Origin of the sequence: Streptomyces sp. TG1A-8, from assembly GCF_030499535.1 — a bacterium.
Lineage (GTDB): Bacteria > Actinomycetota > Actinomycetes > Streptomycetales > Streptomycetaceae > Streptomyces.
Map to the genome: position 1 here is coordinate 4,355,013 of NZ_JASTLB010000001.1, position 461,373 is coordinate 4,816,385.

The following is a 461,373-nucleotide window of genomic DNA, read 5'->3' on the forward strand; positions in this document are numbered from 1 at the left end:
CCGAAGGCGGCGCCGTCCGCGACCTCACCCTCGGCACCCCCCAGATCCTGCTGTGCACGGCCGGCACCGTCCGGGCGGGCGACCACGAACTCGGACCCGGCCGGTCGGTGTTCGTCCCGGCGGGGGAGAGGGCCGAGGTGTCCGGCCGGGGCACCGTCTTCCGCGCCACCGTGATCGTGTGACCGGGGTGGCGGACACCTGACGCGGCACGTCCCGGCCGGACTGCAAGAATGACCCACCGGCAAAACCCCGGCAAAAAGCGGGCACACGCCTGGACGGCGTAGACGTACGAAGGCGAAGGGACAACGCGGACATATGAGCGCGTCAGGCGGTACCAGGGCGATCGTGGCGGCACTCGGCGCCAACCTCGCCATCGCGGCATCGAAGTTCGTGGCGTTCGCGTTCAGCGGCTCCTCGTCGATGCTCGCCGAGGGCGTCCACTCGCTCGCCGACTCCGGCAACCAGTTCCTGCTGCTGGTCGGCGGCAAGAAGGCCCAGCGCGAGGCCACCCCGCAGCATCCCTTCGGCTACGGCCGCGAGCGGTACATCTACGCCTTCCTCGTCTCGATCGTCCTGTTCTCCGTCGGCGGCATGTTCGCCGTCTACGAGGGCTACGAGAAGATCCGCCACCCCCACGAACTGGAGCACTGGTACTGGCCGGTGGGCGTCCTCGCCTTCGCGATCCTCGCCGAGGGCTTCTCCTTCCGCACCGCGATCAGGGAGTCCAACGAGACGCGCGGCAAGCTGTCCTGGGCGCAGTTCATCCGCCGTGCCAAGGCGCCCGAGCTGCCCGTCGTCCTGCTGGAGGACTTCGGCGCGCTCGTCGGCCTGGTCCTCGCCCTGTGCGGCGTCTGCCTCGCCCTGCTGACCGGCGACGGCACCTGGGACGGCATCGGCACCGTCTGCATCGGTGTGCTGCTCGTCATGATCGCCCTCGTCCTGGCCGCCGAGACCAAGTCGCTCCTGCTCGGCGAGGCCGCGGGCCTCGAAGACGTCAGGAGGATCGAGGCCGCGCTCGTCGACGGCACCACGGTCACCGGCGTCATCCACATGCGCACCCTCCACCTCGGCCCCGAGGAACTGCTCGTCGCCGCCAAGATCGCCGTCCAGCACGACGACACGGCGGCCGAGGTCGCCAACGCCATCAACGCGGCCGAGGCCCGCATCCGCGCCACCGTCCCCATCGCCCGCGTCATCTACCTCGAACCGGACATCTACACCGAGACCGAGGCCGCCAAGGGTCCCGACCCCGACGCCACCCCCGGCGGCCCGGCCCCCCACGCCACCGGCCACTGAGGCCCGCCCCGGTCCCGCTCCCGTTCCAGCCCTTCTCTAGTGATCGGCCCAAACCGTTCACTGGCGGACTGGGGGCGGCCGGTCCCGGCGGTGTAGCTTGGGACGGAGCCAGACGTCGCTGCTGATGGCGGTCGGGCGGTCCCGGGACGGGACCACCGAGGGAGAGAGGGCCTCCGACGGACTGCGCTGCGCGTACGTGGGCATGCCTGTGTCCTCCTCTCGGGCACACCCGTGTCCGCCGCCGCGCAGACCAGCCGTACCCACCTCGACCCAACCCCGAGGAGCAGCCCGCAATGACGACTGTCGACCACCGACAGGACTTCAAGGTCGCCGACCTCTCCCTGGCCGAGTTCGGCCGCAAGGAGATCACCCTCGCCGAACACGAGATGCCGGGTCTGATGGCGATCCGCAAGGAGTACGCCGAGGCCCAGCCCCTCGCCGGCGCCCGCATCACCGGCTCCCTGCACATGACCGTGCAGACCGCCGTGCTCATCGAGACCCTGGTCGCCCTCGGCGCCCGGGTCCGCTGGGCCTCCTGCAACATCTTCTCCACCCAGGACCACGCGGCCGCCGCCATCGCCGTCGGCCCCGACGGCACGCCCGACAACCCGCAGGGCGTCCCGGTCTTCGCCTGGAAGGGCGAGACCCTGGACGAGTACTGGTGGTGCACCGAGCAGGCACTGACCTGGCCGGACAGCCCCACCGGCGGCCCGAACATGATCCTGGACGACGGCGGCGACGCCACCCTCCTCGTCCACAAGGGCGTCGAGTACGAGAAGGACGGCAAGGTCCCCGGCCTGGAGACCGCCGAGTCCGACGAGCACCGCGTCATCCTCCAGCTGCTGCACCGCACCCTGGGTGAGAACCCCCGGAAGTGGACCCAGCTGGCCTCCGAGATCCGCGGCGTCACCGAGGAGACCACCACCGGCGTCCACCGCCTGTACGAGATGCAGCGCGAGGGCGCCCTCCTCTTCCCGGCGATCAACGTCAACGACTCCGTCACCAAGTCGAAGTTCGACAACAAGTACGGCTGCCGCCACTCCCTGGTCGACGGCATCAACCGGGCCACCGACGTCCTGATCGGCGGCAAGACCGCCGTCGTCTGCGGCTACGGCGACGTCGGCAAGGGCTGCGCGGAGTCCCTGCGCGGCCAGGGCGCCCGCGTGATCATCACCGAGATCGACCCGATCTGCGCGCTGCAGGCGGCGATGGACGGCTACCAGGTCACCACCCTGGACGAGGTCGTCGAGACCGCCGATATCTTCGTCACCACCACCGGCAACAAGGACATCATCCTCGCCTCTGACATGGCGAAGATGAAGCACCAGGCGATCGTCGGCAACATCGGCCACTTCGACAACGAGATCGACATGGTCGGTCTCGCCAAGATCCCCGGCATCGTCAAGGACGAGGTCAAGCCGCAGGTCCACACCTGGACCTTCCCGGACGGCAAGAAGATCATCGTGCTGTCCGAGGGCCGCCTGCTGAACCTGGGCAACGCCACCGGCCACCCGTCGTTCGTGATGTCCAACTCCTTCGCGGACCAGACCCTGGCCCAGATCGAGCTGTTCACCAAGCCCGACGAGTACCCGACCGGCGTCTACGTGCTGCCCAAGCACCTCGACGAGAAGGTCGCCCGCCTCCACCTGGACGCGCTCGGCGTGAAGCTCACCAAGCTGCGTCCCGAGCAGGCGGCGTACATCGGCGTGGACGTCGACGGCCCGTTCAAGTCGGACCACTACCGCTACTGAGCGGTGATTCCGTAGCCCGCCCGCCGGGAACGCGCCGACCGGCGACGCGCTCCCGGCAGCAGGTCCGCGACTCCTCCGAGGCAGGCCCCCGCACCCCCGTGCCGGGGGCCTGCCCCTTTGGCCGGACCAGCAGCCCGGACCGGACCGCCGGCCCCGTCACGACGCCCCAGGACCCCCATGCCCCGCGGCCGCTATTCGCTCCACGATCCGCACGATCACACCCCCCTCGCCGAAGAGCACTTCCAGTGCGCCCCCGGTCCCTCCGGCTGGCGCTACGTAGCCCGTCTGACCACCCCCGCGGGCGACCCCCGGGGCTCGGTCGACCTCGCCCTGGACGACCTCGGCCGCCCCATCCGCCTCGAACTGCACGCGGGGGGCTGGCAGGTGCGCGGCGCCGCCCTCGACGGCGTCACCTGGGTCCGTACGGACCCCACCGGCACCGATGCCACCGAAGGCAACGTGCGCGCCCACGCCTTCACCGGCACCTCCCCCGCGTTCCTCGTCGCCACCGCCCGTCTCCTGCGGCTCACCCCCTCCTCCGCGGCGACCCGGGTACGCCTCGTCACCTTCACGGACCCGGTCCTCGCCCCCCGCACCGTGGACCAGTCCTGGGCCTTGGTGAACAGCGAAGCACACGCCACTGACAACGGTCCCCTGACCGTGGACGAGTACCAGGTCACAGCCCTGGACACCGGCGAACGGCACACCGTGCACCTGGCCGGGGACGTGGTCCTCGACGCGCCCGGCGTCGAACTGGAGGACCTGCAGTCACCGCCGTCGGGATTCGGCTGAGCGGACAGGAGGCGGGAGCCGCCGCCCCGCCCCGACCGCTCATGCGGGTGGCGCGAAGCCGGTGGACCGGGAACCGGGGCCGGCACCCGCCCCGGAACCGGGACGGGGTCCGGTGGCGGGCCGGTCGGACGGCGGCCGGTGCCGCGGCGGCACCGCGGGCCGCGCGGCGGTATCCCCGGACCGCGCCGGTTCCCGCGCGCCGGCCGGAGCCCGGGGCGGACACCCGTGCGCCGCGGGCGGCTGCGGCACCGGCGGAACCGGAGGGGGGTGACCACCGCCGGGCACGCCCATGGCGCCGCCGGTCACGTCGGGCGCGCTGGGCGTACCGGGTGCGCCGGGCGCGAAGCCGGACGGCACGCCCCCGGCCGGAACCCACCCCGCACCGCCGCCGAACGCCTGCCGGGCCTCGCGGGACTGCCGCTCGTGGACCACGGCCGCCAGGAAGGCGGCCGGATGCACCCCCTGGGGAGCGGGAGCACCGGTACGGGCGGCGAGGTCGGCGGCGAGCTGCTGCGCCATGCCCTGGGAGACCTGCGGGTCGAGCTGCTGCATCCGCATCAGGTACTGCCGGACGGCGAGCCACAGGCCGTCCGGGACCGCCGACAGGTCCAGCTCCGCGAAACGCCCCGCGAGCCACGGCGGCGGAGGCGGGACGAGCCCGCCGACCTGCCCGGCGGGGATCCGCTCGCGCACGACCAGCGTGCCCGCGAACACGTCACCGAGCCGTCGGCCCCGCGCCGACACCAGCGAGGCGACGCAGGCCACCACCCCGAACGTCATCAGGATCTCGACCACTCCGAGCGCACCCCGGACCAGCGCGTGCCGGAACCGGATCGGTCCGCCGTCGTCGCGCACCACACGCAGCCCGACCGCGGCCTTCCCCAGCGACCGACCGTGGCTGAGCGTCTCCACCGCGATCGGCCCGCCGACCAGCACCAGCAGGAAGGCGGCGATCGACAGGGCCGCCTGCGCAGCCTCGTCCAAGGAGGAGGTCGAGGCCACCAGGGCGACGGTCACGCCGATGTACACGAACACGGCCACGAGCAGGTCGAGCAGGACCGCCAAGGCCCTGCTCGGCACCTTGGCGGGCCTCAGTTCGAGCACCACCGCCTCACCGGTCACCAGCTCACCCACGTCCGCCGCCCTTCCCCGGTCCGCTCCGTGGACCGCAAGTCTGCCAAGCTGAGGACACACCGCGTCGCAGTACGACGATCTGACAGCATCACGAGCATCCACCACGAGCAGCCGACCCGCAGCCGAGGAGCAGGCAGACCGATGGACCTGGACGTCTTCGTCTCCGCGCACCGGGCCGAATGGGACCGCCTCGACGCCCTGCTCCGCCGCCGGCACCGCCTCGACGGCGCCGAAGCCGACGAACTGGTCGCTCTCTACCAGCGCACGGCCACCCACCTCTCCCTCATCCGGTCCAGCGCCCCCGACCCGCAGCTGACGGGCCGGCTCAACCGGCTCGTGGCCCGTGCGCGCAGCGCCGTCACCGGGACCCGCCGCGCCTCGTGGCGCGACGTCACGCGCTTCCTCGGGCGGGGTTTCCCCGCGGCGGTCTACCGCGCCCGGTACTGGTGGGTGCCCACGGCCATCGTCTCCACGGTCGTCGCGCTCCTCCTGGGCTGGTGGATCGGCACCCACCCGCAGGTGCGGGCGAGCATCGCGGCCCCCGGCCAGCTGCGGCAGCTGACCCGTCCCGGCGGCGAGTACGAGACCTACTACTCCAGCCACCCCGCGGCCTCCTTCGCCGCCCAGGTGTGGACGAACAACGCCGAGGCCGCCGCGATGTGCCTGGTCCTGGGGGTCTTCCTCGGCCTCCCGGTCCTCTGGATCCTCTTCGAGAACATGCTCAACCTGGGGGTCGGCTTCGGCCTGATGTCCTCGGCCGGCCGCCTCGACACCTTCCTCGGCCTGGTCCTCCCGCACGGCCTGCTGGAACTGACGGCCGTCTTCGTCGCCGCCGGCACGGGGCTCCGCCTGGGCTGGACCCTCGTCGACCCGGGTCCCCGCACCCGCCGGGCGGCTCTCGCCGAGGAGGGCAGGTCAGCGGTCGGCATGGCGATCGGCCTGGCCCTGGTCCTGTTCGTCTCCGGCGCCGTCGAAGGCTTCGTCACCCCGTCGGGGCTGCCCACCTGGGCCCGCATCGGCATCGGCATCGCGGCCGAGCTGGCCTTCCTGGCGTACGTCTTCGTCCTCGGGGGCCGGGCGGCGCGCGCCGGCGAGACGGGTGACGTCCAGGCCGCCGAACGCAGCTCCACCGTCCCCACGGCCGCCTGATGTGCATCCGGGGTCTGTGAACTGCTAGTCTCCTCTTCGCCCCACCGGAGCCGTTGACACGGACGGAGTGGGGAGGTAGATTTAAGCGGTTGCCTGGAACTGAACAGGTCCAGGTCGGATCGCTGAGATCCACAAAGCTCCCCGAGAAGTCGCGAAAGCCTTCCAGGGAAGCGAACCCCTCGATTACTCAGAATTGAGTGGCCGTTCAGACCGGCCAAGAACTTCTGATAAAGTCGGAACCGCCGGAAAGGGAAACGCGGGAGCGGGAACCTGGAAAGCACCGAGGAAATCGGATCGGAAAAGGATCTGGTAGAGTCGGAGACGCAGGACCGAAGGGAAGCGCCCGGAGGAAAGCCCGTGAGGGTGAGTACGAAGGAAGCGTCCGTTCCTTGAGAACTCAACAGCGTGCCAAAAGTCAACGCCAGATATGTTGATACCCCGTCTGTCGGAGGTTGTTTTCCGATGGTCGAGGTTCCTTTGAAGTAGACACAGCGAGGACGCTGTGAACGGCTGGGCTTATTCCGCCCGGCTGTTCCGCTCTCGTGATGTGTGCACCGGATGTGCTGGTTGCATGGTCCGGGGTGAGCATTCACGGAGAGTTTGATCCTGGCTCAGGACGAACGCTGGCGGCGTGCTTAACACATGCAAGTCGAACGATGAACCTCTTTCGGGAGGGGATTAGTGGCGAACGGGTGAGTAACACGTGGGCAATCTGCCCTGCACTCTGGGACAAGCCCTGGAAACGGGGTCTAATACCGGATATGAGGATCATGGGCATCTGTGGTTCTGGAAAGCTCCGGCGGTGCAGGATGGGCCCGCGGCCTATCAGCTTGTTGGTGAGGTAATGGCTCACCAAGGCGACGACGGGTAGCCGGCCTGAGAGGGCGACCGGCCACACTGGGACTGAGACACGGCCCAGACTCCTACGGGAGGCAGCAGTGGGGAATATTGCACAATGGGCGAAAGCCTGATGCAGCGACGCCGCGTGAGGGATGACGGCCTTCGGGTTGTAAACCTCTTTCAGCAGGGAAGAAGCGAAAGTGACGGTACCTGCAGAAGAAGCGCCGGCTAACTACGTGCCAGCAGCCGCGGTAATACGTAGGGCGCGAGCGTTGTCCGGAATTATTGGGCGTAAAGAGCTCGTAGGCGGCTTGTCGCGTCGGTTGTGAAAGCCCGGGGCTTAACCCCGGGTCTGCAGTCGATACGGGCAGGCTAGAGTTCGGTAGGGGAGATCGGAATTCCTGGTGTAGCGGTGAAATGCGCAGATATCAGGAGGAACACCGGTGGCGAAGGCGGATCTCTGGGCCGATACTGACGCTGAGGAGCGAAAGCGTGGGGAGCGAACAGGATTAGATACCCTGGTAGTCCACGCCGTAAACGGTGGGCACTAGGTGTGGGCAACATTCCACGTTGTCCGTGCCGCAGCTAACGCATTAAGTGCCCCGCCTGGGGAGTACGGCCGCAAGGCTAAAACTCAAAGGAATTGACGGGGGCCCGCACAAGCGGCGGAGCATGTGGCTTAATTCGACGCAACGCGAAGAACCTTACCAAGGCTTGACATACGCCGGAAAACCCTGGAGACAGGGTCCCCCTTGTGGTCGGTGTACAGGTGGTGCATGGCTGTCGTCAGCTCGTGTCGTGAGATGTTGGGTTAAGTCCCGCAACGAGCGCAACCCTTGTCCCGTGTTGCCAGCAGGCCCTTGTGGTGCTGGGGACTCACGGGAGACCGCCGGGGTCAACTCGGAGGAAGGTGGGGACGACGTCAAGTCATCATGCCCCTTATGTCTTGGGCTGCACACGTGCTACAATGGCCGGTACAAAGAGCTGCGATACCGTGAGGTGGAGCGAATCTCAAAAAGCCGGTCTCAGTTCGGATTGGGGTCTGCAACTCGACCCCATGAAGTCGGAGTCGCTAGTAATCGCAGATCAGCATTGCTGCGGTGAATACGTTCCCGGGCCTTGTACACACCGCCCGTCACGTCACGAAAGTCGGTAACACCCGAAGCCGGTGGCCCAACCCCTTGTGGGAGGGAGCTGTCGAAGGTGGGACTGGCGATTGGGACGAAGTCGTAACAAGGTAGCCGTACCGGAAGGTGCGGCTGGATCACCTCCTTTCTAAGGAGCACTTCTTACCGGGCCTGGCCCGGTCAGAGGCCGGTGCATCGGCGAGTGTCCGATGCCGGTTGCTCATGGGTGGAACGTTGACTATTCGGCAGGGTCCAGGATGGATCAGGCGCTAGTACTGCCCTTGGGGGTGTGGAACGCTGATCTGGTCGGCTGGTCGTGTCGGGCACGCTGTTGGGTGTCTGAGGGAATGGGTTTTTTTCCTCAGGTGCCGGCCCCAGTGCACTCGGACGGTGGTCCGGGGTGATGGGTGGCTGGTCGTTGTTTGAGAACTGCACAGTGGACGCGAGCATCTGTGGCCAAGTTTTTAAGGGCGCACGGTGGATGCCTTGGCACCAGGAACCGATGAAGGACGTGGGAGGCCACGATAGTCCCCGGGGAGTCGTCAACCAGGCTTTGATCCGGGGGTTTCCGAATGGGGAAACCCGGCAGTCGTCATGGGCTGTCACCCGCTGCTGAACACATAGGCAGTGTGGAGGGAACGCGGGGAAGTGAAACATCTCAGTACCCGCAGGAAGAGAAAACAACCGTGATTCCGGGAGTAGTGGCGAGCGAAACCGGATGAGGCTAAACCGTATACGTGTGAGACCCGGCAGGGGTTGCGTGTGCGGGGTTGTGGGATCTCTCTTTCACGGTCTGCCGGCCGTGGGACGAGTCAGAAACCGTTGATGTAGGCGAAGGACATGCGAAAGGTCCGGCGTAGAGGGTAAGACCCCCGTAGTCGAAACGTCAGCGGCTCGTTGGAGAGACACCCAAGTAGCACGGGGCCCGAGAAATCCCGTGTGAATCTGGCGGGACCACCCGCTAAGCCTAAATATTCCCTGGTGACCGATAGCGGATAGTACCGTGAGGGAATGGTGAAAAGTACCCCGGGAGGGGAGTGAAATAGTACCTGAAACCGTGTGCCTACAAGCCGTGGGAGCGTCGGAGTGGAGTTTTCTTCATTCTCGTGACTGCGTGCCTTTTGAAGAATGAGCCTGCGAGTTTGCGGTGTGTTGCGAGGTTAACCCGGGTGGGGAAGCCGTAGCGAAAGCGAGTCCGAAGAGGGCGTTTTAGTAGCACGCTCAAGACCCGAAGCGGAGTGATCTAGCCATGGGCAGGTTGAAGCGGAGGTAAGACTTCGTGGAGGACCGAACCCACCAGGGTTGAAAACCTGGGGGATGACCTGTGGTTAGGGGTGAAAGGCCAATCAAACTCCGTGATAGCTGGTTCTCCCCGAAATGCATTTAGGTGCAGCGTCGTGTGTTTCTTGCCGGAGGTAGAGCACTGGATAGGCGATGGGCCCTACCGGGTTACTGACCTTAGCCAAACTCCGAATGCCGGTAAGTGAGAGCGCGGCAGTGAGACTGTGGGGGATAAGCTCCATGGTCGAGAGGGAAACAGCCCAGAGCATCGACTAAGGCCCCTAAGCGTACGCTAAGTGGGAAAGGATGTGGAGTCGCACAGACAACCAGGAGGTTGGCTTAGAAGCAGCCACCCTTGAAAGAGTGCGTAATAGCTCACTGGTCTAGTGATTCCGCGCCGACAATGTAGCGGGGCTCAAGCGTACCGCCGAAGTCGTGTCATTGACATATATAGCCCCAACGGGTGTGTTGATGGGTAGGGGAGCGTCGTCTGCCGGGTGAAGCAGCACCGGAAGGTAGTTGTGGACGGTTGACGAGTGAGAATGCAGGCATGAGTAGCGATACAAACGTGAGAAACGTTTGCGCCGATTGACTAAGGGTTCCTGGGTCAAGCTGATCTGCCCAGGGTAAGTCGGGACCTAAGGCGAGGCCGACAGGCGTAGTCGATGGATAACCGGTTGATATTCCGGTACCCGCTGTGAAGCGTCAAACATCGAGCATCGTGATGCTAAGGCCGTGAAGCCGTTCCGGACCCTTCGGGGAATGGAAAGTGGTGGAGCCGCCGGACCAAGCGGTTAGTAGGTGAGTGATGGGGTGACGCAGGAAGGTAGTCCATCCCGGGCGGTGGTTGTCCCGGGGTAAGGGTGTAGCCCGAGTGGTAGGTAAATCCGCCGCTCATGCAGGGTGAGACCTGATGCCGAGCCGATTGTGGTGAAGTGGATGATCCTATGCTGTCGAGAAAAGCCTCTAGCGAGTTTCATGGCGGCCCGTACCCTAAACCGACTCAGGTGGTCAGGTAGAGAATACCGAGGCGTTCGGGTGAACTATGGTTAAGGAACTCGGCAAAATGCCCCCGTAACTTCGGGAGAAGGGGGGCCACGTCTGGTGAGAGCATGTGCTGCTTGAGCTGGGGGTGGCCGCAGAGACCAGCGAGAAGCGACTGTTTACTAAAAACACAGGTCCGTGCGAAGCCGTAAGGCGATGTATACGGACTGACGCCTGCCCGGTGCTGGAACGTTAAGGGGACCGGTTAGCTCCATTTCGGTGGGGCGAAGCTGAGAACTTAAGCGCCAGTAAACGGCGGTGGTAACTATAACCATCCTAAGGTAGCGAAATTCCTTGTCGGGTAAGTTCCGACCTGCACGAATGGCGTAACGACTTCTCGACTGTCTCAACCATAGGCCCGGTGAAATTGCACTACGAGTAAAGATGCTCGTTTCGCGCAGCAGGACGGAAAGACCCCGGGACCTTTACTACAGTTTGATATTGGTGTTCGGTTCGGCTTGTGTAGGATAGCTGGGAGACTGTGAAGCAGGCACGCCAGTGTGTGTGGAGTCGTCGTTGAAATACCAGTCTGGTCGTGCTGGATGTCTAACCTGGGTCCGTGATCCGGATCAGGGACAGTGTCTGATGGGTAGTTTAACTGGGGCGGTTGCCTCCTAAAGAGTAACGGAGGCGCCCAAAGGTTCCCTCAGCCTGGTTGGCAATCAGGTGTTGAGTGTAAGTGCACAAGGGAGCTTGACTGTGAGACCGACGGGTCGAGCAGGGACGAAAGTCGGGACTAGTGATCCGGCGGTGGCTTGTGGAAGCGCCGTCGCTCAACGGATAAAAGGTACCCCGGGGATAACAGGCTGATCTTCCCCAAGAGTCCATATCGACGGGATGGTTTGGCACCTCGATGTCGGCTCGTCGCATCCTGGGGCTGGAGTCGGTCCCAAGGGTTGGGCTGTTCGCCCATTAAAGCGGTACGCGAGCTGGGTTTAGAACGTCGTGAGACAGTTCGGTCCCTATCCGCTGTGCGCGTAGGAGTCTTGAGAAGGGCTGTCCCTAGTACGAGAGGACCGGGACGGACGAACCTCTGGTGTGCCAGTTGTCCTGCCAAGGGCATGGCTGGTTGGCTACGTTCGGGAGGGATAACCGCTGAAAGCATCTAAGCGGGAAGCCTGCTTCGAGATGAGGACTCCCACCCACTTGATGGGGTAAGGCTCCCAGTAGACGACTGGGTTGATAGGCCGGATCTGGAAGCACGGTAACGTGTGGAGGTGACCGGTACTAATAGGCCGAGGGCTTGTCCTCAGTTGCTCGCGTCCACTGTGTTGGTTCTGAAACCACGAACAGCCCCGTGTGCCCGCACATGGTGCGGCGTTCAGTTTCATAGTGTTTCGGTGGTCATAGCGTGAGGGAAACGCCCGGTTACATTCCGAACCCGGAAGCTAAGCCTCACAGCGCCGATGGTACTGCAGGGGGGACCCTGTGGGAGAGTAGGACACCGCCGAACAATTCTTGGGAAAGCCCCCGCATCGGAAGATGCGGGGGCTTTCTGCGTTCACGGTCCCTTTTCCCGAGGGGATGGTGAACCCGGGGCGAATCACAGTCGGCCCGCCGCCTTCAGGGCCAGGTAGGCGTCCGCCAGAGCCGGCGACAGGTCGTCCGGCATCGCGTCCACCACCGTCACTCCATGACGACGAAGCTGCTCCGCCGTACGCTGGCGCTCACTCTGGGCCTGGGCTGCCGCGGCGGCTTCGTACACCGACTCGGCATCTCCCCGCGCCTGTGCCATGCGCGCCACGAACGGGTCCGCCACCGAAGCGATCAGGACCGTGTGGCGCTGGGTGAGCTGAGGCAGTACCGGCAGCAGGCCCTGTTCCACCGGCGCGGCGTCCAACGTGGTGAAGAGGACGATGAGCGAGCGCCGCGGGGCCGAACGGAGGGCCGTTGCGCTGAGGCCGCGCGCGTCGGTCTCGACGAGTTCCGGTTCGAGCACGGCCATCGCGTTGACCAAGGACGGCAGGAGGTCACCGGCGGAGCGGCCCTGGACCAGGGCGCGGACACGCCGGTCGTAGGCCAGGAGGTCCACGCGGTCGCCGGCGCGGGAGGCGAGCGCCGCGAGCAGCAGGGCCGCGTCCAGGGCCGCGTCCAGACGGGGGGCGTCTCCGACACGGCCGGCCGAGGTGCGGCCGGTGTCGAGGACCAGGAGGATGTGGCGGTCGCGCTCAGGGCGCCAGGTGCGGACGGCCACCGTGGACTGGCGGGCGGTGGCCCGCCAGTCGATCGAGCGGGTGTCGTCGCCGGGGACGTACTCGCGCAGGCTGTCGAATTCGGTGCCCTCGCCGCGGGTCAGCATGCTGGTCCGGCCGTCCAGTTCACGCAATCGAGCGAGTTTCGACGGCAGGTGCTTCCGGCTGGTGAAGGGGGGCAGAACTCGTACTGACCAGGGGACTTTGTGGGTGCCCTGGCGGGCGAAGAGGCCGAGGGGACCGTAGGAGCGGATCGTCACGCGGTCGGCCCGGCGGTCACCGCGGCGGGTCGGGCGCAGCCGGGTCGTCACCCGTCGGCGTTCACCGGCCGGGATGCTGATCCGGTGCCGGGAGCCGGCGGCCTCGGTGCCGCGCTGCCAGCTGCTGGGCGGCCAGGCGTCCCGCAGGTGCGCTCGCAGCGGGCGGCCGGACGGGTTGGTGATCGTGAGCGTGACGTCGGCGGTCTCGCCGAGACGAGCGGAGGTGTCACCGGAACGGGTCAGGAGGAGGCGGCGTACGGGCGCCGCGAGCGCGAAGTCGCAGGCGCAGGCCAACGCCAGGGAGCCGTTGACGGCGAGGATGCCCGTCCAGCCGGGCTCCAGGACACCGACGGGGATCGAACCGAGGGCCGCGAGGAGGGCGGCGCGTCCGGTGGGAGCCATCAGCGGGGGACCGGGACGTGGGCGAGGACGGAGGTGATGACGGAGTCGGCGGTCAGGCCCTCCATTTCGGCCTCCGGGCGCAGTTGGACCCGGTGGCGCAAGGTGGGCAGGGAGAGCGCCTTCACGTCGTCGGGGATGACGTAGTCGCGGCCCGTCAGCCAGGCCCAGGCGCGCGAGGTGGCGAGCAGTGCGGTGGCACCGCGTGGCGACACGCCGAGGGCGAGGGAGGGCGACTCGCGGGTGGCACGGCAGACGTCCACGACATAGGCCGTGATCTCCGGGGAGACGACCGTCCTGGCGACCGCGGCGCGGGCCGCCTCCAGGTCGGCCGGTCCGGCGACGGGGCGTACGCCGGCGGCGTGCAGGTCGCGCGGGTTGAAGCCGGAGGCATGGCGGGTGAGGACGTCGATCTCGTCCTGCCGGGAGGGCAGCGGGATCGTCAGCTTCAGCAGGAAGCGGTCCAGTTGTGCTTCCGGAAGGGGGTAGGTGCCCTCGTACTCCACGGGGTTCTGAGTCGCGGCCACCAGGAACGGGTCGGGCAGCGGGCGCGGGGTGCCGTCGACCGTGACCTGGCGTTCCTCCATGGCTTCCAGGAGGGAGGACTGGGTCTTGGGCGGGGTGCGGTTGATCTCGTCCGCGAGGAGGAGGTTGGTGAAGACCGGGCCGGGCTGGAAGGAGAACTCGGCGGAGCGGGTGTCGTAGACGAGGGAGCCGGTGACGTCGCTGGGCATCAGGTCCGGCGTGAACTGCACCCGCTTGGTGTCCAGTTCGAGCGCGGACGCGAGGGCGCGGACGAGCAGCGTCTTGGCGACTCCGGGGACACCTTCGAGGAGGACGTGCCCCCGGCACAGGAGGGCGACGACGAGTCCGGTCACGGCGGGGTCCTGGCCGACCACGGCTTTGGCGATCTCGGCGCGCAGGGCCTCCAGGGAGGCACGGGCGGTGTCCGCGTCTCCGCTGTTCCCGGCGTTGTCGGTGGTCGGGTCCGTCATGAACGGCGTACCTCTCTTTCGAGGGCGTCGAGTTGGTCGGTGAGTGCGATCAGGGCCGCGTCGTCGCCGGGCGGCGGTCCGAAGAGGAGGGTTTCCAGGGGTCGTCCGGCGCCGTGCAGGTGGGCGGACAGGGCGGGGAGCAGGGTCTCGGGCGCTTGTGCCCGGGAGACGGGAACGCCGACCAGGGGGGCGAGGCGCGTGCGGGTGGTGGCGCGCAGGGCGTTGGCCGCGCGGTCGCGGGCGTTGGCCTTGCGGTAGAGGCGGGCGCGGCCCTCGACGGTCTCGGAGGCGCGGATCGCGACCGGGAGCCTTTCGGGGACGAGGGGGCCGAACCGGCGCGCCCGCCAGAAAGCGGCGAGGGCCGCGGCGATGAACAGTTGCAGGGTGCCCCAGAGCCAGCCGGACGGGAGCAGGTCGAGGAAGCTCTTCTGCTCACCGGGCGCAGTGGCGGAGGGGTCGGAGAGCGAGGGGAGGTACCAGACCAGATGGGGGCGGGAGCCGAGGAGTTGCAGGGCCAGCGAGGCGTTGCCCCGGTCGTCGAGGCGGTCGTTGAAGAGGATGTCGGGCGCGCCGAGGACGACGGTGTCGCCGTCCCCGGTGGCCGCGGGGAGGCGGAGCAGCGTGGCGAGGCGTTCGCCGGGGTAGCAGGAGTCGGCGTCGAGGTGGGTGGTGGTGTAACGGATGCCGCCGGTGTCGGCGGTGCCCGCGCGCCGGGCCGCGGGCAGGGCGCAGTCGGGTTCGAGCGCGGAGCCGATGCTGGTGGCGGGGTCCGCGGTGACACCGGGGGCGAGCCGTTCGACGGACCAGCTGCCGGCGGCGACGAGGACGGTGCGCCCGCCGGAGGCCGCCGTCGCGGAGTGCAGGCGCGTCTGCTGACGAGGGGTCAGCAGGTCGGGAACGGCGACCAGGAGCGTGGTGTCCGGGCCGGCGGCGGCGCGTGCCGCGCCGAGCGAGGTGACCACGCGGGTGGACACGCCCCGGTCGGCGAGGAGTTCGGCGACGGCGCGGCTGCCGCGGGGGTCGGTGGAGCGCGGGTCGAGTTCGCCGTGCCGGGCCTGGGAACGGACGGCGGCGATCACGACGGCCGCGACCAGGATGAGGACGACGGCCAGGACGGTGCCGCGCGCGCGGGCCCACACCCGGCGGGCGGTGGGCGAGGCCGAGGCGGCGGACAGCGTGGCCCCGGTGGTCACTCGGCGCCCCCCTGGAAGGCGGTGCGGACCGGGGAAGCGGTGGCGTTCGCGAGGGTCGGCCGGGTGTTCTCCAGCTCACGGTTGAGTTCGGCGACGTGCCGGTACGACGCCTCGTCGGCTCTCCTGCCTCCGTACGTGACGTCGTCGAACGCGCGGGCTGCGGAGCGCAGCCGGTCACGGTGCGCGGGCAGGGCGCGGCCGGCCTCGGCGACCGCTTCGTCGGCGGTGCGGCCGGGGCGGACGTCGAGGAGGGCCCGCTCCTCCAGGGAGCGGACGACGGCCCGCATGCGTTCCTGGACGGCCTGGTTCCAGTGGCCCCGGGCGGCGTGCGCCTCGCTGGTCGCGCGGTGGTCGGCGGCGCTGCGGGGGCGGTCGTCGAACAGGTCGGCGGTGGAGGCGGGCCGCCGGCGCGGAGTGCCCAGGCGCCACCACAGGGCGGCCACGACGGCGACGACGAACACGGCCACGACGACCAGGCCCAGCGTCCCGCCGGGGGTCGCGGAGGCGGCCGTGTCGAGCAGCTTGCCGACCCAGCGCCAGAAGGCGTCCAGGGCGCGCTGGAACAGGCTGGGATCGTCCTGGTGGTACATCCGCTTGGACAGCTCGCGGCGCGCCGCCTCGCGCGCCGGATCGCGGGGGACGGTCACGGGCGGTTCGTCGCCCGAGCCGCCCGGCGCCGCCACGGCCGTGCCGGTCGCGCGCGTCAGGTGCCGTACGGCCGCTCCGGCGGCGCCCGGGAGGGCCGGTGCCGCCGTGAGGAATCCCCCCGTCGGGCTCACCGCATCAGCTCCCGGGGACGGGGCCGGGGGCGGCGGCGCCGTAGTCCTGGACGCCGGCGGCGCGGGCCAGTTCGAGGTCGAGGGCTTCGCGGCGGATGCGCTGATCGATGTAGAGGAGCACGGTGACGCCCGCGTTGATCGGGAGCGTGACCATGGAACCGATCACCGAGCCGACGCCGCTGATGATCAGGAAGGTCCAGCCGGGGTTCTGGCTCTGGGCGGTGAAGAAGCCCACCATGCCGTCACTGCCGCTCACGGCGGCCGCGACGAGCGTGAACGGGATCACCACGAGCGACGAGACGATGTTGGCGATGATTCCGGCGAGCAACTGGATGCCGAGGACGCGCCACCAGGAGCCGCGCACCAGCTTCGCGGAGCGGCTCATCGACTTCACGATGCCCTGTCGCTCCAGCATCAGAGCCGGAGAGGCCAGGGAGAAGCGGACCGTCAGCCAGGCCATGACGACGAGTGCGCCGAGGATCCCCAGGACGAGCAGCGCGATGAAGGCGGCTTCGTCGCCGCCGGCGACCGCGACGACGATGCCGGGCAGCGCGCCGGCGAGCAGCACGCCGAACGAGATGAGGCCCAGCAGCAGGAGCAGGCCGAACAGCCTCGGTACCTGCGAACGGGCGTCGCGCCAGGCCTCGCCGGTGCTGACCGGCCTGCCGAGGACGGCACGGCTGGTGACGGCCGTCAGCAGGGCGGTCGCGATGATGCTGCCGACGACGGTGACGACGGCCACGAGGCCGATACCGGCCATGACCGTGCCCAGGGCCCGGAATATCTCGCTGACGGAGGCACTGGGGTCGTCGAGGGTGTCGGTGGTCCCGCTGTCGTTGAGGACGAAGCCCTGCAACAGGATCATGCTGACCTGGGTGAGGAGCGCGACCGCCAGCGAGGTGCCCAGGACCGTGCGCCAGTGGGCGCGCATGGTCGACACGGCGCCGTCGAGGATCTCGCCGACGCCGAGCGGGCGCAGCGGGATCACACCGGGCTTGGCGGCGGGCGGAGGGCCTCCCCAGCCGCCGCCCCAGGCTCCGTAGCCGCTGGGGGCTCCGTAACCGCCGTGGCCGCCGGGAGGCGCGCCGTATCCGCCACCTGGGAGTGGGGCGCCCCACCCGCCGGGACCCGCGGGAGGGGGGCCGCCCCGGCCCGGGACGGGCGGCGGGGGCGGCGGGGCCTGGCCCGGTCCCGGCGCGCCTGTGGGCGCGGACCACTGACCGGGTGGCGGCTGCTCGTCGGACCACTTCGTGCCCGGGTTCTGCGGGTCCGCGCCCGGTTGCGCGGCGGGACCGGCGGGACCCGGGCGGTCGGCGGGCTCGGCGGGACCGGACGCGCCGGGTTCCCGCCCGTCGGACGACGGGGCGGATCCGGGCGAGGCCCAGCCCGGAGTGTCAGTCATCGAAGCTCCTTCACGGTGCCCGTCCGCGGTCGCGGCGGCAGGTTGGCAGCCATCGTGCCATGGGGTGGTTGCCGTGCGACCGGCAGCGGTATGAGCTGCACTCCTTCAATTGTCCGCCGGATAGGGGGCACACTGACCGCATGGCTGATCAGCACGCGCGACCCGGCGAGGACAAGCTGCCCACCGAGACCCCGGCGATCCGATGGGAGGAACCGCCCGAAGGACCCGTACTGGTCCTCCTCGACCAGACGAGGCTGCCGGCCGAGGAGGTCGAGCTGGTGTGCACGGACGCGTCGGCGCTGGTGGAGGCGATCCGTTCGCTCGCCGTGCGCGGGGCGCCGCTGCTCGGGATCGCGGGGGCGTACGGCGTCGCGCTCGCCGCCGCGCGGGGCTTCGACGTGGACGAGGCCGCGCAGGCCCTCTCCGGGGCCAGGCCGACCGCGGTGAACCTCTCCGTCGGCGTGGACAGGGCGCTGGCCGCCCACCGCGACGCGCTCGCCCGGACCGGCGACCCCACCGCAGCGGCGACGGCGGCGCTGACCGCCGCGCGGGCGCTGCACCGGGAGGACGCCGGGGCCAGCGCCCGTATGGCCGCACACGGTCTGGCGCTGCTGGGTGAACTGCTGCCCGGCGGCGGGCACCGGATCCTGACCCACTGCAACACCGGCGCGCTGGTGTCGGGCGGGGAGGGCACGGCGTTCGCGGTGGCGCTCGCGGCGCACCGGGCCGGAGAGCTGCGGCGGCTGTGGGTGGACGAAACGCGCCCGTTGCTGCAGGGTGCTCGTCTGACGGCGTACGAGGCGGCCCGCAGCGGCATGGCGTACACCCTGCTCACCGACAACGCGGCCGGTTCGCTGTTCGCGGCGGGGGAGGTGGACGCCGTACTGATCGGCGCGGACCGGATCGCGGCCGACGGATCGGTGGCGAACAAGGTGGGGAGCTATCCGCTCGCCGTGCTCGCGCGGTACCACCACGTGCCGTTCATCGTGGTGGCGCCGCTCACGACGGTGGACCTCCGGACTCCGGACGGGGCGTCCATCGAGGTCGAACAGCGCCCGAGCCACGAGGTGACGGAGATCACGTCACCTCAGGCACAGGTGACGGGAGCGGGCGGCGGGATTCCGGTGGCACCCCTGGGGACCCAGGCGTACAACCCGGCGTTCGACGTGACGCCGCCCGAGCTGGTGACGGCGATCGTCACCGAGGAGGGAGCCGTTTCACCCGTGACCGCCGAGGCTCTCGCGGAGCTGTGTGCCAGGTCACGCCAGGTAACGATTTAGTTAATGGGATGATGTCGTTTATGAAGGGAAGAGTCCTTGTCGTCGACGACGACACCGCACTGGCCGAGATGCTCGGCATTGTGCTGCGTGGTGAGGGGTTCGAGCCGTCTTTCGTAGCCGACGGCGACAAGGCGCTGGCCGCTTTCCGGGAGACCAAGCCCGACCTGGTGCTGCTGGACCTGATGCTGCCGGGCCGGGACGGGATCGAGGTGTGCCGCCTGATCAGGGCGGAGTCCGGGGTGCCGGTCGTGATGCTCACGGCGAAGAGCGACACCGTCGACGTCGTCGTGGGCCTGGAGTCGGGTGCCGACGACTACATCGTCAAGCCGTTCAAGCCGAAGGAGCTGGTGGCCCGGATCCGGGCGCGGCTGCGGCGCTCGGAGGAGCCGGCACCGGAGCAGCTCACCATCGGTGACCTGGTCATCGACGTGGCCGGACACTCCGTGAAGCGGGACGGGCAGTCCATCGCGCTGACCCCCCTGGAGTTCGACCTGCTGGTCGCGCTCGCGCGCAAGCCGTGGCAGGTGTTCACGCGCGAGGTGCTGCTGGAGCAGGTGTGGGGCTACCGGCACGCGGCGGACACCCGGCTCGTCAACGTGCACGTCCAGCGACTGCGCTCCAAGGTCGAGAAGGACCCGGAGCGGCCGGAGATCGTGGTGACCGTCCGTGGTGTCGGTTACAAGGCAGGACCGAGCTGACGTGTCCGGGGACAGCGCCGCTTCGGCTCCCGGCCGGTCCGGGGCCCGTCCGGGGCGGCCTGTCGGCCGGAAGACGGCCGGTTCGCGCCGGGGCCGTCCCTTCGAGGGCGAACTGCTGCGGGGCGGGGTCCAGGGCAGCCCGGTCGTCCGCCTGTTCATGCGCTGGGTGCGCCGCCCGCTGCTGCCGGTCATGCGGCTGTGGCGGCGCAACATCCAGCTCAGGGTTGTCGCCACGACCCTGCTGATGTCGCTGGGTGTCGTCCTGCTGCTGGGCTTCGTCGTGATCGGGCAGGTGCGCAACGGCCTGCTGGACGCGAAGGTGAAGGCGTCCCAGAGCCAGGCCACCGGCGGGTTCGCGGTAGCCAAGCAGAAGGCCGACGAGGCCGCCGGTGGCACGGGGACCGGCACCGCGGACGGCACCGCCACCGCCGACGGACGGCAGTCGCAGAACGTCATCCAGTGGATGAGCGACCTCGTGGCGTCGCTCTCCAGCGGCGGCGCGGGCGCCTTCGACGTGGTGACGCTGCCCCTGGGCGACGACAGCGGCGGCGGGCGCAGCCCGCGCGGTTCCGGAAACGTCAGCCCGACCGACAGCGTGCCCGGCGACCTGCGCGAGCGGATCAGCAAGACCACGACCGCCGCCCAGAGCTACACCCGCATCGTCTACAAGTACGGCAAGGAGCCCCAGCCGGCGCTGGTCATCGGCAAGCAGGTCAACGACCCCAACGGCCACGCCTACGAGCTGTACTACCTCTTCCCGCTCACGCAGGAGGAGAAGTCCCTGAGCCTGGTCAAGGGCACGCTGGCGACCGCCGGCCTGTTCGTCGTGGTCCTGCTCGGGGCGATCGCCTGGCTGGTGGTGCGGCAGGTCGTCACGCCGGTGCGGATGGCGGCCGGGATCGCAGAGCGGCTGTCCGCGGGGCGGCTGCAGGAGCGGATGAAGGTCACCGGCGAGGACGACATCGCGCGCCTCGGCGAGGCCTTCAACAAGATGGCCCAGAACCTCCAGCTGAAGATCCAGCAGCTGGAGGACCTGTCGCGGATGCAGCGGCGGTTCGTCTCCGACGTCTCGCACGAGCTGCGCACGCCCCTGACGACCGTGCGGATGGCCGCCGACGTCATCCACGAGGCCCGCGAGGACTTCGATCCGGTGACCGCCCGGTCGGCCGAGCTGCTCGCCGACCAGCTCGACCGGTTCGAGTCGCTGCTCGCGGACCTGCTGGAGATCAGCCGTTTCGACGCGGGCGCTGCCGCGCTGGAGGCCGAGCCGATAGACCTCAGGGAGGTCGTCCGGCGCGTGGTGGGCGGTGCGGAGCCGCTCGCCGAGCGCAAGGGCAGCCGCATACGCGTGGTCGGCGACCAGCAACCCGTCGTCGCCGAGGCCGACGCGCGGCGCGTGGAGCGCGTCCTGCGCAACCTGGTCGCCAACGCCGTCGAGCACGGCGAGGGCAAGGACGTCGTCGTCAAGCTCGCCGCCGCGGGCGGCGCGGTCGCCGTCGCGGTGCGCGACTACGGCGTGGGGCTCAAGCCCGGCGAGGCGACCCGTGTCTTCAGCCGCTTCTGGCGGGCCGACCCGGCACGCGCGCGCACCACCGGCGGCACCGGCCTGGGGCTGTCGATCGCGCTGGAGGACGCCCGGCTGCACGGCGGCTGGCTGCAGGCCTGGGGCGAGCCGGGCGGCGGCTCCCAGTTCCGGCTGACGCTGCCGCGGACCGCGGACGAACCGCTGCGGGGCTCGCCGATACCGCTGGAGCCGAAGGACTCGCGGCGCAGCCGCGGCCCCGAGGACGCCGGGGCGCCCCGCGGGAGCGAGGAGAAGCGGGCGACCGTGCCGGTGCAGCCGGGCGGTGGACAGGCACCGGCGTTGCCCCCGCGCACGCCGGTCGCGCCGGGCAGGGCCGCCGCCGACCCCACCGCGCTGCCCGGCAACGGCAACGGGGCGCGCGTGGTGCCCCGACCCGGCGGCGCGCGGCACGCCGACGACCGTCCGGCCGGTCCGGTGGCCGAGCCGCACACGGACCGGCCGGAAGCGACCGGGCCGCGGGACTCGAACGAGCCAGGGGAGGCAATACGTGGGCGCTGACCGCGAGGGGGGCGCCCGGCGCCGGCCGGGGCGCGCGGTGGCGTACGCCGTCTGCGGAGCGGTCCTGCTGGCCGGATGCGCCTCGATGCCCGACAGCGGGGACCTGAGGGACGTCGAGTCGACGCCGCGGCAGGACACCGGAGTGCGCGTGTTCGCCATGCCGCCTGCCGAGAACGCCTCCTCCATCGAGATCATGCAGGGCTTCCTGGAGGCGCTGACCAGCGACGACCCGAACTACGACACGGCTCGCAAGTACCTGACCCCCGAAGCCGCGCGGGCCTGGCGGCCGCAGCTGTCGACCACCGTCCTGGCCAACGGGCCGGGCATCGAAGGCGACCGTCCGGAAGGCGGCCGGGAGGACGACGACAGCCACACCTTCGTCCTGACGGGCAGCAGGGTCGCCGCCGTCGACGCGCAGCAGGCCTACGCGCCCGTCGCGGGGTCCTACCGCGAGAGCGTGCACCTCACGAAGAGCGCCAAGAGCGGGCAGTGGCGCATCGACGCGCCGCCCGAGGGCGTCGTCATGGGCAAGTCGGACTTCCAGCGCAACTACACGTCCGTCAACAAGTACTACTTCGCCTCCGGCACGAGGGCCGAGGCGACCGGGCAGCCGGTGACCGTCGCCGACCCCGTCTTCGTGCGCAGCAAGGTCGACGCGATGACCCAGATGGTGCGGTCGCTGCTCGACGGGCCCACCAACTGGCTCAGGCCGGTGGTCAGGTCCAGCTTCCCGACCGGTACGGCCCTGCAGAAGGGCGTGTCGGGGCTGACGCCGGACGACCGCAACAGGCTGACGGTGCCGCTGAACGGCAGGGGCTCGCGGGTCGGCCCGGTCAAGTGTGCCGAGATGGCGACCCAACTGCTGTACACGTTGCGGAACCTGACGCCCACGCTGGAGTCGGTCGAGCTGCAGGGGCCCGGCGGGCACCGGTCGTGCAGCCTGACGCAGGAGCGCGCCGAGTCCGTCGCCTGGGAGGCGTCCGCCCAGCGGCCGGAGTACCTGTACTTCCTCGACGGCAGGCACCGGCTCGTCCGCCTGCCCAGCGGGGGCACGGGGACCGGCGCCGCCGCGGTGCCGGGCGCGCTGGGCACCGGCGACGAGGAGCTGCGGTCGGTCGCGGTCTCGCGTGACGAGCACACCGTGGCCGGGATCGGTGACGACGGCAGGTCCCTGTACGTGGCCTCGCTGGCGTCGGGCGGCTCGCTCGGGAACGCGCTGGTCACCAGCCAGGGGGCGACCGGGGACCAGCGGCTGACCACGCCGAGCTGGGACGCCCGCGGCGACCTGTGGGTGGCCGACCGCGACCCGCGCCGTCCGCGGCTGTACGTCCTGAGGAAGGGCGCCGGCAAGCCGGTGGAGGTCGCCGTTCCGGATCTGCCCGGAGACATCCAGGGGGTGCGGGTGGCCGCCGACGGGGTGCGGATCGCCCTGGTCGTGCAGAAGGGCGGCACGCAGTCCCTGCTCATCGGCCGGATCGAGTACGGGGACAAGCCGGGCGAGGAGCCGGCCGTCGTCGCCCCGCGTCCGGCCGCGCCCGACCTGGAGCAGGTCGGCGCCATGTCCTGGGCCGGGGACAGCCGGCTGGTCGTGGTCGGCAGCGAGCAGGGCGGCGTGCACCAGATGCGCTACGTCGAGGTCGACGGCTCCGCGCTGGACGGCCCGGCCCCCTCGGCCGTGACCGGGGTGAAGGCGATCGCCGCGTCCGAGGACGAGCGGGTGCCGCTGGTCGCCTACCAGGAGGACGGGATCGTGCGCCTGCCGTCCGGGGGGCAGTGGCAGAAGGTGGACAAGGACGGGACGGCGCCGGTCTATCCGGGCTGAGGGACTGGTCCGAAGGGGGGCCGCCGCGCGGTACCGCGCCGCGTCACTCGTGCGAGTGATGGTCAGCAGGTCTCGCTCCGCTTCGTCCACAGGCCATTTTCCACAGGGGTGGTCCGCCCCTGCCGGTCTTGGCACAGTGGTGGCCATGCGCAGGTGGTGGCAGGACCTCACCGACCTGGTGCTGCCGGCCGAGTGCGAAGGCTGCGGGGCACCCCGCACCCTCCTGTGCCCGAGGTGCCGGGCGGCTCTGGGCGGAGCCGGGCCGCGCCGGATCCGGCCGGTGCCCGAGCCGCCCGGCCTGCCGGTGGTGCACGCGGCGGCTCCCTACGCCGATGCGGTACGGGCGCTGCTCCTCGCCCACAAGGAGCGGGGCGCACTGGCACTCGCGGGAGCCCTGGGCACGGCCCTGGCCGGGGCCGTGCGCGCGGGCCTCGCGGCGCAGTCGCCGCGCGGTGCGCACGGCGGGGCGGCCGGAGCGGCGGGCGGGACGGACGGGCACGGCGGCGTGCCGGTCCGGCCGCCGGGGCCCGCGGGCGGGGCGGCCGGAGCGCGGGGTACCGGGGCCGTACTGCTCGTGCCGGTGCCGTCCGCCCGCTGGGCGGTGCGGGCGCGCGGGCACGATCCGGTGCGGCGGATGGCGCTCGCGGCGGCCGGGGAGCTGCGCCGCACCGGGACGCCGGCCCGGGTGGCCGCCGTGCTGCGGCAGCGCCGGGCGGTGGCGGACCAGGCGCGGCTCGACGCCAGAGGGCGCCTGGAGAACCTCGCGGGCGCGCTGGGGGTGGTGGAGGGCGGGACACGGCTGCTCGCGTCGGGCCGGGTCGTGCTCGTCGACGACCTGATCACGACCGGCGCGAGCCTGGCCGAGGCGGCGCGGGCGCTGCGGGAGTCGGCCGGATGCCGGGAACCGGGAGGAGACGGGGAGACAACGGCCGTGTACGAGGCCGCAACTCGGGAAGGTAGGGGTAAAAGACGAACAGGATCAGGAGCGGAGAGAGGGAACCGGATGCGCGGTGCACCGGAAAAAGCGATGCCGAACGCCCTCGGCGGGACGCTGCTCGCGGCCGTGGTCGCCGCTCCCCGGGATTCTTTCGAAATAAGCAGGAACCGGCCGTGAGCATGCGTCGTTGCAGGTAGTGACAGGTCTATTCACCTGAACGGAGGTAAGCCGCTGTAGAGGGTGACGACATCCGTCCGGGCGAGATATGTTCGGTTGTGAGGAAAGGCGCAGGCCACACCCCTCATATCCGATTGCCACGCCGCGGACTTTCCGTAATCACCTGCGCCGGTGGGGTGGAGATCCCGCCCGTGGGGGAGGAGGAGGTGGAAGTCACCGAGTCCGAGGTTCCGGGGTTCACCGGAACCGGGTGCAAAAGGAGATGCTCCGCCGACGGAGCGGAGCGATCCGGGAACGGAGTTCTGCGTGGACATCGTCGTCAAGGGCCGCAAGACCGAGGTGCCCGAGCGGTTCCGCAAGCACGTGGCCGAGAAGCTGAAGCTGGAGAAGATCCAGAAGCTCGACGGCAAGGTGATCAGCCTCGACGTCGAGGTGTCCAAGGAGCCCAACCCCCGACAGGCCGACCGTTGCGACCGGGTGGAGATCACCCTCCGCTCGCGTGGTCCGGTGATCCGGGCGGAGGCGGCGGCCAGCGACCCGTACGCGGCACTCGACCTGGCCGCGGAGAAACTGGACGCCCGGCTGCGCAAGCAGCACGACAAGCGTTTCTCGCGCCGCGGTGCGAAGCGGATCCCCGCAGCCGAGGTCGCCGACCACGTGCCGGACGCGGTGACGCTCAACGGCGATGGCCTGCCCGTCCACGACGAGGAGACGGACGCAGTGCCGGTCAAGAAGATCGGCTCGCTGGAGGTCAAGGGCGAAGGCCCCCTCGTCGTCCGTGAGAAGACCCACGTCGCCTCCCCGATGAGCCTCGACCAGGCGCTCTACGAGATGGAACTGGTCGGCCACGACTTCTACCTGTTCGTCGACGCCGAGACCAAGGAACCGAGCGTCGTCTACCGGCGGCACGCCTACGACTACGGCGTCATCCACCTCAGCACCGATCCGATGGTCACCGAGGCGCAGCCCCCCGCGGCCGGGGACACGCTGGGCGGCTGATCCCGCCCGGCCGAGGCCGAACCGGTGCCCCTGGAGCGCGTGTGCGCCCCCAGGGGCACCGGCGTGCGACGACTTCGCGCCTCGCACGTCACCGTGGTGTCGTCCAGGCATGAAATCATGGCCGCACCGGCCCAACCGGTGGGCCGCTGCCTTGCGTTGGCGATGGCACAGGACCACAGGCCACAGCCTTCAGGGGGAGGAACGATGGCGGACACCTTCGGACCGATGCGGGACGCGGACGCCGACGACGGTGTCATCGGCGCGGTCCCCGGCGGGGATTCCGACGCGGACACTCCACGCAAGGAGCCGATCAGGGTCCTGGTCGTCGACGACCACGCCCTCTTCCGACGCGGACTGGAGATCGTGCTCGCGGCCGAGGAGGACATCCAGGTCGTGGGCGAGGCGGGCGACGGCGCCGAGGCCGTCGACAAGGCCGCCGACCTGCTGCCCGACATCGTGCTGATGGACGTGCGGATGCCCAAGCGCGGCGGGATCGAGGCCTGCACCTCCATCAAGGAGGTCGCGCCCAGCGCCAAGATCATCATGCTGACGATAAGCGACGAGGAAGCCGACCTCTACGAGGCGATCAAGGCGGGCGCGACCGGCTACCTCCTCAAGGAGATCTCCACCGACGAGGTGGCCACCGCCATCCGCGCGGTGGCCGACGGGCAGTCGCAGATCAGCCCGTCCATGGCGTCCAAGCTGCTCACCGAGTTCAAGTCGATGATCCAGCGCACCGACGAACGCCGGCTGGTGCCGGCGCCGCGGCTGACCAACCGTGAGCTGGAGGTCCTCAAGCTCGTCGCCACGGGCATGAACAACCGGGACATCGCCAAGGAACTGTTCATCTCCGAGAACACCGTGAAGAACCACGTCCGCAACATCCTGGAGAAGCTCCAACTGCACTCCAGGATGGAGGCGGTGGTCTACGCGATGCGCGAGAAGATCCTTGAGATCCGCTAGCCCCTAGCCCAGGAGGCGGCCGAGTTCCGCGGTGAGGGGGGCGCGCAGTTCGGGAGCGTCCACGCGTTCCACGCGCACGTCCGTGCAGTCCACCCAGCTCGCCGCCTCGACCAGGGCCCGGGCGACCGCCGGCACCGCCTTCGGGCCGTCCAGGGTGACCTGTCTGCCGACCAGCGTGCGTCCCTCGCGGGCCGGGTCGACGCGGCCGACCAGACGGCCGCCGGACAGCACCGGCATGGCGAAGTAGCCGTACACCCGCTTCGGCTTGGGGACGTAGGCCTCCAGGCGGTGGGTGAAGCCGAAGATCCGCTCCGTGCGCGCGCGTTCCCAGACCAGCGAGTCGAACGGGGACAGCAGCGCGGTGCGGTGACGGCCGCGCGGGGGCGTCGCCAGGGCCGCCGGGTCCGCCCAGGCCGGCCTGCCCCAGCCCTCGACCTCGACCGGTACCAGACCGGAGTCGGCGATCACCGCGTCGACCTGCTCGCCCTTGAGCCGGTGGTAGTCGGCGATGTCCGCGCGCGTACCGACGCCGAGGGACTCGCCGGCCAGCCGGACCAGGCGGCGCAGGCACTCGGCGTCGTCCAGGTCGTCGTGCAGCAGTGCCTCCGGGACGGCGCGCTCGGCGAGGTCGTACACCCGCTTCCAGCCGCGGCGCTCGACGCACACCACCTCGCCGTACATCAGCGCGCGTTCCACGGCGACCTTGGTGCCGGACCAGTCCCACCAGTCGTTCGTCTTCTTCGCGCCGCCCAGTTCCGTCGCCGTCAGCGGGCCTTCGACGCGCAGTTGCTTGATGACCTGCTCGTAGGCGCCGTCGGGCAGCTCGTGGTTCCAGTGCGGGCGGCCGCGGTAGGCGCGGCGGCGGAAGGCGAAGTGGGGCCACTCCTCGATCGGGAGGATGCACGCGGCGTGCGACCAGTACTCGAAGGCGTGCGTGCCGCCCCAGTACGCGGCCTCGACCGTCTTGCGGCCGACCGCGCCCAGGCGGGCGTAGGGCACGAGTTCGTGCGAGCGGGCCAGCACCGAGATCGTGTCCAGCTGGACCGCGCCGAGGTGGCGGAGCACCCCGCGGACACCCGCCCGCCGGTCGGGCGCGCCGAGGAAGCCCTGGGCCCGCAGGGCGATACGGCGGGCGTCGTCCGCGGTGAGGGTGAGGTCGGGGCGCGGAAGGGTCGTCATGAGTCGGACGATAGGCGGTGGCACCGACAGTGTGCAGCGGCCCGGGGCGCGTTCCGGACCGGGTCAGGTCCGCGCGGGCAGGTACGGTGCCGTCGACGGCAGGCCCAGGTCCGACGGCAGCAGGGAGCCGACCCAGCAGTCCCGGCGCACGCCCTTGTTGTTCACGGCCGAGCGCAAGGTGCCCTCGACGGTGAAGCCGGCGCGCTCCGCGACCGCGCGGGAGGCGCGGTTGCCCACCTCGGCGCGCCATTCGACGCGGTCGACGGCGACCTCCGTGAAGATCCACCGGCAGGCGGCCAGGACGGCCTCGGTGATGTGGCCGCGGCCGCGGTGTTCCCGCGCGGCCCAGAAACCGACCTCCGCCACGCCCAGCGCGCGCATCGTCAGGCCGAGCATGCCGGCGAGCTGCCCGCCGGTGAGGAAGACGCCGAAGGTGAACATCGAACCCTGCGCCCAGCCCTCCGGGACCGTCTGCCCGGTGAAGCCCGCGGCGTGCTCGGGCAGGTAGGGCGAGGGGACCGTGGTCCAGCGCTGGATGTCCGGGTCCTGCGCGGCGGCGTACACCGCCCCGGTGTCGTCCGGGCCGACGGTGCGCAGCACGAGGCGGTCGGTGGTGAGCGTGACGGGTTCCATCGGCCGATTCTGTTCGCGCGGCCCGCGCGACGCCAACCGGATTCACCGTGGGTGACCCGACGATCACGGTTAGCGCAATTCCTCCCGCCGGTGCGGCACTATCTCCGTGACCCGCCCGTTGTCCCGGGTGCGGCAGCCGCCGTGACGCCAGGCCTCCCGGGGCAGCCGGGTCCTCGCATACGATGGCCGTTGCTCAGTACGTCACAAGGAAAACCGACCGTGCCAGGCCCGACCGGCAAGGAGACCAGCCCCCGTGTCCGTCCTCTCGAAGATCATGCGTGCAGGCGAAGGCAAGATCCTGCGCAAGCTGCACCGCATCGCGGACCAGGTCAACTCCATCGAAGAGGACTTCGTCGACCTCTCCGACGCCGAGCTGCGGGCCCTCACCGACGAGTACAAGCAGCGCTACGCCGACGGTGAGAGCCTGGACGACCTGCTGCCCGAGGCCTTCGCCACCGTCCGCGAGGCCGCCAAGCGCGTCCTCGGCCAGCGCCACTACGACGTGCAGCTGATGGGGGGCGCCGCCCTCCACCTCGGTTACGTGGCCGAGATGAAGACCGGTGAGGGCAAGACCCTCGTCGGCACGCTGCCCGCGTACCTGAACGCCCTGTCCGGAGACGGCGTCCACCTCATCACGGTCAACGACTACCTGGCCGAGCGCGACTCCGAGATGATGGGCCGCGTCCACAAGTTCCTGGGTCTGAACGTCGGCTGCATCCTCGCCAACATGACGCCGGCCCAGCGCCGCGAGCAGTACGCGTGCGACATCACCTACGGCACGAACAACGAGTTCGGCTTCGACTACCTGCGCGACAACATGGCGTGGTCGCAGGACGAGCTGGTGCAGCGCGGCCACAACTTCGCCATCGTGGACGAGGTCGACTCCATCCTCATCGACGAGGCCCGTACGCCGCTGATCATCTCCGGCCCGGCCGACCAGGCCACCAAGTGGTACGGCGACTTCGCCAAGCTGGTCACGCGCCTCAAGCGCGGCGAGGCCGGCAATCCGCTCAAGGGCGTCGAGGAGACCGGCGACTACGACGTCGACGAGAAGAAGCGCACGGTCGCCATCCACGAGTCCGGTGTCTCCAAGGTCGAGGACTGGCTGGGCATCGACAACCTCTACGAGTCGGTGAACACCCCCCTCGTGGGCTACCTGAACAACGCCATCAAGGCCAAGGAACTGTTCAAGAAGGACAAGGACTACGTCGTCATCGACGGCGAAGTCATGATCGTCGACGAGCACACCGGCCGTATCCTCGCCGGCCGCCGCTACAACGAGGGCATGCACCAGGCGATCGAGGCGAAGGAAGGGGTGGACATCAAGGACGAGAACCAGACGCTCGCCACGATCACCCTGCAGAACTTCTTCCGCCTCTACAAGAAGCTCTCCGGCATGACCGGTACGGCGATGACCGAGGCCGCCGAGTTCCACCAGATCTACAAGCTCGGCGTGGTCCCGATCCCGACCAACAGGCCGATGGTCCGCAAGGACCAGTCGGACCTCATCTACCGCACCGAGGTGGCCAAGTTCGAGGCGGTCGTGGACGACATCGCCGAGAAGCACGAGAAGGGCCAGCCGATCCTCGTCGGCACCACGTCCGTCGAGAAGTCGGAGTACCTCTCCCAGCAGCTCAGCAAGCGCGGCATCCAGCACGAGGTGCTGAACGCCAAGCAGCACGAGCGCGAGGCGTCGATCGTCGCCCAGGCCGGCCGCAGGGGCGCCGTGACGGTGGCCACCAACATGGCCGGCCGCGGTACGGACATCAAGCTCGGCGGCAACCCCGAGGACCTCGCCGAGGCGGAGCTGCGCCAGCGCGGCCTCGACCCCGAGGAGCACATCGAGGAGTGGGCCGCGGCCCTGCCCGCCGCCCTGGAGAAGGCCGAGCAGGCCGTCAAGGCGGAGAAGGAGGAGGTCGAGGCGCTCGGCGGCCTCTACGTCCTCGGCACCGAACGGCACGAGTCGCGGCGCATCGACAACCAGCTGCGCGGCCGTTCCGGCCGTCAGGGCGACCCCGGCGAGTCCCGTTTCTACCTCTCCCTGGGCGACGACCTGATGCGCCTGTTCAAGGCCCAGATGGTCGAGCGCGTGATGTCGATGGCGAACGTGCCCGACGACGTGCCGATCGAGAACAAGATGGTCACCCGCGCCATCGCCTCCGCCCAGGCCCAGGTCGAGACGCAGAACTTCGAGACCCGCAAGAACGTCCTGAAGTACGACGAGGTGCTCAACCGGCAGCGCGAGGTCATCTACGGCGAGCGCCGGCGCGTCCTGGAGGGCGAGGACCTGCAGGAGCAGATCCAGCACTTCATGGACGACACCATCGACGCCTACATCGCCGCCGAGACCGCCGAGGGCTTCCCCGAGGACTGGGACCTGGACCGGCTGTGGGGCGCCTTCAGGCAGCTCTACCCGGTGCGGGTCACCATCGAGGAGCTGGAGGAGGCGGCCGGTGACCGGGCCGGTCTGACCGCCGAGTTCATCTCCGAGTCCATCAAGGACGACATCCACGAGCAGTACGCGGCCCGTGAGGCGCAGCTCGGCTCCGAGATCATGCGGGAGCTGGAGCGCCGGGTCGTGCTGTCGGTCCTGGACCGCAAGTGGCGCGAGCACCTCTACGAGATGGACTACCTCCAGGAGGGCATCGGCCTGCGCGCGATGGCGCAGAAGGACCCGCTGGTCGAGTACCAGCGGGAGGGCTTCGACATGTTCACCGCGATGATGGAGGGCATCAAGGAGGAGTCCGTCGGCTACCTGTTCAACCTGGAGGTCCAGGTCGAGCAGCAGGTCGAGGAGGTGCCGGTCGAGGACGCCCAGCCGGTGGCGGAGGGCGTCCAGGACACCGTGCCGGCGCAGGCGGGCGCGCGTCCGGAGATCCGGGCCAAGGGGCTGGACGTGCCGCAGCGGCGCGACCTGCACTTCTCCGCGCCGACCGTGGACGGCGAGGGCGGCATCGTCGAGCGCGACCTGGAGGACGAGGACGGCGTGCGGTCCGAGTCCGACGGGCTCACCCGGGCCGAGCGGCGCCGCCAGGCCAAGGGCGGGCGGCGCCGCAAGAAGTAGCCCGCGGCGCTGGAACCACTGGCAGGGGCCGGGTCCCCCCCGAGGGGGACCCGGCCCCTGCGCGTGGGGCCGGACGGCGGGTGGGCCGCCCGTGGCTACGCCGGTCCGCCGGGCGGGCCCGGGGCGTCCGTTTCCACCGCCACGCAGCGCCAGCGCAGGTCGTGGCCCTGTTCCAGGCGGAAGGCGAGGGCGCGCAGCCGATCGCCCACGGCGACGCGGGCGAAGACCTCCAGCGCCCCGGTGCGGGGGACGTAGTAACCGATGTCGCGGACCAGGGGGCGGGTGCCGGGGGCGCGCAGGGGGCCGTGCTCGGCGAGGCGGGCGAGGTCGTCGTAGGCGCGGCCGGCGGTGTGCCGGAGCATCCAGTGGACGGGGCGCTGACCGCTCAGGACGGCCACGAGGCGGTCGGCGAAGAGGTCGGTGGGGCGAGGGCGGGGAGCGGCCGGGGGCGGCGCCGCGGGGAGCCTTCCCGCGCCTTCGGGCGTCGCGGGCGAAGAGGCCCCCGGGCCGCGGCCGGTGGCCGGGGAGGCGGTGGGGGCCGCCCTGTCCCCGATCGGCGTGCGGGGCGGGGCGCCGCCGGGGCGGCGGGGGTCGCGGCGGGTCGGGGGACGGTGGCGCGGGCGGGGCTGGGGGGTGCGGCTCATGACCTTGTTCACGGGGTCCCCGTTTCGGTGGGCAGGACGTACCGGGCGGTAACTCGCTGTGGGGATCTTGTACGGGGTGGGGGACGCGGTGGCAAGGAAGCGGACCGGGCGCCGCAGGACCCGTGGAGTTCACCTATCCGAGTGACCGCCGGGTGCGGAAACCCCGTGGTTGAGCGGGCGCGCCGGGTGAGGTGCGAGGCACGGGGTGGACGTCGCCGGGGGTGCGGGCGGGGACCCGAAAGGGGACGGCCGCACGTATCCTGAAGGCCCTTCGGGGCGCGCGCCAGCCGCCCTCCCCGGGGTACCAGCGGAGCCGAGCGACCAGGAAAGAGCGGCCAGCCATGCGCGTCTACGTCCCCCTGACCCTCCCCGGTCTCGCCGCGGCGCACAGGACGGGTGAGCTGGGGACCGGCCCGTTCACCGCCTACGCGGTCACGCCCGCGCTGCGCGAGTGGTACCTCTCCGACGACACCGAGGAACTGGAGTACGCGGCACTCGGCCGGGCCGCGCTCGCCTCCCTGCGGTTGCTGGCGGCCGACCCCGGCGCGCCGCGGCGCCGGGTCGTGGTCGCCGTCGACGTGCCCGAGGGCACCGCCGCGGCGGACCCCGGCCGCGGGCTCGACCCGGCCGCGCTCGGCGAGGTCACGGTGGCCGGTACGGTGCGGCTCGCGAAGGCGGCGGCGGTGCACGTGGACGCCGACGACGCGGAGGAGGACGTCGCCGCGGCGGCGCGGGCGCTGGAGGCGGCCGACGGCGGGGACGACGACGCGCAGTTCGTCGTGGACGGGGCGGAGGACCACGAACTGCTGTGGTACGCCACGCAGGAGGTCCTCCACCTGGTGAGCCGCGTCTGAGGGCGCGGGCGCCGGGGACCGAAGGACCCGGCAGCCCTGCCCCGGCCGGCCCGTTCCGGCTTCCGCGCCGTGACTGTCGGTGGCGGCGGGTACCGTTCTGGCATGGGGAAGCACGCAAGCGCGCACATCGTCTGGGACTGGAACGGGACGTTGTTCCACGACAATGACGCGATCATCGGGGCGACGAACGCGGCCTTCGCCGAGCTGGGGCTGGCCCCGATCACGCTGGAGGAGTACCGGGCGCTGTACTGCGTGCCGGTGCCGAAGTTCTACGAGCGGCTGCTCGGCCGGCTGCCCACGGACGCCGAGTGGGAGCTGATGGACGGGGTCTTCCACCGGTACTACACCCGGCAGCGGGCGCGCTGCGGGCTGACCGAGGGAGCGGCCGACCTGCTCGCCGGCTGGCGGTCGGCGGGACACAGCCAGTCGCTGCTGAGCATGTACGGGCACGAGGACCTGGTGCCGCTGGTGCGCCGGTTCGGGATCGAGGCGCACTTCACACGCGTCGACGGGCGTACGGGGCCGTCCGGCGGCAGCAAGGCGGAGCACATGGTGCGGCACCTGGAGGCGCTCGCCGGGGCGGCGGAGCCCGCGCGCACCGTGGTGATCGGGGACGCCGCGGACGACGCGGTCGCCGCGGAGCACGTCGGGGCGAGGGCCGTGCTGTACACCGGGGGGTCGCACAGCCGGGCCAGCCTCGAGGAGGCCGGGGTGCCGGTGGTGGACACGCTGGCCGAGGCCGTGGCCGAGGCGCAGCGGCTGGCGGCGTAGGAACCGGTCCCGGCCGGCCCGTGCCCACCCGCGCCGCGCCCGGTCGGCCCGCCGGATGCGGCTCCCGCCCCTCCCCGCTTCCGTACAGCCTCCGCTTCTGTGCAGAACGTCAAAGTTCGGCCCCCGATTTTGTACACATACGGCACATGACGGGTCCGGGGTGAGGAGCGATAGCCTTGTGGCGTGATCAGCGCGATGTCCCGCGGGGGCGCTGTTGCCTCCGCCCCGCGCCCGGTGAGCACGGAACACCTTCGTGACCGGGCGGCGGTCGCTGGTCTTCGCGGGTGGGTCGGGGCCTCAGGGGCCCCCAGGACGCCGAGGACGATCCGGGACACGACGGTGCGGGAAGCAGCGTCCTGTCCTTCGGGCGTGTCGACTATGGCCGAATACCCCCCGTTCATCTCGCCTCACGGCATAGCGTCGGACCGGACCGGATACCCCGGGCCGTGGCGTGTCGCCGGAGGGGAAGAGACCGTACTTCCTTCTACGTCACGCAACGGCGCGCGACAGGAGCCAGAGGACAATGCAGACCAAGCTGGACGAAGCCAAGGCCGAGCTGCTCGAGCGGGCCGCCCGGGTTGCTGAGAACAGCCCGGTCGGGGGGCACCTACCGACCGGGAAGACCGGCGAGGGCACGGCCGGCACCCCCGGCGGCGAATCCGTGCGCACGTTCCTCCAGCGCTACTACCTGCACACCGCACCGGAGGACCTCGCCGACCGCGATCCGGTCGACGTCTTCGGCGCCGCGGTCTCGCACCACCGGCTGGCCGAGAGCCGCCCGCAGGGCACGGCCAGCGTGCGGGTCCACACCCCGACCGTGGAGGAGAACGGGTGGACGTGCAGCCACAGCGTCGTGGAGGTCGTCACCGACGACATGCCCTTCCTCGTCGACTCGGTCACCAATGAGCTGACCCGGCAGGGGCGCGGGATCCACGTCGTCATCCACCCGCAGTTCGTCGTCCGGCGCGACCTCACCGGCAAGCTGATCGAGGTGCTGCCCACCCCGGTCACCGACGACCTCCCGCACGACGCGCACGTCGAGTCCTGGATCCACGTCGAGATCGACCGGGAGACGGACCGCGCCGACCTCAAGCAGATCTCCGCCGACCTGCTGCGCGTGCTCTCCGACGTCCGTGAGGCCGTCGAGGACTGGGAGAAGATGCGGGACACGGCGATCCGGATGGCCGACGGCCTGAAGGACGAGCCCGCCCCCGGCGACCTGGCAGGGCCCGAGGCCGAGGAGGCCCGCGAGCTGCTGCGCTGGCTGGCCGACGACCACTTCACCTTCCTCGGCTACCGCGAGTACCAGCTGCGCGGCGACGACTGCCTGGCCGCCGTGCCCGGCACCGGACTGGGCATACTGCGCTCCGACCCGCACCACACCGAGGACGAGCAGCACCCGGTCAGCCCGTCCTTCGGGCGGCTGCCCGCCGACGCCCGCGCCAAGGCCCGCGAGCACAAGCTGCTCGTGCTGACCAAGGCCAACAGCCGGGCCACCGTGCACCGGCCGTCGTACCTGGACTACATCGGCGTCAAGAAATTCGACGCGGACGGCAACGTCGTCGGCGAGCGCCGCTTCCTCGGCCTGTTCTCCTCGGCTGCCTACACCGAGTCCGTGCGGCGTGTACCGGTCATCCGCCGCAAGGTCGAGGAGGTCCTGGACCTCGCCGGGTTCTCGCCCAACAGCCACGACGGCCGCGACCTGCTCCAGATCCTGGAGACCTACCCCCGCGACGAGCTGTTCCAGACCCCGGTTGCCGAGCTGCAGGCCATCGCCACGTCCGTGCTGTACCTCCAGGAGCGGCGCCGGCTGCGCCTCTACCTGCGCCAGGACGAGTACGGCCGCTACTACTCGGCCCTCGTCTACCTCCCGCGCGACCGCTACACCACCGGCGTCCGGCTGCGGATCATCGACATCCTCAAGGAGGAACTGGGCGGCACCAGCGTCGACTTCACCGCCTGGAACACCGAGTCGATCCTGTCCCGGCTGCACTTCGTCGTCCGCGTCCCGCAGGGCACCGAGCTGCCCCAGCTGTCCGACGCCGACAAGGAGCGCATCGAGGCCCGCCTGGTCGAGGCCGCCCGTTCCTGGGCCGACGCGTTCGCCGAGGCGCTGACCGCCGAGTGCGGCGAGGAGCGCGCGGCGGAGGTCCTGCGCCACTACCACAACGCCTTCCCCGAGGGCTACAAGGCCGACCACACCCCGCGCGCCGCCGTGGCGGACCTGGTCCACCTGGAGCAGCTCGGCGAGGACAAGACCTTCTCGCTGAGCCTGTACGAGCCGGTGGGCGCCGCGCCCGGGGAGCGCCGGTTCAAGATCTACCAGAAGGGCGGCTCGGTCTCCCTGTCCCAGGTGCTGCCGGTGCTCAGCCGCCTCGGCGTCGAGGTCACCGACGAGCGGCCGTACGAGCTGCGCTGCGCGGACCGCACGACGGCGTGGATCTACGACTTCGGGCTGCACATGCCCAAGGCGGTCGGCGGCAGCGGCGACTACCTCGGCGACGACGCCCGCGAGCGGTTCCAGGAGGCGTTCGCGGCGACCTGGACCGGCAGGGCGGAGAACGACGGCTTCAACGCCCTCGTGCTGAGCGCCGGGCTGACCTGGCGCCAGGCGATGGTGCTGCGCGCGTACGCCAAGTACCTGCGGCAGGCCGGCTCCACCTTCAGCCAGGACTACATGGAGGACACCCTCCGCAACAACGTCCACACCACCCGGCTGCTGGTCTCGCTGTTCGAGGCGCGGATGTCGCCGGACCGGCAGAAGGCCGGGCTGGAGATCGTGGACGCCCTGCTCGAAGAGGTCGACGCGGCCCTGGAGCAGGTGGCGAGCCTCGACGAGGACCGCATCCTGCGCTCCTTCCTGACCGTCATCAAGGCGACCCTGCGCACGAACTTCTTCCAGAAGTCGCCGGGCGGCCCGCCGCACGACTACGTGTCGATGAAGTTCGACCCGCGGGCCATCCCGGACCTGCCCGCGCCGCGCCCGGCGTACGAGATCTGGGTGTACTCGCCGCGCGTCGAGGGCGTGCACCTGCGCTTCGGCAAGGTCGCGCGCGGAGGTCTGCGCTGGTCCGACCGGCGCGAGGACTTCCGCACCGAGATCCTCGGCCTGGTCAAGGCGCAGATGGTGAAGAACACCGTCATCGTGCCGGTCGGCGCCAAGGGCGGCTTCGTCGCCAAGCAGCTGCCCGACCCGGCCGCCGACCGGGACGCGTGGCTGGCCGAGGGCATCGCCAGCTACAGGACGTTCATCTCGGCGCTGCTCGACATCACGGACAACATGGTCGCCGGCGAGGTCGTGCCGCCGCGGGACGTGGTGCGGCACGACGGGGACGACACCTACCTGGTGGTCGCCGCCGACAAGGGCACGGCGACGTTCTCCGACATCGCCAACGAGGTCGCCCGGTCGTACGACTTCTGGCTCGGGGACGCCTTCGCCTCCGGCGGCAGCGCGGGCTACGACCACAAGGGCATGGGCATCACCGCGCGCGGCGCCTGGGAGTCCGTGAAGCGGCACTTCCGCGAGCTGGGCGTGGACACGCAGTCGGAGGACTTCACGGTCGTCGGCATCGGTGACATGTCCGGTGACGTGTTCGGCAACGGCATGCTGCTGTCCGAGCACATCCGGCTGGTCGCCGCCTTCGACCACCGGCACATCTTCATCGATCCGAACCCGGACGCGGCCGCCTCCTACGCCGAGCGCCGCCGCCTGTTCGAGCTGCCCCGCTCCAGCTGGGCCGACTACGACACCGGGCTGCTGTCGGCGGGCGGCGGCGTCTTCCCGCGCACCGCCAAGGCGATCCAGCTCAACGCGCACATCCGGGAGGCCCTGGGCATCGAGGAGAAGATCTCCAAGATGACCCCGGCCGACCTGATGAAGGCGATCCTGCACGCGCCGGTGGACCTGCTGTGGAACGGCGGCATCGGCACGTACGTGAAGTCGTCGGCGGAGTCGAACGCCGACGTCGGCGACAAGGCCAACGACGCCATCCGCGTCGACGGCCAGGACCTGCGCGTCAAGGTCGTCGGCGAGGGCGGCAACCTGGGCCTGACCCAGCTCGGCCGCATCGAGTTCGCGCGCCAGGGCGGCCGGATCAACACCGACGCGATCGACAACAGCGCCGGGGTGGACACCTCCGACCACGAGGTGAACATCAAGATCCTGCTGAACGGACTGGTCGCGGACGGCGACATGACCGTCAAGCAGCGCAACAAGCTGCTCGCCGAGATGACCGACGAGGTCGGCCACCTCGTCCTGCGCAACAACTACGCGCAGAACACGGCGCTCGCCAACGCCCTCGCCCAGTCCAAGGACATGTTGCACGCGCAGCAACGGTTCATCCGCCACATGGTCCGCGAGGGCCACCTGGACCGGACGCTGGAGTTCCTGCCCACCGACCGCCAGATCCGCGAGCGGCTCAGCCAGGGCCAGGGCCTGACCGGCCCGGAGACGGCCGTGCTGCTGGCGTACACGAAGATCACGGTCGCCGAGGAGCTGCTGCACACCTCGCTGCCCGACGACCCGTACCTGCGCACCCTGCTGCACGCCTACTTCCCGACGGCGCTGCGCGAGCGGTTCGCCGACGCCATCGGCGGTCACCCGCTGCGCCGCGAGATCACCACGACCGTGCTGGTCAACGACACGGTCAACACGGGCGGTACGACGTACCTGCACCGCCTGCGCGAGGAGACGGGCGCCTCCCTGGAGGAGATCGTCCGCGCCCAGACCGCGGCCCGCGCGATCTTCTGCTCGGCGCCGCTGTGGGACGCGGTCGAGGCGCTCGACAACAAGGTCGAGGCGGCCGTCCAGACCCGGATCCGCCTGCACTCGCGCCGGCTGGTGGAGCGCGGCACGCGCTGGCTGCTGAACAACCGGCCGCAGCCGCTGCAGCTCGCCGAGACGGTCGACTTCTTCGCCGAGCGGGTCGAGCAGGTGTGGCAGCAGCTGCCGAAGCTGCTGCGCGGCGCGGACCTGGACTGGTACCAGCACGTGTACGACGAGCTGTCCGCGGCCGGTGTCCCGGACGAGCTGGCCACGCGGGTGGCAGGGTTCTCCTCCGCCTTCCCGGCGCTCGACATCGTCTCGGTGGCCGACCGCACGGGCAAGGAGCCCCTGGACGTCGCCGAGGTGTACTACGACCTCGCCGACCGGCTCGGCATCAGCCAGCTGATGGACCGCATCATCGAGCTGCCCCGCGCCGACCGCTGGCAGTCCATGGCCCGCGCCTCCATCCGCGAGGACCTGTACGCGGCCCACGCGGCGCTCACCGCGGACGTCCTCGCGGCCGGCGACGGCACGTCGACGCCCGGGCAGCGCTTCGAGGCCTGGGAGCGGAAGAACGCGGCGATCCTGGGCCGGGCGCGCGCCACCCTGGAGGAGATCCGCAGTTCGGACTCCTTCGACCTCGCCAACCTGTCGGTGGCGATGCGCACGATGCGGACGCTGCTGCGTTCGCACTCGTAGCCGGACGGCGTGCGGGGCGCCCCGGGCCGGACGACACGGCCCGGGGCGCCCTCTTCCGCGTCATCCGTGCGGGCGAAGACGCGACGAATTACCGCTTTCGTCCCTTTCGGGGTGTTTCGGATCGCTCCCCGGTGTGCAGGGAACCGTGGTGTCCTCGTCAATCTCCGAGCGTTCGAGCCGCACTGGACGGCGCACCGGCGGCATGCGCGCCGCGCCGCCCGGGGCCGCGCGCGCCGGCCGGACGCTGCCCCAGGCCGCCGCCGCGCTCGTCCTGGTGCTGCTGCTCCTGGTGGTCGTCCGGCTTCCCTGGGCGGGTGACCTCGGCATGCACGCGGCGACCGTGCAGCGGCTGCGGCACAGCCTGCTGCACCCCGGCAACCCGCTGGTCGACGCCGACACGCCGAGCCCTTACTACTCGCCGTGGACGCTGCTGCTCGGCTGCCTGGCCAGGCTCACCGGCCTGCCGGTGTTCGTCGTGCTGCGCATCGGCGCGCTCGCGGGCCTGGGGGCGCTGGTCACCGGGGTGTGGCGGTACGTGCGCACGCTCAGCGCGCACCGGGCCGCGCCCGCCCTGGCGTTCCTGTGCCTGCTCCTGCTGTGGGGGCCGCTGCCGTTCAACTGGAGCGGCTTCCTCGGCCTCAACTCCCTCGCGCTGACCGTGTCGTACCCGAGCGTGCTCGCCCTCGGCCTGTCCTTCCACCTCTGGGCGTGGCTCACCCGGGCGCTCGGCGGCGGGACCGACTGGGGCGCCTGGCTCGGGCTGGGGGCGCTCTGGGCGCTGGTCCTGCTGTGCCACCAGTTCTCCGGGGTCGTGGCCAGCCTCGGCGCGCTGGCCACGCTGATCGCGGCGCGGCCGGGCCGGCCGGTGCTCCTGCGGCTCGGCGCCGGCCTGGTCCTCGGCGCGGTCCTGCTGCGGCTGTGGCCGTACTACGACTTCTTCGCGCTGTTCCCGGCGGGCCCGGGCCTGGAGGCGATCCACCGGCCGCTGTACGCGCACCCGGCTGGCCGGTTCGGACTGGTCCTGCTCGGGGTCGCCGCACTGGCCCCGCGCCTTCGGCGGGACCGGCGCGACCCGCTCGTCCTCTTCTTCGCGCTGGGCGCCCTGGTGTTCGCCGCGGGCGGGCTCACCGGCCACTACGCGTGGGGCCGCGCCCTGCCCGCCGCGCTGGTCCCGGCGCAGCTCGCGGCCGCGCTGGAGGCGGTGTCGGCCGGACGGCGGGCGGTGCGGGCGGGGTGGGCGTGCGTGCTGGGCGCGGCACTGGCGGCGGGGGCGTGGACGCAGGCCGGGGCGCTGGGGTACGTGGTGGCGCGGCACGCGCTGCCCGCGGCGGTCGCGGCCAAGTACCGGGCGCCGTGGGCCGGGTACCGGTGGATCACGCCCTGGGTGGGGTACGGGGACGTGGTGATGGCCCGGACCCTCCCGTCCCGGCAGATCCCCGCCTACGGGCCGTACACCGTGGCGCCCGGCTATCCCGACGTGTTCCTGCCGGACGAGGCGGAGCGGAACGCGGCGGTACGGCGGTACTTCGCGGGGGGCACGCCGGCGGGGGAGCGGCGGGAGGCGGTGCGCCGGTACGGGGTGCGGTGGGTCGTGGGCGGGGCGGGAGCCGCCGAGCCGTGGCTGCGGGAGGTGTCCCGGGGGCCGCGGGGACAGGTGCTGTACCGGGTGGTGCCCTGAGGCCCACGGCGACCGCGCCGCGTGCGGCCGCCGCGCCCCGCCGGGGGCGGGGCGCGGCGCGGTCGGCCCCGCCCGGCCGCGGCAGGGGGTGGCCGCAGCCGCGGCGGCCGGGGCTAGCGCAGCGCGCTCGCCACCAGCCGTGCGGCGCTCCGCACGCGGGGGCGGGCCACGCACCGGACCAGCGGGCGGATCACGTGGGCCGTCGCGCCCACCGGGCGCCAGCGGACCTGCAGGCGGCCGGGGTTGCGCCCCTCCGGCTCGACGGTGACCTCGTGGGGGGTCGCGCCGGAGCGGTAGGCGACGCGGGCGGTGCGGGGCGGGAAGTCCGGCGGGGCCAGCAGCAGGCCGGTGTGGGCGAGGCCCTGCTGGGACAGGCGGAGCACGGGGTGGCGTACGCCGTCGAAGCCCTGCACGGGCGGCGTGGCCGTCGCCAGGTCCAGGAGGACCCGGCCCTCGAAGACGCCGGGGCGCACCGGGTCCAGCCGGAAGGGCACCGTCATCCGGCGCCGGCCCGGGGCCAGCAGCAGACTCGCGCGCTGCGGGCCGACCGGGAGCCGCAGACCGGGGTCGTACGTGCGGACGGTGAGGGTGAGGGAGGCGCCGCGGCCCGGTACCAGCCCGGTGATCTCGTGCCGGAACTGCGCGCTCGGGAACGGGCGGGTGTCCAGCTCCAGGTCGGACACGTCCAGCTCGCGGCGGGCCCGGTCCGTGGCGGGGACGGCGTCGCCCCAGTACACCGCGCCGGTGCCGTCCGCCGTGACCTGCCGCGGTGCCACCCCGTGCCCCAGGCCGCGCGCGGCCGTCCGGACGTCGGACAGGCGGCCGTCGCGCAGCAGCTGGAGGACCACCCGCTCCGGGCGGGGCAGCCGGGTGAAGGCGCCGTCCGCCAGGGTCTCCAGGTACGGGTTCATGATCTGTGCGAAGGACTCCAGCCACTCCGCGTCGCGGTGGGGCAGGTCGCCCGCGTACATCCGGAAGTCGTGCTTGAGGAACTTGTAGTCCTTGTCCTCGCGGATCCCGGTGTACCCGCCGGCCAGCAGGAAGTCGTCGATCAGGCGCTGCACCCGGACGCGGTCGCGGACGTTGGAGATCATGTGCCGCTGGTTGGAGATCGACGCCGAGGTCGCCTGCGCGTACGGCTCGATGTACCAGACGTACACCGGGTCCGGGACGATCGTGAACGCCTTGGCCAGGCAGTACGCCTGCGCCGAGAACAGCTGGTCCTCGTAGTGGATGCCCTCGGGGAAGCGCAGCCCGTGGCGGTCCAGGAAGGCGCGGGCGTACATCTTGCCGGTGGAGAGGTGCTCGAACAGCAGGCGGGGGTCCGCCTCGATGCCGTCCAGCGTGCGGTGCTCGGCGACCAGGTGCGGCATCCACGTCGACCGGTGCCCGGTGTCCACCCGGACCCGCCGTACCGCGCCCATGGCGAAGTCCACCTCGCGCGCGCGGTGCGCGGCCAGCAGCACCTCGACGGCGCGGGGCGGGAGCTCGTCGTCGCTGTCGAGGAACATCAGGTACGGCGCCCGGGCGACGTCGATGGCCCGGTTGCGCGGGGCGCTGCAGCCGCCGCTGTTCCGCGGCAGCCGCAGGTAGCGGATGCGGTGGTCCCGGGCGGCCAGCTCCCGCGCCACGGCGGGCGTGTCGTCGGTGGAGTGGTCGTCGCTGATGACGATCTCGATGCCGGGGTGGGTCTGGGCGCGCAGGGAGGCGACCGCCCGGGGCAGGCGGGCGGCGTCGTTGTAGACGATGACCGTCACCGTCACGTCGGGCAGCGTCATGCCGTGGCCTCCTGCGGGGTCGGGGCGGGCGTGCGCTCCTCCAGCGGGAGCACCGGGGGCAGGGCCTCCTCGGGTTCGCCGAGGAACACCCGGCGGACGACCCGTTCGGCGGCGCGGCCGTCGTCGTACTCGCAGAACCGGCGCCGGAAGGCGGCCCGTGCCTTCGCCGCGGTGTCGTCGCGCCAGGCGCCCGAGGTGAGGATCTCGGTCAGTTCCTCCTGGGTGCGGGCGATCCGGCCCGGCGCCTCGGCCATCAGGTCGAAGTAGACGCCGCGGGTGGTGCGGTAGGTCTCCCAGTCGTCGGCGTACACCACGACCGGCCGGTCGAGGTTGGCGTAGTCGAACATGATGGACGAGTAGTCCGTGACCAGCGCGTCGGCGGCCAGGCACAGCTCCTCGACGGGGTCGTAGGAGGAGACGTCGACGATCCGGCCGGTGCGGCGCAGGCCGGCCGGCGGGGAGGCGGCGCCGTGGAAGTAGTGGGCGCGCACCAGCAGCACGGTGCCCTCGCCGAGGCGGTCGACGAGGGCGGCGAGGTCGAGGCGGGGGGTGAAGCCGGCCTCGTAGTCGCGGTGGGTGGGGGCGTACAGGACGGCGGTGGCGCCGGGGGCGATGCCGAGGCGCGCACGGGCCGCGCGGACGTCGGCCGCGGTGGCGGTGTGGAAGACGTCGTTGCGCGGGTAGCCGTGGTCCAGGGAGGTGTAGCGGGCCGGGTAGGCGCGCTCCCACATCCGGGTGGAGTGGCTGTTGGCGCTGACGCTGTAGTCCCACTTGTCGACGCGGGCGAGCAGCGCGGCGAAGTCGAGGCCCTTGGCGGCGGCCGGGTGGTCCATCTGGTCCAGGCCCATGCGCTTGAGCGGGGTGCCGTGGTGGGTCTGCAGGTGGATCGCGCCGGGGCGCTTGACCACCGCGTTGGGGAAGTTGACGTTGTTGGTGAGGTACGTGGCGGTGGCCAGCGTCTCCCAGTAGCGGCGGGTGCCGGGGACCACGTGGTCCGTGCCGGGCGGCAGCAGGGCGGCGTTCTCCTTGCTCACCACCCACACCCGGCGGATGTGCGGGGCGAGTTCGGCGAGCTTCGCCGCGATCGCGGCCGGGTTGCAGGACACCCCGCGGTCCCAGTAGGAGGTGAACACCGCCAGGTGGGGGTCGAGGGGACGCTCCAGCGCCCTGCGGTACCGGTGGCCGCGGACCTTCGCGCTCAGCCGGCGCCTGCGGGCCCGTACGGCCTTCCTGGCCGCGCGGCGGGTGCGGTTGGCGGCCTGGAGGGCGCGGTACCTGGTGTAGGCGCCCTCTTCGAGCAGGGCGTGGCGGACGCCTTCGAGGCCGGCCGGTCGCCGGTGGTCCTCGGGGCGCCAGCGGACCGCCGCGAGGGAGGCCCGGCGGAAGAACTCCCGGGCCACCGGGTCGGGCAGGTCCTCGCGGGCGAAGGTGCGCAGCAGGTCGCGGACCATCAGGCCGTACAGGACCGTGCGGGCGGCCCGGCGGTCCCGGGCGAGGGCGAGCAGGGACTCGTAGCGGCCGACGAGCGCGAACCGGTCCTCGGCGGTCGGGGGCGGCAGGCTCTCGGGGCGCAGCCTGCGGTCCTCGTAGGCGACCTGGTTCAGGCAGGCCACCCGGCGGGCGTGCAGCAGGACGGCGTGGGCGGCGTACGCCTCGTCGTCGGTGGCGAGCAGCTCCCGGTGCGCCCGCCAGAACGCGGCGCGCAGCACGCGGGTGCCGAGCAGCGGGGCGAGGCGCAGCAGGTGGGCCGCGTCGTCCAGGGCCAGGGCGGCGCGGCCGGCCCCGGCGAGGAGACGGCCGTCGCGGGACGGGGTGCCGGCGGTCCGCCAGGTGGTGGTGACGTGGTCCACGAGCAGGACGTCGACCGCGGCGTCCCGGGCGGCTCCGGCCGAGGTGTCCGCCCCGGCCTTGCACGCGGCGTCCGCCGCGGCGTCCAGTTCCGCGGTCCGCTCGGCGATCAGCCGGGGGGCGCCGGCGGGCAGGCCGTCCTTGGCGTGCACGAAGTGCAGCCAGCGGCCGGACGCCCGGGCGGCACCCGCCGCGCGGGCCGCCGCGTCACCGGTGCCGTCCGGCAGGGGCAGCACGACCGTCTCCGGGGCGTGGCCCCCGGCCGTCTCCACGGCCCAGTCGCCGACCGCGGCGACGATCACCTCGGCGTCCGGCAGCGGGTGGGCCGCCAGTGAGTCGAGGAGTCCCGTCAGGTGCCCCTGGGTGTTCGGCCCGTACACGACGACGCTGAGGTGGGGCATCGCTGGGGGCTCCTTCGGCTCGTCATCTCTGGGCGCACCTTTCATAACATACTGTCACTAATTGGATGAAAGGGATATCGCACACGAGCCGGGGCGGGACTCACGAAGGAGGGGCGACCCCCGGGGTCCCGGGCTTCGGCCCCGGTTTCCCGGCCGCGGGCTTCTTCGCCTTGTCGCCCTTGTCGCCGGTGAAGGCCTCGTACTCCTTCAGGACGTCCTCCGTGGGTCCGTCCATGCGCAGTTCGCCGCGCTCCAGCCACAGCACCCGCTCGCAGGTGTCGCGGATCGACTTGTTGTTGTGGCTGACCAGGAACACCGTGCCCGCGTGGCGGCGCAGCTCGCGGATCCGCTGCTCGGAGCGCTGCTGGAAGGAGCGGTCGCCGGTCGCCAGGGCCTCGTCGATCAGCAGGACGTCGTGGTCCTTGGCGGCGGCGATGGAGAAGCGCAGGCGGGCGGCCATGCCGGAGGAGTACGTCCGCATGGGCAGGGTGATGAAGTCGCCCTTATCGTTGACCCCGGAGAAGTCGACGATGTCCTGGTAGCGCTCCTTGATCTGCTCCCGGGACATGCCCATGGCGAGACCGCCGAGGTGGACGTTGCGCTCGCCGGTGAGGTCGTTCATCAGGGCCGCGTTGACGCCGAGCAGGGAGGGCTGGCCGTCGGTGTAGATGTGCCCGTCCTCCACCGGCAGCAGGCCCGCGACCGCCTTCAGCAGGGTGGACTTGCCGGAGCCGTTGGTGCCGATCAGCCCGATGGCCTCGCCCTTGTAGGCGACGAAGGACACCTTCTTCACCGCGTGCACCCTGCGCACGCCGGCCGCCTTCTCGGTCTGCCTGCGGCGCAGGATGCGGTTGAGGGCGGCGGTGGCGGTGCCGCGGCCCGCGCCGGTGCCGTTGACCCGGTAGACGATGTCGACGCGGTCGGCGATGACGGTGGGGACGCCCCCGGAGCCGCCGGCCCCGGCCGTTCCGCCGGCCCCGGCCGTTCCGGTGCCCCTGCTGTTCTCGCTGGTCTGCTCAGCCACGGCCGTACGTCTCCTCAGCCTTCCAGAAGTAGGTGAAGCCGCCCGCGCCGGCGAGCAGGGCCCAGCCGGCGGCCGCGAGCCACACGTGCGGGGGCAGCTGGTGGGCGTGGAAGCTGTCGATCAGGGCGAACCGCATCAGGTCGATGTAGACGGCGGCCGGGTTGACCTGCAGCAGGACCGTCACCAGGTGCGGCAGGTGGTCGGTCTTGGTGATCTTGCCGATGCTCCACATGACCCCGGACACGTACATCCAGGTCCGCAGCACGAACGGCATCAGCTGGGCGATGTCCGGCGTCCTGGCGCCCATCCGGGCCACGACCATCGACACGCCCGCGTTGAAGGTGAACTGCAGCACCAGGGCCGGGACCGCCAGCACCCAGGAAGCGGTGACCGGCACGCCGAAGCAGAGCAGGATGACGACCAGCGCCGCCATCGAGAACAGAAGCTGCTGGAGCTGCTGGAGCGCGAAGGAGATCGGCAGCGCCGCGCGCGGGAAGTGCAGGGCGCGCACCAGGCCGAGGTTGCCGGAGATCGCGCGGGTGCCCGCCATGATCGAGCTCTGCGTGAACGTCCAGATGAACACGCCCGTGACCAGGAACGGCACGTAGTCCGGGACGTTGTGCTTCGTGCCGAGCAGGACGCCGAAGATGAAGTAGTACACCGCCGCGTTCAGCAGCGGGGTCATGACCTGCCAGACCTGACCGAGCTTCGCCTGGCTGTACTGGGCGGTGAGTTTGGCGGTGGCGAAGGCGGTGATGAAGTGCCGGCGGGCCCACAGCTGGCGGACGTACTCCGGCAGGGAGGGGCGGGCGCCGCTGACCGACAGGCCGTGCCGGGCGGCCAGTGCCGCGAGGTCGTCGTCGGCCGGGGCCTGGGTCGGGGGCGGTGTGTGGAGGACCTGGCTCACATCCGCTGCTTTCGCTCGGGGGAGGGGGGTGCCGTGGCCGGCTGCCGCCGGTGTCCGCGTCGTCCGGGGTTCGCCCGGCGTTTCCTTACGCTTCTCTTCGCGTTCTCTTACGTCGGGACGGGACCGTATCGTCGCAACGGGAGCGTAGGGCCAATCGTCGTCGGAACGCAACCGTTCCGTCCTCACGCCCTATGCTGGTCCGCATGACGACGAACGCCGACGAGCCCCCGCCGCGTCCGCGCCGGCGGACCCCCGCGGGGGCCGCCGTGCTCCGTCCGGACGTGACCGAGGCCATCCGGGCGGCCGTCTTCGAGGAACTGGCCGCCGTCGGGTACGCGCGGATGTCCATCGAGGGGATCGCGCGGCGGGCGGGCGTCGGGAAGACGGCGGTGTACCGGCGCTGGCGTTCCAAGCTGCACCTGGTGCTGGACGTGGTGTCGGCGATGGCGGTGCTGGGGCTGCCGGTCCCGGACACGGGGTCCCTGGAGGGCGACCTGCGCCTGCTGTACGAGGTCACGTCCCGGGCGCTGCGGCACCCCGTCGCCTCGCAGGTCATCCCCGACCTCCAGGCGGAGGCGGCCCGCAATCCGGACATCGCGGAGGCGTTCCAAAAGGCCCTGCGGGACGGCCAGGAGGGCCTGGCCAGCAGGATCGTGGCGGCGGCGGAACGGCGCGGGGAGGTGCGGGCCGGGCTGGCCGCCGACCTGGTGCTGGACCTGATCTCCGGCCCGTTGTACTGGCGTTCGGTGGTGATCCGTTCCCCGAAGCCGCCGAAGGGGTACCTGGAGCAGCTGGCCCGGGCCACCGCGGGAGCGCTGAAGGCGCTGTGACGCGCCCGCCGCCGCGGGCGGCGGGCGGCCGGCCGCGCGGTTCCCCACCCCCCTGAGGGGCGGCCCCCGGCCGTCCGGGCGGGTCAGGCCCGGGCCGCCGCCGGGTGCAGCCGGACCCAGCCCTCCCAGGCGGAGGTGATCATGTCCTGGACGTCGTGCGCGGCCCGCCAGCCCAGTTCCGTGGCGATGCGGTCGGCGGAGGCGACGACCCGGGCGGGGTCACCGGGACGGCGCGGGGCGATCGTCGGCGGGTGGTCGTACCCGGTGACCGCGTTGATGCGGTCGATCATCTCGCGCACCGAGACGCCCTCCCCGCGGCCGACGTTGAGGGTCAGGTCGAGGCCGGGCGTGGAGCGCAGGGCGCGGGCGACCGTCACGTGGGCCTCGGCCAGGTCGACCACGTGGATGTAGTCCCGCACGCAGGTGCCGTCGGCGGTCGGGTAGTCGTCGCCGAAGACGCGCGGGGCCGTGCCCTCGGTGAGCCGGTGGAAGACCATCGGGACGAGGTTCGACACGCCCGTGTCGGCCAGGGCGGGGGTGGCCGCGCCCGCGACGTTGAAGTAGCGCAGGGACGCGGTCGCCAGCCCCGCCGCCCGGCCCGCGGCGCGCACCAGCCACTCGCCGGCCAGCTTGGTCTCGCCGTACGGGGACAGCGGCCGACAGGGGGTCTCCTCGGTGACGACGTCCACGTCCGGCATGCCGTACACCGCCGCCGACGACGAGAACACGAACGCCGTGACCGGTGCCGCCGTCACCGCCTCCAGCAGGACCCGCAGCCCCTCCACGTTCTCGTGGTAGTAGTGCAGCGGGCGCCCCACCGACTCGCCCACCTGCTTCTTCGCCGCCAGGTGGACCACCCCGGTGACCTGGTGGGCGGCGATGGCGCGGGCCAGTCTCCCTCCGTCCAGGACGGAGCCCACCACCAGCGGGACCTCCCGCGGGACGCGTCCGGCGTCCCCGGTGGACAGGTCGTCGTAGACCACCGTCCGCTCGCCCGCCCCGGTCATCGCGCGCACGACGTGCGCCCCGATGTATCCGGCGCCGCCGGTGATCAACCAGGTCATGTGCGGCCGTCCCCTCGTCTGCGGAACCTCGTCCGCGGTCCTCGCCCGCGGACCCCGGTGGTGGACTCGTCGGCGACCCCCGCGGGCCGTCGTCCCCGCGGCCCGGTGGTCCCCCGCGCGGCCCGGCCGCGGCGGAGCAGGCGGCGGAGCCGGCCGCGGGCGACCGCCACGGCGCCCCGCACCCCCGTCGCCACGCGCAGGGCCAACGCGCCGGAGTGCGTGGCGTAGGGCTGGACCAGCAATACGCCGTGCCGGGCGCACGGGACCGCGCGCCGGCGCAGGCGGCCGGCGCCCGCGCGGGCGTGCGCCGTGACCTGCCGGGACGTGCCGTCCGCGAAGCGCAGGGTCAGGCGCAGGTCCCAGGTGCCCGCGCCGAGCGCGGCCGGGCCGACGGGCACCTCGGCCACCCAGGTGCCGGCACCGGCACCGCCCGTGCGGTCCGTGGCCTGCGTACCCGCAGCGTCCGCAGTGCCCACCGGGTCCGCAGTGCCCGCCGTACCCGCCGCGTCCCCCGTTCCCCGCGCGCCCTGCCCGCCCGAGGGCGTGAACCGGGCCGTCGCGCGCTGGGCCACCCGCCCGTCCTCCCGGGCGTGCCACTGCGCCACCACCTCCTGCGGCCCGGCCTCGGCCACCCGCCCGTACAGCTCGTGCAGCCGCAGGCGCAGCCGGGCGGCACGCGCGCGCGGGCGCAGTTCCGCGTCCACCGCCAGGGGGAGGAGGCCGGCGGGGCGGGTCAGCAGGGGGGCCAGGGAGACCCGGGGGAGGTCGGCGGACCAGACGGGAGTGCCGTCGGCGGCACGGGCGTAGGGCGGCAGCAGGCGGGCCGGGCGGGCGGCCAGCTCCCTCAGGCGGTGCAGGTCGCGCGGCTCGGGGGAGGCCAGGACGACCCGGGCGAGCAGCCTTCCGGGTGCCGCCGGGTTCGAGGCCCAGTCGGCGGCGTCGTAGCGGGCGAGGTGCTCACGGGTGTGCGCCCACCAGGCGCGCTGGTAGTGCGCGTCGCGCAGGCCCAGCTCGCGCGCGTACATGCGCAGGTCGTGGTCGAGGAACTTGGCCCGCGCGGCGCGCGCCAGCTCCTTTTGGCCGGCGTCCAGCAGGATGTCGTGGGCCAGCGCGCAGGCCTCGGCGCGCGCCTTCCAGTTGTCGACGCGCTCCCGGTCCAGGGAGAGCGACGGCCGCCCGGCCGACCGGCGCACGTGCCACACGTACACGCGGTCCGGCACCAGCGCGATGCGCGGCGCGGCGGCCAGCACGCGCGCGCCGAAGACGAAGTCCTCGTACAGGAAGCGGCCCTCGGGGAAGCGGATGCCGTGCTCGCGCAGGAAACCGGTCCGGTACAGCTTGTTGACGCACAGCGTGTCGTGGACCAGCCGGGGGCGCCGGGAGGGGTGCGCGAGGACGGCGTGCGCTGCGTAGAGGGAGGCCTGCCACGGCTGTTCGCGCCCCGAGGGCAGCTCCCGGCGCACGCACAGCCCGCCCGCCACCTCGGCGCGCGCCCCCGTGGCCGCCGCCAGCAGGGCGTCCACCGCGCCGGGGGGCAGCACGTCGTCGCTGTCCAGGAACATCACGTACGGCATCGTCACCGCGTCGGCGCCGGTGTTGCGCGGGCTGCCGCAGCCGCCGCTGTTCGCCTCCCGGCGCACCACCCGCAGCCGGGGCTCGCGGGCGGCCAGGCGGGCCAGCAGTTCGGCGCTGCCGTCCGTGGAACGGTCGTCCACGGCGACCACCTCGCCCACGGCCGGCCCCTGGGCGAGCGCCGAGCGCACGGCGTCGGCCACGTGGGCGGCGTCGTTGTAGCCGATGACGACGACGCCGGCCCGCGGGGCGGGGGACTGCTCTGGCGGGTCTGGCGGCATGAGAGGGGTCCAGGGGTCCACGGGCCGGGGGTGCGGGACCCCAGATATACCGGAATGTACGCCGATGTGCCCTTCGAGGGGCGGCTCAAGGGGCGGCTCAAGGGGCGGCGAGCGTCCGGTCGGGGTGACGGCCGGGGCGGGTCCCCGCCGCCGGCGCCGCCTCCCCGGCCCGGGGCCGTGCCGAGCGCCACAGCCGGACGACGGACAGCACGGCGGCGGCCGCCAGCAGCCCGTTGCGGGCCGCCGTCAGCAGGCAGCCGGCCCAGGTGCCGTCGACCACCTCCCGGTAGAACACCGGGAAGGCCGCGCTGCTCAGCGCGGCCGCCGCCAGCACCAGCGCCGCCACGGGACGCTGGCTGGTGCGGCGCGAGGTCAGGCACACGGCGGCCAGCCCCAGCAGCCAGATCAGGTACTGGGGGCTGATGACCCGGCTGGTGACGGTGAACAGCAGCACCGCGCTCAGCGCCGCGTCGTACGGCGTGGCCTCGCTCCAGCGCCGCGCCCGCACCCTCCACACCACCAGCAGCCCGAAGGCGGCCGTCGTGAGCGCGAGGGAGGCGGCGGCGACCGCGGTCACGTGCGGGCCGACCAGTTCGATCGCGCCGTACTGGTAGCGGGAGCGGCCGGACCAGCCGGCGTGCCGTGCGAGGTTCAGCGCCGTACCGCCGAGCGACTCGATCTGCACGCCCCGGCCCCCCTGCTCCCGCAGGAAGGCGAACGGGTCGCTGAACGACACCGCCAGGAGGGCGAGCGAGGCGCCCCCGACGGCCACCGCCCACGCCCACGCCGTCCGGGTCGCGCGCCCCGGGGGTGTCCCCAGCAGCACCAGCGCCGGCCACACCTTCACCAGCGCGCCCAGCGCTGCGAGGGCGCCGCCCGCGCGCGGGAAGCGCGCCGACGCCAGCAGGGAGAGCACGGCGAACGCGGTGACCTGCACGTCGTACCGGGCGAGCGGCAGGTGCAGCAGCAGCGGCAGGCCGCCCGTCCACACCGCCGCGCCGAGCAGGCTCCGGCCGGGCCGCGTCCCCGCGCGCACCAGCGCCACGGCGACGAGGGCGTCCGCGGCCAGCGTCAGCAGCACGAACGCCTGGAAGTACGTCAGCCCCGGCACCAGGCCCGGCGCCAGCAGCACCGCCCCGGCGCCCGGGGGGTACTGCCAGGTGGCGTCGCGCGCCGGGAACGCGCCGTGCGACAGGACGCCGTACCAGTGGGCGTACAGCCGCCACACCTCGCGTGCCACCGCGCCCCCGCCGAGCAGGGACGCGCCGTTGTGGGCGAGCAGCCACAGCATCAGCGCGCGGGTGGCGAACCAGGCGGCGCCGAGGGCGAGGACCGGGCCGGGGGTGACACGGGGACGGTTCATCGCGTGGGAGCCTAATCCGCGCGGATGGTGTATTCCTGCCGATACGCCGTCAATGACCGGAACGGGTTGGCCAATCGCGAAAGATCGGGCCGTGATGAACGTCGGGCCTCTGGTGGAACCGCAGTCGCGCCAGTCGACTGGAGCAGCAGCCGTCGTGCCGGACGGCGCGACGGCTCGCGGGACGAGCCGGGCGCCCTCGCGCGTCCGGCGCGCCCTCGCCGTGTCCGTGCCCGCGCTGGTGATGCTCGCGCTCGGACTGTGGGGCCTCGACCGCGGCGGGATGTGGCGCGACGAGGCCGTCACCTTCCAGGTCGCGCGCCGCACGGTGCCGCAGATCTGGCGGCTGCTGCACGGCGTGGACGCGGTGCACGGCCTGTACTACCTCCTCATGCACGCCGTCCTCGCCGTCCACCCCGGCGAGGTCGTCCTCCGGCTGCCGTCCGTGGGCGCGGCGGCGGTGACCGCGGGGCTGGTGGCCGCGCTCGGCACCCGGCTGGGCCGGCCGCGCGTCGGGCTGTGGGCCGGACTGCTGTACGCGACCACGCCGATGGCCGCGCACTACGCGCAGGAGGGCCGCTCCTACGCGCTGGTCGCGGCCGGTGCCACCGGGGCCACGCTGCTGTTCGTCCGGGCGGTGCGCGGCGGTTCCTGGTGGGCGTACGGCACCCTCCTCGGCCTCACCTGCTGGCTGCACGAGTTCGCCGTCCTGCTGTTGCCCGCCCACGCGGGGTCGCTGGTGCTGGCCCGGGCCGGGGCGGCGGTGTGGCGGGGCTGGGGGCGCGCGGCCGGTGCGGTGGGGGCCGCGCTGGTGCCGATGGCCCTCGCGTCCCACGCCCAGTCGGCGCAGGTGGCCTGGTTGCGCAAGCCGACGGCGGAGACGGCGCAGGGGCTGCTGCGGGCGTTCCTCGGGCCGACGGACGGGGTCTACTGGGTGTGCCTCGCGCTGGCCCTGCTGGGGGCGGCGACGGTGGTGGGGCGGCCGGGGGAGGTGACCCTGGCGGGGGTCGCCCTGCCGCTGGCCGTGGTGCCGCCGGCCGGCCTGATGCTGGTGTCGCAGGTGTCGCCGCTGTACGTCGACCGGTACGTGCTGTACGCCCTGTCGGGGGCCCCGCTGCTGGTGGCCTGCGGGGCCGACCGGGCGGCCGGGGCCGTGCGGCACCTGCGGGGGCGTCCTTCGCCGGCCGCACCGGCGCCCCCCGGACGGACGGCCGCCCTGCCCGGCCCCGCCCGTCTCCCGCTGGCCGGCGTCCTCGTCCTCGCCCTCGCCCTGGCCCACCAGGTGCCCCGGCTCCGCGACGACCACGACCCCGGCCGCCGCCCCGACGACCTCGCCGCGGTCTCACGGGCCGTGGCGCGGGAGGTCCGGGCGGGGGAGGGGGTGGTGTTCGTGCCGGTGCAGGCGCGCAACGCGGCCCTCGCCTACCCGGGGGCGTTCCGCGGGGTGCGGGACGTGGCGCTGGTGGAACCGGGGGCCGGCTCCGGGACCCTGTACGGGCGGGAGGCCGGTCCGCGGGCCCTGCGGCGCGACCTGGCCCGGCTCGACCGGGTGTGGGTCGTGGCGGACCGGGGTCTGCTCGCCGGGCGCTGGCGGCCGCACGGCCCCGTCGAACGGACCAAACTCGACGTCCTCGCGCGGGACTTCGTGCCCGGCCGGGAGTCCGTGCGCGGCAAGGTGACCGTCCGCCTCTACGTCCGCCGGGCCGGTGCGCTCAGTGCCCCCGCGTTTCCTCCAGCACCGCGGCGTCCAGCGCGGTCGTGAGCCGGTCCAGGCGCTCGCGCAGCTCGCCGATCTCCGCCAGGCCGAAACCGGTGGCCGCCGCGATCCGGCGCGGCACCTCGACGGCGCGCTCCCGCAGCGCCGCGCCTTCGCCGGTGAGCCGCACCCGCACCGACCGCTCGTCCCGCGCGCTGCGCTCGCGCCGCACCAGGCCGGCCCCCTCCAGCCGCTTGACCAGAGGCGAGAGCGTGCCGGAGTCGAGGCGCAGGTGCTCGCCGAGCTTCTTGACCGACAGGTCGTCCCGCTCCCACAGCACCAGCATCACCAGGTACTGCGGGTAGGTGAGCCCGAGATCCCCGAGGACCACGCGGTAGACGCCGTTGAAGGCGCGCGACGCGGCGTGCAGGGAGAAGCAGATCTGGCGGTCCAGGCGAAGCCAGTCCGCCTCGGGGGCCGGGGAGGGGGTGGGGGACGGCATTTCGGTCATGGTTCCAGGGTAGCTCCGCAGGCCATTGCAAGCCATTCAATTGCGTACAACTTAATTGTGTGCTCTACTCATGGTCGTGAGGCGGCCGGGACCGGCCGCCGGACCAGCAGTCACTCTTCCAAGGGATGGTCTTCCATGGACGCGCTCTACACCGCCGTCGCCACCGCCACCCACGGCCGCGAGGGCCGCGCCGTCTCCTCCGACGGCAGGATCGACGTCGCCCTGGCCATGCCGGTGGAGATGGGCGGCAACGGCCAGGGCACCAACCCCGAGCAGCTCTTCGCCGCCGGGTACGCCGCCTGCTTCGGCAGCGCCCTCGGCCTGGTCGGCCGACAGGCGAAGGTGGACGTCAGCGACGCCGCGGTGACCGCCGAGGTCGGCATCGGCAAGCAGGGCGAGGGTTTCGGGCTGAAGGTGACGCTGCGCGTCGAGCTGCCCGACACCCTGGACGAGGCGACCGGCCGCAAGCTGGTCGAGACCGCCCACCAGGTGTGCCCCTACTCCAACGCCACCCGCGGCAACATCGAGGTCGACCTCGTCATCGAGTAGCGGACGGGCCACCGGGCCGCGCCCGGTGGCCCCGCGGCGGTGTCCGGTGCCACCGGTGACCCGCGCACGGCCTCACATCGGGGTCAGCAGGTCGCCGGTGACCGTCTGGCCCGGGATGTGCGCGTCCGCGCTCCCCGCGCCGTGCGGGCCCCCGGCCGCCGGCTCGCCCAGCAGCAGCGTGCGCACGACCCGCTCGGCGGCCCGGCCGTCGTCGAACTCGCAGAACCGGGCCCGGAACTCCGCCCGCGCCCGCGCCGCCCCCTCGTCCCGCCACGCCCCGGAGGCGAACAGCGAGACCAGCTCCGGATAGGAGCGCGAGACGCGGCCCGGCGCCTCGGCGGTGATGTCGAGGTAGGCACCCCGGCTCGCGGTGAACGCGGCCCAGTCGTCGGCGTGGACGACGATCGGCCGGTCCAGGTTGGCGTAGTCGAACATCAGGGACGAGTAGTCCGTCACCAGCGCGTCCGCGGCGAGCAGCACCTCCTCGACGTGCGGTTCGTCCGTCGCGTCGACCACGATCCCGCGCCGGGCCAGTTCCGACAGGCCCATGCCCCGCGCGGGCCCCTGCGCGAGCGTCGGGTGCAGCCGGACCACGAGGGTGTGTCCCGCGCCCAGGTCGGCCGCGAACCGGGCCGGGTCGATCCGTTCCACGTGCCCGCCCCGGCGGTAGTCCCGGCGGGTCGGCGCGTACAGCACCACCGTGTGGTCCTCCGGGATGCCGTGCCGCAGCCGGAAGGCGCTGCCCGCCCCCTCGGCCGGGACGGCCAGCACGTCGTTGCGGGGGCTGCCGGTGCGCACCGAGGTGAAGTGGCACGGGTAGGCCCGCTCCCAGACCAGCTCGGAGTGCCGGTTGGCGACCAGGCTGTAGTCCCAGCGGTCGGCCCGGCGCAGCATCTGCGGCACGTCGAGGCCGAGCCGGGCGCCGGGCTTGTCCCGCAGGTCGGCGCCCGCATACTTCAGCGGGGTGCCCCGGTGGGTGTGGATGTGCACGCTGCCGGGCCGCTTGGCCAGGGAGCCGGGCCAGTTGACGTCGTTGACGAAGAACGCCGCCCGCGCGGTGACCTCCAGGTAGCGCCGGGAGTCCACCCGGACCCACTCGACCCCGGGCGGCAGCCGCGCCGCGGTCTCCTCGTCCCGGACCACCCACACCCCGCGCAGCTGCGGGGCGATCTCCCGCGCCTTGCGGTACACGGCCGCCGGGTCGCCCAGCACGCCCCGGTGCGAGGACGCCGAGTACACCACCAGGTGCGGGTCCAGCGGGCGGCACGCGTGCAGGGCGGCGAAGCCGCGCCGGGCGCGCGCGCCGGCCGCACGGCGCGCCTGCGCAGCCCGCCGCGCGGCCTCCCGGCCGGCCCGTCCGGCCTGCCGGCTCAGCCGGTAGCGCGCGTACGACCCCTCCAGCAGGGCGGTCTCGCCGTCCACGCGGACGCCCTCGGGCTTGTGGGCCCGGAACATCTCGGCCGTGCGCCGGAAGAACTCCGCCTTGTCCGCGGGCGGCAGCCGGTCCGGCTTGGCGAGGATGTCCAGGCAGTGCTCGCCCATCTTGCGGTGCAGGTACGGCCGCCAGTCCCACAGGTCCGGGTGCCGGTCGACGAAGGCGAAGACCCGCGCGTACTGGTCGTGGACGTCGAAGTGCTTGCGGCTGGTGGTGGACAGGATGCTGCCCTGCCGGCGCTGCCGGTAGTTCACGCAGATCCGGTCCAGGGCGGCGATCCGCCCCGCGCTGAGCATGACCGGGAAGGTCCAGGGCGTGTCCTCGTAGTAGCCGGGCGGGAAGCGGAAGCCGTGCCCGGTCACGAAGTCCCGCCGGTACACCTTGTTCCACACCACCATCAGCAGGTCCAGGATCTCCGGGCGCCCGGCCGCCGTGAAGGTGTCCGCGCCCCCGGCCGCGCCCCCGGCCGGGGCCCCGGCCCCGTCCGGACGGGGGGGACCCCCGCCGGCCAGGACGTGCGCGAGCACGTTGCGCCGGGTGCCGCCCCACCAGTAGGTGCGCGCGTAGTCGAAGACCAGCACGTCCGGGTCGCCGGCCTCCGCCAGCCGGTCGGCGACGGCGCGCAGGGCGCCCGGGGTGAGGGTGTCGTCGCTGTCCAGGAAGAACAGGTAGTCGCCGGTGGCGTGCGGCATGCCGGCGTTGCGGGCGCGGCCCAGGCCGACGTTCTCCGGCAGGTGCAGCACCGTCACGCGCGGGTCGCGCGCCGCGTACTCGTCCAGGATGGCGCCGGAGCCGTCCGGTGAGCAGTCGTCCACGGCGATCAGTTCCAGGTCCTCGAAGGACTGCTCCAGCACCGAGTCCAGGCACTCGCGCAGGAAGCCCTGCACCTTGAAACAGGGGACGATCACACTGAAGCGGGGCACGGCGGGTCAGCTCCTCACGGGGGTCGCGGCGGCGGGTGCGGGGACGCGTTCGGCGAGCGGGACCACCGGCGGGATCGCCTCCGGCGGTTCGCCGAGCAGCACCCGCCGCACCACGCGCTCGGCGGCGCGCCCGTCGTCGAACTGGCAGAACCGCTCCCGGAACGCGGCCCGCAGGGCCGCCGACCCCGCTCCCGCGTAGGAGCCGTCGGCGAAGACACGGGCCAGCTCGTCCGGGGTGCGGGCGACCGGTCCCGGAGGCCCGGCCATCAGGTCGAAGTAGACGCCCCGCGTCTCCCGGTAGACCTCCCAGTCGTCGGCGTACACGACGATCGGCCGGTCCAGGTTGGCGTAGTCGAACATGATCGAGGAGTAGTCCGTGACCAGCGCGTCCGCGGCCAGGCACACGTCCTCGGCGCAGCGGTGCGCGGTGACGTCGATGACCCGGCCGGAGCCCCGCGCGCGCCCCCGGTCGTAGAAGTAGTGGGCGCGCAGCAGGACGACCACGTCCTGGCCGGCCGCCTCGCAGAACGCCTCCAGGTCCAGGCCGGTCTCGAAGCCGGTGTGGTGGTCGCGGTGGGTCGGCGCGTACAGCACGGCCCTGCTGCCCTCGGGCACGCCCAGGTCGCGCCGGACGCGGGCCACGTCGTCGGCGGTCGCCGTGTAGTAGACGTCGTTGCGCGGATAGCCGTACTCCAGGTGCTCGTAGGAGCCCGGGAAGGCGCGCTCCCACATCTGGGTGGAGTGGCGGTTGGACGACAGGTTGAAGTCCCAGCGGTCCACCCGGCCGAGCAGCTTGGCGAAGCTGCCGGTCCGCGCGGCCACCACCGGGTACGTCGACTGGTCCACGCCCATCGTCTTCAGCGGGGTGCCGTGCTGCGTCTGCAGGTGCACGCTGCCGGGCCGCTTGACGACGCCCTCGGCGAAGTTGGCGTTGTTCACCAGGTACGTGGCGCGGGCCAGCACCTCCCAGTAGCGGCGGGACCCGATCACCGCGTGCTCCACGCCCGGTGGCACCGCGGCCGCCTGGCCGGCCTCCACCAGGAACACCGACCGGATGTGCGGGGCCAGTTCGCGCGCCTTGGCGTGGATGGCGGCCGGGTTGCAGGCGTAGCCGCGCCCCCAGTAGGCGCAGTAGACGGCCAGCTCCGGGTCGAGCGGGCGGCGCAGGTCGCGGGCGTAGCGCAGCCGGGTGCGCAGCATGTGCGGGCGCGGCAGGCCCTCGGCGGCTCTCACCGCGGTCTGGTTGGCACCGCGCAGCGCCCGGAACGCGGTGTACGCGCCGGTCGCCAGCAGCCGGTGCTGCACGCCGAGGCTGCCGCCGGGCGCCTGGTAGCCGGCCGGGCGGTGGCGGCGGTAGAGGCGGCCGGCCCGGCGGAAGAAGGCACGGTGGCCGCAGGGCAGCCGCTCCGGCCGGGACGCCGTCCTCAGTACCCGGGCGAACAGCTGCTCGAACAGCGGCCGGGTCCGTTCGGCGGGCAGCCCGTGCTCGGCCGCCCGGGTCAGCACCAGCTCCACCTGGTCCAGCAGGGCGTGCTGGTGCGCTCCGGGCAGGTTGAGCCTGCTGCCCTGGCGGCGCAGCCGGTGCCGCACGACGGCCTGGCGCAGCACCGCGATCCGGGTGGCCGCGATGGTGGTCAGCCCGCCCCAGCCGAGTTCGGTGAAGTGGCCGTCGGGGAAGTCGAGGCCGTTGTCGGTGAGGAAGGAACGGCGGTAGACCGCGCTCCAGGCCGGGATGCCGACACCGGTCAGCTCGGGCGCGTCGCCGGGCGCGAACGCCCCCTTCGGGGCCCCGGCCAGCAACGGGGCGACCGGATTCGTCGGCTCGCCCTCCCACCAGGGGGTCCGCTCGTGTTCGGCGTAGAGCACGTCGGCGCCGGCGGTCTCGGCCAGCCGCGCGTCCAGCGCCGCCAGCGCGCCCGGCAGCAGCAGGTCGCCGCCGTCGAGGAACAGCACGTACGCGCCCCCCGCCGCCCGCACCCCGGCGTTGCGCACCCCGCCCGGCCCGGCGGACGCCGGCGCGTCGACCGGGGTCACCCGGGCGTCCCGCCCGGCGTACGCGGCGGCCACCGCGGCGTCCGGGGAACCGGGAACGGCGCAGACCGGGATCAGCTCCAGGTCGGCGAAGGACTGGGCGAGGACCGAGTCCAGCGCCTGGGACAGCCGGCCCTCTCCCGCCCGCGAACCGGCTCGGGCGGAGGGGGCCCCGTCCGCGTGGGACGGGACGATGATGCTGAAGCGGGGCATTCTGTTCTCTCTGTCGTCTTGCCGGCACGACCGGGCCGCCCCGCCGGACGCCGGCTGGAGGGCCGGCCGGGGGCGGACCGCGTCGTGCCGGGGGGCACGGGAACTCCCGGAAGGCACAACGCCGTTCAGCGGCTCCCGGTGACGGGGGAGGAACCGGAAGGTTGCGGTGCGGGGACCGGCGGGACGGACGCGGACGCGGCCGCCGCCGACGGCGCCGGCCGGCGCCCGGCGAGCGGGACGAACGCCGGGAGCCCCCGCGTCTCGCCCAGCACCACGTGCCGTACGACCCGCTCGGCGGCGTGCCCGTCGTCGTACGGGCAGAACCGCTCCCGGAACGCCGCCCGCAGCCTGGCCGCGCGGGTGCCCTGCCAGTGACCGGTGGCGAAGACGTCGATCAGCTCGTCCTCGCTGCGGACCACCGCGCCCGGCGGGAAGGTCCGCAGGTCCAGGTAGGTGCCCCGGGTGGCCTGGTACACGTCCCAGTCCCCGGTGTGGACGACGATCGGCCGGTCCAGGTTGGCGTAGTCGAACATCAGGGACGAGTAGTCCGTGACCAGCGCGTCCGAGGCCAGGCACAGGGACTCCAGGCTCGGGTGGCCGCGGACGTCGACGATCCGGGCGCCCCCGCCGGGGGTGCCGCCGGGCGCGGGGTGCGCGCGGGCCAGGATCACGAAGCGCGGGCCGAGGCGGTGCGAGATCCGCTCCAGGTCGAGCGGCGGGTACTGGGTGCGCACGTGGTCGCGGGGCACGGGCGCGTACAGGACGGCCACCGAGTCCCCGGGGACGCCCAGCGACGCGCGCAGCCGGGCCACGTCCGCCGCGGTGGCCCGCTGGAAGACGTCGTTGCGCGGACTGCCGTACTCCAGCGTGGTGTAGTGGCCGGGGTGCACCCGCTCCCAGACGAGGGTGGAGTGCCGGTTGCCGGACAGCACGTAGTCCCACTGGTCGACCTCCCGCAGCAGTTGCCCGAAGTCGGTGTCCCGGGCCGCCGCCGGATGCTCCTGCAGGTCCAGGCCCGTGTGCCGCAGCGGGGTGCCGTCCTGCGCCTGCACGAGGACCTGGCCCCGGCGCTTGCGCAGCCCGGGGCCGAAGCCGGTGTCGGTGACCAGGTACCGGGAGCGGGCCAGCGCCGCCTGGCAGGCGGCCGTGCCCGGCCGCAGCGGGCGCGGGCCCGACGGGTCCGGCCGCCGGTGCCCGGGGCCGGCGATCCACGCGGTGCGGACGTGCGGGGCGTGCGCGCGGAACGCCTCCTCCAGCGCGCCCGGCCCGCCGCCGTGGTCCCGGCCGCCGCCGGGGGCGAACACCGCGCGGTCGGCGTGCAGCGGCAGGTGGAGCTGGACCAGGTAGTGCAGCCGCAGGGCGGCGGTCCGCAGGGCGCGGGCCGCCCTGCCGGCGGACCCCAGCGCGCGCCGGCGGACCGCCGAGGCCAGCCGCAGGGCGCCCAGGACGCGGTGCAGGCCGAAGCGGACCAGGAGGTGCCGCACCCGGGAGCCCGGCGGGGTTCTCGTGCCCGGCACCCGGTACCGGCGGTAGTGGGTGCGGGCCCGGCGCAGGAACTCCGCGCGGCTGCCCCGCGGCAGCCGGTCGCGGCGGGTGAGGACCGTGAGGTGGTGGTCGACCATCCGGTGGAACAGCTCCGGCCGCCAGACGTGCAGCTCCGGCCGCCGCTCCACGTACGCGAACACCCGGTCGTACTGTTCGAAGACGTCGAAGTGCCTGCGGCTGGTGGTGCGCAGGATGCTGCCCCGCCGGCGCTGCCGGTAGTGCACGCACACCCGGTCCAGGGTGGCGATCGACCCGGCCGCCATCAGCACCGGGAAGGTCCACGGGGTGTCCTCGTAGTAGCCCGGCGGGAACGCGAACCCCTCGCGCTCGACGAACTCCCGCCGGTACGCCTTGTTCCACGCCACCATCAGCACCCGCAGCAGCCCCGGCCGGTCCGCCAGCCGGAACGGTGCCGGGCCCCGCTCGGTCAGCGGGGCCGCGATGCGGTTGCGGACCGTCCGGCCGTCCCAGTGGGTGCGCGCGTAGTCGTAGACCAGGACGTCCGGTCCGCCCGTCTCCTCGATCCGGCGGGCGATCGCGCGCAGTGCGTCCGGGGTGAGCGTGTCGTCGCCGTCCAGGAAGACCAGGTAGTCACCCGTCGCCTCGGCCGTGCCGGCGTTGCGGGCGCGCCCCAGGCCCCCGTTCTCCGCCAGGTGGACGGCCCTGACGCGCGCGTCGCGCGCCGCGTACTCGTCGATGATCGCGCCGCAGGCGTCCGGTGAGCAGTCGTCCACGGCGATCAGTTCGAGGTCGGTGCAGGACTGCGAGAGCACCGAGTCCAGGCACTCGGAGAGGTACGCCTGGACCTGGTACGCGGGGACGATGACACTGAACCGGGGCACGGCACATCCAGGGGTCGGTTGGCGCGGGCGTTCTGCCCGGGAACGGCCGGTGGAGCGACTTGGTTACGGCCCGTGCGGCAGGTGAGGTACATCGGGTGAACGCCGGGGGGCGGACCGTCGGCGGCCCGCCCCCCCGACCCGGTCCGGGACCGGCTTACTTGACGGCGCCCGCCATCACCCCGGACACGAACTGCCGCTGGAACGCGAAGAACACGGCCAGCGGGATCACCATCGAGATGAACGCGCCGGGCGCCAGCACGTCGATGTTGTTGCCGAACTGCCGTACCTGCGTCTGCAGGGCGACCGTGATCGGCTGCGAGCCGGACTTGGTGAACACCAGGGCGACCAGCATGTCGTTCCACACCCACAGGAACTGGAAGATGCCGAGGCTCGCGATGGCGGGCCCGCCGAGCGGCATCACCACCCGGGCGAACAGCCGGAGTTCACCGGCGCCGTCCAGCCGGGCCGCCTCCAGCAGCTCGCGGGGGATCTCGGCGAAGAAGTTCCGCAGCAGGAACACCGCGAACGGCAGTCCGAACCCCACGTGGAACAGGACCACGCCCAGGATCGTGCCGAACAGGCCGATCCCGCCGAACAGTTCGGCGATCGGGATCAGTGCCACCTGCACCGGCACGACCAGCAGGCCGACCACGCCGAGGAACCACCAGTCCCGTCCCGGGAACTCCATCCACGCGAAGGCGTACCCCGCCAGTGAGCCGATCACCACGACCAGCACGGTCGCGGGCACGGTGATCAGCACGGTGTTCACCAGGGAATGGGTGATGTCGCCGTTCTCCAGCAGCTTCCGGTAGCTGTCGAAGGTCAGCCGGGACGGTTCGGCGAACACCTGCCACCAGCCGCTCGCGCTCATCTCCTGCGGCGCGCGCAGGGAGGAGATCAGCAGCCCGACCGTCGGCACCAGCCAGAACAGGCCCACCACGACGAGGAAGGCGCGGACCAGGCCGCCGCCCAGCTTCTCCACGGCCCTCGCGCCGAGCGACCGCCGTGCCCCCACCGCCGGCTCGGCCGGTGCCGCCTTCCGGATGCCCCCGGCGGTCGCCGTCATCGCCGCACCTCCCGCCGCAGCCGACGAACGTTGAACAGCATCACCGGGATCACCAGCAGCAGCAGGAACACCGCGATCGCGCTCGCGATGCCCGGCTGCCCCTCCGCGAAGCCCTTGCGGTACAGCTCCAGGGCCAGCACGTTCGCGTCGTCCTGGGACGAGCCCGGCGCGATGATGTAGACGAGGTCGAACACCTTCAGCACGTTGATCATCAGCGTCACGGCGACGACCGCGAGGACCGGCGCCAGCAGCGGCACGGTGATCCTGCGGAACACCTGCCACTCGGTGGCCCCGTCCACCCGCGCGGCCTCCAGCAGCTCCCGGGGCACGCCCGCGAGCCCGGCCGCGATCAGCACCATCGCGAAGCCCGCCCACATCCACACGTACGACACGATGACGGCCGGGGTGACCAGCGCCGGGCCGAGCCAGTCGACGCCGTCGTACGGTTCCTTGAAGTTGTCCGCCGGAAGCCGCAGCCGTGCTCCGTCGGCCTTCGCGGGCAGCGTGAAGGTGCCGTCGCCGCCGGCCGTGGCCGTGGCCACCACCTCGCCGTCCTTCACCGCCTCGATCCGCATCCCGGCGTAGCCCAGCTCGGACGGGTCCGGCGCGCCCGGCCTGCCGACGCCCTTGCCGCGGGTGAAGTCCTGCCAGGTGGTGCCGGTGATCCTCCCCGGCTCAGGCTCCGCGGCCGCCGCCCTCTTCGCCCCGTCGGGCATCCGGTCGGGGGCGACCCCGACGAGCGGGAGGGCGACCGGCCGCCCGGCGTGCACGGCCGCCCTGGTCACGAAGCCCCCGGCCCGCGGCACGAGCGGCGATTCCCGGCCCGGGTGCGCCTTGGGGAACGCCGACGACCGCGCGAACGTGTCGTGCACCCCGACCCACACCGCGTTCGCCACGCCCTTGTCCGGGTCCTGGTCGTACACCAGCCGGAAGATGATCCCGGCCGCCAGCATCGAGATCGCCATCGGCATGAAGACGACCAGCTTGAACGCCGTCCCCCAGCGCACCCGTTCGGTCAGCACCGCGAAGACCAGACCGAGCGCGGTGGACACCGTCGGCGCGAACACCACCCACAGGACGTTGTTCTTCAGCGCCGTCCGGATGCCGTCGTCCGTGAACAGCGCCTCGTAGTTGTCGAATCCGGCGAAGCCGTCGCCCGAGGCGTTGGAGAAGCTGCGGACGACCGAGTACCCGATCGGGTAGACCACGAGCGCGCCGAGCAGCACCAGGGCCGGCAGCAGGAAGAGGGCTGCCACCGTCCTGCGGGTGCCGGTCACGCTCTTGCGGCTCTTGGGCGCGGCGGGGCCCGGTGGGGCCCCGGCCGCCGCTGCCGGCGCCATCGCCGGATCAGCTCCCGTTCCCGTACGCGGCCGCCGCGTCCTTCTCCAGCCTCGCCTGGGCGCCCGCGACGTCCTTCGGGTTCTTCAGGAAGTCCTGCAGGGCCTTCCACTCGCCCTTGCCGGGGGTGCCGCCGAAGGCCTGCGGAGCCTGGTCGGACATGTCGAACCGGAAGTCGTCACCGGACGCGACCAGCGCCCTGGCGATCCTGCGCTGCACCTCGTTCGGGTACGCCGAGTCCGGCACGTTCCTGTTCGGCGAGAGGTAACCGCCCAGCCCGGCCTGGATGGTGGCCGCGTCCGGGGAGGCCAGGAAGGTGGCGAGCGCCTGCGCCCCCTCGGAGTCCTCCAGGATGACGGCCGCGTCGCCGCCGGAGACCACCGGCGCCTCGGAGCCCACCGCCGGGAACGGGAACACCTTCGCGTCCGTGCCCACCTCCGCCTGGGTGTCACCGATGTTGACCTGCGCGAAGTCGCCCTCGTAGACCATCGCCGCCTTCGGCTGGTCGCCACCGGTGAAGGTCTGGGTGACGGAGGCCGGGAACTCGGTCTGCAGCGCGCCGTCCGCGCCGCCCGCCACGTAGTCCTTCCTGCCCCAGATCTGGGCGAGGGTGGTCAGCGCCCGCTTCACCGACGGATCGGTCCACTTGATCCGGTGCTGGGCGAGCCGGTCGTACTTCTCCGGGCCCGCCTGGGACAGGTAGACGTTCTCGAACCAGTCCGTCAGCGTCCAGCCGTCCGCGCCGCCGACCGAGAACGGGGTGACCCCCGAGTCGTACACCGCCCGCGCCGACGTCAGCAGCTCCTGCCAGGTCTTCGGCTCCTTGGCGCCCGCGTTCTCGAACGCCTGGGCGTTGTACCAGATCAGCGACTTGTTGGCGGCCTTGTAGTAGACGCCGTACTGCTTGCCGTCGACCTTGCCGACGTCCTGCCAGCCCGGCGAGTAGTTCTCCCGCAGCTCCTTGAGCGCGTCCGGGCCGAGCGGCTTGGCCCACCTCTTCTGCACGGTCTGCCTGATCGCGCCCGGCTGCGGCAGCAGCACGACGTCCGGCGGCTGGCCGCCCGCGATCTTCGATCCGAGGAAGTTGATGATCGGGTCCTGGGCGGGCACGAACGTCACCTTCGCACCGGTGCGCTCCTCGAACTCGGCGAGGACCTTCTTGAAGTTCGCCTGCTCGGTGCCGGTCCAGACGGCGGAGACCTCCAGGGTCGTGCCGTTCAGCCTCGGCAGGGTGACGGTGGAGCCGCCGGCGGTGGACCCGCCGGTCTTCTTCCCGGTGTCGTCCTCGTCGTCGCCGCCGGAGCAGGCGGTGAGCGCGAGCGCTCCCACGAGCAGGGCGGCGAGGGTGGTGACGGCTCTGGCGGTCCGGATCGTGCTGCTCTTGCTGCGCATCACTGCCCCGTTCTCCGTTACGTCGGAACGTTGTCCCGTTCGGTCCGGTTTACGCCGGGCGGCTCACGGGCGGCAAGAGCGCCTGCGCCGTCCGGCGGTTGATCGTGACCGGCTCGTGACGGGGGACCGTGCGTGCGGTCGCCGAGCGCTTGCCGGGGCGTTCACGGGAGGGGCGCGGCGGAGCCGGTGGGAGGGGTGCGGCGGGGCGGCGCGAGCGGTGCCGGTGGGAGGGGTGCGGCGGGTGCGCGGGCGTCGGGCCCCGTGCGGGGGCCGGGGCGCCGCCGGGCTCACCGGGTCCGGTCGCCGCACTCCCGGCGTTCGCCCGCGGGGCGGGCCGGGGTGCGGCGGCCGGGCCTAGAGCAGGGAGGGGACCTGCGCCGCCGAGACCTCCCGGGCCGCCCGCTCCACCGCACTCGCCAGCAGGGCCAGGTCGGTGGGGCCGTTGCCCAGTTCGCGCACCGGCCGGCGGGCCGGCGGGTCGCCCATGCGCTGCCACTCCAGCGGCACGACCGTGGGCCGCTGGGTCGCCGTGCGCGGGATGCGGCCCGTGACCCGGCCCCCCTGGAAACCGGTGACCCGCCCGTCCGCGTGCGCCAGCCTGCCGCGCCCCGGCGCCGGCTCGTCGGGCCCGGACTTCGGCGCGTCCAGCGTCACCCGCAGGGCGGCCCGGCGGGCCGGTTCCGTCTCCGCCGTACGGCCGCCGGCCTGGGCCGTCGCCACCAGGTGCACGCCGAGCCGCTCGCCCTCCCGGGCCACCGCCTCCAGCGCCCGCAGCACCGAACCGGCGGCGGGCCGGCCCGGTGAACCGAGCGCGGGGGACACCAGCGCGTCCAGGTCGTCGACCACCACCACCAGCCGGGGCAGCGGCGGCGGGACCTCGGTGCGCTGCCGCGCGGCGGCGGGCCGCAGCCGCAGCGTGGCGGTGGGCGTCGCCTCCGCGTCCGGGGCCCCGGACGGCCGCCCCGCCGGCGTGCGCTGCGCGACGACGCGGCCCGGCACCGCACGCGCCGCGTGCCACTCGGCGAAACCCGTCCGGCCCAGCAACTCCGCCCGCCGCTTCAGCTCGGCGCTCAGCGACTGCGCGAACTCCCGCATCCGGACGGGGTCGTTGGCGAGCAGGTGGGTCGTCACATGGGGGATGTCCGTGCACACGCGCAGGCCCTCGCCGCGGCCGGCGCCCGTGCCGACGCCGTCCCGGCCGTCGATCAGCACCAGGCCCAGCCGGTCGGGCCGCTCGGCGGCGGCCAGCGAGGCGACCACGGTGCGCAGCAGTTCGGTACGGCCGCTGCCGGCCGGCCCCTCGACCAGCAGGTGCGGCCCGTCGGCGACCAGGTCGGCCGTGAGCGGGCCGTGCGGCCCGGCGCCCAGCACCGCCCGGGCCCGGCCGCCCGGTGACCCGGTGTCGTCGGCCGAGTCCGCCCAGCGGGCCATCAGCGACGCCGGGGTCGCCCGGGCGAGCCCCAGTTCGTCCAGCAGCCGCGCCGACTGCGGCAGCGGCACGGCCACGCGCGCGTGCCCTTCGTCGGCGGGGCCGTCCGCGCGCAGGGGGGCCAGCGCCCGCGCGAACCGCTCCGCCCAGACGGCGGACACCGCGTCCACGGCGGCGAGCGCACCCGGGCCGACGGGACCCGTCGGGGCGATCCGCATCAGGTGCAGCGCGCTGGCGACGTCGCCGCTGAGCAGGGCGACGGCCCCGCAGTGCCGGAAGGTCGGCGTGACCGCGCAGGCCGCCTCGTACGCCCGCGCCACCGGCGAGACGGGCGAGGTGGGCTCGGTCTCGGCGAGGCACAGGACGTGGATCCCGGCCCGCGGTCCGGCCGTGGCCAGCCGCCCCAGGGCCTCCTGCAGGGAGGTACCGCCCGGATCCCCGTCGACCACGACCACGGTGTACGGCCCCGGGAACCCGCCCGGCCCCTCCAGCCCGGCGCCGTCCCTCGCCCAGGTGGGGCGCCGGCCGGCCGGCGGGCCGGCGTGCGCCCCGACCGGGGCCGAGCCCGCCGGAGCGGCCGGGAGGGCCACGGCGGACGGCGCCGGTCCGCCGGCGCCCGCCGCCGTGTCCGCCCCGGCGGTGAGTCCGCGCCCGTCCGTGCCGGTCGCCGGCACCGCTCCCGCCGCCGGTCCGGCCGGGGTCCGGGGCGGAGCCGGCTGCGCCGTGCTCCGCCCCGAGGCCGCGTAGTCGTCCACGCGGCGCAGCAGCTCCTCCGTGCGGGCCGCCGCCTGTTCGCGGTCGTAGGCCAGCAGCAGGCGGCAGTCCTGGCCGTGTCCCGGGCGGACGTGCGGGAGCCAGCCCAGCCAGGACCACTCGGCCGTGCGCTCCTCCACCGGGCGGGAGCGGTCCGCGCTGATCAGCACGACCTCCAGCAGGTCCGGGGAGTGCAGTGCGGCCAGCTGGGCCAGCACCGCGCGGGCCAGCCCGGACAGCCGGGGGCGCGGACCGGCCAGGCCCAGTCCGCCCACCTCGCGCAGCGAGGCCGTCACGGGGACGGCGGGCAGCACGCCCGAGCCGTCCGGCGCGCTCCGGTCGGCCGTGCCGAGCCGCACGGCCAGTGCCTCGGGGTGCCCCGGCCCCCGTTCCCACAGCCGGGGGCCCGGGCCCAGGGCAGTGAGCAGCAGTGCGGCGGGGTCGGGCCAGGCGTCCGGCACCCGCGGCACCCCGGCCGCGCCGGTCCGCGGGGCCTCGTGCGCCGCCGGGGCGGCTGCCGGCTGTTCCCCGCGCCCACCGGCCAGCCGCCGCGCCCACGCGCCGAGCCCGCCCCGGCGCCGGGCGCCCTGGGAGGCGTCGGTGTCCTGCGGTCCCGGGCCGGGCGGCACGGCGCCGGGAACCGCGCCCTGCCCCGCCGTACCGGAGTACGCGCCCCCGAGCGCGCCGACCCCGTGATGCCCCGCGTGCGTCACCCCGTCACCGCCGGCCGCTCCGCGCGTCCCTGCCGCACCGCCCGGCACGCCGCGCCCGAAGCCCGCACCGGGGTCCGGGCCGCCCGCGCCGTACGCCCCCGCTTCCGTCGTCTCGTGCGCGTCCGCGAAGCCGCCCGGAACGGCGTCCGCGCCGAAGGCTCCGGGTGCCGCACCCCGCGCGTTCCCGCCGTGGTGGGCGGTGCCCGGGCCGCCCGGGCCCGCGGTGACCGGGCCGGACGCGGCCGGCCCCCCGCCCCGCCCGGCGCTCCCGGGGCGACCCGCGCCCGGGCTTCCGCCGGCGTCCGGCGCACCACCGGACGAACCGGGTGCGCCCGCGTGGCCGCCCCGGCGCTCGATGCCCGGCACACCGCCCTGCCCGGGGACGAACGGCGGTTCCGCGCGCCGGTGCCCGCCGGACCCCCCGCCGGCGCGGTCGCCCGGCGCGCCGGGAACGCCGCCGGCCGCTCCGGTCCGTTCGGCCGCTCCGGCCGGTTCGCCCCCGGGGCGACCCGCACGCAGCCCTCGCCGTCGGGGACCGTCCGCACGCGGGCCCCGGGACCCCCGGACGGAGTAACCCGCAGGGCGGACTCGCCGATCCTCAGCACGGCCCCCGGAGGGAAGCGCACCGGGCGGTCGGTGATGCGGGCGCCGTCCAGGGCGGTGCCGTTCGTGGAGTCGAGGTCGGCCACCGAGACGCGGCCGTCGGCGGCGACCGTGACCGCGCAGTGCAGGCGGGAGACGTCCGGGTCGTCCAGCGGGACGTCGGCGTCGGCGGAGCGGCCGACGGTGATCCGGCCGCCGTGCAGGAGGTGGACCCCGCCCGCGTCCGGGCCCGCGACCACGTGCAGCTGGGTGGGGGCGTCGTCCAGCTCGGGATGCGGCTCGGGGGCCGCGGGAGCGCCCAGGGACAGCACGGCGCCGTCGATCAGCGGGGGCTCGCCGAGGACGCAGCGGCGCAGGTCCAGCCGCTCCGCGCCCGCGTAGAGCACCACCTGCGCGCCGGAGGACTCCCGGGCCGCACCGGCGTCTCCGGTGACCGCCGTGGCCAGCGCCGAGGCCACCGCGGCCAGGTCCGTGCCCGCGGGGGCCGTGACCAGCACGTCACGGCTCGCGGCGCGGCCCCGCCGCGGGGACGGGCCCAGCGGGTCTACGACGGTCAGCCGGATCTGCATCGCCGTCAGCGGTCCCTTCTGCCCGGACGCGGACATCCCCCGCCCCGCACGAGCACAGTCGGCCAGTACTGCAGGCATCCTCGCACCTGTCACCGACAACACGCCCACGATCGGCCATCACGTGATCTTGATTGGTCGGCTCTGCCCCCAAAAGTGCCCGACCGTCACCGTGCCGGCGATCAGTTGAGATCGGTCACGCCCGGTGCCGGGCAACCAACGGACCGGGGCGGGCGTCTTTCCTTCGAACCGGCCCGAACCGGCCCGAACCGGACCGGAACCAGGCCGCAACCGGGCCCGGACCGCACCGGCTCCGGCCCGGACCGCGGACCGGCGGGCCGGCCGACGTCGTCCTGGAACGCTTGCGTGCCGTCCCGCGGAGCGGCACTACAGTGGGTCGGGACGCAGGCAAGCAAGCAGCAGCACACAGCAGGGAGCGCGTGACGTGCGGCCAGTCGGCAGCAAGTACCTGCTCGAGGAGCCGCTCGGACGCGGCGCCACGGGCACCGTCTGGCGTGCCCGCCAGCGCGAGACCGCGGGCGCCGAGGCGGCCGTGCCCGGCCAGCCCGGCGAGACCGTCGCGATCAAGGTCCTCAAGGAGGAGCTGGCGAGCGACCCCGACATCGTGATGCGCTTCCTCAGGGAGCGCTCCGTCCTGCTCCGGCTCACCCACCCGAACATCGTCCGGGTCCGCGACCTGGTCGTCGAGGGCGACCTGCTGGCGCTGGTCATGGACCTCGTCGACGGCCCCGACCTGCACCGCTACCTGCGCGAGAACGGCTCCTTCACGCCGGTCGCCGCCGCCCTGCTGACCGCGCAGATCGCCGACGCCCTCGCCGCGAGCCACGCCGACGGCGTCGTCCACCGCGACCTGAAGCCCGCGAACGTGCTGCTCCGGCAGTACGACGGGCAGATGCACCCGATGCTGACCGACTTCGGCATCGCCCGTCTCGCCGACTCCCCGGGCCTGACCCGCACCCACGAGTTCGTCGGTACGCCCGCGTACGTCGCGCCGGAGTCCGCCGAGGGCCGCCCGCAGACTTCGGCCGTGGACGTCTACGGTGCCGGGATCCTGCTGTACGAGCTGGTCACCGGCCGTCCGCCGTTCTCCGGCAGCACCGCGCTCGAAGTGCTGCACCAGCACCTGAGCGCCGAGCCGCGCCGCCCCTCCACCGTCCCGGACCCGCTGTGGACGGTCATCGAGCGCTGCCTGCGCAAGGACCCCGGGCAACGGCCGAGCGCCGAGAACCTCGCGCGCGGGCTGCGCGTCGTCGCCGAGGGCGTCGGCGTGCACGCCGACGCCGCGCGGATCGCCGCCGCCGAGGGCGTGGGCGCCCTGCTGGCCCCCGACCCGGCCCCGGCCCCGGTCCCGGGCGTGCCCGGCGCCGCCGGCCCCACCCAGGTGCTGCCGGCGGGCACGCCGCAGGGGGCGTACGACCCGAACGCGGCGACCAGCGTCCTGCCGCACACCGGCGGCCCCGCCGGCGCGGCCGACCCCACCACCGTGCTGCCCGCCACCGGCGCGGCGGACCCGACCGCCGTCATGCCGCCGCTGCCCCAGGGCCGGCCCGGCCGGCAGGACGAGCAGGACGAGCAGGACGAGCAGCAGCCGCACCCGTGGCAGACCCAGCTGCGTGCCGCCCGCGACCGCAACGAGCAGACGCAGGTGCAGTACCTCGACCCCGACGAGGACCCGCTGCGCCGCCGCCCCCAGCGGCAGGCCGCCCGGCCGCAGCAGCAGCCGCGCCCGGCCCCGCAGCCGCGCCCCCAGCGTCCGCAGCCGCGCGGCCGGCAGCGCCCGGCGGCCGACTACGGCTACCCGCAGCAGCCGCAGCAGTACGCCCCGCCGCAGCAGCCGCAGCGGTACGCCCCGCCCGCCCGGCCCGAGCCGCGCCCCGCGCGTGAGCCCCGGCCGGCCCGGCAGCGCGGCGCCAACCCGATGAAGATCCCCGGACTGGGCTGCCTGAAGGGCTGCCTGTTCACGATCGTCATCCTGGTCGTCGCCGGCTGGCTGGTGTGGGAGCTGACCCCGCTGCACACCTGGGTCGGCCAGGGCAAGGGCTACTGGGACCAGCTGACCGACTGGGTCGGCGCCGTGAGCGACTGGGTCGGGAAGCTGGACGGCTCCGGCACCGGCAACTGAGCGCGAGTCTGGTTATTTGTCGACACCCGACGGGTGATTTCCGTCTCCGCGGTGAAGGTCGGCTCGCCGGACGCGTAGTTTTTACTGACAACACGCGTCTGTAGGAGCAGTCTTGGCACGGAAGATCGGCAGCCGGTACACCGCCAACCAGATCCTGGGACGGGGCAGCGCCGGCACGGTGTGGCTGGGCGAGGGACCGGACGGCCCCGTCGCCGTCAAGCTGCTGCGCGAGGACCTCGCCTCCGATCAGGAACTCGTCGGACGCTTCGTCCAGGAGCGCACCGCACTGCTCGGCCTGGAGCACCCGCACATCGTGTCCGTGCGCGACCTGGTGGTCGACGGCAACGACCTCGCGCTGGTCATGGACCTGGTCCGGGGCACGGACCTGCGCACCCGCCTGGAGCGCGAGCGGCGGCTCGCCCCGGAGGCGGCCGTCGCGATCGTCGCGGACGTGGCCGACGCGCTCGCCGCGGCCCACGCGGCCGGCGTCGTGCACCGGGACGTCAAGCCCGAGAACGTACTGCTGGACATGCAGGGCCCGCTCGGCCCCGGCGGCGCCCACCCGGCGCTGCTCACCGACTTCGGCGTCGCCAAGCTGATCGACTCCCCGAAGCGGACCCGCGCCACGAAGATCATCGGCACGCCCGACTACCTGGCCCCGGAGATCGTCGAGGGCCTGCCCCCGCGGGCCGCCGTGGACATCTACGCGCTGGCGACGGTCCTGTACGAGCTGCTCGCCGGCTTCACCCCCTTCGGCGGCGGCCACCCCGGCGCGGTCCTGCGCCGGCACGTCACCGAGACCGTCGTACCGCTGCCCGGCATCCCCGAGGAGCTGTGGCAGCTGATCGTGCAGTGCCTGGCCAAGGCCCCCGCCTCCCGGCTGCGCGCCTCGGAGCTGGCGGCGCGGCTGCGCGAGCAGCTGCCGCTGCTGGCCGGGATGCCCCCGCTCGACGTGGACGAGCCGGACGCGGAGTCCCAGGAGCAGGGCCCCGGGGAGCCCGCGGCACCGGCCGCGTCCGCGGAGCCCCCGCGCCGCCGGGGCGCGGTGCCCCTGGTCCCGGGGGCCAGGCCGGACTCCAACCGGGACACGCACACCTCGATGCGGGTGCCGGCCCCGGACGAGCTGGCCGGGGGAGCCCGGGGCACGGCGCGCGCGCCCCGCGCGTCCGGTGCGCCCCGGCCGGGCTCGGCCCGGCACCGGGCCGCCGCCCGCCGCCGCAGGATCACCCTGGGCGTCGCGGGGGTGGTGCTGGCCGCGGCCGTCGGCTTCGGCGCCTGGGCGGCGGCCTCGGGGGGCGACCGGCCGCCGCGGGACACCCACGGCACGTCGGCGCCCTGAAGCCCGGGGCCGGCCCCGGGCCGCAGGCCGCGGGCGCCCGGCCCTGCCCGCTCGACGGAGCCGTTACGCTGGGGGCGTGGCAGTCGTCGATGTATCCGAAGAGCTGAAGTCCCTCTCCTCGACCATGGAGTCGATCGAGGCCGTCCTGGACCTCGATGCGATGAGGGCCCAAATCGCCGTGCTTGAGGAGCAGGCGGCGGCACCGTCCCTGTGGGACAACCCGGACGAGGCGCAGAAGGTCACCAGCAAGCTCTCCCACCTCCAGGCGGAGGTCAGGAAGGCCGAGGCGCTGCGCGGCCGGATCGACGATCTCGCCGTGCTGTTCGAGATGGCCGAGGAGGAGGACGACCCGGACACCCGCGCCGAGGCCGAGTCCGAGCTGACCGCCGTGCGGAAGGCGCTGGACGAGATGGAGGTCCGGACGCTGCTCAGCGGCGAGTACGACTCCCGTGAGGCCCTCGTCAACATCCGCGCCGAGGCCGGTGGCGTCGACGCCGCCGACTTCGCCGAGAAGCTGCAGCGCATGTACCTGCGCTGGGCCGAGCAGCGCGGCTACAAGACGGAGGTCTACGAGACGTCGTACGCCGAGGAGGCCGGCATCAAGTCGACCACCTTCGCCGTGCAGGCGCCGTACGCCTACGGGACGCTCTCGGTCGAGCAGGGCACGCACCGCCTCGTGCGCATCTCGCCCTACGACAACCAGGGGCGCCGCCAGACCTCCTTCGCCGGTGTCGAGGTGCTGCCCGTCGTCGAGCAGTCCGACCACGTCGAGATCGACGAGAGCGAACTGCGCATCGACGTCTACCGGTCCTCCGGCCCCGGCGGCCAGGGCGTCAACACCACCGACTCCGCCGTGCGCATCACGCACCTGCCCACCGGCATCGTGGTCTCCTGCCAGAACGAGCGGTCGCAGATCCAGAACAAGGCCACCGCGATGAACGTCCTGCAGGCCAAGCTGCTGGAGCGGCGCCGGCAGGAGGAGCAGGCCAGGATGGACGCCCTCAAGGGCGACGGCGGCAACTCCTGGGGCAACCAGATGCGCTCGTACGTGCTGCACCCGTACCAGATGGTCAAGGACCTGCGCACCGACCACGAAGTGGGCAACCCCGAGGCCGTGTTCAACGGCGAGATCGACGGGTTCCTGGAGGCCGGCATCCGCTGGCGCAAGCAGCAGGAGAAGTGACTTCGTCGACGTGACAACTGCCGCCCGCGAGGCGGCAGTTGTCATTCGTCTGGGTTTTACGTCACACTCACACGCTTCAAATGCCGGCAAACGCCCCCTCCGGGGACACCGCGCCCGCAACGGCCTTGACGCTGCTTCGAAAAGTGGGAAGGGTGACCGTGGCACGCGTGTCTCTGGGGCGCATGTGAACCGGGGAAATCGGACCGCTCGACCTCGATTCGGGCTTCATCGGCGACCCCCGTCGATCACGGCCGGCCCCACGCGCCGCCTCATTGACGATCAGCTACTGGGGGTAGCAACCACATGACGAAGAAGACGCGGGTCCGGGTCGCGCGGATCGCCGCCGGCGCCGTGATCGCGGCCGGCGCCTCACTGACCGCGGCCGGCGCGGCTTCCGCCCTGGACCTCGGTGTCCAGGCGGGCCCCATCGCCATCGGCGTGGACACGGGGGGCGACACCGACGGCACGACCGAGGGGACGGCCCAGGGCGCCACCGAGGGCGCCAGCCTCGGTGTGACCGAGGGCACCTCCGAGGGTGCGGTCCAGGGCGCCACCGAGGGTGCGGTCCAGGGCACCTCCGAGGGTGCGGTCCAGGGCACCACCGAGGGTGCGGTCCAGGGCGCCACCGAGGGCACCTCCACGGGTACGTCCGAGGGTGCGGTCCAGGGCACCACCGAGGGCACCTCCACGGGTACGTCCGAGGGCTCGGTCCAGGGCACCACCGAGGGCGGCTCGGGCAACGGCGGTGATTCCGGCAACGGTGGCGGCTCGGGCAACGGCGGTGATTCCGGCAACGGTGGCGGTTCCGGCAACGGTGGCGGCTCGGGCAACGGTGGCGGCTCGGGCAACGGTGGCGGTTCCGGCAACGGTGGCGGCTCGGGCAACGGCGGCGGTTCCGGCAACGGCGGCACCTCCGGCGGTTCCACCTCCGGCGGATCCGGCAGCACGGGCGGTGACAGCGGCTCGGGCGGCTCCGCCACCGGCGGCTCCGGCAGCACCGGCGGCAACAACACCACCCCCGACGGCGGCGGCAACGACAACGTCTCCCAGGAGGCGGGGTCCTCGGCCCTCACCGACACCGGGACGGACACCACGGCCCAGGGCGGCGACCAGCAGCTCGCCGAGACGGGCGCCGGCCAGACGGCGTTCCTGCTCATCGGCGCCGCCACGATGATCGCCGGCGGCATCGGCTTCCGCTTCCTGCCGCAGCTGGTCGGCGGCCGGGGCGCCGCCGCCTGAGCGTGGCCGTACGGCCACGCCGCGCACGCGCGACGCATCACCGAAGGGCCCGGAGCACGACGCTCCGGGCCCTTCCGGAGTCCTCACGGCTCCTTGGGCGCCGTCCCGCTCCCCCGCGCCGCCGCTAGGCGGTCTGGTGCGCCAGCAGCGCCACGGCGGCGATCAGCACCGCCAGCAGCGCGACCAGCGCCATCGGGTTCAGCCCCGCGAAGAAGCCCTCCTGCTGCAGTCGCTCGCGGTTGGCACGGCACACCGGGCACCGGCCCTCGCTCACGGGCGCTGCGCAGTTCGCGCACACCAACCGGTCGTACGTCATGCGCTCGCCCTCCTTGCACCGGCCATCACCCACACAACGCGTACGGGAACGAGAACGTTCCCCCTCCACTGTGCCAGGTTCCCGCCGGGCTTGCGCAGGGCGCCGAAAGGTCGGCCTCCCCGGAAACTCCCGCACAAAAAGGCACAAGTAACGCCCAACCGCAACCGGGATCTGCGCGCGTGCACCCGGTTCGCGTATGGTCACGCACATCTACCCCCGGCGACCCGTGGTGCATCCGTGATCCGATTCGACAACGTCTCCAAGGTCTACCCCAAGCAGACCCGCCCCGCACTGAGGGATGTCTCCCTTGAGGTGGAGAAGGGCGAGTTCGTCTTCCTCGTGGGGTCCTCCGGCTCCGGGAAGTCGACCTTCCTGCGGCTCGTCCTCCGCGAGGAGCGGTGCAGCCACGGCCAGGTGCACGTCCTGGGCAAGGACCTCGCGCGCCTCTCCAACTGGAAGGTGCCGCAGATGCGCCGCCAGCTGGGGACGGTGTTCCAGGACTTCCGGCTCCTGCCCAACAAGACGGTCGCGGAGAACGTGGCCTTCGCGCAGGAGGTCATCGGCAAGTCGCGCGGCGAGATCCGCAAGTCCGTGCCGCAGGTGCTGGACCTGGTCGGGCTAGGCGGCAAGGAGGACCGCATGCCGGGCGAGCTGTCCGGCGGCGAACAGCAGCGCGTCGCCATCGCGCGCGCCTTCGTCAACCGGCCCAAGCTGCTCATCGCCGACGAGCCGACCGGCAACCTCGACCCGCAGACCTCCGTCGGCATCATGAAACTGCTCGACCGCATCAACCGGACGGGCACCACCGTCATCATGGCGACGCACGACCAGAACATCGTGGACCAGATGCGCAAGCGCGTCATCGAGCTGGAGAAGGGCCGCCTCGTCCGCGACCAGGCCCGCGGCGTCTACGGCTACCAGCACTGAACGCCGTACCCGTCTTCTGAGGACCGTCCACGGAAAGGCTTAACCCGAGGCCATGCGCGCCCAGTTCGTCCTGTCGGAGATCGGTGTCGGTCTCCGCCGCAACCTGACGATGACCTTCGCCGTCATCGTCTCCGTCGCCCTGTCCCTGGCCCTGTTCGGTGGCTCGCTGCTGATGAGCGACCAGGTGAGCACCATGAAGGGCTACTGGTACGACAAGGTCAACGTCTCGATCTTCCTGTGCAACAAGAGCGACGCCCAGTCGGACCCCAACTGCGCCAAGGGTGCGGTCACCGAGGACCAGAAGAAGCAGATCCTGCGCGACCTGGACAACATGCCGGTCGTCGAGAAGGTGACGTACGAGTCCCAGGATCAGGCGTACAAGCACTACAAGGAGCAGTTCGGCAGCTCCCCGCTGGCCGGCTCCCTCACGCCGGACCAGATGCAGGAGTCGTACCGGGTCAAGCTGAAGGACCCGGAGAAGTACCAGGTCGTCGCCACCGCCTTCAACGGGCGTGACGGCGTGCAGTCGGTGCAGGACCAGAAGGGCATCCTGGACAACCTCTTCGGACTGCTGAACCTGATGAACCGGGCGGCGCTCGGCGTGATGGCCCTGATGCTGGTCGTCGCGCTGCTGCTGATCGTCAACACCGTGCGCGTCTCGGCGTTCAGCCGCCGTCGCGAGACCGGGATCATGCGCCTGGTCGGCGCCTCGGGCTTCTACATCCAGGCGCCGTTCATCATGGAGGCCGCGGTCGCCGGTCTCATCGGCGGCGGGCTCGCCTGCCTCTTCCTCGTCGTGGGCCGGTACTTCACCATCGACCACGGCATGGCCCTGTCCAACAAGCTGACCCTCATCAACTTCGTGGGCTGGGACGCGGTGTTGACCAAGCTGCCGCTGATCCTCGCCACCAGCGTGCTGATGCCGTCCCTGGCGGCGTTCTTCGCGCTGCGCAAGTACTTGAAGGTGTGACGCACGCCAAGAAGGGCCGTACGGACATCGGGACGTACGGCCCTTCGCGTTGTCCTAGACTCACCGCCATGTCAGGCCGTGACCTGTTCCGCCAGCCCCGCCGCGTCCGCCGCGGGGCCGCCCTGACGTTGGTCTTCGCCGGTGTCCTCGTCGCCGGCGCCGCCACCGGTTCCCTCCCGGGCACCGGCCGGGCGGACCCCTCCGGCCGCGGGACGGCCGTCGCGCCGTCGGGCACGGCCGTCCGGGACACGGACGTGCGCGGGGCCGCCGCCGAGGCCATGGCCGACGGCAAGTCCCCCACGGAGGCCGCCGAACGGGCCGTCAGCCGCAGCGGGGACCGCTGGGGCGCCGTCTACTCCCAGGACGAGTACCGGGAGTTCCAGGAGGCCCTCGACGGCCAGTACACCGGCGTCGGCCTGTGGGCACGGCGCGAGCGGGACGGGCGGATCGAGGTCACCGGGGTGCAGCCCGGCTCACCCGCGGCCGACGCCGGCATCCGCGGCGGCGACCGGCTGCGCAGCGTCGACGGCAGCACGGTCGACGGGCGGCCCGTCACCGAGGTGGTGTCCCTGCTGCGCGGCGACGCCGAGGACGCGCCCGCCGGCACGGCGGTCACGCTCGGCCTGCAGCGCGGCGCGCGCACGTGGACCGAGAGCCTGCGCCGCGCCCGCCTGTCCACCGACTCCGTGACCGTGCGCAAGCTGCCCGACGGGGTCACCGTGATCAAGGTCGCCGCCTTCACCAAGGGCTCCGGCGGCACCCTCCGCGCCGCCGTGCGGCACGCCCCGGCCGGTTCGGGCATCGTCCTCGACCTGCGCGGCAATTCCGGCGGCCTGGTCACCGAGGCCACCGCCGCCGCCTCCGCCTTCCTCGACGGCGGCCTGGTCGCCACCTACGACGTGGACGGCGCCCAGCGCGTCCTGCACGCCGCCCCCGGCGGCGACACCGGCCGGCCGCTGGTCGCCCTGGTCGACGGCGGCACGATGAGCGCGGCCGAGATGCTCACCGGCGCCCTGCAGGACCGCGGCCGGGCGGTCGTGATCGGTTCCCGCACCTTCGGCAAGGGGTCCATCCAGATGCCGACCAGGCTGCCCGACGGCTCGGTGGCCGAGCTGACCGTGGGCCACTACCGCACCCCCTCCGGGCACGCCGTCGACGGCCGGGGCATCACCCCCGACCTGGAGGCGGGCCAGGACGCCCTGCGGCGGGCGGAGACGGTCCTCACGGGCCTGGGCGATCCGTCGCAGCACCGGTAACGCGCTTCCCCCGCACCCCCCGGGTGGTGCCAAAATGGTCGGACTATGGCTAAGGAAAAAGGGCGCAAGCTGATCGCGCAGAACAAGAAGGCGCGGCACGACTACCACATCCTCGACACCTACGAGGCGGGCCTCGTCCTCATGGGCACCGAGGTGAAGTCGCTGCGCCAGGGGCGGGCCTCGCTGGCCGACGGCTTCGTGCAGCTGGACGGTCACGAGGCGTGGCTGCACAACGTGCACGTCCCCGAGTACAGCCAGGGGACCTGGACCAACCACAGCGCCCGCCGCAAGCGCAAGCTGCTGCTGCACCGCGAGGAGATCGGCAAGCTGGAGGCCAAGTCCCAGGAGACGGGCCACACCATCGTGCCCCTCGCCCTGTACTTCAAGGACGGCCGCGCCAAGGTCGAGATCGCGCTGGCGAAGGGCAAGAAGGAGTACGACAAGCGCCAGACCCTGCGCGAGAAGCAGGACCGGCGCGAGGCGGAGCGCGCGATGTCCGCCGTGCGCAGGAAGCAGCGGGCCTAGACGGGCCGGCGCGCTCCGCCCGCGGGACGGTCCCGGACGGACCCCGCGTCCCCGGCGCGGGGAATGTGCTGGCACCGACCCGCGTTGGTCACGTACGATGGGACCGCACCCCGCAGAGGGTGCGCGCCCCCTCTCCGGAGGGATTGAAAAATCAACATGGGGATGATCGGTTTCGACAGCGGCTGTCGAAACAGGGGAAGCGTGTCGAGGAAGCGGTCATGATCTCGTAAACCACAGGCCGAAAAAAATAATCGCCAACACCAAGCGCGATTCCTCCCACTTCGCTCTCGCTGCCTGATAAGCAGCTAGCGAAGCTCTCACGGGAGTGTCAGCCCGGGGCTGTTCCCGACCCGGATCCTGGCATCAGCTAGGGGACTAAACCTTGATCCCGGTCACGGGGTGAAGAGGGAAACCACACAGTGACTGAGCCCGTCGGAGACTTGTCCGCGTGATCTCCGGGGCCGAGAAAAGCGAAGCGGACTGCACACGGAGAAGCCCTGGTTCCGCACCGTTGGACGCGGGTTCGATTCCCGCCATCTCCACCACCCCATGTGGCCGAAGGCCCCGTCGCTCACGAGCGGCGGGGCCTTCGTACGTGCCCGGCCGGGGGGGCGGGGCGCGCCGTGCCGCGCCCCCCGGCGGTCCCGGCCGTCAGCCCGGCTCTCTCTCCTCACACGCGGCCGTCCCTCACTTGACGGCCCCCACGGCGACGCCCCGGGTGAGCGTCCGCTGGAAGACGAGGAAGAAGACCAGCGCGGGCAGCACACCGAGCAGGGCGGCCGCACTGGTCATCGTGGCGTCCATCATCCGCTGGCCCTGGAGCACGCCGAGGGCGACCGACACCGTCTGGTTGTCGTTCGAGACCAGCATGACCAGCGGCAGCAGGAACTCGTTCCAGGTCCAGATGAAGAAGAACACCAGCAGCACCCCCAGGGTGGGCCGGCTGACCGGGACGACGATCCGCCAGAGCACCTGCCACGCACTCGCGCCGTCGATGCGCGCCGCCTCGACGACCTCGCGCGGGAACCGGCCCAGCACCGCGGAGAGCAGGTACGTGCCGAACGCCGCCTGGATCACCGTGAACACGATGATCACGCTGAGCCGGGTGCCGTACAGGCCGGCCCGCTTGCTCAGGTAGTAGACCGGGTAGACCAGCGCCTCCTGCGGGATCACGTTGGCCAGTACGAACAGGGCCAGTACCCAGGCGCGGCCCCTGATCCGGCCGATGCCGATCGCGTACGCGTTGAGGATCGACAGCACGGCGGCCAGGACCGCCACCGAGCCGCTGATCAGCACCGAGTTGACCAGCTTCCGCCCGTAGTCCACCCGCTGCCAGAACTCCTCCAGGCCGTCCAGGTACAGGCCGTGGGGGAGACCGAGCGGGCCGTGCCGCGCGTACTCGGCGGGCGACTTCACCGCGTTGACGGCCACGACGGCGAACGGCACCACCATGAACAGGGCCGCCAGGCACAGGGCGGCCAGCACCGGCCAGCGGCGCAGGGCGGTCCTCATGCGCGGGCTCCTTCCCCGGCGTCCTCCGCGCGGGTCTGGAGTCCCAGCCCGATCAGGGACAGCAGCAGGATGATCACGGTCAGCACGGTGGAGACCGCGGCGCCGTAACCGACCTGGGTCTTCTCGAAGAACGTGGTGAAGGAGAAGTAGGAGGGCACGTCGGTCGCGCCGCCCGGGCCGCCCCGGGTGAGCACGTACACCGCGCCGAACACCTTCAGCGCGGCGATCGTGCACCAGGTCAGCACCACGGAGATCTCCGGGCCGATCTGCGCCACCGTGACGTGCCGGAAGCGGCGCCACCAGCCGGCGCCGTCCAGTTCGGCCGCCTCGTACAGCTGCGGGTCGACGCGGCCGAGGCCCGCCATGAAGACGACCAGCGGGAAGCCGAGCTGCACCCACACCAGCACGCCCATGACGCTGTACAGCGCGAGGTCCGGATCGCCCAGCCAGTCCTGCCGCCAAGAGCCCAGGCCGACCGCCTCCAGCAGCGCGTTCAGGGAGCCGTCGTCCGGGGCGAGGATCCAGCTCCAGACGATCCCGGCGACCGCGACCGGCAGCACCTGCGGCAGGTAGAAGCAGGCCCGCAGCACGGCCGCCACCCGGGGGCCGAAGTGCCTGCCGACGAGGTCGAACAGGGCGGCGGCCAGGACCAGTCCGAGCACCGTCGGTACGGCCGCCATGGCGATCACCATGAACAGGCTGTGCCGGAAGGACGCCCAGAACCCGGCGTCGTCCAGCAGCTCGCGGTAGTTGGCGAGGCCCGACCAGGCCGGGGTGCCCACACCCTGCCAGTCGGTGAAGCCCAGGCCCGTGTTCATCAGGAACGGCACGACGATGACCACGAGGAGGGCGAGCACGCCCGGCAGCAGGAACGGGGCGTAGGAGTCGCGGGTGCGGCGGCGGTCCGTCATCGCCGGGGCACGCCCTTGTCGTAGGCCCGCTGCAGGTGGTCGAGGTAGGCGTCGGGCTCCTCGCTGCCGGTGATCAGCTTCTGGGTCTCGGAGACGAGGGTGTCGTAGAAGCCGGGGACCGGCCAGTCCGGGTAGAACGCCAGGCCGTCGCGGCGCGAGAGCGTGGCGAAGTCGTCGATCAGGGTCCTGGCCCGCGGGTCGGTGATGGCCGACGGGTCCGCCGCGACCGGCACGCCGCCCGCGTTGCCGAGCAGGTTCTGGATCTTCTTCGACAGGGTGATGTCGATGAAGTCGTAGGCCAGCTCCTTGTTCCCGGCGCCCCGGGGGACGACCCACAGGTTGCCGCCCGAGCCGAGGGTGAGGTCCGAGCCGGGCCACAGCAGGGTGCCCCAGTCGAAGGTGTTCGCCGCCTTGAAGCGGCCGTACCACCAGCTGCCCGAGAACAGGATCGGCGCCTTGCCCCGGATGAAGGACACGCCGGCGTCCTCGGCCTTCAGCCCGCTCGCCCCCTTGCTGAGCCGGCCCCTCCTCACCCAGTCGGCGAAGGTGTCGGCGGCGTAGGTCCAGGCGGCGTCGTGGAAGTCGGCCCCGCCCCGGTACAGCTCGTAGGCGTCGACCCAGGAGCGGTCGGCCCGGGACAGGGCGAGCTGGTAGAGGTACTGCTGGGCCATGTACTCGGCGCCCGCGTCGGCGAGGGGGGTGATCCCCTCGGCGACGAACGCGTCCATGGCCGCCGTGAGGTCGTCGAACGTCTTCGGCTCGGCGATCCCGTACTTCCGGAACAGGTCCTTGTTGTAGAAGACCATCGTGTACTCGGCGTAGTCGGTCACGCCGTACCACTTGCCGGAACCCATGACGCCGTCGCCGTCGTACCGGCTCGTCGTCCGCACGCCCGCGCCGAGCTTCTCGTCCCAGCCGCGCCGGACGGCCTGCGCGGTCAGGTCGGTGAGGAGCCCCTGGCGGGAGAGCAGGCCGGCCGTCGCGTTGCCCTTGTTGTACTCCATCAGGTCGGGAGCCTCGGAGGAGTTGAGGACCATGGGCGCGGTCTTCTGGATCTGCTCGAACCCCTTCTCCTCGAACTCGACCCTGACGCCCGGGTGCCGGGCCTCGAACTCCTTGACGGCCTCGGCCCAGGCCGCGCCCATCGCGCTGTCCGGACTCTCGTAGTGCCAGAGCCGGAGCGTCCGCCCGTCGGGGGAGCCGCCGCCCGGTCCGCCGCAGGAGGCCACGAGCAGGGAGCCCGCCAGGACCGCCGCCGTCGCCAGTCGCCTTCGTGCCGTCAACATCCAGTGCCTCCAGGGGAGTCGGATGGTGCTGGAGGACACCACGCAACGTCCGCGGAACCGGTTCGCCGTGTGATGTCGAAGCGCTTCGACGCAGGAAGGTAGGTGGGGGCGGTGAGCCCGTCAACAGGGGGGGGACAATTGTTCAAGCGGTTCGACGGGCCGAACGCGCCACCCGGGCCGCCGCGTCGATCGACCAGGCCGCGGCAGCCGCGGTCGCGGGCGCCGCGTAACCGAGCCCGGGGGAGAGGTGCTCCACCGCCCAGCCCCCCGCGGCGGATCCGCACGCCACACCGGTGAGCAGCCCGGTCACCACCAGGCTCATCCCCTCGTTGAGCCGGTCCGCGGGGGTCCTCTCCTGCACCACGGTCATCGCGGTCACCATCGTCGGCGCGGTCGCCATGCCCGCCACCAGCAGCGCGCACGCCAGCACCGGCAGGGAGCCGGCGGTGGACGCCGCCAGCCACGGCAGCGTCATGAGCGCGGCCATCGACAGCAGGCACCACGACAGCCGCCGCCCCGCCGGCCCGGCGGGCCCGGCCGCCCCGTACAGCAGGCCCGCCGCGCACGAACCGGTGGCCTGCAGTGCGAGGACGGCACCGGCCGCCGCACGGTGGCCCTGCGCGTCGGCGTACGCGATCGTGACGACCTCCATCGAACCGAACACCGCGCCGGTGGCCGCGAAACAGACCAGCAGCGGCGCCATCCCCCGGCTCCGCAGCGGTGACGGCGCCTGCGAACGGTCCCGCGGCGGCGGCTCGGTCACCCGCTGCGCGCTGAACAGCAGCGCGCCGGCCAGCAGCAGCGCCGCCCCGGCGAGCGTGCCCGCCTCCGGGAAGAGGCTGCCGGTCAGGAAGGACGCCAGCACCGGGCCGAGCATGAAGCACAGCTCGTCGGCGGCCTGCTCGAAGGAGTTCGCGGTGTGCAGGGCGCCGGGGTCGTCGCGCAGCAGGTGGGCCCAGCGGGCCCGGGACATGCCGCCCATGTTGGGCGTCGCCGCGGTGGCGGCGTACGCGGCGAACAGCGTCCAGTCCGGGGCGCCGCAGCGCACGCACAGCAGCAGGGCGGCACTGCCCAGCACCGCGACGAGCGCGGCCGGCACGGCCACCCGCGCCTGCCCGTAGCGGTCCACGAGCCGCGCGATCCGGGGACCGGCCACACCGGAGGCCGCGAGGCCGGTGGCGGTGACGGTTCCGGCGAGGGCGTACGAGCCCCTCGACCCGGCGATCATCACGACCGCGCTGATGCCGAACATGCCCATCGGCAGGCGGGCGAGGAGGTTCCCGGCGGTGAAGGCCAGGGTGCCGGGGAGGGCGAAGAGACGGCGGTAGGCGTGCAGGCCGGGCAGGGTGCGGGTGCGGGTGCGGGTGCGGGGGCGGGCGCTGGGTGGGGCGGGGCGGCGGCGGTCGCCGCGCGTACCGGGCGGGGTGCGGTGGCGGTGTCCGTCGCGTGGGCCGCGCGGGCCGTCGGTGGGCTGCGGGGGCATGGCTCCACGCTCACCCGGAGGGGAGCGCGCCGTCCAACACCTTCCCGGCGCCGATTGACGCACTCCTGTTGTAAGTTCGTGGTGTGCCCACGCCCGCCGCGACGGACTCCCGCCTCCTGCGCGCCTTCCTCGCCGTCGCCGAGGAACTGCACTTCACCCGGGCCGCCGCCCGCCTCTACGTCGCCCAGCAGGCGCTCAGCCGGGACGTGCGGCGGCTGGAGCGCGAGCTGGGTGCCGAGTTGTTCGTCCGCACCACCCGGCAGGTGACGCTGACCGCGGACGGCGAGCGCCTGCTGCCGCACGCCCGGCGGGTCCTCGCCGCCCAGGACGACCTGCTCACCGCCTTCGGCCAGGCCCGTCCGCTGCTGGTCGACCTCAACTCCGCCGGCCTGGTCACCGGCCGCCGGGTCCTGCACCGGGCCCGGGAACTCGTCCCCGACTGCGAGCTGATGGCCCGCTACGAGAGCGGCCTCACCAAAGCGGCGGCCGACCTGCTCGCCGGCCGTCTGGACGCCTCCTTCGGCCGCTACGCCGGTCTGGACGCGGTACTGCGCTCCGGGCTGGAACAGCGGCCCGTGCGCTACGAGCCGATGGCCCTCGTCCTGCCCGAGGACCACCCCCTGGCCGCCGAGGCGGAGGTGCCGCTGGCCGCGCTCGCCGGGGAGACGGTGTACGCCGGTGCGGGCAACCCGCGCACCCGGGAGTGGACCGACCTCGCCCTCCGCCTCTTCGAGGGGCGCGGCATCCGGCTCGCCCCGCCCCTGCCGCTGGCCGTCGGGGACGAGGAGTTCCAGCGCGTCATCGCCAAGACCCGGGCCCCGGTGCTGGCGGTGGTGGACTTCCCGGCGCTGCCCCGCACGGTGCTGCGGCCCCTGGTCGACCCGGTCCCGCTGTCGCCGGTCTCCCTGGTGTGGCGCAAGGGGCTGGTCCACCCCGGGCTGGACGCGCTGCGGAGGGCGGCGGCGGAGACCGCGTCGGCCGAGGGGTGGCTCCGCCGGCCCGCCGGGGGGTGGATGCCGGCCGACGACGAGGCGGTGATGGGCGCGCTCGCCTGAGCGCCGCGCGTTCCGGTCCGCCGGGACGGCACTGCGGGCACGGCCCGGCCGACCCCTTCGCACCGGCCGACCGGCACGGGCCGCGCCACGAGCCCCCATTGTCACGGCCCGGCACCAAACCCCCCTCGGACCCGGTTCGTTGCCCCTCTTTGCCCCGCTGTGCGCGGGGTGGGGCGGCGGGGCGGAAGCGGTTCGCCCTTTGCCCGCGGCGACCCTCCCGATACCGTATTCGCTGCTTCTCAGACCTCGACCGCCCCACCAGGAGCCCACCGTGACTCGCCCTTCCCGCTTGCTTACGACAGCCGCCGCCGGTGCGACGGCCGCACTCCTGCTCGCCGGGTGCGGGGGAGGGGGCGGCGACGAGAAGCCGAAGGGCGGGATCGCGGGGGCGGACACGGGACGAACGGCCACGGCGTCACCGAGCGCGTCGGCACCGCCGGCCCCGGGACGCCCGAAGATCGACTTGCCGTCGGACCTGTCCTACACCTTCGACTGGTCCAAAACCGGAGAGGCGGCAAAAGACGCGGTCCTGGCGGACAGTGAGGAGTCCATCAAGGCGGTTGACCTCGCCATCGCGAACCAGGATCCAATGGACAAGGCGTACCGCTTCTACTACGAGGGCGAAGCCGCTGCGCAGATCCAGCAGTACGTGCAGGCCTACGTGAAGGCGAAGGCGCGGACAACGGGTCACTACCGCTATTACGACCCGGTGGTGGACGTCACCGGCTCGGACCAGGCTTCTCTGGTGTATTGCGAGGACCAAGGCAAGGCGTACGACCTCTATCTCAAGACGAACAAGGTCGACAAGACGGCCGTCACCAAGAACAGCTATGTGCTCTACAGCTCCAAGTTGCGCAAGAACGAGAAAGGCGTCTGGGCCGTCGAGAAGCTCATGTCTGTAAGGGGGAGCGCCAAGTGCCAGCCGTAAGGTCGGACTCACGCCTGTTGGTTGCGTTGTTGCTGCTCGGCTCGGTCGTCGTGGGAACGGGGCCTGCCATGGCTGACAACGGAGTGGGCGGGGGTGCGAAAACTCCTCCCCCACCCGGAGGGAAGACGTCGGGCAGTGCCGATGGGGACACGCTCAGCTCGGCGGTGGGCATGATCGTCTACGACCGTTCCAAGAACGGCTCCGGCGCGTCCGTGGGCCCCGTCACCTCCACCACCTCCTGGACACCGCCCGCCTGCTGGTACGCCCCGAAGTACACGCCGGACCAGCTCAAGGCGTATCTGGAGCCGATCTGGGAGGCGGGGTCGACCGGGTACGAGTGGGACCAGGAGCAACGGGACCGTTACGTCGACGGCCATCCCTACAAGAACTTCAACAAGGACAAGGCCGGCGACGGCTACTGGTGGGACTCCTACGTCAACGAGGACTTCCCGTCGGGCTGGGACAAGTGCAACGAGCCCATCTTCTGGGTCGACAAGAACGACCCCCCGCCCGCCGGCATCCCCAACGTCGTCACGTCGAAGATCCTCGGTGAACTCGCCTACAAGGAGATCCGGGTCCCCGGCACGAAGGTGACCCTCGCCCCGGAGAGGAACACGAAGGTCAACCTGCCCACCTGGGCCTGGCTGGACGACGCCACCTTCAAGCCGGTCTCCGTCACGGCCGCCATCCCGGTGCTGGGCCTGTCGGCGACGACGACCGCGGAACCCGTGTCCCTGAGGATCGACCCCGGGACGGCGGACGCGGAGACCTATCCCGCCTCGGGTGTCTGCCGGTTCGGGAGCGGCGGCATCGGGGAGCCGTACGTCAGGGGGAAGGCCGACCGGACGCCGCCCTGCGGGGTGAAGTACCTGCGCTCCTCGGGCAGCGGCTCCTACCCGCTGAAGGCAACCGTCACCTGGAAGGTCCACTGGGAGGGCAGCGACGGCAACGGCGGCGACCTGCCCGACGGCACCTTCGGGGCCACCCAGGACGTGATCGTGCAGGAGATCCAGTCCGTCAACCGCTGAGCCCGCCGGCACCCCCCGGTGGGCCGGCGGGTGCGGGCCGGGCGGCGACGGGGCCCCGGTGCCGGCGCGCAGCGGTGCTCACGCGTCCGCGTACTTCGTGCCGGCCACCGGGTCCAGCGCCAGCCGGTACCCCCGTTTGACCACGGTCTGGATCAGCTTCGGCGCCCCCAGCGCCGTGCGCAAGCGCGCCATCGCCGTCTCCACCGCGTGCTCGTCCCGCCCCGCCCCGGGCAGCGCCCGCAGCAGCTCGGACCGCGCCACCACCCATCCCGGCCGCCGCGCCAGCGCCCGCAGCAGGGACATCCCGGCGGGCGGCACCGGCCTCAGGTCCTCGTCCACCAGCACCGCGTGCCCCCGGATCTGCACCCGGTGCCCGGCGACCGGCAGCGTCCGCGCCCGGCCGGGCAGTTCCCGGCACAGCAGCTGCACGAGCGGCCCGAGCCGGAACCGCTCCGGCTGCACGGTGTCCACGCCCCGCGCCTGCAGGGGCAGCGCGGTCACCGGACCCACGCACGCGGGCAGCACGTCGTGGCCCAGCGCGGCCAGCAGTTCGCCGAGCAGCCCCCGCTCCTCGGCCCGCGACAGCAGCGACGCGGCGGCGGGCGCGCTGGTGAAGGTGAGCGCGTCCAGGCCGCGCGAGACGGCCGCGTCCAGCAGCCGGTCCACGGGCCCGATGTCCTCCGGCGGCATCCACCGGTACACCGGCACCGGCAGCACCTCCGCCCCCGCGGCCCGCAGCGCCTCCACGCATCCCGGCAGCGGCTCCCCGTGCAGCTGGACGGCGATGCGGCGCCCCTCGACGCCCTCCTGCAGCAGCCGGTCGAGCACCTCGGCCATGGACTCGCTGGACGGTGACCACTCCTCGGTCAGCCCGACGGCCCGTATGGCGCCCTTGACCTTGGGCCCGCGGGCGAGCAGGGCGACACCGCGCAGCCGCCCGAGCAACTGCTCCCCGAGCCCCCACCCGTCGGCGGCCTCGATCCATCCCCGGAACCCGATCGCGGTCGTGGCGACCACGATGTCGGGCGCCCGGCCGATGATCTCCTCGGTGGCGCCGAGCAGTTCGCCGTCGTCGGCGAGCGGCACGATGCGCAGGGTCGGCGCGTGCAGGACGGCGGCACCGCGCCGCTGGAGCAACGCGCCCAGTTCGTCGGCGCGGCGTGCGGCCGTGACTCCCACGGTGAACCCGGCGAGCGGTCCGTGCTCCGGCCGCTCCGGTCGCTGCTGTTCCTCGTACATGGTTCTCCTAGCTGACCCGCATGGCGAAGGAGCCTGTCAACGGTGCGTGACAGGCTCGGTTCGCGTCGATGACGCCGGTGTTACGTCACACCTCGGCGTAGCCGAGCCGCGGCTCGTCCCGGGCGGCGGTGGCGGCCCGCGCCTCACCGGCCGGATGACGAAGGTATACGGCCCAGGTAAGGGCGAAGCAGGCGGCGTAGTAGGCGAGGAAGGCGACGAAGGCGCCGGTGCCGGAGCCGTAGGACAGGAAGGACTGCCGGAGGGCGAGGTTGATGCCGACGCCGCCGAGCGCGCCGACCGCGCCGATGAGTCCCATGGCGGCGCCGGACAGGCGTCGCCCGCAGCGGACGGCGTCCTCCCCGACGAGCCCCCGGGCGAGGGCCTTGGCCTGGAAGATGCCGGGGATCATCTTGTACGTCGAGCCGTTGCCGAGCCCGCTGAGCGCGAACAGCACCACGAAGGCGCCCGCGAACAGCGGCAGCGACCGGTGCATGCCGGCGGCGACCAGGACGGTGGTGGCGGCGGCCATGCCGACGTAGTTCCACAGGGTGATGCGGGCACCGCCGTACCGGTCGGCGAGCCGGCCGCCGACGGGCCGGGCGAGGGAGCCGAGCAGCGGGCCGATGAAGGTGAGGTAGGCGGCCTGCAGCGGGGTGCGCCCGAACTGGTTGGTCAGCACCTGCCCGAAGGCGAAGCTGTAGCCGATGAACGACCCGAAGGTGCCGGTATAGAGGAAGGCCATGACCCAGGTGTGCCCCTCCTTCGCGGCGTCCCTGGCCGCACCGGTGTCGTTGCGCACGGAGGCGAGGTTGTCCATGAAGACGGCGGCGAGGCCGGCGGCGACGACGATCAGCGGGACGTAGATCCCGAGCAGCACGCGCGGCCCGCCGCCGGCTCCGATGATCGCGAGGGCGACCAGCTGGATGACGGGCACGCCGATGTTCCCGCCGCCGGCGTTGAGCCCGAGGGCCCACCCCTTCCTCCTCAGCGGGAAGAAGGCGTTGATGTTGGTCATGCTGGAGGCGAAGTTCCCGCCGCCGATGCCGGCCAGCAGCCCCACCAGCAGGAAGGTGGAGAAGGACGTCCCCGGCTCCATCACGACGAGGGCCGCGACGGTCGGCACCAGCAGCAGGCCCGCCGAGATGATCGTCCAGTTGCGCCCGCCGAAGACGGCCACGGCGAAGGTGTAGGGCACCCGGACCACGGCGCCCACGAGCGTGACCGTGGAGGTCAGCAGGAACTTGTCCGCCGGGGAGAGCCCGTATTCGGGCCCCATGAACAGCACGAGCACCGACCACAGGGTCCAGACGGAGAAGCCGACGTGCTCCGAGAGCACGGAGAACCACAGGTTCCGGTGGGCGACCTTCTGCCCGGTCTCCCTCCAGAAACCCTCGTCCTCCGGATCCCAGTGCTCGATCCAGCGGCTGCGGCGGTTGGGGGCTGGGGCAGTCATGACGCCTCCACGGTGCTCCGGGCTCGGGTGTTCGGGGTGCTGAGCGGTGACGCTTCCCGAAGGTAGGGAGGGCGCGTTTCCGGTCTGTGCCTGCGGGTGACCGCAAGGGAACGTTGCTCTCACTCGGCGGCGGGGCCGCCGGTGAGGCGCACCCGCACCTCCCGTCCCCGGGGCGGCGGCGCCCGGACACGGCGCGAGGGCTTCCGGCCGTGCCCGTGTCCGGGCACTGTGAAGGGGAGCGGGAACGAGCGGAACGGCTCCCCTGCCTAGGCGGTGACAGGCACATGGCACTGGATGCGGCGGCCACGGTCCCGTACGGGCCGCGCTTCGACGCGGGGCGGATCTGCCTGGAGCTGCTCGCGACCGCCCACCCGGCCGAACGGCTGGACTCCGTCGGGCCGTTGCGGGCCTGGATCACCGCCTGCGGGCTCGTGCCACCCGGCACCCCGCTGGGGCACGCCGACGCCTCCTGGCCGGCCGCGTTCCGCGAACTGCGCACGATCGTCGACCGGTTGGTGCGCGGCACGGCGGAGGCGGGAGCACCGCCGCACGGCCCCGCGCTCGGCCGGCTCAACGAGGCCGCCCGTGCCGCCGCGCCCCCCGCTCCGTGCGCGGTGCGCGGTGCGGACGGCACGCTGGTGCGGGAGCTGGCGGCGCCGCCGACGTGCGGGCAACTGCTGGCGGTGGTCGCCCGGGACGCCGTGGAACTGCTCACCGACCCCGTGGCGCGGGCCGCCGTCCGGCAGTGCGAGGGGGGCGACTGCCCCCTCGTGTACCTGGACACCTCCCGGGGACGCCGGCGGCGCTGGTGCTCCAGCGCGGTCTGCGGGAACCGGGCGCGGGTGGCCCGCCACCGCCGCCGCGCGGCCGTGACGCGCACCTGAGCGTGCCGGTCGGGCGGCGCCCCGCGTGACCCGGGAGTGATTTCCGCAACAGCCCGTTCGCCGGCCGCCCGGCCCGGACGGTCCGGCCGCCCCCGCCGACGTGTCGGGAATGCAAAGAAAACGCGGGGGGAATGTGCACGCATGTCCCGGTCGTGACGTCCTCCGGGGGAAAACCGTCACCCCCCTTTGAACACCGGTCCGTTCCCGTCCGTACGGGTGGGCGAGCGACCGACTGGGGGAACCCCCGGACACCGGAGGTGGGCGTGCGCAAGGATGCGGCCGTGGCCAAGGAACGTGGATCGAGGGCCCGACATCGCATGTCCTCACAGCCCGCCGAACCCGACGAGGAGTTGATGCGCGCCCTGTACCGGGAGCACGCCGGTCCTCTGCTCGCGTACGTCCTCAGGCTGGTCGCCGGAGACCGGCAGCGCGCCGAGGACGTCGTACAGGAAACGCTCATCCGTGCCTGGAAGAACGCCGGTCAGCTCAATCGGGCGACCGGTTCGGTACGCCCCTGGCTGGTGACGGTCGCGCGCCGCATCGTCATCGACGGCCACCGCAGCCGGCAGGCCCGGCCGCAGGAGGTCGATCCGTCGCCGCTGGAGGTCATCCCCGCGGAGGACGAGATCGACAAGGCGCTGTGGCTGATGACGCTGTCGGACGCGCTCGACGACCTGACCCCGGCCCACCGGGAGGTACTCGTCGAGACGTACTTCAAGGGGCGTACGGTCAACGAGGCGGCCGAGACGCTGGGCATCCCGAGCGGCACGGTCCGCTCCCGGGTGTTCTACGCCCTGCGGTCGATGAAGCTGGCACTGGAGGAGCGGGGGGTGACGGCGTGATGAGCGGGTACGGGGGAATGCCAGGGTTCGGCGCGGACGGTCCGGGTATGTCTGGCTCCATGAGCCCCAGCCAGGGACCGGTGCCCAGGGAGCACGAGACCGTCGGCGCCTACGCCCTCGGGATCCTGGACGACGCCGAGGCCACCGCCTTCGAGGCCCACCTCGCCGGCTGCGAGTGGTGCGCCCGCCAACTGGACGAACTGGCCGGGATGGAGCCGATGCTGGCCGCGCTCGCGGACCTGCCGGGCTCCGGCAGCACGCCCGCGATCGGCGAGTCGCTGTCGGCCCGGCCCGCTCCGCGGCTGGTGGAGAAGCTGGTCGACGAGGTCGCCGAGCACCGGGCGCGCAAGCGCCGGCGCGGTTTCTACACGGTCGCGGCGGCGGCCGCGCTGATCATCGCCGGACCGCTGGCGGTGGCGGCGGTGAACGGCGGCCCGGACGGCGGCGGCCAGGTGGCCGCGGCCCCCGCCCAGGCGCAGTTCCAGAACACGGCCGACAGGAGGACGGCGACCGACCCGACGACCCACGTCACCGCGACGGTCGCCCTCCAGGAGAAGGCCTGGGGCACCCAGGGCGTGCTGCGGCTGAAGAACGTGAAGGGCCCACTCAAGTGCTCCCTGGTCCTCGTCGCGAAGGACGGCCAGCGCGTGACCATGTCGTCCTGGTCCGTACCCGCCTGGGGCTACGGCGTCCCGGGGGCCCGGACGGAGCAGTCGAAGAAACCGCTCTACATCGGCGGCGCCGCGGCCTTCAAGCCGAACGAGATCGACCACTTCGAGGTCGTGACCTTCGACGGCAAGAAGCTCGTGCAGGTCGACGCGTAGCCGCCGTAGCCTTGCCGGGTCCCCTTCGCGTACGGTTGACGGCTGCCCAGCACGTCAGAAGGGGGCCCGGTGGCCGCTCAGGTTCAGCAGTCCGCGGTCGACCCGGTACAGGACGCACGGGATTCCGTGCGTGACCGGGAGATCGGCGTCGAACAGGAACACCTGGACCGGGTGTACCGGCGACTCGAGGAGAAGATCCACGAGGCCGAGTTCCTGATGCACGACGCGGCCAAGCGCGGCCAGGTGGGCACGCCGGGCGCGCTGGCCGAGCGGGACGCGCAGGTCTTCCGGGCGGGCATCCACCTGAACCGGCTCAACAACGAGTTCGAGGACTTCCTCTTCGGCCGGGTCGACCTGTTGCTAGGCAAGGACGGCAGGAAGGGCCCCGACGGGGCGTACACGGCGGTGGAGCCCGCGGAGGGCGCCGTCCGGGCCGACAACACCGCCGACATCGCCGAGACCCTGCACATCGGCCGGATCGGCGTGCTCGACGAGGACTACGCCCCGCTGGTCATCGACTGGCGCGCCCCGGCCGCCGCCCCCTTCTACCGGGCCACGCCCGTGGACCCGGGGCGGGTCGTGCGGCGCCGGGTCATCCGCTCCAAGGGGCGCCGCGTCCTCGGGGTCGAGGACGACCTGATGCGGCCGGAACTGACGGCCTTCCTCGACGGCCGCGAGCTGCCCGTCATCGGCGACGGCGCCCTGATGGCCGCCCTCGGCCAGGCCCGCAGCCACACCATGCGGGACATTGTCGCCTCCATCCAGGCCGAGCAGGACCTCGTGATCCGGGCCCCCGCCGCCTCCGTGACGTACGTCGAGGGCGGGCCGGGCACCGGCAAGACGGCGGTCGCCCTGCACCGCGCGGCCTACCTGCTCTACCAGGACCGCAGACGCTACGCGGGCGGCATCCTGATCGTCTCGCCGACCCCGTTGCTGGTGGCCTACACCGAGGGTGTGCTGCCCTCGCTCGGCGAGGAGGGCCAAGTCGCGATCCGCGCGATCGGCTCGCTCGTCGACGGCGTCGAGGCCACGCTGTACGACTCCCCGGCCGTGGCCCGCGCCAAGGGCTCGTCCCGGATGCTGAAGGTGCTGCGGAAGGCGGCCCGCGGCGCCCTGGAGCTGGGGCCGGGCGCGGGTGCCCCGGCCGGGCAGCTCACCCTGGACGACGACGCGGACAGCGCGCCGCCCGCCCCCGCCGGCCCGCCCGCCCGGCTCAGGGTCGTCGCCTTCGGCCGCCGCCTGGAGCTGGAGGCGGCGGAGCTGGAACGCGTGCGCCGCACCGCCCTGGGCGGCACCGCGCCGGTCAACCTGCTGCGCCCGCGCGCCCGCAAGCTGCTCCTGGACGCGCTGTGGGCGAAGTCCGGCGCCGCCACCCGGCACACCGACCCGGAACTCGCGGCCGAGCTGCGCTCCTCCTTCGACGAGGACGTCGCCGGCGAGGACGCCTTCCTCGCCTTCCTCGACGCCTGGTGGCCCGAGCTGACCCCGAAGGCGGTCCTGGCCGCCATGGCCGACGAGAGGCGGCTCGGCCGCTGGGCCCGCCGGATCCTCAACCCCGGCGAGGTCCGCAAGGTCGCCCGCTCGCTGAGGCGGGACGGGCACTCGGTGCACGACGTGGCCCTGCTGGACGAACTGCAGGCGGTCCTCGGCGCGCCGGCCCGCCCGCGCAGGAAGCGCGAACTGGACCCGCTGGACCAGCTCACCGGCCTGGAGGAGCTGATGCCGGTGCGCGAGGAGACCCAGCGCGAGCGGGCCGAACGGCTGGCGCAGGAGCGCATCGAGTACGCGCACGTCATCGTGGACGAGGCGCAGGACCTCACACCGATGCAGTGGCGCATGGTCGGCCGCCGCGGCCGGCACGCCACCTGGACGGTGGTGGGCGACCCGGCCCAGTCCTCCTGGTCCGACCCGGACGAGGCGGCCGAGGCCCGCGACGAGGCGCTCGGCACCCGGCCCCGGCGCCGCTTCGAACTCACGGTCAACTACCGCAACCCGGCCGAGATCGCCGAGCTGGCCGCCCGGGTCCTGGCCCTGGCGATGCCCGGCTCCCGGGCGCCGTCGGCCGTGCGGTCCACCGGGATCGAGCCCCGCTTCACCGTGGTCCGCGGCTCCCTGGAGAAGACGGTGCGCTCGGCGGCCGAGGAACTGCTGTCTCTGGTGGACGGCACGGTCGGCGTGGTCGTCGCGATGAACCGGCGCGAGGAGGCCCGGCGCTGGCTGGCCGGGCTCGGCGGCCGGGTGGTGGCGCTGGGCAGCCTGGAGGCCAAGGGACTGGAGTACGACGCGACGGTCGTCGTCTCCCCGGCGGAGATCGCGGACGAGTCCCCGGCCGGCCTGCGCGTGCTGTACGTGGCGCTGACCCGGGCCACGCAGCAGCTCACGGTGGTCTCGGGGGAGCGGGACGAGCCGGACGCGGCGGGGGTGCCGGACCTGCTCCGGGACTGATTTCGCGGAAACCCGCCGCACGGGAATGGCCAGGGCCCATCCGTTTGTTAGCCTTGACGTGGCACCGGCTCGATCCAAGCCCCCGGGCCCAACCATAGTCGCTGCGAGCGACCACTTGCCGCGAGGCGAGCATGGCGGGCCGGTGTCATGAACGGTGGGAGGCCCACGTCACGATGTGACGTGGGCCTCCTGCTTTCCCCGCTCCGGGCCCCTTTCCGGGCTGATCGCCCCCCGTACGATGGAAGTCGTTTTCCGCACGTGCGCGCCCGGACGGGCGCTCCCCGTGGACCGAACGCCCGCGACCAGGGGCGGTTAACGCGTACTCAGGGGTAGGTGCGACGATCGGACGGCACAACCCGCGACACGGTGAAAGCAGAGGAAGTCGGACATGGCAACGGCGCCCAGCGTCTCCTACTCGATGACCATCCGGCTGGAGGTGCCCGCGAGCGGAACCGCCGTCTCGCAGCTCACCACGGCCGTGGAGTCCTCCGGAGGCTCGGTGACCGGCCTCGACGTCACCGCGTCCGGCCACGAGAAGCTCCGCATCGACGTCACGATCGCGGCCAGCTCGACGGCGCACGCCGACCAGATCGTGCAGCAGTTGCGCGGCATCGAGGGCGTCACCCTGGGCAAGGTCTCCGACCGTACGTTCCTGATGCACCTCGGCGGCAAGATCGAGATGCAGTCCAAGCACCCCATCCGCAACCGTGACGACCTGTCCATGGTCTACACGCCGGGTGTGGCCCGGGTCTGCATGGCCATCGCCGAGAACCCCGAGGACGCCCGCCGCCTGACCATCAAGCGCAACTCCGTCGCGGTCGTGACGGACGGCTCGGCCGTGCTGGGGCTCGGCAACATCGGCCCTAAGGCCGCCCTTCCGGTCATGGAGGGCAAGGCGGCCCTCTTCAAGCGGTTCGCCGGCATCGACGCCTGGCCGCTCTGCCTGGACACCCAGGACACCGACGCCATCGTCGAGATCGTCAAGGCGATCGCCCCCGGGTTCGCTGGCATCAACCTGGAGGACATCTCCGCGCCCCGCTGCTTCGAGATCGAGGCGCGGCTGCGCGAGGCCCTGGACATCCCCGTCTTCCACGACGACCAGCACGGCACCGCGATCGTGGTCCTCGCTGCCCTCACCAACGCGCTGCGCGTCACCGGCAAGGCGATCGAGGACATCCGGGTGGTCATGTCCGGTGCCGGCGCGGCCGGCACCGCCATCCTCAAGCTGCTCCTGGCCGCGGGTCTGAAGAACGCCGTCGTCGCCGACATCCACGGTGTCGTGCACTCCGGCCGCGAGGACCTGGTCCGGGCCCCGGCCGACTCCCCGCTGTGCTGGATCGCCGACAACACCAACCCCGAGGGGCTGTCCGGCACCCTGAAGGAGGCCGTGCGCGGCGCCGACGTCTTCATCGGCGTCTCCGCCCCGAACGTCCTGGACGGCGACGACGTGGCCGCCATGGCCGACGACGCGATCGTGTTCGCGCTCGCGAACCCCGATCCCGAGGTCGACCCCGCGGTCGCCCGGCAGACGGCCGCCGTGGTCGCCACCGGCCGCTCCGACTTCCCGAACCAGATCAACAACGTGCTGGTCTTCCCGGGCGTCTTCCGCGGCCTGCTGGACGCCCAGTCCCGCACCGTCAACACCAAGATGATGCTCGCGGCCGCGAAGGCCCTCGCCGACGTGGTCACCGAGGACGAGCTGAACCCGAACTACATCGTCCCCAGCGTCTTCAACGACAAGGTCGCCGGCGCGGTGGCCGGTGCGGTCCGCGAGGCGGCCAGGGCGGCGGGGACGACGGCGTAGCGGCGACGTACCGTAGGGTGCAGGAGGCTGTGAGGATCGACACCCCCGGCCCGGACCCCGGCGCGTCGGGGAACCCCGCACCGCCGGGCGCCCTCTAGGGTGACGGCCGGGCGGGCGCTCCCCGTACGACTCCCCAGGGTGTTCCCGCAACTCCTGCGGGTGCCGGATTGGCTTTCCCGCCGCAGGTAGGGGCAGGATGCGTCTCTGGGCGCGAGCGCATCGGCATCGATCTCACCTCACGCCTCAACGGCAAGAAGAACACGGGAGTAACAACATGAACCGCAGTGAGCTGGTGGCCGCGCTGGCCGACCGCGCCGAGGTGACCCGCAAGGACGCCGACGCCGTTCTGGCCGCGTTCGCCGACGTCGTCGGCGACATCGTCTCCAAGGGCGACGAGAAGGTCACCATCCCCGGCTTCCTGACCTTCGAGCGCACCCACCGTGCCGCTCGTACCGCTCGCAACCCGCAGACCGGTGAGCCCATCGACATCCCGGCCGGCTACAGCGTGAAGGTCTCCGCGGGCTCCAAGCTCAAGGAAGCGGCCAAGGGCAAGTAAGCACTCCGCCAGGCGAGCGCCGGCGAACACCGATGGGGCGGCACCCGGTCATCCGGGTGCCGCCCCATCGTGTCGGGGGTGGCCCCGCCTAGCCGAGCGCCTTGCCCGGCAGCTCCACCTTCGCGCCCAGTTCCACGAGCTTCTCCATGAAGTTCTCGTAGCCGCGGTTGATCAGGTCGATGCCGTGGACCCGGGAGGTGCCCTCGGCCGCCAGGGCGGCGATCAGGTAGGAGAAGCCGCCGCGCAGGTCGGGGATGACCAGGTCGGCGCCCTGGAGCTTGGTGGGACCGGACACGACCGCGGAGTGCAGGAAGTTGCGCTGGCCGAAGCGGCAGTCGGAGCCGCCCAGGCACTCGCGGTAGAGCTGGATGTGCGCGCCCATCTGGTTCAGCGCGGAGGTGAAGCCCAGCCGGGACTCGTACACCGTCTCGTGGATGATGGACAGGCCGGTCGCCTGGGTGAGCGCGACCACCAGGGGCTGCTGCCAGTCGGTCTGGAAGCCGGGGTGCACGTCCGTCTCCAGCGCGATGGACTTCAGCCGGCCGCCGGGGTGCCAGAAGCGGATGCCCTCGTCGTCGATCTCGAAGGCGCCGCCCACCTTCCGGTAGGTGTTCAGGAACGTCATCATCGAGCGCTGCTGGGCGCCGCGGACGTGGATGTTGCCGTTGGTCGCCAGCGCCGCCGACGCCCAGGACGCGGCCTCCAGGCGGTCCGGCAGGGCCGCGTGGGTGTAGCCGCTGAGCCGGTCCACACCGGTGATGCGGATCGTGCGGTCGGTGTCCATCGCGATGATCGCGCCCATCTTCTGCAGGACGCAGATCAGGTCCTCGATCTCCGGTTCGACGGCCGCGTTGGACAGCTCCGTCACGCCCTCGGCGAGCACGGCGGTCAGCAGCACCTGCTCGGTCGTGCCGACCGAGGGGTACGGCAGCCGGATCTTGGTGCCCCGCAGCCGCTGCGGCGCCTCCAGGTACTGGCCGTCCGCCCGCTTCTCGATCGTCGCGCCGAACTGCCGCAGCACGTCGAAGTGGAAGTCGATGGGCCGGCCGCCGATGTCGCAGCCGCCGAGGCCCGGGATGAACGCGTGCCCGAGGCGGTGCAGCAGCGGGCCGCAGAACAGGATCGGGATACGGCTCGAACCCGCGTGGGCGTCGATGTCGGCGACGTTCGCGCTCTCGACGTGCGTCGGGTCCAGGACCAGCTCACCGGGCTCCTCGCCCGGCCGGACCGTCACCCCGTGCAGCTGGAGCAGCCCCCGGACGACCCGCACGTCACGGATGTCCGGAACGTTGCGCAGTCGGCTCGGCGCGCTGCCCAGCAGGGCGGCGACCATGGCCTTCGGCACGAGGTTCTTCGCACCGCGGACACGGATCTCGCCCTCCAGCGGGGTTCCGCCGTGGACAAGCAGGACATCGTCGTTGACGGTCATGAATCTCGCGTTCCGATGAGGGGGACAGGGGTCGGCCGGTCAACTGTGAGCAGGGGCCGGAGAAACAGGGTAATCGCCGATCACCCCCCGCCCGTAAGCCCGCGCACCGCCCGGTCGCCTTCCGGCCGCGTCACGACACGGGCGGTTCCGCGCCGGGCACGTCGGGTCACCGGCTCCGGCGCGTGCGCCGAGTGCTCTGAGCTGCGTTCACTCCCGCACCCCGGTTGGCTCCCCACTTGGGGGGAAGATGCGGGATCATGTCTGGCATGACCGAGGTGTCCTCGCTCACAGGGCGGCTGCTCGTGGCCACACCCGCTCTGGCGGACCCGAACTTCGACCGCGCGGTGGTGCTCCTCCTCGACCACGACGAGGAGGGTTCCCTCGGCGTCGTCCTCAACCGCCCCACCCCGGTGGACGTGGGCGACATCCTGGAGGGCTGGGCCGGCCTCACCGGCGAGCCCGGCGTGGTCTTCCAGGGCGGTCCCGTCTCGCTGGACTCGGCGCTCGGCGTCGCGGTGATCCCGGGCGACGGCGACCCCGCCCCGCTCGGCTGGCGGCGGGTGCACGGCGCGATCGGCCTGGTCGACCTGGAGGCACCCCCGGAACTGCTCGCCTCCGCCCTCGGCTCGCTGAGGATCTTCGCCGGGTACGCGGGCTGGGGCCCCGGTCAGCTGGAGGACGAACTGGTGGAGGGCGCCTGGTACGTCGTCGAGTCCGAGCCCGGCGACGTCTCCTCCCCGGCCCCGGAGAGACTGTGGCGGGAAGTGCTCCGGCGCCAGCGCAACGAGCTGGCGATGGTGGCCACGTATCCGGACGACCCTTCGCTCAACTGATGCCCCCCGCCTTCAGTACCCTGGGGCGTATGAGCACTCTCGAGCCCGAGCGCGGGACTGGTACGGGGACCCTCGTAGAGCCGACGCCGCAGGTCTCCCACGGCGACGGTGACCACGAGCGCTTCGCCCACTACGTCCAGAAGGACAAGATCATGGCGAGCGCCCTCGACGGCACCCCCGTCGTGGCGCTGTGCGGCAAGGTGTGGGTGCCGGGCCGCGACCCGAAGAAGTACCCCGTGTGCCCCATGTGCAAGGAGATCTACGAGTCCATGGGCAACGGCGGCGGCGACGAGGGCGGCAAGGACAAGTAACCGCGGAACACGCTGGCGGGCCCCCGGGGCGGCGCCGTAGGCGCACCCCGGGGGCTTTCGCGCGCCCGCGCCCCCAAGTGGTCCAGACCTCTTGTGGGCGGTCCGGCGCGCCCCTACCCTGTCGGGGGTTGCGAGCGGTGGAACAGCCGTTGCGCACACTGCAACGACCGGGGAGGGGGCCGACGTGAGCGAACTGATCCCGGCGCCGCGCGCCGTCGAGGGCCCGATGCGCTGCGCGGTGGTCCTCGGCCGGGGCACCACCCTGTGGGCCGCCCCCGGTACGGACGGCACCGAGCGCTGGCTGCGCTCCACGCTCGGCGCCGCCCTCGGCCTGCCCCTGGCGCCCGGGCCCGAGGGCCGCGGCGACTCGGTGCGCCTGTACCTGGACGACGGCCTGGAGCCGGAGGCGTACCGGCTCCGCGTGATCACCGGCCGGGGTGTCGAGATCCGGGGCGGCGACGCGGCCGGGCTCTTCTGGGGCGCGCAGACGCTGCGCCAGCTGCTCGGCCCCGACGCCTTCCGGCGCGCCCCCCTGCGCCCCGGCGCCCGCCACGTGATCCCGCACCAGGTCGTCGAGGACGCGCCCCGGTTCCGCTGGCGCGGCCTGATGCTCGACGTCGCCCGGCACTTCATGCCCAAGGAAGGCGTCCTGCGCTACCTGGACCTGATGGCCGCGCACAAACTCAACGTCCTCCACCTCCACCTGACGGACGACCAGGGCTGGCGGATCGAGATCGAGCGGTACCCCCGGCTGACCGGCGTCGCCTCCTGGCGCGCACGGACGAAATTCGGCCACCGGGCCTCACCCCTGTGGGACGACCGGCCGCACGGCGGCCACTACACCCGGGACGACGTCCGGGAGATCGTCGCCTACGCCGCCGAGCGGCACATCACCGTCGTCCCGGAGATCGACGTACCGGGCCACTCGCAGGCCGCCATCGCCGCGTACCCGCACCTGGGCAACACCGACGTCGTCGACACCGCCGCCCTCGCCGTCTGGGACACCTGGGGCGTCTCGCCCAACGTCCTGGCGCCCACCGACGCCACCCTGCGTTTCTACGAAGGGGTTTTCGAGGAGGTACTGGAGCTGTTCCCGTCGGAATTCGTGCACGTCGGCGGTGACGAATGCCCCAAGGACCAGTGGCGGCGGTCACCCGCGGCCCAGGCGCGCATCGCGGAACTCGGCCTCGCGGACGAGGAGGAGCTGCAGTCCTGGTTCGTCGGCCACTTCGGCGCCTGGCTCGCCGCGCGCGGGCGCCGCCTCATCGGCTGGGACGAGATCCTGGAGGGCGGGCCCGCCGAGGGGGCCGCGGTGTCCTCCTGGCGCGGCTACGGAGGCGGTGTGGCCGCCGCGCGGGCCGGCCACGACGTCGTCATGTGTCCGGAACAGCACGTCTACCTGGACCACCGTCAACACCCGGGCGCTGACGAGCCCGTGCCCGTCGGCTTCGTGCGCACCCTGGAGGACGTCTACCGGTTCGAACCCGTCCCGGCCCAGCTCACCGAGGCCGAGGCCCGGCACGTGCTCGGCACCCAGGCCAACGTCTGGACCGAGACGATGGAGGACGCCGCGCGCGTGGACTACCAGACGTTCCCCCGGCTCGCCGCCTTCGCCGAGGTGGCCTGGAGTCGCCTGCCCGCCCCCGGGCAGCGGGACTTCGCGGACTTCGAGCGCCGGATGACCGCCCACTACCGGCGACTCGACGCCCTCGGCGTCGCCTACCGGCCACCGTCCGGGCCCCGGCCCTGGCAGCGCCGTCCAGGCGTGCTCGGCCGTCCGCTCGACGGGCCGCCCCCGCACCGGTGACCGCCCCGCCGCCCCCGCACCGGCGGCCGGGCGGCCGGGCCCGGGCGGGCCCGGGGGCAAATCCCCAAGTCCCGGCGAAGTGCGCCAATGGTGCTTCCCCGCCGATGCCGTGTGAAAACGGACCACCTCCCCGATGGGGTGGGTGAACGCCTCCTGGCGGACCCCCGCGTTCGAGCCTTGCGAAGATGTGCCAGAGTTGCCACGCCCGCCCTGTGAGCACGTACCGTACGGCCACACGGGTGGGACCAGGTGGGGCAGCGGGAAGGGGCAGCCGGTTTGACCACGCACACACCGCAGGCGGCGCAGGCCGTCACGCTGCCCACGACACTGGACGAGGCCGTGGCGGCCCTGGCCGCCCTGCCCACCGCCGTCCCCGTGGCGGGCGGCACCGACCTGATGGCCGCCGTCAACTCCGGTCAGCTCCGGCCCGCCGCCCTGGTCGGACTCGGGCGGATCAGCGAGATCCGCGGCTGGCAGTACCAGGACGGCCACGCCCTGCTCGGCGCGGGCCTCACCCACGCCCGCATGGGCCGCCCCGACTTCGCGGCCCTGATCCCGGCGCTCGCCGCCGCCGCGCGCGCCGCCGGCCCGCCGCACATCCGCAACGCCGGCACCCTCGGCGGCAACATCGCCTCCGCCGCCCCCACCGGGGACGCGCTGCCGGTGCTGGCCGCCCTGGAGGCGACGCTGATCATCGCGGGCCCGGGCGGAGCACGCCGGGAGGTCCCGGTGTCGCACCTGCTGGCCGGCGTGGACATGCTGCGCGGCGGCGAACTCATCGGCTACGTGCGCGTGCCGCTGCTGCACGCCCCCCAGGTCTTCCTGAAGGCGACCGGACGCACCGGCCCCGGCCGCGCGGCGGCCTCCGTCGCCCTCGTGCTCGACCCCGCCCGGCGCGGGGTGCGGTGCGCCGTCGGCGCCATAGCGCCGATGCCGCTGCGCCCCCTGGAGGCCGAGCAGTGGGTCGCGCAGCTCATCGACTGGGACAACGACCGCACGCTCGTCCCCGAGGCCCTGCACGCCTTCGGCGAGTACGTCGCCGCGGCCTGCATCCCCGACCCGGTCCCCGAACCCGACGGCTCCGTGGTCCCGCTTCCGCCCGCCGTACTGCACCTGCGGCGCACCGTCGCCGCGCTGGCCCGACGAGCACTGGGGAGGGCGCTGTCGTGACCGACGACCAGCACGGAGAGGGCGCGTCCCGCAGCGGCGGCCGCTGGGACCCGCTGCCCCAGGGCGACTACGACGACGGCGCCACCGCCTTCGTCGAGCTGCCCGAGGGCGGCATCGACGCCCTGCTGTCCGCCGACAGCCCGCTGGCCGCGCCTGGCCACGGCTACGTGCCGCCGCCGATCAACGCGGCCCCGGGAGCGGCCGACCCCGCCGCCCACGGCGCCTGGGGGACGCCCGCGGACGGTCACCGGTGGCCCGATCCGAACGCCGCCCCCCAGGACCGGGGCGCGGACGACCGGTTCACGTACCGGCCCGGCTCCACCCAGCACTGGGCCTACGGGGAGCCCGCGGCCCCGCCCGCCGCCGGGCACGACGTCACCGGGCAGTGGTCCATCCCCGTCGCCGGCGGCGACCTCCCGGACGAATCGGGCGAGTTCACCACGTCCGCCCTGGTCGAACAGTGGGGCGGCACCCCTCCGGCCACCCTCCCCGGCGGCGCCTCCGCGCCCTGGGCGACGGAGCCCCAGGGGCAGTCCTGGGGACGGCCGGAGCAGACGCAGGAGGCCGGGACGGCCCACGCGGCACCGCCGCGGGACGAGCACGCCGGGACGGGCCCGCACGGTCACGCGCCGGCGTACCAGGACCCCGGCCCGTATGCCGACCCCGCCGCGTACGGCGATCACGAGGCGTACGGCGAAGAGGCGTACGGCGATCCCGAGGCCTACGGCGATCCCGGCACGGGGCCGGGCGCGTACGCCGACCCCGGTGCGCAGGCCGCCCCCGACGCCCACGTCGGCCACGGCGCGCACGCGCCCGAGGGGTTCGCGCCCGACGGGACGCACGCCGGCCACCCGGCCGACCACGCGCCCGCACCCGCGTACGGGCCGGGGGACGCGCCCGCAGGAGACGCCGCGGGCTCCGGCCACGAGCCCGGCGGGGCCGCGGACCCGGCCGGCCGGGCGGAACCGGCGGAGACGAGTGCCGACGGCGGTCCCGCGGGCGGCCACGGCCCCGCGGACGACCCCGGCCACGCACCCGCCCCGGGCGGCGGTCACGAGCACGCACGGGCCCCCGAGGGCCCCCCGGCCGGCCCGGCGGACGACGCCGGGCCGGCCGGGCCCGCGCCGACGGCCGCGGAGGCGGCCGGCACGGAGCACACCTCGGTGGCCGGCCCCGCCGCGGTGGTTGACGCGGGCGGCACGGTGGCCGACGCCGGCGGTGCGGCGGCCCCGGCGGACGCGCCCGTCCCGGACGGCGCGCCGGAGGAGGGGAACGCCCCCGATGCGCCGGACGCGCCCGACGAGCCGGACGAACGCGACGAGCGGGACGCCCCGCCGGCGGGCGGCCCCTCGGCCGACGGCCCTGCCGCGGACGACCCGTCGGCGGCAGGGACGGCTCACCCCGTCCGGCCGGCCGGGGCGGACCACGCCGCCGGGACCGAGGCCGCCGGCCCCGGCGCCCCGGCCGCCGAGGACGGCCGGGGGGACCCGGCCGCCGCCCCCCTCCCGCCCCACGACGACCACCCCCTCGCCTCCTACGTGCTGCGCGTCAACGGCGCCGACCGGCCCGTCGGCGACGCCTGGATCGGCGAGTCCCTGCTGTACGTCCTGCGGGAGCGGCTCGGGCTCGCGGGGGCCAAGGACGGCTGCTCGCAGGGCGAGTGCGGGGCCTGCAACGTGCAGGTCGACGGCCGCCTGGTGGCCTCCTGCCTGGTCCCGGCGGTCACCGCGGCCGGCAGCGAGGTCCGCACCGTCGAGGGCCTGGCCACCGACGGGCGGCCCTCCGACGTGCAGCGGGCGCTCGCCAGGTGCGGCGCCGTGCAGTGCGGCTTCTGCGTGCCCGGCATGGCGATGACCCTGCACGACCTGCTGGAGGGCAACCCGGCGCCGACCGAGCTGGAGGCCCGGCAGGCCCTGTGCGGCAACCTGTGCCGCTGCTCGGGCTACCGGGGCGTGCTGGACGCCGTCAAGGAGGTCGTCGCCGAACGTGAGGCGCACATCGCCGCCGACGCCGAGCCGGACGGCGACGAGGCACGTATCCCGCACCAGGCGGGCCCCGGCGCCGGCGGTGTCCACGCCTCGGCGTTCGGGTCGACGGGTCTCTTCGACAGCCCCGGCACCTTCGGCACCCCGGGCCGCACCCCGGCGCCGGACCCGCAGGGCCAGCACGAACAGCACGACCCGCAGGGCCAGCACGATCCGCACGACCAGCACTACGGCCAGGACGGAGGCCAGGTGTGAGCAACGAAGCGGCCACCGCGACCACCGCGACGGAGGCCCCCGCCGCGGAGCCCCTGCCGCACGGCATCGGCGCCTCCCTGCCGCACGCCGACGCCCGCGCCAAGACCGAGGGCACCTTCCCGTACGCCGCCGACCTGTGGGCCGAGGGACTGCTGTGGGCGGCCGTCCTGCGCTCCCCCCACGCGCACGCACGCGTCGTCTCCATCGACACCACCCACGCGCGCGAGATGCCCGGCGTGCGGGCCGTCATCACCCACGAGGACGTGCCCGGCACCCCCCGCCACGGCCGGGGCACCCCCGACCGCCCGGTGTTCGCCTCCGAGGTCGTGCGCCACCACGGCGAGCCCATCGCGGCCGTCGCCGCCGACCACCCCGACACCGCGCGGATGGCCGCCGCCGCCGTCATCGTCGAGTACGAGGTCCTCGACCCCGTCACCGACCCCGAACAGGCCTTCGAGGCGGAGCCGCTGCACCCCGACGGCAACCTGATCCGGCACATCCCGCTGCGCCACGGCGACCCGGACGCGGCCGGCGAGGTCGTGGTCGAGGGCCTGTACCGCATCGGCCGCCAGGACCCGGCCCCCATCGGTGCCGAGGCCGGCCTCGCCGTGCCCCGTCCCGACGGGGGCGTGGAGCTGTACCTGGCCTCCACCGACCCGCACACCGACCGCAACACGGCCGCCGCCTGCTACGGCCTGTCCCCGGACCGGGTGAAGATCGTCGTGACCGGGGTGCCCGGAGCCACCGCCGACCGCGAGGACCAGGGCTTCCAGCTCCCGCTCGGCCTGCTCGCGCTCAAGACCGGCTGCCCGGTGAAGCTGACGGCCACCCGCGAGGAGTCCTTCCTCGGCCACGTCCACCGCCACCCCACCCTGCTGCGCTACCGCCACCACGCCGACGCCGAGGGCAACCTGGTCAAGGTCGAGGCGCAGATCCTGCTCGACGCGGGCGCCTACGCCGACACCTCCGGCGAGGCGCTGGCCGCCGCCGTCTCCTTCGCGTGCGGCCCGTACGTCGTCCCGAACGCCTTCATCGAGGGCTGGGCCGTGCGCACCAACAACCCGCCCTCCGGCCACGTGCGCGGCGAGGGCGCGATGCAGGTGTGCGCCGCCTACGAGGCGCAGATGGACAAGCTCGCGAAGAAACTGGGCCTGGACCCGGCCGAGCTGCGCCTGCGCAACGTCCTGGCGACGGGCGACGTCCTGCCCATCGGCCAGACGGTGACCTGCCCGGCGCCGGTGGCCGAACTCCTCCAGGCGGTCAGGGACTTCCCGCTGCCCGCGCTGCCCAAGGACACGCCCGAGGAGGACTGGCTGCTGCCCGGCGGCCCCGAGGGCGCCGGCGAGCCGGGCGCGGTGCGCCGGGGCGTCGGCTACGGCCTCGGCATGGTGCACATGCTCGGCGCCGAGGGCGCCGACGAGGTCTCCACGGCGACCGTGAAGATCCACGACGGTGTGGCGACCGTCCTGTGCGCGGCCGTGGAGACGGGCCAGGGCTTCACCACCCTCGCCCGCCAGATCGTCCAGGAGACCCTGGGCGTCGACGAGGTGCACGTCGCCTCCGTCGACACCGACCAGCCGCCGGCCGGCGCGGGCTGCCGCGGCCGACACACCTGGGTGTCCGGCGGCGCGGTGGAGCGGGCCGCGAAGATGGTCCGCACCCAGCTGCTGCAGCCCCTCGCGCACAAGTTCGGGATGTCCACCGAGCTGCTCCAGATCACGGACGGCAAGATCACCTCCTACGACGGCGTGCTGTCGACGACCGTCTCGGAGGCGATGGAGGGCAAGGAACTGTGGGCCACGGCCCAGTGCCGCCCGCACCCCACCGAGCCCCTGGACGCCGCGGGGCAGGGCGACGCCTTCGTGGGCCTCGCCTTCTGCGCGATCCGCGCGGTGGTGGACGTGGACGTCGAACTCGGCTCGGTGCGGGTCGTGGAGCTGGCGGTCGCCCAGGACGTGGGCCGGGTGCTGAACCCGGCGCAACTGGCGTCCCGCATCGAGGCGGGCGTCACGCAGGGCGTGGGCATCGCGCTCACCGAGAACCTGCGCGCGCCGCGCGGCCTGGTCCGCCACCCCGACCTGACCGGGTACGCCCTGCCGACCGCCCTGGACGCGCCGGACATCCGCATCGTGAAGCTGGTCGAGGAGCGGGACGTGGTCGCCCCCTTCGGCGCCAAGTCGGTCAGCGCGGTGCCCGTGGTGACGTCCCCGGCGGCGATCGCCTCCGCCGTCCGCGCGGCCACCGGCCGCCCGGTCAACCGCCTCCCGATCCGCCCGCAGGCCGCGGTGGTGACGGCCCAGTGACCCCCTCCGAGGAGACCCCCTCCGAGGAGACCCCCTCCGGGGAGACGCCCCCCGGTGAAGGACCGCGCTACGAGCCGCCGCCGAGCGCGGGCAAGTTGTTCCTGTGGGTCCTCGTGTTCGCCGTGGCGGCCCTGGCGGTCGTCCTGGGCGGCGTCTACTTCACCTGAGACGGCCTCCTCGGGGCGTTGTCAGTGGTGCGGCGTACTGTGCGGAGCAGTGGGCCGGCGTGCCGCGCACGGGCCGCCGTACCCACACACTGACGTCTCACGTACTGGCGCACCGATGTGGACCGCGGGGGAGCGATGGGCACGACCGAGGCCGGGGTTCCGGCGATCACGCTGACCGAGGCGGAGCTGGACCGCTACGTCACGCACGCCCCGACGCGCGGTCTGCCCACGGGTCCCGGCCTGCCCGCCGGCACCGGTCCGCTGACCTTCCTCCCACTGCGCACGCACGGCCTGCGCACGCTCGCGGACGCCACGGACGGCCCCTTCCGCCTGGCCGACGAGCTGCGCGACCGCCTGGTGATCGGCGAGCTGCTGCACCCGGCCGGCATGGAGCGCGAGTCGGTCCTGCTCGACGGCGGCACGGGCGAGATCACGACGGCCCACCTGCTCGCCCCGTCCGCCCCGCGCCCCTTCGCCCCCTCGCTGAACACGCTCCTGCGCTTCGCCGCGGTCACCGAGGAACTGGCGGGCCTGCGCGGCCGTTTCGCCTCCCTGGCGGGCCGGTACGGCCCCAGGACGGTGACCGAGGCATCCCGCCGCCTCCTCACGCTCTTCGAGCAGGGCGCGGACGGCAGGGTCCCGCCGTACTGGAAGGCGACGGCCCTGATCCGCCCGCTGTCCCTCATCGCCGGCCCCGGCACGGCGTCGGGCCTCACCCTGGACGTCCCCTCCCGCCTGCTGGACCAGGAATTCGGCCAGGGGCGGGTGACCCGCTTCGAGGAGGTCGACATCCCGGCCACGCTCACCCACGAGCCGACCCGCCGCTTCCTGCGCGAAACGGGCCTGCCGGAGGAGGCCGTCCTCTTCCGCGCCGACACGGACGCCCCCCTGCACACGCTGACGGAGTACTTCGCCGAGGAACGCGCCGAGGACTACCCCCTGGACGAACTCCCGGCCCATTCCGGCCACTTGATCCGCCTCGGCCACCTGGTCGAGGACAACGGTCTGGTGGTCGACGGCAGGACGGGCGCGGTCCTCACCTTCAGCGAGCCCGAGGCGACGCTCTACCCCCTCAACACGGACGTCTCCACCCTCGCCTACACCCTCTGGCTCCTGCACCACGAGCGCACGACCGACGAGCACCTGTCCCACGAACTCACCACGGACGCCTACGACCAACTGGCCGCGGCCATGCTCCACACCCTGGCCGCCGTGGACCCCACGGGCACCCGCCCCCGCACGGACTGGCACTACTGGACGGAACTCTTCCGGGACGAAGCGGGCGGAGTGCTCTGAAACCGCCGGGCCGAGTCCGCACGGGACGTTACGAACAGGTGACCGTCACCACCGAAACGGCACCCCGGACACCACGACCGGCGCTACGGTCGGCGCTTCCGACACGTCCTGGGGGGACACATGACACATCCGTACGCCATACCGCCGCAGCCGCCCGTCAGAGCGGCCCGGAAGTGGGCGCGCAAGCGGTACGTACTGCCGGCGATCGGTCTCGCCTTCTTCCTCGGCATCGGCGCCGGCGCCAACGGCCAGGAGAACGGTGACGACGCGAAGGCGGCGGCCGCCGGGATCCAGCCGGCCACCACGGTCACCGCGACGGCCACGGCCACGGCCACGGAGACCGCGGCACCGGAGCCCGCGCCGACGGTGACGGCGACGAAGACGGTCGAGGTGAAGGTGAGGGTGACCGTCACCGCGAAGGCGGCCGTCGCGGATTCGGGAAGCGGCGGCAGTTCGTCCGGCGGGTCGTCGGGGAGCGGCGGTTCGAGCTCTTCGGGGGGTTCCGGCACGACCGGGAGCGGCGCCACGGCTCTCTGCAACGACGGCACCTACTCCTACGCCGCCCACCACCAGGGCGCCTGCTCGCACCACGGGGGCGTCGCCGTCTTCTACAGGTAGGACGGGCACCCGGACCGGGTGCGGCCCGGCCGGTGGCACGACGCGGCGTCAGCCACCGGCCGGGCCACGGCCGCCGCGGTGGCGGCCACCACGCCGACCGGTGCTCCGGCGCCGAGACGCCCGCACCGAACGCCGCTCCAACCGGCCCGGGCACTGCGCCGGCGTACTGGAGGCCGTGGCGGGAATCGAACCCGCGTAACTCGCTTTGCAGGCGAGTCCCTGAACCACTCGGGCACACGGCCGTGTTCGTGGAACGAACGTACGGCGGGGCCCGGCGGGACTCAAGGGGGACCGGGGGGCTGCAACGGGACTGCCACACGGCGTTCACGAAACCCCGGACGCACGACCGGGGGCGGAGGGGCGGCCGGGTCCTGGACAGGGGCCAAAGCGTGTTGTGCGCCTTACCCTGGCGGGCATGAGCGCCCTTGGATCCCCTGATGCCGCCGTTGCGGACGATGCCGCCCGGCCGGACGGCGGTGTGCTGAGCCGGGCCCACCGGGCACTGAGCGTCGGCATCGTCTCCGTCGTGCTGCTCATCGCCTTCGAGGCGACCGCCGTCGGGACCGCCATGCCCGTCGCGGCGCGGGAGCTGGACGGACTGGCGCTGTACGCCTTCGCCTTCTCCGGGTACTTCACGACCAGCCTGTTCGGCATGGTGCTCGCCGGGCAGTGGTCCGACCGGAAGGGGCCGCTGGGCGCGCTGACGACGGGGATCGCCGCCTTCGCCGCGGGACTCCTGGTCGCCGGGACCGCCCGGGTCATGTGGGTGTTCATCCTGGGGCGCGCCGTGCAGGGGCTCGGCGGCGGGCTGGTCATCGTCGCCCTGTACGTCGTCGTGGGGCGCGCCTATCCGGAGCGGCTGCGCCCCGCCATCATGGCCGCCTTCGCCGCCTCCTGGGTCGTCCCGTCCGTCGTCGGCCCCCTCGCCTCGGGCGCCGTCACCGAACACCTCGGCTGGCGATGGGTGTTCCTCGGCATCCCGGTCCTGGTCGTCTTCCCGCTCGCCCTGGCCCTGCCGCAGATCAGGCGGCGGACGGCCGGCCCGGTGGGCGGCTCCGGCGGCTCCGGCGCCTTCGACCGGCGCCGCATCCGGCTCGCCCTCGCCGTCTCCCTGGGCGCCGGGCTCCTGCAGTACGCCGCCCAGGACCTGCGCCCGCTCTCCCTCCTCCCCGGCCTCGCCGGCGCCGCCCTGCTGGCGCCGGCCGTCCTGGCCCTGCTGCCGCGCGGCACCTACCGCGCGGCCCGCGGGCTGCCCTCCGTCGTGCTGCTGCGCGGAGTGTCCGCCGGGTCCTTCATCGCGGCCGAGTCCTTCGTCCCGCTGATGCTGGTCACCCAGCGCGGGCTGTCGCCGACGATGGCCGGGTTCTCGCTGGCGGCCGGCGGGGGGACGTGGGCGCTGGGGTCGTGGGTGCAGTCACGGCCGGGCGCGGAGCCGTACCGGGGGCGGCTGATGACCTCGGGGATGGTGCTGGTCGCCGCCGCGATCACCGCCGCGCCGAGCGTGCTCCTGCCCGCCGTGCCCGTGTGGACCGTCGCCGTCGCCTGGGGCTTCGGCTGCTTCGGGATGGGCCTGGTGATCTCCTCCACCAGCGTGCTGCTGCTCCAGCTGTCCGCCCCCGAGGAGGCCGGCGCGAACTCCGCCGCCCTGCAGATCTCCGACGCCCTCTCCAACGTGGTCCTGCTGGCCGCGACCGGCGCCGCCTTCGCCGCGCTGGGCGGCGGCGGCACGGCGGCCACCACGGCCACGGCGGCGGACGCCGCGCGTCCCGCCGCGTTCGCGGCCGTCTTCCTGCCGATGGCGGTGGTCGCGCTCGCGGGGGCCTGGGTGACGACGCGGGTGCACGAGGAGGGGCGCGGGTGACGGCACGGTCCCGGGGGTGGGGGAAGGCGCGGGTGGCGGCACGGCTCCGAGGAGGAGGGGCGCCGGTGACGGCACGGCTCCGAGGGGGCGCGGGTGGCGGTACCGGGGCCGACCGGATGCGCGGGCCCGGCGCGGGGCGGTGCGCACGGCCCGGTCGTGCGGTGCGGCGCCCGGTGCGGGGGGAAGGGGGCGCGGCGATCGCGGGGCTGTGACGTGGGTCGCAACCGGGGGCGACCCGGCCCCGTCCGCACGGTGACGCCACCGGGCCGCCGATAGGGTGGCCCGGTTGTCATACGTAGCCGAGCCGCCCTACCCCTGACCACGGAGACCGTGACTACCGCCCGCCCGTCGCCCGCCGCCACCCTCCCCGGAGGGCCGCCCCCAGGGTCCGCCCCCATGACCGTTTCCTCCTCCCACCACCTGTCCCCCGCCTTCCCGGGCCGCGCCCCCTGGGGCACCGCCGGCAAGCTGCGCGCCTGGCAGCAGGGGGCGATGGAGAAGTACGTCCAGGAGCAGCCGCGCGACTTCCTCGCCGTCGCCACGCCCGGCGCCGGAAAGACGACCTTCGCGCTGACCCTGGCCTCCTGGCTGCTGCACCACCACGTCGTGCAGCAGGTGACCGTGGTCGCGCCCACCGAGCACCTGAAGAAGCAGTGGGCGGAGGCCGCCGCCCGGGTGGGGATCAAGCTCGACCCCGAGTACAGCGCCGGCCCCCTCGGCAAGGAGTACGACGGGATCGCCGTCACGTACGCCGGTGTCGGGGTGCGGCCCATGCTGCACCGCAACCGCGTCGAGCAGCGCAAGACCCTCGTGATCCTCGACGAGATCCACCACGCCGGTGACTCCAAGTCGTGGGGCGAGGCGTGTCTGGAGGCGTTCGAGCCGGCGACCCGGCGGCTCGCGCTGACCGGTACGCCCTTCCGGTCCGACACCAACCCCATCCCCTTCGTGACGTACGAGGAGGGCCAGGACGGCATCCGCCGGTCGGCCGCCGACTACACGTACGGGTACGGCTCCGCGCTCGCGGACGGCGTCGTGCGCCCCGTCATCTTCCTCTCCTACAGCGGCAACATGCGCTGGCGCACCAAGGCCGGCGACGAGGTCGCGGCCCGGCTCGGCGAGCCGATGACGAAGGACGCGGTCAGCCAGGCCTGGCGCACCGCCCTCGACCCGCGCGGCGACTGGATGCCCAGCGTGCTGCGCGCCGCCGACCAGCGGCTGACCGAGGTCCGCAAGGCCATCCCGGACGCCGGCGCCCTCGTCATCGCCTCCGACCAGGACTCCGCCCGCGCCTACGCCAAGCTCATCCGCGAGATCACCGGCACGAAGGCCACCCTCGTGCTGTCCGACGACGTCGGCGCCTCCAAGAGGATCGACGAGTTCGGCGGGAGCGACGACCGCTGGATGGTCGCGGTGCGGATGGTGTCCGAGGGCGTCGACGTGCCGCGGCTCGCGGTGGGCGTGTACGCGACGACCATCTCGACGCCCCTGTTCTTCGCCCAGGCCGTCGGGCGCTTCGTACGCTCCCGGCGGCGCGGCGAGACCGCGTCCGTATTCCTGCCGACCGTGCCCGACCTGCTGACCTTCGCCAACGAGATGGAGAAGGAACGGGACCACGCCCTCGACAAGCCGAAGAAGGAGGGCGAGGAGGACCCGTACGCCGAATCCGAGAAGGAGATGGAGGAGGCGAACAAGCAGCAGGACGAGGACACCGGCGAGCAGGACATGCTGCCCTTCGAGGCGCTGGAGTCCGACGCCGTCTTCGACCGCGTGCTGTACGACGGCGCCGAGTTCGGCATGCAGGCCCACCCGGGCAGCGAGGAGGAGCAGGACTACCTCGGCATCCCGGGCCTGCTCGAACCCGAGCAGGTGCAGCTGCTGCTGCAGAAGCGGCAGGCCCGGCAGATCGCGCACAGCCGCAAGAGGCCGGACACCGAGGCCGACCTGCTGGAGCTGCCCGCCGAGCGGCGGCCGGTGGTCACGCACAAGGAGCTGATGGAGCTGCGCAAGAAGCTCAACACCATGGTCAGCGCCTACGTCCACCAGAGCGGCAAGCCGCACGGCGTGATCCACACCGAACTGCGCCGCGTGTGCGGTGGTCCGCCGAGCGCCGAGGCCACGGCCGGGCAGCTGCGCCAGCGCATCGACAAGGTGCAGGAGTGGGCCACCCGCATGCGGTGACGCCCGGCCGCTTCCCCGCCGCCCGCCTGCCCGTCCGGTCCGGTGGGGGAGGGGCCCGTGGGGTTCCGGGAGGGCCCCCGGGCACGGCCGGCGTCTCCCGGTGATGTGCGCGTATGCGGACGAAAGCAGGCAGGCCTGCCCCCGACCCGCCCGGATTGTGGACCGAGGCTTCCGCTCAGCGAACCGGCTTCGCTACTGTCCCGCTACGCACACGCCCCGTGGCAGCGCTGCCGCGGAGCGCAGCCGTGCAGCGACTGGGCCCGGAGCCGCCGGGCCGTCCTGTTGATCGGCGGCCTCTGAAGCGCGTCGCCGACGGGACTCGGTGACGCCTCCGTCGCTCAGGGACCGCCGGCCTCACCACCAAAGGAGTGGGCGTCGTGACCGCGGAGACCTCCCAGACGCTCGACCGGGGACTGCGCGTCCTCAAACTGCTGGCCGACACGGACCACGGACTGACCGTCACCGAGCTTTCCCACAAACTGGGCGTGAACCGGACCGTGGTGTACCGGCTGCTCGCCACCCTGGAGCAGCACGCGCTCGTACGGCGCGACCTGGGCGGGCGTGCCCGGGTCGGGCTGGGGGTGCTGCGGCTGGGACGCCAGGTGCACCCGCTGGTGCGGGAGGCCGCGCTGCCCGCGCTGCGGTCGCTGGCCGAGGACATAGGGGCGACCGCCCACCTGACCCTGGTGGACGGCACGGAGGCGCTGGCGGTCGCCGTGGTCGAGCCCACCTGGACGGACTACCACGTGGCCTACCGGGCCGGGTTCCGCCACCCCCTGGACCGGGGCGCGGCCGGCAGGGCGATCCTCGCCGCCCGGCGGTCGCCGTCGGCCGACCCCGGCTTCACCCTCACGCACGGGGAGCTGGAGACGGGGGCGTGCGGCGCCGCGGCGCCGCTGGTGGGGGTGACCGGCGTGGAGGGGAGCGTGGGCGTGGTGATGCTCGCGGAATCCGTCCCGGAGCGGGTGGGCCGGCGGGTGGTGGACGCGGCCAGGGAGGTCGCGGAGGCGCTGCGCTGACGCGGCGGGCGAGCCGGGGCGGACCCCGTCCCGCGCCCCGGACCCGCGCCCCGTGCCCACGTCCCGGACCCGCGTCCGCGCTCCCGCCCCCACCCGGCGAACCCGTGCCCCGCCCGCGCCGGCCCCCCGCGTTAGATTGACCCCGTGCTCTCACGTCTCACGCGTCCCCAGGCCGTCGCCGTCTGTGCCCTGCCCGTCGTGGCCCTGTTCGCCACCACGGTGTTCGCGCCGCTGCCGTTCTCGGTGGCGCAGCCCGGGATGACGGCGAACGTGCTCGGCGGGAACAGGGGCACCCCGGTGATCACCGTGTCCGGCGCGCCGACCCGCAGGACCAGCGGGCAGCTGCGGATGACCACCATCGAGGCGACCGGCCCGGACGCGCGGGTGTCCCTCGGGGACGTGCTCGGCAACTGGTTCCGCACGGACCGCGCCGTCATGCCGCGCGACTCGGTCTACCCGAGCGGCGACAGCGTCAAGGAGATCGAGAGGCACAACACCGAGCAGATGCGGCAGTCCCAGGACGCGGCGGCCCGGGCGGCGCTGGAGTACCTGGACCTCAGCGCCGACGACGTGAAGGTCACGCTGCGGCTCGCGGACGTGGGCGGGCCCAGCGCGGGACTGCTGTTCACACTGGGGGTCATCGACAAGCTGGACGGCGACGGCAGCGGCGGCGACCTGACGGGCGGCCGCACCATCGCCGGTACGGGGACCATCGATGCCGCCGGAAAGGTCGGCGCGGTCGGCGGGGTGGCCCTGAAGACGCGGGCCGCGCGGCGGGACGGCGCGACCGTCTTCCTGGTGCCGAAGGCGGAGTGCGCCGACGCGAAGGCCGAGCTGCCCCGGGGCCTGCGGCTGGTCCCCGTCACCACCCTGAAGGGCGCGGTCGACTCCCTGGTGGCACTGGAGAAGGGCAGGGGCCCGGTACCGGGCTGCTGACGCGCGCGGGACGCCCGCCCCCCGACCCCCTCCTGCTTCACCCGCTGTCCGCCGCCGCCTGCTCCACCAGCGGGATGATCCGCAGCGGGACGGGGTTCTCCATGACGATCGCCGTGGAGGCCCGGACGATGCCGTCGAAGCCGACGACACGGTCGATCACCCGCTGGAGGTCGGCGTTGGAGCGGGCCACCAGCCGGCACAGCATGTCCCCGCTGCCGGTGGTGGTCAGCAGCTCCAGCACCTCCGGCACGGTCGACAGGTACGCCCGGACATCGGCTCCCTGGCCCTGCCGGATCTGCAGCGTGGCGAACGCGGTGACCGGGTAGCCGAGGGCCGCCGGGTCCACCTGGGGGCCGAATCCGCGGATGACCCCGTTCGCCTGGAGCCGGTCCAGCCGGGCCTGCACGGTGCCCCGGGCGACCCCGAGCCGCCGGGACATCTCCAGCACCCCGACGCGCGGCTCCCGCGCCAGCAGCACGATGATCCGCCCGTCCAGCCGATCGATCCCCACGGCGATCCCCCGAGATGGTCATCCTGTACAGAAAGTACGGCGTGACCGCCGTACCGCCGAGCAGATTGCCCAGTGAACACACAAACTATTGCGCACCTTGCAGAGTGGGGCCACCCTTCGGCTATGACGCAGACCACACACCACACTCCCGACACCGCCCGGCAGGCCGATCCCTTCCCGGTCAAGGGAATGGACGCGGTCGTCTTCGCCGTGGGCAACGCCAAGCAGGCCGCGCACTACTACTCCACCGCCTTCGGCATGCAGCTGGTCGCCTATTCCGGACCGGAGAACGGCAGCCGCGAGACCGCGAGCTACGTCCTGGAGAACGGCTCCGCCCGCTTCGTGTTCACCTCCGTGATCAAGCCGGTCACCCCCTGGGGCCACTTCCTCGCCCAGCACGTCGCCGAGCACGGCGACGGTGTGGTCGACCTGGCCGTCGAGGTCCCCGACGCGCGCGCCGCCCACGCGTACGCGGTCGAGCACGGCGCCCGCTCGGTCGCCGAGCCGTACGAGGTGAAGGACGAGCACGGCACCGTCGTCCTCGCCGCCATCGCCACCTACGGCGAGACCCGCCACACCCTGGTCGACCGCACCGGCTACGACGGTCCCTACCTGCCCGGCTACGTCGCCGCCCGGCCGATCGTCCCGCCGCCCGCCCAGCGCACCTTCCAGGCCATCGACCACTGCGTCGGCAACGTCGAACTCGGCCGCATGAACGAGTGGGTGGAGTTCTACAACAAGGTCATGGGCTTCACGAACATGAAGGAGTTCGTGGGCGACGACATCGCCACCGAGTACAGCGCGCTGATGTCGAAGGTGGTCGCGGACGGCACCCTCAAGGTCAAGTTCCCGATCAACGAGCCCGCCGTCGCCAAGAAGAAGTCCCAGATCGACGAGTACCTGGAGTTCTACGGCGGCGCCGGCGTCCAGCACATCGCGCTCAACACCAACGACATCGTGCGCACGGTGCACACCATGCGCGCGGCCGGCGTCGAGTTCCTGGACACGCCCGACAGCTACTACGACACCCTCGGCGAGTGGGTCGGCGAGACCCGCGTGCCCGTCGACATCCTGCGCGAGCACAAGATCCTGGCCGACCGCGACGAGGACGGCTACCTGCTGCAGATCTTCACCAAGCCGGTCCAGGACCGCCCGACCGTCTTCTTCGAGATCATCGAGCGCCACGGCTCCATGGGCTTCGGCAAGGGCAACTTCAAGGCCCTGTTCGAGGCCATCGAGCGCGAGCAGGAGCGGCGCGGCAACCTGTAGCGGACCCGGCGGCGGAGAGGAACCGGCCCCTCCCGCCGCACCGCTCCCCCGCCGCCCGGCACCGGCCGGCCACCGCGGCGCGGTCCGCCGGTGCCGGGCTCACGGCACCGGCACGGCGCCGTCGCCCTCGTCGGGCACCGCCTCGTCGGGCACCGCCTCCCCGGACGGCTCCCCGGGCGGCTCCCTCGGCTCCCGCACCACCGCCGGCACCACCGCCCGCACCACCGCCGGCACCTGCGCCGGCCCCCGGGCGCGCGGTCCCGGAGCCGGCGCGGGCGCCCGGACCCGGTGCGCCCCGGACGGCGGCAGGGCCAGCACCGCGCCCGCCACGGCCCCGCCCACCAGGACGGCGACCAGCAGCCGCCGCAGCGGCCGCCGGGAACGGCGCGCCCGAGGCGGCCCGGCGTCCGGGGGCGTGCCCGGCGCGGAAGGACCACGGTGCCCGCACCGGCCGCAGTGTCGGATTCCCATGGTGCCCACTGTGCGTCGGCGGGGCAGGCGCGTCCGGGCGGCCCGAGGACGGCGCGGGCGGGGTTCACACCGATGGCCGCGAGTGCCACGCTGTGATCGTGAGCCGTATCGAAGCGCCCCCCGACGCGGCGACGGCGGAAGCCGGCCGCCTCACCGCCCGCCTCCTGGCCGGCCTGCCGCCCGAGGCCGTGGTGACCGACCCCGACGTCACGGCCTCCTACGCCCACGACATGGCGAGCTTCTGCCCGTCCGGCGCCCCGGCCGTGGTCGTCCTGCCGCGCACCGTCGAGCAGGTCCAGCACGTCATGCGCACCGCCACCGAACTGCGCGTGCCGGTGGTGCCGCAGGGCGCCCGCACCGGCCTGTCCGGCGGCGCCAACGCCACCGACGGCTGCATCGTGCTGTCCCTCACCCGGATGGACCGCATCCTGGAGATCAGCCCCGTCGACCGGATCGCCGTGGTCGAACCCGGCGTCGTCAACGCCGCCCTCGCCCGTGCGGTCGGGGAACACGGCCTGTACTACCCGCCGGACCCCTCCAGCTGGGAGACGTGCACGATCGGCGGCAACATCGGCACGGCGTCGGGCGGCCTGTGCTGCGTGAAGTACGGCGTCACCGCCGAGTACATCCTCGGCCTGGACGTCGTCCTCGCCGACGGCCGCCTGATGTCCACCGGCCGCCGCACCGCGAAGGGCGTGGCGGGCTACGACCTCACCCGTCTGTTCGTCGGCTCCGAGGGCTCGCTCGGCATCGTCGTCCGGGCCGTCCTGGCGCTCAGGCCCAAGCCGCCCCGGCAGCTCGTGCTGGCCGCCGAGTTCCCCTCCGCCACCGCCGCCTGCGACGCGGTGTGCCGGATCATGGCCGGCGGCCACGTGCCCTCCCTCCTCGAACTGATGGACCGTACGACCGTCAGGGCGGTCAACGACCTCGCCCGCATGGGCCTGCCCGAGACCACCGAGGCGCTGCTGCTGGCCGCCTTCGACACCCCGGACCCGGCCGCCGACCTCGCCGCCGTCGGCGCGCTGTGCGAGGACGCCGGCGCCACCGGGGTGGTGCCGGCCGAGGACGCCGCCGAGTCCGAGATGCTGCTGCAGGCGCGGCGGCTCTCGCTGACCGCGCTGGAGGCGGTCAAGGGCACGACGATGATCGACGACGTGTGCGTGCCCCGCTCCCGGCTCGGCGCGATGCTCGACGGCGTCGAGCGCATCGCCGCCAAGTACGCGCTGACCATCGGCGTGTGCGCGCACGCCGGGGACGGCAACACGCACCCCACCGTCTGCTTCGACGCCCGCGACCCCGACGAGTCCCGGCGGGCCCGCGAGTCCTTCGACGAGATCATGGCCCTCGGCCTCGACCTCGGCGGGACCATCACGGGCGAGCACGGCGTCGGCGTGCTGAAGAAGGAGTGGCTGGCCCGGGAGCTCGGCCCGGTGGGGGTGGAGATGCAGCGGGCGGTGAAACAGGTCTTCGACCCGCTGGGCATCCTCAACCCCGGCAAGCTGTTCTGACCCGCCCTCACCGGGCGAGCAGCCGGTCCAGCGCCCGGTCGAGGTCCGGCTGCCCGCCCTCGGTGCCCGGCGGCACCGCCCGCAGCGTCCGCTCCAGCCAGGCGCGCACCGGGGCGGAGGGCGCCTCCAGCAGCGCGTCGCCCTCCGGGGAGCCGAGCGCGATCAACACGACGGCGCGCCCGTCGGCCTTCGCCGGCCACACCCGCACGTCCCCGGCCCCGCACGGCCGGAACACACCCTCCACCAGCAGTTCCCGGGCGAACGTCCAGTGCACGGGCTGCTCGGAGCCGACGTGGAAGTCGATGTGCACGGCGTAGGGGTCGTCCCGGCGGTAGCCGAGCCGGGCCGGGACCGGGACGCTCCGCCCGGACGGCGTGACGAGTTTCAGCTCCAGCTCCCGCTCCACCACGGTGTGACGCACGGCCTCTTGTTTCCTTCCGGACCGGGGCCGCTCGGATCGGGCCCGTGCCGGGGGAGAGGGAGCGGGGGCGCGGCCGTTACGCGGGTTCCGGGAGGTTTTCCGGCCGGGCGGCGGGACCGGGGCGCGGCGTTGCCCGGAAAGGGGTGAGGTCCGGCGGGAGTGGCCGTGTGGCATGCCCGGGTCTGATAGATGTGGAGGCTCCCACCCCACCTCCGAGCAGATACGGGACGACGGACATGAGCGCCCCAACCCCGGCCCCCGGTGACGACAGGCCCCGCGAGGGCTACTACCCGGACCCGTCCATCCCCGGCTACGTCCGGTACTGGAACGGCGCCTCCTGGGTGCCGGGCACCAGCCGGCCGGCGCCGAGGGACGGTGAACCGCTCGCCCCGCCGCCCGGTGCCCGCCCGGCCGCACCGGCCGTGGAGGAGACGGGCCCGCACTTCTTCGACGAGGACCCGCCGGAGTGGGGCGCCGCCGAGGGGGCCGGCGGGCCGGGTCCCGCCGACGGCCGCGGTGCCTGGGGCACCGGGCAGGAGGACTCCGCCGACCCCCCGTCCCAGCCGTCCGGCCACGCCGCCCACACCGACGGCACGGCCTCCATCCCGCCCGCGGAGGGCCCCACCCCCGACGCCGGCGGCACCTTCATCTTCCGCCGCCCCACCCCGGGGCCCGCGGCCCTGCAGGACCCCAGCACGATGACCTTCCGCGCGGTCCCGGGACACCACCGGCCCACCCCGGCGGGAGCCTTCGGCCAGGGTGCGGGGGGCCCTTCGGGCACGCCCGGCCCCGGGGCCCCGGCCTTCGGGGCGGGCCCGGCGGGCGACGGGTCCGGTGCGGCGGGCCAGGGGGCACGGGCGCCGGGGGCGGGCGCCGCGAACCCGCCGGGTGCGCCCGGCGCCGGGGGAGCGGTCCCGGGGGGCTTCGGCGCGGCCGGTGCGGCTCACGGTGCGGCGGGCGGTGGTGGGTACGGCCCGGGCGGGACCGGTGCGGGGGCCTTCGGCGGGCCCGGTGCGCAGCCCGGCCCGCCCGCGGGCGGCGGCTTCGGTGCCGGGAAGGCCGCCGCCGCCCGGGCCGCCGGCGCCCAGGCACCGCCGCCGCCCCAGCCCCGGGCGGCTTCCCCCGCCGCCACGGCTCCCCCGGTGCCCCCGCAGGCCGGTCCCCCGCACGCCGGCCCCCTCCCCGCCACCCCCGACACCCCCGCCGCCTACGCCGGCCCCCCGCAAGGCGTCCCCGCCGCCCCCGCCACGCCCATGACCTCCGGGCCGGGTGGCGGGCAGGCCTCGTGGGCGCAGCAGGTGCACCGGCTGGCCGGGGGTGCGGACGAACATCCCGTGGCGCCGTGGAAGCCACCGGTGGAGGACCTGTTCCAGGCCGTCGCCCGCCGGCAGGCGGCCGCCCGCCCCGCCGGCCTCGGCAGGCGGTTCGCCGCCCGTCTGATCGACAGCCTGGCCGTCGGCGCGGTCACCGCCGCCGCCGCGGTCCCGCTCGGCACCCGGGCCGCCGACCACCTCCAGCACAAGATCGAGGAAGCCAGGCTGTCCGGCCGTACCGTCACCGTCTGGCTGCTCGACGGCACGACCGGCACCTCCCTCGGCATCGTCCTCGCCGTCCTCCTCGTGTCCGGCGTCGTGTACGAGGTGCTGCCCACCACCAGGTGGGGCCGCACCCTCGGCAAGAAGCTGTGCGGCGTGGAGGTGCGGGACATCGAGGCGCACGAACCCCCGGCGTTCGGCGCCGCCCTGCGCCGCTGGCTGGTGTACAGCGTGCCGGGCCTGCTCGGCATCGGGATCGTCGGTGTCCTGTGGTGCCTGTTCGACCGGCCCTGGCGCCAGTGCTGGCACGACAAGGCGGCCCACACCTTCGTCGCGGCCTGACCGCACGCCACCGGGAGCGCCGCGGCCCGTACCCCGTACGGCCACCCGCCGGATGCGGAGCGGAAGCGTTCGCGGTCCACTCGGGCCATGAGCAGCGAACCGCCCCCCGGCTCCGGACAGCCACCCGAGGACGACCCGTTCAGGAAGCGGCCCGGGCCCGGCCCGGGGCCGGACTCGCCGTACGACACCCCGTACGGCGCCCGGCAGCCCCCGCCCCACGGCGGCGACCCCCGTGGCGGGGACCCGTACGGGGGCGGCGGGGACCCCTACGGAGGCGGCGCGGGCCCCTACGGAGGCGGCGGGGGGTACGGGGCGGGCGGCCCCTACGGGGGCGGGGGCCCGGCCGACCCCCTCGCCGGCATGCCCCCGCTCGCCGACAGCGGCAGGCGCACGCTCGCCCGCGTCATCGACATGATCCTCGTCGGTGTCGTCGTCTGGCTGCTCACCTGGGCGCTCGGGGTCCGCGAGTACCGGATGGAGGGGAACGGGATCGAGGTCGGCAGATCCCTCGCGCAGTCCGTCGTCGCCGCCGTCCTCTACGTCGCCTACGACACCTTCACGATCTCCAGGACGGGGCAGACCCTCGGCAAGAAGTGGCTCGGCATGCGGGTGGCCATGCTCGACCACGGCGCCACCCCCTCCGCGCGGAGCGCCCTCGTCCGCTCCCTGGTGCTCTGGCTGCCGTTCGCCTTCTGCTGCGCCTGCGTCTGGACGGTGATCTGCGGTGGCTGGAGCTTCTTCGACAAGCCGTTCAAACAGGGCCTGCACGACAAGGCGGCCAGGACGGTGGTGGTCAGCACCCGTTGAATGGGGCGTTCACACGACGGCGGCTCCCGTGCGCGGCACGGGAGCCGCCGTCGTCGTGTGCGGACGCGGAGCCGGTCAGGGCGCCCCGCGCTCCCGGTCCGGTTCGGCCGCGGACGCGGCGGCCACGGGGTGCCGCCGCGCGGACCGCCGCTCCCCGTCCGGTGCGGTCCCGTCCGGCGACCCGGCCGCGTGCGGCCGGGGCAGGGGCGCCGTCATGGCGACCAGCAGGCCCAGCGCCAGCGCGGCGAGGGCGATGACGGCGACCCCGAGGCCCGAACCCGTCCGGGACAGCAGCAGCATGGCGAGCGTCGAGAGGATCACGGTGCACGAACCGTAGGCGAGCTGTGCGGCAGTCGGACGAGGCATGGCAATCGTGTCCTCGGAAAGTGGAGGGGGTGCCTTCGACTCTATTCGTCCGCATGCCCGAGCGGGGTGCGGGGCAAGCCGGTCCTGGCCGGCGGTGCCGGTGCACGGGGGGCGCACGGGTTCACGGGTCCGGCAAGCGGACGGTGCCACGCGCCCGTTGCCGTCACGCCGGACGTTCGTAAAGCGGACTTCAACTCCACATAGTGCACTTGTCCTGCTCAAGTCAAGGTCTGTCTTTTCTTCTAAACCTCTAGTCAAATGTCGTCACTTGACTACACGCGTTGATCAAGCGCGCACGGATCCCTCCATGTGACTCAGGATCCCCTGTCCGTGTGCGCGGCGCGGGGGAGGATCTCAAGTGACCAGCAGACCCTGGACGTTCAGAGCCGCCGCCATCGGTGTGGCGCTCGCAGCGGCCTCCGCCGGCTTCACGACCTTTGCGGTCGCCGAGGCGAGCACCGCGGCCCCGTCCACCGCCGTGAACCGGCACGACCCGGCACCGGTGAAGCAACAGGGCCACGACCTCGACGGCCCGCTGAGCAAGACGCAGGACGCGCAGCGCCAAGAGGCCCTGAACCAGCTCATATCGGGCAAGGTCAAGGCCGAGGACCGCAACGGTTCGAAGGTCGTCCAGCTCAAGAGCAGGAAGGGCGACAGCAAGTACGTCGAGCTGAGCCGGGAGAAGACCGACAGGATCTTCACCATCCTGGTCGAGTTCGGCAGCCAGACGGACCCCGAGTTCGGCGGCACCGCCGGCCCGGCGCACAACCAGATCGCCCAGCCGGACCGCGAGCAGGACAACAGCACGGCCTGGCAGGAGGACTACGACCAGCAGCACTACCAGGACCTCTACTTCGGCACCGGCAAGGACACCGAGTCGCTGAAGAAGTATTACGAGAAGCAGTCCTCGGGCCGCTACTCGGTCGACGGCGAGGTCACGGACTGGGTCAAGGTCCCCTACAACGAGGCCCGTTACGGCAACAACGCGTGCGGATCCACCAACTGCCCGAGCGTGTGGAACGTCGTCAGCGACGGTCTGAACGCCTGGGTCGCCGAGCAGAAGGCGGCCGGCAAGTCCGACGCCGACATCAAGGCGGACCTGGCCCAGTACGACCAGTGGGACCGCTACGACTTCGACGGCGACGGCGACTTCAACGAGCCCGACGGCTACGTCGACCACTTCCAGATCGTGCACGCCGGTGAGGACGAGTCCGCGGGCGGCGGCGGCCAGGGCACCGACGCCATCTGGGCGCACCGCTGGTACGCCTTCGGCACCGACGCCGGCGCCACCGGTCCCGACCGCAACAAGCTCGGCGGGGCGCAGGTCGGCGACACCGGTGTCTGGGTCGGCGACTACACCATCCAGCCGGAGAACGGCGGCCTCGGCGTCTTCGCCCACGAGTACGGCCACGACCTCGGCCTGCCGGACGAGTACGACACCAACGGCGGCGACAACTCCACCGGTTTCTGGACGCTGATGTCCTCCGGTTCCTGGCTGGGCACCGGCAAGGAGGCCATCGGCGACCTGCCCGGCGACCTGAACGCCTGGGACAAGCTGCAGCTGGGCTGGCTGAACTACGACACCGCCAAGGCGGGCGTCTCCTCCTGGCACAAGCTGGGCGTGGCCGAGTACAACACCAAGCACCGCCAGGCGGTCGTGGTCTCGCTGCCGGACAAGGCGGTCAAGACCGAGATCGTCACCCCGGCCGAGGGTTCGGCCCAGTGGTGGAGCGGCAGCGGTGACAACCTCAAGAACACGCTGACCCGTCCCGTCGACCTGACCGGCACGTCCTCGGCCGCGCTGAGCCTGGACGGCTGGTACGACATCGAGTCGGGCTACGACTACCTCTACACCGAGGTGTCCACCGACGGCGGTGCCAACTGGACCGCGCTGGACGGCACGGTGGACGGCCAGGCCATCCCGCGCGACGGCAGCGGCAAGCCGGCCCTGACCGGCACGGTCGACGGCTACACGAAGCTGTCGTACTCCCTGGACGCCTACGCGGGCCAGAAGGTCCAGCTGCGCTTCCGCTACCAGACCGACGGCGGCGTGGCGCTCAAGGGTTTCGCGGCCGACGAAATCACGGTGACGGCGGACGGCGCGCCGGTGTTCTCCGACAATGCCGAGGCGGCCGACGCCGCCTGGACCGCCGCCGGCTTCTCGCGCATCGGCGCGTCCTTCACCAAGGACTACGCGCAGTACTACCTCGCCGAGAACCGTCAGTACGTCTCGTACGACAAGACCCTGAAGACGGGTCCGTACAACTTCGGCTTCGCCAGCCGTCCGGACTGGGTCGAGCACTACGCGTACCAGAACGGCCTGTTGATCTGGAAGTGGGACACCTCCCAGGCGGACAACAACACCAATGCCGGTGACCACCCCGGCACCGGTCAGATCCTTCCGGTCGACGCGCATTGGAAGGCGCTGAAGTGGTCCGACGGCACGCTGATGCGCAACCGCATGCAGGCCTTCGACTCGACGTTCAGCCTGGATGCCACGGACGCGATCACGCTGCACAAGGCCGACAAGGCGACCCAGATCGGTTCGCAGAAGGGGGTGCCGGTCTTCAACGACCACACCAGCACCTACTACGACCCGCAGAACCCGACCGGCGGTGTGAAGGTCATTGACACCAACACCAAGATCAGGATCACGGATCAGGCCAAGGACGGCTCCATCCTGGAGCTGGAGGTCGGCCCCGCGGTGAAGTAGCGGACATCTCCGCAGGTCAGAAGCGTATCGGCGGCGGCCCCTTGGCGGGTCGCCGCCGATCGTGTTTAGGTGCGTCCTGTGAACCGCTTATTGACACCGACCGGAACGGGGACGTGACCGCATGGCCGCAGGAGGCTTCTGCAAGCTGCCGAACGGCACCGTCGTGGTGGCGCTCAACCTGCCCAGTCCCGCCGCCGACGGCCCCGCCGGGGTGCGTGTGCTGGTGCACGCCCGGAACCGGGCCCGGGCCCTCACCCGCCTGCGCAACCTGGGCCTGCGTGCGGTCTACCTGCGGGGCAACGCGGCCCCCCCGAGCCCGGACGAGATCACGGCCGTGCTGCACCACCCGGACGGCCTGATATGGCGCACCGCACCCGATGGCGAAGCCGCCGTCTTCGAGCTGTGGCGCCCGATCCGGGCACTGCTCCGCCAGTCGGCGGTGGTGCGGTAGGCCCGCCGGAGCCCGTGGGTCGGCGCTAGTCGCCGACCACCGGCTCGCCCGTGAGCCCCACCCCGGCCCCGCGCAGCTCCTCCAGGGCGCGTTCCGTGGTCCGCGGGGCGACCCCCGCGGTCAGGTCCAGCAGGACCCGCGTGCGGAACCCCTCCCGGGCGGCGTCCAGCGCGGTGGCGCGCACGCAGTGGTCCGTGGCGATGCCCACCACGTCGACCTCGTCCATCCGGCGGGCCCGCAGCCAGTCGGCCAGCCGGACCCCGTTCTCGTCCGTGCCCTCGAAGCCGCTGTACGCCGCCGCGTAGGCGCCCTTGTCGAACACCGCGTCCACCGCGCCGGAGGCGACGGCCGGGGCGAAGTTCGGGTGGAAGCCCACGCCCTCCGTGCCCGCGACGCAGTGCGCGGGCCAGGTGCGGACGTAGTCGGGGTCGTCGGCGAAGTGGTCGCCGGGCGCGACGTGGTGGTCGCGGGTGGCCACCACGTGGCGGTAGCCGGTGCCCGCCGCCTGGCCGATCAGCTCGGTGATCGCGGCGGCCACGTCCGCACCGCCGGACACCGCGAGGCTGCCCCCCTCGCAGAAGTCGTTCTGCACGTCTACGACGATCAAGGCGCGGCGCATGGTGGGTGTCCTTCGACGGTGGGGTGGGCGACTGGTCCGGGGAGGTTCGCGGGCGGCGGGGTCGTTCGACGGGACGGACGACCGGTCCCGTCCTAGTTACCCGAGCCCTCGTGGACGTACTCCGTCGGAAGGACGGGTTCCCCCCGGGAGAGCTGCGTCGCGGACAGGGGCAGGCCGCCGCGCGCCGCCATGTGCCGCTCGCGGGCCACGTCCAGCGGTTCCCGGAAGACCACCTCGCCGCCCTTGACCAGTTCCACCAGCAGCTGCCGGTCGGCCAGCGCGGTCGGCACCGCTCCGGTGCCCACCACCTCGGCCTCGGCCACGCCGTCCCCGTCCAGCCGCCGCGCGGCCCACTTGCGCCCGCCGACGGAGGTCTTGCCCCCGCTGGACTTCTTCGCGACCGGCACCAGCGGCGCCCCCGGGTCGGCGGTCTCGGCGCGGGCGACCAGCTTGTAGACCATGGACGCGGTCGGGTGCCCCGAGCCGGTCACCAGCTGGGTGCCGACGCCGTACGCGTCCACGGGCGCCGCCGCCAGCGAGGCGATGGCGTACTCGTCCAGGTCGGACGTCACGACGATCTTCGTGTCCGTCGCGCCCAGCTCGTCCAGCTGCTGCCGCACCCGGTGCGCGACCAGCAGCAGGTCCCCGGAGTCGATGCGCACCGCGCCCAGCTCGGGCCCGGCCACCTCCACCGCCGTGCGGACGGCCTCGGTGACGTCGTACGTGTCCACCAGGAGGGTCGTGCCCCGGCCCAGCGAGTCCACCTGCGCCCGGAAGGCGTCGCGCTCCCGGTCGTGCAGGAGGGTGAAGGCGTGGGCGGAGGTGCCGACCGTCGGGATGCCGTAGCGGAAGCCCGCCGCCAGGTCGGAGGTGGTCGCGAAGCCGCCGACGTAGGCGGCCCGCGCGGCGGCCACGGCGGCCAGCTCGTGGGTACGGCGGGCGCCCATCTCGATCAGCGGTCGGCCGCCGGCGGCCGCGGCCATCCGGGAGGCGGCGGCGGCGATCGCCGAGTCGTGGTTGAGGATGGAGAGGATCACGGTCTCCAGCAGCACGCACTCGGCGAAGGAGCCCTCCACCCGCATGACCGGCGAACCGGGGAAGTACACCTCGCCCTCGGGGTAGCCCCAGATGTCACCGCCGAAGCGGTAGCCGGCCAGCCACGCCAGGGTCTCCTCGTCGACGATCGCCCGCTCCCGCAGGAAGCCGAGGACACCGTCGTCGAAGCGGAAGTTCACCACCGCGTCCAGGACGCGCCCGGTGCCCGCCACCACGCCGTAGCGGCGCCCCTCGGGCAGCCGCCGGGTGAAGACCTCGAACACGCTGCGCCGCTCGGCCGTACCGGCCTTCAGCGCGGCCTGCAGCATGGTCAACTCGTACTGGTCCGTGAAGAGCGCCGTCGAGGGGACGTCCACCGGCAGCCCAAGGTCCGCTGTGTTCATGGCAGGGAATGGTACCCCCATTTCGTCAGTGTGACGATTTATGGCGGTCGTGGCAGCATGGGCCCTGTGACGTCACCCGCGCCCGTAGAGACCGAACGCACCGAGTCGGCGGAGGAGGTCTTCGCCGTACCCGAGCCCGACGTCCCCTGGGTCACGATCGTCCACAACGACCCGGTCAACCTCATGAGCTACGTGACGTACGTCTTCCAGACGTACTTCGGTTACTCCAAGGACAAGGCCACCAAGCTCATGCTCGACGTCCACCACAAGGGCCGGGCGGTCGTCTCCAGCGGCAGTCGCGAGGAGATGGAACGCGACGTGCAGGCGATGCACGGCTACGGTCTGTGGGCCACCCTCCAGCAGGACCGGAAGTAGCGACCTCCTCCATGCCCGGAACCTTCGAACCGCTCCCCGGCGGCGGCGCGGCCGTCGCGCTCGACGCCGTCGAGATCTCCATCGTCCGGTCGCTGGCCGTCCAGCTCCTGGAGATGATCGGCCCCGGCCCCGCCGGGGACGCCTCGGACGACCCGCTCGCCGAACTGTTCGCCGACGGCCCGAGCGAACCCCCCGCCGACCCGGTCCTGCGCCGGCTCTTCCCGGACGCCTACGGCGACCCGGAGGAGGCGCCCGCCTCCCCGGAGGAGGCCGAGCGGCGGCGGGCCCGCTCCGCCGAGTTCCGCCGCTACACCGAGAACGACCTGCGGGCCGGCAAGCGGGACAACGCCCTCGCGGTGATCCGCGACCTGGACGTGCTGGCCGCCTCGGCGGCCGGGGGCGGCGGGGCGGTGCTCAGGCTGTCCCCGGAGCAGTCCCGGCAGTGGCTCGGCGTGCTGAACGACCTGCGCCTGGCGATCGGCGCCCGGCTGGAAATCACCGACGAGGACGACACCGACCTGCTCTACGGCCTGCCGGACGAGGACCCGCGCAAGCCGATAGTGGTGGCCTACCTGTGGCTGGGCGGCCTCCAGGAGACGCTGGTGACGACCCTTATGCCGTGATCCGTCCCGATCGGTGTTCGCTCAGAGGACGCTCAAATCCGAATAACGATCCCATCACCACCGTGGTCGGATTTGCCGCGTTCGAGTGCCCTTTGTCTTTTTTGGCTGTGCGATGAGCCACATCGCGCCACGGTGATCAGTGCTGCGGCCGTGATAAATCTTCACGACCGCCCGGCGAACACCACCCACGTTCGGCCGGGTGCGCCACCGAGCCGGTGACCGCCGGCCAGGCACAGCTCCATCAATCCGGGGGGATCGAAACCCGGTCCGAGGCCGACGGAGGGCCCGGGTCGGCATGGAGAAAGGCGCACCTCAACATGGCCTCTGAGAAGGTCACCGAAGCCTCTGAGGAGGGCTACGAGCGCGGGCTCGGCAGCCGTCAGGTCCAGATGATCGCGATCGGCGGCGCCGTCGGCGTCGGCCTGTTCCTGGGCGCCGGGGCGAACATCGCCAAGGCGGGGCCCAGCCTCATCCTGATGTACGCCCTCGCGGGCGTGATCATCTTCTTCATCATGCGGGCCCTGGGCGAGCTGCTGCTGTACCGCCCGGTCTCCGGCTCCTTCGCCGAGTACTCCCGCGAGTTCCTCGGACCGTTCTTCGGCTACTTCACCGGCTGGACGTACTGGCTGATGTGGGTGGTGACCGGCATGGCCGAGCTGACGGCCGCCGCGATCTACGTCAACTACTGGTTCCCGTCCGTCCCGCAGTGGGTGACCGCGCTGGTCTTCCTGGTGGTCCTGTTCGTGGCCAACCTGATCTCGGTGAAGCTGTTCGGCGAGATCGAGTTCTGGTTCTCCATGGTCAAGGTCACCGCACTGGTCGGCATGATCGTGATCGGCCTCGGCGTGCTCACCTTCGGCTTCAGCGCCGCCGGCGACACGGCCTCCGTCTCGAACCTGTGGCAGTTCGACGGCTTCTTCCCCAAGGGCATCGGCTCCTCCCTGATGACCCTGCAGGGCGTGATGTTCGCCTACCTCGCCGTCGAACTGGTCGGCGTCACCGCGGGCGAGTCCGAGGACCCGGAGAAGACCCTCCCGAAGGCGATCAACACCCTGCCCTGGCGCATCGCCCTGTTCTACGTCGGTGCCCTCACGGTCATCCTGTGCGTGGTGAAGTGGACCCAGTTCGCGGAGGGCGTCAGTCCCTTCGTGAAGGCCTTCGCGGTCATCGGCATCCCGGCCGGCGCCGGCATCGTCAACTTCGTGGTGCTCACCGCGGCCCTGTCCTCCTGCAACTCCGGCATGTACTCCACCGGCCGCATGCTGCGCACCCTGGCCGACAACGGCGAGGCCCCGCGGGTCTTCGCCCGGCTGTCGTCGACCAGGACGCCGGCGTTCGGCATCACGGTCTCCGTCGCCTTCATGGGCATCGGCGTGGTGCTGAACTACGTCGTCCCGGAGAAGGCGTTCGGCTACGTCACCTCCGTCGCCACCGCGGCCGGCATCTGGACCTGGCTGATGATCCTGGTCAGCCACGTGCTGTACCGCCGCGCGGTCGACGCGGGCCGGCTGCCCGCCTCCTCCTTCCCGGCGCCGGGCGGCGCGGTGTGCTCCTACGTCGCCATCGCGTTCCTGCTCTTCGTCACCGGCCTGATCGCGTACGACGCCGACTCCCGCGTCTGCCTGTACGTGATGGCGGTCTGGGCGGTCGCGCTCGGGATCGGCTGGTTCGTGCTGAAGAGCCGCACGCCGGAGATCGCCGACCGCCGCGAGCCGTCCCTCGAAAAGGTCGGCTGAGCGGCCCAGGACCCTTCCCGGGACGTCCGGCCGCCGGGAGTTCTCGTGGCACCCCCGGCGGCCACCGCTCAGGACGTCCGCCGTGGGGCGGCCCCGCACCGGTCACCGGTGCGGGGCCACCCCACGGCGTCCCCGGACGCCCGGCCCGACGCGCCGGGCACGGCCCCTTTCCCCTCTGCTTATCCTGGCCGACATGCTGACCATCACCCAGGACCTGTACGACCGCATCGTCGCCCACGCCCGCCAGGACCACCCCGACGAGGCGTGCGGCGTGGTCGCCGGCCCGGTGGGCGCCGGCCGCCCCGAGCGCTTCATCCCGATGCTGAACGCGGCCCGCTCGCCCACGTTCTACGAGTTCGACTCGCAGGACCTGCTCAAGCTCTACCGCGAGATGGACGACCGCGACGAGGAGCCGGTGGTGATCTACCACTCCCACACGGCGACCGAGGCCTACCCCTCGCGCACCGACATCGGCTACGCCAACGAGCCCGGCGCCCACTACGTCCTCGTCTCCACCGCGGACGCCGACGGCCTCGGCGAGTTCCAGTTCCGCTCCTTCCGGATCCTCGACGGCGAGGTCACGGAGGAGGAGGTCAAGGTCGTCGACGCGTACTGATCCGGTGCCGATTCCGCGATCCGGACGGATTCCATCCAGGATGCGGGATCACACTCCGGAAGGCGGGCCGGGAATCGATACGATGAGCCCATGGTTCTGAACGACGTGAGCGAAAAGGCGCCGAGCACGCTGCTCGTGGCGCGGCTGCACGTCGACCTGTGCAGGCTGAACAGCGCCATCTGTTGACGTTCCCCACCGCCGTACGGCCGTGAGCCGCGGCGCGCCGCCGCGCGCCCACCGACCCACACACCTTCCGACAGGAGCCCGCAACCATGGCCATCGAGGTCCGCATCCCCACCATCCTCCGCACCTACACCGACGGCCAGAAGGCGGTGGAAGGCACCGGGGAGACCCTCGCCGAGCTGTTCGCCGACCTCGAGGCCCGGCACGCCGGCATCCAGGCCCGCATCGTGGACGGGGACCAGCTCCGCCGCTTCGTCAACGTCTACCTGAACGACGAGGACGTGCGCTTCCTGGACGGCATCAACACCAAGCTGTCCGACGGCGACAACGTCACGATCCTGCCGGCCGTCGCCGGCGGCATGGCCTGACCGGGCCGCTGAGCAGCGATGCGCTACGACTCCCCGTTGGCCGCGGTGGGCAACACCCCCCTGGTACGCCTGCCGCGGCTGTCGCCGTCCGCCGAGGTCCGCATCTGGGCCAAGCTGGAGGACCGCAACCCGACCGGCTCCGTCAAGGACCGCCCGGCCCTGCACATGATCGAGCAGGCGGAGAAGGACGGCCGGCTCACCCCGGGCTGCACGATCCTCGAACCCACCTCCGGCAACACCGGCATCTCCCTGGCCATGGCGGCCAGGCTCAAGGGCTACCGCATGGTGTGCGTGATGCCCGAGAACACCTCGCAGGAGCGCCGGGACCTGCTCGGCATGTGGGGCGCGGAGATCGTCTCCTCGCCGGCCGCGGGCGGCTCCAACACCGCCGTGCGCGTGGCCAAGGAGCTGTCCGCCGAGCACCCCGACTGGGTGATGCTCTACCAGTACGGCAACCCGGACAACGCGGGCGCCCACTACGCCACCACCGGCCCGGAGATCCTCGCCGACCTGCCCTCGGTCACGCACTTCGTCGCCGGCCTCGGCACCACGGGCACGCTGATGGGCGTCGGCCGCTACCTGCGCGAGCACAAGCCGGACGTGCGGATCGTCGCCGCCGAACCGCGCTACGACGACCTGGTCTACGGGCTGCGCAACCTCGACGAGGGCTTCGTGCCGGAGCTGTACGACGCCTCTGTGCTCACCACCCGCTTCTCGGTCGGCTCGGCCGACGCGGTCACCCGCACCCGCGAACTCCTCCAGCAGGAGGGCATCTTCGCGGGCGTCTCCACCGGCGCCGCCCTGCACGCGGCGATCGGCGTGGGCAACAAGGCGGTGCGGGCGGGCGAGAGCGCCGACATCGTCTTCGTCGTGGCCGACGGCGGCTGGAAGTACCTCTCCACCGGCGTCTACACGGCGGCCACCACCGAAGAGGCCATCGAGACCCTGCACGGCCAGCTCTGGGCCTGATCCGCCCCCACCACCGGCCAACTGCGTCCCAGCCCCCTCCCACGAGGGGGTTAAGCCATTGCTACGGAGCAGCAAAGAATTCCCAGCGGTACTGCCGGTGATCGCCCGGCGGGGGCTACGGTCCTCCCGCACCCTGTCATGTCACGCTCATTCGGCGGCGGGGTGCCTGTGAGTGTCATGCTCATGACTGCGCGATCCGCCGCCGCTACGCGCGTCACGGGCCTGCCCACCCAGAGCGAGAAACCCCACTTCCCGATGGAGGCAGCACCCCATGCGTGAGTCCCGCCCGGGCGGGCGGAAGCGGAGTCTGCGAAGACTCCTGTCCGCCGCCCTGCCCACCCTCGCCCTCACCGTCGCCGGACTGGCCGCGGCACCGACGGCCGGGGCCCAGGCCGCCGCGCCCGCGCATCCCGCCACCCGGGCCGCGCAGAACGCCCAGGCCCTGACCGACCCCGGCCGGCAGACCTTCCACGCCACCGGCCGGGCCGGCCAGAAGGTGCCCACCCGGCACCTGTGCGCCACCGCCCGCCCCGGCCGGGCGTCCTGCTTCGCCCAGCGCCGCACCGACATCAAGCAGCGCCTGGCCGCCGCCGTCGCCGCCGCGCCCTCCGGCCTGTCCCCGGCCAACCTGCACAGCGCCTACAACCTGCCCTCCACCGGCGGCTCCGGCCTGACGGTCGCCGTGGTCGACGCCTACAACGACCCCAACGCCGAGTCGGACCTGGCCACTTACCGCTCCACCTACGGCCTGTCCACCTGCACCAAGGCCAACGGCTGCTTCAAGCAGGTCAGCCAGACCGGCTCGACCACCTCGCTGCCCTCCAACGACACCGGCTGGGCCGGCGAGGAGGCGCTCGACCTCGACATGGTCAGCGCGGTCTGCCCCAACTGCAACATCGTCCTGGTCGAGGCCAGCTCCGCCAACGACACCGACCTCGGCATCGCCGAGAACGAGGCCGTCGCGCTCGGCGCCAAGTTCGTCTCCAACAGCTGGGGCGGCGACGAGGCGTCCGGCCAGACCACCGAGGACACCCAGTACTTCAAGCACCCGGGCGTCGCCATCACCGTCTCCGCGGGCGACTCCGGCTACGGCGCCGAGTACCCGGCGACCTCCCAGTACGTCACCGCCGTCGGCGGCACGGCGCTGAGCGCGTCCTCCAGCTCCCGCGGCTGGACCGAGTCGGTGTGGAACACCAGCTCCTCCGAGGGCACCGGCTCCGGCTGCTCCGCCTACGACCCCAAGCCGAGCTGGCAGACCGACACCGGCTGCGCCAAGCGCATGGAGGCCGACGTCTCCGCGGTCGCCGACCCGGCCACCGGCGTGGCGGTCTACGACACCTACGGCGGCTCCGGCTGGGCGGTCTACGGCGGCACCAGCGCCTCCGCCCCGATCATCGCCGGCGTGTACGCCCTCGCGGGCACCCCGGGCTCCACCGACTACCCGGCGAAGTACCCGTACACCCACACCGGCAACCTGTACGACGTGACCAGCGGCAGCAACGGCTCCTGCTCCACCGCGTACTTCTGCCGGGCGGCCGCCGGCTACGACGGCCCGACCGGCTGGGGCACCCCGAACGGCACCACCGCCTTCACCGCCGGCACCGGCACCGGCAACACGGTGACCGTCACCAACCCCGGCAGTCAGTCCACCGCCACCGGCAGCGCGGTCAGCCTGCAGATCAGGGCCACCGACAGCGCGGGCGCGGCCCTGACCTACGGCGCCTCCGGCCTGCCGGCCGGCCTGTCCGTCAACGCCTCCACCGGCCTGATCTCCGGCACCGCGTCCACCGCGGGCACCTACCAGGTCACGGTCACCGCGAAGGACTCCACCGGCGCCACCGGCTCCACCTCCTTCACCTGGACCGTCGGTTCCTCCGGCGGCACCTGCGCCCCGGCGCAGCTGCTCGGCAACCCGGGCTTCGAGTCGGGCAGCACCACCTGGACCGCCTCCAGCGGGGTCATCACCAACGACACCGGTGAGGCGGCGCACAGCGGCTCGTACAAGGCGTGGCTCGACGGGTACGGCTCCGCGCACACCGACTCGCTGTCCCAGTCGGTGGCCGTCCCGGCCGGCTGCCGGGCCAGCCTGACCTTCTACCTGCACATCGACACCGCGGAGACCGGCAGCACCGCCTACGACAAGCTGACGGTCACCGCCGGGTCGACCACCCTGGCGACCTACTCCAACACCAACGCCGCCTCCGGGTACGCGCAGAAGACCTTCGACCTGTCCTCCTTCGCGGGCAGTACGGTCACCCTGAAGTTCAGCGGGGTGGAGGACTCCTCCCAGCAGACCAGCTTCGTCGTCGACGACACCGCCCTGACGACCGGCTGACCCGCACGGCACCGGGTCCCGCACACGGCAGCCGCCCGGGTGCGGGACCCGCGCGTCGCAGGGGACCGCCCGGGTGGGGGCCGCGGGCGTGCGGAACCCGTCCGGGTACGGGATCCCCGCCGGGCGGGGGATCCGTTCGCGCCGGTGGTACGTCACATCCGCACCGGGCGGCCGACCGGCCGGCCACGGCAGAAAGGCGGTCACCCATGCGCCGTACGACGCTCAGCGCCCTCGCGGTGGTGGCGCTGTTCCTCACGGGCTGCGGCTCCCGGGGCGGGGACGGGGACACCGGCGCCGCCGGCACGGTGTCCCCGTCCCCGTCCCCCACCCGGTCCGGCACCGGCGCGCCCGGCACCGGATGCACCGCGCAGGCCGCGCTGCGGGCCGCCGACGACGGCCGCACCGTCTGCGTGGGCCGGGGCGGCGAGGTCCGGCTCACCCTGGACGGCACCCGGGAGCGCCCCTGGAAGCCGGTCGCGGCGAGCGGCGGCGCCCTGGAGGCGGTCAACGCGGGCCTCGTCCTGCGGCCGGGCGACGCCACGGCCGCCTACCGGGCGGTGGCCGCCGGAACGGTACGCCTCACCTCGTCCCGCCCCCTGTGCGCCGAGCCCACCGCCCCCGGCCAGGTCGCCTGCAAGGGGATCCAGGAGTGGACGGTCACCGTGCGGGTGGACCGCTAGGACCTCTCCTTCGGACCGGGCCGGACCTCCGCGGGCCCGGTCCGGTCCGAACGGAAAACCCCAGGGCCGCCGCCGGGCCCGCGCCCGGGCCGACGGGCTAGTCGGCGAGGTGGCGCACCTGGTCCCACAGGACCGGGTCGACCACGCCCACCCGGCGCCGGAAGTCCGCCACCGGCACCTCGCGCAGCTCGTCGGTCTGCAGGAAGCTGGGCCGGCCGTGCGCGTCGCCGACCGCGCCGGGCGGCAGCGGGATCACCCCGGCGCGCTCGTCGTGGTACTTGCTGCTGATCTTCGCGACCGTGGCCCGGTCGCCGCGCACCGCCAGCACCAGGCAGGGCCGGTCCTTCGACTCCGGGCGGTCCTCGTAGGGCACGTCGGCCCACCAGATGTCACCGGGCCGCGGACGCCGCACGCGGGCGCCCGGCCCGCCCGGGGCGGTGCGGCCGCCGGGGCGGCCGGGAGGCCGCAGCCGGCGTCCGCCGGGCCGGTGGCCGCGGCCCCAGCCGTCGACGAGAGCGGCGACGAGGGCGAGCAGCACCACCGCCGCGAGCGCCAGCCACCAGGACGTGTCCATGTGCACGACATTACCGGCGCGCGTCCGGCGGCGCGCGCCCTCTGACGGCCCATTACGCCCCCGGTCCAGCCGAACCGGTGACAGCACAGGTGAGTTCGCCCACAACGGCCCCTGGCGAAGGAGCGACCCGCCCTTTCCCGCCTTAGGCTCGACAAACCGCACGACCCCGCCAGCCCCCACCCGACCCCTCTCCACCGCTCCCGCCCATCGGCTCCCCGCCAACGGAGGTTTCTGCTTCATGAAGCTCACCGTCGTCGGCTGCTCGGGGTCGTTCCCGTCCGCGGAATCGGCCTGTTCGAGCTACCTCGTCGAGGCCGACGGCTTCCGGCTGCTCCTCGACATGGGCAACGGCGCCCTCGGCGAGCTGCAGCGCCACTGCGGTCTCTACGACCTCGACGCGATCTTCCTCAGTCACCTGCACGCCGATCACTGCATCGACATGTGCGCCTACTTCGTCGCGCGCTACTACCGCCACGACGGCGGACGCTGCGCCCCCCTGCCGGTCTACGGCCCCGAGGGCACCGAGCACCGTCTGACCACGGCCTACGCCGACACCCCCTCCGCCTCCTCGATGAGCGAGGTGTTCGACTTCCACACCGTCAAGCCGTCCACGTTCGAGATCGGCCCGTTCACGGTGCACACCGAGCGGGTCCGCCACCCCGTGGAGGCGTACGCCATCCGGCTCGAACACGGCGGCAGGACGCTGACGTACTCCGGCGACACCGGGGTGTCCGAGGCGCTGGACGGACTGGCCCGGGACGCCGACCTGTTCCTGTGCGAGGCCGCGTTCACGCACGGCAAGGAGGACATCCCCGACCTCCACCTCAACGGCCGCGAGGCGGGTGAGACGGCGACCCGCGCGGGCGCCCGCCGCCTGGTGCTGACCCACATCCCCCCGTGGACCGACCCCGGGATCAACCTCACGGACGCCCGCGAGGTCTTCGGGGGACCGGTGGACCTGGCGGCGCCGGGGCTGTCGTACGAGATCTGACCCGAGCACGGCGAAGGCCCCGGAACCCTCGCGGTTCCGGGGCCTTCGCCGTGCGGTGACGGCGCGCCTCACGCCTTGGTGAGGTCCTCGACCTCCTCCTCGGGCTCGCGGCCCGGGGTCTTGAGGTCGAACCTGATGATGGCGAAGCGGAAGGTGACGTAGTAGATCACCCCGAAGACCAGGCCGATCGGGATGATCAGCCAGGGCTTGGTCGCCAGGTGCCAGTTGAGCGCGTAGTCGATGAAGCCGGCGGAGAAGTTGAACCCGGCGTGCACGCCCAGGCCCCAGGTCACGGCCATGGACGCCGCGGTGAGCAGGGCGTGCAGCACGTACAGCAGCGGCGCGACGAACATGAACGAGAACTCGATCGGCTCGGTGACACCGGTGACGAACGAGGTCAGCGCGAGGGAGGTCATCATGCCGAGCACGGCCTTGCGGCGCTCGGGGCGGGCGCAGTGGGCGATGGCGAGCGCGGCGGCCGGCAGGCCGAACATCAGGATCGGGAAGAAGCCGGACTGGAAGAGGCCGGCGGACGGGTCACCGGCGAGGAACCGGGTGATGTCGCCGTGCACCACCTCGCCGGACGCCGTCTTGTAGTCGCCGAGCTGGAACCAGGCCACGGTGTTGACGAACTGGTGCATGCCGACCGGGATCAGACCGCGGTTCACCGCGCCGAACAGCGCCGCGCCGCCCGCCCCGAGACCCGTCATCCACTCGCCGAAGTGCGTGATGCCCTTGCCGATCGGCTCCCAGATCAGGCCGAAGAAGACGCCCGTCACGATGCCGACGAAGGCCATGATGATCGGCACCAGCCGCCGGCCGTTGAAGAAGCCGAGCCAGTCCACGAGCCTCGTGCGGTGGAAGCGCTGCCACAGCACGGCGGCGAGCAGACCCATGATGATGCCGCCGAGGACACCCGGGTCGTTGTACGTCGCCGCGACGATCTTGCCCTTTTCTATGTGCTGCTCGGTCAGCGGGAAGGCCTGGAGCACCTTGCTGTAGACGAGGAAGCCCACCACCGCGGCGAGCGCCGTGCTGCCGTCCGCCTTCTTGGCGTAGCCGATGGCCACGCCGATGCAGAACAGCAGCGGCAGGCTCCCGGTCAGCGCGCTGCCCGCGTTGCCGAACACGGCGGCGACCTTGTCCCAGCCCAGGCCGTCCTGGCCGAAGATGTCGTCCTGGCCGAGCCGGACCATGATGCCGGCCGCCGGCAGCACGGCGATCGGGAGCTGCAGGCTGCGGCCGATCTTCTGCAGGCCCTGGAACAGTCCGGAACCCCGCTGCTTCGCGGGGGCCGCCGTTGTCGTGGCGGTGCTCATAGGCTCGTCCTTCACGGGATACTGGTCTGCACCACTCACTGGTGTAGACCTGTTCTAGCATGATGCGGGCGTGCAAGGAACCACGAAATCTGCTACCGCGGCACTACGCGCTGTGCCGACCCGGACGCGGTGCCGCCGGAACCGTCACGACCCGTCGGACGTCCCGCGCCCCGGGAGGCGGACGCCGCGCTTGGCGACTGTCCCCGTGGTGGTGTAGACCAACTGGCGACGGTTCCGCTGTCGTGATCGCCCCCCTCGGCACGTACGGCACGACCGCTCGCCAAGATGGGCCAACTGTGGGTTACTGCGACAAAGCGGTTCGGATCAGGGAGAAGGAACATGGCCAGCAAGGCTGAGAAGATCGTCGCCGGCCTCGGCGGCATCGACAACATCGAGGAGATCGAGGGCTGCATCACCCGGCTGCGCACCGAGGTGTCCGACCCCTCGCTGGTCAACGAAGCCGCCCTGAAGGCCGCCGGCGCCCACGGCGTCGTCAGGATGGGCACCGCCATCCAGGTCGTCATCGGCACCGACGCCGACCCCCTCGCCGCGGAGATCGAAGACATGATGTGAGCGCCCCGCACCCGGCGCCCCGCACCCGGCGCCCGGACCCATGGCGCCGTTCACCGGCAAGGGGCTCCTCCCGCCGCGGGAGGGGCCCCTCGCGCGAGTCCCGATAGGCTCGGCGCCATGTCTCGAATCGACGGCCGCACCCCCGAACAGCTCCGCCCCGTCACCATCGAACGCGGGTGGAGCAAGCACGCCGAGGGCTCCGTCCTCGTCTCCTTCGGCGACACGAAGGTCTTCTGCACCGCCTCCGTCACCGAAGGCGTCCCGCGCTGGCGCAAGGGCAGCGGCGAGGGCTGGGTCACCGCGGAGTACGCCATGCTGCCCCGCGCCACCAACACCCGCGGCGACCGCGAGTCCGTCCGGGGCCGCGTCGGCGGCCGCACCCACGAGATCTCCCGCCTCATCGGCCGCTCCCTGCGCGCCGTCATCGACTACAAGGCGCTCGGCGAGAACACGATCGTCCTGGACTGCGACGTCCTGCAGGCCGACGGCGGCACGCGCACCGCCGCCATCACCGGCGCCTACGTCGCCCTCGCCGACGCCGTCACCTGGGCCCGGGGCCGCAAGCTCGTCAAGGCCGGCCGGCAGCCGCTGACCGGCACCGTCTCCGCCGTCTCCGTCGGCATCGTCGGCGGCGTCCCGCTCCTCGACCTCTGCTACCAGGAAGACGTGCGCGCCGAGACCGACATGAACGTCGTCTGCACCGGCGACGGCCGCTTCGTCGAGGTCCAGGGCACCGCCGAGGCCGAGCCCTTCGCCCGCGCGGAACTCGACGCCCTGCTCGACCTCGCCGTCACCGGCTGCTCCGAACTCGCCGCGCTCCAGCAGGCCGCCCTGGCCGAAACCGCCGCGCAGTAGGCGGCCTCCGGGGACGGCCGGCGGCGCGCGGGCAGCTCGGCGGCAACCCGCGCGCCCTCCCCGGCGTCCCTGGGGACACGGGCGCACGGCCCACCGCCGCGCGCCCGTACCAGCCGCACCAGGGGAGGAAACACACCATGGCCGTCAGCCGCCACCGAGGCCGGAGCGCCGCCGTCGCCGCCGCCGTCGCGTCCACCGTGCTCACCGCCGTCCTCACCACCGGCTGCGACGCCGTGGACCGGGCCCTGGACTGCGTGCAGACCGCCGACACCATCGCCGACGGCGTCACCGCCCTCCAGCAGGCCGTGGAGAACGCCGCGAACGACCCCGCACAGGCCGACGCCTCCCTCGACTCCATCGAGCGGAACCTGAAGAAGATCGGCGACCGCACCGACGACGCCGACGTCAACAAGGCGGTCGACGACCTCGACCGGGCCGTGGACGACGTCCGCACGGCGCTCGACCACGGCGACACCACCCCCGACATCAGCCCCGTCACGGACGCGGCGGGCGAACTGACGAAGGTCTGCCGGCCCTAGGGTCCTTCGCCCGGAGCAGGCCGGAGTCCGCCGGCGGGGCCCGCGGGAGGGCGCCGGCGGGGCCCGCGGGAGGGCGCCGACGGGGCCCCGGCCCGCTGGCAGGCCGCCTCCAGCCGCTCCTCGAACTCCGCCACGTCCAGGCGCCCCTCGGCCACGGCGTCCCGCACTACCCCGACGACCCGTTCGCGGTGGGCATCGGACGCGCGGAGGTCCGGCACTGCGTTGTCGGCCATGACAGCACCCTACGAGACCACCCGCCTACGGAACCGCCCTCCCGCGCACATCCTCCGCGTACATCCTCGCGATGACCGACTCGATGTCCGGCTCCCGCACCGACAGGTCCACCAGCGGATACCGTGCCGCGAGGTGCGCCACCAGCGGCGCCGCCGACTGCCCCGCCGGAAACGCCAGCCACTGCCGCGGCCCCTGCACCCGCACCACCCGGCCGACCGGCGCCTCGACCGGCGGCAGCTCCCGCTCGAAGTCCACCACCAGCGTCCGCTCCCCGTCCCCGGCCTCGTGCAGCCCGGCCAGCGCACCGTCGTACACCAGCCGCCCGTGGTCGATCACCATCACCCGCGAGCACAACTGCTCGATGTCCTGCAGGTCGTGCGTCGTCAGCAGCACCGTCGTGCCCCGCTCGGCGTTCAACTCCTTCAGGAAACCGCGCACCTTGACCTTCGACACCACGTCCAGGCCGATCGTCGGCTCGTCCAGGTACAGCACCTCCGGATCATGCAGCAGCGCCGCCGCGATGTCCCCCCGCATCCGCTGCCCCAGCGACAGCTGCCGCACCGGCACGTCCAACAGGTCTCCCAGCTCCAGCAGTTCCACGCACCGGCTGAGGTTCTCCCGGTAACGGGCGTCCGGGATCCGGTACATGCGGTGCGCCAGCCGGTAGGAGTCGACCAGCGGCAGGTCCCACCACAGCGTGGTCCGCTGACCGAACACCACCCCGATCCGCTGCGCCAGCCGTCTCCGCTCCCGCGCGGGATCGACGCCCGCCACCCGCAGCCGGCCCGCGCTCGGCGTCAGGATGCCGGTCAGCATCTTGATCGTGGTCGACTTCCCGGCCCCGTTCGGCCCGATGTACCCGACCATCTCGCCGCGCGCCACCGTGAACGAGATGGAGTCCACCGCCCGCACCTGCCGCCGCTCCCGCCTGAGGAACCCCGTCCGCCTGCGCACCTCGAAGACCTTCTCGACCTGCTCCAGCACGATGAACCCACTGTCCGGCACCCGCTAACTCCCCGTGCTCCGATACGAACGAAGTCCCGCCCGCCAGGCCAGCCCCGCCAGCGCACAGCACACCACCGCCACCAGCGGAGACGTGAACGCCACCCACCCGGGCAGCCCCAGCGGGTACGGCCGCCCCAGCACGTAACCCGCGGGCAGCCAGTTCACGAAGGCCAGCGGCAGCACGAACGTCACCCCGCGCACCAGTTCCTTCGCGAACACCGTCGGCGGATACTGCAACAGCGTCGTACCGCCGTACGTGAAGGCGTTCTGCACCTCCGAGGCGTCCTGCGTCACGAACTGGAACGCCGCCCCCGCCACGAACACCGCGCAGAAGATCCCGAAACCGCTCGCCACCATCACCGGCATCAGCAGCAGCTTCAGCGGCGACCAGTCGACGTCCAGCCGGCCCAGGGACCAGCCCAGCACCAGCGTCCCCTGCGTCACCCGCCCCAGCCGCCGCAGCGCGAACCGGTCCGCCGCCACCTGCGCCAGCACCGGCGCCGGCCGCACCAGCAGCGTGTCCAGCGTGCCGTCCCGCACCCGGCGCCCCAGCCGGTCCATCGAACCGATCACCAGATCCGCCAGCCCGAACGAGACCGCCGACAGGCCGTACAGGAACGCCACCTCCGGCAGCGCGTACCCGCCCAGGGCCTCGACGTGCGAGAACATCAGCAGCACCGCGACGAAGTCGAAGAAGGTCGCCGCGAAGTTCCCGAACGTCGTCATCGCGAAGGACACCCGGTAGGCCATCGTGGACCGGATCCACATCCCCGCGACCAACCGGTAGGCCCGCACCCCCTCCGCCAGCCGGCCGCCCTCCGCCGGAGCGCCCCGCTCAGCCACCCTGGACCACCACCCGCCGCGCGGCCACCGACTGCAGCAGCCGGCCCGCACCCAGCAGCACCACCGCCCACGCCCCCTGGAACAGGTACGTGCCCAGCGGATCCGCCCGCCCCAGCAGCACGTCCGCCGGCGCCTGCAGCAGCGCCGACCACGGCAGCACCCGGACCACCTCCCCCAGCACCCCCGGGAAGACGTTCAGCGGCAGCAGCATCCCCGAACAGAAGTACCCGGCCAGCCACATCACCTGCGACACCCCCGCGCCGTCCAGCAGCCAGAACGCGCTCAACGCCACCAGGAACCGGATCCCGAACCCGACCAGCATCGCCAGCACCACCGCCACCGCGAAGGCCGCCCACGTGCCCGCGTCCGCCGGCAGACGGGCCGGAAAACACAGCGCGCCGAACGCGAACGGGACCAGGCCCCGCCCCAGCAACTGGAAGAACGCCCGGCCCAGATCGGCGGCCAGCCACCACGCCTGCAGATCGACGGGCCGGTACAGGTCGACCGCCACGTCCCCGGTGCGGATGCGCTCCATCAGCTCTTCCTCGGCGCCCCCGCCCCCGATCGCGAGCGTCGACAGGAACGCCTGCCCCAGCCACACGTACGTCACGGCCTGCCCCTGGTCGTATCCGCCCAGATGGGGGCGCTCGTCCCACAGTGCGCGGTACGTCGAGACGAGGATCAGCCCGAACACCGTGTTGGTGAACACCCCTGCCGCAGTGGCCGCCCGGTAGGTCGCGTACCGTCGGAACCCCCCTGCTGCGACGGCCACGTACAACCGTCCCGCGCCCACGCCAGTCCACCTCCCGGGACCGCTCGACACCGAAGCGCAGGAGCATAGTCCGGAGGCCCGGCGGCCGGCCACGCATTTTCCGCCGGAAGCGTGCCGGAATCCGGGAACGGAACGCCAGGTGCGAGAGTCTTCAAACAGGGGGCGCAGAAGGCGTACGAGTGCGTACGGAACGTACGACGTTCGAAACAGGAGTCCGTGCACGACATGAGCGACGAGCCGCAGCCGCAGCAGCCGACCGAGGGCGGGGCGCGAAGGCAGCCGCCACCGGCTGGAGGGCCCGGCACGCCGGGGGACCGGGAGGAGAGGGACACGCAGAGGGATGCCGGGACCGAAAGGCCCGGTGCCCCGTCCCGGGCGGACGAGGGCTCCGGTGCCCCGTCCCCGCACTCCGGCGACCGGCCCTCCGACGGGAACACCCCGCACCGGTCGGTCCCGGCGGCCCGGACCGGGCGGACGGGCCCCGCCGGCCAGGCGCCCGGCAGGCCGTCGGTCCCGGCGGCCCGCACGGGCGGCCCGGACCGGGCGCCCCGGACCGGCGGCACCGGTAGCGGGGCGGCGGGAGCGCAGGCCCAGCCGTCCGGGGCGGCCCCGGCCCCCGGGACGCCCGACGAGCCCCGGCCGTCCGGCGAAGCCGACCGGCGGCCCGGCGACGCGCAGGCGCCGGGCGGGACCCCGTCGGCCGGTGGCGCGCGGGCGGCGGGAGCGTCCGGCACGTCCCGGCCGGACGACGGGCCCCCGTCGTCCGGCGACACCCGGCCCTCCGACCGGTCCCCGTCCCCCACCGGGACCGGGCGGCCCGGCCGGGACCGGCCCTCCGGCACACCCCGCTCCGGGGAGAACACACAGGTCCTGCGGCCCGACAAGGCGCCGCAGGAGCCCGGGGACACCCGCCGGGCATCCGGGGACACCGCCGCCAAGGCGCCGCAGGAGCCCGGGGACACCGCCGCCGGGACCGCCGCGGCCGAGAGCACCCAGGTGCTCCGGCGCGTCAACGCCCCGCGGCAGGAACGGCCCGCCCAGCCCGGGAAGCCCGCCGCCCAGACGCCCGGGGCCGCCCGCAAGGCCACGCAGAGCGCCGGTGCCGCCGGTGCGGCCTCCGCCGCCCAGGCCGCCGCGTCCGCCCGCCCCGGCGCCCCCACCGCCGCGAACCCCCCGGCCCCCGGCACCCCCCGCACCGGCAACGCCTCCGACACCACCCCCGGCAACGCCTCCGAGGCCCCCGCCGCCGGGGGCGCGGGCGGCGGCAAGAAGCCCAAGCGGCCCAGGCGCACCGGCCTGCGCCGGCTCCTGCCCACCTGGCGGATGCTGCTCGGCACCCTCGTCGTCGGCGTGCTGCTGATCGTCGGCCTGCTCTTCCTCGGCTACTCGCTCGTGAAGATCCCGCCCGCCAACGCCCTCGCCACCAAGCAGAGCACCGTCTACCTCTACGCCGACGGCTCCCAGCTCGCCCGCGACGGCACGGTCAACCGCGAGAACGTCACCCTCGCCCAGGTCTCCAAGGACGCCCAGCACGCCGTCCTGGCCGCCGAGGACCGGGACTTCTACACCGAGTCCGCCGTCGACCCCAAGGCCATGCTCCGCGCCGCCTGGAACACGGCCAGCGGCAAGGGCAAGCAGTCCGGCTCCACGATCACCCAGCAGTACGTCAAGAACTACTACCTGGCCCAGGAACAGACCGTTACCCGCAAGGCCAAGGAGTTCTTCATCTCGGTCAAGCTGGACCACGAGAAGTCCAAGGGCGACATCCTCGAGGGATACCTCAACACCAGCTACTTCGGCCGCAACGCCTACGGCATCCAGGCCGCCGCCCAGGCCTACTACAGCAAGGACGCCGCCGACCTCGACCCGGCCCGCGCCGCCTACCTCGCCGCCCTCGTCAACGCCCCCAGCGAGTACGACGTCGTCGCCCACCCGGAGAACAGGGCCGCCGCCGTCGCCCGCTGGAACTACGTGCTGGACGGCATGGTCACCAAGGGCTGGCTCGACGAGTCCGAACGCACCGGCATGAAGTTCCCCATGCCCAAGGAACAGACCGTCTCCACCGGCCTGTCCGGCCAGCGCGGCTACCTGGTCGAGGCGGTCAAGCACTACCTGACCACCAACGGCATCGTCGACTCCGACGAACTCGAAGCCGGCGGCTACCGCATCACCACCACCATCCAGAGGGACAAGCAGAACGCCTTCGTCAAGGCCGTCAACGACCAGCTGATGTCCAAGCTGGACAAGAAGAACAACAAGTACGACAACTACGTCCGCGCCGGCGGCGCCTCCGTCGACCCGAGGACCGGCAAGGTCGTCGCCATGTACGGCGGCATCGACTACGTCAAGCAGTACACCAACGGCGCCACCCGCGGCGACTTCCAGGTCGGCTCCACCTTCAAGCCCTTCGTGTTCGCCTCCGCGGTCCAGAACGGCTCGACCACCCAGGACGGCCGGCCCATCACCCCCAACACCGCCTACGACGGCACCAACACGCGCCCCGTCCAGGGCTGGAGCGGCGGCCCCTACGCCCCCGAGAACGAGGACCAGAAGTCCTACGGCGACATCACCGTGCGCAAGGCCACCGACCTGTCGGTCAACTCCGTCTACGCCCAGATGGCCGTCGACGTCGGCCCCGCCAAGGTCAAGCAGACCGCCGTCGACCTCGGCATCCCCGCCGGCACCCAGGACCTCCAGCCCTACCCCTCCATCGCCCTCGGCACCGCCACCGCCAGCGTCCTCGACATGGCGGAGGCCTACGCCACGCTCGCCAACCACGGCAGGCACGGCACCTACACCATGGTCGAGAAGATCACCAAGGACGGCATCGAAGAGGTGACGCTGCCCCGGCAGCGGACCAAGCAGGCCATCAGCCGCGTGGCCGCCGACACCACCACCTCCGTCCTGCAGAGCGTGGTCGACAACGGCACCGCCACCGCCGCCCAGGCCGCCGGCCGCGCGGCCGCCGGCAAGACCGGCACCGCGGAGAAGGACACCGCCGCCTGGTTCGCCGGCTACACCCCCGACCTGGCCACGGTCGTCTCCGTCATGGGCCAGGACCCGGTCACGGCCGCCCACAAGTCGCTGTACTACGTCATGGGCCAGCCCCGCATGAACGGCGGCGGCCCGCCCACCCAGATCTGGGCCCAGTACACGCGCGACGCCCTGCGGGGCAAGCCCGCCGCCGCCTTCGACCTCCGGCTCCAGCAGGGTGCCGAGACCCAGGCCCCCAGCTCCCAGGCCCCGACCGAGCCCGGCACCGGCGGCCAGGACACCACCGGCACCACCGGCGCGCCCACCGACGGAGGCACCCCCACCGGCGGCGCCACCCCGACGGACGGCACCGCCACCGGCGGCGCCACGACCGGCGGCGCCACCACCACCGACGGAGGCGCGACCACCGGCGGCACCACCACGACGGGCGGCACCGACGGCGGCACCACCGACGGCGGCGCCGCGGGCACCGCCACCGGCGGCGCCACGACCGGGGGCACCGCCACCGACGGCGGCACCGACGGCGGCACCACCGGCACGACCGGCACCACCGCCGGTCCGCTGCTGACCGGACGCCGGGAGTGACCCCGGGGCCGCCGCCCGGCGGCCCCCGAACCCAGGAAGGGCCGGTGACCACCGTCACCGGCCCTTCCGCCGTCATCCCACAGTCACAGTCACAGTCACCGGCACAGGGACCGGCACAGGGACACCTGCCGCCGGCTCAGAGGTACAGGCCCGTGGAGTCCTGCGACCCCTCGAACCGGTCCGCGGCCACCGCGTGCAGGTCGCGCTCGCGCATCAGCACGTACGCCACGCCCCGCACCTCCACCTCGGCCCGGTCCTCCGGGTCGAACAGGACCCGGTCACCCGGCTCCACGGTCCGTACGTTCTGCCCCACCGCGACGACCTCGGCCCAGGCCAGCCGCCGGCCGACCGCAGCGGTCGCGGGAATCAGGATGCCGCCCCCCGACCGCCGCTCGCCCTCACCGGTCTCCTGCCGCACGAGAACCCGGTCGTGCAGCATCCGGATGGGCAGCTTGTCGTCCTGGGGGGTGCTCTGCTCGTTTCTGTTGGCGCTCACACCCCTGAACCTACCTGCCTTCGCCGCGATCCGTACGCCCCCGGGTGGCTCCCGGCACCACCGCTCCCTAGCCCTTGCGCCGGCGGGAGCCGAGGGCGAGCAGCCCCACGACCCCCACCACGACCAGCGCGACCGGCAGGACCCGCTCCACCCGCGGCGAACCGTCCTCGTCCACGAACCGCGCCCGCACCTCGGTCACCACCCGGTTGACCTGGACGTACGCCCGGCCGACTGTGTGATCCAGATGGGCGACGGCCTTGGCCCGGGCATCCCCGACGATCGTCTTCGGATGCACCCGCACCCCGATCTCGTCGAGCGTCTCGGCCAGCACTTCACGGCGGCGCTTGATGTCCGCCTCGATCTGCGCCGGGGTTCTGGTGTCCGACGTGTCCGCCACCGTACGGCCTCCGAAATCTGCTGCTGCTGTTCTGGACAGTCTGTCAGTTCGCGGCCGCGCCGCGCGGCAAGGACCCCCGGTTACGCTGGCCCGATGAGCGAGCGACTCCAGCCCGGGGACACGGCCCCCGACTTCACCCTCCCCGACGCCGACGGCAACGAGGTCTCCCTGTCGGCCCACCGGGGCCGCAAGGTCATCATCTACTTCTACCCCGCCGCCCTCACCCCAGGCTGCACGAAGCAGGCCTGTGACTTCACCGACAACCTCGCCCTGCTGGCCGACGCCGGCTACGACGTCCTGGGCATCTCCCCCGACAGGCCGGAGAAGCTGGCGAAGTTCCGCGACCAGGAGTCCCTGGAGGTCACCCTGCTCGCGGACCCCGACAAGAAGGTCCTGGAGTCCTACGGAGCCTTCGGCGAGAAGAAGCTCTACGGCAAGACGGTCGTCGGCGTCATCCGCTCCACGGTCGTCGTGGACGAGGAGGGCAGGGTCGAGCGCGCCCTGTACAACGTGAAGGCCACGGGCCACGTCGCGAAGATCATCAAGGACCTCGCGCTCTGAACCCTGCCCCACCACGGCCACGGCCCGCCCGGCACCCCGGGCGGGCCGTGGCCGTCCCGCGGCGTGACCGCCCGGCCACCTCTCCGTCGCTCCGTACGGGCGGCGAACACGCGCCCGGAACGGAGGGGCTCGGTGGGGGCCGGCGCGTACACCAGGGACCGGCTGGAGAGGGCGGCCCGCGGGGCACGGAACCTGCCGGAGGCACTGGAGAGGCTGGGGGTGGATCCGAGGAGCCCGACGCGACGGTATTGCGTCCCAACCGTCACGCCGCCACCGGCACCTGGTGCCGAGGCGGCCGACGACGGCATACTCGTCCCCGGTAATGTAGAGCGCAGTTGGGCGCCCGTACGCCAATGGCCGAGCGGCGATCTTTAGGTGGTCGTGTTTGTCGGTTCGAATCCGACCGGGCGCACGCACACACAGCCCCGCACCTGCGCGTCAGGGTGCGGGGATCCCCTCCCGCGTCAGCCCAGCAGTTCCCGCACCACCGGCACCAGCGCCCGGAACGCCTTCCCCCGGTGGCTGATGGCGTTCTTCTCCGCGGGGCTCAGCTCCGCGCACGTGCGGGTCTCGCCCTCCGGCTGCAGGAGCGGGTCGTAGCCGAAGCCGTTCGTGCCGGCCGGGGTGCGGCGCAGGAGGCCCCGCAGCCGCCCTTCGACCACCCGTTCCGTGCCGTCCGGCAGGGCCAGTGCCGCGGCGCACGCGAAGTGGGCGCCGCGGTGCTCGTCGGCGATGTCGGACAACTGGGCCAGGAGGAGTTCCAGGTTGGCCCGGTCGTCGCCGTGGCGGCCGGCCCAGCGGGCGGAGAAGATGCCGGGGGCACCGCCCAGGACGTCGACGCAGAGGCCGGAGTCGTCGGCGACGGCGGGCAGGCCGGTGGCCCTGGCCAGGGCGTGGGCCTTGAGGAGGGCGTTCTCGGCGAAGGTGACGCCGGTCTCCCTGACGTCGGGGACGTCGGGGTGGGCGTCGGCGCCGACGAGTTCGTGGGGGAGTCCTGCCCCGGTGAGGATGGCCCTCAGTTCGGTGATCTTTCCGGCGTTGCGGGTGGCGAGGATCAAGCGGGTCATGGGGCCAGTATTCCTGGCCGGGGGCGGTCGCCGGGTCCGCCCCCGTGGCGGGCCGGACTACAGCTCCGCCTGCCCGGCGCCCTTCAGCGTGCCGAGGTCGAAGACCTCGCCCATCCTGGCGAAGCCCGGGTCGCTGGGGTGCAGGTGGTCGCCGGAGTCGTAGGCGGGGCGCAGGCGGCTGGGGTCGTAGGGGTCGCGGAGGGCCTTGTCGAAGTCGACCACGGTGTCGTAGACCCGGCCGGCCCGGATCTGGGCGTTGACCTGCCGGCGCACGGCCTCGCGGGCGGGGGTCCAGCGCAGGTGGCCCCGACAGGGCATGAGGGTGGCGCCGACGACCCTCAGGCCGCGGGCGTGGGCCTGGCGGACGAGGGTGCGCAGCCCGTCGGTGATCTCGTCGGGGTCGGCGAGGTGCGGGTTGCGCAGGATGTCGTTGATGCCGAGGTCGATGACGACGGCCCTGACGTTGGTGCGGGACAGCACGTCGCGGCCGAAGCGGTCGAGACCGCTGGGGTTCTCGGCGGGCCGGCCGGGCCCGTCGGCGAGGACCTGGTTGCCGCTGATGCCCTCGTTGACGATGCCGTAGCGGGGGAGGTCGCCACCGTTCCGGACGGCGGTGCGCAGCCGGTCGGACAGGACGTCGGTCCAGCGGCGGTTGGCGTCGACGGTGGAGGTGATGCCGTCGGTGATGGAGTCGCCGAGGACGACGACGGTGCCGTCGGCCTCGTTGCTGAGGACGTCAAGGGCCGTCAGGTACCGCCAGTAGGGGGTCCGTTCGGTGTAGGGGGTGCCGGTGGCGTCCTCGGTGCGGTCGCCCTGGGCGAGGTAGGAGGTCTGCTGGGCGTGGGGGTGGTAGGTGACGGGGCCGGAGGGGGTGGGGGAGTAGGTGGTGACGAGGACGTCCGCACCGTGCGGGACGGTGAGGCGGACGGGGTCGCTGAGGACCTGGCCACCGGCGGGGATGACGACGCCGGTGCCGCCGTTGAAGGTGAGGCGCCGCATCGTCGCGGGGTCGGCGGCCGCGGTGGCGTGGCCGGCGGCGAGCGCGAGGGAGGCGTGGGTGATGGTCAGCGGGGACTGGCCGTAGAGGTTGGACAGGGTGATGCGGGCGCTCGTCCCCGCGGTGCTCGCGTGGACGACGTTGCGTACGGAGCGTCCGGCCGTGCCGCTGGTCTCGGTGCCCGGTTCGCCGCCGACGGGGGCGGTGGCCCAGGCGCCGACCCAGGTGCCGGTGGAGGCGGGGGCGGCGGACGGGTCGCGGTGGGGGCGGTTGCCGGCGAAGGTGCTGCGGGGTGTGCTGTCGTCGTCCGCCGCGGTGAGGCAGACGGCGGCGGACAGGGCCACGATCAGTGCGACGAGCGCGCTGAGCACGCCATAGCCATGACGCTTGGTCACTCTGGTGTTGTTCTCCTCGGGAGACGGGAGCCCGAGGCTCCGATCCGGTGGGTCCATGATGCGTCATGGACCGGGGAGGGCCGACGGGACCCTGCCCCGGCTTCCCGTCCGGACAGACGCCGGGAACGGCTGTTCCGTTCCGGAAGCCGGCCGGGAAGGGACAATTGTGTGCGGGATCACCGAACGGGTGGAGCTGATGGAACCTACGGAGACCGGGGAACCGGGCCGGGCGGCGTCGTACCGGACGTCGTACCGGACGATGACCGCCTTCACGCCGGCGGACGAGGAGCGCCGGCGCGGGGTGCGGCGGATGAAGCTGACGGCGACGGGGTTGCTGCTGTTCGTGGCGGTGGTGTACGTGCTGGCCAAGTGGGCGTCGGCGCAGGGGGCGGGGGCGTGGGCCGGGTACGTGGCGGCTGCCTCGGAGGCGGGCATGGTGGGTGCGCTCGCGGACTGGTTCGCGGTCACCGCGCTGTTCCGGCATCCGCTGGGGCTGCCGATTCCGCACACGGCGATCATTCCGACGAAGAAGGACCAGCTGGGCGTCTCGCTGGGGGAGTTCGTCGGGGAGAACTTCCTGTCCGGGGACGTCGTGCGGCAGCGGTTGCGCGCCGTCGGCATCGGCAGCCGGCTGGGGGCGTGGCTGGCGGAGCCGGAGCACGCGGACCGGGTGACGGCGGAGCTGGCCACGGCGCTGAGGGGTGCGCTGACCGTGCTGCGGGACTCGGACGTGCAGGCGGTGGTGGGGGAGGCGATCACGCGGCGGGCGGACGCCCAGGAGGTCGCGCCGGGGATCGGCAAGCTGCTGGAGAGGGTCGTCGCGGACGGCGGTCACCGGCGCGCGGTGGACCTGGTGGTGACGCGTGCGCACGACTGGCTGGTGCTGCACCAGGACAGCGTGATGGACGCGGTGCAGGGGGGTGCTCCGGGCTGGACGCCGCGGTTCGTGGACAAGAGGGTCGGCGAGCGGGTCTACAAGGAACTGCTGCGCTTCGTCACCGAGATGCGGGACATGCCGTCGCATCCGGCGCGGGGCGCGCTGGACCGTTTCCTGACCGACTTCGCCTCCGACCTGCAGTCGGACACGGACACGCGGGCGCGGGTGGAGCGGCTGAAGGGGGAGGTGCTGGGCCGGGGCGAGGTGCAGGACCTGATCGCGTCGACCTGGACGGCCGTGCGGTCGATGATCGTCGCGGCGGCGGAGGACGAGCGCAGTGAGCTGCGGCTGCGGGTGCGGGCGGCGCTGCTGTCCCTGGGCGGCCGGATGGCGACGGAGCCGAAGGTGCAGGGCAAGGTCGACAGCTGGGTGGAGGGGGCCGCGGTGCACGTGGTGACGACGTACCGCAGGGAGATCACCTCCCTGATCACCGACACGGTGGCCGGCTGGGACGCGGAGCACACGACCCGCAAGATCGAGGCGCACATCGGCCGTGACCTGCAGTTCATCCGGATCAACGGCACGGTGGTGGGTTCGCTGGCGGGTTTGGTGATCTACCTGGTGTCGCGGGGACTGGGGGCCTAATCCGGCAGGGCCCGGGCACCCGTTGGGCGTTCCTCGACGTGGAGGGAGCCCATGAATACAGCCGAGGCACCGTCGCCGCAGACCGGCCGGTCCATCACCACCGACATCCCCGCCCGACTCGACCGTCTGCCATGGTCCCGCTGGCACTGGACCATCGTGATCGGGCTGGGCACCGTATGGATCCTCGACGGCCTGGAGGTCACGGTCGTCGGCAACATCGCGAGCCGTCTGTCGGAGTCCGGCAGCGGGCTGTCGATCTCGTCCGGTCAGGTCACCGGGCTGGCGGCCGCGCTGTATGTGGCGGGTGCCTGCGTGGGTGCCCTGTTCTGGGGGCGGCTGACCGACCGGTTCGGCCGCAAGAACCTCTTCATGATCACCCTGGCGGTGTACCTCGCGGCGACGGCGCTGACCGCGGTGTCCACCGAGGCCTGGTGGTTCTTCCTGTTCCGGTTCCTGACCGGGTTCGGCATCGGCGGTGAGTACGCGGCGATCAACTCCGCGATCGACGAGCTGATACCGGCCGACTACCGCGGGCGGGTCGACCTGGTCATCAACGGCAGCTTCTGGCTGGGGGCGGTCGGCGGTTCGCTGCTGTCGATCGTCGCGCTCAACACCGGTCTGCTGCCGGCGAACATCGGCTGGCGCCTGACGTTCGCGCTGGGGGCCGTCCTGGCGCTGGTCATCCTGCTCGTGCGGCGGCACGTTCCGGAGAGTCCGCGCTGGCTGCTGATCCACGGCCGGGACCGGGAGGCCGAGGAGATCGTCTCCGGGATCGAGCGCCGGATCGAGGAGGAGAGGGGCGAGCGGCTGGCGGCGCCGCGCGGCGAGCTGGAGATCCACCAGCGCAGGACCGTCGGCTTCCTGGAGATCGCCCGCACCGTCTTCGGCCGCTACCGCAAGCGGGCCGTGCTGGGCTTCTCGCTCTTCATCGGCCAGGCGTTCCTGTACAACGCGATCACCTTCGGCTTCGGCGCGATCCTCACCAAGTTCTACGACGTGCCGTCCGACCACACCGGCTACTACTTCGCCGTCATCGCGGCCGGCAACTTCGTGGGGCCGCTGCTGCTGGGCAAGCTGTTCGACACGGTCGGCCGGCGCGTGATGATCTCCTCGACCTACCTGCTGTCGGGTCTGCTCCTGTTCGGCACGGCCTGGCTGTTCGACCGGGGTTCGCTGAGCGCGGGCACGCTGACGGCGTGCTGGTGCGCGGTCCTCTTCTTCGCCTCGGCGGGTGCCTCCAGTGCCTATCTGACGGTGTCGGAGATCTTCCCGATGGAGACGCGGGCGATGTCCATCGCCTTCTTCTACGCCCTGGGCACCGCCGCCGGCGGTATCAGCGGACCGCTGCTGTTCTCCGACCTCACCGGCACGGGCAAGGTCGGCGACACGGTCCTGGCCTTCCAGATCGGCGCGGCGCTGATGTGCGCGGCGGGCCTGGTCGCGGCGGCCCTCGCGGTGCGGGCAGAACGCCGTTCCCTGGAGGACGTCGCCCGTCCGCTGACGGCGGGCGCGGACCGGGCGAAGGCGGCGGCGCCGGGCACCCGTCCGCCCCGGCCGGCGCGGGGGCCGCAGGGTCCCTCGGTGGGGCCGGCGGCGAGCAGGCCGTAACGGCCGTGACGGCCGCAGCACCCGCGGTGCGGTCAGGCTCCCGTGGTGGAGCCTGGCCGCACGATCATGAGGACGGTCACGGCGGCCCACAGCAGGTTGAACACGCCGGTGTACATGGCCAGTCGGACGGTCGTCCCGTGGGTGCCCCCGCCCCCCACGAGGGTGCCCTGGGCGGGCAGCACGAGGCCGCCCAGTACCAGCGCGGCCAGGACCGTCAGCACGACGGACACGATCAGCCAGGCACTGCCGAGTACGCCCATCTCGTTCGCGGTGGCCACCCCGAACACCGGTACGGCAACGCCGACGACGGCGTAGGCACGGCAGATGCGGTGGAGCAGGTGGAGGGTGTGGGCGGGGTCGGCCGGGTTTGTGGGGTCCGTGGGGCGGGCCGGTGCGGCCGGTGCGGCGGGGCCGGCGGCGAGGGCGCGGCGGGCGACGGGCGGGAACATGCTGGCGGCGACGGTGACGGGCCCGATGGCGACGATCGCGGCGAGGACGTGGACGGCGAGGAGGAACTTGGTCACCCGGCGACGGTAGGAGGGCGGGCGGTCGCGCAGAAGTGGCGGGATTGCCAGGGGGCGACGGATTCCCGCCAGGGGCTGGGGCTGGGGGCAGGGGCCCGGCTTGGCGGGGTGCTGGGGGAGGGGAGGAAGCCGGCGGGTGAGGCGCTTGCGTACGGGTCGACCTGATGCCGGGTCCGGCCGGGCCGTGCGGCGCCGGGGCGCGGACCCCGGGCCGCGGTGGGCGGGGATCCGTCGTACCGCTACGTTCCTGCCATGCACACCGTGACCGTCCTGGCGCTGGACCAGGTGATCCCGTTCGACCTCTCGGTGCCGGTCGAGACCTTCGGCCGGGCCCGGCTGCCCGACGGCCGCTGCGCCTACCGGGTCCGGGTCTGCTCCCCGCTGGCGGAGGTCGGCGCCGGGGCGTTCACCCTGCGGGCGCCGTACGGTCTGGAGGCGCTGGCGGCGGCGGACACGATCATCCTGCCCGGTGTCGCGGACCCGACCGCTCCGCTGCCGCCGGGCGTCGCGGAGGCGGTGTGCGCGGCGGCGGCGAACGGCACGCGGATCGCGTCGATCTGCGTGGGCGCGTTCGTGTTCGCGGCGACCGGTCTGCTGGACGGACGGCGTGCGACGACCCACTGGGTGGCCGCCGCGGACCTGGCGGAAAGGTACCCGCGGGTCACGGTCGACCCGAACGTCCTCTACGTCGACAACGGCCAGTTCCTCACCTCGGCGGGCGCGGCCGCGGCCCTGGACATGTGCCTGCACATGATCCGCAAGGACCACGGCTCGGCCGTGGCCGCGCACACCGCCCGCCTGTCCGTGATGCCACTGGAACGGGAGGGCGGCCAGGCCCAGTTCATCGTCCACGACCTGCCCCCGGCTCCGGCGGGCGCCACCCTGGAGCCGCTGCTGCGCTGGTTGGAGGAGCACTGCGACCGGGACCTCACCCTGGAGCAGATCGCGGCCCGGGCCCGCGTGAGCAGCCGCACCCTCAACCGCCGCTTCCGCGAGCAGACCGGGACGACGCCGCTGCGGTGGCTGCACCGGGCGCGGGTGCGGCGGGCGCAGCACCTGCTGGAGACGACGGTGCACCCGGTGGAGCGGATCGCCGCCCAGGCGGGCTTCGGCTCCCCGACGGCCTTCCGGGAGCGCTTCCGCAGGGTGGTGGGAACGAGCCCGCAGGCGTACCGGAGGTCGTTCCGGCCGGCGGGGGCGCAGGGAGCGGACGGGCCGGACACACCGCCCGGCCCGCCGCTGCCGGCCGGGCCGGTGACGCCGTTCGAGCCGGTGACGCCGCTCGGTGCGGTGATGCCGGTGGGCCCGGGGGTGCCGGTCGGTTCGGCCGCGTCGGCGGGGGTGCCCGCGCCGGTGTAACGGGCCGCGGGGGTGCCGCGGTACGGGCGCACCGGCTCGACCGCAGCGACTACTCGACCGGGGCGGCTCAGCCGCGGCGGTCGGCGACGGCCCAGGAGACGAGGGCGACGGCGCCGGCGACGCCGAGGACGGACGGCCAGGCGCCGACCTTCTTCGCGAGCGGGTGGGAGCCGGCGAACGCGCACACGTAGGCGGCGGTCAGCGCGCCGGCGGCCTTCCCGCCGGCCTGCCGGCGCCACTGCTGCGCGGCGGCGGCGCCCGCGACGGCCAGGACGGCCCCGCCGAGCTGCCGCTTCCCGCTCCAGCGGGCTGCGCCGTAACCGCCGACGAGCCCGGCGGCGGCGACGACCGCACTGGGAACCTTGGCCATGACTGCCTCCTCGAACCCCGTTCCACGTCTGTCTTCCCGGTCCCGAGGCTAACGCGGGGACCTTCGGTGCACGCTGACCTGAGTCCAGGCTTGTCAAGTTTCCGGATCGGAGTTATATAAGAAGTCGTAGGGCATCGCACCCCGGTTCCTGAAGAGAGGAGTGACCCGTGATGCTCATGCGTACGGACCCGTTCCGCGAATTCGACAGGCTCGCGCAGCAGGTCCTGACCGGTACCGCCCGCCCGTCCGCCATGCCGATGGACGCCTACCGGTCCGGGGACGACTTCCTCGTCCACTTCGACCTGCCCGGCATCGACCCCGAGACGATCGAGCTGGATGTCGAGCGCAACGTTCTCAACGTCCGTGCCGAGCGCCGCGGTCCGGCCCCCGAGGACGCGGAGATGATCGTCGCCGAGCGGCCCACGGGCACGTTCACCCGCCAGCTCTTCCTCGGCGAGACCCTCGACACCGAGCGCATCGACGCCTCCTACGAGGCCGGTGTCCTGACCCTGCGCATCCCGGTGGCCGAACAGGCCAAGCCGCGCCGCATCCGGATCGCGGGCGGCGACGGCGGCCGCAAGCAGATCACGGGCTGACCGGCGCCCGCCCGCCTGTCCGGCCGGTGAACCCGCAGCACGTTGCGCGTCCCGTGGCCCGAGCGGAGCCCGGGACGCGCGCGCCCGGTGCGCCCCGCGCCCCGTGGGACGTGCGCCGCCGTCTTGGCCGAACTCCCGCTCATGTCCGCTGCATTACGGGGTACCGGGGTTCCGGTGTCCCAAAGCGTCCCGGAAGAGGAGCCCGCACGATGACCGTGACGACCCCGCAGCCGAGAACCACCATTCCGGCCCCCGCCTCTGTCGCACCCCTGCTCCCCCGTGTCGCCGAGGCGGACCCCGACCGTGCCCGCTGGGAGGAGCTGACCGAGGCGGTGCGCGAAGCGGGCCAGTACACGACGAGGGCGGAGGCGGAGTGGGTCACCCGCATCGTCCTGTCGGCCCTGGGCGGTCACGTGACCGGCGACGAACGGGTGGCCCTCGTCCAGGCCCTGCCCCGGGAGGCGGGCAGGGTGATCGCGTCCCAGATCCCCGCGACCCAGCCCCTGACGGCCCGCGAGTTCGTCGAGTCGGTGGCCGCCCGCATCGAGGGCTCCACCGCGGCGACGGCCCGCTGGGACGTCAGCTCGGTCCTGAGCGTCCTGGCGGACCAGGTCGGCGAACCCCTGACGACCCGGGTCCTGACCCAACTCCCCTCCGGCTACGCCCTCCTCTTCGGCCGCGCGGACCTGGTGGCGACGGCGTAACGGTGCGACCACCTCCAGGGCGCCGCACGAACGACCGGCAGCGCCCGGCCGCACCAGACCCCTGAGGAACTCTCACGCCCTTGACGGCATCTGCCGCGTCCTGCGGTGCCTCGTGCTCCCAAAAGCGCAGCACGATCCACCCTTCGGCCGTCAGATGCCCGGTTGTCTCCATGTCGCGAGCCAGGTTCTTGTCGAGCTTGGTCCGCCACCACTCCGCATTGGCCTTGGGGCGGGTGGCATGCTGGGGGCAGCCGTGCCAGAAGCAGCCGTCGAGGAAGATCGCGATCCTGCCCCTGGGAAAGACGATGTCGATCGAGCGGCGGGGCATGCCCGGCACCGGTACGTTCACGCGGTAGCGCAGGCCGGAGGCGTGCAGCAATCTTCGCACCGCCGCCTCGGGAGCCGTGTCACGGGAGCCCTGGCGACTCATGCGGGCGGACACGGCGGGTGAAGAGGGGACGGCATGCGACACGGGAGCATTCTGCCGGCGGCCCCCCGTGTTGGGTACGGAGTCCCATCATCCGGCGTCCGACGGCAATGCTTCGGGCCGACCGTCACCGACCACAGGACGGGAGGAAGAGAGCGGGCGGCCCGGAAAACAGCCGGTCGGACGAGGTCCCCTCAGGGCCCGCGGGGACCCGGAGCGGGTCTCAGGCGTCCGCCCCGTGGCACTCGCCGTACGTCCGTCCCGACGCGCACCAGCACGCCGCTTTCCTCTGCGGCGGCCAGGCCACGGCCCGCCCCCGGGCCGCCAGCGTCGTCGCGTACTGGGGCAACAGCGCCGTGTCCTGCGGGGAGGCTCCCTCCGACGCCGCGAACGCCTCGTACGACGGGACCGTGCCCGTCACGATGCCCAGGTTGGGCGTGCCCGAGGAGGCCAGTTCGCGCAGGGAGGACTCCGTGGTCGCCAGGTGCTCCGCGTGGGAGGGGTACTCCGTCACCAGGCCGGGGTACGCCGACAGCAGTTCCGACAGCTCGGGGGCCGGCCAGTGCAGGACCGCCACCGGGAAGGGGCGGGAAAGGGCCGCCCGGTGGGCGCCGAGCTCCGCCCGCAGGCGGCTGATCTCGGCCTCCAGCTCCGCCGGGTTGTCCGAGCCCAGGGACCAGACGCGCTTGGGGTCGTGCAGCTCGTCCAGGGGGACCGGGGACGAGTGGAGGGTGTCCGCCAGGGTGTCCCAGTCGTCGTGCGGGAGGCCCCGCATGCGGCGGACGCGGTGGCGGCCGTACAGGAGCGGATGGGCGGGGGGCGGCGGCTCCGCCGCATCCGCCAGCAGCAGGCGCGCTGCCTCCGTGAACGTCTCCTCCGCGGCCTCCAGCTCGTCGTGGGCCTCCAGGGACTCGGCGACGATCACCCACGGGGCCGGGTCCCGCGGGGCGGACGTGCGGATCCCGTCGATGATCGCCCTGGCCTCCGCCTCGTGGCCGTACTCCCAGAGGTTGGACGCCTTCAGGGCCCGGACCAGGGAGGGGTTCTCCAGGGTGTCCGGGGCGGACAGCAGGCGGTCGTAGAGCGCGGACGCGGCGGGGCGGTCACCGGACAGTTCCAGGTGGGCGGCGGCGCGCAGGAGGAGGGCCTCGGCGTCCTCCGGGTACAGGCCGGCGGTCCGCTCCAGGCGTGCCGCTTCCGCGGTGTGGTCGACGTTCTCGGCAGGCGTGTCGGGGCGCATGAGGGACACCGTACTGCCGGGCGGTGACAGGCGTGGGGGTAGGCCGGGATGTCGGGGGAGGCCGCCGCGCTCCGGCCGTTCACGCTGCTCCGGCCGCACGCGCCGAGGTCGCGGCGGGCGGTGTTCGGACCCGGGCCGGACGGGGAGGGCCGTGGTGCACGTGGTCGACTTGGAGGTGAGGAAGGGGCGGGCGGAGTCGTCGCGGGCCCCGAGGGTGTTCACCCGCCGGACAGGGGAGGTCCCCCGCCCTCCCAAGTGCCGTATGCAGACGTGGGGTTGACGGCGGTGACGGTATCGGCGCGGGAGGTGTCGACGGCCGGGGCGCCGCCCGGGAGGCCACCACCCGCGGCGGCCGGCAGCGCTCGGCGCCGGATCACGGCTCCTCCGCCTCCCCACGCGGCTCGAACGGTTCGCCGACAAAGGTACTTTGCGTTTACTTGACGCCGTCCATACCTGCCCTATAGTCGCTGTCCCTAGTGTCGTGGGGTTGGCATGTGCACAGGCGAAGTACGGGGGTGTTCACGTGTCGGACCTGGAGAAGGTGGCCGTCTCGATGAGCAAGGCGGCGTCGGGGCTGCGGTCGGTGGGACAGCACACGTCGAAGCCGCTCGCGGACTTCAAGGCGCAGCAGCACGACCTGAAGGCGCTCGGGGCGCTGGGGTCGTTGCTGGGTGCGAAGGACGAGATCGAGAAGGGCATGGCCACCCTCTCCAAGCTGACCGAACAGCTTGAGGAGGAGTGGGAGACGCAGGCGGGGCTGATCGGCGAGGTCTCCGACGCGTTCGACCTGCTGGACGCGCTGCTGGCGGCACAGGCCCGGGCGAAGAAGGGCTGAGCGGCGCGGTCATGGTGGACCTCAATCCGCTGCACTACGTCAGCAAGTTCAACCACATGTTCGGTGATTCGGTCGCCAGTGGGCTGGAGTTCCTGGGGATCTCGGATCCGGCGGTGGATCCGGACGGGGTGCGGGAGATCGCGGCGAAGTGGCGGCAGTTGGCCACGGGGCTGGAGGACGCCTCGTCCGCGGCCGGCCGGGCGCTGTCGGGCGTGGAGTGGAAGGGGAAGGCGGCCAGGGCCTTCCACGGGCGGGCCAAGGACGCGCGCAAGCAGGCCGGTGAGATGGCCCACGCGTTGCGCGAGGGCGCCAAGGCGCTGGACGACTTCGCGGACAAGGCGCACGAACTGCTGTCCGAGATCGGCGTGATGCTGGTGGAGATCGCCGAGTTCGAGATCGCGGGGCTGGCCCTGTCCGTGCTGACCGCGGGTGCTTCCGAGGTGGCGTCGACGCTGATGGCGGGTGAGCGGGCGCTGAAGGTGGTGGCGCTGGTCGGCCGGATCGAGGAGGAGGGCACGGCGCTCGGTTCGGTGGTGCGCGGGGTGATGGAGGTCGTGCGGGGGGTGGAGCGGGCGCTGAGGGCGCTGAAGGAGGTCCGCGGGGTGGCGGCCGTGGGCCGGATGGCGGGCGAGGGGGCGAAGTTCTCCGCGTTCGCCACGCTGCTGGAGGACCCGGGCGCGTTCAAGGACCCGGACAAGCTGGCCGGCATCCTGACCGAGGGCGCGCTGATGGGCATCGGGTTCGGAGTGCTGGGCAAGACCCTCGGCAAGGGGCTGAAGGCGCTCAAACCCGGTGAACTGGCCAAGCTGAGCAAGCTGTTCAAGCTGAACTGCGCCACCTTCGAGCGGCTGGAGCTGAACCCCGCCTTCGACAGGCTGCCCGCCTCGGTCCGCAACATGGTCAAGACCTTCGTGCGCGACCCGGTCGACGTGGCGACCGGGGAGATGGTCCTTCCCCTGGTGGACGTCCGTCTCCCCGGTGTGCTCCCGCTGGTCCTGGAGCGCACCCACCTGTCGTCGTACCGCTGCGGCGGCTGGTTCGGGCCGAGCTGGGCCTCCACCCTGGACCAGCGGGTCCAGGCCGACGACGAGGGCTTCGTCCACGCCACCGCCGACGGCGCCCGCCTGTGCTTCCCCCGTCCAGACCTCCTGACCAACGAGCCCGTCCGCCCCGACACCCCCGGCTCCCGGCTCACCCTCGCCTGGGACACGGACACCGACGGCGCGGTCCGCGTCACCGACCCCGACTCCGGTCTGTCGTACGTCTTCCACAGCCCGGTCGCGGCCGCCGGCGGCACCGCCGTCGACCTGCCGTTGCAGCACATCCAGGACCGCAACGGCAACCGCGTCACCATCGAGTACGCGGAGGGCGACGTCCCCGGCGCGGTCGTCCACTCCGGCGGCTACCGCATCGCCCTCGACCACGACCCGGCCCGCTCCCGCATCACCGGCCTGCGCCTGATCGACCCCGCCCGCCCCGACCGGCCCGGCACCACCCTGCTCACCTTCGGTTACGACGAGCACGGCCACCTGAGCGAGGAGGTCAACTCCTCGGGCATGTCCACCCGGTACAGGTACGACGGCGACGGCCGCATGACCTCGTGGACCGACCGCAACGACCGCACCTACTGGTACCGCTACGACGATCACGGCCGCGTCGTCGCCACCGGCGGCACGGGCGGCGCCCTCGCCTCCACCCTCGCCTACGACGACGGCACCCGCACCACCCGCGTCACCGACTCCCTCGGCCACACCCGCGTCTACGAGCACAACGAGTCGCTGCGCCTCGTCCGGGAGACCGACCCGCTCGGCAATACCACCGCCCAGGAGTGGGACGAGGAGCTGCGGCTCGTCGCGGTCACCGATCCGCTGGGCCACCGCACCCGGTACGTGTACGACGAACGGGGTCTGGTCGTGTCGGTCGTACGACCGGACGGGCTGGCGACCCGGGCTGCGTACGACGAGTCGGGGCTGCCGACGTCGATCACCGAGCCGGACGGTTCGGTGTGGCGGCGGGAGTACGACGAACGCGGCAACCTGGTCCGCGTCACGGACCCCACGGGGGCGGTGAGCGGGGCGGACTACGATTCGGCCGGCCACGTCACCGCGTTCGTCGACGCGCTCGGCCACACCACCCGTGTGCAGTGCGACGCGGCCGGACTGCCCGAGCGCGTCGTCGACCCGCTTGGGGCCGCGGTGCGCTACGAGCGCGATGCGTTCGGACGGCCGGTGGCCGTCACCGACCCGCTCGGCCGCACGACCCGGTTGGAGTGGACCGTCGAGGGCAGGCCGGCGCACCGCGTCGCACCGGACGGTGCCGCCGAATCGTGGGCGTACGACGGGGAGGGCAACTGCGTCAGCCACACCGACGCGCTCGGCGGTGTCTCCCGTTTCGAGTACACGTGGTTCGACCTGCTCTCGGCGCGTACGGGCCCGGACGGTGCCCGCTACGAGTTCGTCCACGACCGGGAACTGCGGCTCGTCGAAGTCGTCGACCCCGGCGGTCTCACCTGGACGTACGAATACGACGCGGCCGGCCGGCTGGTCGGGGAAACGGACTTCGACGCTCGTGCGCGCCGCTACGCCCACGATGCGGCCGGTCGCATGAGCAGCCGTACGGACGCCCTCGGCCAAGTGACCGCCTTCGTGCGTGACGCGCTGGGGCGGGTGACGCGCAAGGACGCCGCCGGACGCGTCACGGCGTACGCCTACGACCCGATGGGCCGGCTCCTGGAGGCCGCGTGCCCGGACACGGTCCTCTCCCTCGTGCGGGACGGTGCGGGCCGGGTGCGCGCGGAAACGGTCAACGGGCGCACGGTCACCTACACCCATGACGCCGCCGGACGCCGCGTCGGACGCGCCACGCCCGCCGGTGCGCACAGCAACTGGACGTTCGACGCGGCCGGCAACCGGGTCCACATGGAGGTGTCCGGGCGCGGTATCGACTTCACCCACGACGCGGCGGGCCGTGAATTGTCCTGCCGGGTGGGCGGGATGCTGGACCTGGAGCGTTCCTACGACTCCGTCGGGAGGCTGATCGGTCAGACGGTGACGGCGCAGGGCGGGCAGCGGCTGCGGCACCGCGCGTACCGGTACCGCCCCGACGGGAACCTGACCGGAGTCGAGGACCGGCTCGCGGGCGTGCGCCGGTTCGATCTGGACCCGGCCGGCCGGGTGACCGCGGTGCACGCCCCGGGCTGGACGGAGACCTACGCCTACGACGCGGCGGGCAACCAGACGTCCGCCGCCTGGCCCGCCGCACACCCCGGCCAGGACGCCACCGGCCCACGCGAGTACGCCGGCACCCGGATCACCCGGGCGGGGAACGTCCGGTACGAACACGACGGGTTGGGCCGCATCGTCCTGCGCCAGCGGATCCGGCTCTCCCGCAAGCCGGAGACATGGCGTTACGAGTGGGACGCGGAGGACCGGCTGACCTCGGTGGTCACACCGGACGGCACCCGCTGGCGGTACGCCTACGACCCGCTGGGCCGCCGCACGGCGAAGCTCCGTATGGCCGCGGACGGTGAGACGGTCGTGGAACGCGTGGACTTCACCTGGGACGGCACGACGCTGTGCGAACAGACGACCCGTGCCGAGGGCGTGCCCCATCCGGTCACCCTCACCTGGGACTACCTGGGCGTGCAGCCCGTCGCCCAGACCGAACGGATCGTCGCCGACGACGACCGGCGGACCGTCGACTCCCGCTTCTTCGCGATCGTCACCGACCTTGTGGGCACCCCGACTGAACTCGTGGACGAACGGGGCGAGATCGCCTGGCGCACGCGGAGCACCGTGTGGGGCAGCACAGCCTGGGCGACGGACAGCACGGCCTACACCCCGCTGCGGTTCCCGGGGCAGTACCACGACCCGGAGACCGGGCTCCACTACAACTACTTCCGGCACTACGACCCGGAGACCGCCCGGTACCTGACCCTGGACCCGCTCGGACTCGAACCGGCGCCCAACCCGCTGACATACGTCCACAATCCGCACACGTGGGCCGACCCGCTGGGTCTCGCCCCGGCCTATGACGCGTCCAAACGGCTGCCCGAGATCACCGTGGGCAAGGACCCCGACGGCCACGTACCGTTCGATTCCTACGAGCAGGCGCGGAACAAGGCGCTGGACATCCTCGGGGACATCGACCCGCACACGCGGGAGCCTTACGAAAGTCGTATGGGGAAGTCCGCCGCGCTCGGCAGGATCGTCGGCTTCGAGACGCGCGTCGACGGGGTCTGGAAGCAGTTCCGCATCGACTACGATCCGGTGAAGGGTCCGCACATCAACGTGGCCGTCGGCAAAAACGGGCAACGGTACGCGGTCCGCTGGAACGGCACCGAGGCGGACATGCTGCGCATCCTGAGGGGGAACACCTGATGGCCCCGTCCAGTGCCTACGGCAGTGGCAGGAGACGGCTGGACGATCTGCTGGACAGCCTCCATCCCGGGGAACGCGACCAGTTCATGATCCTTGAGGCGGCCGAGGACGAGGCATTCACGGCCATGAGCCTGGACAGGTTCCCGCAGACGTCGTGGACCGGCATCGACTGGGAGCGGGCGGCGTTCTCGGAGCAGGTCTTCACGTCGGGGGAGACGGAGGCCGCCGGACTCGTCGGCAGCTGGCTTTCCCGCATGTCGTCCGACGACTCCCTCGTCGTGGTGTTCTGGGGCAACGCCCGGGTGCCCGCGGTGGCCATGGCGTCGAGGTGTGCGGCGCGCCACGCGGAGGAAATCCTCGGCACGAGTGACGATCTGTGGCTGTTCGTCGAGGATGAGGGACTCCTGATCGAGCACACCCACGACGGACGCCTCACCCTGGGCCGAGTGCCCCCCTCCGTCTGATTCGGAGGAGATCGCAGGAGAAGGGGTTCAACGCCTTCGAGTTCTACCTCGTCTTCACGCAGGTCGAAGGGCTCCGCGTCACGGGGTGGGGGGCGGCCGAAGCCAGGGAGGTCCGCCTCTGCGCCGGTGCCGGCGGATCCTTCGAGGTCGTTCTGGGCCAGGAGCGGTCCGGCATCGTGTTCCGGGCGGCTGCGGCCCGGCTGGCCCGGCCCCGCGCCTACCTGGCCTCGCGCAGCGCGTGATCCGTGCCCGCTCGGGCGCGGGCCCGTGAACGGACGCGGCCGCACGGCCGCCCCGTCCCACCCCGTCCTCTCCACGGGCGCACCCTCCCGCGGGCGCACCCGCCGCCCGGCCGGAGCCGGAGGGCGCGGCCCGGCTGGCGCCCCCCGGGTGGCTCACCGCCGTTCCCGCAGCATCACCACGCTCACCGCCCCCACCACGGCCATCACCGCCGACGCCACCATCGCCACGTCCGCCCCCGGGTCGTGCACGCCGTTCCTCACGCCCGTCACCGTGGCGGTCGTACCGCTCGCTGGCCGCCGTGCTGTACGCCGTGACCGGTGCGGCGTGGAGCGCGGTGGAGCGGGCCGTGCCGGACGCCCGATCGGCCCGGGGCCGGACGGGCGGCTCTCCTCCGGTCCGCCGGGACTACGCCAGCAGCGCGGCCAGCCTGCGCCAGGACTGGCGGGGGAGGGCGTCGCGGGGGCCGTCCTGGACGATCTGGAGGGCCACGTGGTCCGCGCCCGCCTCGTGGAAGGCGTCGATCCGCTTCCGCACGCGCCCCTCGTCCCCCCAGGCGAACAGGGCGTCGATCAGCCGGTCGCTGCCGCCGCCGGCCAGGTCGTCCTCGGTGAAGCCGAGCCGCAGCCAGGTCCTGGTGTAGTTCGGCAGGGTGAGGTAGGGGGCGAGGCTCTCGCGGGCAAGGGAGCGGGCGCGGGCCGGGTCGGTCTCCAGGACGACCTTGAGCTCCGGAGCCAGCAGTGGGGCGCCGCCGAGGACCTCGCGGGCCTGCGCGGTGTGCTCCGGGGTGACCAGGTAGGGCACCGCGCCCGCCGCCCGGTCGCGGGACAGCCCGAGCGTCTTCGGGCCGAGGGCCGCCAGGACACGGCGCCCGGCGGGCACGCCGGCCGCGTCCAGGGCGTCGAGGTAGGCGACCAGCGCCGAGTACGGGCGGCGGTACTGGTCGGCCAGCTTGGCGTGGCTCACGCCCAGGCCGAGGACGAAGCGGCCGGGATGCGCCGCGTCCACCTCCGCGAACGCCGCCGCGCTCGCGTCGGCCCCGTACTGCCAGATGCTCTGGATGCTGGTGCCGACGACGAGCGTGCCGGTGGCCCGCAGGAGCGGTACGGCGTGCCGGGCGGCACTGCTCCCGCCCAGCCACGCGGCCCCGAAGCCGAGCTCCTCCAGCTCGGCGGCGGCCTCGCCGATCTCCCCGCGCCGGGCGGGGTCCTCGTCGCGCAGGCCGATGCTCCAGACGCCGTGCCGTCCGACGGTTTCCTTCAGCGGGTCGCTCATCGGTGTCGAGGTCCTTCCGGTCGGGGCGGGGTCGCCGTGCGCCGTGACGGCCGTACAGCGGTGCCAACCGGGGGGCACCCGGATCAATTCCGCGCTTCCGGCGCTTGCCTCAGGAACTCCTCCAGCGCCTCGACCACGAGTGCGTGGTCCTGGAGTTGGGGGAGGCCGGAGACCGTCACCGCACCGATGATGCCCACGTCCACCACGTTCACGGGGAACGAACCGCCGTGCGCCGCGTACGTGTCGGCATCCAGGCGGGAGGATTCCTCGAACGTGGTGCCCCTGGCCCGGAAACGGGCGCCGACCAGGTAGGAGGAGGCGCCGTAGCGCTCCACCACCCGGCGCTTGCGGGCGATCCAGGCGTCGTTGTCCGGGGTGGAACCGGGCAGGGCCGCGTGGAAGAGCTGCTGGCCGGCCCGGTGGACGTCGATGGCGACGGGGGCCTGCCGCCCGCGGGCCAGGTCCACCAGCAGGCAACCCAGCGCCCAGGCGTCGTCGTGGGTGAACCGCCGGAACACCAGGCGGCGTTCCTGCGCCTCCAGCTCCGCCACGCTCGGGGTGGTCTGCGGGTGGTGCATCAGAGGGTCACCGTCACCTTGTCGCGGGCGGACCGGCGGGCCGCCTCCAGTACGTCGAGGGCCGCGGCCGCCTCCAGCGCGGTCACCGGGTTGGCGCCGGCGCCGGTCAGGGCCGTCGCCACGGCCGCGTAGTAGGCCGGGTAGTCGCCCGGCAGGGTCGGCACGGGCCGCCCGCCGCCGGTCAGCGGGGACTCACCGGCACCCAGGCGCCCCCACAGCGCCTCGGGCTCCGCACCCCACCCGGCGGCCGTGCCGGGCCGGTGGCCCTCGCGCAGGGCCGCCTCCTGCGGGTCCAGCCCGTACTTCACGTAGCCCGCCCGCGAGCCCAGGACCCGGAAACGGGGGCCGAGCTGGGGCGTGGTCGCGGAGACGTGGAGGTGGGAGCGGACGCCGCCGGCGTGGGTGAGCGCGATGAAGGTGTCGTCGTCGGTCTCGGCACCGGGGCGGCGCACGTCCGTCTCGGCGTAGACCTGGACGGCCGGGCCGAACAGGACCAGGGCCTGGTCGACGACGTGGCTGCCGAGGTCGTAGAGCAGGCCCCCGATCTCCGCCGGGTCGCCGGACTCGCGCCAGCCGCCCTTCGGCTGCGGGCGCCAGCGCTCGAAGCGGGACTCGAAGCGGCGCACGTCGCCCAGCTCGCCCTTCTCCAGCAGCCCGCGCAGGGTCAGGAAGTCGTTGTCCCAGCGGCGGTTCTGGAAGACCGACAGCAGCAGACCGCTCTCCTCGGCGAGCGCGGCCAGCCGGCGCGCCTCGGCGGCGGTGCCGGCGACCGGCTTGTCCACGACGACCGGCAGGCCCGCCCGCAGGGCGGCCGTGGCCAGCGGCACGTGCGTCCTGTTCGGGGACGCGATGACGACCAGGTCCAGCTCGTCGGCGCGGGCGAACAGCTCGTCGGGGGTGCCGACCGGGCGGACGTCCGGGAACTCCGACCGGGCCTGCTCCCGCCGCCCGGGGTCGGAGGTGACCACCGTGTCCAGGACGAGGCCCTCGGTGGCGCCGATCAGCGGGGCGTGGAAGACGGAACCTGCCAGGCCGTAGCCGATCAGGCCGACGCGGAGGGGGGTGGGGGTACCAGTCATGCCCCCACTTTGGCAACGCTGTTGCCAAAGTGCAAGCGGTGGGGAGAATGGGGGAGTGAGGAGCGCGAGGGGCACGAGCGGGAACGGGGCGGCCGGCACGCCGGGGCCGGCAGGGCCGGCGGGGACCGGCGCGGGCGGGGCGGCGGGGGCGAACCTGCTCGCGCTGCGGTCGCACAACACCGCGCTCGTGCTCGACCTGCTGCGCGTGGCCGGGGCGGAGGGCATCAGCCGACTGGAACTGGCGGAGCGGACCGGGCTGACCCCGCAGGCCGTCAGCAAGATCACCGCCCGGCTGCGGGACGAGGGGCTCGCGGCGGAGGCCGGCCGGCGGGCGTCCACGGGGGGCAAGCCGCGGACGGTGCTCCGGCTGGTGCCGCAGGCCGGGCACGCGGTCGGGGCACACCTGGACCGGGACGAACTGCGGGCGGTGCTGGTCGACCTCGACGGAACGGTGGTCGGACGGCGGCGCGCGGCACTGGACCTGGGGGCCGGGGCGGAGGACGTGCTCGGGACGGTGGCCGGGGTGGTGGCGGAGCTGGTGCGGGAGGTTCTGGGGGTACCGCACGCCGGAGCCGGAGCCGGAGCCGGAGCCGGAGCCGGAGCCGGAGCCGGTGTGCGGGGGGCCGGGGCGGCGCTGCTCCGGGCCGGGGACGCGGCGCCGGGCGCCGGGCGCACGGCCGGGACGGCGCCGCCCGGCGCGGCCCGTGGGCTCGCGGGGACCGGGTCGCTGCTCGGCGTGGGGGTCGCGCTGCCGGGGCCGCTCGATCACGCGCGAGGGGTGCTGCACCGGGTCACCGGGTTCCCGGAGTGGGACGGGTTCCCGCTGCGGGACGCGCTGGCGGGGCTGCTGGGGGTGCCGGTGGCGGTCGACAAGGACACCAACGCCGCGGCGCTCGGGCTGTCGGTGCGCGGGGAGGGCGGGTCCTTCGCGTACCTGCACCTCGGGACGGGACTGGGAGCCGGGCTGGTGATCGGCGGAAGCGTGCACCGGGGGGCGCGGACCGGGGCCGGGGAGTTCGGGCACCAGGTCGTCCAACTGGACGGACCGGCGTGCGAGTGCGGCGACCGGGGGTGCGTGGAGGCGCTGTGCCTGGCGGCCGCGGCACGGGGCGAGGCGGGAGCGGCGGCGCGGGCGCTGGGGGTGGGGGCCGGGAACCTGGTCGGGCTGCTGGACATCGACCTCGTCCTGCTGGGCGGGCGGACGGTCGCCGCGGCGCCGGAGACGTACGTCCGGGGGGTCGCCGAGGTGCTCGGGGCTCGGGCCCGGCGGGAGGGGGGCGTGGCGGAGCCGGTGCCGGTGCGGATCGCCCCGGGCGGGGAGTGGGGGGTCGCGGAGGGGGCCGCGCAGTTGCTGCTGGCACCGGTGTTCGGACGGGCGGACGGATAGGCGGCGGTGCCCGGTGCCCGGTGCCCGGTGCCCGGTGCCCCCGGGACCCCCGGGCGTTCCGGCCCGCGGCCACGGCGCCCGGCCGACGCGCCCCCGCCCCCCGGCGGGCCAGGGGAACCGCGCGACCAGCCGCGCCGCACCCGCCCCTGCGCCCGCACCCGCAGCCGGAAGGCGCCCCGCGGCGCCCCGGCCGCGCCCTCGCCCCTTGCGCTGATCGGGCGCAGTTCCCGCTCCCCCCGGAGTGGCAACCCCCGTCCCGCCCCGCCCCGGCATGGTGATGTGTTCATGCGACTGTGCACGTCCCTTTCCCTCTGCCTCGCCGCAGCCGCCGCTCCCGTCCCAGCGTTCGCGGGGGTCGCCCCCGCGGACCCCGCGTCGTCCTGCGCGGCCCCCGACGCCCGCACCTTCCCGCTGACCACCCGTGTCCACGGCGGCCCCGACTCCTACGAGGCGGGTGGTGGCTTCGGCACCTGGTACATCGACCTCACCAACACCACCGGCCGCACCTGCGCCGCCATCCACCCGGTCGTCGTCCTCGTCGACGACGGGCGGGCCCTGAAACCGTCCCAGCCCCAGCTGGAGTTCTACGAGGGCTCCCGTCCCCGGCCCGTCCGCTTCGAGAGCACCGACGAGCAGGAACTGGTCGGTGTGCTCGACGCGGAGGGGTTCGACGGGTTCACCGTGGCGCCCGGAAGGACCGTCACCGTCAAGGTCAGGCTCTCGCTCACCTCCGACGCCGTCCCCGACCACGTGACCGCCAACGCCGCCGTCGTCCAGCGCCGGGGTCAGGACGGGGACTGGGTCGGGCAGTCCAACGCCTACCGCTTCGGCATCACGCGCGACGGCGAGGGCGTCCAGGACCCGCAGACCGCGCAGGCGACCCCGAGCGGGAGGGAGACCGCGAAGGGGAACGAGACCGCGGCAGTCCCCCGGGCCACCGAGGCAGGCAGCCCCACCGCAGCCCCCGCGTCCGCCGGAACCGGGGAGGCGGACGGCACGGCGACCAGTCCCTCCCCCGTCGGCAGCCCGCGCCCCGTCGGTAGCCCGCGCCCCTTCCCGACCGGCACCCCGCCGGACCCCTTTCCTCCCTCCCCGCCCTCCCTCCCCTTCGCCCGGAAGACCGCGGAAGGGGGCGAGCGGGCCGGGGAACTCGCCGGCACCGGCCTCGGCCTCGGCCTCGCGCACGGACTCCCCGCCGTCGCCGTCGCACTCGTCGTCGTCGGCGGCACCGCCTTCCTGCTCGCCCGCGGACGCCGATGACCCGGCACCGAAGGCACGGGCACGGCGCCGAGCACCACGGCCGGGGCGCGCGCACCGGGCTTCCGGACGGGGCGGCCCGCGCCACCGGCCCGTACCGCACGGCGGGAGCGGCGGGACCTGCGGGAAGGCGTACGACCGCACGCGCGGGCAGTGGTCCCGGCGGCGGGCCGGCGTCGGGAGCGGCCGGGTCCGGGCCCCGGGCCGGCCTGATTAGGCTGGTGGGCGTCGGCACGCCGTGGTTCCGGCGCCCCCGCTCCTTGACCGCACGCACGCCAGGAGACGCACACACATGGCAGACCGCAAGCCCGTCGAGTCGTGGCTCACCGACATGGACGGCGTCCTGATCCACGAAGGCGTCCCGATCCCCGGTGCCGACGCCTTCCTGAAGAAGCTGCGCAAGTTTGGACGGCCCTTCCTGGTCCTCACCAACAACTCCATCTACACCGCCCGCGACCTCCACGCCCGGCTGCGCCGGATGGGCCTGGACGTGCCGGTGGACAACATCTGGACCTCCGCCCTGGCCACCGCCCAGTTCCTGGACGACCAGCGGCCCGGTGGCAGCGCCTACGTCATCGGCGAGGCCGGTCTGACCACCGCCCTGCACGACATCGGCTACGTCCTCACCGACCACGACCCCGACTTCGTGATCCTCGGCGAGACCCGCACCTACTCCTTCGAGGCCCTGACCAAGGCGGTCCGCCTGATCAACGACGGTGCCCGGTTCATCGCCACCAACCCCGACAACGTCGGCCCGTCCACCGAGGGCGACCTGCCCGCCACCGGCTCGGTCGCCGCGCTGATCACCGCCGCCACCGGCAAGAAGCCGTACTTCGTGGGCAAGCCCAACCCGCTGATGATGCGGGCCGGACTCAACGCGATCGGCGCCCACTCCGAGACCTCCGCGATGATCGGCGACCGCATGGACACCGACGTCCTGGCGGGTCTGGAGGCCGGCATGCGGACCTTCCTGGTGCTGAGCGGCGTCACCCGGCCCCAGGACGTCGACCGCCACCCCTTCCGCCCCTCCCAGGTCGTCGACTCCATCGCGGACCTGGTCGACCTCGTCTGAGCGGGTGAACCCGGCCTCACCCGTTCGGGGCAGCGGGGCGTCTGCCGGGGATGCGGGGGCGCTCCGGACGGGGGAGCCTCCGGATAACTGGAGGTTCACGATGGGCTCACTTCGCCTCACTGTCTGTGCCGCGCTCCTCGCCGTCATCGCCCTCGCCCCGGCCGCCCGCGCGGCCGGGGCCGGCCACGGAGTCGCCGTGGCCCCGGCCCGCCCGACCCCGGGCACCGACGTGGCCCTGCGGGTGGACGGCTGCGCCGGGTCGCGGGGCACCGCCGCCTCGGCCGCCTTCGTCGCCGACGCGAGGCTGACCGGCGCGGAGGGTGAGCTGTCCGGCGAGACCCGGGTGCGCTCCTCGCTCCCGCCGGGCACCTACGAGGTGAGGATCGCCTGCGCCGATTCCGTGCTCACCGACCGGATCACCGTGGCGGCCACGGCGGCCGGTCACTTCGCGGCCCCCGACCGGAGCGGGCGGGGCGACCACGCGGCCCGGTCCGGGCAGGTGCACCGGTCCGGCGACGCGGCCCGGCCGGGGCGGGCGGACCCGTCCGGGCAGGTGGACCGGTCGGAACGGGCCGGCCGCCCGGGACAGCGGCCCGCCGCCCCCGCCGTCCTGCCCGCCTCGTCGGCCTCACCCGTCGCCCCGGTCCGGGCGGGCGGGGGCGGCACCGCGCGCTTCGCCACCGTGGCCACCAGCGGGTCCGGTCCCGGAACCGTCCAGGCGGTGACCGGTCTGGCCCTCGCCGGGTCCGCCGCGGCCGCCGTCGGGCTGTTCACGGCCCGCCGGAGCCGTGAGGCGGACTGAGCCGCATGTCCGGCGACCACGGGCACACCTCCGGCACCGGCCGTCTCGTCACGGTCCTGGTCTGGACGGTCCTGCTGCTCGGACTGTGGCTGTGGGGCCGCGGCGTGACCGGCGTGCCGCAGGGCCCGGCCGGGCCCGCCCCCGGCGACGCGGCCGGACCGGGCCGGACCGCCGGGGCGGCCGGGCTGCCGCCCGCGGCCGGACCGCTGCGCGCGGCGGTGCCGCAGCGCATCGACATCCCCGGACTCGGGGTGCAGGCACCCGTGGTGGCGCGCGGGCTGGACGCCCGGGGCGCCGTCGACCCGCCGCCGCTCGACCAGCCGGGAGTGGTCGGCTGGTACGGCTCCGGCACCGCGCCCGGCGCGGCGGGGGTGGCGCTGATGGTGGGGCACGTCGACACCGCGACCCGGCCCGCCGTCTTCCACGGGGTCAGCGCCCTCGCGCCCGGCCAGAAGGTCCGGGTGGTGCGCTCGGACGGCACGGTCGCCGAGTTCACCGTCGACGACGTCCGCGTGCTGCCCCGCGACCGCTTCGACGCCCGGCAGGCCTACGGCCCCCGTGAACCGGGCCGCGCCGAACTCCGGCTGATCACCTGCGGCGGCACCTTCGACCGGACGACCCACAGCTACACGGCCAACGTGGTGGCCTCGGCCTACCTCACCGGCACCGGCCGCTGACAGCCGCCCGCGTCACCGTTCGGCGGGCTCGGGCGCGTCCGCGGCGGCCAGGCGCGCGCGGACGTTGCCGAAGTGGTCCCTCACGGCCCGCTCCGCCCGGACGGAATCACCGGAGCGGACCGCGTCCAGGATCTCCCGGTGCTGCCGGCAGGTGACCCGCGGGTCCTGGGGCACGTCCACCAGGTCCCGCTGGACGCGGTGGAAGGCGTCCCAGAACGCCTCCAGCACCTCGCTCAGCAGCACGTTGTCCAGCCCCCGGTAGAGGGTGGCGTGAAACGCGCGGTCGGTCTCGGCGAGGCCGGCCCCTTCGGCGGCCTCCTGCTCCATCCGCCGGACCAGGGCCGCCAGCTCCAGGAGGTCCGCCTCCGGCAGCCGCCCGGCCAGCCGCGACACCAGTCCGGTCTCGACCGCCTCGCGCAGCTCCAGCAACTGCAGCAGGGAGTCCTCGCCGCGGTAGTGCCCGGCCACCGTGCGGAAGGCCAGGCCCTCGATCATGGGGGCGAGCGACATCGGGCCGACGTACGTCCCGAACCCGTGCCGGATCTCCACGATCCCCATCGCCTGCAGCGCCTTCAGCGCCTCGCGCACCGAGTTCCGGCTGGCGCCGAGGAACTCCATCAGTTCGGGCTCGGTCGGCAGCGGGGCGCCCGAGGGCAGCCGGCGGTCGACGATGAGCTTCTTGATCCGCTCTTGGAGGTCACGGGCTGCCATGGCCAGAGGGTATCCGGCCAAACAGCGGAAAGGCCCCCCGCTCGCACGGGGGGCCTTTCCGGTCGGTGCGCCGCCAGGGACTCGAACCCCGGACCCGCTGATTAAGAGTCAGCTGCTCTAACCAACTGAGCTAGCGGCGCCTGCTGACGACAGAACTCTACCCGACCTCCGGGGGTGCTCCGGACCGGCCCCGCCGGGACGCACCGCCGGGAGTGAGTCCCGTACGTCATTCGGACCGTCAGCATGCGCGCCCGCGGGACGGTTGGGAAACTGGCCGACGTGCACACCCGCGGACACCCTCCCCCGACTGTGAGGCAGATCGCACGACCGCTGCGGCGGTCGGGGCGTCCGGGCCCGTGACCGGCGGCGGCCGCCCCGGCCGCGTCCGCCGGGGGCGGACGGGTCCCGGCCCGCTGCCCGGCCGCCGTGGCGGTCGCCCCGCGGCCCGGGGTGCGGCGGCCCGCGCATGACCCCCGGCGGTCGGGCGGACTGCCGCGAAGCGGGCCGTCGGGACCTCCCGGTGCGCCCGGGGCCGGCTGTTCGCCCGGCCGCCCCGCCCGTTCGGACCCTCGCGGACGCCCGCCCTCTCCCGCCCACTTGCGCCCACCCGTCCCCCCGCCCCACCCGTCCCCCCGCCCCACCCGTCCCCCCGCCCCACCCATCCCACCCGTCCCACTCATCCCACCCGTCCCACTGTCATGACGCGTCTGGCGCGGAGGCTGGAGGCACCCATGAGCACGACCACGTCGCACACGCCCGCACAGGCGCCCGAACCCGAGGACCGTCCCGGCGACCATGCCGAGGGGACGGCGGGCAGCGCGGCCGCGGCCACGACCGCCCGTCCGGCCCGGCTGATCCAGAACGAGGTGACCACCAGGATCCCCCTCCACCTGCTCTTCCGCGACGAGCCCGGCCCGGTGCCGGTCCCGCCGGGACCGGCCGTGGTGGGCCGCCGGCGGGGCACCGGCGAGCAGCTCCGCATCGCACGCCCCGCCCCCGCCCGCGGGCGCCCGCTGCCGGAGGCCGACCCGGAGCTGGAGGAGCGTGCGGCGCGGGTCCTGCCCGGGGCGGCCGGGGTGCTCGCCGGGGTGGGCGGCCTCGCCGGATGCCTGGCCGCCTCCTGGTGGGCCGGTGTGCTGCCGCCGTTCGCGACGCAGGCGCTGCGCCTGCCGGAGTACGCGGGCCCGGGGCTCGGTCCCGCGCAGTGGGCGGCCCTCGCCGGGACCGGGGCGCTCGGGCTGTTCGGGTTCGGTGGACTGGCCCGGGGGCGGACCGGGCGGGCCTGGGTGCTCGGTCTGTTCGGCGGGTACCGGGGGACGGTCCGGCGCACCGGCCTGCTCTGGGTGAACCCGTTGCTGCTGCGCCGTCCGGTCGACGTGCGGCTGCGGCACTGGCGCAGCGGGGTGCTGCCGGCGGCGGACGCCGACGGGGTGGCGCTGCGGGTGGCCGTGCTCGTGGTGTGGCGGGTGCGGGACACCGCGCGGGCCCTGCTCGGGATCGAGGGCCACGAGGGCTACCTGCGCGAGTGCGTGGAGGCGGCGCTGGCACGGGTGCCGGTGGGGCTGCCGGGCGGCGGGGCGGACGCGGCGGGGGACGCGCTGACCCGGCTGGTGGCGGCGGAGACGGCGCCGGCCGGCCTGGAGGTGTTCTCGGTGCAGCCGGTCCGGGTGGAGTACGCGCCCGAGGTCGCCGCCGCGGTGCACCGGCGCCGGATCGCCGCGCTGGACGCCCGGCGGCGGGCCTCCATGGTCACCTCGGTGGTGGACTCGGTGGAGGACACGGTGACCCGGCTGACCATGCGCGGTCTGGTCGGGCTCGACGACTGCGAGCGCAAGGTCCTGGTCCGCGACCTGACGGTGGCGTTCTGCTCGGGGCGCGGGGAACCGGCCTGGGACTCCCCGGAACGGGACTCATGATTGGTATGGACATGTTCAAGTGACGGCAATAATCTGAGCCTTGGTCTAGACCTACCTGCACAGCGCACGGCCACTGAACCTCCCCACGTTCTCCAGGAGCGGCAGCATGCGCATCAAGACCAAGGCGTCCGCAGTCGTGCTGGGTGTGGTGACCGCCGGAGCGTTCGCGCTCTCCACCGGCGGCGCCAGCGGGCACGGCTACACCGACCTCCCCATCAGCAGGCAGAAGCTCTGCCAGAACGGCACCGTGGCGAACTGCGGCCAGATCCAGTGGGAGCCGCAGTCCGTCGAGGGTCCCAAGGGCTTCCCGGCCGCCGGCCCCGCCGACGGCCAGCTCTGCAACGGCGGCCTGGGCCAGTTCGCCCAGCTCAGCTCGCCGACCACCCCGTCCGGCGCGGCCTGGCCCACCACCAGGGTGACGGGCGGGCAGTCGTACACGTTCCGCTGGCAGTTCACCGCCATGCACGCCACGACCGACTTCAAGTACTACGTCACCAAGCAGGGCTGGAACCAGAACCACGCCCTGTCCCGCTCGGACCTCAACCTCACCCCGTTCCTGACGGTGCCCTACAACGGCCAGCGCCCGCCGGCCACCCTCAGCCACAGCGGCACGCTGCCGACCGGCCTGAGCGGTCACCACGTCATCCTCGCGGTGTGGACGATCGCCGACACGGCCAACGCGTTCTACGCCTGCTCCGACGTCACCTTCTGACCCGGCGGCAGGGTCCGCGCACGCCGAAGGGCCCCTCGCCGCGCGAGGGGCCCTTCACGGTGCGCCGCCAGGGACTCGAACCCCGGACCCGCTGATTAAGAGTCAGCTGCTCTAACCAACTGAGCTAGCGGCGCATGACTCCCGCCGCCCGCTTCCCGCGGTCGGCGACGAGGAAAATACTACCTGGCCCGCGGGGGTGCTCCTGACCACCGGGACCGCCGACGGGCCCGTTAGAGCGTCAGGGACAGCAGGACCGGTGCCGCGCTCCGGTTGAGGGCGTCGGCGGCCCGCTCCAGCCGGTGGGCGTGCTCCACCGGGAGCGACAGGGCCAGGCAGCCCACCGCCGAACCCGCCCTGATCGGCACGGCCGCGCAGACCGTGCCCACCGCGTACTCCTGGAGGTCCAGCACGGGCGCCGTCGGCGGCTGGGACTCCAGGCGGGACAGCAGCAGCTTGTCGCTGGTGATGGTGTGCGAGGTGAGGCGGGCCATCCGGTGCCGTGCGAGGTGGTCGCGGCGGGCTTTGGGGTCCAGCTGGGTCAGCAGGCTCTTGCCGACGGCGGTGGCGTGGGCGGAGCAGCGGAAGTCGACCCACTCGTTGACCGCCGGGGTGGCCGGGCCGGCGGCGTACTGGGTGACGCGGACCTCGCCGTCCACGTACCGGCTCATGTAGACGGCCGCGCCCACCGCGTCGCGCAGCCGGTCCAGGGTGCGCTGGAGCTTGTCCCGCAGGGCCCGCTCGCGGTCGTGCGCGGAGGTGAGGCGGCGCAGGCTCTCGCCGGTGACGTACGCCCCGTCGCTGATCTGCTCGACGTAGCCCTCGCGGCGCAGCATGCGCAGCAGGACGGTGAGCCGCTCGGGCTCCAGGCCGGTGCGGCGGCCCAGCTCGGTGGCGGTGACGCCGCCGGGGTGACGGGCCACGGTCTCCAGCACGCGCAGCGCGTCCTGGGCGGAGTGGTCGTGGGCGGTCGGCTCGTGCATCAGCGCCACGGTTTCCCCCTGCGCTCGCTGTCTTGGCCGCGAAGTCCGGTCGGCGGATCGGTCCCACGGTACTGGGCGGGGCGCCGCCGCGGAGGGTGTGTTGACAAGAAGGTGACCGCCCGGTAGCGCGTCGGCCGGCCCGTTCGTCAGTGGCTGGGCACGTAGCCGCGCCGCTTGTCGACCACGTTCACCAGGGGCCGGCCCGCCGCCCAGCGCTCGTACAGCTCCACGAACTGCGCGCCCAGCGCGTCCAGCCGGCCCACCGTGTCGCCGCTCATGTGCGGGGAGGCGATCAGCCCCGGCAGCCCCCACAGCGGGCTCGTCCCGGCCAGCGGTTCGGCCGCGAACACGTCCAGGGCCGCGCCCGCGATCCAGCGCCCCGTCAGCGCCTCGGCCAGGGCGTCCTCGTCGACCAGCCGGCCGCGGCCGACGTTCACGAAGACCGCCGAGGGCTGCATCACCCCGAACCGGTGCGCGTCGAACATGCCGCACGTCCGCTCGGTGAGCGGCGCGGCGGCGATCACCCAGTCCGCGCGGGAGATCAGCCGGTCCAGGTCGTCCGGGCCGTGGACGCCGGTGCGCGGCACCCGGCCGACCAGCGCCGTGGTCACCCCCAGCGCCTTCAGCGTGCGCGCGATCGCCCGGCCGACCGGCCCCGAGCCGACCACGCACGCGCGCGTGCCCGCCACCATCCGGGTCTCCCGGTGCCGCCAGGTCCGCTCCCGCTGGTACTCCAGCGTGCGCGGCAGGTCCTTGGCGACCGCCAGCACCAGCGCGGCCACGTACTCGGCGATCGGCCGGTCGAAGATCCCGCGCGCGTTGGTCACGACCGTGTCGGAGGCGGCCAGGGCCGGGCACATCAGGTGGTCCACGCCCGCGCTCGCCGTGTGCACCCAGCGCGGGCGCGGCCCCGGACCGGGCCAGGCCTCGCGCACCGCGGACGAGGTGAAGTCCCACACCAGCAGCGCGTCCGCCGCCGGCAGCCGCTCGGCGAGACCGGCCGCGTCGGTGTGCACGATCCGGGCCCGGCCGGTGAGCCGGCCGAGCCGGGGCGGCGGCGGGTCGGCGTCCAGCACGAGGAGGGTGGGCAGGTGCGGCGTCATTCGGGGCGGCTCCCGGCGTCCGGCGTGCGCGGACCGACCACGCTCGCACCGCGGCCGGCCCCCGTCAACACGCGCCGACGGGGTACCCGGACGGCGGGCCGTGACGGGCGCCGCCGGAGGACGCCCCGCCCGCCCGGCCCGTCCGCCGGACGCGACGCAGGACGAGGGGGAAGGGCGACATGACCGCACTCGGAATCCTCCGGCCGGGCCACTCGGGCGAGGACGACTACCCGCGCATCGAGCAACTGCTGGGCAGCGACGTCCGGGTGGACCTGGTCCACACCGGGACCGGTGGGGACGTGCCCGGCGGGGCGGACTTCGCCGGGCGGCTCGCCCCCGGCGTCGAGGAGCTGCGGCTGGCCGGGGCCGAGACGGTGGTGTGGGCGGGCGCAGGCTTCGTCCACGGCTGGCAGGAGGCCCGTCGCCAGGTGCGGACGCTGGCCCGGCTGGCCGGGATGCCGGCCTCCTCGACGTCGTTGGCGTTCGTGCACGCGGCCCGGGCGCTCGGCGTACGGCGGGTCGCCGTGGCGACCGCCTTCCCCAAGGAGCGGGCCGCGCTGTTCGCGGACTTCCTGCGGGCCGCGGGCCTGGAGGTGACCGGAGTGCACTCGGCCGGTGACGCCGCGGTGGCCGGGGCCGGGGCCGGGGTCAGGGCCGGGGTGTGGGGGGAGGCGTGGGGGGAGGCGGGGGCGCTGGCGATGGTGCGGGCGGCGGACGGTCCCGGCGCGCAGGCCGTGGTGGTGCCGGACACGGCGCTGCCGACGGCCGCGTACCTGCCGGTGCTGGAGGGGGCGCTGTCCAAGCCGGTGCTCACGGGCAACCAGGTGACCGTGTGGGAGGGACTGCGGCTGGCCGACCGGCGGGTGAACGCCCCCTCGCTCGGCGCGCTGTTCACCCGGGAGCGGCCGGGGCGGGCGTGAGGACCGGGTCCCGCCCCGGGTGCCGCGCCCCCGCGCCCCTCGTCCCCGGTCACCGGGAGGGACGCCGCGGGGAGCACGGGGAGGGGCCCGCGGGGAATAGGCGCGGACCCCTTCCTGTTGGTGCGGACAGAACAGTTCACGGCCGGACCACAGGAGGCACGCACCGTGTCGGCAGACGAGATCCGGGGCACGGCGCGCGGCACCGCCCCCGTCCCCCTCTCCGTACTCGACCTGGTGACCGTCGGCGCGGGCAGTACCGCCACCGACGCCCTGCGCACCAGTGTGGAGCTGTCCCGGCTCGCCGAGGCGCGCGGGTTCCACCGGTACTGGGTGGCCGAGCACCACTCCATGCCGGGCGTCGCCTCCTCCTCGCCCGCCGTGATCCTCGCCCACCTCGCCGCCCACACCGACCGCATCCGGCTCGGCTCGGGCGGCGTCATGCTGCCCAACCACGCCCCCCTGGTGATCGCGGAGCAGTTCGGCACGCTGGAGGCGCTGGCCCCGGGCCGGATCGACCTCGGCCTCGGCCGGGCGCCGGGCACGGACGGGGCCACGGCCGCCGCGCTGCGCCGGACCGACACCCTGAACGAGGGCGCCGACGACTTCCCGCAGCAGCTCGCCGAGCTGATCCGCTTCCTGGACGACGACTTCCCCGACGGGCACCGCTACCGGCGCATCCACGCGATCCCGGGACCGGTGCAGGGCAGCGCCCCGGGCGGCGTGCAGTCCGCGCACCGCCCGCCGGTCTGGCTGCTCGGCTCCTCCGGGTTCAGCGCCCGCCTGGCCGGTGTGCTCGGCCTGCCCTTCGCCTTCGCGCACCACTTCTCCGCGCAGAACACCCTCCCGGCCCTGGACCTGTACCGGCAGGCCTTCCGGCCCTCCGAGGTCCTCGCCGAGCCGTACGCCCTCATCGGCGTCTCCACGCTCGCCACGGACGACGAGCGCGAGGCCCGCCGGCAGACGCGCGCGATGGCGCTGAACATGCTCCGGCTGCGCACAGGCCGCCCCGGCCTCTTCCCCGACCCCGACGAGGCGGAGAGGCACGAGTTCAGCCCGATGGAGGAGGAGTTCATCGCCTCCTGGACCACCAACATCGTGCACGGCACGGCCGACGAGGTCCGCTCCGGCCTGGACGACCTCCACAAGCGCACCGGCGCCGACGAGCTGATGCTCACCTCGCACGCGCACCGCGGCGGGCTGCGGCTGCGCTCCTACCAGTTGATCGCGGACGCCTACGGGTTGCCCACCGCGCAGGGCTGAGTGCCGAGCAGTTCGGAGATGCGCTCCGGCGGCACCGGGCGCGAGTACAGCCAGCCCTGCCCGGTGTCGCAGCCGATCCGGCGCAGCCGGCTGGCCTGCGCCGAGGTCTCCACGCACTCCGCGGTGACGGTGAGCCCCAGGCGGTGGGCCAGCTGGACCATCGCCTCCACGATCACCTCGTCCGCCGGGTTGGCGGCGGCCGCCTTCTGCTCGCCCTCGTACTGGAAGCCGCGCACGAAGGAGCCGTCCAGCTTCAGCACCGACACCGGCAGCCGGCTCAGGTAGGCCAGGTTCGAGTAACCGGTGCCGAAGTCGTCGATGGCGATGCGCACCCCCATGTCGCTGAGGGCCTGCAGGGTCTGCAGGGGCCGGCCGACCGAGCCCATGACGGCCGACTCGGTCAGCTCCAGCTGGAGCAGGTGCGGGGCGAGCCCGGTCTCGGCGAGGGTCTGGGCCACGTCGGCCACCAGGTCGGAGTCCCACACCTGGCGCACGGCCACGTTCACGCTGACGAAGATCGGCGGCTCGCCGGGGTGGTCCAGCTGCCAGCGGCGGGCCTGCCGGCAGGCGGTGCCCAGCGCCCAGCGGCCGAGCTGCACGATCGAACCGTCCTCCTCGGCCAGTCCGATGAACCGATTCGGCGTGAGGGTGCCGAACTGCGGGTGGTTCCAGCGCACCAACGCCTCGACACCGGCCAGCCGTCCGTCCCCCATGCCCACCAACGGCTGGTACTCCAGGACGAATTCACCGCGCTCGACGGCGGGGCGCAGGGCGGAGGACAGTGCCTGGCGGGTCATGCGGTGGGCGTTGCGCTCGGGGTCGAACAGCGTCCAGCGGGCCCTGCCGTCGGCCTTCGCCCAGTACAGGGTGGTGTCGGCGGCCTGCATGAGCCCGGTGGCGGTCGTCCCGGCCGCGCGCCGCTCGACGACCCCGATGGACGCGGTCAGCGACAGCCGCTGCCCGGACAGGTCGAAGGGCTCCCGCAGGGCCTTCAGCGCGGACTCGGCGAGGTCGGCGAGCTGGTCGGTGCCGGTGGAGTGCTCGACCAGCAGGGCGAACTCGTCACCGCCGAGGCGGGCCACCAGCGGGGTGCCGGCACGGGCGTACCCCGTTGCCTCGGCGACCTGGGTCAGCCGTTCGCCGACGGCCGCGAGCAGCCGGTCGCCGACGCGGTGGCCCAGGGTGTCGTTGACGGCCTTGAAGCCGTCCAGGTCGAGGTAGCACAGGCCGATCCGCCCGGTGCCGCCCCGCTCGTACGACTCCGCCTCCAGTGCGGTCGCCAGGCGCTCGAAGAACAGGGTGCGGTTGGGCAGCCGGGTCACCGGGTCGTGCATCTGCAGGTGCCGCAGGCGCGCCTGGAGTTCGCGCCGGGCGCTGACGTCGGTCACCGACACCAGCACGCCGGGGCCGCCGTCGGCCAGCGGGGCGACGGTGACCTGCACCCACAACGATTGCCCCTCGGGGTGCTTGAGCCGGCGGGTGCAGCGCAGCCGCGCCCGCCGACCGCCGAGCACCTCGCGGTAGGCGTGCCGGGTGCGGGCGTCGGAGGCCAGGTCGACCAGGTCGGCGACGGCCCGCCCGGCCAGCCCCGGCGCACCGGTGCCGAGCAGCTCGCCGAAGGCGCCGTTGGCGCTGACCACCAGACCCTCCCGGTCCACCACGGCCATGGCGAGGGGGGCGGTCGTGAAGACACGGTGGTAGGTGGTGTGATCACTGTCTGTGACGGCTGACCGGTCGAGGTCTGCCGCGGGCGTCGGCCCTTCGGACGTTCCGCTCACCGCTCGCTCCCGCAGTGCACTCGATCCCTGTCCGTGCCGGAAAGTGTGCCGATCATAGAGGCTGGCCGGTGACCCTTCCAGCCGTCATCCAGTGTCCCCGACCTTCCGGCGACTTTGACAGATCGTTTCTGCCCGCTCCTGGACGGGTTCTTCAACCCCTCGACCAGTTGTGACGTTCCGTGAGTGTTCCGAGGCGGCGACCGCCGGCGCGCACCGGGCGCACAAACGGGCGTACTCACCCTTCTGGTTCAGGCGAACACGGCGAAGCGGTACAAACACCCACAATCTGGAGGTGGTGTCCCGTGTACCGCATCCGGAGGTCCCGTCGTGCCCAAGCTGCGCAGTGCCGCCGCCGTGTTCACCACGATGTCGGCGCTCGCCGCGACCTCCATCCTCTCCGGTCCGTCGGCCGCCGACTCCTTCTCGACGGCCCCCTGCGCGCTGCGGCGGACGGCGGCGCACCACTCCGAGGGCGTGGACACCTGGAACACCGGGTACACCCGCCCGACCGGCGCGGTCGACGCCGTCATGGTCTTCCTGTCCTTCCCGGACGCCACCCCGCGCACCACCCCCGCCGAGCTGGTCGCCGACCACTTCCCGGCCACCAGCCGCTTCTTCGAACAGGCCTCCTACGGCAGGTTCACGCTGCGCCCGCACCCGCTGCCGCACTGGCTGCGCATGCCGCGCCCCTCGACGTCGTACGCCATGCAGCGGGACTGGAGCCTCGCGGACCGGACCGCCTACCTGCGCGACGCGTTCGCGGCGGCCGACGGGGACGTCGACTTCTCCCGCTACGAGGTCGTGTACTTCGTGGCCGACCCGGACGCGCCCGGGGTGGACTCCGACGCGACGAAGGTGGTCAACCTCGACGCGCCCCTGCGCGTGGACGGCGTCGACGTCCGGCGGGTCGTCACGGTGTTCGAGAGGCATCCGCCGGACCGCCTGGTCCTCGCCCACGAGACCGGCCACGTCTTCGACCTCCCCGACCTCTACCACCGCCCGGTCGACGGCAAGGGGGACTGGGACACCTTCGTCGGCGACTGGGACCTGATGGGCAGCCAGTTCGGCCTCTCCCCGGACCTGTTCGCCTGGCACAGGTGGAGGCTGGGCTGGCTGGACCCGCGCCAGGTGATGTGCGTGCGGGGGGCCGGGCCGACCCGTTTCACCCTGGAGCCGCTGGCCGCCGGGCCGGGCGTCCCGGTGCGCGGCGCGGCGGGCGCCCCCGCGTTCGGCCTCGGCAACGGCACGAAGCTGGCGGTCGTGCGCACCGGCGCCGACAGCGCGCTCGCCTTCGAGGCGCGCGGCCCGGCCGGGAACGACCGGGCGACCTGCCGGCAGGGCGTGCTGGTGTACCGGGTGCGCACCGGCGCGGAGTCCGGCGGTGGCCCGATCGAGGTGGTGGACGCCCACCCGCGCACCGAGGCCTGCTGGGAGAACTCGGTCTACCCGCCCCTCGCCGACGCCCCGGTCGGCTCCGGCGAGAGCTTCACCGTGCCGGGCGAGGGCGTGAGGGTGGAGGTGGAGGGGCGCACGGGGTCCGGGGCGTGGACGGTGAAGATCATCCCCGGCGTCACCGGATGAGCGGGGACGGCGGCGGAAGATCCCGTACACGGGAACGGCGGGCCGGATTCTTTCGAAACCGACCCGCCGTCCTGTTCGCGTGCGCCGCCAGGGACTCGAACCCCGGACCCGCTGATTAAGAGTCAGCTGCTCTAACCAACTGAGCTAGCGGCGCCTGCTGACGTCGTAGACCTTAGCACCCTGGTCGGCGGGAGGAAAAATCGATATCCGCACGGCCGCGCGGGCCGCCCGCACGGCCGCCCACAGGACGACCTCCGGACCGGGCAGCCAGGGGTGGCGGGTGTCCGGGGCGACCAGCCAGCGGGAGCCGCCGCCCGGGGCGGGGGAGCCGTTTCCGGCCAGGGGCGGGACGGTCACCGCGTCGCCCGTGCCGTGGCACAGCAGCGGCGGCACGGCCTGCGTGCGGCTGCCCCGGGCGCCTCCCCACTCCTCCCAGGTCAGCAGCGAGGGCAGCCGCTGGGCCGTGCCCGGGGCGGCGAACAGCAGCGTGCGGCCCCGGAACTCCGCGACCGGCCCGGAGCCCGGACCCTCGCCCCACAGCCGGGCCAGCATCCTGCGCCCGAAGGCCGCCGGGGCGCTCACCACGTCGAAGACGGTGCCGCAGGGCAGGACGACGGGGGCGTCCGGGCGCTCCTCCCAGAGGGCGAGCGTGCTACACGGATACGTTCCTGCCGAGGCGAGCCAGGCGGTGCCGTCGGCGGTGGCGGACGTGACGTTCGGTGTACTGCTCATACCGTCCAGGTGTACCCGCGGTGAGTGGTCGGTTCCGGTGGGTTGCGCGAACCCGGGACAGTGGGGGGCGGGAGGGGGTATCTTGCCCGCCTGGCATATGCCGGGTGCGCCGGACCTACACCGGATCGACCGGGGTCCGCCCCTCGCTGCCGGCCCCGCGCATCAGGTCGCGCCCGAACTCGACCATCTTCTTGGCGTAGTCCTCGGTCCACTCCGCCCGCTCGGCGATGTCCGCGGTGGTCAGCCGGTCGAACCGGCGCGGGTCCGCGAGCTGGGCCGCCGCCACGGCCTGGAACTCCACGGCCCGGTCGGCCGCCGCGCGGAACGCCTGCGCCAGCTCCGTCGCCCGGGCCAGCAGCGCCCGGGGGTCCTCGATCGACTCCAGGTCGAAGAAGTGCTCGGGGTCGGCGGCCGCCTCCGCGGGCTCGAAGAGCAGGGGCGCGGGGCGCAGCCGCGGTTCGTTCCGGCGCGGCGTGGGCTCCGCCATGTCTGGATCTCCTCCTCGTACGTCCGAACGGCACCGCCTGCAGGTGGGCCACCGTCCATTGTCGCGCGCCGACGCAAGAGGCACTCGGGGCCCGCGGGCCGCCGGGCCCGCGCCGGCGCCCGCCGGTCTCAGGGCCGCCAGGTCACCCGGTGTTCCTCCAGGTGGGCCAGCACCGCGTGGTTGGCCTCCCAGCCGTCGGGGAACTTCACCAGCGTTCCCAGCCGGACCGGTTCCGTGGACGGGTAGTCGTCCAGGAGGTCGCCGACGCCCGCCCGGCAGACCACGATGCAGGCGTGGCGGTGGCGGGAGGCCAGGACGCACAGGCGGCCGGTCTCCAGGTGGAAGGCGGTGGCGTCGGGGCGGCCGGAGAGCGGGTGGAGGACGACCGTGACGTCGTACTCGCGGCCCTGCAGGCGGTTCGCCGTGTCCACCGTCACGTCCGGCACGCCGAGGTCCGCCAGCGCCGTGCGGACCGCCGCCGCCTGGTCCCGGTGGGCCGTGCCGACGGCGACGCGGTCGGCGGTGAGGGGCACGGGGTCCGGTGAGCGCTCGGAGGTCGCCGCGCCGCCGCGGTCCAGCAGGCGCCGCACCACCGCCGCCACCGCCCGCACCGCCTCCGGGTCCGTGCGCGGGGTGTGCCGGGCGGGCAGCTCCAGCAGGCCCCAGCCGGACTCCGCCGCCGCGTCGATCACCCGGTCCGGTCCGGAGCCGTCGGAGCGGACCGCGAAGGTGAGGCGGCGGTCGCCGTGTCCGGTGCCGCTGCGGAAGGGGGTGTACGGGTAGAAGGCGGCCGAGACCAGCGGGGCCGCGGAGGCCGGCAGGCGCCAGGAGACCGGCAGGCGGTGCTGCGGCAGGTCCGGATTGTGCGCGAGCAGCGTGGTGACCGCCGAGGCCGACGGGTCGTGGGACAGGCCCGCCCACTGCTCGCTGCCCACGATCGCGAACGGGTCCAGCTGCCCCGGGTCGCCCACGAACAGCGCCCGCTCGAACAGGCCGGCCACGGCCAGCAGGGAGTCCGAACGCATCTGGTACGCCTCGTCGACGATCGCGTGCCGCCACGGCTCGTCCACCTTCACGTGCGCCCACTTCGCGGCCGTGGACAGCACCACCGGCAGGCCGCTCAGATCGGCCGCCCTCGCCGACGGGCGGACGTTCGGCAGGCCGTCCAGGGCCTTGTCGTACGCGTCGGCGTCGCTGCTGTGCAGCCGGCCCACCGGCAGCTCCGGGTCCTTCTCGGCGAGCCGCAGCACCAGGTCGTCCACCTGCGCGTTGGTCTGCGCCACCACCATCAGCGGACGGCCGGCGCCGGCCAGTTCCAGCGCCGCGCGGACCACCAGGGTGGACTTGCCGGCACCGGGCGGGGAGTCGACCACCACGCCCCGCTCACCGCCGTGCAGCGTGTCCCGCAAGATTGCGTCGGTGGCGCGCGCGGCCGCGGCCCCGGGGTCGAAGCCGGCGCTCGTCACAGGACGTCCTCCTCGGTCACGGTGTCGGGCGCCTCGCCCGCGGCCTCACCGGGCGGGCCGCCGTGCGTCCACGGGGTCTCCTCCGGGTCGGGCAGCTTCGCGCCGCCGCGCTGCTCGTGCTCGAACAGCGTGAAGCAGACCCGGTCGCCCCTCTCCGGCACCGAACCGGCCTCCGGCTGCTTGCCCCGGCCCATCCTGTCCACGATCCGCAGCACCAGCAGCCCCTCCGCGGCGTCCTCGCAGCCGGTGAACTCCGCCGCCTGCGGCCTGCCGTTCAGCGAGCGGTACACCTTCGCCCGCTCCGCCAGGTGCGGCCGGTCCTGCGTACGGACCGTCACCAGCGGGCGGGGGCTGGGCCGCCTGCCCTCGCCGTACGCCATCACCACGTCGGTCACCTCGCCCACGAACGCCTCCCCGGCCAGCCGGCGCCCCGCCATCACCAGCGGGTCGTCCAAGGCCTCCTGCGCCTCCAGCCGGGCCTGCTCCCGCTCGCGCGTGGCCAGCTTGTTCGCCGCCGTCACCGCGTCGTCGCGGCGCGGCTGCGGGGGCTCGCCGGCCAGCACCCGGTCGCGGTGGCCGGTGAACGACCAGCGGTCCCGGGTCCACCGCTCCTCGACGTGCCCGCCCGGCGGCAGCTTCCGCAGCAGGTCCAGGCCCCGCCACACCGCGTCCCAGGTGGGCCGGGTGCGGCTCTCCACCAGCTCGCGGACGCGCTGCTCGGCGGCGGTGAGGGCGGCCAGCCGGTCGTCCGCCTCCAGGGCGTCCTCGGCGGCGGCGAGGGCGGTGCGCGCGCGGTCGTAGCGCTCGATCGCCGGGGCCAGCAGCCTGTTGTCGAACGCCGGGTCGGTGGCGGGGCCGGCCGGCGGGCACAGCAACTGGCCCTCGGTGTCGCGCGCCAGTTCCGCCCGGCGCGCCGCCTCGGCGCCGGTGCTGTCCACGGGCGGGTCGATCCAGGCCAGCAGTGCGCCCAGGTGCTGGTCCTCCAGCCCCGACTGGCCGGTCGCCCAGTGCCGGGACAGCACGTCGGTGAGGGCCAGCAGCAGCGAGGAGCCGGGCACGCGGGCCCGCTCCGCGTAGTGGGTCAGCCAGCGGCCCAGCAGGGGCACCCGGGGCGGTGCCGGGTACGGCGTCTGCGGGTCCTGCTCGGCGGTGCGGCGGAACCGCATGGAGCGGCCGAGCAGCCGTACGAAGTCCAGGCCCGCCCGGCTCGGCACAATCAGCTGGGGCGCGTCCGCGCACAGCTCGGCCTCGACCCTGACCCGCTTGCCGGTCTCCGGGTCGGTCCCGGTGCGCGCGGCCGCCTCGACGTCCGCCGCGTACGCGTCGATGTACGGCAGGACGGTGTCGGCCAGGTCGGCGAGGAACGCGAAGCGCAGGTCGCGGTCGCGCGGCTGGGCCACGACCAGCAGGCGCGGGGCGTCCCGGTCGGTGCCGACCAGCGCGCCCAGCGGAGCGCCGGCCTCACCGGCGGTGGTCAGCGGGACGAACACCAGCGGGCGGCCGGACAGGTGGCGGTGGCGGACGGTCGCGGCGGGCTGCGCCCGGCCGGTGCTGGCGGCCTCCAGCCGGGCGAGGGTGTCGATCAGCGACAAGGGGCCACCTCCGTGCCTTCCGTGCCCTCCGCGTCCTCCGTGCCCGCGGGCGCCTGCGCGTGGGCCAGCGCCTCCGCGCGCAGGGCCGCCGCCCGGCGCAGGGCCGCCACCGTCGGATCGTCCGGGTCGCCGGTCTCGCCCCGGGCCGCCGCGAGGACGTCCCCGACCGCGGTCAGACCGCCCAGCTCGGCGCGCAGCGGACGGCCGAGACCGGTCACGGCACCGGCCGCGTGGGTGCGTTCGCGGCAGTGGAAGGCCAGTTCGCAGGCGGACAGGCACTCTGGCGCGTAGGCCGCCGGGACCGCCTCGACGGCCGCCGCCAGTTCCCCGGGCGGCCGGTCCGGCGCGAAGCAGGTGCCCTCGGGCAGGGTGTCGGCGATCTCCTCGATGCGGGTGAGCCGCGCCAGCTGGCGGGCGGTGACCGCGCGCTGCTTGCGCACGTCGACCGCGGAGCCGGCGGGCAGGTTGGAGAAGTCCTTCGGGCACACCAGCAGCACCCGGTGCCGTACCCGGGGGGCGGGGTCGAGCCGGGCGGCGACCTCCTCCAGCGCCAGCACGTACACCGCCGCCTGCCGGGCCGCCGCGCCGACCTTCGCCGGGTCGGCGGAACCGTCCAGCAGCGGGAAGGACTTGATCTCCACGACCGACCAGCTGCCGTCCGGGTGCACCACCACCGCGTCCGGCTCCAGGAACGCGAGCGAGCCGGCCACGTCCAGCGCCAGCATCGGATGGTCCAGCAGCGTCCAGCCGCCCGTCTCCACGGCCTCGCGCAGCGCCAGCGCCGTACGGGCCGCACGCCCCTCGGGACCGAGCGCGGACAGGTCCGGCACGGCGGCCCCGGCGGGCGGCTCGGCGCCCGGGTCGAGCCGGGAGTGCGCGAGACGCAGCAGTTCCGCGCCGCCGTCCGCCTTCACCCTGGCCTCGAACGCGTTGCCCCGGGTCAGCGCGAACTGCGACTGGCCGAAACCGGAGGGCGCGCCCAGCGCGCTCGCCAGCGCCGCCTTGTCCACCCCGGCGCCGTCCAGGATCGCCCGCCTGCGGCACCCGGGGTTCGCGGCGAGCGCCGCGAGGGCACGCGCGTCCAGGGCCCTGGCCGCCACGTCGGGACCCCGCAGCTCAGCGAGCCGGTGCCGGAGCCCCTCCGCCCGCGTCGGTCGGGGAAGTGTCCGGTCCGGCCGCGGTGTTGAGCTGTGACTCGCGCTGCCGTGGAATTCGCTCACTCGCGGAAGTCTGACATCCGCCAGTGACATCGGGGGAACCCGCGCCCGCCGCGACGGTCCGCGAACCGCCGGCCGGGCGTCCCGGACGGGCCCGCAGCAGTGCCGCGCCCCGCAGCACCCCGGGCGCGAGCAGCAGGCCCAGGCCCATCACGGCGACGCCCGCGACCGCGTCCAGGAAGTAGTGGTTCGCTGTGCCCATGACCACGACGGCGGTCAGCAGCGGGTAGGCCACGCCCGCGGCCTTCGCCGGGCGCGTGCCGCCGTGCCGCCACAGCATGATCCCGCACCACAGGGCCCAGCCCACGTGCAGGCTCGGCATCGCCGCGTACTGGTTGGTCATGCCGCCCAGACCGCGCGGCGCGCTGGCCTGGTTGCCCCACCAGCCGTACGCGCTGTAGTGGGCCATCGTGTCGACGAAGCCGTGGTCCGCGGGGAGCAGGCGGGGCGGGCAGGTCGGCAGCAGGGTGAAGCCGATCAGGCCGATGAACGTGGACGTCATCAGCCAGGTGCGGGCCGCCCGGTAGTGCTCGGCGCGGGCCCGGAAGAGCCAGACCAGGAGGGCCGGGGTGATCAGGTAGTGCAGCGACGCGTACCAGAAGTCGGCCGGTACCCCGAGCCACGGCTCGCGCGTGAACAGCCGGTTCAGCGGGTGTTCGGCGTTGAGGTGCAGCGCCTCCTCGATCCGCAGGAGCGCCAGGCCGTGGTCCACGGCGGAGGAGACGTCACCGCGCGCGAGGAGCCGGCCGGCCGAGTAGCACGCGTAGACGAGCAGGATCAGCGGCAGCTCGGTCCACCAGCGAAGCCGGGTGCGCGGGGTCACCTCGGTGCCCGGTGTCTCGGTCTGCGGCATCCGATCGTCCTCCCCCTTCTGCGGTACGGCGCGCCCTGGCCGGCGCGCCGTGCCACTTTACGGTGTCCGGATCGCCCCCACACGGGCGCTCCAGCCCTCGAAGACGCCGGGAACCGCCCCCCGGGTTGCCGCCGGCCGCGGTGAGCGATGATGGAAACGTCCCACCTCCCGTTTCACCGGCGTTCCCCCGGTAACACCCTTCCGGAAAGGTCACCCATGGCACCGCGCATCCTGCTGGCCCGGCACGGACAGACGCAATGGTCGCTGTCCGGCAAGCACACCGGCAGGACCGACGTCCCCCTCCTGGAGGAGGGCCGGCGCGGCGCCAAGCTGCTCGGCGACCGGCTGCACCGCGCCCCGCTGGAGGGACTGCCGGGAGCGGAGGTGCGCACCAGCCCGCTGGCACGCGCGCGCGAGACCTGCGAACTGGCCGGGTTCGGCGCGCGTGCCGTGCCCTGGGACGCGCTCGTGGAGTGGGACTACGGCGCCTACGAGGGCATGACGCCGGCCGAGATCCAGGCCGTGCGGCCCGGGTGGCTGATCTGGCGGGACGGCGTGCCCCGGGGCGAGGGCCTCGCCGAGGTGGCCGCGCGCGCGGACGAGGTGGTGGCGTGGGCGCGGTCGGCCGACCGTGACGTGCTGGTCTTCGCCCACGGCCACATACTGCGCTCGATCGGCGCCCGCTGGCTGGGCCTCCCCCTGGACTTCGCCTCCCGGCTCCGCCTGAACCCGACCTCGCTGTCCGTGCTCGGCTGGGCCTACGGCGAACCGGCCGTCGAGAGCTGGAACGACCTGGGGCACCTGGTCTAGTGCTGTGGCCGCAAGGGCCTGCCGGAAAGCCCGCCGCGTCCGGTGCGGTGCGCCGCCCGCGTACCGGATGCACTCGGGTGGTGCGACGACGCGGCGAGGTGCCGTGCCGGGCGCAGCGAGCCGGTGAACCCTTCCGGTCACAGCGCCGGGGAGCCGTACCGGGGGCCCCGCTCACACGGCGGCCGTGCGGGGACCGCGGGCGTGTCTCGCGAGGAACTCCGAGACGCCCGGCACCCGCCGGTGCGGCAGCAGCACCCGCGCCGTCGTCGCCAGCATCGTCTGGATGCGGGAGGACTGCACCTGGGCCAGGAGGTCCAGGACCCGCAGTCCGGCGGACGCCGCCTCGTCGGGGTGACCGCCGCGGGCGAGGTCGTCGGCCAGTTCGGCGGTGTAGAGGGCGATGTTGCGGGTGAAGTGCGGGTCCTGCAGGTGGGCCGCGCGGCGGGCGTGGCGCGCCGCGCGGCGCCAGTCGCCCAGGGTGGACCAGCACTGCGCCTCCAGCCCCGCCAGCTCGGCCGCTCCGTAGAAGCTCATCCACTCGGGGTCGGCGTCGCAGTGGCCCCGCTCGAAGAGGGCCTGCGCCCGGACGAGCGCCTGCTCGCAGCCGGTGCGGTCGGCGAGCCCCGCCCAGCCGCCCGCCTCGCGCAGCGCGAGCAGGGACATCAGGCGGTGGGAGCCGAGGGGGCGGGCGGCGCGCTGGGCGGCCTGGGCGGCGCGCACCGCCTCGCGGGGGCGGCCGGTGTCGCGCGCGAGGAACGCGGTGTTGCAGAAGGCGTGCGCCTCCAGCGCCGCGTCGCCGGTCAGCCGGGCCGTGGCCAGCGCCTCCGCGTAGTGCGAGCGGGCGTCGTCGAAGCGGCCGGAGTCATGGGCCAGCCAGCCCACGGAGATGGCCAGTTCACCGGTGCCCGAGTGCAACCGCTCGGCGGTCGTCTGCCGGGTCGCGCCGGCGTCCAGCAGCGCGTAGGCGGCGCGCAGCGGAACCGCCGCGCGCCGGTAGAGGCCGTCCGCGCCGTGCCGGTCGTCGAGCAGCCGGATGCGGCGGACGGCCTCCTCCAGGACGGCCGCCTCGGAGGTGCCGGCGCGGCGCGGCTGCCGGGCCGCCGCGGCGTCGGTGGTGAACCCGAGCGGGCCCAGGGTGGCGGCGGCCACCGTGGCGCCTCCGCCGGTCATGAATGCGCGACGCAGCACGTCGCTCTCCTCGTGGTTCGGGGGGCCGTTCTCACACGGCTCGTGCGTGCCGTGCGGGGCCCGCGTGCCACGGGCGCCGCACGGGTCGTACGGGGCTTGCGGGCCGTGCCGGTCCGTCCGGCCCGGCCGGTCCTGCGCGTTCTCCCGGTCCTGCTCCTTCCGCCGGTCGTGTTCCTCCCCGGTGCCGTACGGCTCGCGGGCACCCCGCGTCCCGCCGGCGGCGGGTGCCGGCGGGACGCCGGCCGCCGTGCGCGCCCCGCGTCCGCGCACGGACGAGCGCGGCGCGAAGCCGAGGTCGGTGAGCGTGCGACCGGGGAACATGTGCAGGAACACCCGTTCGTACGCGTAGTTCGGGCAGCGGATCTCACCCGCCTCGACCCGGCCGACGTAGCGCGCGTCACAGCTGACCCGCTCACCGATCTCGTGGGCGGCCCGCCGCACCAGCGCGGCGAACTCCGCCGGTGAACGGTGGCCGCGCAGCCGCCGGAAGGCGAGGTTCGGCCGGAACGGCCGTTCGGGCTGTGACGAGGTCTGCGTTGACGACGCCATGGCCGGGTCCTCTCGTGCGAACCGTCGAACCATGCCGGATCCGGGGTGGAGTCGGGGGGAGTCCCGGTGACGCCCCGGTTCCGGCGGGCACGAACGTACCCGCTGTGCCGGGTCCGCCACGCAGGGTTCGGCTGCAAAACGGATATCTCCCCCACGATCCGCCATGAAATGCCATCCTTTGCGGGGCACGCGCGCCGTAGCCGTTGACGCGGTGGCGCGTTGGACTCCACGGACTGCAACAGGGCAGCGTGGTGGAGGCCGGCATGGAGACCAGCCAGGGCAACTTCCCTCCTACGGCGCCGTCGGCGGAGGGAGGTGGCACGGCGTGCGATCTGGTGACGGTGCCGGCCCGGCAGGGGCTGGAGGCGGTCGACATCCTGCGCCGCGGGGCGGGGGAGGCGGTGGGCCCGGTCCTGCACGACGGCGGTGACACCCTCGGCTTCCTGGTGCCGGCGGGCACGGCCGCCTGCTGGGACGTACCGGGGAGCACGTGCACCGGGACCGACGGACGCGGTCTGCGGCTGCACCCCGAGCCGCCCGTCGAGGGTTCGGACTGGCTGCTGCCGCCCGGCGAGACCGACGCCGCGACCGACCCGGCGGTGCTGCGCCGGGCCCTCGGGGAGGCGGCCCGGCTGATCGAGGCGGCCGACGGCTGCCGGTGACGCACGTGGCCGGAGCACCTGCGAAAATGGTCCGATGGGCAGGTCCAGGAACAACCGGCGCGGGCCGTCCGCCGAGGCCGTGGAGGAAGCGGTCGACGGCGGGCTCGCACAGCTCGTGCCCGACCCGGACCGCGCGCGGGCCTGGACGCTGCTGATCGACGGGGCCCCTCAGTCGCACGTCGACCTCGACGACCCGGCCCACCTCTCCTTCGAGTACCAGCGCCGCCTCGGCCACGTCATCGACCTCGTCGCCCCGCCCGGCGGGCCGGTGCGGGCCGTCCACCTCGGCGGCGGCGCCCTCACCCTCGCCCGGTACGTCGCTGCCACCCGGCCCCGCTCCACCCAGCAGGTGGTCGAGCGTGACGCGAGCCTGGTGCAACTGGTCCGCCGCGAACTGCCGCTGGACCCGAACGCCCGTGTCCGGGTGCGGTCCGCCGACGCGCGCGCGGGCCTGGCCAAGGTGCCCGACGGCTGGGCCGACCTGGTGGTGGCCGACGTCTTCAGCGGCGCCCGGACCCCCGCCCACCTCACCTCCACCGAGTTCCTCGACGAGGTCCGCCGGGCCCTGAAGCCCTCCGGGGTCTACGCCGCCAACCTCGCCGACGGCCCCCCGCTCGCCCACCTGCGCGGCCAGATCGCCACCGCCGCCGCCCGCTTCCCCGAACTCGCCCTGGTCGCCGACCCGGCCGTGCTGCGCGGCAAACGCTTCGGCAACGCCGTCCTGGCCGCCTCCGGTCTGCCGCTCCCGGTCGCCGAACTCACCCGGCGCGCCGCCTCCGACCCGCACCCCGCCCGCGTCGAACACGGCAGGCGGCTCACGGACTTCGCCGGCGGCGCCGTGCCCGTCACCGACGAGACGGCCGTCGCCTCCCCGACCCCGCCGCCCTCGGTGTTCCGCTGAACGGCAGCCGCCCGGGCGCCGCCGGGCCGGGGCGCCGGACGGGCTCAGTACGTGACCACCTCCACGTGCGGCGGGCCGTCGTGCCAGGTGCAGAACACCGACACCCGGCCGGTGCCCCTGCTGAACTCCACCCGGATCCAGCTCTCCGTCTTCCACACCTGCATCGACCAGCCGGTCCCCGGCGTCGCCGAGACGAGCGTCGCGTCGGCCGGGCCCAGGTCGAAGACCGCCCGGCCGCCGTCGGTGGCGTAGGCCCTGACCCGGCCGGAGGCGGTGGACGCGCTCGGCCGGGAAGTGGCGCCGGGGGTCGGCGCGCGCGGGGGCGCGGGCGCCGGCGGACTGGGGGACGGGCTCCTCTCCGGGCTCCCGGACGGCGACGGGCGGGGGGACGGCGACGCCATCGGCCTGGAACCCTGCGTGGTCGCGTCGGCCGCCGTGACCGGCAGGGCGCGCGGCGGGTCGTACACCGTCCCCGCCATCACCGTGTGCACGCCCCACCACGACAGCGTGACCGCCGCGCCCGTCGCGAGCAGCCACGCCAGTACGTGTACGAGTCCTCTGCGCATCGGGACCATCCTGCCCCACCCGTCCCGCGGGGTGTCCCGCCGACGTCCCGTCACCACCCGTCGGCCGCCGAGCGTTCTCCACAGCGGCGGAGTTGTCCACAGGGCCGCGAACGGTCCGCCCGCATGGCGTACGGTGCGGCGCATGGCAAGTGTGCTCGTGGTCGAGGACGACCAGTTCGTACGCTCGGCGCTCATCCGGCACCTCACCGACGCCTCGCACACCGTGCGCAGCGTCGGCACGGCACTGGAGGCGCTGCGCGAGGTCGCCCATTTCCGATTCGACGTGGTCATCCTGGACCTCGGACTGCCCGACCTGGACGGCTCCGAGGCGCTGAAGATGCTGCGCGGCCTCACCGACGTGCCCGTCATCATCGCCACCGCCCGGGACGACGAGGCGGAGATCGTCCGGCTGCTGAACGCGGGGGCGGACGACTACCTCACCAAGCCCTTCTCGGTCGAGCACCTGTCCGCGCGCATGGCGGCCGTCCTGCGCCGGTCCCGCTCCACCGGTGCCGACGCCCCGCCCTCCTCGGTGCTGCGGGTCGGCGGCCTGACCGTCGACCCGCTGCGCCGCCAGGCCGAACTCGACGGCGTCCGGCTGGACCTGACCCGCCGGGAGTTCGACCTGCTCGCCTTCCTCGCCGGCCGCCCGGGGGTCGTCGTCCCGCGCAAGGAACTCCTCGCCGAGGTCTGGCAGCAGTCCTACGGCGACGACCAGACCATCGACGTCCACCTGTCCTGGCTGCGCCGCAAACTGGGGGAGACCGCGGCCCGGCCGCGCTACCTGCACACCCTGCGGGGTGTCGGCGTGAAGCTGGAGCCGCCCGGGGCGGGGGAGCCGGCGCGATGAGGTGGGCCCTCGTCAAGGTCTGCCTGGCGGTCACCACCATGGTCGTGGTCGCCTTCGCCGTCCCGCTCGGCCTGGTCGTCAAGGAGATGGCCCGCGACCGCGCCTTCGCGGGCGCCGAGCGGGAGGCCGCCGCGGTCGCCCCGGCCCTGTCCATCACCACCGACCGGGACCAGCTGGAGCGGGTGGTGGCCGCGGCCGGCGCGGACTCCGGGATGGCCGTGCACGTGCCCGCCGCCGACGGCCGGCCCGCCCTCGACCTCGGCCGGCGGCGCGCCGACGAGCAGGACGTCCGGGCCGTACGCAGCATGGGCCGCGCCTCCACCACCCCGGTCGCCGGCGGCTCCACGCTGCTCCAGCCGGTCGCGCTCAGCTCCGGCACCATCGCGGTCGTGGAGGTCTACGTCCCCGAGTCCGCGATGACCCACGGCGTGGGCACGGCCTGGGCGGTGCTCGCCGCCGTCGGTCTGGCACTGATCGTCGGCTCGGTCGCGGTCGCCGACCGGCTCGGGGTGCGCATGGTGGGGCCCGCCCGGCGGCTGGTCGAGGGCGCGCACGAACTGGGCGAGGGTGAGCTCGGCGCCCGGGTACCGGAGGAGGGGCCGACCGAACTCAGACTCGCCGCGGTCGCGTTCAACTCCATGGCCGACCAGGTCGTCCAACTGCTCGCCAACGAACGCGAACTGGCGGCGGACCTCTCGCACCGGCTGCGCACCCCGCTGACCGTGCTCCGGCTGAACACGGCCTCCCTGGGCGCCGGACCCGCCGCGGAGCAGACCCGGGCGGCCGTCGCCCAGCTGGAGCGGGAGGTGGACACCATCATCCGCACCGCCCGGGAGGCCAAACCGCAGACGGTCGCCGCCGGACCCGGTGCCGGGTGCGACGCGGCCGAAGTGGTGCGCGAGCGCATGGGGTTCTGGTCCGCGCTCGCCGAGGACGAGGGCCGCAAGTGGCGGGTGGCCGGCGTGGAGCGGCCGGTGCGCATACCCGTGGCCCGCGCCGACCTGGCCGCCGCCCTGGACGCGCTGCTCGGCAACGTCTTCCGGCACACCGCCGAGGGCACCGCCTTCGCGGTCGACGTGCACCACGCCGAGGACGCGGTGATCGTGCTGGTCTCCGACGCGGGCCCCGGCATACCCGACCCCGAGGCGGCGATGGCCCGCGGCCGCGGCTCCGGCTGCGCGGGCTCCACCGGGCTCGGCCTGGACATCGTGCGCCGGCTCGCCGAGTCCACCGGCGGGGACGTCCGCATCGGCTCCTCGGTGCTCGGCGGGACCGAGGTGCGCGTCTGGATCCAGTTGGACGGGCGCAAGCCGGCGGGCCGGGGACACCGGGGGGCGGTGCGCAGGCGCCGACCGGGCAAATTGGCCTCCACCTTTAACCGCCCCCGATCCCTTCCTTAAGCGCACCATAAGGTCTGCGACGGCCGTCCCTATCAAGCCGTTTGCCCGATTCCGGATCGCTAGCGTGCTGCCGCATCCCACAGGGCCGGAAACCCTCCCCGCGTCCCCCCTGTGAACCCCCGTGAACAGCGAAGGCAGGCACGCCCATGAGCACCCACCGGCGCAGGATCAGTGGCAGGAACAAGGCGATCGGCGGTCTGGTGGCCGCCGCGGTGGCCGGTGGCGGCGCGGTCCTGCTGACCGGCACCGCGCAGGCCGCGGGCATCGGCGCCGCGTACACGAGGACCAGCGACTGGTCGACGGGCTACAGCGCGCAGTACGTCGTCACGAACGACAGCGGCCGGGCGGAGAAGACCTGGACGCTGGAGTTCGACCTGCCCGCGGGCACCAGGCTCGGCTCGCTGTGGAACGCCGAGTCGAGCGTGAGCGGTCAGCACGTCACCGTGAAGCCCGCGAAGTGGGACACGGACGGCCTCGCGGCGGGCAAGTCCGTCACCGTCGGCTTCGTGGTCAACGGCAGCGGCGACCCGACGGGCTGCCGCGTCGACGGCGCCCGGTGCTCCGCCGACGACGGTGCCACCCCCGAGCCGAGCGGCCGTCCCACCGACTCGGCGACGCCCACCCCCACCGTGCCCCCCACCCCGGGCCAGGGCGCGACGCCCACCCCCACCGGGAGCACCGGGACCGGTACCACGGCCTCCGCCGGCTTCGCCCCCTACGTGGACACCTCCCTGTACCCGGCCTTCGACCTCCTGGCCGCCGCCGACGCGACCGGCGTCAAGACCTACAACCTCGCCTTCCTCACCGACGGCGGCGGCTGCACCCCCAAGTGGGGCGGCGTCACCGACCTGACCGGCGACGCCGTGGCCGCGCAGATCGGCGCCCTGCGCGCCAAGGGCGGCGACGTCCGCGTCTCCTTCGGCGGCGCCTCCGGCTCCGAGCTGGCCACCACCTGCTCCTCCGCGGACGCGCTGGCGGCGGCGTACGGCAAGGCCGTCGACGCCTTCAAGCTGACCAAGGTCGACTTCGACGTCGAGGGCGGCGCCCTGCCCGACACGGCCGCCAACACCCGCCGCGCCCAGGCCATCGCCAAGCTCCAGGCGCAGCACCCGGACCTGGACGTCTCCTTCACCCTGCCGGTGATGCCCGAGGGCCTCACCCAGGACGGCGTCAACCTGCTGGCCAACGCCAAGTCCAACGGCGTGCGGATCGGCGCCGTCAACATCATGGCGATGGACTACGGCGCCTCGTACAGCGGTGACATGGGCACCTACGCCGAGCAGGCCGCGACCGCCACCCAGGCGCAGGTCAGGAGCGTGCTGGGGCTGTCCGACTCCGCCGCCTGGAAGGCCGTCGCGGTCACCCCGATGATCGGCGTCAACGACGTCTCCACGGAGGTCTTCAAGGTCGACGACGCCACCCAGCTGGTGAACTTCGCCAAGTCCAAGGGCCTCGGCTGGCTCTCCATGTGGTCCGCGACCCGCGACAAGCAGTGCGACGGCGGCACCAAGCCCACCGCCGACGCCACCTGCAGCTCGGTCACCCAGGACGAGTACGCCTTCGCCAAGGCCTTCGGCGCCTTCAGCTGACCCGCACGGCGCGCCGGGCGCGGCACTCCTGACCGGGGGTGCCGCGCCCGGCGCCGTCCCGCCGTCCGCTACACGGACCCCACCGGCGGCAGCGTCCCCGTGCGGGCCGCCTCCCCGTACCAGCGGGCGCTGGACTTCGGGGTGCGGGCGAGCGTCGCGTAGTCCACGTGCACCGCTCCGAAGCGCTTGCCGTAGCCGTAGGCCCACTCGAAGTTGTCCAGCAGGGACCACAGGTAGTACCCGCGCACGTCCGCCCCGTCCGCGATGGCCCGGCGGACCGCCGACAGGTGGCCGTGCAGGTAGGCGACGCGCTCGGGGTCGCGCACGCGGCCGTCGTCGTCCACCTTGTCCGGGTAGGCCGCGCCGTTCTCCGTGACGTACAGGGGCAGGCCCGGTGCCTCCCGGCTGTAGCGCGTGATCAGCTCGTGCAGGCCGTCCGGGTCGATCGTCCAGCCCATGTCCGTGCGGTCGCCCGGCGTCTGGTGGAACGCCACGTCGTCCGCCCCCGGCCACGGCGAGTGCGCGCTGCTGCCGTGGCCGTCCGCGCGCGGGCCCGTCGGCGCCGTCAGCGCCGACGACACCAGGGCCGGCGTGTAGTAGTTGAGGCCCAGCGCGTCCAGCGGCTGGTTGATGTGCTTCAGGTCCCCGTCCAGGACGTACGACCAGTCGGTGAGCGGCGAGGTGTCCTCCAGCAGGGTGGCCGGGTAGGCGCCGTGCAGCATCGGGCCGTGGAAGACGCCGTTGGCCAGGTCGTCGATCCGCCGGGCCGCCGCCAGGTCGGCCGGGTGCCGCGACAGCGGGCGGACCACCTGGGAGTTGAGGCTGACGGCCACGGAGGTCCCGGCCGGCAGCACCGAGCGCAGCGCCTGCGCGCCCAGGCCGTGCGCCAGGTTGAGGTGGTGCGCCGCGCGCAGGGAGGCCACCGGGTCGGTGCGGCCGGGGGCGTGGACGCCGGAGCCGTAGCCCAGGAAGGCGCTGCACCAGGGCTCGTTGAGGGTGGTCCAGTGCTCCACCCGGTCGCCGAGGGCCTCGCCGACCAGCCGCGCGTACTCGGCGAACCGCAGCGCGGTGTCCCGCTCGGGCCAGCCGCCCGCGTCCTCCAGCTCCTGCGGCAGGTCCCAGTGGTAGAGGGTGAGGGCCGGCTTGATGCCGTGCGCGAGCAGCTCGTCCACCAGGCGGCGGTAGAAGTCCAGGCCCACCTGCACGGCGGGGCCCCGGCCGGTGGGCTGCACGCGCGGCCAGGAGACCGAGAAGCGGTAGGCGGTCAGGCCCAGCTCGGCCATCAGGGCGACGTCGTCGCGGTAGCGGTGGTAGTGGTCGACGGCGATGTCACCGGTGTCGCCGTCGGCCGTCCGGCCCGGCGTGTGACTGAAGGTGTCCCAGATCGAGGGGGTGCGGCCGCCCTCCCGCACCGCGCCCTCGATCTGGTAGGCGGAGGTCGCCGCGCCCCAGAGGAACGCGGGAGGGAAGGACACGGTCATCGGTTCGGACATGGCATCGCTCCCACGAGTCGAGTGGGCCCCATTATGCATGGGAGCGCTCCCACACCCAAGGGGGCCCGCAGGACACGGAGGTCGCGCCGACCGCTGGGTGTTTTGCCCGCATCGGGACGCATCGGGACGTATCGGAGTGCATCGGGGTGGCACCGTGCCGGAGCGGGGAGCGGGGAGCGGGGAGCGGGGAGCGGGGAGCGGTGCCGTGCACCGCGGGGCGGGGGAGGGCGTCACGGCGGAGCCGTGGCAACCGGTGACGACACGGCGGGGGCCGGTGCCGGGACCCCCGGGCCCGGCGGAGTGCGAACGGGGTCCCTAGGCCGACTCGCGCACCACCAGTTCCGTCGGCAGCACCACCTCCCGGTGGCCGGTGCCGCGGTGGGCGATCTCGTCCAGCAGCAGGCTCGCCATGGTGCGGCCCATCTCCTCCAGCGGCTGGCGGACGCTGGTCAGCGGGGGATCGACGTGCCGGGCCACGATCGAGTCGTCGAAGCCGATCAGGGCGACGTCGCGCGGCACCCGCCGGCCCGCCGCGCGCAGCTCCAGCATCGCGCCGGAGGCCATCACGTCGGAGGCGGCGAAGACGGCGTCGAGCCCCGGGTTGCGGCGCAGCAGTTCCCGCATGGCCGCGCGCCCGCCCTCCTCCGTGAAGTCGCCGCGCGCCACCAGTTCCTCGCCGGCGGCGGCCCCCGCCTCCCGCAGCGCCTCCCGGTAGCCGTCGAGGCGGCCCTGCGCCGCGTCCATGTCCAGCGGGCCCGTGATGGTGCCGATGGCCCGGCGGCCCCCCGCCAGCAGGTGCTCGACCGCGACCCGGGCGCCGCCCCGGTTGTCCGCGCGGACGTGCCCCAGCCGCTCCCGGTCGCTGCGCCGCCCGGCCAGCACGGTGGGCACGGCCAGCTCGTCCAGCCGGTCGGGCAGCGTGTCGTCGCCGTGGACCGCCATCATCAGCACCCCGTCCACCCGCTGCGCGGCGAGGTAGGTGGCGAGCCGCCCGTACTCCTTCTCGTCGCGTGCCAGGACCAGCAGCAACTGCATCCCCGCGCCGGCGAGTCCCGCGGACGCGCCCAGGATGATCCCCGAGAAGTACGGCTCGGAGAAGAGCCGGGTCTCGGCGTCCGGCACGACGAGGGCGACCGAGTCCGTGCGGCGGGTGGCCAGGGAGCGGGCCGCGCGGTTGGGGACGTAGCCGAGTTCGGCGATCGCCCGCTCGACGGCCGCCCGGGAGCGGTCGCTGACCTTCGGGGAACCGTTGATCACCCGGGAGACCGTGCCCCGGCCGACGCCGGCGCGGGCGGCGACGGCGTTCAGGGTCGGGCGCCGGACGTCCGCGGTCCTGTGCGGCTGCGGCTGTTCGGCTGGGCTCATCGTTCACCTTCCGGCGGTCCGTGCGGGGGGCGCTTCATTCTGGCCCAGAAAATCCGGCAACCGCTGTGCCGAGGGGTGCGGTTGTTGCACCGTCTTGGTTGACCTGGCCGTGACCTGCGTAAATCCTGTACGAGACGAGCGGATGGCCGGCCGGTGACGGCTCGCCGCGCGACACGTTCGCGTGACGTGCGGAACACACTTGCGCAACAACGCCGTTTTCAAGTCTTGACACCCGGCCCGGCAGCAACGAGTCTTCCGGCATGCCGCGTGGGAGCGGTCCCACGGGGTGACCGGGGCTCTCTCCCGTGTGGCCGAAACACCCGACGGCCCTCCCCTCCACCTTGCATGGCACACCGTTGACCAGCACCTCTTCACCGCACGTCGCGTGCTGTGGGCTGGCCGCTGCTCGAACCGAGAGGGCAGGTCCGGACCGTCGCATCCGGCGGTCTGATTCCTGAGGTCCCGTTCCCACTGGAACAAGGAGTAGTGGAATGCGCATCACCCGTACCGGCGGCGGTCACGGCCGCAGGGCAGCGGCCGTGACCACAACGGTCCTGACGGCCTCGGCCCTGCTGCTGACCGGCTGCAGCAGCGACGACGGCGACTCGAACTCGGATGCCCATGGGAACATCACCCTCACGGTGGCCGACTACGGGCAGTTCGGCTACAAGGAAGCCGGCCTGTTCGCCAAGTACCACAAGCTGCACCCGAAGATCACGGTCAAGGAAGAGACCACCGCCAACGAGCAGGACTACTACCCCAAGCTCCTTCAGCAGCTGAACACGGGCAGCGGCCTCGGGGACGTCACCGGCATCGAGGTCGGGCGCATCAAGGAGGTCGTGGACACCCAGGCGGGCAAGTTCGCCGACCTCAGCAAGACGATCGACGTGAACGACTGGGTGTCCTGGAAGGAGAAGCAGGCCACCGCCAAGGACGGCACGGTCATCGGCGCCGGCACCGACATCGGCCCGATGTCCCTGTGCTACCGCAAGGACCTCTTCGAGAAGGCAGGCCTGCCCACCGACCGCGAGGCCGTCGCCAAGGCCGTCGCCGGCGGCTGGGAGGACTACCTCAAGCTCGGCGAGCAGTACAAGAAGAAGGCGCCCTCCGGCACCTACTTCATGGACTCCGCCTCCGCCATGTACAACGCGGTCGTCAGCTCCTCCGCCGACCAGTACTACGACGCCTCCGGCAAGCCCGTCTACAAGAACAGCCAGTCCGTGAAGCAGGGCTGGGACCTGGCCGCCGAGGCCGCCTCCAAGAAGCTGTCCCAGGGCCTGCCCCAGTTCACCGACGCCTGGACGGCGGCGCTGCGCAAGGGCTCCGTGGCCACCGTGGCCTGCCCCGCCTGGATGGCCGGCCAGATCTCCACGAACTCCGGTGACGCCTACAAGGGCAAGTGGGACATCTCCCGCGCGCCCGGCTCGACCGCGGCCAACTGGGGCGGCTCCTTCCTCGCCGTGCCCAAGGGCGGCAAGCACGTCAAGGAGGCCACCGACCTGGTCAAGTGGCTGACCGCCCCGGAGCAGCAGGCCGAGGTGTTCAAGGCGATCGGCGTCTTCCCGTCCAACAAGGGCGCCTACGAGCTGGCCAGCGTCAAGAACGCCAAGCTCCCGTACTTCAGCGACGCCCCGATCGGCCAGATCTACGCCGAGGAGGCCAAGTCCATCCCCGAGGCGGTGCTCGGCGCGAAGGACGCGGTGATCAAGGACACGATCTCCAACCAGATCAACAACATGGAGCAGCGGGGCACCAAGCCCGCCGACGCGTGGAAGGCCGCGACCGAGTCCATCGACAAGGCGATCGGCTAGACACCCCGGGTGCGGGCGGCCCCGGCGGCCGCCCGCACCGCGCCCGCGCGCGGCGGCCGTCCGCGCCCGGCGTCCGGCGGGCACGCGCCGTCCGGCACGGGTCCGTGCGGGAGGCGGAGGCGCCGCGCCGTACGGCGGCGCACGACCCGGCGGGACCCGGCGGCCGGGTTCCGCCCCACACGCACGTCGGGCCGCGCGGGCCGCTCGACACCGCACCGATCCGCGCAGGGAGCGGCGGGACCGACCCGGCCCGAACTCGCCTCCCGCCCCCAACCCGGCCGAGACCTCCAGGGAAGGACTCCCTCCGTGGCAACGACAACCCCCGCACGGGGTGCCCACACCCCGCCGCTCGGCGGCACCGGTACCGCGCCGAATCCGTGGCGCGCCCGGCTGTGGCGCCTGGACGACAAGGCGTCGCCGTACGCCTACGTCGCCCCCTTCTTCCTCATCTTCGGCGCCTTCGGGCTCTACCCGCTCCTCTACACCGGGTGGATCGCCCTGCACCGGGTGGAGATGACGAGCCTGGACCAGTCCCAGTGGGTCGGCTGGGACAACTTCGCCAGGATCCTCCAGGACTCCGAGTTCTGGACGGCCGTCGTCAACACCTTCGTCATCGGCGTCGTCTCCACCGTCCCGCAGCTCCTCGTCGCCCTGGGCCTGGCCCACCTGCTCAACTACAAGCTGCGCGCCAGCACCTTCTGGCGGACGGTGATCCTCACCCCGTACGCCACCTCGGTGGCCACCGCGGCCCTCGTCTTCGCCCTCGTCTTCCGCGCCGACGGCGGCATCCTCAACTGGGTGCTGCACTTCTTCGGCGTCGGCAACACCGACTGGGGCAACGGCGAGTGGACCTCCAAGATCGCCATCTCGATCATCGTGATCTGGCGCTGGACCGGCTACAACGCCCTCATCTACCTGGCCGCCATGCAGGCGGTGCCCACCGACCTGTACGAGGCGGCCTCGATCGACGGGGCGACGCGCTGGCAGCAGTTCCGCAAGGTGACCATCCCCTCGCTGCGGCCGACGATCCTGTTCACCATCGTCATCTCGACCATCGGCTCCATGCAGCTGTTCGGCGAGCCGCTGCTGCTGCAGGGCGGCACGCTCGGCTCCACGGGCGGCAGCGAGCACCAGTACGAGACGCTCAGCATCTACCTCTTCAACTACGGCTGGAAGCTGGGGCACCTGGGTCCGGCGGCGGCCGTGGCCTGGGCCATGCTCGTCCTGCTGCTGCTCATCGCCCTGATCAACTGGATCGTCGGCCGGTTCGTGCGCAAGAACGCGGCCTGACGGGAGCGACATCGATGACCACGACCAGTCCCACCAAGACCGTGCCGGGCCTCGTTCCGGCGCCGCTCGCCGGCGCTCCGGGCAAGGGCCGCGGCCGTTTCCGCATCGGCGCCGGCCAGCAGCTCAGGGGCGGCCCGTTCACCTACGCCGCCCTGATCGTCGTCGGCCTGGGCTCGATCTTCCCGCTCTACTGGACGCTGGTGGCCGCCTCGCACGACCAGCAGCGGGTCCTGGACAGCCCGCCGCCGCTGCTGCCGGGCGGCAGGCTGTGGAGCAACCTCCAGGCGGCCTGGGACCAGGCCCACCTGGGGAAGGCCATCGTCAACAGCGTGATCGTGGCCGGCTGCATCACCGCCGCCACCCTCTTCTTCTGCACGCTGGCCGGCTACGCCTTCGCGAAGATGCGCTTCCGCGGCCGGGGGGTGCTGATGACCGCGGTCATCGCCACCCTGACCATCCCGCCGCAGCTCAGCGTCGTCCCGCTGTTCATGATGATGTCGGACATCGGGTGGGGCGGGAAGCTGGAGTCGGTGATCTTCCCGACCCTGGTCGGCGCCTTCGGCGTCTTCTTCATGCGCCAGTACCTGCTGGAGGCCCTGCCGTACGAGCTGATCGAGGCGGCCAAGGTGGACGGGGCGAGCAACATCCGCATCGTGTGGAACGTCGTCCTGCCCGTGGCCCGGCCCGCGATGATGGTGCTCGGCATGCTCACCTTCGTGCAGGCGTGGAACGACTTCTTCTGGCCCTTCCTCGCGCTGAACCAGGAGAACCCCACCATCCAGGTGGCCCTCGGCCAGCTCAGCGCCTCCTACACCCCCGACCAGAGCATCGTCATGGCCGGAGCGCTGATCAGCACCCTGCCGCTGCTGCTCGTCTTCGTCGTCTTCGGCAAGCAGATCGTCGGCGGCATCATGGCGGGCGCGGTCAAGGGCTGACCCGCCAGGGCCCCGTGCGGCCCGCCCGGGGCGCCCCCGCCTTCCGGGGCCGCCCCGGGCGGGCCGCACCCCGGGCCGGGCGCCGCCGTTCCCGGCCCGCCCGGCCCGGTCCCGCGCCGGCCCCGTGCGCACACCGCGCCGCCCACCGTCCGCCGCCGGACCCACCGTCCGCCGTCGCCCTTTTCTCACGCCACTTTGGGAGCGTTCTCACATGACCGCCGTACGACCCGAGACCACTGCCCAGCAGGCATCGGGCACCTCCTTCCCGACCGGCTTCGTCTGGGGTGCCGCCACCGCCGCCTACCAGGTGGAGGGCGCCGCCGCGGAGGACGGCCGCACCCCCTCGATCTGGGACACCTTCAGCCACACCCCCGGCAAGGTCCGCAACGGCGACACCGGTGACATCGCCGCCGACCACTACCACCGGTACCGCGACGACGTGGCCCTGATGAAGGACCTGGGCCTGAAGGCGTACCGGTTCTCCGTCTCCTGGTCCCGCGTGCAGCCCACCGGCCGCGGCCCCGCCGTCGAGCGCGGCCTGGACTTCTACCGCCGCCTCACCGACGAGCTCCTGGAGGCCGGCATCACGCCGGTCGCCACCCTCTACCACTGGGACCTGCCCCAGGAACTGGAGGACGCGGGCGGCTGGCCGCACCGCGACACCGCGCACCGCTTCGCCGAGTACGCCGGCATCATGGCCCGCGCCCTCGGTGACCGGATCGGCGTGTGGACCACCCTCAACGAGCCCTGGTGCTCGGCCTTCCTCGGCTACGGCTCCGGCGTGCACGCCCCCGGGCGCACCGACGCCGCCGCCACCCTGCGCGCCGCGCACCACCTGAACCTGGCCCACGGCCAGGCCATCGGGGCGCTGCGCGCGGTCCTGCCGTCGTCCGCGCAGACCTCCATCACCCTCAACCTGCACCAGGTGCGCCCGCTCACCGACGGCCCCGGCGACGCCGAGGCCGCGCGCCGCATCGACGCGGTCGGCAACCGGATCTTCACCGGCCCGATCCTGGACGGCGCCTACCCGGAGGACCTGCTCGCCGACACCGCCCACCTCGTGGACTGGGCGGAGCTGGTGCAGGACGGCGACCTCGCGGAGATCTCCCGCCCCATCGACCTGCTCGGCGTCAACTACTACTCGCCGACCGTCGTCTCCCTGCCCGCCGACGGCACCGGCAGCACCAGGAACGACGGCCACGGCGCCAGCGACCACTCCCCGTGGACCGGCTCCGAACACATCGCCTTCCACCTCGCCAACGACGACCTGACCGCGATGAACTGGGCGATCGACGCCGACGGACTGCACACGCTGCTGACCGGCCTGGCGGCCTCGCACCCGCGGCTGCCGCTGATGGTCACCGAGAACGGCGCCGCCTTCGACGACTACGTCTCCCCCGAGGGCCGGGTCAACGACCCCCAGCGGATCGCCTACCTCCACTCCCACCTGGACGCCGTCCGCCGGGCCATCGCCGACGGGGCGGACGTGCGGGGCTACTTCCTGTGGTCCCTGCTGGACAACTTCGAGTGGTCCTACGGCTACTCCAAGCGCTTCGGCGCCGTCTACGTGGACTACCCCACCCAGCGCCGCATCCCCAAGGCGAGCGCCCACTGGTACGCCGGGGTGATCCGGGACAACGCCCTGCCGGCCTGAGACCGGTGCGGTGGCGGGGCGCGGCCGTGACACCGGCCGCGCCCCGCCGCGCTCTTCCCCGGCACCGGCCGGGCAAGGGGTCCGTCCCGGGGAGGCAGGACGGGGCGGATGGGGCAAGGGCCACGGCTGTTACATTCCTGACCTGAGGGCGGTGAACGGAAGGCGGCGACTATGGCGGTCAACGGTGGGCGGGGCCGGGGCGGCCGGCGGCCGACCCTGGAGGAGGTCGCCGCCCGGGCCGGTGTGGGCCGCGGCACCGTCTCCCGGGTGATCAACGGTTCGCCCCGGGTCAGCGACGCCACCCGCGCGGCCGTGGAGGCGGCGGTCGCGGAACTGGGCTACGTCCCCAACACCGCGGCCCGTGCGCTGGCCGCCAACCGCACGGATGCGATCGCGCTGGTCGTCCCCGAGCCGGAGACCCGCTTCTTCGCCGAGCCGTACTTCTCCGACATGCTGCGCGGGGTCGGCGCGGGACTGTCCGAGACCGAGATGCAACTGGTGCTGATCTTCGCGGGCGGCGCCCGCGAACGCCGCCGCCTGGCCCAGTACCTGGCCGCGCACCGCGTGGACGGGGTGCTGCTGGTGTCCGTGCACGCGGACGACCCGCTGCCCGACCTGGTGGCCCAGCTGGAGATCCCGGCCGTGATCAGCGGTCCCCGGTCGGCCGGGGAGACCCTCACCTCGGTGGACTCCGACAACTACGGCGGCGGCCGCTCGGCCGTGGAGCACCTGCTGCAGCGGGGCCGGCGCCGGATCGCCCACATCACCGGCCGTCTCGACGTCTACGGCGCCCAGATGCGCCTGGCCGGCTACCGCGACGCGCTGCGCGACGCCGGTCAGCAGGTGGACGAACTCCTCATCGCGCAGGGCGACTTCACCGAGGAGGGCGGCCGACGGGCGATGACGGCCCTGCTGGAGCGCCACCCGGGCCTGGACGCGGTCTTCGCCGGCTCGGACGTGATGGCGGCCGGCGCCCGGCAGGTGCTGCGCGAGGCCGGCCGCCGCACTCCCGAGGACGTGGCCCTGGTCGGCTACGACGACTCGGCCATAGCCCGCCACATGGACCCGCCGCTGACCAGCGTCCGCCAGCCCATCGAGGGGATGGGCCGCGCGATGATCGACCTGTTGCTCGCGGAGATCGCCGACAGCCGCCCGACGGCCTCGCCCAGCCCGGAGCGGCGGCACGCCGTGCTCCCCACGGAACTGGTGACGCGGGCGTCGTCGTGACGGGGGCCACGGGGCGCGCGGCCTTCCGCCCGCGCTCCGGCGGCGAGGTCCCGCGCCGGCGGGCCGCACCCGCCGTGACAACGGATCAGCCGGTGCCCCCGTCTCGCGACGGGGGCACCGGCTGATCATCCTGGGTGAGTGACGGGACTCGAACCCGCGGCATCCTGGACCACAACCAGGTGCTCTACCAGCTGAGCTACACCCACCATGACCGGTGGCCCGAGGAGTGCCCTCCCCGACCGGCCGAGAAGAAGTCTACAGGGTCCGGCGGGGTGCTCGTGCACAGGTTTTCGTGCGGGTGTCCCGGCCGCCCCGGACGGGCCCCGGGTGCCTACCGGGCCGGCAGGACGTGCTTGGCGGCGATCGACCTGGCGGTCTCGGAGTCGGGGCCGGGCTGCGGGACGAAGACGGCCTCGCGGTAGTAGCGCAGCTCCGCGATCGACTCGCGGATGTCGGCGAGGGCGCGGTGGTTGCCGTTCTTCTCCGGGCTGTTGAAGTACGCCCGCGGGTACCAGCGCCGGGCCAGTTCCTTGATGGAGGACACGTCGACGATCCGGTAGTGGAGGTAGCCCTCCAGGGCCGGCATGTCCCGCAGCAGGAAACCGCGGTCGGTGCCGACGGAGTTGCCGCACAGCGGGGCCTTGCCGGGCTCCTTGACGTGCTCCCGGACGTAGGAGAGGACCTGCTCCTCGGCGTCGGCCAGCGTGGTGCCGCCGGCCAGCTCCTCCAGCAGTCCGGACGCGGTGTGCATCCGGCGCACCACCTCCGGCATCGTCTCCAGCGCCCGGTCCGGCGGACGGATGACGATGTCCACCCCGTCGCCGAGCACGTTCAGTTCGGAGTCGGTGACGAGGGCGGCCACCTCGATGAGCGCGTCGTCGGACAGCGAGAGGCCGGTCATCTCGCAGTCGATCCACACCATGCGATCGTTCATGTGTCTCACCTTACGGCGCGCCGTCCCGCGCCGGGCCGGACGTGCAACGTTGTCGGCGTACGGTCACCGGGGCGGGGACGGAGGGGGCGGAGTCGTCCTCCGTCCCCTCCGTCGCCCTCTTCCGTTCCCGTGCGTCACGAACCGCTGCGCGGTCCCGGCAGCAGGCTCACCGCGCCCGCGGGCTGGCGGCGGCTCTGCATCGGCACGCCGCCGTCCCGCTCCGGGTGCAGCACGGTGGGCGGGGCGCCCACCGGTCCGTGCCCGGGCAGGCCGGAGAGTGCGCCGGCCTGCCCCGCCTGGATCGCCGGGACGTCCTGGTCGGCGTGCTTGTCGCCCTGCGGCCGGCGGGCCCGGTAGGCGGCCCGGTAGGCGGCGGGGGAGGAACCGAGCTGGCGGCGGAAGTGCCCGCGCAGCGCGACCGGCGAGCGGAAGCCGCACCGGCCCGCCACCTCGTCCACGGAGTAGTCCGACGTCTCCAGCAGCCGCTGTGCCTGCAGCACCCGCTGGGTGATCAGCCACTGCAGCGGCGCGCTGCCGGTGAGCGAGCGGAACCGGCGGTCGAAGGTGCGGCGGCTCATGTAGGCGCGCGCCGCCAGCGTCTCCACGTCGAACTGCTCGTGGAGGTGCTCCAGTGCCCAGGCGACGACCTCCGCGAGCGGGTCGGCGCCGATCTCCTCCGGTAAAGACCGGTCGAGGTAGCGCTCCTGGCCCCCGCTGCGGCGCGGCGGGACCACCAGGCGGCGGGCCAGCGCGCCGGCCGCCTCGTTGCCGTGGTCCGACCGCACGATGTGCAGGCACAGGTCGATGCCCGCGGCCGTGCCGGCCGAGGTCAGGACGTCGCCGTCGTCGACGAACAGCTCGCGCGGGTCGACGTGCACCGACGGGTAGCGCTTGGCCAGTGTCGGCGCGTACATCCAGTGGGTGGTTGCCGGGCGTCCGTCGAGCAGGCCGGCCGCCGCGAGCACGAAGGCCCCGGTGCACAGCCCGACGATGCGGGCACCCTCCTCGTGCGCTCTGCGCAGCGCGTCGAGGGCGTCCTCCGGTGGTGGTGAGGTGATCGAGCGCCAGGCGGGCACGACGACCGTGCCGGCGCGGGCGATCGCCTCCAGCCCATGCGGTGCGGTGAGTTCCAGGCCCCCCGTGGTCCGCAACGGGCCCTCTTCGCCGGCCGCCACCAAAAGGCGGTAGCGCGGCACTCCGGCGTCCTGGCGGTCGATCCCGAACACCGAAAGTGGTATGGAACTCTCGAAGATGGGGCCGCCGCTGAACAGCAGCACCGCGACGATCTCCTTGCGGCGTCGCCCGGAAAGCTTCCGGGCCGCGGCGTCCGGCGCGGCAGTGGAGTCGTGGCTCATCCTGCTAAGCCCCCCTCGGTGGTCGCGGCTCCTCGGTTGTGTCGCTCCTGCACGTTTCCCCTCGGTCCTGCACGAGTCCCCCGCCGTAAGACAGTCAAGATCGAATCTACTGGCTCCCGCGGTCTCACGGTGACCAGTTCGACACGCGGCACATTGTCGACATGACAACTTGGCGTGAAGCATTCGATCACGAAGGGTTGCACTCGTGGGCCGCGTAGGGAAGTGCGCCTCGTGGCAGTGGCCAAACCGCGTAGGGTGCGCAGGGCGGCCTCGACCCTTTCCGTGCAGGTGGAACGGGGGTTGCAGGGCGGTCGGCACCCCTGTGGAGGGGTACCCGGAAGTTGGCCGAAAACAGGCGTTCCAGAGCGCGGAAACCGGTCAGTTGACCGGTCTCTGCGCTGCGGTGTGACGTCCGCCTCTTTGCGCGGCGCAACGCTCGGGGCGGCGCAGCGGGACCCGGCGGACGGCCGGGCCCAGGCCGGTGCCGGCGGCACCGGCCGGCGGGGTGCCGCACCGGGGGAGCGCCACGGGGACGAGGGTGCGGCCCAAGGCCGCCCGGCGCATGACACCGCCGGCGGTGTCCGGGACGGGCTGCGGGCCGGTGGTGGGCCGTGGACCGGGCGTCCGGTGCTCCCCGGGGCGGTGGATCACCCCCTGTCAACGCGCGTGCGACCACCCGGTCACCGGGGCCGGTTCCGCGGGGCCGTGCAAACCGCCTGTACGGGACAGCAACCATTGCGCTGCGGGCGCCGCTCGTGCATGCTCCGGGGAGCCCCACGGACGTCGTGGGATCGTTCACGCAGCGTGCGCGAGAACTGGGCGGTGGAGGCGTACCGCCGTACCCTTGGGGGTATGGGCTTGGGAAGGCGTTTCCCGGACACAGCTCCGCAGCACGGTCCCATCCCACCACAAAGGATCACCACGCCGAGACAGCCATGGCCGGTCACGAATTCTTCGAACCCGCGGACCGCAAGCGGCCGGTCGCCGATCCGACGGCGGCCGATCCCCTGGCGGTGGGGGAGTCGCGCCGTTCCTGCGACCCCGCCTTCCAGCACGGGGTGGTCGTCGGCTTCGACGGCTCCACCTCCAGCGAGCGCGCCCTCGCCTACGCGGTCGGCATGGCCCACCGCTCCCGCGCGGGCCTGATCATCGTGCACGTGGCCAACCGCCTGCCCACCACCGTGTGGGCCGGCTGCGAGCCGCCGGTCTTCGTGGACGTCCCGGACCACCGCACCGAGGTGCTCGGCCTCGAACTGGCCTGCGCGGAGCACCTGGCCGAGGTGCCCTGGATCCTGGTCGAGCGCGGTGGCGACATCTGCCACGAACTCGAAGAGGTGGGGCAAGAGTACGAGGCCGACGCGATCGTGGTGGGCTCCACGCACGGCCTGGCCGGACGGATCTTCGGGTCCGTGGCCGGACGGCTGGCCAAGCGGGCCCGGCGACCGGTGATCGTCATTCCCTGACCGTGCGGGCACGGCCTCCCGGTGTGCCGAGCGGCACGCCAGGGGGCCGTCGCGCCGTCCGGCGCGCCGCGCTCGCGCGCGCCGGACGGCGCGCCCCGCGAGGGTTACTCCACCGTCACCGACTTGGCCAGGTTCCGCGGCTTGTCGATGTCCCGTCCCAGGGCCTTCGCCGTGTGGTACGCGAGGAGCTGGAGCGGGATGCCCATGAGGATCGGGTCGAGCTCGTCCTCGTTCTTCGGCACGACGACGGTGTGGTCGGCCTTCTCCTGCTCCCGGTGGGCGATCGCGAGGATCCTGCCGCTGCGGGCCTTGATCTCCTCCAGGGCGGCGCGGTTCTTCTCCAGCAGGTCGTCGTCGGGCACGATCGCGACCGTCGGCAGGGCGGGCTCGATGAGGGCCAGCGGGCCGTGCTTCAGCTCGGAGGCGGGGTAGGCCTCGGCGTGGATGTAGGAGACCTCCTTGAGCTTCAGGGAGGCCTCACGGGCCACCGGGTAGCCCCGCACGCGGCCGATGAAGAGCATCGAGCGGGCGTCCGCGCAGCCTTCCGCCAGCTTCCTGATCTCCTCCTCCTGCGCCAGGATCCCGGCGATCTGGGTCGGCAGCCCGCGCAGGCCCTCGATGATCCGCTTGCCGTCGCGCACCGAGAGGTCGCGGGTGCGCCCGAGGTGCAGCGCCAGCAGGGCGAAGGCGACGCAGGTGTTGGTGAAGCACTTCGTGGACACCACGCACACCTCGGGGCCGGCGTGCACGTAGATGCCGCCGTCGGCCTCGCGCGCGATCGCCGAGCCGACCACGTTGACCACGCCCAGCACCCGGGCGCCCTTGCGCTTCAGCTCCTGCACGGCCGCGAGCACGTCGTACGTCTCGCCCGACTGGGAGACCGCGACGTACAGCGTGTCGGGGTCCACGACCGCGTTGCGGTAGCGGAACTCGGAGGCCGGCTCGGCGTCGGCGGGGATGCGGGCCAGTTCCTCTATCATCTGGGCGCCGATCATGCCCGCGTGGTACGAGGTGCCGCAGCCGAGGATCTTCACCCGGCGGATCCGGCGCGCCTCGCGGGCGTCCAGGTTGAGGCCGCCGAGGTGCACCGTGGAGAACCGGTCGTCGATGCGGCCGCGCAGCACCCGGTCCACGGCCTCCACCTGCTCGTGGATCTCCTTGTGCATGTAGGTGTCGTGGCCGCCCATGTCGTACGACGCCGCCTCCCACTCCACGGTGGTCGGCTCGGCGCTCGTGCGGGTGCCCTCGGTGGTGTAGGTGCGGAAGTCGTCGGCCTTGAGGGTGGCCATCTCGCCGTCGTCCAGCGTCACCACCTGCCGGGTGTGGGCGACCAGCGCGGCGATGTCCGAGGCGACGAACATCTCCTTCTCGCCGATGCCGAGGACCACCGGGGAGCCGTTGCGGGCCACCACGATCCGGTCGGCGAAGTCGGCGTGCATGACCGCGATGCCGTACGTGCCCTCGACGAGGCGGAGGGTCTCGCGGACCTTGTCCTCCAGCTTCTCGGCCGCGGAGCGGGCGATCAGGTGGGTGAGCACCTCGGTGTCGGTCTCGGAGAGGAACTCCACGCCGTCCGCCTCCAGCTTGCGGCGCAGGTCGGCGGCGTTGTCGATGATGCCGTTGTGCACGACGGCGACCTTGTGGTCGGCCGACAGGTGCGGGTGGGCGTTCACGTCGGAGGGGGCGCCGTGGGTGGCCCAGCGGGTGTGGGCGATGCCGGTGGTGCCCTTGAAGCGCGCCGGGACCCTGGCCTCCAGGTCGCGCACCCGGCCCTTGGCCTTGACCATCCTCAGGCCGGCCGTCTTCGGGGAGGCGACGACGAGGCCGGCCGAGTCGTAGCCGCGGTACTCCAGCCGCTGCAGGCCTTCGAGCAGCAGCGGGGCCACGTCACGCTTGCCGATGTATCCGACGATTCCGCACATGTGGGGGTGTTCCTCAGGTCGTGGTTCCGGCCACTTGTCAGCCGTAGACCATGCGGCGCAGCTGCCGGAGCGTCAGCTCCGGCGGTGCGACCGCCCGGTATTTCAGGTCCGCCTCGATCCGTTCGAAGATCTCCGCGTTCGTCAGGCCCTGGGCCTGCAGTTCGCGGTGGCGGCGACGGACGTAGTCCTGCGTCGTCTCGTCGAAGTAGGCGAGGACGTCCTGGACCACCCGCAGCGCCTCGCCCCGGTTCAGGGGCGTGGACCGCGTCAGGTGATCGACAAGTTCCTCGTGCACCCGGTAGATCCTGGGGTAAGAGCGAGAGTTTCGCAAGATTCCTGCCCGATTCCGGGCAGGATGCCGGGGAACGTTTTGTGGGGCGCTGTTTGCAAGCTGTCCATCCGGCGTCTTGCGCCGTGTTGCCCCGACAGGCGAGTTTCAGACGCCATGGACATTCCTCGTATGGGCGTACCCGAGAAGCTGGCCGAGCGCATGAGCATGGCCGAGCAGCACGAGTACCTGCGCGCCAGGTTCTCGCGGCGCACCATGATCAGGGGCGGAGCCGTCACGCTGGGTGCCGTCGCGGGCGGTGCGTTCGTGCCGGGTGCCACCGCCCGGGCCGCCGCGCCCACCCGGCACACCGCCGCCGCCACCGAGGCGGTCGACGGCGCGCTCGTCGCCCCCTTCGGCCGCCACCTGGCCTACGGCAACGACCCGCGCACCGAGATCACCGTCTCCTGGCAGGTCCCGGTCGCGGTGAAGAAGCCGTTCATCCGGATCGGCGCCCACCCCTGGGACCTCTCCCGCCGGATCGACGCCGAGGTCCGCACGCTGCATACCCCGGCCGGCGTCGGCGCGAGCGGCGACCACACCCAGTACTATCTGCACGCCAGGCTCACCCACCTGCGCCCCGGCAGGACCTACTACTACGGCGTCGGCCACCAGGGCTTCGACCCGGCCGCGCCCCACCTCGCGGGTACCCTGGGCACCTTCACCACCGCCCCCGCCCACAAGACGCCGTTCACCTTCACCGCCTTCGGCGACGAGGGCGTCGGCTACCACGGACTGGCCAACAACAGCCTGCTCCTCGGCCAGGACCCCGCCTTCCACCTGCACGCCGGTGACATCGCCTACGCCGACCCGTCCGGCGCCGGCAGGACCACCGACACCGGCTTCGACTCGCGCACCTGGGACCAGTTCCTGGCCCAGACCGAGTCCGTCGCCAAGCAGGTCCCGTGGATGCCGGCCTACGGCAACCACGACATGGAGGCCTGGTACTCGCCCAACGGCTACGGCGGCGAGGACGCCCGCTGGACGCTCCCCGACAACGGGCCGGACCGGAAGAACCTCCCGGGCGTCTACTCCTTCGTCTACGGCAACACGGCGGTCATCTCGCTCGACGCCAACGACGTCTCCTTCGAGATCCCGGCGAACCTGGGCATCTCCGGCGGAACCCAGACCACCTGGCTGGAGGGCCAGCTGAAGAGGTTCCGCGCCTCCAGGGACGTCGACTTCGTCGTCGTCTTCTTCCACCACTGCGCCTACTGCACCTCCACCGCGCACGCCTCGGAGGGCGGGGTGCGCCAGGAGTGGGTGCCGCTGTTCGAGAAGTACACGGTGGACCTGGTCATCAACGGCCACAACCACCAGTACGAGCGCACCGACGTCATCAAGGCCGGCGCGGTCGCCAAGAAGCTCCCGATCGGCGGCACCGCCTACCCCGAGACGGAGGGCGTGGTGTACGTCACGGCCGGCGCGGCGGGCCGCAGCCTGTACGCGTTCAGCGCCCCGGACACCTACGAGGGCCACGAGCACGAACTGGACTCGGTCGCCTCCTTCGTCAACACCAAGGACGGCAAGCAGAACGAGACGGTCACCTGGTCGCGGGTGCGCTACCTCGACTACTCCTTCCTGCGCGTGGACGTCGCGCCCGCCGCGAAGGGCCGGCAGGCCACGCTGACGGTGTCGGGCATCGCCGAGACCGGCGAGCGCATCGACCACTTCACGGTCTCCCGCCGGGCGAAGTAACCCCCGCCGCGCCCGCGCCCCGGTGCACGGGCGCGGCACCGGCACCGGCGGGCGGCCCCCGGTGCGGGGGCCGCCCGCCCGCCCGTGTCCGGGCGCTCCCACCGCCGTCCTCCCGGGCGATTCCCGCGCATCGGTCCGGCCGGCCGCGACCGCGCACCGCATCACCCCCGCCGCCCGCGTCCGCGTGGCGGCGGACGCCCCCGGCAGGGTCCGCCGGATCGGCGACCACCTCGCGGGGTGTCCACCACCGCGGGCCGCCGCAGGTGCCCTGGCCCGCGTGCTGACCGGACGGCGACGGGCACCCCGCGGGACCGTCCGCGGGGTGCCCGTCCGTCCGGGGTGCTAGAAGTCCGCCAGCGGATTCCTCAGCGTCCCCACGAGCTGGAGCGCGCCCGCGGGATCGGCGAGGTCCACCATCTGCCGGTTGTCGCGCAGCTGGAGCCGGTTCAGGCAGGACAGCGCGAACTCGGGGGCGAACAGGTCGTACTGCCTGAACCGGTCGGCCAGTTGGGGGTTTGCCTCCTGGTAGGCGCGGGTCACCTCGGCGACCGTGCGCCAGAAGCCGTCCTCCTGCAGGATCCCCTCGGCGGCGAGGTGCGCCGCGAGGAACCGGAAGAAGCAGTCGAAGACGTCCGTGAAGATCGACAGCAGTTTCCGGTCCTCGGGCACCTCGACCCGGATCCGCCGCACCTCCGGCGGCAGCACCGCGTTCGGATCCAGGACGGCGATCTCCTCGGCGATGTCCTTGTAGACCGCCCGCCGCACCGCCCCGTCCTTCAGGACCAGGACGACGTTCTCGCCGTGCGGCATGAATACGAGGTCGTAGGCGTAGAAGCTGTGCAGCAGCGGGACGTAGTACGCCCGCAGGTACCGCCGCAGCCACGCGGCGGGGGTGAGCCCGGAGCGCTCGATCAGGGCGCCCGCGAAGGAGGCGCCCTCGTGGTCCACGTGCAGCAGCGAAGCCATCGTCGCCAGCGACTCGCCCTCGCCGAGCGACGGCACCGGGCTCTCCCGCCACAGCGCGGCCAGCATCTTCCGGTAGGGCGAGTACCGGTCGGTGGCCCGCTCGTACTCCAGGTGCCGGTAGCCGACGGCCGCCCGCTCCCGGATGACCGACAGCCCGGTCGACTTCAGCACCGGGTCGTTCTCGACGATCCGGGCCAGCCAGTCGTTGATCGCCGGGGTCGCCTCCATGTAGGCGGCCGACAGCCCGCGCATGAAGCCCATGTTGAGCACGGACAGGGCCGTCTTCACGTAGTGCTTGTGCGGGTCGGAGGTGTTGAAGAAGGTCCGGATGGACTGCTGGGCCAGGTACAGGTCCTCGCCCTCGCCCAGGCACACCAGGTGCCGGCGGGCCACCTCGGCGGCGAAGGTGACGGCGAGCTTGTTCCACCACTGCCAGGGGTGGACCGGGATCAGCAGGTAGTCGGCGGGGTCGAGCCCCTGCGCGGTGAGCGCGGCGCGGAACCGCTCCACGGTGGCCGCGCCCAGCTCCCGGCGGAAGAAGTCCTCGTGCTCGATGCCGGCCCCGGCCGTGAACGTGGCCCGTGAGCGGTGCGCGGCCAGCCACACCAGCCGGACCGGGCTCGCGGTCTCCGGGGCGTACGCCAGGTACTCGTGGACGCCGAAGCCGAGCCGCCCGTTGTTGGCCACGAAGCAGGGGTGGCCCTCGGTCATCCCGGTCTCGATCTCCTGGAAGGAGGCGTGCGCCAGTTCGGCGGCGGTGACGGGGGGCTTGGTGAGCTTGTAGCAGGTCCCGGACAGGGTGGAGGAGATCTCCTCCAGGTAGACGGGCAGGATCTCGTCGCTCAGGCCCAGCGTCCGCCGCATCTCTATGCAGAAGTCCAGCGCGTCCAGCGGGAGTTCGGTGCCGTCGCGGTGCCGGGTGAGCGAGTCGGCGTCGACCTGCCAGTGGTCGAGGCCGCGCAGGGCGGCCGTGAAGCGGTAGGCGGTCAGCCCGTCGTCGCTGCGGACGACGTACCGGTCGCCGTCCCGCTCGGGGGTGAACAGCCGTTCGTGGGCGAACTCGGCGAGCGCCTTGCGCACCAGCAGCCGGTTGGCCCGCTCCCAGCGCTCGGGGGACAGGTGGGCCACGGCGTCGGCGGGGCTCACGCGGCCACCCCCGTCGCCGCGGTGAACCGCTCCCGTGTGCAGAAACTCAGCAACGCCCGCTTCTCCGGCTTCTGTATCTCCCGTTCGGGCACGAACCCGACGGCTTCGTTCAGCGCGTGCACGGCCGTGTTGCGCACGTCCGGCTCCACCACGACCCGCCGGGTCGCCGGGTCCTGGAACAGGTGCGCCATCACGGCGGTGATGACGGCCCGGGTGAACCCGTGCACGGGACTGTCGGTGGGCGCGACGAGGAAGTGCATGCCCACGTCGCCGGGTTCCGGCTCGTACAGGCCGGCCAGCTCGCGCCGGGCGGGGTCGTACGTCTCCATCAGGAAGACGGGTTCGCCGTCGCACAGCCCGAGGAGGGCGTGGTGGTGCTCGTCGGCCGCGATCTGCGCGTAGGCCCGCTCGACGTCCCCGGGCTCGGCGTCCTGCATCATCCAGAACGCGGCCTTGGGATGCGTGACCCAGCCGTGCACCAGCTCGGCGTCCTTGACGGGGTCGAGCGGACGGATCGTGAAGGCCGGTTCGGTGGGGGTCATACGGCGAACTCCTGGAAGGCGATGGTCTTCTCGACCGGGTAGTACTCGGTGCCGAGCAGCTCGCGGATGATGTACGCGTTCCGGTAGGCGCCCATGCCCAGGTCGGGGCTGGTGATGCTGTGCGTGTGCACCCCCGCGTTCTGCAGGAAGACGCCGCGGCCGGTGACGTCCACGGAGTAGTTGCGGGCGATGTCGAAGTTCCCGTGGGAGTCGTAGCGCAGCCGGTCGCGGACGGGCCGCAGGAACTCCGGTTCGGCGTACCGGTAGCCGGTGGCCAGGACCAGGCCCTCGCTGGTCAGCTCGTAGTCCTTCCCCTGCTCCTCCTGGCGCAGCAGGAGGGTGTACGTGCCGTTCTCGTACCGGGCACCGGTCAGCGCGGAGTTGGTGAGCAGCCGGGTGGGGACGGGGCCGCCCAGGTTCTTCCGGTACAGCAGGTCGAAGATCTCGTTGATCAGGTCGCCGTCGATGCCCTTGAACAGGCCCTTGTGCCGGTCGGTGAGGCGGTAGCGGGTGGCCTCGGGCAGCGCGTGGTAGTAGTCGATGTACTCCGGGCTCGTCATCTCCAGCGTGAGCTTGGTGTATTCGAGCGGGAAGAAGCGGGGCGAACGGGTCACCCAGTTCAGCTGGTAGCCGTGGACGTCGATCTCGCTGAGCAGGTCGTGGTAGATCTCGGCCGCCGACTGGCCGCTGCCGACCAGGGTGATGGACCTCTTGCGCTGCAGCCGCGCCTTGTGCGGCAGGTAGCGCGAGTTGTGGATGAAGTCGCCGCCCAGGTCCCGGCAGGCGTCCGGGACGTGCGGCGGGGTGCCGGTGCCGAGGACCAGGTGCCGGGCGCGGTAGACGTCACCGGCCGCGGTGCGGACGGCGTACAGCTCGTCCTCGTACGTCACCTCGGTCACCGTGGTGCCGAAGCGGACGCTGGAGAGCTTGCCGGCCGCCCAGCGGCAGTAGTCGTCGTACTCGACCCGCAGCGGGTAGAAGTTCTCGCGGATGTAGAACGAGTACAGCCTGCCCCTCTCCTTCAGGTAGTTGAGGAAGGAGTACGGCGAGGTGGGGTCGGCCAGCGTGACCAGGTCCGACAGGAACGGGGTCTGGAGGTGGGCGCCCTCCAGGAACATCCCGGCGTGCCACTCGAAGTCGGGCTTGGAGTCGAGGAAGACGCCCTCCAGCCCGGCGATCGGTTCGGTGAGGCAGGCGAGGCCGAGGTTGAAGGGGCCGAGCCCGATCCCCACGAAGTCGTAGGTCGTGGTCGGTGCTTCAGGACGCGCGGTCAAGGGACTCTCCCAGGTACTGCTCGGCGTGGCCGGCGATCAGGTCGAGGACGGCGGCGATGTCGTCCACCGTCGTCTCGGGGTTCAGCAGGGTGAACTTCAGGTAGTGGCGGCCGTCCACCTTGGTGCCCGCGACCACCGCGTCACCGGAGGCGGACAGGGCCTTGCGGGCGTACAGGTTGGCGCGGTCGATCTCGGCGGGATCGGTGACGGCCGCCGGGACGCAGCGGAAGACGAGGGTGGACAGCGACGGCTCCACCACCACGTCGTAGCGGGGGTCGGCGGCCAGCATCCGCCAGCCCTCCCGGGCCAGGTCGCAGACCTCGTCGAAGAGCGCCCCGATGCCGTCGGCGCCCATCACGCGCAGCGTCATCCACAGCTTCAGGGCGTCGAAGCGGCGGGTGGTCTGCAGGGACTTGTCGACCTGGTTGGGGATGCGCTCCTGCACCGTGCGGCGCGGGTTGAGGTACTCCGCGTGGTAGGTGGCGTGGCGCAGGGCCGCCGCGTCCCGGACCAGTACGGCGGAGGAACTCACGGGCTGGAAGAAGGACTTGTGGTAGTCCACGGTGACCGAGTCGGCCCGCTCGATGCCGTCGATGCGGTCCCGGTACTTCAGGGAGGCGAGCAGCCCGCAGCCGTAGGCCGCGTCCACGTGCATCCACGCCCCGTACTGGGCGCAGAGGCGGGCGATCTCGGGGAGCGGGTCGATCGAGCCGAAGTCGGTGGTGCCGGCGGTGGCGACGACCGCCATGGGGACCAGGCCGTCCCGCGCGCAGCGTTCCAGCCCGCGGGCGAGCGCGACCGTCTGCATGCGCTTGTCGTGGTCGACGGGGACCGGGACCACCGCGTCCGGGCCCAGGCCGAGGAGCTTGGCGGACTTCTCGACGCTGAAGTGGCTGGCTTCGGAGGCGAAGACGCGCAGCCGGGCGAGGTCGCCGGACTTCGCCTCCTCGCGGGCCAGCAGGAGCGCCTGGAGGTTGGACTGGGTGCCGCCGGAGGTGAACACGCCGTCGGCGGCCGGACCGAGGCCGATGCGGGCGGCGGTCCAGTCGACGAGCCTGCGCTCGATCAGGGTGCCGCCGGCGGACTGGTCCCAGGTGTCCAGGGAGGAGTTGACGGCGGAGAGCACGGCCTCGCCGAGCACCGCCGGGATGACCACCGGGCAGTTGAGGTGGGCGAGGTAGCGGGGGTGGTGGAAGTAGACGGCGTCCCGGAGGTAGACGTCCTCCAGTTCGTCCAGGGCCGCGGCGGTGTCGCCCAGCGGCCGGTCCAGGTCGATGGCGTCGACGCGGGGGGCGAGGGCGTCCACGGTGACGCCGGTGAACGGCCGGTCGGTGGTGGCGAGTCTCGCCGCCACCCGCTCCACTCCTTCGGTCACGGAGCGGCGGTAGTGCTCCGCGGTGAGGCCATTGAGCAGGTGCGAGCGCATGTGGGGGTCCTCCGGGGGACTGTCCGTGCGGGAACGGGTGAGGCGCACTTCCGCGAGATCAACTTAGGTTAGCCTAACCTAAGTCAAAAGGGGAGGCCATGCCTCCGCCGCACGGCCGTCACCGGTACGGCGGTCGGCGCGCTACTCGCCGGTGGCGCGCAGCTGTTCCTCCGTCATCCCCTGCCGCCAGTGGCCGACGAAGGTGACCCGCCGCCGGTCGATCCCGCGCTCGCCCACGAAGTGCCGGCGCAGCGCCTTCACCCGCCCGCACTCACCCGCCAGCCAGACGTACGGCCGCTCGCAGGCGGGCAGGCGCGCCCCGCGCACGGCGTCGGCCCCCGGGGGTCCGCCGTGCCGCACCAGCCAGGTGACCTCCGCGTCGGCCCGGGTCGGCACGGTCTGCACGTCCCCGGCGTGCGGCACCTCCAGCCAGGCCCGCACCCGGGTGCCGGCCGGCAGGGACCCCAGGATCGCGGTGGCGGCGGGCACGGCGGTCTCGTCGCCCCACAGGACGACGAGGTCGGTGTCCCCGGGCGGCCGGAAGCGGATGGCGCGGTTGTCCGCGACCGCCGGGCCGAGCAGCAGCACCCGGTCCCCGGCGGTGGCGCGGGCGGCCCAGCGGGAGGCGGGCCCGGCGGGTGCGGCGGCGTCCGGTCCGACCCCGTGCAGCGCGAAGTCGATGTCGATCTCGTCGGGGTTCCGGCGCAGCTCCCGCAGGGTGTACGAGCGCATCACCGCCCGGACCCCGGCCGGCAGTTCGCGCCAGCCCTGCCACCACCCGTCGCCCAGCTCCAGCGGGACCACCGGTTCGGGCTGCCCCGGGTGCGGCAGGAAGAGCGACAGGGACTGGTCGCGTCCGTCGGAGCGGAAGGCGTGCAGGTCCGGTCCGGCGAAGGTGACGCGCACCAGGGACGGCCCGAGCCGCTTCGCCCGCACGACCCGGAGCGAGAAGAAACGGAACGGGGCGGCCACGGCGGTGGTCATGAGGGCTCCTGGGCGGACATCGGGGTCGGGTACGGGGGTACGGGAGAGGAGGAGGGGTGGTGGTCGCGTGGCGCGGGGTCCGCGCGGCCGGTCACGGCCGGGCCCGCGGCCCTCCGGGGTGCGGGCCCCGCGCCCCGCGGACGCTCAGCCGACCTTCTCGGCCTTCTCCAGCGCCTCCGCCAGGCCCGTCAGCAGCGGCACGCACTTGTCGTAGGACAGGATCGGCTCCGGCGAGCGGGGGATGACCTGGCCCGCCTGCACCGCGGGCAGCTTCTTCCAGGTCGGCTGGGTGATGTCGGCGGGCTGGATCGCCGAGGAGCGGTCGTCCATCATGATGATGTCGGCCCGGTACTTGTCGGCGTTCTCCCAGCTCAGCGACTCGTACCAGCCGCCGCCCTGCTTCTTGGCGCTCTTCGGGGGCTCCACGAAGTTCACGCCGAGGGCCTTGAAGTACTCCAGGTCGATGGAGAGGTCGGTGCCGGAGACGTAGAAGAGCTGGTCGCTGGCGGAAGCGGCCATCACCTTGATGCCGGGCTTGGCCCTGGCCGCGGCGCGCAGCCGTGCGGCCGCGTCCTCGAAGCGCTTCTTGGCGTTCGTCACCCTGCCGGCCGTCATGTCGGCGCCGAGCGACTCGGCCAGCTCCCACATGCGCTGCAGCGGCCGGGTCAGCTGGCGGTCGTAGACGGAGATGCCGATGCTGGGGGCCAGCTGGGCGATCTTCTTCTTCGACTCCTCGGGGACGTACCAGAGGGTGCCGGCGTCGTCGAACATGGTGCTGATCAGCAGGTCCGGGGCGAGGGCCGCGTACTTCTCGATGTTGAACTGGCCCCAGGTGTTGCCGAGGACCGTCACCTTGCTGACGTCCATGTCGCCGGCCTGGACGTCGGCCTTGCCCGCGCTGGTCCTCGTCGGGCCGAACACGCCCTTGACCTGGATGCCGTAGTCGTGGAGCGCGGCGCCCACGCCGACGAAGGCGACGATGTTCGCCGGCACCTCGTCCAGCTTCACGGTCGTGCCGCGGTCGTCCTTGAACGACCAGGGCCCGGACGCGGCGCCGGCCGTGTCCTTGCCGGAGCCGGTGTCTGCGCCCTTGTCGTCCCCGCAGGCGGCGAGCGCGGCACCGAGTCCGAGGGCGCCGCCCGCGGCGAGCAGGCCGCGGCGAGTGAGGTGGGTGGCACGGGCATGGGGCATGGAGGTGGCTGCTTTCGAACGGGGCGGAACGCCCGCCGGACAAGTTCGAATGTAGGTTAGCCTAACCTTGCTTGCTGTCCAGGGGTGGTGTCCGCCGGGCCCGCCGTCAGGGGCGCACGGGGAGGGGTCGGGGCCCTCTCGGCCGGAGCCGCGCCCTCCTCGGCCGCCCCGGGTGCGCCGCCGCGCGCCCGGGTGCCCGCCGGAGGGGCCGCCGTCCGGTGCCACCGCCGGTCGGGACGGCCCCGTCCCCGCCGGCCCGCCCCGGATTCCCCCCGCAGCGCGGCGAACGGGTTCCCCGGATCACGGCTCCTGACGCGCCGGACGCGGACGCCACCCCGCCGCCCGGACGGGCGGCGGGGTGGCGTCCGGTGGGTGCGGGGCGGGTGGTGGGTGGTGGGGCTCAGCTCACCAGGCCCAGTTCCCGGGCGATCAGCATCCGCTGGACTTCGCTGGTGCCCTCGCCGATCTCCAGGATCTTGGAGTCGCGCCACATGCGGGCCACCGGGTACTCGTTCATGAAGCCGTAGCCGCCGTGGACCTGGGTGGCGTCGCGGGCGTTGTCCACCGCCACCGTGGAGGCGTGCAGCTTCGCCAGCGCCGCCTCCTTCTTGAAGGGCTCGCCCGCCACCAGGCGGCAGGCCGCGTCCCGCCAGGCCAGACGGGCGGTGTGGGCCCGCATCTCCATATCGGCGATCTTGAACTGGATGGCCTGGTTGGCGCCGATCGGCCGGCCGAAGGCACGGCGCTGGCGGGCGTACTTGACCGACTCGTCCACGCACCCCTGCGCCAGACCCGTCGCCAGCGCCGCGATGGCGATGCGCCCCTCGTCCAGGATGCGCAGGAACTGGGCGTAGCCGCGGCCCTCCTCGCCCAGGAGGTTGGCGGCCGGCACCCGCACGTCCTGGAAGGACAGCTCCCGGGTGTCCGAGGCGTTCCAGCCGACCTTGGAGTAGGCCGGGGCGACCGTGAAGCCGGGCGTGCCCGACGGGACGATGATCGCCGAGATCCGCGGCCGCCCGTCCGGCTTGCGGCCGGTGACCGCCGTGACCGTCACCAGCCCGGTGATGTCCGTGCCCGAGTTGGTGATGAAGCACTTCGTGCCGTTGACGACCCACTCGCCGCTGTCCGGGTCCAGCCGGGCCGTGGTGCGGGTCGCCCCGGCGTCACTGCCGCCGTCCGGCTCGGTCAGGCCGAACGCGCCCAGGACCTCACCGGCGCACAGCCGCGGCAGCCACGTGCGCTTTTGCTCCTCGGTGCCGAACAGGTGCAGCGGCATCGCCCCCAGCGACACCCCCGCCTCCAGGGTGATCGCCACCGAGGAGTCCACCCGGGCCAGCTCCTCCAGGGCGATGCCCAGGGCCAGGTAGTCACCCCCCATGCCGCCGTACTCCTGCGGGAACGGCAGCCCGAACAGGCCCATGCGGCCCATCTCACGGACGATCTCGTACGGGAACTCGTGCCGCTCGTAGAGGTCACCGATCCTCGGCGCCACCACGTCGTGCGCGAACGCCTCGACCGTACGGCGAAGCTCCTCCAGCTCGGGGCTGAGGCGGTGGTCCATGCTGATCACTGGTCCTTGTGGGAGAGGGCGCGGACGGTACGGGACGGACTGGGACGGCCCAGGTGTTCGGCCATCCACACACTGGTGGCGGTCAGACGGCCCAGATCGACCCCGGTGCCCACACCGAGGCCGTGCAGCATCCACACCAGGTCCTCGGTGGCGAGGTTGCCGGTGGCGGACCTGGCGTACGGGCAGCCCCCCAGGCCGCCCGCGGAGGCGTCGACGGTGGTGACGCCGTGCTGCAGCGCGGCCAGGGTGTTGGCGAGCGCCTGGCCGTAGGTGTCGTGGAAGTGCACGCCGATCGCGGGAGTCGGCACGCCCCGCTCGTTCAGCAGGGACAGCAGGGCCCGTACGTGGCCCGGGGTGGCGACGCCGATGGTGTCGCCGAGGCTCAGCTCGTCGCAGCCCATGTCCCGCAGGGCCGTGCACACGCGGGCCACCTGGGGGAGCGGGACCGCTCCCTCCCAGGGGTCGCCGAAGCACATCGACACGTATCCGCGCACGTGCACGCCGGCGTCCTTCGCCCGGCGCACCACCGGCTCGAACACGGCCAGCGACTCGTCCAGGGTGCGGTTGAGGTTGGCCTTGGCGAAGGACTCCGTGGCACTGGCGAAGACCGCGATCCGGCGGGCCCCGAGGGCCAGCGCCCGCTCCAGGCCGCGCTGGTTGGGCACCAGGACGGGCAGGGCCACGTCGAGGTCGGCGACCTGGGGGAACAACTGTTCGGCGTCTGCCAGTTGCGGCACCCACCTGGGGTGGACGAAGCTCGTCGCCTCGATCGTCGTCAGGCCCGCGCCGGCCAGCCGTCGGATGAACTCCGCCTTCACCCCGGTTGGCACGGCCGCCTGCTCGTTCTGCAGCCCGTCGCGCGCACCGACCTCGTGGATCCGCACCCGTGCGGGCAGGTCCGGGGCCGGTACGGCCATGGGCAGCTCGCCGGCACTCACTTCGCCGCCTCCTCGGTGGGCACGATGACGGCGAGCACCTGGTCCATGGCGACCGTCGTCCCGGGGGTCACGTCCAGTTCGGCGACCGTGCCCGCGTGCGGGGCGGAGACGACGTGCTCCATCTTCATCGCCTCCACCACCAGCAGGCTCTGGCCCGCCGTCACCTCGTCGCCGACGGCCACCTTCACCACGGTCACCGTGCCGGGCATCGGCGCGGTGAGCGAGTCGGCACCCGCGTGCGCGGACCGGCCGAGCGAGGCGGCCACCGGGTCGTGGTCGCGCACCTGCCAGGCGTCGCCGTCGCGGCCGATCCAGTCACCGGCCCGGTGGAAGGTGTGCCGGACGCCGTCGAGGGTGACGGTCACCCGGTCCCCGGCGACGGTGTGGGTGCCGCGCGGCCGGTACGTCACCGGCTCGCCCACCCGGAGCGGGAAGGCGGGCGGCTTCGCAGCGCCGCCCAGCCGCCAGCCGTTCGGTACCGAGAAGGGATCGACCCAGCCCTCCGTGCGCGGGGCGAGCGCCTCCAGGCGGACGGCCGCCGCCGCCTCGTACACCTCTTCCGGGACGTCTGCGGGGACCAGCCCGTCCATCACCCGCTCCACCAGCCCGGTGTCCAACTCGCCCGCCTCCACCGCCGGGTGGGCCAGCAGCCGGCGCAGGAAGCCCGCGTTGGTCGGCACGCCCAGCGTCACCGTCTCCGCCAGGGCCGACCGCAGCCTGCGCAGGGCCGTCGCCCGGTCCGGCCCGTACGCGATCACCTTGGACAGCATCGGGTCGTACAGGCTGCCCACCTCGGTGCCCTCGCTGAGTCCGGAGTCGGTGCGCACCCCGTCGCCCTGCGGTTCGCGCAGGAGCAGGACCGTGCCGCCGGAGGGGAGGAAGCCGCGCGCGCCCTCCTTGACGGACACGGTCTCGGCGCAGATCCGCGCCTCCACCGCGTGCCCGGTCAGCCGGACGTCCTCCTGCGCGAGAGCGAGCCGCTCCCCGGCCGCCACCCGCAGCTGCCACTCCACCAGGTCGAGCCCGGTGACGAGTTCGGTGACCGGGTGCTCCACCTGCAGACGGGTGTTCATCTCCATGAAGTAGTACTGCGAGGGGTCCCCGCCCGGCACGATGAACTCCACCGTGCCCGCGCCCCGGTACCCGCAGGAGCGGGCCGCCTGCACGGCCGCCTCGCCCATCGCGGCCCGGGTCGCGGAGTCGAGGAGCACGCTCGGCGCCTCCTCGACGAGCTTCTGGTGCCGGCGCTGCAGGGAGCACTCGCGCTCGCCGAGGTGGACGACGTTGCCGTGCCCGTCGGCCAGGACCTGGATCTCGATGTGCCGGGGCCGGTCGATCCACCGCTCCACCAGCAGCGTGTCGTCGCCGAAGGAGGCGCGGGCCTCACGGCGGGCGGCCGCGATCTCCTCCTCCAGCGCGGTCGCCTCCCGCACCAGCCGCATGCCCTTGCCGCCGCCGCCCGCCGAGGGCTTGAGCAGCACCGGCATCCCGATCTCCCGGGCCGCGCGGGCGAGCTGGGCGTCCGTCAGCCCGCTGCCGCTCGACCCCGGCACGACCGGCACCCCGGCCGCCCGCACCGTCTCCTTGGCGCGGATCTTGTCGCCCATCAGGGCGATGGCGTCCGCCGGCGGGCCGATGAAGACCAGCCCCGCCTCCTCGCACGCGCGGGCGAAGCCCGCGTTCTCGGCGAGGAACCCGTACCCGGGGTGGACGGCCCGGGCGCCGGTGCGGGCGGCGGCCTCCAGCAGCCGCTCCACCGACAGGTAGCTCCCGGCGGCCGGCGCCGGGCCGATCCGTACCGCCGTGTCGGCCTCCCGCACGTGCCGCGCGTCGGCGTCGGCGTCGGAGAAGACCGCCACCGAGCGCACCCCCAGCGAGCGCAGCGTACGGATCACGCGCACGGCGATCTCGCCCCGGTTGGCCACCAGCACTGTGTCGAACACGGTTCCCCTCCTCACATCCGGAAGACGCCGAACCGGGGTTCACCCAGCGGCGCGTTGGCGCAGGCGGTCAGGGCGAGGCCCAGCACCTGACGGGTTTCCAGCGGGTCGATCACGCCGTCGTCCCACAGGCGGGCGGTGGCGTAGTAGGCGTTGCCCTGGCGCTCGTACTGCGCGCGGATCGGCGCCTTGAAGGCCTCCTCGGCCTCGGCCGGCCAGTCCTCGCCGCGCGCCTCCGACTGGTCGCGCTTGACGGTGGCGAGGACGGAGGCGGCCTGCTCGCCGCCCATGACGGAGATCTTGGCGTTGGGCCACATCCACAGGAAGCGGGGGGAGTAGGCCCGGCCGCACATCGAGTAGTTGCCGGCGCCGTACGAACCGCCGACCACCACCGTCAGCTTGGGCACGCGCGTGCAGGCCACCGCCGTGACCATCTTGGCGCCGTGCTTGGCGATGCCGCCCGCCTCGTAGTCCCTGCCGACCATGAACCCCGAGATGTTCTGCAGGAACACCAGCGGGATGCCGCGCTGGTCGCACAGCTCGATGAAGTGGGCGCCCTTCTGGGCGGACTCGGAGAACAGGATGCCGTTGTTGGCGACGATCCCCACCGGATGGCCGTGGATCCGGGCGAAGCCGGTGACCAGGGTCTGCCCGAACTCGGCCTTGAACTCGGCGAACCGGGAGCCGTCGACCACGCGCGCGATGATCTCGCGGACGTCGTAGGGGGTGCGGGGGTCGGCCGGGACCGCGCCGTACAGCCCGTACGGGTCGGCCTTCGGTTCGACGGCGGGCCGGACCTCCCAGGGCAGGGGGCCGCGCGCGGGGAGGGTGGAGACGATGTTCCGCACGATCCGCAGGGCGTGCGCGTCGTCCTCGGCGAGGTGGTCGGTGACGCCGGAGACGCGGGAGTGCACCTCGCCGCCGCCCAGCTCCTCGGCGGTGACGACCTCGCCGGTGGCCGCCTTCACCAGCGGCGGGCCGCCCAGGAAGATCGTGCCCTGGCCGCGCACGATCACCGCCTCGTCGCTCATGGCCGGGACGTAGGCGCCGCCGGCCGTGCACGATCCGAGGACGGCGGCGATCTGCGGGATCCCGGCACCGGACATGCGGGCCTGGTTGTAGAAGATCCGGCCGAAGTGGTCGCGGTCCGGGAAGACCTCGTCCTGCATCGGCAGGAAGGCCCCGCCGGAGTCCACCAGGTAGACGCACGGCAGGCGGTTGTCGAGGGCCACCTCCTGGGCGCGCAGGTGCTTCTTCACCGTCATCGGGTAGTAGGTCCCGCCCTTGACGGTGGCGTCGTTGGCGACGATCACGCACTCGCGCCCGCTGACCCGGCCGATCCCGGCGATCACCCCGGCGGCCGGGGCCTGCCCGTCGTACATCCCGTCGGCCGCGAGCGGCGCCAGTTCCAGGAACGGCGAGCCGGGGTCCAGCAGCGTGTCCACCCGGTCCCTCGGCAGCAGCTTGCCGCGCGCGGTGTGCCGGGCGCGGGCCCGCTCGCCGCCGCCCAGGGCCGCCGCGGCGAGCTTGGCGCGCAGCTCCTCCACGAGGGCGCGGTGCGCCTCCTCGTTGGCCCGCCAGGCCTCCGACGCGGGATCGGCCGCGCTCGTCAGCTCCGGTGCCTCCTGCATCCTGCGGTCCCCTCACCCAGTGGTCGTCCCGTTAATGAGCGTTAACCATTTCCCTCAGGTTAACGACCGCTAACCCCGTTGTCTACAATTGCCGTCATGGCTCCCAGAACCGACGCCCCCACCCGGCGCGAGCAGATCCTCAAGGAGGCCGCCCGGCTCTTCGCCGAGCGCGGCTTCCACGGCGTGGGCGTCGACGAGATAGGTGCCGCCGTCGGCATCAGCGGCCCCGGCCTGTACCGCCACTTCCCGGGCAAGGACGCCATGCTGGCCGAGCTGCTGGTGGGCATCAGCGGCCGGTTGCTGACGGGGGCCAGGCGCCGCCTGGCGGAGGCCGACGGGCGGGCGGGCGCCTCGGCGGTCCTGGATTCGCTGATCGAGGGCCACATCGACTTCGCCCTGGACGACCGCCCCCTGATCACGCTGCACAACCGCGAGCTGGACCGCCTGCGCGACAGCGACCGCAAGCTGGTGCGGCAACTGCAGCGGCAGTACGTCGAACTGTGGGTGGAGGTGGTCCGCGAGGTCCACCCGGCGCTGACCGAGCCCACCGCCCGCTCGGCCGTCCACTCGGTCTTCGGCCTGCTCAACTCCACCCCCCACCTGGGTCGTGCCGGCACCCTCCCGGGCCGGGGGGCGACCTCGGCCCTGCTGCACCGCATGGCGCGGGGGGCGTTCGCGGCGGTGGGCGGCGCGCAGGCCTGAGCCCGGCCCCCGGGCGTGACGGGCGTTACGGCGGACCCCCTCTGGACGGGGTTCCGTACTCGCCGGTACGGTTGAGTGAGCAAGCGCTTAGACATGCCGATGTCATGCCGAGGTACGTGGAGGTGGCGGCGTGCGCCGTACGGTGTTCAACGAGGATCACGAGGCGTTCCGGGAGACCCTCCGCGCCTTCATCGAGGCCGAGGTCGTACCGGTGTACGACGAGTGGTTCGCCGCCGGCCAGGCCCCGCGCGAGTTCTACTACAAGCTCGCCGAGCTGGGCCTCTTCGGCATCAACGTGCCGGAGGAGTACGGTGGCGCCGGCCTGGAGACGCACAAGTTCGAGGCGATCCAGTACGAGGAGACCGCCCGCGCGGGCGTGAACTTCGGCGGCTCCGGCGTGCACGTGCTGCTCGCCCTGCCGTACATCAAGATGCTCGCCACCGAGGACCAGAAGAAGCGGTTCCTGCCCAAGTTCGTCTCCGGCGAGGAGATGTGGGCCATCGCGATGACCGAGCCGGGCACCGGTTCCGACCTCGCGGGCATGAAGACCACCGCCAAGCTCTCCGCGGACGGCACCCACTACGTCCTCAACGGCGCCAAGACCTTCATCACCGGCGGTGTCCACGCCGACAGGGTCATCGTCTGCGCCCGCACCGCCCCGGCCACCGCCGAGGACCGCCGCCACGGCATCTCCCTCTTCGCCGTCGACACCGGGTCCGAGGGCTACTCCGTCGGCCGCAAGCTCGACAAGCTGGGCCTGAAGACGTCCGACACCGCCGAACTGGCCTTCGTCGACGTCAAGGTCCCCGCCGAGGACCTGCTCGGCGAGGAGAACAAGGGCTTCTCCTACCTCGGCGCCAACCTGCCCTCGGAGCGCTGGGGCATCGCCTTCGGCGCCTACGCGCAGGCCAAGGCGGCCGTCCGGTTCGCCAAGCAGTACGTGCAGGAGCGCACCGTCTTCGGCAAGCCGGTCGCCCACTTCCAGAACACCAAGTTCGAGCTGGCCGCCTGCCAGGCCGAGGTGGACGCGGCCGAGGCCGTCGCCAACCGCGCCCTGGAGGCCCTGGACGCCGGCGAGCTGACGCCCGCCGAGGCCGCCTCCGCCAAGCTGTTCTGCACCGAGGTCGCCCACCGCGTCATCGACCGCTGCCTGCAGCTGCACGGTGGCTACGGGTACATGAACGAGTACCCGATCGCCCGCCTGTACGCGGACAACCGCGTCAACCGCATCTACGGCGGCACCAGCGAGATCATGAAGACGATCATCGCCAAGAGCATGGGCCTGTAGGACGGGCACGACCGCCGCCCGGTACAACTAGACGCCATGAGCCAGGCACTCCAGGACCTCCTCGATCTGCTCGACCTGGAGCAGATCGAGGAGGACATCTACCGCGGCCGCTCCCGCTCCGCCGTCGTCCCGCGGGTCTTCGGCGGACAGGTCGCGGCGCAGGCGCTGGTCGCCGCCGGACGGACGGTCCCCGCGGACCGGCCCGCCCACTCCCTGCACGCGTACTTCCTGCGCCCGGGCGACCCCGGCGCGCCGATCGTCTACACCGTCGACCGCATCCGCGACGGCCGCTCCTTCACCACCCGCCGCGTCGTCGCCGTCCAGCACGGCAAGCCGATCTTCCACCTCTCGGCGTCCTTCCAGGCGCACGAGGACGGCCTGGACCACCAGGCGCCCGTGCCGCCCGCCCCCGACCCGGCGACCCTGCCCACCTCCCCGGAGCGGCTGCGCGGCTACGGCCACCTGGCCCCGGACGTCGTGGAGCGGTTCCTGGAGGCCCGCGAGGCGATCGACCTGCGCTACGTGGACGAGCCGCCGTACGGCCGTTTCGGCGAGCCGCGCGAGCCGCACTCCCAGGTGTGGTTCCGCACCAACGGCAAGCTGGACGACGACCCCCTGCTGCACGTCGTCCTCGCCACCTACGTCTCCGACATGACCCTGCTCGACTCCGTGCTGCTCGCGCACGGCCGCGGCGGCTGGGCCGTCGGCGACGTCGTGGGCGCCTCCCTGGACCACGCCATGTGGTTCCACCGGCCCTTCCGCGCCGACGACTGGCTGCTGTACGACCAAGAGTCGCCGTCCGCGCACGGCGGCCGGGGCCTGGGCCAGGCCCGCATCTACACGCGGGACGGGCGGCTGGCCGTCACCGTCATCCAGGAGGGCGTGGTCCGCGTCCCCCGGTGAGACGACCGGCCGGTCGTCAACACGCCCCGTACCCAACCGGGTTCACGGGTGCCGGTCGTCACCGGACGGGCCGGCGGCTCCCGAGATGACGCGGTGCGCCAGCGGGTCTAGGCTCGGGAAGTGAAAAGCCGCAGTGCACGGCACGAGCGGCAGGCGAGGCCCCGGTGACCCGGGCCTCAGCCGCGGCACCCGACGCCGACAACCGCGTACGGGTGGGCCGCAGGCGCCGGCCGTGGCCACGTGCCGCTCATGAATCCGCGGTGACATCCGAGGACCGTGCCGCACCTGTCAGTGACGTGCGGCGGCGGCCATCACCTCGCGCACTTCACCGAGGAGTCGCGAGAGACGATGGAACGAAAGGTACTTCCCATGCGATCAACACGCGCGAGGCGTCTCGTCGGGCTGTCCGCAGCCGGTCTGCTCATGGCCGGTGGTGCCGCGATCGGCACGGCGGGCACCGCTTCGGCGACGACCTCGGCCAATCACGACGGCCACAGCTCCTACAGCAGGAGCTGTGACGACGACTCACGCCACCACAACAACTGGTGGAACGACGACGACTGCGACAACGGCCGTCACCACAACGGGTACAACGACAATGACAACGACCACGGCAACCATGGGGACAACGACCATGGCAACCGTGGGGACAACGACCACGGCAACCGCGGCGACAACGACCATGGCAACCGTGGGGACAACGACCACGGCAACCGCGGCGACAACGGTCACGGCAACGGCGGCGGTCACCGCTGACGCACGCAGGTCACCGAACCGGCAGTCGACTGAGTGAACGGCGACGTGCGGCCCCGCCGAGGGTGCCGCGCTTCGTCGTGCCGGTGTCCCCGCGCCTCAGGCCAGGCCCGCCTCCGCCAGCAGGTACGCGGTCATCGGATCGTAGTGCCGGGGGCTGACCACGTGGTCGTCCAGCGGCACCACCACCTGCACGGTGCCCTCGGACTCGGCGAGGAACAGCGCAGGGTCGTTGCAGTCGGCGTACCCCACGGAGTCGACGCCGTGCTGCCCGGCGTACCCGGCCCAGCCGTGGTCGGCGACCACCAGGTCGGGCAGCGGGCGGCCCGCACGCTCAAGTCCCGTCAGGACGGCCCGCATCGGCTCCCCGGAATGGGTGTGCCACAGTGTCGCCCCGTGCTCCAGCACGGCCACGTCCGCGAACTGCATGACGTACCCCTCGTCGGTCTGCAGCCCGTCCGGGACGACGACGATCTCGCAGCCGGCGGCGCGCAGCGCGGCGGCCGTGGCCCGGTGCACGTCCAGCAGGCCGCCCGGGTGCCCGGTGGCGAACAGCACCCGCTGCCGGCCGTCGGCCGCCTTGCGCAGCCGGCGCGCCAGGCGCTCCAGCGCGTCCACGGTCAGCTCCGGGTCGATGGTGTCCTGCCCGTACCGGTGCCCGGGGTCGTCGCTGACGCCGACCCGCTCGGCCATGACCGCGAGCACGTCCTGCTCGTCGTTCCAGCGCTCGCCCAGTTCCAGGCCGAGCCAGAAGGTGCGGACACCGTTGGAGAGCTGGCGGTAGTGGGAGAGGTTGTTCTCGCGGGGCGTGGCGACGTCCCCCGCGATACGGGTCCTCACCAGGTGGTCGACGAGCTGGGCGCGGCTGGGTGTCCCGGATATCGGCATGCCTCCCATTGTGGGGCAGCGGGCCGTGCGCGTCGCGGCTGAACGCCCCGGGGCACGCCCCGCTCACCCCTGCCGCAGCGCGAACCACAGCTCCATCCGCACGTCCGGGTCGTCCAGGTCCGCCCCCAGCAGGGCGGCGCAGCGGCCGATGCGCTGCCGCACGGTGTTGCGGTGCACGCCCAGCGCCACCGCCGTGCGGTCCCAGCTGCCGTGCAGGGAGAGCCAGGTGCGCAGGGTCTCGGCCAGCGCGGCTCCGGCGGCGAGCGGGGCGAGCAGCGTCCGGGCGTGCGCCTCGGCGTCCGCCCGGGGCACCAGGTCCGCAAGACCCCGCCCGGTGCCGTGCCGGACCAGCGGTGCGCGGGTGGCGCGGGCACGGGCCAGCGCACGGGCCGCCTGGCCGTCGGCGGCGGGCCACTCCTGCGGACCGGCGGGCGCGCTGATCCCCAGGATCCAGCCGGGCTGCGGGTCCGGCTCCCGCCCGGCCGGCACCAGCACCCGTACGGCGTCGGGACCGGGGTCCACCAGCGGCGAGCCCAGGGCGGCCCCGAGCGCGGCGGCGGCGACGGCGTCGGGTGCCCGGGTCTGGGGCCGCGCGTGCACGACGATCCACCGGCCGTCGCCGTCCCCCAGCAGCGGCGCGACCTCCTCGGGCGCGGCACCCAGCAGCAGCCGCACCAGCGCCGCGGACCGCACGGCCGCGCTGCCGCCGTGGTGCTCCCCGGTGAGCAGGGACAGCAGCACCGCGGCGACGGAGGCGATGGTGGAGTCACCGGGTCCGCGCCGGTCCGCGGCGACCGCGAGCACGAACCCGTCCCCGGTCCCCAGCGCGTAGGCGGCCAGGTGCGTCCCGCCGCACACGTCGGTGGCGGAGGCGGGCGCGGGGCGGGTGGGGGGAACGGGTGCGTCGCCCCGGCCGGTGCCGTCCTCCGCCGCCCGGCCGGGGACCGGCCGGGCGGCGGGGCGGACCACCCCGGCCAGGTGCGCCAGGGCCTGCCGGGCCTCCTCGGGAAGGTCCCGGCCCGCCGCCGCGGCCACCGTGCCGTCGGGGCCGTACAGGACCGCCCGGCCGGACAGGTGCCCGGCCAGGCGGCGCAGCACCGACGGGACCGGGTCCGGACGCGACGCGGCGGCGGCGAGGGCCTGCTGGGCCTCCGTGACGCGGCGCAGCTCGGCCAGGCGGGCGCGGGCCATCAGCTGCCACACCGCCCGGGCCACCCCCGAGAACGTGGTCCGGGGTGGCACCTCCAGCAGGGGCAGGCCCCGGGCGTCGCAGGCGGCCACCAGGGCGCGCGGGACCGTGTCGTGGACGGGGGCCAGGCCGAAGCCGAGGGCCGCGCCGCCCGCGGCCACGATCCGGGCGACGTAGTCGTCGAGGGAGCCGAAGGAGTCGAAGGAGGTGCCCGGACCCGCCTGCGGGACGTGCACCCCGGCGGTCAGCAGCAGCTCGCCGCCCAGCAGGTAGGGGTAGGGGTCGGCCATCTCGGAGGCGTGCGCCCCGTGGATCACGGTCGCCGGGTCGCGCGGGCCCGCGATCTGCGCCAGGCCCAGCTCCTGCCGGGCCAGCAGGGCCGGCAGCGGGACCGGTGGGGTCGGGGGGACCGCGGGGGCGGGCGTCTCCGGCATGGTGTGCGTTTCCTCCATCCCGTACCGCGCGACTGGAGGAAACGTACACTTCGCAGCCGCTTTCCGGCCACTTAGTGTCGAGTCGGCACGGCAGCCGCGGGCGCGGGCGGACGTCCCCGCGGCCCGCCGCCGTCACACCCCGGCTCATCCTCCGGACTCGTGTCCGAACCGGCCCCTGCTCGCCAGGAGAGTCGGACGACGAGCAGTGCATCCGCGACGAAACGCGAGAAAGAAGGCATTCCAGCATGAGCGGCAACGACACGCCCCGCGGCCCCGTCGACTCCTCCCGCGTCCCGCGGTACGCCGGCCCCGCCACCTTCGCCCGCCTGCCCCGCCTGGACGAGGTCGGCACCGCCGACGTCGCCGTCGTGGGCGTGCCGTTCGACTCCGGCGTCTCGTACCGGCCCGGCGCCCGCTTCGGCGGCAACGCCATCCGCGAGGCCTCCCGGCTGCTGCGCCCCTACAACCCCGCGCAGGACGCCTCCCCCTTCGCGCTCGCGCAGGTGGCGGACGGCGGCGACATCGCCGTGAACCCGTTCGACATCCACGAGGCCGTGGAGACCGTCGAGGCCGCGGCGGACGAGCTGCTCGGCGCCGGCGCGCGCCTGATGACCCTCGGCGGCGACCACACCGTCGCCCTGCCCCTCCTGCGCGCGGTGGCGAAGAAGCACGGCCCGGTGGCCCTGCTCCACTTCGACGCCCACCTCGACACCTGGGACACCTACTTCGGCGCCGAGTACACGCACGGCACCCCCTTCCGCCGCGCCGTCGAGGAGGGCATCCTCGACACCTCCGCCCTCTCCCACGTCGGCACGCGCGGCCCGCTGTACGGCAAGCAGGACCTCACGGACGACGAGAAGATGGGCTTCGGCATCGTCACGTCGGCGGACGTCTACCGCCGCGGCGCCGACGAGGTCGCCGACCAGCTCCGCGCGCGCATCGGCGACCGGCCGCTCTACATCTCCGTCGACATCGACTGCCTCGACCCGGCCCACGCGCCCGGCACCGGCACGCCGGAGGCGGGCGGCATGACGTCGCGCGAGCTGCTGGAGATCCTGCGCGGCCTGGCGTCCTGCAACCTGGTCTCGGCGGACGTCGTCGAGGTCGCGCCCGCGTACGACCACGCGGAGATCACCTCCGTGGCGGCCTCCCACACCGCGTACGAACTGACCACCATCATGAGCCGCCGGATCGCGGCGGCCCGGAAGGACCCGGAAGCGAAGTGACCCACGACCACGACCCGGTGCTCCGCCCGACGGCGGCGCAGGTCCCGGCCGCCCCGGACCCGTCCCCGGGGCGCAACGGCGGAGACCTGGTCGTGGAGACCCTGGCCGGGCTGGGCGCGACGGACCGTCTTCGCCTGCCCGGGCCGGCACGCCCTGGGCGTGTTCGACGCGCTGCGCCGCTCCTCGCTGCGCTACGTCGGGCTCCGGGTGGAGAACAGCGGGGCTTCGCCGCGGGCGCCTACGGCAGGATCACCGGCGAGGCGGCCCCGCTGCTGCTGTCGACGGGCCAGGGCGCGCTGGTGTCGCTGGCCACGCTCCAGGAGGCGGCCGCGGCGAGCGCGCCGGTGCTGGGCGAGATCAGCAGCCGGGTCCCCACGGCGGTCCTGGGCGGCGGCCGGCACGGCTACCTCCATGAACTCCCGGACCAAGCGGCCTCGTTCCGAGGCGTGGTCAAGTCGGTCCGCACGGTCCGCAGCCAGTCCCAGATCCCGTCGGCGATCGCGGCGGCCTGGAGGTCGGCGCTGACCGCTCCGCACGGCCCGGCGGAGAAGGACAAGGACGGGGCGACCGAGCTGTCGGCGCGGCCAAGCTCGCCGACCGGCGCCTGCAGCTCCTCATCGCGCACTTCGGGCGCATCCGGCTGCGCACGGAGGACTTCGAGTTCCCCGACCTGATCGGTGCCGCCTACGAGTACCTGATCAAGGAGTTCGCGGACACGGCCGGACGCGAGGGCGGCGAGTCCTACACCCCGCGCGCCGTGGTCCGGATGACGGTCGAGCTCCTCGCCCCCACCGAGAACATGAGGATCGAGGGGAGAACCGGCGGGTGACCGTCCCGGCCGATCCTTCGACGTACTCCGCCCCCGAAGCCCACCTCACTGTGGACGGGCTGTCCCTTCGGGTGTGTGCCGGCGCCCGAAGGAAACGGTTCGCGCTGACCGTCGAGACCGACGCGACCCTCACCCTGCACACCCCGGCCGGGCACCCGCCGGCCGCCGGCGGAGCCGCTCGCGCGCCCGGGCGGGACCGGGGCTGACGCGCGGCCGGCCCGCCACCGGGACGGCCGGCCCTCTCCCCCCTCCCTGCCCGGCCCGGCCGCCCGCACGTCGAACTCCCGTCCCCCGAACACGCGTACAACTTTCACCCGCCCACGCGAGTCACTCAGACGGCGCGCAGGGCGCGCCCGACGGCGTTCAGGTGACGCCCGTACGACGTTCACAAGGGAACTCCTCATGACCTACCGGACATCCGGCCGCGCCGGAGCGCTGGCGGCCGCCCTCGGCGCCGCGCTGCTCATACCGGCCGTCACCGCCGCCACCCCGGCCGCGGCGGCGACCGCGCCCGCCGTCAGCTGTACGTCCGCCAAGGCGGGCCTCGCCGCCAAGCTGCAGAAGGACATCACCGCCGCGCTCGCCACCCGCAAGGGCACCGTCGCGGTCGGCGTGTACGACCGTTCCACCCAGACCACCTGCACGCTGCGGGCCACCACCGCCTACGACTCGGCCAGTGTCGTCAAGGTCACCGTCCTCGCCACGCTGCTGTGGGACGCGAAGAAGCACAACCGCTATCTGACCGACCGTGAGGCCTCGCTCGCCACGGCCATGATCACCAAGTCGGACAACAGCGCCACCAGCACGCTGTGGAAGCAGCTCGGCCTGACGAAGGTCAAGGGCTTCCTGAGCGCGGTCGGGATGACGAAGACCGTCCCCGGCGCGAACGGCTACTGGGGCCTGACCCAGATCAACGTCACGGACGAGCAGAAGCTGCTCAAGCTCCTCACCGCGAAGAACACGGTCCTGAGCGACAACTCCCGCGCCTACGTCCTGAAGCTGATGGGGCAGGTCGTCTCCTCGCAGCGCTGGGGCACCCCGGCCGGGGCGCCGTCCACCGTCGCCGTGCACGTCAAGAACGGCTGGCTGCAGCGCTCCACGCACGGCTGGCGGGTGCACAGCGTCGGCACCTTCAACGGTGGCGGCCACGACTACGTGATCAGCGTGCTGACGCAGGACAACAGCACCATGGACTACGGCGTCACCACCATCCAGAACGTGGCGAAGGCCGTCCACAAGGACCTCGTCCCGACGACGTCCTCGGCCACCGCCCTGCGCTACACGCCCACGGCCACGCCCAGCGAGGCGTTCCCCGCGGTGCCGTCGGGCGGCTGACGCTTCACCAGGCGGTCCCCCCCCCGCGTCGCCGTCCCGTTCTACGGTGACCTCCATGCGCCTGAGAACCGTACTCGCCACCCTCACCGCCGGCCTGGCGGCGGCCACCTGCCTGGCCGCCGCCGGCCCGGCCGACGCCCGCTCCGCCACCGGCAACCCCTGTTCACCGGCCGTCTCGCTCGACCGCTTCTCCGACGCGCTCGACAAGACGACGTACCAGGGCGCCTTCGTCGGCAACCTCTCCGCCCTCGCCGTGGACCGTGACGGCACCCTGGCCGCCCTGGCGGACCGCTCCTCCCTCCTCGGCCTGGACGCGCGGACCCTGCGGCCGACGTCGGCCGTGCGCCTCGCGGACGAGAACGGCGCCGACCTCGACTCCGAGGGCCTGGCCGTGGACCGCGACGGCACCCGGCTGGTCTCCTCCGAGACCGAGCCGTCCGTCCGCCGGTACTCCCGCGACGGCAGGATCCTGGACCGCCTCCCGGTCCCGTCCTCCCTCCAGGTCGCCCCGGCCGGCCGGGCCACCGCCAACCAGACCTTCGAGGGGCTGACCCTGCTGCCCGGCGGCCGCACGCTGCTGGCCTCCATGGAGTACGCGCTCTCGGGCGACTCCACCGGCATCGTCCGCTTCCAGACATGGACCCGCCACCACGGCCGCTTCCGGCTCGCCGCCCAGTACGCCTACCGCACCGACGCCGGCCTCGGCGTCCCCGAGGTGCAGGCCACCCCCGACGGCCGCCTCCTCGTCCTGGAACGCGGCTTCACCGCCGGCACCGGCAACACCGTCCGTCTCTACCTGGCCGACCTCCGCCACGCGACGGACACCAGCGGCATCGGGAACCTGACCGGTCAGGACGGCGTACGGCTGATCAGGAAGACCCTCCTGACCGACATCGCCACCTGTCCGTCCCTGGGTGCCACGGCCAAGCAGCCCCAGCCGAACCCCCTGCTCGACAACATCGAGGGGATGGCGGTCACCGGCCGTGACTGCGCCGGCCGCCTGAAGGTCCTGCTGGTGAGCGACGACAACCAGAGCGCGACCCAGACGACCCGGTTCTACTACCTGCGGGTACGCGTCTGAGGCAGCCGCAGGCACGCGCCCGGCGCTGCCCCGTTTGTTGCGGAGGGATGAAATCCGCTTCTGTCGGCGTTGGTGCCTTCCGGAAGATCAGGTCGAACGGAAGGCACCCGCGTGGGACCGCAACGGGGATGGGCACGAAGACTGGCGGGCTACGCCTGGCGCTACCCGAAGGACGTCGTCCTCGCCCTCGGCTCCTCCCTCGCCGGCATGGCCGTCACGGCCGTCGTCCCCCTGATCACCAAGGTCATCCTGGACGACGTGATCGGCGGCCACACCCGGGCCATGGCCCCCTGGGCCGGCGCCCTGGTCGCCGCCGCCGTCCTCGTCTACGCCCTCGCCTACGTCCGCCGCTACTACGGCGGCCGGCTCGCCCTCGACGTCCAGCACGACCTGCGGACCGAGATGTACGCCACGATCACCCGGCTCGACGGCCGCCGCCAGGACGAGCTGTCCACCGGGCAGGTCGTCGGCCGCGCCACCAGCGACCTCCAGCTGATCCAGGGCCTGCTCTTCATGCTCCCGATGACCATCGGGAACGTCCTGCTCTTCCTGATGTCCCTGGTGATCATGGCCTGGCTGTCGGTGCCGCTGACCCTGATCGCCCTCGCCGTGGCCCCGGCGCTCGGCTGGATCGCCAGGCGCAGCCGCACCAGGCTGCACCCCGCCACCTGGTACGCGCAGGCCCAGGCCGCCGCCGTCGCGGGCGTGGTCGACGGCGCCGTGAGCGGCGTCCGCGTGGTGAAGGGCTTCGGGCAGGAGGAGCAGGAGACCGGGAAGCTGCGCGAGGTCGGCCGCCGGCTGTTCGCGGGACGGCTGCGCACGATCCGCCTGAACAGCGCCTACACCCCCGCCCTACAGGCCGTCCCCGCCCTCGGCCAGGTCGCCATGCTGGCCCTCGGCGGCTGGCTGGCCGTACGCGGCCACATCACGCTCGGCACCTTCGTCGCCTTCTCCACCTACCTCGCCCAGCTGGTCGGCCCGGTCCGCATGCTCGCCATGGTCCTCACCGTCGGCCAGCAGGCCCGCGCCGGCACCGAACGCGTCCTGGAGCTGATCGACACCGAACCGGGCCTGAAGGACGGCACCAAGACCCTGCCCGCCGACGCGCCCGCCACCGTCGAGTTCGAGGACGTGTCCTTCGGCTACGACCCCGAGCGCCCGGTCCTGAACGGGCTCAGCCTCGGGATCCGGCCCGGCGAGACCCTGGCCGTCGTCGGCTCCTCCGGCTCCGGCAAGTCCACCCTGTCCCTCCTCCTGCCGCGCTTCTACGACGTCACCCACGGTGCCGTCCTGATCGGCGGCCACGACGTGCGCGAGCTGACCCTGGACTCGCTGCGGGCGGCGATCGGCCTGGTGCCGGAGGACTCCTTCCTCTTCTCCGAGACCGTCCGCGACAACATCGCCTACGGCCGCCCGGACGCCACCCAGGAGGAGATCGAGGCCGCCGCCCGCGCCGCCCAGGCCCACCGCTTCATCACCGGGCTGCCCGAGGGCTACGACACCGAGGTCGGCGAGCACGGGCTGACCCTCTCCGGCGGCCAGCGCCAGCGCATCGCCCTCGCCCGCGCCCTGCTCACCGACCCGCGCCTGCTCGTCCTGGACGACGCCACCTCGGCCGTGGACGCCCGTGTCGAGCACGAGATCCACGAGGCCCTCGCCCACGTCATGGAGGGCCGCACCACCCTTCTCATCGCCCACCGCCGCTCCACCCTGAACCTCGCCGACCGGATCGCCGTCCTCGACGGCGGCCGGCTCGCCGACATCGGCACCCACGACGAACTCCAGGAACGCTCGCCGCTGTACCGCCGCCTGCTCACCGACCCGGACGAGCTGGGCGAGGTCTCCCCGGGCCCCGCCCGCCCGGCCGAACCGGAGGAGGACACCTCCGTCCGCGACGAGCTGGACGCCGAGTTCGACGCCGAACGCGGGGTCACCCCGCGGCTGTGGACCGGCGACCGCGCGCCGAAGGACACCGCCCTCGCCGGCACCCCGGCCACCCCCGAGCTGCTCGCCCAGGTCGAGGCGCTGCCCCCGGCCACCGACACCCCCGGCATCGACGAGGCCCGCGCGGTCAGCCCGGAGGAGTCGTACGGGCTGCGCCGGCTGCTGCACGGCTTCGGTCGCCCCCTGCTGGCCAGCCTGCTGCTGGTCGCCGTGGACGCGGGCGCCGGCCTGCTGCTGCCGGTGCTCATCCGGCACGGCATCGACCAGGGCGTCACCCGGGCGGCCCTCGGCGCGGTCTGGACGGCGTCCCTGCTGGGCCTGTTCACGGTGCTCGTGCAGTGGGCCGCGCAGGTCGGCGAGATCCGCATGACCGGCCGCACCGGCGAACGCGTCCTGTACGTGCTGCGCCTGAAGATATTCGCCCAGCTCCAGCGGCTCGGCCTCGACTACTACGAGCGCGAGCTGACCGGCCGGATCATGACCCGGATGACCACGGACGTCGACGCGCTGTCCACCTTCCTGCAGACCGGCCTGGTCACCGCGTTCGTCTCGGTCGTCACCTTCTTCGGCATCATGGCCGCCCTGCTGGTGCTCGACGTCCGGCTCGCCCTCGTCGTCTTCACCACCCTGCCCCCGCTGGTCGTCGCCACCTTCTTCTTCCGCCGGGCGAGCGTGAAGGCGTACGAGCTGGCCCGCGAGCGCGTGTCCCTGGTCAACGCCGACCTGCAGGAGTCGGTCGCCGGGCTGCGGATCGTGCAGGCCTTCCGGCGCGAGCGGGACGGCGGGCGCCGGTTCGCCGGGCGCAGCGACGCCTACCGGCGCGCCCGCATCCGGGGCCAGCGGCTGATCTCGGTGTACTTCCCCTTCGTCCAGCTGCTGTCCTCGGTGGCGGCGGCCTCCGTCCTGGTGACGGGCGCGGGCCGGATCGAGGCGGCCACGCTCACCACGGGCGCGCTGGTCGCCTACCTGCTCTACATCGACCTGTTCTTCGCCCCCGTCCAGCAGCTCTCCCAGGTCTTCGACGGCTACCAGCAGGCCACCGTCTCGCTGGGCCGCATCCGGGAACTCCTGCAGGAGCCGACGTCCACCCGGTCCGCCGGCGAGCCCCTCGACGTCCTCTCGCTGCGCGGCGACATCGCCTTCGAGGACGTGCACTTCGCCTACGGCGCCGAGGAGGAGGCCCTCACCGGCATCGACCTGACCATCCCGGCCGGGCAGACGGTCGCCTTCGTCGGCGAGACGGGCGCCGGCAAGTCGACTCTCGTCAAGCTGGTCGCCCGCTTCTACGACCCCACCGCCGGGCGGGTCACCGTCGACGGCACCGACCTGCGCGCCCTGGACCTCACCTCGTACCGGCACCGCCTCGGCGTCGTCCCGCAGGAGGCGTACCTCTTCCCCGGCACCGTCCGCGACGCCATCGCCTACGGCCGCCCCGACGCCACCGACGCCGAGGTCGAGGCGGCGGCCCGGGCGGTCGGCGCGCACGAGATGATCGCCACGCTGGAGGGCGGCTACCTGCACGGGGTCGCCGAACGGGGCCGCAACCTCTCGGCCGGCCAGCGCCAGCTGATCGCGCTCGCCCGCGCCGAACTCGTGAACCCCGACATCCTCCTGCTGGACGAGGCCACGGCCGCCCTGGACCTGGCCACGGAGGCCCAGGTCAACCAGGCCACCGACCGCATCGCGGGCCGCCGCACGACGCTGGTGGTCGCCCACCGCCTCACCACGGCCGCCCGCGCCGACCGGGTGGTGGTGATGGACCACGGCCGGGTCGCCGAGGACGGCACCCACGAGGAGCTGCTGGCCCGCGGCGGACGCTACGCCGAGCTGTGGCGCGCCTTCGTCGGCCAGTCCGAACCGGAGGAGCCGGTGGGCGCCTCGCGCTGACGGCCGCGCAACCATCGGGCGCACGCCGTGCGTCCGTACGTCAGTACGGTCGCCGGTGGCGCGGGACCGGGGAACGCGGCGGCACGGGGCGGTGCGGGGAGGACGGCAGTGGACGGAGGTGCGATGCGCCGGCGGCTGGCGCTCGGCGCGGCCCTGCTGGCCGCGTCCGGTGCGCTCGCGCTCGCGGTGCCCGCCGACGCCGAGGCGGCGACCGCCTGCGCCGGGCGCGAGGTGCGGAGCCTGCCGTTCGCCACCGGAACCGTCCACCTCTACAAGCGCGACGGCTACGTCTGCGCCGTCACGGTCGCCAGGACGCCCGGCGCCCGGCGCCCGATGTCGGTCAGCGTCCAGGCCCGCGGCAACCGCCCGGTCGTCGACCGGGGCACGTACCAGTACCGCGCGGGCCCGGTGACCGTCCACGCCGGCCACCGCTGCGTCCGGGTCGGGGGATCGGTCGGCCGGGGCTCGGTCAGCTCCGGCTGGATCCTGTGCTGAGCGCGCGGCCCGGCCAACACCCCCTGGTGCGCGGCACCTTGCTCGGATAGGTTCCGGCGCACATCCGTCTCACAGGGGAGAGTGCGCATGCGCAAGGTGCTCAGATGGCTGCTGGCGCTCGCGGTGTTCATGGGCACGCTGGGCACAGCGGGCACGGCCACCGCCGCACGGTCCGGGCCCACCGACGTCAAGGACCGGCTCCTGGCGATACCCGGCATGAGCCTGATCGAGGAGAAGCCGTACCCCGGCTACCGGTTCTTCGTCCTGTCCTACACCCAGCCGGTCGACCACCGGCACCCGTCCCGGGGCACCTTCCAGCAGCGGATCACGGTGCTGCACAGGGACACCAGCCGCCCGACGGTCTTCTACACCGGCGGCTACAACGTCTCCACCACCCCGTCCCGGCGCGAGCCCACCCAGATCGTGGACGGCAACCAGGTCTCCCTGGAGTACCGCTTCTTCACGCCGTCCCGCCCCGACCCGGCCGACTGGTCCGCGCTGGACATCTGGCAGGCCGCGAGCGACCAGCACCGCGTCTTCGAGGCCCTCAGGCCCCTGTACGGCGGCAGGTGGCTGGCCACCGGCGGTTCCAAGGGCGGCATGACCGCCACCTACTACGAGCGCTTCTACCCCCGCGACATGGCCGGCGTGGTCGCCTACGTCGCCCCCGACGACGTCGTCGACAAGGAGGACTCGGCCTACGACCGCTTCTTCGCCGGCGTCGGCACCGAGGAGTGCCGCGACCGGCTGAACGCCGTCCAGCGCGAGGCGCTGGTGCGCCGCGCGCCGCTGGAGGAGAGGTACGCCCGGTACGCCGCCGACAACGGCTACACCTTCGACACCATCGGCGGCCTGGACAGGGCCTACGAGGCGGTCGTCCTCGACTACGCCTGGGGCTTTTGGCAGTACAGCCTGCTCAAGGACTGCGGCACCGTCCCGGCGGACGCGGCGACCGCGACGGACGACGCGATCTGGGACTCGGTCGACACCGTCTCCGGCTTCTCCGCCTACACCGACCAGGGCCTCGAGCCGTACACGCCGTACTACTACCAGGCGGGCACCCAACTGGGCGCCCCCACCATCCACTTCCCGCACATCGAGCGCGGGCTCATCCGCTACGGCTACCAGCCGCCGCGCAACTTCGTGCCCCGCACCGTCCCGATGCGCTTCCAGCCGGCCGCGATGCGGGACGTGGACACCTGGGTGCGCCACCACGCCACGCACATGCTCTTCGTGTACGGCCAGAACGACCCCTGGGGCTCGGAACGCTTCCGCCTCGGCGCGGGCGCCCGCGACTCCTACGTCTTCACCGCGCCCGGCATGAACCACGGCGCGAACGTGGCCGGTCTGGTCCCCGACCAGAAGGCGCTGGCGACGGCCCGGATCCTGCAGTGGGCCGGGGTGGCGTCCCCGGCGGTGCGTCAGGACCCGTCGGCGGCCGAGCCGCTCGCCCGCCACGACGCCCGGCTGGACGTACGGGGCGTGGAGCGGGAGCCCGCACTGCGCCCGTGACCTCCCGGCGGCAGGCCGCCACCGGCGCACCGCCCGCGTGCGCCGGTGGCGGCCCGCCCGGGCGCGCTGTGCGTCGTCTTGACGGAAAGAAACTTCCCGGATATTGGTGACTCCTCGGAAGTTTCCTTCAGCGGTACTCCTCCGGAAGGGGCGCACGTGCACGACAGCAGCACGGGAAGCACGGGAAGCACCGCACGGCCGTCCAGGCGGGCCGTCCTCGCCGCGACCGCCGGACTCACCGCCGCGCTGACCGTACCGGCCACCGCCTTCGCCGCCACCCCGACCGACCGCGCACTGCGCGCCCTGATCTCCCGGATGACGCTGGAGGAGAAGGTCGGCCAGCTGTTCGTGATGCGGGTCTACGGCCACTCCGCCACCGCGCCCGACCAGGCCGACGTCGACGCCAACCTCCAGGAGCTCGGGGTCCGCACGGCCGCCGAGCTGATCGAGAGGTACCGGGTCGGCGGCATCATCTACTTCACCTGGGCCCACAACACCCGCGACCCCCGGCAGATCGCCGGCCTCTCCAACGGCATCCAGCGGGCGTCCCTGGCGCAGCCCCGCGGCCTGCCGGTGCTCGTCGCCACCGACCAGGAGCACGGCATCGTCTGCCGGGTGGGCAGGCCGGCCACCCTGTTCCCGGGCGCGATGGCCCTCGGCGCCGGCGGTTCCCGGTCCGACGCCCGCACCCTCGGCCGCCTCTCCGGCGCCGAACTGCGCGCCATGGGCATCAACCAGGACTACGCGCCCGACGCCGACGTGAACGTCAACCCGGCCAACCCGGTCATCGGCGTGCGCTCCTTCGGGGCCGACCCGCAGGCGGTGGCCGGCCTGGTGGCCGCCGAGGTGAGGGGTTATCAGGCGTCCCGGGTCGCGGCGACCGCCAAGCACTTCCCGGGACACGGCGACACCGCCGTCGACAGCCACACCGGGTTCCCGGTCATCACGCACAGCCGGGAGCTGTGGGAGCGGTTGGACGCGGTGCCCTTCCGGGCCGCGATCGCCGCCGGCATCGACTCCATCATGACCGCGCACCTCCAGTTCCCGGCCCTCGACGACTCCGGCGACCCGGCCACCCTCTCCCGCCCGATCGTCACCGGCATCCTGCGCGGCGAACTCGGCTACGACGGCGTGGTGGTCACCGACTCCCTCGGCATGGAGGGCGTGCGCACCAAGTACGGCGACGACCGGGTGCCGGTGCTGGCCCTGAAGGCGGGCGTCGACCAGTTGCTCAACCCGCCGTCCATCGAGGTCGCCTGGCACGCGGTCCGCCGGGCGGTCCTGGACGGCGAGCTGACCGGGGCGCGCCTGGACGAATCGGTGCTGCGCATCCTGCGGCTGAAGGCACGGCTCGGGCTCTTCCGGCGGGCGTACGTCAGCCCGGCCGGCGTCGACCGCGTGGTGGGCAGCGCGGCCCACCTGGCCGCGGCCGACCGGATCGCCGAGCGGACCACCACCCTGCTCGTCAACGAGGGCGGCGTGCTGCCGCTCGACCCGCGCGACCGGCCCCGGATCCTCGTCGTCGGCGCCGATCCGGCCTCCCCGTCCGGCACCACCGGTCCGCCCACCGGTGTCCTCGCCGCCGCCCTCACCGCACTGGGCTTCACCGCCACCGCCCTGTCCACCGGCACCGCGCCCTCCGCCACGACGGTCACCCGGGCGGTGACGGCCGCGCAGGACGCGGACGCCGTGGTCGTCGCGACGTACAACGTGACGCCGGGCAGCACCCAGCAGAGCCTCGTGGAGCGGCTGCTCGCCACCGGCAGGCCGGTGGTGGCCGTCGCCGTCCGCAACCCCTACGACGTGGCCCAGCTCCCCGGCGTCAGGGCCTTCCTGGCGTCCTATTCCTGGACCGACGTCGAACTGCGCGCCGCCGCCCGGGTGATCGCCGGACGGGTGGCCCCGCGCGGGAAGCTGCCGGTACCGGTGCAGCGGGCGGACGACCCGGCGCAGGTGCTGTACCCCGTCGGGCACGGGCTGACGTACTAGGGGCTTCCGCCCGGACCGGACCGGGCCGGACCGGGGTGCGGTGCCGGGGCCCGCGGGCCCCGGCGGGCCCGAGCGGGAGGCCCCGGGCGCACCGGCCGGCGCCGGGCGCGGACCCGAGCACCGGTCGCGGCGCCGGGCCCCTCACGGCCCGTCCGCGGCGGGGGCGAGCCCGTCGGCGGGGCCGGTCCCGTCCCGCAGTTCGGGTGTCGCCGCCGCGACCGCCGCGACCGCCAGGACGCACATCGCACCCCCCGCCACCAGGGCCGTCGCCCCCGACGTCCAGCCGGCCAGCAGACCGCCGCGCACGTTGCCGAGGCTGGGTCCCGCCTGGCCGACGATCTGCTCGGCCGCCGTGACCCGGCCGAGCAGCGCGTCCGGGGTGCGGGTCTGCACGATCGTGGACCGGGAGACGACCGAGGTCGCGTCGGCCGCCCCGGCCAGTGCCAGCAGGACGAGGCCGGTCCACGCACTGGTCGACAGGCCGAACAGCACCAGGGCCGCGCCCCAGACGGCCGAGGTGCACAGCATCACCGTGCCCGGCCGGCCGAGCCGGGTCAGCGAGCCGGACAGCGCGGTCGCCGCGACGCCGCCCACCGCCAGGGCCGACAGGAACAGGCCGAGCGTGCGCGGGTCGTTCCCGAACCGCTCGGCGTTGACCAGCGGGAAGAGGCTCACCGGGAAGGACAGCACGGTCGCGGCCAGGTCGGTGAGCAGCGCGCCGCGCACCACCCGGTGCCCGGCCAGGAACCGCAGCCCGTCCAGCACCCCGTGCAGGCCCGCCCGCGACGGGGCGCCCTCCGGGGGCAGCGCGGGCAGGCCGAGGGCGCCGTGGAGGGCCAGGCCGAAGCTGAGGGCGTCCAGCAGGTAGCAGGCGCCGGTCCCGAGCCAGCCCAGCAGCACACCGGCCAGGGCGGGACCGAGCAGCATCATCGCCTGGCCGGTGACCTGGTTCAGGGCCAGTCCGGCCGCCACCTGGTCGCGGGGCAGCAGGCGCGGCACGAACACCCCGGCGGCCGGGGCGCCGAGCGCGCCGAAGGCCGACTGCACGGCGACCAGGGCGAGCACGGCGGCCACCGGGACGTGCCCGGTGAAGCCCTGCACGGCCAGCAGCAGCGAACACGCGGCCTGTCCCGCGGTGGCCGCCAGGTAGAGGCGGCGCCGGTCGGTCCGGTCCGCCCACGCCCCGGCGAACAGCCCGAACACCACCAGCGGCAGCGCCTGCGCCAGTCCGACCGCACCGGTCCACGCCGTGCTGCCGGTCAGGTCCCAGACCTGGTACATGACCGTCACCATGGTCATGAACCCGCCGAGCGTGGACACGGTCCGCCCGATCAGCAGCCGCCGGAAGACGGGCGAGGTGCGCAGCGGCCGTACGTCGATGAGAGAGCGGACCGCCCTCATGAGGGGACGCGGCGGAGGGCGCGGGGCGCGGGGTGCGGGATCACCGGGGGAGGCTAGCCCGGCGGCGGCGGGGCCACCAGCGAATTACCCGGTGGCTCCCGCCGTCCGGGACGCCCTACGCCGCCTCGCCGAGCAGCCGTGCGAGGTGGTCGCGGCCCGCGGCCAGCAGGTCCGGGAGCGGTGCAGCCGCCTCGTACCGGCGCTTCTCGTACTCCCAGCACAGCCAGCCGTCCCAGTTGTGGCGGCACAGCACGTCCACGCACTCGGTGAGCGGCAGCACCCCCGCGCCGAGCGGCAGCGGGGTGGTGTCCTCGGCCGAGGCCACGTCCTTGACCTGGACGTAACCGAGGTGCGGGGAGAGGGCCGCGAAGGTGTCGGCCGGCTGCTCCCCGCCCAGCCAGGTGTGCATCACGTCCCACACCGCCCCCGCCTGCCGGTGGCCGACCGGGCCGAGCACACGGATCGCGTCGGCGCCGGTGCGGTGCGAGTCGTGCGTCTCCAGCAGGACGTGGACGCCGAGCGCGGCGGCGTCCTCGGCGGCGGCCCCCAGCCTGCGGGCGGCGACGGCGTCGGCCTCCTCGCGCGGCTGGTCCGGGTCGGCGCCGGGGAGGACCCGGACGAAGGGGGCGCCCAGGTCGCGGGCGAGCCGGAGGAGTCCGCGGATCTCGTCGAGGACGGCCGCGTCGTCACCCGGGGCGGCGACCCGCACGGACCCGGCGAGGGACAGCACCTCGATGCCGGCCGCCCCGAACAGCGCGGCCGTCTCCGCCCGCCCGGCGGGGGAGAGGCCCGGGTGCACGGGCTCCTCCGGATGCGCGCGCAGTTCCACGCCGTGGTAGCCGTGCGCGGTCGCGAGCGCCAGGACCTCAGGGACGGGCAGGCCGGGGACACCGAGAGTGGAGAACGCCAGTTTCATGGGCACCGCCGTACCCGCCCGCCCGCGACCCCTAACCCGTCGCGCCCCGATCCGTGCGGTTCCGGCCGCCCGGGTCGCGGGCCGGAGCGCCCCGCGCCCGCCCTTTCCCGCGCCCGCCCTTTCCCGCGACCCGTCCTTCCTGCGCCTCGCCCTTCTTGTGCTCGCCCTTCCCGCGCCCCGCCCCGGCCGCGGCGCTCTTCCCGTGCCCGCCCCGCCCGCGGGCCGGCCCGACGGCCGTGGGCAGCGGCCCCGCCTTCCCCCGCCCCGGCGCCCCTCAGTCCCGGGGCGCGCCCGTCGACCCGCGCACCACCAACTCGCCCCGCACCGGGGCGACCCCGTCCGGCGGCGGTTCCTCGCGGCCCGTCGCGATGCGGCCCGCCCGCGCCCCGGCCTCCGCCAGGGGCAGCCGCACCGTCGTCAGGGAGGGCACCGCGTCGACGCTGAACGGCAGGTCGTCGAAGCCCGCCACCGAGACGTCCTCGGGGACGCGCAGGCCGGCGTCGCGCAGGGCGGCGCAGGCGCCGAGGGCGACGGAGTCGTTCGCGGCCACCACCGCGGTCAGCGCGGGGTCCCGGCGCAGCAGCTCCCGCGTGGCCTGGTAGCCCGAGCCGCGGTCGTAGCGGCCGTACACCGTCCGGCGCGGGTCCTCCTCGACGCCGGCCGCGGCCAGCGCGGCGCGGTGGCCCTCCAGGCGGTGCCGGGTGGTGGTGCGTTCCGCGGGGCCCGCGATGTAGCCGAGCCGCCGGTGGCCGAGGCCGACGAGGTGGCCGGTGAGGGCACGGGCGCCGCCGCGGTTGTCGAAGGTGAGGGCGACGGCCCGGGCGTCGGCGGCCGGCGGGCGCCCGCACAGCACCACCCGGGTGCCCGCGTCCGCCAGCTTGCGCAGCTTCGCCGCCACCGCCGCCGCGTGCGGCACGTCCTCCACGGCCCCGCCGGTCAGCACCACGGCGGCGGCCCGCTGCCGTTGCAGCAGGGTCAGGTAGGTCAGCTCCCGTTCGGCCGAGCCGCCGGTGTTGCAGACGACGGCCAGGCGTTCGCCGCCCGCCCGGCCCCCCGGCCCGCCGATCCCGCCCTGGATCGCGCCCGCCATGATCCCGAAGAAGGGGTCGGCGATGTCGTTGACGAGGATGCCGACCAGGTCGGAGGTGGCCGCCGCGAGGGCGCTGGCCGGGCCGTTGAGGACGTAGTCCAGTTCGTCCACCGCCCGCAGCACCCGCTCGCGCGTGGCGGCGGCCACCGGATAGTTGCCGTTCAGCACGCGCGACACCGTCGCCGGGGAGACCCGCGCGCGGGCCGCCACGTCCGCCAGGGTCACCGTCATCTCGTCGTCCTCCGGTCGCACGTCCGATCGCGCATCTGGTCCTCCTACGTCCTCGTGGACGAGCCGGGCACGGTCACGGTTGCGTGCCGCGCCGACCAGACCCTAATCCCGGCCGCCCCCCATGTTCGGCACCTCGAACAACTCGACGGCGACCGCGTCTTGTCCGGGCCGACGGCGGGGGTTAGCTTCTCCTGGTTTAGAAAGCGCTTGCTGCACGGAGGCCGGGACGGAAGCGATCGGGGCGCGCGGCGCCCGCGGAGGGGACCGACGTGACACGCAGGACGGTGCGTATCGCCATGAACGGCGTGACCGGGCGCATGGGCTGCTACCGCCAGCACCTGGTCCGGTCGGTCCTCGCCCTGCGCGAGCAGGGCGGCCTCGACCTCGGCGACGGCACCGTGCTGTGGCCCGAGCCGATCCTGCTCGCCCGCCGCCGTCGACTGGGACGCCACCTTCGCCTTCCGCCGCCACCTGTGGGCGCACGGGCTCGGCGTCGCCGAGGCGATGGACACCGTCCAGCGCGGCGCGGGCCTGGACTGGGCGGGCGCGGCCGAGCTGATCCGCCGTTCGGCCGCGGAGGCGCGCGCCGCGGGCGGCCGCACCGCCTGCGGCGCCGGCACCGACCGGCTCGCCGGCGGCACCCTCGCCGAGATCCGGGCCGCCTACGAGGAGCAGCTCGCCGTCGTGGAGGAGGCGGGCGCCCAAGCCGTCCTGATGGCGTCCAGGGCACTCGCGGCGACGGCGCGGTCGACCTGCGGGAGCGGACGGCGTGCGTGACGGCGGCGGGCTGCACCGGTCCGATCGAAGTGGAGCTGTTCAACGAGGGGTTGTGGACGCGCGACGGCCGGGAGGTCCTGGCCGAAACCGTCGGGCGGTTCCTCACCCACGTGATCCCATAGGGGGGTGCGTGACACGACCGCCTCCCTCGGGCCCCTGCAACGCAACGACGGACGCTGGGAGCTGGGACACTCCCGGCGACCGGGCGGGGGTGCGTGGGTGGAGTTCCGCGAGGAGGGCCTCACCGCCCACGCGCGCGACGGTGCCGAGGAGGTCCTGCCCTGGCCGCGGATCCTGCTGGGGATCGACGTCGTCGTGGGCAAGGGCTCGGCCAAGGGCGAGAACATCAGCCCCGCCGGCCTGCTCGGCGGCCTCCCCGGCCCGCTGAGCGGCCACTTCGGCGGCCGCCTGCTGATGACGCTGCGCCGTCCCCACGAGAACCGAGCCGTGTACTTCGACCGCCACCCCCGGTGGTACCGCGTCACCGACGTCCACGTCCTGGAGACCTTCCTGCGCCACCTGGTCGCCACGGGCGACGCGCACCGCCTGGCCGACCCCGCCTGGCTGGACCGCGTGGTGACCCGGCTGACGGGCCACCGGATGCTCACGTCGAGGCGTGCGGTGCAGCGCGCGGTGGCGGAGGCGGCGCGGGGTTCCTGAGCGGGGCCGCGGGAAAACCCCGCAACGGCGTACAACCCTTTCCCCGCCCGCCGTGTCACACCTCGTGTCAGGACTTCGGTGGGGGACCCGGGGGGGATCACGGGGGTTCTGGTACGGAGGGGCAGGCCGAGGGGGCCCGCCCGGTCGACGGACCGGGCGGGCCCCCTCGGAACGTCAGAAGAACACCCCGCACCGCAGCAGCACGTTCGCGTACGGCCGGGCCTCGCCCGTGCGGACGACCAGGCGCGCCCCCGCCGACAGTTCCTTCAGCTGCTCGTGCGGGACCAGGACCAGGCCGGGGAAGCGGTCCGCCAGCAGCGCGCCCGCCGCCGGATTGGCGGTGCGCACCTCCGCCGCCGCCGTGGCCCCCTCCACCACCAGCTCGGCCAGCAGGCCGTCCACCACCTCCGCGAACGACGGCACGCCCGCGCGGAACGCCAGGTCCACCACGCGGGGGCCGTCCGGTATCGGCATGCCGGCGTCGCACACCAGGACGCCGTCGCCGTGGCCCAGCGCGGCCAGCGCGCCGGCCAGATGACGGTTGAGGATGCCCGCCTTCTTCACCGCGCCCCACCCCGCTCGCCGGCCGCGGGCACGCCGCCCGCCTCCCCGGGGGTCCGGGCGCCGCCCCCCGGGACGGTCCGGCACAGGGCGTCGACCTCCGCGGCCGTCGGGTAGGACTCCTGCGCGCCCGGCTTCGTCACCGCCGCCGCGCCGACCCGGGCCGCGTAGGCCGCCGCCCCGGCCAGGTCCGCACCCGCGCCCAGCCGCCAGGCCAGGGCGGCGGCGAACGCGTCGCCCGCGCCCGTGGTGTCCACCGCCTCGACCCGCACCGACGGCACCCGGGTCACCCCGGACGCGTCACCGGCCAGCGCGCCCCGCGCCCCCAGCGTCACGACCACCGAGCGCGGGCCCCGCGCCAGCAGCAGCCGGGCCCAGTCGGCCGGCTCCTCGCTCACGCACGCCTCGCCCAGGATCACCCGCGCCTCGTGCTCGTTCACGATCAGCGGGTCGCAGGCCGCCAGCACCTCGGCGGGCAACGGGCGCGGCGGGGAGGGGTTCAGGACGAAGCGGCTGCCGTCCGCGAGGGTGCGGACCACCTCCACGACCGTCTCCAGCGGGACCTCCAGCTGCGCCGACACCACCCGCGAGGCCCGCAGGAGACTGCCCGCCGCCCGCACGTCGTCCGGCGTCAGGCGGCCGTTCGCGCCCGGCGACACCACGATGCTGTTGTCACCGGAGGGATCGACGGTGATGAGGGCGACACCGGTGGGCGCCCCGCCCACCAGCACGCCCGCGGGGTCGGCCCCGGCCGCGCGGAGCGAGTCCAGCAGCAGCCGGCCGTGGCCGTCGTCGCCGACCCGTGCCAGCAGGGCCGTACGGGCGCCCAGCCGGGCGGCCGCGACCGCCTGGTTGGCGCCCTTGCCGCCCGGATGGACGGCCAGGTCGCCGCCCAGCACCGTCTCGCCGGCGGCCGGCCGCCGCTCGACGCCGACCACCAGGTCGGCGTTGGCCGAACCCACGACCAGGAGGTCGTAGTCGTACATGTGGGTGACTCCCCTGAGAGATGTCCGGGGGCGGGCGGTCCGTGGCGACCGCCCGCCCGTTTCGCCGTGGTCAGCCGCGGAAACCGGCCACGTTGTCCTTCGTGACGACCTTCACCGGCACCTTCACCGTCTGCGGGACCTTCTCGCCGTGCACCGCCTTCAGCGCGTTGTCCACGGCGATCCTGCCCAGCTGGCTCGGCTGCTGTGCCACCGACGCGTACAGCGTGCCGTTCCTGACCGCCGTCAGTCCGTCCGGGGTGCCGTCGAAGCCGACCACCGCCACCGACCGGCCGGCCTTGGACCCGAGCGCCTTGATCGCGCCGAGGGCCATCTCGTCGTTGGCGGCGATGACGCCCTGGACGTCGGGGTGCGCCTGGAGCAGGTTCGACATCACGTCGAGGCCCTTGGTGCGGTCGAAGTCGGCGGGCTGCTGGGCCAGCACCCGGATGCCCGGGTAGGCCTTGAGCCCCTTGGCGAACCCCGCCGCCCGCTCCCGGGCGGCCGAGGTGCCCGCCTGGCCCTGCAGGATGACGATCCTGCCCCGGCCGCCGAGCTTCTTCGCGACCGTCCTGGCGGCCAGCTCGCCGCCCGTCACGTTGTCGGAGGCCACCAGGGCGTCGACCGGGGCCTTGTTGACCCCCCGGTCGACCGCGATCACCGGGATGCCCGCCCGGTCGGCCGCCTTCACGGAGTTGCTCGCGGCGTCCGAGTCCACCGGGTTGACGATGACGGCGCCGAGGCCGGAGCTGGTGAAGTTCTGCAGCTGGTTGGCCTGCTGGGAGGCGTCGTTCTGGGCGTCGGTGACGGTCAGGTCCACGCCCCGCTTCCTCGCCTCGGCCTGGGCGCCGGACCGGATCTGCACGAAGAAGGGGTTGTTGAGGGTGGACAGTGACAGGCCCAGCTTCGGGGTCGCCGCGGACGGGGAACCGTCGTGCAGGAAGGAGGTCGCACCGACGACCGCCACCGTGACCACGGCCGCGAGCGCGTACGTCGCCGTCTGCCTGCCCCTGCCGCCGCCCGGACCGCCGGCCACCGGGCTCGCCCCGGCCCTGCGGCGTACGGTGTCCAGCAGCACCGCCAGCGCGATGACGACACCGATGACGACCTGCTGCCAGAAGGCGGACACGGACAGCAGGTTGAGGCCGTTCCTGAGCACCGCGAGGATCAGCGCGCCGATCAGCGTGCCGGACGCCTTGCCGGTGCCGCCCGCCAGCGAGGCGCCGCCGATGACGACCGCGGCGATCGCGTCCAGCTCGTAGCCGTCGGCGGCCTGCGGCTGCGCGGAGGACAGCCGGGCGGCGAGCACGACGCCCGCGGCCGCCGCGAACACCCCGGACAGGGCGTAGATGGCGAGCTTCTGCTTCTTCACGCGCAGACCGGACAGCCGCGCGGCCTCCTCGTTGCCGCCGATCGCGTACATGGACCGGCCGATGTACGTCCGTCCGAGCACGAGGGCCGCGATCAGGCCCATCACCACCATGATCAGCACCGGCACCGGCAGCCAGCCGCCGAGGGTGTCGCCGAGGTGCGAGACCGAGCCGGGGAAGGGGATCGGCGAGCCCTGGGATATCACCAGGGACAGGCCGCGCGCCACCGACAGCATCGCGAGCGTCGCGATGAACGGCGGCAGCTTGCCGTAGGCGATCAGGAAGCCGTTGACCAGCCCCGCGACGATGCCGGTGGCGACGGCCAGCACGACCGCGAGCGCGACCGGTACGCCGTGCGAGGTGGCGCTCCAGGCCAGCACGGTCGCCGACAGCGCGGCCACCGAGCCGACCGACAGGTCGATGCCGGCCGAGACGATCACGAAGGTCACGCCGAAGGCGAGGATCGCCGTCACGGCCGCCTGGACGCCGATGTTGAGCAGGTTGTCCGTGTTCAGGAAGTCGCCGGACAGCGCCGACAGCGCGACGACCAGGACGATGAGCGCGGTGAGCGCGCCGTTGTCGAGCAGGAGGCGGCGCAGGCCGCCCGGGGCGCCACCCGCGCCCGTCGTGCTCTTGAGCGTGTCAGCGGCCACGGGAGGCCTCCGTTTCCGAAGCAGGGGTGTCCGAGGGGGAACTGGGGGAGCCGGGAGAGGCGGGGGACGCGTCCGGGGCGGGGGAGGTGCCCGGAGCGCTGACGGCGAGGGCCATGACCGCGTCCTGCGTGGCCTCGTCGGCCGAGAGCTCGCCCGCGATCCGGCCCTGGGCCATCACCAGCACCCGGTCGCTCATGCCGAGCACCTCGGGCAGGTCGCTGGAGATCATCAGGACGGCGGCGCCGGCGGCCGTCAGGTCGTTGACGAGCTGGTAGATCTCGACCTTGGCGCCGACGTCGATGCCCCGCGTCGGCTCGTCGAGGATCAGCACCCGGGTGTCGGCCAGCAGCCACTTGCCGATGACGACCTTCTGCTGGTTGCCGCCGGACAGCGTGCGCACGTGCTGGCCGAGGCCCGCCATCCGCACGCCCAGCCGCCGGGCGATCCGCTCGGCCGCCGCGTGCTGGGACCTGCGGTCGACCAGTCCGGCCCGGGTCGCCGAGCGCAGGGTCACCAGCCCGAGGTTCTCCTCCACCGAGGCGTCCAGCACCAGGCCCTGACCCTTGCGGTCCTCGGGCACGAGGCCGACCCCGGCCGCCATGGCCGCGTTCACGTCGTGCCGCTTCAGCGCGGTGCCGGAGACCTTCACCGCCCCCTCGTCGTAGGGGTCGGCGCCGAACACCGCCCGGACGACCTCGGTGCGGCCCGCCCCGACGAGCCCGGCGATGCCGACGACCTCGCCGGCCCGCACCTCGAAGCTGACGTCGTGGAACGCGCCGTCGCGGGTGAGCCCCTCGACGGACAGCAGCGCGGTGCCCGCCCCGGTGCGCTCGCGCGGGTACTGCTGCTCGATGGAGCGGCCCACCATGAGGCGGACGAGCTCGTCCTCGGGCGTGGAGGCCGGGACCTGCCCGACGCTCCGGCCGTCCCGGATCACGGTGACCCGGTCGCCGAGCGCGGCGATCTCCTCCAGGTGGTGCGTGATGAACACGATCCCGACGCCGTCCTCGCGCAGCGTGCGCACGATCGCGAACAGCTTCTCGACCTCTTCGGAGGTGAGCACGGCGGTCGGCTCGTCCATGATGAGCACGCGCGCGTCGAGGCTGAGCGCCTTGGCGATCTCGACCATCTGCAGGCGCGCGATGCCGAGCTCCCGCACCCGCGCGCGGGGCGACACGTTCACCCCCACGCGCGCGAGGAGGACTTCGGCGTCGGCCTCCATCCGCCTGCGGTCGATCAACCCGAAGCGGCGCGGCTGGCGGCCCAGGAAGATGTTCTCCGCGACCGTGAGGTCGGGGACCAGGTTGAACTCCTGGTAGATGGTGGCGATCCCGAGGCGCTCGGAGTCCTGCGCACCCTGGATGCGCACCTCCTCGCCGCCGGCCAGGATCCGGCCGGAGTCGGGTGTGTAGGCACCGGAGAGCATCTTGATGAGCGTGCTCTTGCCCGCGCCGTTCTCACCGAGCAGCACGTGTACCTCGCCCCGGCGCAGGTCGAAGTCGACGCCGTCGAGCGCGACCACGCCGGGGAAGGTCTTCCGGATGCCCTCGATGCGCAGCAACTCGTCCGGGTTGCTCACGACGTGCTCCTTTGCACTGGGGAGGGGGACTGCGGGAGGGAAGGGGGAGGGGGGCGACTCGCCGCACGAGCGGCGTACGACGAGACGGGCCGCGAGGGCGACGGACGCGGCGGGCCGTCCCCCGATGCGGTCCACCAGGGCCCGCACGGCGGCCCGGCCCAGTTCGCCCGTGGGCTGGGCGATGGCGGTGACCGGCGGATCGGTGTGCACGAACCACGGGATGTCGTCGAACGCGGCCAGCGCGATGTCGTCCGGTACGCGCAGTCCGCGCGCGCGGATCGCGTCCAGGGCGCCGAGGGCCATCAGGTTGTCGGCCGCGAAGACGGCCTCGGGCGGCTCGGGCAGGTCGAGGAAGCCCTCGGTGACCCGCCGCCCGCTGTCCGCCTGGAAGTCGCCCTGGCCCGTGTAGGCGTCCGGCAGGGGCAGCCCGTGGGCGGCCAGGGCCTCCCGGAAGGCCTCGACCCGCTCGCTGCCGGTCGTGGTCGCCGCCGGACCCGCGATGATCGCGAGCCGCCGGTGCCCGAGCCCGTGCAGGTGCGCGACCAGATCCCGCACGGCCGCCCGCCCGTCGGCCCGTACCACGGGCACCTCGACCCCCGGTATCCACCGGTCCACGAACACCATCGGCGTCCCCGCGCGCGCGGCGTCCAGCATCAGCGGGGAGCCGCCGTCGGTGGGGGAGACCAGGAGGCCGTCGATCCGGCGGTCCAGGAGGGTCCGCACGTGGTGGTCCTGGAGGTCGGGGCGCTCGTCGGCGTTGCCGATGACCACGCTGTAGCCGAGCGCGCGGGCCTCTTCCTCGACGGAGCGCGCCAGTTCCGTGAAGTACGGGTTGAGCACGTCGCTGATGACCAGCCCGAGGGTGCGGGTCTGGTCGGTGCGCAGGGAACGGGCGACGGCGTTCGGGCGGTAGCCCAGCGCCTCGACGGCGGCCAGCACGCGCGTGCGCGCGTCCGCACTGACCGACGGGCGCTCGTTCAGGACGCGCGACACCGTGGCGACGGAGACGCCCGCCGCGGCGGCGACGTCCTTGATGCTCGCCATCGCCGGCTCCACCTCCTCGTGGAACTCGTGACCGGTGGAATGTGTTCGTCGGTGAACGCGTGGAATCGATTACATCCACGTTCCAGCAAGGATTGGAATCGATTACACGAACCGGCGCAAGACCCGAGACCGGATCGTGATGTGTCACAGGCCCCCGGTACCGTCGGACCATGGCGCAACAGGCGGGGAACTCCACGGGCGAACGACGGCTCGCCGTGCTCGAAGGCGTACTGGAACGGATCACGTACGCCAACGAGGAGAACGGCTACACGGTCGCCCGGGTCGACACCGGGCGCGGCGGCGACGACCTGCTCACGGTGGTCGGCGCGCTGCTCGGCGCCCAGGTCGGCGAGTCCCTGCGCATGGAGGGCCGCTGGGGGTCCCACCCCCAGTACGGCAAGCAGTTCCAGGTGGAGAACTACACGACCCTCCTGCCCGCCACCGTCCAGGGCATCCGCCGCTACCTGGGCTCCGGGCTGGTCAAGGGCATCGGCCCGGTCTTCGCCGACCGGATCACCCAGCACTTCGGCCTGGACACCCTCAAGATCATCGAGGAGGAGCCGGGGCGGCTGATCGAGGTGCCCGGCCTCGGCCCGAAGCGGACGAAGAAGATCGCCGACGCCTGGGAGGAGCAGAAGGCGATCAAGGAGGTCATGCTCTTCCTCCAGACCGTCGAGGTGTCGACGTCCATCGCGGTGCGGATCTACAAGAAGTACGGCGACGCGTCGATCTCCGTGGTGCGCAACCAGCCCTACCGGCTGGCCGCCGACGTCTGGGGCATCGGCTTCCTCACCGCCGACAGAATCGCCCAGTCCGTCGGCATCCCGCACGACAGCCCGGAGCGCGTCAAGGCGGGCCTGCAGTACGCGCTGTCGCAGTCCACCGACCAGGGCCACTGCTTCCTGCCCGAGGAGCGGCTGATCGCGGACGCGGTGAAGCTGCTCCAGGTCGACACCGGCCTGGTCATCGAGTGCCTCGCGGAGCTGGCCGGGCCGCCGCCGGACGGCGGGGAACCGGGGGTCGTCCGGGAGAGGGTGCCCGGGCCCGACGGCGACGCCGAACCCGTCACCGCCGTCTACCTGGTGCCCTTCCACCGCGCCGAACTCTCCCTCTCCGCCCAGGTGCTGCGCCTGCTGCGCACGCGGGAGGACCGGATGCCCGCCTTCCGGGACGTCGCCTGGGACAAGGCGCTCGGCTGGCTCCGGGGCCGCACCGGCGCCGACCTCGCGCCCGAGCAGGAGGCCGCGGTGCGGCTCGCGCTGACCGAGAAGGTCGCCGTGCTCACCGGAGGCCCCGGCTGCGGCAAGTCCTTCACGGTCCGTTCGGTCGTGGAGCTGGCCCGCGCCAAGCAGGCCAAGGTGCTGCTGGCCGCCCCCACCGGCCGCGCCGCCAAGCGCCTGGCCGAGCTGACCGGCGCCGAGGCCCGCACCGTGCACCGCCTGCTGGAGCTGAAGCCCGGCGGTGACGCGGCCTACGACCGGGACCGCCCGCTGGACGCCGACCTGGTGGTCGTGGACGAGGCGTCCATGCTGGACCTGCTGCTCGCCAACAAACTGGTGAAGGCCGTACCGCCGGGTGCCCACCTGCTGTTCGTCGGGGACGTCGACCAGTTGCCCAGCGTCGGCGCGGGGGAGGTGCTGCGGGACCTGCTGGCCGACGGCAGCCCGGTCCCGGCCGTGCGGCTCACCCGGGTCTTCCGCCAGGCCCAGCAGTCCGGGGTCGTCACCAACGCGCACCGGATCAACTCCGGGCAGCACCCGCTCACCGACGGCCTGAAGGACTTCTTCCTCTTCGTGGAGGACGACACGGAGGCGGCCGGCCGGCTCACCGTGGACGTGGCAGCCCGGCGCATTCCGGCCAAGTTCGGCCTCGACCCGCGCCGCGACGTGCAGGTGCTCGCGCCGATGCACCGCGGCCCGGCCGGCGCCGGCACCCTCAACGGCCTGCTCCAGCAGGCCGTCACCCCCGCCCGGCCCGACCTGCCGGAGAAGCGGTTCGGCGGCCGGGTCTTCCGCGTCGGCGACAAGGTCACCCAGATCCGCAACAATTACGAGAAGGGGAAGAACGGTGTCTTCAACGGCACCGTGGGCGTGGTCACCTCGCTCGACCCGGTCGACCAGCGCCTGACGGTGCTGACGGACGAGGACGAGGAGGTACCGTACGAATTCGACGAACTGGACGAGCTGGCGCACGCGTACGCGGTCACCATCCACCGCTCGCAGGGAAGTGAATATCCCGCCGTGGTGATCCCCGTCACCACCGGGGCATGGATGATGCTCCAGCGGAACCTGCTGTATACGGCCGTGACGCGGGCGAAACGGCTGGTCGTGCTCGTCGGTTCACGCAAGGCGATCGGCCAGGCGGTACGCACGGTGTCAGCGGGGCGGCGCTGCACGGCTCTGGACTTCCGGTTGCGCGGCTCCTGACCGGCCCCGGCCGGGGGTGGGGGCCCGCATCGTGAAAAATGATCGATCAAATGAGTCGTGAAGGTCACAGAGCACTTCCAGATGCCGCTCCAGGTGGGGCAGGATGAACAGGTTGGCGGCACTGAGTGCCGCCAATAGGCCCAATGGTCGACCCCGAGTGCACTCTCCTGAGCCAAATGGGGGATGGTAGAGACAGTCAGGGCACCTCGAAGATGAGGCACTACGTCGGTGAGGGAAGACGTGAGCGACAACTCTGTAGTACTGCGGTACGGCGACGGCGAGTACACCTACCCGGTGGTCGACAGCACCGTCGGCGACAAGGGCTTCGACATCGGGAAGCTCCGCGCCCAGACCGGTCTGGTGACTCTGGACAGCGGTTACGGCAACACGGCCGCCTACAAATCCGCCGTCACCTACCTCGACGGCGAGGCGGGGATCCTCCGCTACCGCGGCTACCCCATCGAGCAGCTGGCCGAGCGCTCCACCTTCCTCGAGGTGGCCTACCTGCTGATCAACGGCGAGCTGCCGACCGTCGACGAGCTGACGACGTTCAAGAACGACATCACGCGGCACACCCTGCTGCACGAGGACGTCAAGAACTTCTACAAGGGCTTCCCGCGCGACGCCCACCCGATGGCGATGCTGTCCTCGGTCGTCTCGGCGCTGTCCACCTTCTACCAGGACAGCCACAACCCCTTCGACGAGACGCAGCGCAACCTCTCCACGATCCGCCTGCTCGCCAAGCTCCCGACGATCGCGGCCTACGCGTACAAGAAGTCGATCGGCCACCCGTTCGTCTACCCGCGCAACGACCTCGGCTACGTCGAGAACTTCCTGCGCATGACCTTCTCGGTGCCGGCGGACGAGTACGAGCTGGACCCGGTCGTGGTGTCCGCGCTGGACAAGCTGCTGATCCTGCACGCGGACCACGAGCAGAACTGCTCGACCTCCACGGTCCGCCTGGTCGGCTCCTCGCAGGCCAACATGTTCGCGTCGATCTCGGCCGGCATCAACGCGCTGTGGGGCCCGCTGCACGGCGGCGCCAACCAGTCCGTGCTGGAGATGCTGGAGGGCATCCGCGACTCCGGCGGCGACGTCGACACCTTCATCCGCAAGGTGAAGAACAAGGAGGACGGCGTCCGCCTGATGGGCTTCGGCCACCGGGTCTACAAGAACTTCGACCCGCGCGCCAAGATCATCAAGGCCGCCGCGCACGACGTGCTCTCCGCCCTGGGCAAGGAGGACGAGCTGCTCGACATCGCCCTCAAGCTGGAGGAGCACGCCCTCTCCGACGACTACTTCGTCGAGCGCAAGCTCTACCCGAACGTCGACTTCTACACCGGCCTGATCTACCGGGCCATGGGCTTCCCGACCGAGATGTTCACGGTCCTGTTCGCCCTCGGCCGGCTGCCGGGATGGATCGCCCAGTGGCACGAGATGATCAAGGAGCCGGGCTCCCGCATCGGCCGTCCGCGCCAGATCTACACCGGCGTGGTGGAGCGGGACTTCGTCCCGGTCGAGGAGCGCTGACCCCGCCGGCCGCGAGGGCCTGCCCGACGGGCGGGCCCTCGAACGGGCACGGCGGGCGTATCCCGCCGGTGGCGGCACACGCACAGCAGAAGGCGCCCTGAAGCGCCGGTCCCCCCACGGGCCGGCGTCCAGGGCGCCTTCCCGTGTCCCGGTGCGGATTCCCCCCACGGGATCCGGCCGGGCGCTCGGAGAGGACAGCGCCTGAATCGCTGTCTGAGCACAACGAGCAAAACTCGTCGCACTCCGGTGATGCGGTGCGATCTGCCGGGACAGCGCACGCAGGGAGGGCCGCTCAAAGCTTCCCGGTGTACGTGCCCCGGCAACGCTCCTCCCGGCTCTCGCCTTCGGTCGAGCAGGGAGGTACCCCTATCCGGAGAAGTCCCCCAAGACATCCCCGGATGCCAGGCAGCGCCCCCCAAGACGCTGTTCTGACATCGCCAACTTAGACCTTCGAAGCCCTTCGATGGTTACGTTCGCATCACTGTGATCTGCGTCTCTTGCATGTGTCCCATAAGCGCGCAAGAGCACCGATACGGCGATCGGAACTCCAGCGTAAGGATGAGGCGCGAGCCTTGTGAAGAGCTTATGTGAGGCGCGCGCCGGACTCCAGGGGAATCGGTGCTTCAACCGGGACGAACTCCGGGCGACCCCGGCCGCTTCAGCGGAAGGTGCGCAGCCGCAGACTGTTGGTCACCACGAAGACCGAGGAGAAGGCCATCGCCGCTCCGGCGATCATCGGGTTCAGCAGCCCGGCGGCGGCCAGCGGCAGCGCGGCCACGTTGTAGCCGAACGCCCACACCAGGTTGCCCTTGATGGTGGTGAGGGTGCGCCGGGCGAGCCGGATGGCGTCCGCCGCCGCCCTGAGGTCGCCGCGCACCAGGGTCAGGTCGCCGGCCTCGATCGCCGCGTCGGTCCCGGTCCCCAGGGCGAGCCCCAGGTCGGCGGTGGCCAGCGCCGCCGCGTCGTTGACCCCGTCGCCGACCATGGCCACGGTCCGTCCCTCGCCCTGCAGGCGCCGCACGACGTCCACCTTGTCCTCGGGGAGCACCTCGGCGATCACCTCGTCGATGCCGACCTCCCGCGCGACCGCCTCGGCGACCGTCCGGTTGTCCCCGGTGAGCAGTACCGGCGCGAGCCCCAGCGCGCGCAGCTCGCGCACCGCCTCGGCGCTGGTCCCCTTGACCGCGTCGGCGACGGCGAGGAGACCGCGGACCCGCCCGTCCCAGCCGACCGGCACGGCCGTGCGGCCCGCCCGCTCGGCCTCCCGGCGGGCGCGGGCGATCTCCGGCGGCAGCTCCTCGTACAGGCGGCCCACGGCCACCTCGTGGCCCTCCACCCGCCCGCGCACGCCCCGTCCGGGGACGTTCTCGAAGCGGTCGACGCCGGGCAGCGCCCCGACGCGCTCCCCGGCGCCGGCGGCGACCGCCCGGGCGACCGGGTGCTCGGAGGCGTGCTCCAGGGCGCCGGCGAGCCGCAGCACCTGCTTCTCGTCCTCGCCGTCGGCGGCGTACACCTCCTGGAGGGTCATCCGGCCGGTGGTGACGGTGCCGGTCTTGTCCAGCACGACCGTGTCGACGCGGCGCGTGGACTCCAGCACCTCGGGGCCCTTGATGAGGATGCCGAGCTGGGCACCGCGGCCGGTGCCGACCATGAGCGCGGTCGGCGTGGCCAGGCCCAGCGCGCAGGGGCAGGCGATGATCAGGACGGCGACGGCGGCCGTGAAGGCGCCGGCGGTGTCCCCGGTGAGGGTGAGCCGGCCGGCGAAGGTGCCGAGCGCCAGGAGGACGACGACGGGGACGAAGACGGCGGAGACCCGGTCGGCGAGCCGCTGGACCCCGGCCTTGCCGTTCTGCGCGTCCTCCACCAGTTTCGCCATCCGGGCGAGCCGGGTGTCGGCGCCGACCCCGGTCGCCTCGACCACCAGCCGGCCGCCCGCGTTGACCGTGGCGCCGGTGACCCGGTCGCCGGGGCCGACGTCCACCGGCACCGACTCGCCGGTCAGCATGGAGGCGTCGACCGCGGAGACGCCCTCGACGACCGTGCCGTCGGTGGCGATCTTCTCCCCGGGCCGGACCACGAACCGGTCGCCCACCGCCAGGGACGCCACCGGCACCCGCACCTCGCGCGGGGCCGGCGGCCCCTCGCCTCCGCCCTCGTGCCGCAGGACCGTCACGTCCCTGGCGCCCAGCTCCATGAGCGCCCGCAGGGCCGCCCCGGCGCGCCGCTTGGAGCGGGCCTCCAGGTAGCGGCCGAGCAGGATCAGGGCGACGACCCCCGCGGCGACCTCCAGGTAGATCGTGGAGGCGCCGTCCATGCGGGAGACGGTGAACCGGAACTCGTCGTGCAGGCCGGGCGCGCCCGCGTCCCCGAGGAACAGGGCCCACAGCGACCAGCCGAACGCGGCCAGCGTGCCGACCGAGACCAGCGTGTCCATGGTGGCGGCGCCGTGCCGGGCGTTGGTCCAGGCGGCGCGGTGGAAGGGCAGGCCGCCCCAGACGACGACCGGCGCGGCCAGCGTGAGCGAGAGCCACTGCCAGTTGTCGAACTGCAGTGCGGGGACCATGGCGAGCAGCACGACCGGGGCGGCCAGCAGCGCCGAGACGAGCAGGCGCTGCCGCAGGGCGCCGAGCCCGGGGTCCCCGTCCCGGTCCGGCCCTGGCCCGGCCCCCGCCTCCGGCCCGGCCCCCGCCTCCGGCCCGGCCCCCGCCTCCGGTCCGGGCTCCGGTGGCGGGGGCTCCTCGGCGGTGTAACCGGTCCGTTCCACGGTGGCGATCAGGTCGGCGACCCGGACGTCCCCGGAGCAGGTGACCCTCGCCTTCTGCGTCGCGTAGTTCACGGTGGCGCTCACCCCGTCCATGCGGTTGAGCTTCTTCTCCACCCGTGCGGCGCAGGAGGCGCAGGTCATCCCGCCGATGCGCAGCTCGACCCCGAAGGAGCCGGCCGGCGCGGGCGCTGTCTCGGTGGTGCTGCTCGTCATGTCCGGACTCCAGACATCGGACCGGGCCGTACGGATCCAGTATCAGCTGGTCGGCACGGCCCGGTCGGGGAAAGGTGGGTGAGGGGCCGGGGGAGGCTCAGGCCCGGCCGGCCAGCTCGAAGCCGGCCTCGTCCACGGCGGCGCGGACGGCCTCGTCGTCGAGCGGCGCCTCGGAGACGACGGTCACCTCGCCGGTCGACGCGACGGCCTTCACCGAGCCGACCCCGGGGATCTGGGAGATCTCCCCGGAGACGGAGCCCTCGCAGTGGCCGCAGCTCATGCCGGTCACCTTGTAGACGGTGGTGACGGGGCCCGGGGTGTCGGTCTGGGCGCTCATGTCATTACTCCTCGTCGGGGCGGGTGGGGCGGGTGGGGCGGGTGGGGCGGGTGGGGCCCGCGACGGGACTCCACCCTGCTCACAGTATACCCCTAGGGGGTACCTCTCCAAGGAGGGTCCCCGTGCGCCGGCGGCGGGGTGCGGGGCCCGGACGGGGCGCCGGTGCCGGGTCGCCCGCCCGCCCGGGCGGATCGCCCTGCCGATCACGCTGGTGCTGCTGGTCATGGTCTTCGGCGGCGCGATCGCGGCCCTGCTGCCGCTGGGCATCGGCATCGTCGCCATCCTCGGGACGAGCGCGGTGCTGCGCGGCCTGACGACGTTCACCGACGTCCCGGTCTTCGCGCCGAACCTCACCACCGCCCCGGGCCTCGGCCCGGCCGTCGACTGCGCGCTGTTCATCGTCCGCCGCTACCGCGAGGAGCTGTCCACCGGCGCCGACCCGCGGACCGCCATCGGCGCCACGCTGCGCACGGCCGGCCGCACGGCCCTGTTCTCCGCCCTCACCGTCGCGGTGTCCCCGGCCGCCATGATGGTCTTCCCGCAGTACTTCCTGCGGTCCTTCGCCTGCGCCGGCATCGCCGTCGTCCTGCTCGCCGCGGCCGCCGCCCTCGTCCTGCTCCCGGCGGCGCTGATCCTGCTCGGCCACCGGGCCGACTCACTCGACCTGCGCCGTCCGCGGTCATGATCGCGACGGCCCCGGGCGCCCGGGTGGTCGCCGTCGGCGTGGCGCCCGGCGCCCTCGACCTGGCGCGGACGTTCGGCGCGGCGCGGTGCGTGGACGCGGCGGACGCGCCCGACACGGCGGCCGTCCGTGAGCCGACCGGGGGCGGCGCCCGTCTCTCCCTGGACGCCCTCGGGTCTCCCGCCACCTGCGCGGCCTCCGTGAACTGCCTGCGCCGCCGGGGCCGGCGCGGCCAGGTGGGCCTGCTGCCCTCGCCGGAGGGCACCACCCCCGTCCCGCTGGCCCGCGCCGTCGCCCTGGAGCTGGAGATCCCCGGCAGCCACGGCATGGCCGCCCACGCCTCCCCCGGCATGCTCCAGCTCGTCCGCTCCGGTGTCCTGCGCCCCGACCTGCTGGTGACCTCCACCCTCGGCCTGGACGCGGCCCGGCGGCACCGGCGGCGACGGGCACGGCTCCGGGAGCCGGGGTCACCGTGATCGAGTCCTGGAACCGAGCCCCCGCGCACCGGTGTCCGCCCCGCGCGGACGGGACACGGGTGCGGGGGGTCGGGGGCGCCGGTCAGGTGTCCCTGCGGCCCCGGTTGCCCGGCCGGGAGGCGACCCAGGCGCGGACGGTGTCGGCGTACCAGTAGGGCTTGCCGCCCTCGACGTGGTCGGGCGGGGGCAGCAGGCCGTGTTTGCGGTAGGACCGTACGGTGTCCGGCTGCACCCGGATGTGCGCCGCGATGTCCTTGTACGACCAGAGCCTTCGGTCGGTCATGTCGTGCACCTCCCTGCACGCGCCGCGGCGGCGGCCTGGGAACGGCCGTCGGGGGAGCCGGGCACTGCGCTGGCGATCACCAGCCCTGTGCCGGGCCAACGAGGAGCGGTGACCAAGGGGAACCGGTCGTTGACCGGGTGTGACGACCGGCTTGCGCAAGCAGGACATGTGTGACGGAAGGGGGTTGTTTGTGACGCAATCGCGGCAAAGATGTGTGCCGGTTCGTGGGCGGGGTGTGTTGACACGGCGGCCCGGAACCACCCGCTCCCCGACGGGCGGGCGCACGCGTGGACGGACGGGCGGGGCGGGCCGCGGGCGCCGCCGCACCCCGGGTCGCGCAGGGAAGCCGTGCGCCGGTCACGCCCCGCACGAGCGCAGGAACGCCCGCGTCCGCCGGGCGATCGGCAGCGGCCGGTCCGGCTCGCACGGGTACATGTCCTGCTCGACGATCGCGAACAGGTCGACGTCCAGGCGCTGCGCCGCCTCCAGCACCGGACCCAGCGCGGGCACGCCGGACGGCGGCTCGCACATCACTCCCCGGGCGACCGCCGGCCCGAACGGCGTGCCCTGCGCCCGCACGTCGGCCAGGATCTGCGGGTCCACCTGCTTCAGGTGCAGGTAGCCGATCCGCTCGCCGTAGGTCTCGATGAGCTCGACGCTGTCCCCGCCGCAGTAGGCGTAGTGCCCGGTGTCCAGGCAGAGCGACACCAGGCCGGAGTCGGTGCCGTCGAGGAAGCGGGTGACGTTCTCCTCGCTGTCGATGTGGGTGTCGGCGTGCGGGTGGACGACGGCCGTGAGGCCGTACCGCTCCCGCACCTCCCGCCCCAGCCGCTCGGTCAGCGAGGTCAGGTTCCGCCACTGCTCCGGCGTCAGCGTGGACGGCTCCAGGATCCGGCCCGTCCTGTCGTCGCGCCAGAAGGCGGGGATGACGACGAGGTGGCGGGCGCCCGTCGCCCGGGTCAGCGCGGCGACGCGGGAGACGTGCGCCCAGGTGTCGTCCCACACGGCCGCGCCGTGGTGCAGGCCGGTGAAGACGGTGCCGGCCGACACCTTCAGGCCGCGCCGGGCGGTCTCCTCGGCGAGTACGGCCGGGTCGGTCGGGAGGTAGCCGTAGGGGCCCAGCTCGATCCACTCGTAGCCGGACGCGGCGACCTCGTCGAGGAAACGCCGCCAGGGGACCTGTCGTGGGTCGTCCGGGAACCACACGCCCCACGAGTCGGGCGCCGATCCGATCCGGATGCGGGAGAGTGAGGAGGGTGGCGACGACGTCATGGCCGTCAGCGTGCGGGGCGGTGGAAAGGGTGTCAAGACCTGGTCCGAATGTCCGGACAACACGTTGACAGCCTTCCGCAGGCAGGACTAGAAAGCCCGGGAGGGCCACGACGAAGGGAAGCCGATGGGCCACGACCTGATCACCATGGGGCGGATCGGAGTCGACCTCTACCCGTTGCAGACCGGCGTCCCGCTCGCCCGGGTCACCACCTTCGGCAAGTTCCTCGGCGGGTCGGCGACCAACGTCGCGGTCGCCGCGGCCCGCCTCGGCCGGCGCGCCGCGGTGATCACCCGCACCGGGGACGATCCGTTCGGCACCTACGCGCGCGAGGCCCTGCGCGGCTTCGGCGTCGACGACCGCTGGGTCACCCCGGTGGCCGGCCTGCCCACCCCGGTCACCTTCTGCGAGGTCTTCCCGCCGGACGACTTCCCGCTCTACTTCTACCGCCGGCCCAAGGCCCCCGACCTGGAGATCGACGTCCGCGACCTGGACCTGGACGCCGTGCGCGGGGCCCGCATCTTCTGGGTGACCGGCACCGGCCTGAGCGAGGAACCGAGCCGCACGGCCACCCTGGCGGCCCTCGCCCACCGCGCCGGGTCCGGTACGACGGTCTTCGACCTCGACTGGCGGCCCATGTTCTGGCAGGACCCCGGCGCCGCCCGCCCCTTCTACGCCGAGGCCCTGCGCCACGCCACGGTGGCCGTCGGCAACCTGGACGAGGTCGAGGTCGCCACCGGCGTCCGCGAACCCCACGAGGCGGCCCGCGCGCTGCTCGCCGCCGGGGTCGGGACGGCCGTGGTCAAGCAGGGCCCCAAGGGCGTCCTCGCCGTGACCCGCGAGGGCACGACCGCCGAGGTCCCGCCCCTGCCGGTCACCGTCCTCAACGGACTGGGCGCCGGGGACGCCTTCGGCGGCGCCCTCTGCCACGGGCTGCTGGCCGGCTGGGACCTGGAGACCACCATGCGGTACGCCAACGCGGCCGGCGCCATCGTCGCCTCCCGCCTGGAGTGCTCCTCGGCGATGCCCACCCCGGACGAGGTGGCCGCCGCGCTCGAGGCGGGAGCGGTGCGGTGAGGGCGGGCCGGGCCGCCGGAGCCCACCACGCGGACGGCGCGGCGGCCGGCCCCGGGCGCACCCGTGGCGAGGGCACGGCGAGCACCCGCGAGGACGCGGCGCACCCGCGGGTCGACGTCTCCGCGCTGGTCCACGCCCGCGTCCACCACCCCGAGGCCGTCGCCGAGGCCGCCGCCCGCCGCCCCCGCCGGCCCCTGCTGGACGGCGGCGGCCGGCTGGTGATCGTCGCCGCCGACCACCCGGCCCGCGGGGCGCTCGGCGTCGGTGACCGCAACCTCGCCATGGCCAACCGCGCCGGCCTGCTGGAGCGCCTCTGCCTGGCGCTGTCCCGGCCCGGCGTCGACGGCGTCCTCGCCACCGCCGACATCCTGGACGACCTGCTCCTGCTCGGCGCCCTCGACCACAAGGTCGTCATGGGCTCCATGAACCGCGGCGGCCTGCAGGGCGCCCGCTTCGAACTGGACGACCGCTTCACCGGCCACCGTCCCGAGGACATCGAGCGCCTCGGCTTCGACGCCGGCAAACTGCTGCTGCGCATCGACTACGACGACCCGGGCTCCCTGGCCACCCTGGAGGCCACCGCCCGCGCCGTCGACGCCATGGCCGCCCGCCGGCTCCCCGTCTTCGTGGAGCCGTTCATCAGCCGCCGCACCCCCGAGGGCCGGCTGCGCAACGACCTGTCCGCCGAGGCGGTCATCCGGTCCCTCGCCATCGCCTCCGGTCTCGGCGGTTCCTCCGCCTACACCTGGTTGAAGGTGCCCGTCACCGAGAACCCCGACGACATGGCCCGGGTCATGGAGACCTCGACCCTGCCGGCCGTGCTGCTCGGCGGGGACGTCGGCGACTCACCCGGGGACCGGGCCGCCGCGTACGAGAAGTGGCGTGGCGCGCTGCGGCTGCCCACCGTGCGCGGCCTGGTGGCCGGCCGCTCACTGCTGTATCCGGCGGACGGCGACGTGGCCGCCGCCGTGGACACCGCCGTAGGACTGTTGTGAGGGGCCTGTGACCAGCACCGATCTGCACCTGCCCAGGGGCGCGACCGCGAACGCCCGGTACGCCGTCGACATCGGTCCCGAAGTGGCCGGCTGGACGTACGGCAGTCTGCGCGTGACCGAGTTGCCGCCCGGCGGCAGCCACGCGTTCACCACCGGGGACAGCGAGTGGATCGTGCTTCCGCTGGAAGGCGCATGTACCGTTCGAGTGGACGATGAAGAGTTCCAACTCCTGGGCCGGAAAAGCGTGTTCGCGTCGGTGTCCGACTTCGCGTACGCGCCCCGGGACGCCCGGGTCCTGATCGCCTCCGGCGCGGGAGGCCGCTTCGCTCTGGCAGGAGCGAAGTGCGAGCGACGACTCCCCGCCCGCTACGGCCCCGCGCCGGAGGTTCCCGTCGAGCAGCGCGGCAGCGGCTCCTGCGCGCGCCGGGTGCGCAACTTCGCCTCCGCCGACGCCTTCGCCTGCGACCGGCTGATCGCCGTGGAGGTGGTCACCCCCGGCGGCAACTGGTCCTCGTACCCGCCGCACAAGCACGACGAGCACCGACCGGGCGAGGAGTGCGAGCTGGAGGAGATCTACTACTTCGAGGTCGACGGCCCGAACGGCGTCGGCTACCAGCGGGTGTTCCCCTCGCGCGAGGGCGGGTCCGACGTCCTCGCCGAGGTCCGCTCCGGCGACGCCGTCCTCGTCCCCGACGGATGGCACGGCCCGTCCATCGCCCAGCCCGGTCACGACCTGTACTACCTCAACGTCATGGCCGGCCCCGGCGGGACGCGGGAGTGGCGGATCCGCTTCCACCCGGACCACGTGGGGACGACGGGGGGATACCGGTGACCGCCCCGACCACGACGCTCACGGTCGCCCAGGCCCTGGTCCGCTTCCTCGCCGCCCAGTACACGGAGCGGGACGGCGAGCGGCGGCGGCTGATCGGCGCCACCTGGGGCATCTTCGGCCACGGCAACGTCGCCGGGATCGGCCAGGCCCTCGTCGAGTACGCCGACGTGATGCCCTACCACCAGGGCCGCAACGAGCAGGCCATGGTGCACGCCGCGGTCGGCTACGCCCGCCAGTGCAACCGCCTGTCCACCCACGCGGTCACGACCTCCATCGGCCCGGGCGCCACCAACCTGGTCACCGGCGCGGCCCTGGCCACGGTCAACCACCTCCCGGTCCTGCTCCTGCCCGGCGACGTCTTCGCCACCCGCCCCGCCGACCCGGTCCTCCAGCAGCTCGAAGTCCCCTGGGCGGGCGACGTCTCGGTCAACGACACCCTGCGCCCGGTCTCGCGGTACTTCGACCGCGTCACCCGCCCCGAGCAGCTGATCCCGTCCGCGCTCCAGGCCGTGCGGGTCCTCACCGACCCGGTGGAGACCGGCGCGGTCACCCTCGCCCTGCCGCAGGACGTGCAGGCCGAGGCGTACGACTGGCCGGAGGAGTTCTTCGCCGAGCGCGTGTGGACCGTACGGCGCCCCGCCGCGGACCCGGCCGAGCTGGCGGAGGCGGTCCGGGCGGTCCGGGCGGCCCGCAGGCCGCTGGTCGTCGCGGGCGGCGGGGTCCACCACAGCCGTGCCGAGGCGGCCCTCGCCGGCTTCGCCGAGGCCACCGGCATCCCGGTCGCCTCCACCCAGGCCGGCAAGGGCTCCCTGCGCCACGACCACCCGCAGGACGTCGGCGGCATCGGCCACACCGGCACCGCGACCGCCGACGGGCTCGCCCGCACCGCGGACCTGGTGATCGGCGTGGGCACCCGGTACACCGACTTCACCACCGCCTCCGGCACCCTCTTCGGCAACCCGGGGGTCCGCTTCCTCAACCTCAGCATCGCGCCCTTCGACGCCCACAAGCTGGCCGGGCTGCCGCTGGTCGCGGACGCCCGCGCCGCCCTGGGCGAGCTGACCGGGGCCCTCCGCGCGCACGGGTACCGGGTCGCCGACTCCTACGTCGAGGAGTACACCGGGGGCAAGGAACACTGGGAACAGCGGGTCGACGCCTGCTTCGAGGCCGCCGGACCGGACGCGCGCCCGACCCAGCCGCAGGTGATCGGGGCCCTGGACGCCCTGGTGGACGAGTCCGACGTCATCGTCAACGCGGCCGGCTCGCTCCCCGGCGACCTGCACAAACTGTGGCGGACCCGCTCCCGGGACCAGTACCACCTGGAGTACGGCTACTCCTGCATGGGCTACGAGATCCCGGCGGCGATCGGCGTGAAGCTGGCCGCGCCCGAGCGGAACGTGTGGGCGCTGGTCGGCGACGGCACCTACCTGATGATGCCGACGGAGATCGTGACCGCCGTCCAGGAGGGTGTCGCGATCAAGGTCGTGCTGGTGCAGAACCACGGGTACGCGTCGATCGGCGGCCTGTCGGAGGCGGTGGGCGCCGAGCGGTTCGGCACCGCCTACCGCTTCCCGGCCCCGGACGGCACCTACACCGGGGCCCCGCTCCCCGTCGACCTGGCCGCCAACGCGGCCAGCCTCGGGCTGCGGGTGCTGCGCGCGCGGACCGTGGGGGAGCTGGGCGCGGCACTGGCCGAGGCGCGGGCCGCCGACACCGCCACATGTGTCTACGTGGAGACCGAAACGTCCGACACTGTGTCGGGCGCGCCCGGGGCCCAGGCCTGGTGGGATGTCCCCGTGGCCGAGACCGCGACCCGACCGTCGGCGGTCAAGGCGCGTGAGCTGTACGAACGACACGTCTCGACCCGACGCCGCCACGTGTAGAAGGAGTTGCTGGGCATGACGAGGACCGTCAACCACTGGATCGGCGGCAAGGCCGTCGAGGGCGCGTCGGGCACGTACGGGCCGGTCACCGACCCGGCGACCGGCGCGGTCACCACGAGGGTCGCGTTCGCCTCCGCCGAGGAGGTGGACGCCGCCGTCGCCGCGGCCAAGGACGCCTACCGCACCTGGGGCCACTCCTCGCTGGCCCAGCGGACCGGCGTCCTGTTCGCGTTCCGCGCGCTGCTGGACGCCCACCGCGACGAGATCGCCGGGCTGATCACCGCCGAGCACGGCAAGGTGCACTCCGACGCGCTCGGCGAGGTCGCGCGCGGCCTGGAGATCGTCGACCTGGCCTGCGGCATCAGCGTCCAGCTGAAGGGCGAGCTGTCCACCCAGGTGGCCAGCCGCGTGGACGTGGCCTCGATCCGCCAGCCGCTCGGCGTCGTCGCCGGCATCACGCCGTTCAACTTCCCGGCGATGGTCCCGATGTGGATGTTCCCGATCGCCATCGCGTGCGGCAACACGTTCGTGCTCAAGCCGAGCGAGAAGGACCCGTCGGCCTCCGTCCGGATCGCCGAGCTGCTGGCCGAGGCCGGCCTGCCCGACGGCGTCTTCAACGTCGTCCACGGCGACAGGACGGCCGTCAACCGCCTCCTGGAGCACCCGGACGTCAAGGCGGTCTCCTTCGTCGGCTCGACCCCGATCGCCCGCCACATCCACGCCACCGCCTCCGCCCACGGCAAGCGGGTGCAGGCCCTCGGCGGCGCCAAGAACCACATGCTGGTGCTGCCGGACGCCGACCTGGACGCGGCGGCGGACGCGGCGGTCAGCGCGGCCTACGGCTCCGCCGGCGAGCGCTGCATGGCGATCTCCGCGGTCGTCGCGGTCGGTGCCATCGGCGACGCGCTGGTGGAGAGGATCCGCGAGCGTGCCGAGAAGATCAGGATCGGTCCCGGCAACGACCCGGCCAGCGAAATGGGCCCGCTGATCACCAGGGCCCACCGTGACAAGGTCGCCTCCTACGTGGAGAACGCGGCGGCCGAGGGGTGCGAGGTCGTCCTCGACGGCACCGGCTTCACCGTCGACGGCCACGAGGACGGCCACTGGATCGGCATCTCGCTGCTCGACAGGGTGCCGACCACGGCGCAGGCCTACCGGGACGAGATCTTCGGCCCGGTGCTGTGCGTGCTGCGCGCGGAGACCTACGAGGAGGGCGTGGCCCTCATCAACGCCTCCCCCTTCGGCAACGGCACGGCGATCTTCACCCGGGACGGCGGCGCGGCCCGCCGCTTCCAGCTGGAGGTCGAGGCGGGCATGGTCGGCGTGAACGTCCCGATCCCGGTCCCCGTCGGCTACCACTCCTTCGGCGGCTGGAAGGACTCCCTCTTCGGCGACCACCACGTCTACGGCAACGACGGCACGCACTTCTACACCCGCGGCAAGGTCGTCACCACCCGCTGGCCCGACCCGGCCGACGCCCCGGCGGGCGTCGACCTGGGCTTCCCGCGCAACCACTGACCGTCGCCCGAGCGTCACGGCACTTTCCCGTCAGGCCGTCCGGACACCGGACGGCCTGACATTTTTTCGCCACCTCCGCTGCGGTTCCCGTTCCCGTGTGATGAAACGGGCAGTGAAGGAGTGGATGGGGAATGTCCTTCGAAAACAAGGTCATGTATGAGAGTGGCTTATCGGTTGCACCCACAGGGCTTCGCGACCTGGGAAAGCGATGCGACGCAGGACCGTTCCGAAGTGCGGATTCCGCAGGTAAACAGCCATTGACGTGACGGTTTTCGTCAGGGTTCGCTAGGCGGCGCCGGGAGCGGACGAGACGGGCGTACGACGAGCCGCCGGAGGCGACGGCGCTCCCGGACCCACTCCCAGCCGCACCAGCCGATCGGAACCCGCCGCATGACCGACACGCTCCGTTCTGCCGGGACGACCGTCCCGGAGGACCCCGCCGGCCCCCAGAAGCTCAAGCGTTCCATCGGCGTCGTCGGCGGCACGCTGCTGACGCTGTCCTGCGTCACGCCCGCCTCCACGCTCTTCGTGGTCGTCCCCGACCTGTTCGGCTCCCTGGGCACCGCCACCGCCCTGACGATCGCCATCGGCTCCCTCCTCTGCATCGCCGTGGCGTTCTGCTACTCCGAGCTGGGCACCCTCATCCCCAGCGCGGGCGGCGAGTACGCCATGGTGTCGACGATGGCCGGCCGGCTCGCCGGCTGGCTGGTGTTCGTGCTGTCCCTGCTGGTCGTGATGATCGTGCCGCCCGTCATCGCGCTGGGCACCGCGGACTACCTCTCCCCGATCGTCCACCTCGACCCGTCCCTGGCCGGCGCCGGCGTCATGTTCCTCGCCACCCTCGCCGGCCTGCTCGACCTGCGTGCCAACGCCTGGATCACCGGCGTCTTCCTCGTCCTGGAGGTCATCGCCGCCGGTGTCGTCGCCCTGCTGGGCTTCAGCCACAGCCACCGCGGGGCGGGCAGCCTGCTCTCCATGGAGGTGGCCGGCGCGCACGGCCGCACGGACACCGTGACGGCCATGCTGGTCGTCTCCGGGCTCGCCATCGCCCTCTTCGTCACCCAGGGCTTCTCCACCGCGGTCTACCTCTCCGAGGAACTGGAGCACCCGCGCCGCAACGTCGCCCAGACGGTACTGGCCACCCTCGCGATCTCCACCGTGATCATCCTGGTCCCGGTCGTCGCCATCACCCTGGGCGCCTCCGACCTGAAGGAGCTGACCGGCGGTGACATCGGCTCCATGGTCACCGCCTGGTCCAACTCGGCCGTCGGCGCCTTCGTGAGCCTGTGCGTGGCCCTCGCGATCGTCAACGCCGGCATCGTCATGGTCATCCAGAACTCCCGCGTCCTGTTCGCCTCCGCCCGTGACAAGGCCTGGCCCGACCCGGTCAACCACGCCTTCGCCAAGCTCGGCCGCTTCGGCTCCCCCTGGGTCGCCACGCTCGCCGTCGGCGTTCCGGGCGCCCTGCTGTGCTTCGTGAACCTCGACACCCTCTACGGCGTCACCGGCGTCTCGGTGACCGGCATGTACCTGCTGGTCGCGGTCGCCGCCCTGCTGGCCCGCCGCGGCTCCCACCGGCACACGCCGGCCTGGCGGATGCCGCTGTGGCCCGCGGTGCCCGTCCTGCTGATCGTGGTCCTCGCCTACGTCCTCAGCCGGCAGGAGACGGGCTACCTGCTGTGGACCGGCGGCATCACCGCGGTCGCCACCCTCTACTGGGCCTTCTACCTGCGCCCGCGCCGCGAGACCCGCTGGCTGGTGTCGGTCCCCGAGGACGCCCGGGCCTGAGGCCGCGCGCACCACGTGACCCCTGCCGCCCGTACGGCCGAAGGCGGCGGGGGCCGCGCCGTTCCCGGCGCCGCCCGCCTACCGCGCCCGGAGTACACCGGGCCGGTGCCGTACGCCCGGGGGAGGGGACCGGGTTCCGACCGGCGGCCGCTCCGGTCGTCCGCGGCGGCCCGTACCGTTGGAGCATGGATCTTCGCGTGTCCGCGCTGCGAGGGCTGCTGAAGGGGCCGCGCCGGCTGATGGCCGCCGCGGCCGCCGTCGTGGTGCTCGCCGGCGCCGGCACCTGGACGGCCGCCGCCTCCGGCGACGCCGCCCCGGTGCACCGCAGCGACCGGATGATGACCATGTCCGACGGCACCCGTCTGGACACCTCGTACTTCACCGCCGGCGCCGCCGGTTCCGGGCGCCGCCCCGCCGTCCTGCTGGCGCACGGCTTCGGCGGCAGCAAGGACGACGTGCGCCGGCAGGCCGAGGACCTCGCCCGCGACGGATACGCGGTGCTGACCTGGTCCGCGCGCGGCTTCGGCCACTCGACCGGCCGGATCGGGCTGAACGACCCGGAGCACGAGGTCGCCGACGTCTCCCGGCTCATCGACTGGCTGGCCGGACAGCCCCAGGTCCGGCTCGACCGGAAGGGCGACCCGCGCGTCGGCGTCGCCGGCGGCTCCTACGGCGGCGCGGTCTCCCTGCTCGCCGCCGGACACGACCGCCGCGTCGACGCCATCGCCCCCGCCCTCACCTACTGGGACCTCGCCGACGCCCTGTTCCCGGGCGGCGTGTTCAAGAAGCTGTGGGCCGGCGTCTTCGTCAACAGCGGCGGCGGCTGCGCCCGCTTCGAACCCGCGCTGTGCCGCATGTACGACCGGGTCGCCGAGTCCGGCACCCCCGACCCGGCCGCCCGCAGGCTCCTGCAGGAGCGCTCCCCGTCCGCCGTCGCCGACCGCATCGGGGTGCCCACCCTGCTGGTGCAGGGCCAGACCGACTCCCTGTTCACCCTCGCCCAGTCCGACGCGGCCGCGCGGGCGATCCGGGCCAACGGCGCCCCGGTCGACGTCGACTGGGTCGCGGGCGGCCACGACGGCGGCGACCTGGAGAACGGCCGGGTGCAGGCCCGGGTGGCGGCCTGGTTCGACCACTACCTCAAGGACGACGCGAGCGCCGGCACCGGCCCCGCCTTCCGGATCACCCGCACCGGAGGCGTGGACTCCACCGACGGCGCCGCCCAGCTGCGCGGTGCCACCGCCGGCTCCTACCCCGGCCTGCGCGGCCACCCGCGTCCCGTCCCGCTGACCGGCGCCTCCCAGCGCTTCGCCAACCCCGCCGGCGCCAGCCCGCCCGGCGTCTCCGCCCTGCCCGGCCTCGGCGGCTCCGGCGGCCTGTCCCGGCTGTCCGCGCTCGGGCTCGGCGTCTCCCTCGACTTCCCCGGCCAGTACGCCCGGTTCGACTCGGCCCCGCTGACCGCCGACCTCACGATCACCGGCGCGCCGACCGTCACCGTGCACGTCGCCTCCACCAGCGAGGACGCCGTCCTCTTCGGCAAGGTCTACGACGTCGGCCCCGGCGCCCGGCAGGTGCTGCCCGCCCAGCTCGTCGCTCCCGTGCGCGTCACCGGCGCCAGGGCCGGCAGGGACGTCACGCTCACCCTCCCGGCGATCGACCACGAGGTGCGCAAGGGCCACCGGCTCCGCCTGGTCCTCGCCTCCACCGACCTCGGCTACGCCTCGCCCGCCGCCCCGGCCGCCTACACCGTCTCCCTCAGGGGCGACCTCAGCGTGCCGACGGCCCCCCGGGTCACCACCGCGGCGGCCCCCCTGCCCGCCTGGGTGTGGTGGCTGCCGGTGGCCGGCGCCGCGTTCGCCCTCGCCCTGCTGCTCACCGGCCGCCGCCGCACGGCGGCCCCCGCCCCGGACCCGGACCTCGCCGACGTCCCGCTCGTCATCACCGGCCTGGGCAAGCGCTACGCGAGGTCCGCCGACCGGTACGCGGTGCGCGGGCTGTCCTTCCGCGTGGAGCGGGGCCAGGTGCTGGGCCTGCTCGGGCCCAACGGCGCGGGCAAGACCACCACCCTGCGCATGCTCATGGGCCTGATCGCGCCGGACGAGGGCGAGATCCGCGTCTTCGGCCACGCCGTCCGGCCCGGCGCGCCCGTGCTGTCCCGGGTCGGCGCCTTCGTGGAGGGCGCGGGCTTCCTGCCCCACCTGTCCGGCCGCGAGAACCTGGAGCTGTACTGGCGGGCCACCGGCCGCCCGGCCGGGGACGCCCACCTGGACGAGGCCCTGGAGATCGCGGGTCTCGGCGACGCCCTCGCCCGCGCGGTGCGCACCTACTCCCAGGGCATGCGCCAGCGCCTCGCCCTCGCCCAGGCCATGCTGGGCCTGCCCGACCTGCTCATCCTGGACGAGCCCACCAACGGCCTCGACCCGCCCCAGATCCGCGAGATGCGCGGGGTGATGATCCGCTACGCGGCCGGCGGCCGCACGGTGATCGTCTCCAGCCACCTCCTCGCCGAGGTCGAGCAGTCCTGCACCCACCTGGTGGTGATGGACCGCGGCCGGCTGGTCCAGGCCGGCCCGGTCCGGGACATCGTCGGTTCCGGCGACACCCTGCTGGTCGGCACCGCCGTGCCCGTGCGGGAGCCGGTCGCGGAGAAGGTGGCCGCGCTGGACGGCATCGCCTCCGCCGTGCGCACCGAGGACGGCCTGCTCGTCCGCCTCGCCCCCGGCGCCACCGCCGAGCGCCTGGTCGTGGAGCTGGTGCGCCTGGAGGTGCCCGTCACCTCGGTCGGTCCCCACCGGCGCCTGGAAGACGCCTTCCTCACCCTGATCGGAGGGTCCGCATGAGCACGCCCGGCGAGCGCACGGAGCCCGCGGCGACCGCCCCCGGCTACCGCGCGGGCCGCACACTGCCCCTGCGGGTGGAGCTGGTCCGGCAGCTCAAGCGGCGCCGCACGCTGGTCATGGGCGGCGTCCTCGCCCTCCTGCCGTTCGTGCTGGTGGCCGCCTTCGCCATCGGCGGCGACCCGGCCGGCCGCAACGGCCAGGTCACCCTGATGGACACGGCCACCGCCTCCGGCGCCAATTTCGCCGCGGTCGGCCTCTTCGTCTCGGCCGGCTTCCTGCTGGTCGTCCCGGTCGCCCTGTTCTGCGGGGACACGGTCGCCTCGGAGGCGAGCTGGTCCTCCCTGCGCTACCTGCTGGCCGCGCCGGTGCCCCGGGCCCGGCTGCTGTGGTCCAAGCTCGCCGTGGCGCTCGGGCTCAGCCTGGCCGCGATGGTGCTGCTGCCGGTCGTGGCCCTCGCGGTCGGCACCGCCGCCTACGGCTGGGGCCCGCTGCAGGTCCCCACCGGCGGCGCGCTCGACCCCGGTACGGCGGTACGGCGCCTGGTGGTCGTGGTGGCGTACCTCTTCGTGTCCCAGCTGGTCACCGCCGCGCTGGCGTTCTGGCTGTCGACGAGGACCGACGCCCCGCTCGGCGCGGTCGGCGGCGCCGTCGGCCTGACCATCGTCGGCAACGTCCTGGACGCGGTCACCGCCCTCGGCCACTGGCGCGACTTCCTGCCCGCGCACTGGCAGTTCGCCTGGGCCGACGCCGTCCAGCCGCACCTGGAATGGTCCGGCATGATCCAGGGCGCCGCCGTCTCCGTCAGCTACGCCCTGGTCCTGTTCGCCCTGGCGTTCCGGGGTTTCGCCCGCAAGGACGTGGTCTCCTAGCTCCCGCACCCGGCCCGCGCGTCCCATTGACCTTTCCTTACCTATGAGTAAGTTGACTTCTCGGTAAGTACGTTCGTCAGCACCTCAGCACGAGCCGCGACCGGGAGCCGTCATGGGCGTACACAAGGATCTGAAACGGGCACGGCGGCGCGCCGACCTGGCCGGCCGCGTCCCGGTGGACCTGGTCAGGGACGCCGCGGGAACCGTCCGGGAGGTCCGCGCGGCCCCCCTGGCACCCCCGCTCGCCGCCGGGTCCATGGCCGACCTGCCGTTCACGCACGCCGATGAGACCCCGGACGCGGTGCTGCTGCGCCGCCGCGAGCACGGCGGCTGGCGCCCGGTGACCGCCGCCGCCTTCGCCGCCGAGGTCACCGCCGTGGCCAAGGGCCTGATCGCCGCCGGCCTGGAACCGGGCGGCCGGGTCGCCGTCATGTCCCGCACCCGTTACGAGTGGACCGTCCTGGACTTCGCGATCTGGGCGGCCGGCGGCCGGTCCGTGCCGGTCTACCCCACCTCCTCAGCCGAACAGGTGGAGTGGATCGTCCGCGACTCGGGCGCCCGCCACGTCGTCGCCGAGACCGCCGGGAACGCCGCCACGGTCACCACCGGCACCGCCCGCCACCCCCGTCCGCCGCGGCTGTGGCACCTCGAGGCGGGCGCCCTCGCCGACCTCACCGCCCTCGGCCGGGACGTGCCCGACGACGAGGTCGCCGAACGGCGCGGCGCCCTCACCCCCGACACCGTCGCCACCGTCTGCTACACCTCCGGCACCACCGGCCGGCCCAAGGGCTGCGTCCTCACCCACGCCAACCTGCACGCCGAGGCCGCCAACACCGTCGAGCTGCTGCACCCCGTCTTCCGGGCCGTCACCGGCCAGGCCGCCTCCACCCTGCTCTTCCTGCCGCTCGCCCACATCCTCGGCCGCACCCTCCAGCTCGCCTGCCTGATGGCCCGCATCGAGACCGGCCACTTCCCGAGCGTCAGGCCCGACGAACTGCGCCCGGCGCTCAAGGAGTTCCGGCCCACCTTCCTGGTCGGGGTGCCGTACCTCTTCGAGAAGATCCACGACACCGGGCGCGCCACCGCCGAGAGGATCGGCCGCGGCGCCTCCTTCGACCGTGCCGAACGGATCGCCGTGCGCTTCGGCGAGGCGTACCTGAGGAAGTCCCTCGGCGCCGGCAGGGGTCCGGGCCCCGGCCTGTACGCCGCCCGGGCCCTGTACGACCTGCTGGTCTACCGCCGCATCCGCGGGGAACTGGGCGGCCGCGTGCGCTACGCCATCAGCGGCGGCTCCCCGCTGGACCGCGACCTGAACCTGTTCTTCCACGCGGCCGGCATCGCCGTCCACGAGGGCTACGGCCTGACCGAGACCACCGCCGCCGCCACCCTCGTGCCGCCGCTCGGCCCCCGCCCCGGCACGGTCGGCCTGCCGGTCCCCGGCGTGTCCGTGCGCATCGCCGACGACGGCGAGGTGCTGATCCGGGGCGGGGTGGTCTTCGGGTCGTACTGGAACAACCCGGCCGCCACCCGCGCCGCCCTCGACGACGGCTGGTTCGCCACCGGCGACCTCGGCTCCCTCGACCAGGACGGTTACCTCACCATCACCGGCCGCAAGAAGGACATCCTCGTCACCTCCGGCGGCAAGAACGTCTCCCCGGCCGTCCTGGAGGACCGGCTGCGCAGCCGCGCGCCCGTCGGCCAGTGCGTGGTCGTCGGCGACGGCCGGCCCTTCGTCGCCGCCCTGATCACCCTCGACCCCGAGGCCGTCGCCCACTGGCTGGCGGTGCGCGGGCTGCCCCCCGACACCCCGATGAGCGAGCTGGTGCGCGACGAACGGCTGCGCGCGCAGGTGCAGGAGGCGGTCGACCACGCCAACCGGGCCGTCTCGCGCGCCGAGTCCATCCGTGCCTTCGCCCTGGTCGAGGGCGAGTTCACCGAGGACAACGGCTTGCTGACGCCCTCGCTGAAGGTGAAACGGCACGCGGTGGCGGCGGCCTACGCCGAGGAGATCGAGGCGCTGTACCGCCGCTGACACCCCGCAGCGGGCCGCACCCCCGGCGGACCCGCCCGCAGAAGGGGGAGGAGGCGCTCGGGAAGGCGGTGGCCGCCGCTCCCGTCGTGGGCGCGGCGGCGGTGGCCGCGCCGCGGGCCCCCGTCGGGGGCAGGGGCGACGGCGGACCGGACGCCGCGAACGGCAAGAGGGCCGTGCCGCCGTGGGGCGGCCCGGCGGCGAGGGGCGAGCCGGTCCGGTCCGGCCGCCGTCCCCCCGCGGCCGGTGGTGAGCGCATGGGGTGGCGGCGCGATCGAATGATTGTCGGTTCATTCAGTTTTTCGGCACGGCCGTCCGTCTATCCCTGATGCGTACTGCGACCGTTCACGTCGTGTCACCCGGTACCGCCCGTCATGGGCACGCCCACGGAAGGGAACACCATGAGGAAGACCGCCGCTGCCGTCACCGGCACCGTCCTGGCCCTGGGCCTGGCCGGGCCCGCCTCCGCCGACGCCGGGGCCAAGGGCGTCGCCGTCGGTTCCCCCGGCGTCCTGTCCGGCAACGTCGTCCAGGCCCCGGTCCACGCGCCGATCAACGTCTGCGGCAACAGCGTCAACATCATCGGCCTGCTGAACCCGGCGTTCGGCAGCACCTGCGTCAACCGCTGACGGCGCGGCGGCGCGGCCGCCTCCCGCCGGTGACGTGCCGGGTGCCGGACGGCGAACCCCGGCACCCCGCCGCGCCCGGCCCGACGGGTGCCCGCGGGCCCGCGTTCCGCCCGGCCGCCGCGGTGCGCGACGCGGCGGGCGGACCGCACGGGCCCCCGTGCCCACGACCGGCGGGCCGTACCCCGGCGACTGCCCGCCCTCTCGTCGTCGGGGAGGGCGCGGGAGCAGTCGGGGGAGCCGTCGCCGGGTCGGCCCGCGGAGGGGCCGGCGGTCGTGTCGCGGGTGCCCGCCTGGTGCACCACGCGCGGTGGCACCACCGGCGCGGGCGCGGCCCGGCGGCGCACGCGGGCGACGCGCCGGCACCACAGCGCGCACATCGCCCGGCCCGGCCCGCGGTCGTCGGACGCGAACCAGGCCGGTTCCCGGCTTCCGCAGGCCGGCCGCAACGCGCTCAGCGGCGCATAGTCCTCCACCACGAACTCCCTTCCGGTCAACGGCGATCCGTCCGGTAGTGGACGGTCGCTCAGATCCAGGTGCGGGGCGCGCGCGACGTCCAGGCCCGCGCTGTCGGTGAACAGCCGGAACCGGGCGCCGGGACGCGGGTTGAAGTCGAGCAGGTGATAGCGGCCGGTACGGCCGCAGCGGCGGAAGTCGAGGTCGAAGACGCCCCGGTGGCCCAGTTCGCCGGCGAGCCGTTCGGCCAGCGTCCGCACCTGGGTGTTGGGCGTCCACCGGCCGACCGCGGTCAGGCCCGCCCCGCACGGCCAGGCCAGCTGCTTGCGGCCGGCCGCGACGGCGCTCGCGTCGTCCATCGGGACCAGCACCGCTGGCCGCCCCACCCGGGCCGCCACCCGGCGCAGCACGGCCGCGATCTCGTCCAGCGGGGCACCGGGCGCGGGCGGGGGCGCATCTGCCGCACGTACCGGGAGCGGCACACGGGACTTCCCACGGAATCGGCGACGACATGCACCTCCACCCCCGCTCTGCCGAGCGATCGTACGGCGCCCAGGGTGCCGGGGTGAAAGGGATTCCGGCCGATTCGCAGCAGAACCGCGGAGACCCGGACGTCCAGCAGCGACACGGGCTGTTTCCTTGGGATCGTTCACCCGTGCGGACGCTCGTGGAACCCGGAAGCGGTAACTGCACTGGCGTCTTTCATATTGATATGACTGAGTGTCATTAGCCGGTCAAGACCCGGAGGCAGGGTGAGTGGGGAGAGGGGCGGTCATGGCTCGACAACGGCGCGGATCCCGGTCCGGGCGGCCGGTCGTGATCGCGGCCCTGATCGTGGCCGCGGCCGCGGCCGGCACGGCGGTCGGTCCCGGATTCGCCGCGGCCCCGGCGACGGCGCGGGCCGTCGGCCCGTCCGCCCCCGCTCCCGTCCCCGCACCGGTCGCTCCCGCACCCGCCGCCCCGGCACCGGTCGGCTCCGCCCAGGCCCCCCCGGCCTTCGGCGCCTTCCTCGACTCCGGTCCGCAGGGGGTGGCCCGGATGGCCGGACTGAGCCGCTGGCTCGGCGGGACCGAGCTGAAGGTCGCGCACACCTATCTGCCCGGCGGCCGCTGGCGCGACATCGAGGGCTCGCCGGGCTTCCTGGACGCGTGGGCGCACTGGCGGCGGGAGAAGGCCGACCGGATGCTCGTCCTCAACGTGCCCATGCAGGAGCGCAACGAGGACCACCTCCCCGACGCCGAGGTGCGGTCGTTGCTGCGGCAGGGCGCGGCCGGGGGGTTCGACCCCCACTTCCGCGCACTGGCCGAGCGGCTCGTGGAGCTGAAGGTGCCGGACACCGTGATCGTGCTCGGCTGGGAGATGAACGGCACCACCTACACGCACCGCTGCGGACCGGACCCCCGGTCCTGGAAGACGTACTGGAACAGGATCGTCACCACCATGCGGGCGGTGCCGGGCCAGAGGTTCCGGTTCGACTTCACACCGAGCCGCGGCCGGGACGCCGTCGCCTGGACCGAGTGCTACCCCGGTGACGGCACCGTCGACATCATCGGCATGGACTCCTACGACCAGCCGGCCGGAATGCCGTTCGACGAACAGGTGGCGGAGCCCTACGGCCTGCAGCAGCACGTGGACTTCGCCAAGGCCCACGGCAAGCCGGTCTCCTACCCGGAGTGGGGCCTCTTCCGCAACGGCGACAACGCCGAGTACGTCCGGCGCATGTTCGCCTGGTTCGACGCGCACCGGCCGCTGTACAACACGCTGACCGACTACTGCCCGCACGGCGTGTGGCAGTGTGCGGCCAACCCGGAGGCGTCCCGGGTCTACCGGTCCGCCCTGTACGGCCGCACCGGCGGGCCGGCCCCGGCGGCCCCGGCACCCGCGCCCACCGCGGCCCCGGGTCCCCGGCCGACGGCCACCCCGAGGACCGCGGCCGACTGCTCGCCGCTGGACCTGGGCGCCGGGGTCGAGCACTGGGCCGGCGGGTTCTGCCTCCGCTTCGACCGGTGATCGCGCGCCCGCTAGCGCGTGCGGTGTTGCCTCCACCGGTGCAGCACCTCCTTGCCCCGCTGCCGGGCCGCCGCGTCGCCCAGGGCGGCCGACAGCAGCGGGGCCGTCCGGCGCCGGGCCAGCAGCAGCCGCCGGTTGAGGACGGGTTCGGGACGCCAGTGGTGCTTGTACGGCTCGTCGCCGCGCAGCAGGCTCAGCGTGCCGTGGCCGCCCGTGCCGGTGTGCGCGGTCCCGGCGCACGCGTCCAGCAGCATCACGGCGACGTCCGCCTTCTGCGCGCGCAGGCGGGGGTGGGCCCCGTACAGGTAACCGCCGGCCAGGTTCCGCGACAGCAGCGTCACGTCGACGGCCAGCACCTCGTCCCCGATGCGGAACTCGGTCACGACGGCGTCCCCCGAGCGCACCATCGGGCCCACGGCCCGCACGAGGTGCTCGCGGAACCGGGGGCGCAGGTGTTCGCCCGTCACCTTCCGGCCCCGCCACTGCAGCCGGTGCAGTTCCAGCAGCCGGTGCAGCGCCGCCCCGACCTCCTCGGGGGCGACCGCGCGGCGTTCCACGCCCAGCGTCGCCAGCCTGCGCTGCTTGGCCCGCACCCGCTGGGCGGCCTTGGCGGACGGCAGCCGGGCGACCAGCCCGTCCAGGGGCACGGCGGGCAGTTCCAGGCAGAGGGAGTCCGGGAGCGTGCGGCGCGGGCCGGGCCAGCGGTCGTGGACCCGCTCCACCGCGGCGCCCGGCCGCACCTCCCGGAAGTCGATCAGCGCGGTGCGCGCCGCCCGGTGCAGCGCCCAGGTGAGGGCGTCGGCGGCGCGGCCGTCGTCGGCGTCGTCCAGCAGCACGTCCGCGTAGTCGGAGATCGTCCCGCCCAGCGGCACCAGCGCGGGCAGCGGACGGCGCACCAGCCTCAGCGGCGCCGCGGCCACGAGGTCGCCGTCGCGGCGCACCAGCAGCAGCCGCAGCCGCCCGGGTCCGCCGTACGACCGCCACCACGAGTGCAGCCAGGCGTGGCTCTGGAACGGGGTCGCAGCGGCGCACCCGCGGTACAGCCGGTTCCAGGCCGGGGCCAGTTCGGTGAAGGCGTCCTCGTCGGTGACGAGTTCGGTGACGAGGCCCGCGCCGGGCCCGGCGCCGGCTCCGGCGGGGTGTGCGGTGGGGGCGGCGTGCGCCGCGTACGTGGCCGTCACCGCTGACCCTGCGCGTCGGCGGCGACGGCCGGGCCGGGCACCGGGGCCGGACGCACCGCCGCCTCCTCCTCCGGCGGGCGCCGGGGCCGCACCAGCAGCGCGAGCCCGCCGAGCAGGCCGCCCGCGCCCGCCCCGACCAGGGCGGTCACGTCGGCGGACGCCGAGGCCGGCGCGGCCGGTTCGGCCGCGCGGGAGAACTGCAGGAGCCCCACGTGCGTGTCGGCCTTGACCGCGTTGGCGTGCTGGGTGAGGGAGCGGGCGACCGCGTTGGCCATGTCGGCGGCCCGCGCGGGGCGGTCGGAGGTGGCGGAGACGGCGACCATCGGGGCGTCCGGCGAGGTGGCCGTGCGCACGCTGTCGCGCAGGGTCCGCACCGGCACCCCGGCCCACACCTGCGCGTCCCCCAGCACCGCGAGCTGGGTGGCGACCCGGCCGTAGGCCTGGGCGAAGCCGAGCGCGGAGGCGGTGTCGGACTTGTCGGCGGGCACCGCGACGACGTAGCTGGTGGCCGTGTACGCCGGGGGCTTCAGCGCGCCGTAGGCGCCGCCGAGCAGACCGCCCGCGAGGGCCCCGGCCGCCACCAGTGACCAGGGCGGCAGCGAGCGGGCGCGGGGGACACGGAGGAGGCGGCGGTGCGGGGCGGGGTTCTCGGTCATGACGGACTGGCTCCCTGGGGGGATCGGGACGGGGGGACGGTGCGGGCGAGCGCCGCCGTGTAGACGTCCATGAGCCGGGCGGCGCTGCGGGTGATGCAGTAGTGGCGGGCGGCCTCGGGGGCGGTGCGCGGGCCGGGTCCCGCGGCGCGGACCGCGGCCAGCGCGCGGGCGTGGTCCTCCGCGCCGCCCCGCACCCGCAGGGCGTCCGGGGCGGCTTCGGGCGGCAGGTCCTCCAGCGCCGGGCAGGAGGCGTACCGCACCGGCAGCCCGGCCGCCAGCGCCTCCACGACCGCCAGGCCGAAGGTCTCCTCCGGGGACGGCGAGGCGAGCACGTCCATCGCCGAGGCCAGCGCGGGCAGGTCCGGGCCGGCGGACCCATCGGCCAGGTACGGCCGTTCCCCGGCGAACAGCACCCGGTCGGCCACCCCGGCCGCGTGCGCGGTGCGGCGCAGGGCGCCCTCCTCGGGGCCGCCGCCGACCAGCAGCAGCCGGCAGTCGGCGGGCAGGTGCGCCAGGGCCCGGACCAGCACGTCGAAGCGCTTGCCGGGAACGAGCCGGCCGATCCCGCCGACCACGAACGCGTCCGCGGGCAGCCCGAGCCGGTCGCGGGTGCGCAGCCGCCGTACCGGGTCGAAGCGGAACCGCTCCAGGTCGATGCCGTTGGGCACGACCTCGATGCGCGGCGCGGGCACCCCCCAGCGCCGCAGGCGCCCGGCGACCGTGGGGGAGACGGCGACGGTGGACCGGCCCAGCCGCTCGCCGGCCAGGTACAGCGCGCGTACGCCCGGTGTGAGCGGCCGGCCCTCCAGCTGCGAGTCGCCGAGGGAGTGCTCGGTGGCGACCACCGCGCGGACCCCGGCGAGCCGGGCGGCGATCCGGCCGTACAGGCAGGCCCGGTACAGGTGGGTGTGCACCAGGTCGTAACGGCCGCGCCGGACGATCCCGGCCAGGCGGGGCAGCGCGGCCAGGTCGCGGTTGCCGGCCATGCCGAGGTGCACCACCCGCACCCCGTCGGCGGCCAGTCCGTCGGCGACCGGCCCGGGATCGGTCAGCGTCACCACCTCGCACCGCACCGGCAGGTGCCGCAGCAGCAGCCGCAGCTGCTGCTCGGCGCCGCCCGCCCCGAGCCCGGTGATGACGTGCAGCACCCTCATCGGAGCCCCTCGACGGGACGGCGGCGCAGCCGGTGCAGCCGGTACTTCAGGAACAGGCGCACGGGGGTGTCGTTCTGCCCGACGTACACGCGGGGCAGCGCGTACGGACCGCTCAGCGCGCCGGGGTCGATGGCGCAGGCGTAGCCGTACCCGGCCTGCCGCACCGCGCCGGCGGCGCGATGGTCGACGGTCCCGTAGGGGTAGCAGAAGCCGGTTACCGGGGCGCCGGTCAGTTCCTGCAGCGCCGCCCGGCTCCCGGCGGTCTCGGCCCTGAGGGCGGTGTCGCCGGCCCGGGTGAGGTCGACGTGGGTGAGGCCGTGCGAGCCGATCTCCACGCCCGCCCGGGCGGCCTGCCGGACCTGGGCGGCGGTGAGCAGCGGCTTGCGCGGGCCCCGCGGGTCCCAGGCGTTGTCGCCGCCGAACCGGCCGGGCAGCACGAACAGGGTGGCCGTGCACCCCCAGCGGGCCAGCACGGGCAGGGCGCCGGTGAGGAAGTCGGCGTAGCCGTCGTCGAAGGTGAGCCCGACCAGCTTCCGCCCCTCCCCGCGGGCGCGGGCCGCCAGCAGCTCGGCCACCGACACGCCCCGCAGGCCACGTCGGCGCAGCCAGCGCAGCTGCCGTTCCAGCCGGGCGGGGGTGACCGTGACGCGGTAGGGGTCGTCGGAGCAGTCGCCGACGGAGTGGTACATGGCGATCCACGGGACCGGCCCGGTGCGGACCGGGGCCGGGGCGCCGGCGCGGACCGGGGACTCAACGGATGACGGCATGGGCGAGCCTTCGGGTCAGGGAGCGTACGGAGCGGAGTGCGGGTACCGGGCCCTGGGCCCCCAGGGCCCAGCCGAGCAGGGCGAAGACGACGGTCACGGTGGCGCCCCCGGCGGCGAGACCCGCGAGGGCGCCGGCGGGCCGGCTCGCGGCGAACGCCCCGGCCGGCACGGCCGCCGCCGCGGCCCCCAGCGGCCGGCCCAGCTCGCGCAGTACCGGCCCGACGCGGACGGGCACCCCGCGCGGCCGGCCCCGCCGGGCGGCGCGCATGCCGCACAGCAGCAGCGCGGCGGTCAGGGTGATGCCGGTGGCGTTGGCGGCGGCGATCCCGGCGACGCCCCAGGGGCCGGCCGCCGCGGCGCCGATCAGGAAGGTCGCGGTGATGCCGGCGCTCATCGCGCCGACCGGGTACCAGGTGGCGCGGCCGGCCGAGAAGTAGGAGCGGACCAGCACCCCCGTCAGGGTCTGGCCGAGCAGCCCGAGCGCGTACACGCGCATCACGCCCGCGGTCGCCGCGGTGTCCGGGGCGGTGAACGCGCCTCGCTGGAAGAGCAGTCCGACGATCTGCGGGGCGCAGGCCAGCACCGCGGCCGTGCCGTAGAGCACCAGGCAGGAGGCCACCGCGAGGTCGCGCTCCACGCGGGCGCGGGCCCGCTCGGTGTCGCCCTCGGCCAGGGCCCGCGCCACCGCCGGGAAGGTGACCGTGCACAGCATCATCGACAGCGTCATCGGGATCTGCGCGATCTTCTGCGCGTAGTTCAGGTGCGAGATGGCCCCGGCGGGCAGGTGCGAGGCGAGGAACCGTTCGATGAGCACCTGGGACTGCCGGCACAGCGCGAACAGCAGCACGGTGGCCATCAGCACCGCGTCCATGGGCCCCGCCCCGGCCCCCGCCCCGGCCCCCGCCCTCCCGGTACGGCGGCGCAGGCACCGCAGCAGCGACGGCAGTTGGACGAGCACCATCAGGCAGCCGCCCGCCGCCACGCCGAACGCGGCCGAGCGGACCCCCCAGTGACCGCCGAGGGCGTACATCGCCGTGATGATGCCCACGTTGTGGGCGACGTAGATGGCCGCCGACGCCACGAAGCGGCGGTGGGCCCGCAGGGCCGCGCTGCAGTACCCGGCGAGGCCGAAACTGAGCACGCAGGTCGCGGTGAGCCGGGTGCAGTCCACGGCGAGCGCCCGGTCGGCCAAACCGGGCGCGAGGCCCCCGACCAGCTGCGGGGCCAGCGCGGCGAGCAGGGCGCCCACCCCGGCGAAGGACAGTGCCAGCCGGGGCAGGGTGGTGGCGACCAGCGCCCGCACGGGGTCCCCGGGGGCGCCCTGCGCGCGGCGGGCCAGGGCCAGGCTGAACGCCGGGATCAGCGCGAACGCCAGCCCGTCCTCGATGAGCAGCGTGGCCGCGAACTCGGGCACGGTCCAGGCGACCAGGAAGGCGTCGGTGTCCCGTCCGGCCCCGAACAGCCGCGCCAGCGACTGGTCCCGCACCAGCCCGAACAGTGCACCGGCGACCGACAGGGACGCGGTGATCAGGGTGACCCGGGCGAGGAACCGCCCGGTGAGCGGGGGGTGGCCGGTGGAGGCGCCCGGGTGGGCCGGGCGGGTCGCGACGTCCGGGCCGGCTCCGGCGGGCGGGAGGGCCGCGGCGAGGGCACCGGCCGGTGCTCCTTCCCCGCCGCCGGGCCCGGACCGGTCACCCGCCCCCGGGGTGCCCGCGGTGAGCTTGTCCGCGCCGGTCCCGTCCGCGCCGAGCGCGCCCGTCCTGCGGGTGGCCGGCCCGGCGGCCTCGCTGATCACCGGTGCCGGTGCCGGTGCCGGTGCCGGTGCGGGGACGGGGCGTGGTGGGCGCGGGTCCCGGGACGGGGGCGCTGTCATCGCAGGGCGGCCTCTCCGACGGCCGCTCCCCGGGCGGTGGTGGCGGGGGGACCGTCCTCGGGGGCGACCGCGTCCGCGCCCACCAGGGCCCACCAGCCCGCGAGGCCGAGGCCCACCGCCGTCAGCACCGTCGACGGGCCGCCGATGTCGGCGTAGGCGAAGTCGACCAGCTGCCAGGTCAGCAGGCCGCAGGCGACCAGCGCGCACTCCCGGCCCCGGGCCGTGCGGCGGGTCCGGGCCAGACCGCGCAGGGCGCACACCAGCAGGGCCAGCCAGGCGCCCGCGAGGCCGAGCAGCCCGACCAGGCCCTGCTCGCTGAGGACCAGCAGGTACATGTTGTGCGGGGAGAGCAGGGGCTGCCTGCGGAAGGCGGCGCCCGCGCCCTCCGTGTCGCTGCCCGAGGACAGCGCGAGCGAGGCGTGCCCGTCCCGGTACTCGGGGAAGCCCTTCAGCCCGACACCGGTCAGCGGGTGCCCGCGCCACATGTCGGCGGCCGCCGCCCACATGGTGTACCGGTCGACGACCGACTGGTCGGGTGCGTCGGCGACCCGTGTGATGCTGCCGATCCGCTCGTGCAGCATCCCCGTGCCCACCCCGAGACCGCCCACCAGGACCACCCCCGCCGCGGCCGCGGCCGCGGCCACCCTCAGCGCCCGGCGCACCCCCGCCAGCACCAGTTGTGCGGCGAGCGTCACGGCGGTCGCGATCCAGGCGCCCCGGCTGAAGGACAGGGCCAGCGGCAGCAGCAGCACCGCCGCGCACACCCCGGCGCACGCACGCTCCCGTCCCGCGGGCCGCCCGAGCGCCAGCCCCACCGAGCAGACCAGCCCGAGGGAGACCACGGTCGCCATGCCCATCACGTCCGCCGCCCCGAAGGTGCCCACCGCGCGGACGTCCTCGCCCTGGTAGGAGGCGCCGGTGCCGGTGGCGTACTGCTGGACGCCGACCGCCCCCTGCCACAGCGCGAGTCCCACGAACGACCAGGCCAGCAGCCCGAAGTCGCGCCGTCCGCGGACCAGCAGCAGCACGGCGGCGGGGACGAGGACGAAGACCTGCAGGTAGCGGCCCAGGCCGGCGAGCCCGCTGCCCGGCGGGGCCGCGCCCATCGCGGCGAGCGCCAGACCGGCCACCGGCAGTGCGAGGACCACCGCGGCGGTACGGCTCAGGGGGCGCCGGCGCTCGCGCAGCAGCCGCACGGCGCAGTACCCGACGGCCAGCGCGGACAGCGCGTCCGCCGGGCCCGCGCCGCCCGCGCCGCCGGCGGGGACCGGCAGGGCGAGCAGCGCCACCACGGCCACCAGGGGCAGCACCGGGGACGGACGCGCGGGCCCGCGCGCAGACAGGGGGAGGGACACCGGTCAGCTCCCCGCGGAACGCACGAGCGCGGTGGCGGTGCGCAGCAGGATGCAGACGTCCTGCCACAGCGACCAGTTGTCGATGTAGGCGTTGTCGAACCGGGCCCGGTCCTCGATCGAGGTGTCCCCGCGCAGTCCGTGGATCTGCGCCAGGCCGGTGATCCCGGTCCGCACGCGGTGGCGGGCCGCGTAGCCCGGGTGGGCCTGGCTGAACCGGGTGACGAAGTAGGGCCGTTCGGGACGCGGGCCGACCAGGCTCATGTCGCCGCGGAAGACGTTCCACAGCTGGAGCAGCTCGTCCAGGGAGGTCCGGCGCAGGAAGCGGCAGAAGGGGCGCATCTCCCGCGCGCCCGCCACGCTCCACCGGGTCGCGGCCTCGTGCTCGTCCACCGGGCGGTGGGTGCGGAACTTCAGCAGCGTGAAGGGGCGCCCGTCCTGGCCGACGCGCTCCTGCCGGAACACCACCCCCGGCCCGCCGGTCAGCCGGAGCACCACCGCGCACACCAGCAGCACCGGACTGGCCAGCGCCAGCAGTGCCCCGGACACCACCAGGTCCAGCAGCCGCTTGCCGAGTCCGCCGCGCCGCCGGGAACCGAGCTCGAGCCGGTGCACGGGGAACCCGGCGAGCTGCTCGCGCGTCTCGTACGCCGGGCAGCCCGCGTCGACCTCCCACACGGTGCAGCCCGAGGCGGCCAGCGCCCGCAGCAGCGGACCCTGCTCGCCGCGCACGGCGGACCCGACGGTGAGCACGACCCGCACCCCGTTCTGGATGAGCGCCCGCTCCACCTCCTGGCCGGTGGTGAGCACCGGCAGTCCGCCGGTCTCCTCGCGGCGGTCGGTGACCACGCCCACCGGCCGCACCCCGCAGCGCGGGTGCCGCAGCAGCGCGGCCGCCACCTGCTGCGCGGTCGCGGCCGGCCCGACGACCAGCGCGGTGCGCGGACGGCGCAGCAGCGCCGCCCGCCGTCGCCAGTGCACGGCCCCGCGCCCCGCGCAGGCCGCCGCCGCGTGCAGCGTCCCGCCGAGCAGCAGGGCGCGCACGGACAGCGCGCGGCCGGGGTCGTGGGCGGCGAGCAGCGCGGCCAGGCCGAGCCAGGCGACCGCGATCCGGCCGCAGACGGCGGGCAGTTCGTCGAGCACGCCGGGCACCGGCCGCGTGGAGCGCGGGCGCAGCAGCAGCGCCGCCGACACCAGCGCGGCGATCCACAGCGGGTGGCGCGCGGCCCCGTCCAGGGACACCGCGCCGGCCAGTGCGGCGGCCAGGTCGGCGGCGAGCAGCGGCAGGCGTGAGGCCGGCCGGAGGGGCAGTCGGCGCAGCGGGAACCGGAGGCCGCCGGCGGGACGGGCCGGCAGGACCGAGACGGGCGGGTGTCCGGCGTCCCAGGGCTGCGCGCCGGGGGAGGGGACGGTGCTTTCCGCGGTCACGAGTGGATGGACTCCCTGCACTCGGAGGACATGGACGGGCGGGTGCCGAGGAGTTCGCGGTAGAGGTCCGCGACCCTCGCGGCGGTGTGCCGCACGTCGTGCGTGGACAGGACGTACCGGCGCCCCTGCTCGCCGAGCGACGCGCGCAGCGGTGCGTCGGGCAGCAGCGCGGCGACGGCTCCGGCCAGTGCGGCGGGATCCTCCGCAGGGACGAGGCAGCGCGCCGTGAGGGCGGGCGGCAGGCTCTCGCGGGCGCCGTCGACGTCGGTGAGCACCACGGGCCGCCCGCAGGCCAGCGCCTCCAGCGGGGCGAGGGCCATGCCCTCCCAGCGCGAGGGCAGCACCACCAGGTCGGCGGCCCGGTACCAGGGCACGGCGTCGGCGACGGCGCCGGTGAAGTGCACGCGGGGGTGGGCCCGCCGGCGCAGCGCGTCCCGGTCGGGGCCGTCGCCGACGAGCACCAGGCGGGCGTCCGGCAGCGCGCGCAGCACGTCGGGCCAGGCCCGCAGCAAGACGTCCTGGCCCTTCTGCCGGCACAGCCGCCCCACGCACACGACGAGCGGGGCCACCGGGTCCGTGTCCGGCAGCAGCGCGGCGCGGGACACGCCCGCGGGCACGGGGGTGAAGCGGTCGGGGTCGACCCCATTGGGGACGACGGCGTAGGAGGCGCGCACCCCGGCGCGTACACCGGTGGCACGCTCGGCCTCGCTGACGCACACCACCCGGTCCGCCCAGCGCGCGCCCCAGCGCTCCCAGTGCAGGGCCAGCACGGCGGTGATCCCGCCGACCGCCTCGAACGACCAGGCGTGCGGCTGGAACACGGTCGGGATGCGTCCGCGGACGGCGAGCCTGGCGGCCAGACCGGCCTTGGAGCTGTGCGCGTGCACCAGCTCGGGCCGCACCTCGTCGATGAGCCGGACAAGCCGCCGCACCTCGCCGGGCAGTGCCGGACCCGGTGACCGCCCGGCCCGCCACACCCGCACGTCGGCGCCCAGTTCCCGCAGGTCCGCGGCCAGTCCGCCGTCGGGGCAGCCGACCGAGACCCGCAGGCCGGCCGCGAGCTGGGCGCGTGCGAGGTCCCGCACGACGCGGGCCACACCGCCGTCCGCGGGCTGCGCGAGGTGCAGGACCCGTGGCAGGGGCTCGGGTGCTGGCTGGTGCATTCGCGGATTACCTCGCTCACGGGGCGCTCGGAACTGCGGGGTGGGTACGCGCCTCACACCGGCGCGCCCATGGCGACTTGGAGCGCGCCGGTCCACAACGCGTCCCGTGGGCAACGAGCCGGGCGCCCGGCTGGTCACCCCGTGGCGTGGAACCGCGCCGGGGCCGAACACATTCGGAGTCATGGCCCGACGGGTGGACGCGGACCGCACGTGCAGAAGAGAGCCGTAACGTTAGCGACTTTCCTTACTAATGCGGAGAAATGGGACGAGCGTGTCTGGAAGGTGAGGGCTTCTCGCCGGGTGCATCACCCCATTGGCGGCACAACTCGGCGAAGTGCCGGGCGTTGACACAGCGCCGGGCATCCCGCCCGGACGTTCGTGTCGACCCCTCCAAGGAGCACTTCTCCATGTCGCGTATCGCGAAGGGCCTGGTCCTGACCTCCGCCGCCGTCGCGGCCGCCGCCGGCGGTGCCGGCGCGGCCGCCGCCGACTCCGGCGCGCACGGCGCCGCCGCCCACTCCCCGGGCGTGCTGTCGGGCAACGTCGTCCAGGTCCCGGTCCACGTGCCGGTCAACGCCTGCGGCAACACCGTCAACGTCATCGCCCTGCTGAACCCGGCTTTCGGCAACGTCTGCGTCAACGACTGACGCCGGGGCGCCGCCCCTTCGGCCGGCCACCGCCCGGATCCCCCGGCCGGCGGCCGGTCCGCGCGTCCCCCGGATAGTTCACGCACGGTGCCGAGCGGTTGCGGACCGTGACGAGGGGTCCAACGGTGGGCTTGAGCCTCTGCCCGCCGAAAGGAATCTCCCATGCGTGGTCAGCCGGTGCGGCGTCTCGCGTCCACCACCCTCTGCGCCGCCGTCCTGGTCGGCACCACCGGTCCGGCCGCCGTCGCCGCCCACTCCGACCGCGAGCGCGGCCGCACGGCGTCCGCCGCGTCCGCGCCCGGCACGGACGCGCTCCGCGACCGGGCCGGGGCCCTGTGCGACCCCGGGACCGGGCTCGCCCCGGTCGCCGGCCTGCTGGACCGGGCCCTGGCCGACGGCCGCCCCCCGGCCGACGGGGCCCGCGCGCTCGCGGACGCGGGCGGGGCCGCCACCGCCGGGGCCGCCACCGCCGGGGTCACCGCCGCGCGGCCGGCCGCCGCCCCCACGGCGGCACCGGGCACCGCCGGCACTCCGAGCGCGCCGTCGCTGCCCGTGACGCCGCCCACGATCTCGACGGCCGCGTCCCCCTCGATGACCGGGGTGCCGCCGTTCCCTGCCGCGCCGGCCGCGCCGGGGCTGCCCCCCGGCGCCGGCGACGCCAAGGAACCCGCCGCCGCGACCTCCTCTCGGACGCCCTCGACGCGCTCCGGGCGGCGATCGACGGGCTGCTCGACGTCATCACCGGCCGGATCGACGCCGCGGCCGCCGGGGCCGACGTCACTGCCGACCAGGCGGACGGTGTGACCGACGCCGCCACCGGCGAGGCCGGCCGGTCCCGGAGGCCGACGACGTGCTGAACGACGTGGTCGGCCTGATCACCTCGACCCTGCTCGACAGCGGTCTGCCCGCCTCCTCGTCGAACCTGCCGTCCCGGCCGACCTGCCGTCCCGGTCGACCGGGCGTCCCGCGGACCCGGGATCTCATATGTCTTCCGCCCACGGGGTTTCCGGCCCGGCCGGAACTCGTTGGACACGGCGTCGCACATTCCCCGGGGTGACGCGAGTCGCCGAAGAAAGGAACACGATGAAGCCACTGAAGGCCGTCGTCGTCGTCGCCGGTTCCCTGGCCCTGGCCGGTGCCGCCGCGCCCGCGTTCGCCCACGACGCCGCCGACATGACGGCCCCGCACCTGAACGGCACGTTCAGCACGTTCACCAAGGGGCCGCTCGACGTCGGCGGCGCCATGCCGCTGCAACACCAGTCGGACGCGCTCAACACCGAGAACAAGGGCTCCGTGCTCAGTACGGCCAAGGGCGCCACCACCGCCCTCAACCAGCAGAAGCTGCTGGGCGGCCTGCCCCTGCAGCACTGAACGGCCACTGACCGCGGGGCCGGTGCCGCACCCGCGGAACCGGCCCCGCGGCGCGGCCCGGCCGCTCCCCCGATCGTGTGATGTGCCCCGGACACGGGGCCGGACGGGTGAGGAACGGCCGGGGCCCGCCACGGCCCGCCGATAGGGTCGCGCCGGTGACCCCGGCACCAGGCGGAACCCGCCCCTCGCGCACCACCGATCCCGGCACGCCCGCCCCGCCCGCCCGGCTCGCCGGGGGCACCGGGGGCGGCGCGCACGTCTTCCCGCCCGCGCGCGGCCCGCGCCGCTGATGCGCCGGTACGCGGGCGCCGGGCGCGCCTTCGCCCTCCTGCTCGTCATCACCGGGACGGCCGGGGTGTGGGCCTCCTGGGTCATCACCCTCGACAAGTTCAAGCTGCTCGGCGACCCGAACTTCGTCCCCGGGTGCGGCCTGAACCCGGTGGTGTCCTGCGGCAGCGTGATGGAGAGCGACCAGGCGTCGGCCTTCGGGTTCCCCAACCCGATGCTCGGCCTGGTGGCCTACGGCATCGTCGTCTGCGTCGGCGTGGGCCTGCTCGCCGGGGCCCGGTTCCCCGGCTGGTACTGGTTGCTCCTCGACGCCGGGTGCCTGTTCGGCGTCGGGTTCGTCTCCTGGCTGCAGTTTGAGTCGCTGTACCGGATCGACGCGCTGTGCCTGTGGTGCTGCCTGGCCTGGGCCGCGACGATCCTCATGTTCTGGTACGTCACGTCCGCCTGCGTGCGCGAGGGCTTCCTGCCGGCCCCGGGAGGGCTGCGGACCCTGTTCGCCGACTTCACCTGGGTGTTCCCGCTGCTGCACATCGGCGTCGTCGGGATGCTCGTGCTGACGCGCTGGTGGGACTTCTGGACCGGCTGAGGGAGGAACGACGAGCCGGTTGCCGCCGCGCCCGGAGAACCGCGCACGGGGCGCGTTCCCCGGCCCGTCGCGCGTACGGACGCCGGACGCCGGATCCCGCGTCCCGGAGGGCCCGTACCCGGCGTGAAGCCGCCCCGCACAGGAGCCCCCGCCGCTCCGGCGCGAACCCGGACCGGGCCCGTGCCAGTCCCCCGGCCCGCGCACCGCGGCCGGAACGCCCGCCGGCCTCCCCGGGCGGCTCTCCGCGTTCCCGGCCCCCGGCCCCGGCCCATCGGCCCGCCGGTCACCGGCCCCGGCCGCGGCCCTTGGCGGTCCGCGGCCCCCGTATGGCCCTGCGGGGGTGACCCCGCCCGCGCTCCGGCGGTTAGCCCGTGCGGACATCTGAACCGGGACGAGGAGCGAACGATGGTGGTCGGTGTCGGCGCAGTGGCGACGGGCGCGGAGCGGGGAGCCAGAGCGGGGGCGGCCGGACCGTCGCGCAGGGAGACGGCGCGGGGGCTGCTGGCCTCCGCCGCCGCCTTGGTGCTGGCCCCGCCCGTCACCGCCTCCCGGCCCGCGCCCCCGGCCGCCGGACCCGGCAGCGGCGTCTTCGACGAGACCTACCGGGGCCGCCGCATCCGGGGCGTGCCGGTGCCCGCCGCCGGCCGCGGGAGCGGCGCCGGCTGGCAGGTCACCGTCGACGGCCGCCTCCTGCACCTGATGCGCCGGGCCGACGGCACCTGGCTCAGCATGGTCGACCACTACGATGCGTACCGCACACCCCTGGAGGCGGCCCGCGCGGCCGTCGACGAGATGGGCCCCGGCCGACGGCTGCGCGACCCCGCGCCCGGTCCGGCCGGCCACGCCCGCACGGCGCACCACCGGGGAGGACCGCATGGCGTACGTGCGTAAGAACGCCGGCGCGCTCACCCGCACCGAACGCCGGCGCTTCGTCGACGCGCTGCTGGAGCTGAAACGGCGCGGCGAGTACGACGAGTTCGTGCGCGTGCACATCGACTTCTACACCGCCGACGGCGAGAACGGCCTGCGCACGGCCCACATGGCGCCCTCCTTCCTGCCCTGGCACCGCCGGTTCCTGCTGGAACTGGAGCGGGCGCTGCGCCGGGTGGACGCGTCGGTGACGGTGCCCTACTGGGACTGGACCCGGGACCGCACGAAGACCTCCGTGCCCTGGACGAAGGACCTGCTCGGCGGCAACGGCCGGCGCTCGGACCGGCAGGTGACGACGGGACCGTTCGCCTACGCGGCGGGGCACTGGACCATCAAGGAGGGGGTCACCGACGGCGGGTTCCTCACCCGGGACCTCGGCCGCTTCGCCGCCCCCGTCGAACTGCCCACCCGCGGCGAACTGCGGTCCGCCCTCGACGACCCCGTCTACGACGTCGCGCCCTGGGACTCGACGGCCGGCCGGGGTTTCCGCAACGGGCTGGAGGGCTGGGGGAGGGGCAGCGGCAGCGCCTCCTGGCGCAACCACAACCGGGTGCACCGCTGGGTCGGCGGCGCCATGCTCGGTGGCGCCTCCGTCAACGACCCGGTGTTCTGGCTGCACCACGCCTTCCTGGACCTGCAGTGGCACCGCTGGCAGCGCGCCCACCGCAACCACCGCTACCTGCCCGCGGACCCGCCCGGCCCCGGCGACGCGCAGCACGGGCGGGTCGTCGCCCGGCACGAGAAACTGCCGCCGTGGGACGAGACCCCGGACGAACTGGAGGACGTGAGCCGGATCTACCGGTACGCGTGAGGCGCCCCGGGAGCCGTGCCCGCGGGACACGGACACGGGGGAGAGCCCCGGCGCTCGAGGTGCCGGGGCTCTCCGCGCGTACGGGACCGGTCAGTCGCCGTAGCTGCCCGAAGCGGACTTGTCGGCCTTCCGGTGGCCGCCGTCGTTGACGCAGACGTTGCCGGCGGCCGGGTTCAGCAGGCCGACCACGTTGACGGTGTTGCCGCACACGTTGACCGGGATGTGCACCGGAACCTGTACCACGTTGCCGGACAGCACGCCGGGCGAGCCGACGGCCGCTCCCTCGGCGCCCGCGTCGGCCAGGGCGAGCCCGGCCCCCCCGATCAGCACGGCGCCGGTGCCGAGGGCCACGGCGGCTGCCTTCGCGATGCGAGACATCACGTCCTCCTTTGTTGCTCGACGAGCACGGCGGCAGGTGCGGCCACCGCACGCCCCGTTCAACGGCGCGGAGGGGTCCTGGTCACGCGGATCGTCCGGGCATCACTCCGGTGCCGCACGGGGAGGCGCGGGGAGCCGCGGGCGGCTGCCGGTGCCGGACGCGGCTCAGGGCAGCCGTCGTACCGGGGAACCGGCCAGGTAGGCCTGGATGTCCTCCACCGCCTGCCCGTAGTAGGTGGCGTAGTTGGCCCGGGAGACGTAGCCGAGGTGCGGGGTGGCCAGGAGGCGGGGCGCGGTGCGCATCGGGTGGTCGGCGGGCAGCGGTTCGACGTCGAAGACGTCGACGCCGGCACCCGCGATCCGGCCCTCGTGGAGCGCCGCCAGCAGGGCGTCCTGGTCCACGATCGCCGCGCGGGAGGTGTTGACGAGGTAGGCGGTCGGCTTCAGCAGGGCGAGTTCGGGGGCGCCGACGAGGCCGCGCGTGCGGTCGCCGAGGGCCAGGTGCACGGAGACGAAGTCGCTGCCGGCCAGCAACTCCTCCTTGGAGGCGGCGAGCTCCACGCCCACCTCCCCGGCGCGTTCCCCGGTCAGGTTCCGGCTCCAGGCGCTGACGCGCATGCCGAAGGCGAGGCCCACCCGTGCCACCCGGCTGCCGATCCTGCCGAGTCCGAGGAGGCCGAGCCGGCGGCCGTGCAGGTCGGCGCCCACCGTGGACTGCCAGGGCCCGCCGGAGCGCAGTGCGTTGCTCTCCTGGACGATCCCGCGCGCCAGACCCAGCAGCAGCGCCCAGGTCAGTTCCACCGGTGGCGTCGACGCACTCGCCGTACCGCACACGGTCACCCCGTGCGCCTCGGCGGCGGCGTAGTCGATGACGCCGTTGCGCATGCCGGAGGCGACGAGCAGTTTCAGCCGGGGCAGCCGGGCGATCAGCGTCCCGGGGAAGGGGACGCGTTCGCGCAGGGTCACCACGATGTCGAAGCCGCCGAGGGCCGCGGCGAGGGCGTCCTCCGACTCCGGGTGCTCGCGCAGCGCGACGACCTCCACCCGTTCCCCGATCACCGACCAGTCGGCCGACCCGGCGGCCACCCCCTGGAAGTCGTCCAGCACCGCACAGCGAAGTCGCACGTCGACCCTCCTCTCCCGACGGCGACTGTAACGGTCGTCCGTACCCGGCCGCCCACGGCCGGCGTACTCGGACGATGCCGAGTACGCACCCCCTGGTCACCGGGGCGGGGAGCCGAAACGCCGGGGGCACGGGCCAAGGGCTGGTGAAACCCCTCGCCCGGCTGCCGTGGTTCCTCGTGCCGGCCCTGGTGCCGTCGGCGGCGTGGGCCGCCCGGCTGGGCTGGGACCAGCACCGCGACGTGCGGCCCGACGGCACGGCGGCCGGCCCGTACGAGGCGTGGCAGGTGATCGGACCGGTGCTGACCCTGCTGGCACCGGTGCACTGGGCGGCGTCCCGGCGCCACGTCGCGGGCGCCGGGCTCGGCACCGCGCCCGGCCGCACCGCCGCCGCCTGCTGCGACTGGCCGGACGACTCCAGCGGCCTGTTCCTGGCCGGCGCGGGCCCGGTCACGAGGGGGGAGCCTCGCCGCCACGACCCTCGTCTCCACCGTGATCGCCGCCCGGCACCGGCACGGACGACGGACCGAAACGTGACGCTGCGGCGGATGGCGCCCCCGGCAGGACTCGAACCTGCGGCCAAGCGCTTAGAAGGCGCCTGCTCTATCCACTGAGCTACGGGGGCCTGGTGCGGGACAAGGATAGAGCTCCCCGTTCCTTGGCCCTGTCGCTTCGCCTCCGTGGCTCGATGTGGAGGTTCGGTGAAGCAGTCCTGATAATCGCAGGCAGGTACGAATCGTGCATCACTTTTGGCCACCCGACGGCCCGGGTGTTGTGCACTCGTTATGCCTGGCCCGCGCCCGTGTCCCGGTCATCCCTTCCGCCCGTTGTGTTCCGTCGGCGCGCAGACATGTCCATATGCTTCAGAATTCCCCTAAAATTGGGCATTCTTCGCATGTGGTGACCTTGGACGTACGGCCTCAGCTGCTCGACACACTCTCCGCTCTGCGCGACCGTGTTGCCGCCGCACGCTTTCCGCTGCCCCTGGCCGGGGCCCCACGCGCGCGTGCCAACCGCGACGAACTCCTCGCACAGCTCGACGACTACCTGGTCCCGCGGCTGCGGGCCCCCGAGGCACCGCTGCTGGCGGTCGTGGGCGGCTCCACCGGCGCCGGGAAGTCGACCCTCGTCAACTCGCTGGTGGGACGGCGGGTCAGCGAGGCCGGCGTGCTCAGACCGACCACCCGCACACCGGTCCTGGTCTGCCATCCGGAGGACCATCACTGGTTCAGCGGCGTACGGGTGCTCCCCGACCTCACGCGCGTGTGGGTGCCCCACCAGGAGCAGGGCGACGACTTCCTGGCCCCCGGCGAGGATCCCGGGCGCATGCTGCGCCTGGAGACCGCCGACAGCCTCCCGCCCGGGCTCGCCCTGCTCGACGCCCCCGACGTCGACTCCCTGATCGCCGACAACCGCGTCCTCGCCGCCGAGCTGATCTGCGCCGCCGACATCTGGATCATGGTCACCACGGCCGCCCGCTACGCCGACGCCGTTCCCTGGCACCTGCTGCGCACCGCCAAGGAGTACGACGCCACCTTGGTGACCGTCCTGGACCGGGTGCCCCACACCGTCCTGTCGGAGGTGTCGCGGCAGTACGGCGCCCTGCTCACCAAGGCCGGCCTCGGCGACGTGCCCCGCTTCACCGTGCCCGAGCTGCCCGAGTCGGCCTGGGGCGGCGGCCTGCTGCCCGCGACCGCCGTGGCGGCCCTGCGGACCTGGCTGGTCCAGCACGCCCAGGACCCGGCCGCCCGGCAGCGCGTCATGGCCCGCACGGCGCACGGCGTCCTCGACTCGCTGAAGTCGCGCATGCCCGAACTGGCCGGCGCCGCCGCCGCCCAGTACGCGGCCGCCCTGCGGCTGACCTCCGCCGTCGAGAGCGCCTACGACGGCGAGCACGCGCGGGCGCGGGCCCGGCTGCGGTCCGGGGCCGTGCTCGCCGGCGACGCCCTCAAACGCTGGCGGGCCTTCCCGCTGGACTGCACCGCCGGCGAACTGCTCGACGCGTTGGTGGAGAGCCTGGCCGCGCTGCTGCTGTGCGCCGTCACGGCCGCCGACGAACGCGTGGACGAGTCCTGGCGGCGCGAGCCCGCCGCCGACGCCCCGGGACTGGCCCGGGACCCGTCCGTGGAGGGCGCCGAGCACCGCATCGGGCTCGCGGTCCGGCGCTGGCGGCGCGAGCTGGAGGAGTACGCCGAGGACGAGGTGCGCGAGCTGGAACGCGCGGTCGCGCCCGACGCCGAGGCCGTCGCCGCCCTGGTCGCCACCGCGCTGCTGGGCGGACGCCGGGGACGCGCCGCGGGCGAGGGGCTGGCCGGACGGATCGGCGCCCACGGCGCGCTGCGGCTGCGCGACCGGGCCGAACGGCTGCTCACCGAGCGCGTCGACCGGGTCATGCACCGCGAACGCGAGCGGCGCCTCGCCCCGCTCGACGCCCTGGACGTGCACCCCGAGCCCCAGGCCGAACTCATCGCCGCGCTGTCCGTACTGCAGAAGGAGAGGTGACCGGTGACCGCCGTCACTGACCAGGACCACACGGACCACAGGACTCCCGCCGATCACATGAATCACGCCGATCAGTCCGATGCCCCCGGGGAGGCGCAGTCCGGCCGGGGCGAGGGGGTCAGCGGCCGCTCCCCGGGCACGGAGAGGGCCGCCGGCGGCCACCCCGCGGCGGACGGCGCCGACGGGGCAGGCGGTGCACGGGGTTCCGGGGACCCGGTAGGCGGTCCGTACGGCTCCGGGGACCCGGGAGATGGTCCGCGCGGCTCCGGTGGCACGCCGGCCGGTCCTGCCGGCTCCACCGTCCAGGGCGGCGGCTCCCGCGCTGCCGCCGTCGCCTCCTCCCCCGGCTCCGGCGGCACGGACGGCACCCCCTCCTGCTCCGGTGGCCCCGGCACCTCCCTCGGCGCCCCCCGCGGCTCCGCCTCCTCCTCCGGGGGCTCCTGCGGTTCCGACGTCCTCTCCGGCCCTCGCCGCTCCGACGCTCACTCCGGTTCCGGCGGCTCCGGCGGTTCCGCCGCCCCCGGTGGCCCCGGTGGCCCCGGTGGCCCCGGTGGCCCCGGCCAAGAGGCTCAAGAGGCTGTGGAGAAGGACCCCGCCCCGCAGCGCGGCCCCCGGACCGGCGCGGGCCCCGGGGGTGACGGCGCGGCGAGGGCCGGGGCCGGGCCGCGGGCCGCGTCCACGACCGAAGCCGAGGACCGGGCGGACGGGACGGACGCCGGGCGACGGCACGCGCGGGGGAAGGAACCCGAGGGCGACGGGGGCGCACGGACCCGCCCCGAGGACGGCAAGGCACCCGCCAACGGTCCCGGCCCCGGTCCCGCCCATGGCCCGGGCCCCGGCGCCGAACCGGACCCCGACGCCGCCGGCGCCTGGGACGACGGTCTCATCGCCCGGCGCGTGACGGAGGCCAACGCCGCCGCCCTCGCCGCCGAGCGCGCCGCCGCCCCGCAGCGCCCGGCCCGTGGCAAGGGCAGCCGCAACCCCGCCCCGCTGGCCTACGACGGGCCCCTGCGCTCCCGCCTGGACGCCCTGCGCGAACTGGTCGGCCTCTCCCGCCCCCGCCTGGACGGCGCCACCCTCGCCGAGGCGAGCCGCGTCCTGGACGAGGCCGCCGCCCGCCGCAAGCTCTCCGGCCGCCACACCGTCGTCGCCATCGCGGGCGCCACCGGCAGCGGCAAGTCGCAGTTGTTCAACGCGCTCGCCGGTGTGCCGATCTCGGAGACCGGCGTGCGGCGCCCGACCACCTCGGCGCCCATCGCGTGCAGTTGGAGCGACGGCGCCGCCGGACTCATCGACCGGCTCGGCATCCCGGGCCGGCTGCGCCGGCGGCCGCTGCAGAGCCCCGAGGCCGAGGAGCAGCTGCGCGGGCTGGTCCTGGTCGACCTGCCCGACCACGACTCGGCGGCCGTGCAGCACCGGGAACAGGTGGACCGGGTGCTGAAGCTGGTCGACGCGGTCATCTGGGTGGTCGACCCCGAGAAGTACGCCGACGCCGTCCTCCACGAGCGCTACCTGCGGCCCATGGCCGGCCACGCGGAGGTCATGTTCGTCGTCCTCAACCAGGTCGACCGGCTGCCCGGCGAGGCCGCCGACCAGGTCCTCGACGACCTGCGCCGGCTGCTGGACGAGGACGGCGTCGCGCTCGGCGAGTTCGGCGAACCGGGTGCCATCGTGCTCTCCCTGTCCGCGCTCACCGGCCAGGGCGTGGACGACCTGCGCGAATCGCTGAGCGAGTTCGTGGCCGAGCGCGGTGCGGCGGCCCGCCGGGTCGCGGCCGACGTGGACGCCGCCGCGGCCCGGCTGCGTCCCGTCTACGCCACGGGCCGGCGCGTCGGGCTCAGCGAGGAGGCGCGGGAGGAGTTCGCCGCCCGCCTCGCCGACGCGGTGGGAGCCACCGCCGCCGGGGAGGCCGCCGAACGCGCCTGGCTGCGCAACGCCAACCGTGCCTGCGGAACGCCCTGGCTGCGGCTGTTGCGCTGGTACCAGAAACGCGGCGGCTCCCCGACGGGCCGCGTCCCGGTGCGCACCCAGGTCGACGAGGAGGCCACGGCGCGCCAGCGCGTCGAACAGGCGGTCCGCACGGTCTCCGACCGGGCCTCGGCCGGACTGCCCGCGCCCTGGGCGCAGGCGGTGCGCGAGGCCGCGGTGCGCGGCTCGCAGGGACTGTCCGAGGCGCTGGACGAGCTGGCGTCGCGGACCGGACTGCCGCCGGGTCGGCCGCCGAGGCCCGGGTGGTGGCCGGCGGCCGTGCTGGTCCAGGCGTCGATGACGCTGCTGCAGATCGTGGGCGGTCTGTGGCTGGTGGGCCAGATCGCCGGTGTCATGGCGCCCAACCTGGGGGTGCCGGTCCTGCTGATGCTGTGCGGGATCGTGGGCGGGCCGCTGGTGGAGTGGGGTTGCCGGATGGCCGCGCGGGGGCCCGCGCGGCGGTACGGGCAGGAGGCGGAGCGCCGGCTGCGGGAGGCGGCCGCGAGCTGCGGGCGGGCCCGGGTGCTGGATCCGGTGGCGTCGGAGCTGCTGCGGTACCGGGAGGTGCGGGAGCGGTACGGGCGGGTCGCGCGGAGCGGGATCGGGGTGGGCTGAGGACCCGGCCGGTGACGGGCGCGCGGGCCGTGACGGACGCGCGGCCGTGACGGCGACACGGGTCATGAGGGGCACAGGCGGCGGGGCCCCGGATGGGCGGGGCACCGATGCCGGTGGGGCGACGGGCGCCGCCGGCGTCGGCGGCGGGCCGGACCATCCGCTGGGGTGACGGGATTTTCCACAGGCGGGCGGTGGTCCACAGCGCTCGGCGGGCCCGGCCCGGCCGGTGCAGTCTGGTTCCACGGCGATCGCGTGCCGCGCCCGAACGAGCGTGAGGGCGGGCTGAGTCGGCGGTCGGTGGAGCGTGCGGGCGCGAACGGCAGTCGTGGGCGCCCGCACGGCAGGCGCAGCCGTACGGGAGGGGCCCGTACGCGTGTCCGCCCGGCCGGAGGCGGCCGGGTGAGGGAGGGGTTCGCGATGAACGAGACCGTGGTGTGCGTGGTGGGCAACGTGGCGACGTCACCGGTGTACCGGGAGCCGGCGTCGGGTCCGTCGGCGCGGTTCCGGCTGGCGGTGACCGCACGCTACTGGGACCGGGAGAAGGGCGCCTGGACGGACGGCCACACCAACTTCTTCACGGTGTGGGCCAACCGCCAGCTCGCCCTCAACGTGGCGGCGTCGGTGGAGGTCGGGCAGCCCGTCGTCGTCCAGGGCCGGCTGAAGGTGCGCACGGAGCAGCGCGAGAACCAGCAGCAGTGGACGTCCGCCGACATCGACGCGGTGACGATCGGCCACGACCTGACACGCGGCACCGCCGCCTTCCGCCGCACGGCCAAGCCCGAGGCACCCCCGCCGGCGCGCCCCGAACCCGCCTGGGAGGCGCCGCCGCCCGCGCACACGCCGGACGCCGGGCACGCCCGACAGCGTCCGCGACCGGTCGCCGTGACGTGACGCCGGCCGGTCGTCCGGTGCCGTGCGGGCGCCGCGGCCGACCCGCGGCACGCCGGACGATCCACCCGGGAACGCCCCGCACGAACCGGTGGATTTGTCGATAAGAACGGTCCACCCGCCGTGTCGGCGATAACGATTGCGGATCGGATCGTTCGTCGGACGATCCGACCGTCCGACGGGGTCCGCGTGATCCATAGGATGCCGGGCGTGCCCCTTGGGGCTGCCGATTCTGCTGGTGGGACCGTCCCCCACGTCCAACGGGTCCTGCTCGAAGGGGAATTCTGTGCTTGCTGCGTTCTCTGGGTTCACCCGGTCCGTCACAGCGGCCCGCCTCGGCACCGGGACGCTGGTGTCCGGTCTGGTGGCGGCGAGCATGCTGACGGGTGCCGGTACGGCCGTGGCCGACGGCGCGCCGCAGGCCCCGGGTGGGGCGACGGCCACGATCAACGGTCTGAAGACCTACGGCGAGGCCGTGATCCACGAGGACGACGGGGACCTGAGAGTGTCCGCGGGCCTGTTCGAGATGTCCGTGGACGGCGGCGGCACCCTGCAGACGTACTGCGTCGACATCCACAACCCCACCCAGCGCGACGCCCGTTACCAGGAGACGTCCTGGAGCGGTACCTCGCTGGGCACCAACAAGGACGCCGGCCGGATCCGGTGGATCCTGCAGCACTCCTATCCCCAGGTCAACGACCTCGCCGCGCTGGCCCGGCGGGCGGGCGTGCACGGCCTCACCGAGCAGGACGCGGCGGCGGGCACCCAGGTGGCCATCTGGCGCTACTCCGACGGGGCGGACGTCGACGCCGTCGACCCGCAGGCCGAGGAGCTCGCCGACTACCTGGAGGAGAGCGCCCGCGGTGGCGCGGAGCCGCAGGCCTCGCTGACCCTGGACCCGCCCGCGGTCTCCGGCCGGCCCGGCGGGCCGCTCGGCCCGGTGACCGTCCACACCAACGCCCGCAGCGTGACGGTCACCCCGCCAGCGGACGCGGCCACCAGCGGGGTGCGGATCGTCGACCGGACCGGCAAGGTGATCACGTCGGCGAAGGACGGCAGCCGGCTGTACGTCGACATCCCCGAGGACGCCGCGGACGGGACGGCCCAGCTGACCGTGCAGGCCTCCACCACCGTGCCGGTGGGCCGCGCCTTCGCCTCCGAGAGTCGCAGCCAGACCCAGGTCCTGGCGGGTTCCAGCGAGTCCACGGTCTCCGCGACCGCGGGCGCCACCTGGGCGGCCGAGGGAGCCGTACCGGCCGTGTCGGCCCGGAAGGACTGTGCCGGGGGCGGTGTCGACATCACCGCGGCCAACACCGGTGACCGGCCCTTCACCTTCGGGCTGATGGGCGCCGAGCACACCGTCCCGGCCGCAGCCTCCCGCACGGTCACCGTCCCGCTCCAGGAGGACCAGGCCTACGACTTCACGGTCACCGGCCCGAACGGTTTCGGCCAGCGCGTCACCGGCGTCCTGGACTGCCGGACCCAGGGCGCGGTGACCACGGAGACCACCCAGGCCCTCGGCGGTCCCAGCCCCGCCGTGGTGGGCGGTACCGCCGTCCCCGAGGGCACCGACCTCGCCGCCACGGGCGGCTCCGCGCTCACCCCGCTGATCGCGGGCGTGGCGATAGGCCTGGTCGTGATCGGAGGCGCGGTGCTCGTGGTGCTCCGCAAGCGGGAGGCGCGACCCGGCGCGTGACGGGGCGGCCGGCGGGTCGCCCCGGGGCCGCCCCGGCCGGTCGCCCGCCGTACGGGTGCGGGCGGCACGGCGGGCGATGCCGTCCGGCCGTCCGGCGAGCGTGGTGCGCCGGGGCTGGAGGACGGCCGGGGACGGTCAGGCGCCGGGATGTTCCACCGTCCGGTAGCGGGAGGCGAGCGAAGGCCCGGAGCCGTCGCGCAGACCGAGTTCCGCCGCGGCGAGGCGGTCCACCGCGGAGGCGTCCCGCAGACCGGGCACGCACACGACCTCCCCGGCCGACAGCGCCGCGAGGGAGGCGGTGACGACGTCGGCCGCGGGCATCCCGCCGTCGTCGTGGGTGCGCGGCGCGCCCGGCACCGGCGTCTCGCCCCGGCCGAGGTGGAACTCGGTGGCGGTCAGGCCGGGGCAGACGACCTGCACCCGCACCGGCGTGCCGGCCAGTTCGGCGGCGAGGGTCCTGGTGAACGTCACCACGTACCCCTTGGTGCCGCCGTAGACGGCCCGGTGGGGGAGCGGCCCGGGCGGGAGGCCGCCGGCGAACGCCAGCAGCGAGGCCACGTTGATCACCGCGCCCCGTCCGCGGGCCAGCATGCCGGGCAGGGCGGCGCGGCTCAGCGCGGTGGGCGCCACGACGTTCACCTCGACCACCTTGGCCAGCAGCTCGGGTTCGGCCTCGGTGAAGGGCCCGTATCCGTTGATCCCGGCGTTGTTCACCAGCAGTGACACGTCCTGGGCGGCGACCCGCCGCGCGACCCGGGCGAGGTCGTCCGGCCGGGACAGGTCGGCCACCAGCGTCTCCACCTCCACCGTGTCCCGCGTCCGCCCGCGCACCTCGTCCCGCAGCGCGGTCAGGCGCTCGTCGCGGCGGGCGACGAGCACCAGGTCCCAGCCGCGCACGGCGAGCTGCCCGGCGTACTCGGCGCCGATCCCCGACGACGCCCCGGTCACCACGGCGGTTCCGGGCCCGCTGTCCCAGGTCATGATCTGCGTCCCTCCGCTCGACGACCCCGTCGCGGCGCAGGCCGTGTCCGAGAACCGGTTCCACCATGCTCGCCGCGTGCCGGGGTTCCTTCCACCGGACGAGCCCGGTGTACCCACCCGGAGGGGGGTCATGGCCGGCGGCGCGTCCCGGTGGGGACCGGCTCACCGGGACCGCCCCGCCCGCAGCACCGGGTGGGGCGGCCGCGGGGCGGCCGGGGCGGGACGGTCAGCAGCCGATGGGGGAGGAGCCGACGGCCACGTCGTCGAACCACAGGGTGTCGTCGCCGGTGCCGTAGCTCTCCCAGCCCAGCCGCAGGGCGGTCGGCCTGGGCGGGGTGGTCCGGGACAGCCACTGCTGGTCGACGTCCTGCGTCGGCACGCCGTCGGCGTGCAGTCCCGGCACCTGCGCGTCGTTGAGCCAGGTGTCGAGCTTGGGCGCGGAGGTGTCGACCGCGAACCGCAGGCACTGCCAGCTCCCCGTCGGCAGCGGCCTGCTCAGCGCCACCCCGGCCGGGCTCTGCGCGGGGAGCGTGGCGTCGTCGCTCTCCCGGTTCCACTGCAGGGCACCGTTCTGGCCGCCGACCCGAAGCGACCGGCCGGCCTGGGAGGTGTCCGGCATCGACACGAAGGTGACGTGCGAGGCCGGGAGCGCGGTGGTGTGCCGCATCCACATGCGGACGTACAGCACCGGGCCGACGGAGGACAGGTCGGCGGAGGCGGCGACGAAGGCGTGGTTGCAGTAGCCGGCCCGCCCGTCGATCCGCAGCGATTTCGCGCCGCTGTGCGCGACGGCCGTGTCGACGGCGGCCGTGCCCGTGCCCTGGCAGTCGGGCGCGGTGAACCGCCAGTTGCCGGACGGTGCCGGACCGCTCTGGTCCTCGAAGTCCGTGCAGACGGCGGCGTTGCCGCAGCTCGCGGGGGGCTGCGTCGGGGGAGGGGTGCCCGGCGTCGTGGGAGGTGTGGTCGGCGGTGTGGTGCCGTCGCCGCCGCAGGACACGCCGTTGAGGCTGAAGTCGGTGGGTGCGGGGTCGGCCGACTGCCAGGTGCCCTGCAGGCCGAAGTCGGCGCTGCCGCCGTCGGCGAGCGATCCGTTCCAGTCCGTACTGGCGGCGGTCACGGCGCGGCCGGTCTGGGTGACGGTCGCGTTCCAGGCGGAGGTGACGTGCTGGTCGCCGCCGTACGTCCAGGTCAGCCGCCAGCCGCTGAGCGCGGCACCGAGGTTGGTGACGCGCACCTGGGCGGTGTAGCCGCCGCTCCACTCGTTGACGGTGTAGTCGACCCGGCAGCCGGACGCCGCGCCGGCGCCGCTGGCGGGCACCGCGACGAGGAGCGACACGGCCAGTGCGACGACGGCCGCGGCCACCGTCCAGGGTCTGCGCAGTGATCGCGGGACGAGAGTGGGCATGTGCGCCTCCTACTGGCAGGCCGTGGATGGGACGGGGGCGGACGCGGCCCGGCCGGAGGGCGGGCCGCGTCCGGGACGTGACCGGTGACCGGTGACCGGTCAGGTCGGGTCAGCGGAAGTTCACGTCACTGCACAGGAAGTAGGTCTGGTCCATGTGCGACGCCTGCCAGATCGTGTAGACGACGTGGCGACCGCTGTAACCGGACGTGGTCACGGGGATCGAGTAGGTCTGGCTGGGCGCGTACCTGCCGGTCCGGGTGACCAGTTGCAGGTCGTTCCAGGTCAACGGCTGGGCGGTGGGGTCGAAACCCTGCCGGGTGACGTAGACCAGGAAGTAGTCCGCGCCGTGGCTGGCCTGGTCGTTCAGCTTGACCGTGAAGTTGGCGCCGATGTCCGTGGTCTTCCACGGCCCCACGGTGTCCAGCGAGTTGTAACGTCCGCCCTCGGTCCGGCCGCCGCTGCACAGCTGGCCGTTCGGGACGACGGCCTGGAAGTTGCCGGCGGAGCCGTTGCGGTACAGGCCGTTCCAGTTCCACATGGCGTTGGGGTTGTCCTGCCATGCCTGCCAGCACATGGGGTCCTGCTGGGCCATCGCCGGATTCTGGAAGTCGCCGCCCCAGCGCAGCCAGCAGCCGTAGTTGCGCGAGGCCGGGTCCACGACCGAGCCGTGGGCGGAGGCCGTCCCACTCCAGGTGATCAGGCCGGCCAGCACCGCGGCGAGAGTGCCCAGGACGAGTGTCAGGCGGCTCCGCATGCGATATACATGCTCATGACAATGCATGATCTGTCTCTCTCCGTGGGGGAAGGGCGGGGTTGTCCATGGGGGTGCCGAAGGCGTGGGAGCGCTCCCGCAGACCCAGGCTGCTGGCCCCTCAACGGAGAGGCAACGCCTGATTGCGCCAAAGAGTGGACGGTGTCCGTGACCGCCCCGGCACCCACCCGCACCCAGCCGCACCCACCCGCCCCCGCCCGTCGGAAGGCCGTCACGCGCCCTCCCGACGGCCGCCGGCGGGCTCCGGTGGCCCCGGTCAGGGAGGTGTCAGCCCCCCGTCAGGGAACCCTGTCACCGTGGTGCACGTGAACGGCACGGGACACCGGAGGCCGGACACGGGGAGAGGTGCCCGGAGTGGTTGATCGGGGACCGACGAGCACGTCTCGAGGTCGGGCCGCCCCGGCGGCCCACGCAGGTTCGAATCCTGCCCTCTCCGCTCCACGCCCGCCTGCGCGCGGTCGGGCGGCCTGCCGTGACCGTCCGGTTCGCCGTCCCATCGGGTCGCCGCGCCGCGCCGCGCCACTGCCGGAGCCGGGCCCACCGCGGCCCCGACCGCGCCTTCGGTCGGCGCCCCGGCGGACGGCCGCTCCCGGCCGTTCGAGTGGCCGGTGAACCCGCCGGACCTGGACCGGTGCGCCGACGCGCCGGCGAAACCCCAGCTCACAGCCCCCCGTTCCGGCGAGTTACCACCCAAGGCTGGCCGTCAGGCAAGATGGGGTGTATCTGCCCACTGCCAGATTTCAAACTGCCGGACGGTTTCTCTTGGCTGAGTTCATTTACACCATGCGCAAGGCGCGCAAAGCGCACGGCGACAAGGTGATCCTCGACGACGTCACTCTGAGCTTCCTGCCGGGGGCGAAGATCGGCGTGGTCGGCCCGAACGGCGCCGGCAAGTCGACCGTGCTGAAGATCATGGCGGGGCTGGAGCAGCCCTCGAACGGCGATGCGTTCCTCTCGCCCGGCTACAGCGTCGGCATCCTGCTCCAGGAGCCCCCGCTGAACGAGGAGAAGACCGTCCTGGAGAACGTCCAGGAGGGTGTCGCCGAGATCAAGGGCAAGCTCGACCGGTTCAACGAGATCGCCGAGCAGATGGCGACCGACTACTCGGACGCGCTCCTCGACGAGATGGGCAAGCTCCAGGAGGAGCTGGACCACGCGGGCGCCTGGGACCTCGACGCCCAGCTGGAGCAGGCCATGGACGCCCTGGGCTGCCCGCCCGGCGACTGGCCCGTCGTCAACCTCTCCGGTGGCGAGAAGCGCCGCGTGGCGCTCTGCAAGCTGCTGCTGGAGGCCCCCGACCTGCTGCTCCTCGACGAGCCCACCAACCACCTCGACGCCGAGTCGGTGAACTGGCTGGAGCAGCACCTCGCCAAGTACGAGGGCACCGTCGTCGCCGTCACCCACGACCGGTACTTCCTGGACAACGTCGCCGGCTGGATCTGCGAGGTCGACCGCGGCCGCCTGCACGGCTACGAGGGCAACTACTCCAAGTACCTGGAGACCAAGGCCACCCGCCTGAAGGTCGAGGGCCAGAAGGACGCCAAGCGGCAGAAGCGGCTCAAGGAAGAGCTGGAGTGGGTGCGGTCGAACGCCAAGGGGCGGCAGGCCAAGTCCAAGGCCCGTCTCGCGCGGTACGAGGAGATGGCCGCCGAGGCCGAGAAGATGCGGAAGCTGGACTTCGAGGAGATCCAGATCCCGCCGGGGCCGCGGCTCGGCAACGTCGTGGTCGAGGTCAACGACCTGCACAAGGCCTTCGGCGAGAAGGTGCTGGTGGACGGGTTGTCGTTCACCCTGCCGAGGAACGGCATCGTGGGCGTGATCGGACCGAACGGCGCGGGCAAGACCACGCTGTTCAAGATGATCCAGGGCCTGGAGAACCCGGACTCCGGCGACATCAAGGTCGGCGAGACCGTCAAGATCTCGTACGTCGACCAGAGCCGCGCCAACATCGATCCGAAGAAGACGCTGTGGGAGGTCGTGTCCGACGGGCTCGACTACATCAACGTCGGCCAGGTCGAGATGCCGTCCCGCGCCTACGTGTCCGCGTTCGGCTTCAAGGGACCGGACCAGCAGAAGCCCGCCGGCGTCCTGTCCGGCGGTGAGCGCAACCGGCTCAACCTGGCGCTCACCCTCAAGCAGGGCGGCAACCTGCTGCTCCTCGACGAGCCCACCAACGACCTGGACGTGGAGACCCTGTCCAGCCTGGAGAACGCCCTGCTGGACTTCCCCGGCTGCGCCGTGGTCGTCTCCCACGACCGGTGGTTCCTGGACCGCGTCGCCACGCACATCCTCGCCTACGAGGGCGAGTCGCGGTGGTTCTGGTTCGAGGGCAACTTCGAGTCGTACGAGAAGAACAAGATCGAGCGGCTGGGCGCGGACGCCGCCCGTCCGCACCGCGCCACCTACAAGAAGCTGACCCGGGGCTGATCGATCTTGCGGCACATCTACCGCTGCCCGCTGCGCTGGGCGGACATGGACGCGTACGGCCACGTCAACAACGTGGTCTTCCTCCGCTACCTGGAGGAAGCCCGTATCGACTTCCTGTTCCGCCCGGACAAGGACTTCCGGCAGGGGTCTGTGGTGGCGCGCCACGAGATCGACTACAAGCGGCAGCTCGTCCACCGGCACGAGCCGGTGGACATCGAGCTGTGGGTCACGCAGATCCGGGCCGCGTCCTTCACCATCGCCTACGAGGTGAAGGACGGCGACCTCGTCTACGTACGGGCCTCGACGGTCATCGTGCCGTTCGACTTCGAGACCCAGCGGCCGCGCCGGATCACCGACGAGGAGCGTGAGTTCCTCGGCGAGTACATGGACGCGCCCGGCGAGACCGCCGCGACCGGCGCCTCCGGCGGCGAGGAGGAGGCCGTCGCCGCATGACGGCCCTCTCCCTGGCCGACGGGACGGAGACGGCCGACCTCGCCGCCTTCCTCTCCCGGCTGCTCCACTACGACCGGTCCGCCGCGGTGCGCCTGCAGGCGGCCGGGACGGCCCTCGCCGTGTTCGGGCGGCCCGCGTCCTTCGAGGTGCTGGCCATCCGCGCGGTGCGGCTGGCCAAGCCGTACGAGGACGGGTTGGAGACCGCGCTCGACGTGACCGTCTCCGCGGGCGAGTTCCTGGAGTCGGTGGACGAGCGGACGGCCACCGCCGGCGTGCCGGCCGCGGTCACCGGTCCGCCCTGGGCCGGCGTGCTGCCGCCGCGCGGCGGCTGGCGGCCCGAGCCGGGGCTGCCCGCCCCGGACGCGCTGCGCGCGACCGTCGCCGCGGCGGTCACCGAATTCCGCTCCCGCACCGCGGAGTTGGCGCCCGAGCGGCGGACCCGGGCGGAACTGGACCGGATCGGGCGGGACATCTGGTCCCGCGAGATCGCGCGGACCCGGCTGCCGGTACGGGCCGTGCACGCGGCCCAGGCCCTCGGCTTCCTGCGCCCGGGAGCGGACCCGGCCGACACCGGGCTGTTCTCCTCGGGCGCGTGGCTCAGGCTGCGCACCGCCTACGGCTCCGTCGCCGTCCGCCGCTCGGGTCTCGGCACCCTCGGCGTCAGCGTGCGCTGAGCCCGGCAGCGGGCGGGGCGACGGGGCGACGGGTGCGAGCCGGTTTTTCCCCCGCGCGGACGGTCCGCCCCGTCCCGCCCCCTCCCCTCCGATCCGCCCGCCCGTCCGCTCCGGGCAGTGTGGCGGTCGGTGAGAGCCGTGCGGTCGGTGAGGGCGGTGCGGGGGGACGCAGGCGGTGCGCCCGGTCCGGTCCGGTCAGTCCGGGGTGTTCACCATCGACCGGGCCGCGTACGTGAGGTAGTTCCACAGCGTCCGCTCGTGCTCCTCGGACAGCCCCAGCTCGTCCACGGCCGCCCGCATGTGCCGCAGCCACGCGTCGTGCGCCGCCCGGTCCACCGTGAACGGGGCGTGCCGCATGCGCAGGCGGGGGTGGCCGCGGTTGTCGCTGTAGGTGGTGGGGCCGCCCCAGTACTGGATGAGGAACAGGACCAGCCGCTCCTCGGCCGGGCCCAGGTCCTCCTCGGGGTACATCGGCCGCAGGACCGGGTCCTCGGCGACTCCCTCGTAGAAACGGTGGACGAGCCGGCGGAAGGTGTCCTCCCCGCCGACCTGCTCGTAGAAGGTCTGCTCCTGAAGCGTGCCGCGCCGGATCTCATTCACCCCCCCATGGTCTCAGACCCGCGGTCCGGCGCTCCGGCCCCGGGCCACCCGGCGCGACTCACCCCTACTGTGGACCCATGGGCGCCTACGACACGGAGATCGAGGGCCTCGCCGCCGAGGCGCGGGCCGCGCTGGTGCGCGAGATCGACGCCGACGGCGCCTGGGCCGCGGACCCGGTGTGGCGGGAGGCGTTCGCCCGGGTGCCCCGGCACCTGTTCGTGCCCTACTACTACGTCGGGATCAGGGGCGGCTACGAGCGACGCTGGGGCGAGAGCCCGGACCCGGAGGCGCGCCGGCGCTGGGTGCGCGGCGCCTACGCCGACGTCCCGCTGGCCACCCGGCTGCGCGACGGCGAACTGCTCTCCTCCAGCAGCCAGCCCTCACTGATGGCGCGCATGCTGACCGCCCTGCGCGTCGCGGACGGCGACCGGGTCCTGGAGGTAGGCGCGGGCACCGGTTACAACGCGGCCCTGCTGGCCCACCGGCTCGGCGACGACGGCCTGGTCACCACGATCGACCTGGAGCCGGAGATCACCGAGTCGGCCCGGCAGCACCTGGCCGCCGCCGGCCACCACCCGGCCGTCGTCACCGGCGACGGAGCGCGCGGGGTGCCCGAACGCGCCCCCTTCGACCGGATCATCGCCACCTGCGCGCTGCCCACGGTGCCGCGGGCCTGGCTCGCCCAGTGCCGTCCCGGCGCCCGCGTCCTGACCCCGCTCGCCACCGGCCTGCTCGCCCTCACCGTCCGGGACGCCGGGCACGCCGAGGGCCGCTTCCTGTCCACGGCCGCCTTCTTCGTGCCGCTGCGCGGCGAGGGCCGGGCGCGGCCGGACACCGTGTCCGTGGCCGGGCTGCCGGGCCGGGCCCGGGGGCAGGAGCCGTTCCACTTCCTGCTGGAGCTGACCCGGGGCACCCTGCCGGCCGAGGAGGCGTACGCGCTGTGGGAGCGCGAGGGGATGCCGGACCGCGAACGGTACGGCGTCACGGTCGCCGGCGGGCGGGCGTGGGCCTGGCTGGACGACCCGGAGGGGCCGTGCACCTGGCCCCTGTCGTGATCTCCCGCGCCCCTCCGCGGACCCCCGCGACCCGCCGGCTCAGCCCCGGCGGATCGTGATCGTCGTCCAGGCGCCGACGTGCACCCGGTCGCCGTCCTGCAGCGGCACCGGCACGAACGGCTGGATCGGCTCGTCCGAGCCGTTGACCGTGGTGCCGTTCGTCGAGTTCTGGTCGACGACCGCCCAACTGCCGTCGGACTGCTGCACCAGCACCGCGTGCTGGTGCGAGACGCCCGGGTCCTCCGGCGGCACCGACAGGTCGATGTCGGGGGTGTCGCCGGTGGAGTGCCGGCGGCGGCCGATGGTGACCTGGGTGCCGGTGAGCGTGCGCTGCTGCTCGGGCGAGTAGGCGGGCAGGTTCAGACCCGCGGCCTCCGGACCCGAGCGCTGCATCATCGCCATGAAGTAGTCGCGGTCCGGGCCGATGGTCGCCGTCCAGGTGACCGGGCCCTGCCGGGCCCGCGGGAAGCCGGAGCCGGGCGGGGCCTGGGTCGCGCCGGGCTGCGGGTAGCCGTAGCCGCCCTGGGCGCCGGGACCGCCTTGCCCACCGGAACCGCCGTGCCCGCCGCGCCCGCCGTGCCCGGCGGACGACGGCGGGGGGAGCACCCAGTCGTCGTCACCGCCGCCGAAGGACGGACCGTCGGCCGGGGGCCGGCCGGTCTCCCGCGGGAAGGCGGGCGGTGCGGGCGGGCCGGACTGCCGGAACGCCTGCGGGGCGCCGTCGGCCGCACCGCCGGGACCGCCCGGCCCGGGCGGCGGGACGGTCCGGGAGGGGTCCGCCCCGAAGCCCGAGGGCTCACGCCCGAAGGGCGGCGGAGCGGAGTGCCCGCCGGGTCCCCCGGGTCCGCCGTAACGGCCGGAGTTCTGTCCCTGGCCGCCGCCGTAGCCGGGGGGTCCGCCGGGGCCACCCGGGCCGCCGGGGTTCCGTTCCTGACCGCCGCCGTAGCCGGGAGGGCCGCCGGGTCCCCCGGAGCCGCCGTGGCCGCCGAAGCCGTCGGGTCCCTGTTCCCGGCCCCGGCCGAAGTCCGGCGCGGGGCCGGAGGGCCGCTGCCCGCCGAAGCCGGACGGACCGTCCGGACCGCCCCGGCCCGGGGCGGTTTGCGGGGCCGACGGGCCGCGTTCCCCGGCGAACGGGGTGGGGCCGGACGGCTCGCCGCCGAAGGACGGGATCGGCTCGGCGGGCCGGTTCACCCGCGAGGGCCGCGAATCCTGGTAGTCGTACCCGTCACCGCCGCCGTAGGTCGTGCTCGGCGGCTGGAAGCGGGGCTGCGGCGAGCGCGGGGCCGCCGGGGTGTACGAGGTGGCCGTGTTGGTCAGGAAGTTCCACCGGCACTCCTCGCAGAAGGGCGCGCCGCCCTCGCGGGGCGTGCGGCACTGCGGGCACAGCTCCGGCTCCGCGCCGGGCACCGCCGACGGGTGCGGGCGCCCGCCGGGCCGGCCGCCGCCCGGGACGCCGGGGCCCGCGGGCGGCGGGAAGCCGTAGCCACCACCGGGCGGGGGCGGCGGGGGCGGAGGTACGGCACCGGCCATGCGGTGACCGCAGACCTCGCACCAGTCGTCGGAACCCGACTGGTGTCCGTTCGGGCAGGTCGGCATGTCGGCGCTTCCCCCTCTCCTTCAGGGCCCTGCTTGGTCCAGCGATGTCATTTCTTCACACGGACGGTCTTCGTGGACCGGGTCTCCAGGGTCATCTCGTCGGCCTCGGCGACCTCGGCCTTCAACCGCACAGTACCCGTCGCGGCATCGACCACGTCCACCACCTTCGCAAGCAGTTTCGCAGTATCCGCGTTCCCCGAGGCGCCGGCGAGCTGGACCGCCCGCCCCAATTTGGCCGTCGCGCCATCGAAATCGCCCGCTTTGCGGAGGTCGATCCCCTGTTGGATGACCCGTGCCAGTTCGGCCTGCCCGGTGTAGTGGGCGACCTGGGGGTTCATGGAGGTCGAGGCCGCCACGTCGTCGGTCCACACGGCCCGTACGAGCCCCTGGGCGCCCAGGTCCTGCGCCGTTCCGCCCGGTTGCGGGACGACCAGCGAGACGCGCGCGGCGAGCATCTCCCGGCCGAGGCCGGCCGGCGGTACCTCGACGCACAGGTGGTAGTCGCGGGACTCGTCGCCCCAGGACCCGGTCGGGTAGTCCCCGGCGCGCGGTCCGGCCTCGGTGCGCCGGGTGGTCAACTCCTCCACGGAGGGCGCCACTTGTTTCACGAACCGGATGGTCGTGCCGACGGGCGTCCACACCCGCAGGGCGACGTCGGCGACCTCCTTGCCCATCGCCGCCTCCATCATCCGCGTGAAGTCGGCGGCCAGTCCCGCCGGGTCGGCGACGATGTCGGCGGTGCCGAGCAGCGCGGAGGCGATCGCTGTGACTTCTTTCACTTCCCAGTCGGTGCCCACGCCGCGGGCGTCGCAGGTGAACCGTCCGGCGCAGTCGTCCAGCGCGGCCCGCAGCGCCTGCGGCGACTCGTGCTCGTTGCGGCCGTCGGTGAGCAGGACGCCGTGCCGGATGGCGACGTCCGCCGTGGACAGCAGCCGGTCGGCCAGCCGCAGCCAGGTGCCGATGGCCGTGCCGCCGCCCGCGGTCAGCCGGTGCAGCGCCTGTTTGGCCTGCGCGCGGGTGGTGCCGTCGGCGACCGCGAGCCGCCCGCCGCCCGGATAGACCTCCCGGGCGGCGTGCGTGCCGCCGATCACCGCGAAGCGGACGTCGTCGCGCAGCGTGTCGATCGCGGCGGCGGTGGCGTCGCGGGCGTTGCGCATCTTCGCCGGCGGATGGTCCATGGACCCCGAACAGTCGACCATGAGGGCCACGGCGGCGGAGGGGCCGCGGCCCGCCGCGCGGCCGGGCGCGGGGGCGGCGGCGCCCAGGGTGCCGCCCCCGGCCGCCGTCACGGTGACGACGGCGTTGACCTCGTGGCCGCCTTCCGGCAGGTACTCGTTCTGGTAGACGTCGACCGAGAACCGCGGCGCGCTCGGCTTGGCGAAATTGGCCATGCTCGTTCCCATCCCCCTCGGACACCCCGCCGGCGCGGGGCGGCGTGTGCGGGCGGACCGGTCCCCTCCGGTCCGCCGTGACTCCCCGTTCGTACGGCCCGTTCGTGCGCCTGCGCGTGCGGCCCGCGGCCGTCCGCCGCGGGCTCAGGCCGATCCTGCCCCCTGCGGCGGCGCCGGGAACGGCACGACCGCCACTGTTACGTTGTCGTGGCCCCCGCCGTCCAGGGCGTGCCCGACCAGCACCTGGGCGCAGTACAGCGGTCGCACGGCCGCGTCCACGGGGACGACCTCGGCCATCTCCTCGGCCGCCTCGGCGTAGTTCCACAGGCCGTCGGTGCAGACCACCACCACGCCGGGCCCGTCCGGCTTGAACGAGGCGGTGTGCGGCTCCAGTTCGTAGGCGTCCGCGCCGAGCCAGCCGGTGATCGCGTGGGCGCGCTCGTCGGCGTACGCCTCCGCCTCGCTCATCAGCCCGGCCGCCACCATCTGCGCGGCCCAGGAGTCGTCCTCGGTCAGCCGGGCCGCGGGCGCCGTGCGGTCGTCCGGCACCCAGTAGGCGCGGCTGTCGCCGACCCAGCCGACGACCAGCAGTCCCGGGGTGACGATCGCGCCGACGATGGTGCAGGCCGGCGCGTTCTGGTGCGGGGCCTGCTCCCGGGCCGTGGCGGGCTCCCCGGCCAGCGCGTCGACGGCGCGGGCGGCGGCGACGATCGCCTCGTGCATGGCCTGTTGCGGGTGGGTGCCGCGCGGCAGGGCGGCGAGCAGCAGGTCGCCGGCCGCCTGGGCGGCCGCCAGGGAGGCCGCGTCGGGGCGGGTCGCCGAGGACACGCCGTCGCAGACGATCGCGAGGTCGGCCGGGGCGCCGTCGGGCAGCACGGCGTGGCCGACGCTGAAGGCGTCCTCGTTGCGGTGGTGGCGCAGGCCTCGGTCGCTGACGGCGGCGACCGGCCCCGACTGCCGTTCCACGTGGTCGCGCTCACGGGGCTGGGCGTGCCCGCAGTTCTCGCAGTAGCCGTCGCCGTCCACCCGGCCCGACCGGCAGGCCACGCACAGCGTGCCGGCACCGGCCGGTTCGGCGGGACCGGCGGCGGCGCGCAGGTCGGGCGCCGGGAGCGGGTAGTCGTCGGGCTCCGGGGCCCGGTCGAAGCGCACGCCGGGGGCGGGCTCGGCCGTGGGCAGCGGGGAGCCGCCCGAGTCGGTGCCGGGCAGGTCGGTCGGCAGGTGCGCGGGCGGTGCGGGGGAGCCGGCCGGCTCGGCGGCGGGCCAGTCCCCGCCGTCCCCGGGGGCGGGGGAGCCGGTCATGGTGAGCGTCGGGTGGTCCCGCGGCGCGGCGGGCACGACGGAGAGGTCGTGTCCGCACGCTCCGCAGAACCGGTCACCCGGCTCGAACGGCTCCGCGCAGTTCGGGCACTGCGGCCGTGCGGCCTGCTGGGGCATCTGCGACATCAACTACACCCACGTCCGGGGGCGGTAACGGTTGGCCCGTTCCACCAGCTCGATCCTCTCCACACCGCCGGGCGCCAGCCGGGCCAGCGTGCGGTACGCGCGCTCCAGGCCGAAACGCAGACCGCGCTCGTCCAGACCGCTGCCCAGCAGCACCCGTCCGCCCACGGCGGGCCGGGAGGCGTCCCGGCCTGTGGAGAGTATCCAGTCCAGCGCGCAACCGAGCACTTCGACGGACAACTGCTCGCGGCGCGCCGGGTCCAGACCGTACGCGTCCAGCGCCTCCACCTGGCCGGCGGCGGCGGTCACGTCGTCCAGGAACGGTACGTCGCCGGCGCCCGCCGTGCGCTGCCGCAGCCGGGCCCGGACGGCCGCGACCCGGGCGGCCGTGTAGTGGATGGAGGACTCCGGCACCGACTCCAGCGTGCGGACGGCGCCCGCCCGGTCCCCGGCGGCCAGCCGCACCCGGGCGAGCCCGAACGCGGCGCTGACGAAGCCCGGGTCGGTCGCCCACACCAGGTGGTAGTAGCCGGCCGCGTCGTCGAGCCGGCCGAGCACCTCCGCGCACAGGCCGAGCGCCAGCTTGGGCGCGGTCTCGCCGGGGAAGGCGTCGTGGACCGCGTCGAAGGCGGGGGCGGCGCCCGCGAAGTCGCCGGTGGCCAGGGCGGCCACGCCCCGGTGCCACACCACCCGCCAGTCGTCGGGCCGCTCCTCCTCCAGGGTGCCCAGGGACATCAGCGCGACCCCGTGGTCACCGGCCTCCAGCCGGGCGCGGACCTGCCGCAGCCGGGTCTCGACGGTGGGCGCGGGCACCGCGTCCAGCGCGCTGACCAGTTCGGCCGGCGCGGAGGCCGGCAGGCCCGCGAGGAAACCGGCGTCGGGGTCGTCGGGGTCGACCAGCGGGGCCGGCAGGGCGAGGGCGGCGGCGGCCGTGTCGACGGGCCTGACGAGGGCCGGCGGGAGCGGGGCGGGGGCGGCCGTGCCGGTGCGGGGCCGCCGCGCCCCCAGCCGGGACACGTCCCCGTCCAGAGGGGGGAACAGCTCCGTGTCGGTGGCCTTGACCTCGGGCCCGAACAGCGTCGACAGCGCGGGCCGCGGCCGGCCGGTCTGCAGGGCGACGACCTCGCGCAGCACCCCGGTCAGCTGCTCGGCCATCTCCTGCGCGGAGGCGAACCGGCGGGCCGGATCGGGGTCGGTGGCGCGCACGAGGAGGCGGTGGAAGGACTCGTAGCGGCGGAGGACGTCGACGGTGTCCGGGTCGGGCAGGCGGTCCGCGAAGACGTTCGTGTAGCCCTGGAAGTCGAAGGTGAGCACGGCGAGGGTGCGGCCCACCGTGTACAGGTCGCTGGCCACCGACGGGCCGGCCCCGGCGACCTCGGGCGCCTGGTAGCCGACCGTGCCGTAGATCGCCGACTCGTCGTCGTCCATGCGGCGCACGGCGCCCATGTCGATCAGCTTGAGCTGGTCCCCGGTCTGGATGGCGTTGTCGACCTTGAAGTCGCAGTACAGCAGGTTCCGGCTGTGCAGGTGGCCGAGCGCCTCCAGGGCCTCGATGCCGTACGCGCACGCCTGTTCCACCGGCAGCGGGTCGCGGCGGCCTTCGGGGGTGCGGCGGGCGTTGGCGATCTCCCTCAGCGACCTGCCGCCGACGTACTCCATCACGATGTAGCCGTCGAGGGAGCCGGTGCGCTGGTCGAGGTGCTCCACGAAGTTGTAGATCCGCACGATGTTGGCGTGCTCGATCTCCGCCAGGAACCGCCGCTCGGAGATCGCGGCGTCCATGGCGTCCTGGTCGCCGGTGTCCAGCAGGCCCTTGAGCACCACCCACCGGTCGGACACGGCGCGGTCCACGGCGAGGTAGATCCAGCCGAGGCCGCCGTGCGCGAGGCAGCCCGCGACCTCGTACTGGCCGTGCACGACGTCCCCGGCCCGCAGCTTCGGCACGAAGGAGTACGGGTGGCCGCACTCGGTGCAGAAGCCTTCGGTGCGCCCGGGGCGGTCCCCGCGCGCCCGGCCGACCGGCGCCCCGCAGTCCGACCGCGAACAGAAGCGCTTGCGCTCCGGCACCTCCGGGTTCTCCAGCACCATCGCGCGCGGGTCGGGCCGCGGCACCTGCGGCACCGTGACCAGCCCGGCGCCCAGCCGTCCGCGCGCCGGGGCACCGGAGCCGGAGCTGCGCACCGACACCGAGCGGCCGGTGGACTTCCCCGACTGCGCGCGCGACAGCCGCCCGGGGAGCGAGCGCCGGGACTGTGACTGCTGTGACCGCTGTGTCGGCTGCGACTGCTGTGTCGGCTGCGACGAGGTGCGCGCGCCGCCGGGGCGCGCCGATTCCCTGGTGATCCGGGTGGGCGGTGAGCCGACCGTCCCGTTCGCCGAGACGACCGGTGCGAGCCCGCAGGTGTCGCAGTACAGCTCACCGCCGCCGACGTCCTCGTACGTCCCCCCGCACTCCGGCCGCTGGCAGGGCTGCCGTGCCTGGCTCACGCGTGCTCCCCCCTCCGGTCCTCCGGCCCCCGTTCCTGCGGCGGCCGCGGGGGGCCGAGCGCCTCGGCCACCGCCTGCTGGTAACGCAGCACGGCCTGTTCGGCCACCCGCAGGTCGCACGGCGCGCTCCACAGCATGCGCCGGGCCGCGTCGTACCGCTCGGCCAGCAGCGGGTCCTCGGCCAGCCCGTGCCGGGCGACCTTCGCCCGGTAGGCGTCCAGCCGGCCGCGCAGCTCGGCGCGGACCGCGAGCGGCGCGGTGACCGCGGTCAGCGACTCGCGGGCGCGCACCAGTTCGTCCTCGGCCTTCCGCTCCAGGGACTCCAGGAGCGGGGACAGACGGTGCCACTGCCCCTGCCGCCGGTACTCGGCGGCCGTCGTCAGCTGCTCCTGCAGCACGGTCGGCGGTCCGCCGACCACCGGCACCCTGGTCGCCGCGATCTTCGCCAGCACCTCCCCGCGCGCGGCGCGCGCCTCGGCGAGGGTGCGGTCCGCGCGGGAGAGCACGTCCCGCAGCCGGATCAGCCGCGCCTCGGCGTCCTGGCGCACGGTCAGCACGGCGTCGATCTCGCGCCGCACGTCCTCCAGGGCGCGTGCCTCGCGGTCGTACACCGTGGTGTCCGGACGGCCGCCGCCGGGCGCCGAACTGCCCTCGGCCGGCACCCAGTGGGCCAGCGGGTCGGAGACGACCTCCTCGCGCAGCCGGGTCAGCGTGCGGGTGATGCGCTCCAGGTCGTCACCGGCCGGATGCTCGCCGGGGCGCACGCCGACGGAGTGCGCGAGCCTGCGGGTGCGCTGCAGTTCCGCGGCGAGCAGATCGATCCGGGCGGGCAGCGCCGACCAGACGGCGTCGGCGGCGACGACCGTGTCGAGGCTCGTCGCGTACAGCTCGTTCATCCGGTCCACCAAGGCGGCCAGCGAGAAGCTCTCGCTGAGGACGCCGTCGCCCGGGAGCGTCACCGACTCGCCGCGCAGCAGCCCGGTCAGCTCCGCCAGGTCCTCGCGACTGGACCAGCGGCGCCGGGCGCGGATCCCCCGGGCGGTGCGCAGCGCGGCCGTGTACGCGTCGAAGCAGGTCCACAGCAGGGTGATCGACGCCTCCGTGGCCGCCCAGCGGTCCTTGGTGACGCCGGTCAGTTCGGCCCCTTCGAGGAGCCTGCGGCCCGCGTGGTCCTGGAGGGCCAGCAACGAGGTCTCGATGGCCTCGTGCTCCTGGCCGAGCCGTGCCAGCGCCCGGTCCACCTCGTCCCGGTCCATCACCGGCCCGGCGGGGTCCGTGACGCCCATCGATCACCTCTCGCTGCTGTGTGGTTGGCCTGGGTCGTGGTCGGGCTCGGGGTTCCGGTCGGGGGCGGGGTCGGGGTCGGCGGCGGGTGCGCGCGGCCGGGTCAGCTCGTGCGCACGTACTGCGGCGCGGGCGGCTCGGAGGGTCCCGAGTCCTTCCCCAGTGTCGCCGACAGCCACTTGTCGTACGACGCCTGCCAGCCGTCCGCGCGGTAGTCCACCAGGATGCGGTTGACCCGGCGTACCAGATCGGACGCCTTCTTCTCCATCGCCACGCCGTAGTACTCGGTCGTGAACGCCGCGCCCTTCAGCTCGACGGTCGGGTCCTGGGCCGCCTGGCTCGCCGCGAGCGCGCCGTCGGTGACCACGGCGTCGGCCTCGCCGAGCTGCAGCCGCACCAGGCAGTCGAGCTGGCTGGGGACGGTGACGGAGATGTCGGCGGAGGCGGGCAGGACGCCCGCCTTCCGGTCGGCGGCCAGCTTGGCGTGCGCGGTCGAACCGGCCGCCGTGCAGATCCGCTTGTCCGCCAGGGAGCCGTCGTAGCCCGTGACGGACGACGACTTGGGTGCGAGGACCTGCTGTCCGGTCTTGAAGTACGGCGCGGAGAACGCCACTTCCCGCAGCCGGTCGCAGGTGATGGTCATCGTGCGCACCACCATGTCGACCTGGCCGCTCCGGATCGCGAGGATGCGCCGGTTGGTCGGGATCGCCCTGAACTGCACCGCGTCCGGGTCCCCGAGGATGTCCTCGGCGATCCTGTGCACCAGGTCGATGTCGAAGCCCTCCAGCCGCGCGCCCGGGTTGTTGGGGTCGCGGTACCCCCAGCGGTAGCTGTTCTGGTCGACGCCCACGACCAGCTTGCGCCTGTCGCCCGTACGGGCCTTGATGGCGTCGATCGTCCTCCCGTCCGCGCCGGACGGGGGCGGCGTCCGCCGCTGCGCGTCCGCGTCCTCGCAGGCGCCGGCCCGTGCCTGGCTGCCGTCGGCCGCTCCCGGGACGCCCGTGCGGACGCCCTCGTGCCGGGCCTGGGTGTACGGCAGCAGCAGGACGAACGCCAGTGCCAGCGCACACAGGACCGCCATCGCGCCGACCCCGCCCCAGCCCCGCAGGGAGGCCCGCGCACGTGCCGCGTACATCGTCATGTCCCCACTCACCGGTACTCCGAAAGCCTGCGGCCGATGCCGGCCACCGCGCCCGCCGCGCCGAGCACGGCGAGGACCACGGCACCCGCGGCCAGGCCGGTCATCGCGCCCCGCCCGTCACCGGCGGCCCGCTCGAACTCGGCCTGCTCGTGGTCGATGGCCCGGGCGAGACGGCCGTCGACGCCGTCGAAGCACGCACCGGTGGCGCCCTCGGCACCGATGACCTTGTCCAGCGCCTGCTGGTAGTTGCCTTTCTCGTCCTCGGCGCGGGCCGCGGCGTGGCGCCGCTTCCACACCGCCATGTCGCCCTCGGCCGCCTCCACCGGCCGCGCGCCCGCCCGGTCGTCGGCGAGCCGGTCCGCCTCGCGCAGCCTCTCGCCCAGCACGGCCATGTACTTGTCGAAGTCGTAGTAGTAGGCGTCGTGCGCCGTGCCGTCGACCGTCACGGTCTCCGCGCCGCGCGCCACCAGGCTGAGGTTCTCGTTGCCGCGCGCCTTCAGGGAGGCGATCCGGGCGTCGTGCAGGACGTTCAGCGACCGGATGCCGTGGTCGTAGGAGCCGTCGAGGCCGGACCTCGCGACCGTGTGCCCGACGACCAGCCACAGCAGGGCCGCCGCGGTGGCGGCCGAGGCGGCGACCAGGCCGTGGTTCAGGACGCGGTTGGTGCGCCGGTACTCGCGGCGCTGGGCCCAGCCCAGCGCGGCCAGGGCGAGCACGCCGAGCGCGATGGCCGCCCACGGGTACGGCGTCGCGCCCCCGTAGTCGGCGCCCAGCCGCCGGTTCTCCTTCTGGTACAGGTCCTCCGCCGCCGGGAGCATGTCCCGCTGCATCTTCTCGTTGGCGTACCGCAGGTACGCGCCGCCCACCGGATAGCCCTGCCGGTTGTAGGTGAGGGCGCGCTCGACGAGCCCCTTGTACTCCGGCAGCAGCCGGTTCAGCCTGGTGATCGTCGCCTCGGAGGCGGAACCGGGCTCGGCGTTCGCGGCGGCCTTGACCAGCCCCGCGGCGGCCGTGCGGATGTCCTCCTCGTAGCGGTCGCGGGACGCGGCGGTCTCCTGGCCCCCCGCCAGGAACCCGCTGGAGGCCGCCGTGTTGGCGTCCGCCAGGGAGCGGTAGATCCCGGCCGCGCCGGAACTGAGCGGCCCGCTGCTGTGCAGCACGTCGTCGGCGGCGGCCGACCGCTGCGCCGTCTGCCAGGCGGTGACCGCGCCGAACGCGACGACCAGCAGGGCCAGTACGGCCCCGATGGTCCGCAGCCGCCCCGGCTCGGTGACCGCGGCGGCCCGCAGCCGCTCGGCGCCCTCGGCGAAGGCGGTGCGCCGGGGAGCCACGGGTACGCCCCCGCGCGCGGGCGGCCCGGCCTGTGCGGGCACCACGGCCGGTGCACCACCCGCCACCGGTGGCGCGGCGCTGCTCTTCGGCGGGTGTGTCACTCGACCTCCCCCAGGGTCATCCGGTCGCCGCCAAGTATCGCCGCACCGGCCGGTCCTGCGCACCGGCCTTCACCCGATCTTGAACCGATCGGGGCGTGCCCGGCCGGCCCCGACGCGCGGGGCGCACCATCCCCTGCGCATGAATACGCCGGGGGCGACCGATCGGTTCCCCGCCCCGGCGTGGTTCGCGCGGCCCCGCGCGGGGTCAGCCGCCCGGACGGCGGCCGGTTCCGCCGGGCCCGGGCGGCGCGGGCCGGGCGGGCTCCCAGTGCGCGCGCGCCCGCCGCCGGGCCCCGGCGCCCGCGCCCAGCCGGTCCAGGCCGAGCAGGGCCGCGCCCAGCACCGGGCTCGCCGTGACCACCCGGACGTGCGCCCGGGGGGCCCGGGAGGACATCAGCGCGCGGATGCCGCCGTCCAGCCGGGGATGGCCGGCGGCCAGGACGCTGCCGCCCAGGAGGACCGGGGTGTCCTCGGCGAGGAGGTCCAGGCGGGTCAGGGCCACCGTGGCCATCGTGGCCACCTCCTCGGCCAGCCGGTCGACGAGCGAGCGGGCGACCGGGTCGCCGCCGGCGGCCGTGGCGAACAGCACCGGGGTCAGCTCGTACCGGCGGGCGTGCCCGATGCGGCGCAGGTGCAGGGCCTCGATCAGGGCGTACATGGACGGCAGGCCGAAGTGCGCCGGGAGCGCGCGGGCCAGTGCCGTGGGCGCGCCCCTGCCGTCCTCGGCGCGGGCGGCGTGCCACAGCGCCTCCTCGGCCAGGGCCCAGCCGCCGCCCCAGTCGCCGGAGACGCGGCCGATGGCGGGGAAGCGGGCGGTGCGGCCGTCGGGGCGCATGCCGACGCAGTTGATGCCGGCGCCGCACACCACGGCGACGCCCCGGGGTTCGGCCACGCCCGCGCGCAGGACGGCGAAGGTGTCGTTGCGGACCTCCACCGACGCGCCCCAGGCGCGCGCGTCGAGGGCGGCCGCCAGCCCCTCCTCCTCCACCGGCAGGTTGGCGTTGGCCAGGCAGGCCGAGACGTGCGCGGCACGGGCCACGCCGGCCTCGGCGAAGGCCCGCGCGACCGGGCCGGCCAGGGCGTCCACCGCCTGCTCCACGCCCACCGCGGGCGGGCGGAAGCCGCCGCCGCGGGCCGTGGCCAGGACCTCCCCGCCGGCGGTGACCACGGCCACGTCGGTCTTGCTGTTGCCCGCGTCGATGGCGAGGACGGTCGGGGTCAGGCCCACGCGAGGTGCTCCCGGTTGTGCGCGACCAGCCGGTCGGCGAGGGCGTCGGCGTACGCGTACTGGCCGATCAGGGGGTGGGCGAGCAGGGCGCGGAAGACCCGGTCCCGGCCGCCGCGCAGCGCCGCCTCCAGGGCCAGGTCCTCGTAGGCGGTCACGTTCGCCATCAGGCCCGCGAACAGCGGGTCGACCCCGGGCACCGGCAGCGGCACGGGTCCCTCCGGGCCCACCGACGCCTGGACCTCGATCACCGCGTCGTCGGGCAGGAACGGCAGCGTTCCCCGGTTGCGCGCGTTCACCACCTGGTACGGGCTTCCGGCACCGCCCAGCAGGGCCGCCGCCAGGTCCACCGCCGCCTCCGAGTAGAAGGCGCCGCCCCGCTCGGCCAGCAGTGCCGGCTTCTCGTCCAGGGCCGGGTTGCCGTACATCCGGAGCAGCCGCCGCTCCATCTCGGCCACTTCCGCCGCCCTCGACGGCTTGGTGCGCAGTTCGCGGACGACCTCGTCGTGCGCGTAGTAGTAGCGCAGGTAGTAGGACGGGACCGCGCCCAGGCGGTCCAGGAGGGGGCGGGGCAGGCGCAGGTCGCCGGCGACGGCGTCGCCGTGCTCGGCCAGCAGTGCGGGCAGGACGTCGGCGCCCCCGGGGCCGCCCAGGCGGACGCCGGTCTCCCAGGTGAGGTGGTTCAGGCCCACGTGGTCCAGGTGCACCTCGCGCGGGCCGGTGCCGAGCAGGGCCGCGAACTTGCGCTGCAGGCCGATCGCCACGTTGCACAGGCCGACCGCCCGGTGCCCGGCCCGGAGCAGGGCGCGGGTGACGATGCCGACCGGGTTGGTGAAGTCGATGATCCAGGCGCGGGGGCTGGCCCGGCGGACCCGTTCGGCGATGTCCAGGACCACCGGGACCGTGCGCAGCGCCTTGGCCAGGCCGCCCGCGCCGGTCGTCTCCTGGCCGACGCAGCCGCACTCCAGGGGCCAGGTCTCGTCCTGCTGCCGGGCCGCCTGGCCGCCCACCCGGAGCTGGAGCAGCACCGCGTCGGCGCCGTCGGCTCCGGCGTCCAGGTCGGCGGTGGTGACGATCCGGCCGCCGTGGCCCTGCCTGGCGAAGATGCGGCGGGCCAGCCCGCCCACCAGCTCCAGGCGTTCGGCGTCCGGGTCGACCAGCACCAGTTCCTCGACGGGCAGGATGTCCCCGAGGCGGGCGAAGCCGTCGACGAGTTCGGGGGTGTAGGTCGAGCCTCCGCCGACCACGGTGAGTTTCACAGGTGGTTCAACCCTTCACTCCGGTGAGTGTCACGCCCTCGACGAACGCCTTCTGGGCGAAGAAGAACACGAGGATCACGGGGGCCATGACCAGCACGGTGGCGGCCATGGTGAGGTTCCAGTCGGTGTGGTGCGCGCCCTTGAAGGACTCCAGGCCGTAGGAGAGGGTCCAGGCGCCCGGGTTCTCGGAGGTGTAGATCTGCGGGCCGAAGTAGTCGTTCCAGGCGTAGAAGAACTGGAAGAGGGCCACGGCCGCGATGCCGGGCTTCGCCATCGGCAGCACGACCCGCAGCAGCGTCCGCAGGTCGCCGCAGCCGTCCACCCGGGCCGCGTCGACGTACTCGTCGGGGACGGTCATCAGGAACTGGCGCAGCAGGAAGACGGAGAACGCGTCGCCGAACGCCATCGGCACGAGCAGCGGCCACAGGGTGCCCGACAGGTCCAGCTGCTTGGCCCAGAACAGGTACATCGGGATGACGACCACCTGCGGGGGCAGCATCATCATCGAGATCACCAGCATGAGCGACAGGTCGCGGCCCCGGAAGCGGAACTTGGCGAGCGCGTACGCCACCGGCACGGAGGACACCACGGTGAGGACGGTGCCCAGGCCGGCGTAGACCAGGGTGTTCCTCCACCAGGTCAGGAAGCCGGGAGTGGCGAGCACGGTCCTGTAGTTCCCCCACTCCCAGGGGTGCGGGACCAGGTCGCGGCTCAGGGCCTGCGAGTCGCTCATCAGCGAGGTCAGGAACACGAACACGAAGGGCAGGGTGAAGAAGAGGGCGGCGGCGACACCGAGGCAGTGGACCGCGATCCACTCCAGCAGCGTCCTGCGGCGTGCCGCCCGCTCGGCGTCCGGCACCGCCCGTGCCGCCCCCACCGGCCCGTCCACCGCTCGGGTCACGGCCGGTCACCTGCCTGCAGGAGGCCGCCCCGGCGCCGCATCAGGAACGCGGTGGACACCATCGACAGGGCGAAGAGGACGAGCGCGACGACGCACGCGGAGCCGTAGTCGAAGCGCTGGAAGCCGAGGTTGTAGACGAGCTGGGGGAGGGTGAGCGTGGACTTGTCCGGGTAGCCCGGCTCGAACTGGGTGCCCGCGCCCTGGATCACGCCCGAGGCGACCTTCCCCGCGACCAGCGGCTGCGTGTAGTACTGCATGGTCTGGATCACGCCGGTGACGACGGCGAACAGCACGATCGGCGAGATGCTCGGCAGGGTGACGTACCGGAACCGCTGCCACGCCGACGCGCCGTCCAGCTCGGCCGCCTCGTACTGCTCGGCCGGCACGTCGAGCAGCGCGGCCATGAAGACGACCATCAGGTCGCCGATGCCCCACAGCGCCAGCAGGGTCAGGGCGGGCTTGGACCACGCCGGGTCGCCGAACCAGCCCGGCGCCGGGAGCCCGGCCCCCTCCAGGACCGAGTCGACCGGACCCGTACCGGGGTTGAGCAGGAAGGCGAAGGCCATGGTGGCCGCCACGGGCGGGGCGAGGTACGGCAGGTAGAAGAGGGTGCGGAAGACGCCCGCGCCCGTCTTGATCCTCGTGATGAGCAGGCCGGTGCCGAGTCCGAAGACCACCCGCAGCGAGACCATGACCAGCACCAGCCACAGGGTGTTGCGCAGGGCGGGCCAGAACAGGGGGTAGTGCGCGAGGACGTACGTCCAGTTCTTCCCGCCGCTCCACGCCGGCGGCGCGAAGCCGTCGTAGTGCATGAACGAGAAGTAGACCGTGGAGATCAGCGGGTAGGCGAAGAAGACCGCGAAGCCGATCAGCCAGGGCGACAGGAAGGCGACCGTGCGAAGCGCCGCCCGGCGGCGCTTCGACGCGAGGGTGACGGTGCCCATCACTTCGCCTGGGCGATGTCCGTGTCGATCTGCGCGGCCGTCCTCTTCAGGCCGGCCTTCAGATCGGTGACCCTGCCGCTTTCGTAGTCGTAGCCGAACTGCTGGACCGTCACCAGGTACGCGCCGCCGTCGACCGAGGCGGGGGCCGTGGTGGAGTGCGGGTCGGCGGCGATGTCCAGGAAGGTCTTGAAGCGCGGGTCGTACCTCAGCTTCGGCGACTTCAGCGCGGCCAGCGTGGAGGGCACGTTGTGGATGGCGTTGGCGAAGCCGACCACCGCGTCCGTGTCCGTGGTCATGTACTTCACCAGTTCCCAGGCCGCGTTCTGCTTGTGGCTGGTGGCGGCGATGCCGGCGATGGTGCCGGTGAGGTAGCCCATGCCGTACCGGTCCGCCCGGTCGTCGGGGACGGGCAGCGGGGCGACCCCGATCTCGAAGTCCGGCTCCGTCTCCTCGGCCATGCCCAGCCGCCACTCGCCGTCGAGCTGCATGGCCACCTGGCCGGTGTGGAAGGGGTGCCTGGCGCCCCACTCGTCGCCGAGGGTGGCCCGGTACTTCTCCAGCCTGCGGAATCCGCCCAGTTCGTCCACGAGCCTCTTCTGGAGGGCGAAGCCCTCCTCGAAGGCGGGGTCCTCGGCGAGGGCGGACCTGCCGTCCTTGCCGAAGTACGTCGGCGAGAACTGCGCGAGGTAGTGCTCGGTGGTGGTCTCCCAGCCGTGGTAGTCCGGCATGAAGCCCAACTGCCGGTAGCCGTCCCCCCGGCGGACGGTCAGCTTCCCGGCGTCGGCCTCGAACTCGGACCAGGTCCTCGGCGGGCGGGCGATGCCCGCCTTCGCGAAGGCCGTCTTGTTGTAGTAGAGGCCGTAGGCGTCGCCGAGCAGCGGCACCGTGCAGCGTTCGCCGTCGAACCGGGTGTACTCGTTCATCGGCTTCGGGAAGGTCGCCGAGGGGTCGATGCCCGACTTCCCGAAGAAGGGGTCGAGGTCGACCAGGGCGCCCGAGGAGCAGAACCTGCCCACGTTGTTCGTGGTGAACGACGAGATCACGTCGGGTGCCTTGGTGCCGCCGGACCGCAGCGCCTGGTTGATCTTGTCGTCCGTCATGTTGCCGACGACGTTCACGTGGATGTTGGGGTGCGCCCTCTCGAACCCGGCGACCAGGGACCCGACCGCCCGCACCTCGTTCGGCGCGCTCCAGGCGTGCCAGAAGGTGATCGTCGTCTCCTTGGTGGCGTCGTCCGTGGCGCCGGGGCCGGACCGCCCGGTGCAGGCGGTGGCGAGCAGGGCCAGCGACGCGGCCAGGGCGAAAGCCGCTTTTCGGGCGGCCGGGGGTATGGCTTCGGGCATGGCGGGGTCTCCCGGGGAGGGGGCGGTCGGGGAAGGGGCGGTCGGGAAGGGGGCCGCGGGACTAGCGCGAGGTGTCGAAGACCTCGTCGCGGGTGGCCGCGAGCGCGGACTCCAGCGCGCCGCGCAGCACGGGGTGTTCCCGCACGTCGCCGACGACCAGCCGGGGGCGGGCCGCGGCCAGCTCCGCCAGCTCGGCCTCGACCAGGGCGCGCAGCACCTCCCCGCCGGCGGTCAGGGCGGACCCGCTCAGGACGACGAGTTCGGGGTCGAGGACGGAGACCAGCGAGGCGAGACCGGTGGCCAGCCGGGTCGCATAGGTCCGCAGCAGCTCCCGGTGGGGTCCGTCCGCGTGGTCGGCGGCCCGCGCCACCAGCTGTGCGGCGGCCCGCGCGTACGGCCCCGGGGGCACGTCCTCGATGCCGAGTTCGCGGGCGAGCGCGGGCAGGGCCTGCGAGCCGGCCAGTTCCTGGTAGCCGCCGCTGTTGGCCCGGGCGACCTGCCGCACCAGCGGGGCGCCCGGCACCGGCAGGAAGCCGACCTCGCCGGCGCCTCCGGTCCAGCCGCGGTGCAGTCGGCCGCCGAGGACCAGGGCGGCGCCCAGGCCCTCCTGGTTCCACAGCAGCACGAAGTCCCCGTGGCCGCGGGCCGCGCCGAGCCGCTGCTCGGCCAGGGCGACGAGGTTGACGTCGTTCTCGTACTCGACCGGCATCGGCAGCGCGGCGGCGAGTTCGCCGAGCAGGCTGGGGGAGTGCCAGCCGGGCAGGTGGGAGGCGTAGCGCAGGCGACCGGTGGTGGGGTCGAAGGCGCCCGGGGTGCCGATGACCACCCGGTGGACGTCGGCACGGGTCAGTCCGGCGTCCTTCACCGCGCCGTCGAGGGCGCCGGTGACCTGCTGGACGACAAACCGCGCCGGGCGGCGGCCGGGCGTGGGCAGCTCGAACTCGCCGACCGTGCGGCCGGTGAGGTCGGCGACGGCGGCCCGGATGCGGTCCGGGGTGACGTCGAGCCCGGCGGCGTGCGCGGCGCCCGCGTGCACCGCGTACAACTGGGCGTTGGGGCCCGGCCGGCCCTCGCTGGTGCCGGTGACCCGGACCAGTCCGGCGGCCTCCAGGCGGGCCAGCAGCTGGGAGGCGGTCGGCTTGGACAGGCCGGTGAGCTTGCCGATCCGGGTGCGGGACAGCGGCCCGTGCTCCAGGAGGAGGTCCAGCGCGGCACGGTCGTTCATGGCGCGCAGGACGCGCGGGGTGCCCGGCGTACCGGCGGTTCCTGCCACGGGGGCGACACCTGCCTTTCCAGCCACTCAGCTTTTCAGCGACCGGGTCACGGCGTCCAGCCGGGATCACCGCACGCCCCGGGACCACTGTTAGGAAAGTTTCCTTTCGGGCTGGGAGGAACGTAAGCCCCCGCGAACGGGGCGTCAAGGGAGGCCGCCCGCCGGGCGGCGGGGCGGAAGGGCTCGCCTCACCCCCTCCCGGAGGGGGTGTCCGGCCGGGTCGGCGGATGTCCGCGCGGCTCCCGCTTCACGCGAGGGCGACACCGAGCATGCGGGCGAAGACCTCGACCATGGTGACGTCCTCCTGCTTGAGGTCGCCCGGCCGGGGACAGTCCACGCTCAGCAACCCGAAGGACCTGTTGCCGACCTTCACCGCGCAGGTGATGTACGTCCTGTAGTGGTCGCTGTCCGGCTGGAGCGCCGGCGGCAGGTGGGTGACGTCCGGCACGAACCGGCTGGAGCCGTCGTCCAGGAGTTTGAGCAGTTCCGTGCCCCGCTGGTCGGACTCCCGGAAGGTGGTCACGGGGGCCACGCCGCGGCCGGACCACAAGTTGTTCAGGCATCTGACCTCGCGCGCGCCCGGTGTGGAATCCGGTGTCTCCTCGAGGAAGCAGGCGCGCGCGTCGGAGGGGCCGATGAGGTTGGCGGTCAGGGCCACGATGGCCAGTTTCGTCTGTTGCTTCAGTGCCCTGCGCTCGGCGCTGCTGGTGGTGGAGGCGATCTGCACCAGGTTGAGCGCCAGCGGGACCAGGACGTCCTCGAACGCCTTCCGCTGGTTGCGGGTCGCGGCCTCGGCGGCCTGGTGCGCCGTCACGACGCGCTGATTGGCCAATGTGACGGTCAGCAGTGTCGCCACCGCTCCGGTGATCGTGATCGTCCAGAACAGCCATCCGGCCATGTCCAGGCCTATGACCATCTGCGCCACGTACGCCAGGACTGCCAGTCCGGCTAATGAAGCCACGCCTTTGCCCACCTGCAACCCCCCACACGGGCCCGACACTCGCCACCACGGTAACCAAGGATGCACGGAGCGTAGCCCAAGTGGGCGAAAGTCGTTTGCATCACAGGCTGTTCGGGCATCACTACGTTAAGGTGTCGCACCGATGGGTGTTGACGCCGTCATGGGAGTTGTGAAGCTCCGGAGATCGCTCACCTCGGGGTCAGGGACGGAGCCCTATGGCCGGCAGCGGTGACGAGACGGCGTACGCGACGGAGTCCTGGGGGGATTCGAACATGGCAACCGTATGGAGCGGCAGCGCGTTAGAGGCGGACCCGCGCATGAGGGAATTCCGAGCCGACCCCGCCGCGTACATGGAGCAGCGCGCCCACACCCTCCGCTCCGGCGACCTCGACGAGGAGGAAGCGCGCCTCCTCAAGCAGAGGAACCGTCGCATCCATTCGGTGGTCGACATCTTGCTGAGGGTGTTCCGCAACGACTGAAGCGCTCGCCCGGGAGCGGTCGGCAGGACGACGCGAGTGCCGGCGGTGTTCCCGCACGGCGCGTCACCGCTTCCCCTGCCCGCCCTCCCCCGCCCCCTCGCACGGCACCGGCGTCCGGGCGGCGGCGGCCTGGTCCGTCGGGACGGAGCACCGCCCGCCGTCCCCGGCGCCGTGAGGGGCGGTCACTTCCCCGCCTGCCGCTGCGGGGTGAGGGGCGCCGCCGCCGCGGCCTGGGGGGAGTCCGCGTTGGCGTAGGCCGAGGGCGCCGCCACCGCCGCCGTCGGGTCCGGTGCGGCCGCCTGGTCCTCGACGGCCGTCGCGCCGCCGACGATGCGGATGCTCGCCGCGTCGAAGGCCCGCTTGATGCGCCAGCGCAGCTCCCGCTCCACCGTCACCGACTTGCCCGGCATCGTCCTGGCCGAGACCCGGACCACCATGGAGTCGATCAGCACGCTGTCCAGGCCCAGCACCTCGACCGGGCCCCACAGCAGCTCGTTCCAGGGCTCTTCCTTGCTCATCTTCTCGGCGACCCCGTCCAGCGTCGCCTTCACCCGGTCCAGGTCCTCGGCGGCCCGCACGGTCACGTCGACCCCGGCCGTCGCCCAGCCCTGAGAGAGGTTGCCGACCCGCTTGACCTCGCCGTTGCGGACGTACCAGATCTCCCCGTCCGCGCCGCGCAGCTTGGTCACCCGCAGCCCGACCTCGATCACCTCGCCCGAGGCCACCCCCGCGTCGATCGTGTCACCGACCCCGTACTGGTCCTCCAGGATCATGAACACCCCGGACAGGAAGTCCGTGACCAGGTTCCGGGCGCCGAAACCGATCGCCACGCCCGCCACGCCGGCGGAGGCCAGCAACGGGGCCAGGTTGATCCTGAACGTGGACAGCACCATCAGCGCGGCCGTGCCGAGGATCACGAAGCTGGCCACCGACCGCAGCACCGAACCGATCGCCGCCGCCCGCTGCCGGCGCCGCTCGGCGTTGACCAGCAGCCCGCCCAGCGCGGTGCCGTCCACGGCCTGCACGGTCCGGTTCATCCGGTCGATCAGCTTCGTGATCGCCCGCCGCACCACCGCCCTGAGCGCGACCGCGACCACCACGACCAGCAGGATCTGCAGCCCCATCGCGAGCCAGGTCGACCAGTTCTGCTCCACCCAGCTCGCCGCGTTCGTCGCGCCCTCCTGGGCGTCCTGGAGGGAGGGGACGGCCGGTGCCGTGCTCGGCCCCGAGGGGGACGGCGACGGTGGCGCACCGGCGGCCGAGAGGACGACGGGCAAGGACACGGCAGGTACCTCCATGGTGCTGCGCGGTCCGCACCGGCGGGGCGGTCAAGATCACGAAAAGGTCACCGGGCGGACGGAACCAACACACTAACGGGGCATTGTGGGTGCTCCGCGCCGATCCGCACAGGAGAGACCGGACTCACTGGAGGGTGAACCGGCCATGATCCGGGGGATGCATCCGGTGTGGTCGAAAACACTCTCAGCCCGTTACCGGGACATGGTGGCGCTTCCACCAGGCATGAGGGGACACTGACTGCAGATCGTCCCGGCGCGAGCCACGCGCCGCCGACGCCCAAGGAGGCACCCGTGCCGCATGTCCTGGTCCTCAACGCGTCGTACGAGCCGCTCGGCGTCGTACCGCTCCGCCGCGCGCTCGTCCTCGTCCTGGAGAACAAGGCCGTCTCCCTCGAGGAATCCGGCGCCCACGTGCACAGCGCGACCGTCACAGTCCCCGCACCCAGCGTGGTCCGGCTCAAGCGATTCGTGCGGGTCCCCTACCGGGGGCCCGTTCCTCTCACCCGGCGCGCCCTGTTCGCCCGGGACGGGGGCCGGTGCATGTACTGCGGTGGTGTCGCAACCAGCGTCGACCACGTCATCCCGCGCAGCCGCGGGGGCAAGCACGTCTGGGACAACGTGGTGGCGTCCTGCCGCCGCTGCAACCACGTCAAGGCCGACCGCCACCTCGTCGAGCTCGGCTGGCGGCTGCGTCACAAACCCGCCCCGCCCACCGGTCTGGCCTGGCGCATCATCGGGACCGGCCACCGGGACCCGCGCTGGCTGCCCTACCTGCAGCCGTACGGCGCGGACGACGCCCTCGCCCGGATCGACGGCATCTCCGCCTGACGGTCCGGGCTTTCGCGCACCCCGCGGCCGCGCCGCGCCCGCCCGGCGGCGCCCGTTCAGCCGCGGGGTCCTTCGGGGCGCGCCCCGCGCACGGCGTACAGCGCGCTGCCCGCCGCGAAGGCGGCCAGCGCCACCGCCCAGGCTCCCGGCTGCGCACCGGCCTGCACGGGCCACGCCCACACCGTGCCCGCGCGCCCGCGCACCCCGGGGGACGCCAGGTACACGGCGGTCACGCAGCCGAAGGCGGGCAGCCGACTCAGCCGGGCACCGAGCACCACGGCCGCGGCGGCGGTGGCCCCCGTGCAGCCGAGGGCGTTGCGGATCACGGCCGGCGGCCCGAAGGTCCCCGGGTGCCCCACACGGCCGGCGCCAGCAGCGCCGCCGCCACGCGGTCAGCAGGACCAGGTGCGCCAGCCGGCGCGGCCACCACGGGGCGGGACGGTCCCACACCCCCTCCATCGTCCGGCCGGGCGCCGGCGGTTCGCGGTGTCGTGTGATCCGCCGGGTGGAACGTGCGCCGGTCCGACACACCCGTTTCGTGTCCGTACGTCTGGTCCCGCGCTCACGGGGTAGGGCTGCCATGACCACTTGAAGCCGCACCGACGCATCCGAAGCATCCGCCGCACCGGACGCACGCATCCGACGCATCCGGTGTACGTGACCGTGACCGACGCACCCGGCCGCCGGCGCGTCCGGCCCACCCGCCCGGCGCGATCGGCGTTCCGGACACACCCGCCGTACCCGCGGCATCCGCCGCACCCGACGCATCGACGCATCGACGTATCCGACGCAGCGACAAGGAGGCCCCCGTGGCCGCACCGGCTCACCTGTTCGTCCCGGCCCAGTGGAAACCCGCGGCGGAGCCGCCCGCCGTGACCGACGAGGCGGGCACACGCGTCCTCGGCGCCGAGGGCACCCGCCCGCAGGCCCCGCTGACCAGCGAGCCGCCGCTGCCCGCCGCCGAGCCCCTGACCAGCGAGCCGCCCCTCGCCGACGCCACCGCGCCGGCCGGCGGCTCCGGCCCCCTCCCCGGCACCCCCGGCACCCCCGGCGCCCCGGCCCCCTCCGGCGCCCACGTCTCCTTCGGTGCGGGGCTGTAGATGGCGACGGCGCACGACGACGAGGAACTGTCCCGGCTCGCCGCACTGCACGGAGTCGCCACCTCCTACAGCCCGTCCCCGGACCGCACGGTCGCGGTGTCCGCCGAAGCGGTGACCGCCGCCCTGGCCGCCCTCGGCGTCGACGCGGGCACCCCCGGCGCCGTCCGTACGGCCCTCGCCGAACGGGAGCGGGAGCTGCGCGAACGCCTGCTGCCGCCCACGCTCGTGCACTGGTCCGGCGACCCGGAGGGCCCCGCCGCCCTCGCCGGGCTGCCCGCCGGGACCCGGCTGCGCATCGAGACCGAGCAGGGCGAGCAGCGCGAGGGCGCCGAGGGCGTGCCGCCGGGCCTGCCGGCCGACCTGCCGACCGGCGTCCACCGGATGACCGCCACCGCCCCCGACGGACACACCGGCCAGGCCCATCTGATCGTCGCCCCGGACCGGCTGCCCACTCCGGAGGGCCGCTCGTACGGCCTCCTGGTGCAGCTGTACTCCCTGCTGTCCCGCCGTTCCTGGGGCATGGGCGACCTCGGTGACCTCGCCGAGCTGGCCGGCTGGGCCGGACGCGCTGCCGGAGCCGGGTTCGTGCAGGTCAACCCGCTGCACGCGGCCGTGCCCGGCGCCCCTACCGACCCCTCCCCCTACCGGCCGTCCTCCCGCCGCTTCCCGGACCCGGTGCACCTGCGGATCGAGGAGGTCCCCGAGTACGCGTACGCCGACCCGGACCGGACCGGCCCCCTGCTGGAACGCGCCGAGCGGCTGCGCGCCGCCGTCCTCGACAAGGGCGCCCTCATCGACCGGGACGCCGTGTGGGAGCTGAAGCGGGAGACCCTGGAACTGGTGCTCCGGGTCCCGCTCGGCCCCGGCCGGCAGGCCGCCTACGACGCCTTCCGCGCCCAGCAGGGCCAGGCACTGGAGGACCACGCCACCTGGTACGCCCTCGCCGAGCGGCACGGCTCCGACTGGCACCGGTGGCCCGCGGGACTGCGCGACCCCCGCTCGGCGGAGACCGCCCGCGCCCGCACCGAACTCGCCGACCGCGTCGCCTTCCACTCCCGGCTCGCCTGGCTCACCGACGGCCAGCTGCGCGCCGCCCAGCGCGCCGCCCGGGAGGCCGGCATGCCGGTCGGGATCGTGCACGACCTCGCCGTCGGCGTGCACCCCGGCGGCGCGGACGCCTGGGCGCAGCAGGACCACTTCGCCGCCGGCATGTCGGTCGGCGCGCCCCCCGACGCCTTCAACGCCCGCGGCCAGGACTGGGGCCTGCCGCCCTGGCGCCCCGACCGGCTGGCCGCCTCCGGCCACGCGCCCTACCGCAACCTCCTGCGCGCCCTGTTCCGCTACGCCGGCGCCCTGCGCATCGACCACGTGATGGGCCTGTTCCGGCTGTGGTGGGTGCCCGAGGGCAGCCCGCCCACGGAGGGCACGTACGTCCGCTACGACGCCGACGCCATGCTCGCCCTGCTCGCCCTGGAGGCATCCCGGGCCGGCGCGGTGGTGATCGGCGAGGACCTGGGCACCGTCGAGCCCGGCGTGCGCGAGGCGCTGCAGCGGCGCGGGGTGCTCGGCACCTCGGTGCTGTGGTTCGAACGGGACTGGGAGGGCGACGGCCGCCCCCTGCCCCCGGACCGCTGGCGCGCCGACTGCCTGGCCACCGCCACCACGCACGACCTGCCGCCCACCGCGGCCCGGCTCACCGGCGAGCACGTCGACCTGCGCGACCGCCTCGGCCTGCTCGCCCGCCCGGCCGCCGAGGAGCAGGCGGAGGCCACCGCCGACACCGCCGAGTGGCTCGCCCTGCTGGGCAGCCTGGGCCTGCTCGACAGCCCCGCCGCCGGCCCGCCCGGCTCCGACGAGGAGGCCGAGGTCCAGGGCGTGCACCGCTACCTGCTGCGCACCCCGGCCCGCCTGGTCGGCGTCTGGCTCCCGGACGGCATCGGCGACCGGCGCCCGCAGAACCTGCCCGGCACCTGGGACCAGTACCCGAACTGGCGGCTGCCCATCGCCGACGCGCAGGGCAGGCCGGTGACGCTGGAGGAGCTGACCGGCTCGCCGCGGCTGGGGGCGCTGCTGGACGTCATGCGGGAGGCCGGCCCGTCCGGCGGCTGAGGGGCGGGCCGCCCCGGGACCCCGCGCCCCGGGGTCCCGGGGCGGCCCCCGCCGCTTCCCGGGGCACCCCGGGCGCGCAGCCCGCGCGGCGGTTCGCTAACTTGGGGAGCGTGGACAAGAAGAACGCCCTGCGCGCCGGCGCCCTGGCCTCCGGTACGACGCTGATGATGCTGCTCATGTCGTCCCCCGCGCTCGCGGTCGCCCGCGACGACGGCGACGACCCCGGCCCGGGGCTGAGCGCCGTCCAGACCGTGGGCCTCTACGTGCTGCTCCCGCTGGCGCTGTTCGCGGTCATCGCCGGCCTGGTCATGGCCCTGGACAAGTCCCACACCAAGAAGGACGACACGACGTCCAACATCACCACGAAGGGCGACGCGCAGGTCAAGGCCTGACCGGCCCGCACCACTTCACGAGGGCGCCTGTCCCCGACCCGCACGCGCGCGGTGCCGTGCCGGGCGGCGGGGGACGGCGCCCTCGGTGCTCGCCGGCCGTACCCGGAGCGGGCGGCGGGTACGGGGCCGGGGCCGCCCCGCGTCCCGGTGCCGTCCACACCCGGGACTCCGGGGAGGGGGTCGCCCGCCCCCGCGTCGTCGCGCCGGCCGCCCGGGCGGCGCCCGCGGTGGGGCGCGGCGCTCGCGGTGGGCGGGGCCTAGTGCGGTTGCGCCGGGCCGGGCGCGGTCAGGTACCGCTGCACGGTCGGCCCCAGCCAGGCCGTCACCTCCTCGCGGGTCAGCGCCGCCGCCGGCGGCAGCCGGAGGACGTAGCGGGTGAGCGCGAGGCCGAGGAGCTGCGCGGCGCACAGCGCCGCCCGTGCCGGGACCTGCTCGGGGTCGGGGCACACCCGCCGGGCCGCCGGCAGCAACTGCTCCCGGAAGACGCCCTGCAGGCGCTCGGCCCCGGCCGTGTTGGTCACCCCGACCCGGAGGACGGCCGTCAGCTCCTCGTTCTCCTCCCACATGTCGAGGAAGTGCGCCACCAGGGCCCGGCCCACCTCCTCGCGCGGCAGCGGGCCCAGGTCGGGCAGGCGCAGGTCGAGGGCGACGGCCGCCGCGAACAGACCCTCCTTGCTGCCGTAGTAGCGCATCACCATCGACGGGTCGATGCGCGCGTCCCGGGCGATGGCGCGGATGGTCGCCCGCTCGTAGCCGTCGGCGGCGAAGCGCTCGCGGGCGGCGGCCAGGATGGCGGTGCGGGTCGCGTCGGAGCGGCGCGCCTGGGTCGTGCTCTTGCTGACGGTCATGCCCACGAGCGTAGGCCAACGTATGTAGGCCAACAAGTGTTGACTTGGGTCGGTGCCGGTTCTAGTGTTGACAACGAGCGTTGGTCAACGAGTGTTGGCCAACTGCTGTCGGCACCCAGGAGGCCCTCATGAACGGCACCACTGGACCCACCGCCCCCCGCGTCATCGTCGTCGGCTCCGGACCCACCGGTCTCCTCCTCGCCGGTGACCTCGCCACCGCCGGCGTCCCGGTCACCGTCCTGGAGAAGCGCCCCCACCGGATCAGCAACCTCTCGCGCGCCTTCGCCCTGCACGCCCGCACCCTGGAGCAGCTCGACGCGCGGGGCCTGGCCGGGGACCTGGAGGCCGCCGGGCAGCCCCTGACCCGGCTGCGCCTCTTCGACCGGCTCACGATCGACCTCGGCACCCTCCCCTCCCGGTTCAACCACGTCCTCGTGCTCCCGCAGTACGAGGTCGAGGGGGTGCTGGAGCGGTGGGCGGTCGAGGCCGGGGCCGACTTCCGGTACGAGACCGAGGTGACCGGACTGACCCAGGACGCCGACGGGGTGAGCGTCCGGGTCCGGGGGCCCGGGGGGCGGACGGAGAGCCTGCGGGGCGCGTACGCCGTCGGCGCCGACGGGATGCGCAGTGCCGTGCGGGGCGCCGTCGGCCTGCCCTTCCCCGGCAGGTCGGTCCTCCGGTCCGTCGTCCTCGCCGACGTCCGGCTCGCCGAGGAGCCCCCCGGTCTCCTCACCGTCAACGCCGTCGGTGACGCCTTCGCCTTCCTCGCCCCCTTCGGCGACGGCTACCACCGGGTGATCGGCTGGCGGCGGGGCCGCGACGTCCCCGACCACGCGCCGGTGGACCTGGCGGAGGTCAAGGAGATCACCCGGCTCGCGCTCGGGCGGGACTTCGGGATGCACGACGCCCGCTGGATGTCCCGCTTCCACAGCGACGAACGCCAGGTGCCCGCCTACCGGGCGGGCCGCGTCCTCCTCGCCGGGGACGCCGCGCACGTGCACACCCCGGCCGGAGGGCAGGGCATGAACACCGGACTGCAGGACGCGGCCAACCTGAGCTGGAAGCTCGCCGCCGTCGTCACCGGCCGCGCGCAGCCGGCGCTGCTCGACACCTACCAGGCCGAGCGGCACCCGGTCGGCAGGGCGGTCCTGCGCAGCAGCGGCGGGATCGTGCGCCTCGCCACGGCCAGGCGCCCCTGGGCGCTGGCGGCCCGCGCCGGGCTCACCGCGGTGCTCGGCGCGGTCGGCCCCGCCCGCCGTGCGCTCGCCGCGCAGGTCACCGGCATCGGCTACCGCTACCCCGCGCCGAGGGGCGCCCACCGGCTGACCGGCACCCGGGTCCCGGACGTCGCCCTGGCCGGCGGCGGCCGCCTCCACGAGGCCCTGCGCGGCGGCCGGTTCGTCCTGATCATCCCGCGACGGGGACCGGGCCAGGAACCGGAGGCGCACGAGGCGGGCCGCGCGGACCGGCTGGCCGTGGCGCGCTGGGCGAGCGACCGTCGTACGGCGGTGCTGGTCCGCCCCGACGGATACGTGGCCTGGGCGTCCGACTCCGCCGGCCCGGCAACGCTCCGGGCGGCCCTCGTCCGGCACCTGGGCCCGGCGGACTGAGGCCCCGCCGGGACGGCCGCCCGCGCCGGGCGGCCGGTGGGACCCGCCCCGCCGTGCCGTTACGCGGCGGTCGAGCGCAGCAGGTCCCGCAGCAGGCCGGCCAGCCGGGCGGCCTGCTCGCCGTCCAGGCCGGACAGGGCCTCGCGCTGTTCGGCCAGACCCGCGCCGACCGCCTCGTCGACGAGCCGCAGCCCCTCACCGGTGAGCGTCACGTGCAGGCCGCGCCGGTCGTGCGGATCGGGGGAGCGGCGGAGCAGGCCGGCCCGTTCGAGCTTGTCCAGGCGGCCGGTCATCCCGCCGGTGGTGAGCATGAGGGTCGCCGAGAGCGTGCGGGGCGAGAGGGTGTACGGCTCGCCGGAGCGGCGCAGGGTGGCCAGGACGTCGAACTCGCCGCGCGAGATGCCGAAGGGCTCGTACGCCCTCTCCACGCGGTCGCCCATCGCGCGCGCCAGTTCGAAGATCCGGCCGAAGACCTCCATCGGCCCGGTGTCGAGGTCGGGCCGCACCCGGGCCCACTGCTCGACGGCCGCGTCGACCGGGTCCCTGCGCTCCTGCATACACCGAGTATCCGCCCGGCCCGGGTCGCCCGCAAGAATCTGGTCAGCGGCTAAGTGACCGGCGGCCGAACCAGGGGCCCCTGCCCGCCCGCGGTCGCCCGCCGGAGCGCACGCGGGAGGGCGCCCGGCACGGGCCGGGCGCCCTCCCGATGCGCGGGGGACGGGCCCGCGCGGGGGCTACGCCTGCGCGGCGTCCGCGGCGTCCGCGGCCTGGGCCCGCAGCGCCCGCTCGACGCCCGCGCGGGACTCCGACACCAGCCGGCGCAGGGCCGCGCTCGGCTCCGCCGCCGCCAGCCAGGCGTCGGTCCTGGCCAGGGTCTCCTCGGACACCTGGACCGCCGGGTACAGGCCGGTCGCGATCTGCTGGGCCATCTCGTGCGAGCGGGAGCCCCAGACGTCCTTGAGGACCTCGAAGTACCGGTCCGCGTACGGGGCCAGCAGCTCCCGCTGGTCGGTCTGCACGAAGCCGCCGATCACGGCCTCCTGCACGGCGTTGGGCAGCTTGTCGGACTCGACGACCGACGCCCACGCCTCCGCCTTGGCCTCGGCCGTCGGACGCGACGCGCGTGCGGTGGCCGCGTGCCGCTCGCCGGCGGCCGTCCTGTCCCGCTCGTACTCGCCTGCGATCTCCGCCTCGCCGTACCGGCCGGTCGCCGCCAGCCGCTGCACGAACGCCCAGCGCAGGTCGGTGTCGACGGCCAGGCCGTCGACACCCTGCGTGCCGTCCAGCAGACCCGCCAGCAGGTCCAGCTGCTCGGGGGTGCGCGCGGTCGCCGCGAACGCCCTTGCCCAGGCCAGCTGGTGGTCGCTGCCCGGCTCGGCCGCGCGCAGGTGGGTCAGCGTGGCGTCCGTCCAGCGGGCCAGCAGGCCCTCCCGGGCGGCCGGGTCGGCGTACAGGTCGAGCGCCAGCTTCACCTGGCGGTGCAGCGACTGCACCACGCCGATGTCGGACTCCTTGGCGATGCCGGACAGCACCAGCGCCAGGTAGTCGCGGGTGGCCAGCTCGCCGTCGCGCGTCATGTCCCAGGCCGACGCCCAGCACAGCGCGCGCGGCAGCGACGCCTCGAAGTCGCCGAGGTGGTCGGTGACGGTCCGCAGCGACGCCTCGTCCAGGCGGACCTTGGCGTACGACAGGTCGTCGTCGTTGAGCAGGACGACGGCGGGACGGCGGGTGCCGGCCAGCTGCGGCACGGCGGTCAGCTCGCCGTCGACGTCCAGCTCGATGCGGTCGGTGCGCACCAGCTTGCCGCTCGCCCCGTCCAGGTCGTACAGGCCGATCGCGATGCGGTGCGGGCGCAGCACCGGCTCGCCCTGGGCGCCGGCCGGCAGGGCCGGGGCCTCCTGGCGGACGGCGAAGGACGTGATGACCCCGTCCCCGTCCGTCTCCACCTCGGGCCGCAGGATGTTGATGCCGGCCGTCTCCAGCCACTTCCCCGACCAGGTCCTCAGGTCGCGCCCGGAGGTCTCCTCCAGGGCGCCCAGCAGGTCCGACAGCCGCGTGTTGCCGAAGGCGTGCCGCTTGAAGTAGGCCTGCACGCCCTGGAAGAACTCGTCCTCGCCGACGTAGGCGACGAGCTGCTTGAGCACGCTGGCGCCCTTGGCGTACGTGATGCCGTCGAAGTTGACCAGCACGTCGTCCAGGTCGCGGATGTCGGCCATGATCGGGTGCGTGGACGGCAGCTGGTCCTGGCGGTACGCCCACGTCTTCATCGAGTTCGCGAACGTGGTCCACGACTGCGGCCACTTCGAGCCGGGCGCGGCTGCCTGGCAGGCGATGGAGGTGTAGGTGGCGAACGACTCGTTCAGCCACAGGTCGTTCCACCACTCCATGGTGACCAGGTCGCCGAACCACATGTGGGCCAGCTCGTGCAGGATGGTCTCCGCGCGCACCTCGTACGCCGCGTCGGTCACCTTGGACCGGAAGACGTACTGGTCGCGGATGGTCACCGCGCCCGCGTTCTCCATCGCGCCCGCGTTGAACTCCGGCACGAACAGCTGGTCGTACTTCGTGAAGGGGTAGGCGTAGTCGAACTTCTCCTGGAACCAGTCGAAGCCCTGCCGGGTCACCTCGAAGATCGCGTCCGAGTCGAGGAACTCGGCGAGCGAGGGGCGGCAGTAGATGCCGAGCGGCACGCTCTGCCCGTCCTTCTCGTACACGCTGTGCACCGAGTGGTAGGGGCCGACGATCAGCGCCGTGATGTAGGACGAGATGCGCGGGGTCGGCTCGAAGGCCCAGACGTTGTCCTTCGGCTCCGGCGTCGGCGAGTTGGACACGACCGTCCAGCCCTCGGGGGCCTTCACCGTGAACCGGAACGTCGCCTTCAGGTCCGGCTGCTCGAACGAGGCGAAGACCCGGCGCGCGTCCGGGACCTCGAACTGGGTGTAGAGGTAGGCCTGCTCGTCGACGGGGTCCACGAAGCGGTGCAGGCCCTCGCCGGTGTTGGTGTAGGCGCAGTCGGCGACGACCCGCAGGACGTTGCGCCCCTGCAACAGCCCGGGCAGCGCGATCCGCGAGTCGGCGAAGACCTCGGCGGGGTCGAGCGCGTCGCCGTTGAGCGTCACCTCGTGGACCACCGGCGCCACCAGGTCGATGAAGGACGTGGCGTCCTTCTCGGCGACGTCGAAGCGCACCGTGGTCACGGACCGGTAGGTACCGCCCTCCTGCGCGCCGGAGAGGTCGAGATCGATCTCGTACGAGTCAACGCTGAGCAGCTTCGCCCGCTGCTGTGCCTCTTCGCGAGTCAGGTTTGTGCCAGGCACGCGGTCATCTCCTCGTTATGTGTCGGTTGCGCCATCTTTCCACGGCGGCCGTGCGGAGCGCGATGACGTCCGCCGCGGCGCACGGCACACGGCAGGCACGGGGCAGGCACACGACAGGCACGGGAAGGGGCGGCCATCCGGGGATGACCGCCCCTTCCCGTGCCCCGGGGTGCGCTACCGCGCGGACAGTTCGGCCGCCACCAGCTCCGCGAGCTGGACCGCGTTCAGGGCGGCACCCTTGCGGAGGTTGTCGTTGGAGACGAACAGGGCCAGGCCGTTGTCGGCCGTCTCGTCGCGGCGGATGCGGCCGACGTACGACGGGTCCTTGCCGGCCGCCTGCAGCGGGGTGGGGATGTCGGACAGGGCGACGCCGGGGGCACCGGAGAGCAGCTCGGTCGCGCGCTCCGGGGTGATCGGACGGGCGAAACGGGCGTTGACCTGCAGGGAGTGGCCCGAGAAGACCGGGACGCGCACGCAGGTGCCGGAGACCTTCAGACCCGGGATCTCCAGGATCTTGCGGGACTCGTTGCGCAGCTTCTGCTCCTCGTCGGTCTCGTGCAGACCGTCGTCGACGATCGAACCGGCCAGCGGGAGCACGTTGAAGGCGATCGGCCGCTTGTAGACCTGCGGCTCGGGGAAGTCGACCGCCTCGCCGTCGTGGGTCAGCCGGTCCGCGTCGGCGACCACCTTCTGGACCTGCCCGTGCAGCTCGGCCACGCCCGCGAGGCCGGAGCCGGACACCGCCTGGTAGGTGGCGACGACCAGCGCCTCCAGGCCGGCCTCCTCGTGCAGCGGTTTCAGGACCGGCATCGCGGCCATCGTGGTGCAGTTCGGGTTGGCGATGATGCCCTTGGGGCGGTCCGCGATGGCGTGCGGGTTCACCTCGGACACCACCAGCGGTACCTGAGGGTCCATCCGCCAGGCCGAGGAGTTGTCGATCACCACGGCGCCCTGGGAGGCGACCTTCCCGGCCAGCGCCCGGGAGGTCGTGCCGCCGGCGGAGAACAGCACGATGTCGAGGCCGTCGTAGTCGGCGGTCGCCGCGTCCTCCACCGTGACGCCGTCCAGCACCGAGCCGGCCGAGCGGGCCGAGGCGAACAGGCGCAGCCCGGTGACCGGGAAGTTCCGCTCGACGAGGATCCTGCGCATGACCGTGCCGACCTGACCGGTGGCTCCGACGATTCCGACCCTCACGGCGACTCCCTCTTGCGTGTTCACGGCTTTCTGCCCGACCCAGGCCCTTCCATCATGCGGCCGACCCCGGTCCGGCTGTCCAATCCTTTGCGGCGCGTGCCCGAGGAGTGGGACACGGCCGGCCGGCGGGCGGTTCCGTCCGTCCGCCCCGCACGCCGCCGGGCTGGAGATGTTCCCCCGCCCCGGGCCCCGGGCCGGAAGCCGTGCGGTCCGGTCCCCGCGCCGTGGGGCGCCGGCCGCACGGTGGTGTGACGTACTCCTCAGCGCGCCCGGGGCGCCGTCCCGGGCGGCGGCCGAACGTTTCCGCCGCCGCCCGCGTCGTAGTGGCAGCGAACGCGTGAGGGGGTGGCCTGTGCCGCGCGGAGGGGCACGCCGTGACCAGGGGAGCCGCACCGGCACGGACGGTGCCGGCGGGGACCCGCTGGACGCGGCCCGGGAACGCCGGGTGCGGGCGGTGCTCGCGCTCGGCGGGGTGCCGCAGGCGGACCTGCCGGACGGGGTGCAGCAAGGTCCGCCTGCGGCTGCTGGAACGGGCCGGGAGCGGGCGCGAGGCGCCGCGGGACGTGTCGGCGTGGGCGGCGGTGGTCGCCTCCGACCTGGCCATGGACTGGCACCGGGCCCGGTGGCGCCAGGAGCGGCTCGGGGAGCGGCTGTCCGGACTGCGCGCGCCCGCGCACCCCTGCGGGGAGGAGACCAGCGTGTCCTCCCTCACCGTCGCCCGGGGCCTGGACGACCTGCCCGACGTCCAGCGCCGGGTTGTGGTCCTGCGCTTCTTCGCCGACCTGCCGGTCCGGGACATCGCCGAGGAGCCGGGCGTCCCCGAGGGCACGGTCAAGAGCAGGCTGCACACGGCGGTCCGCGCACCGCGCGCCCGGCTTGCGGGAGGAGCTGACACGGATCGCGGAGACCCTGACCGGGGAGAGGATCGCGGACCCCGTCGGGTCCGGCACGCCCGCCGGGGCGGCCGACGCCCCCGCCGGGCCGCCGGGCCCGGCGGGGTCCGCGCGCTTGCGGCGGGTCGCGCGGGCCGGGCTGCGCGCGGCCGCCCCGGCCGCCGTCCTGGCGGTGGTCGCCGGGTTCGGCTGGATGGTGGCGCAGTCCGGGCACGGGACGACGAGCAGGGCGGACACCAGCGGCAGGAGCGACCACTCCGCCGCCTCGCAGGCCGCCGGTGCGGCCGGCCGGCCCGCCGAGCCCGAGCGGGTGCTCGCCTGCTCCCGGCTGGTCGTGGAGGGCACCGTGGCCGGGGTGGAGCCGCGGCGGGGGACCGGCCGGGTCCGGATCGTGCTGACCGTGCGCCGCTCCTACGTGCCCGCGCACGGCCCGGCACGGGTCGCCCTCCTCCTGGACGGTGGAGCCGGGCCGGTCCCGCGCACGGGCCGGCACGTGCTCGTCGGCGTCGGCCGGGGGAACGGGCCGCGCACGTGTGGGCGGCCGGCGACGCCCGGGTGGCCGCCGTGCGCCTGGATCACCGAGGCGCTCCCCGGGGCCCGGCACCCGGCGGGCCCCTCCGGGGAGCCGCCCGGAACGCCGTGAGGAGCGGGCCCCCTTCGGACACCCGCTCCCATCCGGGCCGCTCCCTTGCAGTCCGTCCCCTTGTGGGTCGCCTCCGCGCGGGCCGCCCCCATCGGGGCCGCTCCTCACGGCCCGTCCCCATCCGGCCCGCCCCCTCACGACCCGCCCCCATCCGGCCCGCCCCCTCACAGGGCGCCCGCCGGGAAACGGCCCGGCCGCGCGGAGGGCGGCCACCACGCCCACGGCCGCCGCCGTGCGGGCCGGGCGTCCCCGACCGGGTGCGGGAACACGCCCGGGCGCGGAGGGGGCACCGGCGCTTCCCGAAGCGGGGCAACGGGCGGACGGGCGCCCGGCTCCGTCCTCCCACCCGCACCGCGGGGCGCGCTAACGTCCGGTCATGCGAAGGAAGTTGAGGGTGGCGGCCTACGCCGTGTGCGTCCGCGACGGGCAGATCCTGCTGGCCCGCTCACCGTGCCCCGACGGCACCCACGAGTGGGTCCTGCCGGGCGGCGGCGCCGAGCACGGCGAGGACCCCTGCGACACCGTCCGCCGCGAGGTGACCGAGGAGACCGGCTACCGCATCGAGGTGACCGGCCTGCTCGGCGTGGACTCCGCCCGGCACACCGTCCGCGGCGGGCGTCTGCGCCGGCTCACCGACCACCACGGCGTGCGGATCGTCTACGAGGGCGAGGTCGTCGGCGGAGCCCTGCGCAACGAGGTCGGGGGCTCCACCGACCTGGCCGCGTGGCAGGACCTGGACGCCGTGCCCGGCCTGACCCGGGTGCCCCTCGTCGACGTGGCGCTGCGGCTGTGGCGCGAGCGCCCGGCGACGGGCCGGCCGGCCCCCGCGCAAGGCCCCCTGCCCCGGCAGGTGAACGGGGAGCGACCGCACCCGGGCCACCCGCGATCGACTCCGTGACCGCACCGCGTACCCCGTGATCCACGTACGGTGATCGGTGCTGCGCGTTGCGGCCCAGTTCACGCACAGGTCATCCCCGGTGCCAAACATCCAGAGCGAGCGGGGCGTTCGCGCCGGCGGCGGCCCGCGACCACAGCCGACGCGTTCGCACCCGGGGAGACCGCGCCATGCCGCGCACACGCTCTGTCGCCACCTCCGCTTCGGGGGTCCACCGCCGTACCGTCCTCGCCGCCGCCGCGGCGGTCCCGCTCTCCGCGGGCGTCGGATACGCCCTGCGCCCCACCGACAGCCGGGCCGCCGCCGACAGCGGGGCCGCCACCGCCGCCGAGGCACCCGTCGCCGCCTCCCGCAAGGTCTCCGCCGCGGCCTCGTTCGCCCCCTACACCAAGGGCACCACCGTCGACTCCGTCGCCACCCCCGAAGCCGGCTCCGGCTACCGGCGGCTCGGCGCCGGCCCCGGCTGGAAGCGGGTCGTGCGCAGCGAACTGGCCACCCCCAAGTCCGGCCGCTGGACCCGCCGCACCCCCCTCGCCGCGTTCGTGCAGTTCACCGACCTGCACCTGATGGACGTCCAGCACCCGCTGCGCCTGGAGTTCCTGCGCTCCCACGACCCGCACGCCTGGCGCCCGCACGAGGCGCTGACCGTGCCCGGCGCCATCGCGCTCGTCGAACGGGTCAACGCGCTGCGCGGCGCCCCCGTCACCGGCGCCCCGCTGCACTTCGTCATGACCACCGGCGACAACACCGACAACAACGCCCACAGCGAGCTGGAGTGGTTCATGCGGGTGATGAGCGGCGGCCGCATCACCCCCGACTCCGGTGACCCGCGGCACTACGAGGGCGTCCAGAACAGCGGCCTGAAGCAGTACTGGCACCCCGACTCCCCCCTGCGCGACCGGGACAAGGCGCTCGGCTTCCCGGAGCTGAAGGGCTTCCTGGCCGCCGCGGTGCGCGAGGTGCGCAGCCCCGGCCTCAACCTGCCCTGGTACTCCACCGTCGGCAACCACGACACCCTCCCGCTGGGCTGCTACGGCTCCCACGGCGACCCCTACCTGACCGAGGCGGCCATCGGCGGCAGGAAGCTGATGAGCGTCCCCGCCGACGACGCCCGGAAACTCCAGGACGCCATCAAGAGGGCCACCGACCCCGGGGGCGTCGGCTACCGCGACTTCCTCAAGGCCCACGCCCGCTCGGCACGGCCGGTCACCCCGGACGAGAAGCGGGCCCCCTACACCTCGGCCGACTACCTGAAGGCACATCTGGACCCCGCCCACCAGGGACTCGGCCCGGTCGGCCACGGCTACTCCCCGGCGAACCTGGACGCGGGCACCCAGTACTACGCCTTCCGGATCTCCGAGGACGTCATCGGCATCAGCCTGGACACCACCGACGCCGGCGGCCACTACGAGGGCTCCCTCGGCACCGCCCAGCTCAGGTGGCTCGACAGGACGCTCAAGGACAACGAGGACTCCTACGCCGTCGTCTTCAGCCACCACACCAGCAAGACGATGACCAACACCCGCCCCGACCCGGCCCGCCCGGGCGAACGGCGCCACGACGGCGCCGAGGTGGTGTCCGTCCTGTCCTCCCACGCCAACGTGCTGGCCTGGGTGAACGGCCACATCCACCGGAACGTCGTCACCCCGCACCGCGCCCCCGGCGGCCGCTCCTTCTGGGAGATCTCCACCGCCTCGCACGTCGACTTCCCCCAACTCGCCCGCGTCGTCGAACTGGTCGACAACAAGGACGGCACGCTCTCCGTCTTCACCACCCTGATCGAGTCCGCCGCCCCGTACCGCGCCGACCGCACCGACCTCACCCAGACCGGCCTGGCCGCCCTCTACCGCGAGCTGTCCTACAACGCGCCCGGCGCGAGCCGGAGCCTCGCGGGCGACGCGGGCGACCGGAACACGGAACTGGTCCTGAAGAAGGGCTGAGACCCGCTCGGCCCCTCCCCGGACCCGCCCGCCGCCCTCCCGGTCCGCCGCTACCGGGGCAGCACCACCACGCGGGCGGCCGGGCCGCGGCCGGCCGAGGCCATCAGGGCCGTGCGGACCACCGTCGCCTGCTGCTCCATCGCGTTCCCGAGCCCCTCGGGGGCGAGGTGCACGACCGTGATGCCCAGGCGTTCCAGGCGCTCGCGCGTGCGGGCGCGCTCCGGCCACCGGGCGTCCCCGTCCCGGCGCGGCGCCCGGAAGTCCAGTGCGACCGCGACCGCGTGCTCGGGCCAGTAGGCGTCCAGGCCGCCCAGGCGCGGGCCGCCGGGCAGGCGCAGGTCCACGTTCCACACCGGGTCGGGCAGGCCGCAGGCGCGGACCATCCGGTAGAGGCGGTCCTCCGCGACCGCCCGGCCCTCGGCCAGCAGCGAGTCCACCGCGCCGGCCACGTGCGCCCGGCCCAGCAGCTTCGCCCCGGCCAGCTCCCGCACCACGGCGGCCGGTTCGCAGTGCCCGCCGCGCACCGCCTCCGTCAGCAGCCGCCGCACCGCCTGCGCGTCGGCCAGCCGTGCCACCGCGTCCGCCAGCGCGCGCGGCACCGGCGCCACCGGCACGCCCGCCACCGCGTGCGCGGCGGGCAGGACCGGGACGCGGACGAGCCGGACGTACCCCGCCGGGCGCAGCCGGCGCAGTCGCGGGACCAGGACGTCCACGCGGTTCAGGGAGACGGGCGGCGGGGTGGCGCCGACGCCGTGCAGGGCGAGCGCGGCCAGGCCCGTGATCATCGCCTCCGCGTACACCGGGCCGTGCGCGTCCGGCGCCGCCGGCTGGGCCGGTACGCCCGGCGCGGCCCCGCGGGCGGCGTACAGCAGGGCGCCGTGCAGCCGCTCCTCGCCGGTCGGCGGGCCGGGGTGCAGCAGGACCACGCCGGGCAGCAGCAGCCGCCAGGGCCCGCCGGGCCGGCACCGGTCGGCCAGTTCGGCCGCCGTCACGCCGTGCGCGCGCAGCCGGGCGGTGGACAGGACGCGGTGGTGGGCCTCGCAGAGGTGGCGCAGGGGGCGGGGGAGAGGGGGGTGTCGTGCGTCATGGCCCCGAAGTTCCCACGCCCGGACGCGCCCGTGACCGTTGTTGCACGGTCGTCGAGAAATGCGGACAAGCCGGTACGGGAGGACGGGCGCCCGGATGCCGAGCGGGCACCTGGAACCCCTGGTCCGACCGGAGGGGACCAGGGGTTACGGCCCGTGGGGAACGAATTCCGTAACGGTCACGCGTGCGGTGGCCCCGGGCCGGGGCCCAGCGCGGCCGCGCCCCGCGGCCTCAGGAGCCGGCCGCCGCGTCGCACGCCTGGCCGCGCAGCCCCCGTGCCAGGTCGTCCCGGGCCTCCAGGACCAGGCGGCGCAGGGCCGGCGCCGCGTCGGCGTGCGACCGCAGCCACGCGTCCGTCGCGTCCAGCGTCTCCTGCCGGTCCTGGAAGGACGGGAACAGGCCCTGCACGACGTCCATGCCGATCTGGATCGAACGCTCCCGCCAGACCCGCTCGATCACCGCGAAGTACTTCTCCGCGTACGGCGCCGTCAGCTCCCGCTGCGAGGGCCGGGCGAAGCCCGCGATCGTCGCCCCCACCAGCGCGTTCGACAGCGACTGGGACTCCACCACCTGCGCCCAGGCCTGCGCCTTGACCGCCGCCGACGGGCGGGTCGCCAGGCAGCGGACCTGGTGGCGCCTGCCGGAGGCCGTGTCGTCCCGGGCCAGTTCGGCCGCGAGCACCGCCTCGTCGGCCACGCCGTGGGTGGCGAGCGTCTCCAGGAACGCCCAGCGCAGTTCCTGGTCCACGACGAGGCCCTCGACCGACCGCGTGCCGTCCAGCAGGTCCCGCAGCAGGGCGAGGTCCCCCTCACCGGAGGCGACCGCCGCGAAGAAGCGCGCCCAGGCCAGCTGCTGCTCGCTGCCCGGCTCGGCCGCCCGCAGCTCCCGCAGCGCGCCCTTCGCCAGCAGGCGTTCACCCACCGGGCGCCACTGCGGCGCCGCGTAGTGCGTCAGCGCCGAGTTCGCCCACGCGTGGAGCATCTGCAGCACGCCGATCTCCGACTCGCGGCCCGCGAACCGCAGCACCAGGGCGATGAAGTCCCGGGCCGGCAGCAGCGCGTCCCGGGTCATGTTCCACAGCGCCGACCAGCACAGCGCCCGCGCCAGCGGGTCGGACACGGCGCCCAGGTGCTCGCGCAGGGTCGCCAGGGACGTCTCCTCGAAGCGGATCTTGCAGTAGGTCAGGTCGTCGTCGTTGACCAGCACCAGCTCGGGCGCCTCGGCGCCGGCCAGGTCCGCCACCACCGTGCGCGGGCCCTCGACGTCCGTCTCCACGCGCGCGTAGCGCTCCAGCGCGCCCGCGGCCGTACGCCGGTACAGACCCACCGCGATCCGGTGCGGGCGCAGCTCCGGGAGCGACTCGGGGGCCTCCTGCACCACCGCCAGCTCGGCCACCCGGCCCTCGCCGTCCAGCAGCACCTGCGGGGTCAGCGAGTTCACGCCGGCCGTCTGCAGCCAGGAGCGCGCCCACGCCGTCATGTCCCGGCCGCTCGTCTCGGCCAGCACCGACAGCAGGTCGCCGAGGCGCGTGTTGCCGTACGCGTTGCGCTTGAAGTAGCGGCGGGCGCCCTCCAGGAACGCGTCCCGGCCGACGTACGCCACCAGCTGCTTCAGCACGGAGGCGCCCTTGGCGTAGGTGATGCCGTCGAAGTTGAGCTTGGCGTCCTGCAGGTCGCGGATGTCGGCCGTGACCGGGTGCGTGGAGGGCAGTTGGTCCGCGCGGTAGGCCCAGGCCTTGCGGCGGTTGGCGAAGGTGATCCAGGCGTTGGTGAAGCGGGTCGCGCCGACGTTCGCGAACGTGCCCATGAAGTCCGCGAAGGACTCCTTCAGCCACAGGTCGTCCCACCACTGCATGGTGACCAGGTCGCCGAACCACATGTGCGCCATCTCGTGCAGGACGACGTTGGCCCGGCCCTCGTAGGACGCCTGCGTGACCTTCCCGCGGAAGATGTACTCCTCGCGGAACGTCACCAGGCCCGGGTTCTCCATCGCCCCCAGGTTGTACTCGGGGACGAACGCCTGGTCGTACTTCCCGAACGGGTACGGGTAGTCGAAGTGGTCGTGGAAGAAGTCCAGGCCCTGCTTGGTGACCAGGAAGACGTCGGCGGCGTCGAAGTGCGGCGCGAGGCCCCTGCGGCACAGGGCGCCGAGCGGGATCTCCAGGCGGGTGCCGTCCTCGAAGGTGCGCTCGTAGGAATCGGTCACGTAGTGGTACGGGCCCGCGACCACGCACGTGATGTACGTCGAGATCGGCTTCGTCTCCGCGAACCGCCAGACGCCGTCCGCCCGTTCGCCGGTGCCGTTGCTCCACACCGTCCAGCCCTCGGGCGCCCGCACCTCGAAGCGGTAGGGCGCCTTGAGGTCGGGCTGCTCGAAGTTCGCGAAGACCCGGCGGGCGTCGGCCGGTTCGTACTGGGTGTAGAGGTAGACCTCGCCGTCCTCGGGGTCGACGAAGCGGTGCATGCCCTCACCGGTGCGGGAGTAGGCGCACTGGGCGTCGACCGTCAGCTCGTTCTCGGCGGCCAGGTCGTCCAGGGCGATCCGCGCGCCGTCGAAGACCTCGCCCGGGTCCAGGTCCTTGCCGTTCAGCGAGACCGACGTGACGCTCGGGGCGATCAGGTCGGCGAAGCTCGACGCCCCCGGCTCGTTGCAGCGGAACCTGATCGTGGTCACCGAGCGGAAGGTGCGCGGTTCACCGTCCCCGCCGCCGACGGCGGAGCGCAGGTCCAGCGCCACGTCGTAGCCGTCCACGGACAACAGGGCGGCCCGTTCCCGGGCCTCGTCGCGGGACAGATTCTCACCGGGCACGGGCGGCACTCCCTCGTGATCGCTTGGAAACGGCACAACAGCACCGATCCTGCCATGCGCACCTGACGGCGGACAGCGGGGAATGGGCGCGGCGGCGGCCGCGTTGGGGCGGGCAAAGACCGTTCCGCTGAGGAGAAGCATGTCCGAGACCGCGACCACGCCCGGCAGGACCCCCGTGGACTTCTGGTTCGACCCGCTGTGCCCCTGGGCCTGGATGACCTCCCGCTGGGTGCTGGAGGTGGAGAAGGTGCGCGACATCGAGGTCCGCTGGCACGTCATGAGCCTCGCCGTCCTCAACGAGGACAAGCTGGACGAGCTGCCCGAGGCGTACCGGGAGACGCTCACCACCAAGGCCTGGCCGCCGGTCCGCGTGGTCACCGCCGCCTGGCAGAAGCACGGCGCGGACGTCCTCGGCCCGCTCTACACCGCGCTCGGCACCCGCATCCACAACAACGGCGAGGGCCCGACCGTCGAGGCCGTCGCCGGGGCGCTCGCCGACGTCGGCCTGCCCGCCGAGCTGATCGAGTACGCCGACCAGGAGGACTTCGAGTTCGACGCCGAGCTGCGCGCCTCCCACCGGGAGGGCATCGAGAAGGTCGGCCAGGACGTCGGCACCCCGGTCATCGCGGTCCCGGGCCCCGACGGTGAGCAGATCGCCTTCTTCGGCCCCGTCGTCACCCCCACCCCCCAGGGCGAGGAGGCGGCCCGCCTGTGGGACGGCACCCTGGCGGTCGCCTCCGTACCGGGCTTCTACGAGCTCAAGCGGACCCGCACCGCGGGCCCGGACTTCAGCAACCTGTGAACCCGGTGGACGGGTCCGGCCGGCGCCGGGCCCGTTCCCGCGCCCGGGCCAGCCGCCACAGGTGCTCCTCGTACCCCTTCGCGTAGTACGCGGCCCGCTCCGCGTCCGGCTCCACGACCAGCGACGGCTCGGTCCAGGCCGCCGTGTCCAGGGTGACGCCGTACCGCCCGGCCGCCGCCAGCACCGCGCCCCGCGCGCCCACCTCGCCCCGGGCCACCCGCAGCGGGCGGCCCAGGACGTCGGCCAGTAGCCGCGTCCAGGCGGGGCTGCGGGTGCCGCCGCCGCACACCGCGAGCGCCCCGGTCAGGCCCGCCGCCTCCAGGCAGTGCCGGGCCGCGTAGCCGATGCCCTCGCAGGTGGCGCGGATCAGGTCGGCCGGCGTCGTCCCCAGGCCGATCCCGGTGAGCTCGGCGCGCAGGCCGGGCTCCACGAACGGGGCGCGCTCCCCGGAGGGTGCGAGGTACGGCAGCACCCGCACCCCGTGCGCCCCGGGCGGGGCGGCGGCCAGCAGCGCGTCGGCCTCCGCGTGCCGGACGCCCGTCGTGCGCAGCACCCAGTCCAGGGCGGCCGTGCCGACCATCGCGGGCATCGCGCGCAGCCAGTGGCCGGGCCGGTCGGTGGAGATGTGCAGGCCCGCCGGCTCGCCGGTCAGGTCCAGCCCGGTGGTGGCGACCAGGCTCGCCAGACAGGTCCCGACGATCAGCAGGCCGTCCCCGGGCGCGGTGACGCCCGCGCCCAGCGCGCACGCCGGCAGGTCGTACGGGCCGTTCGCCAGCCGGGTGCCGGGCGGCAGCCCCTCGCCGCGCGCCGCGCCCGTCGCCACCGGGTCGCCGATGGGGGCCAGCAGCCGCCGGCGGTGGGCCAGGCCGAGGATCTCCACCACCCGGTTGTCGTAGGACCGGGTGCGCGGATCGAGGAACGGCATCGACGCGTCCGACACGTCCGTCACCGCCCGGGCCGCGCCGGTCAGCCGCTGGAAGACCATGTCCTTGCAGGCGACGGCGGCGGCGGCCGCGTCCAGGGACCCCGGCTCGTACCGGTCGAGCCAGGCCAGCAGCGGGCCGGGGCAGCCCGGGAACATGGCGCTGCCCGTGCGCCGGAACACGGTCTCGACGGTGCCGTCGGCCAGCCAGGCGTCGACCAGCCCGTGGGCCCGGCCGTCCATCCAGGAGGCGGCCGGCCGGACCGGGCGCCCCGCCGCGTCCACCAGCCACACCCCGTCGCCCTGCCCGGTCAGCCCGGCCAGCTCCACCGGCTCCGGCACCCGCGCGGTCAGCGCCTCCAGCACGGCGACGACCGCCGCGTACACCTCCTCCATGTCCTGCTCCACGACCCCGCCCCGCAGCTCCAGACCCACCGGACGGGCCTCGACGGCCAGTTCGCGGCCGGCGGGGTCGAAGGCGGCGGCCTTCACCATGGACGTGCCCGCATCGATCCCGACGTACATCGCACCCCCTCGTGTCCGGGTCGGTCCCCCTCGGGGCGCGCCGGCCCGCTCCCGCGCCCGCGTTCAGGTCAGACAGTGCGCCAGCGGCTCGCCGCGCGCCCAGCGCCCCACCTCGGCGGCCGCGATCCGCGCGGCCTTCTCCGCCACCGCCCGGCTGGCCCCGCCCAGGTGCGGGGTCAGCACCACCCGGTCGGCCAGCGCCGGCAGCCGGGAGTCCGGCGGGAGCGGCTCGCGGGCGTAGGTGTCCAGGGCCGCCGCCGCGAGCCGGCCGCACTCCAGGGCGTCGCACAGCGCCTCCTCGTCCAGCAGCGGGCCCCGGGCGGCGTTCACCACCACCGCGCCGGGCGGCAGCAGGGCGAGCTCACGGGCTCCGACCAGGCCGCGGGTTTCGGCGGTGAGCCGGGCGTGCAGGCTGATCACCCGGGAGCGGCACAGCAGGTCGTCCAGCGTGGACAGGCGCAACCCGTGCACCTCCCCGCGCACGTGGGGGTCGTACACCATCACCCGCGCCCCGAAGGCGCACAGCACCCGCGCGACCCGGCCGCCCACCGCGCCGTGGCCGACCAGACCGATCGGCAGGTCCTCCAGCTCCAGACCGCTGTCCGCGTAGGTGTAGTACGCCGAGCCGGCCCAGCTGCGCCGCCGGGCCAGGAGGTCGTGGGCCTGCGGGATGCGGCGCAGGGCGGCGAGCAGCAGGCCGATGGTGAACTCGGCGGTGGCCGCGGCGTTGCGGCCGGGCGCGAAGCACACGCGGACGCCGTGCCGCCGCGCCGCGGTCAGGTTGACGTTCACCGGGCCGCCCCGGCAGACCACGACCAGCCGCAGCCCCGGGCAGGCGGCGAGGACGCGTTCGGTGACCGGGCCCATCTGGGTGACCAGCACCTGGGCGTCGGCGAGCGCGCCGATCAGGTCGTCCTCGGCGTCGCTGGCCTCGCTCACCTCGGCGACCGGCCCGAACGGTTCCAGGGGCCAGCCGAGGGTCAGCTCCCGCACCGCGCAGTCGGCCTCCCGGGCCAGGGCGGCCGTGATCAGCGAGGGCAGGACGAAGTGGTCGCCGGCGGCCACCACACGCACGCTGGAGGTCATCGCAGCAGGTCTCCCGTCTCGGCGTCGAAGACATGGGTGCGTCCGGCCGCCACCCGGACACGTGCGTCGTGCGCGAGGCGCACCCCGGGCGGGGTGAGGACCACCAGGGGCCGCTCCACTCCGTCCAGCACGAGGGTGGCGAGCCCCGCCTCCGGCAGCGGCTCGTGGGCCACCACCCGTGCCGGGAGGCCCTCGGCCCCGGTCAGGCTCAGGTCCTCGGGGCGGATGCCGACCAGCACCGCGCGGCCCGCCGGCACCGGCACCGGCAGCGCGATCCGCACCCCGGCCGAGAGCCGGGCGCGGCCGTCGCCGGTGGCGACGCCGGGCAGCAGGTTGACGGCGGGTTCACCGACGAAGTCCGCGACGAACGCGGTGGCGGGAGCGTCGTAGACCTCGTACGGCGTGCCGAGCTGCTGGATCGCCCCGTCGCGCATGACGGCGATCCGGTCGGCGAGCGACAGGGCCTCCTCCTGGTCGTGCGTGACCAGGACGGTGGTGTGGCCCAGGTCGCGCTGGAGGCGCTTGAGTTCGCGGCGGGTGGTGTCGCGCTGCGCCGCGTCCAGGTGGGACAGCGGCTCGTCCAGCAGCAGCACGTCCGGTTCCCGGATCAGCGCGCGGGCCAGCGACACCCGCTGCTTCTGGCCGCTGGACAGCTGGGCCGGGCGGGCGTCGAGGACACCGGTCAGGCCGACCCGCTCGGCCATCTCGGCGACCCTGCGCCCGACGTCCCCGCGGGCACCGCGGCGCCGGGCCCGCAGTCCGAAGGCGAGGTTCTCCGCGACCGTCAGCGGCGGGTACAGTGCGTAGTTCTCGAAGGCCACCCCGATGTTGCGCTCCCGGACGGGCCGGCCGGCCACGGATGCGCCGCCGATCAGGATGTCCCCGCCGGTCACCGTCTCCAGACCCGCGATCATCCGCAGCGTGGTGGACTTGCCGCAGCCCGAGGGGCCCAGCAGCCCGAGCAGTTCACCCGGCCTCAGGCTCAGGTCCAGGCCCCGCACCGCCGCCACCGCCGGGCGGCCCCGCGGCCGGTAGGTCTTGCGCAGCTCACGCAACTCCAGCGCGCTCATCGCCCTCCTTCGTCCGCGTGGCGCACACCTCGTAGCGCACCCCGTGCTCGTCCAGGTCGCGCAGTGCCGCGGGCGGCGCCCCGTCGTCCACCAGCAGCAGGTCGAAGCGGGAGAGCGGGGCCACCCGGTGCAGGGCGACCCGGCCCAGCTTGGTGTGGTCGACCAGCAGCACGGCGCGGGCGGCGGCGTCGAGCATCGCCCGCTTCACGGACACGATGTGCTGCTCCTGGTGGTAGGCGTGGCCGCCGTGCACGCCGGACGTCGAGGCGAAGCACACGTCCACCCGCAGTTGCCCGACCGCCTCCACGCAGGACACCCCGAGGAAGGAGGAGTGCAGCCGGTCGTAGTCGCCGCCGAGCGCCATCAGGCGGATGCCCCGCTGGTCGGCGAGCAGGTTGACGGCCTCCAGGAAGTTGGTGACCACCGTCAGCGGGGTGATCCCGCCCCGGCGCAGGGCGCGGGCGATCTCCAGGGCGGTGGTGGAGTCGTCCAGCAGGATCGCCATGCCCGGCTCGACGTGCCGCAGCGCGTGCTCGGCCAGCGCGGCCTTCTGCGCGCGCATCGTCTTCAGCCGGTACTGCACGTTCGACTCGAACACCCCGGACGGCTGCGCGGTCACCCCGCCCCGGAACTTGCGCACCACGCCCTGCCGCTCGAGTTCGTCGAGGTCCCGGTGGATGGTCATCAGGCTCACCCCGAACCGCTCGGCCAGCTCGGCCGCGCCGGCCGAGCCCTCGGCGAGGACGAGGTCGGCCATGGCGGCCTGCCGGGCCGCCGGGCCCAGCCCCCGCTGCGCACCACTGCTGCTCATCACGCGTTCTTCCCGATCCGTCGTCCCGGGCGGCCGGCCCGGTCGGCCTCGAACAGCAGCAGGTTCTCAGGCCGGACGGCCGGGCGGACCGGATCGTCGGGACGCAGTCCGGCCGCCTCGTCCCGGGAGGTCACCAGCGACAGGTGCGACGCGCCGATCCGCACCGTCACCTCGACGGACCGGCCCAGCACCTCGGTGACGTAGACGGACCCGGCGAGCCGGTGGCCGTCCCCGGTCAGCGAGACGTCCCGGGGGCGCACGCCGAGCAGGACCCCGGTGCCGGCGGGGACCCGCACCGGCAGCGGCAGCCGGGCCGCGCCGTCCGCCGACCGGAACGCCCCGTCCTCGCACACGGTGCCGGGCAGCAGGTTGATCCGGGGCCGCCCGAAGGCCCGCGCGACCTCGGTGTCGTACGGCCGGTACCAGATGTCCTCCCGGGTGCCGGTCTGCACGATCCGTCCGTCCCGGACGACGCCGATCCGGTCCCCGAGCGCCAGCGCCTCCACCGAGTCGTGGGTGACGTACAGGGTGGTCGTGCGCCGGACGGCCCCGATCGCCTTCAGCTCGGCCCGCATCTGCCGGCGCAGCCGGGCGTCCAGGTGGGAGAGGGGTTCGTCCAGGAGGAAGGCGCGGGCCGGGCGGACCAGCACCCGGCCGAGGGCGACGCGCTGGCGCTGCCCGTTGGACAGCTGCCCCACCGGCCGGTCCAGCAGGCCGCCGATGCCCAGCAGCCCGGCGATCTCCCCGACCCGGTCGCGGGCCTTCGCAGCGGGCAGCCGGTGCCTGGGGGAGCGCAGGGGCGAGGCGAGGTTGTCGTACACCGACCGGTGCGGGTAGAGGGCGTAGCTCTCGAAGCACATGGCCACGCCCCGGTCGTAGGGCTCCACGTCCCGCATGTCCCGGCCGCCGATCTCGACCGTGCCGCGGTCGGGCCGCTCCAGTCCGGCCGCGATCTTCAGGGTGGTCGTCTTGCCCGCGCCCGAAGGGCCGAGCAGGCAGAAGAACTCCCCTTCCGCCACCTCCAGTTCGAGCCCGTCCAGGGCGGTGGTGCGCCCGTAGGACTTGTGCACGTCCCGCAGCGCGACGCTCATGACTTCACCGCCCCGAGGGACAGCCCGCGCACCAGGTACCGCTGGATGGTCAGCGCGAGCAGCAGCGGCGGTACGGCGGAGACCAGGGCGGCCGCGGCCGTCAGGTCGTACCTGGGCCGGTCGCCGCCGAGGAAGGACAGCGCCCCCACGGTCACGGTCTGGGCGTCGTGCGAGGTGAGGATCAACGGGAAGACGAAGTTGTTCCAGGCGAAGATGAACGCGAGCAGCGACACGGCCGCGATGCCCGGCCCGACCAGCGGCAGGGCGACGCGGAGGAAGGCCTGCGTGCGGGAGTAGCCGTCGAGCAGGGCCGCCTGTTCCAGTTCCGGTGTCAGGTCGGCGAAGTACGACCGCATGATCCACACCACCAGCGGCAGCGTGACCAGTTGCAGCACCCACACCATGCCCACGTAGGTGTCGAACAGCCCGAGCTCCTGGTAGAGCACGAACAGCGGGATGATCACCGTGAGTTCGGGTGCGAACCGGAACGACAGCAGCGTGAACATCAGGTGTTCCGAGCCCCTGAACCGCCAGCGCGCCGACGCGTACGCCGCCGGCAGCCCGACCAGCAGCGACAGCGCGACCGCGCCCACCGACACCACCAGGCTGTTGAGGAAGAACCGCGTGAACGGGACGCCCCCGCCGTCACCGAGGACGGTCCGGTAGGAGTCCAGGGTCGGGGTGAAGGAGAAGTAGGTGCTGAACAGCTGGTCGGAGGGCTTGAGCGACAGGACCACCATCCAGGCGACCGGGAACAGCGCGAAGAGGAAGTACAGGAGGAGAGCGGCGTCCGCCAGCCACCCCGCCAGGCGTTCGCGAGCGCTCACGTGGCCTCCGCCGCCTTCCGCTGGACGCGCCCCAGGCGCCGGACGAGGACCGTCGCGGCCAGGTACACCACGGCCCACAGCACGATCGTGTAGCTGATCCCGAAGGAGTAGCGCTGGAAGCGGATCGCCTCCAGGTAGGCCCGGATCTGCAGGACCATCGTCGAGTCGCCGGGGCCGCCCTCCGTCAGGGCGTAGATGATGTCGAAGACCTTCAGCGAGTCCATGAACCGGAAGATCACCCCGACCATGACGTACGGCCACAGCATCGGCAGGGTCAGCCGCCGGAAGGTGTACCACCGGCCGGCGCCGTCCACGGCCGCCGCCTCGAAGGGGGAGGCGGGCAGCGACCGCAGACCGGCCAGCGCCAGGACGGCCACGAACGGGGTGTAGACCCACACGTCCACGGCGACGGACGACAGCAGGGCGCCCGCCGGGGTGTCCGTCCACTGCACCCCGCCCAGCCCGAGGGGCGCCAGCAGGTGGTCGACCACGCCCACCGACGGCTGGAGCATCAGCTTCCACATGATCGCCGCGATCACCGGGGCGATCATCAGCGGCAGGATGAGGACCTTCTCCAGTACCCGGCCCAGCGGGGAGGACCGGTGCAGCAGCAGGGCCACGGCGACGCCGAGCACGGTCTCCACGGCCGCCGCGCCGACCGCGTACAGCACGGTCACCCAGGCCGAGTTCCAGAAGGCGTCCTCGGTGAGGAGCGTTCCGTAGTTGTGCAGGCGGACCATGTCCGGCTGCGGCTTCGCCGCCGAGAAGTCGAACAGCGTGTAGTAGAGCCCGAGCCCGAACGGGTAGAGGATCCCGCAGGTCAGCAGCAGCGCCGGGACGACGAGGAGGTAGGGGCGCGCGGCGCGTCGCACCTCCATCAGCCGACCTTCGGCGCGAGGTCGTCCGCCAGCCCGTCCAGCACCGACCGCGCGTCCTTGCCGCCGTAGATCTCCTGGAGGGCCGCGGCCCAGCTGGTGGTGGCGTCGAAGAACTGGGCCTGCGGGGTGAACTGGACCTTCGTCTGCCCGGCGACCGCCTCGAAGGTCTCCAGGAAACCCGGCAGGTGCCGCATCTTGTCCCGGTAGGCGCCGTCCCGGCCGACCGAGGTGCGCACCGGGTCGATGTGGTCGCCGTCGAGGGCGGCCCGGCGCAGGTGCTCCTTGCCCGTGGCCCACTGCAGGAACAGCCAGCCGGCGCCCTTGCGCCTGCTCCTGGCGTTCATGCCGAGCGACCAGATCCACATGTTGGTGGCCAGCGAGCCGTCCGGGCCCTTGGGCCCGGGGTGGAACGCGATCCTCCCGGAGGCGGGCGAGGCCCCCTTCACCGCCTGGAAGTAGGCGGCCGTGTCCGCGTCGAACAGCATCCCGGCCTTCTTCGCCCCGAGGTCGCTGGAGCACTGGTACCAGGTGTACGACGTCCAGGACGGCGGCCCGCCCCGCCGGACCATGCGCGCCCAGTCCTCGGTGAAGGCGACGGCCGCGGGGGAGTTCATGGCGGGGACGAGCCTGCCGCCGTCGACGGTGAAGTCGCGCAGCCCGTTGCGGGCGTACATCGTCATGAAGCCGGGGTGGATGGTCGCCCAGCTGCGTGATCCGCGGACCGCGATGCCGTACATGCCGTCGAACCCGGCGCGGGGCGCCTTCTCCTCGATGACGCCGGCCAGCTCGCGCAACTCCTCGAAGGTCTCGGCCGGCCTGAGGCCCAGCCGGTCGAACACCTCGGTGTTGTAGGCGACCACGTTGGTCTCCCAGCCCCACGGCAGCGCGTACTGCCCGCCCCGGCCCAGCGGCGCGCCCGCCCTCAGCGACCACCGGCCCGCCTGGAGGAGGTTGGGGAAGAAGTCGGCGTGGTCCCATTCGGCGGCGGTGGCCGAGGAGTTGCGCATCCACGGGCCGAGGTCCTCCAGCCAGCCCGGCGGGCCGTACTGCCACACCATGTAGGCCCCGAGCATGAAGACGTCGTAGGAGGCGCGCCCGCTGGACAGGTCGACGGTGAGCTTGTCGAAGTAGCTGTCCTCGGGGAAGACGTCGTAGCGCACCTCGATGCCGGTCCGGTCCGTGAACGACTTCAGGTCGGCGATCAGGGCGTCGGTGTACGGGTGCTTGTTCAGCAGCGCCCTGACGGTGGTGCCCTTCTCCCGCTTCCAGTCGAAGGGGCCGGTGACGTCGTCCGCCGCCGGACCGCCGCCCTGCTCACCGCCGCCGCCGAAGCCGGCGCCGCAGGCGGACAGCAGCGGGGACGCGGTGAGGGCTCCGGTGAGGGCGAGGAAGCGCCGGCGGTCGTGCACGTGCCTGTCCATCCGTGACCTCCGTCGTGGTGCGGTGCGGCCGGGCGGTAACACGGTGAGTCGACTCGACAACAGAGAGTGGAGCGGACGGGAGGCGCCGTCAATCCCTTGTGCACGGGGAAAACACGGTGAAATCTCGAGGAACGGTGGGAAGTTCACAGCGTTGATCGCGAACTCCGGGAGGGACGATGGCGTTGGCGTGGCTCGGAATCGACCTCGGCACCCAGGGGGTGCGGACCCTGCTCGTGACGGCCGGCGGCCGTGTCCTCGGCAGCGGCTCCGTGCCTTTGGCGCGCGGGCGGCGCGAGGGGGTGCGGCACGAGCAGGACCCGGCGGAGTGGTGGGAGGCGGTCTGCGCCGCCAGCCGCGGGGCGCTCGCCGGGAACCGGGTGCCGGTCGGCGGGCTCGCGGTGTGCGGGACCTCCGGAACCGTGCTGCTCACCGACGGCGCGGGGCGCCCGGCGGGGCCCGCCCTGATGTACGACGACGGGCGGGCGGCGGCCGAGGCGGGCCGGCTGCGCTCGGCCGGGCTCGCGGTGCAGGACACCTGGGCACTGCCGAAGGCGTGCTGGCTGGTGGCCGCCCACGGTCCCGGGCGGATCGCCCACCAGCCGGACGTGATCACGGCACGGCTGGTGGGGCGCAGGGTCCCGAGCGATTCCAGCCACGCCCTGAAGACGGCGTACGACCTGCGGCGCGGGGCGTGGCCGGACACCACCGGCCTGCCCGGGGGCGTGCTCCCCGACGTCGTGCCCCCCGGCACCCGCCTCGGCGAGGTCTGCCCGGCCGCCGCGGACGCCACCGGCATCCCCGCCGGCACCCCCGTCCTCGCGGGCATGACGGACGGCTGCGCGGCCCAGATCGCCTCCGGGGCGCTGCGCGAGGGCGCGTGGAACTCGGTGCTGGGCACCACCCTCGTCCTGAAGGGCGCCGCGGCCGAGCCCGTCCACGACCCGGCCGGCGTCGTCTACAACCACCTCGCGCCCGGCGGCACGTGGCTGCCCGGCGGAGCCTCCGGCGTCGGCGCCGGCGTCCTCACCGCCCGCTTCCCGGGCGCCGACCCGGCCCGCATGGACGCCCGCGCCGCCGCCTTCGAACCCTCCAACGCGGTCGCCTACCCCCTCGTCTCGCCCGGTGAGCGCTTCCCCTTCCGCGCCCCGCGGGCCACCGCCCTCCTCCTCGGCGACCCGGTCTCGGACGCCGACCTGTGGGCGGCCCTCCTGCAGGGCGTGGCCTTCACCGAACGCCTCTGCCTGGACTACCTCCACCACCTCGGCGCGCCGGTGCGGGGCCCGCTGGCCCTCACCGGCGGCGCGGCCCGCAGCGCCTACTGGACCCAGCTCCGCGCCGACGTCCTCGGCCGCCCGGCCAGGGTCCCGGCCCAGCCGGAGCCGGCCCTCGGCATGGCGGCACTGGCCGCGTACGGCACGGGTGCGGCGCCCACGCTGGCGGAGGCGGCCGGGGCCATGGTGCGCACCGGCACGACCGTCGACCCCCGCCCGGACCGCACGTCCCGCTTCGCCGAGCCGTACGCCCGCCTGGTGGACGAACTGGAAGCCCGGGGCTGGCTCCCGTCCCCGGTGGCGGCACACGCCCGGGAGCGGCTCGGGCGGGGGTAGCGGGGCGGGGCCGGTGCGGCAGCGCCGGACGGCGCCGCGGCGGGCTCCGTACCGGGGCCGTCCGGCCCGGGCCGCCGGGCGGAAGGGGCGTGGCCCCTCGCCGCCGTCGCGGCGGAGGGGGGAATGCGGCGGTCCGCGGCCCCCACGGGCCCCCGCGCGCCATACTGCTGCCCATGACCGAGCCGACCACCCTCCTCCTCGCCCGCCACGGCCAGACCGTCTGGCACGCCGAGAACCGGTACGCCGGAGTGAGCGACGTGGCCCTCACCGACACCGGGCGCGCCCAGGCCGAGGCGCTGGGGCGGTGGGCCGGGGCGCACCCCGTGGACGCGGTCTGGACCTCGCCCCTGTCCCGGGCGGTCGCCACCGCCGAGCCGGCCTGCCGTGCCCTCGGCCTCACGGCGCACCGCGAGCCCGACCTGCGGGAGTGCGACTTCGGGGTGGTCGAGGGCCGCACCCTCGCCGAGTTCGCGGCGCGGAACGCGGAGGCAGCCGAGGCGTTCCGCGCCGACCCCGTGGCCCGTCCCTTCCCCGGCGCGGAGGACCCCCGCGCGGCGGCCGGGCGCGGCACCGCGGCCCTGCGCCGGATCGCCGGGGCCCACCCCGGCGGGCGGGTCCTGGTCGTCGCCCACAACACCCTGCTGCGGCTGGTGCTGTGCACCCTGCTGGGCATCCCGCTGAGCGAGTACCGCCGGGTCCTGCCGCGCCTGGACAACGCGGCGGTGAGCGGGATCCGCCTCGACGCGCGGCACGCCGCGCTGCTCTCCCTCAACGTGCCGTGCGCGCAGGGCGCTCGCCCGTGAACGGGGGGACCCCCGCGAGTCACGTCCTCGCGGGGGCCCCCGTTCATCCGCCCGCCGACGTGAAGGGTGAGAAGACGATCACGAGGCGGGACGCTCCGGGCCGGCTCAGCCGGCGGGCAGCAGGACGTTCGCGCGGGACTTCGCCGCCGCGTACCGGCGGGCCACGTCCTGCCAGTTGACGACCTGCCACATGGCCTCGACGAAGTCCGCCTTCTGGTTGCGGTACTGCAGGTAGAAGGCGTGCTCCCAGGCGTCGAAGACCAGGATCGGGGTGGAGCCCTGGCCGACGTTGCCCTGGTGGTCGTACACCTGCTCCACGATCAGCCGCCCGCTCAGCGGCTCGTACGCCAGCACGCCCCAGCCCGAACCCTGCGTGGTGGCCGCGGCCTTGGACAGCTGGGCCTTGAAGGCGGCGAAGGAACCGAAGGACTCCCTGACCGCCTCGGCCAGCTCGCCCACCCCGTCGGCCGCCAGGGGCTCGCCGCCGCCGTCCTGCGGGCCCGTCATGTTGTGCCAGTAGATGCTGTGCAGGACGTGCCCGGAGAGGTGGAAGGCCAGGCTCTTCTCCAGCCCGTTGACCGACCCCCACTGCTCCTTGTCCCGTGCCTCGGCGAGCTGCTCCAGGGTGTCGTTGGCGCCCTTCACGTAGGCCGCGTGGTGCTTGTCGTGGTGCAGCTCGACGATCTCGGGGCTGATGACGGGCGCGAGCGCGGCGTAGTCGTAGGGCAGGTCGGGCAGCGTGTACACGGGCATGGCTGGTGGTCCCCTCCGAACCTTGTTGCAACAAGATTGCAACTACAAGTTAGCAGCATCAACGCGGTGTGGTGCGGAGGCCGGGGACGCCGCGGGGCCGGGAGCAGCCGAACGCCCCGCCGGGCACCCCGTATCCCGGACCACACCGTCCCGGTGACCGGTGTCACGCCGCATCCGGTGTAACCGGCACGCTTTGTGCGGAGCCCACCAACGCCCCGTTCGCGCCTTTGTCGAGCGCTGACGGTGATCGGCGCACGGGTGCCGGTATAGCGTCACGGTGTTCCCACCTGCCCTCACACCAGCGGAGTCCCCATGAGCACCGCCACCGCCACCGCCCGTCCCGGTGCAGTCCTCGCCGACCTCCTCCCCGCGTCCCGCGTGCGCGACGCCGCCCTCGTCGTCGGCGGTGCCGTGCTCACCGGTCTCGCGGCCCAGCTGTCGGTCCCGGTGCCCGGCTCCCCGGTGCCGGTGACCGGGCAGACCTTCGCCGCCCTGCTCGTCGGTACCGCGCTCGGCGCCCGCCGCGGCCTCCTGTCCCTCGCCCTGTACGCGCTCGCCGGAGTGGCCGGCGTGCCGTGGTTCGCGGACGGCGGCTCGGGCTCCGGCGCCGTCTCCTTCGGCTACGTCCTCGGCATGCTGCTCGCCTCCGCCGTCGTGGGCGCGCTCGCCCGCCGGGGCGCCGACCGCTCCCCGCTGCGCATGGCGGGCACGATGGTCCTGGGCGAGGCCGTCATCTACGCCGTCGGCGTCCCGTACCTGGCCCTCGCCGCCGACCTGTCCGCGTCCCGGGCCGTCGCGCTCGGCCTCACCCCGTTCCTGATCGGCGACGCCCTCAAGGCCGTCCTGGCGATGGGCGCGCTGCCCACGGCCTGGAAGTTCGCCGGCAAGCGCTGACGCGGACGCCTCCCGCCCGAGGGGTTCGTCGGCTCACCCGTTCCCCGAGCCGGCGAACCCCTTCTTCGTGCCTCCGGGCCGCGCGGACCCGTCCCGCGCGGCCCCCGGACCCTGCACGGCCCGGCCGGCCCCGCCCGCGTCCCCGGGCCGGCCCGCCGGGGCCGCGACGCGCCGTGCCGGCGGCCGCGCCACCGTGCCGGCGACGCGACGCGACGCGACGCGACGCGCCGTGCCGGAACGCGGAACGGCCGCACGGCCCGACGTCCTGCGTCGGGCCGTGCGGCCGTCTCCCGGCGTCCGGCCGGGCGGTGTGCGACCCGGGTGGCCGGAGCGGGCCCCGGCCACCCGGGTCAGGCGACCGGCTCCTTGTCGGCCGGCGCCTCCGCCGCGGGGGCCGTACGGCCCGCCAGGACCCGCTCCTTCACCAGGGCGATCACCAGCACGACCGCCGCGACCAGCAGCGACAGCAGCACGGTCTCCCGGCCGTCGTGCTCGGTGTCGGTCAGCATGTACCCCAGCACGAACACGATCAGCGCGGCCGTCGCCCAGGTGAGGTACGGGTACAGCCACATCTTCACGACGAGCTTCTCCGGCGCCTCGCGCTGGATGATCTTCCGCATCCGCAGCTGCGAGAAGCAGATGACCAGCCACACGAACAGCGCCACCGCACCGCTGGAGTTGACCAGGAACAGGAACACGGAGTCCGGGAACTCGTAGTTGAAGAACACCGCCACGAAGCCGAAGACGACCGACGCCAGGATCGCCGTCTGCGGCACGCCGCGGGAGGTGGTGCGGGCGAAGGACTGCGGCGCGTCACCGCGCTGGCCGAGCGAGAAGGCCATGCGGGAGGCCGTGTAGAGGCCGGAGTTCAGGCAGGACAGCACCGAGGTCAGCACGATGACGTTCATGATCTGGCCGGCGTGCGCGATGCCGAGGGAGTTCAGCGCGGCGACGTAGGAGCCGTCCTTCTTGATGGACGGGTCGTTCCACGGCAGCAGCGCGACCACGACGAGGATGGAACCCAGGTAGAAGACGCCGATCCGCCAGATGATGCTGTTGGTGGACTTGGTGACCGCGCGCTGCGGGTCCTCCGACTCGCCGGCCGCCAGGGTCGCGATCTCACTGCCCATGAAGGAGAAGACGACCAACAGCACACCGGTGAGGACGGTGCCGGGACCGTGCGGCAGGAAGCCGCCGTGGGCGGTGAGGTTGGACAGGCCCGCCTTGTCGCTGTGCACACCCGGCAGCACGCCGAAGACCGCCAGCGCGCCGATGACGATGAACGCGCCGATCGCCACGACCTTGATGCCGGCGAACCAGAACTCGAACTCGCCGTAGGAGCCGACGGAGACCAGGTTGGTGGCGGTGAGCACCACCATCACGATGAGGGCCCAGCCCCACTGCGGAACGGCCGGTATCCAGCCCTCCAGGATCTTGGCGCCGGCGGTCGCCTCGACGGCGAGGACGACGACCCAGAAGAACCAGTACAGCCAGCCGATGGAGAACCCGGCCCAGCGGCCGAGGGCACGGTCGGCGTGCGCCGAGAAGGAGCCGGAGGTGGGGTTGGCGGCGGACATCTCGCCGAGCATCCGCATCACCAGGACGACGAGCATGCCGACGAGGGCGTACGACAGCAGGATGCCGGGGCCGGTGGTGGCGATGCCGCTGCTGGAGCCGACGAAGAGTCCGGCACCGATCACACCGCCGATGGCGATCATCGTCAGGTGACGGTTCTTGAGACCTGCTTGAAGACCGGAACCAGGGGTCATGGGACGGATTTCCTTTGTGCCGGTGGAACGTTTCCCGTACGGGCGGGGATGCCGGGACGCGGCGGGGTAGGGGGCCACGCACGAGCGGTGTACGAGCTGGACCAGTGAATCCGAGGCCAACGGAATGGGGAACCTCTGAATCCAGATCGTTACTTGAGGTTTGCTTGAGGTTCAATGGCGTAGCTCACAGGTGAGCCGCGGGCACCCGAGGCTGCCACGGGAAAACGCGCGTGTCACACTCGTCCCATGCGCGTGTATCTCGGCTCCGACCATGCGGGCTACGAACTCAAGAACCACCTCGTCGAGTGGCTCAGGGCAGCGGGGCACGAGCCCGTCGACTGCGGGCCGCACATCTACGACGACCAGGACGACTACCCGCCCTTCTGCCTGCGCGCCGCCGAGCGGACCGCCGCGGACGCCGGCGCCCTCGGCATCGTGATCGGCGGCTCCGGCAACGGGGAGCAGATCGCCGCGAACAAGGTGAAGGGGGTGCGGGCGGCCCTGGCCTGGAGCGAGGAGACGGCCGCGCTGGGCCGGCAGCACAACGACGCCAACGTCGTGGCGGTGGGCGCGCGGATGCACAGCACACAGGAGGCGACCAGGTTCGTCGAGGTGTTCCTGGGCACCCCGTTCTCCGGCGACGAGCGCCACGTCCGCCGCATCGACATGCTCTCCGCCTACGAGACGACGGGCGACCTGCCCGCGATCCCGGCGCACCACCCGCAGCAGGACTGAGGCCCCCGGGGGCCGGAAGGAAGGGGCACCGTGCCGGAGGGGCACACGATCCACCGCCTGGCGCACGACTACGCCACCCGCTTCCGCGGCACGGCGCCCCGCGTCACCAGCCCCCAGGGCAAGTTCTCCGACGCCGCGGACCTGCTCGACGGCGCCCCGCTCACCGCCACCGAGGCCCACGGCAAGCACCTCTTCCTGGGCTTCCGCGCCGACGACTGGGTGCACATCCACCTCGGCCTCTTCGGCAGGGTCGCCCTCGGCGAGGTGCCCGCGCCCCCGCCGGCCGGCACGGTCCGGCTCCGGCTCGTGAACGGCACGTCCTACGCCGACCTGCGCGGCCCCGCCACCTGCGCCCTGATCACCGGCGCCGGGAAACGGGCCGTCCACGACCGGCTCGGCCCCGACCCGCTGCGCGACGACGCCGATCCGGACGCCGCGTACCGCAGGATCTCCCGCAGCCGTACCGCCGTCGCCGCCCTGCTGATGGACCAGAAGGTCATCGCCGGCGTCGGCAACGTCTACCGCGCCGAGGTCCTCTTCCGGCACCGCATCGACCCCTACCGCCCCGGCCGGGACCTCACCCGGGCCGAATGGGAGGCGCTCTGGGCCGACCTGGTGGAACTGATGCGCGAGGGCGTCCGGCACAACCGCATCGACACCGTCCGTCCCGAGCACACCCCGCGGGCCATGGGCCGCCCGCCCCGCGTGGACGGCCACGGCGGCGAGGTGTACGTCTACCGGCGGGCCGCCCTGCCCTGCCACCTGTGCGGCACCGGCATCCGCACCGCCGGCCTCGCCGCCCGCAACCTCTTCTGGTGCCCCACCTGCCAGGCGCCCTGACCGGGGTCTGGAACCACCCGGGACCCGTACGGCGGCCGCGGCGCCGCGTCGGCCGCCGCGGGCCGTGCCCACCGGCGCGCCGCGCAGCGGGCCGGCGAATTCCGCCGCGGGGGCGGTGCCCGGGTCCCGCGTGCCGTTCACTGTAGGTCGAACGGCGAAGTCGAGCCTCGCACGGGCGACAAGTGGAACCTCCCGTGCCAAGCGGCTGGTCCGATGGATAGGGTCCCCAACTGATGGCAGCAGGACGAGAGCGGCGCGCGAAGGCCGAGACGTTCACGGCACGGTGGAAGATCCAGTGGCACCGGGCCCGCATCGGCGTGCGCAGAAGCGCCGTGGACTACTTCCGCGGCGACGGCTCGGACTGGATAGCGCTCGTCGGCCTCCTGCTGATCGTCCCCGTCCTCACGGCCATGACCCTCGTCGACCCGGTGTGGTTCTCACCGGCCTCGCTGGTCCTGCCGATCGTGACGGGCGGACTGTTCCTGCGCCCGGCCAACCTGCTCGGCCTGTACGCGGCGGCGGCCACCGCGCTGATCGTGGAGTCGGTGCGGCTCGGCCCGTACACCGAGGGTGCCTCGCGGGTCACCCCGGGCGTGGTGCTGGTGGTCGCCGCGTGCGGCTTCTTCGGGCTGCTGACCGCGCAGTTCCGCAGCAGGGTCGGCGTGCCCTGGCGGCGCGGCGGCACCATGCTGTTCGACCTGCGCGAGCGGATCCGGGTGCAGAGCAAGCTGCCGAAGCTGCCGCGGGGCTGGCACCACGAGATGGCGCTCAGGCCGGCCGGCGGCCAGTCCTTCTCGGGCGACTTCGTGGTCGCGGCCCGCACGAACGGCGGCCGCACCCTGGAGGTCGTCCTCACCGACGTGTCCGGCAAGGGCATGGACGCGGGCTCGCGGGCCCTGCTGCTGTCCGGCGCGTTCGGCGGCCTGCTCGGCTCCCTGCCCCCGCACGCCTTCCTGCCGGCGGCCAACGGCTACCTCCTGCGCCAGGAGTGGGAGGAGGGCTTCGCCACCTCCATCCACCTCGTGCTGGACCTGGACTCCGGGGACTACGAGCTGTACTCCGCCGGCCATCCGCCGGGGCTGCAACTGAGCGCGGGCACCGGCCGCTGGGAGGAGAAGGCCGCCGAGGGGCCGCTGCTGGGTGTCTACGACGGTGCCCGGTTCGACCCCGTCAAGGGCTCCCTGCGCCCCGGTGACGTGCTGATGCTGTTCACGGACGGCCTGGTGGAGACCGCCGACCGGGACATCGTCGAGGGCATCGACCGGCTCACCGGCGAGGCCGACCGCTATGTCGCCGGCGGCTTCCACGGCGCCGCCTGGCACCTCATCGAGGCGGTCGCCAAGGACGTCAACGACGACCGCGCCCTGCTGCTGATCTGCCGCGAGGCCCCGCCGGCGGTCCGCTGAGGCGCGCCGCGGGACACTGGAGGGGTGACCGGGAACCCGTGCCCCCCGCTGACGCCGTCCGAGGTCGAGGCCGTCGCCCGCGCCGCCCACGCGGGCCAGGCCGACAAGGCGGGACGGCCCTACGCCGACCACCTCGCGGCCGTCGCCGAGGGCGTGCGCGCCCGCGGCGGGGACGCCGAGCAGATCGCGGCGGCCTGGCTGCACGATTCCGTCGAGGACGGCGCACTGAGCGAGCAGTGGCTGGCGTCGGCCGCCCTCACCGGGCGCACCAAGGCGGTCGTGCGCGCCCTCACCAAGCGGCCGGGGGAGGAACCGGAGGCGTACGCGCGCCGGATCCTCGCCACCCCGGGCGCGCTGCTGGTGAAGGAGGCCGACCTGGCGCACAACGCCGACCCGGCCCGGCTGGCCGTCCTCGACGGGGCGACCCGGAAACGACTGACCGAGAAGTACGCGCGGATGCGCGCACTCCTCGGTCTGGAACCGGCCGGGACGGAGCCGGGCGGAGCACGGACTAGGCGTTGACCTTCTCGCGCTCGCGGTCCTTGCGCTGGCGTTCGCGGGCCAGTTCGGCCGCGTCCTGCTTGAACGCCCACTCCATCCTCGGCTCCATCGCGAAGCGGAACACCCGCCGCACCGGACGGGTGCACAGCAGCGTGACGACGGCGCCGGCCAGGGCGGTCACCAGGACCTCGCCGAGCGGGCGGTGCAGCCAGGGGTGGTCGAACCAGCCGCGGTAGTCGGCGAACTTCACCACGAAGCCGTGCAGCAGGTAGCCGTACAGGGTGCCCGCGCCGAGCGCCGTGAACCACATCCGCCGACGCGGCACCCAGGCGAAGAAGCACGCGGTCAGCAGCAGGGAGCAGCCGAACATCGCGAGCACCATCACCGGGCCCGACCACCACGGGGCGCCCAGCTCCTGCGCGGAGTCGCGGTGGAAGAACCACGCGGTGTTCATCCGGGGCACCGCCCACCAGCCGACCGCCAGGGCCGCCGCGAACACCGGCACCGAGGCGATCCGCACCCAGCGGCGGCGCACCAGCCCGAAGTGCTCGGGCTTCATGCACAGGCCCAGCACGAAGTAGGGGAGGAACTGCAGGACGCGCTGCAGGTCGAGGTCGTCGCCGATGCTGGGGCTGAGGGTCGCGAGCATCGCGATGCCGACGGCCAGCGGCAGCGGCCAGCGCACCAGCTTCCACACCGGCGTGGTCAGCCGCCAGACGAACAGGGCCACCAGGAACCAGGTCAGGTACCAGGGGTCGAGGAGGCTGATCTCCTGGTCGGGGGCGTGGTCGACGAAGCGCTTGAAGAGCGGGTAGGCGGTCTCGAAGACGACGTACGGCACGGCGACACCGGTGATCAGCCGCTTCAGCCGGTCCGGGCGCATGTCGAAACTGCGGGAGAAGAAGCCGGAGATGATGATGAACGCCGGCATGTGGAAGCTGTACACGACCGTGTACACGGCTTCCAGGGTCCGGCTGCCGCCCTTCAGCGGCTCCCACGCGTGCCCCATCGCGACCAGCACGATCGCCAGGTACTTGGCGTTGTCGAAGAAGGCGTCGCGCTGTCTGCCCGGTCTGTCCGCCGGCGCCCGGCCCTTCCGCGCGTTCATCGGGGTACGCGGGGCTGGCACTCCGTCGGCCGGCGGCTGCGCCGGGGGGAGCGGCCTGCGGTTCTGGCCGGGGGACGAGGCGGCGTCAAACATCTCAGGCACCCTAGCGTCGACTGCGGGATTCCGTAAAACCCCCCAGGATTATTCGCGGTTGTCCCCTCCGGCTACCCCGTTATTCACGGAACGTGCCACCCCCGTCCCGCGTGACGGTGCACACACGGACACCATCCTTTCCCCCCTGATGTCCCCATTCATCCCGACTGATTGGGGCATACGGCATCCCGGTGTCCCCAATTCGAATTATCCGCGCGCGAGATGCGCGGAGGCCGAAACGAAGGTCCGCAATTACCCGTGGAGGCACCCGTGGCCGGTGCCCCGAATTACCCCGGGGCGCGCGGTAGGCGCCGTGCCCGTGCCCGATGCCGGGTCACGGGCCGCATACAGGGGCCGTGTTGGTGGCACGATGGTTCTGGCGGGGGTGCGCGGGGCCGTGCCCCGGGGCCCGGAGAGCGGACCGACCGAGGGTGTGATCAGTTGTGGCCATTTCACTGTCTGTGGTGCTGCTGTTGGCGATCATCATGGTGGTGATGATGCGCGGGGGGAGCATCAAGGCCGGGCCGGCCGTGGTCGCCATCCTCTTCGGCTTCTTCCTGGCCTCCACCGGCATGGCGCCGTCGATCAACCGCTTCCTCGACTCGCTGGCGCACACCATCAACTCGATCAACTTCTGACCGCTCGCCCCGGAACGCCGGGGGCCCGGCCCCGCCGAAGCGGAACCGGGCCCCCGGACCGTGCAGAGCGGGCGACGGGAATCGAACCCGCGTAGCTAGTTTGGAAGACTAGGGCTCTACCATTGAGCTACGCCCGCAAGGTCGCGCCGCAGGTCGGTGACCCCGGCACTGCAGAGCATCGTAGCGGGTCGGCCGCCGCGGAGGCCAACGTGTTCCCCCGCGAGGAGGGTACGCGCGCCGCCGCGGACAATACGGCCGCCCGATCCGGTCCGGGCATGTACCCTACGTGTCGCACCAGACGGGGTGTGGCGCAGCTTGGTAGCGCGTCCGCTTTGGGAGCGGAAGGCCGTGGGTTCAAATCCCGCCACCCCGACCAACGGCTCACCGTGATGATCGCCTTTTGGGGCGCTGACCGGCTGCGGTTACTATGCAAGCTGCCCGCCCGTGTGTCCCGGCCCCCAGGCCAGTGAACTCCTCCGGGCGGCGAAGTCCGCCGGACCTGTCTGGCTCCGGCAGAAACCAAGCAGTCAGCCACAAGGAGACCGAACCGTGAAGAGCGCCGTGGAGACCCTGAACCCGACCCGGGTTCGGCTCACTGTCGAGGTGCCCTTCGAGGAGCTCAAGGACAGCCTCGACGCGGCGTACAAGAAGATCAACCAGCAGGTCACGGTGAAGGGCTTCCGCAAGGGCAAGATCCCGGCCCGGGTCATCGACCAGCGGTTCGGGCGCGGCGCGGTGCTGGAGGAGGCCGTCAACGACGCGCTCCCGAAGTTCTACACCGACGCGGTCAACGAGGCCGAGCTGAGCCCGCTGGGCCAGCCCGAGGTCGACATCACCGAGCTGAAGGACGGCGAGACGCTGAACTTCACCGCCGAGGTCGACGTCCGCCCGGCCCTGGAGGTCCCGGACTACTCCGGCATCGAGGTCGAGGTCGACGCGGTCGAGGTCACCGACGAGGACGTCGAGAAGTCGGTCGAGCAGCTGCGCGAGCGCTTCGCCTCCACCACCCCCGTCGAGCGGGCCGCCGAGGACGGCGACGTCGTCACCATCGACCTGCAGGCCAAGGTCGACGGCGAGGTCCTGGAGGACGGCATCGCCAACGGCGTCTCCTACACCATCGGCTCCGGCGAGCTGCTGGACGGCATCGACGACGCCGTGAAGGGCCTGTCCGCCGGTGAGGAGGCCACCTTCGCCTCCGAGCTGAAGGGCGGCTCCGCCGCGGGCAAGGAGGCCGAGGTCACCGTCAAGGTCACCCAGGTCGCCGCCCGTGAGCTGCCCGAGCTCGACGACGACTTCGCACAGCTCGCCTCCGAGTTCGACACCCTGGACGAGCTGCGGGCCGACAGCCGCAAGCGCCTGGCCGACATGAAGCAGTACGACCAGGCCACCCAGGCGCAGGAGCGCGTCCTGGAGAAGCTCCTGGAGCTGGTCGAGGTCCCCGTCCCGGAGAAGCTGCTCGAGGACGAGATCAACACCCGCAAGCACAACCTGGAGCACCACCAGCTCGGCCAGATGGGTCTCACCCTCGACAAGTACCTGGAGATCCAGGGCAAGACCCCCGAGGAGTTCGACACCGAGACCCGCGAGGCGGCGGTCAAGGGCATCAAGACCCAGTTCGTCCTCGACGAGCTGGTCAAGAAGGAGAACCTCAACGTCAACCAGGAGGAGCTGACCGAGCACCTCATGCGGCGCGCGGCCTCCTCCGGCATGTCCCCCGACCAGTTCGCCCAGGCCGTCGTCGAGGGCGGCCAGGTGCCGCTGCTGGTCGGCGAGGTCGCCCGCGGCAAGGCCCTGGCCGTCGTGGTCGAGGCCGCCACGGTGAAGGACACCAACGGCGAGATCGTCGACCTGGACGACGAGGAGGAGGCCGAGGACGCCGGGACCCCGGCCGCCGAGGCGTCGGAGTCCGGCGAGGAGCAGGGCGAGGCCTGAGCGGCCCCGCGGCACCTCTGACGGCGTAGGACGGGCCCCCGGGAGTGTCTCCTGGGGGCCCTGCCGTCTCGCGTCCCGGAAGGGGCGGCCCGGGCGCCCCGCGGCCCGGCCCGCCGCTACGCCCCCGGCGAACACCCCCATCTCCGGGATTCCCCGGAGGGGCCTGGGCGTTAGGGTCCATGAGTACGGGGGCAGGGGAGTCCTCTGAACCCCCCGGCAGGACCCCGCAGGGAACACGTGAGACGGCCCGGCGCCGTCGTAAGACGAGCAGGTGGATACGTGACGAATCTGATGCCCTCCGCCGCCGGCGAGCCTTCCATCGGTGGTGGCCTCGGCGACCAGGTCTACAACCGGCTGCTCAACGAGCGGATCATCTTCCTCGGCCAGCAGGTCGACGACGACATCGCCAACAAGATCACCGCACAGCTTCTGCTCCTCGCCGCCGACCCGGACAAGGACGTCTACCTCTACATCAACAGCCCCGGCGGCTCGGTGACGGCCGGCATGGCGATCTACGACACCATGCAGTACATCCCGAACGACGTGGTCACGATCGCGATGGGCATGGCCGCCTCGATGGGCCAGTTCCTGCTGACCGGCGGTGCCGCCGGCAAGCGGTTCGCGCTGCCCCACGCGGACATCATGATGCACCAGGGCTCCGCCGGTCTCGGCGGCACGGTCTCGGACATCAAGATCCAGGCCGAGTACCTGCTGCGCACCAAGAAGCGCATGGCCGAGCTGACCGCGCTGCACTCCGGCCAGACCGTGGAGACCATCATCCGCGACGGCGACCGCGACCGCTGGTTCACCCCGGAAGAGGCCAAGGAGTACGGTCTCATCGACGAGATCATCGCGCACGCCTCGGGTGTTCCGGGAGGCGGCGGCACCGGTGCCTGACCGGCCCGGCCGCGCCACGCACCGCCACGACCCCAGCTTCCAGAACGCCACCAGGACGGTGAACACCCCATGAGCAACTTCCCCGGCGCCGCCAGCGGCAGGTACGAAGGGCCCCGGCCCGAGAGCCGCTACGTCATCCCGCGCTTCGTCGAGCGCACCTCCCAGGGCATCCGCGAGTACGACCCGTACGCGAAGCTCTTCGAGGAGCGCGTGATCTTCCTGGGCGTCCAGATCGACGACGCCTCCGCCAACGACGTCATGGCGCAGCTGCTGTGCCTGGAGTCGATGGACCCGGACCGGGACATCTCGATCTACATCAACAGCCCCGGTGGCGACATGACCGCCCTGACGGCGATCTACGACACGATGCAGTTCGTCAAGCCCGACATCCAGACGGTGTGCATGGGCCAGGCGGCCTCCGCCGCGGCCATCCTGCTCGCCGCCGGTACGCCGGGCAAGCGCATGGCGCTGCCGAACTCCCGCGTGCTGATCCACCAGCCGGCCGGCTCCACCGGCCGCGGCCAGCTCTCCGACCTGGAGATCATCGCCAACGAGTTCACCCGGATGCGCGAGCAGCTGGAGGACATGCTGGCCAAGCACTCCAACCAGCCGATCGAGAAGATCCGCGAGGACATCGAGCGCGACAAGATCCTCACGGCCGAGGACGCCCTCCGGTACGGCATCGTCGACCAGATCATCTCCACCCGCAAGATGAACAACGAAGCGGTCCGCTGACCCCGGACGGCGTACGCTCAGGCCCCCACGGCAGGGTCCACGTGGAAGTGAACCGTGCCAAGGGGGGCCCGAACACCCGGCCCGGCAAGGTACCGTCGGACATAAGGCAGCACCAGGAGCCGCTGGACTCGCAAGCGTCCAGGCGTCTCCCAGGCGAAGGGGAAGCACACCGTGGCACGCATCGGTGACGGCGGCGATCTGCTCAAGTGCTCGTTCTGCGGCAAGAGCCAGAAGCAGGTCAAGAAGCTCATCGCAGGGCCCGGTGTGTACATCTGCGACGAGTGCATCGACCTCTGCAACGAGATCATCGAGGAGGAGCTCGCGGAGACCAGCGAGGTGCGCTGGGAGGAGCTCCCGAAGCCCCGCGAGATCTACGAGTTCCTGGAGGGCTACGTGGTCGGCCAGGAGCCGGCCAAGAAGGCGCTCTCCGTCGCGGTGTACAACCACTACAAGCGGGTCCAGGCGGGCGAGAACGGTGGCGCCCAGGGCCGTGACGACGCCATCGAGCTGGCGAAGTCCAACATCCTGCTCCTCGGGCCGACGGGCTCGGGCAAGACGCTCCTGGCCCAGACGCTGGCCCGCATGCTGAACGTCCCGTTCGCCATCGCCGACGCGACGGCGCTCACCGAGGCGGGCTACGTCGGCGAGGACGTCGAGAACATCCTCCTCAAGCTCATCCAGGCCGCCGACTACGACGTCAAGAAGGCCGAGACCGGGATCATCTACATCGACGAGATCGACAAGGTGGCCCGCAAGAGCGAGAACCCGTCGATCACCCGCGACGTCTCCGGCGAGGGCGTCCAGCAGGCGCTGCTGAAGATCCTAGAGGGCACCACGGCCTCCGTCCCGCCCCAGGGCGGCCGCAAACACCCCCACCAGGAGTTCATCCAGATCGACACGACGAACGTCCTGTTCATCGTGGGCGGTGCCTTCGCCGGTCTGGAGAAGATCATCGAGTCGCGGGCCGGCGCCAAGGGCATCGGCTTCGGCGCCACCATCCGCTCCAAGCGCGAGCTGGAGTCCAAGGACGTCTTCGAGGACGTCATGCCGGAGGACCTGGTCAAGTTCGGCATGATCCCGGAGTTCATCGGCCGCCTCCCCGTGATCACGTCCGTCCACAACCTCGACCGCGAAGCCCTCCTCCAGATCCTGGTGGAGCCCCGCAACGCCCTGGTCAAGCAGTACCAGCGCCTCTTCGAACTCGACGGTGTGGAACTGGACTTCGAGCGCGGAGCGCTGGAGGCCATCGCCGACCAGGCCATCCTCCGCCAGACCGGCGCGCGCGGCCTGCGCGCCATCATGGAGGAGGTCCTCATGTCGGTGATGTACGAGGTCCCCTCCCGCAAGGACGTGGCCCGCGTGGTCATCACCGCGGACGTGGTGCACTCCAACGTCAACCCGACCCTCATCCCGCGGGACGCGCGCGGGCGCGGGCCGGGCGAGCAGAAGACGGCGTAGCCGCCGCAGGACGCGTGCGAGGGGGCCCCGGTCGGCGGACCGGGGCCCCCTCGCACGCGTCCTGCGGGTCAGGCCTTGACCCGGACCTCGTTGCGGACCTTGGCGGTCAGCCCGGCGGCGTCCGCGAGCGACATGCCCTTGCCGCCGGCCAGCGACGCCATGTCGTACGACATCACGTAGGCGAGGGTGCTGTGGTCGCCCCAGATGCAGAAGGGGATGGTCAGCGTCTGGCCCCCCTCCTTGGCCTGGCTCTCCTGGCACTTCATCACGCCGTTGTCGAAGCCCGCGGGCGTGTACGTCCGGGGGCTGCCGACGAACCGGCCCTCGGAGGAGTCGGAGTCCTTCCTGGCCGCCGCGAACATGGCGTCGACGACCTCCTCGGGGTCGTCGACGCTGCCGTACACGCCGGAGAGCAGCAGGTTCTTCGAGGTGACGCCCGCCCCGGACGTGTAACCGGCGCTGACGTCCTTCGGGTCGTGGACCCCCCACGCCTCGGCGTCCTTGAGGTCGGAGTCGCTCATCCCGCCGGTACCGGAGTCGCTCTTCTCGTAGTCGCCGAGGAGCGTCGCCGGCGTCGTCAGCCTGTGTGGGCCGTCGTCCGCCACGTCCCCGCCGCCTCCGCCCCCGCCCCCGCCGCCGATCACGAAGTACGCGCCGACGGCGACCGCGGCCACCACGGCCACCGCGCCGATGACCAGGCCCGTCCGCTTCCCGCCGCCGGCCGGCGGCGGGGGCTGCGGCGCCCCGTAGGGCTGCTGTCCGTACGGCGGCTGCTGCGGGGGCACGCCCTGCTGCGGGTAGCCGTACCCGGGCTGGGGCGGCTGCGGGTGGCCGTACCCGGGCTGGGGGGCCGCAGGGGTCTGCTGCGGGTGGCCGTACCCGGGCTGGGGGGCCGCAGGGGTCTGCTGCGGGTGGCCGTACCCGGGCTGGGGTGCCGCAGGGGCCTGCTGGGGGTAGCCGTACCCGGGCTGGGGTGCCTGCGGCTGCTGGCCGTAGGGCCCGGACTGCCCCGGCCGGCCGTACGGACCCGGCTGCTGGGGCGGCCCGCCGTACGGACCCGGCTGGTTGCTGCTCATTCCTGCGTTCCCCTCCAGATGCTCATGCGTTCCCGACATCCTGGCCCAGCGGCGGCGGGCACGGGGAGGCGGGGAGCCGCACCGTTACAGAACAAACGCGTTTCGGGACGGCACCGCGACACCTCTAAACTGATCCCCGTGACCGAGAACGCTCAGCAGCAGCCACCCGCGCCCGCCACCGAACTGCCGACCCAGTACGCGCCGGCCGACGTAGAGGGGCCGCTGTACGAGCGCTGGGTGGAGCGGGGGTACTTCGAGGCGGACGCCGGGAGCGACAAGCCGCCGTACACGGTCGTCATCCCGCCGCCGAACGTCACCGGCAGCCTCCACCTGGGGCACGCCTTCGAGCACACCCTCATCGACGCCCTGACCCGCCGCAAGCGCATGCAGGGCTACGAGACGCTGTGGCAGCCGGGCATGGACCACGCCGGCATCGCCACCCAGAACGTCGTCGAGCGGGAGCTGGCCAAGGAGGGCAAGTCCCGCCACGACCTGGGCCGCGAGGCCTTCGTCGAGCGGGTGTGGCAGTGGAAGGCCGAGTCCGGCGGGCAGATCTCGGGCCAGATGCGGCGCCTGGGCGACGGCGTCGCCTGGTCCCGTGAGCGCTTCACCATGGACGAGGGGCTCTCGCAGGCCGTCCAGACCATCTTCAAGCGCCTGTACGACGACGAGCTGATCTACCGCGCCGAGCGCATCATCAACTGGTGCCCCCGCTGCCTGACGGCCATCTCGGACATCGAGGTCGAGTACCAGGACGACGACGGCGAACTGGTCTCCATGACGTACGGCGACGGGGACGACACCATCGTCGTCGCCACCACCCGCGCCGAGACCATGCTCGGCGACACCGCCGTCGCCGTCCATCCCGACGACGAGCGCTACCGGCACCTGATCGGCAGGCTCGTCAAGCTCCCGCTGACCGACCGCTCCATCCCGGTCGTCGCCGACACGCACGTCGACCCCGAGTTCGGCACGGGTGCCGTCAAGGTGACCCCGGCCCACGACCCGAACGACTTCGAGATCGGCCGGCGCCACGACCTGCCGTCCCTGACGATCATGGACGAGCACGCGGTCATCACGGCCCACGGCCCCTTCCAGGGCCTGGACCGGCTGGAGGCCCGCTCCGCCATCGTCGCCGCGCTGCGCGCCGAGGGCCGGATCGTCGCCGAGAAGCGGCCCTACGTCCACAGCGTCGGCCACTGCTCGCGCTGCAAGACCACCGTCGAGCCGCGCCTGTCCATGCAGTGGTGGGTCAAGGTCGGCCCGCTCGCGAAGGCCGCCGGTGACGCGGTCCGCGAGGGCAAGGTCGGGATCCATCCGCAGGAGATGGAGAAGCGCTACTTCGACTGGGTCGACAACCTCCACGACTGGTGCATCTCGCGGCAGTTGTGGTGGGGCCACCGCATCCCGGTCTGGTACGGCCCGGACGGCGAGGTGGTCTGCGTCGGACCCGGCGAGGAGCCGCCCGCCGGCGAGGGCTGGCACCAGGACACCGACGTCCTCGACACCTGGTTCTCCTCCGGCCTGTGGCCCTTCTCCACCCTCGGCTGGCCCGGGCGGACCGAGTCGCTCGCGAAGTTCTACCCCAACTCCGTCCTGGTCACCGGCTACGACATCCTCTTCTTCTGGGTCGCCCGGATGATGATGTTCGGCCTGTACGCGATGGACGGCACCCCGCCGTTCCACACCATCGCCCTGCACGGCATGGTCCGCGACCAGTTCGGCAAGAAGATGTCCAAGTCCTTCGGCAACGCGGTCAACCCGCTGGACTGGATGGACAAGTACGGCTCGGACGCCCTCCGGTTCACGCTCGCCCGCGGCGCCAACCCGGGCGTGGACGTGCCGATCGGCGAGGACTGGGTCCAGGGCTCGCGCAACTTCGCCAACAAGATCTGGAACGCGACCCGCTTCGCGCTGATGAACGGCGCGACGGTGGACGGCCCGCTGCCCGAGCCGTCGGCGATGTCGGCGGCCGACCGGTGGATCCTCTCCCGCCTCAACTCCGTCGTCGCCGAGGTCGACGCGTACTACGACGACTTCCAGTTCGCCAAACTGTCGGACACGCTGTTCCACTTCGCCTGGGACGAGGTCTTCGACTGGTACGTCGAGCTGTCCAAGACGACGTTCCAGGCCGGCGGTGCGGCGGCCGAGGCCGCCAAGCGCGTCCTGGGCGAGGTCCTCGACGTCACCCTGAAGCTGCTGCACCCGGTCGTCCCGTTCGTCACGGAGACCCTGTGGACCACGCTCACGGGCGGCGAGTCGGTCGTCGTCGCCGCGTGGCCCGAGGACAGCGGCTTCCGGGACCCGGCGGCCGAGCGGGAGATCGCCGCCCTCCAGTCCGTCATCACCGAGGTCCGCCGCTTCCGCGCCGACCAGGGTCTGCAGCCGGGCCAGCGGGTCCCGGCCCGCCTCACCCTGGACGGCACGGCGCTGGCCCCGCACGAGGCCGCCATCCGCCAGCTGCTGCGCCTGCAGCCGGAGGGCGGGTCCTTCACGGCCACCGCCACCCTCCCGGTCGCCGGTGCCGAGGTCGCGCTCGACCTGTCCGGCACGATCGACGTGGCGGCCGAGCGCAAGCGCCTGGCGAAGGACCTGGCCGCCGCCGAGAAGGAGAAGGCCCAGGCCACGGCCAAGCTGGGCAACGAGGCCTTCCTGGGGAAGGCGCCGGAGAACGTGGTCGGGAAGATCCGCGCGCGCCTGTCCAAGGCGGAGGAGGACATCGAGCGGATCCAGGCCCAGCTGGCGCGTCTGCCGCAGGCGTAGCCGCCGTACGCCGCGCGGGTCCCCGGAGCCGGCCGGGCACCGGAGGACCCGCGCGCCCCGGGGACGCCGGGGACCGCGCGGCGCGCGGTGCCGACCGGGCGGGCGCAGCCGCCCGGCCGACGGGTCCGGGCACTCCGCACCGGCCCCCGGGCCTGGGCACGCCTCGTCACCGCGGCTCCGTAGACTGGAGCCCGTGAGCGACCTCCCCCCGTACGACGACAGCGACCGGCCCGAGCCCCTCGACCCCTTCGACGAACTCGTCGCCGAGGAGACCGACCGCGACCCCGACCTCGCGGTGATCGAGGCCGGCAGCCGCACCCTGCGCACCCAGGGCGGCCCGCCGCAGGCCGACGTGCCCGCGCGTCCGGAGGACCCCGAGGTCGACCGGGCCCTGCGCGAGGTCGAGGCCGAGCTGGCCACCCGCTGGGGCGAGACCAAGCTGGAGCCCTCCGTCGCCCGGATCGCCGCGCTGATGGACGTGCTGGGCGAGCCGCAGCGCTCGTACCCCTCCATCCACATCACCGGGACCAACGGCAAGACCTCCACCGCCCGCATGATCGAGGCCCTGCTCGGCGCCTTCGACCTGCGCACCGGCCGCTACACCAGCCCGCACGTGCAGTCGGTCACCGAACGGATCAGCCTGGACGGCGCGCCGATCACTCCCGAGCGGTTCATCGAGACCTACCGGGACGTCAAGCCGTACGTGGAGATGGTGGACGGCTCGCAGGAGTACCGGCTGTCCTTCTTCGAGGTGCTCACCGGCATGGCGTACGCGGCCTTCGCGGACGCGCCGGTGGACGTGGCCGTCGTGGAGGTGGGCATGGGCGGCTCCTGGGACGCGACCAACGTGATCGACGGCGACGTCGCCGTCGTCACCCCCATCGGCCTGGACCACACCGACCGCCTCGGCGGGACGCCGGCGGCCATCGCCGGCGAGAAGAGCGGCATCATCAAGCGGGGCGCGACTGTGGTCCTGGCCCAGCAGCCGGTGGACGCGGCGCAGGTGCTGCTGAGGAAGGCCGTCGAGGAGAACGCCACCGTGGCCCGGGAGGGCCTGGAGTTCGGGGTCGTCGCCCGGCAGGTCGCGGTCGGCGGGCAGCTGCTCACCCTGCGCGGACTCGGCGGCGAGTACGCGGAGGTGTACCTGCCGCTGCACGGCGCCCACCAGGCGCACAACGCGGCCGTGGCGCTCGCCGCGGTCGAGGCGTTCTTCGGCGTGGGCGCGCAGCACACGCAGCCGCTGGCCCTGGACACCGTGCGCAGGGCCTTCGCGGCGGTGACCTCGCCGGGGCGGCTGGAGGTCGTGCGGCGCTCCCCCACCGTCGTGCTGGACGCGGCGCACAACCCGGCGGGCGCCGAGGCCACCGCCGAGGCCGTGCGGGAGGCGTTCGACTTCAGCCGGCTGATCGGCGTGGTCGGGGCGAGCGCCGACAAGGACGTACGGGGGCTGCTGGAGGCCTTCGAGCCGATCTTCGCCGAGGTCGTCGTCACGCAGAACACCAGTCACCGCGCCATGGACGCGGACGCACTGGCGGCGGTCGCCGTCGAGGTGTTCGGCGAGGACCGCGTCCAGGTCGAGCCGCGGCTGCCCGAGGCCCTGGAGGCGGCGATCACGCTGGCCGAGGAAGAGGGCGAGTTCGCGGGCGGCGGCGTGCTGGTCACCGGCTCGGTCATCACGGTGGGCGAGGCCCGCCTGCTCCTGGGAAAGGGCTGAGGTCCCGTCATGCGCACGCTCTGTTCGTCCACCCTGATCGGCGAGTTCTTCATCATCGGGTTCGCCGGTCTGGTGGCCATGAAGGACCCGGACCTGTCCACGTCCACCGTGTGGCTGGTCAGCGGTGTCGCCATGGCCCTGTGCCTGCTGCTGTGCGGCATGGTGACCCGGCCGGGCGGGGTCGTGCTCGGCTGGGTCCTGCAGGTCGCCCTGATCGCCTCCGGCGTCTTCGTGCCGATCATGTACTTCATGGGCGTGGTGTTCGCCGCGCTGTGGTGGGCCTCGGTGCACTTCGGGAGGAAGGTGGACGAGGCCAGGGCCCGCTTCGCCGCGCAGGCGGAGTCCGCCCCCTCCACACCTGACGCTGTGTGACAGGCGCCCCGACACGCCCTGTAACCTCGTCCCACCGCACACGCCAGCCGTAAGGAGTTCCCCCGTGACCCAGCGCACCCTCGTCCTCCTCAAGCCCGACGCCGTCCGTCGTGGCCTGACCGGCGAGATCATCAGCCGCATCGAACGCAAGGCCGGCTGGCGGATCACCGCGCTGGAGCTGCGCACCCTGGACCGCGGCACGCTGGAGCAGCACTACGCCGAGCACGTGGGCAAGCCCTTCTACGAGCCGCTGGTGGAGTTCATGTCCTCCGGCCCGGTCGTCGCCCTGGTCGTCGAGGGCGAGCGGGTCGTCGAGGGCGTCCGGCAGCTGGCCGGCCCGACCGACCCGGTCGCCGCCGCGCCCGGTTCCATCCGCGGCGACTACGGCGTGATCGTGCGGGAGAACCTCATCCACGCGTCGGACTCGGAGGGATCCGCCGAACGCGAGGTGAAGATTTTCTTCCCGGGCCGCGCGTAACGCCCGCGGCGCGGCGCGGGGTCCGGGCGGGGAGCTCCCCGTACGTCCCGCACGAGCAGGGGCGTTCGAGGGAACGGGCGCCCCCGAACGCCCGTCTCCACAAGCGTGGCGACACGGCATCTGCAGACAATGGCGGAGACCCTCCCGCAGTGTTCGTGCAGGCGCGTCTACGATGGAACCCTTCACGTCACAGCACCCACCTCGCCGACCTGAGGAGCCCTCAAAGGCCCGCAGGGAGGCCAGACGAATCCTGATGGGGAACTCAATGTCGTTCATCGGCCGTGACATGGCTGTCGACCTCGGGACCGCCAACACGCTGGTGTACGTCAGGGGCCGCGGGATCGTACTCAACGAGCCGTCCGTGGTCGCGATCAACACCAACACCGGTGGCATCCTCGCGGTCGGTGCCGAAGCGAAGAAGATGATCGGCCGGACGCCGGGCAACATCGTGGCCGTCCGTCCGCTGAAGGACGGCGTGATCGCCGACTTCGAGATCACCGAGCGGATGCTCCGCTACTTCATCCTGAAGATCCACAAGCGGCGGTACCTCGCCCGGCCGCGGGTCGTCGTCTGCGTGCCCTCGGGCATCACGGGCGTCGAGCGCCGCGCCGTCATCGAGGCGTCCTCGCAGGCGGGCGCCCGCCAGGTGCACATCATCGAGGAGCCCATGGCCGCGGCCATCGGCTCCGGCCTGCCGGTCCACGAGGCCACGGGCAACATGGTGGTGGACATCGGCGGCGGCACCACGGAGGTCGCGGTCATCTCGCTCGGCGGCATCGTGACCGCCCAGTCCATCCGCGTCGCGGGCGACGAACTGGACAACGCGATCATCCAGCACATCAAGAAGGAGTACAGCCTCCTGCTGGGTGAGCGGACGGCGGAACAGATCAAGATCACGATCGGTTCGGCGTACGACCTGGACACCGACGAGCACACCGAAATCCGCGGCCGGGACCTGGTCTCCGGACTGCCGAAGACCGTCGTCGTCTCGGCCGCCGAGGTCCGCAAGGCGATCGAGGAGCCGGTCAACGCGATCGTCGACGCGGTCAAGACGACCCTCGACAAGTGCCCGCCGGAGCTGTCCGGCGACATCATGGACCGGGGCATCGTCCTGACCGGCGGCGGAGCCCTGCTGCGCGGCCTGGACGAGCGGCTGCGGCGGGAGACCGGCATGCCGATCCACATCGCCGAGGACCCGCTGGACAGCGTCGCGCTCGGCTCGGGCAAGTGCGTCGAGGAGTTCGAGGCGCTCCAGCAGGTCCTGGACGCCCAGCCGCGCAGATGACGCGACGTGCCGGTCCCGCCGTACGAGACGATCTCCCCTCGTACGGCGGATCGTTGATACAGAGGCATCAGCTCCACCCATGGGCCCCTCGGGCCGGCGTTCCCGCCGCCCGCGCGTATCGGGGCCCCCGCATTCCTACTGAGGAAGGGCACGGCCGCCGCACGTGAGGGACACGAAAGAGAGCCGGCTGCTCCTGGTCCTGCTGATCGCCATCGCGTTCGCGCTGATCACGGTGGACATCCGCGGAGGCCGGAACTCCCCGGTGGACGGCGCCCGGCAGGCCGCGGCCACGGCGTTCGGCCCGATCGAGGACGGACTGTCCTCGGCGGTCGACCCGGTCGGCAACGCCGTCTCCGCCATCCGCGACTCCGGCAGCCGCCACGACCGGCTCGCCGCACTGGAGCTGGAGAACGCGGCCCTCAGGGCCGAGCTCGGCAGCGACGACCGCAACCGCAGCCGGCTGCGGCAGCTCGACAGGATGCTGAAGATCGCCGGCGAGGGCCAGTACGGCATCAAGGGCGCCCAGGTCATCGCCATGGGGTCGGCCCAGGGCTTCTCCTGGACCATCACCATCGACGTCGGCGCCGAGGACGGCATCACACGGGACATGACCGTCCTCAACGGCGACGGCCTCGTCGGCCGCGTCACCACCGTCGGCCCCCACACGTCGACCGTGCTGCTGGCCAACGACCCCGACTTCACCGTCGGCACCCGCATGGAGGGCGGCGACGAACTCGGCTTCGCCTCCGGACAGGGCGACCGCCCGCTGCGCGTCGAACTCCTCAACGGCAAGGCCGAGGTGAAGAAGGGCGACCGCCTCGTCACCTTCGGCTCCCAGTCCGACAGGCCGTTCGTCCCCGGCGTCCCGGTCGGCGTGGTCTCCCGCGTCGACCCCTCCGGCGGCGGCCTCACCCGCACGCTCTACGTCACGCCGTACGTCGGTTTCACCAAGCTCGACGTCGTCGGCGTCGTCGTCCGGGCCCCGAAGAAGGACCCGCGTGACGAGGTCCTGCCGGCCAAGCCCAAGCCGACCCCGACGCCGACGGTGACCGTCACGGTCACCCCCTCGGCGGGCGCGGCCGCCGACGGCCGGCAAGAGCAGCAGTAGGAGCTGACTTTCCCCATGCGTGTCAACCGGATCCTGCTCTCCACCGTCCTGGTCGTCGTCGCCCTGGTGATCCAGGTCAGCGTCCTCGCCCGCCTGCACCTGCCCGGCGCCGTGCCCGACCTGCTCCTGCTCACCGTCCTCGGCCTCGCCCTGGTGTACGGCCACGTGGGCGGCGCCCTCGTCGGCTTCGGCGCGGGCCTGCTCGCCGACCTCGCCCCGCCCGCCGACCACGCGGCCGGCCGCTACGCGCTCGTGCTGTGCGTCATCGGCTACTTCGCCGGGCTCGCCAAGCCGGAGAACGGCCGCCTGAGGTCGGCGGTCGGCCCGATGGCCGTCGTGGTCGCCGCCGCCGCCGGCTCCACCCTGCTGTACGCCGGGGTCGGCGCCCTGGTCGGCGACACCGCCGCCCGCCACGTCGGCCTGCCCGGACTGCTGTTCTCGGCGGCCCTGTACGACCTGCTGCTCGCGCCCTTCACGGTGCCCGGCGTCATGTGGCTGGCCCGCCGCGCCGACAACGACCCGCTGGCCGAGACGGCCGCCACGGCCAAGGGCGGCGGCCTCTCCACGGGCTGGCTCAACTCCGGCACCGGCCTGCGCGTCGGCACCCGGCGCGGCGGCCTGGGCGCCCTCAGGGCCAGGGCCCGCATCCGCTCCGCGCGGGTCGGCCGCATCAAGGGGGTGAAGCGACTGTGACCGCGGGCGAGTTCACCCGAACGGGGAAGTCCCGGCGGAACGCGGTCCCACGGGCCCGTCGTTCACCACGCGTACGCGCACGCACGTCCGCGCCCACACGCCCGCGCACCGAGAGGGGGAGGCAGCCGCAGTGACCAACATTCCCGAGACCGGACGGACCCCACGGGTCCAGACCCGGCTCGTCGTGATCCAGATCCTCGTCCTCTCCCTCCTCGGCACGCTCGGCGGCCGGCTGTGGTACCTGCAGATCCGGGAGGGCGCCGAGTACCAGAAGGAGGCCTCCGGCAACCACGTCCAGCAGGTCGTCGACCCCGCCGTGCGCGGTGACATCCTCGACGCCCGCGGCGTGCCCCTCGCCGACAACGAGACCCGCCTGGTCGTCTCCGCCTCCCGCACCGACCTGCTCAAGCAGCGGGACGACGGCAGGGCCGTCCTGACCAAGCTGGCCGGCGTCCTCGGCATGCGGCCCGAGGACGTCCTGCAGAAGGTCCGGCTGTGCGACGCCGAGACCCCCCAGCCCTGCTGGAACGGCTCGCCCTACCAGCCGATCCCGATCACCGACGAGGCCACCGCCAAGCAGGCCCTGCAGATCCGCGAGCGCGCCGAGGACTTCCCCGGCATCACCGCCGAGCCGGAGGCCGTGCGCCGCTACCCGGCGCCGGGCAAGGCCAACACCGCGCAGGTGCTCGGCTACCTCTCCCCGGTCACCGACGAGGAGATCCAGAAGGCCAAGGACACCGACTCGCCCTACCTGCGCTCCGACATGGTCGGCCGCTCCGGCCTGGAGCGCCAGTACGACAAGGTGCTGCGCGGCAAGGCCGGCGTCACCCGCTACGAGGTGGACAACCTCGGCCGGGTCATCGGCAAGGCCGAGTCGGACCCCGCCGAGTCCGGCTCCAACCTGGTGACCAGCATCGACTCCCGGGTCCAGCGGGTCGCCGAGTACGAACTGGACAAGGCGATGAAGGTCGCCCGCCAGCAGTACGACAAGATCACCGGCGAGAACTACAAGGCCGACTCCGGCGCCGTCGTCGTGATGGAGGCCAAGACCGGCCGGATCGTCGCCATGGCCTCGGCGCCGACCTACGACCCGAACGTCTGGGTCGGCGGCATCTCGGCCAGGGATTACAAGGCCCTCACCGGCAAGAACTCCGACTACCCCCTGCTCAACCGGGCCATACAGGGCCAGGCCGCGCCCGGCTCGACGTTCAAGGTGGTCTCCACGGCCGCCGCGGTCGAGGCCGGCTACCCGTTCGACGGCCGCTACCCGTGCACCAGCTCCTACTCGGTGGGCGGCCAGGTCTTCAAGAACTTCGAGGGCGAGAACTTCGGCCCGATCTCCCTGGGCCGCGCCCTGGAGGTCTCCTGCGACACCGTCTTCTACGGCCTCGCCGACAAGGAGTGGAAGCGCGACGGCGGCATCAACCCCAAGAAGGGCCAGCCCAAGGACTACTTCTTCAAGGCCGCCCACCAGTTCGGCCTCGGCAAGGAGACCGGCGTCGACCTGCCCAACGAGGTCACCGGCCGCGTCCCGGACCGCCAGTGGAAGCTGGACTACTGGAAGGCCAACAAGGACGCCTGGTGCAAGTCCGGCAAGAAGGACGGCACCTACGTCGAGAAGATCGCCTACGAGAACTGCCTCGAAGGCAACAAGATGCGCGAGGGCGACGAGATCAACTACTCCATCGGCCAAGGCGACACCCTCGTCACCCCGATCCAGGAGGCCGTGATCTACGGCGCCGTCGCCAACGGCGGCACCATGTACCAGCCCACCATCGGCAAGGCGGTCGTCAGCGCCGACGGCAGGACCGTCGAGGAGATCAAGCCCCGCAGGACCGGCAAGCTGCCCGTCAGCCGGGCCACCCTCAAGGGCATGGACGACGCCTTCGCCGGCGTCATCACCCGCGGTACCGCCGCCTGGAAGTTCGGCGGCTGGCCGCAGGACCGGATCCCGCTGCACGCCAAGACCGGCACCGCCGAGGTCTACGGCAAGCAGACCACGTCCTGGCTGGCCACCTACTCCAAGGACTACACGGTGATCATGACGATCGCCCAGGCCGGTACGGGCTCCGGAGCCTCCGGTGAGGCCGTGCGCAACATCTACAGCGCGCTCTACGGCGTCCGGAGCGACGGCTCCGTCGACCAGAAGGCGGCGCTGCTGCCCCAGCCCCAGAAGAGCCTGCCGAAGGTCCGCACCGACGGCACCATCGCCGCCCCGAAGGTCACCGGCGACCCGGCCAAGGACGTCGAGGCCTCCCAGAAGGACAGCACCGGCACCGCCGGGGACGAGCAGCCCGCGGCCACCGCGCCCACGTCCACCAGCACCGGAAACACCCGCAGAAGGCCCCGCAGGAAGGGAAGCCGGAGGATGCTCGCATGACCGGCGCCAACAGCTTCTCCGTCTCCGGATACGGCCCCCGGCGGGCCGGCTGGACCCGGGTCCTCGCCCGCGACTCACTGGCCCGCCGGCTCGACTGGCCGATACTGCTGGCGGCCACGGCCCTGTCGCTGATCGGCTCCCTGCTGGTGTTCTCGGCGACCCGCAACCGCACCGAGATCAACCACGGCGACCAGTACTACTTCCTGATCCGGCACCTCATGAACACCGGCATCGGGTTCGCCCTGATGATCGGCACGCTCTGGATCGGCCACCGCGCCCTGCGCAACGCCGTGCCGATCCTCTACGGCCTGTCGGTCCTCGGCATCCTGCTGGTACTCACCCCGCTCGGCTCCACCGTCAACGGCGCCCACTCCTGGATCGTGCTCGGCGGCGGCTTCTCCCTGCAGCCGTCCGAGTTCGTCAAGATCACGATCATCCTGGGCATGGCGATGCTGCTCGCCACCCGGGTCGACGCCGGCGACAAGACCCACCCCGACCACCGCACGGTCCTGCAGGCCCTCGGACTGGCCGCCGTGCCGATCATGATCGTGCTGCTCATGCCCGACCTCGGGTCGGTCATGGTCATGGTGATCATCATCCTGGGCGTGCTGCTCGCCTCCGGCGCCTCCAACCGCTGGGTCTTCGGCCTGATCACCGCCGGCGCCGTCGGCGCGATCGCCGTCTGGCAGCTGCACATCCTGGACACCTATCAGATCAACCGCTTCGCGGCCTTCGCCAACCCCGACCTGGACCCCGCCGGCGTCGGCTACAACACCAACCAGGCCCGCATCGCCATCGGCTCCGGCGGCCTCACCGGCGCCGGCCTGTTCCACGGCTCGCAGACCACCGGCCAGTTCGTCCCCGAACAGCAGACGGACTTCGTCTTCACCGTCGCCGGCGAGGAACTGGGCTTCCTCGGGGCCGGCCTGATAATCCTCCTGCTCGGCGTCGTCCTGTGGCGCGCCTGTCGCATCGCCCGCGACTCGACCGAGCTGTACGGCACGATCGTCGCCGCCGGCATCGTCGCCTGGTTCGCCTTCCAGACCTTCGAGAACATCGGCATGACCCTCGGCATCATGCCGGTCACCGGCCTGCCCCTGCCGTTCGTGTCGTACGGAGGATCCTCGATGTTCGCCGTGTGGGTGGCCGTCGGACTGCTGCAGTCGATCAAGGTGCAACGCCCCCTGTCCGCGTGAGCCCGACTGTCCGCGTGAGCCCGATCGGCACGAAAGGGGCTTGAGCGCACGCATCGCGGCAAGACGGTCACCATGGCGGCCACCCAGCGCGAGATCGAGCGCAAGTACGCATCCGACGGCGGCCCGCTGCCCGACCTGACCGCGGTCACGGGGGTGGCGGCCGTCCGCGGCCAGGGCCTGCTCGCCCTGGACGCCACCTACTACGACACCGCCGACGAACGCCTGGCCGCGGCCTCCCTCACCCTGCGCCGCCGCACCGGGGGCGCGGACGCCGGCTGGCACCTGAAGATCCCGGTCGCCCCCGGCGTCCGCGACGAGATCCGCTCCCCGCTCTCCGACACCGTCCCCCAGGAGATCGCCGCCCTGGTCCGCTCCCGGGTCCGGACCGCCGAACTGATCCCCGTCGTCCGGCTCCGCTCCGCCCGCGACGTACGCCACCTGCTCGCCGCCGACGGCACCCTGCTGGCCGAGGCGAGCGTGGACACCGTGACCGCCGAACGCCTCAACCGGGACGGCGGAACCGCCCGGTGGACCGAGATCGAGGTCGAACTGGCCGACGGCGTCGACCCGGCCTTCCTCGACCGGGTCGAGGAACGGCTGCGCGAGGCGGGCGTACGGCCGTCGACGTCACCGTCCAAGCTGGCCCGCGCCCTGGAGCGGACCGGCGGCACCGCCGCCCGCACCCGCAAGGCGCCGCGGCCCGTGACCGCCGGCGACCACGTCCTCGCCCACCTGCGCGCACAGCGCGACGCCATCGTCGCCCACGACCTCGCCGTCCGCCGCGACCTCCCGGACGCCGTCCACCGGATGCGCGTCGCCACCCGCCGCCTGCGCAGCGCCTTCCGCACCTTCGGCACCGTCCTGGACCGCTCCGCCACCGACCCGATCGCCGCCGAACTGAAGTGGCTCGCGGGCGAACTCGGCGCGGAACGCGACCAGGAGGTGCTGGCCGACCGCCTCACCACCGCCCTCGACGCCCTCCCGCCGACCCTGGCCACCGGTCCCGCCCGGGACCGGCTCGCCGCCTGGGACCGCGCCCGCCACGACCACACCCACCGCCGGCTGCTCGCCGTCCTGGACTCCGCGCGCCACCTGGCCCTGCTCGACGCCCTCGACGCCCTGCTCGCCGACCCGCCGCTGCGCGGGCGGGCCGCCGGGAAACCGGACAAGGTGCTCGCCAAGGCCCTGCGCAAGGACCTCGCGAAGGTTTCCCGCCTCGTCACCGCCGCGCTCGGCCTGCCGCCCGGCCGGGAACGCGACACGGCCCTGCACGAGGCCCGCAAGAAGGCCAAGCGCACCCGGTACGCGGCCGAGGCCGCCGCACCCGCCCTCGGCCGCCCCGCCCACTCCCTGGCCGCCTCCATGAAGTCCCTGACCAGCCTGCTCGGCGACCACCAGGACAGCGTCATGGCCCGCCGCACCCTGCGCGAGCTGGCCGCGGTCGCGCACGCGGCGGGCGAGAGCGCCTTCCCGTACGGGGTGCTCTACGGCAGGGAGGAGCGGCGCGCGGCGGCGACGGAGGCACGGCTGCCGTCCCTGTGGAAGGAGATCGACTCCGGGACGTCCGGTTGAACGTGCGGGGGAGTGCTCCCGGCGGGTTACGCTGAATGGTCACCCCCGTCAGCTCATGAAGGTTCGCGAGATGCCTGTCGAGTCGGTTTTCCCGCAGCTCGAAGCTCTGCTCCCGCACGTGCAGAAGCCGATCCAGTACGTCGGCGGAGAACTCAACTCCACCGTCAAGGACTGGGACGAGTGCGACGTCCGCTGGGCGCTCATGTACCCGGACGCCTACGAGGTCGGTCTGCCCAACCAGGGCGTCATGATCCTCTACGAGGTCCTCAACGAGCAGGAGGGCGTCCTCGCCGAGCGCACCTACAGCGTGTGGCCGGACCTGGAGGCGCTGATGCGCGAGCACGGCGTCCCGCAGTTCACGGTGGACAGCCACCGCCCGGTCAAGGCCTTCGACGTGTTCGGCCTCAGCTTCTCCACGGAGCTGGGCTACACGAACATGCTCACGGCCCTGGACCTGGCCGGCATCCCGCTGGAGTCGAGGGACCGCACGGTCGACGACCCGATCGTCCTGGCCGGCGGCCACGCGGCCTTCAACCCGGAGCCGATCGCCGACTTCATCGACGCGGCCGTCATCGGCGACGGCGAGCAGGCCGTGCTCGACATGACCCGGATCGTCCGAGAGTGGAAGGCCGAGGGCCGCCCCGGGGGCCGCGAGGAGGTCCTGCTCCGCCTGGCGAGGACGGGCGGGGTCTACATCCCGGCCTTCTACGACGTCGAGTACCTCCCCGACGGCCGCATCGCCCGCGTCGTCCCCAACCGATCGGGCGTCCCGTGGCGCGTGTCCAAGCACACGGTGATGGACCTGGACGAGTGGCCCTACCCGAAGCAGCCCCTCGTCCCCCTCGCCGAGACCGTCCACGAGCGCATGTCGGTCGAGATCTTCCGCGGCTGCACCCGCGGCTGCCGCTTCTGCCAGGCCGGCATGATCACGCGCCCGGTGCGGGAGCGTTCCATCACCGGCATCGGCGACATGGTCGACAAGGGCCTGAAGGCGACCGGGTTCGAAGAGGTCGGCCTGCTCTCCCTGTCCTCCGCGGACCACTCGGAGATCGGCGACATCGCCAAGGGCCTGGCCGACCGCTACGAGGACGACAAGATCGGCCTCTCGCTGCCGTCCACCCGCGTCGACGCCTTCAACGTGGACCTGGCGAACGAGCTGACCCGCAACGGCCGCCGCTCGGGCCTCACCTTCGCCCCCGAGGGCGGCTCGGAGCGCATGCGCAAGGTCATCAACAAGATGGTCTCCGAGGAGGACCTGATCAGGACGGTCGCCACCGCCTACGGCAACGGCTGGCGCCAGGTGAAGCTGTACTTCATGTGCGGCCTGCCCACGGAGACCGACGAGGACGTCCTGCAGATCGCCGACATGGCGACCGGCGTCATCCAGAAGGGCCGCGAGGTCTCCGGCTCGAACGACATCCGCTGCACGGTCTCGATCGGCGGCTTCGTCCCCAAGCCGCACACGCCCTTCCAGTGGGCCCCGCAGCTGTCGGCGGAGGAGACGGACGCCCGGCTGGCCAAGCTCCGCGACAAGATCCGCGGCGACAAGAAGTACGGCCGCTCGATCGGCTTCCGCTACCACGACGGCAAGCCGGGCATCGTGGAGGGCCTGCTGTCGCGGGGCGACCGCCGCGTCGGCGCCGTCATCCGCGCGGTCTACGACGACGGCGGCCGCTTCGACGGCTGGCGTGAGCACTTCTCCTACGACCGCTGGATGGCCTGCGCGGACAAGGCGCTGGCCGCCCACGGCGTCGACGTCGACTGGTACACCACCCGCGAGCGCACCTACGAGGAGGTCCTGCCCTGGGACCACCTCGACTCCGGCCTGGACAAGGACTGGCTCTGGGAGGACTGGCAGGACGCCCTCGACGAGACGGAGGTCGAGGACTGCCGCTGGACCCCGTGCTTCGACTGCGGGGTGTGCCCGCAGATGGACACGCACATCCAGATCGGCCCGACCGGCAGGAAGCTGCTGCCCCTCACGGTCAAGAACGCGGCGCCGGCCCCTGCCGGCAGCGGTCACGTGCACTGAGGCGAGCGGGGACGGAGGGCCGCGGCGCCGGCCATCGGCGGCGGTCCGGGCCGGCGGCGGCCGGCGCCGCCGGTTGTGCGTGCGCTGACCTGCGCGGACCACTGGTTCCGGCTGCTCCGGGCAAGCCGATGTCCAGGACGGTGATTGCTGGATACAGTCGGTTCGTCACAACTGGTTGCGGGGGCAACCACAGTTTGGTCGGCGCTGCCGACGTCCTGGGGAGGGCCTGAGCGCATGAGTCGTCGCTCTGCTGGTTTCGTCAACACGTGGGCCGAGGCGCAGCGCCAGCACCAGCGCCGGATCGAGGCCGAGCAGAGGCGGCGGCGCGAGGAGGCCCGGCTGGCCGAGGCCCGGCAGCGGCGTGCCGTCCAGGGGCACCGGGAGTACCGGCAGGCGGAGGCCCGGCGGCGGACGGCGGAGCTGGACGCGCGGGTCGCGGCCCTGCAGGGGCTCCTGGCCGAGGGGTGCCGGGCGCCGGCGTTCAGGGCGGCGTCCCTGATGCGGGTGGAGGACGTCGTGCCGTTCGATCCCGGTCAGCTCGCCCGGCCCGTGCGCATGCCGGACCCGCGCCAGTACCAGGCGCAGGGCGGCTGGACGGCCGGCCGGCGTGCGCAGGCGGAGGCCGAGGCGCGGGCCCGCTTCGAGCACGACTGGTACCAGGCCCAGGCCGCCGAGGCGCAGCGCCGGCAGCACCTGGCCGCCGCGCAGCGGGACCACGACCAGCGGGTCGAGGCGCACCGGGCCGAGGTGCGGCGGCACAACACCGGCATCGAGGAGGCGGTCGCGGGCGTCCGGCGGGGCGATCCCGCCCTGGTGGCCGACTACTTCTCGGCGGTCCTCCACTCGTCGGCCGCCTGGCCCGAGGGTTTCCCCCGGCGGGCGGCGGCGGCCTTCGACCCGGCGGCGCGGCAGCTGGTCCTGGACTGGGAGCTGCCCGGGTACGAGGTGGTCCCGGAGGCCAAGTCGGTGAGGTACGTGCAGTCCGAGGACCAGGACAAGGAGACGGCGCGGCCCGTGACGCAGCGCCGCGCGCTGTACCGGGAGGTGCTGGCGCAGAGCGTGCTGCTGGTCCTGCACCAGCTCTTCGCGGCGGACGAGTACGGCGTCCTGGACTCGGTGGAGCTCAACGGCTTCGTCGAGGCCCCCGACCGCGCGACGGGCCGGCAGTCGCAGATCTTCCTGGCCGCCGTGCTGGCCGGGCGGGCGGCCTTCGCCGGCCTGCACCTCGAACAGGTGGACGCGATCAGCTGCCTGACGGACGCGCTGCGCGGGCAGCTCGCGGCCCGGCCCGACCAGCTCGCCTCCGTCCGGCCCGGCCGCCGGCCCCACGACGTGGGCGGCCGGGCCGCCGCCCGGGGCGGCGGTGACGAGGAGCCGGACCTGTACGCCATGGATCCGATCGCCTTCGAGTCCCTCGTCGCCGACCTGTTCCGCGCCATGGGGATGCAGGCGGTGACGACGCAGCGCTCGAACGACGGCGGCGTGGACGTCGACGCGCTGGACCCGACGCCCATCCGGGGCGGCAAGATCGTCGTCCAGGTCAAGCGCTACCGCAACACCGTGCCGCCCACCGCGGTGCGCGACCTGTACGGCACGGTGCAGGACGCCGGCGCCAACAAGGGCGTCCTGGTGACCACGTCGAAGTTCGGCCCCGGCTCGCACACCTTCGCCCGCGGCAAGCCGCTCGAGCTGATATCCGGGAGCGAACTCGTCGACCTGCTGCACCGGCACGGGCTCCGCGGACGCCTGGGGCGGGGCGGGCGCCCGGCCCCCGCGCAGCCGGCGGCGCCCGGTTCGGCGAAACCGGCCGATGACCACAACGTGCTGGGCATGACGTGGTCCGGGGCCGTGGCGCTGGACGTCTGCGCGCTCGTCTGCCGGGGCGGCCGGGTACTCGGCGAGGACCACTTCGTGTTCTTCAATAACCCGCGGACCCCGGACGGTTCGGTGTGCGCGGTGCCGGCCGCGGCGCCGGACAAGGCGGCGGTCCGGGTCTCCTTCGACGGGCTGCCGCGGGACGCCGACCGGCTCGTCCTGGTCGCGGCCGTGGACCCGGAGGTGAACCCGGACGCCGATCTCTCCGGCTTCACCGACGCGTGCGTCCGCCTGCTCGACCCGTCGATGAGCGAACTGGGCCGGCTCGACGTCTCCGACGGCCGCCGCGGTGAGACGGCGCTCGTGCTCGGCTCCTTCCGCCGCAGGGCCAGCGGCGACTGGGAGTTCGTGCTGGGCGGGAAGGGGTACACGGGAGGTCTGGAGGAACTGGTCCGGGACTACGGCATCGAGGTCGAATGACCCGCCGTCCGCCACGGCGGCGGTGGCCGGTACCCCGCCCGCGCCGGTGCCCTGCCGTCAGGCCGGGCACCGGCGCGGGTCGGGCTCCGGGGCCGACCGGGCGCCGCCGAACCGGCGGGCCACCGCGCGCGGGGTGGCACGGGCCGTCCGGCGGACCGCGGCGGCCGTCGGGAACCGGCGCGCCGTGGGACACGTACTCTTGATGACAGGACGACCGTTCTCACGAAGGACAGAACACTGGGCAAGCGACAGCCCGAAGGCCCGCCGCCCGCACCCGCGGTGCAGCGCATCAGACTGCGCTACACCAAACGCGGCCGCCTCCGGTTCACCAGCCACCGTGACTTCCAGCGCGCCTTCGAGCGTGCGCTGCGCCGCGCCGAGGTGCCCATGGCGTACTCGGCGGGGTTCACGCCGCATCCGAAGGTGTCGTACGCCAATGCCGCACCCACCGGCACGGGCAGTGAGGCGGAGTACCTGGAGATCGCGCTCACCGCGCCGCGCGACCCCGAGACCCTGCGCGTCCTCCTCGACGAGTCGCTGCCCGCCGGGCTGGACGTCGTCGAGGCGGTCGAGGCACGGACCCCGGGCCTCGCCGACCGGCTCACGGCCTCCGTCTGGGAGCTGCGGCTGGACGGCGTCGACCCCGTCGACGCCGAGCGCGCGGTGCGGGCCTTCCGCGAGGCCGGCACCGTCGAGGTGCAGCGACTGACCAAGAACGGCGTCCGCACCTTCGACGCCCGCCCCGCGGTCGCCCACCTGGAAACGCACGGTTCGCGGGCTGATAGGCCGACGGACCAGCCCTGTGCGATACTGCGGCTGGTTGTTCGGCACGTGACGCCTGCCGTACGACCCGACGACGTCCTGTCCGGTCTCCGCGCCGTGGCCGACCTGGCGCCGCCGGTCCCCGCAGCGGTGACCAGGCTGGCGCAGGGGCTGTTCGATGAAGAGACCGGCACGGTGACCGACCCGCTCGCGCCCGACCGCGAGGCAGCCGAGGCCCTGACGGCCTCACCGGTTGCCGCCGCGACGGCGCCGGTGCCGGAAGGTTCCGCGTAGGGACGGACGCCGTAGCGCCGCCCTCGGACTCGGGAGCCACCTGGGTCGGGCAGCGCACCGACCAGAAGACTTTCGCCAGGCCGTGCACAACAAGGCGTACGGAACCGGCGAGACAGGACACGGAGAGCTCCCGTGCGGCGCCCGCGCCCCGGACGGCGGCCATCGCGCATCGCGCGGGCCGCGGACGTCACCGGCGGACGGTCCACCGCGACCGACGCCGGACCAGGCGCGGCGCCCGGGAGCCTGACGGGAGAAACGCCCGCATGCTCGAACCGACCGACCCCAACGAGGGTTCCGAACTGAACACTCCGAGCGACACCCTGCCGCCGCGCAGGCGTCGCCGTGCCGCTTCCCGCCCGGCGGGTCCGCCCGCCGCGGCCGAGGCCACCGCCGAGGTCACCCTGCCGGCCATACCGGCCGCGGAGACCGGGGAGATCGCCGAGGCGGCGGACGGGGCCCAGGCGTCCCCGGCCGGGACTCCTTCCGCCGACCGGGCCGGGACCGAGGTCGTCGAGGAAGCCGCGCCCCGCGCCCGCCGCCGGGCCACGCGCCGTGCGACCGCGCCGACCGGGGCGCCCGCTCCGGCCGAGTCCGCCGAGACGGTCGTGGCCGTCGCCGGTCCGGCTCCGGTTGCCGAGGTCGTCGAGGACACCCAGGTGACCGAGGTCGTCGAGGAGCCCGCGCCCCGCGCCCGCCGCCGGGCCACGCGCCGTGCGACCGCGCCGACCGGGGCGCCCGCTCCGGCCGAGTCCGCCGAGACGGTCGTGGCCGTCGCCGGTCCGGCTCCGGTTGCCGAGGTCGTCGAGGACACCCAGGTGACCGAGGTCGTCGAGGAAGCCGCGCCCCGCGCCCGCCGCCGGGCCACGCGCCGTGCGACCGCGCCGACCGGGGCGCCCGCTCCGGCCGAAGCGGCCGAAGCGACTGCCGGTACGGATCCGACTGCCGGGGCGACCGGGGCCGCCGGGGCCGGTGAAGGGAGCGCGGCCGTGGAGGAGACCGCGCCGCCCCGCGCCCGCCGCCGGACCACGCGCCGCGCGACCGCCTCCGCCGAGGCGCCCGCGTCCGGCACGGAGGCCGCCGGGACGCCGGAGGCCGCACGGGCCGAGGCGGAAGGGGTCGAGACCGCGCCCGCCGACACCGCGCCCGCCGAGCGCCCGCGCCGTCGCGCCCCCCGGCGCGCCGCCGCCCCCGCCGGTGCGCCGCAGGCCGCCGCGGAAGCCGCGCCCGCCGAGGCGGTCGTCCCGGCCGCCGCGGAAGCCGCGCCCACCGCCTCCGAGACCCTGGCCTCCGAGACCCCGGCCGCCGTGGAACCGGCCGCCGTGGAGACGCCCGCCGCCGAGGCGGAGGCCGCGCCGGCCGGGCGTACGCGCCGCCGGGCGACCCGCCGCGTGTCCGCGCCCGCCGGTGCCCCGGCGTCCGCGCAGGCCGTGCAGTCCGGTGAGACGGGCCGGGCCGCCGAGGACGCCGCGCCCGCCGCCGAGGACCCGGCTCCCGCCTCCGCCGACGCCCCGGTCGCCGAGGACGCTGACGAGGGCGCGCCCCGGCGTACCCGCCGCCGTGCCACGCGCCGTGTCTCCGCGCCCGCCGAGGGTTCCGGGGCCGCCGCCGAGGACGCCCGGTCCGCCGGGACCACCCAGCCCGCGGAGGAGACCGGGGCCGCGGCCCGGACCACCGCCGCCGAGGCGCCGCAGGCCCCCGCCGAGGACGCGGCTCCGCGCCGGCGCCGCCGGGTCGCGCGGCAGGCTGCGACCGGGTTCGCCGAGCCCGCGCAGCCCGTCGGGTCCAGGACGGCCGGGGCCGCCGAGAACGCCGAGGACGCCGAGGGCAGGGCGCCGCGCCGACCGGCCCGCCCCGCCGTGGCCGTGTTCCAGCCGCCGGTGTTCACCGAGCCGCGGTTCCAGACCCCGGAGCGGGCCGCCGCCGCGGCCGCTGCCGAGGCCGCCGGGGCGGCGGCCGACGAAACGGACGGGATCGCCGGGACCGACGAGGCCGAGGAGTACGCGGAGGAGCGTGCCGAGGCCGGTTCGCGCCGCCGCCGTCGCCGCCGGGCCGCGCTCGCCGAGCCGGAACCACAGCCGCGGGCCGCCGACTCCGCCGAGGACGAGGACGAGGACGAGGGGCCGGAGGAGCCCGAGGCGTCCGAGGAGGACGCCGACGAGGCGGAGGGCGCCGACGCCTACGAGGAGTCCGGTTCGCGCCGCCGTCGCCGCCGGGGCGGCCGCCGCCGTCGCCGCGGCGAGGCCGCCGAGGGCGAGGGCGCGGACGACGAGTCGGACGACCCGGCCGCCGAACACGGCGCGCAGGACGCCGAGGACGCCGCCGAGCAGGACGCCGAGGACCCCGAGGAGGCCGAGGACGCCCGCTTCGAGGACTCCGGCGGCTCCAGCTCCAGCCGCCGCCGGCGCCGTCGTCGCCGCCGCGCCGGTGACACCGCCGCCGGCGCCGAGTCGTCCGCCGACGACCCCGAGCGCACGGTCGTCAAGGTCCGCGAGCCCCGCAAGGCCGGTGAGCCGTCCGACGAGGTGCAGTCCATCAAGGGCTCGACCCGTCTGGAGGCGAAGAAGCAGCGCCGCCGGGAAGGCCGTGAGCAGGGCCGCCGGCGCGTTCCGATCATCACCGAGGCCGAGTTCCTGGCCCGCCGCGAGGCCGTGGAGCGGGTGATGGTGGTCCGCCAGCACGGCGAGCGCACGCAGATCGGCGTGCTGGAGGACGGCGTGCTCGTCGAGCACTACGTCAACAAGGAGCAGTCGACCTCGTACGTCGGCAACGTCTACCTCGGCAAGGTGCAGAACGTGCTGCCGTCGATGGAGGCCGCCTTCATCGACATCGGCAAGGGCCGCAACGCCGTGCTGTACGCCGGCGAGGTCAACTTCGAGGCGCTGGGCATGGCCAACGGGCCGCGCCGCATCGAGTCCGCCCTGAAGTCCGGGCAGTCCGTGCTCGTGCAGGTCACCAAGGACCCGATCGGACACAAGGGCGCCCGGCTGACCAGCCAGGTCTCCCTCCCGGGCCGTTACCTGGTGTACGTCCCCGAGGGCTCGATGACCGGCATCAGCCGCAAGCTGCCCGACACCGAGCGGGCGCGGCTGAAGACCATCCTCAAGAAGATCGTCCCCGAGGACGCGGGCGTCATCGTGCGCACCGCCGCCGAGGGTGCGAGCGAGGAGGAGCTGCGCCGGGACGTCGAGCGGCTGCAGGGGCAGTGGGAGGAGATCCAGAAGAAGGCGAAGAGCGGCAACGCCCCGACGCTGCTGTACGGCGAGCCGGACATGACCGTCCGGGTCGTGCGCGACATCTTCAACGAGGACTTCTCCAAGGTCGTCGTCAGCGGTGACGAGGCCTGGGAGACGATCCACGGGTACGTCTCCCACGTGGCCCCGGACCTCGCGGTCCGGCTGCAGAGGTGGACCAGTGAGGTCGACGTCTTCGCCACCCACCGGATCGACGAGCAGCTCGCCAAGGCGCTGGACCGCAAGGTCTGGCTGCCCAGCGGCGGTTCGCTGGTGATCGACCGGACCGAGGCGATGGTCGTCATCGACGTCAACACCGGCAAGTTCACCGGCCAGGGCGGCAACCTCGAGGAGACCGTCACCCGGAACAACCTGGAGGCGGCCGAGGAGATCGTGCGCCAGCTGCGGCTGCGCGACCTCGGCGGCATCATCGTCATCGACTTCATCGACATGGTGCTGGAGTCCAACCGCGACCTGGTGCTGCGCCGGCTGCTGGAGTGCCTGGGCCGCGACCGCACGAAGCACCAGGTGGCCGAGGTGACCTCGCTGGGCCTGGTGCAGATGACCCGCAAGCGGGTCGGGCAGGGGCTGCTGGAGTCCTTCTCCGAGACCTGCGTCCACTGCAACGGCCGCGGCGTCATCGTCCACATGGAGCAGCCGGCCTCCGTCGGCGGCGGCGGAGGCGGTGGCGGCAAGCGCAAGAAGCGCGGCCGTGGCGGTGACGGGTCCGAGCACGTGCACGAGACCGCCGCGGTGGCCGTCGAGAGCGGCGAGGACGTCGAGCCGGAGGTGGAGACCGCGGTCGAGGTCGCGGCCGACCTCGCCGAGCCCGTCGCGCTGCCCGCGCCCGACTTCGCGCCGGACGAGGAGCTGTACAGCAGCGTCGCCGAGGCGGAGGCGGCGGCCACCCGCGGCCGTACCCGCCGCCGCGCGGGCCGCCGGGCTTCCGCACCGGCCGGCGCGCCGAGGACGGAGACCGCGAAGCAGGAGGACCGCAGGACCGAGGACCGCAGGACCGGGTCCGCGCGGGCCGGGGAGCCGGAGGCCGGCCGGGCCGCCGAGGCGCCGACCGCGCAGGACGTCACGGCCGCCGAGGAGACCGCGCGTCCCGTGCTGCCGGAGACGGCCGCCGAGGCGCAGGCCGGACCCGTCGCCGCCGAGGACCCGGTGGTCGCGGCCGACCCGGAGGCCGCCGGGGCCGGGGCTCCCGCCGAGGAGGCGGCGCCCAAGGGCCGTACCCGCCGTCGGGCCACCCGGAAGGTGTCGGCACCGGCCGGTTCCCCCGCAGGTGCCGAGGCGGCCGTGGTGACGGTCGCCGAGACCGCGCCCGAGGCCCCGGCCGAGCGGCCGGAGCCCGCCGCGGTGGCCGCCCCGGCCGAGGAGGCGCCCGCCGGGAGCGCCGCCCCGGCCCGCCCGCGCCGCCGTGCCGTGCGCAAGGCGACCGCGCCGACCGCGCCCGTGGAGGCGGCCGTCGTGGTCCTCCCGTCGGTCGCTCAGGACGTCCCCGCCGCGCAGGCGCCGCGGGCAGCCGGGGAGGCCGCCGGGGACACCGCCGGGGAGGCCGCGCCGGACGCCCCGGAGGGAGCGGTGGAGGAGGCCGCGCCGGCCAAGAAGACCGCCCGCAAGGCGGCCAAGAAGGCCACGGCGAAGAAGGCCGCCACCAAGACGGCCGCCAAGAAGACCGCGGCCAAGAAGACCGCCGTCAAGAAGACGACGGCCAAGAAGGCGGCCAAGACCGCCAAGACGGCCACCGCCAAGGCGACGGCGAAGAAGACCAGCACGGTCTCCTCCGGCGACGAGGGCTGACGGAGCCCGGGCGGGGTGGGTCCGGTCCCTGTGACCGGACCCACCCGGCGGGGACCCGGCCCGGTTTGACCCCCTCGGCCACGGCCCCGTAACCTTGACCGTCGGCGTGTCCGCTGACCCGCCACATCCCCGTAAACCTCTTCCTCCCGGGCCAGGATCGGCCGGGAGAGGTCGTCCGTGCTGTTCTGGGCGGCTGGCCTGCGGGGGTGCCGTTTCTTCGAGCGAAAGTAGAGATCCGCGTGTACGCCATCGTGCGCAGCGGTGGCCGCCAGCACAAGGTTGCTGTCGGTGACATCGTTGAGGTTGACAAGATTTCCACCGCCAAGGTCGGCGACACGGTCGAGCTCTCGACCCTGCTCGTCGTCGACGGCGACTCCGTGACCAGCGACCCGTGGGTGCTGGCCGGCATCAAGGTCCAGGCCGAGGTTGTGGACCACCACAAGGGCCAGAAGATCGACATTCTGCGCTACAAGAACAAGACCGGCTACCGCCGTCGTCAGGGCCACCGCCAGCAGTACACGGCGATCAAGGTCACGTCGATCCCCGCGGCCGCGAAGTAAGGGACTGAGGAGAAATGGCACACAAGAAGGGCGCATCGTCCACCCGGAACGGTCGCGACTCCAACGCCCAGCGACTCGGCGTGAAGCGCTTCGGCGGTCAGGTCGTGAACGCCGGTGAGATCCTGGTCCGCCAGCGCGGCACCCACTTCCACCCCGGCGCCGGCGTCGGCCGTGGCGGCGACGACACGCTGTTCGCGCTGCAGGCCGGTGCGGTGGAGTTCGGCACCAGCCGTGGCCGCAAGGTCGTGAACATCGTTCCGGTCGCCTGAATCGCCTGGTTCGGCACCGAACGCTTCGCGAGGCGGACCTCACTTCCCGTTCGGGAAGGCGGGTCCGCCTTTCGCGTGTTGAAGCAGTAGACATTCCCGTTCTTCCCTGGAGGCACCGAACCATGACCACCTTCGTGGACCGCGTCGAGCTGCATGTCGCCGCGGGTAACGGAGGCCACGGCTGTGCCTCCGTCCACCGTGAGAAGTTCAAGCCGCTCGGCGGCCCGGACGGCGGCAACGGCGGCCGTGGCGGCGATGTGATCCTGACCGTCGACCAGTCGGTCACCACGCTCCTCGACTACCACCACTCCCCGCACCGCAAGGCCACCAACGGCAAGCCCGGCGAGGGCGGCAACCGCTCGGGCAAGGACGGCCAGGACCTGGTCCTGCCCGTGCCGGACGGCACCGTCGTCCTGGACCGGGCCGGCAACGTGCTCGCCGACCTGGTCGGCCACGGCACGTCGTACGTCGCCGCGCAGGGCGGCCGGGGCGGCCTCGGCAACGCGGCGCTGGCCAGCGCCCGCCGCAAGGCGCCCGGTTTCGCGCTGCTCGGCGAGCCGGGGGAGCTGCAGGACATCGTCCTGGAGCTGAAGACCGTCGCCGACGTGGCCCTGGTGGGCTACCCGAGCGCCGGCAAGTCCTCGCTGATCTCCGTGCTCAGCGCGGCCAAGCCGAAGATCGCCGACTACCCGTTCACCACCCTCGTGCCGAACCTGGGCGTGGTGACGGCCGGTTCGACCGTCTACACCGTCGCCGACGTGCCCGGTCTGATCCCGGGCGCCAGCCAGGGCAGGGGGCTGGGCCTGGAGTTCCTGCGCCACGTGGAGCGGTGCAGCGTGCTGGTGCACGTGCTGGACACCGCGACCCTGGAGTCCGACCGCGACCCGGTCTCCGACCTCGACGTCATCGAGGAGGAGCTGCGGCAGTACGGCGGTCTCGGCCACCGTCCCCGCATCGTCGTCCTGAACAAGGTCGACGTGCCCGACGGCAAGGACCTCGCCGAGATGGTCCGCCCCGACCTGGAGGCGCGCGGCTACCGCGTCTTCGAGGTCTCCGCGGTGGCCCACATCGGCCTGAAGGAGCTGTCGTACGCGCTCGGTGACCTGGTCGGCCAGGCGCGTGCCGCCAGGCCGAAGGAGGAGGCGACGCGGATCGTCATCCGGCCGAAGGCCGTGGACGACGCGGGCTTCACGGTCACCCGCGAGGACAGCGGCGGCGAGCCGCTGTTCCGGGTGCGCGGCGAGAAGCCGGAGCGCTGGGTGCGGCAGACCGACTTCAGCAACGACGAGGCCGTCGGCTACCTCGCCGACCGGCTCAACCGCCTCGGTGTCGAGGAGGAGCTGATGAAGGCGGGCGCCCGCTCCGGTGACGGCGTCGCCATCGGCCCCGAGGAGAACGCGGTCGTCTTCGACTGGGAGCCCTCGGTCATGGCCGGCGCGGAGATGCTGGGCCGGCGCGGTGAGGACCACCGCTTCGACGCGGAGAGGCCCGCGGCGCAACGGCGCCGGGACCGCCAGGCCGAGCGGGACGAGGCGCTGCGCGAGTACGACGACTTCGACCCGTTCGAGTAGGGGCGCCCGACTGACCCGGGGCCGGGGGCCACGGCCCCCGGCCCCGTTCCCGTCTGCCTCCCGGACGGCCCGCCCCCCGGCGGACGGCCCGCCCCCCGGCGGACGGCCCGCCCCCCGGCGGACGGCCCGCCCCCCGGCGGACGGCCCGCCCCCCGGCGGGCGGACCGCGCCCTTCGCCTGCTTGGCCGGTTCGACGTGGGTCGGACCCCGCCGAACGCCCTTAACCTGTCTGTCTCCTGACATTCCGCAAGACCCGCCACGGCAAGATCACGTTCGTCATGTGGTTCCTGCGCCGTGGCGGGTCTTCTGTTGTCTGCCTGTTTGTCATGCACGCGAAGCACCCGGTTCAGCGGTTGGACCGTCCGGCCGTGGGAGCTTCCACAGGTCCGCACGACACGTCCTGAAGGCCCCTTCGGCGAGGGAGTTAGCCAATGACCGGAGCAGCATCGCCCGACCGGCGCCGTTTCCTGACCGCCGGCGCCGCCGTCATCGGTGCCGCGGCCTCCACCCAGCTCTGGCTGCCGGGCACCGCGCGCGCCGCCGAAACCCCGCTGCCCGACGGGGTGTTCACCCTCGGCGTCACCTCCGGCGACCCGCTGCCCGACGGCATCGTGCTGTGGACCCGGCTCGCCCCCGACCCGCTCAACGGCGGCGGCATGCCCGACGCGGTCGTCCCCGTCGAGTGGGAGATCGCCGAGGACGAGCGGTTCCGCAGAACCACCCGCCGGGGCACCGCCCAGGCCCGCCCCGAGTTCGGGCACAGCGTGCACGTGGACGTGCGCGGGCTGCGCCCGGACCGCCGGTACTGGTACCGCTTCCGCGCCGGTGGCCAGCTCTCGCCCACCGGCCGCACCCGCACCGCGCCCCACCCGCACCGCCGGGGCGGCTCGCTGCGCGTCGCGCTCGCCTCCTGCCAGAACTGGCAGCACGGCTACTTCACGCCGTACGCCGACATGCGCGCCCAGGACCCCGACGTCGTCCTCTTCGTCGGCGACTACATCTACGAGTCCTCGCCCTCCTCGACGGCAGTGCGGCGGCACGAGGGCAAGGGCGAGCCGTACACCCTCGTCGAGTACCGCAACCGCTACGCCCAGTACCACGGCGACCCCGACCTCGTCGCGATGCGCGCGAACGCCCCCTGGGTGGTCACCTTCGACGACCACGAGGTCGACAACGACTACGCCGGCGAAGTCCCGCAGGACCCCGGCAAGCAGACCCACGACGCGTTCGTGGCCCGGCTGGCCGCCGCCTACCAGGCGTACTACGAGCACATGCCGGTCCGTGCCGCGGCCGTCCCGGACGGCCCGCACATCCAGATGTACCGCCGCCTGGAGTTCGGCCGCCTGGCCCGGCTGAACGTGCTGGACACCCGCCAGTTCCGCAGCGACCAGGCCACCGGTCAGGCCGGCGCCCAGGACCCGTCGGCGACGATGCTCGGCGCCGGCCAGAAGCAGTGGCTGCTCGACGGCCTGCACGGCTCCCCGGCCCGCTGGAACCTCATCGCCTCGCAGATCATGATGGCCGAGACCGACCTGCAGCTCGGCGAGGGCAAGCTCTGGTACTACGACGCCTGGGACGGCTACCAGGCCGAGCGCAACGCCCTGCTGGAGGAGTTCGCCGGCATCCGCAACCCGGTCGTGCTCAGCGGCGACCGGCACCTGACGATGATCAGCGACCTCAAGGAGGACTTCGCCGACCCGGATTCCGGCGTCGTCGGCGCCGAGTTCGTCGGCACCTCCATCTCCAGCAGCGGCGACCAGGACCAGGCCGCCTTCCACGCCCAGTGGGACCCGCTGAAGGCGGACAACCCGCACTGGAAGGTCATCGACGCCCACCGCGGCTACCACCTCCTCGACATCCGCCGCGACGGCATCGACGCCGAGGTGCGCGTCGTGGACACCGTCGTCCGGCCGCAGGCGACGGCGAGCACGCTGGCCCGGCTCCGGGTGGAGTCGGACGACCCGGGCGTCCGGGTCGTCTGAGCGGGACGGCGCCCGCGGGCGCGGTGCGAACGGGGCCCGGGGACTCATCCGCGTCCCAGGCCCCTCTCAGCTCCGCCTCAGGTGGGGCTCCTACCGTCCGTTGACCATGGAGACGGACCGCACGACAGACACCCCCGCACCGCTGCCCGCAGGCACCCGCCTGCTGCACATCGGCCCGCACAAGACCGGCACCACCGCCGTCCAGGGCGCCCTCTTCGCCGCCAGGGAGCGCCTGCCCGAGTACGGCGTGGAGTTCCCCGCGGGCAGCCGGCACCCGATGGAGGCCGTGCTCGCCGCCTGCGCCCGGCCCGCGATGATGGGCGACACCGAGCCCACCGACCGGCACTGGACCCGGCTGCTGGAGCGGGTGCGGACCACCGGCGGCCGGACCTCGGTGGTCAGCAGCGAGTTCTTCGCCGACGCCCCCGACGACGGGACGGTCGCCCGGATCGTCGACCAGCTCGGCGGCGACCGCGTCCACGTGCTGGTCACGCTGCGCCCGCTGGTGAGGATCCTGCCCTCGCAGTGGCAGCAGTACGTGCAGAACGGGCTGCGCATGGGCTACGAGGACTGGCTGGAGCACATGCTCCGCAAACCGCCCCACGACAGGCCCACCCCCAGTTTCTGGCAGCGGCACCGGCACGACCGGCTGATCGAGCGCTGGGCCCGGGCCACCGGGCCGCGGCGGACCACCGTCGTGGTGGTGGACGACCGCGACCGCGGCGGGCTGCTGCGGGCCTTCGAAGCGCTGCTCGGCCTGCCCGGGAATCTCCTCCGGCCGGTTCCGGACACCGCGAATCGGTCCCTCACCCTCGCCGAGACCGAAATGCTGCGGAATCTTAATGTGGAATTCCGCGGCAATGGACTGCCCGGCGAACTGTATTCCCGGCTCGTCCGCAACGGTGCCGTGCCGCACATGAAGAACGCGTGCGGTTCCGCGGCCGGGGACGTGAAGATCCCCACGCCCGGCTGGGCGGTGGAGGCGGCGGCCGCGATCGGTGCCGCGGCGGCGGAGCGCATCGCGGCGGCGGGCGTGCGCGTCATCGGCGACCCGGGTCTGCTGTCCGCCGCACCCGCGCAGCCGGAGCACGTCCCGTCCGAGCCCCGGATCGCCCCGGAAGTGGCCGCTCGGGCGCTGTACGGCGCGCTCGCCGCGGCCGCTTCCGCGCGGCCCGCCCACGGCCCCGCGCGCAGCGTGCACCAGACGCCGTCCGGGGAGCTGGTCCGGGTGCTCGGCCACCGCTGTCTGAAGCGGCTGCGGCGGCGCTGAACGGCCCCGCGCGAAACCCCGCGGCGTCCCTGTGGACTTACTCACAGCAATTCCAGGGCGGTTCACCGGGGCCGCGCCCAATCACCAGGGGCCCAGGTGAATGACGGGTGGCGCGCACATATGCGTGGGGCGTCACTCACCTTGCACTGCGGTTACCCGAAGTGGGACCATTTCACGGTTCCCTGTCGCCCCAAGGTAGGTCACCTGTGTCCCAGCGCATAGCCAAGCCCCGTACCACCGCAGTGATCCTGGCCGGTGGCACCGGCCAGCGGGTGGGTCTGTCGATCCCCAAGCAGCTGCTGAAGATCGCCGGGAAGGCAGTCATCGAGCACACCCTGACCACCTTCGAGAAGGCGGACTCGATCGACGACGTCATCGTCCTGATGGCGCCGGGCTACGTGCCGGACGTCGAGAAGATCGTCGCCAAGGCCGGGTTCCGGAAGGTCAGGAAGGTCATCGAGGGCGGCTCGACGCGGAACGAGACCACCGAGCGCGCCATCGCCGCCCTCGGCGAGGGCCTGGCCGAGGGCGAGGACCTGAACGTCCTCTTCCACGACGCCGTGCGCCCCCTGCTGTCGCAGCGCGTCATCGACGACTGCGTGGCCGCCCTGCAGCGCTACCAGGCCGTGGACGTCGCCATCCCGTCCGCGGACACCATCATCGTCACGCGCACGCACGGCGGGGACGGCGAGTTCATCACCGAGATCCCGGACCGCTCCCGGCTGCGCCGCGGCCAGACCCCGCAGGCCTTCAGGCTGTCCACGATCCGCCGCGCCTACGAGGTCGCCGCCGGCGACCCCAACTTCCAGGCCACGGACGACTGCTCGGTGGTCCTCAAGTACCTGCCGGACGTGCCGATCAACGTCGTCGCGGGCGACGAGTACAACATGAAGGTGACGCAGCCGGTCGACGTCTTCATCGCCGACAAGCTCTTCCAGCTCGCCTCCACCGCCGCGCCCGAGCAGAACGGCGAGGAGGCCTACCGCGAACTGCTGACCGGCAAGACCGCCGTCATCTTCGGCGGCTCCTACGGCATCGGCAAGGACATCGCCGAACTCGCCGGGTCCTACGGCGCGACCGTCTACGCCCTGGGCCGCTCCACCACCGGCACCCACGTGGAGAACCCGGAGGAGGTCGACGACGCGCTGTCCAGGGCGTACGCGGAGACCGGCCGGATCGACTACGTCGTCAACACCGCGGGCGTGCTGCGCATCGGCCGGCTCGCCGAGACCGACAACGCCACCATCGAGGAGGCGCTGAAGGTCAACTACCTCGCCCCGGTGCAGATCGCGCGCTCCTCCTACAAGTACCTGGCCGAGACCAAGGGCCAGTTGCTGCTGTACACCTCCAGCAGCTACACCCGCGGCCGGGCCGAGTACAGCCTCTACTCCTCCACCAAGGCCGCCATGGTGAACCTCACCCAGGCGCTGTCCGACGAGTGGGCCGCCGAGGGCATCCGCGTCAACTGCATCAACCCCGAGCGCACCGCGACCCCGATGCGCACCAAGGCCTTCGGCCAGGAGCCCGCCGGCTCGCTGCTGTCCTCCGAGGCCGTCGCGCGCACCTCGCTGGACGTGCTGCTGTCGGAGCTGACCGGTCACGTCATCGACGTCCGCCAGCAGGACCCGACCGCGGGCGCCGCCAGGGCCTCCGGATTCGAGCAGGCGCTGGCCTCGGTTCTGGACCGTCAGGACGGCGTGTAATAATCGAGATAATTAAGCTTTTGAAATTCAGGCCTCTGCGGATGCCCGTTCACCGGGTGTTCGCAGAGGCCTGAATCAGTACACCTCGCGAATCACCGGCGTTTCCCGGCATTACCGAACAAACCGGTACTCCCCCTCCCAGAGCAGGTTCCTCCGTGATATCCACCGCTATTCGCGTCGCCCGGGTGGGCAGCGCGGCCGAGCTGGCCGCGGCGGCCCTCGTGATGCTGGGCTTCCCCTGCCTCATGCTGGCCGCGCTCATCCCGAGCGTCTACGCCTTCGCGGCCGTGGCCGCCGTGACGTACCTGGCGGACCACTATCTGCACCGCAAGGGCAGCTACCTGATCAACCGCCTCAGCAAGGTCCGGGCCGGTCTGTCGATCCGCTTCCTGATCCGGCAGCTCCTGCTGGTCCTCCTGCTGGCCCGGCTGTCCCTGTCGGACGACCTGATCTTCTACGGGGCGATCGCCTGCTTCATCGCCTTCTACGGACTCCAGGCCCCGCACGGCGCGCTGGTCACCCTCATCCGCAACCGCCGCCGGATGCCGGTCGCCACCCGCAACGTCGACCTGAAGTCCCGCATCCGCATCCCGGACGCCCCGCCGCGCCGCCTGCTGCACCGTTCCGCGGAGAAGATGCTCCACCTCGACCTCTTCGCGGTCGCCGGCCTCCTGCTGTCCGCCGTCCTGGACTCCTCCGCCGCCGGGTTCACCGGCATCGGCCTGACCGTGGGCCTCGGCTGCCTGTACGTGGCGACGCTGGTGCCGTACGTGCGCGGCCGTAGGGTCCCGCCGCGGGCCGAGGTCGTCCTCGCCGCCGTCGACGACTGGCTGGCCGCCCACAAGCCGGAGACGGTCCTGTACTTCTCCGGTTCCAGGGACTCCGCGTACCAGGTCAACATGTGGCTGGAGACGATGGAGCGGCTGCGGACCCGGCCGCTGATCATCCTGCGCGAGCGCGCCATCCTCAACAACCTGGCGCCCACCACGGTCCCCGTCATCTGCGTGCCCGGAGGGGTGCACCTGATGAACATGGACCTGTCGACCGTGCGCGTCGCCCTGTACGCGGCCAACGTCGGCAAGAACATCCACCTGCTGCGCGTGCCCACCATGAAGCACGTCTTCATCGGCCACGGCGACAGCGACAAGCTCGCCAGCGTCAACCCGTACAGCAAGGTGTACGACGAGGTGTGGACCGCTGGCCGCGCGGGCCGCGACCGCTACGCCATCGCCGACGTCGGCGTCCGCGACGAGGACATCGTCGAGGTCGGCCGCCCGCAGCTCGCGCCCATCCGGACCTGGCAGGGCGGGTCCGGCGACGCCGCCGACGGGCGCTGCCCCACCGTCCTCTACGCGCCCACCTGGGAGGGCTGGGACGACAACCCGGGCAACACCTCGATCCTGCTCGCCGGCGAGAACATCGTGAAGCGGCTGGTCACGGCCGACCCGCCGGTCCGCGTCCTGTACAAGCCGCACCCCTTCACCGGCACCCGCAGCGCCGCCGCCAAGGCCGCCCACCAGCGGATCACCGCCCTGGTCGAGAAGGCCGCCGCCGAGCGCGCCGCCGACCCGCGCTTCACCGCCGACAGCGACGCCCAGCAGCGGGCCCGGGCGGAACTGGCCCGCGTCGAGGCCCGCCTCGCCGAGCTGGCCGGCGCGGGCGGCGAGAGGGGCGACGAGGCCGAGGCCACCCGGGAGGGCCTGGTCGACGCCCGCCGGCACGAGGAGATCGCCCGGCTGCGTGCCGAGTGGAACGACGCCTACTGGCGTTCCTTCCCGGACCACGAGCACCGCGTCATCACCGGTGCCGAGCCGCGGCTGTACGACTGCTTCAACGTCTCCGACGCGATGGTCTCCGACATCTCCTCGGTGGTCTCCGACTTCATCGCGAGCGGCAAGCCGTACGCGGTCACGGACTCCGCCGAACTCGGCGCGGAGGAGTTCAAGCGGCAGAACACCGCGGTGCGCGCCGCGGTGATCCTGACCAACAGCGCCGCCGAACTGGGCGACCTGCTGGACGCGGTGCGCGACCCGTCCGCCGACCCGCTGGCCGCGGACCGCAGGGAACTGAAGCGGTACCTGCTGGGCCCGGACGAGCCGGCGTCCATCGAGCAGTTCAACACCGCCGTGGCCGACCTGGCCCTCAAGGCCGAGACCCGCAACGTCGGCCAGGAGTCCCGCAGCGGGGCGGCCAACGCCGACCCGGCCGAGGCGGCCGAGCTGACCACCGCGCTGCCCGGCCAGCGCGCGGCGTCGGCCGGCGACACCGACGGCGTGACGGCCGGCTGACCGGCCCGGCCGGACGGAGGAGGGGCCCGGCCCCGGGAGCGGTCCCGGGGCCGGGCCCCTCTCCGCATCCCCGGCACGGCCGGGCCCGGGGTCCCCACTCCCGCTTCTTACCCCCGTTTCCCCCGGTCCCGAGCGTCTCTTACCGCCCGCGCGTACCGTCCCTTGTCATCCGGCACCGGTACACTGGCCCGTCGTGTGAGATGTGTCACGTGTCGGGCCGTGTCGGACAACCGACCGGCGCGGCTACCCGTCTCCTTCCATGCAACGAGGCCATACGGGGAGAAATGCTCCAGGACGAGGGGGAAACGTGACGCAGCCTGATGTGAGCGTGATCATCGGGGCGTACGAGGCGATGCCGTACCTGGTCGAGTGCCTGGCATCCGTGGAGGCGCAGACCATCGACCCGGGCCGCATCGAGGTCATCGCCGTCGACGACGGCTCCACGGACGGCACGGGGGAGTACCTGGAGCGGTTCGCGGCCCGCGCCCCCATGCCCGTCACCGTGGTCCGCCAGGAGAACTCCGGCGGCCCCAGCGGCCCGCGCAACGTCGGCCTCGGCAAGGCCGCCGGACGCTACGTGTTCTTCCTCGACGCCGACGACCGGCTCGGCCCCGAGGCCCTGGAGCGCATGGTCGCCCTGGCCGACAGGAACGGCACCGACGTCGTCCTCGGCCGCGTCGAGGGCGTCAACCGGACCGCGCCGAAGTCCATGTGGGGCAAGACCCTGGACCGGACCGACGTCTTCTCCTCCAACATCAAGTTCACGCTCAGCGCGCAGAAGCTCTTCCGCCGCGACCTGCTGACCCGGCACGGCATGCGGTTCGACGAGTCCCTGTGGACCGGCGAGGACGCGTTGTTCACCATGGAGGCGTACCTGAGGGCGGACGGCGTCTCCGTGCTCGCCGACTACACCTGCTACTACCTGGTGGGCCGCGAGGACGGCAAGCACGTGACGAAGAGCGGCGGTTACGCCCTGCGCTTCGACTCCGCGCGCGCCCTGATGAAGCTGATCGCCGATCTGGTCCCGCCCGGTGACCGGCGCGACTCGCTGATGGTCCGGCCCTTCCTCATCACCCTGCTGCCGCAGTTCGGGCCCCGGTTCCTCAAGGACGACGAGGAGGTGCGCCGGCACAAGCTGGAGCTGGCCAAGCCGCTCATGGAGGCCCACTGGACGCCCGGGGTGGCCCGCCGCCTGAAGGTCGGGGAGCGGCTTCGGCTGCACCTGGTGGCCCAGCAGCGGCCCGACCTGCTCCTGGACGTCGTGGAGTTCGTCAAGGCGAAGAGACAGGCCGCCGCCGTCCTGGAGAAGCGCGGCACCCGGATCTACCTCGTCTACCCGCACTTCCGGTCCAGGGCGGCCGGCGTCCCCGACCACGTCTACCTCGCCGAACCCCGCGAGGCCCGCGCCTTCGAGGGCTACCGCGAGGCGGCCGCCCAGTCCTTCCCGCGCCGGGTCCTGCGCAGGATCCGGCGGATGCTGCCGAGCGCGGGCGCCCGCCCGACGGCGGCCTGACGGCGGGAGGGAGGGGCCGTGCGGGGCTACTGCCTGCCCGACTGCAGCGCCCGCCGCAGCGGCCCGCCCACGACCCGCCGGGCACGCCGGTAGACGGAGGCGGCGGGGGCGGGCACGGTGCCCCTGCTCCCCTTGACCCGTGCCAGCTCCCGCGTCAGCTGCGCGTTGGCCCGGGTCAGTTCGCCGACCCGGGCGTGCAGCCAGCCGAACCGGCTGCTGAGCGAGGCGAGGTCCGTGTCGATCCACGGACGCACCGCGGGCGGGAACGACAGCGAGCGCATCCTCCTGTCGAAGGCCGCGCCGCCGTCGCCGTGCGTGAAGGTGTTCCGCAGCCCGTTCTTGTCCAGGAACCGGACGAACCGCTCGAAGCGTTCACGGTGGTTGCCGGTCAGCCCGCCGAGGTCGGCCTGTTCGTACAGACGCGCCGGGTCCGCCGCCCCCGGGTTCCCGGCGACCTTGTCCAGCCGCTGGTGCGGTATCTCGAAGTACCGGCACAGCTCCAGCGTGCGCGAGTCGCCGCACAGCACGGTCGCGGGCGTGCCCGCGAGCAGCGCCGCGATGTTGCCGTGGATGCGCGAGCCGAAGGAGAAGTCGAAGGCGCGCAGGTCCTCGATCCAGGTGACGGGGTCGACGTAGACCCGCACCTTGTCCTCCCCGTACATCGGGTGGTCCGGGTGGGTCGGCATCGCGGCCACCCGGGCGTTCGGGTCGCTGAGGTCGCGCCAGTGCAACTGGCGGGCGTCGCTGATGTTCTGGCCGACGAAGCGCAGGTTCGGGTACTGCGCGTGGGCGCGGGCGATGACCTGGTCGAGGCCCTGCTTCTGCACCGCGTTGTGCGAACCGTTGACCGCGATCCGCGACCGCGCCGTCAGTTCCGGCACCCGCTTGCGCACGTCGAGTTCGCCGCCGTACAGGAACAGCGACGGGCAGCCGATCACCTCGACGTCCCGGAAGCCCATGTCCCGCAGGTACCGCTCGGTGAACTCCCCCCGCACGCCGATCGAGGCGCTGCGGTCCAGCACGGCCGAGCAGAACTCGCGCACGGACTGCTCCATCGGCTTCAGCCGCGCCGGGTCGTAGCTCACCCCGGTCTGCGCGCCGACCCCGAGGACCACCACGGGGATCCTCAGCTTGCCGATCAGCCGGGTCAGCCGCTTCAGGCGGCCCTCGAACGACGGGCGGAAGGCGTTGGCGAGCGGCACGACGAACGCGTCGTACTCCGCGTTGATCCGGGCCGCCGCGGACGGGTCCGTGCCGATGCCGTTGGAGACGACCTCGGTGCCCGGCGCCTCCAGGATCTTGTGGGCGGCGTCGCTGAAGATCAGGTTGCCCGAGTTGGTGGCGATGACGTCGCGGTGGAGAGCCTCTTCGAGGGAGAGGACGTCGTAGGGGCTCTTCCCGGATCTCAGCAGGATGCGTTTCACTGGGCGAACGATAGGTGACACAAAATTCACCGTATGTTTGGAACACCTTTGATTTCCATGGGCAACCGGTACAACCTTTTTCCCTGAGCGCAGCGTGAGCGCGCGGCTACTGTCACGCGTGTCCGGGGGGTGGACCGGTGCGCGCCGCGCGGCCCCGTTCGCGTAGATTGCCGCACAGGCAGCCGGTAACCGCGCGAGGGGACAGCAGGCAAGGTGGCAAGCGCAAGGCAGGCCGTGGCCGAGGCCCGCAGGATCGTCGTCAAGGTGGGTTCCTCCTCGCTGACCACCGCCGCGGGCGGCCTGGACGCCGACCGGGTCGACGCGCTGGTCGACGTCCTCGCCAAGAGCCGCAGCAGCGGGGAGAGGGAGGTCCTGTTGGTCTCCTCCGGGGCCATCGCCGCCGGACTCGCCCCGCTCGGCCTGCGCCGCCGCCCCCGGGACCTGGCCCGCCAGCAGGCCGCCGCCAGCGTCGGCCAGGGACTGCTCGTCGCCCGCTACACCGCCTCCTTCGCCCGCTACGGCGTTCGCGTCGGCCAGGTGCTGCTCACCAGCGACGACATGAGCCGCCGCGCCCACCACCGCAACGCCTCGCGCACCCTCGACAAGCTGCTCGCCATGGGCGCCCTCCCGATCGTCAACGAGAACGACACCGTCGCCACCGACGAGATCCGCTTCGGCGACAACGACCGCCTCGCCGCCCTCGTCGCCCACCTCGTCCACGCCGACCTGCTGGTCCTGCTCTCCGACGTCGACGGCGTCTACGACGGCGACCCCGGCAGGCCGGGCACCTCCCGGGTGGCCCAGGTGCGGGGCCCCGCCGACCTGGAGGGCATCGAGATCGGCAGCGCGGGCAAGGCCGGCGTCGGCACCGGCGGCATGGTCACCAAGGTCGAGGCCGCCCGCATCGCCGCCGCCGCCGGCATCCCGGTGGTGCTGACGAGCGCCGTGCACGCCGCCGAGGCGCTCTCCGGCGGCGACACCGGCACCTACTTCCACCCCGCGGGCAAGCGCTCCGCCGACCGGCTGCTGTGGCTCCAGCACGCCTCCGCCCCGCGCGGCTCCCTGACCCTGGACGACGGCGCCGTCCGCGCGGTCGTCGAACGACGCACGTCGCTGCTGCCCGCCGGGATCGCCGCCGTCCAGGGCGACTTCAGCGCCGGCGACCCCGTCGAGCTGCGCGACGGCGCCGGACGCGCGGTGGCCCGCGGGCTCGTCAACTTCGACGCCAAGGAGATCCCCCAGCTGATCGGCCGTTCGACCCACGAGCTGGCGCGCGAGCTGGGCCCGGCCTACGAACGCGAGGTCGTGCACCGGAACGACCTGGTGCTCCTGCACGCGTAGCGGGAGCGAACCGATCGCCAACCGTTCGTAAAACGGGGCGCGCGGACCGCCCCCGGTGGGGGACGTTCCGTGAAACCGCCACGCGGAGCCCTGCGGCCTGCTCAACTTTGTCTCCGGGACGTGTTGGAGGGACAGGTCCGCCAAGGGGTCCATGCGTGAAGGAGGCCGTCGTGAGACGAGTGCGCCCGGGGGCGGCGTCCCGCGGTGCTCTGACGAGCGTCGCGGCCGGGGACGCCTACGATCAGCCCGGGGACCTGCCCCGCCTGTGGCACGTCACCCTCAGCGTCTCCGGGAAGAGGGTCCCCGTGCAGGACCTGCGGCGGGCCCTGGAACAGCTCGCCCACGACCACCCCTTCCTGCTCACCAGCAGGTACGCCGGCGACCACGCGGAGATCCGGTACTGGGAGGAGGCCCGCGACCTGCACGACGCGGCCGCCGTCGCCCTGCGGCTGTGGGGCGAGCACCGGCAGAGCGCCGGTCTGCCGCCCTGGGAGATCGTCGGCCTGGAGGTCATCGACCGCGAGACCTACCACCAGCGCATCGCCGAGGGCCACGGGCCCGCACCCGCGACCCCCGTGGGCGTCCACCCCTTCTGACCCCCACCGGGCACCCGGCGGGGCGCACCCCGCGGCCGGGCTCCGCGGCCGGACTCCGCACCCCGGAAGGGTTCACCCCGTTTTGCCCCCGTCTCGCGCTGTGGGACGACCGCTGAACGGCCCCGCGCCGCGCACTACCCTTCCCCCCATGACCACGCTCTCGCCGTACGACTCGATGTCCCCGGTCAACCAGGCCGCCTACCGGGCCAAGGCCGCCGCCGCCGACCTCGCGCCGCTCCCGCGCGCCGTGAAGGACGAGGCGCTGCTCGCCATCGCCGACGCCCTGGAGGTCCGCACGGCCGAGATCGTGGCGGCCAACGCCGAGGACGTGGCCAGGGCGCGGGAGAACGGCACCGGCGAGGCCATCGTGGACCGGCTCACCCTCACCCCGGAGCGGGTCCGCGCCATCGCCTCCGACGTCCGCGACGTCGCGAAGCTGCCCGACCCGGTCGGCGAGGTCGTCCGCGGCTCCACCCTGCCCAACGGCATCGACCTGCGCCAGGTCCGCGTCCCGCTCGGCGTCGTCGGCATCATCTACGAGGCCCGCCCCAACGTCACCGTCGACGCCGCCGCGCTCTGCCTGAAGTCCGGCAACGCCGTCCTGCTGCGCGGCTCGGCCTCCGCCTACGCGTCCAACACCGCCCTGGTCCGCGTCGTCCGCGACGCCGTCGGCGGCGCCGGGCTGCCCGCCGACGCCGTCCAGCTGGTGCCCGGCGAGGGCCGCGAGTCCGTGCGCGAGCTGATGCGGGCCCGCGGTCTGGTCGACGTCCTCATCCCGCGCGGTGGCGCCTCCCTGATCCGGACCGTGGTCAACGAGTCCGTCGTGCCCGTCATCGAGACCGGCACCGGCAACTGCCACGTGTACGTCGACGCCCAGGCCGACATCGACATGGCCGTCGAGATCCTGGTCAACTCCAAGGCCCAGCGGGTCAGCGTCTGCAACGCCGCCGAGACCCTCCTGGTCCACCGGGACATCGCCGCCGAGTTCCTGCCGCGCGCCCTCGACGCCCTCGCCGAGGCCGGGGTCACCGTCCACGCCGACGAGCGCGTGCTCGCCCACGCCGAGGGGACCAGGGCCACCGTGGTCGAGGCCACCCCCGAGGACTGGGAGACCGAGTACCTCTCCCACGACATCGCCGCCGCCGTCGTGGACTCCCTCGACAAGGCCGTCGAGCACATCCGGCTGTGGACCTCCGGCCACACCGAGGCGATCGTCACCACCTCGCAGCAGGCCGCCCGCCGCTTCACCCGGCTGGTCGACTCCACCACCGTCGCCGTGAACGCCTCCACCCGCTTCACCGACGGCGGCCAGTTCGGCTTCGGCGCCGAGATCGGCATCTCCACGCAGAAGCTGCACGCCCGCGGCCCGATGGGCCTGCCCGAGCTGACCAGTACGAAGTACGTCGTCACCGGCGACGGGCACGTACGGCGCTGACACCCCGGCGCGAAGGCGCCCCACCGGATGGACGAATGTCCGTACCGTCTGCCCAAATCAACCCCCCAGGTCTACTCTGGAACCGTGCCGGAGGACGTGGGGGGCACGCCGTTCCCTGACGGCCGGGAGCCCGACGACGACCACGACCACGGGGTGCCGGACGACGAGTTCGCCTCCGTGGTCCTCGACGAGGCCTTCGTGCGCGCGGCCGTGGTGCACGAGCCGACCGCCGTCGAACGCCTCCTGGCGGCCGCCCGGGCCCGGGCCGAGGCCTCCGAGGCCGAGGCCCGCCGCGCCCGCCCCGGCGGCGACCCCTGCAACGGGGTCCGCGGCCCCGACGGTGCCGGTCCCGATCACGATCCGGACGACGACGACCCGGACGACCCCCGCTTCTTCGGCGACCGCCACCCCTTCTTCGGCCCCCGCGGCGGACAGGTCCGCTGGCACCGCCCCGTCGCCTGGCTCCTCGCCCTCGTCATGGGCATCGGCATGCTCGCGCTGGCCTTCGCCGCGGTCTACCGGAGCGGCTCCCCCGGCACCCGCGACCGGGTGCCGGCCCCCACCTCCACCGGACCGGAGCAGGGCGGCGCGGCGGACCCCTCCGTCTCGGCCGGCCGGTCCCGCCCCGCCGTCCCGGCGATCCCCCGCTCCCCCTGAGCGCCCGGGGCGCACGTCCTGATGAGGACCTGCCAGAAGTTGCCGCGCGGCCAAGCGTTTACCCCGCGTCCGCGAGACCTACTCTGAAAGTATGGGCGGGCCTGGAGACCCACCGGAGGGGACACCCGAGGGCGGCCCCGGAGGTGCCGAGGACGAGTACCGATCCGTCGTGTTCGACGAGTCGTTCGTCCGCGCTGCCCGCCTCCAGGAGTCCTCCGCACTGGAGCGCATGACCGACCACGCGCCCGCGGTGCGCCGCCGCCCGCCCCGGCGCCGCGGAATGACCCGGCAGGTCCTGTTCCTCGCCCTGCTCCTCGCCGTCGCCTTCGTCACCGCGATCTACATGGGCGTCCGGCACCCCTACGGCTCCCCGCAGACCCACCGGGCCGCCGAGCCGCTGCGGATGACCGTCATCCCGCTCGCCCCGCAGGGCAGGGTGCCCGGAGCCGCCGACGCCGAGTACCTGTACGAGCACAGCCCCGCCGCCCAGTTCGAGACCGGCGCCGCGGGCATACCGCTGCCGGCCTCCCGCAGCACCGCGCACTTCTCCTACAGCCAGGTCACGGCCGCCCTGAACATCGTCAGGAACTACCTCGTCCGCTCCTCGCTCGACCCCGACGTGCTCACCGGGCGCCAGGTCGGCCCCGCCCGCGCCCTCATCGACGCCGTCCAGCTCGGCCAGTTCGACCGGAGCGTCCACCACCCGGCGGCCGACGGCCGGCACGCCCCCACCGGCTGGCTGGTCCGCCTCGACCCCTCCCGCGCGGAACTGGCCGACGACAGGATCCGCACCCGGGGCACCCTGGCAGCCACCGAGACCGGCCCGGGCACGCTGGAGGTCGCCGCCGACACCACCTTCGTCTACGCCCTGCGCCCGCCCGGCTCCCGCGCCGGCGCGCCCGCGTCCCTGCTCACCGTCCGCCGCGAGCTGACCTTCCGCCTCGACCGCGACGACCTGCGCGTCGGCCAGCTCCGGCTGGCCGCCTCCTACACCCAGGCCGGCCCGCTGTCCTGCGCCGAGGACACCAGTTCCTACCTGCGGCCCCTGCTGGCCGGCCAGAGCGCCGGCACGGGCGGCCCGGCGGGCACCGACCCCTTCGCGACGGACGGCACCACGGCGCTGTGCGGGACGCTGGCCCCCGGAGCGCAGCCGACGGTGTGAGACCGGACCGCGGGGGAGCGGTGGGGCGGCACCACACCGGGCCCCGTGACGCCGTGCCGAGCCGCCGGGCGGCGTGCGTTACGCCGAGCCGCCGGGCGGCGTGTCCCCCGGGCCGTCCCCCGGGCGGTCCTTTCGGCCGTCCTTCGGGGGAGCGGGGCTCGTGAAGCCGCTGAAGCCGCGGCGCACCCGGCTGCCCAGGTCGCCGGCACCGCCCGCGAGGTCCGAGACCAGCTTCATCAGCGGGTCCTTCGAACCCCTCACGTCCTGCGCGTAGCTCGCCGCGGACTCCCGGAAGGAGTCGCCGACCCGGGCGTCCCCGTCCTCGTCGCGCCGCGGGTAGTGGCCGTCCATGAGCCGCTGGTGGTCCCGCGACTCCGCCCACCTCTTCAGCTCCGCCGCCCGCACGGTGGTGAAGGGGTGCGAGCGGGGCAGCACGTTGAGGATCTTCAGCACGGAGTCGCGCAGGTCGCCCCCGGACTCGTACTCCTCGGCCTGCTCCAGGAAGGCGTCCACGTTCATCTCGTGCAGGTGGTTGCCACCCGCGATCTTCATCAGGCCGCGCATCGAGGCCCGCAGGTCCTGGCCGACCAGCAGCCCCGCCCGGTCCGCCGACAGCTCCGACTTGCGGAACCACTCCCGCAGCGCCGTCACGATCGCCATGACCGCGACGTTGCCCAGCGGGATCCAGGCGACCTTCAGCGCCAGGGTCGTCAGGAACAGCAGGACCGTGCGGTACACCGCGTGCCCGGACAGGGCGTGCCCCACCTCGTGCCCGACGACCGCCCGCATCTCCTCCTCGTCGAGCAGCTCGACCAGCCCCGTGGTGACCACGATGACCGGCTCGTCCAGCCCGATGCACATCGCGTCCGGCCGCGGGTCCTGGCTGACGTACATCGGCGGGACCTTCTCCAGGTCCAGGATGTGGCAGGCGTCCAGCAGCATGCGGTGCAGGTGCGCGAACTGCCGCTCCGAGACGCGCACCGAGTCGGACAGGAACAGCAGCCGCAGGCTCCGCTCCGGCAGCAGCCCGCTCAGCGCCTTGAAGACGGTGTCGAAACCGCTCAGCCTGCGCAGTGCCACCAGGGCCGACCGGTCGGCCGGATGCTCGTACGCGCGCGAGGAGATCCCGGGAAACCGCCTGCGCCGCCCGCCCGGCACGCCCTCGCGTCCGGTCTGCTCGTGGCCGTCGTCGGACATGTCGTCCCCCATGTGCGTCGTGAGTGCCCCCGAGGCGGGCTCCAGCCTAGGCGGAGATACCGTGGACGGGCAGTACAGCCGAAGGAGCCCACGTCATGGAGCACCGCCCTGCAGCCGCCCGGCTGACCGAGGCCGCCGCAGCCGCCGTCCAGCAGCACGGATCGGGGAGCCTGCTCCGGATCGTCCTGGTCGTGATGGTCCTCGGCTGCGCACTGACCGCCTGGTTCCTGCTGCGCGGCTACGGACGGAAGGACGACTGACGGGCGGCGGAGGTTCCCCCGCGGCCCCGTCCGGCACTCCGCCGTCCCCAACGGCGGAGTCGGCGTGGGCGGCGCGGGGCCGCCCGCTTACGATGGGCCGACATCTTTATCCCGCCCACACGCGATAGGTCCTGCCGAAGATGAGCTTCCACAGCACCGCTGCCCAGTTGGTCACCCTCGCCGCCGAGGGCGAGGAGCGAGGCGGCCACCACAACAGCCTGAACCCGGCCGTCACCGGCGGCGGCGCCCTGATCGTCCTGCTGCTCCTGCTGTGGATCACCACCCGCTTCAACCGCGACCGCTGACCGGGAGAGCGGGAGTCCGTCCCCGGCGGCCGGAACCCGCAGGCCGGGCCGGTAGGGTCTGCACGCATGGGAGAGCAGGACATGCCTACCGGTCCGGCGGAGGAAACGGCCGCGCACGCCGCCGACGCCCGGGACAACGCCCCCGCGACGGCCGGCACGGTACGGAAGCCGGCCGCAGGGCCGGGCCACGGCCCCGTCCACGCGGGCAAGCGCCGCCTCGGCGTCATGGGCGGGACGTTTGACCCGGTGCACCACGGGCACCTGGTGGCCGCGAGCGAGGTCGCCGCACGCTTCCAGCTGGACGAGGTGGTCTTCGTGCCCACCGGCCAGCCGTGGCAGAAGTCCCACCGCGCGGTTTCCCCGGCCGAGGACCGCTACCTGATGACGGTCATCGCGACCGCCGAGAACCCCCAGTTCTCCGTCAGCCGCATCGACATCGACCGCGGCGGCCCCACCTACACCGTGGACACCCTGCGCGACCTGCGCGCCCTCAACCCCGACACCGACCTGTTCTTCATCACCGGCGCCGACGCCCTCGCCCAGCTGCTGACCTGGCGCGACTCGGAGGAACTGTTCTCCCTCGCGCACTTCATCGGCGTCACCCGTCCCGGCCACCAGCTGAGCAACCCCGGCCTCCCGGAGGACGGCGTCTCCCTCGTCGAGGTGCCCGCGCTCGCCATCTCCTCCACCGACTGCCGTGCGCGAGTCGCCAAGGGCGACCCCATCTGGTACATGGTGCCGGACGGAGTGGTGCGCTACATCGACAAGCGCGAGCTGTACCGCGGCGAGTGAACCGAGAGGGGCACCGGTGAACGACCGACACGACGCGGGACACGGGGCGGACCAGGGCCCGGGACACGGCGCGGACCCGTACGAACTCGTCGGCTACGACGCGTACGGGCAGCCCGTGTACCGGCAGGTCCCGGCGCAGCGGACCCCGCAGGCGGCCTACGACCCGTACGCCCAGCAGCAGGCCTACGGCTACGACCCCCACGCCGCCGACCCGCAGCAGCCGGCGCCGCACCACGACCCCTACGGCAGCGGTCGGCAGCAGGCCGCCCCCGCCCACGACCCCTACGCCGCCCAGGGCCCGTACGACCCGTACCACCAGGGCACGCAGGGCCCGTACGACCCGTACCACCAGGGCACCCAGGGCCCGTACGACCCGTACCACCAGGGCACCCAGGATCCGGCCGACCCGTACCACCAGGGCACCCAGATCCCGGCCGGCCCTTACGACCCCTACGGGCAGGCGGCCGACGGCGGGCAGCAGCAGCCCGGCGCCGGGCGAAGCGCCCGCATCCCGCAGCAGACCGGCCCCGCGCAGGAGGCGGGGGTCCCGCAGGACGCCGGGGAGCGGCAGCCCGCGGCCGAGGAGGAGTACCGCACCGAGCAGTTCGCCTTCGTGGAGGAACCGGACGGCGACTCCGAGGACGTCATCGACTGGCTGAAGTTCACCGAGAACCGCACCGAGCGCCGCGAGGAGGCCCGCCGCCGCGCCCGCGGCCGGATCACCGCCCTGCTCGTCGCCCTCGCCCTCGTCGCCGTCGCCGGCCTCGGCTGGCTCTGGTACGCCGGGAAGCTGCCCGGCCTGTCCTCCTCCGGCGGCAGGACCGGCACCACGGCGGCGGGCGCCCAGAAGCGCGACGTGATCGTCGTCCACCTGCACGACACCGGCAGGAGCGACACCTCCACCGTGCTGCTGGTGGACAACGCCACCACCAAGCGGGGCAGCACCGTCCTGCTGCCCAACTCCCTCGCGCTGACCGGCGACGACGGCACCACCACGACCCTCGCCAAGTCGGTCGACGACGACGGCGCCTCCGGCACCCGCGACCAGCTCGACACCGTCCTCGGCACCGACATCCAGGGCACCTGGCGGCTGGACACCCCCTACCTGCAGAACCTCGTCGACCTGGTCGGCGACATCGACATCGACACCGACGCCGACGTACCCGACCCGGACGCCAAGGGGAAGGGCACCACCCTCCTCGTCCACCGGGGCACGGACCAGACCCTCAGCGGCAAGATGGCCGTCGCCTACGCCACCTACCGCGCCGCCGGCGAATCCCAGAACGCCCAGCTGGAGCGGTTCGGCCAGGTCATGCAGGGCGTACTGCGCAAGATCTCCTCCGACCCGGCCGACGCCACGACCACCGTGCAGACCCTCGCGCAGATCCTCGACCCGCCGCTGACCGACAAGGACCTCGGCGCCTTCCTCGCCAGGCTCGCCGACCGCGCCAAGGGCGGCGACTACAGGACGACCCTGCTGCCCGTGCGGTCCGACGGCACGCTGAGCGCCCGGACCAGCGACAGCGTGGTCAAGGACGTCCTCGGCGGCACCGCCAGGAGCCCCGACGCGGGCTCGGCGGTCCGGGTCTCCGTCGAGAACGCCACCGGCGTCAGGGACGACACCGAGAAGGCCCGCGTGGTCCTCCTCAACGGCGGCTTCACCTTCCTGGAGGGCGGCACCGCCGGCACCCGGGCCGCCTCCCGGGTGCTCTACCCCGACCCCGCCGGCAGGGAGAAGGCCACCGAGGTCGCCAAGACCCTCGGCCTGCCCGCCGGCTCCGTGGCCAGGGGCACGGTCTCCTCCGGCGCCGACGTCCTGGTCGTCCTCGGCCAGGACTACCGGCCCGCCTCCTGACCGCCGGGCCCGCCCCGTGTGCGGACGCCGTCACGTGGGGCGGGCCCGGCGGTCCGTGAGACCCTTGGTGCCAAGTGACCGCCGACGGAAAGCCATGTAGTGACCGCCACCGACCGTTCCCTTGAGCTCATCCACACCGCCGCCCAGGCGGCTGCCGACAAGCTCGCCCACGACGTCATCGCCTACGACGTCAGCGACGTCCTGTCGATCACGGACGCCTTCCTGCTGGCCTCCGCGCCGAACGACCGCCAGGTCAAGGCCATCGTCGACGAGATCGAGGAGCGCCTGCTGAAGGACCGCGGCGCCAAGCCGGTCCGCCGCGAGGGCGACCGCGAGTCCCGCTGGATCCTGCTCGACTACGTCGACATCGTCGTCCACGTCCAGCACAGCGAGGAGCGGGTCTTCTACGCCCTGGAGCGGCTGTGGAAGGACTGCCCCGAGCTCGACCTGCCCGCCGACGCCAGGGCCACCCGCGGCAAGGCCGAGGAGCACGCCCGGCTGCAGGCCGCCGAGGACGCCGACGGCCAGGGCGGAGCGTGGTGATGGGCGCCACCGGCGAGGCGAGCGGCGAGCGGCGCCGCGGCCGCCGCGTCATCCTGTGGCGGCACGGCCAGACCGCGTGGAACGTGGAGCGCCGCTTCCAGGGCACCACGGACGTCGAACTGACCGGGACCGGCGTCGGGCAGGCCCGCCGTGCCGCCCGGCTGCTCGCCTCCCTGCGCCCCGACGCGATCGTCTCCTCCGACCTGCAGCGGGCCGTGCGCACGGCCGCCGAACTGGCCGCCCTGACCGGCCTCGACGTCACCCGCGAGGAAGGTCTGCGCGAGACCTACGCGGGTGTCTGGCAGGGGCTGACGCACGAGGAGATCATCGCCCGCCACGGCGAGGAGTACGCCGCCTGGAAGCGCGGCGAGGCCATCCGCCGCGGCGGCGGCGAACTGGAGACCGAGGTCGCCGACCGCGCCGCCCCCGTCGTGCTGCGGCACGCCGAGAAACTGCCCGAGGACGGCACGCTCGTCGTCGTCAGCCACGGCGGCACCATCCGCACCACCATCGGCCGTCTCCTCGGCCTGGAGGCACAGCACTGGGAGAGCTTCGGCGGCCTCTCCAACTGCTGCTGGTCCGTGCTCGGCGAGGGCGCCCGCGGCTGGCGCCTGCTGGAGCACAACGCGGGCACCCTCCCGGAGCCCGTCCTCGGCGACGACGACTGAGCCCGCCGAAACCCGACGCTCCCGGTGCCGGGCCCGGATTTCACTTTCCGGCAGGTCGCAGGCTAAAGTTCCTCTTGTTCGCCCCGCCGAGCGGGAAGAACACCAGGGGCTATAGCTCAGTTGGTAGAGCGCCTGCATGGCATGCAGGAGGTCAGGAGTTCAATTCTCCTTAGCTCCACTGGTCGACACTCCATTGAGTCGTCGAGGACCGGTGTTGAGGATCCCGTCCCTCCAGGGGCGGGATCCTCTGCGTTTCACCCCGGCAGCTCCGACGCCCCCTCTTCCGCCGCCGGCCGCGCGGGGCGCGGTGTCCGACACGCTCTTCCGGGCCGCCCTGAGTCATCCGGGGTCCCGCGGGCGTATACCTCTACGGAGGCGTTCCCGGTGGTCGCGCGGGCACCGACCGCGACGGCCCCGGCGGGAGCCGTGTCCGGACTGGTACTGAGGCGTCGCTGACCGTATCGGCCCGGCCGTGGCAGAATCAAACGGCCGGAAGGGAGCGCGGCCCGACGGGAGGGAGTAGCGATGCCTGCGAGCATCCTCGAGGAGGTCGGCCACCTCCTCGGTGCGGCGTTGATACGGGACACGGCCACCCGGCTCAGCTGCCCTTCCTGCGGTTCCGCCGACGTGGCGCAGGTCCTCGGCGACAACGGCGGAATCTCTTACGTGTGCACGGCCTGCGGCCACAGCTGGAGCTGATCAATGGGTGCACACAGGCGAAAGTGCGACTGGTGCGGGAGCGGTACGCCGATCGTCCGCGACATGGAACCGGTCAATCCCGACTACCAGTACTGGTGCGAGGAGTGCGCGCGGGCGCTGGTCATAAAAGGCGACCCGATCGAGACCTACCGCGAGCTGGAGGGCGAGCCGATCTACGGCCGCCTGCTCGAGGAGCACTGCACGCTCAAGAGGTTCTACTCCTTCGTCACGGCGTGACGCGACCGGCCCCCGAAACCGACATAGTGTCTGTTCGGGGGCAGAGCGGAAACCGATTTGGTACCGCACCCGGGTGACCGTGTAATGTTGGCGTCGCCGCCGGGGAAACCGGGCGGAACGAACGGCAGGCGGCTTCGCCGCATGACCGCGAGGGGCTATAGCTCAGTTGGTAGAGCGCCTGCATGGCATGCAGGAGGTCAGGAGTTCAATTCTCCTTAGCTCCACGGAAGTCGAAGGCGGACCGTCCACCGGACGGTCCGCCTTCGGCGTGTTCGGGACGCGTTCCGAGACGTCCCGGGCGCGGTGGGCCGGCGGGGCGTCCGCGCCGGACGGCCCGCCGGCCGTGTGCTCAGCGGCCCAGGGCGCGGCGGCCGCGGCCCTGGGAGAGGACCGGCAGGTTGCGGGACGGCGCCTGCGCGCGCGTGTCCTCCTCGATGCGCAGCGCGAGCGCCGGGCAGCGGCGCACCGCGCGCAGCGCCTTCGCCTCCGCGTAGCGCGGCACCTTCGCCTGGGCGACGGTGGGGAAACCGTCCGCGCCCAGCTCGAAGACCTCCGGGAGGATGTCCGCGCACAGGCCGTGGCCCCGGCACAGCGTCCAGTCGACGTAGATCTTCTGGCGGCTGCCGCCGGCCTCCTCCGGCTCTCCGCCGCCCGGGACGCCCGTGGGGGCCCTGCCCCCCTCGAAGAGCGGCAGGACGCCCTGCACGGGCCGTCCGCAGCCGTTGCCGAGGACGTGCGCGGCCAGGTCGTCGGTGAACGCCTTGATCGTCGATTCCAGGAACATCGCGGAGCCGTCCGGGTGCGAACACGCCCCGCGCCGCTTCACGTTCTTCGCGACCTGCTTCAGCGCCTCCAGGGCGGCCGGCCCGCCGCCGTCGAGGATGTCCTCCATGCCGCGCGCGGCGGCCGGGAGTCCCAGGTAGCAGGGGCCGCACTGGCCCGCGCTCTCCTCGGCCAGCCACTGCGCGACCCGCAGCGACTCGCCCAGCGGGCAGGTCTCCTGGCCGATCGGCAGGATCGCGCCCGCGCCCAGCGAACCGCCCACCGCGTCCAGGGAATTGCGCGAGACGACCGCCTCGTCGACGGTCGCCGCGTCGATCCACTTGCCGTGGTATCCGCCGGTCAGCACACCCTGCGGAACCGGCGGGGCGCCGGCCAGCTGCAGGATGTAGCGCAGCGGCACGCCCGTCGGGACCTCGATCACCATCGGGCGGGCGACCGCGCCGGAGACCGTGAGCATGACGGTGCCCGGCTCGTCGTACAGGCCGGTGTTGCCGTAGCGCTCCGGGCCGATGCGGGCGGCGATGGCGAGCTGCGCGAACGTCTCCGCGTTCGACAGCAGGGTGGGGGCCCCGCCGACCCCGCTCTGCGAGGCGCTGATCTTGCGGCCGGGCGGGATCGCCGGGCCGCCGTCGATGGACCGGACCAGCGAGGCGGCGGCGCCGGTGACCATGCGCACCGGATTGCGCTGCACCCATGCGCGCAGTGCCGACCGGCGGCTGTTGCCCAGGCCCCGCTCGGCGAGCGCGGCCTCCATGGAGCGCTGCGTGGACTCCCGGGTGACCCCCACCACGAGCGTGCGGGCGCCGAGCGCCTCGGCGCACAGCAGGGCGCCGTCCAGGATGAGGTGCGGGGCGCGGTTGATGAGCACCGTGTCCTTGCGGCAGGCCGGCTCGTCCTCGCTGCCGTTGACGACGACGACCGGCCGCACCCCGCGCCTGATCGCCGACTCGGCGACCGAGCGCAGCTTCTTGTGGAAGGGGAAGCCCGCGCCGCCGCGGCCCCTGAGGTTGATGCGCTCGGCCAGTTGGGCGAGCTGTTCGCCGCCCAGGGGGTCCAGCGGCCCGTGCACCTTCAGGTGCATGGGCAGGTCGAGCCGTTCCACAAGGTCGAAACCCGACGTGAGCTGGGGAAGACCGACCACGCGGACTTCGGGTACGTCGGGCAGGGCCTCGTTCACCTATAGCCTCCGGAAGGCATGTTCCACGGCTCGCCCGAACCCGGTGCGTCGAAGGACGCGCCGGGGGCTGGTTCGGCGGCGGGACCGCTGTCGAACGTGTCACCCGCGTTGTACGCGCCGTAGGGGTCGTTTGTCTCACCGGTGTCGTACACATCACTTCCGCCGTACCCGCCCGCGCCCGCGCCGCGGTGGGCGGGGACGGTGTGCCCGGTGTCCCGGAGCGGGTCGTGGACCGGCGGCGGGGCCTCGCCGACCGGCGGCGGGGACGGGACCGGCCAGCCGCCCGGGGGACCCCCCGCGCGCGGGACCGCCCCCATGGGCCGAGTGTCCGGCGCGTCCGCGCGGCCGGCCGCGAACGGCTCCCCGGCCGGGCCCGGCATGGCCACCGCGCGGTAGGCGGCCGCGAAGCCGGCCGCCGGCTCCGCGGCGGGGGGCCGGTACGCCGGCGCGGACGGCGGGGCCGCCGGGCCGGCCGCCGGCCGCCGGCCGCGCCGGCCCTCGAAGCCCGGCGGGGCGGACCCGGCGGTCCGGGAGCGGCTCGCGGCCGGTTCCTCGCGCCCCGGCCGCCCGGAGCTGCCCAGGAGGGCGACGAGCCGGTCGGCGATCTTGCGCTTGACCGGCCGCGGCGCGGAGCGCAGCGCGAGGGCGCCCATGACGCCCAGCAGGGACAGGCTGTAGAGGATCACGAACACCGGCTTGGCCTGGCGGCCCGCGTAGAGGCCGTGGACGAGGGCCGCGCACCAGGCGGGGTAGGCCAGCATGTGCATGGCCCGCCAGCGGGCCGCGACGGGGGCCGGGGCGGCGAAGTTGCCGCGCAGGGCGCCGGTGACGCCGACGAAGGTCATCAGCAGGCCGGCCAGGGAGCCCAGGCCGATCAGACCGGCGCTTCCGGTGACGCCGAGCGAGAACGGGACCACCGCGGCGACCAGCCGGGTGTGATCCAGCGCGATCTTGGTGGTGATGTGCAGCAGCAGGAACGCGATCGAGGCGACCGCGGTCGTGCGGTGCACCGCCTGGCCGACGATCCGCTGGCGGGTGTTCAGGAAGATGCGGTCCTGGGCGAACAGGCCCCAGATCACCGAGCAGCTGAGGGAGACCAGGGACAGCACGCCCGCGCCGAAGTTCAGGAACTCGCGGAACCGGCTGCCTCCGGCCAGCACCGCCACGGGTATCAGCAGCAGGACGACGGTGGACGCCACCCCGTAGGCCGACCGGCCCGGTTTGGGGAGCGATCTGTTGCTACGACGACGAGGGTTCATGGGGGGCAACTCCGAACAGTTTCGGGAAAGCGGTCCCGCTGCCGGACTCTAAGCGGCGCCATACCGATCGGTACGGGATTTGGGTTATCGCGTTGTCGCCAAAGGACAATGCACCCGGTATGGCGTCCCTTAGGGGTTGTTACGCGAAGTAATCCTCGACCCGGATCCGGCTCCGGCGGGGCGTGCTGACATGTCCCCCAGACGTACGGACGCGCGTCGCGGCTTGCTCAAGCCCTGCGGTACCCTAGCGCCATGCGTGCCGTACGCCTTCTGCTTAGCGGGCCGCGCTGATCAGTACCGACCACCGGTTGTGCCGTGTGGCCGGCATCGGCGCGGCGTCCCCTCCTGTGCGAGGGGTTTTTTCGTTTCCGCAGGCAAAGACGATCGATGGAGCTTTGAGGATCATGAGCGAGACGAACCCCGCTGCCACCGCCGAGGCGGCCGCGCCGCACCGCTACACGGCCGCCGTGGCAGCCGAGATCGAGGCACGCTGGCAGGACTTCTGGGACGCCGAGGGCACCTATGCGGCGCCGAACCCGCGGGGCGACCTGGCCGGCGATCCGGCGCTGGCCGCGAAGCCCAAGAAATTCATCATGGACATGTTCCCGTACCCCTCCGGTGCGGGCCTGCACGTCGGCCACCCCCTGGGCTACATCGCCACCGACGTCTTCGCGCGCTTCCAGCGCATGACCGGCCACAACGTCCTGCACACCCTGGGCTTCGACGCGTTCGGCCTGCCCGCCGAGCAGTACGCCGTGCAGACCGGCACGCACCCGCGCGTGTCCACCGAGGCCAACATCGAGAACATGAAGGCCCAGCTGCGCCGGCTGGGCCTCGGCCACGACAAGCGCCGGTCGTTCGCCACGATCGACCCGGCGTACTACAAGTGGACCCAGTGGATCTTCCTGCAGATCTTCAACTCCTGGTACGACGAGGAGGCGAAGAAGGCCCGTCCGATCTCCGAGCTGGTCGCCCGCTTCGAGTCCGGTGAGCGTGCCGTGCCGGGCACCACGCGCGCGTGGAGCGAGCTGAGCGCCGCCGAACGCGCCGACGTGCTGGGCGAGTACCGCCTGGCCTACGCCTCCGACGCGCCGGTCAACTGGTGCCCCGGCCTGGGCACCGTGCTGGCCAACGAGGAGGTCACCGCCGACGGGCGTTCCGAGCGCGGCAACTTCCCCGTGTTCAAGGCCAAGCTGCGCCAGTGGAACATGCGCATCACCGCCTACGCCAACCGGCTGCTGGAGGACCTGGAGGAGCTGGACTGGCCCGAGGCCATCAAGCTGCAGCAGCGCAACTGGATCGGCCGCTCCGAGGGCGCCCGCGTCGACTTCCCGATCGACGGCGAGCGCATCACCGTCTTCACCACCCGCCCGGACACCCTGTTCGGCGCGACCTACATGGTGCTGGCGCCGGAGCACCCGCTGGTCGAGAAGTTCACCGCGCAGACCTGGCCGGAGGGCACCCACGAGGTGTGGACCGGCGGTCACGCGAGCCCGGCCGAGGCCGTCGCCGCCTACCGCGCGCAGGCCGCCGCCAAGTCCGACGTCGAGCGGCAGGCCGAGGCCAAGGACAAGACCGGCGTCTTCATCGGCGCGTACGCGACCAACCCGGTCAACGGCGAGCCGGTCCCGGTCTTCATCGCCGACTACGTCCTGACGGGCTACGGCACCGGCGCGATCATGGCCGTCCCGGCGCACGACACCCGCGACTTCGAGTTCGCCCGCGCCTTCGAGCTGCCGATCCGCTGCGTGGTCGAGCCGACCGACGGCCGCGGCACCGACACGTCGGTCTGGCAGGACGCCTTCGCCGCGTACGACGCGAGGATCGTCAACTCCGCCAACGACGAGGTCTCCCTGGACGGCCTGGGCGTCGCCGAGGCCAAGGTCCGCGTCACCCGGTGGCTGGAGCAGCGGGGCATCGGCGAGGGCACCGTCAACTTCCGGCTGCGCGACTGGCTGTTCAGCCGCCAGCGCTACTGGGGCGAGCCCTTCCCGATCGTCTACGACGAGGACGGCGTCGCCCACGCGCTGCCCGAGTCGATGCTGCCGCTGGAACTGCCGGAGGTGGAGGACTACAGCCCGCGCACCTTCGACCCGGACGACGCCGACACCCAGCCCGAGACCCCCCTGTCGCGCAACGAGGAGTGGGTCAGCGTCACCCTGGACCTGGGCGACGGACCGAAGAAGTACCGCCGCGAGACCAACACCATGCCCAACTGGGCCGGGTCCTGCTGGTACGAGTTCCGCTACCTGGACCCGCACAACGACCGGCAGCTGGTGGACCCGGAGACCGAGCGGTACTGGATGGGCCCGCGCGAGGGCCTGCCGCACGGCGGCGTCGACCTGTACGTCGGCGGCGCCGAACACGCCGTGCTGCACCTGCTGTACGCCCGCTTCTGGTCCAAGGTCCTGTACGACCTGGGGCACGTCTCCTCCGCGGAGCCGTTCCACAAGCTGTTCAACCAGGGCATGATCCAGGCCTACGTCTACCGCGACGGCCGGGGCATCGCGGTGCCGGCCGCCGAGGTGGAGGAGCGCGACGGCGCCTACTACCACCAGGGCGAGAAGGTCAGCCGCCTGCTGGGCAAGATGGGCAAGTCCCTGAAGAACGCGGTCACCCCGGACGAGATCTGCGCCGAGTACGGCGCCGACACGCTGCGCCTGTACGAGATGGCGATGGGCCCGCTGGACGTCTCGCGCCCGTGGGACACGCGCGCGGTGGTCGGCCAGTTCCGGCTGCTGCAGCGGCTGTGGCGCAACATCGTCGACGAGAACACCGGCGAGGTCACCGTCACCGACGCCGAGCCCGACGAGGAGACGCTGCGCGCCCTGCACAAGGCGATCGACGGCGTGCGCCAGGACCTGGAGGGCATGCGCTTCAATACCGCCATCGCCAAGGTCACCGAGCTGAACAACCACCTGACCAAGACCGGCGGCGCGGTGCCGCGCCCGGTCGCCGAGCCGCTGGTGCTGCTGGTCGCCCCGCTGGCCCCGCACATCGCCGAGGAGCTGTGGCGCAGGCTGGGCCACACCGACTCGGTCGTCCACCACGACTTCCCGGTCGCCGACCCGCGGTACGTGGTGGACGAGACCGTGACCTGCGTGGTGCAGATCAAGGGCAAGGTCAAGGCCCGCCTGGAGGTGCCGCCGGCCATCTCCGGGGAGGAGCTGGAGAAGGTGGCGCTGGCCGACGAGAAGGTCCTCGCGGCGCTGGACGGCGCGGGCATCCGCAAGGTGATCGTGCGGGCGCCGAAGCTGGTGAACATCGTTCCCGCCTGACGGCCGGGCGCCGGCCGCACCGGTGCCGCGAGCGCTGCCGGACGACCGGCGGACGGGCGAGGACCCGCCCGCCGGTCGTCCGGGTGTTCACCTACGGGCAGGTTCGGGGTTCCGCCGGAACCCCGAACCTGCCCGCAGCGTTTACCGTGGAGAGCGCGGCGGTCCGTGCCGCACCCGGCGGAGGAGGAGCGAATGGAAGTGGTGCTCATCGTGTTCGCCCTGCTCTTCGTGCTGTTCGCCGGCCTGGGCGTGTGGGCCGTGGTCAAGGCGGTCGGCGCGGCCAAGCGCGGCGTGGACCGGACCATCGCCCAGACCCGCCGCACGGTGGAGGACCACACCCTGCGCGCCAAGTCCTCCATGCGGCCGGGCCCGGCCGGGGAGATCGCCCAACTGCGGCTCTCGCTGCGCAGTTCGATGCGCGCCACCCAGGACGCGCTGGGCGCGGGCGTGCACCGGGACGAGTCGCTGAAGGAGTCCCTCGGCCTCTTCGAGCGGCTCAGCGCCCACGGCCACGAGCTGGACGCCGAGCTCAAGCGCCTGGAGACCGAGCCGGACCGGTCCGCACTCGCCGCGCGCCTGCCCGACCTGCGCCGCCGCACCGAGCGCATCACCCGCTCCGCGGACTCCCTGCGCTGGGCCGCGCACGACCGGGGCCATCGCTTCGCCGACGACGACCTGGACGCCCTCAGCGCCCAGATCGACGTCGAGTCGGGCGCCCTGCGGCACTGGACGCGGACCGAGCCCACCCCGGCGCCCCCGCCGTGGCCCGACGCCCCGGTCCCCGCCGAGGCCCCGGCGGCCCACCGGCGCACCCGGCCGGACACCCCCGGCACCCAGGGCGCCGCCGGGGAACCGGCGGCGCCCGCGATCACTCCGCCGACGCGCGGGACGGCCCACCCCTGGCAGAAGAAGCCGCGCCCCGAGAGCACCACCTGAGCGGACCGCTCCTGCACCGCGCCGCAGGGGCCGGGCTGCAGCGCGGGCACTACGCCAGGTAATCTCCAGCTCATGTCCCGCCATGTCGCGATCGTTACCGATTCAACGGCCTACCTGCCGCCGCGGACGATGGAGCGCCACGGCATCACAGCGGTCCCCCTGACCGTGGTCCTGGGCGACCAGGCACTCGAAGAGGGCACCGAGATCTCGACCCGCTCCCTGGCCCAGGCACTGCAGAAACGGCGTCCGGTCACCACCTCGCGCCCCAGCCCGCAGGTCTTCTCGGAGACCTACCGCAAGGTCGCCGAGGCCGGCGCGAGCGACATCGTCTCCCTGCACCTGTCCGCCGAACTGTCCGGCACGTACGACGCGGCGGTCCTCGCGGCGCGCGAGGCGCCGGTGCCGGTGCGGGTGGTGGACACCGGCATGATCGCGATGGCCCTGGGCTTCTGCGCGCTGGCCGCGGCCGAGACCGCGGACGCCGGCGGCACGGCGGACGAGGCGGTGACGGCCGCCGAGAAGCGGGCCGCCGGCACCTCCGCCTACTTCTACGTCGACACGCTCGACTACCTGCGCCGCGGCGGCCGCATCGGCGCCGCGCAGGCCCTGTTCGGTTCCGCGCTCGCCGTCAAACCCCTGCTCCAGCTGGACGGCGGCCGTATCGAGCCCCTGGAGAAGGTCCGCACGGCCTCCAGGGCGATCGCCCGGCTGGAGGAGATCGCCGCCGACCGGGCGGGCGCCGCCGAGGTCGACATCGCCGTCCACCACCTCACGGCCCCCGACCGGGCCCACGCCCTCGCCGACCGGCTGCGGGCGCGGGTCCCCGGGCTGGTCGAGCTGCACGTCAGCGAGGTCGGAGCGGTGATCGGGGCACACACCGGGCCGGGCCTGCTGGGAGTGGTCATCTCCTCCCGCTGACGTCCGGCACCCCGAGCCCGTTCACTCGTACGGGTGGTGCAGTTGTCCACAACCGGGCCGCTGTCCCCGGAAACCGGCCAAGATCATCGAGAATCGGCGGGACGTCCCATCCTCGTCGCATGGCACTTCGACCACGCTCACGCACGGCCACGCCGACCAGCGGCCCGGGCCGCGGCCCCGCCTCCGACGGCCGCGCCCGCCACCGGTCCACCGGCCACCGCCGCGCCCGCCACCGTCCGCCCGCACCGGCGCAGGAGCTGCGCCGCCGTGCGGACCTCCTCTTCGGCCAACGGGCCGTGCAGTGGCGCGAGTCGGGCAACGGACCGCCGGACGAGCGGAGGCCGCCCGCGACCACCGCCGCGGATGCGGATGCGGATGTGGGTGCGGGGACGGAGGCGGGTGGGGGTGCGGGGACGGGTGCGGTCACGGACCCGGTCACGACGCCGGCCGCGGTTGCGGTGCCCGCACCGGGCTCCGTAGGGCAGGCGGTGGACGCGGTGGCCGACGCGCGCTCGGAGCCGGAGCCCGGCGCGGACGCCGAACCGGGGACGGAGCCCGCCGGTGCGGCGCTCCGGCCGGGGGTGGCCGGGACTTTCGCGCCGGGACGGCGGGAGCGGATCGGGGCGGCGTTGCGCGAGCGGATGCCGGTGTGGTTGCAGGCGCGGTGCGGGGTGGAGCGGCGGACGGTGGCCGCGCTCGCCGTGCTGCTCGCGGCCGTGGCCGCCTTCGCCGTCCAGCACTTCTGGGCGGGCCGCACACAGTCCGTGAGCGCCCCTCAGGCGGTGCGCGTGCAGGCGCCGTTCGCCGGGCCGTCCGCCGGACGGGGGGTCATCGTGAGGGCGGCCGGTGGCGCGGTGCGCGCGCCGGCGACTCCCGGCGGGGAGATCGTCGTGGACGTCACCGGCAAGGTCCGCGAGCCGGGGATCCGGCGGCTGCCCGCCGGTTCGCGGGTGGCCGACGCGCTCCGCGCGGCGGGCGGGGCCCGGCCGGGGGTCAGCACCGACGGGCTCAACCGGGCCCGCTTCCTGGTGGACGGAGAGCAGGTCGTGGTCGGCGCGCCCGCGGGGGTGCCGGCCCCTCCGCCCGGGTCCGGCGCCGGAACCGGTGCCGGACCGGCCGGCCCACCGGTGGGCGCGGGACCGGCCGCTCCGGTCTCCCTCAGCACGGCGACGGTCGACCAGCTCGACGCCCTGCCCGGAGTCGGCCCGGTCCTGGCCCAGCACATCGTCGACTACCGCACCCGGCACGGCGGCTTCCGCTCGGTCGGCGAACTGCGCCAGGTCAACGGCATCGGCGACCGCCGCTTCTCCGACCTGCGCGATCTGGTACGGCCATGAGCGGCCCACACGACGAACGATCGTCCGTACCCGCGGGGGCCGGTGGTCCGGCCGGGAGCCGGACCGGGGAGGAACCGCCGGCGGGAGTGGGGGACGGCGGGACGCCGGACCTGCGTCTGGTGCCGGCCGCGCTCGCGGCCTGGGGGACGGCGGCTGTCACCCTGGGCGTCCCACCGGGCTGGAGTGCCGGCATCGCGGGTGTCTGCCTGGTCCTCGGCGCGGTCCTGCTGTCCGCGCGGCGGCGGGGGAGACGGGGACCGGCGGGACGGCCCGGGTCCCGGCCCGCCCGGGCCCGGGCCCCGGTCGCCGCCGTGCTGCTCTGCGTCGCCGCGGCCGCCGCCTCCGCCGGGCTGCACGGCGCGGACGTGCGGCGCGGGCCGGTGCCGGAACTGGCGCGACGGTTCGCGGCCGTGACCGCCGAGGTCGAACTGACGGGCGATCCCTGGCCGAGCAGGCCGCGCGTGCGGGGCGACCACGCGGCACCGGTGGCGGTGCTGGCCCGGGCGGAGGTGCGGCGCGTGGAGGGGGGAGGCGGAGCGGCTGTGCGGACGCGAAGCCCGGTGCTCCTGGTCGTCGACGCGGACGTGCCGGCGCCGGAGGACACGGACACGCGGGGCGTCGGCGCACGTGCCGCAGGATCACCGCCGGCCGAGTCCGAGAGTGAGGGCGAGTCCGAGTCCGAGAGCGGGGGCGAGTCCGGGGGAGGGCACGCGCGAGGTGGACGGCGTGCGGCCTGGCTCGGGCTGCTGCCGTCCACGCGACTGAGGGTGAGCGGGCGGCTGGCACCGGCGCCGGCGGGCGGCGACCGGACCGCGGCCGTGCTGCGGGTGCGGGACCGGCCGGTGGCCGTCGCGGGGCCGAGCGGCCCGCAGCGGCTGGCGGGCCGGCTGCGGGCCGGGCTGCGGGAGGCGACCGAAGGGCTGCCCGCGGACGCCCGCGCGCTGCTCCCGGGCCTGGTCGTCGGCGACACCTCACGGATCACGCCCGAACTGGACGACGCCTTCAAGGAGACGGACCTCGCGCACACCCTCGCCGTGTCCGGCAGCAACCTCACGATCCTGCTGGCCCTCCTCATCGGGCCGCCGGGCCTGGCCCGGCGGATCGAGCGCCGCGGACTCGCCCCGCGCCTGGGCCTGTCCCTGCGGACGACGGCCCTGCTCGCGGGAGCGCTGACGCTCGGCTTCGTGATCGTGTGCCGGCCCGACCCGAGCGTGCTGCGCGCCGCGGCCTGCGGAGCGGTCGCCCTGCTCGCCCTGGCCACCGGGCGCCGCCGGTCCCTGCTCCCGGCGCTCGCCACGGCCGTCCTGCTGCTGGTGCTGTACGACCCGTGGCTGGCCCGCGGTTACGGGTTCCTGCTGTCCGTGCTGGCCACCGGTGCGCTGCTGGTGGTGGCGCCGGGCTGGAGCGCGGCGCTGCGGCGGCGCCGGGTCCCCGCTCGGCTCGCCGAGGCGCTGGCCGCCGCAGCCGCGGCGCAGGCCGTGTGCGCGCCGGTCGTCGTGGTGCTGTCGGCGCGGGTGAGTCTGGTGGCGGTGCCCTGCAACCTGCTGGCCGAGGTGGCGGTGGCACCGGCGACGGTGCTGGGGTTCGCGGCGCTGGCGACGGCGCCGGTGGCGATGCCGCTGGCCAAGGCACTGGCCCGGGGGGCCGGCTGGCCGGCCGGGTGGATCGCGCGGGTCGCCCGGACGGGGGCGGCGCTGCCCGGCGGGGGAGTGGACTGGCCGGGCGGCTGGATCGGGGCGCTGCTGCTGGCGCTGGTCACGGTGGGTGTGGTCCTGGCCGGGCGGCGGCTGCTGCGGCATCCGTGGTGGTGCGGTGCACTCGGTGTGCTGCTCCTCGTGGTGGTGGTGCGGCCGGCTCCGCTGGCCCGGGTGGTCACGGGCTGGCCGCCGCCCGGCTGGCGGTTCGCGGTGTGCGACGTCGGGCAGGGCGACGCGACGGTGCTGGCGGCCGGTGCGGGGACCGCGGTGGTCGTCGACGCGGGACCCGATCCGGCGCCGGTGGACCGCTGCCTGCGGGAGCTGGGCGTCACGCGCGTCCCCCTCGTCCTCCTGACCCACTTCCACGCGGACCACGTCGCGGGACTGCCGGGTGTCCTGCACGGCCGGGCGGTGGCCGCGATCGAGACCACCGGCTACGAGGAGCCGGCCGACCAGGCCGCGTTCGTGAGGAGGGAGGCCGCCGCACGGCACATTCCGCTCCTGCGGGCCGTCGCCGGGGAGGAACGGCGCACCGGGCCGCTCGCCTGGCAGGTGCTGTGGCCGCCCGGGGGGCCCGAACCGCCGCCGGAGCCGGACGGCCCGAACGACGCCAGCATCGTCCTGCTCGTCCGCACCGCCGGACTGCGGCTGCTGCTCCTCGGCGACCTCGAACCCCCGGCCCAGCGGGAGCTGCTGCGGTCACCGGTGGCGGCCCGGCTGACCCGGGTGGACGTGCTGAAGGTGGCCCACCACGGTTCCGCCCACCAGGACCCGGAACTGACACGCCTGGTGGCGCCCCGGGTGGCACTCATCTCGTGCGGTGCCGGCAACCCCTACGGCCATCCGGCACCGGCCACCGTGGCCGGGTTGCGGGCGGGCGGCGCGGTGGTGCTGCGCACGGACCGGGACGGAGCACTGGCGGTGCGGGGGAGGGGAGGGCCGGGCGGGGAGGTGCGGGTGGTGAAGGACTGAGGAACGGCTGAGAAGCGCCCGCGGGGCCACCGGGGGCCACACCTGGGGACGGCGGGGACGGCGGGGGCCATCGGGGGACGGTGGGGCGGGATACCGGGGACCCGGACGCGGGAGGCCGTCCCGGGGTCCCACCTCGTGGCTCCGGATCCCCCGGGGTGCCGGAGAATGGGGCGGTGAGCGATGTGAGACATGTGCTGGTGCTCCCCGACCGCGAGGCGGCCGAGGAGGCGGCCGAGGCGCTCCCGGAGCGCTTCGGCACCGACGAGGAGCCCCGGCTCGTCCGGGACGCCCTGGCCGGTGAGGAGGACGCGGAGGACGCCCAGTGGCTGGTGGTCCTGCGCGACGGGGCCGGACGGCTGGACCCCGCGGAGCTGGACGCGTTCGCGGGGGAGTGGGACGGGTGGCGGGAGGAGCCGTAGGCCGGACCGGCCGCGTTGTCAGCGGTCCGTGGGATGCTTCTCCAGATGGCCAGGAAGACTGCGAATGACGACCCCCTCGCCCCCGTGACGCTCGCCGTGGGCCAGGAGGACCTCCTGCTGGACCGCGCCGTGCAGGAGGTGGTGGCCGCCGCCCGGGCCGCCGACGCCGACACGGACGTGCGGGACCTGACCCCGGACCAGGTGCAGCCCGGTACGCTCGCCGAGCTGACGAGTCCCTCGCTCTTCGCCGAGCGCAAGGTCGTGGTCGTGCGCGACGCGCAGGACCTGGCGGCCGACACGGTCAAGGACGTGAAGGCGTACCTCGGGGCGCCCGCCGAGGAGATCACCCTCGTGCTGTTGCACGCCGGCGGTGCCAAGGGCAAGGGGCTGCTGGACGCCGCGCGCAAGGCGGGGGCGCGGGAGGTGGCGTGCCCGAAGATGACCAAGCCGGCGGACCGGCTGGCGTTCGTGCGGGGCGAGTTCCGCTCGTCCGGGCGGTCGGCCACGCCCGAGGCGTGCCAGGCGCTGGTCGACGCCATCGGGAGCGAGCTGCGGGAGCTGGCCTCGGCGGTGTCGCAGCTCGTCGCCGACGTCGAGGGCACGATCGACGAGGCCGTCGTCGGCCGTTACTACACCGGGCGGGCCGAGGCGTCCAGCTTCACCGTCGCCGACCGGGCGGTGGAGGGGCGTACGGCGGAGGCGCTGGAGGCGCTGCGGTGGTCGCTGGCGACGGGGGTGGCGCCGGTGCTGATCACCAGTGCGCTGGCCCAGGGGGTGCGGGCGATCGGGAAGCTGTCGTTCGCCCGGGGCGGCCGGCCGGCCGATCTCGCGCGGGAGCTGGGGATGCCGCCGTGGAAGATCGACCGGGTCCGGCAGCAGATGCGGGGCTGGACGCCGGACGGGGTGTCCGTGGCGTTGCGGGCGGTCGCGGAGGCCGACGCGGGGGTGAAGGGCGGCGGGGACGACCCCGGGTACGCCCTGGAGAAGGCCGTGGTGACCGTCGCACGGGCCGCTCGGTCCCGGGGACGCGGATAGGCCGGTGCGCCAGGGGCCCAGCCCCCGGACCCCAACTCCCGGATCCCAACTCCCGGATCCCGGACCACAGCCCCCGGCCCCGGACCACAACCCCGGTCCCCGTCCGCCCGTCCGGTCAGGGACGCGTCGGACTCCGGGCACCCTGCCCGGCCGGCCGGGCCCGGTCCGCCGGTCGCGCCGCGCGCACGCCGGAGGCCCCGGCGCCCTCCCCGGGGAAGGGAGGGCGCCGGGGCCTCCGGATCACGCTGGGTGACTCGTACCCGCGTGGCGAACGCAGGCCGCGTACGAGTCGGGGGTGCCGGACGGGAGCGGATGAGAGAGGGCCCGCTCGGGTCCCTCCGGCGGTCAGATCAAAAAGGTGTTCAGCCCTTGAGGGACGTGACCTTGGAAGCGAGCGCCGACTTCTTGTTGGCGGCCTGGTTCTTGTGGATGACGCCCTTGGAGACGGCCTTGTCGAGCGCACGCGCGGCAGCGCGCTGCAGCTCGGTGGCCTTCTCGACGTCACCCGCGGCAGCGGCCTCGCGGGCCTTGCGGATCGCGGTCTTCAGGGAGGACTTGACGGCCTTGTTGCGCAGCCGGGCCTTCTCGTTGGTCTTGATCCGCTTGATCTGGGACTTGATGTTCGCCACGAAGGAGCCTTTTCAGGTTCAGGCGCGGGGCCGCTCGGGTCCCGTGCCGGTGAATCAGGATTTCCGGTCGCGCCTCGCGCTGAGAGGGCATGAGGCACAGCCATCTACAGTACCAGTGGCCCTCCGGGCGGCCCAAAACGGTCCCCGGTCCCGCCCCGTGGGACCATGGAGACTACGTATCGATCCGACCCGAGGCATAAGGCGCCTCAAGAGACAGGACCCTGCGTGCCCGCGACCCCTAACCATGTGCCCGAGCCGAGCCGTACCGCCCCGGCTCTGATCCGCAACTTCTGCATCATCGCGCACATCGACCACGGCAAGTCCACGCTCGCCGACCGGATGCTCCAGCTGACCGGTGTGGTCGAGCAGCGGCAGATGCGTGCTCAGTACCTCGACCGGATGGACATCGAGCGCGAGCGCGGTATCACGATCAAGTCCCAGGCGGTGCGTCTGCCCTGGGCCCCGACCGAGGGCCCCGACCAGGGCACGACGCACATCCTCAACATGATCGACACCCCCGGGCACGTCGACTTCACCTACGAGGTCTCGCGGTCGCTGGCCGCCTGCGAGGGGACCGTCCTCCTCGTCGACGCCGCCCAGGGCATCGAGGCGCAGACCCTCGCCAACCTCTACCTGGCGATGGAGAACGACCTCACGATCATCCCCGTGCTCAACAAGATCGACCTTCCCGCGGCCCAGCCCGAGAAGTTCGCCGAGGAGCTGGCCAACCTCGTCGGCTGCGACCCCTCCGACGTGCTCAAGGTCTCCGCCAAGACCGGCCTGGGCGTCGACGTGCTGCTCAACAAGGTCGTCAAGGAGATCCCGGCCCCGGTCGGCGTCGCCGACGCACCCGCCCGCGCCATGATCTTCGACTCCGTGTACGACTCCTACCGGGGTGTCGTGACGTACGTCAGGGTCGTGGACGGCCAGCTCAACAAGCGCGAGCGCATCAGGATGATGTCGACCGGCGCCACCCACGAGCTGCTGGAGATCGGGACCAACTCGCCCGAGATGCTGCCGGCGGACGGGCTCGGGGTCGGTGAGGTGGGCTACCTCATCACCGGCGTGAAGGACGTCCGGCAGTCCAAGGTCGGTGACACCATCACCAGCCAGGCCAAGGGCGCCACCGACGCGCTCGGCGGCTACAAGGACCCGAAGCCGATGGTCTTCTCGGGCCTGTACCCGCTGGACGGCTCGGACTACCCCGACCTGCGCGAGGCCCTGGACAAGCTGCAGCTCAACGACGCCGCGCTGGTCTACGAGCCGGAGACCTCCGCGGCCCTCGGCTTCGGCTTCCGCGTCGGCTTCCTCGGCCTGCTCCACCTGGACGTGATCCGGGAGCGGCTGGAGCGCGAGTTCGGGCTCGACCTGATCGCCACCGCCCCGAACGTGGTCTACCGCGTGATCATGGAGGACGGCAGCGAGATCACCGTCACCAACCCCAGCGAGTTCCCCGAGGGGAAGATCGCCGAGGTGTACGAGCCGGTCGTGCGGGCCACGATCCTCGCGCCGACGGAGTTCATCGGCGCGATCATGGAGCTGTGCCAGACCCGGCGCGGCACCCTGCTCGGCATGGACTACCTCTCCGAGGACCGCGTCGAGATCCGCTACACGCTCCCGCTCGCGGAGATCGTCTTCGACTTCTTCGACCAGTTGAAGTCCAAGACCCGCGGCTACGCGTCCCTGGACTACGAGCCCACCGGCGAGCAGAGCAGCTCCCTGGTGAAGGTCGACATCCTGCTGCACGGCGACAAGGTCGACGCCTTCTCGGCGATCACGCACCGGGACCAGGCGTACGCGTACGGCGTGCGGCTCGTCGCCAAGCTCAAGGAGCTGATCCCCCGGCAGAACTTCGAGGTGCCGGTGCAGGCCGCCATCGGTTCCCGGGTGATCGCCCGCGAGACCATCCGCGCCATCCGCAAGGACGTCCTCGCCAAGTGCTACGGCGGCGACATCTCCCGCAAGCGCAAGCTGCTGGAGAAGCAGAAGGAGGGCAAGAAGCGGATGAAGATGGTGGGCTCCGTCGAGGTCCCGCAGGAGGCCTTCATCGCCGTCCTCTCCAGCGACGACAGCGCGGGATCGGGCAAGGGCAAGAAGTAACCACTGGTAACGAACGGTTACGAGCCGGGACCGGGTGAGTGGGGCCCGTCGTGCGGAGGCGCGGCGGGCCCCACGCGTGCGCAACGTCGCTCACGCTTTGGAAAGTGACAGGCTGGTGCCCCTTACGCAGCGGCCGGTCGCGCCTTACTCTGATCCCTGCTCGATAGTTACTCGCGAGTTAAACAACGAGCCCGAACCCCACCGTGAGTTAACCCAGCCGCACTGAGCCAGCCGCACCGTCGCGGGCCCCGGAGGACGTCGTGAGCGACACACAGACCCTGATCGAGAACCGACCGCCGTCCGTGGCGACCCTCTTCCTGGAGCGCGTGGCGGCCACACCGGACGCCGAGGCCTACCGCTACCCGGTCCCGCCGGCCTCCGGCCAGGGTCCCGACGACTGGAAGTCGCTGAGCTGGGGCCAGGCGGCCGAGCGGGTGTACGCGATCGCGGCCGGACTCATCGAACTGGGCGTGCAGCCGCAGCAGCGGGTCGCGCTGGCCTCCTCCACCCGGGTCGAGTGGATCCTCGCCGACCTCGGCATCATGTGCGCCGGCGGCGCCACCACGACCATCTATCCGCAGACCAACGCCGCCGAATCGGCGTTCATCCTCTCCGACTCCGAGAGCCGGGTGCTGATCGCGGAGGACGCGGCCCAGCTCGCCAAGGCGCGGGAGCAGCGTGCCGGACTGCCCGCGCTCACCAAGGTCGTCGTCGTCGACCCGGCCGGCGTGCGGACCGACGACTGGGTGACCACCCTCGCCGAACTGGAACGGCGCGGCGCCGCCTACCTGGAGACCCGCCCCGAGCTGATCAAGGAGCGGGTTGGCGCGATCACCCGGGACCAGCTGGCCACCCTGATCTACACCTCCGGCACCACCGGCCGCCCCAAGGGCGTGCGCCTGCCGCACGACAACTGGTCCTACATGGCCCGGGCGATCGCCGCGACCGGCCTGGTGGGCGGCGACGACGTCCAGTACCTGTGGCTGCCGCTCGCCCACGTCTTCGGCAAGGTCCTCACCTCCGGCCAGATCGAGGTCGGCCACGTCACCGCCGTCGACGGCCGCGTCGACAGAATCATCGAGAACCTCCCGGTGGTGCGGCCGACGTACATGGCGGCCGTGCCGCGCATCTTCGAGAAGGTCTACAACGGCGTCGCCGCCAAGGCCCGCGAGGGCGGCGCGGCCAAGTACAGGATCTTCCAGTGGGCCGCCGAGGTCGCCCGCGAGTACGCCAAGGTCACGCAGGACAACTTCATGCGCACCGGCGTGCACTCCGCCCCCTTCGGCCTCGCCGCCAAGCACAAGGTCGCCGACACCCTCGTCTTCGCCAAGATCCGCGAGGCCTTCGGCGGCCGGCTGCGCGCCTGCGTCTCGGGCAGCGCCGCCCTCGCCCCGGAGATCGGCTACTTCTTCGCCGGCGCCGGCATCCACGTCCTGGAGGGCTACGGCCTCACCGAGTCCTCGGCGGCCTCCTTCGTCAACCCCGGCGAGGCCTACCGCACCGGCACGGTCGGCAAGCCGCTGCCCGGCACGGAGGTGCGCATCGCCGACGACGGCGAGATCCTGCTGCGCGGCCCCGGCATCATGGAGGGCTACCACCAGCTGCCCGAGAAGACCGCGGAGGTGCTGGAGCCCGACGGCTGGTTCCACACCGGCGACATCGGCGAGCTGTCGCCCGACGGCTACCTGCGCATCACCGACCGCAAGAAGGACCTCATCAAGACCTCCGGCGGCAAGTACGTCGCCCCGGCCGAGGTCGAGGGCCAGTTCAAGGCGGTGTGCCCCTACGTCTCCAACATCCTGGTGCACGGCGCCGACCGCAACTACTGCACCGCCCTCATCACCCTGGACGAGAGCGCGATCCTCCCGTGGGCCCAGGACAACGGCCTGGAGGGCAGGTCGTACGCCGAGATCGTCGCCGCCCCGCAGACGGTCGCGATGGTCGAGGGCTACGTCAAGCAGCTCAACGAGGGGCTGCAGCGCTGGCAGACCATCAAGAAGTTCCGGCTGCTGCCGCGCGACCTCGACGTGGAGCACGGCGAGATCACGCCCAGCCTGAAGCTGAAGCGGCCGGTGGTGGAGCGGGAGTACAAGCACCTCATCGACGAGATGTACGCGGGCACCAGGGAGTCCTAGCGGGGCTCCGCGGGGACGGCCCCGTGCCGCTCGCGGCGGCTTGCGCCCGGCCCCACCCGGACGTGCCCGGGCACGTCCGGGCACGTCCGGGCACGTCCGGGCACGTCCGTCCTCCGGTGCTCTCTTAGCACGATTCGCGAGCATTGTCGCCCGTTTCGGTGACCCTGTGCTCATCCCCGTTGGCGGTCTGTCACCCTGGCCGCATGGACATGGCGGCCATACCGGTGCAGCGGGAGAGCCAGGCCCCCACTCGTGGGGCGCGGGGGCACGCCGTCCTGCCCAGCAGCCCCCTCGCGCCCGGCTCGGCCCGGGCCCTGGTGCGGGCCGCGCTGGCCGAGCTGCCGGCCGTCTGCCCGCGGCTCGCCGACGACGTCCTCGCCGTCGTCAGCGAGCTGGTCACCAACGCCGTCGTGCACGCCGGCACGGAGGTACGGGTCGACTGGCGGCTGGAGGAGGGCGGCGCGCTCGTCGTGGAGGTCGGCGACCAGCACCCCACGCGCGCCCCGCGCGACTCCTCGGGCGGCGAGGCGCCCCACGACATCCCCGAGTACGGGCGCGGCCTGCGCCTGGTCGCCACGCTCGCCGAGTCCTGGGGCGTCACCTACCGCACCGGCGGCAAGACGGTGTGGGCGCGCCTGCCGGCCGATGGCCGCCCGGACGGACCCGCCCCGGACCACGCCCTGGAGGTCGCCGAGGTCCTGGCGCCGCGGTCGCCGGGCGCCGGACGCGACCGGGACTGGCTCGGCCGGGGCGCGCTGTCCTTCCTCGCCGAGGCCTCCGACCTGCTCGCCGGACAGCTCGACGAGAACCTCGTCGTCGCCCTCACCGGCCAGCTGATCGTGCCCCGGCTCGCGGACTGGTGCGCGGTGTGGCTGGAGGACGAGGCGACCGCGCGCGCCGGCGACGGCGGCGCGCCCGCCCGGGTCTGGCACGTCAGCGAGGACCGCGTCGAGGAACTGGGCCGGGCCCTGGAGAAGGACCCGCCGCGCCCGCGGGACGGGCTGCCCCGCGGCCCGCAGCGCCACCCCTGGCCCGGTGACGCGCTCGGCCCGCGCGGCGCCCGCGGCACGGCGCTGTCGTACCGGCTGATCGCGGGCGGCCGACCGCTGGGCACGCTCGTCCTCGGACGGTGCGGGCAGGCGGGCTTCCCCGACGAGGTCACCGGCCTGGTCGAGGACCTCGGCCGACGGGTGGCGCTCGCCATCGGCGCGGCCCGCCAGTACGCCCGCCAGGCCACCATCAGCGCCGTCCTGCAGCGCGGCCTGCTGCCCGGCGCGGTCGCCGAGATCCCCGGGATGCGCAGCGCGCTCGTCCACGAGCCGTGCCACCAGGGCGGACCCAGCGGCGACTTCTACGACCTCTTCCCGGCCGGCGACGGACGCTGGTGCTTCGCCGTCGGCGACGTGCAGGGCAAGGGCCCCGAGGCGGCCGTCGTGATCGGACTCGCCCGGCCCTGGCTGCGCCTGCTCGCCCGCGAGGGCTACCGGGTCGCCGACGTCCTCGACCGCCTCAACCAGCTCCTGCTGGACGACGCCACCGAGGCCGCCGACGCCGCCGCCCGCGCGCTGATCACCGCCGGCGGCCGGCCCGTGGTGCCCGGCGACGGCCCCCAGACCCGCTTCCTGTCCCTCCTCTACGGCGAGCTGACCCCGCACGACGACGGCGTCCGCTGCACCCTCGCCTCCGCCGGCCACCCCCTGCCGCTGGTGCTGGGCCCCGACGGCGCGGTGCGCACGGCGGCCCGCCCGCAGACCCTGCTCGGCGTGGTCGAGGACGAGACCTACACCAGCGAGACCATCGAACTGCGCCCCGGCGACACGCTGCTGTGCGTCACCGACGGGGTCACCGAGCGGCGCTCGGGCTCCCGGCAGTTCGACGACGGCGACGGGCTCGCCCGGGCCCTGTCCGGCTGCGCGGGCCTGAGCGCCGAGCGGGTCGCGGAACGCATCCGGCGCCTGGTGCACGACTTCGGCGGCGGCCTCCCGGAGGACGACCTGGCCCTGCTGGTGCTCCAGGCGGAGTGAGCGCCGGCGTGCGGGACAATGGAGGACATGCCTTCCGCACTCCCCGACGGCGAGCCCGTCCCCGACGACGGCGCGCTGCCCGCCTCCGCGCTCGCCGGGGCGGCCGGCCGGCCCCTCGGGTTCTACCTGCACGTCCCGTACTGCGCGACCCGCTGCGGCTACTGCGACTTCAACACGTACACCGCCACCGAGCTGCGCGGCACCGGCGGGGTGCTCGCCTCCCGGGACAACTACGCCGGCACCCTGGCCGACGAGGTCCGCCTCGCCCGCAAGGTGCTCGGCGACGACCCGCGCGCGGTCCGCACGGTCTTCGTCGGCGGCGGGACGCCCACGCTGCTGGCCGCCGGGGACCTCGTACGGATGCTGGGGGCGGTCCGCGACGAGTTCGGCCTGGCGCCGGACGCGGAGGTCACCACGGAGGCGAACCCGGAGTCGGTCGACCCGGCCTACCTCGCCGCGCTGCGCGAGGGCGGCTTCAACCGGATCTCCTTCGGCATGCAGAGCGCCCGGCAGCACGTGCTGCGGGTCCTCGACCGCACCCACACCCCCGGCCGGTCCGAGGAGTGCGTGGCCCAGGCGCGGGCGGCGGGCTTCGAGCACGTCAACCTGGACCTGATCTACGGCACCCCCGGCGAGTCGGACGACGACTGGCGGGCCTCCCTGGACGCCGCCCTCGGCGCGGGCCCGGACCACGTCAGCGCCTACGCGCTGATCGTCGAGGAGGGCACGCGGCTGGCCCACCGGATCCGCCGGGGCGAGGTGGCGCCGACCGACGACGACGTGCACGCGGACCGGTACCTCATCGCCGAGGAGACGCTGTCGGCGGCGGGCTTCGACTGGTACGAGGTGTCCAACTGGGCCACCTCCGGGGCGGGGCGCTGCCTGCACAACGAGCTGTACTGGCGCGGCGCCGACTGGTGGGGCGCGGGGCCGGGGGCGCACAGCCACGTCGGCGGGGTGCGCTGGTGGAACGTCAAGCACCCGGGGGCCTACGCGGCGGCGCTGGCGGCGGGGCGGTCGCCGGGGGCCGGGCGCGAGGTGCTGTCGGCGGAGGACCGGCGGGTGGAGCGGATCCTGCTGGAGCTGAGGCTGCGCGAGGGCGTCCCGCTGTCCCTGCTGAAGGAGGAGGGGCGCGCGGCGTCCCGGCGGGCGCTGGGGCGGGGCCTGCTGGAGCCCGGGCCGTACGGGGAGGGGCGCGCCGTGCTCACGCTGCGCGGGCGGCTGCTGGCCGACGCGGTGGTGCGCGACCTCGTGGACTGAGACGCCCCGGGCCGCGGCGTGCCGTGACGGGGCGGGGTGGCTCCGGGCGGGGGCCGCCCCCCGCCCCGCCCCCGCCCGCGTCCGCGGGGCGCCGCCGGGCCGTGGCGGCTACGCGGGTGCCGTCACGAAGTCGATCAGCTCCTCCACCCGGCCCAGCAACTCCGGTTCCAGGTCCTTGTAGGAGCGCACCCGCGACAGGATCGCCCGCCAGGCCGCCCCCGTGTTCTGCGGCCAGCCCAGCGCCCGGCACACGCCCGTCTTCCAGTCTTGGCCGTGCGGGACGCGGGGCCAGGCCGCGATGCCCAGGGACGACGGCTTCACGGCCTCCCAGACGTCGACGTACGGGTGGCCCACGACCAGCGCGTGCTCGCTCGTCACGGCCCGGGCGATCCGCCACTCCTTCGTGCCCGGCACCAGGTGGTCCACCAGGACGCCCAGCCGCGCGTCCGGGCCCGGGCCGAATTCGGCCACGATCGCCGGCAGGTCGTCCACGCCCTCCAGGTACTCCACGACCACGCCCTCGACGCGCAGGTCGTCGCCCCACACCTTCTCCACCAGCTCGGCGTCGTGCCGGCCCTCGACGTAGATGCGGCCGGCACGGGCCACGCGGGCGCGCGCGCCGGGTACGGCGACCGAGCCGGAGGCCGTGCGGGCGGGCCGCGCCGGGCCGGCGGCCGGCCGCACGAGCGTCACCGGCCGGCCCTCCAGCAGGAACCCGCGCGGCTCCAGCGGGAACACCCGGTGCTTGCCGAAGCGGTCCTCCAGCGTCACCGTGCCCGCCTCGCAGCCGATCACCGCCCCGCAGAACCCGGTACCGGCCTCCTCCACCACCAGACCGGGCTCCGCCGGGACCTCCGGCACGGGCTTCGGCTTCTTCCACGCGGGTGTCAGGTCGGCGGAGTACTGGCGCATTCGCATGACGATAGGAGAAGCCCGGCGGGAGGGCTCACGACACGCCGAAACGCGTTGCCAGCTCGTCCCGTTGGCGCCGGACGAAGGCCGCGTCGACCACCGCTCCGTGACCGGGCACGTACAGCGCGTCCTCGCCGCCGAGCGCGAGCAGCCGGTCCAGGGCGTCCGGCCAGCGCGACGGGACCGCGTCGGGGCCCGCCTGCGGCGGCCCGGACTCCTCCACCAGGTCGCCGCAGAAGACGACCTCGGGGGAGCCGGGGACCAGGACCGCGAGGTCGTGGGCGGTGTGCCCGGGGCCGACGTTGGCCAGCAGCGCCTGCCGGCCGCCGCCGAGGTCCAGGGTCCACTCCCCGCAGACCGGGTGGCGGGGCGCGGCCAGCGCCTCCACCGCCGCGTCCGCGTCCGCGACCGGCAGGCCGTTGCGGACCGCGTCCAGGCGCAGCTCCTCGCGGTCGTGCGCGAGGACCGCGTCCGCGCCCACCGCCGCGTACACCTCCGCCCCCGGGAACGCGGCGGCCCCGAAGACGTGGTCGAAATGGGGGTGGGTCAGCGCGAGATGGGTCACACGGCGGCCCGCCGCCGCCCGCGCCCGCTCCCGCAGCCGCGCGCCCTCGGCGAGGCTCGACCCGGCGTCCACCACGAGTGCCGTGCCCTCCCCCAGGACCAGCCCCGAGGTGCAGTCCCAGCCCGGCAGCCGGCACCGCCCCACACCGGCGGCGAGCCGTTCCCACCCCAGCTCTTCCCAAGTCACCGTCATACCGCGACGCTAGCGGTGGGCGCGGGCCGGGGCGCGGCGGCACGGGACCGGCCTTGCCGGGGGCGTACCCCACGGCCGTACACTGGGCCGGGGAACGCTGGCACTCCCCTGCTCAGAGTGCCAGGCGGGCGAAGCGAAGGACCGGGGACGACGTGCTGGAGGTGCGCGCATGCTGAGTGAACGCAGACTCAAGGTGCTGCGCGCCATCGTCCAGGACTACGTCGGCACCGAGGAGCCGGTGGGGTCGAAGGCGCTCACCGAGCGGCACAACCTCGGCGTCTCCCCGGCGACCGTGCGCAACGACATGGCGGCCCTGGAGGAGGAGGGGTACATCGCGCAGCCGCACACCAGTGCCGGGCGCATCCCCACCGACAAGGGCTACCGGCTGTTCGTCGACAAGCTCGCGGGCGTCAAGCCGATGACCGCGCCCGAGCGGCGGGCGATCCAGAACTTCCTGGAGGGCGCCGTCGACCTCGACGACGTCGTGGCGCGCACGGTGCGGCTGCTCGCGCAGCTCACCCGGCAGGTCGCCGTCGTGCAGTACCCGTCCCTGACCCGCTCGACCGTGCGGCACGTGGAGCTGCTCTCGCTCGCCCCCGCGCGCGTGATGCTCGTCCTGATCACGGACACCGGCCGGGTCGAGCAGCGGATGGTCGACTGCCCGGCGCCGTTCGGCGAGGCGTCGCTCGCGGACCTCAGGGCCCGGCTCAACAGCCGGGTCGCGGGCCGCCGTTTCTCCGACGTGCCGCGACTGGTCGAGGACCTGCCCGAGGCCTTCGAGGCCGAGGACCGCGGTACGGTCTCCACGGTGCTCTCCACGCTGCTGGAGACACTGATCGAGGAGAACGAGGAGCGGCTGATGATCGGCGGCACCGCCAATCTCACCCGCTTCGGGCACGACTTCCCCCTGACGATCCGGCCCGTCCTGGAGGCGCTGGAGGAGCAGGTCGTGCTCCTCAAGCTCCTCGGCGAGGCGAAGGATCCGGGCGTGACGGTGCGTATCGGGCACGAGAACGCCCATGAAGGACTCAACTCCACGTCCGTCGTGTCGGTCGGCTACGGTTCGGGCGGCGAGGCGGTTGCCAAGCTCGGCGTGGTCGGACCGACCCGCATGGACTACCCGGGAACGATGGGAGCGGTACGCGCAGTGGCACGGTACGTCGGACAGATCCTGGCGGAGTCGTAGGTGGCCACGGACTACTACGCCGTTCTCGGCGTGCGCCGCGACGCGTCGCAGGATGAGATCAAGAAGGCGTTCCGCAGGCTCGCGCGCGAGCTGCACCCGGACGTCAACCCGGACCCGAAGACCCAGGAGCGGTTCAAGGAGATCAACGCCGCCTACGAGGTGCTGTCGGACCCGCAGAAGAAGCAGGTCTACGACCTCGGCGGCGACCCGCTCTCCCCGTCGGGCGGTGCCGGCGCGGGCGGCTTCGGGGCCGGCGGCTTCGGCAACTTCTCCGACATCATGGACGCGTTCTTCGGCACGGCGTCGCAGCGCGGCCCGCGCTCGCGCACCCGGCGCGGCCAGGACGCGATGATCCGGATCGAGATCGAGCTGGACGAGGCGGCCTTCGGGACCACCAAGGACATCCAGGTCGACACCGCCGTCGTCTGCGCCACCTGCAACGGCGAGGGCGCGGCGCCGGGCACCTCGGCGCAGACGTGCGACATGTGCCGGGGACGCGGTGAGGTCTCCCAGGTGACCCGGTCCTTCCTGGGCCAGGTCATGACCTCCCGGCCCTGCCCCCAGTGCCAGGGCTTCGGCACCGTCGTGCCCACGCCGTGCCCCGAGTGCGCGGGCGACGGCCGGGTCCGCTCGCGGCGCACGCTGACGGTGAAGATCCCGGCCGGCGTCGACAACGGCACCCGGATCCAGCTGGCCGGCGAGGGCGAGGTCGGACCCGGCGGCGGTCCGGCCGGTGACCTGTACGTCGAGATCCACGAGCTGCCGCACCCCACCTTCCAGCGGCGCGGCGACGACCTGCACTGCACGGTCACCCTCCCGATGACCGCGGCGGCCCTCGGCACCAAGGTGCCGCTGGAGACCCTGGACGGCATGGAGGAGGTCGACATCCGGCCCGGCACCCAGTCCGGCCAGTCGATCCCGCTGCACGACCGGGGCGTCACGCACCTGCGCGGCGGCGGCCGGGGCGACCTGATCGTCCACGTCGAGGTGACGACCCCGACCAAGCTGGACCCCGAGCAGGAGCGCCTCCTGCGCGAGCTGGCCAAGCTCCGCGGCGAGGAGCGGCCCCAGGGGCAGTTCCAGCCGGGTCAGCAGGGACTGTTCTCCCGGCTGAAGGACGCGTTCAACGGACGGTGACGCCGGCCGGGCGGCGCGGACGCGTCCCCGCCGGCGTCCGGGCGTCCCCGGCTCCCGCCGGGGACGCCCGGATTCGGCCCCGTCCGAAGGACGTGACACCATGCGGGCATGTCCTCCGCGCTGACCGATCTCCTGCCCCACCCGATCGTGCAGGCCCCCATGGCGGGCGGAGTCTCCGTCCCGCAGCTCGCCGCCGCCGTCTGCGAGGCCGGGGGGCTCGGGTTCCTCGCCGCCGGGTACAAGACCGCCGACGGCATGTACCGGGAGATCAAGCAGCTGCGGGGGCTCACCGGCCGCCCCTTCGGCGTGAACGTGTTCGTGCCCCAGCGGGACCACGCCGAGTCCGGCGCCGTCGAGGTCTACGCCCACCAGCTGGCCGGCGAGGCCGCCTGGTACGAGACCGAGCTGGGCGACCCCGACAGCGGCCGGGACGACGGCTACGACGCCAAGCTCGCCGTCCTGCTGGACGACCCGGTGCCCGTGGTCTCCTTCCACTTCGGCGTCCCGGACCCGGACGTCCTGGACGCGCTGCGCCGCGCCGGGACCCTCACCCTGGTCACCGCCACCACCGCCGAGGAGGCCCGCGCGGTGGAGCGGGCCGGGGCCGACGCGGTGATCGCGCAGGGCGTCGAGGCCGGCGGCCACCAGGGCACCCACCGCGACACCCCGGAGAACGACCGCGCCGGCATCGGCCTGCTGTCGCTGATCGCGCAGGTCCGGGAGGCGGTGGCCCTCCCCGTGGTCGCGGCCGGCGGCATCATGCGCGGCGGGCAGGTCGCCGCGGCGCTGGCCGCCGGGGCCTGCGCCGCCCAACTGGGCACGGCCTTCCTCGCCACCCCCGAGTCGGGCGCCGCCGCCCTGTACAAACAGGCCCTGACCAACCCCCTGTTCACGCGCACCGAGCCGACCCGCGCCTTCACCGGCCGTCCGGCGCGCGCGCTGGTCAACCGCTTCCTGCGCGAGCACGGGCCGTACGCGCCCGCCGCGTACCCCGAAGTCCACCACCTGACCGCGCCGCTGCGGCAGGCCGCCGCCCGGGCCGGCGACGCCCAGGGCATGGCGCTGTGGGCGGGCCAGGGCCACCGGATGGCGCGCGAGCTGCCCGCCGGGCGCCTGGTGGAGGTGCTGGCCGCCGAACTCGCCGAGGCCGCGGCGGCGCTGCCGGCGGGGGGCGGCCCGCGATGACCGCTCCCGTCTTCGTCGTGGACCGGCTCGACGCCGGCGGCCCGCGGTTCGTGCTCGACG

Annotated in this window: 363 protein-coding genes, 11 tRNA genes, 3 rRNA genes, 1 other RNA gene and 14 pseudogenes (2 of these 392 running past the window's edge); 232 read left to right on the forward strand and 160 right to left on the reverse strand. The window is 73.7% G+C overall.

Annotated features, from left to right (window positions below):
• The 4 genes from manA to QQY24_RS19135 form a co-directional block, all read left to right on the forward strand.
• Positions 1 to 182, forward strand: the end of a protein-coding gene (manA, locus tag QQY24_RS19120) for a mannose-6-phosphate isomerase, class I (RefSeq protein WP_301973907.1). The gene continues 970 nt to the left of window position 1, outside the view; the window shows 182 of its 1,152 coding nt (coding positions 971-1,152); its start codon lies beyond the left edge, outside the window; it ends in the stop codon at positions 180 to 182.
• A gap of 133 nt (positions 183 to 315) precedes the next feature.
• The gene (locus QQY24_RS19125; RefSeq protein WP_301973908.1) at positions 316 to 1,296 is read left to right on the forward strand and encodes a cation diffusion facilitator family transporter; all 981 of its coding nucleotides are present in this window, start codon (positions 316 to 318) and stop codon (positions 1,294 to 1,296) included.
• Positions 1,297 to 1,589: 293 nt separating this feature from the next.
• On the forward strand, positions 1,590 to 3,047 hold the full coding sequence (gene ahcY / locus QQY24_RS19130; RefSeq protein ID WP_301973909.1) for an adenosylhomocysteinase: 1,458 nt from the start codon (positions 1,590 to 1,592) through the stop codon (positions 3,045 to 3,047).
• Between the two features lie 177 nt (positions 3,048 to 3,224).
• Entirely contained in the window at positions 3,225 to 3,839 is a 615-nt protein-coding gene (locus QQY24_RS19135; RefSeq protein ID WP_301973910.1) for a hypothetical protein, read from the forward strand.
• A 39-nt stretch (positions 3,840 to 3,878) separates the two neighbouring features.
• Here QQY24_RS19135 and QQY24_RS19140 read toward each other — a convergent pair whose 3' ends face one another.
• Positions 3,879 to 4,973: an RDD family protein gene (locus tag QQY24_RS19140; RefSeq protein ID WP_301973911.1), complete on the reverse strand. Its 1,095-nt coding sequence runs from the start codon at positions 4,971 to 4,973 to the stop codon at positions 3,879 to 3,881.
• Between the two features lie 141 nt (positions 4,974 to 5,114).
• On the opposite strand from QQY24_RS19140, the gene QQY24_RS19145 reads away from it, so the two are divergent.
• The 4 genes from QQY24_RS19145 to rrf all read left to right on the forward strand — a co-directional run bounded on the left by QQY24_RS19145 (position 5,115) and on the right by rrf (position 11,867).
• Entirely contained in the window at positions 5,115 to 6,122 is a 1,008-nt protein-coding gene (locus QQY24_RS19145; protein WP_301973912.1) for a stage II sporulation protein M, read from the forward strand.
• A gap of 588 nt (positions 6,123 to 6,710) precedes the next feature.
• Positions 6,711 to 8,237, forward strand: a 16S ribosomal RNA gene (locus tag QQY24_RS19150).
• A 306-nt stretch (positions 8,238 to 8,543) separates the two neighbouring features.
• Positions 8,544 to 11,665 (forward strand): 23S ribosomal RNA (locus tag QQY24_RS19155).
• A gap of 85 nt (positions 11,666 to 11,750) precedes the next feature.
• A 5S ribosomal RNA gene (rrf, locus tag QQY24_RS19160) occupies positions 11,751 to 11,867 on the forward strand.
• Together the 16S, 23S and 5S rRNA genes form the textbook arrangement of a ribosomal RNA operon.
• A 90-nt stretch (positions 11,868 to 11,957) precedes the next feature.
• Here the strand turns inward: rrf and QQY24_RS19165 are convergent.
• Genes QQY24_RS19165 through QQY24_RS19185 form a run of 5 tightly spaced genes read right to left on the reverse strand, consistent with a single transcriptional unit; the run spans position 11,958 to position 17,634 of the window.
• Positions 11,958 to 13,268, reverse strand: coding sequence for a DUF58 domain-containing protein (locus tag QQY24_RS19165; protein WP_301973913.1), 1,311 nt, complete (start codon positions 13,266 to 13,268; stop codon positions 11,958 to 11,960).
• On the reverse strand, positions 13,268 to 14,260 hold the full coding sequence (locus QQY24_RS19170) for a MoxR family ATPase (RefSeq protein ID WP_301973914.1): 993 nt from the start codon (positions 14,258 to 14,260) through the stop codon (positions 13,268 to 13,270). Before QQY24_RS19170 ends, QQY24_RS19165 begins: the two co-directional genes overlap by 1 nt.
• Positions 14,257 to 15,453: a DUF4350 domain-containing protein gene (locus QQY24_RS19175; RefSeq protein WP_301973915.1), complete on the reverse strand. Its 1,197-nt coding sequence runs from the start codon at positions 15,451 to 15,453 to the stop codon at positions 14,257 to 14,259. Before QQY24_RS19175 ends, QQY24_RS19170 begins: the two co-directional genes overlap by 4 nt.
• The gene (locus tag QQY24_RS19180; protein ID WP_301973916.1) at positions 15,450 to 16,232 is read right to left on the reverse strand and encodes a DUF4129 domain-containing protein; all 783 of its coding nucleotides are present in this window, start codon (positions 16,230 to 16,232) and stop codon (positions 15,450 to 15,452) included. Before QQY24_RS19180 ends, QQY24_RS19175 begins: the two co-directional genes overlap by 4 nt.
• 4 nt (positions 16,233 to 16,236) lie before the next feature.
• Positions 16,237 to 17,634 (reverse strand): hypothetical protein, encoded by a 1,398-nt coding sequence (locus QQY24_RS19185; RefSeq protein WP_301973917.1) that lies wholly within the window; start codon positions 17,632 to 17,634, stop codon positions 16,237 to 16,239.
• Positions 17,635 to 17,774: 140 nt separating this feature from the next.
• Between QQY24_RS19185 and mtnA the strand changes: the two genes are divergently transcribed.
• From mtnA to QQY24_RS19220, 7 genes are all read left to right on the forward strand, one after another.
• Positions 17,775 to 18,914, forward strand: a complete 1,140-nt coding sequence (gene mtnA, locus QQY24_RS19190) for an S-methyl-5-thioribose-1-phosphate isomerase (protein ID WP_301973918.1) — start codon at positions 17,775 to 17,777, stop codon at positions 18,912 to 18,914.
• Between the two features lie 8 nt (positions 18,915 to 18,922).
• Positions 18,923 to 19,612, forward strand: a complete 690-nt coding sequence (gene mtrA, locus QQY24_RS19195) for a two-component system response regulator MtrA (RefSeq protein WP_301973919.1) — start codon at positions 18,923 to 18,925, stop codon at positions 19,610 to 19,612.
• Position 19,613: 1 nt separating this feature from the next.
• Positions 19,614 to 21,695 carry an MtrAB system histidine kinase MtrB gene (gene mtrB / locus QQY24_RS19200; protein ID WP_301973920.1) on the forward strand — a complete coding sequence of 694 codons (2,082 nt, stop codon included), beginning with the start codon at positions 19,614 to 19,616 and terminating at the stop codon, positions 21,693 to 21,695.
• Positions 21,685 to 23,517: an LpqB family beta-propeller domain-containing protein gene (locus QQY24_RS19205; RefSeq protein WP_301973921.1), complete on the forward strand. Its 1,833-nt coding sequence runs from the start codon at positions 21,685 to 21,687 to the stop codon at positions 23,515 to 23,517. The genes mtrB and QQY24_RS19205 overlap by 11 nt, the downstream gene beginning before the upstream one ends.
• A gap of 145 nt (positions 23,518 to 23,662) precedes the next feature.
• A complete protein-coding gene (locus QQY24_RS19210; RefSeq protein WP_301973922.1) occupies positions 23,663 to 24,631 on the forward strand; it encodes a ComF family protein in 969 nt (322 codons plus the stop codon).
• Positions 24,632 to 24,937: 306 nt separating this feature from the next.
• Entirely contained in the window at positions 24,938 to 25,630 is a 693-nt protein-coding gene (gene raiA / locus QQY24_RS19215; protein ID WP_301973923.1) for a ribosome-associated translation inhibitor RaiA, read from the forward strand.
• A 204-nt stretch (positions 25,631 to 25,834) separates the two neighbouring features.
• On the forward strand, positions 25,835 to 26,593 hold the full coding sequence (locus QQY24_RS19220; RefSeq protein WP_301973924.1) for a response regulator transcription factor: 759 nt from the start codon (positions 25,835 to 25,837) through the stop codon (positions 26,591 to 26,593).
• A 3-nt stretch (positions 26,594 to 26,596) separates the two neighbouring features.
• Here QQY24_RS19220 and QQY24_RS19225 read toward each other — a convergent pair whose 3' ends face one another.
• Both QQY24_RS19225 and QQY24_RS19230 read right to left on the reverse strand, forming a co-directional pair.
• Positions 26,597 to 27,772 (reverse strand): winged helix-turn-helix domain-containing protein, encoded by a 1,176-nt coding sequence (locus tag QQY24_RS19225; RefSeq protein WP_301973925.1) that lies wholly within the window; start codon positions 27,770 to 27,772, stop codon positions 26,597 to 26,599.
• Between the two features lie 63 nt (positions 27,773 to 27,835).
• On the reverse strand, positions 27,836 to 28,405 hold the full coding sequence (locus QQY24_RS19230) for a GNAT family N-acetyltransferase (protein WP_301973926.1): 570 nt from the start codon (positions 28,403 to 28,405) through the stop codon (positions 27,836 to 27,838).
• 253 nt (positions 28,406 to 28,658) lie between these two features.
• Between QQY24_RS19230 and secA the strand changes: the two genes are divergently transcribed.
• Entirely contained in the window at positions 28,659 to 31,469 is a 2,811-nt protein-coding gene (secA, locus tag QQY24_RS19235) for a preprotein translocase subunit SecA (protein WP_301973927.1), read from the forward strand.
• A 95-nt stretch (positions 31,470 to 31,564) separates the two neighbouring features.
• Here the strand turns inward: secA and QQY24_RS19240 are convergent, their stop codons facing one another.
• Positions 31,565 to 32,125 carry an Rv3235 family protein gene (locus QQY24_RS19240; RefSeq protein WP_301973928.1) on the reverse strand — a complete coding sequence of 187 codons (561 nt, stop codon included), beginning with the start codon at positions 32,123 to 32,125 and terminating at the stop codon, positions 31,565 to 31,567.
• A gap of 329 nt (positions 32,126 to 32,454) precedes the next feature.
• Here QQY24_RS19240 and QQY24_RS19245 point away from each other — a divergent pair, with 329 nt between their 5' ends.
• From QQY24_RS19245 to QQY24_RS19260, 4 genes are all read left to right on the forward strand, one after another.
• Positions 32,455 to 32,967 carry a hypothetical protein gene (locus QQY24_RS19245; protein ID WP_301973929.1) on the forward strand — a complete coding sequence of 171 codons (513 nt, stop codon included), beginning with the start codon at positions 32,455 to 32,457 and terminating at the stop codon, positions 32,965 to 32,967.
• A 102-nt stretch (positions 32,968 to 33,069) separates the two neighbouring features.
• A complete protein-coding gene (locus tag QQY24_RS19250) occupies positions 33,070 to 33,738 on the forward strand; it encodes an HAD family hydrolase (protein WP_301973930.1) in 669 nt (222 codons plus the stop codon).
• Positions 33,739 to 34,261: 523 nt separating this feature from the next.
• Positions 34,262 to 39,202, forward strand: coding sequence for an NAD-glutamate dehydrogenase (locus tag QQY24_RS19255; RefSeq protein WP_301973931.1), 4,941 nt, complete (start codon positions 34,262 to 34,264; stop codon positions 39,200 to 39,202).
• Positions 39,203 to 39,404: 202 nt separating this feature from the next.
• Positions 39,405 to 40,880 (forward strand): hypothetical protein, encoded by a 1,476-nt coding sequence (locus QQY24_RS19260; RefSeq protein WP_301976289.1) that lies wholly within the window; start codon positions 39,405 to 39,407, stop codon positions 40,878 to 40,880.
• Positions 40,881 to 40,993: 113 nt separating this feature from the next.
• Here the strand turns inward: QQY24_RS19260 and QQY24_RS19265 are convergent, their stop codons facing one another.
• From QQY24_RS19265 to QQY24_RS19280, 4 genes are all read right to left on the reverse strand, one after another.
• Positions 40,994 to 42,658, reverse strand: a complete 1,665-nt coding sequence (locus QQY24_RS19265) for a glycosyltransferase family 2 protein (protein ID WP_301973932.1) — start codon at positions 42,656 to 42,658, stop codon at positions 40,994 to 40,996.
• Positions 42,655 to 44,907 (reverse strand): CDP-glycerol glycerophosphotransferase family protein, encoded by a 2,253-nt coding sequence (locus tag QQY24_RS19270; protein WP_301973933.1) that lies wholly within the window; start codon positions 44,905 to 44,907, stop codon positions 42,655 to 42,657. Before QQY24_RS19270 ends, QQY24_RS19265 begins: the two co-directional genes overlap by 4 nt.
• Positions 44,908 to 45,007: 100 nt before the next feature.
• Positions 45,008 to 45,835 carry an ABC transporter ATP-binding protein gene (locus tag QQY24_RS19275; protein WP_301976290.1) on the reverse strand — a complete coding sequence of 276 codons (828 nt, stop codon included), beginning with the start codon at positions 45,833 to 45,835 and terminating at the stop codon, positions 45,008 to 45,010.
• 88 nt (positions 45,836 to 45,923) lie between these two features.
• Entirely contained in the window at positions 45,924 to 46,838 is a 915-nt protein-coding gene (locus QQY24_RS19280) for an ABC transporter permease (protein ID WP_301973934.1), read from the reverse strand.
• Between the two features lie 203 nt (positions 46,839 to 47,041).
• Here QQY24_RS19280 and QQY24_RS19285 point away from each other — a divergent pair, with 203 nt between their 5' ends.
• Complete coding sequence (locus tag QQY24_RS19285; RefSeq protein WP_301973935.1) at positions 47,042 to 47,668, forward strand: TetR/AcrR family transcriptional regulator; 627 nt, start codon at positions 47,042 to 47,044, stop codon at positions 47,666 to 47,668.
• Between the two features lie 83 nt (positions 47,669 to 47,751).
• Here QQY24_RS19285 and galE read toward each other — a convergent pair whose 3' ends face one another.
• The 3 genes from galE to QQY24_RS19300 form a co-directional block, all read right to left on the reverse strand.
• Positions 47,752 to 48,732 carry a UDP-glucose 4-epimerase GalE gene (gene galE / locus QQY24_RS19290; protein ID WP_301973936.1) on the reverse strand — a complete coding sequence of 327 codons (981 nt, stop codon included), beginning with the start codon at positions 48,730 to 48,732 and terminating at the stop codon, positions 47,752 to 47,754.
• Complete coding sequence (locus tag QQY24_RS19295) at positions 48,729 to 50,585, reverse strand: glycosyltransferase family 2 protein (protein ID WP_301973937.1); 1,857 nt, start codon at positions 50,583 to 50,585, stop codon at positions 48,729 to 48,731. Before QQY24_RS19295 ends, galE begins: the two co-directional genes overlap by 4 nt.
• A gap of 97 nt (positions 50,586 to 50,682) precedes the next feature.
• Positions 50,683 to 51,948 carry a glycosyltransferase 87 family protein gene (locus QQY24_RS19300; protein ID WP_301973938.1) on the reverse strand — a complete coding sequence of 422 codons (1,266 nt, stop codon included), beginning with the start codon at positions 51,946 to 51,948 and terminating at the stop codon, positions 50,683 to 50,685.
• 94 nt (positions 51,949 to 52,042) lie between these two features.
• On the opposite strand from QQY24_RS19300, the gene QQY24_RS19305 reads away from it, so the two are divergent.
• Positions 52,043 to 53,707, forward strand: coding sequence for a glycosyltransferase family 39 protein (locus QQY24_RS19305; RefSeq protein ID WP_301973939.1), 1,665 nt, complete (start codon positions 52,043 to 52,045; stop codon positions 53,705 to 53,707).
• Here the strand turns inward: QQY24_RS19305 and QQY24_RS19310 are convergent.
• Positions 53,658 to 54,152, reverse strand: coding sequence for a MarR family winged helix-turn-helix transcriptional regulator (locus QQY24_RS19310; protein ID WP_301973940.1), 495 nt, complete (start codon positions 54,150 to 54,152; stop codon positions 53,658 to 53,660). The genes QQY24_RS19305 and QQY24_RS19310 overlap by 50 nt on opposite strands.
• Before the next feature lie 135 nt (positions 54,153 to 54,287).
• Here QQY24_RS19310 and QQY24_RS19315 point away from each other — a divergent pair, with 135 nt between their 5' ends.
• Complete coding sequence (locus QQY24_RS19315) at positions 54,288 to 54,701, forward strand: organic hydroperoxide resistance protein (RefSeq protein ID WP_301973941.1); 414 nt, start codon at positions 54,288 to 54,290, stop codon at positions 54,699 to 54,701.
• A 72-nt stretch (positions 54,702 to 54,773) separates the two neighbouring features.
• Here the strand turns inward: QQY24_RS19315 and QQY24_RS19320 are convergent, their stop codons facing one another.
• The 7 genes from QQY24_RS19320 to QQY24_RS19350 form a co-directional block, all read right to left on the reverse strand.
• Complete coding sequence (locus tag QQY24_RS19320) at positions 54,774 to 57,059, reverse strand: bifunctional glycosyltransferase/CDP-glycerol:glycerophosphate glycerophosphotransferase (RefSeq protein WP_301973942.1); 2,286 nt, start codon at positions 57,057 to 57,059, stop codon at positions 54,774 to 54,776.
• A 6-nt stretch (positions 57,060 to 57,065) separates the two neighbouring features.
• Positions 57,066 to 59,303: a CDP-glycerol glycerophosphotransferase family protein gene (locus QQY24_RS19325; RefSeq protein WP_301973943.1), complete on the reverse strand. Its 2,238-nt coding sequence runs from the start codon at positions 59,301 to 59,303 to the stop codon at positions 57,066 to 57,068.
• Between the two features lie 125 nt (positions 59,304 to 59,428).
• Positions 59,429 to 61,690, reverse strand: coding sequence for a bifunctional glycosyltransferase family 2 protein/CDP-glycerol:glycerophosphate glycerophosphotransferase (locus QQY24_RS19330; protein WP_301973944.1), 2,262 nt, complete (start codon positions 61,688 to 61,690; stop codon positions 59,429 to 59,431).
• Between the two features lie 154 nt (positions 61,691 to 61,844).
• Positions 61,845 to 62,756, reverse strand: coding sequence for a carbohydrate ABC transporter permease (locus QQY24_RS19335; RefSeq protein WP_301973945.1), 912 nt, complete (start codon positions 62,754 to 62,756; stop codon positions 61,845 to 61,847).
• Complete coding sequence (locus tag QQY24_RS19340) at positions 62,753 to 64,033, reverse strand: carbohydrate ABC transporter permease (RefSeq protein WP_301976291.1); 1,281 nt, start codon at positions 64,031 to 64,033, stop codon at positions 62,753 to 62,755. Before QQY24_RS19340 ends, QQY24_RS19335 begins: the two co-directional genes overlap by 4 nt.
• Positions 64,034 to 64,103: 70 nt before the next feature.
• Entirely contained in the window at positions 64,104 to 65,486 is a 1,383-nt protein-coding gene (locus QQY24_RS19345; protein WP_301973946.1) for an ABC transporter substrate-binding protein, read from the reverse strand.
• Between the two features lie 354 nt (positions 65,487 to 65,840).
• The gene (locus QQY24_RS19350; protein ID WP_301976292.1) at positions 65,841 to 69,332 is read right to left on the reverse strand and encodes an FtsK/SpoIIIE domain-containing protein; all 3,492 of its coding nucleotides are present in this window, start codon (positions 69,330 to 69,332) and stop codon (positions 65,841 to 65,843) included.
• 663 nt (positions 69,333 to 69,995) lie between these two features.
• Between QQY24_RS19350 and QQY24_RS19355 the strand changes: the two genes are divergently transcribed.
• From QQY24_RS19355 to QQY24_RS19370, 4 genes are all read left to right on the forward strand, one after another.
• Positions 69,996 to 71,693 (forward strand): serine/threonine-protein kinase, encoded by a 1,698-nt coding sequence (locus QQY24_RS19355; RefSeq protein WP_301973947.1) that lies wholly within the window; start codon positions 69,996 to 69,998, stop codon positions 71,691 to 71,693.
• Positions 71,694 to 71,805: 112 nt separating this feature from the next.
• Complete coding sequence (locus QQY24_RS19360) at positions 71,806 to 73,032, forward strand: serine/threonine-protein kinase (RefSeq protein ID WP_301973948.1); 1,227 nt, start codon at positions 71,806 to 71,808, stop codon at positions 73,030 to 73,032.
• A 76-nt stretch (positions 73,033 to 73,108) separates the two neighbouring features.
• Positions 73,109 to 74,215 (forward strand): peptide chain release factor 2, encoded by a 1,107-nt coding sequence (gene prfB, locus QQY24_RS19365; protein WP_301973949.1) that lies wholly within the window; start codon positions 73,109 to 73,111, stop codon positions 74,213 to 74,215.
• 303 nt (positions 74,216 to 74,518) lie between these two features.
• Positions 74,519 to 75,454, forward strand: a complete 936-nt coding sequence (locus tag QQY24_RS19370) for a hypothetical protein (RefSeq protein ID WP_301973950.1) — start codon at positions 74,519 to 74,521, stop codon at positions 75,452 to 75,454.
• 124 nt (positions 75,455 to 75,578) lie between these two features.
• On the opposite strand, the gene QQY24_RS19375 is transcribed toward QQY24_RS19370, so the two are convergent.
• Entirely contained in the window at positions 75,579 to 75,770 is a 192-nt protein-coding gene (locus tag QQY24_RS19375) for a hypothetical protein (protein ID WP_301973951.1), read from the reverse strand.
• Positions 75,771 to 76,007: 237 nt separating this feature from the next.
• On the opposite strand from QQY24_RS19375, the gene ftsE reads away from it, so the two are divergent.
• The 5 genes from ftsE to ssrA all read left to right on the forward strand — a co-directional run bounded on the left by ftsE (position 76,008) and on the right by ssrA (position 79,993).
• Positions 76,008 to 76,697, forward strand: a complete 690-nt coding sequence (gene ftsE, locus QQY24_RS19380; RefSeq protein ID WP_031159396.1) for a cell division ATP-binding protein FtsE — start codon at positions 76,008 to 76,010, stop codon at positions 76,695 to 76,697.
• A gap of 52 nt (positions 76,698 to 76,749) precedes the next feature.
• Entirely contained in the window at positions 76,750 to 77,667 is a 918-nt protein-coding gene (ftsX, locus tag QQY24_RS19385) for a permease-like cell division protein FtsX (protein WP_301973952.1), read from the forward strand.
• Positions 77,668 to 77,735: 68 nt separating this feature from the next.
• Positions 77,736 to 78,923, forward strand: a complete 1,188-nt coding sequence (locus QQY24_RS19390) for a S41 family peptidase (RefSeq protein ID WP_301973953.1) — start codon at positions 77,736 to 77,738, stop codon at positions 78,921 to 78,923.
• 45 nt (positions 78,924 to 78,968) lie between these two features.
• Positions 78,969 to 79,448: an SsrA-binding protein SmpB gene (gene smpB, locus QQY24_RS19395; RefSeq protein ID WP_301973954.1), complete on the forward strand. Its 480-nt coding sequence runs from the start codon at positions 78,969 to 78,971 to the stop codon at positions 79,446 to 79,448.
• Positions 79,449 to 79,606: 158 nt separating this feature from the next.
• Positions 79,607 to 79,993, forward strand: a transfer-messenger RNA (tmRNA) gene (ssrA, locus tag QQY24_RS19400).
• A 142-nt stretch (positions 79,994 to 80,135) separates the two neighbouring features.
• On the opposite strand, the gene QQY24_RS19405 is transcribed toward ssrA, so the two are convergent.
• The 4 genes from QQY24_RS19405 to QQY24_RS19420 form a co-directional block, all read right to left on the reverse strand.
• Positions 80,136 to 80,960, reverse strand: coding sequence for a carbohydrate ABC transporter permease (locus QQY24_RS19405; RefSeq protein WP_301973955.1), 825 nt, complete (start codon positions 80,958 to 80,960; stop codon positions 80,136 to 80,138).
• Complete coding sequence (locus QQY24_RS19410) at positions 80,957 to 81,871, reverse strand: carbohydrate ABC transporter permease (protein ID WP_301973956.1); 915 nt, start codon at positions 81,869 to 81,871, stop codon at positions 80,957 to 80,959. Before QQY24_RS19410 ends, QQY24_RS19405 begins: the two co-directional genes overlap by 4 nt.
• A complete protein-coding gene (locus QQY24_RS19415; RefSeq protein WP_301973957.1) occupies positions 81,868 to 83,157 on the reverse strand; it encodes an ABC transporter substrate-binding protein in 1,290 nt (429 codons plus the stop codon). Before QQY24_RS19415 ends, QQY24_RS19410 begins: the two co-directional genes overlap by 4 nt.
• A gap of 142 nt (positions 83,158 to 83,299) precedes the next feature.
• Positions 83,300 to 84,640, reverse strand: coding sequence for an MFS transporter (locus QQY24_RS19420; RefSeq protein ID WP_301973958.1), 1,341 nt, complete (start codon positions 84,638 to 84,640; stop codon positions 83,300 to 83,302).
• An 83-nt stretch (positions 84,641 to 84,723) separates the two neighbouring features.
• Between QQY24_RS19420 and QQY24_RS19425 the strand changes: the two genes are divergently transcribed.
• From QQY24_RS19425 to QQY24_RS19435, 3 genes are all read left to right on the forward strand, one after another.
• Positions 84,724 to 85,695 carry a LysR family transcriptional regulator gene (locus QQY24_RS19425; protein WP_301973959.1) on the forward strand — a complete coding sequence of 324 codons (972 nt, stop codon included), beginning with the start codon at positions 84,724 to 84,726 and terminating at the stop codon, positions 85,693 to 85,695.
• A gap of 271 nt (positions 85,696 to 85,966) precedes the next feature.
• Positions 85,967 to 86,623, forward strand: a complete 657-nt coding sequence (locus QQY24_RS19430) for a hypothetical protein (RefSeq protein WP_301973960.1) — start codon at positions 85,967 to 85,969, stop codon at positions 86,621 to 86,623.
• Between the two features lie 68 nt (positions 86,624 to 86,691).
• The gene (locus tag QQY24_RS19435) at positions 86,692 to 87,651 is read left to right on the forward strand and encodes a hypothetical protein (protein ID WP_301973961.1); all 960 of its coding nucleotides are present in this window, start codon (positions 86,692 to 86,694) and stop codon (positions 87,649 to 87,651) included.
• A gap of 78 nt (positions 87,652 to 87,729) precedes the next feature.
• Here the strand turns inward: QQY24_RS19435 and QQY24_RS19440 are convergent, their stop codons facing one another.
• The gene (locus QQY24_RS19440; RefSeq protein WP_301973962.1) at positions 87,730 to 88,890 is read right to left on the reverse strand and encodes a uroporphyrinogen-III synthase; all 1,161 of its coding nucleotides are present in this window, start codon (positions 88,888 to 88,890) and stop codon (positions 87,730 to 87,732) included.
• A gap of 85 nt (positions 88,891 to 88,975) precedes the next feature.
• Positions 88,976 to 90,343, reverse strand: a complete 1,368-nt coding sequence (locus tag QQY24_RS19445; protein ID WP_301973963.1) for a NarK/NasA family nitrate transporter — start codon at positions 90,341 to 90,343, stop codon at positions 88,976 to 88,978.
• Positions 90,344 to 90,627: 284 nt separating this feature from the next.
• On the opposite strand from QQY24_RS19445, the gene QQY24_RS19450 reads away from it, so the two are divergent.
• From QQY24_RS19450 to QQY24_RS19475, 6 genes are all read left to right on the forward strand, one after another.
• Positions 90,628 to 91,227: an ABATE domain-containing protein gene (locus tag QQY24_RS19450; protein WP_301973964.1), complete on the forward strand. Its 600-nt coding sequence runs from the start codon at positions 90,628 to 90,630 to the stop codon at positions 91,225 to 91,227.
• A gap of 257 nt (positions 91,228 to 91,484) precedes the next feature.
• Positions 91,485 to 92,069, forward strand: a complete 585-nt coding sequence (locus tag QQY24_RS19455) for a sigma-70 family RNA polymerase sigma factor (protein ID WP_301973965.1) — start codon at positions 91,485 to 91,487, stop codon at positions 92,067 to 92,069.
• A gap of 59 nt (positions 92,070 to 92,128) precedes the next feature.
• Positions 92,129 to 92,893, forward strand: a complete 765-nt coding sequence (locus QQY24_RS19460; protein ID WP_301973966.1) for an anti-sigma factor — start codon at positions 92,129 to 92,131, stop codon at positions 92,891 to 92,893.
• Positions 92,894 to 92,962: 69 nt separating this feature from the next.
• Positions 92,963 to 95,338: a UvrD-helicase domain-containing protein gene (locus QQY24_RS19465; RefSeq protein ID WP_301973967.1), complete on the forward strand. Its 2,376-nt coding sequence runs from the start codon at positions 92,963 to 92,965 to the stop codon at positions 95,336 to 95,338.
• A 388-nt stretch (positions 95,339 to 95,726) separates the two neighbouring features.
• Positions 95,727 to 97,142, forward strand: a complete 1,416-nt coding sequence (locus QQY24_RS19470) for an NAD-dependent malic enzyme (protein ID WP_301973968.1) — start codon at positions 95,727 to 95,729, stop codon at positions 97,140 to 97,142.
• A 274-nt stretch (positions 97,143 to 97,416) separates the two neighbouring features.
• Entirely contained in the window at positions 97,417 to 97,698 is a 282-nt protein-coding gene (locus QQY24_RS19475) for an HU family DNA-binding protein (RefSeq protein ID WP_301973969.1), read from the forward strand.
• Positions 97,699 to 97,786: 88 nt separating this feature from the next.
• Here the strand turns inward: QQY24_RS19475 and murA are convergent, their stop codons facing one another.
• A complete protein-coding gene (gene murA / locus QQY24_RS19480; protein WP_301973970.1) occupies positions 97,787 to 99,127 on the reverse strand; it encodes a UDP-N-acetylglucosamine 1-carboxyvinyltransferase in 1,341 nt (446 codons plus the stop codon).
• Between the two features lie 266 nt (positions 99,128 to 99,393).
• On the opposite strand from murA, the gene QQY24_RS19485 reads away from it, so the two are divergent.
• The 9 genes from QQY24_RS19485 (at position 99,394) to QQY24_RS19525 (ending at position 109,872) form a co-directional block, all read left to right on the forward strand.
• Positions 99,394 to 99,960: a YqgE/AlgH family protein gene (locus QQY24_RS19485; protein ID WP_301973971.1), complete on the forward strand. Its 567-nt coding sequence runs from the start codon at positions 99,394 to 99,396 to the stop codon at positions 99,958 to 99,960.
• 29 nt (positions 99,961 to 99,989) lie between these two features.
• Complete coding sequence (locus QQY24_RS19490; RefSeq protein WP_301973972.1) at positions 99,990 to 100,271, forward strand: DUF3039 domain-containing protein; 282 nt, start codon at positions 99,990 to 99,992, stop codon at positions 100,269 to 100,271.
• A 184-nt stretch (positions 100,272 to 100,455) separates the two neighbouring features.
• Entirely contained in the window at positions 100,456 to 102,078 is a 1,623-nt protein-coding gene (locus QQY24_RS19495; protein ID WP_301973973.1) for a beta-N-acetylhexosaminidase, read from the forward strand.
• A gap of 276 nt (positions 102,079 to 102,354) precedes the next feature.
• The gene (locus tag QQY24_RS19500) at positions 102,355 to 103,248 is read left to right on the forward strand and encodes a xanthine dehydrogenase family protein subunit M (RefSeq protein WP_301973974.1); all 894 of its coding nucleotides are present in this window, start codon (positions 102,355 to 102,357) and stop codon (positions 103,246 to 103,248) included.
• The gene (locus QQY24_RS19505) at positions 103,245 to 105,488 is read left to right on the forward strand and encodes a 2Fe-2S iron-sulfur cluster-binding protein (protein ID WP_301973975.1); all 2,244 of its coding nucleotides are present in this window, start codon (positions 103,245 to 103,247) and stop codon (positions 105,486 to 105,488) included. The genes QQY24_RS19500 and QQY24_RS19505 overlap by 4 nt, the downstream gene beginning before the upstream one ends.
• Positions 105,485 to 107,791, forward strand: a complete 2,307-nt coding sequence (locus QQY24_RS19510; protein WP_301973976.1) for a xanthine dehydrogenase family protein molybdopterin-binding subunit — start codon at positions 105,485 to 105,487, stop codon at positions 107,789 to 107,791. The genes QQY24_RS19505 and QQY24_RS19510 overlap by 4 nt, the downstream gene beginning before the upstream one ends.
• Positions 107,788 to 107,958 (forward strand): hypothetical protein, encoded by a 171-nt coding sequence (locus QQY24_RS19515; protein WP_301973977.1) that lies wholly within the window; start codon positions 107,788 to 107,790, stop codon positions 107,956 to 107,958. Before QQY24_RS19510 ends, QQY24_RS19515 begins: the two co-directional genes overlap by 4 nt.
• Positions 107,959 to 108,093: 135 nt before the next feature.
• Complete coding sequence (locus QQY24_RS19520; RefSeq protein ID WP_301973978.1) at positions 108,094 to 109,254, forward strand: SUKH-4 family immunity protein; 1,161 nt, start codon at positions 108,094 to 108,096, stop codon at positions 109,252 to 109,254.
• Between the two features lie 120 nt (positions 109,255 to 109,374).
• Entirely contained in the window at positions 109,375 to 109,872 is a 498-nt protein-coding gene (locus QQY24_RS19525; RefSeq protein ID WP_301973979.1) for a DUF3761 domain-containing protein, read from the forward strand.
• Between the two features lie 167 nt (positions 109,873 to 110,039).
• On the opposite strand, the gene QQY24_RS19530 is transcribed toward QQY24_RS19525, so the two are convergent.
• Positions 110,040 to 110,114 (reverse strand) — tRNA-Cys (locus QQY24_RS19530).
• A gap of 173 nt (positions 110,115 to 110,287) precedes the next feature.
• Between QQY24_RS19530 and QQY24_RS19535 the strand changes: the two genes are divergently transcribed.
• The 4 genes from QQY24_RS19535 to QQY24_RS19550 all read left to right on the forward strand — a co-directional run bounded on the left by QQY24_RS19535 (position 110,288) and on the right by QQY24_RS19550 (position 115,869).
• On the forward strand, positions 110,288 to 111,733 hold the full coding sequence (locus QQY24_RS19535; RefSeq protein ID WP_301973980.1) for an MFS transporter: 1,446 nt from the start codon (positions 110,288 to 110,290) through the stop codon (positions 111,731 to 111,733).
• 396 nt (positions 111,734 to 112,129) lie between these two features.
• Positions 112,130 to 113,914 (forward strand): DEAD/DEAH box helicase, encoded by a 1,785-nt coding sequence (locus tag QQY24_RS19540; protein WP_301973981.1) that lies wholly within the window; start codon positions 112,130 to 112,132, stop codon positions 113,912 to 113,914.
• A gap of 377 nt (positions 113,915 to 114,291) precedes the next feature.
• Complete coding sequence (locus QQY24_RS19545; RefSeq protein ID WP_301973982.1) at positions 114,292 to 114,933, forward strand: IclR family transcriptional regulator; 642 nt, start codon at positions 114,292 to 114,294, stop codon at positions 114,931 to 114,933.
• Positions 114,934 to 115,077: 144 nt separating this feature from the next.
• The gene (locus tag QQY24_RS19550; protein WP_301973983.1) at positions 115,078 to 115,869 is read left to right on the forward strand and encodes a S16 family serine protease; all 792 of its coding nucleotides are present in this window, start codon (positions 115,078 to 115,080) and stop codon (positions 115,867 to 115,869) included.
• A gap of 37 nt (positions 115,870 to 115,906) precedes the next feature.
• Here the strand turns inward: QQY24_RS19550 and QQY24_RS19555 are convergent, their stop codons facing one another.
• Positions 115,907 to 116,380 (reverse strand): Lrp/AsnC family transcriptional regulator, encoded by a 474-nt coding sequence (locus tag QQY24_RS19555; protein WP_301973984.1) that lies wholly within the window; start codon positions 116,378 to 116,380, stop codon positions 115,907 to 115,909.
• Between the two features lie 123 nt (positions 116,381 to 116,503).
• On the opposite strand from QQY24_RS19555, the gene hppD reads away from it, so the two are divergent.
• On the forward strand, positions 116,504 to 117,649 hold the full coding sequence (hppD, locus tag QQY24_RS19560) for a 4-hydroxyphenylpyruvate dioxygenase (protein ID WP_301973986.1): 1,146 nt from the start codon (positions 116,504 to 116,506) through the stop codon (positions 117,647 to 117,649).
• A 99-nt stretch (positions 117,650 to 117,748) separates the two neighbouring features.
• On the opposite strand, the gene QQY24_RS19565 is transcribed toward hppD, so the two are convergent.
• On the reverse strand, positions 117,749 to 118,120 hold the full coding sequence (locus tag QQY24_RS19565) for a hypothetical protein (RefSeq protein ID WP_301973987.1): 372 nt from the start codon (positions 118,118 to 118,120) through the stop codon (positions 117,749 to 117,751).
• Between the two features lie 92 nt (positions 118,121 to 118,212).
• Here QQY24_RS19565 and QQY24_RS19570 point away from each other — a divergent pair, with 92 nt between their 5' ends.
• A complete protein-coding gene (locus QQY24_RS19570; protein WP_301973988.1) occupies positions 118,213 to 119,628 on the forward strand; it encodes an FAD-binding oxidoreductase in 1,416 nt (471 codons plus the stop codon).
• 7 nt (positions 119,629 to 119,635) lie between these two features.
• Here the strand turns inward: QQY24_RS19570 and QQY24_RS19575 are convergent, their stop codons facing one another.
• On the reverse strand, positions 119,636 to 120,049 hold the full coding sequence (locus tag QQY24_RS19575) for an SsgA family sporulation/cell division regulator (protein ID WP_301973989.1): 414 nt from the start codon (positions 120,047 to 120,049) through the stop codon (positions 119,636 to 119,638).
• Positions 120,050 to 120,285: 236 nt separating this feature from the next.
• Between QQY24_RS19575 and QQY24_RS19580 the strand changes: the two genes are divergently transcribed.
• Positions 120,286 to 121,926 carry an RDD family protein gene (locus QQY24_RS19580; protein WP_301973990.1) on the forward strand — a complete coding sequence of 547 codons (1,641 nt, stop codon included), beginning with the start codon at positions 120,286 to 120,288 and terminating at the stop codon, positions 121,924 to 121,926.
• 87 nt (positions 121,927 to 122,013) lie between these two features.
• The gene (locus QQY24_RS19585) at positions 122,014 to 122,733 is read left to right on the forward strand and encodes an RDD family protein (RefSeq protein ID WP_301973991.1); all 720 of its coding nucleotides are present in this window, start codon (positions 122,014 to 122,016) and stop codon (positions 122,731 to 122,733) included.
• 75 nt (positions 122,734 to 122,808) lie between these two features.
• Here the strand turns inward: QQY24_RS19585 and QQY24_RS19590 are convergent, their stop codons facing one another.
• Entirely contained in the window at positions 122,809 to 123,099 is a 291-nt protein-coding gene (locus tag QQY24_RS19590; RefSeq protein WP_301973992.1) for a hypothetical protein, read from the reverse strand.
• A 358-nt stretch (positions 123,100 to 123,457) separates the two neighbouring features.
• Between QQY24_RS19590 and QQY24_RS19595 the strand changes: the two genes are divergently transcribed.
• Positions 123,458 to 125,812, forward strand: coding sequence for an immune inhibitor A domain-containing protein (locus QQY24_RS19595; RefSeq protein WP_301973993.1), 2,355 nt, complete (start codon positions 123,458 to 123,460; stop codon positions 125,810 to 125,812).
• Between the two features lie 121 nt (positions 125,813 to 125,933).
• Complete coding sequence (locus tag QQY24_RS19600) at positions 125,934 to 126,263, forward strand: hypothetical protein (protein WP_301973994.1); 330 nt, start codon at positions 125,934 to 125,936, stop codon at positions 126,261 to 126,263.
• A 25-nt stretch (positions 126,264 to 126,288) separates the two neighbouring features.
• Here QQY24_RS19600 and QQY24_RS19605 read toward each other — a convergent pair whose 3' ends face one another.
• Together QQY24_RS19605 and QQY24_RS19610 are read right to left on the reverse strand one after the other, a co-directional pair.
• Positions 126,289 to 126,882, reverse strand: coding sequence for a nicotinamidase (locus QQY24_RS19605; RefSeq protein WP_301973995.1), 594 nt, complete (start codon positions 126,880 to 126,882; stop codon positions 126,289 to 126,291).
• Between the two features lie 92 nt (positions 126,883 to 126,974).
• Entirely contained in the window at positions 126,975 to 128,321 is a 1,347-nt protein-coding gene (locus QQY24_RS19610; protein ID WP_301973996.1) for a nicotinate phosphoribosyltransferase, read from the reverse strand.
• A gap of 57 nt (positions 128,322 to 128,378) precedes the next feature.
• Here QQY24_RS19610 and clpS point away from each other — a divergent pair, with 57 nt between their 5' ends.
• The 9 genes from clpS to QQY24_RS19650 all read left to right on the forward strand — a co-directional run bounded on the left by clpS (position 128,379) and on the right by QQY24_RS19650 (position 136,206).
• Complete coding sequence (gene clpS, locus QQY24_RS19615; RefSeq protein WP_301973997.1) at positions 128,379 to 128,696, forward strand: ATP-dependent Clp protease adapter ClpS; 318 nt, start codon at positions 128,379 to 128,381, stop codon at positions 128,694 to 128,696.
• Between the two features lie 11 nt (positions 128,697 to 128,707).
• Complete coding sequence (locus QQY24_RS19620; protein ID WP_301973998.1) at positions 128,708 to 129,319, forward strand: DUF2017 domain-containing protein; 612 nt, start codon at positions 128,708 to 128,710, stop codon at positions 129,317 to 129,319.
• Positions 129,320 to 129,636: 317 nt separating this feature from the next.
• Positions 129,637 to 131,055: an amino acid permease gene (locus tag QQY24_RS19625; RefSeq protein WP_301973999.1), complete on the forward strand. Its 1,419-nt coding sequence runs from the start codon at positions 129,637 to 129,639 to the stop codon at positions 131,053 to 131,055.
• A gap of 193 nt (positions 131,056 to 131,248) precedes the next feature.
• Positions 131,249 to 131,671, forward strand: a complete 423-nt coding sequence (locus QQY24_RS19630; RefSeq protein ID WP_301974000.1) for a M67 family metallopeptidase — start codon at positions 131,249 to 131,251, stop codon at positions 131,669 to 131,671.
• A 90-nt stretch (positions 131,672 to 131,761) separates the two neighbouring features.
• The gene (locus tag QQY24_RS34800; protein WP_335743766.1) at positions 131,762 to 131,857 is read left to right on the forward strand and encodes a putative leader peptide; all 96 of its coding nucleotides are present in this window, start codon (positions 131,762 to 131,764) and stop codon (positions 131,855 to 131,857) included.
• Between the two features lie 86 nt (positions 131,858 to 131,943).
• Complete coding sequence (locus tag QQY24_RS19635) at positions 131,944 to 132,222, forward strand: MoaD/ThiS family protein (protein WP_301974001.1); 279 nt, start codon at positions 131,944 to 131,946, stop codon at positions 132,220 to 132,222.
• 18 nt (positions 132,223 to 132,240) lie between these two features.
• Positions 132,241 to 133,191 carry a PLP-dependent cysteine synthase family protein gene (locus QQY24_RS19640; RefSeq protein ID WP_301974002.1) on the forward strand — a complete coding sequence of 317 codons (951 nt, stop codon included), beginning with the start codon at positions 132,241 to 132,243 and terminating at the stop codon, positions 133,189 to 133,191.
• Positions 133,192 to 133,462: 271 nt separating this feature from the next.
• A complete protein-coding gene (locus QQY24_RS19645) occupies positions 133,463 to 135,526 on the forward strand; it encodes a putative Ig domain-containing protein (RefSeq protein ID WP_301974003.1) in 2,064 nt (687 codons plus the stop codon).
• Positions 135,527 to 135,732: 206 nt separating this feature from the next.
• Positions 135,733 to 136,206, forward strand: coding sequence for a hypothetical protein (locus QQY24_RS19650; RefSeq protein WP_301974004.1), 474 nt, complete (start codon positions 135,733 to 135,735; stop codon positions 136,204 to 136,206).
• A 97-nt stretch (positions 136,207 to 136,303) separates the two neighbouring features.
• On the opposite strand, the gene QQY24_RS19655 is transcribed toward QQY24_RS19650, so the two are convergent.
• On the reverse strand, positions 136,304 to 136,780 hold the full coding sequence (locus QQY24_RS19655; protein WP_301974005.1) for a type II toxin-antitoxin system PemK/MazF family toxin: 477 nt from the start codon (positions 136,778 to 136,780) through the stop codon (positions 136,304 to 136,306).
• Positions 136,781 to 137,018: 238 nt separating this feature from the next.
• On the opposite strand from QQY24_RS19655, the gene QQY24_RS19660 reads away from it, so the two are divergent.
• A complete protein-coding gene (locus tag QQY24_RS19660) occupies positions 137,019 to 137,771 on the forward strand; it encodes an MBL fold metallo-hydrolase (protein ID WP_301974006.1) in 753 nt (250 codons plus the stop codon).
• Between the two features lie 68 nt (positions 137,772 to 137,839).
• Here the strand turns inward: QQY24_RS19660 and QQY24_RS19665 are convergent, their stop codons facing one another.
• A complete protein-coding gene (locus QQY24_RS19665) occupies positions 137,840 to 139,090 on the reverse strand; it encodes a PTS transporter subunit EIIC (protein WP_301974007.1) in 1,251 nt (416 codons plus the stop codon).
• Between the two features lie 339 nt (positions 139,091 to 139,429).
• Here QQY24_RS19665 and QQY24_RS19670 point away from each other — a divergent pair, with 339 nt between their 5' ends.
• The 3 genes from QQY24_RS19670 (at position 139,430) to QQY24_RS19680 (ending at position 141,057) form a co-directional block, all read left to right on the forward strand.
• The gene (locus QQY24_RS19670) at positions 139,430 to 139,663 is read left to right on the forward strand and encodes a PTS glucose/sucrose transporter subunit IIB (RefSeq protein ID WP_301974008.1); all 234 of its coding nucleotides are present in this window, start codon (positions 139,430 to 139,432) and stop codon (positions 139,661 to 139,663) included.
• 117 nt (positions 139,664 to 139,780) lie between these two features.
• Positions 139,781 to 140,518, forward strand: a complete 738-nt coding sequence (rph, locus tag QQY24_RS19675) for a ribonuclease PH (protein WP_301974009.1) — start codon at positions 139,781 to 139,783, stop codon at positions 140,516 to 140,518.
• Between the two features lie 137 nt (positions 140,519 to 140,655).
• Positions 140,656 to 141,057: a hypothetical protein gene (locus QQY24_RS19680; RefSeq protein WP_301974010.1), complete on the forward strand. Its 402-nt coding sequence runs from the start codon at positions 140,656 to 140,658 to the stop codon at positions 141,055 to 141,057.
• Positions 141,058 to 141,161: 104 nt separating this feature from the next.
• Here the strand turns inward: QQY24_RS19680 and QQY24_RS19685 are convergent.
• The 4 genes and pseudogenes from QQY24_RS19685 to QQY24_RS19700 form a co-directional block, all read right to left on the reverse strand.
• A pseudogene (locus QQY24_RS19685) lies at positions 141,162 to 141,290 on the reverse strand (DUF1707 domain-containing protein); the annotation flags it as partial.
• Between the two features lie 25 nt (positions 141,291 to 141,315).
• Positions 141,316 to 142,296 (reverse strand): ATP-binding cassette domain-containing protein, encoded by a 981-nt coding sequence (locus QQY24_RS19690; RefSeq protein WP_301974011.1) that lies wholly within the window; start codon positions 142,294 to 142,296, stop codon positions 141,316 to 141,318.
• A 3-nt stretch (positions 142,297 to 142,299) separates the two neighbouring features.
• Positions 142,300 to 143,139 carry an ABC transporter permease gene (locus QQY24_RS19695; RefSeq protein ID WP_301974012.1) on the reverse strand — a complete coding sequence of 280 codons (840 nt, stop codon included), beginning with the start codon at positions 143,137 to 143,139 and terminating at the stop codon, positions 142,300 to 142,302.
• Entirely contained in the window at positions 143,132 to 143,932 is an 801-nt protein-coding gene (locus QQY24_RS19700) for an ABC-2 family transporter protein (RefSeq protein WP_301974013.1), read from the reverse strand. The genes QQY24_RS19695 and QQY24_RS19700 overlap by 8 nt, the downstream gene beginning before the upstream one ends.
• Positions 143,933 to 144,907: 975 nt before the next feature.
• On the opposite strand from QQY24_RS19700, the gene QQY24_RS19705 reads away from it, so the two are divergent.
• Entirely contained in the window at positions 144,908 to 147,490 is a 2,583-nt protein-coding gene (locus QQY24_RS19705; RefSeq protein ID WP_301976293.1) for a transglycosylase domain-containing protein, read from the forward strand.
• A 136-nt stretch (positions 147,491 to 147,626) separates the two neighbouring features.
• Here QQY24_RS19705 and QQY24_RS19710 read toward each other — a convergent pair whose 3' ends face one another.
• Together QQY24_RS19710 and QQY24_RS19715 are read right to left on the reverse strand one after the other, a co-directional pair.
• Positions 147,627 to 147,986 (reverse strand): co-chaperone GroES, encoded by a 360-nt coding sequence (locus QQY24_RS19710; protein ID WP_301974014.1) that lies wholly within the window; start codon positions 147,984 to 147,986, stop codon positions 147,627 to 147,629.
• A 67-nt stretch (positions 147,987 to 148,053) separates the two neighbouring features.
• Positions 148,054 to 148,383, reverse strand: a complete 330-nt coding sequence (locus QQY24_RS19715; protein WP_301974015.1) for a DUF3618 domain-containing protein — start codon at positions 148,381 to 148,383, stop codon at positions 148,054 to 148,056.
• 93 nt (positions 148,384 to 148,476) lie between these two features.
• Here QQY24_RS19715 and bcp point away from each other — a divergent pair, with 93 nt between their 5' ends.
• The 3 genes and pseudogenes from bcp (at position 148,477) to QQY24_RS19730 (ending at position 149,356) form a co-directional block, all read left to right on the forward strand.
• Positions 148,477 to 148,944 (forward strand): thioredoxin-dependent thiol peroxidase, encoded by a 468-nt coding sequence (bcp, locus tag QQY24_RS19720; protein ID WP_301974016.1) that lies wholly within the window; start codon positions 148,477 to 148,479, stop codon positions 148,942 to 148,944.
• Between the two features lie 132 nt (positions 148,945 to 149,076).
• Positions 149,077 to 149,193 (forward strand): annotated as a pseudogene (locus QQY24_RS19725) (HNH endonuclease); the annotation flags it as partial.
• A 90-nt stretch (positions 149,194 to 149,283) separates the two neighbouring features.
• Positions 149,284 to 149,356 (forward strand) — tRNA-Leu (locus tag QQY24_RS19730).
• Positions 149,357 to 149,408: 52 nt separating this feature from the next.
• Here QQY24_RS19730 and rdgB read toward each other — a convergent pair.
• Complete coding sequence (gene rdgB / locus QQY24_RS19735) at positions 149,409 to 150,011, reverse strand: RdgB/HAM1 family non-canonical purine NTP pyrophosphatase (RefSeq protein WP_301974017.1); 603 nt, start codon at positions 150,009 to 150,011, stop codon at positions 149,409 to 149,411.
• A 57-nt stretch (positions 150,012 to 150,068) separates the two neighbouring features.
• Positions 150,069 to 151,403: an SGNH/GDSL hydrolase family protein gene (locus QQY24_RS19740; RefSeq protein WP_301974018.1), complete on the reverse strand. Its 1,335-nt coding sequence runs from the start codon at positions 151,401 to 151,403 to the stop codon at positions 150,069 to 150,071.
• A gap of 196 nt (positions 151,404 to 151,599) precedes the next feature.
• Here QQY24_RS19740 and QQY24_RS19745 point away from each other — a divergent pair, with 196 nt between their 5' ends.
• Together QQY24_RS19745 and QQY24_RS19750 are read left to right on the forward strand one after the other, a co-directional pair.
• Positions 151,600 to 152,925 (forward strand): DUF445 domain-containing protein, encoded by a 1,326-nt coding sequence (locus QQY24_RS19745; RefSeq protein ID WP_301974019.1) that lies wholly within the window; start codon positions 151,600 to 151,602, stop codon positions 152,923 to 152,925.
• A 51-nt stretch (positions 152,926 to 152,976) separates the two neighbouring features.
• Positions 152,977 to 154,533: an MFS transporter gene (locus QQY24_RS19750; protein ID WP_301974020.1), complete on the forward strand. Its 1,557-nt coding sequence runs from the start codon at positions 152,977 to 152,979 to the stop codon at positions 154,531 to 154,533.
• 32 nt (positions 154,534 to 154,565) lie between these two features.
• On the opposite strand, the gene QQY24_RS19755 is transcribed toward QQY24_RS19750, so the two are convergent.
• Positions 154,566 to 155,057, reverse strand: a complete 492-nt coding sequence (locus tag QQY24_RS19755; RefSeq protein ID WP_301974021.1) for a hypothetical protein — start codon at positions 155,055 to 155,057, stop codon at positions 154,566 to 154,568.
• Positions 155,058 to 155,309: 252 nt separating this feature from the next.
• Between QQY24_RS19755 and QQY24_RS19760 the strand changes: the two genes are divergently transcribed.
• A complete protein-coding gene (locus QQY24_RS19760; protein WP_301974022.1) occupies positions 155,310 to 156,416 on the forward strand; it encodes a GlxA family transcriptional regulator in 1,107 nt (368 codons plus the stop codon).
• A gap of 67 nt (positions 156,417 to 156,483) precedes the next feature.
• Here QQY24_RS19760 and QQY24_RS19765 read toward each other — a convergent pair whose 3' ends face one another.
• Positions 156,484 to 156,786: a hypothetical protein gene (locus tag QQY24_RS19765; protein ID WP_301974023.1), complete on the reverse strand. Its 303-nt coding sequence runs from the start codon at positions 156,784 to 156,786 to the stop codon at positions 156,484 to 156,486.
• A gap of 170 nt (positions 156,787 to 156,956) precedes the next feature.
• Here QQY24_RS19765 and QQY24_RS19770 point away from each other — a divergent pair, with 170 nt between their 5' ends.
• Together QQY24_RS19770 and QQY24_RS19775 are read left to right on the forward strand one after the other, a co-directional pair.
• Complete coding sequence (locus QQY24_RS19770; RefSeq protein ID WP_301974024.1) at positions 156,957 to 157,382, forward strand: Hsp20/alpha crystallin family protein; 426 nt, start codon at positions 156,957 to 156,959, stop codon at positions 157,380 to 157,382.
• A 209-nt stretch (positions 157,383 to 157,591) separates the two neighbouring features.
• A complete protein-coding gene (locus QQY24_RS19775; RefSeq protein ID WP_301974025.1) occupies positions 157,592 to 158,086 on the forward strand; it encodes a DUF2267 domain-containing protein in 495 nt (164 codons plus the stop codon).
• 91 nt (positions 158,087 to 158,177) lie between these two features.
• Here the strand turns inward: QQY24_RS19775 and QQY24_RS19780 are convergent.
• Positions 158,178 to 158,516, reverse strand: a pseudogene (locus QQY24_RS19780) (very short patch repair endonuclease); the annotation flags it as partial.
• A 220-nt stretch (positions 158,517 to 158,736) separates the two neighbouring features.
• Positions 158,737 to 159,753 (reverse strand): SEC-C domain-containing protein, encoded by a 1,017-nt coding sequence (locus QQY24_RS19785; protein ID WP_301974026.1) that lies wholly within the window; start codon positions 159,751 to 159,753, stop codon positions 158,737 to 158,739.
• A 523-nt stretch (positions 159,754 to 160,276) separates the two neighbouring features.
• Between QQY24_RS19785 and QQY24_RS19790 the strand changes: the two genes are divergently transcribed.
• Genes QQY24_RS19790 through QQY24_RS19800 form a run of 3 tightly spaced genes read left to right on the forward strand, consistent with a single transcriptional unit; the run spans position 160,277 to position 165,431 of the window.
• On the forward strand, positions 160,277 to 160,588 hold the full coding sequence (locus QQY24_RS19790) for a hypothetical protein (RefSeq protein ID WP_301974027.1): 312 nt from the start codon (positions 160,277 to 160,279) through the stop codon (positions 160,586 to 160,588).
• Positions 160,589 to 160,599: 11 nt separating this feature from the next.
• Positions 160,600 to 164,967, forward strand: a complete 4,368-nt coding sequence (locus QQY24_RS19795; RefSeq protein ID WP_301974028.1) for a DUF6531 domain-containing protein — start codon at positions 160,600 to 160,602, stop codon at positions 164,965 to 164,967.
• A complete protein-coding gene (locus tag QQY24_RS19800) occupies positions 164,967 to 165,431 on the forward strand; it encodes a hypothetical protein (RefSeq protein WP_301974029.1) in 465 nt (154 codons plus the stop codon). Before QQY24_RS19795 ends, QQY24_RS19800 begins: the two co-directional genes overlap by 1 nt.
• A gap of 648 nt (positions 165,432 to 166,079) precedes the next feature.
• On the opposite strand, the gene QQY24_RS19805 is transcribed toward QQY24_RS19800, so the two are convergent.
• The 3 genes from QQY24_RS19805 to QQY24_RS19815 form a co-directional block, all read right to left on the reverse strand.
• Positions 166,080 to 166,946 carry an LLM class F420-dependent oxidoreductase gene (locus QQY24_RS19805; RefSeq protein WP_301974030.1) on the reverse strand — a complete coding sequence of 289 codons (867 nt, stop codon included), beginning with the start codon at positions 166,944 to 166,946 and terminating at the stop codon, positions 166,080 to 166,082.
• A gap of 83 nt (positions 166,947 to 167,029) precedes the next feature.
• Positions 167,030 to 167,524 carry a heme-degrading domain-containing protein gene (locus QQY24_RS19810; RefSeq protein ID WP_301974031.1) on the reverse strand — a complete coding sequence of 165 codons (495 nt, stop codon included), beginning with the start codon at positions 167,522 to 167,524 and terminating at the stop codon, positions 167,030 to 167,032.
• On the reverse strand, positions 167,524 to 168,603 hold the full coding sequence (locus QQY24_RS19815) for a Gfo/Idh/MocA family oxidoreductase (RefSeq protein ID WP_301974032.1): 1,080 nt from the start codon (positions 168,601 to 168,603) through the stop codon (positions 167,524 to 167,526). Before QQY24_RS19815 ends, QQY24_RS19810 begins: the two co-directional genes overlap by 1 nt.
• A gap of 154 nt (positions 168,604 to 168,757) precedes the next feature.
• Here QQY24_RS19815 and QQY24_RS19820 point away from each other — a divergent pair, with 154 nt between their 5' ends.
• The 5 genes and pseudogenes from QQY24_RS19820 (at position 168,758) to QQY24_RS19840 (ending at position 173,798) form a co-directional block, all read left to right on the forward strand.
• Positions 168,758 to 169,990 carry an ROK family transcriptional regulator gene (locus tag QQY24_RS19820; RefSeq protein ID WP_301976294.1) on the forward strand — a complete coding sequence of 411 codons (1,233 nt, stop codon included), beginning with the start codon at positions 168,758 to 168,760 and terminating at the stop codon, positions 169,988 to 169,990.
• 279 nt (positions 169,991 to 170,269) lie between these two features.
• Positions 170,270 to 170,824, forward strand: a pseudogene (locus QQY24_RS19825) (hypothetical protein); the annotation flags it as partial.
• Between the two features lie 715 nt (positions 170,825 to 171,539).
• Positions 171,540 to 172,319 carry an HAD-IIA family hydrolase gene (locus QQY24_RS19830; protein WP_301974033.1) on the forward strand — a complete coding sequence of 260 codons (780 nt, stop codon included), beginning with the start codon at positions 171,540 to 171,542 and terminating at the stop codon, positions 172,317 to 172,319.
• Between the two features lie 100 nt (positions 172,320 to 172,419).
• On the forward strand, positions 172,420 to 173,121 hold the full coding sequence (locus QQY24_RS19835; RefSeq protein WP_301974034.1) for a hypothetical protein: 702 nt from the start codon (positions 172,420 to 172,422) through the stop codon (positions 173,119 to 173,121).
• Between the two features lie 5 nt (positions 173,122 to 173,126).
• A complete protein-coding gene (locus tag QQY24_RS19840; RefSeq protein ID WP_301974035.1) occupies positions 173,127 to 173,798 on the forward strand; it encodes a class F sortase in 672 nt (223 codons plus the stop codon).
• Between the two features lie 12 nt (positions 173,799 to 173,810).
• Here QQY24_RS19840 and QQY24_RS19845 read toward each other — a convergent pair whose 3' ends face one another.
• Together QQY24_RS19845 and QQY24_RS19850 are read right to left on the reverse strand one after the other, a co-directional pair.
• Positions 173,811 to 174,509, reverse strand: a complete 699-nt coding sequence (locus QQY24_RS19845) for a FadR/GntR family transcriptional regulator (protein ID WP_301974036.1) — start codon at positions 174,507 to 174,509, stop codon at positions 173,811 to 173,813.
• Positions 174,510 to 174,575: 66 nt separating this feature from the next.
• Positions 174,576 to 174,649, reverse strand: a tRNA-Lys gene (locus QQY24_RS19850).
• A gap of 591 nt (positions 174,650 to 175,240) precedes the next feature.
• Between QQY24_RS19850 and QQY24_RS19855 the strand changes: the two genes are divergently transcribed.
• Together QQY24_RS19855 and QQY24_RS19860 are read left to right on the forward strand one after the other, a co-directional pair.
• Positions 175,241 to 176,425, forward strand: coding sequence for an SPFH domain-containing protein (locus QQY24_RS19855; RefSeq protein WP_301974037.1), 1,185 nt, complete (start codon positions 175,241 to 175,243; stop codon positions 176,423 to 176,425).
• Positions 176,426 to 176,531: 106 nt separating this feature from the next.
• A complete protein-coding gene (locus tag QQY24_RS19860; protein WP_301974038.1) occupies positions 176,532 to 177,137 on the forward strand; it encodes a lytic polysaccharide monooxygenase in 606 nt (201 codons plus the stop codon).
• Positions 177,138 to 177,197: 60 nt separating this feature from the next.
• Here the strand turns inward: QQY24_RS19860 and QQY24_RS19865 are convergent.
• The 3 genes from QQY24_RS19865 to QQY24_RS19875 all read right to left on the reverse strand — a co-directional run bounded on the left by QQY24_RS19865 (position 177,198) and on the right by QQY24_RS19875 (position 179,220).
• Positions 177,198 to 177,271, reverse strand: a tRNA-Lys gene (locus QQY24_RS19865).
• 96 nt (positions 177,272 to 177,367) lie between these two features.
• A complete protein-coding gene (locus QQY24_RS19870) occupies positions 177,368 to 178,126 on the reverse strand; it encodes an IclR family transcriptional regulator (RefSeq protein WP_301974039.1) in 759 nt (252 codons plus the stop codon).
• A 137-nt stretch (positions 178,127 to 178,263) separates the two neighbouring features.
• On the reverse strand, positions 178,264 to 179,220 hold the full coding sequence (locus QQY24_RS19875; protein ID WP_301974040.1) for a D-2-hydroxyacid dehydrogenase: 957 nt from the start codon (positions 179,218 to 179,220) through the stop codon (positions 178,264 to 178,266).
• A 179-nt stretch (positions 179,221 to 179,399) separates the two neighbouring features.
• On the opposite strand from QQY24_RS19875, the gene QQY24_RS19880 reads away from it, so the two are divergent.
• Together QQY24_RS19880 and QQY24_RS19885 are read left to right on the forward strand one after the other, a co-directional pair.
• The gene (locus QQY24_RS19880) at positions 179,400 to 180,140 is read left to right on the forward strand and encodes a decarboxylase (RefSeq protein ID WP_301974041.1); all 741 of its coding nucleotides are present in this window, start codon (positions 179,400 to 179,402) and stop codon (positions 180,138 to 180,140) included.
• 165 nt (positions 180,141 to 180,305) lie between these two features.
• Positions 180,306 to 181,400 carry an LLM class flavin-dependent oxidoreductase gene (locus QQY24_RS19885; protein WP_301974042.1) on the forward strand — a complete coding sequence of 365 codons (1,095 nt, stop codon included), beginning with the start codon at positions 180,306 to 180,308 and terminating at the stop codon, positions 181,398 to 181,400.
• On the opposite strand, the gene QQY24_RS19890 is transcribed toward QQY24_RS19885, so the two are convergent.
• The gene (locus tag QQY24_RS19890; protein ID WP_301974043.1) at positions 181,373 to 183,178 is read right to left on the reverse strand and encodes a bifunctional diguanylate cyclase/phosphodiesterase; all 1,806 of its coding nucleotides are present in this window, start codon (positions 183,176 to 183,178) and stop codon (positions 181,373 to 181,375) included. The genes QQY24_RS19885 and QQY24_RS19890 overlap by 28 nt on opposite strands.
• A 366-nt stretch (positions 183,179 to 183,544) precedes the next feature.
• Here QQY24_RS19890 and QQY24_RS19895 point away from each other — a divergent pair, with 366 nt between their 5' ends.
• Positions 183,545 to 184,759: a M6 family metalloprotease domain-containing protein gene (locus QQY24_RS19895; RefSeq protein ID WP_301976295.1), complete on the forward strand. Its 1,215-nt coding sequence runs from the start codon at positions 183,545 to 183,547 to the stop codon at positions 184,757 to 184,759.
• Positions 184,760 to 184,839: 80 nt separating this feature from the next.
• Here QQY24_RS19895 and QQY24_RS19900 read toward each other — a convergent pair.
• The 7 genes from QQY24_RS19900 to QQY24_RS19930 all read right to left on the reverse strand — a co-directional run bounded on the left by QQY24_RS19900 (position 184,840) and on the right by QQY24_RS19930 (position 191,106).
• Positions 184,840 to 184,913 (reverse strand) — tRNA-Lys (locus tag QQY24_RS19900).
• Entirely contained in the window at positions 184,904 to 185,491 is a 588-nt protein-coding gene (locus QQY24_RS19905) for a bifunctional DNA primase/polymerase (protein WP_367658007.1), read from the reverse strand. The genes QQY24_RS19900 and QQY24_RS19905 overlap by 10 nt, the downstream gene beginning before the upstream one ends.
• Positions 185,492 to 185,606: 115 nt before the next feature.
• Positions 185,607 to 185,978, reverse strand: a complete 372-nt coding sequence (locus QQY24_RS19910) for a hypothetical protein (protein WP_301974044.1) — start codon at positions 185,976 to 185,978, stop codon at positions 185,607 to 185,609.
• Between the two features lie 128 nt (positions 185,979 to 186,106).
• Complete coding sequence (locus tag QQY24_RS19915; protein WP_301974045.1) at positions 186,107 to 187,444, reverse strand: AAA family ATPase; 1,338 nt, start codon at positions 187,442 to 187,444, stop codon at positions 186,107 to 186,109.
• Positions 187,441 to 189,036 carry a hypothetical protein gene (locus tag QQY24_RS19920; RefSeq protein WP_301974046.1) on the reverse strand — a complete coding sequence of 532 codons (1,596 nt, stop codon included), beginning with the start codon at positions 189,034 to 189,036 and terminating at the stop codon, positions 187,441 to 187,443. The genes QQY24_RS19915 and QQY24_RS19920 overlap by 4 nt, the downstream gene beginning before the upstream one ends.
• On the reverse strand, positions 189,027 to 190,046 hold the full coding sequence (locus QQY24_RS19925) for a hypothetical protein (RefSeq protein WP_367658050.1): 1,020 nt from the start codon (positions 190,044 to 190,046) through the stop codon (positions 189,027 to 189,029). The genes QQY24_RS19920 and QQY24_RS19925 overlap by 10 nt, the downstream gene beginning before the upstream one ends.
• Positions 190,047 to 190,152: 106 nt before the next feature.
• A complete protein-coding gene (locus tag QQY24_RS19930) occupies positions 190,153 to 191,106 on the reverse strand; it encodes a phosphatase PAP2 family protein (protein WP_301974047.1) in 954 nt (317 codons plus the stop codon).
• A gap of 216 nt (positions 191,107 to 191,322) precedes the next feature.
• Between QQY24_RS19930 and QQY24_RS19935 the strand changes: the two genes are divergently transcribed.
• Positions 191,323 to 191,916, forward strand: a complete 594-nt coding sequence (locus QQY24_RS19935; RefSeq protein ID WP_301974048.1) for a histidine phosphatase family protein — start codon at positions 191,323 to 191,325, stop codon at positions 191,914 to 191,916.
• A gap of 171 nt (positions 191,917 to 192,087) precedes the next feature.
• Here QQY24_RS19935 and QQY24_RS19940 read toward each other — a convergent pair whose 3' ends face one another.
• Complete coding sequence (locus QQY24_RS19940; RefSeq protein WP_301974049.1) at positions 192,088 to 193,653, reverse strand: hypothetical protein; 1,566 nt, start codon at positions 193,651 to 193,653, stop codon at positions 192,088 to 192,090.
• 263 nt (positions 193,654 to 193,916) lie between these two features.
• On the opposite strand from QQY24_RS19940, the gene QQY24_RS19945 reads away from it, so the two are divergent.
• Together QQY24_RS19945 and QQY24_RS19950 are read left to right on the forward strand one after the other, a co-directional pair.
• Positions 193,917 to 194,315 carry a hypothetical protein gene (locus tag QQY24_RS19945; protein ID WP_301974050.1) on the forward strand — a complete coding sequence of 133 codons (399 nt, stop codon included), beginning with the start codon at positions 193,917 to 193,919 and terminating at the stop codon, positions 194,313 to 194,315.
• A gap of 34 nt (positions 194,316 to 194,349) precedes the next feature.
• Positions 194,350 to 195,216: a spermidine synthase gene (locus tag QQY24_RS19950; protein WP_301974051.1), complete on the forward strand. Its 867-nt coding sequence runs from the start codon at positions 194,350 to 194,352 to the stop codon at positions 195,214 to 195,216.
• A gap of 44 nt (positions 195,217 to 195,260) precedes the next feature.
• Here QQY24_RS19950 and QQY24_RS19955 read toward each other — a convergent pair whose 3' ends face one another.
• On the reverse strand, positions 195,261 to 195,782 hold the full coding sequence (locus tag QQY24_RS19955; RefSeq protein ID WP_301974052.1) for a hypothetical protein: 522 nt from the start codon (positions 195,780 to 195,782) through the stop codon (positions 195,261 to 195,263).
• A 142-nt stretch (positions 195,783 to 195,924) separates the two neighbouring features.
• Between QQY24_RS19955 and QQY24_RS19960 the strand changes: the two genes are divergently transcribed.
• The 3 genes from QQY24_RS19960 to QQY24_RS19970 all read left to right on the forward strand — a co-directional run bounded on the left by QQY24_RS19960 (position 195,925) and on the right by QQY24_RS19970 (position 199,621).
• Entirely contained in the window at positions 195,925 to 196,632 is a 708-nt protein-coding gene (locus QQY24_RS19960; protein WP_301974053.1) for a response regulator transcription factor, read from the forward strand.
• Entirely contained in the window at positions 196,629 to 198,032 is a 1,404-nt protein-coding gene (locus QQY24_RS19965) for a HAMP domain-containing sensor histidine kinase (protein WP_301974054.1), read from the forward strand. Before QQY24_RS19960 ends, QQY24_RS19965 begins: the two co-directional genes overlap by 4 nt.
• A gap of 146 nt (positions 198,033 to 198,178) precedes the next feature.
• Entirely contained in the window at positions 198,179 to 199,621 is a 1,443-nt protein-coding gene (locus tag QQY24_RS19970; protein ID WP_301974055.1) for a cellulose binding domain-containing protein, read from the forward strand.
• A 68-nt stretch (positions 199,622 to 199,689) separates the two neighbouring features.
• Here QQY24_RS19970 and QQY24_RS19975 read toward each other — a convergent pair whose 3' ends face one another.
• Both QQY24_RS19975 and QQY24_RS19980 read right to left on the reverse strand, forming a co-directional pair.
• On the reverse strand, positions 199,690 to 201,114 hold the full coding sequence (locus QQY24_RS19975) for a GH1 family beta-glucosidase (protein ID WP_301974056.1): 1,425 nt from the start codon (positions 201,112 to 201,114) through the stop codon (positions 199,690 to 199,692).
• A 315-nt stretch (positions 201,115 to 201,429) separates the two neighbouring features.
• Entirely contained in the window at positions 201,430 to 202,479 is a 1,050-nt protein-coding gene (locus QQY24_RS19980) for a LacI family DNA-binding transcriptional regulator (RefSeq protein WP_301974057.1), read from the reverse strand.
• Positions 202,480 to 202,970: 491 nt separating this feature from the next.
• Between QQY24_RS19980 and QQY24_RS19985 the strand changes: the two genes are divergently transcribed.
• From QQY24_RS19985 to QQY24_RS20005, 5 genes are all read left to right on the forward strand, one after another.
• Positions 202,971 to 204,290, forward strand: a complete 1,320-nt coding sequence (locus tag QQY24_RS19985) for an ABC transporter substrate-binding protein (protein ID WP_301974058.1) — start codon at positions 202,971 to 202,973, stop codon at positions 204,288 to 204,290.
• A 306-nt stretch (positions 204,291 to 204,596) separates the two neighbouring features.
• Positions 204,597 to 205,580 (forward strand): carbohydrate ABC transporter permease, encoded by a 984-nt coding sequence (locus tag QQY24_RS19990; protein ID WP_301974059.1) that lies wholly within the window; start codon positions 204,597 to 204,599, stop codon positions 205,578 to 205,580.
• 14 nt (positions 205,581 to 205,594) lie between these two features.
• Entirely contained in the window at positions 205,595 to 206,515 is a 921-nt protein-coding gene (locus QQY24_RS19995) for a carbohydrate ABC transporter permease (protein ID WP_301974060.1), read from the forward strand.
• A gap of 211 nt (positions 206,516 to 206,726) precedes the next feature.
• A complete protein-coding gene (locus QQY24_RS20000; protein ID WP_301974061.1) occupies positions 206,727 to 208,169 on the forward strand; it encodes a GH1 family beta-glucosidase in 1,443 nt (480 codons plus the stop codon).
• A 171-nt stretch (positions 208,170 to 208,340) separates the two neighbouring features.
• Positions 208,341 to 209,396 carry a LacI family DNA-binding transcriptional regulator gene (locus QQY24_RS20005; RefSeq protein ID WP_301974062.1) on the forward strand — a complete coding sequence of 352 codons (1,056 nt, stop codon included), beginning with the start codon at positions 208,341 to 208,343 and terminating at the stop codon, positions 209,394 to 209,396.
• A gap of 133 nt (positions 209,397 to 209,529) precedes the next feature.
• On the opposite strand, the gene QQY24_RS20010 is transcribed toward QQY24_RS20005, so the two are convergent.
• The 3 genes from QQY24_RS20010 to QQY24_RS20020 all read right to left on the reverse strand — a co-directional run bounded on the left by QQY24_RS20010 (position 209,530) and on the right by QQY24_RS20020 (position 211,685).
• A tRNA-His gene (locus tag QQY24_RS20010) sits at positions 209,530 to 209,602 on the reverse strand.
• Positions 209,603 to 209,727: 125 nt separating this feature from the next.
• The gene (orn, locus tag QQY24_RS20015) at positions 209,728 to 210,330 is read right to left on the reverse strand and encodes an oligoribonuclease (RefSeq protein WP_301974063.1); all 603 of its coding nucleotides are present in this window, start codon (positions 210,328 to 210,330) and stop codon (positions 209,728 to 209,730) included.
• Positions 210,331 to 210,464: 134 nt separating this feature from the next.
• Complete coding sequence (locus tag QQY24_RS20020) at positions 210,465 to 211,685, reverse strand: helix-turn-helix domain-containing protein (protein WP_301974064.1); 1,221 nt, start codon at positions 211,683 to 211,685, stop codon at positions 210,465 to 210,467.
• 935 nt (positions 211,686 to 212,620) lie between these two features.
• On the opposite strand from QQY24_RS20020, the gene QQY24_RS20025 reads away from it, so the two are divergent.
• Positions 212,621 to 213,148, forward strand: coding sequence for a universal stress protein (locus QQY24_RS20025; RefSeq protein ID WP_301974065.1), 528 nt, complete (start codon positions 212,621 to 212,623; stop codon positions 213,146 to 213,148).
• Positions 213,149 to 213,252: 104 nt separating this feature from the next.
• On the opposite strand, the gene glmS is transcribed toward QQY24_RS20025, so the two are convergent.
• Entirely contained in the window at positions 213,253 to 215,070 is a 1,818-nt protein-coding gene (gene glmS / locus QQY24_RS20030) for a glutamine--fructose-6-phosphate transaminase (isomerizing) (protein ID WP_301974066.1), read from the reverse strand.
• Between the two features lie 37 nt (positions 215,071 to 215,107).
• Positions 215,108 to 215,365: a hypothetical protein gene (locus QQY24_RS20035; protein WP_301974067.1), complete on the reverse strand. Its 258-nt coding sequence runs from the start codon at positions 215,363 to 215,365 to the stop codon at positions 215,108 to 215,110.
• 165 nt (positions 215,366 to 215,530) lie between these two features.
• On the opposite strand from QQY24_RS20035, the gene QQY24_RS20040 reads away from it, so the two are divergent.
• Positions 215,531 to 217,096, forward strand: coding sequence for a metallophosphoesterase family protein (locus QQY24_RS20040; RefSeq protein WP_301974068.1), 1,566 nt, complete (start codon positions 215,531 to 215,533; stop codon positions 217,094 to 217,096).
• A 342-nt stretch (positions 217,097 to 217,438) separates the two neighbouring features.
• On the opposite strand, the gene QQY24_RS20045 is transcribed toward QQY24_RS20040, so the two are convergent.
• The 10 genes from QQY24_RS20045 to QQY24_RS20090 all read right to left on the reverse strand — a co-directional run bounded on the left by QQY24_RS20045 (position 217,439) and on the right by QQY24_RS20090 (position 230,704).
• Positions 217,439 to 219,208, reverse strand: coding sequence for an IucA/IucC family siderophore biosynthesis protein (locus QQY24_RS20045; RefSeq protein ID WP_301974069.1), 1,770 nt, complete (start codon positions 219,206 to 219,208; stop codon positions 217,439 to 217,441).
• Entirely contained in the window at positions 219,205 to 219,750 is a 546-nt protein-coding gene (locus QQY24_RS20050; RefSeq protein WP_301974070.1) for a GNAT family N-acetyltransferase, read from the reverse strand. Before QQY24_RS20050 ends, QQY24_RS20045 begins: the two co-directional genes overlap by 4 nt.
• Positions 219,747 to 221,024 carry a lysine N(6)-hydroxylase/L-ornithine N(5)-oxygenase family protein gene (locus tag QQY24_RS20055; RefSeq protein ID WP_301974071.1) on the reverse strand — a complete coding sequence of 426 codons (1,278 nt, stop codon included), beginning with the start codon at positions 221,022 to 221,024 and terminating at the stop codon, positions 219,747 to 219,749. The genes QQY24_RS20050 and QQY24_RS20055 overlap by 4 nt, the downstream gene beginning before the upstream one ends.
• Positions 221,008 to 222,450 (reverse strand): lysine decarboxylase DesA, encoded by a 1,443-nt coding sequence (desA, locus tag QQY24_RS20060; RefSeq protein ID WP_301974072.1) that lies wholly within the window; start codon positions 222,448 to 222,450, stop codon positions 221,008 to 221,010. Before desA ends, QQY24_RS20055 begins: the two co-directional genes overlap by 17 nt.
• A gap of 141 nt (positions 222,451 to 222,591) precedes the next feature.
• Positions 222,592 to 223,434 carry a siderophore-interacting protein gene (locus tag QQY24_RS20065; RefSeq protein ID WP_301974073.1) on the reverse strand — a complete coding sequence of 281 codons (843 nt, stop codon included), beginning with the start codon at positions 223,432 to 223,434 and terminating at the stop codon, positions 222,592 to 222,594.
• 144 nt (positions 223,435 to 223,578) lie between these two features.
• Positions 223,579 to 224,625 (reverse strand): ABC transporter substrate-binding protein, encoded by a 1,047-nt coding sequence (locus QQY24_RS20070; protein WP_301974074.1) that lies wholly within the window; start codon positions 224,623 to 224,625, stop codon positions 223,579 to 223,581.
• A gap of 400 nt (positions 224,626 to 225,025) precedes the next feature.
• On the reverse strand, positions 225,026 to 226,186 hold the full coding sequence (locus tag QQY24_RS20075; RefSeq protein ID WP_301974075.1) for an acyl-CoA dehydrogenase family protein: 1,161 nt from the start codon (positions 226,184 to 226,186) through the stop codon (positions 225,026 to 225,028).
• Positions 226,187 to 226,191: 5 nt separating this feature from the next.
• Positions 226,192 to 227,133, reverse strand: a complete 942-nt coding sequence (locus tag QQY24_RS20080) for a hydroxymethylglutaryl-CoA lyase (protein ID WP_301974076.1) — start codon at positions 227,131 to 227,133, stop codon at positions 226,192 to 226,194.
• A complete protein-coding gene (locus QQY24_RS20085; RefSeq protein WP_301974077.1) occupies positions 227,130 to 229,076 on the reverse strand; it encodes a biotin carboxylase N-terminal domain-containing protein in 1,947 nt (648 codons plus the stop codon). Before QQY24_RS20085 ends, QQY24_RS20080 begins: the two co-directional genes overlap by 4 nt.
• 11 nt (positions 229,077 to 229,087) lie before the next feature.
• Positions 229,088 to 230,704: a carboxyl transferase domain-containing protein gene (locus QQY24_RS20090; RefSeq protein ID WP_301974078.1), complete on the reverse strand. Its 1,617-nt coding sequence runs from the start codon at positions 230,702 to 230,704 to the stop codon at positions 229,088 to 229,090.
• A 96-nt stretch (positions 230,705 to 230,800) separates the two neighbouring features.
• Here QQY24_RS20090 and QQY24_RS20095 point away from each other — a divergent pair, with 96 nt between their 5' ends.
• The 4 genes from QQY24_RS20095 to QQY24_RS20110 all read left to right on the forward strand — a co-directional run bounded on the left by QQY24_RS20095 (position 230,801) and on the right by QQY24_RS20110 (position 234,353).
• Positions 230,801 to 231,406, forward strand: a complete 606-nt coding sequence (locus QQY24_RS20095; protein WP_301974079.1) for a TetR/AcrR family transcriptional regulator — start codon at positions 230,801 to 230,803, stop codon at positions 231,404 to 231,406.
• A gap of 130 nt (positions 231,407 to 231,536) precedes the next feature.
• The gene (locus QQY24_RS20100; RefSeq protein ID WP_301974080.1) at positions 231,537 to 232,694 is read left to right on the forward strand and encodes an acyl-CoA dehydrogenase family protein; all 1,158 of its coding nucleotides are present in this window, start codon (positions 231,537 to 231,539) and stop codon (positions 232,692 to 232,694) included.
• A 36-nt stretch (positions 232,695 to 232,730) separates the two neighbouring features.
• On the forward strand, positions 232,731 to 233,597 hold the full coding sequence (gene tesB / locus QQY24_RS20105) for an acyl-CoA thioesterase II (RefSeq protein ID WP_301974081.1): 867 nt from the start codon (positions 232,731 to 232,733) through the stop codon (positions 233,595 to 233,597).
• Positions 233,598 to 233,966: 369 nt separating this feature from the next.
• Positions 233,967 to 234,353 carry a hypothetical protein gene (locus QQY24_RS20110; protein ID WP_301974082.1) on the forward strand — a complete coding sequence of 129 codons (387 nt, stop codon included), beginning with the start codon at positions 233,967 to 233,969 and terminating at the stop codon, positions 234,351 to 234,353.
• A 96-nt stretch (positions 234,354 to 234,449) separates the two neighbouring features.
• Here QQY24_RS20110 and QQY24_RS20115 read toward each other — a convergent pair whose 3' ends face one another.
• A complete protein-coding gene (locus QQY24_RS20115; RefSeq protein ID WP_301974083.1) occupies positions 234,450 to 235,238 on the reverse strand; it encodes a phosphatase in 789 nt (262 codons plus the stop codon).
• Between the two features lie 63 nt (positions 235,239 to 235,301).
• Positions 235,302 to 236,879 carry a PucR family transcriptional regulator gene (locus QQY24_RS20120; RefSeq protein WP_301974084.1) on the reverse strand — a complete coding sequence of 526 codons (1,578 nt, stop codon included), beginning with the start codon at positions 236,877 to 236,879 and terminating at the stop codon, positions 235,302 to 235,304.
• 227 nt (positions 236,880 to 237,106) lie between these two features.
• Between QQY24_RS20120 and speB the strand changes: the two genes are divergently transcribed.
• The 9 genes and pseudogenes from speB (at position 237,107) to QQY24_RS20165 (ending at position 249,159) form a co-directional block, all read left to right on the forward strand.
• A complete protein-coding gene (speB, locus tag QQY24_RS20125; protein ID WP_301974085.1) occupies positions 237,107 to 238,087 on the forward strand; it encodes an agmatinase in 981 nt (326 codons plus the stop codon).
• Positions 238,084 to 238,629: pseudogene (locus QQY24_RS20130) on the forward strand (thiamine pyrophosphate-binding protein); the annotation flags it as partial. The gene speB and the pseudogene QQY24_RS20130, both read left to right, overlap by 4 nt.
• Positions 238,630 to 238,784: 155 nt before the next feature.
• Positions 238,785 to 238,916: an N-6 DNA methylase gene (locus tag QQY24_RS20135; RefSeq protein WP_301976298.1), complete on the forward strand. Its 132-nt coding sequence runs from the start codon at positions 238,785 to 238,787 to the stop codon at positions 238,914 to 238,916.
• Positions 238,917 to 239,318: 402 nt separating this feature from the next.
• Entirely contained in the window at positions 239,319 to 240,251 is a 933-nt protein-coding gene (locus tag QQY24_RS20140) for a serine hydrolase (RefSeq protein WP_301974086.1), read from the forward strand.
• Positions 240,252 to 240,306: 55 nt separating this feature from the next.
• Positions 240,307 to 241,332, forward strand: a complete 1,026-nt coding sequence (locus QQY24_RS20145; RefSeq protein WP_301974087.1) for an esterase-like activity of phytase family protein — start codon at positions 240,307 to 240,309, stop codon at positions 241,330 to 241,332.
• Positions 241,333 to 241,443: 111 nt separating this feature from the next.
• Positions 241,444 to 245,163 (forward strand): ABC transporter ATP-binding protein, encoded by a 3,720-nt coding sequence (locus QQY24_RS20150; protein ID WP_301974088.1) that lies wholly within the window; start codon positions 241,444 to 241,446, stop codon positions 245,161 to 245,163.
• A gap of 108 nt (positions 245,164 to 245,271) precedes the next feature.
• Positions 245,272 to 245,658, forward strand: coding sequence for a hypothetical protein (locus tag QQY24_RS20155; protein ID WP_301974089.1), 387 nt, complete (start codon positions 245,272 to 245,274; stop codon positions 245,656 to 245,658).
• An 87-nt stretch (positions 245,659 to 245,745) separates the two neighbouring features.
• Entirely contained in the window at positions 245,746 to 247,170 is a 1,425-nt protein-coding gene (locus QQY24_RS20160) for a S28 family serine protease (protein WP_301974090.1), read from the forward strand.
• A gap of 156 nt (positions 247,171 to 247,326) precedes the next feature.
• Positions 247,327 to 249,159, forward strand: a complete 1,833-nt coding sequence (locus QQY24_RS20165) for a glycoside hydrolase family 3 protein (protein WP_301974091.1) — start codon at positions 247,327 to 247,329, stop codon at positions 249,157 to 249,159.
• Positions 249,160 to 249,300: 141 nt separating this feature from the next.
• On the opposite strand, the gene QQY24_RS20170 is transcribed toward QQY24_RS20165, so the two are convergent.
• The 3 genes from QQY24_RS20170 to QQY24_RS20180 all read right to left on the reverse strand — a co-directional run bounded on the left by QQY24_RS20170 (position 249,301) and on the right by QQY24_RS20180 (position 252,797).
• The gene (locus tag QQY24_RS20170) at positions 249,301 to 250,560 is read right to left on the reverse strand and encodes an MFS transporter (RefSeq protein WP_301974092.1); all 1,260 of its coding nucleotides are present in this window, start codon (positions 250,558 to 250,560) and stop codon (positions 249,301 to 249,303) included.
• A 115-nt stretch (positions 250,561 to 250,675) separates the two neighbouring features.
• Positions 250,676 to 251,476: a sugar phosphate isomerase/epimerase gene (locus QQY24_RS20175; protein WP_301974093.1), complete on the reverse strand. Its 801-nt coding sequence runs from the start codon at positions 251,474 to 251,476 to the stop codon at positions 250,676 to 250,678.
• Between the two features lie 274 nt (positions 251,477 to 251,750).
• Positions 251,751 to 252,797: a LacI family DNA-binding transcriptional regulator gene (locus tag QQY24_RS20180; protein ID WP_301974094.1), complete on the reverse strand. Its 1,047-nt coding sequence runs from the start codon at positions 252,795 to 252,797 to the stop codon at positions 251,751 to 251,753.
• A 269-nt stretch (positions 252,798 to 253,066) separates the two neighbouring features.
• Between QQY24_RS20180 and QQY24_RS20185 the strand changes: the two are divergent.
• The 4 genes and pseudogenes from QQY24_RS20185 to QQY24_RS20200 form a co-directional block, all read left to right on the forward strand.
• A pseudogene (locus QQY24_RS20185) lies at positions 253,067 to 253,231 on the forward strand (gfo/Idh/MocA family oxidoreductase); the annotation flags it as partial.
• Positions 253,191 to 253,544: pseudogene (locus QQY24_RS20190) on the forward strand (DUF993 family protein); the annotation flags it as partial. The pseudogenes QQY24_RS20185 and QQY24_RS20190, both read left to right, overlap by 41 nt.
• Positions 253,508 to 253,696 (forward strand): annotated as a pseudogene (locus QQY24_RS20195) (sugar phosphate isomerase/epimerase); the annotation flags it as partial. The pseudogenes QQY24_RS20190 and QQY24_RS20195, both read left to right, overlap by 37 nt.
• A gap of 4 nt (positions 253,697 to 253,700) precedes the next feature.
• On the forward strand, positions 253,701 to 254,234 hold the full coding sequence (locus QQY24_RS20200) for a hypothetical protein (RefSeq protein ID WP_301974095.1): 534 nt from the start codon (positions 253,701 to 253,703) through the stop codon (positions 254,232 to 254,234).
• Between the two features lie 174 nt (positions 254,235 to 254,408).
• Here QQY24_RS20200 and rbsD read toward each other — a convergent pair whose 3' ends face one another.
• From rbsD to QQY24_RS20225, 5 genes and pseudogenes are all read right to left on the reverse strand, one after another.
• Positions 254,409 to 254,798, reverse strand: a complete 390-nt coding sequence (gene rbsD, locus QQY24_RS20205; protein ID WP_301974096.1) for a D-ribose pyranase — start codon at positions 254,796 to 254,798, stop codon at positions 254,409 to 254,411.
• The gene (locus tag QQY24_RS20210) at positions 254,795 to 255,781 is read right to left on the reverse strand and encodes a ribokinase (RefSeq protein ID WP_301974097.1); all 987 of its coding nucleotides are present in this window, start codon (positions 255,779 to 255,781) and stop codon (positions 254,795 to 254,797) included. The genes rbsD and QQY24_RS20210 overlap by 4 nt, the downstream gene beginning before the upstream one ends.
• 70 nt (positions 255,782 to 255,851) lie before the next feature.
• Positions 255,852 to 257,801, reverse strand: a complete 1,950-nt coding sequence (locus QQY24_RS20215; RefSeq protein WP_301974098.1) for a substrate-binding domain-containing protein — start codon at positions 257,799 to 257,801, stop codon at positions 255,852 to 255,854.
• A complete protein-coding gene (locus tag QQY24_RS20220) occupies positions 257,791 to 259,380 on the reverse strand; it encodes a sugar ABC transporter ATP-binding protein (protein ID WP_301976299.1) in 1,590 nt (529 codons plus the stop codon). Before QQY24_RS20220 ends, QQY24_RS20215 begins: the two co-directional genes overlap by 11 nt.
• 75 nt (positions 259,381 to 259,455) lie before the next feature.
• Positions 259,456 to 260,424: pseudogene (locus QQY24_RS20225) on the reverse strand (LacI family DNA-binding transcriptional regulator); the annotation flags it as partial.
• A 170-nt stretch (positions 260,425 to 260,594) separates the two neighbouring features.
• On the opposite strand from QQY24_RS20225, the gene QQY24_RS20230 reads away from it, so the two are divergent.
• Together QQY24_RS20230 and QQY24_RS20235 are read left to right on the forward strand one after the other, a co-directional pair.
• A complete protein-coding gene (locus QQY24_RS20230) occupies positions 260,595 to 262,850 on the forward strand; it encodes an ATP-dependent RecD-like DNA helicase (RefSeq protein ID WP_301974099.1) in 2,256 nt (751 codons plus the stop codon).
• Positions 262,851 to 263,090: 240 nt separating this feature from the next.
• On the forward strand, positions 263,091 to 264,380 hold the full coding sequence (locus QQY24_RS20235; RefSeq protein ID WP_301974100.1) for a citrate synthase: 1,290 nt from the start codon (positions 263,091 to 263,093) through the stop codon (positions 264,378 to 264,380).
• Between the two features lie 658 nt (positions 264,381 to 265,038).
• Here the strand turns inward: QQY24_RS20235 and QQY24_RS20240 are convergent.
• Entirely contained in the window at positions 265,039 to 267,357 is a 2,319-nt protein-coding gene (locus QQY24_RS20240) for a cation-translocating P-type ATPase (RefSeq protein ID WP_301974101.1), read from the reverse strand.
• Between the two features lie 97 nt (positions 267,358 to 267,454).
• The gene (locus tag QQY24_RS20245; protein WP_301974102.1) at positions 267,455 to 267,694 is read right to left on the reverse strand and encodes a heavy-metal-associated domain-containing protein; all 240 of its coding nucleotides are present in this window, start codon (positions 267,692 to 267,694) and stop codon (positions 267,455 to 267,457) included.
• Positions 267,695 to 267,884: 190 nt separating this feature from the next.
• Here QQY24_RS20245 and QQY24_RS20250 point away from each other — a divergent pair.
• Both QQY24_RS20250 and QQY24_RS20255 read left to right on the forward strand, forming a co-directional pair.
• Positions 267,885 to 268,367 (forward strand): annotated as a pseudogene (locus QQY24_RS20250) (MMPL family transporter); the annotation flags it as partial.
• Positions 268,367 to 269,007 (forward strand): annotated as a pseudogene (locus QQY24_RS20255) (zinc-binding dehydrogenase); the annotation flags it as partial. The pseudogenes QQY24_RS20250 and QQY24_RS20255, both read left to right, overlap by 1 nt.
• On the opposite strand, the gene QQY24_RS20260 reads toward QQY24_RS20255, so the two are convergent.
• Entirely contained in the window at positions 268,935 to 269,135 is a 201-nt protein-coding gene (locus QQY24_RS20260) for an AlpA family transcriptional regulator (protein ID WP_301974103.1), read from the reverse strand. The pseudogene QQY24_RS20255 and the gene QQY24_RS20260 overlap by 73 nt on opposite strands.
• 357 nt (positions 269,136 to 269,492) lie before the next feature.
• Positions 269,493 to 270,407 carry a sugar phosphate isomerase/epimerase gene (locus QQY24_RS20265; protein WP_301974104.1) on the reverse strand — a complete coding sequence of 305 codons (915 nt, stop codon included), beginning with the start codon at positions 270,405 to 270,407 and terminating at the stop codon, positions 269,493 to 269,495.
• 124 nt (positions 270,408 to 270,531) lie between these two features.
• On the opposite strand from QQY24_RS20265, the gene iolC reads away from it, so the two are divergent.
• The 10 genes from iolC to QQY24_RS20315 all read left to right on the forward strand — a co-directional run bounded on the left by iolC (position 270,532) and on the right by QQY24_RS20315 (position 284,865).
• Positions 270,532 to 271,482, forward strand: a complete 951-nt coding sequence (iolC, locus tag QQY24_RS20270; RefSeq protein WP_301974105.1) for a 5-dehydro-2-deoxygluconokinase — start codon at positions 270,532 to 270,534, stop codon at positions 271,480 to 271,482.
• Positions 271,483 to 271,607: 125 nt separating this feature from the next.
• Positions 271,608 to 272,477 carry a deoxyribose-phosphate aldolase gene (locus QQY24_RS20275; RefSeq protein ID WP_301976300.1) on the forward strand — a complete coding sequence of 290 codons (870 nt, stop codon included), beginning with the start codon at positions 271,608 to 271,610 and terminating at the stop codon, positions 272,475 to 272,477.
• Positions 272,478 to 272,484: 7 nt separating this feature from the next.
• Positions 272,485 to 273,309: a 5-deoxy-glucuronate isomerase gene (iolB, locus tag QQY24_RS20280; RefSeq protein ID WP_301974106.1), complete on the forward strand. Its 825-nt coding sequence runs from the start codon at positions 272,485 to 272,487 to the stop codon at positions 273,307 to 273,309.
• Positions 273,306 to 275,192, forward strand: coding sequence for a 3D-(3,5/4)-trihydroxycyclohexane-1,2-dione acylhydrolase (decyclizing) (gene iolD, locus QQY24_RS20285; RefSeq protein ID WP_301974107.1), 1,887 nt, complete (start codon positions 273,306 to 273,308; stop codon positions 275,190 to 275,192). Before iolB ends, iolD begins: the two co-directional genes overlap by 4 nt.
• A 15-nt stretch (positions 275,193 to 275,207) precedes the next feature.
• Positions 275,208 to 276,710, forward strand: coding sequence for a CoA-acylating methylmalonate-semialdehyde dehydrogenase (gene mmsA / locus QQY24_RS20290; RefSeq protein ID WP_301974108.1), 1,503 nt, complete (start codon positions 275,208 to 275,210; stop codon positions 276,708 to 276,710).
• Positions 276,711 to 277,100: 390 nt separating this feature from the next.
• Complete coding sequence (locus tag QQY24_RS20295) at positions 277,101 to 278,498, forward strand: APC family permease (protein WP_301974109.1); 1,398 nt, start codon at positions 277,101 to 277,103, stop codon at positions 278,496 to 278,498.
• Positions 278,499 to 278,683: 185 nt separating this feature from the next.
• A complete protein-coding gene (locus QQY24_RS20300; protein ID WP_301974110.1) occupies positions 278,684 to 281,338 on the forward strand; it encodes a CocE/NonD family hydrolase in 2,655 nt (884 codons plus the stop codon).
• Positions 281,335 to 282,207, forward strand: a complete 873-nt coding sequence (locus QQY24_RS20305) for an ABC transporter permease (protein ID WP_301974111.1) — start codon at positions 281,335 to 281,337, stop codon at positions 282,205 to 282,207. Before QQY24_RS20300 ends, QQY24_RS20305 begins: the two co-directional genes overlap by 4 nt.
• A gap of 112 nt (positions 282,208 to 282,319) precedes the next feature.
• A complete protein-coding gene (locus QQY24_RS20310) occupies positions 282,320 to 284,239 on the forward strand; it encodes a long-chain fatty acid--CoA ligase (protein WP_301974112.1) in 1,920 nt (639 codons plus the stop codon).
• Between the two features lie 398 nt (positions 284,240 to 284,637).
• The gene (locus QQY24_RS20315; RefSeq protein WP_301976301.1) at positions 284,638 to 284,865 is read left to right on the forward strand and encodes a chaplin; all 228 of its coding nucleotides are present in this window, start codon (positions 284,638 to 284,640) and stop codon (positions 284,863 to 284,865) included.
• A gap of 332 nt (positions 284,866 to 285,197) precedes the next feature.
• Here the strand turns inward: QQY24_RS20315 and QQY24_RS20320 are convergent.
• Positions 285,198 to 285,946 (reverse strand): annotated as a pseudogene (locus tag QQY24_RS20320) (hypothetical protein); the annotation flags it as partial.
• Between the two features lie 146 nt (positions 285,947 to 286,092).
• On the opposite strand from QQY24_RS20320, the gene QQY24_RS20325 reads away from it, so the two are divergent.
• A complete protein-coding gene (locus QQY24_RS20325) occupies positions 286,093 to 287,328 on the forward strand; it encodes a glycoside hydrolase family 26 protein (protein ID WP_301974113.1) in 1,236 nt (411 codons plus the stop codon).
• Between the two features lie 11 nt (positions 287,329 to 287,339).
• Here the strand turns inward: QQY24_RS20325 and QQY24_RS20330 are convergent, their stop codons facing one another.
• The 8 genes from QQY24_RS20330 to QQY24_RS20365 all read right to left on the reverse strand — a co-directional run bounded on the left by QQY24_RS20330 (position 287,340) and on the right by QQY24_RS20365 (position 296,902).
• Positions 287,340 to 288,392 (reverse strand): GNAT family N-acetyltransferase, encoded by a 1,053-nt coding sequence (locus QQY24_RS20330; RefSeq protein WP_301976302.1) that lies wholly within the window; start codon positions 288,390 to 288,392, stop codon positions 287,340 to 287,342.
• A gap of 113 nt (positions 288,393 to 288,505) precedes the next feature.
• Positions 288,506 to 289,165 carry a lipopolysaccharide biosynthesis protein gene (locus QQY24_RS20335; protein ID WP_301974114.1) on the reverse strand — a complete coding sequence of 220 codons (660 nt, stop codon included), beginning with the start codon at positions 289,163 to 289,165 and terminating at the stop codon, positions 288,506 to 288,508.
• Positions 289,162 to 290,319 (reverse strand): glycosyltransferase, encoded by a 1,158-nt coding sequence (locus QQY24_RS20340; RefSeq protein WP_301974115.1) that lies wholly within the window; start codon positions 290,317 to 290,319, stop codon positions 289,162 to 289,164. The genes QQY24_RS20335 and QQY24_RS20340 overlap by 4 nt, the downstream gene beginning before the upstream one ends.
• Positions 290,316 to 291,086: a polysaccharide deacetylase family protein gene (locus QQY24_RS20345; protein WP_301974116.1), complete on the reverse strand. Its 771-nt coding sequence runs from the start codon at positions 291,084 to 291,086 to the stop codon at positions 290,316 to 290,318. The genes QQY24_RS20340 and QQY24_RS20345 overlap by 4 nt, the downstream gene beginning before the upstream one ends.
• A complete protein-coding gene (locus QQY24_RS20350) occupies positions 291,070 to 292,881 on the reverse strand; it encodes a lipid II flippase MurJ (RefSeq protein ID WP_301974117.1) in 1,812 nt (603 codons plus the stop codon). The genes QQY24_RS20345 and QQY24_RS20350 overlap by 17 nt, the downstream gene beginning before the upstream one ends.
• 74 nt (positions 292,882 to 292,955) lie before the next feature.
• Complete coding sequence (locus tag QQY24_RS20355) at positions 292,956 to 294,314, reverse strand: O-antigen ligase (protein ID WP_301974118.1); 1,359 nt, start codon at positions 294,312 to 294,314, stop codon at positions 292,956 to 292,958.
• Positions 294,315 to 294,317: 3 nt separating this feature from the next.
• Positions 294,318 to 295,739 (reverse strand): exopolysaccharide biosynthesis polyprenyl glycosylphosphotransferase, encoded by a 1,422-nt coding sequence (locus QQY24_RS20360; protein WP_301974119.1) that lies wholly within the window; start codon positions 295,737 to 295,739, stop codon positions 294,318 to 294,320.
• Positions 295,736 to 296,902, reverse strand: a complete 1,167-nt coding sequence (locus QQY24_RS20365) for a glycosyltransferase (protein WP_301974120.1) — start codon at positions 296,900 to 296,902, stop codon at positions 295,736 to 295,738. The genes QQY24_RS20360 and QQY24_RS20365 overlap by 4 nt, the downstream gene beginning before the upstream one ends.
• A 407-nt stretch (positions 296,903 to 297,309) precedes the next feature.
• Here QQY24_RS20365 and QQY24_RS20370 point away from each other — a divergent pair, with 407 nt between their 5' ends.
• From QQY24_RS20370 to QQY24_RS20400, 7 genes are all read left to right on the forward strand, one after another.
• On the forward strand, positions 297,310 to 297,549 hold the full coding sequence (locus QQY24_RS20370) for a chaplin (protein WP_301974121.1): 240 nt from the start codon (positions 297,310 to 297,312) through the stop codon (positions 297,547 to 297,549).
• A gap of 162 nt (positions 297,550 to 297,711) precedes the next feature.
• Positions 297,712 to 298,353 carry a hypothetical protein gene (locus tag QQY24_RS20375; protein ID WP_301974122.1) on the forward strand — a complete coding sequence of 214 codons (642 nt, stop codon included), beginning with the start codon at positions 297,712 to 297,714 and terminating at the stop codon, positions 298,351 to 298,353.
• Positions 298,354 to 298,632: 279 nt separating this feature from the next.
• On the forward strand, positions 298,633 to 298,920 hold the full coding sequence (locus tag QQY24_RS20380) for a hypothetical protein (protein WP_301974123.1): 288 nt from the start codon (positions 298,633 to 298,635) through the stop codon (positions 298,918 to 298,920).
• A 155-nt stretch (positions 298,921 to 299,075) separates the two neighbouring features.
• A complete protein-coding gene (locus QQY24_RS20385) occupies positions 299,076 to 299,210 on the forward strand; it encodes a hypothetical protein (protein WP_301974124.1) in 135 nt (44 codons plus the stop codon).
• Positions 299,210 to 299,794, forward strand: a complete 585-nt coding sequence (locus QQY24_RS20390; protein ID WP_301974125.1) for a vitamin K epoxide reductase family protein — start codon at positions 299,210 to 299,212, stop codon at positions 299,792 to 299,794. The genes QQY24_RS20385 and QQY24_RS20390 overlap by 1 nt, the downstream gene beginning before the upstream one ends.
• A 405-nt stretch (positions 299,795 to 300,199) precedes the next feature.
• A complete protein-coding gene (locus QQY24_RS20395) occupies positions 300,200 to 300,685 on the forward strand; it encodes a tyrosinase family oxidase copper chaperone (RefSeq protein WP_301974126.1) in 486 nt (161 codons plus the stop codon).
• Positions 300,669 to 301,535 carry a tyrosinase family protein gene (locus tag QQY24_RS20400; RefSeq protein WP_301974127.1) on the forward strand — a complete coding sequence of 289 codons (867 nt, stop codon included), beginning with the start codon at positions 300,669 to 300,671 and terminating at the stop codon, positions 301,533 to 301,535. The genes QQY24_RS20395 and QQY24_RS20400 overlap by 17 nt, the downstream gene beginning before the upstream one ends.
• A 90-nt stretch (positions 301,536 to 301,625) precedes the next feature.
• Here the strand turns inward: QQY24_RS20400 and QQY24_RS20405 are convergent, their stop codons facing one another.
• The 3 genes from QQY24_RS20405 to QQY24_RS20420 all read right to left on the reverse strand — a co-directional run bounded on the left by QQY24_RS20405 (position 301,626) and on the right by QQY24_RS20420 (position 303,660).
• Complete coding sequence (locus QQY24_RS20405; RefSeq protein WP_301974128.1) at positions 301,626 to 301,913, reverse strand: chaplin; 288 nt, start codon at positions 301,911 to 301,913, stop codon at positions 301,626 to 301,628.
• Between the two features lie 165 nt (positions 301,914 to 302,078).
• Positions 302,079 to 303,038 (reverse strand): D-2-hydroxyacid dehydrogenase family protein, encoded by a 960-nt coding sequence (locus QQY24_RS20410; protein ID WP_301974129.1) that lies wholly within the window; start codon positions 303,036 to 303,038, stop codon positions 302,079 to 302,081.
• 546 nt (positions 303,039 to 303,584) lie between these two features.
• Positions 303,585 to 303,660, reverse strand: a tRNA-Arg gene (locus QQY24_RS20420).
• A gap of 272 nt (positions 303,661 to 303,932) precedes the next feature.
• Here QQY24_RS20420 and QQY24_RS20425 point away from each other — a divergent pair.
• The 4 genes from QQY24_RS20425 to QQY24_RS20440 all read left to right on the forward strand — a co-directional run bounded on the left by QQY24_RS20425 (position 303,933) and on the right by QQY24_RS20440 (position 310,704).
• Positions 303,933 to 305,537: a dynamin family protein gene (locus QQY24_RS20425; RefSeq protein ID WP_301974130.1), complete on the forward strand. Its 1,605-nt coding sequence runs from the start codon at positions 303,933 to 303,935 to the stop codon at positions 305,535 to 305,537.
• A 579-nt stretch (positions 305,538 to 306,116) separates the two neighbouring features.
• Complete coding sequence (locus QQY24_RS20430) at positions 306,117 to 308,120, forward strand: YfjP family GTPase (protein ID WP_301974131.1); 2,004 nt, start codon at positions 306,117 to 306,119, stop codon at positions 308,118 to 308,120.
• A 417-nt stretch (positions 308,121 to 308,537) separates the two neighbouring features.
• Positions 308,538 to 309,011, forward strand: coding sequence for a single-stranded DNA-binding protein (locus QQY24_RS20435; RefSeq protein WP_301974132.1), 474 nt, complete (start codon positions 308,538 to 308,540; stop codon positions 309,009 to 309,011).
• A gap of 373 nt (positions 309,012 to 309,384) precedes the next feature.
• Entirely contained in the window at positions 309,385 to 310,704 is a 1,320-nt protein-coding gene (locus QQY24_RS20440) for a Cys-Gln thioester bond-forming surface protein (protein ID WP_301976303.1), read from the forward strand.
• A gap of 135 nt (positions 310,705 to 310,839) precedes the next feature.
• Here QQY24_RS20440 and QQY24_RS20445 read toward each other — a convergent pair whose 3' ends face one another.
• The 3 genes from QQY24_RS20445 to QQY24_RS20455 all read right to left on the reverse strand — a co-directional run bounded on the left by QQY24_RS20445 (position 310,840) and on the right by QQY24_RS20455 (position 313,871).
• A complete protein-coding gene (locus QQY24_RS20445) occupies positions 310,840 to 311,685 on the reverse strand; it encodes an SDR family oxidoreductase (RefSeq protein ID WP_301974133.1) in 846 nt (281 codons plus the stop codon).
• 226 nt (positions 311,686 to 311,911) lie between these two features.
• Complete coding sequence (locus QQY24_RS20450; RefSeq protein WP_301974134.1) at positions 311,912 to 313,090, reverse strand: cellulose-binding domain-containing protein; 1,179 nt, start codon at positions 313,088 to 313,090, stop codon at positions 311,912 to 311,914.
• A 109-nt stretch (positions 313,091 to 313,199) separates the two neighbouring features.
• Positions 313,200 to 313,871, reverse strand: a complete 672-nt coding sequence (locus tag QQY24_RS20455) for a lytic polysaccharide monooxygenase (RefSeq protein ID WP_301974135.1) — start codon at positions 313,869 to 313,871, stop codon at positions 313,200 to 313,202.
• Positions 313,872 to 314,201: 330 nt separating this feature from the next.
• On the opposite strand from QQY24_RS20455, the pseudogene QQY24_RS20460 reads away from it, so the two are divergent.
• The 4 genes and pseudogenes from QQY24_RS20460 to QQY24_RS20475 all read left to right on the forward strand — a co-directional run bounded on the left by QQY24_RS20460 (position 314,202) and on the right by QQY24_RS20475 (position 317,416).
• A pseudogene (locus QQY24_RS20460) lies at positions 314,202 to 314,298 on the forward strand.
• A gap of 326 nt (positions 314,299 to 314,624) precedes the next feature.
• A complete protein-coding gene (ettA, locus tag QQY24_RS20465) occupies positions 314,625 to 316,289 on the forward strand; it encodes an energy-dependent translational throttle protein EttA (RefSeq protein WP_301974136.1) in 1,665 nt (554 codons plus the stop codon).
• Positions 316,290 to 316,295: 6 nt separating this feature from the next.
• Entirely contained in the window at positions 316,296 to 316,742 is a 447-nt protein-coding gene (locus tag QQY24_RS20470; protein WP_301974137.1) for a thioesterase family protein, read from the forward strand.
• Positions 316,739 to 317,416, forward strand: a complete 678-nt coding sequence (locus tag QQY24_RS20475; protein WP_301974138.1) for a hypothetical protein — start codon at positions 316,739 to 316,741, stop codon at positions 317,414 to 317,416. The genes QQY24_RS20470 and QQY24_RS20475 overlap by 4 nt, the downstream gene beginning before the upstream one ends.
• Before the next feature lie 195 nt (positions 317,417 to 317,611).
• On the opposite strand, the gene QQY24_RS20480 is transcribed toward QQY24_RS20475, so the two are convergent.
• Positions 317,612 to 318,016 carry a globin gene (locus QQY24_RS20480; protein ID WP_301974139.1) on the reverse strand — a complete coding sequence of 135 codons (405 nt, stop codon included), beginning with the start codon at positions 318,014 to 318,016 and terminating at the stop codon, positions 317,612 to 317,614.
• Positions 318,017 to 318,093: 77 nt separating this feature from the next.
• On the opposite strand from QQY24_RS20480, the gene QQY24_RS20485 reads away from it, so the two are divergent.
• Entirely contained in the window at positions 318,094 to 319,071 is a 978-nt protein-coding gene (locus tag QQY24_RS20485; protein WP_301974140.1) for a methyltransferase domain-containing protein, read from the forward strand.
• Between the two features lie 39 nt (positions 319,072 to 319,110).
• On the opposite strand, the gene QQY24_RS20490 is transcribed toward QQY24_RS20485, so the two are convergent.
• The 14 genes from QQY24_RS20490 to QQY24_RS20555 form a co-directional block, all read right to left on the reverse strand.
• Positions 319,111 to 320,667, reverse strand: a complete 1,557-nt coding sequence (locus tag QQY24_RS20490; protein ID WP_301974141.1) for an FHA domain-containing protein — start codon at positions 320,665 to 320,667, stop codon at positions 319,111 to 319,113.
• Positions 320,668 to 320,714: 47 nt separating this feature from the next.
• Positions 320,715 to 322,058 (reverse strand): VWA domain-containing protein, encoded by a 1,344-nt coding sequence (locus tag QQY24_RS20495; protein WP_301974143.1) that lies wholly within the window; start codon positions 322,056 to 322,058, stop codon positions 320,715 to 320,717.
• Positions 322,059 to 322,202: 144 nt separating this feature from the next.
• On the reverse strand, positions 322,203 to 323,504 hold the full coding sequence (locus QQY24_RS20500) for a PP2C family serine/threonine-protein phosphatase (protein WP_301974144.1): 1,302 nt from the start codon (positions 323,502 to 323,504) through the stop codon (positions 322,203 to 322,205).
• A gap of 3 nt (positions 323,505 to 323,507) precedes the next feature.
• Positions 323,508 to 325,988 carry a serine/threonine-protein kinase gene (locus QQY24_RS20505; protein ID WP_301974145.1) on the reverse strand — a complete coding sequence of 827 codons (2,481 nt, stop codon included), beginning with the start codon at positions 325,986 to 325,988 and terminating at the stop codon, positions 323,508 to 323,510.
• A complete protein-coding gene (locus QQY24_RS20510; RefSeq protein WP_301974146.1) occupies positions 325,985 to 327,274 on the reverse strand; it encodes a hypothetical protein in 1,290 nt (429 codons plus the stop codon). Before QQY24_RS20510 ends, QQY24_RS20505 begins: the two co-directional genes overlap by 4 nt.
• Positions 327,275 to 327,375: 101 nt before the next feature.
• Complete coding sequence (locus QQY24_RS20515) at positions 327,376 to 328,407, reverse strand: glutamate ABC transporter substrate-binding protein (RefSeq protein ID WP_301976304.1); 1,032 nt, start codon at positions 328,405 to 328,407, stop codon at positions 327,376 to 327,378.
• Positions 328,408 to 328,421: 14 nt separating this feature from the next.
• On the reverse strand, positions 328,422 to 329,789 hold the full coding sequence (locus QQY24_RS20520; protein ID WP_301976305.1) for a hypothetical protein: 1,368 nt from the start codon (positions 329,787 to 329,789) through the stop codon (positions 328,422 to 328,424).
• Positions 329,790 to 330,051: 262 nt separating this feature from the next.
• The gene (locus QQY24_RS20525) at positions 330,052 to 331,074 is read right to left on the reverse strand and encodes an N-acetylglucosamine kinase (RefSeq protein WP_301974147.1); all 1,023 of its coding nucleotides are present in this window, start codon (positions 331,072 to 331,074) and stop codon (positions 330,052 to 330,054) included.
• A complete protein-coding gene (locus tag QQY24_RS20530) occupies positions 331,065 to 332,330 on the reverse strand; it encodes a 6-phospho-beta-glucosidase (RefSeq protein WP_301974148.1) in 1,266 nt (421 codons plus the stop codon). The genes QQY24_RS20525 and QQY24_RS20530 overlap by 10 nt, the downstream gene beginning before the upstream one ends.
• A gap of 7 nt (positions 332,331 to 332,337) precedes the next feature.
• Positions 332,338 to 333,231 carry a carbohydrate ABC transporter permease gene (locus QQY24_RS20535; protein ID WP_301974149.1) on the reverse strand — a complete coding sequence of 298 codons (894 nt, stop codon included), beginning with the start codon at positions 333,229 to 333,231 and terminating at the stop codon, positions 332,338 to 332,340.
• Positions 333,228 to 334,175: a carbohydrate ABC transporter permease gene (locus tag QQY24_RS20540; RefSeq protein ID WP_301974150.1), complete on the reverse strand. Its 948-nt coding sequence runs from the start codon at positions 334,173 to 334,175 to the stop codon at positions 333,228 to 333,230. The genes QQY24_RS20535 and QQY24_RS20540 overlap by 4 nt, the downstream gene beginning before the upstream one ends.
• Positions 334,175 to 335,518, reverse strand: coding sequence for an ABC transporter substrate-binding protein (locus tag QQY24_RS20545; protein ID WP_301974151.1), 1,344 nt, complete (start codon positions 335,516 to 335,518; stop codon positions 334,175 to 334,177). The genes QQY24_RS20540 and QQY24_RS20545 overlap by 1 nt, the downstream gene beginning before the upstream one ends.
• A gap of 61 nt (positions 335,519 to 335,579) precedes the next feature.
• Positions 335,580 to 336,791: an ROK family transcriptional regulator gene (locus tag QQY24_RS20550; RefSeq protein ID WP_301974152.1), complete on the reverse strand. Its 1,212-nt coding sequence runs from the start codon at positions 336,789 to 336,791 to the stop codon at positions 335,580 to 335,582.
• 247 nt (positions 336,792 to 337,038) lie between these two features.
• The gene (locus tag QQY24_RS20555; protein ID WP_301974153.1) at positions 337,039 to 337,752 is read right to left on the reverse strand and encodes a GAF domain-containing protein; all 714 of its coding nucleotides are present in this window, start codon (positions 337,750 to 337,752) and stop codon (positions 337,039 to 337,041) included.
• A gap of 317 nt (positions 337,753 to 338,069) precedes the next feature.
• Between QQY24_RS20555 and QQY24_RS20560 the strand changes: the two genes are divergently transcribed.
• Positions 338,070 to 338,231: a hypothetical protein gene (locus QQY24_RS20560; RefSeq protein ID WP_301974154.1), complete on the forward strand. Its 162-nt coding sequence runs from the start codon at positions 338,070 to 338,072 to the stop codon at positions 338,229 to 338,231.
• A gap of 182 nt (positions 338,232 to 338,413) precedes the next feature.
• On the opposite strand, the gene QQY24_RS20565 is transcribed toward QQY24_RS20560, so the two are convergent.
• Positions 338,414 to 339,514, reverse strand: a complete 1,101-nt coding sequence (locus QQY24_RS20565) for a mechanosensitive ion channel family protein (protein ID WP_301974155.1) — start codon at positions 339,512 to 339,514, stop codon at positions 338,414 to 338,416.
• Positions 339,515 to 339,820: 306 nt separating this feature from the next.
• Between QQY24_RS20565 and QQY24_RS20570 the strand changes: the two genes are divergently transcribed.
• Complete coding sequence (locus QQY24_RS20570) at positions 339,821 to 340,357, forward strand: HNH endonuclease (RefSeq protein ID WP_301974156.1); 537 nt, start codon at positions 339,821 to 339,823, stop codon at positions 340,355 to 340,357.
• Positions 340,358 to 340,413: 56 nt separating this feature from the next.
• Here QQY24_RS20570 and QQY24_RS20575 read toward each other — a convergent pair whose 3' ends face one another.
• Entirely contained in the window at positions 340,414 to 340,683 is a 270-nt protein-coding gene (locus tag QQY24_RS20575; protein WP_301974157.1) for a hypothetical protein, read from the reverse strand.
• A 483-nt stretch (positions 340,684 to 341,166) separates the two neighbouring features.
• Between QQY24_RS20575 and QQY24_RS20580 the strand changes: the two genes are divergently transcribed.
• The 3 genes from QQY24_RS20580 (at position 341,167) to QQY24_RS20590 (ending at position 343,958) form a co-directional block, all read left to right on the forward strand.
• Positions 341,167 to 341,457, forward strand: a complete 291-nt coding sequence (locus QQY24_RS20580; protein WP_301974159.1) for a hypothetical protein — start codon at positions 341,167 to 341,169, stop codon at positions 341,455 to 341,457.
• Complete coding sequence (malQ, locus tag QQY24_RS20585; RefSeq protein WP_301974160.1) at positions 341,458 to 343,566, forward strand: 4-alpha-glucanotransferase; 2,109 nt, start codon at positions 341,458 to 341,460, stop codon at positions 343,564 to 343,566. It abuts the gene before it with no gap.
• A gap of 110 nt (positions 343,567 to 343,676) precedes the next feature.
• The gene (locus tag QQY24_RS20590) at positions 343,677 to 343,958 is read left to right on the forward strand and encodes a hypothetical protein (protein ID WP_301974161.1); all 282 of its coding nucleotides are present in this window, start codon (positions 343,677 to 343,679) and stop codon (positions 343,956 to 343,958) included.
• A gap of 257 nt (positions 343,959 to 344,215) precedes the next feature.
• Here QQY24_RS20590 and QQY24_RS20595 read toward each other — a convergent pair whose 3' ends face one another.
• On the reverse strand, positions 344,216 to 344,806 hold the full coding sequence (locus tag QQY24_RS20595; RefSeq protein WP_301974162.1) for a TetR family transcriptional regulator: 591 nt from the start codon (positions 344,804 to 344,806) through the stop codon (positions 344,216 to 344,218).
• Between the two features lie 128 nt (positions 344,807 to 344,934).
• Here QQY24_RS20595 and QQY24_RS20600 point away from each other — a divergent pair, with 128 nt between their 5' ends.
• A complete protein-coding gene (locus tag QQY24_RS20600) occupies positions 344,935 to 346,416 on the forward strand; it encodes an FAD-dependent monooxygenase (protein ID WP_301974164.1) in 1,482 nt (493 codons plus the stop codon).
• 59 nt (positions 346,417 to 346,475) lie between these two features.
• Here the strand turns inward: QQY24_RS20600 and QQY24_RS20605 are convergent, their stop codons facing one another.
• From QQY24_RS20605 to QQY24_RS20615, 3 genes are all read right to left on the reverse strand, one after another.
• Positions 346,476 to 346,973, reverse strand: coding sequence for a MarR family winged helix-turn-helix transcriptional regulator (locus QQY24_RS20605; protein ID WP_301974165.1), 498 nt, complete (start codon positions 346,971 to 346,973; stop codon positions 346,476 to 346,478).
• A 177-nt stretch (positions 346,974 to 347,150) separates the two neighbouring features.
• Positions 347,151 to 349,733 carry an aminopeptidase N gene (gene pepN / locus QQY24_RS20610; protein ID WP_301974166.1) on the reverse strand — a complete coding sequence of 861 codons (2,583 nt, stop codon included), beginning with the start codon at positions 349,731 to 349,733 and terminating at the stop codon, positions 347,151 to 347,153.
• Positions 349,734 to 349,907: 174 nt separating this feature from the next.
• Positions 349,908 to 350,927 (reverse strand): aspartate-semialdehyde dehydrogenase, encoded by a 1,020-nt coding sequence (locus tag QQY24_RS20615; RefSeq protein WP_301974167.1) that lies wholly within the window; start codon positions 350,925 to 350,927, stop codon positions 349,908 to 349,910.
• A gap of 421 nt (positions 350,928 to 351,348) precedes the next feature.
• On the opposite strand from QQY24_RS20615, the pseudogene QQY24_RS20620 reads away from it, so the two are divergent.
• From QQY24_RS20620 to QQY24_RS20635, 4 genes and pseudogenes are all read left to right on the forward strand, one after another.
• Positions 351,349 to 351,805: pseudogene (locus tag QQY24_RS20620) on the forward strand (RNA polymerase sigma factor); the annotation flags it as partial.
• Positions 351,804 to 352,463, forward strand: a complete 660-nt coding sequence (locus QQY24_RS20625) for a hypothetical protein (RefSeq protein WP_301976425.1) — start codon at positions 351,804 to 351,806, stop codon at positions 352,461 to 352,463. The pseudogene QQY24_RS20620 and the gene QQY24_RS20625, both read left to right, overlap by 2 nt.
• A gap of 376 nt (positions 352,464 to 352,839) precedes the next feature.
• The gene (locus tag QQY24_RS20630) at positions 352,840 to 353,361 is read left to right on the forward strand and encodes an NUDIX hydrolase (RefSeq protein ID WP_301974169.1); all 522 of its coding nucleotides are present in this window, start codon (positions 352,840 to 352,842) and stop codon (positions 353,359 to 353,361) included.
• Between the two features lie 167 nt (positions 353,362 to 353,528).
• On the forward strand, positions 353,529 to 355,298 hold the full coding sequence (locus QQY24_RS20635) for a TIGR03767 family metallophosphoesterase (protein WP_301974170.1): 1,770 nt from the start codon (positions 353,529 to 353,531) through the stop codon (positions 355,296 to 355,298).
• A 50-nt stretch (positions 355,299 to 355,348) separates the two neighbouring features.
• On the opposite strand, the gene QQY24_RS20640 is transcribed toward QQY24_RS20635, so the two are convergent.
• Complete coding sequence (locus QQY24_RS20640) at positions 355,349 to 356,290, reverse strand: hypothetical protein (protein WP_367658008.1); 942 nt, start codon at positions 356,288 to 356,290, stop codon at positions 355,349 to 355,351.
• A 325-nt stretch (positions 356,291 to 356,615) separates the two neighbouring features.
• Positions 356,616 to 359,192: an aminopeptidase N gene (gene pepN, locus QQY24_RS20645; RefSeq protein ID WP_301974171.1), complete on the reverse strand. Its 2,577-nt coding sequence runs from the start codon at positions 359,190 to 359,192 to the stop codon at positions 356,616 to 356,618.
• 139 nt (positions 359,193 to 359,331) lie between these two features.
• On the opposite strand from pepN (QQY24_RS20645), the gene QQY24_RS20650 reads away from it, so the two are divergent.
• On the forward strand, positions 359,332 to 359,994 hold the full coding sequence (locus QQY24_RS20650; protein WP_301974172.1) for a disulfide bond formation protein DsbA: 663 nt from the start codon (positions 359,332 to 359,334) through the stop codon (positions 359,992 to 359,994).
• On the opposite strand, the gene QQY24_RS20655 is transcribed toward QQY24_RS20650, so the two are convergent.
• The 8 genes from QQY24_RS20655 to QQY24_RS20690 form a co-directional block, all read right to left on the reverse strand.
• Positions 359,981 to 361,441 (reverse strand): FGGY-family carbohydrate kinase, encoded by a 1,461-nt coding sequence (locus tag QQY24_RS20655; RefSeq protein ID WP_301974173.1) that lies wholly within the window; start codon positions 361,439 to 361,441, stop codon positions 359,981 to 359,983. The two genes, QQY24_RS20650 and QQY24_RS20655, sit on opposite strands and share 14 nt — an antisense overlap.
• Positions 361,442 to 361,504: 63 nt before the next feature.
• Complete coding sequence (locus QQY24_RS20660) at positions 361,505 to 362,527, reverse strand: 2-hydroxyacid dehydrogenase (protein WP_301974174.1); 1,023 nt, start codon at positions 362,525 to 362,527, stop codon at positions 361,505 to 361,507.
• Positions 362,524 to 363,597, reverse strand: coding sequence for an ABC transporter ATP-binding protein (locus QQY24_RS20665; protein WP_301974175.1), 1,074 nt, complete (start codon positions 363,595 to 363,597; stop codon positions 362,524 to 362,526). Before QQY24_RS20665 ends, QQY24_RS20660 begins: the two co-directional genes overlap by 4 nt.
• Positions 363,575 to 364,408, reverse strand: coding sequence for a DeoR/GlpR family DNA-binding transcription regulator (locus QQY24_RS20670; protein ID WP_301974176.1), 834 nt, complete (start codon positions 364,406 to 364,408; stop codon positions 363,575 to 363,577). Before QQY24_RS20670 ends, QQY24_RS20665 begins: the two co-directional genes overlap by 23 nt.
• The gene (locus tag QQY24_RS20675) at positions 364,408 to 365,499 is read right to left on the reverse strand and encodes an ABC transporter ATP-binding protein (protein WP_301974177.1); all 1,092 of its coding nucleotides are present in this window, start codon (positions 365,497 to 365,499) and stop codon (positions 364,408 to 364,410) included. The genes QQY24_RS20670 and QQY24_RS20675 overlap by 1 nt, the downstream gene beginning before the upstream one ends.
• Positions 365,496 to 366,326, reverse strand: coding sequence for a carbohydrate ABC transporter permease (locus QQY24_RS20680; protein WP_301974179.1), 831 nt, complete (start codon positions 366,324 to 366,326; stop codon positions 365,496 to 365,498). Before QQY24_RS20680 ends, QQY24_RS20675 begins: the two co-directional genes overlap by 4 nt.
• Complete coding sequence (locus QQY24_RS20685; protein WP_301974180.1) at positions 366,323 to 367,204, reverse strand: carbohydrate ABC transporter permease; 882 nt, start codon at positions 367,202 to 367,204, stop codon at positions 366,323 to 366,325. Before QQY24_RS20685 ends, QQY24_RS20680 begins: the two co-directional genes overlap by 4 nt.
• Positions 367,204 to 368,625: an extracellular solute-binding protein gene (locus QQY24_RS20690; RefSeq protein WP_301974181.1), complete on the reverse strand. Its 1,422-nt coding sequence runs from the start codon at positions 368,623 to 368,625 to the stop codon at positions 367,204 to 367,206. The genes QQY24_RS20685 and QQY24_RS20690 overlap by 1 nt, the downstream gene beginning before the upstream one ends.
• Before the next feature lie 176 nt (positions 368,626 to 368,801).
• On the opposite strand from QQY24_RS20690, the gene QQY24_RS20695 reads away from it, so the two are divergent.
• Together QQY24_RS20695 and QQY24_RS20700 are read left to right on the forward strand one after the other, a co-directional pair.
• Positions 368,802 to 370,232: an FGGY-family carbohydrate kinase gene (locus tag QQY24_RS20695; protein WP_301974182.1), complete on the forward strand. Its 1,431-nt coding sequence runs from the start codon at positions 368,802 to 368,804 to the stop codon at positions 370,230 to 370,232.
• Between the two features lie 173 nt (positions 370,233 to 370,405).
• Positions 370,406 to 371,035, forward strand: coding sequence for a histidine phosphatase family protein (locus QQY24_RS20700; RefSeq protein WP_301974183.1), 630 nt, complete (start codon positions 370,406 to 370,408; stop codon positions 371,033 to 371,035).
• 105 nt (positions 371,036 to 371,140) lie between these two features.
• On the opposite strand, the gene QQY24_RS20705 is transcribed toward QQY24_RS20700, so the two are convergent.
• A complete protein-coding gene (locus tag QQY24_RS20705) occupies positions 371,141 to 371,788 on the reverse strand; it encodes a superoxide dismutase (RefSeq protein ID WP_301974184.1) in 648 nt (215 codons plus the stop codon).
• A 312-nt stretch (positions 371,789 to 372,100) separates the two neighbouring features.
• On the opposite strand from QQY24_RS20705, the gene QQY24_RS20710 reads away from it, so the two are divergent.
• A complete protein-coding gene (locus QQY24_RS20710; protein ID WP_301974185.1) occupies positions 372,101 to 372,682 on the forward strand; it encodes a biotin transporter BioY in 582 nt (193 codons plus the stop codon).
• 350 nt (positions 372,683 to 373,032) lie between these two features.
• Here QQY24_RS20710 and QQY24_RS20715 read toward each other — a convergent pair whose 3' ends face one another.
• Positions 373,033 to 374,451: an amino acid permease gene (locus QQY24_RS20715; protein WP_301974186.1), complete on the reverse strand. Its 1,419-nt coding sequence runs from the start codon at positions 374,449 to 374,451 to the stop codon at positions 373,033 to 373,035.
• 246 nt (positions 374,452 to 374,697) lie between these two features.
• Here QQY24_RS20715 and QQY24_RS20720 point away from each other — a divergent pair, with 246 nt between their 5' ends.
• From QQY24_RS20720 to QQY24_RS20735, 4 genes are all read left to right on the forward strand, one after another.
• Positions 374,698 to 375,186, forward strand: a complete 489-nt coding sequence (locus QQY24_RS20720; RefSeq protein ID WP_301974187.1) for a ribose-5-phosphate isomerase — start codon at positions 374,698 to 374,700, stop codon at positions 375,184 to 375,186.
• A 30-nt stretch (positions 375,187 to 375,216) separates the two neighbouring features.
• On the forward strand, positions 375,217 to 376,026 hold the full coding sequence (locus QQY24_RS20725; RefSeq protein WP_301974188.1) for an Fpg/Nei family DNA glycosylase: 810 nt from the start codon (positions 375,217 to 375,219) through the stop codon (positions 376,024 to 376,026).
• 233 nt (positions 376,027 to 376,259) lie between these two features.
• Positions 376,260 to 377,432, forward strand: a complete 1,173-nt coding sequence (locus tag QQY24_RS20730; RefSeq protein WP_301974189.1) for a PP2C family protein-serine/threonine phosphatase — start codon at positions 376,260 to 376,262, stop codon at positions 377,430 to 377,432.
• Positions 377,433 to 377,456: 24 nt separating this feature from the next.
• Complete coding sequence (locus QQY24_RS20735; RefSeq protein WP_301974191.1) at positions 377,457 to 377,954, forward strand: HD domain-containing protein; 498 nt, start codon at positions 377,457 to 377,459, stop codon at positions 377,952 to 377,954.
• Here QQY24_RS20735 and QQY24_RS20740 read toward each other — a convergent pair.
• Positions 377,944 to 379,041, reverse strand: coding sequence for an acyltransferase family protein (locus tag QQY24_RS20740; protein ID WP_301974192.1), 1,098 nt, complete (start codon positions 379,039 to 379,041; stop codon positions 377,944 to 377,946). The genes QQY24_RS20735 and QQY24_RS20740 overlap by 11 nt on opposite strands.
• A 536-nt stretch (positions 379,042 to 379,577) precedes the next feature.
• On the opposite strand from QQY24_RS20740, the gene QQY24_RS20745 reads away from it, so the two are divergent.
• A complete protein-coding gene (locus QQY24_RS20745; protein ID WP_301974193.1) occupies positions 379,578 to 379,772 on the forward strand; it encodes a hypothetical protein in 195 nt (64 codons plus the stop codon).
• A 66-nt stretch (positions 379,773 to 379,838) separates the two neighbouring features.
• On the opposite strand, the gene QQY24_RS20750 is transcribed toward QQY24_RS20745, so the two are convergent.
• Positions 379,839 to 379,909: transfer RNA gene (locus QQY24_RS20750), tRNA-Gly, on the reverse strand.
• A gap of 162 nt (positions 379,910 to 380,071) precedes the next feature.
• Between QQY24_RS20750 and QQY24_RS20755 the strand changes: the two genes are divergently transcribed.
• The 5 genes from QQY24_RS20755 to clpX all read left to right on the forward strand — a co-directional run bounded on the left by QQY24_RS20755 (position 380,072) and on the right by clpX (position 384,794).
• Positions 380,072 to 380,148: transfer RNA gene (locus QQY24_RS20755), tRNA-Pro, on the forward strand.
• 173 nt (positions 380,149 to 380,321) lie between these two features.
• Positions 380,322 to 381,704: a trigger factor gene (gene tig / locus QQY24_RS20760; RefSeq protein ID WP_301974194.1), complete on the forward strand. Its 1,383-nt coding sequence runs from the start codon at positions 380,322 to 380,324 to the stop codon at positions 381,702 to 381,704.
• Between the two features lie 291 nt (positions 381,705 to 381,995).
• Positions 381,996 to 382,601 carry an ATP-dependent Clp protease proteolytic subunit gene (locus tag QQY24_RS20765; protein WP_301976306.1) on the forward strand — a complete coding sequence of 202 codons (606 nt, stop codon included), beginning with the start codon at positions 381,996 to 381,998 and terminating at the stop codon, positions 382,599 to 382,601.
• A 69-nt stretch (positions 382,602 to 382,670) separates the two neighbouring features.
• Positions 382,671 to 383,336, forward strand: coding sequence for an ATP-dependent Clp protease proteolytic subunit (locus QQY24_RS20770; protein ID WP_301974195.1), 666 nt, complete (start codon positions 382,671 to 382,673; stop codon positions 383,334 to 383,336).
• A gap of 171 nt (positions 383,337 to 383,507) precedes the next feature.
• On the forward strand, positions 383,508 to 384,794 hold the full coding sequence (gene clpX, locus QQY24_RS20775) for an ATP-dependent Clp protease ATP-binding subunit ClpX (protein WP_301974196.1): 1,287 nt from the start codon (positions 383,508 to 383,510) through the stop codon (positions 384,792 to 384,794).
• Positions 384,795 to 384,862: 68 nt separating this feature from the next.
• On the opposite strand, the gene QQY24_RS20780 is transcribed toward clpX, so the two are convergent.
• Positions 384,863 to 385,870: a hypothetical protein gene (locus tag QQY24_RS20780; RefSeq protein ID WP_301974197.1), complete on the reverse strand. Its 1,008-nt coding sequence runs from the start codon at positions 385,868 to 385,870 to the stop codon at positions 384,863 to 384,865.
• Between the two features lie 138 nt (positions 385,871 to 386,008).
• Here QQY24_RS20780 and QQY24_RS20785 point away from each other — a divergent pair, with 138 nt between their 5' ends.
• The 22 genes from QQY24_RS20785 to QQY24_RS20890 all read left to right on the forward strand — a co-directional run bounded on the left by QQY24_RS20785 (position 386,009) and on the right by QQY24_RS20890 (position 421,006).
• Positions 386,009 to 388,633, forward strand: a complete 2,625-nt coding sequence (locus tag QQY24_RS20785) for a valine--tRNA ligase (RefSeq protein ID WP_301974198.1) — start codon at positions 386,009 to 386,011, stop codon at positions 388,631 to 388,633.
• Between the two features lie 193 nt (positions 388,634 to 388,826).
• The gene (locus QQY24_RS20790) at positions 388,827 to 390,347 is read left to right on the forward strand and encodes a folylpolyglutamate synthase/dihydrofolate synthase family protein (protein ID WP_301974199.1); all 1,521 of its coding nucleotides are present in this window, start codon (positions 388,827 to 388,829) and stop codon (positions 390,345 to 390,347) included.
• Positions 390,348 to 390,356: 9 nt separating this feature from the next.
• On the forward strand, positions 390,357 to 390,719 hold the full coding sequence (locus QQY24_RS20795) for a DUF4233 domain-containing protein (protein ID WP_301974200.1): 363 nt from the start codon (positions 390,357 to 390,359) through the stop codon (positions 390,717 to 390,719).
• A 64-nt stretch (positions 390,720 to 390,783) separates the two neighbouring features.
• A complete protein-coding gene (gene ndk, locus QQY24_RS20800) occupies positions 390,784 to 391,197 on the forward strand; it encodes a nucleoside-diphosphate kinase (protein ID WP_301974202.1) in 414 nt (137 codons plus the stop codon).
• 265 nt (positions 391,198 to 391,462) lie between these two features.
• Positions 391,463 to 392,482, forward strand: coding sequence for a rod shape-determining protein (locus QQY24_RS20805; protein WP_030569938.1), 1,020 nt, complete (start codon positions 391,463 to 391,465; stop codon positions 392,480 to 392,482).
• A gap of 163 nt (positions 392,483 to 392,645) precedes the next feature.
• Positions 392,646 to 393,590: a rod shape-determining protein MreC gene (gene mreC / locus QQY24_RS20810; protein ID WP_301974204.1), complete on the forward strand. Its 945-nt coding sequence runs from the start codon at positions 392,646 to 392,648 to the stop codon at positions 393,588 to 393,590.
• 15 nt (positions 393,591 to 393,605) lie between these two features.
• Positions 393,606 to 394,283: a rod shape-determining protein MreD gene (gene mreD / locus QQY24_RS20815; RefSeq protein ID WP_301974205.1), complete on the forward strand. Its 678-nt coding sequence runs from the start codon at positions 393,606 to 393,608 to the stop codon at positions 394,281 to 394,283.
• A 130-nt stretch (positions 394,284 to 394,413) separates the two neighbouring features.
• Positions 394,414 to 396,663 carry a penicillin-binding protein 2 gene (mrdA, locus tag QQY24_RS20820; protein ID WP_301974206.1) on the forward strand — a complete coding sequence of 750 codons (2,250 nt, stop codon included), beginning with the start codon at positions 394,414 to 394,416 and terminating at the stop codon, positions 396,661 to 396,663.
• A complete protein-coding gene (gene rodA, locus QQY24_RS20825; RefSeq protein WP_301974207.1) occupies positions 396,660 to 397,859 on the forward strand; it encodes a rod shape-determining protein RodA in 1,200 nt (399 codons plus the stop codon). Before mrdA ends, rodA begins: the two co-directional genes overlap by 4 nt.
• 72 nt (positions 397,860 to 397,931) lie before the next feature.
• Positions 397,932 to 399,431, forward strand: a complete 1,500-nt coding sequence (locus QQY24_RS20830; protein WP_301974209.1) for a CYTH and CHAD domain-containing protein — start codon at positions 397,932 to 397,934, stop codon at positions 399,429 to 399,431.
• Between the two features lie 70 nt (positions 399,432 to 399,501).
• On the forward strand, positions 399,502 to 401,463 hold the full coding sequence (locus QQY24_RS20835; RefSeq protein ID WP_301974210.1) for a TIGR03960 family B12-binding radical SAM protein: 1,962 nt from the start codon (positions 399,502 to 399,504) through the stop codon (positions 401,461 to 401,463).
• A 234-nt stretch (positions 401,464 to 401,697) separates the two neighbouring features.
• Entirely contained in the window at positions 401,698 to 403,758 is a 2,061-nt protein-coding gene (locus tag QQY24_RS20840) for a restriction endonuclease (protein WP_301974211.1), read from the forward strand.
• 279 nt (positions 403,759 to 404,037) lie between these two features.
• The gene (locus tag QQY24_RS20845; RefSeq protein WP_301974213.1) at positions 404,038 to 404,814 is read left to right on the forward strand and encodes a TIGR03936 family radical SAM-associated protein; all 777 of its coding nucleotides are present in this window, start codon (positions 404,038 to 404,040) and stop codon (positions 404,812 to 404,814) included.
• Positions 404,815 to 405,077: 263 nt separating this feature from the next.
• On the forward strand, positions 405,078 to 409,850 hold the full coding sequence (locus tag QQY24_RS20850) for a ribonuclease E/G (RefSeq protein WP_301974215.1): 4,773 nt from the start codon (positions 405,078 to 405,080) through the stop codon (positions 409,848 to 409,850).
• A gap of 239 nt (positions 409,851 to 410,089) precedes the next feature.
• Complete coding sequence (gene rplU, locus QQY24_RS20855) at positions 410,090 to 410,410, forward strand: 50S ribosomal protein L21 (RefSeq protein ID WP_030653874.1); 321 nt, start codon at positions 410,090 to 410,092, stop codon at positions 410,408 to 410,410.
• Between the two features lie 14 nt (positions 410,411 to 410,424).
• On the forward strand, positions 410,425 to 410,679 hold the full coding sequence (rpmA, locus tag QQY24_RS20860) for a 50S ribosomal protein L27 (protein WP_030051735.1): 255 nt from the start codon (positions 410,425 to 410,427) through the stop codon (positions 410,677 to 410,679).
• 122 nt (positions 410,680 to 410,801) lie between these two features.
• Positions 410,802 to 412,250: a GTPase ObgE gene (gene obgE / locus QQY24_RS20865; RefSeq protein WP_301974218.1), complete on the forward strand. Its 1,449-nt coding sequence runs from the start codon at positions 410,802 to 410,804 to the stop codon at positions 412,248 to 412,250.
• A gap of 431 nt (positions 412,251 to 412,681) precedes the next feature.
• Positions 412,682 to 414,232 (forward strand): alkaline phosphatase, encoded by a 1,551-nt coding sequence (locus QQY24_RS20870; RefSeq protein ID WP_301974219.1) that lies wholly within the window; start codon positions 412,682 to 412,684, stop codon positions 414,230 to 414,232.
• Positions 414,233 to 414,338: 106 nt separating this feature from the next.
• Positions 414,339 to 415,502, forward strand: a complete 1,164-nt coding sequence (locus QQY24_RS20875) for a hypothetical protein (protein ID WP_301974220.1) — start codon at positions 414,339 to 414,341, stop codon at positions 415,500 to 415,502.
• Between the two features lie 206 nt (positions 415,503 to 415,708).
• Entirely contained in the window at positions 415,709 to 417,205 is a 1,497-nt protein-coding gene (locus QQY24_RS20880; RefSeq protein WP_301974221.1) for a bifunctional cytidylyltransferase/SDR family oxidoreductase, read from the forward strand.
• Between the two features lie 185 nt (positions 417,206 to 417,390).
• Entirely contained in the window at positions 417,391 to 419,493 is a 2,103-nt protein-coding gene (locus tag QQY24_RS20885; protein ID WP_301976307.1) for a hypothetical protein, read from the forward strand.
• A 307-nt stretch (positions 419,494 to 419,800) separates the two neighbouring features.
• On the forward strand, positions 419,801 to 421,006 hold the full coding sequence (locus QQY24_RS20890; protein WP_301974223.1) for a glycosyltransferase family 2 protein: 1,206 nt from the start codon (positions 419,801 to 419,803) through the stop codon (positions 421,004 to 421,006).
• A 26-nt stretch (positions 421,007 to 421,032) separates the two neighbouring features.
• Here the strand turns inward: QQY24_RS20890 and QQY24_RS20895 are convergent, their stop codons facing one another.
• Complete coding sequence (locus QQY24_RS20895) at positions 421,033 to 422,430, reverse strand: polysaccharide pyruvyl transferase family protein (RefSeq protein ID WP_301974225.1); 1,398 nt, start codon at positions 422,428 to 422,430, stop codon at positions 421,033 to 421,035.
• 234 nt (positions 422,431 to 422,664) lie between these two features.
• Between QQY24_RS20895 and proB the strand changes: the two genes are divergently transcribed.
• The 5 genes from proB to QQY24_RS20920 all read left to right on the forward strand — a co-directional run bounded on the left by proB (position 422,665) and on the right by QQY24_RS20920 (position 427,621).
• Positions 422,665 to 423,771: a glutamate 5-kinase gene (gene proB, locus QQY24_RS20900; RefSeq protein ID WP_301976308.1), complete on the forward strand. Its 1,107-nt coding sequence runs from the start codon at positions 422,665 to 422,667 to the stop codon at positions 423,769 to 423,771.
• Positions 423,772 to 423,941: 170 nt separating this feature from the next.
• Positions 423,942 to 424,367, forward strand: coding sequence for a hypothetical protein (locus QQY24_RS20905; protein WP_301974226.1), 426 nt, complete (start codon positions 423,942 to 423,944; stop codon positions 424,365 to 424,367).
• A gap of 148 nt (positions 424,368 to 424,515) precedes the next feature.
• The gene (locus QQY24_RS20910) at positions 424,516 to 425,802 is read left to right on the forward strand and encodes a glutamate-5-semialdehyde dehydrogenase (protein WP_301974227.1); all 1,287 of its coding nucleotides are present in this window, start codon (positions 424,516 to 424,518) and stop codon (positions 425,800 to 425,802) included.
• Between the two features lie 27 nt (positions 425,803 to 425,829).
• A complete protein-coding gene (locus QQY24_RS20915; RefSeq protein WP_301974228.1) occupies positions 425,830 to 426,459 on the forward strand; it encodes a hypothetical protein in 630 nt (209 codons plus the stop codon).
• 91 nt (positions 426,460 to 426,550) lie between these two features.
• Positions 426,551 to 427,621 (forward strand): hypothetical protein, encoded by a 1,071-nt coding sequence (locus QQY24_RS20920; RefSeq protein WP_301974229.1) that lies wholly within the window; start codon positions 426,551 to 426,553, stop codon positions 427,619 to 427,621.
• A gap of 78 nt (positions 427,622 to 427,699) precedes the next feature.
• Here the strand turns inward: QQY24_RS20920 and QQY24_RS20925 are convergent, their stop codons facing one another.
• Positions 427,700 to 428,818: a M48 family metallopeptidase gene (locus tag QQY24_RS20925; protein ID WP_301974230.1), complete on the reverse strand. Its 1,119-nt coding sequence runs from the start codon at positions 428,816 to 428,818 to the stop codon at positions 427,700 to 427,702.
• A 95-nt stretch (positions 428,819 to 428,913) separates the two neighbouring features.
• Here QQY24_RS20925 and QQY24_RS20930 point away from each other — a divergent pair, with 95 nt between their 5' ends.
• The 10 genes from QQY24_RS20930 to QQY24_RS20975 all read left to right on the forward strand — a co-directional run bounded on the left by QQY24_RS20930 (position 428,914) and on the right by QQY24_RS20975 (position 434,401).
• Positions 428,914 to 429,078, forward strand: coding sequence for a hypothetical protein (locus tag QQY24_RS20930; RefSeq protein ID WP_301974231.1), 165 nt, complete (start codon positions 428,914 to 428,916; stop codon positions 429,076 to 429,078).
• Positions 429,079 to 429,218: 140 nt separating this feature from the next.
• Positions 429,219 to 429,383, forward strand: a complete 165-nt coding sequence (locus QQY24_RS20935) for a hypothetical protein (protein WP_301974232.1) — start codon at positions 429,219 to 429,221, stop codon at positions 429,381 to 429,383.
• A gap of 66 nt (positions 429,384 to 429,449) precedes the next feature.
• Complete coding sequence (gene nadD / locus QQY24_RS20940) at positions 429,450 to 430,175, forward strand: nicotinate-nucleotide adenylyltransferase (RefSeq protein WP_301974233.1); 726 nt, start codon at positions 429,450 to 429,452, stop codon at positions 430,173 to 430,175.
• 16 nt (positions 430,176 to 430,191) lie between these two features.
• Positions 430,192 to 432,030: an LCP family protein gene (locus QQY24_RS20945; RefSeq protein WP_301974234.1), complete on the forward strand. Its 1,839-nt coding sequence runs from the start codon at positions 430,192 to 430,194 to the stop codon at positions 432,028 to 432,030.
• A gap of 99 nt (positions 432,031 to 432,129) precedes the next feature.
• Entirely contained in the window at positions 432,130 to 432,573 is a 444-nt protein-coding gene (gene rsfS / locus QQY24_RS20950) for a ribosome silencing factor (RefSeq protein ID WP_301974236.1), read from the forward strand.
• Positions 432,573 to 433,241, forward strand: coding sequence for a histidine phosphatase family protein (locus QQY24_RS20955; protein WP_301974237.1), 669 nt, complete (start codon positions 432,573 to 432,575; stop codon positions 433,239 to 433,241). Before rsfS ends, QQY24_RS20955 begins: the two co-directional genes overlap by 1 nt.
• Positions 433,242 to 433,346: 105 nt before the next feature.
• A tRNA-Ala gene (locus tag QQY24_RS20960) sits at positions 433,347 to 433,419 on the forward strand.
• 347 nt (positions 433,420 to 433,766) lie between these two features.
• Positions 433,767 to 433,940, forward strand: coding sequence for a hypothetical protein (locus QQY24_RS20965; protein WP_301974238.1), 174 nt, complete (start codon positions 433,767 to 433,769; stop codon positions 433,938 to 433,940).
• A 3-nt stretch (positions 433,941 to 433,943) separates the two neighbouring features.
• On the forward strand, positions 433,944 to 434,177 hold the full coding sequence (locus QQY24_RS20970; RefSeq protein WP_301974239.1) for a hypothetical protein: 234 nt from the start codon (positions 433,944 to 433,946) through the stop codon (positions 434,175 to 434,177).
• A gap of 151 nt (positions 434,178 to 434,328) precedes the next feature.
• A tRNA-Ala gene (locus QQY24_RS20975) sits at positions 434,329 to 434,401 on the forward strand.
• A 125-nt stretch (positions 434,402 to 434,526) separates the two neighbouring features.
• On the opposite strand, the gene QQY24_RS20980 is transcribed toward QQY24_RS20975, so the two are convergent.
• Both QQY24_RS20980 and QQY24_RS20985 read right to left on the reverse strand, forming a co-directional pair.
• A complete protein-coding gene (locus QQY24_RS20980) occupies positions 434,527 to 436,137 on the reverse strand; it encodes an NADH-quinone oxidoreductase subunit NuoF family protein (protein ID WP_301974240.1) in 1,611 nt (536 codons plus the stop codon).
• Positions 436,134 to 437,396, reverse strand: a complete 1,263-nt coding sequence (locus QQY24_RS20985; protein ID WP_301974241.1) for a cytochrome b/b6 domain-containing protein — start codon at positions 437,394 to 437,396, stop codon at positions 436,134 to 436,136. The genes QQY24_RS20980 and QQY24_RS20985 overlap by 4 nt, the downstream gene beginning before the upstream one ends.
• 404 nt (positions 437,397 to 437,800) lie before the next feature.
• Between QQY24_RS20985 and leuS the strand changes: the two genes are divergently transcribed.
• The 7 genes from leuS to holA all read left to right on the forward strand — a co-directional run bounded on the left by leuS (position 437,801) and on the right by holA (position 447,988).
• A complete protein-coding gene (leuS, locus tag QQY24_RS20990) occupies positions 437,801 to 440,674 on the forward strand; it encodes a leucine--tRNA ligase (RefSeq protein WP_301974243.1) in 2,874 nt (957 codons plus the stop codon).
• A 192-nt stretch (positions 440,675 to 440,866) separates the two neighbouring features.
• Positions 440,867 to 441,610, forward strand: coding sequence for a hypothetical protein (locus QQY24_RS20995; RefSeq protein WP_301974244.1), 744 nt, complete (start codon positions 440,867 to 440,869; stop codon positions 441,608 to 441,610).
• Between the two features lie 72 nt (positions 441,611 to 441,682).
• Positions 441,683 to 442,528, forward strand: coding sequence for a DegV family protein (locus QQY24_RS21000; protein ID WP_301974245.1), 846 nt, complete (start codon positions 441,683 to 441,685; stop codon positions 442,526 to 442,528).
• A 119-nt stretch (positions 442,529 to 442,647) separates the two neighbouring features.
• Positions 442,648 to 443,865, forward strand: a complete 1,218-nt coding sequence (locus QQY24_RS21005) for a ComEA family DNA-binding protein (RefSeq protein WP_301974246.1) — start codon at positions 442,648 to 442,650, stop codon at positions 443,863 to 443,865.
• Complete coding sequence (locus QQY24_RS21010) at positions 443,862 to 446,534, forward strand: ComEC/Rec2 family competence protein (protein WP_301974247.1); 2,673 nt, start codon at positions 443,862 to 443,864, stop codon at positions 446,532 to 446,534. Before QQY24_RS21005 ends, QQY24_RS21010 begins: the two co-directional genes overlap by 4 nt.
• A gap of 173 nt (positions 446,535 to 446,707) precedes the next feature.
• Positions 446,708 to 446,953 carry a hypothetical protein gene (locus QQY24_RS21015; protein ID WP_301974249.1) on the forward strand — a complete coding sequence of 82 codons (246 nt, stop codon included), beginning with the start codon at positions 446,708 to 446,710 and terminating at the stop codon, positions 446,951 to 446,953.
• A gap of 45 nt (positions 446,954 to 446,998) precedes the next feature.
• Positions 446,999 to 447,988 carry a DNA polymerase III subunit delta gene (gene holA, locus QQY24_RS21020; RefSeq protein WP_301974250.1) on the forward strand — a complete coding sequence of 330 codons (990 nt, stop codon included), beginning with the start codon at positions 446,999 to 447,001 and terminating at the stop codon, positions 447,986 to 447,988.
• A 362-nt stretch (positions 447,989 to 448,350) separates the two neighbouring features.
• On the opposite strand, the gene rpsT is transcribed toward holA, so the two are convergent.
• Entirely contained in the window at positions 448,351 to 448,617 is a 267-nt protein-coding gene (gene rpsT, locus QQY24_RS21025; protein ID WP_067006864.1) for a 30S ribosomal protein S20, read from the reverse strand.
• A 225-nt stretch (positions 448,618 to 448,842) separates the two neighbouring features.
• Between rpsT and lepA the strand changes: the two genes are divergently transcribed.
• The 4 genes from lepA (at position 448,843) to hemW (ending at position 456,136) form a co-directional block, all read left to right on the forward strand.
• Positions 448,843 to 450,717 (forward strand): translation elongation factor 4, encoded by a 1,875-nt coding sequence (gene lepA, locus QQY24_RS21030; protein WP_301974251.1) that lies wholly within the window; start codon positions 448,843 to 448,845, stop codon positions 450,715 to 450,717.
• A 260-nt stretch (positions 450,718 to 450,977) separates the two neighbouring features.
• On the forward strand, positions 450,978 to 452,852 hold the full coding sequence (locus tag QQY24_RS21035) for a long-chain fatty acid--CoA ligase (protein ID WP_301974252.1): 1,875 nt from the start codon (positions 450,978 to 450,980) through the stop codon (positions 452,850 to 452,852).
• A 209-nt stretch (positions 452,853 to 453,061) separates the two neighbouring features.
• Entirely contained in the window at positions 453,062 to 454,876 is a 1,815-nt protein-coding gene (locus QQY24_RS21040) for a SpoIIE family protein phosphatase (RefSeq protein WP_301976309.1), read from the forward strand.
• Between the two features lie 27 nt (positions 454,877 to 454,903).
• On the forward strand, positions 454,904 to 456,136 hold the full coding sequence (gene hemW / locus QQY24_RS21045; RefSeq protein ID WP_301974253.1) for a radical SAM family heme chaperone HemW: 1,233 nt from the start codon (positions 454,904 to 454,906) through the stop codon (positions 456,134 to 456,136).
• 108 nt (positions 456,137 to 456,244) lie between these two features.
• On the opposite strand, the gene QQY24_RS21050 is transcribed toward hemW, so the two are convergent.
• Positions 456,245 to 457,048, reverse strand: a complete 804-nt coding sequence (locus tag QQY24_RS21050) for a DUF3097 domain-containing protein (RefSeq protein WP_301974255.1) — start codon at positions 457,046 to 457,048, stop codon at positions 456,245 to 456,247.
• Positions 457,049 to 457,082: 34 nt separating this feature from the next.
• Positions 457,083 to 457,805: an MBL fold metallo-hydrolase gene (locus tag QQY24_RS21055; protein WP_301974256.1), complete on the reverse strand. Its 723-nt coding sequence runs from the start codon at positions 457,803 to 457,805 to the stop codon at positions 457,083 to 457,085.
• A gap of 169 nt (positions 457,806 to 457,974) precedes the next feature.
• Here QQY24_RS21055 and hrcA point away from each other — a divergent pair, with 169 nt between their 5' ends.
• The 4 genes from hrcA to QQY24_RS21075 all read left to right on the forward strand — a co-directional run.
• On the forward strand, positions 457,975 to 458,991 hold the full coding sequence (gene hrcA / locus QQY24_RS21060; RefSeq protein ID WP_301974258.1) for a heat-inducible transcriptional repressor HrcA: 1,017 nt from the start codon (positions 457,975 to 457,977) through the stop codon (positions 458,989 to 458,991).
• Positions 458,992 to 460,128, forward strand: a complete 1,137-nt coding sequence (gene dnaJ, locus QQY24_RS21065) for a molecular chaperone DnaJ (RefSeq protein WP_301974259.1) — start codon at positions 458,992 to 458,994, stop codon at positions 460,126 to 460,128. It abuts the gene before it with no gap.
• 108 nt (positions 460,129 to 460,236) lie between these two features.
• Positions 460,237 to 461,313, forward strand: coding sequence for a nitronate monooxygenase (locus QQY24_RS21070; RefSeq protein ID WP_301974260.1), 1,077 nt, complete (start codon positions 460,237 to 460,239; stop codon positions 461,311 to 461,313).
• Positions 461,310 to 461,373: the start of a 16S rRNA (uracil(1498)-N(3))-methyltransferase gene (locus tag QQY24_RS21075; RefSeq protein ID WP_301974261.1), read on the forward strand. It continues 677 nt past the right edge of the window; only the first 64 of its 741 coding nucleotides appear in the window; it begins with the start codon at positions 461,310 to 461,312; its stop codon lies off the right edge, out of view. The genes QQY24_RS21070 and QQY24_RS21075 overlap by 4 nt, the downstream gene beginning before the upstream one ends.

Excerpts from the sequence above, each read along its gene's own strand:
- QQY24_RS19125 (WP_301973908.1), top strand. The coding sequence starts at position 316 with ATGAGCGCGTCAGGCGGTACCAGGGCGATCGTGGCGGCACTCGGCGCC.
- ahcY (WP_301973909.1), top strand. The coding sequence starts at position 1,590 with ATGACGACTGTCGACCACCGACAGGACTTCAAGGTCGCCGACCTCTCC.
- QQY24_RS19135 (WP_301973910.1), top strand. The coding sequence starts at position 3,225 with ATGCCCCGCGGCCGCTATTCGCTCCACGATCCGCACGATCACACCCCC.
- QQY24_RS19145 (WP_301973912.1), top strand. The coding sequence starts at position 5,115 with ATGGACCTGGACGTCTTCGTCTCCGCGCACCGGGCCGAATGGGACCGC.
- QQY24_RS19165 (WP_301973913.1), bottom strand. The coding sequence starts at position 13,268 with ATGGCTCCCACCGGACGCGCCGCCCTCCTCGCGGCCCTCGGTTCGATC.
- QQY24_RS19170 (WP_301973914.1), bottom strand. The coding sequence starts at position 14,260 with ATGACGGACCCGACCACCGACAACGCCGGGAACAGCGGAGACGCGGAC.
- QQY24_RS19185 (WP_301973917.1), bottom strand. The coding sequence starts at position 17,634 with ATGACTGACACTCCGGGCTGGGCCTCGCCCGGATCCGCCCCGTCGTCC.
- mtnA (WP_301973918.1), top strand. The coding sequence starts at position 17,775 with ATGGCTGATCAGCACGCGCGACCCGGCGAGGACAAGCTGCCCACCGAG.
- mtrA (WP_301973919.1), top strand. The coding sequence starts at position 18,923 with ATGATGTCGTTTATGAAGGGAAGAGTCCTTGTCGTCGACGACGACACC.
- QQY24_RS19210 (WP_301973922.1), top strand. The coding sequence starts at position 23,663 with ATGCGCAGGTGGTGGCAGGACCTCACCGACCTGGTGCTGCCGGCCGAG.
- QQY24_RS19220 (WP_301973924.1), top strand. The coding sequence starts at position 25,835 with ATGGCGGACACCTTCGGACCGATGCGGGACGCGGACGCCGACGACGGT.
- QQY24_RS19225 (WP_301973925.1), bottom strand. The coding sequence starts at position 27,772 with ATGACGACCCTTCCGCGCCCCGACCTCACCCTCACCGCGGACGACGCC.
- QQY24_RS19230 (WP_301973926.1), bottom strand. The coding sequence starts at position 28,405 with ATGGAACCCGTCACGCTCACCACCGACCGCCTCGTGCTGCGCACCGTC.
- QQY24_RS19245 (WP_301973929.1), top strand. The coding sequence starts at position 32,455 with ATGCGCGTCTACGTCCCCCTGACCCTCCCCGGTCTCGCCGCGGCGCAC.
- QQY24_RS19250 (WP_301973930.1), top strand. The coding sequence starts at position 33,070 with ATGGGGAAGCACGCAAGCGCGCACATCGTCTGGGACTGGAACGGGACG.
- QQY24_RS19255 (WP_301973931.1), top strand. The coding sequence starts at position 34,262 with ATGCAGACCAAGCTGGACGAAGCCAAGGCCGAGCTGCTCGAGCGGGCC.
- QQY24_RS19260 (WP_301976289.1), top strand. The coding sequence starts at position 39,405 with ATGCGCGCCGCGCCGCCCGGGGCCGCGCGCGCCGGCCGGACGCTGCCC.
- QQY24_RS19265 (WP_301973932.1), bottom strand. The coding sequence starts at position 42,658 with ATGACGCTGCCCGACGTGACGGTGACGGTCATCGTCTACAACGACGCC.
- QQY24_RS19270 (WP_301973933.1), bottom strand. The coding sequence starts at position 44,907 with ATGCCCCACCTCAGCGTCGTCGTGTACGGGCCGAACACCCAGGGGCAC.
- QQY24_RS19285 (WP_301973935.1), top strand. The coding sequence starts at position 47,042 with ATGACGACGAACGCCGACGAGCCCCCGCCGCGTCCGCGCCGGCGGACC.
- galE (WP_301973936.1), bottom strand. The coding sequence starts at position 48,732 with ATGACCTGGTTGATCACCGGCGGCGCCGGATACATCGGGGCGCACGTC.
- QQY24_RS19295 (WP_301973937.1), bottom strand. The coding sequence starts at position 50,585 with ATGCCGCCAGACCCGCCAGAGCAGTCCCCCGCCCCGCGGGCCGGCGTC.
- QQY24_RS19300 (WP_301973938.1), bottom strand. The coding sequence starts at position 51,948 with ATGAACCGTCCCCGTGTCACCCCCGGCCCGGTCCTCGCCCTCGGCGCC.
- QQY24_RS19305 (WP_301973939.1), top strand. The coding sequence starts at position 52,043 with ATGAACGTCGGGCCTCTGGTGGAACCGCAGTCGCGCCAGTCGACTGGA.
- QQY24_RS19310 (WP_301973940.1), bottom strand. The coding sequence starts at position 54,152 with ATGACCGAAATGCCGTCCCCCACCCCCTCCCCGGCCCCCGAGGCGGAC.
- QQY24_RS19315 (WP_301973941.1), top strand. The coding sequence starts at position 54,288 with ATGGACGCGCTCTACACCGCCGTCGCCACCGCCACCCACGGCCGCGAG.
- QQY24_RS19325 (WP_301973943.1), bottom strand. The coding sequence starts at position 59,303 with ATGCCCCGCTTCAGCATCATCGTCCCGTCCCACGCGGACGGGGCCCCC.
- QQY24_RS19335 (WP_301973945.1), bottom strand. The coding sequence starts at position 62,756 with ATGACGGCGACCGCCGGGGGCATCCGGAAGGCGGCACCGGCCGAGCCG.
- QQY24_RS19345 (WP_301973946.1), bottom strand. The coding sequence starts at position 65,486 with ATGCGCAGCAAGAGCAGCACGATCCGGACCGCCAGAGCCGTCACCACC.
- QQY24_RS19370 (WP_301973950.1), top strand. The coding sequence starts at position 74,519 with ATGACGAAGAAGACGCGGGTCCGGGTCGCGCGGATCGCCGCCGGCGCC.
- QQY24_RS19375 (WP_301973951.1), bottom strand. The coding sequence starts at position 75,770 with ATGACGTACGACCGGTTGGTGTGCGCGAACTGCGCAGCGCCCGTGAGC.
- ftsX (WP_301973952.1), top strand. The coding sequence starts at position 76,750 with ATGCGCGCCCAGTTCGTCCTGTCGGAGATCGGTGTCGGTCTCCGCCGC.
- QQY24_RS19390 (WP_301973953.1), top strand. The coding sequence starts at position 77,736 with ATGTCAGGCCGTGACCTGTTCCGCCAGCCCCGCCGCGTCCGCCGCGGG.
- smpB (WP_301973954.1), top strand. The coding sequence starts at position 78,969 with ATGGCTAAGGAAAAAGGGCGCAAGCTGATCGCGCAGAACAAGAAGGCG.
- QQY24_RS19405 (WP_301973955.1), bottom strand. The coding sequence starts at position 80,960 with ATGAGGACCGCCCTGCGCCGCTGGCCGGTGCTGGCCGCCCTGTGCCTG.
- QQY24_RS19410 (WP_301973956.1), bottom strand. The coding sequence starts at position 81,871 with ATGACGGACCGCCGCCGCACCCGCGACTCCTACGCCCCGTTCCTGCTG.
- QQY24_RS19415 (WP_301973957.1), bottom strand. The coding sequence starts at position 83,157 with ATGTTGACGGCACGAAGGCGACTGGCGACGGCGGCGGTCCTGGCGGGC.
- QQY24_RS19420 (WP_301973958.1), bottom strand. The coding sequence starts at position 84,640 with ATGCCCCCGCAGCCCACCGACGGCCCGCGCGGCCCACGCGACGGACAC.
- QQY24_RS19435 (WP_301973961.1), top strand. The coding sequence starts at position 86,692 with ATGGCTGACAACGGAGTGGGCGGGGGTGCGAAAACTCCTCCCCCACCC.
- QQY24_RS19440 (WP_301973962.1), bottom strand. The coding sequence starts at position 88,890 with ATGTACGAGGAACAGCAGCGACCGGAGCGGCCGGAGCACGGACCGCTC.
- QQY24_RS19445 (WP_301973963.1), bottom strand. The coding sequence starts at position 90,343 with ATGACTGCCCCAGCCCCCAACCGCCGCAGCCGCTGGATCGAGCACTGG.
- QQY24_RS19450 (WP_301973964.1), top strand. The coding sequence starts at position 90,628 with ATGGCACTGGATGCGGCGGCCACGGTCCCGTACGGGCCGCGCTTCGAC.
- QQY24_RS19460 (WP_301973966.1), top strand. The coding sequence starts at position 92,129 with ATGAGCCCCAGCCAGGGACCGGTGCCCAGGGAGCACGAGACCGTCGGC.
- QQY24_RS19470 (WP_301973968.1), top strand. The coding sequence starts at position 95,727 with ATGGCAACGGCGCCCAGCGTCTCCTACTCGATGACCATCCGGCTGGAG.
- QQY24_RS19475 (WP_301973969.1), top strand. The coding sequence starts at position 97,417 with ATGAACCGCAGTGAGCTGGTGGCCGCGCTGGCCGACCGCGCCGAGGTG.
- murA (WP_301973970.1), bottom strand. The coding sequence starts at position 99,127 with ATGACCGTCAACGACGATGTCCTGCTTGTCCACGGCGGAACCCCGCTG.
- QQY24_RS19485 (WP_301973971.1), top strand. The coding sequence starts at position 99,394 with ATGACCGAGGTGTCCTCGCTCACAGGGCGGCTGCTCGTGGCCACACCC.
- QQY24_RS19490 (WP_301973972.1), top strand. The coding sequence starts at position 99,990 with ATGAGCACTCTCGAGCCCGAGCGCGGGACTGGTACGGGGACCCTCGTA.
- QQY24_RS19520 (WP_301973978.1), top strand. The coding sequence starts at position 108,094 with ATGGGCACGACCGAGGCCGGGGTTCCGGCGATCACGCTGACCGAGGCG.
- QQY24_RS19525 (WP_301973979.1), top strand. The coding sequence starts at position 109,375 with ATGACACATCCGTACGCCATACCGCCGCAGCCGCCCGTCAGAGCGGCC.
- QQY24_RS19535 (WP_301973980.1), top strand. The coding sequence starts at position 110,288 with ATGAGCGCCCTTGGATCCCCTGATGCCGCCGTTGCGGACGATGCCGCC.
- QQY24_RS19540 (WP_301973981.1), top strand. The coding sequence starts at position 112,130 with ATGACCGTTTCCTCCTCCCACCACCTGTCCCCCGCCTTCCCGGGCCGC.
- hppD (WP_301973986.1), top strand. The coding sequence starts at position 116,504 with ATGACGCAGACCACACACCACACTCCCGACACCGCCCGGCAGGCCGAT.
- QQY24_RS19565 (WP_301973987.1), bottom strand. The coding sequence starts at position 118,120 with ATGGGAATCCGACACTGCGGCCGGTGCGGGCACCGTGGTCCTTCCGCG.
- QQY24_RS19580 (WP_301973990.1), top strand. The coding sequence starts at position 120,286 with ATGAGCGCCCCAACCCCGGCCCCCGGTGACGACAGGCCCCGCGAGGGC.
- QQY24_RS19585 (WP_301973991.1), top strand. The coding sequence starts at position 122,014 with ATGAGCAGCGAACCGCCCCCCGGCTCCGGACAGCCACCCGAGGACGAC.
- QQY24_RS19590 (WP_301973992.1), bottom strand. The coding sequence starts at position 123,099 with ATGCCTCGTCCGACTGCCGCACAGCTCGCCTACGGTTCGTGCACCGTG.
- QQY24_RS19600 (WP_301973994.1), top strand. The coding sequence starts at position 125,934 with ATGGCCGCAGGAGGCTTCTGCAAGCTGCCGAACGGCACCGTCGTGGTG.
- QQY24_RS19605 (WP_301973995.1), bottom strand. The coding sequence starts at position 126,882 with ATGCGCCGCGCCTTGATCGTCGTAGACGTGCAGAACGACTTCTGCGAG.
- QQY24_RS19610 (WP_301973996.1), bottom strand. The coding sequence starts at position 128,321 with ATGAACACAGCGGACCTTGGGCTGCCGGTGGACGTCCCCTCGACGGCG.
- clpS (WP_301973997.1), top strand. The coding sequence starts at position 128,379 with ATGGGCCCTGTGACGTCACCCGCGCCCGTAGAGACCGAACGCACCGAG.
- QQY24_RS19620 (WP_301973998.1), top strand. The coding sequence starts at position 128,708 with ATGCCCGGAACCTTCGAACCGCTCCCCGGCGGCGGCGCGGCCGTCGCG.
- QQY24_RS19625 (WP_301973999.1), top strand. The coding sequence starts at position 129,637 with ATGGCCTCTGAGAAGGTCACCGAAGCCTCTGAGGAGGGCTACGAGCGC.
- QQY24_RS19630 (WP_301974000.1), top strand. The coding sequence starts at position 131,249 with ATGCTGACCATCACCCAGGACCTGTACGACCGCATCGTCGCCCACGCC.
- QQY24_RS34800 (WP_335743766.1), top strand. The coding sequence starts at position 131,762 with ATGGTTCTGAACGACGTGAGCGAAAAGGCGCCGAGCACGCTGCTCGTG.
- QQY24_RS19635 (WP_301974001.1), top strand. The coding sequence starts at position 131,944 with ATGGCCATCGAGGTCCGCATCCCCACCATCCTCCGCACCTACACCGAC.
- QQY24_RS19640 (WP_301974002.1), top strand. The coding sequence starts at position 132,241 with ATGCGCTACGACTCCCCGTTGGCCGCGGTGGGCAACACCCCCCTGGTA.
- QQY24_RS19645 (WP_301974003.1), top strand. The coding sequence starts at position 133,463 with ATGCGTGAGTCCCGCCCGGGCGGGCGGAAGCGGAGTCTGCGAAGACTC.
- QQY24_RS19650 (WP_301974004.1), top strand. The coding sequence starts at position 135,733 with ATGCGCCGTACGACGCTCAGCGCCCTCGCGGTGGTGGCGCTGTTCCTC.
- QQY24_RS19655 (WP_301974005.1), bottom strand. The coding sequence starts at position 136,780 with ATGGACACGTCCTGGTGGCTGGCGCTCGCGGCGGTGGTGCTGCTCGCC.
- QQY24_RS19660 (WP_301974006.1), top strand. The coding sequence starts at position 137,019 with ATGAAGCTCACCGTCGTCGGCTGCTCGGGGTCGTTCCCGTCCGCGGAA.
- QQY24_RS19665 (WP_301974007.1), bottom strand. The coding sequence starts at position 139,090 with ATGAGCACCGCCACGACAACGGCGGCCCCCGCGAAGCAGCGGGGTTCC.
- QQY24_RS19670 (WP_301974008.1), top strand. The coding sequence starts at position 139,430 with ATGGCCAGCAAGGCTGAGAAGATCGTCGCCGGCCTCGGCGGCATCGAC.
- rph (WP_301974009.1), top strand. The coding sequence starts at position 139,781 with ATGTCTCGAATCGACGGCCGCACCCCCGAACAGCTCCGCCCCGTCACC.
- QQY24_RS19680 (WP_301974010.1), top strand. The coding sequence starts at position 140,656 with ATGGCCGTCAGCCGCCACCGAGGCCGGAGCGCCGCCGTCGCCGCCGCC.
- bcp (WP_301974016.1), top strand. The coding sequence starts at position 148,477 with ATGAGCGAGCGACTCCAGCCCGGGGACACGGCCCCCGACTTCACCCTC.
- rdgB (WP_301974017.1), bottom strand. The coding sequence starts at position 150,011 with ATGACCCGCTTGATCCTCGCCACCCGCAACGCCGGAAAGATCACCGAA.
- QQY24_RS19745 (WP_301974019.1), top strand. The coding sequence starts at position 151,600 with ATGGAACCTACGGAGACCGGGGAACCGGGCCGGGCGGCGTCGTACCGG.
- QQY24_RS19750 (WP_301974020.1), top strand. The coding sequence starts at position 152,977 with ATGAATACAGCCGAGGCACCGTCGCCGCAGACCGGCCGGTCCATCACC.
- QQY24_RS19760 (WP_301974022.1), top strand. The coding sequence starts at position 155,310 with ATGCACACCGTGACCGTCCTGGCGCTGGACCAGGTGATCCCGTTCGAC.
- QQY24_RS19765 (WP_301974023.1), bottom strand. The coding sequence starts at position 156,786 with ATGGCCAAGGTTCCCAGTGCGGTCGTCGCCGCCGCCGGGCTCGTCGGC.
- QQY24_RS19770 (WP_301974024.1), top strand. The coding sequence starts at position 156,957 with ATGCTCATGCGTACGGACCCGTTCCGCGAATTCGACAGGCTCGCGCAG.
- QQY24_RS19775 (WP_301974025.1), top strand. The coding sequence starts at position 157,592 with ATGACCGTGACGACCCCGCAGCCGAGAACCACCATTCCGGCCCCCGCC.
- QQY24_RS19785 (WP_301974026.1), bottom strand. The coding sequence starts at position 159,753 with ATGCGCCCCGACACGCCTGCCGAGAACGTCGACCACACCGCGGAAGCG.
- QQY24_RS19795 (WP_301974028.1), top strand. The coding sequence starts at position 160,600 with ATGGTGGACCTCAATCCGCTGCACTACGTCAGCAAGTTCAACCACATG.
- QQY24_RS19800 (WP_301974029.1), top strand. The coding sequence starts at position 164,967 with ATGGCCCCGTCCAGTGCCTACGGCAGTGGCAGGAGACGGCTGGACGAT.
- QQY24_RS19805 (WP_301974030.1), bottom strand. The coding sequence starts at position 166,946 with ATGAGCGACCCGCTGAAGGAAACCGTCGGACGGCACGGCGTCTGGAGC.
- QQY24_RS19810 (WP_301974031.1), bottom strand. The coding sequence starts at position 167,524 with ATGCACCACCCGCAGACCACCCCGAGCGTGGCGGAGCTGGAGGCGCAG.
- QQY24_RS19815 (WP_301974032.1), bottom strand. The coding sequence starts at position 168,603 with ATGACTGGTACCCCCACCCCCCTCCGCGTCGGCCTGATCGGCTACGGC.
- QQY24_RS19830 (WP_301974033.1), top strand. The coding sequence starts at position 171,540 with ATGGCAGACCGCAAGCCCGTCGAGTCGTGGCTCACCGACATGGACGGC.
- QQY24_RS19835 (WP_301974034.1), top strand. The coding sequence starts at position 172,420 with ATGGGCTCACTTCGCCTCACTGTCTGTGCCGCGCTCCTCGCCGTCATC.
- QQY24_RS19840 (WP_301974035.1), top strand. The coding sequence starts at position 173,127 with ATGTCCGGCGACCACGGGCACACCTCCGGCACCGGCCGTCTCGTCACG.
- QQY24_RS19845 (WP_301974036.1), bottom strand. The coding sequence starts at position 174,509 with ATGGCAGCCCGTGACCTCCAAGAGCGGATCAAGAAGCTCATCGTCGAC.
- QQY24_RS19855 (WP_301974037.1), top strand. The coding sequence starts at position 175,241 with ATGAGCACGACCACGTCGCACACGCCCGCACAGGCGCCCGAACCCGAG.
- QQY24_RS19860 (WP_301974038.1), top strand. The coding sequence starts at position 176,532 with ATGCGCATCAAGACCAAGGCGTCCGCAGTCGTGCTGGGTGTGGTGACC.
- QQY24_RS19875 (WP_301974040.1), bottom strand. The coding sequence starts at position 179,220 with ATGACGCCGCACCTGCCCACCCTCCTCGTGCTGGACGCCGACCCGCCG.
- QQY24_RS19880 (WP_301974041.1), top strand. The coding sequence starts at position 179,400 with ATGACCGCACTCGGAATCCTCCGGCCGGGCCACTCGGGCGAGGACGAC.
- QQY24_RS19895 (WP_301976295.1), top strand. The coding sequence starts at position 183,545 with ATGTCGGCGCTCGCCGCGACCTCCATCCTCTCCGGTCCGTCGGCCGCC.
- QQY24_RS19905 (WP_367658007.1), bottom strand. The coding sequence starts at position 185,491 with ATGAGCAGTACACCGAACGTCACGTCCGCCACCGCCGACGGCACCGCC.
- QQY24_RS19910 (WP_301974044.1), bottom strand. The coding sequence starts at position 185,978 with ATGGCGGAGCCCACGCCGCGCCGGAACGAACCGCGGCTGCGCCCCGCG.
- QQY24_RS19930 (WP_301974047.1), bottom strand. The coding sequence starts at position 191,106 with ATGCCGCAGACCGAGACACCGGGCACCGAGGTGACCCCGCGCACCCGG.
- QQY24_RS19935 (WP_301974048.1), top strand. The coding sequence starts at position 191,323 with ATGGCACCGCGCATCCTGCTGGCCCGGCACGGACAGACGCAATGGTCG.
- QQY24_RS19940 (WP_301974049.1), bottom strand. The coding sequence starts at position 193,653 with ATGGCGTCGTCAACGCAGACCTCGTCACAGCCCGAACGGCCGTTCCGG.
- QQY24_RS19945 (WP_301974050.1), top strand. The coding sequence starts at position 193,917 with ATGGAGACCAGCCAGGGCAACTTCCCTCCTACGGCGCCGTCGGCGGAG.
- QQY24_RS19950 (WP_301974051.1), top strand. The coding sequence starts at position 194,350 with ATGGGCAGGTCCAGGAACAACCGGCGCGGGCCGTCCGCCGAGGCCGTG.
- QQY24_RS19955 (WP_301974052.1), bottom strand. The coding sequence starts at position 195,782 with ATGCGCAGAGGACTCGTACACGTACTGGCGTGGCTGCTCGCGACGGGC.
- QQY24_RS19960 (WP_301974053.1), top strand. The coding sequence starts at position 195,925 with ATGGCAAGTGTGCTCGTGGTCGAGGACGACCAGTTCGTACGCTCGGCG.
- QQY24_RS19965 (WP_301974054.1), top strand. The coding sequence starts at position 196,629 with ATGAGGTGGGCCCTCGTCAAGGTCTGCCTGGCGGTCACCACCATGGTC.
- QQY24_RS19970 (WP_301974055.1), top strand. The coding sequence starts at position 198,179 with ATGAGCACCCACCGGCGCAGGATCAGTGGCAGGAACAAGGCGATCGGC.
- QQY24_RS19975 (WP_301974056.1), bottom strand. The coding sequence starts at position 201,114 with ATGTCCGAACCGATGACCGTGTCCTTCCCTCCCGCGTTCCTCTGGGGC.
- QQY24_RS19980 (WP_301974057.1), bottom strand. The coding sequence starts at position 202,479 with ATGAGCCCAGCCGAACAGCCGCAGCCGCACAGGACCGCGGACGTCCGG.
- QQY24_RS19985 (WP_301974058.1), top strand. The coding sequence starts at position 202,971 with ATGCGCATCACCCGTACCGGCGGCGGTCACGGCCGCAGGGCAGCGGCC.
- QQY24_RS19995 (WP_301974060.1), top strand. The coding sequence starts at position 205,595 with ATGACCACGACCAGTCCCACCAAGACCGTGCCGGGCCTCGTTCCGGCG.
- QQY24_RS20000 (WP_301974061.1), top strand. The coding sequence starts at position 206,727 with ATGACCGCCGTACGACCCGAGACCACTGCCCAGCAGGCATCGGGCACC.
- QQY24_RS20005 (WP_301974062.1), top strand. The coding sequence starts at position 208,341 with ATGGCGGTCAACGGTGGGCGGGGCCGGGGCGGCCGGCGGCCGACCCTG.
- orn (WP_301974063.1), bottom strand. The coding sequence starts at position 210,330 with ATGAACGATCGCATGGTGTGGATCGACTGCGAGATGACCGGCCTCTCG.
- QQY24_RS20020 (WP_301974064.1), bottom strand. The coding sequence starts at position 211,685 with ATGAGCCACGACTCCACTGCCGCGCCGGACGCCGCGGCCCGGAAGCTT.
- QQY24_RS20025 (WP_301974065.1), top strand. The coding sequence starts at position 212,621 with ATGGCCGGTCACGAATTCTTCGAACCCGCGGACCGCAAGCGGCCGGTC.
- glmS (WP_301974066.1), bottom strand. The coding sequence starts at position 215,070 with ATGTGCGGAATCGTCGGATACATCGGCAAGCGTGACGTGGCCCCGCTG.
- QQY24_RS20040 (WP_301974068.1), top strand. The coding sequence starts at position 215,531 with ATGGGCGTACCCGAGAAGCTGGCCGAGCGCATGAGCATGGCCGAGCAG.
- QQY24_RS20050 (WP_301974070.1), bottom strand. The coding sequence starts at position 219,750 with ATGACCCCCACCGAACCGGCCTTCACGATCCGTCCGCTCGACCCCGTC.
- desA (WP_301974072.1), bottom strand. The coding sequence starts at position 222,450 with ATGCGCTCGCACCTGCTCAATGGCCTCACCGCGGAGCACTACCGCCGC.
- QQY24_RS20065 (WP_301974073.1), bottom strand. The coding sequence starts at position 223,434 with ATGACCACCGCCGTGGCCGCCCCGTTCCGTTTCTTCTCGCTCCGGGTC.
- QQY24_RS20070 (WP_301974074.1), bottom strand. The coding sequence starts at position 224,625 with ATGCCCCATGCCCGTGCCACCCACCTCACTCGCCGCGGCCTGCTCGCC.
- QQY24_RS20075 (WP_301974075.1), bottom strand. The coding sequence starts at position 226,186 with ATGGACCACCGCCTCAGCCCCGAGCTGGAGGAGCTTCGCCGTACGGTC.
- QQY24_RS20090 (WP_301974078.1), bottom strand. The coding sequence starts at position 230,704 with ATGCAGGAGGCACCGGAGCTGACGAGCGCGGCCGATCCCGCGTCGGAG.
- QQY24_RS20095 (WP_301974079.1), top strand. The coding sequence starts at position 230,801 with ATGGCTCCCAGAACCGACGCCCCCACCCGGCGCGAGCAGATCCTCAAG.
- tesB (WP_301974081.1), top strand. The coding sequence starts at position 232,731 with ATGAGCCAGGCACTCCAGGACCTCCTCGATCTGCTCGACCTGGAGCAG.
- QQY24_RS20110 (WP_301974082.1), top strand. The coding sequence starts at position 233,967 with ATGCGATCAACACGCGCGAGGCGTCTCGTCGGGCTGTCCGCAGCCGGT.
- QQY24_RS20115 (WP_301974083.1), bottom strand. The coding sequence starts at position 235,238 with ATGCCGATATCCGGGACACCCAGCCGCGCCCAGCTCGTCGACCACCTG.
- QQY24_RS20120 (WP_301974084.1), bottom strand. The coding sequence starts at position 236,879 with ATGGAGGAAACGCACACCATGCCGGAGACGCCCGCCCCCGCGGTCCCC.
- speB (WP_301974085.1), top strand. The coding sequence starts at position 237,107 with ATGAGCGGCAACGACACGCCCCGCGGCCCCGTCGACTCCTCCCGCGTC.
- QQY24_RS20140 (WP_301974086.1), top strand. The coding sequence starts at position 239,319 with ATGACCTACCGGACATCCGGCCGCGCCGGAGCGCTGGCGGCCGCCCTC.
- QQY24_RS20145 (WP_301974087.1), top strand. The coding sequence starts at position 240,307 with ATGCGCCTGAGAACCGTACTCGCCACCCTCACCGCCGGCCTGGCGGCG.
- QQY24_RS20160 (WP_301974090.1), top strand. The coding sequence starts at position 245,746 with ATGCGCAAGGTGCTCAGATGGCTGCTGGCGCTCGCGGTGTTCATGGGC.
- QQY24_RS20170 (WP_301974092.1), bottom strand. The coding sequence starts at position 250,560 with ATGAGGGCGGTCCGCTCTCTCATCGACGTACGGCCGCTGCGCACCTCG.
- QQY24_RS20175 (WP_301974093.1), bottom strand. The coding sequence starts at position 251,476 with ATGAAACTGGCGTTCTCCACTCTCGGTGTCCCCGGCCTGCCCGTCCCT.
- QQY24_RS20180 (WP_301974094.1), bottom strand. The coding sequence starts at position 252,797 with ATGACGGTGACCCTGGCGGACGTGGCGGCCCGCGCGCGGGTCTCCCCG.
- QQY24_RS20210 (WP_301974097.1), bottom strand. The coding sequence starts at position 255,781 with ATGTACGACTACGACCTCCTGGTCGTGGGTTCGGCCAACGCCGACCTG.
- QQY24_RS20230 (WP_301974099.1), top strand. The coding sequence starts at position 260,595 with ATGGCGCAACAGGCGGGGAACTCCACGGGCGAACGACGGCTCGCCGTG.
- QQY24_RS20240 (WP_301974101.1), bottom strand. The coding sequence starts at position 267,357 with ATGACGAGCAGCACCACCGAGACAGCGCCCGCGCCGGCCGGCTCCTTC.
- QQY24_RS20245 (WP_301974102.1), bottom strand. The coding sequence starts at position 267,694 with ATGAGCGCCCAGACCGACACCCCGGGCCCCGTCACCACCGTCTACAAG.
- QQY24_RS20260 (WP_301974103.1), bottom strand. The coding sequence starts at position 269,135 with ATGACCGACCGAAGGCTCTGGTCGTACAAGGACATCGCGGCGCACATC.
- QQY24_RS20265 (WP_301974104.1), bottom strand. The coding sequence starts at position 270,407 with ATGACGTCGTCGCCACCCTCCTCACTCTCCCGCATCCGGATCGGATCG.
- iolC (WP_301974105.1), top strand. The coding sequence starts at position 270,532 with ATGGGCCACGACCTGATCACCATGGGGCGGATCGGAGTCGACCTCTAC.
- mmsA (WP_301974108.1), top strand. The coding sequence starts at position 275,208 with ATGACGAGGACCGTCAACCACTGGATCGGCGGCAAGGCCGTCGAGGGC.
- QQY24_RS20295 (WP_301974109.1), top strand. The coding sequence starts at position 277,101 with ATGACCGACACGCTCCGTTCTGCCGGGACGACCGTCCCGGAGGACCCC.
- QQY24_RS20300 (WP_301974110.1), top strand. The coding sequence starts at position 278,684 with ATGGATCTTCGCGTGTCCGCGCTGCGAGGGCTGCTGAAGGGGCCGCGC.
- QQY24_RS20305 (WP_301974111.1), top strand. The coding sequence starts at position 281,335 with ATGAGCACGCCCGGCGAGCGCACGGAGCCCGCGGCGACCGCCCCCGGC.
- QQY24_RS20310 (WP_301974112.1), top strand. The coding sequence starts at position 282,320 with ATGGGCGTACACAAGGATCTGAAACGGGCACGGCGGCGCGCCGACCTG.
- QQY24_RS20315 (WP_301976301.1), top strand. The coding sequence starts at position 284,638 with ATGAGGAAGACCGCCGCTGCCGTCACCGGCACCGTCCTGGCCCTGGGC.
- QQY24_RS20325 (WP_301974113.1), top strand. The coding sequence starts at position 286,093 with ATGGCTCGACAACGGCGCGGATCCCGGTCCGGGCGGCCGGTCGTGATC.
- QQY24_RS20335 (WP_301974114.1), bottom strand. The coding sequence starts at position 289,165 with ATGACCGAGAACCCCGCCCCGCACCGCCGCCTCCTCCGTGTCCCCCGC.
- QQY24_RS20340 (WP_301974115.1), bottom strand. The coding sequence starts at position 290,319 with ATGAGGGTGCTGCACGTCATCACCGGGCTCGGGGCGGGCGGCGCCGAG.
- QQY24_RS20345 (WP_301974116.1), bottom strand. The coding sequence starts at position 291,086 with ATGCCGTCATCCGTTGAGTCCCCGGTCCGCGCCGGCGCCCCGGCCCCG.
- QQY24_RS20365 (WP_301974120.1), bottom strand. The coding sequence starts at position 296,902 with ATGCACCAGCCAGCACCCGAGCCCCTGCCACGGGTCCTGCACCTCGCG.
- QQY24_RS20370 (WP_301974121.1), top strand. The coding sequence starts at position 297,310 with ATGTCGCGTATCGCGAAGGGCCTGGTCCTGACCTCCGCCGCCGTCGCG.
- QQY24_RS20375 (WP_301974122.1), top strand. The coding sequence starts at position 297,712 with ATGCGTGGTCAGCCGGTGCGGCGTCTCGCGTCCACCACCCTCTGCGCC.
- QQY24_RS20380 (WP_301974123.1), top strand. The coding sequence starts at position 298,633 with ATGAAGCCACTGAAGGCCGTCGTCGTCGTCGCCGGTTCCCTGGCCCTG.
- QQY24_RS20390 (WP_301974125.1), top strand. The coding sequence starts at position 299,210 with ATGCGCCGGTACGCGGGCGCCGGGCGCGCCTTCGCCCTCCTGCTCGTC.
- QQY24_RS20395 (WP_301974126.1), top strand. The coding sequence starts at position 300,200 with ATGGTGGTCGGTGTCGGCGCAGTGGCGACGGGCGCGGAGCGGGGAGCC.
- QQY24_RS20400 (WP_301974127.1), top strand. The coding sequence starts at position 300,669 with ATGGCGTACGTGCGTAAGAACGCCGGCGCGCTCACCCGCACCGAACGC.
- QQY24_RS20405 (WP_301974128.1), bottom strand. The coding sequence starts at position 301,913 with ATGTCTCGCATCGCGAAGGCAGCCGCCGTGGCCCTCGGCACCGGCGCC.
- QQY24_RS20435 (WP_301974132.1), top strand. The coding sequence starts at position 308,538 with ATGAACGAGACCGTGGTGTGCGTGGTGGGCAACGTGGCGACGTCACCG.
- QQY24_RS20440 (WP_301976303.1), top strand. The coding sequence starts at position 309,385 with ATGCTGACGGGTGCCGGTACGGCCGTGGCCGACGGCGCGCCGCAGGCC.
- QQY24_RS20445 (WP_301974133.1), bottom strand. The coding sequence starts at position 311,685 with ATGACCTGGGACAGCGGGCCCGGAACCGCCGTGGTGACCGGGGCGTCG.
- QQY24_RS20450 (WP_301974134.1), bottom strand. The coding sequence starts at position 313,090 with ATGCCCACTCTCGTCCCGCGATCACTGCGCAGACCCTGGACGGTGGCC.
- QQY24_RS20455 (WP_301974135.1), bottom strand. The coding sequence starts at position 313,871 with ATGCATTGTCATGAGCATGTATATCGCATGCGGAGCCGCCTGACACTC.
- QQY24_RS20475 (WP_301974138.1), top strand. The coding sequence starts at position 316,739 with ATGACGGCCCTCTCCCTGGCCGACGGGACGGAGACGGCCGACCTCGCC.
- QQY24_RS20485 (WP_301974140.1), top strand. The coding sequence starts at position 318,094 with ATGGGCGCCTACGACACGGAGATCGAGGGCCTCGCCGCCGAGGCGCGG.
- QQY24_RS20490 (WP_301974141.1), bottom strand. The coding sequence starts at position 320,667 with ATGCCGACCTGCCCGAACGGACACCAGTCGGGTTCCGACGACTGGTGC.
- QQY24_RS20495 (WP_301974143.1), bottom strand. The coding sequence starts at position 322,058 with ATGGCCAATTTCGCCAAGCCGAGCGCGCCGCGGTTCTCGGTCGACGTC.
- QQY24_RS20500 (WP_301974144.1), bottom strand. The coding sequence starts at position 323,504 with ATGTCGCAGATGCCCCAGCAGGCCGCACGGCCGCAGTGCCCGAACTGC.
- QQY24_RS20510 (WP_301974146.1), bottom strand. The coding sequence starts at position 327,274 with ATGGGCGTCACGGACCCCGCCGGGCCGGTGATGGACCGGGACGAGGTG.
- QQY24_RS20515 (WP_301976304.1), bottom strand. The coding sequence starts at position 328,407 with ATGTACGCGGCACGTGCGCGGGCCTCCCTGCGGGGCTGGGGCGGGGTC.
- QQY24_RS20540 (WP_301974150.1), bottom strand. The coding sequence starts at position 334,175 with ATGGGCACCGTCACCCTCGCGTCGAAGCGCCGCCGGGCGGCGCTTCGC.
- QQY24_RS20545 (WP_301974151.1), bottom strand. The coding sequence starts at position 335,518 with ATGCCCGAAGCCATACCCCCGGCCGCCCGAAAAGCGGCTTTCGCCCTG.
- QQY24_RS20560 (WP_301974154.1), top strand. The coding sequence starts at position 338,070 with ATGAGGGAATTCCGAGCCGACCCCGCCGCGTACATGGAGCAGCGCGCC.
- malQ (WP_301974160.1), top strand. The coding sequence starts at position 341,458 with ATGGCGACGGCGCACGACGACGAGGAACTGTCCCGGCTCGCCGCACTG.
- QQY24_RS20595 (WP_301974162.1), bottom strand. The coding sequence starts at position 344,806 with ATGACCGTCAGCAAGAGCACGACCCAGGCGCGCCGCTCCGACGCGACC.
- QQY24_RS20600 (WP_301974164.1), top strand. The coding sequence starts at position 344,935 with ATGAACGGCACCACTGGACCCACCGCCCCCCGCGTCATCGTCGTCGGC.
- QQY24_RS20605 (WP_301974165.1), bottom strand. The coding sequence starts at position 346,973 with ATGCAGGAGCGCAGGGACCCGGTCGACGCGGCCGTCGAGCAGTGGGCC.
- QQY24_RS20630 (WP_301974169.1), top strand. The coding sequence starts at position 352,840 with ATGCGAAGGAAGTTGAGGGTGGCGGCCTACGCCGTGTGCGTCCGCGAC.
- QQY24_RS20635 (WP_301974170.1), top strand. The coding sequence starts at position 353,529 with ATGCCGCGCACACGCTCTGTCGCCACCTCCGCTTCGGGGGTCCACCGC.
- QQY24_RS20650 (WP_301974172.1), top strand. The coding sequence starts at position 359,332 with ATGTCCGAGACCGCGACCACGCCCGGCAGGACCCCCGTGGACTTCTGG.
- QQY24_RS20655 (WP_301974173.1), bottom strand. The coding sequence starts at position 361,441 with ATGTACGTCGGGATCGATGCGGGCACGTCCATGGTGAAGGCCGCCGCC.
- QQY24_RS20660 (WP_301974174.1), bottom strand. The coding sequence starts at position 362,527 with ATGACCTCCAGCGTGCGTGTGGTGGCCGCCGGCGACCACTTCGTCCTG.
- QQY24_RS20665 (WP_301974175.1), bottom strand. The coding sequence starts at position 363,597 with ATGAGCGCGCTGGAGTTGCGTGAGCTGCGCAAGACCTACCGGCCGCGG.
- QQY24_RS20670 (WP_301974176.1), bottom strand. The coding sequence starts at position 364,408 with ATGAGCAGCAGTGGTGCGCAGCGGGGGCTGGGCCCGGCGGCCCGGCAG.
- QQY24_RS20675 (WP_301974177.1), bottom strand. The coding sequence starts at position 365,499 with ATGAGCGTCGCGCTGCGGGACGTGCACAAGTCCTACGGGCGCACCACC.
- QQY24_RS20685 (WP_301974180.1), bottom strand. The coding sequence starts at position 367,204 with ATGGAGGTGCGACGCGCCGCGCGCCCCTACCTCCTCGTCGTCCCGGCG.
- QQY24_RS20690 (WP_301974181.1), bottom strand. The coding sequence starts at position 368,625 with ATGGACAGGCACGTGCACGACCGCCGGCGCTTCCTCGCCCTCACCGGA.
- QQY24_RS20695 (WP_301974182.1), top strand. The coding sequence starts at position 368,802 with ATGGCGTTGGCGTGGCTCGGAATCGACCTCGGCACCCAGGGGGTGCGG.
- QQY24_RS20700 (WP_301974183.1), top strand. The coding sequence starts at position 370,406 with ATGACCGAGCCGACCACCCTCCTCCTCGCCCGCCACGGCCAGACCGTC.
- QQY24_RS20705 (WP_301974184.1), bottom strand. The coding sequence starts at position 371,788 with ATGCCCGTGTACACGCTGCCCGACCTGCCCTACGACTACGCCGCGCTC.
- QQY24_RS20710 (WP_301974185.1), top strand. The coding sequence starts at position 372,101 with ATGAGCACCGCCACCGCCACCGCCCGTCCCGGTGCAGTCCTCGCCGAC.
- QQY24_RS20715 (WP_301974186.1), bottom strand. The coding sequence starts at position 374,451 with ATGACCCCTGGTTCCGGTCTTCAAGCAGGTCTCAAGAACCGTCACCTG.
- QQY24_RS20720 (WP_301974187.1), top strand. The coding sequence starts at position 374,698 with ATGCGCGTGTATCTCGGCTCCGACCATGCGGGCTACGAACTCAAGAAC.
- QQY24_RS20730 (WP_301974189.1), top strand. The coding sequence starts at position 376,260 with ATGGCAGCAGGACGAGAGCGGCGCGCGAAGGCCGAGACGTTCACGGCA.
- QQY24_RS20740 (WP_301974192.1), bottom strand. The coding sequence starts at position 379,041 with ATGAACGCGCGGAAGGGCCGGGCGCCGGCGGACAGACCGGGCAGACAG.
- QQY24_RS20765 (WP_301976306.1), top strand. The coding sequence starts at position 381,996 with ATGCCCTCCGCCGCCGGCGAGCCTTCCATCGGTGGTGGCCTCGGCGAC.
- QQY24_RS20770 (WP_301974195.1), top strand. The coding sequence starts at position 382,671 with ATGAGCAACTTCCCCGGCGCCGCCAGCGGCAGGTACGAAGGGCCCCGG.
- QQY24_RS20780 (WP_301974197.1), bottom strand. The coding sequence starts at position 385,870 with ATGAGCAGCAACCAGCCGGGTCCGTACGGCGGGCCGCCCCAGCAGCCG.
- QQY24_RS20795 (WP_301974200.1), top strand. The coding sequence starts at position 390,357 with ATGCGCACGCTCTGTTCGTCCACCCTGATCGGCGAGTTCTTCATCATC.
- QQY24_RS20805 (WP_030569938.1), top strand. The coding sequence starts at position 391,463 with ATGTCGTTCATCGGCCGTGACATGGCTGTCGACCTCGGGACCGCCAAC.
- mreD (WP_301974205.1), top strand. The coding sequence starts at position 393,606 with ATGCGTGTCAACCGGATCCTGCTCTCCACCGTCCTGGTCGTCGTCGCC.
- rodA (WP_301974207.1), top strand. The coding sequence starts at position 396,660 with ATGACCGGCGCCAACAGCTTCTCCGTCTCCGGATACGGCCCCCGGCGG.
- QQY24_RS20830 (WP_301974209.1), top strand. The coding sequence starts at position 397,932 with ATGGCGGCCACCCAGCGCGAGATCGAGCGCAAGTACGCATCCGACGGC.
- QQY24_RS20835 (WP_301974210.1), top strand. The coding sequence starts at position 399,502 with ATGCCTGTCGAGTCGGTTTTCCCGCAGCTCGAAGCTCTGCTCCCGCAC.
- QQY24_RS20840 (WP_301974211.1), top strand. The coding sequence starts at position 401,698 with ATGAGTCGTCGCTCTGCTGGTTTCGTCAACACGTGGGCCGAGGCGCAG.
- QQY24_RS20850 (WP_301974215.1), top strand. The coding sequence starts at position 405,078 with ATGCTCGAACCGACCGACCCCAACGAGGGTTCCGAACTGAACACTCCG.
- rpmA (WP_030051735.1), top strand. The coding sequence starts at position 410,425 with ATGGCACACAAGAAGGGCGCATCGTCCACCCGGAACGGTCGCGACTCC.
- obgE (WP_301974218.1), top strand. The coding sequence starts at position 410,802 with ATGACCACCTTCGTGGACCGCGTCGAGCTGCATGTCGCCGCGGGTAAC.
- QQY24_RS20870 (WP_301974219.1), top strand. The coding sequence starts at position 412,682 with ATGACCGGAGCAGCATCGCCCGACCGGCGCCGTTTCCTGACCGCCGGC.
- QQY24_RS20875 (WP_301974220.1), top strand. The coding sequence starts at position 414,339 with ATGGAGACGGACCGCACGACAGACACCCCCGCACCGCTGCCCGCAGGC.
- QQY24_RS20910 (WP_301974227.1), top strand. The coding sequence starts at position 424,516 with ATGACCACGCTCTCGCCGTACGACTCGATGTCCCCGGTCAACCAGGCC.
- QQY24_RS20915 (WP_301974228.1), top strand. The coding sequence starts at position 425,830 with ATGGACGAATGTCCGTACCGTCTGCCCAAATCAACCCCCCAGGTCTAC.
- QQY24_RS20920 (WP_301974229.1), top strand. The coding sequence starts at position 426,551 with ATGGGCGGGCCTGGAGACCCACCGGAGGGGACACCCGAGGGCGGCCCC.
- QQY24_RS20925 (WP_301974230.1), bottom strand. The coding sequence starts at position 428,818 with ATGTCCGACGACGGCCACGAGCAGACCGGACGCGAGGGCGTGCCGGGC.
- QQY24_RS20930 (WP_301974231.1), top strand. The coding sequence starts at position 428,914 with ATGGAGCACCGCCCTGCAGCCGCCCGGCTGACCGAGGCCGCCGCAGCC.
- QQY24_RS20935 (WP_301974232.1), top strand. The coding sequence starts at position 429,219 with ATGAGCTTCCACAGCACCGCTGCCCAGTTGGTCACCCTCGCCGCCGAG.
- nadD (WP_301974233.1), top strand. The coding sequence starts at position 429,450 with ATGGGAGAGCAGGACATGCCTACCGGTCCGGCGGAGGAAACGGCCGCG.
- QQY24_RS20955 (WP_301974237.1), top strand. The coding sequence starts at position 432,573 with ATGGGCGCCACCGGCGAGGCGAGCGGCGAGCGGCGCCGCGGCCGCCGC.
- QQY24_RS20965 (WP_301974238.1), top strand. The coding sequence starts at position 433,767 with ATGCCTGCGAGCATCCTCGAGGAGGTCGGCCACCTCCTCGGTGCGGCG.
- QQY24_RS20970 (WP_301974239.1), top strand. The coding sequence starts at position 433,944 with ATGGGTGCACACAGGCGAAAGTGCGACTGGTGCGGGAGCGGTACGCCG.
- QQY24_RS20985 (WP_301974241.1), bottom strand. The coding sequence starts at position 437,396 with ATGAACCCTCGTCGTCGTAGCAACAGATCGCTCCCCAAACCGGGCCGG.
- leuS (WP_301974243.1), top strand. The coding sequence starts at position 437,801 with ATGAGCGAGACGAACCCCGCTGCCACCGCCGAGGCGGCCGCGCCGCAC.
- QQY24_RS20995 (WP_301974244.1), top strand. The coding sequence starts at position 440,867 with ATGGAAGTGGTGCTCATCGTGTTCGCCCTGCTCTTCGTGCTGTTCGCC.
- QQY24_RS21000 (WP_301974245.1), top strand. The coding sequence starts at position 441,683 with ATGTCCCGCCATGTCGCGATCGTTACCGATTCAACGGCCTACCTGCCG.
- QQY24_RS21005 (WP_301974246.1), top strand. The coding sequence starts at position 442,648 with ATGGCACTTCGACCACGCTCACGCACGGCCACGCCGACCAGCGGCCCG.
- QQY24_RS21010 (WP_301974247.1), top strand. The coding sequence starts at position 443,862 with ATGAGCGGCCCACACGACGAACGATCGTCCGTACCCGCGGGGGCCGGT.
- holA (WP_301974250.1), top strand. The coding sequence starts at position 446,999 with ATGGCCAGGAAGACTGCGAATGACGACCCCCTCGCCCCCGTGACGCTC.
- QQY24_RS21040 (WP_301976309.1), top strand. The coding sequence starts at position 453,062 with ATGGCGGCCATACCGGTGCAGCGGGAGAGCCAGGCCCCCACTCGTGGG.
- hemW (WP_301974253.1), top strand. The coding sequence starts at position 454,904 with ATGCCTTCCGCACTCCCCGACGGCGAGCCCGTCCCCGACGACGGCGCG.
- QQY24_RS21050 (WP_301974255.1), bottom strand. The coding sequence starts at position 457,048 with ATGCGCCAGTACTCCGCCGACCTGACACCCGCGTGGAAGAAGCCGAAG.
- QQY24_RS21055 (WP_301974256.1), bottom strand. The coding sequence starts at position 457,805 with ATGACGGTGACTTGGGAAGAGCTGGGGTGGGAACGGCTCGCCGCCGGT.
- hrcA (WP_301974258.1), top strand. The coding sequence starts at position 457,975 with ATGCTGAGTGAACGCAGACTCAAGGTGCTGCGCGCCATCGTCCAGGAC.
- QQY24_RS21070 (WP_301974260.1), top strand. The coding sequence starts at position 460,237 with ATGTCCTCCGCGCTGACCGATCTCCTGCCCCACCCGATCGTGCAGGCC.